We start from the raw sequence: 461,373 nt of genomic DNA, 5'->3' as shown, positions 1-461,373 counted from the left end.
TGCCGTTTTGAAAGTTGCCATCTGTTGATTCAGCTCAGTAACTTGCTCTTTTACTTGCAATGATGTCTCTGATGCACGTTGGCTGTTATTCGAAACCTCATCCACTGATTGAGTTATATCGGACATCAATCCAGTGATCGAGTTGGTCGCATGAGATTGCTGCTCTGCCGCTGCCGCAAGCTCTGCCATTTGTTCATTCAAAGAACCAATTTGTTCAGTAGTGACGAGCAAACGAGTTACCGCTTTTTCAATGTGCTCAGCGCCCTGCTCCGCAAGTGATTGGCTGTGTTCAATCTCCTCAACCACCGAATTGGTCGAGCGTTGAATCGCGTTGATAATGCCGTTGATTTCTGTCGTCGATTGAGTAGTGCGAGTCGCTAACATACGTACTTCATCCGCCACAACTGCAAAGCCTCGTCCTTGGTCGCCCGCACGCGCTGCTTCTATCGCGGCATTCAATGCCAGTAAGTTAGTTTGTTCTGCTAAGCCTTCAATCACCTCTGTAACTCGACCAATGGCTTCGCTCTCTTTGCTTAACTGCGTCACTTGCGTGCTCGCGGTTTCAATGCTGCCATGTAAGCTTTCCATGGTGACTTTGTTTTGCTCTAGTGCATCGCGACCTTGTTCAATCTCGCCTTTTGAATCAGAAAGCTTCTGTACTGATTGATTGGCTTGATCTAGGGTGTTACGCGCGGCTAAAGCGATTTCATCCAATTGGCTTCCCATTTCAACAATGCTGGTCTGTTGCTGTTCAACATTCAATGAAGTGACTTGCGCCGATTCCAATAAAGCTCCCATGCTGGTATCCACTTGGTGCGCTTTCTCACTCACCCCTGCCACGATGCTCGCTAACGATTGGTTCATGCGGTTAATCGAATCGGTAAGGTCTGCCAATTCATCTTTCCCAACAACAGTTAACGGAGGCTGAGAAACATCTCCTGAAGCGATCGTCTTGGCTCGCTCCGATAAGTTTTTCACTCGGCGACCAATGGTGTTGCCCATGTATTTTGAAATCGCTACTGCGGCAAACAAAACTAATGCTGCTGCAATCAACATAGTGGTCAGTACGTTCTTGATCGACTGATTAATACCCTGTCCACTTTGATCAGCACGACTTTGCTGAGCCAATACGATCGTTTCTAAACTTTGGTCTAGTGCATCCGCTGCTGGCAACAGTTCATTCGCCATTAACAAGTTTGATTCGTTCCATTCTGGCGATTGACGCAATGCAATCACCTGCTCTGCTAAAGGAAAGTACAGTTGCTGCATTTCTTTAAACAGTGACCACAGTGATTGGTCGTTATCGGTAAGTCTGTCGAGTTTGCTATCGATTTCCGCCACAGATTGATTGTGGTATTTAATCAAGTCGTGGTATTTGTCTAGATGATCTTGCTGCCCGTATAACAGGAAATCTCGCAGTGCAGACAGTGCATTGGCGAGCGAGGTATAGCTGTCGGCATAAACTTTGAACAGACGTTTTCTGTCTCCACCGAATGGGTTTCCTGACTCTTCGTTGATTAAGCTTTGAAGCTGGTCAAGTGCCACTTCTGCAATGGGTGCCGCTTCGTTAATAAAGAGGTTGTGTGCGGGTAAGTTCTCATCACTGTGGCTAAGTTCAATCAGCTTGTTTAGAGAAACTTTTACCGCGTCCCACTGGCTTTGGATCGCTTGAAAATCCTGTTCAGAGATCAACGCCTGCAACGTTGGAAGCGACTCGTCTGTAGATGCCATGATATTACGCACGTCCTCACTCAGACGTGCGCTCGCCTCTTCATCGCCACCTAGCAACATGTAGGCTCGAATCGAGGACAGCGACGCTTGAACGGACTGTTGGATGCCGCGACTGGTGTCGACGGTCGGTAAATCGGATTTAAGTAACGAAGAGGCGTATTGCTCTACGGTAGTGACGTTGCGATACGTGAATACCGCTGATGCCATAAAAAGTACGGCTAGCAGCACAAAACTGAGCTGCAACTTCCCTGATATCGTAAGGTTCATCCATAAACTCCTGACAACGATGAGCCTTAAATATAACGATGTTTACAAAAATGTTAAATACAGGTGTCAAAAGTTACTAAGAAAACCATGTAAACCACTATTTTAAGCCTATAAATAGGGCTTATTCGAAGTATGGTATGCGCTCACTACGTAAAATCAGATAATTAACGTAAGTCGTTTCTAAGCAGTCTTGCTCCCACAACGAAAGAATCCGCTTAGTGGCGAAGTAGTAATCTTTATTACGCAGTAACACGCCCACCGTGCGGCTGAGCTGCTCAAAGCGCTGTTGCTCATTAGCAGAGATGTCATTGTCCTCATTTTCAATGATGGGCGCCAATCCATCGGCAAACCAATTGTTCAGAATTTCACGCATCTCAAGTTCTGACTCCGGCACATCGATACTCGACAACTCACGATGCTGTGGTGGTGGCACTATGTACTTCGATGCTTTTGGCGAACTGACATAACGGTACATGTCGCTCCTCCTTGTAAATGACTCTTATACCCAAGTGACTTCAAGATGCAAGATTCAGAGCGTTGTCATTGATTCGGGGTCAAGGAAAACAACGCAGCGTAATAGTCAGCTCTTTCCAAGTTGTTTGACACAGAAGCCGAGTCAATGACACGCTCCCGAAGGGCGAGCTGTCTTGGTTTGTATACTTTGTTGTCGATTCTTGATTTAGACCCACTAGACCTTTAAATCGCCGCCGCGTCTACAAACCAAGCCATTCTCGCTGAACCTAACATCTCGAGGTTACTTGGGTATAAACTAGCTAAGAATACTTTTTTCAATTTCCAAGTTTTTTTCTACAGCTCATAGAAAGAAGCCCAACAAAAAAGCCATGCAAAGTAGGCTCTGCATGGCTTTGGTTCGGGCAGCAATGACACTGCCCTTGTCTAGGACTGGTTACATTGAGCTTTGATCGAAATCGTTGCCTTGGTCAGTACCCGTTTGAGTATCCGAGTCGAAGCTGCCAGAGTCATCCGTGAAGTCAACACCTTGGTCTTGACCTCCCGCACTTGTCCAGTCGCTGCCGCCAGATTCCATACCCGCCATATCTGGTTGCTGATCTTGAGCAGAACCTTGCATGGTGTATTGATCATCGACTTCAACTTCAACTGTGCCACTCGCACCTTCTACTGCGCTGCCCAATTCGTCGTAACCTTGGAATTGGATTTCGCTCGTACCTTCGTAACCTTCTGGTAAGTCAACCGATACTGGTTGGTTCAGGTTGCCACTTAATGTGAAGCTGCCATCGCCATTATCCAGTGCGTTGCTTACTGATGCACCATCAGGTAGACCGGACATTTCTGCATAATCCACCGATTCGTTACCACTGACCTCATCTGGAACCGAGATAGAAATGGTATCGCCTGGTGCTGCAGTCACATCAGCTGCGCTCTCCTCTTCACTGTCTGCACCGTTTGCTGCTTGCTCTTCAAGCTGTTGCGCTTCGCCGACTTGCTGCTCTGATGATGCTTGAGCAGTTTGGATTTGTGGCTCGTCGCTTTGCGCTGAATCGTCCGCAACTTGGATGCTCAGATTCTGAGTCGATACTTCACCGTTATCGTTAACCTGAACATCCATAGCCAAATTGCCATCGAAGTCATCGTTCGGCCAGTATGTCCACTCTTCATCACCTGATTTCGCGAAGAAACCAGCATCGTTTGCATCGGCGACATCCAACACTTCTGCTGAAGGGCTAATGCCAAGTTCATCAATCAACTGTGCTTCCGTTAGTGTTAGTGAACCATCATCAGCCAGTGCGTAGCCTTCGCTGGTTGTGGTTTCACCTTCACCTTGGATGTCGACATTAAAGAAGCTCTCAATGCGGTTTTCACCGTCAGTTGCAATGAAGCCAACTTGAACATCTCCGGTGTAGCCTTCTGCTGGTGTGAATTGGTAGTTACCTTGGTTATCGGTCTCTATCACACCTTGACCTTCCATTAGGCTCACTGACTCAATGCTCAAGCTGTCGCCTTCTGCATCGCTCAAGGTCGATAGCATGTCATCATTGGTGAACGACAAGGTGCCATCCGCTGCCATTTCTGTGGTAGAAATGCTGTCGATTTCTGGTGAAGCATTCTCTTGTGGCGCATCTTCTTTCACGACCACACCTGTTTGCTCATCATGAAGCACACCGTCTTTATCAATCACGTAAGCGATATCCGCTTCACCAGTAAAGCCTGGTGCTGGATTGAATGTCCATGTGCCATCACCGTTATCGACTATTTCACCTTGGTTGCGATCAGCTAGGTGAACGAATTTCACTTCATCACCCGCGTCAGCGTCCACATTCTCTGCCAATCCGATTAGGTCATCTGCGGTTAGTATAACTGGCTCACCCGCTAGGGTTTCGAAGTCACCTGAATCGATGCCATCTTCGAACTCTTCTGGCTCGTCACCATAATCCACCGTTGTTGCGGTCACGGTTACGAAGAACTCGCCATTAAAGTCAGCCGGAGGCGTCATTTGCAGGTCTGAGATATCCCACTCGTTCAAGTCGATGTATTGACCCGGTTCCGTGATGGTAACGGTGTTCAAACCATCCGTAACTTCGAAGCCAACAGGGAAACCAGTCATCACTAGGTTACTTAGCGTTTCTGAATCGTCGATTAGACCGACATTCAAGCCTAGGTGACCTGTTTCGTCCTCACCGAAGACTAACGGACCATCATGGTCGGTTGTGATGACTGCGCCATCGGCAACAGGGCGAACAAACACTGGTACATCAAGTACCGTCTCAAACTCACCGTCACTTACCACAACTTGCAAGTCAGAAACCCCTGCAAAATCGCCAGTCGGTGTGAATGTCCAAGTACCGTCACCGTTGTCCGTTACCTCACCACCATCTTCACCTTCTGCGGTGATAATGCGTGATACGACTAGGTTTTCAGTGTCGATATCGCCGAACAAGTTCATCAAGTCGCCAGCGTCGAAGGTGAATGCGCCATCCTCGTCGGTTGCCATAAAGGCATTACCCACATTGAATGGAGCATCGTTGACTGGAATAACATCCACATTCAACGAGCCTTCAACCACTTCTTCACCATCCGTCGCGGTGTAGCCCAGTTCCACCAAACCATTGAAGTCTTGAGTGGTCACCAAGTGGTACATACCATCTGGCTGCTGAGTTAATGTCGCGTTTGCAGGAGCACGAACCGTGATGCTTTCTACGCTGATTTCGTCACCATCAAGATCCGTAACTTGATCAGCGATGTAAGCTGGGTCAATCACCATGACCACATCTTCTTCGCCTTGCATCTGGATGGTTGGCGCTTCTGGTGCATCGTTAACCGCTTCGACGTTTAGATTGCCTTCAACCGGCGTAACTAAATCACCATCGCTGACGCCGAACGACATTGGCACATCACCATTGAAGTTCTCAGCCGGAGTGAATGACCAAGTACCATCACCGTTGTCTAGCAAGTCACCGTATTGCTCATCAATCACTAAGTCGACAGCAGACAGTTCGTCGTAGGTGTTATCGATGTCTGTCGCGTTAGCAAGCAACATGTCCTGCGTGATAAGAATGGTGGTATCTTCGGTGCCAGCAATATTCACTGGCGTTGATTGCGGCGCATCGTTAATTGGGTTCACCGTTAGGTCAACGCCCACTTCCACGCTCGCACCATCGTTATCAATCAAGTCGAAACTTAGGTCGATATCGCCATTGAAGTTCGCATCAGGCGTAATCGTAAAGCTACCATCTTGGTTCTCAATAACGGTTGCATTGGCTACCGCGGTTAAGTTCACTGCTTCTAGATTATCGCTGTCGACGTCACCCGCTTGAGCCAGTAACTGCTCTTGACTCAATGTGATTGAACCGTCTTCATCGACGCTGTAAGCCAAATCGCCAGATACCGGAGCATCGTTGACTGGCAATACATCAATGTTCGCGTTGGTTGTCGCAGTTGCACCGTCTTCATCAGCCACTACTACATCTAGACTTACGCCACCGTTGAAGTTTTCATTTGGTGCGAAGCTATAAGTGCCATCGTCATTCGCCGTTAGAATGCCGTCGCTACCACTGTAAGAGACGCTTTCTAGGCTTACGTCACCTTCCACATCGCTTGATTGCGCTAGCAGTTGCTCTTCCGTGAAGATAATAACTTCGTCTTCATTGACAGAGTAACTTGTCGCACCTGCGATTGGTGGATCGTTCACCTCAAGTACCGTAATACCCGCGGTGGTTGAATCCGTCGCACCGTCTTCATCTACCACAACAACATCTAGGCTCACTTCACCATTGAAGTTCTCGTTTGGCGAGAAGGTGTAAGTACCGTCACCGTTGTCTTGGAACACGCCATCTACGCCGCTGTAGCTGACGCTGTCGATTGCTACTTCGCCTTCGACGTCAGATGAGTTAGCCAATAGTTGTTCGTTACTGATGGTGATCGAATTATCTTCATGCACCGTGTAAGACGTGCTGCCTGCTACTGGTGGATCGTTCTCTGGCGTCACGCTTACGTCGATATTTGCGGTCACGGTATCCGTGCCATCAGAAACATCGAAGGTAAAGTTCACGTCGCCATTGAAGTTTTCGTTTGGCGCGAAGCTGTATGTGCCATCACCATTGTCAGTTAGGACACCGTCAGCACCTGTGTAAGTCACGCCTTCAACAGTTAGGTTGTCACCTTCTACATCCGTCGCGCCTGTTAATAGGTCAGCATCGGTGAAGGTAAGAAGACCGTCCTCACCCACGGTGAACGCTTGATCTTGTGGCTCTGGCGCATCATTGACTGGTGTTACTGTTAAGTCGAGACCAGCCGCAACCACTTCTTCGCCATCCGTGACATCGTAACTAAACTCGATGTCACCGTAGAAGTTCTCGCTCGGAGTAATGGTGAAGCTGCCATCCTCGTTCATTTCAACCGTTGCATTTTCATCATTGGTGCTTAAGTTGATTGCGCTCAGATCGTCACCATCGATATCAACGGCATGCTCAAGTAACTGCTCTTGAGTCAGCGTGATGCTGTTGTCTTCGGCAGTGACTGCAGTGATATCACCCGTCACTTCTGGTGCATCATTGGTTGGCGAGATATGAATCGTCACATCTTGCGTCGCTGTCGCCGTTGTACCTGTATCCACATCTGTAGAGGTTGCGTTCACGGTTAGCGTCACATCGCCGTTGAAGTCCGCAGAAGGGATAAACTCTAGTCCTTCTAGCTCGCCTGGTTGTAGTGACCAAGTGCCGTCGCCATTATCAACACCTGCTGATAGCGAGCTGCCTTCTGGCACATCTTCAATCAAGATAGCGAGGTTTTCTGAACCATCGGTATCTGTTAACGCGGCATCGATATCAAGCGGCACTGGCGTATCTTCGGTACCAATGATTTGGTAATCCGCGTCCGCTACCGTGATTTCGATGTTGTCGATACCAAACGACTCATCCCAAACGTCTTGATTCAAGGTTGAACCGAAGCCAAGTTGCAATTCACCATCCTCGACAGGAACCGTCAGATTGATTTGGTGAGCTTGGTCGTTCCAACCACTGAAGCCTTCACGTTGAGAGGCTCCGTGGATCACTTCACCTACTTCGTTACCGTCAGAGTCGTAAAGCGTTGTCGTACCATCTTGAGTACGGAACGCAGAGTTCTCCAAGGTGGTTAGCTGTTCACCGCCGACAAAGATTTGGAACGACTCGCCATCCCAAGAATCGATTTCGTAGAAGCTAAACGAAATATTCACTTCATTGACATCGCTTGGGATCTCGTAGGTTTTGCTGACCGCTTCATCACCGCCAGTGCCACCAATACGACCCAACATGTCGCCCGTTTCGAAGCCTTGTGAACTTTCAGTGTTCGCGTTCCAACCGTTCGAGCCAGACTCGAAGTTATCAGATGCAATCACCAAGTCTGAAGCAATCGACAGCTCTGGCATATCGACCACAGATTGAACATCAATGTTCGCTTCTGCTGGCACGGTTGCGGTGCCATCGTTGACATCAAACGTTACGTTCACGTTGCCATCGAAGTTTTCATTCGGAGCGAAGGTGTACGTGCCGTCACCGTTATCAACCAAAGTACCGCTATCAGAAGCAACGTTTTCAACCGTTAGGTTATCACCATCGATATCACCTGCATTTTGCAGCAGTTGCTCTTCGGTGAAGGTGAAGCTGGTGTCTTCTTGCGTAACAAACTGTGGCTGACCAACCGTTGGTAAGTCGTTCACTGGGTTCACAGTCAGATCGGCAGTCGCTTGAATGGTGGCATCGCCGTCCGTAATGTCGAAGCTCAGATCAATGTCGCCATTGAAGTCCGCATCCGGCGTGATAGTGAAGCTACCATCGTCATTCGCAACAACGGTCGCATTGCCGTCAACAGTCAGGTTGGATGCAGTTAGGTCATCGCCATCCACGTCGCCGGCTTGAGCAAGAAGCTGCTCTTGGCTGAGAGTGATAGAACCATCTTCATCCACGCTGTAAGCCAAGTCGCCAGATACCGGAGCATCGTTGACTGGCAATACATCAATGTTCGCGTTGGTTGTCGCAGTTGCACCGTCTTCATCAGCGACTACTACGTCTAGGCTTACGCCACCGTTGAAGTTTTCATTTGGCGCGAAGCTGTAAGTGCCATCGTCATTCGCCGTTAGAATGCCGTCGCTACCACTGTAAGAGACGCTTTCTAGGCTCACGTCACCTTCCACATCGCTTGATTGCGCTAGCAGTTGCTCTTCCGTGAAGATAATGACTTCGTCTTCATTAACAGAGTAACTTGTCGCACCTGCGATTGGTGGATCGTTCACCTCAAGAACGGTAATACCCGCAGTGGTTGAGTCTGTCGCACCCTCTTCATCGACAACTACAACGTCTAGGCTAACCTCGCCATTGAAGTTCTCGTTTGGAGAGAAGGTGTACGTACCATCGCCATTGTCTTGGAAGACGCCATCGTTGCCACTGTAAGTCACACTACTGATGTCTACGTCGCCTTCAATATCAGACGAATTAGCCAGTAGTTGCTCGTCACTGATGGTGATCGAGTTGTCTTCATGTACGGTGTAAGACGTGCTGCCCGCCACAGGTGGATCGTTCTCCGGCGTCACACTCACATCAATGTTGGCAGAGGTCGTATCCGTACCGTCTGACACATCGAAAGTGAAGTTCACATCACCATTGAAGTTCTCGTTTGGAGCAAAGCTGTAGGTCCCATCACCGTTATCGGTTAGGACACCATCTGCACCAGTGTAGCTCACACCTTCTACCGAAAGATTATCGCCATCGATATCCTTTGCACCATCAAGCAGATCTTCATCAGTGAACAGCAAGACGCCATCTTCACCAATGGTGAACGCTTGATCTTCCGGCTGCGGCAAGTCATTAACTGGGTTAACCGTTAGGTCAGCCGTTGCAACGATAGTATCGCTGCCATCGTTGATATCGAACGTGAAATCAATGTCGCCATTGAAGTTCGCGTCAGGCGTAATGGTAAAGCTGCCATCGTCATTAGCCGTAACCGTCGCATCACCGTCAACCACTAGGTTAGATGCAGTTAGTGCATCACCTTCTACATCCGTTGCTTGTGCCAACAATTGTTCTTGGCTTAGCGTGATTGAGTTGTCTTCGTCGACACTGTAAGCCAAGTCACCCGATACTGGAGCATCATTGATTGGCAGAACATCAATGTTTGCCGTCGTCGAAGCGGTCGCACCATCTTCGTCCACGACTACAACATCAAGATTCACTTCACCATTGAAGTTTTGGTTTGGTGCAAAGCTGAACGTACCATCACCATTGTCGGTAAAGATACCTTCGCTGCCACTGTAGCTCACGCTATCTAGTGCTACCTCACCTTCAATATCGGAAGAGTTTGCCAACAACTGTTCTGCACTGATGGTGATGACTTCATCTTCATCAATGGTGTAACTGGTTGTGCCTGCGATTGGTGGATCGTTCACTTCAAGAACGGTAATACCCGCTGTTGTTGTATCAACCGCGCCGTCCTCGTCAACCACGACAACATCAAGGCTAACATCGCCTGTAAAGTTTTCGTTTGGTGAGAAGGTGTAAGTACCATCGCCATTAATTTCTAGCACACCGTCGTTACCGCTGTAGCTCACGCTGCTGATCGCAACATCACCCTCGATATCAGACGAATTAGCCAGTAGTTGCTCGTCACTGATGGTGATCGAGTTGTCTTCATGTACTGTGTAAGACGTGCTGCCCGCCACCGGAGGATCGTTCTCTGGCGTCACACTCACATCAATGTTGGCAGAGGTCGTATCCGTACCGTCTGACACATCGAAAGTGAAGTTCACATCGCCATTGAAGTTCTCATTCGGCGCGAAGCTGTAAGTGCCGTCACCATTGTCGGTGAGAACACCGTCTGAACCTGTGTAAGTCACGCCTTCAACTGTTAGGTTGTCACCTTCTACATCCGTCGCGCCTGTTAACAAGTCTGCATCGGTGAAGGTAAGAAGACCGTCCTCACCCACAGTGAACGCTTGATCTTGTGGCTCTGGTGCGTCATTGACTGGCGTTACCGTTAAGTCGAGACCAGCCGCAACCACTTCTGCCCCGTCAGTCACATCGTAACTAAACTCGATGTCACCGTAGAAGTTCTCGCTCGGTGTAATGGTGAAGCTGCCATCCTCGTTCATTTCAACCGTCGCATTTTCATCATTGGTGCTCAGGTTGATTGCACTTAGGTCGTCACCATCAATATCAACGGCATGCTCCAGTAACTGCTCTTGAGTTAGCGTAATGCTGTTGTCTTCGGCGGTAACGGCACTGATATCACCCGTTACTTCTGGTGCATCATTGGTTGGCGAGATATGAATCGTCACATCTTGCGTCGCTGTCGCCGTTGTACCTGTATCCACATCGGTAGAAGTTGCGTTCACGGTTAGCGTCACATCGCCATTGAAGTCCGCAGAAGGGATAAACTCTAATCCTTCTAGCTCGCCTGGTTGTAGTGACCAAGTGCCGTCGCCATTATCAACACCCGCTGATAGTGCGCTGCCCTCTGGCACATCTTCAATCAAGATTGAGAGGTTTTCTGAACCATCGGTATCGGTTAACGCTGCATCGATATCAAGCGGCACTGGTGTATCTTCGGTACCAATGATTTGGTAATCCGCGTCCGCTACCGTGATTTCGATGTTGTCGATGCCGAATGACTCGTCAGGAATACTTTGGTTTAGCGTAGAACCAAAGCCTAACTGAAGCTGACCATCTTCCACCGGAACGGTTAAGTTCACTTGGTGTGCTTGGTCGTTCCAACCACTGAAGCCTTCACGTTGAGAGGCTCCGTGGATCACTTCACCCACTTCATTACCATCTGAGTCGTAAAGCGTTGTCGTACCATCTTGAGTACGGAACGCGGAGTTCTCCAAGGTGGTTAGCTGTTCGCCACCTACAAAGATTTGGAACGACTCGCCATCCCAAGAATCGATTTCGTAGAAGCTAAACGAGATATTCACTTCGTTGACATCGCTTGGGATCTCGTAGGTTTTGCTGACCGCTTCATCACCGCCAGTGCCACCAATACGACCCAACATGTCGCCCGTTTCGAAGCCTTGTGAACTTTCGGTGTTTGCGTTCCAACCGTTCGAGCCAGACTCGAAGTTATCAGAGGCAATCACCAAGTCTGAAGCAATCGACAGCTCTGGCATATCAACCACAGATTGAACATCAATGTTCGCTTCAGCAGGAACCGTTGCAGTGCCATCGTTGACGTCAAACGTCACGTTCACGTTGCCATCGAAGTTTTCGTTTGGCGCGAAGGTGTACGTGCCGTCACCGTTATCGACTAACGTACCACTGTCAGAAGCAACGTTTTCAACCGTTAGGTTATCACCATCGATATCACCTGCATTTTGCAGCAATTGCTCTTCGGTGAAGGTGAAGCTTGTGTCTTCTTGCGTAACAAACTGTGGCTGACCAACCGTTGGCAAGTCATTCACTGGGTTCACAGTCAGATCGGCAGTGGCTTGAATGGTGGCATCGCCGTCCGTAATGTTGAAGCTCAGATCAATGTCGCCATTGAAGTCCGCATCTGGTGTGATAGTGAAGCTGCCGTCATCGTTCGCAACAACGGTCGCATTGCCGTCAACAGTGAGGTTCGCTGCGGTTAGGTCATCGCCATCTACGTCGCCTGCTTGCGCAAGAAGCTGCTCTTGGCTGAGAGTGATAGAACCATCTTCATCCACGCTGTAAGCCAAATCACCTGATACTGGAGCATCGTTGACTGGCAATACATCAATGTTTGCATTGGTTGCTACCGTTGCACCATCTTCATCGGTCACGACAACATCTAGGCTGACATCACCGTTGAAGTTTTCGTTTGGTGCGAAGCTGAATGTACCGTCGCCGTTGTCAGTAAAGATACCGTCGGAGCCGCTGTAGCTGACACTATCAATCGCGACGTCACCTTCAACATCAGATGCGTTCGCCAATAGCTGCTCAGAGCTAATGGTGATCACTTCGTCTTCGTTGACTGAGTAGCTAGTTGCACCGGCAATTGGTGGATCGTTCACCTCAAGAACGGTAATACCCGCAGTGGTTGAATCCGTTGCACCGTCTTCATCGACAACCACAACGTCAAGGCTCACTTCACCATTGAAGTTCTCGTTTGGCGAGAAGGTGTAAGTACCATCACCATTGTCTTGGAACACGCCATCTGCGCCACTGTAGCTCACGCTGTCGATTGCTACTTCGCCTTCTACGTCAGATGAGTTAGCCAATAGTTGTTCGTTACTGATGGTGATCGAATTATCTTCATGCACCGTGTAAGACGTGCTGCCTGCAACCGGAGGATCGTTCTCTAGCGTCACGCTTACATCGATATTCGCCGTCACGGTATCCGTGCCATCAGAAACATCGAAGGTAAAGTTCACGTCGCCATTGAAGTTTTCGTTTGGCGCGAAGCTGTAAGTGCCATCACCATTGTCGGTTAGGACACCGTCTGCACCTGTGTAAGTGACACCTTCAACCGATAGATTATCGCCATCGATATCCGTTGCACCATCAAGCAGATCTTCATCAGTGAACAGCAAGACGCCATCTTCACCAATGGTAAACGCTTGATCTTCTGGCTGTGGTAAGTCGTTAACTGGATTAACCGTTAGGTCCGCCGTTGCAACAATAGTGTCGCTGCCATCGTTGATATCGAACGTGATATCAATGTCACCATTGAAGTTCGCATCAGGCGTAATGGTAAAGCTGCCATCATCGTTTGCCGTAACCGTTGCATCACCGTCAACCACTAGGTTAGATGCGGTTAGCGCGTCGCCTTCTACATCCGATGCTTGAGCAAGAAGCTGCTCTTGGCTAAGCGTAATTGAATTGTCTTCATCGACACTGTAAGCCAAGTTGCCCGATACTGGCGCATCGTTGATTGGCAATACATCGATGTTTGCATTAGTTGACGCAGTTGCACCGTCTTCATCAACAACCACAACATCTAGGCTCACATCGCCATCGAAGTTTGCATTTGGTGCGAAGCTGAATGTGCCGTCACCGTTATCAGTAAAGATACCGTCAGAGCCGCTGTAGCTTACGCTATCAATCGCAACTTCACCTTCAACGTCAGAAGCGTTCGCCAATAACTGCTCAGAGCTAATGGTGATGACTTCGTCTTCGTTCACTGAGTAGCTGGTCGCGCCTGCAATTGGTGGATCGTTCACCTCAAGTACTGTAATACCTGCGGTAGTCGAATCCGTCGCACCATCTTCATCGACCACGACAACATCTAGGCTCACTTCGCCATTGAAGTTCTCGTTTGGCGAGAAGGTGTACGTACCGTCACCATTGTCTTGGAACACACCATCTGTGCCGCTGTAGCTCACGCTATCAACCGCGACATCTCCTTCGACGTCAGATGAATTCGCCAGTAACTGCTCGTCACTAATGGTGATCGAGTTGTCTTCATGCACTGTGTAAGACGTGCTGCCTGCCACCGGTGGATCGTTCTCTGGAGTGACTGTCACATCGATATTCGCGGTCACGGTATCCGTGCCATCAGAAACATCGAAGGTAAAGTTCACATCCCCATTGAAGTTCTCATTCGGTGCAAAGCTATACGTACCATCGCCATTGTCAGTTAGGACACCATCTGCGCCTGTGTAAGTGACGCCCTCTACCGATAGGTCATCGCCATCAATGTCCGTTGCACCATCAAGCAGGTCTTGGTCAGTGAAGGTCAACACACCATCTTCACCAATGGTGAACGCTTGATCTTCTGGCTGCGGCAAATCATTAATTGGGTTAACGGTTAGGTCCGCTGTTGCAACAATAGTGTCGCTGCCGTCGTTGATATCGAACGTGATATCAATGTCGCCATTAAAGTTCGCATCTGGCGTGATAGTGAAGCTACCATCGTCGTTTGCCGTAACCCTTGCATCACCGTCAACCATTAGATTAGATGCGGTTAGCGCGTCGCCTTCTACATCCGATGCTTGAGCAAGAAGCTGCTCTTGACTCAACGTGATTGAGTTGTCTTCGTCGACGCTGTACGCCAAGTTACCCGAAACTGGTGCATCATTGATTGGTAAGACATCGACTGTGATGTAAGTATCGACCTCTGCGCCGTCTTCATCACGAATGGTCACATCCAACTGCACTTGACCATTGAAGTTTTCATTCGGAGCAAAGCTACAAGTACCATCGCCGTTTACTGAGAAGATACCATCTGGACCGTCGTAGCTGATGCCTACTAGCTCAACATCCCCTTCAACATCCGAAGCATTCAGTAGCACTTGAGATTCACTAAAGGTTAGAACTTGGTCTTCATCGATAGTGTATGCGGTAGGACCTGCGATTGGTGGGTCATTTACCTCAATCACAGTAATGCCAGCAGTGGTAGAATCCGTTGCACCTTCTTCATCAACAACGACAACATCTAGGCTCACCTCGCCGCTGAAATTTTCGTTTGGTGAGAAGGTGTACGTACCATCACCGTTGATTTCCAGCACGCCATCGTTACCGCTGTAGCTCACGCTATCAATCGCCACTTCGCCTTCTATATCAGACGAGTTAGCCAACAGCTGTTCGTTACTAATGGTAATCGAATTGTCTTCATGAACGGTGTAAGCCGTGCTGCCTGCAACCGGTGGATCGTTCTCCGGCGTCACGCTTACGTCGATATTCGCCGTCACGGTATCCGTGCCATCGGAAACATCGAAAGTGAAGTTCACGTCGCCATTAAAGTTCTCGTTTGGTGCGAAGCTATATGTGCCATCACCATTGTCAGTAAGAACACCGTCCGCGCCTGTGTAAGTGACGCCCTCAACAGATAAGTCATCCCCTTCAATATCGGTAGCGCCTGTTAGGAGATCCGCATCAGTAAAGGTCAGCACACCATCTTCACCAATGGTGAACGCTTGATCTTGTGGTTCAGGCGCATCGTTAACTGGTGACACCAATAACTCAAGGTTGGTTGAGACAACATCATCGCCGTCAGACACATCGAACGTAAAGGTGATGTCACCATTAAAGTCCGCATCTGGCGTTAAGGTGTAAGTACCGTCACCATTGTCTGTGATGGTGATGTTTTCATCATCCGTTGCCAAGTTCAGTGCTGTCAGTTGGTCTCCATCCAAGTCACGCGCATTAGCGAGCAAATCTTCTTGCGTGATTAGGATTGAACCATCTTCTTCAACCACAGCAGAAACAGGCAATGCTTCAGGCGTATGTTCAATGTGAGCACCCGTTGCATTGACGTAGATGGTTTGAGAAACGGTTTCAGAATCATTATTTGATAGCTCTGTCGCCGTTGCCGTTACATTGATTTCTAGCTGTTGGTTAAAGTCTTCTGGCAATTGAATCTGTAGCTCTTGTTCAATTGCTGTGGTTGGAAGCGTTACAGAACCATCTGGACCGACTGTTACTTCACCGCTGTAGATCTGGCTGTTCACTTCACCTACATCAATGGTGAAGTTGAAGTCACTATAATCGGCATCGCCGCCACCGTAGAGATCTTCAAAGCCGTAAACCAGTTCACCGTCTTCGTTCACAGTAGTTCGAGTATGTTCAATGCCATCTTGGTTGAGCTCTGAGCTTGTGCCGCCATGGAAGACTGCATCACCAAATTGGCTTTGAATCACGGTTTCAGAACCATCAGCACCCACAAACACGAGTTGTGGGTCGACCGTATCCATGTTCGCAGGAGAGCCATCTGCCGCACGGAACTCATACTGACCATCTTGCATGGACGCAAAGTCATTGAAGTTATGACCGTTAGGAATCAAGAATAGGTTGAAGCTTTCCCCTTCCGAGATTTGGAAGCTGAACTGATCTTGTCCCGGAACGAGGTCACCACCGCCGCCAACTTGAGAGGCGTTTTCGTATACCACTTCAACGCCCGTGATGTTGCCATCTTCATCGACTTTGTAGTAACCCGCTGTGTTTTGGTAACCCGCGGTTTCACCTTCAAAGGTAACCGTGATTTCAGTATCGTTAAAACTGGTGATACCGTTGTCTTGATCGTTAAGTACCCCTTCGTTGTCGTAGCTGATCACCGAACCTTCTGGAACACCATCAACGGTCACAGTCAGCGTTTCTGACAAGTCTTGGTCAACCAATGCTGCGGCGATGTTCACTTCAACAATACCGCCTGGCTCAACCAAGATCGCTTGGTCATCCACGTTTCGACCGTCGCCATCAGTGATGACTAGATCTGGCGCATCTGCTACGGCTTCGATATGGACATTAATGTCTTGCTCAACTTCATCCGTACCGTCAGAAACCGTAAAGCTGAACTGTAAGTCACCACTGAAGTGCTCTTCTGGTACGAAGCTAAATGTACCGTCACCGTTGTCCGTTACAGTACCTTCATCACCCGAGTAGTTAATGCTCGTAACAGTGAGGTCATCACCATCAATATCAATCGCGCCACTTAGCAGATCTTCTTGCGTGAACAGGATGCTGCCATCCTCTTCAATGTGGTACATGCCAGGCGCAACAATTGGAATGTCATTGACTGGGTTCACCGTCAATGTCATTTCATTGGCAACACTCAATTCACCGTCGCTCACTTCATAAGTAAACTCGATGTCTCCGTTGAAGTTCTGTGAAGGCGTAACGGTAAAGGTGCCGTCGCCGTTATCCACGATAGAGGCATTAGGATCATTGGTTTCTAGTGCCGTTGCGTATAGGTCATCACCATCTTGATCGCTGGCATTTTCAAGCAGCATTTCTTGTGTCACGAGAATAGAGCCATCCTCGTCCACGTCTGCCACGATTGGCGCTGCTTCTGGTGCGTCGTTGACGAACTCAACTTTCAAGTCGATGTTTGCCGCCACCACATCGGTGCCATCACTCACATCAAACGTGAGGTCAACATTACCAAAGAAGCCCTGCTCTGGCGTTAACGTGTAGGTGCCATCGCCATTGTCTGTCACTTGAACCGTATCGCTTAAGCTCGTCACGTTCACAACAGATAAGTCATCGCCTTCGATGTCCGTCGCTTGAGCCAGCAGCTCTGCTTCAGTAATCGTGATGGCTTCGCCGTCTTCTGTGGTGAAGGACAAATCAGGTACATCTGGCAGGTCGTTCACTGGGTTAACGGTGAGGTTTAGATCCGCAGCGACGGTTTCAATCGCGTCAGTTACGTCATAAGTAAATTCGATTTCACCAAAGAAGTTTTCGCTCGGTGTAATCGTGAAGCTACCATCAGCGTTCTCAACGATGGTTGCATTAGGATCGTTGGTCGACAGGTTCACCGCTTCAAGGTTGTCACCATCCACGTCCGTCGCGTTCGCTAACAAGTCTTCTTGAGTGATGGTAATTGAGCCATCTTCATCAACGACCGCATCAACAGGACCGCTAACCTCTGGACCTTCGTTGACGATCTCAACATCGATCTTCGCAGTGCTTGGTGCACTTGCTTGACCGTCGCTGATGTCGAAGGTCAGGTTCACTTCACCGTAGAAGTTCGAAGTTGGCTCGAAGGTAAAGGTGTTGTCGCCGTTGTCTGTCAACGTACCTTGTGACTGGTCAACAAGCAGTAGATTCTCGATATGCAGAATGTCGCCATCCACATCGGTCGCACCTGATAACAGGTCTTTTGCTTCGATGATGATGGTGCCGTTTTCTAGCATTTGAGTATGCAGCGGTGCACCAGGGACTGGCACATCGTTGACCGGAATAACGGTCAGATCTAGATGGGTATCGACTTCATCGGTGCCATCGAAGACTTTGTAATCGATGTCGACTTCACCATTGAAGTTTTCATTCGGCATAAAGGTGTAAGTGCCGTCGCCATTGTCGACAAGCTCACCGTTATCACCGCTGTAAGAGATATCAGAGATAGACAGCGCATCGCCTTCTACATCACTTGCATTCGCAAGCAGGTCGTCCGCGCTAAACGTAATGCCCACATCCTCATCAGTCGACAATACAATCGGACCAGAAACGATTGGCGCATCGTTTACTGCTTCGAAGTTGATGTTGATGATGTTGTCGTCAGTGAGTTCACCATCCGTAACTTGATAACCTAGCTCAATCTCACCGTAGAAGTTCTCATCTGGTGTGACTGTCCATGTACCATCGCCGTTGTCGGTTAACGTAGCGTGCTCCGCGTTATCCCCCACCAGCTCAAGGTTTTGAATATCAAGAACATCGCTATCGATATCACTCGCTTGTGCTAAAAGCTGTTCTTCTGTGATAACCACAGAGGCAAACTGCGTAGAACCTTCGGTATCGATGGTCACATTTGGCAGATCAGCCGTCAGTTCGATTTCACTGTCACCTTCTCGGATATTCAGTTCTACCGTTTCCGTGATTTCCGTGCCGTCCACACCAATAGATGTGAACACCGCTTCATCATGACAAGTTTGCGAAACCGTCATGTTTTGAACCACGTAAGTACCGTTACCTTGAATCGTACCTAGCTCAAAGTAAGACACCGGCTCGTTCACCGTTAGGGTGTAATCCGTCTCATAGCTACCAAGATCTTCTTTGTGGTAAGTCATCGAGTCGATCAAGTCACCATCGGAATTGAATGCGCGAATTTCGACTTCTGTAAAGTGGCGAGACTCCTCCATAAACCAGCCGCCTAGACCATCTAGATGGAAGCTGATTTCGTTGATGTCTTGACCTTCAACGCTCACAGTCAGTTTTTCATCACCACTCAAGCCTTGACGGTCAGTATCGCCAATACCGTGACCGATGTGTGTTTTACCATTCCACGCACCGAGTGGGTCATCATTACTTTGAACGGTAACTTTCAAATCACCATCAACAAACTCACGTGTGTAAGGGTCAACAGCAGTACCCCAATCATCAAGGCTGGCGTTGTCGTCAAAGGTACCAATTTGACTCGTATGCGTACCGTTTGCCAATGCATCATCATTTGGAATGAAGCGCACTTCCGTATCTGCAGGAACCTCCTGCCCGACTTCTAGCTGTACCCATTCGTCATTTAGATTCGCTTCGATGATGCCGTTTTCAGGGGCTTGGTCGAGACGTAACGCAGGCTCTTCACGCAGAGAAACACCCACGGTTTCGTCTTCTTCCGCTTGAATAAAGATCTCGTCGCCCGCTTCTGGCGCATCGTTGACCGGATTAACGGTCAGATCCAACGTGGTCAGAACATCATTTTCGCCATCGCTGATGTTGTAAGTGAAGTCCAACTCACCATTGAAGTTTTCCGTATGCGTAATAGTGAATGAACCATCATCGTTGGCTACGATCGTCGCATCTGGGTCATTGGTTTGTAGATTGCTGGCAACAAGGTCATCACCTTCAATGTCAGTCGCATTCGCAAGCAACTGTTCTTGCGTGATGGTGATGGCGTTATCTTCATCCACTTCAGCTTGAATGCCTGATGTTTCAGGTGCGTCGTTCACCGCGATAACATCAATGCCTGCGGTTGTCGTATCTGTTGCACCATCTTGGTCGATAACCGTAACGTCGAGCGAAATGTTACCGTCAAAGTTCTCATTTGGCGTAAAGGTATATGTGCCGTCGCCATTGTCCACGAAGCTACCGTCGTTACCAGAGTAGCTAACATTCGCCAAGGCTACGTCGCCTTCCACATCAGAAGAGTTGGCTAACAACTGCTCGTCACTAATGGTGATTTGACCATCTTCTTGAACCGTGTAAGACGTAGAACCTGCCACCGGAGGATCGTTCACTGGAGTCACGCTGACATCAATGAATGCTGGTGTTGAACCTGTACCGTCAGACACATCGAATGTGAACTGAACATCGCCGTTGAAGTTCTCATTCGGCGCGAAGCTGTAGGTGCCATCGCCATTGTCGGTAAGCACACCATCTGCACCTGTGTAGAGAACGTTTTCGATAGACAGATCATCGCCATCAATATCCGATGCGCCTTCCAATAGGTCTGCATCCGTGAACAGCAAGGTGCCATCTTCTTCTACCGTGAACTGTTGATCTTGCGCTTGTGGCAAGTCATTCACAGGATTAACCGTAATGTCCAGACCAACTTGTACCGAGCCACCATCGTTATCAATGATATCGAAGGTCAGATCTAGGTCGCCGTTGTAGTTTTCATCCGGTGTGATGGTGTAACTGCCATCATCGTTGTATTGAATCGTTGCGTTGTCATCTGTCGATAGATTGATGGCTTCAAGGTTCTCGCTATCAATATCGCCCGCTTTGGCAAGCAGCTGCTCTTGGCTTAGCGTGATTGAGCTGTCTTCGTTGATGGTGTAAGCCAAATCACCCGATACTGGTGGATCGTTGATTGGCAATACGTCGACATTGATGTGCGTATCAACGGTCGCCCCATTTTCATCTTGAATGGTCACATCCAACTGAACTTGGCCATTGAAGTTCTCGTTTGGTGCAAAGCTGCAAGTACCATCGCCATTGACGGTAAAGATACCATCCGAGCCTTCATAGCTGATGCCAACAAGCTCTACATCACCCTCGATATCAGATGCGTTGGCAAGAATTTGTGACTCACTGAATGTCAGTACTGAATCTTCATCAATCGTGTAAGACGTTGGACCGGCAACTGGAGGGTCATTCACTTCAATAACCGTAATGCCTGCAGTTGTTTCGTCAATCGCACCTTGCTCATCCGCCACAATCACATCAAGGCTGATATCACCGCTGAAGTTCTCATTCGGCATGAAGGTGTAAGTGCCGTCACCGTTGTCTTGGAATACGCCATCGGTGCCTGAATAGGTCACGCTATCGATGGACACTGCGCCTTCCACATCCGAAGAGTTAGCCAGAAGCTGCTCGTCGGAAATGGTAATCGCGTTGTCTTCATCAACCGTGTAAGACGTTGAACCCGCAACCGGAGGATCGTTCACTGGAGTGACGCTCACGTCCACATTGGCAGGTACGGTCTCAGTGCCGTCAGAAACACCAAAGCTAAAGCTGACATCACCGTTGAAGTTTTCATTTGGTGCAAAGGTGTAAGTACCATCACCGTGGTCAGTCAACACACCATCGCTGCCTGTGTAGCTAATGCCGTCAACCGTTAAGTTATCGCCATCGATGTCGGTCGCGCCAGCAAGCAAGTCTGCGTCAGTAAACTGAAGCGTGCCGTCTTCTTCAACACTAAACTGCTGGTCTTGAGGAACAGGAAGATCGTTAACCGGATTAACCGTTAGATCCGCCGTTGCTTGGATAGTGTCTGTGCCGTCCGTAATGTTGAATTGGATATCAATGTCACCATTAAAGTCCGCATCTGGCGTAATCGTGAAGCTGCCATCGTCGTTCGCTGTGACGGTTGCGTTTCCATCTACACTCAAATCGCTAGCAGTCAGACCATCTCCCTCAATATCAGACGCTTGAGAAAGAAGCTGTTCTTGGCTGAGTGTAATCGCACCGTCTTCATCAACGCTGTAAGCCAAATCACCCGATACTGGCGCATCATTGATTGGCAATACATTCACATTGATGACGGTATCAACTTCTGCCCCATCTTCATCTCGAATGGTCACATCAAGTTGAACTTGTCCGTTAAAATTCTCGTTTGGCGCGAAGCTGCACGTGCCATCATCGTTAACGGTGAAAATGCCATCCGGACCATCGTAACTAATGCCAACAAGCTCTACATCGCCTTCCACATCAGAGGCATTCAACAGCACTTGCGACTCACTAAAGGTCAGAACTGAGTCTTCATCAATGGTGTAAGAAGTTGGTCCTGCGACTGGTGGATCGTTCACTTCCAGCACCGTAATGCCAGCAGTGGTGGCATCCGTTGCGCCTTCTTCATCAGCGACGACAACATCAAGCGTCACTTCACCATTAAAGTTTTCATTTGGAGAGAAGGTGTACGTACCGTCACCATTGATTTGCAACACACCATCGCTGCCAGAGTAGCTCACGCTATCTATCGAGACATCCCCTTCTAAATCCGAAGAGTTTGCCAACAGCTGCGCGTCAGAAATGGTAATAGAGTTGTCTTCGTGAACCGTGTAAGACGTTGAGCCTGCCACCGGAGGATCATTCACCGGCGTAACGCTCACATCCACATTCGCTGAAACTGTATCTGTGCCATCAGATACGTCGAAGCTGAAGTTTACATCACCGTTGAAGTTCTCATTTGGCGCAAAGCTATACGTGCCATCGCCATTGTCAGTTAGAACGCCGTCGGTTCCTTCGTAGCTGATTCCCGTTACAGAAAGGTCATCGCCTTCAATGTCGGTCGCACCTGCAAGCAGATCCGCATCGGTAAATTGTAGCGTGCCGTCCTCTTCCACACTGAATTGTTGGTCTTGAGGAACAGGCAGATCGTTGATTGGATTAACGGTTAGGTCAGCGGTTGCTTGAACGGTATTCGTGCCATCTGAAATATCAAAGCTAATGTCGATATCACCGTTGAAATCTGCGTCCGGCGTGATGGTGAAGCTACCATCGTCATTTTGAGTCACCGTCGCGTTGCCATCTACCGAAAGGTTAGAAGCCGTCAGTGCATCGCCTTCCACGTCAGAAGCTTGCGACAACAACTGTTCTTGGCTCAAACGAATCGAGCCATCTTCATCCACTGAGTAAGCAAGATTGCCAGATACTGGCGCATCATCAACTGGCGTAACGTTAACATCAATGTTGGCAGAAACCGTATCTGTGCCATCGGACACATCAAAGCTAAAGTTCACATCGCCATTGAAGTTTTCATTTGGCGCAAAAGTGTAGGTCCCATTACCGTTGTCGGTCAGGATGCCGTCACCACCGTCGTAGCTTACGCCCTCAACCGTTAGGTTATCGCCTTCAATATCCGTTGCACCACTGAGCAGGTCTGCGTCCGTAAAGATCAGCGTGCCATCTTCTTCCACGCTGAACTGTTGGTCTTGAGGAACAGGCAGATCGTTGATTGGATTAACGGTTAGGTCAGCGGTTGCTTGAACGGTATTCGTGCCATCTGAGATATCAAAGCTGATGTCGATATCACCATTAAAATCTGCGTCCGGCGTGATGGTGAAGCTACCATCGTCATTTTGAGTTACCGTCGCGTTGCCATCTACCGAAAGATTAGATGCCGTCAGTGCATCGCCTTCCACATCGGAAGCTTGCGACAACAACTGCTCTTGGCTCAAACGAATCGAGCCATCTTCATCCACCGAGTATGCAAGATTGCCAGATACTGGTGCATCGTCGACTGGCGTAACGCTTACATCAATGTTGGCAGAAACCGTATCCGTGCCGTCGGACACATCAAAGCTAAAGTTCACATCGCCATTGAAGTTTTCATTTGGCGCAAAAGTGTAAGTCCCATTACCGTTGTCGGTCAGGATGCCGTCGCCACCGTCGTAGCTTACGCCCTCAACTGTTAGGTTATCGCCTTCAATATCCGTTGCACCAGCAAGCAGGTCAGCATCGGTGAAGATCAGCGTGCCGTCTTCTTCCACCTCAAAGGTTTTATCTTCCGGCACTGGTGCGTCATTGATTGGACGAACAGTTAAATCAATCGAACTAGAAATGGTTTCTTGACCATCACTGATATCAAACGTTAAGTCGAGTTCACCATTAAAATCAGCTTCAGGTGTGACGGTATAAGTGCCATCACCATTATCCACAACGGATGCATTAGCACCCACTTGCACGTTAAATGCGGCAAGATCATCGCCATCAACATCACTCGCGTACCCGAGAAGTTGTTCTTGAGTGAAGGTAATAGTGCCATCTTCATCCATGATGTATGCCAGATCTTGCCCTACTTCTGGCGCGTCATTTTCACCTTCGACTTTAATTTGGAACGTCTCGCTCGTAGTTTCGGAGTCGAAATCGTCTTCTACTTGCGTCGTGGTTTCTTCGCTAGTGTCTTGTACATCCACCGCGAAGCTCTCTTCAGTGGTTTCTGAATCTAGCTCGTCACCACCTTGAGAACCTTCAGAGTCTGAAGAAGCACTTGGCGCAGATGAAGTTTGTACCGCTTGTCCTTGCGCTTCATTGCCTTCTGCGTCCAAACCACCTTCAGAGCCAGAGGCATCACCACCACCGACCGCTTGGGCACCCGCCCCAGAATCCGAACCACCGCTGCCCAGAGCCTCGTCACCTGATTCTCCGCTAGAAGCTACACTATCAACAATATTGGATTGTGCAGCGTCAGAGTCGCTGCTACTTTCAGTATCCTCTTCTTGAACTGCGCCACCCGAGCTCACTGCTTCTTCTTCCGTACCCGCGCCACTAGGATTTTCTTCCATCGCACGATTGGCTTCATCAACAGCATCTGCACTTTCAGCACCGGTCGCTACAGTCGAAGAGACGGTCGACTGCTGTTTTTCTTCTTTTGTCCCCGTATCCTTCGTTTCTGTTTGCTCTACCGCATCGTTAAGCTTTTCATTGTCTTTTTCTTGATTAGTGTCGCCTGCCATTACAGCCTCCGTTGCTTTTAGCTAACTGATCGTACTTAGAGGCAGTAAAGGACACCATTTTTAGAAACCAACTTTTTTATACAACTTTTTTCATACCTTTCGAGTTCTATAAAAACAAAAAAATTTGAAAACCCAGTATAAAGATCCTTACTTGTTGTCATTAAAGCAATTAGTGCGGTGGGATAATGATAAATATGACAAATCTGTTGCGCTCAGTCGACAACAGCCATAAAGGGCTGCAATTGCTATTAGGCGATTTTTACCAAGATTTCAGTGACGCAGGGATTGATATTGAGATGCTGCATAAACAAAACCGTTTTGAAGCACTCAGATGTTATTCAAAAAGACTAAAGACCATTCTCGTCTTGTTATGTGATGACGACTTACCACCAAAATTGGCAAAGCTTGAACACTTAAACAAACACCATTTCCCTGCTCCTAATGAATTGATTGAGGACGTTAAAACCGAGCTTAACAACGTAAACAAACAAATTAGCCAGCTGTTAAAAATCGAAAATTCAATCGATAGCCGCACAGGTAGTGAATCGTAGGGGTGGCTCATGAGTAATAAGCAAATAGAACATCACCTCAAAAAGGCGCTCGTTTCGAACAACGAAGCTTCGAAGGTAACAGCAGACGATACAATCGTGCTAGCCAGTGCAATGACCAGCGTACACAAAACCTTGCTGGTTATCTTTTTGCTTTCCATGGTGGCTATCGCCGTGGCATCTCAGGCTCGTATCGACATTGTGGTGTCGGTGCGCGGTGAGCTATTGCTCGAATCTGACATCGAAAAAGTGCAACACCTTGAAGGCGGTATTCTAGAAGAAATGCTAGTGCGCAAAGGCGAAGTGGTTTATGAAGGTCAGCCTATTGCACGCCTTCGCTCTCTGGATAGAAACACTCAACTTGATACGGTAAACACAGAGATCATTCAGCTTGAGCTAGACAAGATTCGTTACGAAAGCCTGCGCGATATGGTGGAACCCGATTTTTCTGCCTACATCGAAAAGTACCCAGAATTAGTGCAAGTCAACATGAATACCTGGCAGCAAGAGTTTTCTAAAAACCGTTCCAATGAAGAGTTGATCACTCACGATATCCAACATAAGAATTCGCTTATTGATTCAATGCTCAAGCGCCGTAAAAGCTCCGAGAACCAGCTCTCCTTGATACGCAAGCAGCTCAATATTAAGAACACCTTGTACAAAGAGGAAATGGCGTCTTACGTCGATGTTCTGAATATGCAGGTTCAAGAGTCAAACATGGTGCGTGAGATAGAAAACCTTGATGAGTCGGTCATGAATGAGCGCTTCCAACTCGACAAACTAGAGAAGCAGTACCGAGACTTGGTGGAGAATCGTAATGCCGAGTATCAAGCACAAATCATTCAAGCAAACAAGGACTTAAAGTTGAAACGTATATTACGTCCTCAACACTCAGATAAAGTGGATCGCCTCGTGGTTTACGCCCCTATTGACGGTGTAGTAGATAAAGTGCACTTCAACTTCCGCTCCGCTGTGATACCGCCAGGTGAAAGCATCGCGGACATTGCACCGATCAATAACGCCCTTCATGGAGAGGCGAAGATCCCGCGTAAAGACATGGGTTTTGTAGAAATCGGACAAGCGGTCAAAGTGAAGATGGATACCTACAACTTTGCCAAATACGGATTTTTGGAAGGTCGAATTGCATCGATCAGCCGTTCTTCTTATGAAGAAGAAGACGCTGAATTCTACCTCGCGGAAATCCAAATCAGTCAAAACTATCTAGAGCGCGGAGGCACACAATACAAGCTGTCCCCTTATATGGAGTTTACCGCAGACGTGAAAACAGGTTCACGCCGGGTTATCGAATACGCAGCGAAGCCGGTTATGTCGGCTATCGAAGACGCATTCGATGAGAGGTGATGGATGAGTAGCAAACCTTCTTACAATATTTCCGTTCCTGTTATGCGCCTAAGCATTGCTTTCAGCTTGATGCTGGCTGCCCTCGCCTTTTATTTGTATATCTCTTGGGACAAAGTGGATTCAGTCGAGAAAGTGCAAAACGCGCCTCTGTTGGTTCAAGCTCAACAGCTCAACCAAACTATCGAGTTTGATATTCAAACGCTTCAACGCTGTTTAAGCGCACGTTATTGCAGTGCAACAGAGCTTGATTTTGATGTTCTGAAAGACGAAATTGACCAATTTAAGTCGCTCGCGTCACTCAACAAAACCGAGTTTAGCTTGGTGGGCGCGACCGAATACACGCAGCTTGAACTGGCAATCAATCGGTTCTCAGACAGCCAAAAAACACGCGACGATGTGTTGGCACTGTACCTCTCGCTCACCAATAACTACCTACAAATGGACGACAACTACCGGACCATATTTAACAACCATGCGAGCGACCTAATGATGGAGAAAAACGAGTTCTTCATTTGGTTGTTTGTGGTCGTTGTCGTACTGGTTGGTATCGCAGTGCTATCGAACTTGGTGGCAATCCTTAAGCTGAAAAAATCCAGCTCGAATGAGCGTGACATTGACCAAGAATTCGATGAGCTTTATCAAGAGCTCAAACAACTGGATTTACAAAGGTTGGAAGAGTTGCTGAATGAAGTGAGCATCAATCCGAAGCAGCGTCAGATCTACTCTCACCTAAAACTGATTTTCAGCAAACTCGAAGAACAAAAACGCAATAACGATCTCTACAAGCAGCTCTATGCTCTGATTGGTTACGAGATTCGTGGCATCACCAACACCATTAACGGCGGCGTGCAATATCTCGTTCAAGAGACCGATGAGAGCGGCGTGTTGATGGCGCAAGATATAACCTCGGCTGCCAATACCCTGTCTGAATTGGCAGAGAACTACAACCGACTCATTTCACAAGGGACCGAGAGCAAATCTAAAGAGTTTTCACTGCTGAATGTGCTGTCTGAATTGATGATTCACATCAGTTCCAAAGTGCAGCGAAATGAAGGTGAGCTAGACTGCTTTATCTCAGATAACTTACCAAACCGTGTTGAAGGACAATCCACCAGCTTATTCTGGGTGTTGTTCCTACAGTTATCGAATGCCATCCAACTCAAAGCCGATAAGAAACTGTTTGTCACCATTGAGTCAGGCGCGGCGTCAGACATTGAAAACACCCGCTTGACCATCAATCTAAACTTCTTAACCACACTGGATGTGCCGTTTGCCAAGCTCAATACCCTACACTGGAGCGACCATAAGCAGCACACTGCAACCAAAGACGATTTGGCGAAAAGCGTACTGAAAGATTATGGCTATTACGAGAGCCATTGGTATCAATCGGGCAATCAGGAACGTTTTCAAATTCAGCTCGATTTGAAAGCCAAAAGCTTCCACACCGAGAAAACTCGCTTCGACAATAAGCGTTTGTTGCTGTGTGCCAACTCTCAGCTGCGCATTGATGTAATGAACAAAATGTTAGTCAACTTGGGCTTGGAGATCACGCCAATTCGAACGCCGAACGAACTCTTCTCTGCTGCAAAAACCTTTGGCGAATACGATGCCATCATGCTGACCGACACGTTCGAGCCAAACAAGCTGCCCTCACTGAGCAAAACGGTGAAATCGCAACTGCGCAATCACCCGAACACCAAGTTGTTGCTTTCAGTCACTAGCACTCAGCAAGCACAAGAGAGCCATACCTTTGTCGACAAGATTCTGAACTCCCCTGCGATTCCGTATGAGTTCATCCCTAACCTATTAGCAATCATGGAAGCGGAAGCCTCTGAAGAACAGATGGAGAACAGCTCATTCCTGATTGTGGAGGATGACCGTGTTCAACAGATTCTACTCAAACGTATTTTGAGCAAGCAAGAATACGAAGCCGACACCGTTGGCGATGGCGCAGACGCCGTTCAGCATTTCATGAATCAGCGCTCAGACATCATTTTTATGGACTGCATCATGCCGGGCATGGGCGGCATTGAAGCGACCAAACGCATTCGACAATACGAACAAGAGAGCGGACAGAACCCTTGCACCATTATAGGTGCGACAGCATTGACCAGCAGTAATGAACACCAAGCTTGTATCGAAGCTGGAATGGATTACGTGATCAGCAAACCTTATAAAAACGACGAAATCATCAAGGTGATCAACAAGTATGTGGCGGTACAGAAACTTAACTAGCTGTATATTGGCAGCGCTTACATTGAGCAACGCTCCTTCGGCAATGGCGACCACCTTGCTTGAGGCGGTCAAACTCGGCTTGGAAAACAATTTATCTCTGCGCGCTAGTGACAAAGGCGTGGAAGAAAACGAATACAACATCGACATTAGCCGTTCTAAGTTTCTACCCTCTTTAAACGGTGCTGCTGATACCACATGGAATGAAAACGAAACCATATTAACGGGAACACCGGATACACGTTCTAGCTACAACTCGAACAGCTACAGCGTGTCTTTATCCCAATCGGTGTTTAACCTTGGTGACATCTTTAAATACGGCACCGCGAAGCTTGATTTCAACATTGAAGAAATCAAACACGAGAACAAAATCCAGAGCACCATTTCTGAAATCGCGACGCAATATTTCGAATACCTCAAAAACAACGCGCAAATCAAAGCCACCCAAGTAGAACTTAAATCGTCTGAAACACGTGAGCGCCAAATGCGTCGCAACGTGGAACTTGGCAACACTGCGGCGAGCGAGTTGTATGAGGTAATTGCCCAGAAAGAAGGCATTGCCAATCGCTTAAGAACCTTAGAGAAAGACCGGCGCGTAATTTTGAACGGTTTAGAGATTCAAGTTCAATACCCAGTCACCCCATCACAAGACATCTACGAAAGTGTTCCCTTGGAGGAAATCAGCGAATCCGAACAACGTGAGATTCTTGAACAAGCTTTGAAGCTCAATAACGACTTATTGGTTGCGAAGAAAACCGTCGAGCGCAGCCGAAGAGGCTTGAAAGAAAGCGGTTCAAACTTTGTGCCGACCGTATCGCTCTCTGCCAGTTACCGTTACGACGATGCGAACAACTATGACCGAACCGACCCAACCGCAACAGGGGACAGTAACTCGACGAGCGTCGGGTTGAACTTGAATGTGCCAATTTTCTCCGGCGGTTCGGATTACTACGGTTATCAAAAATCGTCGACTGCCATCGAGCGAACCGAGCTGCTGTACCAAGATTCATTGTTCGCGACGCGCAATAGCGTTAACACCTCAGTACTCAACATTAACGACTTCTCCCGAGCTATTAGCAGTTACGAGAACATCATCCGTGCCAACTACGCTTCCTACAAAGGCATTCAACGCGCCTATCAGCTTGGTACGCGAACCATTACCGACTTACTGGCAGCGGAAAGTAAACTGTTTAGCGCGCTACGTGATTACGAGAGCGCGCGTTATGACTACATCATTGAATCGATCAATCTTGAGCAAATCAAAGGCATGCTGTCGGTGCAATCCATCGAAAGCATCATGCAGTTGATGGGCGATATCGAAGGCAGAAGCAATCAAGACTTAGTTCCAAAACACCTTCTCTCCAAACCATCGATTAAGAAAGGAGGTCGCAATGCAAACTGAGCACTTTTCCCAGAAGATTAACTTTGCTGACAAGTGTTATCTGACTTTCTCAACGGTCATCTCCACGCTGTTTGGTTTAGTGCTGCCCTTTTCGATACTGATTATTTTTGACCGAGTTTTACCTAACCAAGCCAAAGACACGCTGTTTCTTCTGTTTGCCATTATCTTAATAACCATCCTCCTCGACTATCACTTAAAAAATCAGGAAGAGAAGATTTCGTCGGTGATCATGAAGCAGTTCGAAACCAACTTAACCAACAAGGTGTTTCAATCCATCTGTTTGGCTGAGATTTCGAAGTTTCGTCGTCTAGAACCCGGTGAATATCTAGAGCGTATTGCCACCATTCCAGAGATTAAATCCTTCTTTGGCGGAGAATCTGTACGGGCATTGATCAACCTTGCCGTCAGTATACTGACCATTCTGATTATCGGTGTGATCAACATTTGGGCGGGAGTGACCATCTTGCTCGCCTCCATCATTTTGGCGGTGTTCGCACTCAGTCTTTCAAAGCAGAAAATCAACAGCTTAGAAAACAAATCCGACATCGAAGGCTTAACTACTTCTAAAATCATCGAGATCATCTCTAGCCCACTCGATATCAAAGCGCGCAATATGGAATATCGCGTTGAGAGCTTGATGACACAAATGGTGGAAGAACGTGAAGTCGAGAACATCAAATACGAGCAAATTGAATCAAACTTCAACCTTATCTTGTCGCTCATACAACAGCTCTCCATCGCTTGTGTGGTGGTGGTTTTGGCAACGGCAGTTATCAACATGCAATCGAGCCAAGGCATCATGGCTGCCATCATCATGCTTACCAACCGCTACTTCGCGCCATACCAGCAAGTAATGCGCACGGTGAGCCGCTGGGAGTTGAACAAGCTTCATATTCAACGTATCGCCGAGCTGCTTGAGCTTGCTGCATCTATAGAACAACAAAACGACACGACGGAAGTCGAGCGCATCTCGGTGAAGTATTCGGAAAAACAACGCATCGAGTTTGAACGCGGTCAGGCTTACTTGCTGACGGGGAAAAGCGGCGCGGGCAAAACCCACCTCGCCAATTGCATTACGCGGCAAAACACCGACAGCAAGCTCGATATCCAAATCAACGAGACACCGCTCGATGACGTCAACTACAACGTCTGGCGTAATAGCGTGCTCATGGTCGACAAAACCAGTTCGTTCGTCGAAGGCACCATCATCGACAACTTGACTTGTTTCCGCCCAAGCTTAAATAACACGGCATTTGCGCTTTGCGAAACCATGAACATCAAGGCACAAATCGATGCCCTTCCCGCTGGTTTTTACACCGAGCTTAAAGGACATTTACGCAACCCATTCTCGCGCCAAGTCGCTTATGCCTTGTTGTTAGTGCGTGCCTTACTCGCGAACAAACGTGTGTTGATCTTCGACGACATCGACTGTGTTTATGATGACGACTTTGCTCGATTGGTTTTGACCAGCACCGCCTATCGCGCCAACGACAAAATCCTCATCATCGTCAGCAACAAGATGGACAAACTCAATCATCGCCTCAAACGCGTCAAACTTACCGGAGGTGACCAATGAGTATTTTGGTTGATTTTAATAATGTCCCTCAACGCTTGTTGGACTTTGAGGCTCGCAGTTATGACGAGCGATACAATCAGTCACCTTTGATTCATGGCTTAGCTTACACACTCATTGCGCTTGAATGGGAAGGCACACCTTCTATCCTCAGCGACGCTTTTATCCCTAAGCCAAAAGACAGCGACAGTTTTATCGCCACGATTGAACGCCTTGGTTACCGTTGTGACGTCACCAAACTAAAAACGTTGGAGCACATCGAGGGGCATCCTCACCCTTGTTTTATCGAGATAGAAAACCTCACTGCGATTTTCTTGAGCACCAAAGACGGCAAGCTGATCCTGTTTGATTACACCAATAACAACACCATTGAATACCCGCTCTGCAAAAAGCCATGCTTGTTGGTCTCGATCAGCGAATACTCGCGCTTGTTCCGAGAGCCACCACCTGAATCTCAAGACCGCACCAACTGGATTAAATACGCGTTTTATCGCTACAACAATGAACTCAAAAGCCTGATTATTCTCAGCTTCGTGGTCAGCATTCTCGGCGCACTCCAGCCTTTTTTTATTATGAGTGTGTACAACTTCGCCTTAACCTCTAGCTCGCAAGCCACGCTCTATTGGCTCACGTTATTTGCTGTGATTGTTGGGTTCTCGGAATACTTTTTCAAGAAAATGCGGGTCAACATCATCGCCACATCAGGGAAGGATTTGGCGGTGCATATTTCTCAAAACGTAATATCCAAACTGTTGTGGCTTCCTTATTCGATGACATCTACCGCTGGTGTCTCTTCTCAGTTAGCACGTTTGAAAGACATCGACACTTTCCGCCGTTTGGTAACCGCAGAGTCAACATTAAGCTACTTCGACATGCCGTTTGTTATCGTATTCATTATTGCCATTGCTCTTATGTCTGGTACCGCAGCGCTAGTCGTTATGGCGGGGTTGATTCTAATGTTGGTGTTCTGTGTTTATTCTCGTTACATCTACTCGCAAGCCACGTCCAAGAGCTCTCGCGCCAACGCCATGGTTTCTTACCAATGGAATGAGATTCTTCGTGGTATAAAAACCATCCAAGGCTTGCCATTGTTGCGTGTTATCCAGTCCCGCTTTAGCGCATCACATTTACAAAGCACAAACGATGCAGAACATGTTTCAGTGACTAATAGCAGGGTTCAGGCAGCAGGCGGGAGTTTGATTCAGGTTATTGGTACCGCAAGTATCGTCGCGGCCGTTATCGGCGTGATGGACGGCACCTCCGATACAGGTGCAATGCTTGCTACCGTAATTTTAGTCTGGAAGGCGTTGGGGCCTATTATGGGCATCTACAACTCTATTTCTAAGTTCCAATCCATTAAGGCGTCTTCTGCGCAAATCAACAACCTTATGGCGATGAATGACGATAAGCTAACGTTAGAGAAAAGCCCCCCTATTCGCCTCTTTCAAGGTAGTATCGTCGGCTCTGGTGTGAGCCATCGTTATAGTGGTGCGGCAACAGGCTTAACTAATCTTGGTTTTAAAATTCCACCGGGCGCAAAAGTTGTGATTTGTGGACCAACAGGTTGCGGTAAAACGACGCTCATTTCTATTATCGCTGGGCTAGAGGAACGCTATCAAGGCTCAGTTTCGGTGGACGGTTATAACATCAAACAATTCAACAGTTACCGCTATCGAACCTCGATTAACTACATCCCGTTTAACCTGCATATTTTTGAAGGCTCCTTGGAGACTAACTTCATCTTGCATAATGGGTTAATCCCAACAGAAAAAATGCGTGAAATGGTGAGTTTCTTTGAGCTCGATACATGGTTGCCACAAGGCCTGGACACTCAATTGAGCGTTGATATCTGTAAAAGTTTACCAAATGGTATTCAACAAAGACTGCGGCTCGCATTAGGGCTAGGCAACTGCGAACAATCTTTGATTATCATTGACGAGCCATTTAATGGTGCAGAGCAAGAAAATTCCCACTACTTCAAGCGGTTATTTAGCGACAAACTACTCAATAAGACCGTTATTTTCTCAACGAATGATCCGGGCATGATCTCTACATCCAATATGAGCTTAGTCTTGGAGCCAGATGGCAACCTGAAGTATTTCGGGTTAACCGATAAGTACTTAAAAAGTCTAAGTTAAGTTCGGAATGTGGTGTGGTTCATCATTCATACTTGAGCACGGTCATTGACAAAAATGTAAACGATGAGACTATTTACTCTGTAAGCGCGTACACTAAGGAATCCGATGTATACATTTGTTGCAGACAAATTGGATGTGGTTTATTTATCAACGATACCAGAAAACTACCAGTTACAAGACTTCGACGTGCCTGAAGAAGAACTCGAAATTCGTGAAATTGTAGAGGTATGGTATGAGTGTGCGTTTCTTCCTGACTTTAACCTTCAACACATCGACATCGAAAACAAAACTGCTTTGGTCGAGACACAAGCGCAAGTCGTAAACAACTACACAAGTACGCTCGCTTTTTTACTCAAAAGTCGTACTTATCGCGCAGCACTTAACCGATTATTGAGTGTATGGAGATTGGAGGCAGCAGCTAAAGCACAGCTTGAGCTGCTGTTACTTACGGAAGAACAGAGTAGCAAGCCAGTAAATTAATCAGCTAGGATAAGGGGCTAAAAATCTCAAACCCAACCATCGAATCGGAGACGTTTCTGCACGCGTTCAACCGCCTCTATCTGCATCTGACGAACACGCTCGTTAGATACGTTTAATAACAGGCCTATTTCCGACAAGGTTTTCACTCTCTGGTCAAATAATCCGAATCGATGGATCAAGACTTTCTGCAACTTAGTTGGCAAAGTTTTAATAATATTTTCAATGGCTTGAGTAAAGCACTGGTTTTCACAGTCTTGTTGTGGATCTGGCGTGTACTCACTTTCACACAGTTCAAGAACAAATGGAACACGATGTAGGTCCGCAGTGGTCGATACATCAATAAAACCACTTAGAGCAACAAGTTCATCTATACGTTCTGCTTTCACCCCTGAGCAGCGTGAGAGTTCAGAAATAGACAACTCCTTGCTCTCACTTTTTGACGCATCTAGCTTTTTTAAAGCCAGGCTATTTATCTCTTTGCACACATGAGCAGGTAAACGTACCGTGCGGCCATTGTTCATTAATGCCGCTTCTATATTCTCGCGAATCCACCATACCGCATAAGTAGAAAAACGGTAGCCTGGCTCAGGATCGAACTTATCGACCGCTTTTATCAAACCAATGTTACCTTCTTCTATTAAATCGAGCAGAGTAAAGTTATTACCTGGCCGTTTGAGGTAACCTTTTGCGATTTTCACAACAAGTCGAAGATTAGACTCAATCAACATTTCGCGCGCTTCTTCATCACCAGCTCGATTAAGTTTGGCGTAATGCAACTCCTCTTCACGAGACAACAAATCAATCCCCACAATATCTTTGAGATAGTGAGCATAAGGGTCTTTCCCAACTGACAACGATTCTTTCATTGACAGTTCATCCGTGACAGCTCGGAACCTAGCAAAGCATTCGTTGTTCATTCCCCGTCCTTCTCAAGCCAACTTATTTCTTATCTTCTTTAATTGTTTTTGTACAACACTGTATGCATCATGCTTTATATGCATTACTTTACACTGAGTGTAGACAGGGGTTCTGATCTTTACCAAGAAATCACTTATCACTTTAAAACAATTACTGCTTCTATGATAAAAACGTGAGCAGGCGGGGGTTTATATATATGAAAGTGATAGTATTTGTACGCAAATTGGCCTCAAAGAAAACAACGCAACGTGGTCGTCAACGCTTACCACGTTACTCTGACTAAACCTTTGAGGCTTGAGGATGCTTTGAAGTATCAGTTGAATTAGCGAGACCTAATTCACTTGACGAAGCGCAGGTTGAAGCTGACAGTCTGTTATGACTTGGAAAACTGCACGATTCTTTCCTTCAGACTTACCTTGATACATCAACTCGTCAGCATCTTGCAAGCTCACGATGTGGGTAAACTCAGGATAGTAAGCACAGCCCAAACTGATACTCAAATGAATTGCTTGTCCGCCCAGTATAACAGGCTGATCGTAAACGGCTTTACAAAGCATATTCGCAAAATTGAGTGCTTCTCGCTCTGACAGAGACGACGTAACGAGTGCGAACTCTTCTCCTCCAATTCTCGCCAATGTCATTCGGTCATCAGTCATCGACTTAGCGGCTTCTGCGATGGCAACTATTGCTCGGTCTCCAGCAAGGTGGCCATATCGATCATTGATTGATTTAAAATCATCAATATCAAACACCATCACCGTTAAGTTTCGCTTCAAATGATTCAGTAGCGCCAATTGCTCAATCAGGTGTCTACGGTTGTATAGCTTTGTGAGAGAATCCGTCAACGTCATCTCTAGCAATTGCTGATTGGCAATCGTTAATTGCCTTGTCCGAAGAGCAACCATACGTTTGAGGGCAAAAATATGATAAAGCGTTGCAACCGCCATAATGAAAATAGCAATAGGGAAAAGATAAAGTGGATAAACCGTTTTCACCACACTCCAACGGGTGAGGATCCGCTCACGGTCCGTATCGATGACTTTTTCAAACGCTCTTGATACCTCTAAAATGGAAGTTGCACTGTGCATTCCTGCTGCAATCCGAAGATCTTTACTATATAAGCTAATTGTCGGGACAAACATACCCGCTCCCGGCGTGGTTGCCATATAAAAGTTAGCAACTTGCAGGTCTGCAACAAAGTACAGCACCTTTTTATCGACGGCGGCTTGTATCATCGAATCATTGTTAATGTATTCTGCGATAGGTGCATTCGGATAATTCGTCTGAACAAACTCAGACTCGTAACTTCCTTTAACAACGCCAATTGGCAGCGTCATTTCGCCAGTTAAAACACTCCTGATATCAACCGAAAGTACATCTTTATTTACGTACAATTTGGTTTGGATAGGCATTATGACGGCGCCAAAGTCCATATACTTCGCTCTTTCGGGCGAGTAGACAAGTCCTCCGTGAAAGTCAGCCTTACCCTCTTTTACGGCTTGCAAAGAAGCATCCCAATCCAAAAGGAGAAACTGAACGTCAATTTGGTTGTTCGCCGCGTACTCTTTCCAAAAGTCGATTAAAATACCTTTAGGTTCACCATCTGGGCTAAGGTAAGAGAACGGCTTCCACGCTTTGGAGTTAGCAACAATTAAAGAATGAGACTCTGATTTGTGCGCATGCGCCATCGGACAAATGGACAGCCACAGTAGTAATAAAGAAGCACACGCTTTTTTACATTTGCAACCATAAGTACCATAACTCGTCGATGACATACCTACTTCTCACCAGTCTTTTTAAACCATAATCTCGGCTGTTTGATTAGACTAAAGATATAGTAGAGTTGCATAAGACAGGAAGTGACGCTTATTGATATGAATCTAACTTAGTAAGTTTTAGTACTTAATTGGTACTTTCAACGCCTGGTTCGCTGAAGCAGTTGAAGCAGTTGAAGCAGTTGAAGCAGTTGAAGCAGTTGAAGCAGTTGAAGCAGTTGAAGCAGTACATGATAAATTAGGAATAACTTATCTGGTACTAAAAAATTGAATATCATCAGTTTTGCAAACACCTAGTACCAATAAAAAAGCCCTATTCAAAATCCACCTTGGGGAGAACTTTGAATAGGGCTCTTTGCCTCTATGCTTCATTTTACGGCTGAAGCTACCTTTACCTTTTTTCGCTTTAACGACTCGTGTTTGGAACAGCTGACTGGTAACAACCGCTTTTAACGCGTTGTCTTTGATTTCACCTCTGCCGAAGTCGGTCTCATGTTGTGAGCCACTCGGTTGAGGACTGATTTTACGCTTTGCCATAAATCCTCCTTAATGGTCGAACCAGATTGGACAATAATTATATAAATAAGTCAAATTTATAGATTTAGTTGAATTTTATGCTAAAAAACTTCACATCACCGTCATTTATTTGAAATTTAATCAAAAACATGCTGGTTAAATAGTGACTAAATACAAATATTTGTCCATAAAGCACTAATATATGTTGACTCTTCGTGGAATTAACCTAGACTCAAACACGGCTAGAAAGAAAGTTCTTTGTTTTCACATTTCGTTGGATTACTTGTAACCCGTCGTCCTGTGGTACGCAATAGCAATTTATTTTTCCACGCTATAAGCGCCGTTGAGGCGAAAGATTACATTATTTAGATATTTAGGAAATAGACATGTCTAACACAGCTACTGGCACAGTTAAGTGGTTCAACGAAACTAAAGGCTTCGGTTTCATTCAACAAGAAAACGGTCCTGACGTATTTGCTCACTTCTCTGCAATCACTGGTGACGGCTTCCGTACTCTAGTTGAAGGCCAGAAAGTAGAATTTGTTATCTCTCAAGGCCAAAAAGGCCCTCAAGCAGAGCAAATCAAAGTACTTTAATTCTTAAAGAATTTGATACGATAGCCAGCTTTTAAAGCTGGCTATTTTTTTGCCTAAAACTTATTTTGCCAACAAAACGATATAAATCTATGGCTCTTAAACCAACCATTTACAAATTTCGTATCGCCATTTCCAATATGAATAATGACTATTACGATTCTAAAAATCTAACTATCGCCCTTCACCCTTCTGAAAAGCCGCAACGAATGTTGGCTCGCATTCTAGCTTACTGTTTAAATGCTCAAAGCAATCTAGAGTTTACAAAAGGACTCTCTACGATTGAAGAGCCTGATTTATGGCATGTTGGCGATGATCAAAGCATTACTCACTGGATTGAAATTGGCGAACCAGAACCAGACAGAATTAAGAAAGCTTCTCGCCTCGCAAAGCATGTAAAAGTTTACACTTATAACACCAAAGCGGCTGTCTGGTGGGACAAAATGTCAGGAAAGTTCTCAATGCTTCCCGTCAACGTAGAGAGCTTTGACTATGACGCTATCGACTTGATTTGTCAGCATCTTGACCGAGGTACTAACCTTTCTGTTATGATTACTGGCAGCTCAATTTTTGTTGATATCAATGATCAACATATCGAAGTAACGGTGAAGGAACTAAAAAACCATGACGTCTCTTAGTGAACTGAGTCAAGAGATGGGATTTGAAGAAATCCCCTTTGTTAAAGAACATAAAGCAGCAAAGCGACGTTGGTTAAAAGAACAGTCACAACTATTTACAAAAGTTTGTGAGAACAAACCCTCAACAGCACCTACTCTTCACCTGCTTGGCCTTTTGACCAAATCACATATTGAAGCAAGTGCTAACTACGAGCAAAATGCTCACTCTACCCAGCGTATGCAGCAAGTTCTGACTGACTCCTTGGGTAATGAGCACGCGGATAAGTTTACAAACCAATCTGCTGAAGACCTAATCTTAGTCACCCACCTTTGGTTATACACGCAAGGCTATTTAAATATGGATTTCAGCTTGGCGCACGATCATGCCGAGCAGACTCAAAATACATTGCAGCATGAGCTTGTCATAAAACGCATGGACGTTGATGCATTCAGAACCGAACTCATGCAAAGTTTTTATCAAGGTAAAGAAGCCCGTCCGGCTTCAGCAAGTGGCTTTTGGGGTTGGTTTAAACGTCTATTTTCCGCATAAAATACATGGTTTTATCCATTTCAAACAACTGATAGACTTCACGTTCAGTGCAACAAGCATCATGATTGCATTCTTAAAGGACAATTACCCAATGAACATCAAGGGATCATTATGAAGTTTATCCGTTGGATTTTAGGCAAGGTTATCTTATTGCTGAACGCGGTGTTCTCACCTCGTGGTATTAAGCGCACCGCAGAAGAACAGCAACGTATTGATGAAAAAGCGAAACAATACGCACTTTACCAATTTGAAGCCTGCCCTTTTTGCGTAAAGGTCCGCCGTGCAATGAAGCGTCAATCGGTGAACATTGAGCTACGTGATGCAAAAAATAACCCGACTCATCGAGCTGAACTAGAGCAAGGTGGTGGGCGAGTTAAAGTCCCTTGTCTTCGTATCGAAAAAGATGGCGAGACACAGTGGTTATACGAGTCATCTGACATCGTCGCTTACGTTGAAAAAGAATTTGCCTAAGTTCCCCCTATGAACATTGGCGGATGTAAAAGAGGCACCTAACGGTGCCTCTTTTCTATTTTTTCTAGCTAAATGTTGCCGTGCGAGCTTTCCTTATTCAGTCTTCTTGCTCAACTCCGAACTTAAACTCCACTAAGCAAATAACGGGTATGCGAGAACAACACAACGAAGATTACCGCCTAACGTCTGCGTTATTCATCCACGATCAATGTTAGCTCTACGCGCCGATTGCAAGCTTTACCACTCGCTGTCGCATTGCTGCACTTCGGTACATACTCTCCGAAGCCTCTAGAAAACACTCGTTGACGTGGAATACTCGTCGCCAATAGTTGTTTTTCTACTTCACGAGCTCGCTTTTCAGATAGCGTGTCATTGAAGCTTTCAGCTCCCGTGCTATCCGCATGACCATCAATCACGACATCAACATCAGTTCTTCCAGCCAGATAGTGACCAATGTTTCGAATCCAGTCTTGAGATTGAGCCGATAACCGTGCAGAACCCGTTTGAAAATGCACTTGCTCTTTCAAACGTATCATCAGGTGACCACCACTGAGCGTCTCGTGAGGAATGTTATGCCTGCTCAGGAACATTTCCAGAGAGGTCACGTTTTGCGACTTTTTTACTGACGCCCTCGCCGTTTGATATGAACGAGGGGAAGAAGCCACATTGGATGCGCTCGGGTATCCCCATTCTGGGTGTCTCAGCTCTGTGTTTGATTTAGGAGCTGTATCTAAAATGTCCCCACCTGGGACCATATCTTGATCGAGGCTACTGCACCCGGCCAGAATGCCACAAACAATTAAAAACCAATGCTTCATACCATTACCAACGTAGAAAAACTCTTGTTCATTGTGTCGACAAAACACGCCGAATCTTTAGCGCTTTTGTCCACCGATTGGTTTGTCTATGCAGCGTTCATGCCACTGGAGTCAATGCAAAATCATCTCTCAAATAAAACGCAACACTAAAATACCCTACCCTTGCAGCCCATACGTCAGGCTAAGTCTGTTACCAATGGTCTCACTTTATTGTTATTTAATGGTTTTAGTCACTATCGTTAACCGATAAACTAACGCAAATTTCTCATTTAGAGCACTACTATGTTAAAAACCATATCGAAAGGCTTTGCTGTTGTTGTTGCCGTAATGGCTTTGTCGGCATGCGATAGCGGCAAGAGTCAGCCTCAGCAAGGCAAACAATACGAAGTTTTGCCAGTATCCCTTGAAGAATATGATTTAGCTCCCCTGACTGAAGCATTCTCTTTAACTTGTGGCCACTGCCGCTCAATGGAAGAGTTTGTCCCTCAAATTGAATCATTGACCGATCAAAGCGTTGAAAAAATGCATGTAACGTTCAATGAAAGTGCACAAGTGAGCGCCATCATCTTCTATACTGCCGTAATGCAGCTTGAATCAACACCAGATAAAGCGTTTATGGCGGATCTTTTTACTGCTGTGCAAATGGGTGCCGATGCAACGGCTGAGGAACGCCAAATCGCTGTTGAGAAAGCCTTTGAGTCTCGCAACCTTATCAGCCCTTACCATTTAGATGAAGCTCAGCAAAAAACGCTGTTTGAGTACATCACTAAGGCAGAAGCGATCACGACTCGCGGCCAAATTAACTCCGTTCCAGCCTTTATCGTAAACGGAAAATATCAAGTGATTACTGGTGGTCATGACAGCGTTGAAGCCATGGCAGAAACCATCAACTTTTTGCTAAAACAACCTAAATAGACAAGGAGATTACGTGTCTAAATTTTTGTTTCCTCTTATTATTTTTATTTTGGCGGGCTTTTTCATTTACCGTACTTGGACAAACCATAAAGTAGCAGATGAAAACTTTGCCAAAGGCCAAGCATTCTTACTAGAGAATGCGAAAAAAGAAGGCGTCATCACAACAGAAAGTGGCCTTCAATACATGGTTCTTGAAAAAGGCGAAGGTGAGGTTCACCCAACTGCAACAAGTAAAGTAAAAGTACACTACCACGGCACCCTGATTGATGGCACGGTATTCGATAGCTCTGTTAATCGTGGTGAGCCGATTTCATTTGGTCTTAACCAAGTCATTAAAGGCTGGCAAGAAGGTCTACAATACATGGTAGAAGGTGAGAAAATCCGCCTTTTCGTACCAAGCACGCTTGGCTATGGTAAGAGTGGCTCTGGCCCAATTCCACCAGCAAGTGTTTTGATCTTTGATGTTGAACTGCTAGAAATTCAATAAATCTAGAAAGCTTTGTCTTAAAGCCAAAGTATCAAAACCAAAAACGCCGCGAACCACGCGGCGTTTTCTGTTTTAAGAAAGGTTAAAAACCAATATAGTGATCCGAAAGCAATGCAATGAACAACGCCAAAAGATGATAGATAGAGAATTTAAACGTCTCCATCGCGGTATTTGGCTCTGGTGCATATTTTAGCTTCCATGCATGGTACATAAAGCCAACATTGAGTAGTAGCGAGGCAAAAAGATACACCACGCCGACCATGCCAACCAAAACCGGTAGAACACAAACCAAAGTCAATAGCACCGTATACAACAGAATAGAAGTTTTGGTGTACTCAATGCCGTGTGTCACTGGCAGCATGGGAATATCTACCTTGCGGTAATCCTCGACACGATGAATAGCGAGAGCCCAAAAATGTGGTGGCGTCCAGATAAAAATGATCATCACGAGCAGCCAAGCATTCGCATGTAATTGCCCTGTTACAGCAGTCCAACCGAGAAGAGGCGGCATCGCACCGGCAATCCCTGCAATGACGATATTTTGGGGCGTAGCACGTTTGAGGTACATTGTGTATACCATCGCATAGCCGAGCAAACTCATCAAAGTCAACCATGCCGTCAGCGGGTTGACCATCGCATAGAGAAGTACAAACCCTAAGACACCTAAAACTGTAGCGAAGGCTATCACCGATGATGGCTTTGTCTCACCCGATGGCAATGGTCGTTTGTGTGTGCGTGCCATTCTCGCATCAATTCGGCGGTCAATTAGATGATTAAACGCTGCCGCAGACCCTGCCATCAGACCAATCCCCGTTAGGCCAACTACCGCATGAAACCAGGGGAAATCATCAACTGGGGCTAAGCTCATCCCTACTACTGCCGTCACCAACATTAACGCCACCACTTTAGGTTTCGTTAACTTCAAATAAACGGAACTTAGTCGCTTTCGCCCATTTAACGACAGCGCGATTTCTTTACTCATAGCGAACTCCTTTCGCGGTGTAATTCCAAGCCGTTTTACCCTGCCACAAGTAAAACTGGCTAACACAAACGAGACTCAACATAACAGCGGCACCAAGGTTGTGTGCCACCGCGACATAGATAGGAAGTTGAAATACTACGTTGCTTACACCCAGCATAATTTGGCACACCAGAGTGAATAACAACCACCCTCCGATTCTCTGTGAATGATGAGAATCTTGCCTCATAAGCCCAATACTATAAGCCAATACCACGGTGGCGGTAACAATAGCGCCTATACGATGAGTGACGTGTATAGTCATTCTTGCCGGATACTCCAAAACACCAAATTCATAATTCTCGAATCCAGTTTGCCAGAAAGAAAACGCTTCTTTCCATGAGAGATGGCTCATCCAGTCTCCCTCACAAATCGGCAGTGTGGTACACATCAGCGCAGCATAATTTGACGAAGTCCATCCTCCAAGGAGCACTTGCACCAAAACAACCAGGAAAACCAACAATGAAAAGCCTCTCAGAGAGCTAGAAGATGGAGAGAAATAGAGATTGTTTTGCGCTTTTAATTGGCAGTAAAAAATCGCCTGTAACGCCAATAAAACAAAACCACCGAGCAAGTGAAGCATCACGATGACGGGCATTAATTTAAGAGTAACTGTCCACATTCCCAAAAGTGCCTGCCCAATCACCAATACGCTTAGCAACATTGGAATGGTTGAATTTACACGCTCAGACCTTATTGATATCGCTGCCATCGCAAAAATGACTAAACCTAACGTTCCTGCAAAATAGCGATGAATCATCTCAAGCCATGCTTTCTCATGCTCTACTGCCCGCTCGGGGAAGTTCAGGTTAGCACGTATGACGTCTTCTTCTTGATGCGGCACAGAAAAGTGCCCATAACAACCAGGCCAGTCCGGGCAACCTAACCCTGCATCTGAAAGGCGAGTATATGCCCCTAGCATGATCACCACGAGAGTTAGGAGCAAACTGAATCTAACCAACTGAATTAATTTCATATGCACTTCCTCTAACCGACTCGTGACAGTTTTAAGAGCTTGCGTAAGTCCGCCAACATACCTTTATTCATTAGGACTAAGTCCTCATTTGGTTTCGGCGAGTAAGACATCACCAGTTGCCCAAGAGGATCAACGATCAACATTTGCCCAGGTTTCACTTTAGCGGTAACCAATTCATTCATTTGCATCGCTAACATCGATACTTCCATGGGATCTGAATGCTCAGTCTGCCAAACGACTGGCACTACTCGCTCTTGATACTTACCTAAAGCAACATGGCTTTGCTGAAGCAGGTAAAGCTGCTGTTTACACTGTTCAGTGCATTCGTTAGGCAATACATAAGCGAGTTGCCAACCATGGTCTTTGAGAGGTGACTCTTGACCAAGCTGCTCTAACGTCGTGTATGGTTCGACTAACTCGCCTCTATTGGTCACTCCGCTTTGATACCACCCTTGTGTGAGAATGACTTTTGCAATGACAGCGGGAAGCGCGAACGTACAAACCAGCGCAATCAACATTAGTCGTCCTTTGGTTACTTTAGATGTCATGCTTCACCTCCATGTGACGCAACTTTTTTTGCCAACGAACAAAAACAATTAAAGTCAGTAATAAGAAAACACCTGCCATCGAAAACCATTGAATCGAATAGCCAAAATGTTTGGCACTATTGAGTGGCAATGGATTCCAAGGAAAGTCATAGGGCCAACGAGTTAAATTGTCTGGCTGCAAGACTGCGGGCATAAGTTCAATATTCAGTAGCTGATTCAATTGCGCGATGTTTAGGTTTTGCACGCGAATAACATCGCCAACTTCCGGCATTAACTCTGAGCTCAGTGGATTAGTAGATTTTCGGTACAGGCGTCCTGTGATGAAAGTCGAATTATCGAGTTTGGTGACCGTTGGTAACACTGAGCGTTCTGCTCTTCCCTCGACAAAACCAAGCTCCAATAACGCATAGGCACTAGGCTCATCGCTCGTCAATACAATCTGAAATGCTAAATATCCCACACTGCCTTGATGCGTTTGGTTATCTAACAAAATTACGGGAAACGCCTGAGGAACAACATTAACTTCCACTTTTTTCCCGAGGATACTTTCCTCTCGCCAGTCGTTGTCTTCAAGAACGACGCTTAGTGCTCGGTACGCACTATCCGCACGCGCGAGAATGGCTTGTTCCAATGCTTGTTTTTCTTGCCCTCTCTCAAACTGCCAAAAACCCAGTTTGACCAAAAGAGAAAACACAACCACAGTTAAACCAACTGCAACCCAAAACCGTTTCGATAGCCATAATTGTCTTGATAACAACAATGATGAAACCGGAGGTGCCATGTCCACCGTATTTCTATTCAAACTGACGCTTGTCCTTTTGCTGCTTTTCATTATCTTCAACCTCGCAAAAGCGCTTATCGAAATGGTTCGTGAAGACCCAGATAATCCTGAAAAAAGAGACAAACCCATGAGTCATTACTTAGGCCGTCGAGTCATGTTCTCCGCTTTGGTGGTCGTCCTTTTGCTTATTGCGCTCAGCTCGGGTTGGCTAGCACCAAACCCTCGCCCTTATTAGTCGAACCAAGAGTTCACACTGAGCCTAAAGTACGTAAACAAACACAAACAGACATAACCAAACCACATCCACGAAATGCCAATACCAGCTGCCCGCTTGAAAGGCAAAATGGTTCTTTGGCGAAAAGTGATCTTTAGCGATTCTGAACAGCAGCACGATCAAGAAGATAGTCCCAAGACAAACGTGTAAACCGTGGAACCCCGTCAACATGAAGAACGTGTTACCGTAAATACCGGACTGCAACGTGAGCCCTATGTCTTGATAAGCATGAACATACTCAACCGCTTGGTAATATAGAAAAAAGCCAGCAAGTACGATGGTTATCTCTAACCAAACAATCAGTGCCGTTCTTTTGTCTTGTTCAAGGCTTATATGCGCCATATGTAGCGTAATAGACGACAATAGCAGCAAGATAGTATTGGTAAGGGGTATGCCCTGCCACGGCATAGCTTGTGTTGTTTCTCCTCCCGGTGTCAGTGTTAGTGGCCACATCGCTTCGAAGGTTGGCCACAGGACTTCGTTAGTCATGAAGTTATTATCTGCCCCACCTAACCAAGGCACAGAAATCATTCTGGCGTAGAACAAGGCACCAAAAAAGGCACCAAAAAACATCACTTCAGAAAAGATAAACCAGCTCATTCCTTGGCGAAAAGAACGAGTAATTTGCGAGCTGTATTTTCCACTCAGTGATTCAGTAATCACATTACTAAACCAACCAGCCAACATGTAAAGCAAGAACAAGAAGCCCACCGCTAGCACAATGCCACCAATGGTTCCCACTGCACCGTCACTTTGTGTCCCCTGGACGGTCATGCCTGCGCCAACAGCAACCAAAAACAGAGCAAATGCACCGATGATCGGCCAGCTACTTTGAGCGGGAACATAATATGTTCCTGGCTTGTTACTCATAATTTCTCTCCTTACTGACCAACCTTGGTCTGTATATCTCTCCCTGAGTGGCTAAGAGCCTGTAGGAGGGGGAAGTTTATAGAGTGTGTAAGACAGCGTTAACGTGTGTATAGACTCCGGCAAGTCCGGTTCGATATAAAAAATCAACGGCATTTGAGCTTGCTGTTTACCATCCAGAGGCTGCTGGTTAAAACAAAAACACTCAATCTTATTGAAGTAAGCAGCTCCAGTCCCGGGAGAAACAGAAGGAACGGCTTGCCCCACCAACTTCTGCCCGCTTTCATTAAATGCAAGGTATTCGGTTTGCACGACTTCACCTGGGTGAACATCCATCGAAATCACTTTGGGCCTAAACTCCCAAGGCATATCTGGGCTTACATGCGCCATAAACTCCACGCGAACAGTTCGGCTCATGTCCGGTTGCATACCTGTCGGTTGAATGGCGGCTACTTCACTTGTCTTTCCATTGATTCCCAGTGCGTCGCACATCACGTCATAAAGTGGGACTAGTGCATAGCCGAAGCCAAACATTAACAGGGTCGCCAAAAGCAACTTCACTGTGAGCTTCTTGTTTGATGGATTCGGTTTCATGTCACTCACCCCACTCTTTGCTAGTCAATCTTAGGCGGTGTAGTAAACGTATGATGCGGCGCAGGGCTTGGCACTGTCCACTCTAAACCTTCCGCACGTTCCCACGGTTTTGCAGAAGCCTTCTCCCCGCCACGAATACACTTGATCACCAACCATAAGAAGATCAGTTGTGACAACCCAAATGCAAACCCACCAATTGATACTATTTGATTAACATCAGCAAACTGAATGGCGTAATCCGGTATGCGCCTTGGCATGCCTGCTAAGCCTAGGAAGTGCATTGGGAAAAACAGGACATTGACGGAAATAATTGAGCACCAGAAATGCCATAAACTCAGCTTGTGGTCGTACATATTGCCCGTCCACTTAGGTAGCCAGTAGTATGCCGCTGCCATGATCGAGAATACCGCACCAGATACCAACACATAATGAAAATGGGCAACCACGAAGTAAGTGTCATGATATTGGAAATCCGCCGGCACAATCGCCAACATCAGTCCCGAGAAGCCGCCAATAGTAAAAAGCACAATAAAGGCAATGGCAAACAACATTGGCGTTTCAAATGTCAGAGCTCCACGCCACATGGTGGCAACCCAGTTAAAGACTTTCACCCCCGTTGGTACCGCAATCAGCATAGTGCAATACATAAAGAAGAGCTCAGCAAAAACTGGCATCCCCGTGGTAAACATGTGGTGCGCCCACACAAGGAAAGATAACAATGCAATGCTGCACGTCGCGTAAACCATCGAATGATAACCAAACAGCTTCTTACCACTGAAAGCAGGCAGAATAGCGGAGATGATTCCAAACGACGGTAAAATCATGATGTACACTTCTGGGTGACCAAAGAACCAAAAGATGTGTTGGAACATTACCGGGTCACCACCACCAACTGCGTCAAAGAAGCTAGTCCCGAAATATTTGTCAGTAAGAACCATGGTCACCGCACCCGCTAGTACCGGCATAACCGCGATCAACAAGAAAGCGGTGATTAGCCAAGTCCAAACAAACATTGGTAACTTGAACCAAGTCATTCCCGGAGCTCGCATATTTACGATCGTCACGATAACGTTGATCGCGCCCATAATGGAGCTGATACCCATGATATGAACAGAGAATACAAACAGCGCAGTGCTATCCGGGCCATAAGTCGTGGACAGCGGAGCATAAAACGTCCAACCAAAATCAGGACCGCCACCAGGTAAAAACAACGAGCTCAACAAAATAAGAAATGCAAAAGGTAAGATCCAAAAGCTCAAGTTGTTCATACGCGGCAGCGCCATATCTGGAGCGCCGATCATCATCGGGATCATCCAGTTAGCAAGACCCGTAAATGCTGGCATCACCGCACCAAATACCATTACTAAACCGTGTACCGTGGTCATTTGATTAAAAAACTGCGGATCGACTAGCTGTAGCCCTGGCTGGAACAGTTCGGCACGAATGATCATAGCCATCGCACCACCTGTTAGAAACATCGCAAAGCTAAACCAAAGGTAGAGGGTGCCTATGTCTTTATGGCTTGTAGAATACAACCAACGAGTGATGCCCTGGGGTGCATGATGCTCGTGACCATCATCAATCGCAATCGTACTGTTCGCACTGGCTTCTGCTGGCGCAGACTTCACTGCCTTATCTATTGGCTTACTCATATTTCCTCCTTAGCACTGCCTTGTGCCTTAAAGGCATTCACATCGGATGCTTGCACTGTATCGCCAGTATCGTTGCCCCATGCATTTCGTTGATATGTGATAACCGCGCCAATTTCTTTGTCACTTAACTGATTAGAAAAAGCCTGCATTGCGGTGCCAGGGCGACCGTTGACAATAATATCTATGTGCTCTGTAACATCTCCGGTTGCAATAGGACTGCCTTTAATCGCGGGAAATGCACCCGGAATCCCCTCACCATTTGCCTGATGACACACAGCGCAACGCGCCGTGTATATCGATTCGCCTTGCGACATCAATTCGTCCATAGATAAGTCTTGAGAGAGCGCTTCTTGTGCCGCCGCTTTTTGAAGTGCGAGTTCTTGCTTCTTACTCGCTAGCCATTCATCGAACTTTTCTTCTTCCATCGCATGCACCACCACTGGCATAAATCCGTGTGCACGACCACATAGCTCCGCACATTGGCCGCGATATACGCCTGGCTCATCAATTCTTGTCCATGCTTCATTAATAAAACCTGGAATGGTGTCTTTCTTGACGGCAAAGTCCGGTACCCACCAAGAGTGAATGACATCATCAGAAGTCATCAAAAAACGCACTTTGCGATTCACAGGCAACACCAAAGGGTTGTCTACTTCCAGTAAGTAATGTGCGCCTTTAGCTTCGATTCCATCAATTTGTTTTTGGCTGGTGGCAAGCAAACTAAAAAACTCAACATCTTCGCCAAAATAGCTGTAATGCCATTTCCATTGCGAGCCTGTGATCTTGACCGTGATATCCGATTGGCTTGTATCTTCCATTGCTACTAGAGTTTTTGTTGCGGGAATCGCCATAGCGACAAGAATGATGATGGGTATGACCGTCCAAATAATTTCCACTTTTGTACTTTCATGGAAATGTGCGGCAACTGCTCCTTTTGACTTGCGATGACGGAAGATGGAATAGAACATCACACCAAAAACAATCAAAGCAATTACACAGCAGATATAGAAAATCAGCATATGTAATTCATACACTTGCCCACTTATCTCTGTGACCCCTTTTGTCATGTTGTAGTCATTTTCCTTTGACCAACCAAAAGAGGAAAATGTGATTAAAATCACATTCAGTGATAAGGCTAGAGTAGTCGTTAATCTTTTCAAAAGATCTCTCCTCTGCTCAGCCGCTGCGCCTACGCGAGCTTCCTTGCGTCCCGATGCAAATATCGAACAACTTTACGAAAAATCACAAAAACTACGATTTCGACACGGTTTGTTATATTTATGTTAAAAGGCTAGTTATAGTTCCAAGGTTCTTCAAGAAATTAAATATGATTAAATTTTGTTCGGATAAGAAAAATTAATTCGGTTTATCGATTGCCCTCTTTGAAATGTAATTGAGAACCATTTACATTGATTTAAAAGAAAACATTGAGATACTTACCAAACGAAGTGTCCAAGAAAGTAGGCTCCACCTACTAAGGAATGACTGATATGACAGCACTAATTACTCAATGGCTAGAACGAGACCCTGATCCTAAGACTCGTGAAGAGCTACAACACCTCGTCGATACGAACAATGAACAAGAACTTACTGATCGCTTTGGCTCACGCCTTGCCTTTGGTACTGCAGGCTTACGTGGCAAAGTGGGCGCAGGTCCAAACCGAATGAACCGCTTGGTGATTCAAGAGACCGCCACTGGTTTAGGGCACTATTTGCTTGAGCAAGTCAAAGATGCCGCGAGTCGTGGTGTCGTTATTGGCTACGACGGTCGTCCCGATTCAAAACAATTCGCGCATGATACCGCATCCGTACTGACGGCCCTTGGTATCAAGGTTTACCTAACGTATGACGTTGCAGCAACCCCAATTGTCGCGTTTGGTGTCCGTACATTGAATGCGGCGGCCGCTGTTGTTGTTACTGCCAGTCACAATCCACCAGAATACAATGGCTTTAAAGTATATTGGGAGAATGGCGCACAGATTATTCCTCCGCACGACTCTGGAATCGCAGCGAAAATTGATGACGCAACAACGAAGCCATTACCTTTAATGTCTCTCGATGATGCAAAACAGCACGGTTTGTTAGTTTGGTTGGAAGACGACTACTACCAAACTTACCGTAAGACAATGAATGAAAACGCGCTGCTTACTCCTGACAACAACACCGATATTTCTATCGCTTACACTGCGATGCATGGCGTTGGCGCGAATATGGCGGAAACGCTACTTGCCGACGCAGGCTTCCAAAAAGTGGCAAGTGTTAAGGAACAGCGCGAACCTGATGGAAGCTTCCCAACCGTCAACTTCCCAAACCCTGAAGAAGCCGGTGCAATGGATATGGTGATGGCGTTAGGTAAGTCCGTAGATGCCGATATCGCTTGCGCTAACGATCCAGATGCGGACCGTTTTGCCGTGGCAGTTAAACGCCCAGATGGCGAGTATCAAATGCTAACGGGTGATCAGGTGGGCTCACTGTTTGGCGATTACTTGTTGGAACAGCAACCTAACGCTTTGGTTGGCAACACCATCGTATCCTCAAGAATGCTGAGCAGCATCGCTAAGGCGCATGGCGCACAATACTATCAAACATTAACTGGCTTTAAATGGCTTACTAACGTTGCCATGGAACAAGAGACAGAAACCAACCCATTCTTGTTTGCTTATGAGGAAGCGCTCGGTTATACCGTGGGTAACAAGGTGTGGGATAAAGATGGTTTATCTGCAATCGTCGCGTTTTCACAGCTAACAGGCAAGCTTAAAGCGCAAGGCAAAACACTGTGGGATAAACTGGAAGAGCTGTACCGCGAGCACGGTTTCTACTTCAACGCACAACGCAGCATCGCTCTCGACCCGAACTCTCCACCAATCGGCGACAAACTCCGAGCAAATCCACCAACAGAGATTGCTGGTAAAAAAGTTGCAGTAACCGAAGATCTAAAAACATCGGTTCGCATGTTTGACGACGGCTCTGAAGAATCCATTGACTTACCGGCAAGTGACGTATTGATTTATCACCTAGAAGATCAATCACGCGTGATTGTTCGTCCTTCTGGTACTGAGCCAAAACTAAAATGTTACTACGAAGTCATCAACCTCTTCCCTGCGGATATGAGCTATGAGCAAGCACAGCAAGCAGCAGAAGCGAAGATGAACGAACTTATCGACGCGCACCAGCAAAGTTTGTAAGTCAAAGAGAAACATAGATATTTGATACAACAAGAGGCGCAAATTCGCGCCTCTTTTTTGATTTTCACTAGAACAAGTCAAGCTAACCCGTGCTTTCCCTAGCCTACAATTTCCTTTTGTAGAAAGTACTTGTGGATGCCCTCTGCAGGATAGCCTGAGTACTGCCCCACTTTCTCAAAACCCAATTTGAGATAGAACTCAAGAGCTTGAAAGCTGTAGGTATCCAAATAAACATGGGTAACCCCATGAGGCTTTACTTTTTGTTCTAGCATCGACATTAATTGACTACCGAGACCAGAGGTTCGACTTTCAGCGTCTACCCACAAAAACTCCACAAACACCGTATTTTTAAACATTTCGCCAGTCAAGCCACCCATGATCTTGCCATTCTCATCTTTTGCGAAACAGCCTACAGCATGCACTTCCCCTTCAGGTAAATGCAGTCGGTTATAAGATCGAATACCTTCACGAACAAAATCAAGGTCTGTTTGATCTGGATTTAAACAAAATTCAAGCTTCATATATCCTCTCCTTAGGAAACACCAATATCCTAAAACAAAAAGCCAGCAATTGCTGGCTTTCTGATGGAATATGATAACTTTACAAGGCGAAACTACTCAGCATCCACAACGCCAGAATAACAAACACTAACCCCATTAGTTTATGTTGATACGTGCGGAATTTTTCGTTCTCGAGCAGCCCTTTGCCCAATGTGCCTGCTAACCCAACAAGTAATAAATTGAATGACAAGCCAAGAACGTTCAACAATAACCCTAGCGCTAGCATCTGCTCACCGGAAGATGCCGTGATATTGCTTGAGACAAACTGCGGCAAAAACATCACAAAAAAGACCAAGGCTTTAGGGTTGAGCAAATTACTCATCAAAGCACGTTGATAATAAGTTGATGCCATTTTGTTTTGACCATCAAGCTCTGGAGCCGAAGATGCCTCAGCTCGTAAGCAGTCCCAACCCATTTTTAACAAGTAAGCGCCACCTAGTAGATGAAGGACTTTAAGGGCTATTGGGCTCATGGCAATCAGGGTAGATACTCCCATCGCAGCAAGCAAAGTAAGAATAACACCAGACGTCGCATTGCCTAAGCTAGCAAAAAGACCGACCTTCTTACCGTAACTCATACTAGAGCTCGCTATCAGCAACATATCGGGCCCTGGTAACAGCAACAAAGCCACTACTGCGGTGAGATAAACAGGAAGTACAGATAAATCAATCATGATGGAACCGCTTTTCTACAACAAGGCGGCGAATGTTATACCAACAAAATAACATCATCCAGCCCAAAATAGCCAAGATAAGTCAAAAAATAAAAATCATAGTTTGCCCAGTTGAAAAGTAGCAATCAATTCGCCTGTTTATCAAAATCGAATAGCAATTTTGTACAAAAATAAGCACGATGGATCCGTTACACTTCTAAAATGATTTTCTTGAGCAGACCGGATAAAGATGAAAGAAAAGAATAAGGAAATCGCTACCTTCAAGATAGCTCAAGAGCTCGGCGGTTTAGAACTTCTCGATGCAAAGTATGAGAAGCAGAATTTTTCACGCCATAGCCACGAAGGTTACACTATTGGTGTCATCGAAAAAGGGGCACAACAATTTTTTAGGACGGGCGGGAATCATATCGCGCCACAGGACAGCATCATCCTTGTTAATGCAGATGAAGTACACAACGGGCATTCAGCCTCGGAAGGCGGTTGGGAATACAAAGCAATGTACCCTGTACCTCAGCAGTTTCAAACTTTAGGACAAGAGCTTGGTTCACCAAATGTAGCTCTGCCCTATTTCCCTCAACCTGTGGTTTACGATCCTGAGCTGGCTAGTCAGTTACGATTGGTATTTGAAACACTAGAAAAATCAGACAACCGTTTATTGAGAGAAACTTTGGTTTACGGCACGTTGATCAAGCTAGCCAGTAAACACAGCACTCATCGGGCACCACTGAAAGAGTCAACCAGAGCTCAGCGACAAGTGCAGCTCGTCAGAGAATTTTTGGAAGACTTTCCACAAACGGACGTCTCACTAGAAGAACTCGCCAAACTGTCTGGATTAAGCCCTTTTCATCTGCTGAGAGAGTTTCAAAAGCAATTTGGCTTTCCGCCTCATGCCTATCAAATTCAGCAACGTTTACGTATGGCGAAGAAGCTACTAAAAATGGGACAAAAAATTTCAGACGTGGCACAAGAATGCGGCTTCCATGATCAAAGCCATCTGCATCGACACTTTAAAAAAGCCATGGGCGTCACTCCCGGCCAATACGTCCGTCACAGCTAAAGCAGCAATATTGTACAAGGCGTTATGCGACTACCGAGCTATCTTGGTAATCTGATTTAGGAATAAATAAGAAGAAACTATGGACCACACTTTGCCGTTACAAAAAGAATCAAAAGCCACGCTATTTTGGCAAGGTACACTTGCGATGATGCCTCTGAGTATCGCAGTGCTCCCTTGGGGCTTACTCGCAGGCTCATTCGCAATTGATACTGGGCTTCACCCTTTGGAAGGACAAGCACTATCCGCCATTCTGTTCGCAGGTTCTGCACAGCTCGTCGCGATGGGTATGATTAAAACGGGAGCAGGTCTAGTGACCATGTTACTGACAACGTTTTTTATCACCTCTCGACACTTCCTCTACAGTGTATCGATGCGCAGTAAAATTGCACCGCTCCCTCTAAAATGGCGATTATCACTCGGCTTCTTACTTACTGACGAGCTGTTTGCGATTGTAGGCCACCATTCCGATAAACAATTTAATCGCTGGTATGCACTTGGGGCTGGTCTGAGTTTTTACCTGTTTTGGAATGTCGCGACATTGACGGGCATTATTGCGGGAAGTCTAATCCCTGAACTGAACGAAATGGGTTTGGAATTTGCTGTGGCCGCAACTTTTATCGCGATAGTAGTACCCACCATTAAAAATGCAGCGGTGCTCGCGAGTGTTATTGTGGCTTTGGTGAGCTCAGTTGCCCTAACCTATTATCAAATTGAGGGAAGTTTGATGATTTCAAGCATTTTAGCCATGCTTACTGGTTACTTTGTGGAACAAGTAAAGGAGAAACGCTAATGATCATGTTGGCTATTTTACTGATGACGGTACTTGTTTTCACCAGCCGCTACTTGTTTTTAGAACCCAAGCTACCATTGCGATTAGGGACGCGCACTCAAAAAGTACTCAATTACGCTAGCCCAGCAGTACTGACTGCGATCTGGGCACCTATCGTTTTCATTCCAGATGGGGAGCTCAGCGTCAATGTGCAAAACCCATTTTTACTGGCTGCCATACTGGCTGCTTTAATCGCGTATTTTACTAAAAATGTTCTTTTAACGACGGTTATCAGTATGGTGGTATTTCTCGTTCTACGAATTTGGCTTTAATCCGCCAACCACTCAATCTCCAACAAGGTGACATCGCCACACTTTAATCGACCAAGGAAGATGTCACCTTCATGTACCTCACCAACGCCCTTTGGTGTACCGGTCATCACTACATCGCCATCTTGAAGTGTTGTGTAACTGGTTAATTCATCCAGGATAGTTAGCGGCGGATAGAGCATTTGGTTAACGTGACCTTTTTGTACACGAACACAGTTGATTAAGAGCTCAAGGTTAAGATCATTGATATCAATGTTATCCAAAGAGACAAACCGACTAAACACAGCAGAGCCATCAAATGCCTTAGCTCGCTCCCACGGCAACCCCTGATTTTTAAGCGAGGATTGCAAACCACGCTTGGTCAGATCCAATCCCAAACCAACCGCTGAATAACGTCCATCCTTGATCAAAAAGCAGATTTCAGCCTCATAATGAAGGGGCTCTTGATGGAATGAACGCAGAGTTGTTGATACGGAAGTTGCGGGTTTATTAAATACCACCATTTGCTCAGGCATTGCATTATTAAGCTCATGAATATGTTCAACGTAATTTCGTCCAACACAAAGCACTTTACCCACTTCTACTTTCTTTTCTTCAACTTGAATAACACTCATCATTCTTCCCTGCAAAACAAAAATCCCATCATAATCTAACCTATTGACTTAACGACACTAAATAGCAACCTCTAGTGTAAAAAATAAGACATTCACCCCGTTTTGAGTTTTGTATCATCTAATTGAAACAGCAAAGTATTTGTAAAACAAATAGACAAAAAAGCCAGCACGAGGCTGGCTTTAGATCAATGAGCTGAATAATAGTTCTCGCTAAATCCTATTATAGGTAGTAACGAGCACCTAACGCCCATTTGTCATCAGTTTCACGACCATTGTCGTCATTTAGGTCAAACTGGTAACCCGCGTAACCAACAAATTTAGGCGTGAAGTTGTATTCTGCTTGTAGTGCCATTTCTTCACGAGCAGTTTCTGTTTTAGAGCTCTTAAACTCTTTACCTTCCACCATCTCATAGTTAACACTCAAGTTTAGGCTGTTTGCTAGAGCGTATGCGATGATCGCTTCGTACGCATCACTTTCTTCTAAACGGTCGCCTTTTGCACTGAAGTTCATGTTTTCGTTTGAACCATAAACCGCAGCAAGGAATAGGCCTTGGCCGTACGCACCGTAAGATGCTGATACAACGTGTGATTCCGCCGTGTGCTTACCTGCATATGCAGGGTGCTGGAAATCGCCGCCATTGTAAGAGTAACCGATTTTAGCGCCCATGATTGAGTAAGAAAGCGCAGCTTGCACACGGTCATCGTATTTAGCACCGCCAGTTATAACTCCAGCATCGTTGCGCGTGTAATCATCGTTTGCACCCTGCCAACCAAGACCAAAGTTGATCACACCAGCTTCACCCAGCTCGATGGCATTACGGTAAGAAAGCATTTTATCCGCACGGCCAGTACCAAGGCTTCCATGATCGTCATAGATGAAGTCGTTGGCAAACGCGATTGGCATATCTGCAATACCTGCGACATCGTAGTAAGGTGACCATTGCGTACCACCTACTGCACGACCATAAACCTCATGCGTTATACCTAAGTAACCTAGACGAGTTTTAAACGACTCTTCACCACCGTCTAAGTAGTTTAGCGCCCATTCACCACGTGCGTCTGCGGTGAAGCCATTACCCAAATCCTGTGTCGCAGAGATATTGATACGAGGAGAGTTAGTACCCACATCCGTGTCACCTTGCTCTGATCCATTTAAATTAACAGAAACGTGGCCGCCCATCGAAAATGTTGTGCCATCGTTATTATATAGTTCCACTGCAACTGCTTGAGTACCGAAGGTTGCTGCCGCGATTGCCGCTGCTAATAATTTTTTATTCATTTCTAAATCCATTACTTATTAGTTGGTTAGTCAGTTTTAGACCCGGCTTTGGTTCACTTTCGTAAAAACGAAATGATGAACAAAGAGAGGAATACAAAGGCTATCCGAGGCATCGTTTCCACCAGATTAGTTTTACCTTTGTGTAACAACTGCCGACACTTTATTTGATTAGTTCCTGACAACCGAGTGAAAAGATCTCAGACAAAACCTAAAAAGCAATCGTTTACTTAGCCTTCAAGAAATCGAGAAATAAAAACCTTACAATAAGAAATGCTTTAGAGAGAGTTAGCTCACAAATAGCTGATGATTCGCTATTTTTAGGCCAAACTTCCCTGCCAAATTGAAATGTTTACTTACATTTAGGGTCAAGAAACAATTCAGGAACTTTTTGAAAAAAACACAGTCTTCAACGGAGAGGAAAAAACCTCAAAAAAGATAAACCTTTCTTTTTATAAGTGGTATGAGAAGGGGCACTTATTCTCGCCAGCAATAAAAGTGCAATCAAATCATAACTTAACAGAAATCTATCTTTCATTTTCAGCCTTTACCTTAGCGTCATCAACACATCGGGCAAGAAAGCCCATCGATTACAACTAGGGTAATAAGAAAATGAAAAAGGCAGCACTAACTACTGCAATTCTTACAGCATTGGTATCAGCACCATCATTCGCAGCAACTGTATACAAAAACGACGGTACTGAATTAAAAGTTGGCGGCCGCGTTGAGTTTCGTGGTGACTTCATCGGTTCAGACGGTGCTGAAGTTGAAGGTTCCATGGAAGATAAAAGCCGTGCTCGTCTTAACCTAAAAGGTAAAACAGACATCGGCAACGGCCTTTCTGCTTTCGGTGTTTACGAAGCCGAACAAAAAACGGGCAAGAGTGAATTCAAAAACCGCTACATGTATGCAGGCGTCGACTCTGATATCGGTGCTTTCTCTGTAGGTCGTCAAGACATGGCTGCCGTCATCATCTCTGACATGACGGATATCACTGAATTCTCTGGTGTTCAGCAAGTTATTGATTCGTCTTCTGATAAGCAAGACAGCGTTTTCGCATACCGTGGTGCGTTTGATGCACTACAACTTCAAGCAACCTACCAAGCAAACTCTAGCGATAACGAAGATAAATACGGCATCTCTGGAATGTACTCACTACCAATGGGCCTCGACTTTGGTCTTGCATACTCTGGTGGCGATGTAGATAAAGATAACTCTGAAGATCAAATTCTAGGTGGTATCGCTTACTCGATGGACAACCTTTACCTAGCAGGTACTTATTCTCAAGGTTCCCTGACTGACTCTGAAGACTTTACGGCTTACGAGCTAGTCGCAAGCTACAAAGTAGCAAGCAAAGTGACACTTGCAGCTCTATACACAGCTCAAGAGAATGATCCAGACAACGGTTCAAAGTACGACACCGTTGAAGGTATCGAGCTTGTTGGTTACTACAAACTAAACAGCAACTTCCGTACTTACCTGTCTTACTACATCAACCAACTTGATGAAGCAAAAGATGCAACAACAGGTCTAGTAACAGAAGGCGAAGATACACTGCGCCTAGGCGTACGTTACGATTTCTAATTCACTCTTGTCCTAAGAGCGAGTCCACTTGGCCAGCACCTTTGCTGGCCATTTTTTATGTAACCCAACATAACTCGATAAGTTTTCACACTATCCAAGCATCGCTCAGCAATGAAAAACGACCGTAACGACGCCTACTTCTGCCCTCTTTTAATGCGATTGATCACTAAGTTAGTGCATTTCATCTAATCGACAACATAGAAAAACCAAAAAACCATTTAAAATCAAATACATAAAAGTTGGCACGTGTTCTGCAATGTTATTTATGCAAATGCATGGCAGCGTTTGTGCTTCTCGTTCTTTGTACCTGTTATAACAGGCACGTCCTTTGAATTGGTAATGTCGCCTCCCTCTGGGAGGCATTTTTTTATTGGCGCGAAAAACAATAGGACGTATGATCCCGCCACCTCTATCAAACTGGAATTTTTCAATTGAATCATCATCCTGTTCAAGGTGCGTCCTGGATGCTAACAGCTGGCTTGGCATTCGCCATAGTGAACAGCTTCGCCCAAATTGCTAGCATCAACTTTGGTGTCTCTTCCACCACATTTGCGTTATTCCAATATGCAATCGCCTTGTTTGTTATTCTGCCCTACCTACGTGCACTTGGGATTAGGCGTTCTTTAAGAACCCAACACTTTGGCTGGCATGCATTCCGCATTTTTCTCTCTGTTATCGGGATTCAACTTTGGTTATGGGCTCTCGCTTACCCAGTTCCAATTTGGCAAGGCATTGCACTTCTCATGACCTCTCCGTTATTTGCCACAGTTGGTTCTGGCTTGTTACTCAAAGAGAAAGTAGGTACTGCACGCTGGTTAGCGACATTGACGGGGTTTGTTGGTGCCATGATCATTCTTGAGCCTTGGGCAGACTCATTTACATGGGCGACCCTGCTCCCTGTTGGCGCCGCATTTTTCTGGGCAGCGTATTCATTAATGGTTAAAAAAATGTCGGTAAACGATCCGCCTTCAACCATGGTCGTCTATTTATTACTGCTGATAACGCCATTTAATATCTTGTTAGCGATACCGACGTTTACTATGCCAGATACGTGGACGATATGGGGTGTGCTTTTAGCCGCAGGTGCACTTACAGCACTCGCTCAATGGGCTATCGTTAAAGCATATGCAGTAGCAGACGCCTCATTTGTGCAACCATTTGATCACGCCAAACTGCCTTTGAATGTTGTTGCTGGTTGGTTGGTGTTTGGTTGGGTGCCACCTGGTCGTTTATGGTTAGGTGCTGCGATTATTATTGCATCTATTGCGTTTATTACGCATTGGGAAGCGAAAAAGACAAAGTTAGTTGAAAGAAAAATCTAATTTAAAAGTTCTATATTTTCAGGAAAGGAAATGAGGAACCCATATGAGTCAACCAATCAAAATTACACTGTATCGCTGGGCTGGTAGTTGGGGCCCATTCAAAGTCAATATTCCTTGTGGTGAATGTACATTAACCAAAGATATTTTAAAGGATACTTTTGAAAACGAACTAGCCGATGTGCCCGTTGAACTTGAAGTAAAAGATTGGTTATCGCACTGGTGGGAACCATTAAAAGCTGGTGCTTGGCATGCACCCATTCTTCTTGTCGAAGGGAAAGTTATCAGCCAAGGAGAAGCATTGAATCGGGGTGTGCTTGTACAGTCTGTTATTGCTGAGTGGGTAAAACGCGATGAGCTAAAAGGCAACATTGTTTATGGTAAAGCAACTTGCCCTTACTGTGTCAAAGCCAAACAATTACTTGACGAGGCTGGCGTTCAGTATGAGTACCATGATGTAGTTAAAGACAGCGCCGCCTTATACCGCATGATTCCTGAAGTAAAAGCCATCATTGGCGAAAAAACACCGGTAACAGTGCCGCAAATTTGGTTAGATGGAAAATATATTGGAGGCGCTGACGATTTAGAAAAGTGGTTATCAGCAAAGGGGCTAGATAAAGTGCCTAACAATGTTGTGGAGATACCAAGCCAATCCGCGTAATTCTAGATTTAAATGTCATCAATCTTTGAGTAGCGTTTTGCCAATGTTGTGCAATATGTTGGCTACTTACTAACAACAAAACAGAGAAAAGCAAAAAGCCCTGATTTTTCAATCAGGGCTTTTTAAATTATTTCGCCAGTTTTTTAATAACACGAGCAAAAACAGAAGCTTTTTTCTTCTTCGCTTTACCGTAAAGCGCTTTGTGCATCGCGTCTTTTGCAATCATCTGGCCAATATAAGCACCACCAAGTTCGTTACCCATGACCTTCTCCTGAATGTATTGACTTAACTATGTAGTAATTTTACACCACAATTAGATAAAAACAAGACTTCAGTCACATTTATTTTGTAATTAACTTTCAGTTTGATTTTCGTGGATTTCTTGAAATGAGCGTCTATCGCTTAGGTTGTTGGTATGTTTTACCCGCTGCGACGTACGTATCTTTCTGTTTGATTTCAAAGAATGTTTCAAAGAACCACGCAGCAAACTTGATCAAGTGATCGCCTTCATTCATGACGTGCTCTACGTATTCTTGCTCTTCTCCGGATTCATCTTCTTGAGTGGTAATATGGTAAATACGTTTCTCACCATCAACTTCTGCAAGGCCAAACTGACCCGTTAGGGATTGCGCCGCTTGTGCAACTTCTTCTTCCTCACACGCCTTCAAGATTTCAAGTGCCTTTGGCATGCTTTCTTGCTGAGTAATTTCTTTTACCAGTGTTTCAAATTCGTTTTGTTGCATTCTTTCACCTAACGATTAGAGATCGGATAGCCATTGGGCAGAAATATATTCCAAGCTTGAGAGAAGTATCAAGGTTCGCCCTCTTCCTTTCAAACCAAGTCATTCAGTATACACAACAGGCCAGACTTAATTTAGCTGCGCATTTTAGAAAGCCGACCTTCTGGTTGCAAGTATATTCAGATGGAAGTTTCTGCTTGAACCGTCCCTTCTGGCACTTTACGAAATTGGCTTAGTACAAGAACAAAGCAAGAAAGTAACGCAATAAACAAATAAAACACCCCAAGCTGCTGCTGATTCGTAACCCATGAGTCTACTAAGTACCCACCAAACAAACCTGCTAAACACATTTGAATAGAACCAGATAGCGCAGAAACCGCGCCTGCCTGTTGCTTATGTGGTGAAAGTAGCAAACTGATCGAGACCGGGAATGACATTCCTTGAGCAAAACTTAAACACGTGAATGCCGTCAGCAATGAAAATACACTGAAGGGGGTAACCAACAACATGAAGCCTGCAACAGCAACAATCGCGAAACTCATCAGCAAGATTTGCTGAGCTTTGTAACGAGCATTGATCAAATTCAGCACTAAGCTACCCGTCAGCAAACCAACTGATGGTATGATCATCAAAGAGCCGTAATCTGCCGCCGTTAATCCTAACTCTTGTTGCATTAAAAATGGATACAAGGAGAGCGTAACCAGAGCCGATAGATAACTAAGCCAGTTGTAGCTCGCACTACCAATCACTTGTGTATTCGTTAACAGACGCAAATAGTTCGCGCTTACTTCGCCTACTTTAAATTTTCTCTTCGGATAAGGCAGCGTTTCTGGCAGCACCAATAAACCAAGTGTAAAAATTGCCATTAAGTAAATCAGCACAAACACGAAGACAGCATGCCAACTCAGGTGAAAAGCAATCCAGCCACCAAACAGCGGAGCAATAATTGGCATCACTGAAGCAGTGACTGAAATATAAGATAGCGCTTTGGTTAATTGCATACCGTCATAACTATCACGCAGTACTGACCGACCAAGTACCGAAGCGCTGCCCGCTCCTAGGCCTTGCAGTAACCGTCCCGCTTCAAGGGCAACAATGTTGTCCGAAAACGCGATGCAAATAACCGTACCAACTAGATATACACTTTGCCCCAGAATAAACACCGGCCGACGACCAATCGCATCAGACAATGGGCCGTAAAAAAGCTGAGAGATACCGAAGCCAACGAGAAATAGCGTGACGAGATTCTGAATCGAATGTTGCGGTAAATTCAAGTCATGACCAATCAATGGCAAAGAAGGAAGATAAATACTAACGCCAACTTGGCCTGTGGCAATGATCATCATCGCTAATAACAATGGTGTTTTACGCAAACGTTCCTCCTACTTTGTGACAGATTGATGGCAAACAGTGTATATTTGATACTCAAAGATGATAATCAGCTAAGTTGGAAAGGAATTAATTCCCAAGGAGATACAATGGACTGGATTCAAAGCGTGAAGAGTTATATTCGTGTGGTCGAAGAAGGTAGCTTTAATGCCGCTGCGCGGAAACTCAATACCACCAGCTCAGCTATCAGTAAGCGAGTTCAATGGCTAGAAGATAAAATTGGCGTTCAACTACTCAAACGTACGACCCGCTCAATTAGCCAAACTGAAGCTGGTGCGCTGTTTTATCAACGAGCAAAAAGTCAGCTTGATTCATGGCAATCGGTATTAGATGAAACTCGCTCAGTCAACCAATCACCAGCGGGGCTATTAAAAATTGGGGCAACGCTGGCCGTTGGTTCCAAGTTTCTAGTTCATTATCTTGATGATTTTCTTGATAAATATCCAGACATCACACTTCAATTAACAACAACGCTACCAGGCCAATTGCCAGAGCTAAGCTTAGACCTGTTTATTAGCCGGGAATTAGAGCAACTGAACTCTCTAAGTTTCAAAGCTACTGCACTTTTCGAACATAAAGCCCAGTTTTACGCCGCGCCTAGTTACCTAAAGAAATATGGCACACCACAATGCGTTGAGGATCTGACAGAGCATAATGTCCTGATTTGGGGAGAAAAACCCTCACGAGAAATCAAAACAAATCGAGGCAAACGTATCAGCTTGTCCGGTAACTTTGCCACGACCAACCCAGAAGCGCTGTTTCATGGTGCCAAAAGAGGCATGGGTATTTTGATGACGAACAACGTCATGATCAAAGATGATCTCAAATCCGGCGCGTTAGTCCCTATCCTGCCCGATATCACAGCGGATAAAGCTACTGTATATGCCTACTATCCAAAGCTGGATTATCAGCATACCCGAACTAAGCTATTCCTCGATTATCTCAAATCACGATTAGAAGAGGAGAAGCGCGCCTAGCTTAGCGTTTTTATCGCTATACCTTTAAAAGGTTCAAGCATAAAACATGAAAATAATGATTTGTTCGTTCACAAAATTTGAAAAATCTGCCTTAGTAACCGATAGTTTATTTGATGCATATCAAATAATAATTCGTCGTGTCTTACACGATATGTTAATAACAACGCTAGGTGAAATGCTCAATGGGTCAGGTACAAATCAGTTTCCACAAAATTGATGAGATATTGAAGCTAAACGGCACGGCTCAGCTAAACCGAGTCACGCTAGATATTCATCAACACTTGCAGAGCCATTGCACTTGCGTTGTAGAAGTTGCGCATCTTCAGCATTCGGCTCATACCATTTCCTTCGCCAGCAATGGAAAAAATACAGACAACCTAAGCTACCACCTTTCAGGCACCCCCTGTGAAAAAGTGGCGAAAGACATTGGCGAACATATTTTCTATCAAGACCAGGTATACAAGCGTTTTCCTGAAGATCAGATGTTTCAAGAAGATGGCATTCAAGCTTACATTGGCCTGCCATTGAAGACACAAAATGGCGAAGTTCTGGGAATTTTACTGTCTACCTTTACCCGAAGCATCCACGCGAAAGAAGCGCAAGATATCCTCGACTTCCACCGATTTTATGCCAATGTCATTATTCATAGCTTACGTGAAAAGTGGGTCAGTGAACGTTCAGATAAGCTTCTTAATCAGCTTAGCTATGAGGTATCGCATGATAACCTAACTGGACTGCTCAACCGTAGCTGTTTAGCTGATACCTTGGAGACATTAACGCAACAGGCGACTCGCCCATTCAGTTTGGCGTATCTTGATATCGATAATTTCAAATCGATCAATGATATCAACGGAAACTATATCGGCGACCAAATCATTAAGTTCACAGCTAACGCCATTCAACAGAGTTTGTCGTCGCCAAACAATGCGTTCCGTGTCGCAGGAGATGAATTCGCCTTCATCACGTACGACGAAGATCCTGTCGCCGTGTGTCAGGAAGTACTCGACAAAATTGAAAGTGGCTACAGCGACAAATCTAACCGGATTTCTTTCACCGTTAGTATTGGTATTGCGCGTGCCCCAGTACATATGTTGAACAGCGATGAGCTGATTTTGAATGCCAGTCTCGCTCTCAAAGATTGTAAAAAACACCGCGATACACGGATTCAGCATTACGACACACACCTTAGTGCTTTATACCACCGTAGGACGCAGCTTATTGAGGCAATGCGAATCCAGCTAAGTGCTGATATACAAGACAGCGATGAGTTGTATGTAGTGGTTCAACCGATCGTCGATATCACGAGCGACCGCTGGAATTACTTTGAAATTTTGACTCGTTGGAATAGCAATATCTATGGAAATATCTCTCCAGCGGAGTTCATTGAAGCTGCCGAACAATCAGGCCTGATTATCGAGTTAGGTGAACGGATTATTGAACTCGCGTGTATCGCAAAGCAAGAACTCGAAGCGAACCTAGGCTATAAAGTCAAACTCTCCATCAATTGCTCAGCGTATGAGCTGGTTGATTCCAACCGTTATATTAATCACTTAACCAACATGGTTGAAAAGTATCAGCACGAAGCAAAAGACTTTGTTATAGAGCTCACCGAGACCGTCTTACTCTCACAAAGTGGCCGTGAACAGATGGTACTTAACTCGTTGCGATACTTGGGTTTTAAAGTCGCACTGGATGATTTTGGTACGGGATATTCAAGCTTGAACTATATACACAATTATCCGATTGATAGCATCAAAATCGATGCTACCTTTGTGCAGAACATGCTCTCAAATACAACCTCTGAACAAGTAGTGTTTTTGATAGCGCAATTGGCAGAGCTGCTTGATGTGGATTTGATTGCCGAAGGCGTAGAAGACGATAGAGCACTACAAAAGTTAATTGAAATGGGCTGCCACTACATCCAAGGTTATTTTTACTCTCGTCCACACAGTGTTGAAGAAATCGTACACCTGATAAATGAACGTGAAGTGCGGAGTGCCTAACGTACTGAACAGACTGCTGTCATAGAATTCAAATCTAGTTAATGCACAAAGTAAAAGAGACCAAGCTATGCTTAGTCTCTTTTTGTTTTTTAAGCGAAGTACTTTATTACAGCACTGCTTTCTCTTTATCGCGTAATAGTCTATCCATTTCATCTCTGTTCGCGACAAAAGTAGCCATCTCTTTCTTAGGAACAGAACTCGCCATTGGGATATTTGCTCGCATAGCGTTAACTGGACGGCCGTATTCAATCAACTCATAGTGAAGGTGTGGCCCAGTCACTCGACCTGTTTTACCAGAAAGACCGATACGCTGGCCTCGAGAAACCTTTTGCCCTTTCTTCACCAAAATCTTACTTAGGTGTAAGTAACGGGTTTTGTATTTGCTGCCGTGCTCAACAACCACGTAGTTACCCGCATAAGGGTGTTTACGAGTCATGATCACTGTACCATCACCAGTAGAAACGACTGGTGTACCGGTTGGTACAGCAAAGTCAGTGCCGTTGTGCGGCGCAACACGCCCCGTTACTGGATGTAAACGATTAGGATTAAAGCCAGAACTGATACGCCAACGGCTACTTACAGGGTAACGCTGGAATGCGCGCTGTAAGCTTTCACCTTTGGCATTGTAGAATTGACCATCAGTATGAAGGTAAGCGGTGATCTCGCGGCCGCGATTATAAATCTTAATCGCCTCAATTTCGTTCTTACCTGTTGGTACACCATTGATGCTTTGTGAGCGACGAACAACTTCAAATCGATCACCTGCACGAAGATCACGTCCAAAGTTAAGTTGTTCTTTGAGTAAGCTTACGACTTGACTCACTTCCGCCGACGTTAAACCTAAACGACTCGCAGAAGAAGAAAAACTGCCTTGAATAACGCCAACTAAAGGTTCTTGGCTCCACACGCCAGGAATGGAAATATCAGTAAAGTCATAGCTACCATCACTATTCAGCTTGTAGACCACTTTATCTGCAATAGAAAATTGCAGTTCCATTTTCGCTAACTCGCCTGTCGCATCATCACGCCAGAAACGGAGCGTATTGCCCGGCTTAAGTGTATCAAGTGCCAAGTAGTTCAAATCCGTTTCCATTACTTTCATTAACGAGCTGTAACCGAAACCGAGCTGACTAAAAATAGTGCTTAGGTTGTCACCTGCTTGGATTTGATATTCGAAGTTCGGGGGAGTGACAACTTCGGCAGTTGTCGCATCAAGAATTTTTTCAACGACCTGAGATTCAGGTAGGTTCAATGCGATGGTTTTGGTTAAAGATGACTCTTTGAGAGAGTGAGAAACACCAATCGCAACTAAAACTGGCAAGGAGTATAACAGCAGCGCTCTACGACTTGTCAGATTCGGCAACCGTCTTGTAATTTCATTTGTAGACACGGGAATTACTATCTCCTTTCAAACAAGGCTCATAGCTTATGCATTCCCGAATAAGAAATCACTAGGAAATTTCGAGATCTAGCGCAGAAAATACTGAATTTTTACAGAACTCAAAAAAATTCATCACTGTTGCATATGTAAGTTATTCCCTACACGCTGTAATGTGGATGAATTGAATTGATTTGGCGTGTCTGCCATTGCTTGATCGTCACCGTGCGCTAAATATGAAAGCGTGATAGTTGTATCACTTTTCCATTCGAGCTGAGTAAATTTCACGCGGTCACCAACAAAAATACTGTCTAAAAGGACAACTCGGCTCGGCACGGGGTCAAACTTGAACAAGCCAACATAGTTAAACGAACCGCTACCTGGTGTCGTTACAATCATCGGTGCAACAACCCATGAAACACCTTCAATCTCACGCTGACTAATCGACGCAGTTGGAACAAGTACCTGACCTTTTGTCGCACCTGCATCATAGTCACCGATCAAATAGCCGTTTTCTTTATCCCACTCATCAAGAAAAGTGACCGCACCCTGCTCGGGTACTTGGATCGTCCAAGGGTTACGTGCAGTGATGCCAAGCGTCTCTTGCACAATAACGTTTGTTTCTACTTCTGTTTGAGGAAACTTAGCCATGATCTCGTCATCAGACAAACTAAAACGATAAACACCTGCGATCACAACCACAACCAATAAAACGATTGGAATAAGTAGAATGAGTGGTATCGGCAGGATTTTTTTGTGAGTCATGAAGAGTTCCTTGTTTCAAGGTATAAACGAAAAGCGAGTATACCATTGTATACCCAAATGATTTCACCTCTTCAAGTGTTTCAAAATTAAACTAAACTGATTGTATCCAAATAGTTTCAAGTCCAGAGCTCATAACGAGCTAGTGACACAAGCTCTGTGCTCTAGGTCTATTGGTGTATTGGGACAAATAGGTAATCACGATGACAAAAACCATTCATACATGCGAGTGCGCCTGCGGTTTAGTTGAGATCCGTTGTAAGGGAGAGCCCACCCACACGTCTGTCTGCCATTGCTTCGAATGCCAAAAACGAACTGGCAGTGTTTTTGGGGTACAAGCTCGCTTTGAAAAAGAGCACGTCACTTTAAACGGTGAAGTCACTAGCTATACCCGAATTGGCGATGATGGCAGTGAGGTTCAGTATGACTTTTGTCCATCCTGCGGCACGACAATGAGGTTGTTCGTTGCTGCATACCCGGAAATCATGATCATTCCCGTCGGTCTATTTACCGATAAAGAGTTCCACCAACCTACCGTTTCAGTCTATGAACAAATGAAACACGGGTGGGTGAGTTTCGAATGCACAACGGAACACATCTGCTAGCGAGCAATCCGCGTTCACGTATTTACTTTGGCTCGGACAAACGACCTATAAGTGAGATTTTTTGAGAATGATCAATCGAGTTTTACTGTAAAGGGTTTCGTAACTCGGTGTGAGCGTTATAATCGGCTCCTAATATTTGGTGGGGGTTTATTGTGATTTCCAGACTTCCTCGTTGGGTGGAATATGGCGCGTTTCTACTAGCTCTTCTCGCGGGCTGCGTCAACGCCGTTGGTCTTCTCGGCTTTCAACACCAAGCGATAACTCATCTTTCGGGAACCGTAACTCAGCTAGGGAACAGCTTGCTAACAGGTGTGGATAGCTCCATTCACCTGCTCTTCATCGTATTTAGCTTTTTGATTGGCGCTGCCTTTAGCGGCTTTTTTATTGAAAGCAGTGCGTTAAAACTAGGGCGAAGATATGGTGTTGCACTGTGCATAGAAGGGAGCTTGCTCTTACTCAGCTTGGGCTTTTTGGTGCAAGGGGATTTGTACGGCCAATATCTAGCATCAGCAGCATGTGGATTACAAAACGCAATGATCACCACGTTTAGCGGCGCAGTAGTCAGAACCACACATATGACCGGAATCATCACCGATCTAGGGATTATGATTGGAGAGAGCTTGAGAGGTCGTCAATTTGACCGACGTAAAGCAAAATTATTCCTATTCATTTTCTTTGGCTTTTTGTTTGGCGGCGTCGCGGGAGCGGCTCTATTTACGGTATATGGTTTATATACGCTGGTTTTCCCAGCAATATTGGCTTTTTCTACAGCTCTGATTTACTGGAGTTACCTATACATACTTAGCCGTCAACAAAAAGCATAAAATTTCGATCCGATTGAAGCGACATACTTCAATCGGATTTGGCTCAATAGGTTCACACTGCAACGGTACAAGAAACGCTGAACGGCAATTTGACACTGCTAAAAACCTTAGAATAGATAAGGCTAACTGAATTTCTGGCTAAGAAGTTAGTCAGATCAAAATCACATTTGTTTACGATTTTATTATTCCAGTCACAATGCGCCCCATAATTCACTGCGCAATTCGCCTCTCGTGCTACAATTTTCTAACACAAGCAACATATTCGCATACACTTAGACGTTATTTGACCAATTACCCGACAAATCGGCTGAATAACTAGATGTATTTAATGAATAGTATTGCAATGGATGCAGTTTGCGGGTACCCTCCGCAAAACTGTGATTAAATACGGATGTTTAGTGAATATTTATGTCATGGAAATGGCAAGTATTGACTAGTAGTAACACGAGACAACTATGCATAACACCACTAATGCTACTGAAGCTCCTAAGGGCAACTTTTGGATGTTTTTCATCCCTTCCCTAATTGGTCTTCTACTCTTTATGGCTCCGATCTCTTACGATGGCGGCCTAACCATTCCCGTTGCCGTGATGGCAAAAGTCATCCCAGCGGTGTTAGGCGATACCTTGATTGCTATCGTCACCAGTATCATCGCTTTCATGGCCGTTGCTTCTGTTCTTTGCAAAATTTTTAAGCCAGCTGCAATTTTACGTAATGGTTTTTTAAACGGTCTCTTCAACCCATCTCCACTTTGGCTCGTTGTTCGTTTAATCGGCGGCGCTGCCGTGTTAATGACGTTCTTCCAAGTGGGTCCAAAAGCAATTTGGGAAGAGAACACTGGCGGGCTTGTTCTTACTGGTCTTCTACCTACTCTGTTTGCCGTTTTCATTTTCGCGGGTTTACTGCTTCCGCTTCTTTTGAACTTCGGTCTTCTGGAGCTATTTGGTGCGTTACTCAGTAAAATAATGCGTCCGGTATTCAACCTACCTGGCCGCAGTGCAATTGACTGTATGGCATCTTGGTTAGGCGACGGAAGTGTTGGTATCTTGCTAACCAGCAAGCAATACGAAAATAAGTTCTATACTCAGCGTGAAGCGGCTGTTGTCGGGACCACTTTCTCAGCAGTATCGATCACGTTTAGCTTAGTTGTTATCGCTCAGGTAAAACTAGAGCACTTATTTTTGCCTTTCTACGGCGCTATCTGTCTAGCTGGTATCGTAGCTGCGATTATCATTCCTCGCCTGCCTCCGCTTAGTCTGAAGAAAGATCGCTACATTGACGGCAGCAACCCAGATAAAGACGCAGATGCAGTGCCAGAAGGCCACACCACATTCTCTTGGGGTATGGATCTAGCTCTTAAGCGTGCTGGTCAAGTCACATCGGTTCAGTCTGTATTTAAAGAAGGCGTACACAACGCAGTCGACATGGTATTTGGCGTACTACCTGTAGTTATGGGTCTTGGTACCGTCGCATTGGTGATTGCAGAATACACGCCTGTATTTGCAATTCTGGGTCAACCGTTTATCCCATACCTAGAGCTACTGCAAGTCCCTGAAGCTGTTGCAGCATCACAGACAATCGTTGTTGGCTTTGCAGATATGTTTATTCCAGCAATTTTAGCGGCCTCAATCGATAACGAAATGACACGTTTTGTTATTGCAGCAATGTCAGTAACTCAGCTTATCTACATGTCGGAAGTAGGTGCCCTACTGTTAGGCAGCAAAATTCCAGTAAACATTGTAGAGCTCTTCGTAATTTTCATTTTACGTACGTTAATCACATTACCTGTGATTGCTGGCGTTGCTCATCTTATTTTCTAAAATCGAGACGTCAATAAACAAAGGCTCCGCATCGTCGGGGCCTTTTTTATACCTAAAACTCCGTCCACATTATGCTTTTAGTAAAAAGCTCATAATTTACAAAGACAAAACTTCAACAAAACACCTGTCAGCACCAACAAAATTTTCATCACCTCACCTGTAAAGCCAGTTGATGCCACTGTTTGTTAAGCAATTCTTTTCATTATGACGATTTCATTAATTGAGATCGCAAACATGATCACACTCACAAGTTTTAACGTAAATTGTCGGTTTGTTTAAATTTAGTTAAAAAAGACGACAAATGAGTTCATGTTTTTGACAAAGATGTCGATAAAAATATAACCAAACACAATAGGTTTCTCTTTATGCCCAATTCGCTCGGTTTAAAAGAGGCGAAAGCAAAGTGGAACCAACCGGGAGAATCAGAGGAAAGCTCATGAAATTCAGACATAAGGTTGTCACAGCCTCTTCATTTTTGCTGCTAATTACCGTGTCGTTATTGTCGACACAACAAGTTATGACCATCCGCTCCCAAACTCAGGAGCAAATCGACTCAAGTGTCAACGAGATATTGACCAGTGTTGGTAACACTGTGCAATCAGAAATGAATGCAAAGAAGGATCTCGCTCGCTCCATTACTGAAGTGATTGAGCTTGACCCCAGTTCACATAGCTATGTTCAAAACATACTTGAAAGACCCACGCCAAAAAGCAGCTTCCTTGCCATCGGTTTTGGTTATGAAAGTAATGGCTTTGTGATTGAAAATGACGACGGCTGGGATGCGGGTCCAGACTACGACCCACGTCAGCGTCCTTGGTTTATTGCAGCTAAGAGCAAAGGCGATTTGGTCGTAACCGATCCGTACGTCGATGCGTCTTCGAAAAACGTTATAATCTCTGTTGGTACGCCAGTAAAAGAAAATGGCCAGTTTTTAGCCGGTATGTTTTATGACCTCGAATTAACTACCCTTTCAGATCTGGTCAACCAAGTGAATCTGTTTGATGCTGGTTACTTATTTCTGGTCACCGCTGATGGCACAACCATTGCTCACCCTCAAAGTAAATACAACGGTGAGAAAGTCGGTAGCTACCTCCCACAAATCGAACTTACGCAATCAGCACAACATGTTGAGATTGATGGCAACCGCTACATGGTTAACCTGACTCACATTCCTGGCGAGAACTGGTACGTAGGTTCGGTGATCGATGAAGCTGTTGCCTATTCTGCCGTAGGAGAGCTCCGTAACAACGCTATTATTTATTCAATCATTGCCGTGATTGCATCTATTATCGCCCTAACTCTGTTGATTCGCACTCTCATGCGTCCTTTGGACACGCTAAACAATGCGATTAAAGATGTAGCATCAGGGAAAGGCGACCTCACACAACGCCTCGAAACAGATACTGACCAAGAGTTTTCTGAGCTTGCCACAAACTTCAATACGTTCATGGAGAACTTACAACAGCAAATCATTGAGTCGAAACGTATTTCTGATCAAATTTTAAACGGAACTCAAATCACCGCTGAGGGCGCAAAAGACTCGGCAGGCGCAATTCACACTCAGCTGCAAGAGCTAGAACAACTTGCTACCGCGATGCATGAGATGTCTGTCACCGCGACAGAGGTTGCTAATAATGCGCAAGGTGCGGCAAGTGCAGCCAAAGAAGCCGACCAAGCAACGGTTGAGGGGTCTTCTATCGTTGGTGAATCGACACAAACGATAAACATGCTTTCCGATAGCATTGACCTTGCAGTCGAAGAAGTACAAGTGTTGGAATCTGCTACCGCCAATATCGAAACGATTCTAAAAGTCATCAACGATATTGCGGACCAAACGAACTTACTCGCGTTGAATGCCGCAATCGAGGCTGCACGTGCGGGAGAATCTGGCCGAGGCTTCGCCGTTGTTGCAGATGAAGTACGTACACTGGCACAACGTACTCAAGAGTCGACAACAGAGATTCGTACTATGATTGAGCAACTACAATCTGGCGCTTCATCTGTGGCAAATGCCATGCATCAAAGCAAAGGTAGTGCTATAGAGGCCGTTGAAAAAGCGGGTTTAGCAAATAGTGCGTTACAACGCATTCGTGATGCGATTCAGCGTATTTCCGATATGAACTTGCAAATTGCCTCAGCAGCGGAAGAGCAAAGCCTCGTCGCTGAAGAGATCAACAACAATACGGTGAATATTAAAGACCTATCGACTCAAGTCGCCGAATCGGCAAATCGAACCAACGACGCGATGCAGGCGCAACAAGAAGATGTACATAAACAAGATCAAATCTTAAATAGATTTACTGTCTAACACTCATTTAAGCAAAAACAGCGAGCACCGGCTCGCTGTTTTTGTTTTTAACCCTCTACCCTAGTATTGGTCGATGTTACATGTGCCATGTTGTTGCTATTAAGCTCAACATTACAAGAACACCGACTATATGTCCTTTCAAGTTTAATTGAACTCGACATGGATATAGCGATCATTAGAACGACGATAATAGCGGTCGTCCACTTTTAGATAAGTGAAATCTCCAATCTTTATGTAGGTACTATTCCGAGGAATTCGGTCATGGTAATAGTAACTGCGCCTTGGTCGTCGGGTCTCCACATAAATAACGTCACGATGTTTGTGTTTATGCTTGTGCTTGCGCTTGTGTTTATGATGGTGGTGATGCGCATGATGGTGATCGTACCGATGTCCATGCTTATGCTTCGGGTCAGCCACCGCTTCTGTACTCAACACACCTAAAGACAACATAACGCCAACCATGGCAAAAGATAATTGCTTTGACACAACAGAGCCTCTTATTCATATCAACATCGATATAATAGAAGGGTGAATCACTGTACATGTCAGCCTTTCGCTAAGGAGTTTTACTAAAAAGTCAGCACTAACCGTGATTATCAGAGAAACGTCAAACATCACAAATGCTGATGACTTTGAGTGGCCTAGGTTCGGCTATGAATACAAAAAAGCCGCCCGTTTGAATACGAGCGGCTCAGTTTTTAAATAAGCTAGCGTGATTTTATACTGCTTGGGCAAACAGCAAGAAACAACCGAATAGGAAGATCATGCTCATTCCCATTGCGCCGCCACCAGCTTCATAAATATTGTCATCTTCTACCGGCACTCGGCGCACTTTCATGGTCATTGATAATGGGACAAAGACCGCGAGAAACACAAGAATAATCCCCGCGTAGCTGAGAATAGCTAGGAAGTGTTCTGGCGCAAATACAGCACCTAATAGTGGTAGCACAAAAGTAGTAACAAAAATCACTGGCTTACTTGCTTTCAGTAGGTCTGCATTTTGATCGTATAGCGCCATTGCAACACCTAAGAACGACGTTAGCAGTGCCAAACCAGTAAACATGGATAGGATGAACTCTAAGCCCTCGTATTGCTGACCTAGTACCGAGATCAACTCTGTTACGTTGGAGTATTGAACAAGCTCATGAGGTGGTAGGTTGCCGACAACCGCTAACAACCATAACAGGTAACAAACAAGCGGAATAGTTGAACCCACGATAATCATATTACGCAGTTGTGTTTTACTCGCTTCTTTGTTGTAAGTTACAAGCGATGGGATCACGACCATAAAACCGAAACTGGTGAAAAGCACCGAACTGGTTTTGATAAGTGCCATTTTATCGTCGCTCACAACCTCATCAAGTCCTTCAAACGAGACGCTTGGTGCAAGCGCAAAAAGTGTCAGGATCAGCGCTACGATCATGCCTAGGAACAAACCGCGATTCAGCTTATCTACTACCCCTGTACCTGCCGAAACAATGATACCAACTAAAAGAGTAAAACCGACTTGGCTTGAGATCGTAGATGTTGGAAGCCCAATTGAGGCTGTTACTTTTTGTACGAGATCACCCGCACCAATGATGTAAGCCATTAATAGACAAACTAACAGGGCGTAAAGCAAGCTGTTGGTTACCAACTGGCCTCCTTTACCAAGCGTTTCGCGAGCAATTGCATTCATGCTCACACCACCACCTACTTTGCAACTGGCTTCAAGAAGGAGCAGCGCAGCATAAGTCGTTCCAGCCCAGATGAACAACATAAGAAGAGTGCCCCAAAGGAGGCCAAATTGAGCAAGCACCATTGGTATAGCAAGCATACCAGCGCCAAGAGCAGTACCTGCAACGATCAGGGAGCTACCGACAAGTTTTAGGTTCACGGTTAATACCTCTAAATTCAATCCGTTAATTTCTCGCCAGTTGTGCTTTATCTAAAGCACACAGCAAAACGCTCCGACTTAGTCAAAATTTGGTTACAAGAGCACTATGTTACAAGAGCCCTGTATGGCTAAGAAAACATGCAACAAAAGGTGGTTAATCATTTGCACATGAACACTTGAGAGTCATTTTTGGCGATGTCATCGTTGATGAAATGTGCGCAACTTTGGGTTCGAAGCAAAATTGTTCATCTTAATTCATCAACCCCATTCGTTATGAATGGATTTGGTTCGAAAAGATTGTAAGGCATAAGCAGGACGATTGAAAAGCAAAAGGTCAATCTTATAGCGATATATTTTAACAACTCTTATCTTTTACCTAAGATGTGTTGTTTTTTTCGTCACTAATTAGTCTTTTATCGCTTAAAGAGAAGGAAGAACGTGCTCAATGGCTCAATTTGGCTGGGTGTACAGATTAATTTACAGTTTAAGTGAAGGTGTTAGATTCCAAGGACGTAGCCTAGATCGGACAATATCGCTATTATTCGCTGCGTACCGACACTGTTCGGTTCACATACCTCTAAACACTGATTTACGGTTCGAAAATATAGGTAAATGAGTGTCCGAATGCTGGGTGTGGTTCCCCAGCATTTGCATCCTTTCTTTTAGATGTCATCAATTGATCGAAATTGCGTAAATCTTGTATCGCCCGACTTTACGACTGTGTTAATACGCTTTATCTAGCGCGCCAATGATATAAGTTAACACTGGAATACCCATATCGGCGACCTGCTTCTCAGTCTCACTCATGTTTTCATGCGCCATCCGCAGCTCTACTTCACTTATCGATTCTTTGTGAAGGTAAAGCTCTTTGTAGTTCATCAATCGCTGTTGTGACTGTTGAATCAGTGTCACAACATTCTCTTTAGTCTCACGATGTTGCTGATCAATTTCACTAAATAAATGATCTAAAATGCGTTGCATTTTGCGAATAGAAGCTTTCGTTTCTATTGATTTGTATGATTGATACTTTTCCATTGAGTTAATAACTGACTAAAATATTTACGTTTTTATAAGACAGTTATTTTTATACTGATTGCAAAGCAGGTAAATATGTGGTGGTTAAACTGGTCCACTTCTTGCTCCGTTTAGGTCAAAACTGTCCTTTCAGGAGAGCACATGCAGGTAGACCCTATAATTCAAGCACTGATCGCAAGACGAAAATCGAATGGCCTCTCCCGTGAGCAAATGGCAAACATCGCTGGAATGAGCGTAAAAACATATCAAAGAATCGAGCGCGGAGAGTCCGATCTTAAACTCTCACAATATCGTGCCATATTGCGTTCGCTTCATTTGACTGACCTAGATATTGCCTTAGATGTACGTGATGTTCAGCATGTCACAGCAAATGACTTAACGGCCGTGGCGCGATTGCTCTCACCGGAAGCTCAGTCCCTGCTCGTTCGCCTGTTATCGTTAATCCTTGAACAAAAGAACAAGAAAGGTGATTAACCACATTACTCATACCCAAACGTGAATGTCCTGTTGAGCGTTGAAACATGAATCGTTTAGACAAAAATAAAACTCGTCAAATGACGAGTTTTATTCTTTATATCAGTCCGTTACTCTAGGCTTTTTAATTCCGATGTATCAACGCCTTTTATTGCATCTTTCGCCACTTTATCAGGATCAAAGACATCACGTTCTTCATACGAATTATCAATCATGCCTTGTCCTATCGCGGTCGCCTGCTTTTGTAACTTGTTACCCTCTACCTCACCAGCATCCCAGCCTTGTCGATAATCTGAGTCGGTTTGATACCTTGTTTCGTCCTTAATATAGTGTTCAAAATCATTCCCTGCCTCTTGCATACCACTATGCCGACCGTCATGAAAGCCTTGGATATAAGCTTCATCATAACCGCTCTCTTTTAACGCGCTGTCACTCGTACCACAGCCTGAGAGGAGAACAAAAAATAGCGAAACGAATACCTTATGAAACATATTTAGGCCTCAAAGCTTTCAAATAAATTAATCATAGTTCGCGATTTCAACTTCTGCTTACTTCAGGCTATTAGATAGCACTGTGACTCGACGAAGCCTGTGAACTTGAGTCCCTACAGTGAGTACAAAGCGGGACAAAGCATCACACCTACTGATAAACATTATACTCAACGCGCGTTTAATACTTCCATCGCAAGTGCTTCATCATCTTGCTCAGCCAAACCACTGATACCAATTGCACCGACGACTTTCCCCTCTTGTTCTACAGGTACACCACCCATAAAGCCTGTGATCTTCGGGTCAGTCCAATAACTCAACTGCTTACCCGTCTCACGAGCCCAAGCACCCAGATTGCCGCTAGGCTGACGGTCTCTAGCCGAGGTGTAAGCTTTGTTATGTGCCAACAAACCTGCTTGCACACTCACATCATCCATTCGGGCAAAACCGAGCAATTCTCCATGTGTATCAACCACGGCAACCGCAATGTTCTGCTTGCGAGCAGTCGCAATTTCCAATGCCGTTTGAATCAGAGTTTGAACTTGTACGTATTTCATTTTTCTCTCCTACGGGATCTCATGACCAAGGGTTTTCTCGAACAAGCCATACCAATGGCTACGTGATAGCGTGACATTCTCTACTTGAGCACAAGCGCGAATACGCTGTGGGTTTGCAGTACCAATAACAGGCTGAATTTGGTTTGGGTGACGCGTTAGGAAGGCTAAAACAATCGCCTCAGACGACACGCCATATTCAGCTGCTAGCGCCATCACCATCTCCGCCGTCTGTCTGGTGTTGTGATCATCAGAATGTAAACCACGCTCTGAGAATCTTCCTTGCGCCATACTGCCCCACGCTTGCAGTTGGATATTATGCTTACGGGCATGTTCCAGTGTTCCCGCAACGTAGTCAGATTCCGACGAAGGAAGCCCCATGCCTTGCTTAATAAAGTCAGACTTAGCCAGACTCATTTCCAACTGGTTCGCCACAACAACTTCGCCCGTTGCTTGTTGAAGAAGGTCAATTTGAGCACTGTTCATGTTAGAAACACCGAAGTGGTTAACTTTGCCAGCTTGTTTCAGGGCTTTTAGCGTTGTGCCCAGTTCTTCAAATTCAACCAAAGGATCAGGACGATGCAGCATCAAAACATCAAGATTTTCCACGCCAAGGCGTTCAAGAATGCCCTCAACAGAAGCCGTCACCCATTTGGCAGAGAAGTCATACTGCTTAACACCTTGCTCATCTCCTAGACGGATGCCGCACTTTGATTGCAGATACATTCGTTCTCGTAAGGTTGAGTCATTGGCTAAGATGCGCCCAAACACTTCTTCAGCCTTACCGAATTTGTAGATATCCGCATGATCAAAGAGATTGATGCCAACCTCTAATGCTGCCTCTACAGCGGCATAAGCTTGGTTTTCATCTTGGGCGGTTAATGGGTTGCGATTCCACTCCCCTCCAAGTCCCATACAGCCGAAGACCAAGCGGCTAACGTTAGGTAAGGTTTTGGCGAGCGGTAGTGTTGGATTGTTCATCGTTATTCTCACTTTTCCGATTTCTGCATCTTCAATTTCTTAAATTAACTCGAACCATCTTACCGTTCGTAAAAATTAGTTTAATACCGTAAAATCGAATTCATTATCCTCGTTACCGAACAATTAAAGCGAGCAATAAAGATGGCAGATTATAAGAGAATCGAAAAACTGATGCTGTTTGCTGAAGTGGCTCAAACACTCAACTTTTCTAGAGCAGCAGAGCAACTTGGTATCTCTAAAAGTTACCTGTCGGAACAAATCAAGCGATTGGAATCGGAACTCGCAACGCCTTTGATTGTTCGAACCACACGCAGCGTGAGATTGACGGCAGAAGGTGAATCGATCTTTGCACAAGCGGAAGATCTCAAACGCCGCGTAATGGAAATGGAAAAGAGTTTAAGTCAGCGATCTGAACAAATAGACGGTCTGATTCGTCTTACCGCTCCCAAGATGTTTGCTGAAGCGGTGCTGCATGATTTGTGCGTAGCGTTTCGCGCTTTACATCCAAACGTAGAGTTCGAGATCCTTTCTAGCTATCAAGCGTTTAATCTGACAGAAACCAGCGTTGATTTTGCGTTTCGAGCGACAAGAACGCCGCCAGAGAATATGATTGCGCATCACCTTTTGGACTACCACCACTGGCTGGTTGCCTCTCCTCAGTATCTGCAAGAAGAAGGTACGCCGGAGACATTAGATGATTTACAAGAGCATCAATGCTTAACCACATTGCATCAAAAAGAGTGGCCGTTAAAAACGGGAACAGTTCAAACCCAAGGTTGGCTTTCAAGCAATGAAAACCGCTTACTCAAAGAATCAGCCCTGTCTGGCAATGGCATTGCTCGGTTAGCAAGTTACTTTGTCGAACAAGACGTTGAGCACGGCCGTCTAGTGCAGGTTTTATCGGAAGAAACCGACCACCAGCACAACGCGGTGTACTTGGTGTATCCGCAGCTCATCTATCAATCGGCGAAAACCAGAGCCTTCATTGAATTCGTGAAGCAGCACTTTGCTATATAACTAAGGCAGTTAATCCGCAGACCACACCGAGCGAATATCTGGCCAACCCCAGTTAGTAAGAGCGACGTCTTCTAAAACACCTTGGAAACGCAAAGTTTGTGTATGGTGGAACATGGGTGCAATCCAATACTCGCTGATCAACGTCGATGCAATTGGCTCCAATGCATTAAGGTAGTCCTCAAGTGGAACGAAAGATCTGACTCTCTGTAGTTGTTCATCTAACCATTGTGCGTTCTTTTCTCCCAAAGTGTGGAATAGCACAGCGTTGCTGAAGAAGTTCGTGAACGCAGAGGCATGACGATTATCATCTAGGTTTATGTTCGTTACGACCATTGTCTCATTTAGCTCACCGTTCTTAGCCTTCTCGTTCAGCTCACGGTAGGAATACATAACAATTTCTACTTTACTGCCAACACTCGCCAAACGATTAGAAATAGCCCGCGCACAGCGACGCAACGCGGTATAGTTATATCCTGCTATGGTAATGTGTTTAGGTAACTTAAGCGGCTCACTAAACGGACGGAGCACTGGCTTCCAACCTGGTAGCAGGTTATAAGCGGGTATACTCCCAAATACAATATTCTCGCGGCGCATCACTTCGGCCAAGTGCTCAGGTTGAATTAGCTCACTAATATAACGGCGCTGCGCTAAAGAGAGTTTGTGCTTAGCGTGCTGATTAAATAAGGCGAATAAGCAACCATCTTCTATTCGACTACGCTTGCTCGCCGATGAGTTTTCTCGGTTTTGCGTCGACATATAGTGTCCACACAAATCCTCCTCGGGCGAAGTATCCCTTTGCAACGTATTTGCTGCCAATGACGGGTTCTCCATTTGCTCGTCATTAACAATCCAGATAGTCACCAAATCCGTTAGAACTCTACATGCATAGTAACCATTAAATGCTTGCAGTTTTAAACGACTTTCATTGTGCTCGACAACAGAGAATGGGCCACTTCCGACCACCAGCTTGTTATTCGCTACGTTAACTTGGCTTACTGGTTGAATGCCGTATTTCACTCCAGAAATAAGTCCAGCAAAGCCCAAGTCAGCTCGATTAAGCTTAAAAACAACTTTCAATGGCGTTGGCGCAGTAATGTTAGCAACATGTGCCAACTCTTTTTCGTAGTACTGTAGTGAACTCAACTTTGCAAACAAGCTAACCACTGTTTCTGCATCAATGGAATTACCATTATGAAAAGTCAGACCTGGACGAAGGTAGAAAGTCCATTCGTAGGTGTCTTCGTCATAACGCCAGTGATGTGCGAGTTCTGGTTGCACTTTCCCATTGTTATCACTCGAAACTAAGCAACAATAGATTTGCCTTAATAAGAAACGTTCGCTGCTACGCTGAAGTTGATGTGGAACGACGCGCTCAAACATTCGCTTATAGGTTAATTGAATATTGAGCTGTCCTTCTTGCACAGAAGCACCAGACGTTGTTTTTAACAAACGGCCAAATGCCAGTTCGTCTTCATCTAATATCGCCAGCGCTTTTTCATACTTGCCTAACTTGATACGTTCAAGAGCCAAGCTCTCTTTTAAAACGTCTAACTCCATATTCAGAATGAGAGTCGATCGTTGGTTCCGCCCAGCTTTCGGATGCCAGCTCAACCACGCCTTCTGCTGCATTTGCGTTAGCAGGCTACGAGCATGCCGAGAAGAAGTGAACATGATGTCGGCAATGTCCTGTAACGTGGTTTTTGTTTCATCACCAACGCTAAACGAGAGTAATCGTTGGTAATAGCGAAACAAATTGAGATCAGACACTGAATCAACCTTAGATCTGTGAAGTTTGTGGATAGGAATAGTTTACTTAAGTTGGCGGTAATAAAATAAGAAAACTTCCTAATTATCTGTTCCCCTTTTCCACAATTAACCTCCAAATTCGGCTTTAAAGCCCCATATATTTACGTTATTAGGAAAAAAGCCAACAAAAGCACTCTCTTTTTTATATCCCCTTTTATACACATAATTTACTCGTCAGCTAAAGGAGGAAAAAATGAAGAAGCCAATGATGGCGTACTTTTTTCAGCAACGCCTAGCTCAATCGAGTAATAAAATAGAAGTGATGACTCTGGTTTATCTTAACGATATGTTCCAGTGGTCATAGCCTAACCTCAAGCAGAACTTAGCTCCTGATACTACACCCCCACTTCGTTGTATCTTAAGTTCTGCTTTTTCATCTTTTGCACTCTACTACCTTATTGCAGGTTACTAAAAGTTAACTAGTTGAAACACCGCAAAACAGAGTCTACATTGAAGTCTCATCCCCCAATCGCTTTGTTGAGAAAGGGGCATTCATGGATATACACCACCAATTCGGGAGTCAATATGGCAACTTCAGTGAAACTTAAAGCGGGCGACAGCTTCCCTCATCTTCAAGCCACTTTGCTAGATGGTTCAAGCGTAACGTTGGGTCAGCCGCAAGGTGATGCGACTTGGCAAGCAGTATTCGTTTATCGTGGTAAACACTGCCCTCTTTGTACTAAGTACCTCAACGAGCTTGAGAGTTACAAACAGGCTTTCGCTGATGCTGGCGTCGATATTCTTGCCGTTTCTGGCGACTCAAAAGCACAGCTAGAGGGGCATCTAGAGAAACTCGAAATCAGCTTCCCTATCGCTTACGGCCTGACCGAAGAACAAATGAAAACGCTAGGCTTGTATGTATCTATTCCTCGATCTGAACAGGAAACCGATCATAATTTCGCAGAACCAGGTCTGTTTGTGGTGAATGAACACGGCGACTTACACGTGGTGGATATTTCAAACAACCCGTTTGTTCGCCCTGAGCTTGGCGCGCTATCACGCGGATTGGCATGGATTCGCGATCCAAACAATAACTACCCTATCCGTGGCACATTGGATTACTAATATCTTCTACACCCAAGTAAACTTTCTATCCTTAAATAAGCTAGGATTCTTGCCTTAGTGAGAATAACTTGGAATGCATATCAGATCCGTGAGATCTGATATGTATCAACAAGTTGGAAATAGAGTCCTTGTTCATTATACAACGTCTTGATGAAAAACAAGATCAGTGAAGTCCAGGCTCCCCTCAAACGACGTTAAGTATTTACTTCTAAGTCACTTTCACGATAAATACATGAAATTAAGACTAAAAACTTAGACTTAACGGATACATAAATCATAACGGTACCTACACAAGTAGTTGGCTAGCGATTATTATCCTATTGCAACTCACAATTGTGCAATTCTAATAATTCATACCATAAATGAAAACATAGATACCGTAAGAGACAAAATAAAAGCAAACGATTAAATTATCAATAAAACACCGTTCAATTAAAAATAAAAATTTTCACTTTATATAAATATAATTAATCGTTATTTGCAATCACACATCTTAATTGAGAAATACAGTATGAATAAAATCTCTTTGCTTTATATGGCCGTTTGTATCGGATTAGTTGGATGCGGTTCAGGAGGAAGCGACAACGATCCAGCAAAAGATATACATCCCACCATTTCAAATCCGGAACAAGTCAACGCAATGACGGTGGACAAAGGTCATTTCTATTGTTCTGTAAACCAACAAAAACTGGAACACGGAGGGACATCTGCAAGCATGTCCTACCTGATTGAAAAGAAAAGAAATTCTACGGTTGTTGACGATTATGAATGTACCGAATACGGTTTAAAGAAAGGTGAGTCAATTATCGTCACTAAAAGTGCAATTGAAAACTTTTCATACTCAAAACATTATAAAAGCACGAAGAAGAATGACATTAATGGGTTTAAAATCATCTACCCTACAGGGCTTACGACTCCGATTAATAAAGATTATGAAAAAATTACGATCACGTATAATACGGAGAGACCTGACGTTAACATTAAGATAATTCAATATTTTGACGAAAAGTCTAAATTATATACCATCAAAAAATATGAAAACCATGTTAACGACAACTCACCAATAGGTTTAGTTGAGAAAGAGGAATTCGATAAATATTCCGATTTTGAAAAGAAACTGGAATTAAATAGTGCTTTTTTAAATTCAACTGAAGTGAGTGATTTATTCTACAGCTTACTAAGTATGACAAATAACAACTAAAAAAATCAAAAAATTAAAAAATTAAAAAGTACGATTATGCTCAAGTAGCCTCGATATGCCTGACTAGAAAGAGTACGTTGTTTTACGAAACAAATTACGATTTGAATGAAGCACATCTAAGTTACTTGGGTATAAACGGCGATGTATTGTTAATCAGCTTTCAAAAGAGAGTAACGTTTGCGATTAACTACTTTGGTCTTAACGAAGCTCAATTTGATGCTTTTCAGACCAAATTCGCAAATCATCAAGAATCTTAAGTGCGGTACGGCCGAACTCTGTTAGTTCATAGCTGACTGCAATTGGGCGGTCGCTGATCACTTTGCGCACCACCATACCTTCCGCTTCTAGCTCTTTAAGGCGTTGGTCGATCATCTTTTTGCTTGCGCCGCCTAGCATGCGTGCTAGGTCATTGAAACGAACTGGACCGTCTTTCAAATGAAAAATCAAAGAGCCTTTCCATTTACCACCAATTAGACGCATCCCTTTCTCGATAGCACATGGCTCCGCACATACGTTCGCCACTGACTTACGACCTTTGCTATCTACACTGATTCTGCTTTCCACAATACACCTCAAGATACGCACCTAATCTAGGTAACGAAAAGTAAGCTAGATACATTTAGTGCTTTAGAGTAATAAAAACGTCACCTCGCCGCAAACAAATAAAAATGGACCGCATGTAGCAGTCCATCTCAATTCATCATTCAGTTCGCACTATGTTTCTAAAAGGATTAGAAGTTTTCGTTAATGTGCGCTTCGAAACGAACAAAATCGTTTTCGATATCTGCGTTCTTCATCACGTCGTAACAAGCGAATGTAGGCAGTGCTGACATACCAAAGAAGCGGAAGTTAGCGTGCATGTGGAACATCAAATCGTCCACGCCTTTACCTTGGAATAGGTATTCGCTCTCATCATCAAACGATTCTTCTGGCGCGTTGAATGTCAGTGACAGCATGTATTTGCTGTTGGTTTGAGTGCCGCCTGTACCATAGTTTTTCTTTGGTTCTTCTGCGCTACGGCCATCGAATGCACATAGTGCGCCGCCCATACCCGCAGTAAACACGTCGTCCATGTATTTTTTGAATGACCAAGGCACAGACATCCAGTTGATTGGGCTTTGGATGATCACGCGATCAGCCCACTCAAAGTGTGCGAGTTGCTCATCTACGTTGATCTCATCTTGCATTGTCACAACGCGAACCTCATGGCCTTTTGCTTGCAGAAGCGTCTGTGCTTTGTCGACAAGAGAAGCATTTAGACGACCTTCTGAATATGGTGATGGTTCGTGTGCATTGATGATCAGTACGTTGCTCATGGGATTACCTTTAAATAAGTTCACAAGATGACGCAGTAACCATTGTGCGTCGGATGTGGTTTATTATGGTAACCTAGAAATATAGTGCAATTAGTTAACTTTTAGTAACCTACGTAATTTTTTATTATATCACTGTTTTTAAAACATATATTTTTTCAATTTTTTATTCATCGTTATTTTACGATTAATTTTTTCATCGAGTTGTTGCATCTTCTACAGAGCAAGCGTACACTTTATCGCAATTCGACGATTAACTATTAAGGCCAGCGAATGAGTGATAAGTGCAAGGACACGTGCGAAGTTGTTTTTCAGACAACGCAACAACAGCTCGAGAAAGAACAAACTCTCGCAGCGCAAGCAAAAGCTTTGTCGCATCCAGCACGTTTGCGCATTCTGCATATCCTGCACACGCTCGATACCATGGGCGGTTGTTTGAACAGTGATTTGGTTTCTGAACTGGGTCTTGCGCAATCTACTGTTTCCGAGCACTTGCGTATTCTCAAGCAAGCAGGCTTTATCAGCGCCGAGCCAAACCCACCTAAGGTGTGTTACCGCATTCAACGCGACGCGTTTGATCAGTTCAATCTAGGATTTTCCAAGTTATTTGATTAATTCCCTTTGCACGCTGGTCAGGCGTGCAGAGATAAACTATACCTTTAACTATCGCCTTTCGACGATAAACGAATAAGAGAACACTATGACTACTCAAGTTTTAAATAGTGCCAGCGACAAAATGAGCTTCTTGGACCGTTACCTAACGGTGTGGATTTTTGTCGCAATGGCAATCGGTGTAGGTATTGGCGCAGCGTTCCCTCAAGTTGCTGAGTGGAATGAGTCAATGTCAGTTGGTAGCACAAACGTACCGCTAGCGATTGGTTTGATTTTGATGATGTACCCGCCACTCGCAAAGGTGAACTACAACCTGCTAGGTACAGTGACGAAAGACAAAAAAGCAATCACGCTGTCTTTGGTCATGAACTGGATTGTCGGCCCTATTTTGATGTTCATCCTTGCATTGACTTTCCTAGGTGATCATCCGGGTTACATGGTTGGTATCATTCTGATCGGTCTTGCTCGTTGTATTGCGATGGTGCTTGTATGGAACGATATCGGTGGCGGTAACAAAGAATACGGCGCAGCCCTAGTTGCACTAAACAGCGCTTTCCAAATCGTGACTTACAGTGTGATGGCATGGTTGTTCATCACTGTGTTGCCACCAGTCTTTGGTTACGAAGGTTTCGTGGTTGATATCTCGATGATGGACATCGCGGAAAGTGTTCTGATTTACCTTGGTATCCCATTCCTAGCGGGCTTCCTAAGCCGCAAATGGCTGGTCGCTGCGAAAGGTGAACAATGGTACAACGACGTGTTCATCCCACGCATTTCACCAATTACGCTTATCGCCCTGCTTGCGACCATCGTACTGATGTTCAGCTTAAAAGGTGAGATGATTCTTGAACTGCCAATGGATGTATTCCGTGTAGCAATTCCACTGGCTATCTACTTTGTGTTGATGTTCTTTGTCAGCTTCTTCGTTGGTAAGAAAATGGGCATCGACTACGACAAAAATGCGTCGATTGCCTTCACAGCAACAGGCAACAACTTTGAATTGGCTATTGCGGTTTCTATCGCGGTGTTTGGACTAAACTCAGACCAAGCTTTTGCTGGTGTCATTGGCCCGCTGATCGAAGTGCCTGTGTTGATTGCTTTGGTGAATGTAGCATTGCGAATGAAAGCCAAATATTATGGCTAACCTAAAAAGCACAAAAAATACAAAAGCGGTAAAACATTAACTCACTACCGTTTTAATATACTCGCTGGGCGTTAGGCCGAACTTACTTTTAAAGCGTTGGCTAAAACGCCCCTCTGACTGATAACCACACAACTGTGCGAGCATAGCAACGTTATACGAGCCATTTTGCATCAAGTAAAGTGCGTGATTTAAGCGCACTTCTGCCAATACTTCACGATACTGGGTACCTTCTTGTTTCAGTTTTCGTATCAATGTTGCTCGGCTCATAGCAAAGTGCCCCGCGACCATGTCTAATGAATGCTCCTCCCCTGGAGAGCGCGATAAGTAACGACTAAGTTTCTGACTAAAAGAGGTATGTGAACTCGAGAACAACCGATGCAATAACCCTCTCTCAGCTAGCTGCTGATATAGGCCCATAATCCAATAGCGTTGTGTCGCTTCACTTAAGCTTTCCCGCTCAAACGAAAACAAAGCATTTAACGTCGCTTGCAATGCTTTATCTGTCTCAACAACGGGTACATAGTTTCCTAATGCGTTGCTCATGCTTAGCTCCAACATTTCATCGCTAGGCACACAGTGAAAACTGAACATTCGAGAAAGAAATCGCCCTTGTAGAGGAAGATTTTCAAAATTTAGGGATGCATTTGCTTCACAAAGCATGATATTTGGATGATGGATGTCGAGTACTTCGTCTTTCCAGAAAAGATGTTTACTCCCCTTAACAATCTGAATAATGCTTGGGGAGTGAATCCTGACATTACGAAGCTTCTGCTGCTGCTCCGCACGAAACAGCGTAACCTGATATTGGTGACCCATTCTCTCCCCTTATATTCAATTATCGCGTGTAAGTCGTGGTTAATGTCGCTTTACCCAAAGCAACACTATTCAAAGTAAACCCTACAATGGCTGGTGGCGTGTTTTCATCCAAATTCAGTTCTTCAGTTGGCAATGCCCACACCGTAAACTGGTAACGATGCATCCCATCATTCTTTGGAGGACACGCGCCGCCGAACCCCGTTGTGCCGTAGTCAATACGAGATTCTTTGCCTCCTAACTTGTTCATATCAATGCCTCGAGGCAGCTCGCTAACGGTGGATGGAATATTAAACGCTATCCAATGCCAAAAACCACTGCCTGTTGGTGCATCGGGGTCATACACGGTGATCGCAAAACTTTTTGTGCCCTTTGGAGCTTCTTTCCACATCAATTGTGGTGATTGATTCCCGCCATCACATCCCCAACCAGAGTATTCAAATGTCTTCGCCATCGGGTGGCCTTCTTGAATATCTCTACTCACGAGTTCAAATGCATGGGCAGAACCGACCGCAAAAACACTCAATACCAAAACTGACTTGTAGATCGCTTTCATGTTTTTCTTCCTTTCAATTAATTCAACACTAGTCTAAATACCCAGCAGTCCGAATCCTTGTCAGTAAGTATCAAAAAACACAAAATAATCTATAATTTTGACACTTTAAGATTCTAACACAAATTTCTTACTCTCTTAATTGCACTTGGTTTATGCTAATTAATCGCTCACGGAATAAGGAAGGAAAATGGAATTGGATATCTACGTGGTGGACGCCTTCACCGATACGCAATTCAAAGGCAACTCAGCAGCGGTGATACCGTTAGAGGAATGGCTAGCCCGAGAATTGATGCAAAATATCGCGACAGAAAACAACTTATCAGAGACGGCTTTCCTAAAGTCCATTGGCGCAAACCAATATGAGATTCGTTGGTTCTCTCCGATTACTGAAATCGATTTCTGTGGACACGCAACACTGGCCTCTTCGTTAGTTCTGTTTGATGAGTTTGGCATTAATGGCACGATTGAATTTCATACTCTGGAAGTAGGGACCCTCACCGTAGAGAAGAATGCGCAAGGTAAGATCGAGATGACGTTCCCTGCTCGTCCTCCAAAAGCCGTTTCTGATATTCCCTCGGCATTGATTGAAGGCCTAAGTTGCGATGTGGAACGCGTACTGCTTAGCCCTCAAGCGTATTTCGTGGTGGTCGATAGCCAGCAGGAGGTACTTGAGGTTCAATACCGTTCAGAACATCTCAAGACTCTCGCTCCTTACGATGTGGTCGTTACTGCGAAAGGCGATCAACAAGACTTTGTATCTCGTTACTTTTGGCCTGCAAATGGTGGTGACGAAGACCCCGTAACTGGCTCGATTCACGCTGGATTAGCACCGTTCTGGGCAGAAGCGTTAGGCAAAACATCACTGGTCGCTTACCAAGCTTCTCAGCGCGGAGGTATTTTGCACTGTGAAGTTACTGACGAACAAGTAAGAGTATCTGGCGACGGCGTGCTCTACATGAAAGGCAAGATTTTTGTTTAAATGATATTCACGTAATCAACTTAAAAGAGCCAAGTAAAGCACGGCTTCAGCAGGATCAAGCCAACTTCAATAATTAATCAATTGATGAATATTGAAGGAATTAACTTCCTAGCCGGACAAAACTGACTCACGTTACACTGAATGCAGTCCCATACTCTTCTATAGCTTGATACGAGTTCGAGCTCACCTTCTTAGAGGAAGCGTCGCATGATGAAGCGAATCATTCTTGGCACCCTAGCCCTGACTCTTTTAACTGCCTGTTCCAAAGATGACGGACAGCAAGCCCTTGGCACACTAGAACGTGACCGCGTAACCTTCACTGCCACCTCTAGCGAGATAATTCGTGCCCTACCCATCAAGGAAGGCAGCCAAGTCACCGAAGGAGAAGTGCTGGTTCAGCTCGATACAAAAAACCAAGAAGCCGTTTTAGCTCACGCCGTAGCCGAACAAGCCAAGGCTGACGCCTATCTTTTGAAATTGACCAATGGTGAGCGACCAGAAGACATTGCCGCAGCGCAAGCACGTGTTGCCAGAGCGGAAGCTCAATTGGTTGAAGCGCAAAAGAACTACCAACGTAAAGCAGAGTTAGTTCGTAAGAAACTCATCAGCCAATCAGAGAAAGACACCGCTTTAGCAGCCAGAGATTCTGCCCGTGCAGAGCTAGACTCCTCACAAGAAGAGTTCAGCAAACTGACCGCTGGCTCTCGTCCTGAAGATATTGAACAAGCGAAATCCGCACTCATGGCAGCAAAAGCCGATGTGGCACTACAAGAACAGAAACTGGCAGAACTCACCATCACGGCCACGCGAGATGGCTTGTTAGATAACCTACCGTTTAACCTTGGTGAACGCGTTCCGGTGAATGGCGTGGTTGCTGTAATACAAGCCAGCCGCGTCCCATACGCTCGTGTTTATGTTCCTGCTAACTATCGAGTCGACTTTGTGCCGGGTAAAACGGTTAACGTGCATGTAGATGGCGTTGAGCAACCTTATAGCGGCACCGTTCGTTGGGTTGCAACTGAACCTTCATTCACACCTTATTTCGCGCTTACCGAGGAAGAACGCTCGCGTTTGATGTACCTTGCAGAAGTCGACCTACAAGACTTAGCACAATCCTTGCCTTCGGGCATTCCAGCGCAAGTGGATTTGGTGGAGTAAGCCAATGACCGAATACGCGATTCAAGCTGAAAATGTAGTGAAGAAGTTTGGTGACTTCACCGCCATCAACAACATCACGCTCAATGTGCCCAAAGGCAGTATTTATGGTTTTCTTGGCCCGAACGGCTGCGGTAAATCGACAACCATTCGTGTGTTGACGGGCTTGCTTAGCCCAAGTGAGGGCAACGTGGACGTGCTTGGGTTAGAGATCCCAAAACAATCTGAGCTTCTGCGCCTCAAGATTGGCTACATGACGCAAAAGTTCTCCCTTTATGATGACCTGACGGTTCAAGAGAATCTTGAGTTTATTGGACAAATCTTTGGTATGGAAACCAAGGCCCTAAAAGCTCGCATCGAAGAACAACTGTCAACCTACGGTCTCGACCAACTACGCAAACAGCGCGTCGGCGGAATGAGTGGCGGGCAGAAACAACGCTTGTCTCTCGCCGCAGCCACCATGCATAAACCAGAACTGTTGTTTCTCGATGAACCCACGTCTGCGGTTGACCCAGAGAACCGACGCGATTTCTGGGAGCAATTGTTTGATCTCTCTGACCAAGGTACGACGATTTTGGTCACTACGCACTACATGGATGAAGCAGAACGCTGTCATCGTCTGGCGATTATGGAAGCCGGGGAAATCCGCGCCGATGGTGAGCCAGAAGAACTCATGGCGCAAATGGGCGTTAACATCGTCGAAGTCAAAGCGGATAACTTACGCGAGCTAAAAGAGAAAGTCATTCAGCGCGAAGAAGTCCGTTCTGCCGCACAGCTCGGCATTCGCTTACGCATTTTGATCCACCAGCACATCGAACAACCGATCGAATGGTTAACCCAAACCTTTCCTGAGCTTGATGGCTGCGAGATGAACATTGCTCGCCCGAGCTTGGAAGATGTGTTTGTCAGCGTGACGGGAGAAGGTCGCCAATGATGAAATCTATTGCCCGCATGAAAGCGGTGATGATCAAAGAGATCCGTCAGCTTTCACGTGACCGCATTACCTTTGGCATGGTCGTGATGATCCCGCTAATTCAGCTTCTGCTGTTCGGCTTTGCCATTAATACCGATATTCGCAACATTCCCGTTGGCGTCGTCGATCAAAGTGGCAGCACTGCCGGGCGTGTGATCACCGAGTCCGTCAAAGTCACGCAAGTGGTCGATGTGGTCGAAACCTTCGCTACCGCAACAGAAGCCGAGCAAGCCATTCAAGACGGCTTGGTACGAGCGGCTTTAATTCTGCCTAGCGACTTAACCCAACGTATGGTGCAAGGTCGAGAACTTGGCCAGTGGATTGTGGATGGTTCAGACACCATGATCAGTTCTGCGATTCTCTCGCTACAAACCATGCCGTTAACGGATTTTGATTTTGAGATACGTCCTGCTCCAACCAAAACCTTTGAAGTTGCGCTGTATTACAACCCGAGTCGGCGCTCAGCGGTGAACATTGTCCCTGGTTTGTTGGGCGTGATTCTAACCATGACGATGATCTTGTTCACCAGTGCAGCCATTGTTCGAGAACGGGAGCGTGGCAATTTAGAGTTACTGATTACTACGCCAATCCACTCCATAGAACTCATGGTGGCGAAGATCATCCCTTACATCTTTGTTGGTCTGATACAGGTGTTTATCATTTTAGGCTTGGGGCACTGGATATTTGGTGTGCCGATAAACGGCGCCATTAGTCAGATACTGTTTGGTACGCTGCTGTTTATCGCCGCGAGTTTAACCTTAGGTTTGGTGATATCCACCATTGCGACGACGCAGCTTCAAGCAATGCAGATGACGGTGTTTATTCTTTTGCCATCGATTCTTCTGTCCGGATTTATGTTCCCTTATGAAGGAATGCCCATCGAGGCACAATGGATATCCGAAGCGCTGCCTGCCACCCACTTTATGCGAATTATTCGTGGTGTGGTGCTGCGTGGTGCAGACCTAATAGAGCTATGGCGAGATACAGTTTGGTTACTTGGATTCACCGTTATCGGCCTTATTGTCGCTTCATTTCGCTTCAAAAAATCACTCGACTAATCCCACGATATTGCGTTCATTCCTTAAAAACAAAAATAGCCCCAACGAAGGGCTATTTTTTGTTTGTGTATTCATACACTGTGCTATCGAGCTCAACTCTCAGACAATATTAATAGTACTCACCGTAGGAACAATCTCGTAAATCGGAAATATTGTAGTTTTTCAAAGAGTTTATTTTAAAGTTGAACACTACCTGTTTACAGACAACGCCTTCGCGATCCGTGTACGTGATAATACCTTCACTGTACGCTCGCTGACCATCAGAGGATGTCACGTCAGCAACAAGTTCCAAATGGCCCTTATGCGCGTCTACGCGATTCATCATCTCAAACACATCTACCCACTCTTCGCGATTTGCCATTTGTATTAGCATGGACTTCGCCTGTGTTTCCAACTGCTGGGGGTATACATAATAACGGTTGTAACCAAAGTATGCGCACATAAGTAATAAAACGAGTGCAAATGAGGTTGTTCTTGTCATACAAGCTTCCTCTTGTTGTTATAAAAATCTTGCTTCGTTAATTCAGTATAGGAAGCGAGCAAAGTTTAGGTTATAGAACTTGCCCAAATAACAGAGGACAGTCAGAGACAGTCAATTCTATGACAAGCTCAACAACAAACTTTATTGCACTCTCATCATGAGCTTGAACAAAAATACGCCATAGAGACAGTAAGAAGTAAGAAGTAAGAAGTAAGAAGTAAGAAGTAAGAAAGGAAAACTAACCGGAGCGCGGTGATAACAGAAAAGTAAAAGGAGTTTGAAGAAAAAGACAATCCGAGTGAATGTAGTGAGAGCGGAAATCAAGAGTAGATTATCCGCCCATCAACTAGGCTCAAATTGTCAGTGCCCACAACAACGTGACTCGCCGAATTTAAACGTGTTGGTAACTATCTTCGAGAGACTCTGTCTGCGTTTTTTTCTCGCTCACTTCCACTTTAACCGCAGCGACCTTGAACTCAGGGATCTTCGCATGCGGATCAGTCGCCGTTGTCGTTAGACGGTTGACTGGCGATTCAACAAAGTGGAATGGAATGAACACCACACCTTTTTGAATGCGCTTAGTCACAAAGGCATCAATCTCAATGCTGCCGCGACGTGTAGACACCTTCAAACGCTGACCATTACTGATGCCTAGCGCTTCTGCGTCTTCCACGCTCACCATCGCACGTGGACCAGCAAGATTATCCAACCCTTTAGTTTTGCGCGTCATGGTGCCAGTATGGAACTGCTCAAGCACACGACCAGTCGTTAACACAAGCGGATACTCCTCATCTGGCAGCTCAGCCGCATAACGGAACGGTACGCCCACCATTTGCCCTTTACCACGAGTAAACTGGGTTTGGTGCATGATGCGAGTACCCGCAGGGTTGTTCTTGTTGCTCGGCCATTGCACACCGTTTGGCGTAATGGCATCCCAACGAAGTCCCGCGTATTGAGGTGTCACGCGTGCGATTTCATTGGTGATATCAGACACGCAGTGGTAATCCCAATCACTGCCCATGGCATTGGCGATTTCTTGGATAATCCACCAATCTTCTTTCGCTTCACCCGGCGCCGTGACAACCGGATTCACACGCTGTACACGACGTTCTGTATTGGTGAAGTGCCCCGCTTTCTCTGCAAACGAGCAAGAAGGCAGCACCACATCCGCGTATTGTGCAGTCTCCGTTAGGAAGATGTCTTGAACCACCAAGAAATCGAGTGCTTCTAGACCTTCAATCACATGCGCTTGGTTCGGGTCACTCAACACTGGGTTCTCACCCATGATGTACATACCACGAACGTCACGATGGCAAGCCGCGTCAATGATTTCTGTCAGGGTTAAACCTTGCTCAGAAGGCAGATTTGGCGCGTTCCATTCAATCGCAAACTTCTGACGCACAATTGGGTTGTATACCTTTTGGTAGCCTGGGAAGCTGTTTGGCAAAGCACCCATATCACACGCGCCTTGCACGTTAGATTGACCACGTAGCGGGTTAATACCACCACCTTCAATACCGATGTTGCCACACAGCAATTGCAGGTTAGCGATAGAACGCACGTTGTCATGACCTGTCGTATGCTGAGTGATACCCATCGAGTAGTAAACAGCCGTACGATCTGCCGTGCCAATCATGCGCGCCATTGCTTGAATGTCTTCAGCTTTAACACCCGTAACCAACTCCACTTTATCGAGGTTGTAAGCTGGCGACATCACTTCTTGCAATAAGGTATCAAAGCCGTCGACACGTTCTTCGATGTACTCTTGATCGTACCAACCGTTCTTGATGATCTGCTGCATGACACCATTTAGGAGCATCACATCTGTACCCGGACGGTGCGCCATATACAGCTCTGCATGCTCTGCCATATCGACACGTTTCGGGTCAGCCACAATCAAGCGAGCGCCGTGGTGACGAATTGCTTGTTTGATATGTGAAGCGATGATCGGGTGTGCTGATGTAGTATCCGAACCGATAATAAAGATCACATCCGAGTGCTTAATGCTTGGAATGTCGTTGGTCATTGCACCACTACCCAGTGATGCCTCAAGACCGGTTACACTCGATGCGTGACACAAGCGCGCACAGTGATCGACGTTATTGGTGCCTAGTTCACGACGGACAAATTTTTGGAACGCGTAGTTGTCTTCGTTGGTGGTTTTCGCTGAAGAGAAACCCGCCAATGCGTTGCTGCCAAAATCTTGCTTGATGCCAGAGAACTTGCTTGCAATCAGTTGAATCGCCTCTTCCCAACTCGCAGGCTGCAACCAACCGTCTTTACGAATCAAAGGCGTGGTAAGACGCTCTTCACTGCCGATGAAATCAAAACCAAAGCGCCCTTTCACACACAGCATGCCTTGGTTCACTGGCGAGTCACCGCCCTTCACGTAACGAATCGTATTGGTTGCTTCGTCCACGAACATAGTCAACTTACAACCCACACCACAGTACGTACAAATGGTGTCGACCGCTTTCAGATCTTCAGTACGGCCTTGCGAACGGTCACGACTATCGACCATTGCGCCCGTTGGACACACTTGAACGCACGCGCCACATTGCACGCAGTTCGAATCACCCATTAGGGTTAAGCCATTCTTGTTACTTCCAAAGTGTGGACGATCGTCAGGACGTAATGCCGGACGACCTTGTTTATCGCACACGAAGTTCAGTACACCGTGTACGGCTTTGTCGCGGCACGCTTGGATGCACTGACCACAGCTAATACAGCGGTTAGCATCAAACTCAATAAACTCAGAGCTGCGGTCAACTTCGTACTTATGACGCAAGTCTTTCGCACGAAGATCTAACCAATCTTGATGCGATTTAATCTGCAAAGAGAAGTCAAAGCTTTGCTCAGCCTCATATTCGGTGGAGTAATCACGCAGCGCACAATCAGTATTTGCCTGACAGCCACATTCTAGACAGCGCGCAGCTTCCTTCATTGCTTCTTCGTTATCAAAGCCCAACTCCACTTCAGCGAAGCTTTGCTCGCGTTGTGCTGGAGTCAGCTCAGGCATGATAGATCGAGCAACTTTCTGGATGTTCTCGAAGTGAAGCGGATCGACTTGAGAGAGCTTCTTCTCTTTGCGCGAGTTGAACGCCGCCTTTGGCATGTCTGTCATATCACCATTCAAAAACAGGTCAATGGCTTTTGCCGCAACGCGACCATCACCCACCGCTTCAACTGCCGTTGCTGGGCCGCGGCGGAAATCACCAATACTGAAGATGTTGCCCGTGCCAGTGTGCATGGTCTTTTCATCTGCATCTGAGGTGTTCCAACGCGTAAGCGGAATCGACAAATCTTCACCTTCGAGGAAGCTCAGGTCTGGCTTTTGCGATACTGCTGCAATCACGGTGTCGAACTCTTCGGTGAAGAACTCGCCAGTTGGTTTAGGGCTTCGACGACCAGATGCATCCGGCTCACCCAACGCCATGCGCTCTAGGCGAATCGCACTCACGCGTCCAGTTTCATCGGCAAGGTTTTCTGCCGGGTTGGTCAAGAAGTGGAATTTCACCCCTTCGTGTTCCGCTTCGACAATCTCGTAGTCTTCTGCCGGCATTTCGTCACGGGTACGACGGTAAATCAACGTGGTGTCTGCACCAGCACGACGCGCAGTACGAGCACAGTCAATTGCCGTGTTACCACCACCGATCACCGCGACTTTCTGACCCGTTACATAGTTTTGCTCAGTGACGTAATCTTTAAGGTAATCAACGCCTAAGTAGCAACCTTCAAGGTCACTGCCTGTGTAATGCATTTCAACCGCTTGAGACGCGCCGACAGCTAAACACACCGCATCGTATTCTTCGCTCAATTGAGAAAGCGTGAAATCCACACCCAGCTTTTGATTAGTGTGAACTTGCATGCCATTACGGCACATCAGTTCGATTTCTTTATCGAGAATGTCTTTTGGCAAACGGTATTCTGGGATGCCATAACGCAACCAACCGCCCACTTTTGGCATGGATTCAAAGACCGTAACGTCGTAGCCTTCGTTCGATAGGTAATAGCCAGCCGTTAGACCACCAGGACCACTGCCGACGACGGCAATGTTCAAACCTTTGCTTGGTTTCTTTTCTGGTACGTAGGCTTCATGCGCAGACAAATCCGCATCCGCGGCATGACGTTTAAGCTGACGAATTGCGATAGGTTCATCGACTAACGAACGGCGACATTCGCTCTCACAAAATGCTGGGCATACGCGGCCAATCGATAACGGCATAGGAAGCGTACGCTTAATCACTTCAATCGCTTTTTGATGATCGTTCTGTGCGATGTGATAAAGGTACGATTGGATATCCACTCCCGCAGGACACGCGGTTTTACATGGCGCTTCACAATCGGCGTAATGGTCCGTCATGATGCGGTTGAGTGCTTTTCTGCGGTGCTCGCTTAATTGTTCTGATTGCGTGACCACATTAAGGCCGCGGTAAACTTCGAGCTCACACGCACGCTTAGTACCGCCACTTTCGACTTCAACTACACACAAGTCACACGGTACTTTTTCATTACTTTTGTTCATTCCGCACAGCGATGGGATCTCGACCCCACACACTTTTGCTGCTTCTAAAAGGGTTAGACCCTCTTCTACAATTCTATATTTTCCATCGATGACAATTTCTATCATGCAACCCCCGCAGCAAAGCAAATCCAAATCTGCACAAGTAAAACCATGCATTCTATAAGGATAATCATTTGTAAGACAAGTTAGTGTGATGTAAAACTTATAAACCACATTTTTCACGTGTCATAAAAAGCGAGGGCTTCTTTCGCTAACTTTCAACACTCGGTGTTTAACAAACGTTTTACTCCCTCGAAAGTGCGAAAACTGAAGGGTTGGACTATTTTGATAATAAAAGTAATAAATGATTGACCTTACCCTTAGGTTAACCTTTAGAGTCGAAGGGTTTTCATCATTTTCATCAAACACATGGGAAAGGGTATGCACTTAAAATCGCTGCATACAATCTGGTTAACTCTCTTCACGACGCTAGTGCTATTGGTATCTAGTGTGGCGAACAGTGAGCCGTTGATGAATATTCAAATGATGTCTACTGGCATGGCTCACCATCCTTCTATAATGAGTGACAGCGAACACTGCGGTATGCCTGGCATGATGGACGTATCCATGACTGACGCTTCTATGTCCGAAGATGGCGATGTAAGAGAAACCAGCATGAACTGTGGTGGAGGCTCCGGCATGGTTCACACCTGCTGTACTGCCGCGTGTACGATAGTTTTCGTCCCCCTACCGAATCCTGTCAATAGCCCAATGCCCGTCGTCTATCGCGCAACCATTACTCCTGAAGTTGCTTCCCCAGTCGTACACGTCAGCCGCGACCTATACCGACCTCCTATAGCCTAAATCCGTCCTAGCATTCGACCCTGCGCGTGTATCGCAGGTTGTTTTAATGCGCCTGAAAGATGAGGTAACAAGGCTTTACTGTTCCCGCAATAAAATCCGCACCTCCATCGATCCGGCGAACACTGGATTTAGATTATGGATATCAAACCATACCGCTTAGCTGCACCTATTTTTATGGTGGCTCTGGTCGCTGCGCCAACCTTGGTTAACGCCGCAGGTAAAGAGACGCACGCAGCGCAAGATTCCGCATCAAGCGAGCGAGCTTCAACGACCAAGCTTGCCCAACTGATCAACGTCGCTTTGAGTAACGATGGCAATCGTAAGCAATACTCAGCGCAATCTGCTGCCATGCGTGAAACGGGCGTCGCAAGTGCAACCTTGATGGACCCAAAACTGAAAGTGGGTTTTGGTGGCTTGCCTGTCGACAGCTTCAAATTCGATGAAGATCCAATGACCAACATCTCCGTTGGTTTAATGCAACAGTTTGAGCGTGGCTCTACGCTTGATTTACAGCAGAAGAAAGCCAATCAACAAGCCGACGGCCTTGGGCTTCAAGTTCATGCTCGTGAGCTTGAGGTAGCCAACAGCATGACTCAACTTTGGTTAGAACTTGGTTACCAGCAACGCGCTGAACAAATCATGCTTGAGAACCGCAAGTTGATGAAGGAAATGGAAAGCTTTATTCAAACCAACTATTCGATTGGTAAGAGTGAAGCGCAAGATCTGCTCAACGCCCAACTTCAAGTCAGCAAGTTGGATGAGAAACTGCAAGCCAATGCACAAATGCAACGTCGTCTTATATCTCAACTCTCCGAATGGTTGGGGTCAGATTGGTTGGCAAACGAACAGGCTCTGCACGCGAGCAATCAATTGAACTGGGACACACTGAACAGCAAACTTGCTGCCAGTCAGCGTTCCACCAAGCATTATCAGCAACTCAGCCAACACCCGATGGTTAAGATGGCCGACGTCAGCATCTCTACCAATAAAACTCAGGTGGAAATTGCTGAGCAAGCCTACAACCCGCAATTTGGCGTCGAAGTAATGTACGCCTACCGCCAAGCCGACAACATGATGGGTGAGCCCGCCTCTGATTTGGTTAGCGCTTACCTCACCATGGACATTCCACTGTTCACCGGTGACCGCCAAGATCGCAATCTCGCGGCCGCTCAATACCAAGTTGGCGCGGCACAATCGCAAAAAGACACCTTACTAACGCAGATGAATGCCAAGGTGAACACTTTGCTGGTTGATCGCGGCAACTTAACCCAACGCTTAGAACGTTATCAATCCACCTTATTGCCTCAAGCGAAAGCGCGCATTCAAGCCGTTGAGCGGGGTTATCAAAACAACACAGCGCAGTTTAACGATGTGATTTCTGCCACCACAGACGAGTTGGCTCTGCAATTAGAGCAACAACGTCTGCTGACCGATCTCAACATCGCAAACAGCAATTTAGCCACCCTACTCGGTGGTTTCGACTATCAAGTGGCTTCACCGGAAGCTCGCTCTATTTCGACATATTAATTTGTGATTCCCCAAGACAGTTGGGGCTACAGCTAGGCGGCAAACGAGAGAATCCCATGAGCACTTTCCCTAACAAACTAAGGGATCCTCTATGTGATTTGGGTGAACGAGAGCAGGCAACAACGCTGTAGCGTCAAATGTGAAGGGGAAAATAAGGTAAAACAATGAAAACATTTAAAATTGCAACCATCGCGCTGACTGTTGGTGGTGCTTTAGGGTTTGGTGCTAATCATTTTCTTACGGGCTCGACTCACGACATGAGTGCGATGGGTGGCGAGTCTGCTGCAAGCTCTAATGCTCCGCTTTACTGGGTTGCCCCAATGGATCCGAACTACAAACGCGACAAGCCGGGTAAGTCCCCAATGGGCATGGATTTGATTCCGGTTTACGCAGAAGACCTATCCGGTGAACAAGACGCACCGGGTACAGTGACTATTGACCCTTCAGTAGAGAACAACCTCGGGGTTAAAACCGCAAACGCGACACTACAACAGCTATCACCACGCATCGAAACGGTTGGCTATATTGCCTTTGATGAAAGTCTGTTATGGCAAACCAACGTTCGTGTGGCGGGTTGGGTAGAAAAACTCTACATCAATGCCGTGGGTGAGAAAGTGAAGAAAGGCGATGTGCTTTTCACGCTCTACTCTCCAGAACTGGTTAAAGCACAAGAAGAATTGCTGAATGCGTACCGCACTGGCCGCAAAGGTCTGGTAAAAGGCGCGACCGAACGCTTGGTAACGCTTGGTGTTGACCGCGCTCAAATCCAATCCATTACTCGTAGTGGTAAAGCATCGCAAACCATTGAAGTCAAAGCGCCTGCTGATGGTGTTATCGCGAGCTTAAACGTGCGTGAAGGTGGCTATTTGTCCCCTGCTCAAGCGGTGATCAGTGCAGGTCCTTTGGACAATGTTTGGGTTGATGCTGAAGTCTTTGAGCGTCAAGCACACTGGATGAAAGCGGGTTCTCAAGCCACGATGACCCTTGACGCGATTCCGGGCAATGAATGGCAAGGTGTTGTCGATTACGTGTACCCAATCCTCGATCCGAAAACACGTACGTTGCGTGTGCGTCTTAAATTCCCTAATCCAGATGGCGCATTGAAGCCAAACATGTTCGCCAATATTGCTCTGCAGCCTGTTACTGACGACGCAGTATTAACGATTCCTAAATCATCTGTTATCCGCTCTGGCGGTATGACTCGCGTTGTCCTGGCGGAAGGTGATGGCAAATACCGTTCTGCTCGAATTGAAGTTGGCCGCGAAGCTGGCGAACAAATCGAAGTATTACAAGGACTTAAACAAGGCGACAAGATCGTTACGTCATCTCACTTCATGCTCGATTCTGAATCAAGCCAGTCGGCGGATCTATCTCGCATCAATGGTGTAGAAGCAGCGGCAGAAACAGCATGGGCTAAAGGTGAGATCACGGATGTGATGAAAGATCACCGAATGCTGACCATCAACCACCAACCTGTACCAGAATGGGATTGGCCGGGCATGGTAATGAACTTCACTTTCGCAGATGGCGTCGAGATGGGTGACTTGAAAAAAGGTCAGGCTATCGAATTTGAAATGCAGAAAACAGAATCTGGTCAGTACCAAATCGTTGACTATAAGGCAGACAACAGCGTCATTGCCGCAGAAGTTTGGCTGACTGGTGACATCACAATGCTGATGGCTGATTTTGGCATGATCACCTTAAACCACCTACCGGTTGCAGAATGGAACTGGGATGCGGGTGAGATGAACTTCTCTGTGGGTGAAGACGTTGATCTAACGGGTTTTGAAGAAGGACAGAAAGTTCGGTTTCTAGTTGAAAAACAAGGATCTGACTACGTTCTTAAACAGCTAGTTCCTGCAACAGCAGCCGTCGAGGGTTAATTATGATCAATGCTATTATTCGTTGGTCACTGAGCAACCGATTCCTAGTGTTGGTCGCGACCTTAGCCCTTGTATTAGGCGGACTTTACAGTGTAAAGAATACGCCTGTTGATGCGATTCCGGATCTTTCTGATGTGCAAGTGATCATCAAGACAAGCTATCCGGGTCAAGCTCCTCAAGTCGTCGAGGATCAAGTTACTTACCCGCTCACCACCGCCATGCTTGCCGTGCCGGGTGCTGAGACAGTTCGTGGCTACTCCTTCTTTGGTGACTCTTACGTTTATATTATTTTCAACGATGATACCGACATGTACTGGGCACGTTCACGCGTGTTGGAGTACTTAAGCCAAGTAGCACCAAAGCTACCATCGAACGCAAAACCAACCTTAGGTCCTGATGCAACGGGCGTGGGCTGGGTTTACAGCTACGTATTACAAGACAAAACCGGCAAGCATGATTTGGCGGATCTTCGCAGCCTGCAAGACTGGTTCTTGAAGTACGAGTTGCAAACCGTTGATGGCGTTTCTGAAGTCGCGACCGTGGGCGGTATGGTGAAGCAGTATCAAGTGCAGATTGACCCTGCCAAACTGCGTGCGTACAACCTCACTCTGCAACAAGTGAACATGGCAATCCAAAACGGTAACCAAGAAACCGGCGCGTCTGTTATCGAAGTGGCTGAAGCCGAGCACATGGTTCGTACCACGGGTTACCTAACCAGCATTGAAGACATAAAATCGCTGCCGCTAAAAGTCACCGAGAAAGGCACGCCGTTGCTATTAGGTGATATCGCAGACATTAACCTTGGCCCACAAATGCGCCGTGGTATCTCAGAGCTGAATGGCGAAGGTGAAGCGGTAGGTGGCGTTATCGTGATGCGCTTTGGTGAAAACGCCAGTGAAGTGATTGCGAAAGTCAAAGACAAACTCGCAGACCTACAACGCAGCCTGCCAGAAGGCGTGGAAATTGTTGCAACTTACGATCGCTCTACCCTTATCGATTCAGCGGTAGAAAACCTATGGAAGAAGCTTGCAGAAGAGTTCATCGTCGTTGCGATTGTGTGTGCGTTGTTCCTGTTCCACATTCGTTCTTCGTTGGTTATAGCTCTGAGCCTACCGGTCGGCATTCTCACTGCGTTTATCGTGATGCATTGGCAAGGCATCAATGCCAACATCATGTCCTTGGGTGGTATTGCGATTGCCATCGGTGCCATGGTGGATGGTGCAATCGTGATGATTGAAAACGTTCATAAGCACATTGAACGAACGCCACTGACCGACAAGAACCGGTGGCAAGTAATCGGCAAAGCCGCAGAAGAGGTTGGCGCACCTCTGTTCTTCTCGTTGCTGATCATTACTCTTAGCTTCGTACCGGTGTTCGCCTTAGAAGGCCAAGAAGGCAAGATGTTCTCGCCGCTTGCGTTCACTAAGACTTACGCCATGGCAGCGGCAGCAGGTTTGGCAATCACACTCGTCCCTGTTCTTATGGGCTACTTCATTCGCGGTAAGGTGTTACCGGAACACAAAAACCCAGTTAACCGTGGCTTGGTCGCGTTGTACCGCCCGTTGTTGAACACCAGCTTAAAATACCCTAAGACCATGATTGTTATCGCATTAGGTCTGACGGCATCGGCTTACTACCCAACCAGTAAACTGGGTAGCGAATTCATCCCGCCGCTGGATGAAGGCGACTTAATGTACATGCCAACGACCTATCCGGGTATCTCAATTGGTAAAGCGCGCGAGCTTCTACAACAAACCAACAAGCTGATCAAAACCGTTCCAGAAGTGAAAACCGTATGGGGCAAAATTGGCCGAGCTGAGACCGCAACCGATCCAGCGCCACTCACCATGATTGAAACCGTGATTCAGTTGAAGCCACGCGACCAATGGCGTGAAGGGGTAACAACCGAGTCACTGCGCAAAGAGTTCGACAAGCTGGTTCAGTTCCCTGGTCTTACTAACGCTTGGGTAATGCCGATCAAAACGCGTATCGACATGTTGGCAACGGGCATCAAAACCCCTATCGGCATTAAGATCGCCGGACCTGATCTGAAAGTGATTGAGAAGATCGGTTCTCAGCTAGAGCCAATTCTTAATGGCGTACAAGGCACGGCATCGGTTTACGCAGAACGTGTAGCAGGTGGTCGTTATGTCACGATCGACATTAAACGTCGTGCCACAGCGCGTTATGGCTTGAGCATCAAAGACGTTCAGCAGGTGATCTCTACTGCGGTGGGTGGCATGAATGTGGGTGAAACCATCGAAGGCTTGGAGCGTTACCCAATCAACGTTCGTTACCCACAAGACTACCGAGATTCAGTGGTTAAACTGCAAAACCTACCATTGGTGACACCAAATGGCGCTCGTATTGCGCTGGCTGACGTAGCGGACATTCGTTACGAAGATGGTCCTCCAATGATCAAGACAGAAAACGCACGTCCAAACGGCTGGGTATTTGTCGACATCGATGGTCGTGACCTTGGCTCTTACGTCGTGGAAGCGCAACAGGTTGTTGCTGATCAATTGGAACTTCCTGCGGGTTACTCGCTGGCTTGGTCTGGTCAATACGAATACATGGAGCGTGCGAAAGACCGCTTGAGTGTCGTGGTACCAATCACCATCGCCATCATTATGCTACTGCTTTATTTCAGCTTCCGTCGTGTCGGTGAAGTGATGATCATCATGCTTACTCTACCACTCGCTATGGTCGGTGGTTTGTGGCTTATGCATATCCTCAACTACAACTTCTCGATTGCCGTTGGGGTCGGCTTTATTGCCCTAGCAGGCGTCGCGGTTGAAATTGGGGTCATCATGCTCGTCTACCTCAACCAAGCATGGCACTACAAAAAGCTGGATGCGGAAGAGAGCCAACAGAAGCTTGAAGCGAAAGACCTAACCGATGCCATTCGTGAAGGTGCAGGCCTTCGTGTTCGCCCAGTAATGATGACGGTACTGACGGTCATTATTGGTCTGATTCCGATCATGTACGGCGAAGGTACAGGATCAGAAGTAATGCAACGTATCGCTGCGCCAATGATTGGTGGTATGGCATCAGCACTGCTACTGACGCTGTTGGTACTTCCTGCCATCTTCAAGCTGTGGAAACAACGCGAATTGCGCTCAGGTAATTCAACTCCTAGTCAAACAAACACGCAAGCTGGCAACCAAATCGAAAACGCCGACAACACAGATCACACTGGCAACAAGGCTTAATCCCTACCTTCCCCTCTATCAATTCGTTTGGGGGGAAGCAACCAAGTTATTAATGAATTAAAACAAGGATATAAAAATGAAAAAGACACTAATCACTCTTGCTCTAGCCCTAACAACAACGACTGCGTTTGCCCAAATGGATCATTCAAACATGGACCACGCGAACATGGATCATGGCAATATGAAGCATGAAAATATGGACCACGGCAGCATGGAAATGGACCACAGTAAAATGGACCATTCAAACATGATGGATATGCCGGGTATGTCAGCAGTTGGTATGCCAGCAAAAGGGGCAAAGCCAGACAAGGTGGTACACGTTATCTTGGGTGATGACATGACTATTAAGTTCAAAAAAGACGTTAAAATTGAGCCAAACGATGTGGTGCAATTTGTGGTCATGAACACCGGTAAGATCAACCACGAGTTTACGATTGGTTCGGCTAAAGAGCAGCTAGAACATCGCGAAATGATGAAGACAATGAGTGGCGATCACATGCATGACTCGGGCAACTCTGTGACGGTAGAACCAGGTAAAGCGAAGCAATTACTGTGGCACTTCCACGGTGACAACAAGGTTGAGTTCGCGTGCAACATTCCGGGCCATGCAGAATCGGGCATGGTTAAAAAGATTGAACTGTAAGTAATTATCCAACTAGACAAAGGAGCTGATGATTCAGCTCCTTTTATTTCTCTGGATCAAACTATTCGTTAGCTCATGATAAGAAATTCTGAGCCAGTGTCTCACGCTAAGATATTTTTATGACCGAATCACCGACGTAATATATAAGCCAAACTACGGGCCTTGATAGCAACACTCTTCTCCTCATATTGAGACCGTATTAGCGTATTGCAAAGAATCCTACATAAAATAGACATAGATTTAACAGTGTTTAGAGTATTGGCTCGTTATAGTTTACGTGATATCGCTACGGTGCGAACTAAAACTAAAATTGAAGAACACGATCCATGAAAAAGTTATTTTTGTTGGCTGGGCTAATGGTTTGCTCAACCCTAAGTTACGCGTCCCAACTGAATGAGGACATTTCTCTCCTCGAGCAACAAACCTCAAGCAGAATTGGGGTGTCAGTTTGGGATACCCAAGCAGACGAGCGTTGGGACTACCGTGGCGATGAACGCTTCCCACTCATGAGCACATTCAAAACCCTAGCTTGTGCCAAAATGCTAAGTGATATGGACAGCGGTAAGCTAAGTAAGAATGCGACCGCAAAAGTCGATGAGCGCAGTATCGTTGTATGGTCTCCAGTGATGGATAAGCTCGCAGGCCAAAACACACGCATAGAGCACGCGTGTGAAGCCGCTATGTTAATGAGTGATAATACTGCAGCCAACTTGGTATTAAATGAAATTGGCGGCCCTAAAGCCGTAACAATGTTTCTGCGAACAATTGGAGATAAAGCAACGCGCCTAGACAGAATAGAACCTCGCTTGAACGAAGCCACACCAGGCGACAGCCGCGACACAACCACACCTAACGCCATACTAAACACTCTTCGAACTTTGGTCGAAGGCGAAACGTTGTCTTATGAGTCTCGTGTACAATTAAAAATCTGGATGCAGGACAACAAAGTTTCAGACTCGTTAATGCGTTCTGTATTACCAACAGGTTGGTCTATTGCAGACCGTTCTGGTGCGGGTGGTCATGGTTCGCGTGGCATTAACGCGATTATATGGAAGGAAAATCATCGACCTGTTTACATTAGTATTTATGTCACAGAAACCGAGCTCTCACTTCAAGCTAGGGACCAGCTCGTTGCGCAGATAAGTCAGTTGATTTTACAAAAGTACAAAGACAATTAAGTCTCTACTCACCTGACCCCATTTGTATCCTTTTCTAGCCCTTCTCTTCCAGAAGGGCTCATTCTGTACTTCCATCTTAAAAACACCACTTATTGAGTAATGACTTACTTATAAATAGGTATAAGATTTACTTATTTAGGGTGAGTTAACGCCCACATTAAGCAACCAAATGCACACAAACGGCGATAATTAAACCATACTCTTACCAAGAAGCACATTTTCTACAAAATAGCTTCACGTAATTTATTGTTGGTATTTGCAACATTGCCAAGGAGATGTCTATTGAGACTTGAAAGAACTTTTAACCCTGATGACTTATCGATGCAAAACATGGAAAGTCCGATATGTATGCCGATAGGGTTTGTTCACTTTTTAGCTCAATCGGAAACACTACAGCAAGTACTTGATACGGTGGCAGAATGGATAAATCGTATATTTAATTCTGACCGTGCGAGTATCACACTTTATGAAAACAATGATCATTTAAAGGTCTACTCTTTCTCTGGTAGTAAAGCGATTCCCGCTGAATTTTTAGTGCCCATTCATCAAGCGTTTGTTGGCCGAGTGTTCAAAAAGCAACAACTGATGATCTGCGACGATGTTACGCAATCTGATGAGATCGATTGTGTGATGCTCGCATCCAATGGTATGGGTACGTGTATGGACGCGCCTTTAATGCACGGTAAAGTCTGCCTAGGAACGCTTAATGTTGCGCATCATCAAACGCACATTTACACAAACGAACAAGCGGCACAGCTTCAGTGCATCGCTAATTGGATTGCTTTAAACATTGCCCTTCATATACAGATTATGAAAATGGAACACCTCGCCACGACGGATGATCTAACAGGTATTCCAAACCGCAGAGAGTTCATGCGACAAATCGAAAGCCGCCTAAATGAATACCGAACCCTGGGCATTGACTTCCATGTTGCTATTTTAGATCTCGACAATTTTAAAAGCCTCAATGACCGATTTGGTCATGACGCAGGCGATAAATCACTGATCCATGCAGTCAATACTATTAAAAGTCATCTACTTGATTGTGACTTACTTGCCAGAGTTGGCGGTGAAGAGTTTGCCATCGTATTAAGAAGTCGCTCATCACAGCAAGCTCTAGACACATTAGAAACAATTCGTAATGCACTAGAAACGACGACCGTTCAACATTCAGGTTGTGATATGAGCTTCACCGCGAGTATTGGGGTAACTCAAGTCTGTCGTCTCGACGACTCATTTGAACCATTAGTTAAACGCGCCGACTTAGCACTTTACAAGGCAAAAGAAACTGGAAGAAATCGCGTTGAGTTTCATATTGGTGAAGAAAGGTAGAAAAAATAAAAAAAGGTAGCGACTCATTGCGCTACCTTTTATCGATTCTAACCCGCTTAAAATAACTAGTACGAACTTTAAGCCAGTTAAAAATAAGAATGAGCAAATTTAATTATGCTTTCTTAAGATCTTTAGCTGGGTAAGTTAGTGTTTTTTCGCCTGCTTTTACATGTGTGTAAAAACCGCCACTGCTTAAACCTGTAACAACCATTTCGCCAAGATCGATACCTTTAGTCGCTACTACTACGTCACCGATTGAAAACATATTGAATACCTTGTTTGTTTAGATTAAGACACTAAGTCGTTGCGCGGTATTTAATACGATATTAGGCAAAGCACCTAATCGAGTTTTTTATCGTAAAGATTAATTTATATTTGTCGTGAACTCTAAGTTTCCACATTGAAAATCACAGGATATTTTCCAAAAAAAGATGCGCTATTCTTGTGAAATACGGTAATATTTTCTAGCATCAAGTGCGGAGGTATTCTCCGCCCTCATTGGAGAAAAATGATGAAGAAAGGCCTAAAAATGCGTGCATTAGAGCGTTCTGATTTGCGCTTTATTCATGAACTGAATAACAACCGAAATATCATGGCCTACTGGTTCGAAGAACCTTACGAGTCTTATGACGAGCTCGAAGAACTTTATCGAAAACATATACATGATGACGCTGAAAGACGTTTTGTCGTCGAAGATGAAGACGGCATCGTAATTGGCTTAGTTGAGCTGATCGAGATTAACTACATTCACCGCAGCGCGGAATTTCAGATAATCATCGCCCCAGAGCATCAAGGCCGAGGTTATGCGACAGAGATGATTAATCGTGCGTTAGATTACTCATTCTCAATTCTTAATCTACGTAAAATCTACTTATTAGTCGCAGTGGATAACGAAGTCGCTATTCACTTATACAAAAAATGCGGCTTTATCGAAGAAGGTCACCTTGTAGAAGAATACTTTATTAACGGCGCTTACAGCGATGTTAAGCGCATGTATATATTAAAACACCAGTACCAGAAAAAGATCGAAGAAAACAACTCAATTCACTAGTTCATTCTATCAAAGTAAAAACGCAGCTATTTGGGCTGCGTTTTTATTTATTCAAATTGATATTGATATGATAACACGATGCGCTTGTCTGCTTCATCCAAATAGGTGTTGTTGTCCATGACAAACGTCATTACGTTAAAAGAGTGGCGTTTGCTCACGAGGTAACCAAGACCAATACCACCAAAGAAGCCTTTGTAGTTCTCTCCTTCACTGTTTACTGAGCCGTAAGTGCCTGCTGCGAAGCTGATTAACGTCAGCTTTTTGGTAAACGATTTCAGCGCAAATGCACCAACGTAACCGCTACTGCCTGAAGAGCTTATCATATTGAAGCCATTCTCTGCACTTGGCGTACCCGTAAAGTTAGGCTCGCTACAGAGACTACTTTCTGCACCGTCACAAACAGGAACATCACCAGTGTTGTACGTATAGCCTGCCATTGGGAAAATTTGGAAACCTGCTGGCTCAATCCCGAAATAACTTAGCGGCATAAAGGTACCAACGCTGTAGTTGGTTTGATCCGCGCCGTTTACGTATTCATTTTTACCGAAGTTGAAGTTCACGATACCGACCGGAAACAACCACGAGCCACCAATACGCCACTCGCTCGCATCATCATTGATACGCAGGTTAATTTTGCGCGCTTGGTCAAGCGCAAGTGAGCCCGAGAATGAGATGTTTTGATCATCAAAATCGTAGTTGTTTGCGTAAGACGCGCCAAATTTCGTAATGACTTTTGTTGGGTCATCCGCCAACTTGTTTTTATTGTCTTTTACTCGATGCTCGGCACCATGAGCTAGCGTACTAACCAACAAAGTTATACACACTAACGCTAGTTTATTTTTCATTTTTTAGTCCTTTGAGATGTTGAATACCCGCACTTAGCTGCGCAGATACTTTTTGAATCATCACTCACTGGATGTGACAGAAGCGCCCTAACTACCTTAGATGGTGTGACAGCATCCAGTGCAGGTAGTTAGGGTAGAATGGCCTGTAAGGAAGGCGTTTTAGCGATTAGGAATGATTAGTTTTTCCAGTTGTAGCTCATGCTCATGAAGTACAGCGCAGGCTCATCAAAACCAGCTTGTAAGCGTGGCGTTTCTGACGATTCCATCAAGATCGCTTCAAACGCGAAACCAATTGAGTTTTCTGAATCCAATTTGTAATCAATGCCTGTACCAATGCGGTACGCCTTGCCAGTAGGAACGGTAATGTCACCGTTTGATTGGCTTTCATACATGCTGGTATCGAATGCAAAACCTGCATTCCACATCATTTTTTCATTCAGTTTGTACTGATTACCCAATGCGATTTGGTAAGTGTCTTGTGTCTCTACGCCCAGCGTGGTTGTGTATTCGCTCCAGTCTTGCCAGTTCACGTTCAACATCACCGCTAGGTCATCATTCACTTCATGGTAAGCACTGAAGATCAGTTGTTGCGGAGCAATGGAGTTACTCTTGTCGAATTCAAATTCGGTTTCAGAAGAGTAAGACAGGCCAAGACGAGTGCCTGGTGTTGCTTCATAAAGCACACCTACTCGGCCGTTGAGCTGAGTATCTTGGTCTTCGTCATTGAAGTTCAAGGCTCCCTTCGTTTCTACTTCATACATACCGTACTGAATGCCAAGCGCCGCACCCACAGACCAGTGATCATTGATGCGGTAAGAAGCGGAAGGTTGAATGGTCAAGGCTTGCGTCGTTGCTGTAGGAATATCTAAATGATCACCCAAAAGACCTTCGTACTCGAGGCCAAGACCGTAGTTGCCATACAGACCAATACCCAGCGTCCATTTGTCGTTCACTTGTTGGCTGTAAAATGCCGACGCCATAGGAACAAAACCAATCACGTTGCCCGCATCGCCAGTCATCGTGTCTAGTTGCGCGTCACCGTAAAGGCCAATCAGGTTACCAGAGAAAGATTTACCAGAAACATTCGCCAGACCAGCCGGGTTTGCTGCCATTACTGAGGCATCTTGCGCACGAGCCGCCATACCAGCGGATGCCAAACCAATATCCGATGCTGTTGTTTCGTAAAGGTATAACCCACCCGCTTGCGCAGCAGCACAAGTCAGTAGAGAACTCGCTACGACGATTTTTGAAAGATTTTTCATGTTAAAACCTATTATTGTTAGGGGAACCCACGCTGCGACGGTGGTTGTATATCAATGAAAGGCATTGGCCAATCGCACACAGCGTGGGGGTGTTGTGGAGTCAGTCAGTTGAAATCAGCGTTATTGCTCGCTCACCTCAAGTTCAGTGGGTTTCTTTCGCTTAAACTTCTCGCGCAGAGATTGCATCATCACGAAGAACACTGGCGTCAGTAACGTGCCAACAAACGTAGAGAGAATCATGCCGCCGAATACCGCAAAGCCCAGTGAGTGACGAGATGCCGCACCGGCACCCGATGCAATCACCAACGGGAATACCCCCCAGATGAAGGCGAATGCGGTCATCTGTACTGCTCGGAAACGGATTCGAGCAGCTTCTTTGGCAGCATCAATGATGGATAAGCCCTTTTCTTCTCGCAGAACTTTGGCAAATTCCACGATAAGAATCGCCACTTTGGCGGACATACCGATCAAGATGACCACACCAATCTGCACATACAAATCGAACGGTTGTCCCACCAGCAGTAGCGTGCCCATTGCGCCGAGAATCGCGACTGGAACCGCCATCATTACCGCAGCAGGAATGGTCCAACTTTCGTACTGAGCCACCAAGAACAAGTAGGTGAACAGCAAAGACAATGCGAACGCGATTGGTGCCATGTTGCCTGCTTTCATCTCTTGGTAAGTCATGCCTGACCACTCGTACGAGTAACCACTTGGCAAAGATTCCGCAGCCAGTTTTTCAATGGCTTTTACAACATCACCCGAGCTGTAACCTGGCGCTGGCGCACCGTTCACGGTTGCAGAACTGAACATGTTGTAGTTCGACAAGGTATCTGGGCCGAAGATCGGCTTCACTTTCACTAGCGTTGCCAGTGACACCATTTTTCCAGAGCTAGAACGAACAAACAGATGGTCGATGTCGTCGATGTTGTCACGGTATTGCTCTTCTGCTTGCACTTTGACTTGGTACGAACGACCAAACAAGTTGAAGTCAGAAATGTAGGCGCCACCCAACTGTGCTTGCAGTGTGCTGAAGATTTCATTCAACGGTACGCCCATCGAAATCGCTTTATCGCGGTCAATATCGATGTAACGTTGCGGAATATTCGCACGGAAAATCGAGAACGCACGCGCCACTTCAGGCAGTTGATTGATTTGGCCAACAAAATCAGCGGTTGTTTTTGCCAACTCTTGTGGAGAACGGCCCAAGTTGTCTTGCAGCACAAGGTTGAAACCATCCACCGCACCCATACCTTTGATTGCCGGCGTCGCGAAAACGAACGAAGCGGCATCTGGCGTTGAGTTCAGCATTTGGTTAACTTTATTCATCAACGCACGTTGGTGTAGCTCAGGGTCTTTACGTTTGCTCCAGTTATCCAGTTTGATGATCAACATGCCCGAGTTTGGAATCGACGCCATGTTAATTACCGAGAAGCCCGCAACCGAAACCACGTTCTCCACACCTTCCATCTGTTTTAGCTCATCAACGTACTGCTTCATTAATGGTGCAGTACGCTGCAATGCTGCTGCGTCTGGCAAACGCATTTCGACCATGAACACGCCTTTATCTTCGTTCGGTACGAAAGAGGAAGGTACGGTCATGAACGCAAATGCCAGCACCGCAATAAGCGCGCCATAAACACCGATACTCAGCACAATGCGACGGCTCAAGAAGCCAACTACACCTTGGTATTTGCGCGTTATTGCCTCAAAACCTCGGTTAAACGCACGCAAAGGCGCAATAGGCTGCGAGTGAGTTGATTTCAACATCAACGCACAAAGCGCTGGCGTTAACGTTAATGCGTTGATCGCAGAGATCAGCACCGATACACAGATGGTGACCGCGAACTGGTTGAACATTCGACCGGAAATACCCGGCAATAGCGCAACCGGTACGAATACCGCCAACAAAATAAGCGTTGTTGCCAATACTGGCCCCGTCACTTCTTTCATAGCTTGGATCGTGGCCGGAATCGGGTCTAAATGCTCTTCATGGATAACCCGCTCCACGTTCTCTACCACGATGATCGCATCGTCCACCACGATACCGATGGCGAGGATCAAGCCAAACAACGAGATCGTGTTAATGGTCATGCCCATCACGCCCATGATTGCGAACGTCGCAATGATGGAAACCGGAATCGCTAAGGTTGGAATGATGGTCGCTCGCCAGTTCTGCAAGAAAACGTACACAACGAAGGTGACAAGAAGTACCGCAATCACCAGCGTCTCGTAAACTTCATCAATCGACGTCTCTACGTATTCAGTAGAGTCATAAGCGATGTCATAGACCAAATCATCAGGAAACGATTTTTCGTACTCTGTCATGGCCTCTTTCACGCGTTCCATCACGTCTAGCGCGTTCGCGGTCGGTAACTGGTACAAGGCCAGAACGGCGGCTGGTTCGTTATTCATACGACCATCAGCTTCGTAACCTTGTGCGCCAACTTCCACACGAGCCACATCTTTCAAGCGAATCAAAGAACCTTTCTTGCTCGCACGAATGATGATGTTCTCGAACTCTTCCGCAGAAGTGAGTCGACCTTTAGTTTGCAAAACATATTGATATTGCTGATCATCTGGAGCTGGCATACCACCGATCTTACCCGCCGCCACTTGGATGTTTTGCGTTTTAATTGCGCCAATAACGTCGCTAGCAGAAAGCTTCAAGGTAGCCAGTTTATTTGGGTTCAACCAAATTCGCATTGAGTAGTCTTTCTTACCCAGAAGCGTAATGTCACTCATACCTTCGATACGTTTTAGACGCTCGACAATATTGAGATCCGCGTAGTTAGAAAGGTAGATACTGTCGTGAGACTGTTTCGGAGAACGCAGTGTGATAACGCCCAGCATGTCGGAAGATTTCTTCTTAACCGTCACACCGATTTGGTTTACTTCTTGTGGTAGAGACGACGTCGCCTGTGCCACCAAGTTGTTCACACGAACCTGCGCCATATCGCCATCTGCGCCCACTCGGAAGTAAATACGCAATGTGTATGAGCCATCGTTACCAATCACAGAAGACATGTAAATCATGTCTTCAACGCCGTTGACTTTGGCTTCTATCGGTTGTGCTACGGTCTTTTTAACCACGTCCGCATTTGCACCCGGATACATGGTGCTCACCGTAATTACCGTTGGAGAGATTTGAGGATACTCAGAAATTGGCAAGACTTTCAGGGCGATCATACCCATCAATGTCATCGCCAGTGAGATCACCAAAGCAAACTTCGGCCGATGAATGAAAAATTTACTTAACATCAGTACTCACTCAGCCTTGTTCACTCTGTAGTTCAACGTCTTTCACCGTTGCACCCGGACGCACTTTTTGTAGACCATTAACGATGACTTTTTCGTTAGCCGCCAAGCCAGTCAGCACAGCACGTTTCACACCGTAGGTCTGACCGAGTTCAACGTTACGACGTGACACCACGTGATCATCACCAACCACCATGACGTAGTCACCCGCTTGGTCTTGCTGAACAGCCGCCGATGGGATAAGCAAACCATCAATGGTTTTGTTGCGCAGCTTGATGGTCAAGTTGCCATATTCACCCGGCATAAGCGCGTAAGTTGGGTTATCGAATTGTGCTTCTGCTCGAATTGAGCCTGTTTCTAAATCGATCTTGTTGCCAACGGCGTAGATCTTGCCATCAAGCGGATACAATGAACCGTCTGAAAGCGTCAGTGTTAAATCAACATCCAGTTTGTCATCGTTACGATGAGCCACATCAATCGCGCTTCTTACGCGGCGGTAGAGCTTCTCATCAACATCAAAGCCAAAGCGAATTGGGTCGATTTGAGTGATCGAAACAAGAGGAACGAGTTGAATTTTCGAAATACGGTCACCCACTCGGAAGTTGCTGAAACCCACGCGGCCAGAGAAAGGAGCACGCACAGAGCTAAATTCAAGATCGAGCCTTGCTGAAACCAGCGTCGCTTTCGCCTCTTCTACCGAGGCAATCGCTGCGGCGTGCGCAGCAATGGCGTCATCGTATTGCTGCTCACTGATGCTTTTATCTTTGATAAGTTTCTTCACACGTTCTGCATCACGCGTAGTTTGAACGAGTTGTGCTTTTGCTTTTTGCAACGACGCTTTTGCATACGCCAGTGCCGCTTTGTAAGGACGGTCGTCGATTTCAAACAGCAATTGGCCTTTTTCGACCATATCGCCATCTTTAAAATGAATCGCGGTTAATTCGCCACCGACTCGAGGCATAATATCAACGTCATTTACCGCTTCAGTTCGACCGATAAAAGTATGATAAGGAGTGATTTTTGTTTCGGTTAGGGTAACGGTTTCAACAGAGGGTGCTTGGGCAGTTTTCGTTGCGATATCGCCAGTTTTGCATCCTGATAGTAATGCAGAAGATATAGCAATAGATACCAACGCAAATTTATATTTGGCTTTCATGATAAACCTACTTTATTTAGAAAGTGCCCTAGCCTAAATATTTAAATATATGGATAAACACACTTTCTATTCTGGAAATAAACGAGGGAGTTAGAATTGGTAGTTAAATTCGATACGGTGATCACCATCACCGAAATTAACGTGCTCATTCCAGTTTGCAAAGTAACGAATATTTGCGCGAGGATTAATTTGATAAGACAACGCAAACTCATGAGTCAAGATATTATCTTCACCCGCGTAATAAGTATCTTTATATTGACCAGACCCTGATAACGTATGCATATACATTGGGTTGTAGTTAATCCAGATTTTATCGGTTAATTCAATTTTTGAGTACATACCCACAACAGTGAAAGTACCTGGAATTTCATAACCTTTGTCATCACCACTAAAATCATTAGCAATAGTGACACCCGCACCAGCTAAAGGAAATAGCTGCAACATACCAAACTTAGGTAGACCTTGAATAAAGCTATAAGATGCATCTAATTTATCGTTATCAACGTCGTAGTTTACATCTAATTGACGGCCTAGACCTTTTGCGACTTCTACTTGGATATTACGTAGTCGGAAAGAGTCAATGCTGTCATCAACGTTGGCATATATTGGATCGTCATTGTCGCGAATGCCAAATAGCTCACCACCAATGCCTTTCATTTCAATGATGTTCATCGCCATGGTACCAGGCTGGCTAGATTGGTAAGTTTGACCGATTTTGATGTTCGCGCCTTTATCAGTAATACCAAAGCCAGCTTGGGTGTATACCGCAAGTGGGTCAGACATATCTTGTAGTTCTTCGTTATTGTTTGTCTGCGCATAGGCAGAAGACGCGAGTTGTAGGGCTGCAACCATAATGGCAACAGACGGTTTCACTAAATTCATAAAACTGTATCCATTTTAATGATTATAAAATTATTCACGTCATGAGGTCATCATAAATAGCAAGCAACACAACTCGCTTTGGATAACATAAATTATCAAAGCAAACTCAATAATGACGAAACATTCGACGTTTTAATTAAAATAAAATAAAGCATCGTAAAAGTTCAATCACCGCTACTTATATCTTATATAACTTGAAATTTGGTAATACCAATGAAGAAGGAAATATTAAAACTTATGAAAATTCAATTATCATTATAACAAATGATTAATTAATTTTACCATATAAATAGAGAGTGCAATGTGTTTAGGTGATCGCGATCAATGTTTCATTTCGATCGTACAACACTCTTCAGATTAATTAGAACATTATAATAATTTAAAAACCTTAGTTTGATTAGCCTAGTATCAGATTAGAATAGTAGGCCTATAATAAATAAAAAGGGAATCACTCTCTGTGATTCCCTTTTATTATCGAGCGATAAATCGCCGATGCGTTTCGATAACTAAAACGCAAACAATTCGCACTATTGCAGTTTCTCTATTCCCATATTGAACAGTGCAAAACTATAAATATCTGCATTTGTCTCAATTATTTTACGCGTTGGTGTGCCTGCACCATGTCCTGCATTGGTTTCGATGCGAATTAAGGTCGGATTTGAACCCGCTTGCTTCGATTGCAACTCAGCAGCAAATTTGTATGAGTGAGCAGGAACAACACGGTCATCATGATCACCGGTTGTAATCAATGTTGCTGGGTATTCCACCCCTGCTTTTACATTGTGCACCGGCGAATAACTTTTCAGATATTGGAACATCTCTTTACTTTGCTCTGCCGTGCCGTAGTCATACGCCCAACCAGCACCTGCGGTAAAAGTATGGTAACGCAGCATATCCAGTACGCCGACTGCTGGCAGCGCCACTTTAAACAGCTCTGGACGTTGCGTCATAACGGCCCCTACTAACAAGCCACCATTCGATCCACCGTTAATGGCTAACTTGTTTGATGACGTTACCTTTTCATCAATTAGGAATTCAGCCGCAGCAATAAAGTCATCAAACACATTTTGCTTTTGCATTTGAATGCCAGCGTTGTGCCATTCTTTGCCATATTCCCCACCACCACGAATGTTCGCTACCGCGTAAACACCACCAAGCTCTAACCAAGCCGCACGTGTCGGGCTAAAAGATGGCGTGAGGCTAATGTTGAAACCGCCATAACCATATAGGATGGTTGGTGCACTGCCGTCCATCGGTGTCCCTTTTTTATAGGTGATGATCATCGGCACTTTTGTTCCGTCTTTTGAGGTGTAAAACACCTGGCGAGATTCATACAAAGCTGGATCAAATGGCGCTTTAGATTTGTAGTACACCTCGCTATCACCATCTTTGATGTTCAGACGATACGTAGTGCTTGGCATCTTGTAGTTGGTGAAAGAATAGTAGACTTCGGTTTCATCTTTTTTACCCGAGAAACCGTATGCGCTGCCAATATCAGGCAATTTGATTTCTCGGATGAGTTTGCCGTTCATGTCGTATTGCTTCACCATCGAGATCGCATCAACAATATAACTCGCAAACAAATTGCCACCCGCGGTAGAAACGCGTAACACATTCTTTGTTTCAGGAATCAAATCTTTCCAGTTTTTGGGCTGCGGCTGACTCGCATCCACCGTCACGACGCGTTTGTTCGGCGCGTTAAGGTTCGTAACCAAGTACAGCTTCGTGCCTTGGTTGTCTATCACCCAAGTATCAGAACTGGTGTTATCTAAAATGGTTTTCAGCGGGCTATTTGGCTTACTCAGGTCTTTGAAGAACAGTTTGTTGCCCGACGTCGATACGCTGGCTGAGATAAACAAGTAGCGTTCATCTTCCGACGTGTAACCCCCAACGTAGCGATACTTTTCGTCCTTTACACCACCGAAAATTAATTGGTCTTCACTTTGTTTCGTTCCAAGTTTATGAAAGTAGAGCTTGTGTTGGTCTGTCTTCGCGGAAAGTTCACTCCCCTTTGGCTTGTCATAACTCGAGTAATAGAAGCCTTGATTGCCGAGCCAACTGATGCCGCTGAACTTAATATCCACCAGCGTTTCACCGACTGGCTTTTTGGTTTCTGTGTCTAACACAATGACTTTGCGCCAATCGCTACCGCCTTCCGAAATGCTGTATGCGACCAAAGAACCGTCTCGTGAAAAGCTCACTCCCGCTAACGATGTGGTGCCATCCTCACTAAAAGTATTTGGATCGAGGAAAATTTCTGCTTCACCATCACCTAACTGCCGATAAAGCACATCTTGGTTTTGTAGCCCGTCATTTTTGTAGAAATAAATGAACTTACCCTCTTTGAACGGTTGGCTTTGCTTTTCGTAGTCCATGAGCTTAGTGATGCGCTCTTCAATCTGCTCGCGGTAAGGGATTTTCGACAGATAATCAAACGTCACTGCATTTTGTGCCTTAACCCATTCTGCGGTTTCTGGGCTGAGATCGTCTTCCAACCAGCGATAAGGATCACTCACTTTTGTACCAAAGTAGTCATCGACAACATCCACTTTTTGTGTGGTTGGATACGTGATGGCTTTGGGGCTTACCTGTTCAACCGACGATTGCGCCGCTTCATTTGCATACGCCACAGACAACACACTTCCGAGTACGAGAGCCATTGTGAGTGCTAGGGTATTCTTTTTCATGAAATTCCTTTTTATTTTTCTGTTGTCTTTTTGTGCAATACATCAGAACTCTACTATATATCGACAAAATGAATCTAATTTCATTAAACGAGTTGTGAAAGCCATCCTAACTCCCTCATTTCCTTCCAGTTCTACAAACTAGTAAGTGGCGGTGTAGAACTTGGGAACAATACTGAAGAGCTACGATGGCGTTTACTCTCTTTCGTCTAAGTCAGCTCGATTTGGCGCAAAACCCCAGACTCAGAAGCGAAATCTTGGTCGTGACTAATCAGAACAAATCCACCTTTGTATACATTTAACGCCTGACTAAGCATTATTTTTGACTCGAGGTCGAGATGGTTATCTGGTTCATCAAGCAGCAGCAAAGGCTGAGAATTTTGGTGGCTGACTATCAGCATCGCGAGCTTCATCTTCTCGCCACCGCTCAGTAGGCGCCCCAATCGAAACACTGCATCTCGACGAAAACCGATCCCGGCCAATAAGGTCCTCGCTTCACTTTCCGTCATCTCTTGGCAGCTCTCCATTACGTTCTCAAGTAACGAAAGATTTGGATTCACTGCACCAAAATGTTGGTCGAGATAATACAAAGGCGTATTCACTTGCAACTCACCACTCTGCAACGATAACTCGCCAAGCAACGTCTTTAACAAGGTTGATTTTCCGCAGCCATTTCTCCCTTTGAGATGGACTTTGTCGTTCGCAAAAATCTGCAACGTGATAGGCGTAGAATTCCCAAAAGGTAATATACCTTCTTGTATCGACAACACTTTTCGCGAACGGTTCGGATTATCTGTAAGATAAAGCTTTTGCGCCTTGAGTTGCTCATGTCGCGATTGCAACGCCTGTTCTTTGGCTTGTAAATGCGCTTGTCTGAGTTGCTCATTCTTATTGCGATTTGAAGCGCTGGCGGTCGCGCTATCCTTTTTTCCATCAAGCAAAATTTTGGGCTGACTGCCGTCTTTGCGCAGTTTGTTCCCTTGCGCGGCGCGTTGGTCTGCTTTTTCGCGATTTTTCTGGGCTTGCTCGGCTAACCGTTTTTTCTGTTTATCGACTTGCGCTAACTGCCTCTCGACCGCTTGCAGTTCAGTGCGTTTTTTCTCGGCGTACACATCGTAATTTCCACCAAAAGCCTGTAAACCTAGGCCCGAGAGTTCCCAAATTTCCTCCATCTCTCGCAACAGCTCACGATCGTGACTGATGAGTAAAATCGCGCCGCTGAAATGCGTCATAGACTCTATCAACCATTGTTTCGCCTCGGTATCGAGGTGATTGGATGGTTCGTCGAGAATCAAAAGATCCGTTTCGTTTTCAAATAACTGCCATAACTGCAAACGCGCCAACTGACCACCACTGAGCCGAGCACAAGAGAAATCAGGGTCTTGCGGCAAGCCCATCGCAGCAAGCTGCTGTTTGAGTTTCAGTTCAATATCCCACTGTTCGCCAACCAGTTCGAACCAATGCTCAGAAACATCACCTTGTTCAATCTGCTTCAAAGCATGTAAGGCCGAGTCTGTTCCCAGAAATTGGGCGATCGATTGCTGACCTGAAAGCAGATCAGACGGCTGCTGGCGATACATCATGAAAGAAGAGGGAGCAGTCACAACACCGCTGGCAGGCTGAATTTCTCCCGCTAAAATGGAAGCCAAAAGCGACTTGCCGATGCCATTGCGCCCAACCAAACCAACACGTCGTTTAGTCATGGAACAAGAAATAGACTGGAATAGCGTATCGCCATTATCAAACTGATGGCTAACATTAAAAGCTTGTAAAACCGGCATAATTTGCCTCCTGTATGACAGGGACAACAGCCGTAGCTATGATTTGAAATTGCAACAAAACGCGTGCACAAACGCATTAAGCTCTATGTAAAGTTCGACGATATACGTCAAATCAAAAAGTCGTCTTGTTGCAAAGAAATATCGGAAAGTGAGCTACGCCTACTAACCCTGCAGATCCAAAAAATAAGTAAAAATATGGATGACAGGTTTAGTTCTTCATGTTGGCGTAATCTCCTAGAGAAATGATGCGCAGAGTGTAGCCGCTTTTTTGTTCAAAAAGCAAGCTTTCTAACCAAATGTGAACAAAAAGAAAGTTTCACAGTAAGTTGTTATATCACATTAACTTTTTAACAAGTCTTTGAACAATTTCGAGATCTTAGCAACACAATTTTTATCCAAGCCATACTATGCTTAGAGTAAAGATAATCCACATAAGGGCGTGGTTATGAAATACAAACATATCCTTGTTGCACTCGAACTGTCAGATGAAAGCACCGTGCTTATCGACAGAGCGGTATCAATGGCAAACTATCTCGACTCCGATATATCCTTTATTCATATTGATGGTACGCACGGAGAAATCTATCGTGAGCTTGTAGACATCAAAGAAAACCCGGATCAAAGGCCGTTGAATGAGCATTCAATGGAATGTTTAAAAACATTTAGTGATTACATGGATTACCCACTTAAACATTTCTTCGTAGGTACTGGCGACTTGGCTGATAAATTAGAGGTCACCATTAAAGAGCAAGAAGTGGATCTTCTGATTTGTGGTCACCACCAAGATTTCTGGAGCAAGATTATTTCTTACTCCAGACACTTAATTAACAAGTCACCGGTGGATATTCTAGTCGTCCCTATTCATGATTAGTAAAACGTAACGCTTCCCAAAACCACCAATTTATTTGGTGGTTTTTTATTGATATTGAAACAGCTTAAACAGTTTTCCAAACTAGCTTGGCGATCATTTATGAGTTACATTTTCTAACCAACCCGCGCTCCTACTGGGCATGGTTATTTAGATAGCAAGGATCCCTATGGCAAATAAAAAAGTACTCATTCTCTTTGCTCATCCTTCCCAGCATCGTTCAGAAGTGAATACTCCACTTTTCAAAGAAGCTCAAAAAATTGAAGGCGTGACATGTGTTGATCTCTATGGCGAATACCCTCGTTTCGATATTAATATCGACCGTGAGCAGCAACGCTTACGTGAGCATGACGTGGTGATTTTCCAATTCCCACTATATTGGTATTCAACGCCTGCAATTTTAAAAGAGTGGCAAGATCTGGTTTTGGAATATGGCTTTGCTTACGGTACAGATGGCACAGCACTGCAAGGTAAGACCATGCTTTGTGTGCTGTCTGCAGGGGGTAAAGAAGAAGCTTATAAGGCAGAGGGCTACAACCACTTTACGATTCGTCAACTGCTTGCGCCTATTGAACAAATGTCCGCACTGACAGGCATGAACTACATTGCCCCTCTCGCGATGTTTGGCGCACGTACAGCAGATGAAGAAGGGCGAATCCCTCGTCATGTTGAGCGGTACAAGAGCCTGCTAACAGCTTTAGTCGAAGATAGGTTGGATGTTGAAGCTGCGGCGTCATTAATCAAGCTTAACAGCGCATTGCCAGAGCTCATTAAGGAGGCTTCATGACAGGGATATTCTTACAAGCCTTCGTATATTTGATTGCTGCTGTAATTGCAGTCCCACTTGCTAAGCGTTTGGGACTTGGGTCCGTTTTAGGCTATCTCATCGCAGGTGTGGTCATTGGCCCAATTATCGGTTTAGTCGGTGAAGAAACAACAACAATCCAGCACTTTGCCGAGTTTGGCGTGGTGATGATGCTGTTTCTCGTTGGCTTAGAGCTCGAACCCAAAATGTTGTGGGCAATGCGCAATCGCTTAATGGGCTTAGGAGGTCTGCAAGTCGGCGGTACCGTCGCGGCGATTATGGGTATTGCCTTGTATTTTGACCAGCCTTGGACCATAGCCTTAGCCATAGGTTTGATCTTCGCCCTCTCTTCTACTGCGATTGTTTTGCAAACTTTTAGCGAAAAAGGATTAACGAAGACGGAAGGTGGACAAAACGCTTTCTCCGTGTTGCTTTTTCAAGATATTGCAGTGATACCAATGTTGGCGTTCATTCCTCTATTGGCCTTACCTGAATTAATTGAACAGGCACAGTCCGCGGCTCAAACAGCCGCAGCGCACCATGAAGAATTAAGCCTCGTTGCGGGGTTGCCCGGCTGGGCATACGGCATCGTAATCACAGCATCGATTGCAATCGTCGTCGTTGGTGGACACTTTTTAAGTCGACCTCTGCTCAATTATGTGGCTAGCTCTGGTTTGCGAGAAATCTTTACCGCAACTGCACTCATGCTGGTCATTGGTATCGCTGCGCTGATGAGCTTAGTGGGCTTATCTCCTGCCTTAGGAACCTTCTTGGCTGGCGTTGTATTGGCGAACAGTGAATTCCGCCACGAGTTAGAATCCAACATCGAACCATTTAAAGGCCTATTGTTAGGTCTGTTCTTTATTACCGTTGGCGCAGGGATCAACTTCTCGGTCCTTTTTGGTGATTTCTGGTTGGTCATGGCATTGACCATTGGCGTGATGGTTTTGAAAGCCTTGGTGCTGTTTATTCTTGCACTGATATTTAGGGTGAAAGGCAGCAACCGCTGGCTGTTTACCCTAAGCTTGGCTCAAGCAGGTGAATTCGGCTTTGTGCTTCTAAGCTTTTCAGTGCAAAACCACGTCATCCCATTTGAACTTTCACAAACTCTTGCGTTAGTGGTTGCGATTTCGATGTTCCTGACACCAGGTTTGTTTATTCTGTTTGATAGAGTGATTCTGCCGCGCTTTGAAAGCCAGTCAAATGAACGCGAAAGCGATACGATTGAGGAAACAGGCACGGTGATCATCGCCGGCATCGGCCGCTTTGGACAAATAGTGAATCGTCTATTGGTATCAAACGGCGTGACTACCGTGGTACTTGACCATCAATCTGACCAAGTCGATAACATGCGCCAGATTGGCACTCGCGCCTATTTTGGCGACGCGACTCGACCAGATATGCTACATACAGCCGGCATTGAGCACGCCGCTGCGTTGGTTGTGGCGATTGATAACCAAGAATCGAGTGTAGAACTGGTGAAGTACGTTAAGCACACGTACCCAAAAGTAACAGTGATTGCACGTGCCTTTGACCGTGGACATGGCTATCTTTTGCGTCAAGCGGGAGCTGATATTATTGAATCAGAGACCTACCATTCTGCATTGGAGATGGGCGGTCACACAATGAAAGCACTTGGCATTCACCCCTTCTTTGTTGAACAACAGAAGGCGACATATAAGCGTGTTGAAGCACGTAAGTCAGAAATACTCTACAAAGCTTGGGAAGATGATTCTGAAGGTGAACGCTATGACAACAATTTCCGACAACTGTTTATTCAGTTAGAGGAGAAAATGGCGGAAGAGATGCAAAAAGATCGTCATGACAAACTATCGCGGTCAGAACGTGGTTGGACACCGCCACCTAAAGGTTACGCCGATGACTTTAATGAAGATAACGTCCAAGAGCTAACACCACCAAGAGAAGAGCCTATCCAACGATAACGCACTCCATATTAAAAACCTCCCGCTTGGGAGGTTTTTATTTTTTCAGTACAGAGCCACACGCCGTGCAGGATAAAATGATCTTCTCGATATTACATAAGATCATTCATTAAAATCTCATACTCTTCGTTTGCTTCTTCCACTAAATGAGAAAGCTCTAACGCATCAGTAACTGCAAGATTGAACTGCCACGGAGTTGTGTCTTCTTTACCACAGATTCGAGTTTCACACCCACGACTCTCAAAAGACAAATCATCAAACTCTGTGGTGTGGCGCTCTTGAAGTTCAACAATCTCAACTTCTAATTTACCGACAGGATTGACTTTAACGTGGGCATGTAACTCCGAACTGTTAGACAAACAATAATCTCTATGAACCGCAATCATGGCCGCCTCCTTGGTCTGCCAACTGACAACTCAACAGTGAGTGTAGACGAGGGATTTTGAACGTGGCGTGAAATAATAATGAAGATTGATCTGTCTCATTAGAACAGACAATTGTTGTCATGAAGGCATGAGCCAGCATGAATCTCATCTGATTTAAATTGTTCTGAGATCGTAATAGTTGGCATTTACCGAGACTTTCCCTATTATCGAAACAAAATTACTGTGGTCATTCTTTAGAGGTCAGTATGGAGCTTGAAGCCGTTGCTAAAGCACTAAAAGAGTTAGGGCATCCGACTCGTTTAAGTATTTACAAAGAAGTCGTCAAAGCGGGATACAAAGGTATCGCGGTAGGCGGCGTACAAGAAAAGCTTGGCATTCCAGCATCCACTCTCTCTCATCATATCTCGAGCCTTGCTTCAGCCGGTCTTCTCACCCAGCGCCGTGAGGGTAGAACCCTTTTTTGTGTTGCAGAATATCAGTGCTTAGATGACGTAATTGGTTTTTTAAAAGCAGAATGTTGCGTTAACGAGTGCTCATAAATTTCTAGCAAAAACGAGAGAGTTTGAGTTTATATTGAACTTCAGCAGAACGTGAATGACGATGAAAAACATACACACCGAAGTTGCTAACCTCGGTGTGTACATCTTCTACTTCGCGACGAGTAACATCGACGACTTAGATGGTACGATTAACTTACCGTCAGTTGGAATGATTTGTTCTGTCATCAAATCAACCCAATTACCATCGATTTTTAATGTCAAAGACTGTTGACGCTGTGATTTATTAAGCACCACAATACCTTTGTCACCTCGCTTCAGTACGAGCATGTCATCGTTACCTTCAAGAACACTCATCGGCTCGCCATGCGTCATATTATGGAACTGGATCATTTTTGCCATTCTCGGATCGCTCCATGCACCTTGCCATCTTGGCTGACCATTTTTACCTTTAATACCGCTGGTGTTTAAGTCGGTATAAATCAACGGCACACCACCATCTCGGCCTAGAATATAGGCATAAGCTAACCATTCATTTTCCTCGTCCATGATGAGATCAAGAAAGACATCATTGTTAGGAATATCATGTGTGATAGCAAATGTAATCGCACGACCGGGGGACAGAGCCTGACCAAAACAATAGGGATCAATCAGAGACTTGAAGCTGCCCTTTTTAGCAAACGCCTTAAACATGGTTGAGAACAAAGGGAAATCGTACGCACCTAGGCGAGTTTCCTGTAGATACGGCTCAAGAAACAGCTGATACTCTTCTTCCGTCGCACCGCCATCGGTAATAATTTCACCAAATATATGCACATCCCGCGTGATGTCGTCTGTCCAAACACGCTTAAGATGCTCTAACGTCATGTGTTTCGCAGCGTCAATACGAAAACCTTTCACACCAATAGCTTTCAGCGCCTTTAGGTACGCTCGCTGCTGTTCAACGACATGGTCACAAACACGAAGAGTTGGCAAGCCAGGGTCGGTTGGCCCACCGGTGATGCGTCCGTTTTGAACCTGCCACTTATCTTTCCAGTCTTTGATGCCGAATGCTTCAACAAAGTCCTCTTCATCAAAAAGTGGTTGAGATAGATCGCCAAACAACGCTAGCGACTGATATTTCTGTTTGTCGTTCTGGTATTCCTCCAAGACCTCTTGTCTTGGGTACTGAAGGTCTCTGCGAAGGTGGGCCTCATTTGCCATATGGTTAAACACTACGTCGGCATAAACCCACACACCAACTTGCTCCAGTTCACGAACCATATGAATAAAATCTTTGGTATCACCCAAGGCATTATCGATAACACGATAATCTTGTGGTTGATAACGCTGCCACCAGCGCTCATCGTGTGCGCTTTTCATTGGTGGCGAAACCAACACAGAGCCATAACCAAGCTCGCGGATTTCTTTTGCTCGTTGGGCAATGTCAGCATACTTCCAATCAAACGCATGTAAGATAACGTTTGCACCGAATGATTGTGTTTCCTGTGAGCCACTCATGTTGTTCTCCTGCTCGTTTCCACTCACGATTACTTGTTTGCATTTTTTTGTGAGTGAATTCAATAATCGAAATTATAAAAGCTATTCATCAGAGGCACTCACCCTTTTAGCACTAACTCAAGGCTGAAATCGAAGGCGTAGCGACTCATCCATTGCACAGCGATAAATCGTTCTGAGTGAATAACGGGCACACAACATACACCCCAAACAGCCCAACAAAACACTAAGTCATTGTTTTATTTAACAAAAATTTCAATTGAAAAAGATAAAATATAAGACCTACGTACGCCCTAAAATAGGCCCAAAGGATAAAAATAGCCAAGCCAACCCGTTGAGTAACAATTGTTAATAAAACGAAACTGGCAGATGGATCACGTTTGGCGCGTTTCAAAAATCCAGTAAATCACCATACCTAGCGTTAAAAGACTAAAGATTTCTGTTTGTATCTGTCCCGAAATGACTTCAAAATGCGAAACTTAGCTTATCTCTATGGGGTATGCTCTACCTTGGAGGATAATAATGAATATCAAAGAATTTTCTGACCTCGTCGGGCTATCTGCTCATACTCTTCGATACTATGAAAAAATCGGTTTACTTAAACATGTCCATAGAAACGCGAGTGGACATCGAATGTATAGTTCGAAAGATCTAAACTGGATAAGCTTTGTTAAGCGTTTAAAAGAAACTGCAATGCCACTTGAAGAGATTCTAGAGTATGCCAAATTAAGGGAAGTCGGCTCTCAATCTGTACCACAACGTCAAGCCCTGTTAGAACAACACCAAGAAAACCTCAAACGCCACATTGAGCAACAGAAAAAGCACTTATCGGCTCTAGAAGAAAAAATTGCCTTGTATAAAAGCGGAAAAGTTCGTTGACTTAGAGTTAACTCTAACGATTAAGGTGTGTTTACGTTTATTCACTAGGAACATACCGATGGAACAATCACGCTTTAACAAAGGATTAGAACTACTCTCTCAAATTGATGGCGACGCTGGTCATAATGTCATCGAAACCTTACAAGATATTTGTCCAGATTTAGCTCAGTACACCATTGAGTATCCGTTTGGCGATATTTATGCTCGCCCGGGCTTAGACCTAAAATCGAGAGAAATCGCAACCGTCGCCGCGCTAACGGCAATGGGGAATTGCGCGCCGCAACTAAAAGTGCACTTAAATGCAGCGCTGAATGTAGGCTGTAGCGAGGATGAGATTAAAGAGATCATTTTGCAGATGTCCGTCTACGCAGGTTTTCCCACGGCATTAAACGGCATGTTTGCATTCAAAGAAGTGCTAGCGGAAAGAGCAGAGTAATAACGACGTTGAAATCAATTTAACCGCAATTAAAAACGGCCCTTGGGGTTCGGGCCGTGATTAAAACAACGAGTGAATTAGCGCTCAGGAGTTTCAAGCAGTTTAACCGCGCAATCTACCGCGTTGTTAATGCCTTGACTGCTCTCCAACTTGCCTGAACTTGCAGGACCAAGGGCACAAGAATACAAAGCCAGCTGCTTATCGAACGGCAGATCCAACTGTTCATAGAGATTTTGTCGGATTCTTGCATGTTGTTCTGGTTCTTGGTTAGCAAGGCTAATCAACGTTTCATAAATAAGCGTTTTCATGTCTTTCCCTTTTCACTTTATTGCACGGGGTGCATATATATTGTATCCATTTGGGAAGCACAAATCAGAAGCTAGGTCACAGAACGCGTCGCTAAAAAAGTTTATGTACTCGGTAAATTGCAATACAAACTTAAAGTCGTTTAGAAAAAGGGCAACTGATAACTCGATAGATCAGCCGATTAACTAGCATTCGCCGCTGTTTGTTTATAATCGTGTCCGATATAAACAAAAACGTCGCTGTATCAGCGACGTTTTATCTCGACTTTAGTTAATCGAATTTTTTTAGTTGAAGTGCACTAGCATTTCAACGTCATCGCCTTGCTCTGGAGCCTGAAGAGCGAAGTGCACGTACCCTGCTTCAGTCATAGGAATCGCAAGGTATTCATTGCTGCCTGCATAGTTGGACGCATACTCGTGCTGCTCTACTGTAGGCCAATGCTCCCTACTCGCGTATAGATCGACATTACCAGTTTGAGAGTGAGCCGTTAGCCATACACGAACCTCTTCAACACCTTCAGGCACATAAACTGCTGCATAACGCTGCTTGTGAACGGTAAGCATTTTGGCTTCACCAGACTCTAATACCACAGGTGCTAAATCATCTTGCACTTGGGTTGGCGGTGTTTGCGCTTCCACTTCTAACGCAGCCACAAGATTCACTGAGTCATAGCTATCACGTCCAGTTAAGCTGATGTAGTAACGACCCGCTTTAACGTAACCATCTTGCTCTGGTTCAAACACAATCTCTTCATTGCTGCCATCAGCATATTGACTCATTTCGAAATCATAGTAATGCGCGACTTTGTTGTAGCTCATGTAAAGATCCGCATCACCCGCACCCTCAATAGATACATTGAAGTTAACGGTGTTGGCTGGAACATCAACGTAGAACAGTTTTTCGCTGTATGCTTCGCCACTGAGCTGAAGGCTTTGGTTCGCCGTCAATTCAGTCACTTTTGCTTCAGGGCTTGTTGGTTCTGTTGGTTCTTCTGGGTCTGTACCAGGTTGCTCAGGTTCCACTTTTAATGTGTCCAACCAACGTTCAAACTCAGCATCGTATTGTTGACCTAAAGACGTCACCTGCTGTGCCCATTGTTCGAACTGGCCAGAGCGCGACAATGCCAACAAGCTTTCGACGTCTTGTGGATGATTTTCTAACATGAATCGAACAGCTAGATAACCCCAACGATAGATACGATTGGTATCGTGAGAGTACGTGGTATCAAACACAGTGGAAAGGCTCAGTTTACCATCTGCAATCAGCTCAATCGCAGCTTGGTAACCTTGCTTGTAATGCATGTATTCAGCAAAACCTTCTAGCCACCAAACAATATGACCATGAGCCAAGTTATCGCTGAACGAACCGTATTGGTTAAATCGTGCATCTAAATAGTGCGTGTATTCATGTTCTAGGTTCAAGATAGAGAGATCTTCACCATTCGCGTAGCGATAAGCGACGAAACGCGCAGTATTGTCCGCTTTTGAAGGGTCACCTTCTAGGTACTGACCACCGTTGTCCGTTGTATTACCAAATAGGAATGAAGAGTAATCAACGTAACTAGCGTTACTCGCGAATACCGCCACTTCAACACGATCATTCAAATCATCAGCGACAGGTTGATTACCCGTATTCGCAACTCGATGGAAGTCGGCTTCTTTTGCCGCTAGCACTTCACACGCTTTCGCTGCTTGAGCATCGGTCAGATCCTCAGAGCGAATAATGGCAGGTCCCTGACATTCAAAACGATTTGGCATTACACGTGCAGCTAAATCTTGCTTGGCTTGCTCAATATTCAGACCATTTAGGCCTTCTGGTGCGTAGTAGCTCATCATTTCAACGGCAGCAAGCCATAGTTTGTCATGCTCACTACCCAGTGGATAACGCTGCATCACCTGTTGCATTACTGCCAATGCTTTGCGTTTGGTCTCCTGATCTGGGCTCGCGAGCAAACGACCAGTTTCACGTAATGCATTGAAAACGATAAAGCTTGCATCCGTATCTAATGCCCAAGCATTATCAGATGCGAATTTCACCAACGTATCAATATGGTGTGTATTGTTTGCCATGTATCGGTAGAACGCATCGTTCGCCGCATGGCCTGCCATAGAGCGGAACAAGTTGTTTAAACCATCGACCCATTGCGTGTCCTGCGCGGTTTCACGATTAAAGTGCATCAACGCGGCCATCATGCTATCCATGGTCAGCGGCAACTGCTTAACGTTATCAACCATCAAAGTCAGGCTCTTCATTGCACCAACTTGTTCACGACCTTGATCCAAAGCATGAGGGTTGTTTAGGAATAGGTTCGTCGACTGAGCAAAACGCTGACTCAACGCTTGCGAAAACTCAGGTGTACCAGTACCAGCGTTGTAGCGAACGTAGTAGGCCGCTCGAATAAATTCGCCTAGGTTCTCTAGAATACGAGCTTGATCTGCTTCACCACGATAGCGAGCGATTTCTTGATCCAGCGCGACTTGGATACGGCTTAGGCTCGCTTCACTATAGATATCATTCAGCGTTTCTGAAGGTGCTGAAAACCAAGCGTGGTAGCAATCATACTCAGCACCAGAAACGGCAGTAGCCAGATCTCGCGATTGTTGTAAATCAGCAACAGCACACTGATTTTGTGCAAAAGAGAAGCCAGACACACTCGCTAGCATACAAGCAAGCGCCAAACGATGGCGCGGGAAAAAACGGATATGAGACATAACAACACTCATTGATTATTAACATACATTGAGTGGGGGTTTATATTCTTTACAGCTCAAACAGTGAAATCAGTGTCATAAAATTTATGAAACCGCTCCCAAAAATAGGTCTTTTACTCTAATTAAATGGGAGCAATCCCACTCCAAAAAAACTCACAATTATCAATAAAAACATTAATTTACCTTTTTCTAAATAACGACTTTATGAGGAAAATTGCCCTTAAACGCCCCCCTTAACTCTTCCAGATAGAGTTCACGACAATCAAAGGTTCTAAATTAAATTTTGATGCTTGATACCATCTATTTTTATTTGTGACTCATTCCCAATAAGTCATAGAGTGCATATCAAAAGGTTGGCATTAATGGTAAATTCTCCGCCAAATCAAACACATTTACTCCTCCAGTCATTGATGAGTGAATAAAGCAGATATTTGGCTAGGGATAATACATGTCACTTTGGGGATTTTGGGGAGCGGGGATTGCCTACTTCATGACAACGTTTGCCTTTGTTTTTGGCGGCATTTTTTGGTTATGTGCTGAAGGTAATACATTAAGAGAAACAAAGCGCCAATCATCAATAATGTCCGGGGTTATTGCTTGTACTATTGGAACTTGGGTGCTTGCTTTTGGTGTTTACGTTTACGGTTACTTTTGGGATAACTCTTCTCACTATTATTTTTATTTGCTCGCTCCATGGGGACTTGCCATTTTTGGGGTAAAACTTCGTAACCGCTGGGTTAAGCAATACGCGCGTGTAAAACACGCAAAAGAAGAACAGTGGCAAAAGCACTGGCGAGAATTATTAGGGGAAGATACTGAAGAGCTTCCACCATATACACATGATTACGAGCTCTACTCGGGCATTTGGCAAGCCAATGAAGCGCTCCAAGAACAGTGTTTTGCAGCCCTTCCTCACGGGAAAGCAGTCTACGAGAGAGTGAAAGCCTTCCAAACGATGGCCTCCCCCGCTGGTGACATAAACAATCAAGTTTTGCTGAGTAAACTCGATCAACTAGAGGATGAAATCATTCAAGTTCTTGAGCAACACTCGCAAAAGAAAGTAAGCATTGAAACTGGCGCAGGTACTTTACACAAAGAGTCAAAACGCAATGTTTATCACCATGAGAATGGCCCAACAGAAGAGCAACTGTACGACTCAATCAACCTCCAACATGATTTGGATCGAGAGCTACGCAACATTATCTATGATCGGCTCGGTTACGATGGCGAAGATGAGTACTTTTTCCTCCAAGCGCCACTCGAAGAGCTTACCGAGAATGAAACCGCAATCAACTGGATGCTCTGGGGGTTAGTAAGCAACCATTTTGCTGTTGACCCATACCAAACGGCGTTGGATCTCAGCCTAATGAATGCGGAACCAAGATGGGGGCAAAATGAACGGTTTGTAATGATTACGGCTCAATAAACGCAAGTACTAAGTCTAATTTTAATACAACCTATTCTGAGACCACCCTCGCGTTGGTTAACTTAGCCAGTAAGCGGCCAACGCGATCGCGCATTTCACGTCTATCGACAATCATATCTAGCGCACCATGCGCTAGTAAAAATTCACTTCGCTGAAACTCGTCTGGTAGCTTTTCACGTACCGTTTGCTCAATGACCCGTCTTCCCGCAAAGCCAATACTTGCTTTAGGTTCACCAATATTGATGTCTCCTAACATGGCTAAACTCGCCGAGACGCCACCATAAGTTTGGTCCGTCAATACTGAGATATAGGGTAATCTGTGCTCAGATAAGTGGTTTAACGCGGCGCTGGTTTTTGACATTTGCATGAGTGCCACCAAAGACTCTTGCATGCGCGCCCCTCCGCAAGCGGAAAAACATACTAACCCAGATTTTGTATTAATTGCGCTTTCAACTGCTCGGACAAACTTCTCGCCAACCACTGCGCCCATCGAGCCTGCCATGAAAGAGAATTCGAATGCACACGCAACAACAGGCAGCCCCAATAACTTGCCCTCCATCACCACCAACGCATCTTTTTCTCCAGTCGTTTTCTGTGCTAAAGCAATTCGCTCTTTATATCGCTTTAAGTCTTTAAAACCCAAAATATCTTGTGGCTCCAACTCACTTGCCAACTCTTGTTGTGTTCCATGGTCCAGAAAAGAGATCAACCTTTGACGCGCAGCCATTCTCATGTGATATGAGCATTTAGGGCATACTTCCAAATTTTCTTTTAACGCGGCACGATAAAGTATTTGTTCACACTCAGGACACTTTGTCCAAACGCCCTCAGGGATAGACGCTTTGCGCGAACCTATTATATTTTTATTCTCAAATAACCGTTCTAACCAGCTCATAAATTCACCACTATTGATTACGTTCTAGCGCGATATCTCGTTGTTTGTTCGCTTAAACTTGTAAATAAAATTGTATGTAACTTAGTACAGGGATAAAGTGCGATATGCTGGCTTGATAATCCAATAAAGTGGGATAATGAAATGTTTGATAACGTTGACCAAATCTGGTTAAAAAGTTTTCACTGTGTTTATGAGAACAACAGCTTTAAGCGAGCCGCTGAGTGTTTGAACATACCAACATCAAATGTCAGCCGACACATTGCCCTGCTTGAAGAAAAGTTAAACATTAGGTTGTTCAATAGAACAACAAGGCGAATGACGCCTACCGAGGCTGGAGAAGAGCTCTATAGCAGCACTCGTCCGTTATTGGAGCAACTCAACGCCGCACTAGAAACTGTAACGCGCCACTCGCACACGGTAACAGGGGAACTGCGAACTCTTATGCCAGACACACCTGTACTGGCCAAAGCGGTTGTCACCTTTTGCACGCAATACCCGTCAATCTCTTTGTCTTGCGATACAACGCTAAACCCTAAAGATGATGTTATTGACAGCTTTGATGTCATTTTGAGTTTTCATAGAGGGACTTTGTCAGACAGTAACTGGGTGGCGAGAGAGATAAAACGCTGGCCCAGTGCCATTTTAGCCGCGCCTCAACTAATTGAGAAATACGCCACCCCTTACAAAATTACGGATCTAAGTCATGTTCCCTGCATCACGACGCTTACCGCAGTAAATGGTGCACCATGGGTATTCAGAAACCCTGTTGGAGGCCATATTACTCAAACTGTGCAATCTTCATTCAAAGTAAACAGCGGTCATCTCGCCAGATATGGCGCGTTATTAGGGCTTGGATACGCAATATTGCCAATTGAGTCATGCCAAAATGAGATCAAAAATGGTGAGCTAGAAATCGTCACTCTAGAGTACGAACCTGAGGATTTAGTGCTTTACGCCTTTTACTCGTCTAGAAAACATGTAGCGAAGAAAATATCTATGTTTGTTGAACATTTAAAGCAAAACGCAAAACTTAACGCCTAGCTAAGCTTTACTCAACTAATTTATCGTATTCTGTTTTATCGTCTAGAAAGGACAGACACCGCTAAGCGATTTGAGACTCGATTTTTTCAAATAAAAAAGCCAGCAATTAACATTTACTGGCTTTTATTAAAGAGGGTCAGTTGGCGTTTAGATTCTAAACGCTCCTACGTGACGATCGAGTGTTCGCGATAGCTCCGCGAGTTGTTGACTTGATTCTTCTAGTTGCTCACTCGCTGTTAGCGCACTTTTCACTGAGTGGCTGACGGTATCCATGTTCATATTAATTTCGTTTGCTACCGTTGATTGCTGTTCTGTTGCGGTTGCTACTTGAGTATTGATATCTGAAATAGTCGTCACTTGTGCAGCTATTGCTTCTAAAGCCTGTCGAGCTAACTCGGTTTCTGCCGTTCCTTCTTCAATAAGAGTCTTACTATTGCTCATTGAATTCACCGCACTTTGAGCTTCAGTTTGTAGCTGGTGAATCATGTTGTCAATTTCATCGGTAGAATGAGCCGTTTTAGTCGCTAGGTTGCGAACTTCATCAGCTACGACTGCAAAACCTCGGCCGGCATCACCAGCGCGTGCAGCTTCGATAGCCGCATTGAGAGCCAATAGATTGGTTTGCTCCGAAATACCTCTAATCACCTCTAGAATACTACCAATCGACTGAGTATTTTCAGCAAGACTCACGATAATGTTGGAAGTGCTGTTCATCTCGTTTTCAAGATTAGTCATCGCCGTTTTGGTTCTTTCTAGCGTCGTGTAGCCATCTTGCGCTTCATTACTTGCTGCACTCGCAGCATTTGCCGCTCCGGCAGCATTGGAGGCAATTTCATTGACCGTCGCAATCATTTCGTTCATGGATGTGACAACCAGCATGGTTTGCTCGTTCTGCTCTTGCCCTCTTGTGAGCGCTTGTTGAGATTGCCCACGCAAAGCGACAGCTGAACTATTAAGCTCCACACCAGTATTTACAACTTGTGTAATAATCTCATGTACTTTCCCAACAAAAACGTTGAAAGCAGAAGAAATTTGCGCGACTTCGTCATTACCTTTCGCTGGCAAACGAACGGTTAAGTCTCCGTCTCCTTTTGAGATGTCTTGTAGAGCGTCTTTAAGCGCAGAAAGCGGTCTCATCAGTTTATTTAGCAGAAGTGACAGAATCAAAACACACATAACGAAGATCGCCACCATAGAGATCAACTGGTAAGTAATAATTCCATTCGTCGCTTGGCTCACTTCGGTAATAGGAATACCAATATCAAAAGTACCGTATAACTGACCATCCACATAAATTGGTGCCATGATGTCAAACACCCATACTTTCTGTACATCGGCATACCACTTTGAGTACTGTTGAACACCTCTCGTCGCGCCTTCAACAGTATATTCATCGTTATAGGTTTTGTTCAGCTTGTGCTTATCACTGTGGGCTACTGCCGTCACGTTACGATCAATTACAACGGCATAACTCACGTCTGAACGTTGTTTCAGCCCCTCAACAAGCGATTGTAAATCTTGCATTGGATTGGCTGAGTTCTCCAAAATATAACTCGCATTTCCCGCTAGAAACTCAGCTTGAACTTGGGATTTGTTTAAGATGATGTCATCGATTTTCTGACTCGAAATTAGGTACGTTGATGCCATACTCGCCACGACAGCAATACCAAACATGGCGCAGACTGCTAATAAGATGATTCTTTTCATTATAATTGTCTCAATACAATTCAATTGATGCTCATTAATCGAGCGCTAAGCCTTTCTTCTCCAAAACCAACCAAACTGCATTTTGGGTCTGTTTGGCAGAGCAAGACATAACTTTATAACTATGTATCTGCTTGGTTCCCGATTACTTTAGACAGAAGGAAAAAAAGTCTTCAAAACGTCACATTTCTACGAGGTTTGGCGAAGGGACGAGTACGCAAAAGGAAACGTTTGCATAGTTAAATTTAACTATGCGACCAAATTGGTATCGAACATTAAAGAAAAGAGTTCTAATTAGCGTTTTTCCGTCGGGAGCGCTGTGGTCAGTGCTCCCGTTTTATCATTTAGTATCTCAGGTTCAGATATTAGAGCCACAATTGCAGCGGTTGTAATCCGAGATGCTTGGTGAAGCGAGAATGACTTGGTTTGTAGATATGGCAGCGATGTCGGATCGAGTGATTCTCAATCAAGAATCGGCAGCAAAACATGCAAACCAAGGCATGAAGCCATTACCCATACAAAAAGAAAGGAAAAGAGTCTTTATCACAGAGTTTAACTCGTCAGCGATATGTATCCATGCATACCCATGTATAAACCAACTGCACTGATCAAGACGCCCGATAAGTAAGGAGCTCGACGTGCAACATCATTCAAACCGCTCCATTTAGATGTCGCTTTTTGCACGCCCACTGCTGCCACAACGCCAACTGCAACCAGAGTCAAGGCTAAGCCAATACTGAATGACACAACTAAAGTCGCACCAAGAGTCATTGCCTTAAGCTGCAAACAGATAAGCAAAACCGTTACCGCAGCAGGGCATGGAATCAAACCACCCGTTAATCCAAACAGCAGAATTTGCCCATTCGTCACGTCTCGATTCTCAAAGCGTTTTTGAATGTCTAAAGCGTGAGCGCGTTCGTGAGCATCTTGATATTCCTTATCTTCGCTTTCTAAATGAGAACCAGGACGAAAATGTACATCAAAGTCATGGGTATGATCATGGTGCCCGATGCTCAAAGTGACAGAAAGTCCATTAGAGACTTCAATGCAAGACGCCGATTCCAAGTATCCATCACGCTCTATAAAGTGATAGATATCAGCAGGTTGATAACCATCACTCAATACCGAAACCTTGATACCTTCAGCAGTTAAAGGTTTACCGCTGAGTGTTCGCAACTGGAAACGGTGATGCTCCCCTTCCTCTGTAATCGAAAGCGAAACATGCCCATGTCCTGTATCCACAACTTGCGTCGTCCAATCGCGAGCATGATCCTGAGCTTTGTTCCAAGCTCGCTCATCGCTCCATGTCCGCCAAAACATCCATACGCCGGTTGTCACGATAATGACCCCAGAGATAAGTTGCATCCATGGTTCAGCCGCTTCAGCGGTGAATTTCTGGCTAATATACATCCCGCCAACAGCGATTAACCATACAATTGCAGTGTGAGAAAGTGTGGCAGCTAAACCCAGCATCACGGCTTGTTTGACCGTTCCTTTCACAGCGACAATGAACGCCGCCATCATCGTTTTAGAGTGCCCAGGTTCTAAACCATGCAAAGCGCCAAGCAAAATGGCACTGGGAATAAAGAACCACCCATTACCTTGTTGTAGTAACGCGACAAAATCCATTGTTGTTCTCTGTTGTTGATTCTAATTTATCGCAAACCATACTCCCCCCTAGTATTAAACACTACCCCCCAGTATAAATTGAGTGCTACATTATCAGTTAGAATAACTCGGCCCGTAACTTAAAGAAGATAAGACATGTCGCATACAACCAGAGATCAAAAGAAGCTCAACACTCGAGTCAGTAAAATACAGGGTCAGGTGAATGGACTTAAAAAAATGCTGGAAGAAGAGCATGAATGCCAAGATGTGTTGCAGCAGATTGCCGCTATTCGGGGAGCAGTAAATGGTTTGATGCGAGAAGTAATTAAAGGTCACTTACTTGAGCACGTTGTACTTGAGGAAGACAAAACTCAACGTGAAAAAGATATGGAAGTCGTATTAAAAGTACTGGACTCTTATATAAAGTAACCCTGCTTCGCTAGAGTAAAGTCACTAGGGTTACACTCGAATATATCCTTTATATGTAATCGCTTACTAAGCGGGAAATAACAATTCCATTTCATATTGATTAAGTTGAAAATGGAACCTATATCGGTTCAAGTTAAATAGTTTATTTATAAGAACTAAAACGGCCCAAACATAGGGCCGTTCATATTATTAAAAAACTCTAAACTATCTGATAAAAATACATATTGTGATAGGTTTTTACTTTATGGAAGAGTACAAGTAAACCTTTATACCTCTTGTAATTCGACGTGCTTAGCGCTGTAAGATTTTGTAAATGCAACACACCCCAAAAGTACAGCAAGTGGTAACACAGGATCAAAGATTGAACCATGAGATCCGAAGAATAAGTTAAGAATCATGACTAATGAACCACCAATAGCCCAAGCAATTGTTGTTGGAATAGTCCAAATAATGAGTTGTTTCTTAACCTCAGTCACCCCCATTAATCGATTAACAATATGGAATAGCGAGTCATTAAAGTAGCCAGCAAATAGAGATCCCATCGTAGCTGCCGTCGCTGCGAATAAAAGGTTAACGTCAGGAATATTCACTAAAACTGGGGCAGATATAGAAGCAGCGGTTATCATGGAGACTGTACCAGAGCCCTGAATAATACGAACTAACGTCGCAATAATAAATGGAATCATAACCGCAGAAATAGGAAGCCCTGCAACTTGGTTAGCAATCTCTGCGCCCGCACCCGTTTCACGCAATACGGCACCTAACGCGCCACCAGCTCCTGTTACTAACAAAATGATGCCACAAGTGGAGATTCCTTGTTCCATCTTTTCATTCGCTTCTTCTTTGGTAAGGTTATTACCCAATGTGTAAACCGCTAATAACGTCGCTATTGATAGTGCAATAGTAGGGCTGCCGATAAAAGCGATAAATTGACCAAATGTTGTTGCAGTCAGCCCTTCGAAACCGAAAGTCCCCTCTAATAAACCCATCACTGATTTCGCAAGTATAAGTAAAATTGGGATAATAATTGGAGCGATAGATTTACTTAAAGATGGTAGGTCTTTCGCTTCTTTACTTGCAATGTACTCTTTGTGATCATTAATCAGTTGCTCACTAGACTTCGAGAAATGTTCGGTTGGAATGAATTCAGGAAACTGCTTTTCTAACCATCTTGCATACCAAACAATACCCATGACACAAGGCGCTGCGATCATCAAACCAAAACCTAACATGCTGGCAAGATCGACACCAAAGATACCAGCAACTCCCAAAGGCCCTGGAGTCGGCGGAATAGCGTGATGCGCTACGACCAAGCCGCCCGCCAGAGCAACCGTAAGCGTTAAAATCGAGCGATTGGACGTTTTTGACAAAGACTTCGCTATTGGATAAAGAATGATAAGCGCGCTATCCACAAAGATTGGGATGCTAACAATATAGCCAGTTACAGCAAGAGCGGCCTCTTCTTTCTTTTTTCCTAACCACTTTATAAAATTATAGGCAATACTTTCTCCTGCTCCAGAAGCCTCTAAAATAGCCCCCATCATAACGCCGAGACCGATGACAATCCCTATACCGCCTAATGTTCCACCAAATCCTTTGCTAACGGTCGCAATCGTGTCGTCAACACTTAACCCACCAATAATACCTGCGATACATGCCGCAATTAACATCGCAATTAACACATGTACTTTTGTACGTAATACAAGAAAAACAAGGACTGATACGGCTACTATTAGTCCAATTACTGAGGTTGGTAACATTAGACAATCTCCATATTGTTAACAGAAATAAATTGTTGTAATACATCCTTGAAATTACTGTCTGCTTTAAATCCAAGCTCCAGTTCTTTAGTACAATCAATTTTTTGTGGCCAACTACTCACAATACGATCAATACCCGCATCATGCTCATAGGTAATATAATTAGAAAGTTGTTTACCCATTAGAGTGTCCATTGTTTGAATCATCTCAGCTGGTGTAGTTTGAATACCAGGTAAATTAAGCGTTCTATAGGACAGATTATTTAACTGCTCATAAGGCATTAGCCCTGCATATTGAATATTGTCCACCACTCTAGACGGGCTCGATATCCAAAGTTTTAGCGTAGGGTCTACAGGACAATTTGATTCTTGAGCATTCAAAGGCTCACGAATAATTCCGCTTACGAAAGAGCTAGCGGCAAGGTTTGGTTTCCCAGGGCGAATACAAATAGTCGGTAAACGTACGGATACAGCTTTAACAAAGCCTTTACGGGCATAGTCGTTCACCAATAACTCACCTATAGCTTTTTGCGTCCCGTAGGATGACTGAGGATGAAGTGCTGTTATTGGTGTAATCGTTTCCGGAAGATCACCACCAAATACAGCTAAAGATGAAGCAAACGTAAAACGAATATTAGGGTTTACTTTACGGCAACGCTCAAGCAATAACTGTGTGGTCGTCAGATTTACAGCTACGCCTAAATCAAAATCTTGCTCAGCATGGCTCGATACAATTGCCGCTAAATGAAAAATGTGTGTCGTTTCGGCAGTAATAACTTGGTCTATATTTTCTCGCTTTGTCATATCCATGACTAAAGAAACGACTCGGTCATCAATGCCCTCTAAGCGCGACTTTTGAATGTCGACAATAGTAATACTTTCAGCTTTGTTTTCTTTTAGTAGTGATTTGGCAAGTAGGGTTCCGAGAAAACCCGCCCCTCCAGTTATGATAATATTCATAGTCACGACCCTTTGTTTTTGTAATTGGTTTCAAGTTATTTATGGATAGAAATTAAAATTGTTATAGGTATGGTTTAACCCAACTAAGGCCCAGCTGCGTGCTATGCCTTGGGTTGTATTCACAACCGATCCAGCCTTGGTAACCAGAGTCATCCAAAACATTGAATAGGTGTGGGTAATTCAGTTCGCCTTCCGATGGTTCGTGCCTTTCAGGCACAGAAGCAATTTGAATATGGCCTGTGTATGGCGCCACATCGCGAATCAACGTACTCAGATCACCGTCCATAACTTGTGCGTGATAGAGATCGAGCTGCAATTTCACGTTTGGACGAGCCACTTGTTTGATGAGTTCCACCGCTTCACGTTGATGTGCAACAAAGTAGTTCGGTACATCGCGATTGTTGAGTGGCTCAATCATCAGCTCAACACCTTGTTCGGCAAACTTATCCGCTGCATAACGAATGTTTGAGATAAAGGTTTCAATATGCTGATCACGAGTGAAGCGTGAATCAACAATGCCAGACATAGCGTGAACCTTTTTACAGTTCAGTGCCTTGGCGTACATCAGCGCAGTCTCGACGCTCGTTTTAAATTCATCCTCACGCCCCGGAATAGCTGCAAAACCTCGTTCACCTGCATCCCAATCACCTGGAGGCATGTTGAATAACGCTTGCTCAAAACCAAACTGCTGTATCTTGCTTGCTAGTTCTTGCGCTTCGAATGCGTATGGAAAAAGGTATTCCACCGCTTTGAAGCCCGCTTGGTGTGCTTTTTCGAAACGATCTAGAAAAGGAACTTCTGTGAATAACATTGTCAGATTTGCCGCGAATTTAGCCATTACTTACCTCTCCCTTTTAGGTCTTGAATCTCAGTATCCGTTAAGTAGCGGATGTTGCTATCTTTAAGAATGAACGCTAGCTTCGCTGTCTCTTCTAGCTCTTCTGCGTTATCCACTGCATCTTCAAAGTCCGTACCCGTGATCACTGGACCATGGTTCGCCAGGAGGAAAGCTCGGTAGTCACTAGCCCGCTGCGCAAGTTCTTCAGCAATCTGAGGGTCGCCCGGGCGCAGGTACGGAATCACTGGCAGTTCGCCAATGCGCATTACAAAGTAAGGTGTAAAAGCTTTGATGGCATTCTCGCGATCTAGACCTTCAAGACAAGAAAGCGCCGTCAAGTAAGTAGAATGCAGATGCACAATCGCATTACACTTTGAGTTATTTCGATAAATCGCCAGATGAAAAGCCACTTCTTTTGATGGCTTTTCACCAGAGATATGGTTGCCATCAATATCCACAACCGAAAGCTCTTCAGCAATCAAGCGGCCGAACGAAGAACCAGTTGGCGTTGCCAGAAAGTGTCCATTAGGCAGTTTTAGAGAAAGGTTGCCAGCGCCGCCAGTCGCATAGCCACGTTCAAACATAGAGCGCGCCATAGTGACCATTTGCTCTCGCAGTTGTTGTTCTGTCATCAATTCTTTATTCATCACAACCTCACCTATTCAAAAAACGACTGTGCTTTGGCAAAGAAGTGTTCATCGCCGAAGTTGCCCGATTTCAGAGCCAAAGAAAGCTCGCCTTCAAGTGACTTCACCCAAGGTACACCTGGTGCGATTTGAGGACCGATATGAAAACCTTTTACGGCTAGGCTTTGGGTTACAACCCCTGAGGTTTCCCCACCCGCAACGATGAAATTTTTCACACCGTGCTGCTGAAGTTTGATTGCAAGTTGGCTAAAGAATTGTTCAACCGCGTGACTTGAAGAATGCGCGCCAAACTCTTGTTGAATCGCTTTTAACGCCGCTGCATCTGCGGTTGCGTAAACCAGTGGTGCGAACTCGCTTTCGATGTTGGTCATGACCCAATCAAACACTTGATTTGAGTAATCTTCTTCCGTCAAACACGCCTTCACATCAATAGCAAAGTGTGGCGCTTTTTCTTTGTAAACAGCGACCTGTTGGTTGGTCATGACAGAACAAGATCCAGATAACACAACGGTTGGTGCCTTTTTAGGGTTCCCCTCTTGCTTCGCATCACTTTGATCTTCAAGGTTCTCTATCCAGTTCTTAGCAATACCCGCAGCCAAACCAGAACCACCAGTTACCAGTTTTAGAGACTTCGCCGCTTTGCCAAGTGTGACAAGATGCTCTGCATTGAATGCATCAACCACTGCATAGCGGTTGCCTTGTACTTTTAGCTCTTCAAAGCGCTCAATTACCGCTTTTGGACCTTGTTCAATTATTTGGAAGTTCACCAGGCCAGATTTGCCTTGAGATTGAGCATCCATCATACGAACTAGGCTTGAATCAGTCATTGGGGTCACAGGGTGATTACGCATACCTGAGTCGCTTAGCAAGTCTTGGAATACAAATAGATGGCCGTTGTAAACTGTGCGACCATTCACTGGTAATGATGGGCATACAATGGTGAACGCTTCACCTAGCTCTGCAAGCAGTGCATCCGTTACAGGACCAATGTTACCTTCTGCTGTGCTGTCAAACGTTGAGCAGTACTTGAAGTAAAACTGCTGACAGCCATTTGCTTGCAGCCACTTAAGCGCAGCTACTGAATCCTCGATTGCCTCATCTACAGGACAGGAACGAGATTTAAGACTGATCACGACCGCATCTGCGTTTACATCAATCTCTTCTTTTGGAATACCGTTAAGCTGAACTGTGCGCATGCCGTTTTCTACAAGAAAACCTGCGATGTCTGTTGCGCCAGTAAAGTCGTCTGCGATAACGCCTAATAACATCATTTTTTCTCCGTTTTACGTGCGCTTACTTCTGTTTGTTTTCTACACCTGGAAGCTCAATACCATCAAAAATCTTGATAACGGCACTGTCGTCTTCCTGGCCAAAACCAGCATTGCTTGCACTCAAAAACATGTTTAGTGCTGTGCTTGATAGAGGAAGTGGAAATTTGAGATCTTTTGCTGTGTCCGATACGAGGTTTAGATCTTTCACAAAGATGTCGACCATAGATTTAGGGGAGTAGTCACCATCAACTACATGCTTCATGCGGTTCTCAAACATCCAAGAGTTACCCGCTGCATTCGTCACCACGTCGTACATCAGGTCAAGAGGAATGTTTGCACGTGCCGCTAATGCCATTGCTTCAGCACCAGCTGCGATATGAACACCTGCTAGCAATTGGTGGATAATCTTCACAGTTGCGCCTAGGCCAATCGCTTCACCGATGTTGTAGACTTTAGCTGCCGTTGCGTTGAGTACTGGTTCAAGTGCATCAAATGTGCTTTGCGCTCCCGACGCCATAATAGTCATCTCACCTAATTCTGCTTTTGCAGCACCACCAGATACCGGTGCATCAAGCATCACAAGATTGTGTTCTGCCAATTTCGCTTCAATTTGTTTTGCGTCTTCTGCTGAGATGGTTGCTGAAACCATTACTGGCGTATTCGGCTTAAGCGCTGTAGCAAGACCGGTTTTGAACAAGACCGTGTTAACTTGAGCTACGTTCACAACAAGAACTAGAACCGAATCAAGCTTATCTGCAAACTCAACTGCATTTGTAGAAACAGCTTTTGCACCGAATGAACCTAACTCTTCAAGCGCTTGAGAATTTAAATCGAAACCATAGACATCTAGGCCTGCACGCACACATGACTTTGCGGCGCCCATTCCCATAGAGCCTAAACCGATAACACCTACAGATTGAACTTCACTCATAAAAACAATGCCTTCTGGTCTATTAAACTTTGTTAATTCTTGTTTGGTTGATGTGATTATATGTGAAGATTAATACTAAGACCTCGCTTTGAATCACATTTCTTCACACAAATTAACAATGTCGTGATATATACCTCTTTATGGGCAGAGATATTCCGAGCAGTTAACACAAGCGAAGGCTGTTCTTACAACGTTGAGAACATAATTCACAGATATTCACAACAAATGAAAAGATTGGTAGGATACTGAAAAACAAGAATATAGAAGTGAAACTATGATCCCAGCAGAACGTCAAAGAACCATATTATCCCTGTTATCACATCAAGAAGTGTTAAGCATTTCAGATTTAACCGACCACCTTGGCGTATCACATATGACCATTCGTCGTGATATCGTGAAGCTTGAATCCTCAGGTAAAGTCGTTTCTGTTTCTGGTGGAGTGCAACTCGCTCAAGCTCTACATTCCGAACTTTCCCATGATGCGAAGGTCGAGCAACAAGCGGATGAAAAAATTCAAATTGGTAAGCTGGCGGCTACGTTAATTGGTCAAGACGCTACGATTTACTTGGATGCGGGAACAACCTCTCTAGAAATCGCCCATCAAATAGCAAATCGTAATGATCTTTTAGTGATCACCAATGACTTCTCTATTGCTGCTTTCCTTATGACGCACAGTGAATGTGAGCTTTACCACACTGGGGGAAAAATTGACCGCGAGAACCAATCCACCATTGGAGGAAAAGTCGCAGAGTTCTTGAATGGGCTAAATATTGATATCGCCTTTATTTCGACTTCATCTTGGAGCTTGAAAGGCTTATCAACACCTAATGAAAATAAAGTCCTCGTTAAAAAAGCAATCATCAAGGCGGCACAAACCAATTATCTGATCTCAGACTCAACTAAATACGGTCAGATAGCGAGCTTTCATGCATTAGACATCGAGCAATTGGACGGAATTATTACCGATCGAAACCTATCCGAAGTGGTCACTAAAGAATTAACGGATAAAGGATTACGTGTGTATAAAGAGTAACACTACCTAAACATCTGAGTTCGCGTAACTTTTATACTCGTTAATTTATAGGTGCTTCCAATATACATAGACCGTGCTGTGTACTTTCTGGCAGAAAACACATCCTCTTGTTTTCTAAATTACCAAATTACTGATTACATCTGGGATATGGAAGCTCACTTCACTTTATCGCTGCTCGTCACTTGTCATCAAAAATCAAATTCACCGCAATTGCCATCAAAACTAAGCCTGAAATTGGCAGCAAAACACCTAATGGTGAGCGCTCTATGTAAGGCAAGTTTTCCGCAATCAATAAGCCCCACTCAGGTTCTGGCGGCTTAACGCCAAGTCCGATAAAACTCAGAGACGTCAGGCTGAGCGTAATGTATGGCAAACGCAGAAACGCGTGACGAATCAATGGCGGCAGCACATAAGGCAACAAGTAGTAACGGAGTACTCGCCACTGACTGGTTCCCCAAATGGGCGCAAGATGCGTGTAAGGCTGCGCTTTGGCTTCCATCAACAAACTTGCACAGTGCGCCGCTAATGGTGCCCATGACACCATAACAATCGCAATCAAGGCACTGTTTGGGTTCATCCCCGTTAGACCAGCAATCAGCAGACCCGCCACAATGTATGGCACACCTTTGGTGATCTCAATTAAGCCTTGGCTATAACAAGTCACGAAGCCGAGCAACAAACCAATCACCAAACTTAGGAACGTTGCGATGATGCCCATTTTGATTGTCGACATCATACCGCCGCCAACGCGAGCAAGCAGATCTCGCCCGACCGCATCGGCACCAAACGGTGCTGCTAAGCTTGGCGATTCAAGGCGGGTAAATTGGATAGTGTAAGGATCGCGCATTAACGCCCATCCCGCACAACCAATCAGCAAGGCAAAGATTGTCGCACTGACAATACGTTTGGTGGTGCTTTGGGTAAAACGGAACGTGCTGTGACTGCTGATCAGCTTGCCACTTGTGACACTGTGCCCGAGTAACCAACGTTGCAATAAGATGCTCGCACTGCTGATCAACATCGAGAACACCAGCAACACCAACAAGCCACCTTGCAGCATCGGCAGATCTTGTGACTTCGCCGCGCCTAAAATTAGTCGTCCGATACCTGGAATGGAGAACACCTGTTCCACAGCAACCGCACCGCCGGTTAAACCAATCACCGTCATTGCGATTTGAGGAATCAAGTTACTAACGGCACGCCACAAGGCAAAGCGTAAGATTTGAAACTGACTGACGTTCGCCGATAGCCAAGTGATCACCCAAGGCTCATCTAGTACACGCTTGAGGCTGTCATTGAGCAAGCGCCCGAACAAGCCAGCAGCAGGCAATGCCATTGCCAAACTGGGTAGCCAGAGGTTTTGCACACCTTGCCAACCATAAGGCGGGAACCAGCCCAACCAGATGGAAAACACCATGATCAGCAACGAAGCAATCACGTATTCAGGCAATGAAACCAACACCGAACTGAGCGTGTCATGATGCTTATCTAAACGATTCTGTTGCCAACGACGCACAGTGTAAAGCACACTCGCCATGCACATTACAAATGCCATGCCTAGCGCTGTAAGCATCAGTAATAGCGACGTTTTTGCGGTTTGTTGAACGCTCTCCATGACGGATGCCCCGCTCACCCAAGAGACACCTAAGTCACCTTGCATGGCAAGCGTCAACCAATCCCACAGTCGCTCAGCAGCGCTGCGGTCAAGTTGAAGATCTTCTCGAATTGCTTGCAGAGCTTCCGCCGTCAGCAATTGTTGAGCACCCGCACGGGCACGCAGGATTGATTGGCTTGGGTCAATACCTGCAATATCCGGCATCAAACCCACCAGCACAACCACTACCCCGAGTGACAGGAAGCGCGACAAAAAACGCGTAAACCATTCAGGCATACAAGCGCTCCAACGAGAGCGCATGTTGGCAACAGACGACATCGAGTTAGTTCACCTCAGTAAACTGGTCGATCAGGCGACGCTCACGTGGGTCACGTTGTGCATTCTTCACGCGATCATTCTCACCTTGGATTACACGCTCGTGAAGCAGTGGAATCACAGCGTATTGCTCAAGGATTTTGCTTTCTGCTTCGATGATCGCTTGTTGGCGTTTCTCACCCAATGGTTGACGGTCAGCGTGTTTCAATGCTGCGTCCACTTCTTCAGAGCAGAACTGACCTAGGTTGTAAGAACCTTTACAGCTAAAGTCACTTTGCATGTACGCCACTGGGTCACCAGAATCCAACACTGTTGCACGTGACAACAAGAACGCATCGAACTTACCTGCTAGTGCATCGTTTTCGATTTGTGCGTATTCACGAACGTCTAGTTCAACCACAAAGCCAGCCGCTTCAAGTTGTTGCTTTAGCAGCACCGCTACTTCTGGCAACTCAGCACGGTCGGTAAATGTACCGATGGTGATCTTCTCACCGTTCGCGTGGCGCATTTCCATGGTTTCCATACGAGGGTTCGCGTCACGAATTGGTTGAGCCCATGCCAATGCTGGACCTAACAGACCTTTCGCTGAATCGGCGTGGTTCTCGTAAACCGTTTTGATGATTTGCACACGGTTAACCGCTTGAGCCGCTGCTTTACGCAAACCGAACTGGCTAAACACATCTGATTTGTTGTTTAGGTAAAGCGTATTGGTACGTGGCATTGCAACTTCGTGCAGCTGTGAAGATTCCATCATCGCGATTTGCGAAACAGGAACCGCTTCAACGACATCCGCCTCACCGGTACGCAGCGCTGCAGCACGAGCAAAACCGTTTGGTACGTATTCCGCAAAAATGCTATCTACTTTCGCTTTTTCACCCCAGTAACCGTCAAAACGCTTCAGTTTCGCGCTGGTTGTACCGTTGATTTCTGTCAGAACAAATGGACCGGTACCCGCATTGATTGGCACAACGCGACCGTTTTCTTGATATGCAGCACCAGAAAGGATCGCTAGCTGTGGGCTAGATAGACGGCTTGGCAACAGTGGATCGTTAAAGGTCGTTTTGATTTCAACAGTGAAGTCGTCCAGTGCGCGAACTTGCCATTCGATACCATCCAAAATACGTGGCTTAGGTGCGGCATCTAATGCTTTTTGTAGAGAGTTCACAACCGCGTTGGCATCAAGCTCAGAACCATCGTGGAATTTCACGCCCTTACGTACCGTAAATTGCCACGTCATCGGGTCAACTTGTTCCCACTCTGTTGCCAGCATAGGCTCTGCTACCGACTGATCGTTTAGGTTCACTAGCGTTTCTGCTGTGCTCCAACGTGACAGTTTGAACGCGTCATCTGAAAGTGGTGACAAACCTGTGCGTGGTGGTTGCATCATGGCAACGCGAATTTCCGTTGCTTGCGGTGCAGCTGCTTTTTCTGCTTCTGGCTTGCTTTCGCCAGAGTCAAAACAACCCGTCAGCAGTGCGCTTAAAGCCAGCGACAAAGCTAACTTGGGAGTACTAAGGTGCATAAGAAACCTCTCCAATGGTTTTTGTGAATTCATTACTTTTGTGTTGAGCGCTCATCAAGGCTCTCGTGATCAAGTGCGAAGGGTTATTTGTCACGTTCTGTGCTGTGCCGTGCTCGACAACGCGTCCTTTGTCTAACACTAGGATCTCATCGCATAGGGTTTGTGCCGCATCGAGGTCATGTGTCACCAAAATCAGGCGCATCTGACGACTCTTTTGAATGCCTGCCAACAAGTCGAGAATCTGTTTACGACTGACGGGGTCTAAGCTGCTGGTTGGCTCATCGGCAACCAATACGCAAGGTTCGACAATCAAAGCTCTGGCAATAGCCACACGTTGCGCTTGCCCAACTGATAATTGCTGCGGGTTGCGATCCAGCAATGTGAGATCCAAACCGACATCCGCCAAAACCTTTTCCACCTTCTCGTTAAGCTCTTGCGTTAAGCCAATATTGCTCAAAGGCTCCAGTAAGATCTGGCGAACGGTGTAGTACGGATTCAAGCTAGACTGCGGCTCTTGCGGAATCAGTTGAATGTGCTGACACAACTCTTGGCGCTGCTTAGCCGAGCTACGCGATAGCGGATAGCCACACACATACACTTCACCAGATGTGGGCTTACGAAGACCGAACAGAAGCTCAATCAAGGTCGATTTACCCGCACCAGAAGGACCAACAATCGCAATATTCTTTGTGTCGATGGCAAGATCCAATTGTTCAAGCGCTTTAAACGGTTTGCCCCCCAACCAACTTGGTTTGGAGTAATAGTGAACACTGGCTTGCTCAAAGCGAACTTCCGCCGATTTAAGCTGCGCGTGCCCGCTCAAGTTGTGCTTAGTCAAAATAGGCTCCAGAGATGAGGTTAAGGCAGCAGTTGCGCAAGTTGTTGGCAGAAAGGATGCGAACTTTGCTGAATGGCTTGCCATGGTGCGCCATAAGCCACCATGGTGTTGTCCGCAATCACCAAGACTTTGTCACACGCCAAAGCCGCAGACAGATCGTGCGTGATCAACAAACCACTGATGTTGCGTTGCTGAACACTACTGCGAAACAACTCAAGGATCTCCGCTTCGGTGATTGGATCGAGCGCGCTGGTGGGCTCATCAGCGATGATCAAGTTGGTACTACCAAGCAACGCAATCGCAATACAAATACGCTGGCGCTGACCACCAGATAACTGGCTTGGATGCTGCGCTAATGCTGCTTTTGGATCTGCAAATCCGAGTTGAGACAACAAGGTCGTCACCGTTTCTCGGTTTGCTGAAGACAAGCGTGTTTTGTTGCCCGTCAATGCCAAACACAGTTGTTGCTCGACAGAGGCCAATGGATTCAGCGCTTTAAGTGCATCTTGGAAAATGACCGCAGGACGCTGGGATTGACTCCGTTGCAGCATGGCAGTTTGTGCGACTTCACTGCTGTTAAGCTGGATACTTCCGTCTACCCAAATATCAGACGGCAAAAAACCTGCGACGGCTTTCGACAACATGGATTTACCAATGCCGGATGGTCCCATAATGGCAAGAACTTCACCTTGAGACAGCTCAAAAGAAATGTCTTTGAAGAGTGTGCGCTCTGAGTCTGTAAGGCTGAGATTATTAACGGAGAGTATTGGTCGAGAAATCACGGCATCAAACTAAATGTAATAATATAACATCACAAATAATATCATGCGGGTTAAAGCAAGGAAACCAGTCGAAAAGGTTATTTCATCACCTTTTTCAGATTTATCAGCAAGGGCAGATGGCCCCACCCTTGTTATAAGAACATCTAAATCAGGTCGTTTGTGACAGTGTGAATTAAAGACACTTTTGTTTAACTTGACCGAGGTATGGGAACAAGAAGACAAAACGCCCAACGTAGAACAAAGTGAATGCCAGCCACAAACCGTGATTGCCCCAATATTGCACCGCAATAAATTGAGTCACTAAGAACAAAACCATGGTTAGGAAGGTAGAGTTACGCACTGGTCGCGTCGTCCCTGTACCGGTAAAGATGCCGTAAAACGTAAGACCAAAACCAGCAACCAACGGGAATGCCAATAACCAAGGGCTCATGTCTAGATACAGCTCAACAAGGTTTGGCAAAGTGGTAAACAACGTCACTAATTGGTGTTTGAACTGCACCAACAGCAAGGTCAATACAAGAACGAACGCCGCGGTCCATTGCGTGTTTAGCTTAATCACGTTATCAAGCAATGTTGGATTCTTCTGCCCTACCGCTTTACCTGCAAAGACGCTCGACGCGTTCGCTACACCGTCGAACATGTAGCTGACGATAAAGGTCACTTGCATCATGATTGCGTTCGCAGCAAGCACATCAGAACCAAGCTGAGAGCCTACACGCGCCATCATGTTGAAGAACACCAATAGACACACAGTACGAAGCAGCAGATCCATATTGGAAGACGCAATGACTTTGAGATCTTTACGCGTCATTTTTGCGGTCTGAATGTGATCAAACAGCGGGAAGCGACAGGTTTTCAACACCAGCACCGCACCAATAACAAACGTCGAGATTTGCGCGATAAGTGTCGCCACCGCAACACCAGCAATGCCCATATCGAAGTACAACACAAAGACGATATCCAGCACGATGTTCAGCACGTTACCAAACACTTGCGTGAACAAGGTTTCTTTGGCTTTCGCCTGCCCCATCAGCCAACCAATCACGGTGTAGTTCAGCAGTACAAACGGTGCACCAAAGATCATGATATCGAAGTAAATCTTCGCGTTTTCGGCCACGACTGCATCAGGGGAGATAATCAGCTCTGCCCCCATCCAAATCACGGACTGCAACGCAATGAAAATCAAGCCAAGGCAAAGCGAAAGCACGAAAGGACGAAATAAGCTGCTCGCTTGATCTTCTGGGCTATTTTTACCTAATGCGATTGCACTTTGCCCCGTAGTACTTACGCGGAAAAAGCCAAACAACCAATACAAGGTGTTCATGATGACGGTGCCGATCGCCACACCACCAATCATCTCAGCCACACCGAGTTTACCGATCACCGCGGTGTCCACCGCCCCCAACAATGGTTGGGTAACAGTAGAAACAATGAAAGGAAATGCGATTTTAAAATAGTCTTTATGAGTCAGGGACATCTTAAATTATGAACGGGGTTAATTTTTATAAGGTCGCTATCATATGCGAATGGCGCCCGAACATGAACCAAAGTTCGCCAGCAAGAAATAGCATTGATAATTGATACAACCAGCAAACGTATTCTCATACCAAAGCTTGAAATAGGATAACGACTTATGAGAAAAGCCAAGTTAACTGCATATAAATGAGTTTCTAGTTTGGAAAGATTAGCGTTTGGTTGAGCATGGCAGATCAGAATGTATCTGCCATGTCATGACGGTAGTGATTGGTGAAAAGAGACCGTACAGATGATATTTAATGCTTGTGGGTTTCATCTGACAATGTTTAGGTCGATACCAAGCCTTATGTTCTGTAAAGCACCTTTACAACATGCCAACCGAACTTGGTTTTAACTAAATGCGGCGTTAACACTTCGCCAGAAAAGCACACTTTGTCGAATTGAGGTACCATTTGACCACGGCGGAATTCACCAAGGTCACCACCGCGTTTGCCTGACGGGCAAGTTGAATACTTCTTCGCTAATGTCTGAAACTTTGCGCCTTTTTTCAGTTGCTTGATTATGTCTTCCGCTTGCTCTTTGTGCTTCACAAGAATATGTAATGCGGCTGCTGTATTTGCCATTGATCTATCTCTCACTATTCTGGTCGCGCAAGTGTACCCAATCCTTTTTAACAGACCAAACATTTCTTAATAATAGCTCAGCGGTAAAGGCCCCAATACACGAGGAATATAAAATCGTCTACATAATGAGTTTAAAATACAAACAAGTTTTGCTCAGTTAATCACTATGTCTCTAAAAGATTGTCTAAAAAGCTCACATTTGTCTCTCCGATGGTTGAAGCCTTCGTCTGATAAGATTAGATTAGACACAATTCGGTGGTGTTTATAAGGTTATTTTCATGGCAAAAGTCATTAGCAAAGCGAATCAATCTCAGGGCATGTTGATGTTTAAGCTCACCCTGCAACAGAGTTTCGCTATCGGTACGCTAAAAGTCCGTGAAATCGTCCCGTACATGCCAACGACAAAGATCCCTTACTCGCATCATCACGTCATTGGAACCGTTACGATACGTAACTTAACAGTACCAGTGATCGATATGTCAGCGGCTGTTGGCTTTCGTCCTATAAGTGAAGAAGAATATAAAAGCTGCTACTTGATCGTGACAGATTGCTTGCGAACCGTGGTAGCTTTTATGGTTCGTAGTATAGAGAAGATCATTGAGTGCGATTGGAAAGCTATTGAAACGCCACCTCCGAGCGCTGGAAAAAATATTTTCGTGACTGGAATTACTCGCTACGAGGACAAAACTGTTCAAATGCTGGATGTGGAGCTGCTACTTTCCAAAATTTATCCGCAGTACGAGAATTCAAAGATCCCAATGCTGACAGATATTGAGCGAGAACGCCTAAAAGCACTCAGTATTCTATTGGTGGATGACTCTTCCATCGCTCGTAAACAGCTGTGTGACGCACTCGATAGCATCAATATTGGGTATCAAATCTGTAAAAATGGTTTAGATGCATTGGAACTGATGAAAAGTGACGCTGCGGCTCATCGCCCAATTGATATTCTGGTCAGCGATATTGAAATGCCCGGATTAGACGGTTATGAATTAGCATTTGAAGTTCAGAATAATTCCTCTCTGAACCATTCATACCGCATTTTACATACATCGTTATCGAGCGAAATCTGTGTAGACAGAGCTCACCAAGTTGGCGCGCATGAGGCACTTGAGAAATTCAATGCAGGAGAACTAATCGAAGCGATGCTTCGCGGAGCAAAAGAGCTAGAAGCCAAAGCTATGACTTCTTAACTCTTATTGGACGAGTTGATTTGAGAATATAATGCAGTGCTTGTCCTATCCCTGATGCTCACATCCGCTAATTTCTCAGCTCACTTCTTTGGCATCGCGTAACTACGAGAAACGAATTCCGTCTCTTTGACTTGATGAGTATGATTAATATAAGAAGCTAGGCTGTAAAGTACATTCGCTAATAAGTTCGCGTAACGAAACAAAATAGGTGCGGGCTGCTTCTTACCTGTATGTTCAACGGCAACTAATGCTCGTACCGTTTTTTTAGCTTGGCAACGGCACAAATGCAATTGACTGGCTGCCGGGTGTCCTCCGGGTAGAACAAAGCCTTTGAAGCCACCATCAATGCGTTGCTTGAGCAAAGCATAATCGGCCTTTAACTCTTCAACTTCCGTCTCTGTAATCGCTAATTTTCCGCGAACCGAACCATTTAGATGATAAACATTAGGCTGCATTCTTGTCAGTATATCACGGCTAAACTCGTCCAACTCCATAGCGAGAACAAGGCCAATACGACTACAAAGTTCATCTGCTGTAATTTCAAAGTCACAAACCGGACTGTCCTCGTAAATAAACGGATAGCAAATCTCGCTCAATTCCTTGCTTACAGGTTTCATGCTTTTGTTCCAATATAAAAAAGGGAGTCAGTATAACCTAACTCCCTTTAAACGTTCATTATGCCAAATAATCGACATTCATATGATCGGTTTACAATCAGGCACTTTCGACTTTCTTGTGACCTTCTTGAAGGTGAACAAAATCGACTAAATCATCACCAGACACTTGATACGCCTGACCAAAACCTTTAACAAATAGCCCCGATTCTGGCTTTAAGTTGAACAAAACGAAATCCTCTAGCTGGCTTAGACCATCAATAATCTCACCAAAACGCTCTTTCATTTGTCCAACAACTTGTTGCCACATCTCTGTGTCTCGCTCAACTACATTTGCTACCGCATCAAAAGTTAAGCGCTTACGAGCAAACAGCTGCTTTGAAGACTCTTCATCTTCGATCATCATCAATGAAACATTTGGATTTTCTAAAAGGTTACGGGCATGACGAGCGATTTTAGAAATGAGAACGAAATAACCTTCCTGGTTTTGAACATAAGGCGCGTAGCTTACATTCGGGCGACCTTCTGCATCGACAGTTGCAAGCTGAAGTGTACGGCGCTCCTGACGAAACTCTTTGATCTCTGGCCCTAAACGACCTTGCAAACGCTCTTGTTTAACTTGTTGATCCATATTGATACCTGACTTTACTAATTAGTATTCGAGTTAAGCCTCGATTATGTTTGTGATTACTTTTTTAATTCGGCTTGTAGGGCGCGAAATGCGGTTACTTGCTCTTCAATCAACTCGCGCTTTTCGTTACGGCCTAAATAAACCTTGAAAATATTGCTTCCGCACTCCGAGAAAAAACCAAAATAGTGACTCTCTCTACCCATAAACGGTTTACTGACTAATGCGACATTTTTAACGTTATCTAATTTAAGGTGGCCGTGCAGTTCACCTTCTCTACCCATTAAATTGTAATAGCCACGCGCCACTTTTCCTTTTGGAAACGGCGCTTTAACTTCAAAGATAGAACCAAAAGAGTGGACGATGGTCGTCACCGGGCCAAAACCAACCAAACTTTCTAGGATGCTTTGCGCTTGCTCTCCTGGTGCAATAGCCACCATTTCCTGAGGTAGAGCCGCAACAACCTCAAACTCGGAAATGCCAAGACGCTCTGCCATCGCAGCTGGCAATAATTGTGGTTCTTGCTCTAGTAATACTTCAACTTGTTGCTTGATTGATTCCATTGTGTCTTCCGTTTTTGTTCAATTTGTTTTCATTAATTATTGGATGCTTTCGGTACGGTTTCGTTCATCTCCGACGTGAGTACCTGAATACAACTTTGAGCCAATGACACTGCCCAGAAGCTGCCTGCAAGAGTAAGGACTGCGCTACGTTCATGTAGTTGTACTAAGCCTTTCGCTTGCCACACTTTAAATAGAGGCAATAAAAACCCGAACGCGTCCTCTCCCATAAATGATGGAAGTTGATTTGCTTGAACAATGCCACGGTCAAACGCAGATTTGAGTGCAGAAAAAAGTGGTTCTAGAGGGCTTTGCTTCATCATCATCGCGATGGTGCTTTGACCTTCTTTGACCGCTTTAATATAGGTCTCTAGTGTGCGGTGTTGCATCATCCCGTAGCCACCGATATTACCTCCAGCACCACAGCCAATTGGCAATACCTCTGCATAAGTCTTGGCTAAACTATTGTATAAACTACGCTCGCGGTTATCGATTGCCCAATGGTTCACACTCAGTTGCTTCATATGGTGTTTGGCCATAAAGTTCACACCGAGCTCATACATTCCCGCTTTTTCTGGTGTGGTCGCAGGTGGCGGGATTTTTCCCTTTTCTACGAGGTTGAGCATGGGAGCTGACCCGCCAACCACTAACTGATACAAATCTAGTCCGTGTGCGCCAGTCGAGAGGAAATCATTTAAATCTTGCTCTAATACTTCTTTGGTTTGATAAGGTAAGCCATAGAGTAAATCGATAATGACCGGAATTTTGTCTTCTTTGGCGATCTCGCTCACTCGTTTGAGGACATCTTCCCTATCATCTAAACGTTTTGCGCTGCGGCGCACTTGTGTATTAAAACTTTGCACACCAAAAGAGAAACGATTAAACCCACCCTCTAAAGCGCCTTGATACAACTCATCAGAAAAACGATTGATGCGACCTTCTAAGGTGATTTCGCAGTCTGCAGCCAAAGGAAAGTGGTCTCGGATAGCCTGGCCTAACACACGAACCTGTACTGGAGATAAATCCGTTGGCGTTCCGCCCCCGATATATACGGCGTGAAAAATACCATTTTGTGTCCAAGGTAATGCCGCTTTCTCTCTAAGCTCCTGCATTAATGCTTCAAAGTACTCATCAACCAGTGTGCGACTTGCAGCATTTTGAAAGAAGTTACAAAAAGTGCAACGAACGCGACAAAACGGAACATGAATATAAAGACAGCGTTTATTGGTCGCTTTAACTGAGTTAGCCGTAATACTCGAAAAAATCGCCTGTTGTTGAGACGAGGGCACAGGTACGCTCGCTCCCCCGGCATGTGCAGAATGCTTCTTAACAAAAGCAAATCGCAATGGATCAGGACTATCACTGCCCAACACTGATTCATCAAGCTTATCGATATCGACGCTCATATATACTCGCTTAACTCCCATCATGTAAGGGATGGAAGCTGATCTTAAAAATTCTGCAAGAATCATAATTTGAGCGTAATGATAATGCAATTGATAATTGATCTTATTTCCATTGTAAGTAATAATCTGCCCAAGTTTTCATAGTTTCCCGAGATATTCCGTGAACGTACAAAGATATGTCATTGCAGGAGGTGCTTCCCTTGCCATCCATGCCGCACTTCTTTTTGTTTCTCAAGAGACAAAGGTGTTCGCGATGCCGGCTGGAAACCCAGCAAGTTCGGTAAGTCTAAATCTTGTGTCTGCTCCTCCCGCTGTCGAAAAATCTACACCAGAAAATGTAGCGCCACCAAAAGAGCAGCCTCAAGACCAACCTGAACCAGAAAAGAAGATTGTAAAAAAACAGGTCGTCAAGAAAGACGCTGTTAAGAAGAAGGTAGTAGAGAAAAAACCTGAACCGGTTAAACAATCTAAACCTAAAGCGGTCGAGCCCACCAAAACCGTAACAAAGCAAAAGGTTCAGCCCGAAGCGAAACCAAAGAAAAAAACGGAACCGGTGAAGAAAGAGACGGTAGCTCAACAATCCGCACCTGCGAGCCAATCCAAAGGGGCAACATCTCAGCCTGTCTTGGTCGACAAACCAACGTTTGTGAGTCAACCAACACAACCCCGTTACCCAAGGTCTGCACAAAGACGCGGTATTGAAGGTGTAGCCTTGTATGAGATATGGCTAGATGAGAATGGTAACCAGATTAAACAGGTTTTGATTGAGTCTTCCGGCACAGAGTCGCTAGATGCCTCAGCACTTCGTGCGATCAAACAGTGGCAATTTACACCACATATTTCAGGTGGGCTAAAAGTCGCTCACCGAGTACAAGTACCTGTTCGTTTTAAGTTGGATGGATAATGGAACAACTACAAGAATTACAAACTCAATTTGGGCTGATGACATGGCCTTTGATCATTTGCTCAGCTCTAACCGTGATGATCATCGCCGAGCGATTATTCCATGTGTTAATTAGCCTTGGTGTAGGAAAGCGAGCCATTCGCCAAAAGCTCACAGGATTAGACCCAACAAATGGGAACGAGCTTGAAGCACTTGCTGAAGAGTTGTCGAATAAGCGGCCGCTTCTGTACCGTGGTGTTGCGATGTTGCTTGCTCATCATTCTTTCTCGAAATCTTTAAGAGAAGATGCCGCAGGTATTTGGCTGCAAGAAAAACGCCATCAGCTGCATTCCGGCCTTCGTTTGCTGACGCTGATTGGTGTCATCAGTCCTTTAATTGGCTTGCTTGGTACGGTACTTGGCTTAATTGACATGTTTAAAGGCATCGCGGTTTCAACGGGGAATATCACTCCGAATGATTTGGCTGACGGCCTAGGTCTTGCTATGCGCACCACTGCCGCGGGTCTCATTATCGCACTTCCTGCCATTTCAGGAGCGCAGATCATTGGTTTGTGGGCGGATCGTGTAATCGCCAAGCTTGAGCACACTTTAAACTACGTCAACTTATGGCTTGAAGGTATCTCGTTACAGCATGTCTCGCCAGACCACTCAAAAGTAACACTGCGCTCTTCTGAGAAGATTGAGGCTGCAACTCAATGATTAAAACACCACAAGAAAATAGTCGTAACGGTTTAACCCCCGATTTAACACCGCTGTTAGACATTATTTTTATCGTCATGGTTTTCCTGATGTTAACCGCAGCGGTCAAACTCGATTCATTAGACGTCAATTTACCGAGCACAGAATCTCAGGCTGTTGCAGATGTCGATAAGCAATCCATCACGGTAAATATTCTTAAAGACGAGCCTTACTGGGCTATTAACGGCAAGACATATATCGATTGGGACAACTTTACCCTCGCGCTGTTAGAAGAGAGTAAGTCAAGCGATAAACCGATTGTAATTGGAGCAGAAAAAACCGCGAATATTCAGTCGCTAGTACAACTTCTCGGCTTTTTACAAGAAAACGGAATTCAAGCAACTCAGTTACTCACTGAAGAGCCATCATAAAAATAAGTAAGATAGAGATCCTTTCAAAATGAAGAACACACGCATCACTATTCATGCTGTTGTCACGGCAGCTATTTCCCTACTTGCGAGTAGTCAACTTTTTGCCAATGAAACGCCATCCTCAGAGCGCGTTGTTAGCGCAGGCAGCGCCGTCACTGAACTCTTGCTTGAACTCGACGCTAAAGATAGCTTGGTTGCTATCGACGTCACCAGTCAATTACCAAAAGGAATGGAACTGCCTAAAGTGGGCTACCATCGTCGTCTTTCAGCGGAGGGGTTGCTCGCCTTACGTCCGACAAAAGTCATTGGTTCTGATGAGATGGGGCCGAAAACAACATTGAGCCAATTGAAATCGGCTGGCGTAGATGTAGAAATCGTTAATACTGATGCAAATGTCGAGGGCCTTTATCAACGTATTGATCAAATTGCGAACCTTATGGATCGCAAAGCTCAAGCTGAAAGCTTAAAGCAAGATGTCCAGGCGCAAGTACAAGCACTCAATGCAAACCAACCTGATCAAGCGAAGAAAAAGAAAGTGCTCTTTCTGCTGATCCATGAAGGGCGACCTGCAAATGTTGCGGGCTCACAAACGACACCCGATGCAATTATTCAACTCGCCGGCGGACAAAACCCAGCCGCTACACAACTCTCGTCTTACAAGCCTCTATCCACAGAAGCGATGGTAGAGATGCAGCCTGACGTGATTCTTGTTAGTGGTCGCAGCTATGAAACGTTGGGTGGTGCCGATGCAATTTTAAAAGCAATGCCGCTTCTTGCTGCAACACCCGCTGGAAAGAACAAAGACATCATAACGATTGATGGCCATGCTCTGGTAGGTGGTTTGGGCCTTAAAAGCCTTGCAGAAGCTAAACGCTTGAATGCACTGCTTTACCCATAGAGACATGACATGTTGTTAAGACGCATCCCCCTTTCAACGACGTTATCAGTGCTTAGTGGATTTTTAGCATTTATTGCTATCGCCTCTATTACCGTTGGCCCAATGAACATTAGCTTTGCTGACAGTTTGCGTAGCCTAACGGGAGGCAGTTCTGATCTCGCTCCTCACATTCAGTTGGTCATTAACGAAATCCGATTGCCTCGCACCATTTTGTGTATGTTCATCGGCGCCATTTTGGCAATTTGTGGTGTGGTTATGCAGGGCTTGTTCCGTAACCCATTAGCCGAGCCTGGTATCATTGGTGTGTCTGCTGGCGCTGCTCTTGGTGGTGCATTCGCTATTGTTGTATTTGCTGAATTTAGCCAAAACTATCCGCAACTAATGAACTTAGCGGCTTTGCCTCTTTTTGCTTTCCTTGGCGGTGCACTAACGACTATTCTCGTTTATAAACTCGGCACAAGTAAGTTTGGTACCTCAGTTACAATTATGTTGTTAGCCGGCGTTGCCATCAGCGCGCTCTCGGGTGCTGCGATTGGCTACATGAACTTTATCGCAGATGATCAGATGCTGCGAGACTTGACGCTTTGGTCGATGGGCTCATTAGCTGGTGCAAATTGGTCAGGGATTGCTCTATCTGCTGTAACACTCGTCATCCTATTGCTCTGGTTTCAGAAGAAGTCGATGGCGCTGAATGCTCTGTTGTTAGGGGAATCAGAAGCAAGACACTTAGGAGTTCCGGTTCAAAAACTCAAACGTCAGCTTATTTTACTTTCTGCACTGGGTGTTGGTATTACGGTGAGCATCAGTGGTGCAATTGGCTTTATTGGGCTCGTGATTCCTCACTTAGGGCGCATGCTCGCTGGGCCTGACCATCGAACGCTATTACCAATATCTGCCTTAATGGGAGCACTGCTTCTTACTGCCGCAGATATGTTTGCTCGTGTTGCTGTGGCACCAGCTGAATTACCAGTTGGAATCGTGACCGCATTGATTGGCGCGCCCTTTTTCATCTACTTATTGTTCCAGCAAAAAGGGAAGATTTTGTAATGAACCAGATCGTTTTATCGGGGAAAAACATTTCGATGACGTATGGCAACCGTGTGGTGCTCGATGACATCAACATTGATATCCGAGCTGGTGAAGTGACCGCCCTACTCGGCCCCAATGGCGCAGGTAAAAGTACTTTGCTCAAGCTTCTATGCGGTGAGATCTCTTCGAATCATCACATCACCTACTTCGGTAAACAAAAGCATGATTGGGAGCCTGAAAAAAGCGCCAAACATATTGCAATGCTCCCGCAGCACAGCACCTTAACCTTCCCATTTCTAGCCAGAGAAGTCGTAGAGTTGGGGGCAATACCGCTATCACTGTCCAATAAAGAAACCACTAAACTGGCTTTACATTACATGGAACAAACCGACGTATTGCATTTAGCAGAAAGCCTGTACCCGTCTTTATCTGGTGGAGAAAAGCAACGACTGCATCTAGCACGAGTGATGACACAACTACATCAATCTGGCGAAAAACGAATCTTAATGCTTGATGAACCTACCTCAGCGTTGGATCTCGCCCACCAACACAACACGTTAAAGATTGCTCGTGAAACGGCAAAAGCACAAAACGCAGCGGTGGTTGTGGTGTTACATGACTTGAATCTAGCCTCTCAGTACGCAGACCGCCTTGTACTCTTGCATAACGGGAAACTAGTTTGTGATGACACGCCATGGAATGCACTAACGTCAGAGCGCATTGAGCAAGTTTATGGCTATCGATCTATTGTGACAAAACATCCGACGCTAGACTTCCCTCAAGTGCATGCCGCAGCATAAAGCGTATCTCCTCTAAGCCGTCTCTAAAACACTTTGATACGACAAAGGCCCGCAATATGAGAATTGCGGGCCTTTGCTTTGATAGTGGCAGAATTTGGTGCTTTAAAGGCTATTACTTGCTCATTTGGATCAATGATCGACCAATCAACCACTCAAGCTCTTTGTCACCACCCGCACCAAACTGGCTTTCAACCATTTTGTATAAGCGGTCAATACCATTAGCAGCAAATTCTTGCGCATTTTCAGCGGTGACAATGTGATGGAATAGCAGTCGTAAAATCGCGAGAAACTCAGCATCTTCCAGCGCTTTAATCCAACTTTGTGAAAATGCATTTAATCCTTTATCAAACTCTAAGTGTTCAATAAACATTTTAAAGATACGGCCATCCAGTGCGGCGGTGAAGTCCGTTTTCTTAGGGAAGTGATGGCTAATACCGGTACGCGATATACCTGTCTGCTGGCTTAGCGTCGTGTACGACATTTTGTCGTAACCTAATCTGAGTAGCTGATCAATAACGGCATCCATGATCTTTTGGATAGTGATTTCGGTATCTTCTTTACTACGCTTTGGCATATTTTAAGCTCTTCTCTTTGTAAATCCATCTAACTCACTATTAAATGAGGCCAGAATGAAATCATTCTTAGCATTATACCCGGCTCGCCGATGCGGTTCGATTAGCGAAAACCTAGAAATCAGGTTGCTAAGCGCTGCACTTGAAAGCGCTTTGGGTATATGTATTGCGACTATTTAATATCATGTCGAGTTCCAAACCATAACGTCTTTACACTGCGTAATGTGTAATTTTCAGTTATGTTTTTGTCAATACATGCTACTCAAAATAAGGCGAAAAGTTAGTCTCATCAAAACCTTGCGCCAATTATTCATCGAAACTATTCAAAGACCAAGAATGATAATTATTAAAAATAATCAATCAAGAAATAGTCTTATAAATTAACCATTAGTTCAACTGGACTGAGCAAAATCTCGTCACTATGTTCGTTAATTGATTTTAAATGTTGATATATATCACATTAACGTTCTTGATGATTTAGTAATCCAATCTTTAACCCTTACTTAACAAGTGCCTATTCTGTTCCTTTTTTACGCAAAAGTCGTCATTTTTGTAGATACAGATCAAATACCTGATAGAATACCCTTAGTATTTACAAGAGGATTCGTTATGAGTGTCGAATTAGAAAAAAACCAAGTATGTGAGGCCTGCGGCTGTGCTGGCGAGATAGGCTTTATCATCAAAGAAGGTGACGAAGTTGCCGACGTAACGGTTTTCGCACAGACAAAAACAGAGCTAGAGTCTGAACTACAAAAATACATCGAGCTCGCTAAATCAGTATGTGCTGATGTTGAATACAATGTTTCAGAAATAACCGAAGAATCGAACCAAGCGACGGCTCGATTCAAATTTGAAGTAAGTGCTGAAAAACTTATCTTTGAATTAAAAACTCGCTCACTCGCGCGTTAATGAAAAAAGCGAGCATGATGCTCGCTTTTTATTTTTCCAATCTCTTAATCTTAAACCGCTCTAAATGAAACAGACAACTTCGGCGCGTTTATTTATCTTTTTTGAACACGACCCACTTTAACGAGCCATTGGTTTCAAAATCGTTCTCAGCGGTACACATCAGTAATACGCCTTCAACATTAATCACGGCCCCAGTGGTGTAGGCTTTATCATCGTAGTAACAGATACGCTGACCTACCTTACCGTCAGCAACTATTAGCGCTTTGTTTTCTGGTGTACTGTATGATTTAGCAAAAACGGAACCCGACAGCAGTACTGCAAAAACACCAGCGGTAAAAATAGATACACTTTTTAACTTCATGAAAATCTCCCTCAAACCTCAATAATACTAACAAGGACCCTTGTGAAGTTCTTGGAAGAATCTCATATTATTCAAATATCTACTGATATTTTTCTCACCTCTACACTTGGGTCTGCTTCACATTCAATCATTTAATTTATCTCATTTTAGTAAGCTTGAAGTTACTTAGCTCAGTAAAGAAGCGCACACTTTTAACGTGTATCTCTAATTTGAATATTTAAGTTATGAATCAAAAACTGTGAGCAAAAAATGCATAATAGGTTTATTTAAGTATAAGATAAGCACCTGTTGATCTCGGTATTTAACTAACTCTTTGACTATGCGTTTTGTTTCCCTATGCCTTACTTCAATCCTACTCTGCTCGTCTCCTTTGGCATATGAGCTAGATTACTATTCTAAGTTTGGTCACATCGATAATTACGGCAATCTTGATCTTAGAAACAAGCCTTACACCCAACTACCCTCTGGCCTAGTGGTAAAGGGTAACTTAAACATCTCACAAACCCCTATCAAAACCTTGCCTAAAGGGCTTGATGTTGAAGGCAGTCTGGAAGCAACTAACAGCGCACTCAAAGTTATTCGCTCAGGAACAAAGATAAAAGGCTATGCAAACCTACTAGGTAGTAAGATCGAAAACTGGCCTAAAGGCATCAAACTAGGCGGTTACCTAAATCTGACAGATACACCGTTAAAAGCGCTTCCAGCTAAACTTCGAGTAAAAGGTGATCTAAGTGTTATTCGCACTCCCATTTCTGAACTTCCTGAAGGATTGGTGGTTGATGGTAATCTTTATATTGGAGGATCAGCGCTGAAAGTATTTCCAGACACAATGACGGTGAAAGGGAATATCTATTTAGGTGGTAACAAGATCACAAAATGGCCCAGCAATTTAACCCTTGGTGGCGCCGTCGCACCTTAAAGAGCAGATAAACAAAAGCCCCGGCAGACCGAGGCTTTAAGGCATTCTGAATCAACGAGTTCAGTGACGAAGATTACTCTTGGTTATTCACAGGATTGGCATAGCTCGCCACCAAATAAGGTCTTGCGCCTTCAGGTAGCTGATCCAACTTATCCGCGAGATGACGCTTAACCGCTTCCGTAATGATGCTCGAATCTTCATGCCCAGCAGCTAACAAGTTGATTGGGTACAACTTGTAGTTGTTGTGAATTTGGCGGTCAATTTCACCAGCAAGAGATTCCGGCGTTTCAAACTCTTGCTCAATCACATCACCAAACGCAACATGTACACGGCCTTTATAACCAACGATACCTTGAATGATACTTTCGATATCTTCAAATTCGCCTTTTTCATAGCGGCCATTTTCTGCTTTTTCGTACAGCTCTTTTGCTTTGGCAATGTCACATGGATCATTTTCATAGGCAATCGAGACAGGAACGATTTTCAGAGAACGCGTGTACTCACCAAAACTGATCTTTTGTTTACGACCTTCAACATGGAACATTTTTAAAATCGCAGGATCAGTAAAGTCGTTTCCATCTTTAGCACGACCTTCCTTTTGGGCAATCCAAATTGAATTGCCAGTATCAAGCGAATGTTTGATATAGCTTGACAGTTGTCCCAATGCTTTCATCATTTCTCTAGGCGCTTTAGCAGAGCGCTTAACGATGAAGCTCTTATTGAGTCGCATCAGTTCTGTCGCACATGGCTTCTTCAGCAGGTTATCGCCAATCGCTATACGAACTGTACGGTGCCCACTTTGGTACAAGCCATAATTTACGAGCGCAGGGTCCATCGCAATATCACGGTGGTTAGAAACGAATAGGTATGACGTGTTTTTATCCAGCTTATCCAAACCAGAAAAAGTGACGCCATCCGTTGTCTTATTCAATGTATCTTTCAGATACTTCTTCACTTCAATCTGAATTGCTTCGACAGAATCAAGCTTGCTCCACTTGGCTTTCAGGTAGATTCGCAGGATCGGGCTCATTAGCGTTTTGAACCACGCTGCTTTATTAGCAAAGCGATGTTCTAGGATAGCAGTGATAAATTCATCATCTTGGATTAGACGATCCAGCGCTGCTGGAATTTCTTCGTCGTTGTAAGGACGAATTTCAATATAAGGATCGGTATTGGCTGTCATTGTTCATTACATATCAAAAAAAGCTGGCACATTTTACGCGTAGTTTTGCTGACAAGCAGCATTTCAACCCATACTTTTAATATGGTCATACCAGTTAAGCCACCATTTATCATGCTAAAAAATTCTCTCAGCAGGTTGGAATCGTATGGGTTTAACGTTACCCTTAGCGCCAAAAAACACTGGTACTCATAATGAACTACGCAATTGAATTTCACGACGCTAAATACCCCTTTCTTGATGTAGCTGCGCGTAAAAAAGCACTGAAGCACAGTCTACTATCTGTCATCGAAGGGTTAGCCGTCATTAAATTGGGTAAGCAGGAGTATGCCATTGAACCAGGCCAATATTTTTGGATTCCTCAAGGATGTTTGAGCTCCCTCACCTTTTTACCTAATTCTCGTGTATATCGTTGTGATTTTTCTGTGCGTTTAAATGACGACTTCTCACAACAGGCGGGCTTTGTGAAGCCTTCACCGCTACTAAAAGCGCTCGTCGAGAAGCTAGCAACAACTGCCGAACGCTCGGGTCTGCAAACCGATCTACTGACAGTAGTAAGACATGAAGTATTGACGCTGTCTCCTAAACTAGCGCACTCAACGTTAACGAGAACCATCAATCAATGGACTCCTGGCTGTGACATGAATATTTCTAAAGAGCTTTGCTTGGTACTAACACTACGTGAAGCAAGAAAAATGAAACTGTCGGGGAAGAAGGAAGAGCAAATTGTTGACTCTCTTTTTGCTGGTAACACCGAAGAATATGAACAGCTTTGCTTTTTAGTCTTTGGAGAAGCGCTATAACTTGCTCTTCAACAAGCTACGTCTTCAGCATTACGGACACAGAAAGTAGATTAAAACAAAAAGGGCGTACATTGATAATGTACGCCCTTTTTTCATTTGCTTGAGGTGTCTAGAAAGGTACCTCTATCTGCATCATCCAGTCAGCGTCATAATATTCGTGCCAACGATAATCAAACCGCATTCTTGGCTGCCCGTCGGATTTATCACCAAAACCAACGCTGAACATCAACCCGTGACTACGAAGCCACTCTTCTGTATCCATTTTACTCTCTTCGTCTCGAAGCTCTTCCGGCATCCAAAAACCAAGACCAAAGTAATTCTTTTCTAAGTTTTGAGTTAGAAGTGGGGTGTCTTCCGGCTTAATCGCCCACTCCTCCCAATAGTTTTCTGTTGGTCCTTCAAGCTTCGCTTCCGCTGCATACCAAATCAATGCTTCAGTACTTAACACGCCGATGGAATCTAAAATTTCTTCACAGATTGGAAGAGTGTTATCTTCAAACACCACGGAACGATCAGAAAAATAGTTACACGCGGAATGAGCTTGTGTCACCACAAGCAGCGCACATGCACTAAATAAAACGACTCTGACCATGAAAATCTGACCTCTCAGTTCCCAGACAATGTTTCTCTGTATAAGCCTTTACTAAGTAATAAATCACGTACGGAAGGTGTTGTATAGGCACCGATCTCTTCACCCTCGGCCAATGCTTTGCGAATATCTGTGCTTCTGACTTTTACTTTTTCAGGACATGCCATAACAGTCCAACGTTCCGTAATCTCTTCAGCTCTACTAAATTTAGCAAATTTGAAGAAATTATCAGGACCAATGACAAAAGTTATATCGGCAGTTGGGTAGATTTCTTGAATTTTTTCTAACAACGCATAGGTCGTCACACTTTGTCCAGGTTGGTATAAAGCTTGCTCCGCATCAGAACGCTGAACATTAGAAAGCCCCATATCCTTGATGAACGCGTCAACCATTTTGCACCGAGTTGGGTAATCAAGCATGTTCTTGCCCCAAGCGTGTGCAATGCTTGGCTCAAGTAGCACAAGATCAAAGTGGCTCAAAGACTCAATAACACTTTTATGCCCTAAACTAGGTGGGTTAAATGCACTACCAAAAATGGCGATTTTTTTCATATCCGGTGATTACCTGGTTGAAGAGAGTTTTCTAATCTGATGATTTCGGTATGATACTACTAATCTTTACAGCTTTTGACCCTAAAGTCGCATTTAATGAGCCTCAACTGTATGGTTTATCACCATTTGAGCAAATGTGCTTTAGAGTCTGAAATATTTGCAGGAAAAGGAACCCTAAATGGAACAATCCATCCGTGACGAAATGCGCGTACTCCCTTCAATTGATCCGCATTTTGAAATTGAACGCCGTGTCGCTTTTATTAAGCGTAAATTGCAAGAAGCGGGCTGTAAGTCTCTTGTTCTTGGCATCAGCGGTGGCGTTGACTCAACGACATGTGGTCGTTTAGCTCAGTTGGCTGTAGACCAACTGAACGAAGAAGCGGGCAACAACAGCTACCAATTTATCGCAGTTCGCCTGCCTTACGGGGAGCAAAAAGATGAAGATGAGGCTCAGCTCGCTCTGTCTTTTATCCAGCCAACCCATTCTGTATCGGTGAACATCAAAGCAGGTGTTGACGGGCTTCATTCGGCTTCTCACGTTGCATTAGAAGGCACAGATCTTCTACCAACTGATGCAGCAAAAGTCGACTTCGTAAAAGGCAATGTAAAAGCGCGTGCTCGCATGGTTGCTCAATACGAGATCGCGGGCTACGTAGGCGGCCTTGTTCTTGGTACTGATCACTCAGCAGAAAACATCACTGGTTTCTACACTAAATTTGGTGATGGCGCTTGTGACATGGCACCATTGTTCGGATTAAGTAAACGCCAAGTTCGTGAAGTGGCTGCTACATTGGGTGCACCTGAGCAACTAGTGAAGAAAGTGCCAACAGCAGACTTAGAAGAGCTTGCTCCACAGAAAGCAGATGAAGATGCCCTAAGCCTAACTTACGAGCAAATCGACGACTTCTTAGAGGGCAAACCTGTTCCACAGCAAGTTAGTGACCGTCTGGTAGCGATTTACAAAGCAACGCAGCACAAACGCCAGCCAATCCCGACGATTTACGACTAAGCGATATTTTCAGCTCTCTTTAAAACTCAAAACGCTGCTAAAAATAGCAGCGTTTTTTTGTCTAGGAACAGTTTTTGTCGAAGGACAAAGTTGCTCTCGCCTAGTTGGTTACTGTTACGTCCGTCTCTGGCACAGCACAACACGCCAATACGGTTCCCATTGCACGTTCCTCATCAGTCAACGCGGGCACGTCCGGATGATGTACTTGACCCGACGTAAGCTGAACTTTACAGGCACCACATAAGCCTGCACGACAGCTATTGCTGATGACCTTCCCAGCATCTTCGAGCTGATCTAACAACGTTTTTTGGTTGTTGCCTACGAATTTAGTTCCATTAAAGTCAATAGCGAGACTCTTCTCTGGCTTTGACGTAAGAGAAGAAACTCCAAACGCTTCTTGATGGTAGTTTTCCTCTGGCAGCCCTTTTCTTAGTAGAAGACTTTTTGCTTTATCCATAAAGCCATCCGGGCCACACACAAACACTTGGCGCTGTTCAACATCTTTGATTTGCTTAATGTGTGACAAACTTAAACGCCCTTTTAACCCAAACCAATCAACGGCAGGCTGCGTTAAACAGACTTTTACTTCTAGCCCTGGGTGCTCACGCTTTAACTGCTCCAACTCTGAGCGACAAGGAATATCATTTTCGGTCCGACATTGATGGTAGAAAACCACGTTCTCCAACTGATTATGATCCGCTAAGTAACGCACCATTGATAACATTGGTGTTACTCCGCTACCCGCAGAGAGTAACAGCAGAGGCTGCGCTTCATGCGTTTTAAGGTGGAACTGACCGTCAGGTTGTTCTGCCTCTAAAACATCACCGACTTGTAAGTTGTCTAAGAGTGAGTTAGAGACTCTTCCGCCCGCGATACGCTTTACAGAAATAGCATAACGACCCGGACGAGAAGGACTGGATGATAAGGTATAGCGTCGACCCACTTTCTTACTATCAATATTCACCTCTATTGGCAGGTGTTGTCCTGGCAAGTAATTAGGCAACGAACCTTTGTTTGGCTCTAACCATAAGGTCACAAAGTCTTGGGCAATTTCTTCACGCTCAACACATGTAAGCTTCATGCGCACTGGCGAGTTATCTGCGTAAAACTCCGGCTCTTTGTACTCCAATACTTCAACTTTATCGCCTTGACGAATAATGCCTTCATTTCGCGCGACAAGATTCTGGCCAAAGAACACACCACCGACATCGTTTGCACGGAACTGTTGCAAGGTTTTGAGCGGCTCTTTGCTCTCACGGAATGTGCCTCTTTGGGTATTCACCGTAGTCAGGATACAGCGCTCGCAAGGTTTGAGAGACTCAAACTCTACCTCACCGATTCGTATGCGCTTCCATGAATCTTCTTCAAATGGCTTAGTATCAGAGACAACTAAGTTAGTACGAAACTGATCCATTGAGTGCAGCTCTGAACTTCTTCGATTCAGCTCATCAAGTGAAGCTTGGCTGATCACTAAAACCGGATAACCATCAGCAAAACTGACGTTTTGACCTAGCTTTTCACGGACACGATTCGATTGCTCACCACTAAATAACAACTCAACGCGCTGCCCCAAAACAAGACTAAACCAGTCATCTGCATCATCTGTCGTGGTATAGGCAGTAAATGTATCTTTCCAAACCGTTGCAGGTGTCTCCTGCATTTTGAAATCTTGGTAACGGATTTTAAGTGGCTCCATACCCAAACTACTAAACACCACTCCATCGGACAATAAGGCAGACTTAATGGTTACCATTTGCGGATACTTTCGCGCAGTGATCATAGAGCCATCAGCTTTCGCAATCATAAAGCGACGATCGAAGCTCAATCCTTGCTTCTCAACCCATACGGACGACAGCGATAATCCGCCAACTGACTTAACCGGAAAAACATTAATTTGGGATAAAACGGGTTGCGACATTGCCTTCTTCCTACGGGTGTTTTTTATTTGTTGCGGTATTGTATACTCAAATCACATTAAGTTGCAGAGTCTACTGCCTCTTCATCCATCGCAACTTTCTCGAAACCATATTCTTATAAATTTGGTTTTAGTGACAAGTATTTACTACACTCAACATTCGCGTTTTTTAACACCGTTCTGACCAAATACCGTTTGATAAAGTGTGATACGACACACATAATTCACCCAAGTTATCACTACTCCCATTTATCGATTTGGAGCTTAATTATGGATACAAGAAAACTGGTTCTGATTTTGTTATGTATCTTTCTTCCGCCTGTCGCGGTGTTTATGGAGAAAGGTCTAAATAAAGACTTTTTGATTAATCTAATATTGACGTGTTTCTTCTTTCTACCAGGTACGATCCACGCGCTTTGGTTAACAATGAAGTAACCACTTACACTCTCACTCTTTATAAAATTGAAAAATGGGATGAAATATGAGGGCAATTCCTCTATCATCCTGTCGCCTAAGCGCAAGCGTTTGCTCAAAAGCAAATACGGCGCTTAGGCTCCAATCAGACAACTTTTCAATGGTGGGAGCAATTAATGACAACACTGACTATCACTCGTCCTGACGACTGGCACGTTCACTTACGCGATGGGGAAGTTCTTAAAGACACCGTTCGCGACATCAGCCGCTACAATGGCCGTGCGCTGATTATGCCAAATACCGTCCCACCTGTTACTACAACTGAGCTCGCCCTAGCCTACCGTGACCGAATTCTCAAAGAGCAACATGGCGAACAGTTTGAGCCTTTAATGGCGCTTTACCTTACAGATAACACGACACCAGACGAAATACGTAAGGCTAAAGCAACCGGACACATTGTTGCTGCCAAGCTCTATCCTGCAGGCGCTACCACAAACTCAGATTCCGGTGTGACCAATGCGAAGAACATTTATCACGTTTTAGAAGCAATGGAAGAAGTAGGAATGTTACTTTTGGTTCATGGGGAGGTAACACATCACGATGTTGATATATTCGACCGAGAGAAAGAATTCCTTGATACCATCCTCGCTCCTATCGTCAATGATTTCCCTAATCTTAAAATCGTACTAGAACATATCACCACCGCCGACGCAGCAAACTTCGTTAACAATGCCTCAGACAACGTAGCGGCTACCATCACTGCCCACCACCTTCTTTTCAACCGTAACCACATGCTTGTGGGTGGTATTAAACCTCATTTCTACTGTTTGCCAATTCTTAAGCGCGGAACCCACCAGCAAGCGCTGATCGAAGCAGCAACTAGTGGTAGCAAGAAGTTTTTCCTAGGTACAGACTCAGCGCCACATGCGAAAGGGGCAAAAGAATCGGCTTGCGGTTGTGCTGGTTCTTACACTGCACACGCTGCGCTAGAGCTTTATGCAGAAGTCTTCGAAAAAGAAGGCAAGTTGGAAAACTTGGAAGCTTTCGCAAGCTTCAACGGTCCTGATTTTTACTGCATTGCACGTAACACAGATACGGTAACGTTAGAAAAATCCGCTTGGGATGTGCCAGAAACGATGCCATTTGGCAATGATATCGTTGTGCCTATTCGAGCAAATGAACAGATCGAGTGGAAAGTGAAGTAAGTACTTTACTGACATTTCACCTATAAAACAGGGTCATGCTTTTTGTAAAAAGAAGTCATGACCCTTGTTATTATCGTCTCATGTTTTAGATGTGATTATTGACCACGAAGCTTTTCAACCATCGTCCATACCGCAACCACAACCAACCCCGCCACAAAGCCGATAATACCGTTCAGTAAAATAGGCAAAATGGCTGTAGCAACCGAATGACCACTAAAGTTCATAATAATCGGCTCTACAAAGTGATGAATGGCTGGCACGTTGTGCACCACAATTCCTCCACCCACCAAAAACATCGCAGCAGTTCCTACAATGGTTAACAACTTCATCAACTTTGGTGCAAAAGCGACCAAGGCCCCTCCGACTTTCGCTACCCAACCTTTACCGTTTGAGCGACTTTCGAGGTAAAGGCCTAAATCATCTAGCTTCACAATCCCAGCGACTAGTCCATAAACTCCAACCGTCATAATCACTGCAATTAAACTGACAACTAAAATTTGCGTAACAAGACTGGCTCCTGTCACGGTACCTAACGCAATCACGATGATCTCTGCTGAAAGGATAAAGTCTGTTCGAATCGCACCAGAAACTTTACGCTTTTCATACTCTTCTATCGACTCGCCAGTATTAACTAGCTCCTCTTTTTCTTCGTGCGGATGCGAGTGAGGAAACACTTTCTCAAGTACTTTCTCTGCCCCTTCAAAGCAGAGAAATAAGCCGCCAATTAGCAATAATGGCATGATAAGCCATGGAATAATGGCGCTAATAAGTAAAGCAGAAGGAACCAAAATCAATTTATTTTTGAATGAGCCTTTTGCAACCGCCCAAACCACTGGAATCTCTCGCTCAGATGCAACACCAGACACTTGTTGAGCGTTTAACGCTAGATCATCTCCCAACACACCTGCGGTTTTCTTTGCAGCCATTTTTGACATTAAGGCGACATCATCAAGCACCGTGGCAATATCGTCCAACAGTGTGAGTAAACTTGCTCCAGCCATTTTTTGTCTCTTATATGAAATTGAGTAAGTAACAAAATGTAACACCAATGAATCACTCATCAAAGTGATGATTTTGCAAAGAATACCACCCCAAATGGTGTTTTATATTGCCGTAAAGATAAGACAGGTCTAGTCTTGTGATACCTTTCAGCAGTCAAAAGAAAAAGTATAGATGAAAAGTGGATACATTTACCCGATCGGTACTCCTGGCCAACCTTGGAACGAAGAAGAACGTAAAGCTTGGTTAGCAACGCAAGAAGTAAAACGTAGCTACCAAGATGAAGTCGTCAGTAAAATCGATGCCCTACGCGAGCGTTTTGATGTTGAACAATATGGTGCGCTCTCATACAACGAGGCACGCTTCCCTCTGTTTTGTATCAAAACACGCAATTGGGATTCAACTAAACCTGCTGTGTTGGTCACAGGCGGCGTGCACGGTTACGAAACCAGCGGTGTACATGGCGCATTAAAGTTTGTAGAAACAGAAGCAGAGCGCTATGCAGAGCATTTCAATATTGTCGTTGCACCCTGCGTAAGCCCTTGGGGTTACGAGGTGATCAACCGCTGGAATCCAAACGCGATTGATCCAAACCGCTCTTTCTATAAGGATAGCCCTGCCGAAGAGTCCGCTAACCTCATGAAGCTCGTTGCAACTTTAGGCGATGTGTTAATGCACATTGATCTACATGAAACGACAGACTCTGACGAAACTGAGTTCCGTCCAGCCTTAGCTGCTCGTGATGGTATTGAGTACATTGAAGGTATGATCCCAGATGGCTTTTACACGGTGGGAGATAGTGAAAACCCTCAGCCTGACTTCCAAAAAGCGGTCATTGAGTCAGTTGCAAAAGTGACTCACATTGCACCAGCAGATGAAAACGGCGAAATCATCGGTTCACCCGTCGTACAGTTTGGCGTTATCAACTACCCAATGGTAAAACTGGGCCTGTGTGGCGGCGTAACAAATTGCGTTTACGGCACGACAACGGAAGTGTACCCAGACAGCCCAACGGTGACCGACGAAGAATGTAACGATGCACAGGTTGCAGCCGTGGTGGGTGGTTTGAATTACGTACTAAGTAAGCTCGAATAACACAGGTTAACAATAAAGCAACTGACGATGTCTTTGAATTGTGAATCAGCTTTACTTTGCTCCAAAAGCAAGTTGAGACATTAATCCGCTAGTTTATTAGAAATTACCGCATTAACATCGCTAACACTGAAGATGCGAAGCATCACGACTTTATGACGCTATTTTAATGCGGTATCTAATAAATCCTAAAATACAAACGACATCTAGACATCATCGTCACTACTAACTCCTCTTCCTGAACAAACTATCGTCATACCATTTAAATCAAACCTCAACCAACGAGCTTCTGAAGCGAAAAACATCCTTAAACAATAAGAAAGCTTAATGCTCTTTGGCTTTATTTTTTAATCACTTACCCAAAAGCACATGCATTAGCCATTGCCTTGTTTTTATACGCGATTGATCTTTTTAGAGAAACATATATGAACCTCATTGCTTAACCGAAAAAACAAAGATATAATGAAAATAATTATCATTTGTATTTTAAATCGAGAACCTCTTTCTCTTTGCATTGAAAGCGGCACTTTTCTTTTGCTAGTTAATCCAGTTTTAAAGCCAAATCAGCACGTTGAATTTTTAGGTATGGCCTAGTGATACTTTGAGGGCTGGATTGTGACCTTAATGTTTATAAAAAATAACTTGGTTATGTTTTGTTGGAATTTAGAACCTATATGCGAATAGATATTCATTATTCGTATTCCATCCCCAAGTCATAAGTTAAGAGAAACTCATTTTATTTTGGGGCAGATTCTGTATGAGTATTCACGTAGTAAGCCTGTTTTTTATACTGTGCTTAACTTCAATTTTCGTCGGCGCAAACCAACTAGATTGGTCGTTATTGCTGACCATGGATGACAAAGCTTGGCTACCGATTACTGCTAGCAGATTACCAAGGCTAATCGCACTAATTCTTACCGGATCTGGTCTCGCAATATGTGGTGTTATTCTTCAACATATTGTTAGAAATCGTTTTGTTGAGCCGGGCACCACAGGCGGTATCGATGCGGCAAAGCTCGGTATTTTGGTATCTATCGTCATGCTTCCATCCTCAGACAAGCTTGAACGTATGCTCTTCGCCGTACTATTTTGCTTCGCCGCTGGCCTTATCTACATTGCCATCGTACGGAAAATTAAATTCAGTAACTCTGCGTTAATACCTGTGATTGGGCTTATGTTTGGTAGTGTACTAAGTGCTATAGCGGAGTTTTATGCTTATCAAAACAACATCTTACAGAGTATGTCCGGTTGGTTAATGGGAGATTTCTCCAAAGTGGTCCAAGAACACTATGAAATAATTTTCTTGATTTTACCCATCACCCTACTGACTTACTTATATGCACATAAGTTTACTGTGATGGGAATGGGCGAAGATGTTGCGTCCAACTTAGGAATTAATATTGCGTTCACTGCCGCCTTGGGTCTAATGCTAGTTTCCGTGACAGTTGCTATAACAGTGGTGACCGTAGGTGCCATTCATTTTATCGGTTTAGTCATACCTAACCTAGTCGCACTAAAATATGGCGATCACCTTAAAAACACCCTACCAATCGTTGCACTAGGCGGCGCTTCGTTACTTATTTTTTGCGATGTCATAGGCAGAGTTGTTGCCTTTCCTTTTGAAGTCCCAATTGGATTAACAGCCAGTGCCATCGGGGGAGTCATGTTTCTTGTGTTTCTTTTGAAAGGAGCACGAGTATGAGATCACATTACTCAAACATGCGAGTGAGCATTATACTCGTTTGCATACTGTCTATCGCCTTTATCTTTACAAGCTCTGGGTGGGATTTTGATTACGTCATCCCTAAGAGGCTGATTAAACTTGGTGCCATAGTTATTGGGAGCAGCTGCGTGGCCATCTCTGCTGTTATTTTCCAAGCTTTAGCTGGTAATCGTATTCTTACGCCATCCATTATGGGATATGAGTCGGTTTATCTGGTTTGGCAAACCCTACTCTTATTACTAGGGGGCACTTCTGGCATTGCTACATTAGGTGTTGTCGGTAATTTCGCTGTCTCTGCAATACTCATTCTGTTGTATTCCTTAGCGATTCAATCTTGGGTACTCAATAGATTTAAACATGACATGCACCAAGTTCTGCTGATTGGCTTTGTTTTGACAATGGTGCTGACAACTCTTGCTCAATTTATCCAGCTCAGAATAAGCCCTGGAGAATTCTCTATCCTTCAAGGGCTCAGCTATACCTCGTTTGAGCGAGCGAAACCTTCTACGTTACTTTTTTCCAGTATTGCGTTAAGCGTTTTGGCACTCTTTGCTAACAGATGGTCACGCGAGCTAGATGTGATAGGTCTAGGTCGAGACCAAGCGATGTCATTAGGACTAAATGATAAGCAATATGTACCAAAGTTCTTTGCTGTAATCGCCATTTTAGTAGCAATTTCGACGAGCTTGATTGGCCCAACGGCTTTTATGGGAATTTTTATTGCCAATATTGCTTATTCCGTTACTAGCGCACCGAACTACAGACACATATTGCTCGTTGCTTGTGCTATTGCAATTGTCATGTTCTTGTCTGGTCAACTTCTGGTAGAGCACTTATTTAACTTTAAAACCACCGTCTCTATTTTGGTGAATGTCCTTTGTGGGGGATATTTCCTAGCCATCACGATAAGAACAAGAAGCCACATATGAAAACTGTTACTCGCCTGTTTAAAGACAACTCACTGACAAAAAGGAAATACCCCATGTTTAAGAGCCCCCTACGTTTGAGTATCGCGCTTGCTTGCTGCGCTCTAGGAACCTTATCAGGTTGCGAGCCGGAAATAATTAAAATTGAAGATACTCAGCCATTAGAAAAGCTCATCGTGATTGAACACAATCTCGGAGCAACTACTATTTCTCATCGCCCTCAACGAGTGGCAGCATTAGATATGAACGAAGTGGACTTTTTAGATCAGCTAAATGTTCCAATCTCAGGAATGGTGAAAGACTTTGTTCCTCACTTTCTAGCGAAATACAAAGACACACCTGAGATAGCGGATCTTGGTGCGATAGTTCAGCCTAATATGGAAAAGATCTATGCCCTAAAACCAGATCTCGTATTGATGACTCCGCTACATGCTAATCAGTATGAAGAACTCTCTCAACTCGCTCCGACTTTACATTTTGACATCAACTACCGTAATAGTCGTGACCATCACGTCGATACCATTAAGAAACACCTTGTAGAGCTTGGTGAGATCTTTGAAAAGCAGGAGCTAGCCCAACAGAAAGTTGCCGAAATCGATGCAAAAGTCGCAGAAGTGCGCGCTGTTACGAAAGAGCGTTCTGAAAAAGCTTTGGTTGTCATGCATAACAATGGTGCTTTCAGCTCATTTGGCGTTGAGTCTCGTTATGGCTTCGTTTTCGATGTTCTGGGGGTAAAACCAGCGAGTGAAAAAGTGGAGACAGGTTTGCATGGTCAGCCAATTTCTAGCGAGTTCATTAGCCAAGCTGATCCAGACATTCTTTACATCATTGATCGAACAGCAGTAATGGAAGGAAAGCCTGTCATTGATGCGGAACACTTAGCAAACCCACTACTCCGTCAAACCAAAGCATGGAAAAACGACAACGTCGTTTTTGTTGATGCCGATGCTTGGTACATCACTTCAGCAAGCATCACATCTCTGAAAATCATAATTAAAGACATCCTAAAAGGTTACCAAAGCTAAATCTAATAACAATGAGTTGGATCTTAAGTAATTCAACACTCAATCGACGTCAGAACGGATGTGAGCTAGCCCAAACAAAGAAAAGGAATCTATAATGACTCATGACTATCATCAGATAGCGATGGACTCTTCACAGAAAAACAAACCAAGCCCATGTCATATCGCCCTCTTTATTTCACTTCAATTTAGTACTTTTGTCGTACCAATTAGTATCGCTCAAGCTGAAGAAGTCGTAGATGAATCAATGACAGTTTATGGTGAAGCAAACAGAGTTTATGCCGCTGGCAAAGTTTCTCACGCGAGTAATATAGGAATGCTTGGCGACAAAAACTTCATGGAAACGCCTTTCAATACGATTGGATACACAGAAAAACACATTCAAGACCAACAAGCACGCGATATCTCAGATGTAATCTCAGCTTCTGATCCCTCTGTTTTCATCAGCGGTGAAACCGGCTTAAACAAAGAAAGTTTCAAAATAAGAGGTTTCAACTCAGACATTAGCGACGTTATGTTTAATGGATTGTATGGTATCGCTCCTTATTACCGAACCTCTCCTGAAATGTATCAACGTATTGATGTACTTAAAGGTCCTGCTTCTTTGCTCAACGGTATGCCACCGAATGGATCTGTTGGTGGCACCATCAACTTAGTGACAAAAAGAGCACAAGAAACACCAATCACATCTTTCACCAGCAGCTACTTATCGGACACTCAATTCGGAGGACATATCGATATTGGACGTCGCTTTGGTACAAATGAAGAATTTGGTATTCGTTTCAACGGTGCATTTAAAGATGGAGACACCGCGATAAACAACCAAAGCAACAAAACTCAACTTGCATCATTAAGCCTTGATTGGCGTAATGACATTGCTTTCCTTGAAGCAGATTTTTACTACAGTACAGAGCGAGTTGAAGGTGCAAACCGTGGGTTAAGCATCGCTTCTGGTCTCAAAATCCCATCACCTCCTCCATCTGACACATTATTGACGCCAAGTTGGGCCTACAATGATAGCGAAGATAAAGGGATGATGATTCGCGGGGAGCTAAGCGTTAGTGACTCTGTAACTGTATACAGCGCATTGGGTGGTAGCCGTACAGATTTTCATTCAAATGTACCGCAACGAATCAAAATCATCGATAACGAGGGTAACCTAGAGGTATCTCTCGGATCAGTTAAGCTTGAGAACAAACGGACTTCAGGTGAGATAGGTGTTCGTAGCAACTTTGACACTGGCCCAGTAGAACACCACCTTGTACTGAATAGTACTTACTTTAGAGAAGATAAAAATGATTCTCCAACAGGTAATAATAATCCAGCCCCTTGGAACTCGAATATTTATGATCCTGTTTGGGGACCAGAAAATTCAGTTTACGACAACTACTATGGTTTACCTATCGATTCAACTCAGGTCAGCTATGGCATTGCCGATACGTTATCTTTTGTTGATGGGAAATACCAAATCACGCTCGGCTTGCGTTACCAGAGCATTGATTATGAATCTGGAATAATAATGAACGGAATGTCGCTTCCTACCACCAAGTTTAAGGAAAGTACTTACACTCCCGCACTTGCAGCATTATACAAAGTTTCGAGCTCAGTTTCGCTTTATGGTAACTACACCGAAGGCTTAACGAATGGGAAAACAGCAGGCTCTAGCGCTGCAAACGCAGGAGAGGCTTTTGAACCCCAAAAAACCAAACAGACTGAAGCAGGCGTGAAGCTTGACCTGGACGGCTTTGCTCATACGTTCAGTTTATTTGAGATTAAAAAGCCAAATGGGTACCAAGATCCGGATACCAACATTTTTTCTTTCGGTGGTGAACAGCGCAATCGCGGTATTGAATGGGGGTTCTACGGCACACTATCAAAGGACTATACACTCATCGGTGGTATCGCCTATACAGATGCAGAGATTACAAAAGCAACAGATGTGACAGAGGAGGGGAAACAAGCAACTAAGCTACCCGATTTACAAGCTAAACTCGCATTAGAATGGAACCTCCCTGCGATGCGTGATCTCACGCTTATCGGCCAAGCGAACTATATGTCTGAACAATACATTGATGCACAAAACACTCAGGCATTACCTGCACAGACTATTCTTGATCTTGGCGCACGCTACAACTCAAAAATTGCTGAAACAAGCGTGGTTTGGCGCCTTAGCGTAAACAATGTACTGGATGAAGATTACTGGACAACCACCCACTATGCGGACCTAGCTCTTGGCGCATCACGTACAGTGATGCTGTCAGCTACTGCGGATTTCTAATCCCTCCACCTCCCCTTTAGCCTGCCTTCTAAGGGGGACTTACTCCCATTTGGCTGTTCATGAAAATTCACAACAAATCAAAGGAAGAACTCATCTTCAACATTCAAGCAGACAAAGAGCTCGCAACACCTACGGCCAAAGTTAATTCAAAACATAATCCATCAACGTCCACTTCCATAGGCTTTATATGAAAAACGATAAGAGCTCAATATGCTCTACCACGTTCTCCTTATTTTCGCTTGATAGGCTAGATAAGGTGACAATATGATAAGTAAAATCAGCCAACATTACGTTACGCCTAGCTTAATGCCAGCCTTAAAGCCATCGATTAAGAAGCTTGCTTTGGGAACGTTTTGTGAAGCACTTGCCGCTGTGGCAAAAGTTGGTGCACTGCTATGCTTGATAAACCTTATCGATAAATTTGCAAACCAATGGATTTACGGTGCCATAGGACTTTGGGCGGCTAGCGCACTTGCCTCATCAGTGGGCTCGTGGTTAGTTCATGATGCCGAGTCGCAGTTTTCCACTCGATTACGTCGCCAAGTTGCTCAGCACTTGACGCGCTTGCCAAGCAAGACCATCTCTCAATATGGTGATAATCAACTGCGTCGCATAGTTTCCGAAGACATCAGCACGCTTCACCACATGGTTGCGCATTTGCCTTCAGAACTCGTGACATTCATTGTCGTACCCGCAACTTCTATTTTTATCATGTTGAATCTCACAGGTCCGGTAGCGATGCTTACTCTGCTCCCTGGTCTAATTGCATCATTGTACTACCTACTCTTTTTACCTAGGTTCGCCGCTAAACATGGCAAAGAGCGCATGACAATAATGGGTGATATCGTTACCGCAGTAAACGACTACACAAGAGGTATCCGAGTAAATCGAATTTACGGCACGCAAGCAGGAGCACTCGACAGCTATAATGATGCCACAAGACGCTTTACTCACGGCATAGTGAAATGGGTTGGTAGCGTTGCCCTTCCAGCAGCAATTGCTACCGCATTACTTCAAGCGGTTTCGACTTTCGCAATGGCCTATACCATTGGCTATGAATTAAGTCCCGTGGCAATGGCGTCGCTATTCTTTTTTGGTTTGGCCGTCGTATCACCCGCACTGAAGCTTGGCCATGGATTGGACTACGTTAACGCAGGAAAGAATGCTGCAAAGAACATCAGCGACTTTTTACAGCAACCACAAATAGAAAGTGGCAGTTTGAGCGCGGGAGAAAAACCGCTATCACTACAAGCATCAAATATCGTAGTGGCTAATGGAACTGTTAATATTATTGATAACTTCTCCCACTACTTCCCACGGGGTTCATTTACAGCCATCATGGGGCCTAGCGGAGCAGGCAAAAGTACGTTACTACGTCTATTAGCAGGTCAAGAAACACCTCTTTCAGGCTTCGTTACCTTAGGAGGCAATCAACTGTCTAAACTCTCTGAGATATCCCGATACTCCGCCATACGCTATGTACCCCAAGATATCGGTGTACTCAAAACTACCATTAGGCAGAATTTGAAACTATCAACGCCAAGTTCAAGTGACGACGAGCTGAACCAAGCTTTGCAACAAGCTCAATTAAAGATTGACCTCAATTCTGATGCAAGCGTGCTTTCAGGAGGCGAGCAACAACGTGTCGCAATAGCTAACACATTTCTAACTCAAGCCAACGTTCTATTACTGGATGAACCAACCAGTGCTCTCGATAAAAATACGGCCTTCACTGTGATCAGAAATCTCGCGAAGTTTGCGAAAACACAAGACAAGATATTGATCATAATTACTCACGACTCAGAACTCGCGAAACTTGCAGACACTACATTGATGCTCAACAGAAAGGCTCAACGACAGGATGAAGAAGTATGACGGCTCACAATACCCTCTATTCCAATTCGACAATTCCACAAAGTGCAAAGCACCGTCTATATCGAGTCGCTATAGGTTGGGGACTAGTTGCATTATTTGAGGCAACGGCTTACACATTTCTTGCAATATCTATTGTCGAACAAGCTTCACCATTGAACGTCATAATAGCTGCTGTTCTAACTGTGATAGTTACCGTTATTGTAACTCGTTCTGGATTTCTCTCTGGTGCGAAACTGGCTGGGGATCTTTATTCATCAGTAGGTCATTCGCTCAGTAAAGCAAAGTTAGCTTGGTTTAATGATCAGCATAGAACTCAGCTCACTCAACTAGCAGAACGAGGAATACCTGGCTTTATGGCCATTCCTGCTCATCAGCTACAAACATTTTTACACGCTCCAATGTTACCCATATTTTTAATTATCGGTATTGGGGTCGTTGGAGGAGGTGAAATTGCACTACTCAGTGCCGTACTGTTACTAGTTGCACTGCTCGTTCAGTACAAGGCGCAAAGATACCTAAGTCGCTCAGATAGCGACCGACATGACGCAGAGCTTCAAGCGACTAAATCAACACTTGAGCTCATAGATCACCTTGAGTTACTTCGCTCAACAGCGGGGCCTGAGCGCTCAATCGAGCGTATTGAACAGAGTTGGCACGCACAAGAAGAAGCTCATTCAACTATTAATCGTAACGCTTCTATCGCAACCTTAGTATCAGGATTGGCAACGATTTTACCCCTTGCAGGTATCGCCATCTATCTCGTCTTAGAGCCGATTACTCAACCCTTATTAGTCTTGGCTTTATTGATATTGATTACCCGTGCAGCTGCACCTTTGGGTGAACTCGCGTTGGCAGGCTTTGCGATTAACGACGTAAAATCCTCAATTAAAAATTACGCTCAGTTAACGAATGTCCCTGTTCTGCCTGAGCCTAATCCTCAATTTGCAACCTCCCCCAAAAACCATAAGTTCGAACTGAACCTTGTGGGCCATTTAGATCTCTTTGAAGATGCTAGCACGGAGATCAAACAAGGTGATACCGTCGTCATCAATGGAGTCAGTGGCAGTGGCAAAAGCACTTTACTGGGCCTGTTTCTAAGGTTTGATGATCCTGACCAAGGTCTTATTTCGCTCGGAGGGATAGATCTAAAGAATATCCCTTATGACGTGCTCACCCAGCATATAGCCTATGTTGCTCAAGAACCGGTCATTTTTACTGGCACATTGGCGGATAACATTCGGTTAGGTAATCCCAATGCAAGTGATTATGAAGTTGAGAGCTTTGCAAGACACGCACAATTGGACAAACTTATTGACTCATCTCCTAAAGGAATACATCAAACAGTAGGACAAAGAGGCTCAGGGTTGTCAGGAGGTGAAAGACAGAGAGTCGCAATTGCGCGAGCTCTCATTAAAAAGGCGCCAATCCTCATTTTCGACGAAGCGACGGCAGCATTAGACGAAGCAACCGAAAAAAGTATTGCTCAACATATTCAAACATTGAACTCGACCGTGATTATTGTGACGCATCGCGATCAGAATATATGGTCACCCACATTGGAACTCACGATTGAGGGTAGAAGAGTTATAGTTGCACAGTACAACTCTACTTCCTTGAAAAGTAGGGACAAATTGGCGGCTGAAGAAACTAATAACAATCAATACTTAAATCTAAGCGGTGTCAATTGAGTTTTTTGTCACTTTAGCACATTGTATCATCTAAAGAATCTTACAGGCATGTTGTAAAGCAATGATAATAAAGCGAATTCTCAAGGTTATAATTCTGACTCAATCTGACACAAGATAGACGTAGGTCTTTCCAATACCATCAGCTTTTCGAGTCGGTCATCATACAGCGCATTGTCAATTTTTTTAAAATAGACTCTACACTTTTACAACAATCGATTCTTGTATTGCTCCGGTGTCATGCCGGAGTATTTCTTGAACATCGCGATAAAAGGGCTGGCTTGGTTATAACCTAACGTCAGAGCGACTTCTTTTACGGTCTGCCCTTTACGCAGCAACTCCATAGAATGTAAATATCGCACACGTAAGCGCCACTCAGTAAAGCTCATGCCCAACTCACTCTGGCAATGTCTCGCTAACGTGCGTTCTGTGGTATGCACTTTTGCCGCCCACTCCGCCAAACTGATCTCATCCGTCGGCGATTCTTCTACTGCTTTTAAAATCGGTTCAAGATACTTATTGTCGGTAGTCGGTAAAAAGTGATGTTCGACTTCTTGCTTTGCAAGCTGGTCCAATAACACTTGTACCAAGCGCTTGTCTTCATCAGTTTGCGCCACGTTAATGTCTCGCTGACGAAAGTCCTCAATAATAGATGACACGATTGGAGTCACTTTGATCAAGCTCGTTTTAGTTGGAAAATGCGCCGTCAATTCAGGGGCAATATTCAAAGAACAATATTCGATTGGCTTACGGTTGTAGCTAGTGTGACGAATTCCGGCGGGAACCCAAATAGCAAGATGTGGAGGTGCTAGAAATCTTGTGTCTTCTGCATCCATCTCCAGAATCCCACCGCTGATCAGTTGCACTTGCCCCCAAGGGTGGCTATGAATTCGTGTTTCTGTATTAGAGAGAAACGCTTCGAAATTCATAAATACATCTGATGGCGCACGATCGATTGATAAGGAGGGGTGAAGATTTCTGGCGCTCTTTTTCAAAATTGTCTTCCTATCGCTTACGATGTCTTTTAAGAGATACTTTTTATTATAAAGACCTGCCAGACTAGCGCCATCAATAATTGTGCTATAGGGTTCTCATGATTTATTTACTTCCGTTTTTCACCGTTATGATTTGGGGTGGTAACTCAATTGTGAACAAGATGGCTGCGAGCGCCATTGAACCAAGTGCGATGAGTTTCTACCGTTGGTTTGTCGCAATGGTACTCCTAACGCCATTTTGCCTGCCTGCAATCATCAAACAACGACACATTATTCGACCTTACTTAGCTAAGTTGGCGTTTCTTGCGTTACTTGGTATGGTTCTCAACCAGTCACTTGGATACTATGCCGGTTTAACAACAACGGCCTCTAATATGGCCCTGATCACCTCTTTAGTTCCTTTGATCAGTGTGTTTTTAAGTGTCCCATTGCTCGGTAAATCTATATCAATGTTAAGTATCGTCGGTGGTGTCATTTCGCTCGGCGGCTTGGCATTTATGCTTGGTCACGGTGATATCACTTACTTTTTACATCAAGACTTAACGCAAGGTGACAGCTTAATGCTCGTTGCTGCCATGGTATACGCGGCTTATTGTGTTCTGCTAAAACGCTGGAAAATGCCATTCAGTAGTTTGACTCTGGTTTACATGCAGGGCTTCTTTTCTGTTTTGATGCTCACACCACTTTGGCTCTCTAGTGAGCAACTGTTACCAAGCCAAGACGCGCTACCATTAATCGCTTATGCTGGTATTGCTGCTTCCATTTTCGCGCCGCTGATGTGGGTCAAAGCGATTGATTCAATTGGTGCTGATTCAAGTGCTATGTTCATGAACCTAATGCCTGTGGTTTCCGTCATACTTGCTTCAACACTAATTGGTGAGAAAATTTACGCTTACCACATTATTGGTGGGTTGTTAGTCATCTCTGGCGTTATCCTGTCGCAAATAAAAGTAAGACAGAGAAAACCATTGTCCAATTCTGAGATTGCCTCTACCGCCAATTAACATCTACACCTCAAGCCATAGAACTACGCTGTGGCTTGTCACTTCCAGCGTTCGAATAAAAGTTAATGTTTTGTTTCATTCGCTATTCCCGAAAATTCATCTTGCTGCTAAATTGGGAAAACAATAACCCATCAAGGAAAGACAGATGAGCAGTGGTCAAAGAGACATTACCCTTCGCTTTTTAGCAGAACCCAGCGACGTAAATTTTGGCGGAAAAGTGCACGGCGGCGCCGTAATGAAATGGATCGACTTGGCAGCGTACGCCTGTTCTGCAGCGTGGAGTGGTAAATATTGCATTACCGCATATGCTGGCGGCATTCGGTTTGTTGCGCCGATTCATGTCGGCAACTTAGTCGAAGTTAGCGCGAAAGTCATTTATACCGGACGAAGCTCAATGCACATTGCGATTGACGTGCAAGCTAGTGATCCAAAGCAAATGAAAAACAGACTCACCACTCACTGTATCGTTATCATGGTTGCTGTAGATGAAAACGGAAAACCAACCGATGTACCGAAATGGATTCCAGAGTCAGATGAAGACAAAGCCTTAGAGCAATCCGCTATCCGTCTTATGAACATGCGTAAAGAGATTGGGGAAGAAATGGAAGCACACGTTAAATATCTCAAGTAACTGGCATCCGTTAAGAACGCTATTAAGTACCTCAACGTTACCTAGACCCAGAGTGTGGAGCAACATCATGGTTTTGCCATTTGTTTCACGCTCGCCCTTCTCTGTCATAAATCCTTCACCTAGCTTTGCTTAAATCCATCCATTATTTTAGAGTTGGATAGAGTTTGGATCTTGAGACTAAAAGAAACGACCTTAAGTGAAGAGACGTTGACCAATTTAAAAGCGGTCGAGTACCAGTGGGTGAGAACCATGTACGTCGAGGGGTATAACGAAACAGAAATTAATCATTACATTCAAACTTGCTTTGGCGGTGACGTTACCTTTGCTAATCTATTTCGTCGCGTCGCACTGCAGCAAGAAAGTTTGTACACGCTGCTTCAATACGTTGGATGCGCACCTTCCAGCCGAGAGTTTTAATCTCTTCCTTCCCTACCTCAATTTAGCTTTTTACTAAGCTCTAGTTATTTATGTGAAGTGCTACGCAGGGCATTATTCAAGCCCTGTGTAATCCATTGCAAAGCCGCTAATCTCTATCTACTTATTGCACAATTGCCTTTAACAGGCATAAAAAAACCTGAGTCTAAACTCAGGTTATGGTTACAAAAACTGTTAGTGATTGAATCGTAAGGAACTAAGCTAACAGCCAGCTATGCGTAACGCCAATAAAAGCCAAGATATTACTGATCGGCGGCCAAACCAAAATTGTAATATCCGTGCTAAGTATAAGGGCGACCATGTGGTCGCCCTTTTCTAGTTATTCTTATCAATCTCAGACCACAAGAGATTATCCTTTCACACCACCAGCGGTTAGACCACCAACCAACCAGCGCTGCGCAAGTAAGAATACGGCAGTGATTGGCACTGCTGAAAGTACAGCAGCTGCGGCAAAGTCACCCCACAAGTAGTTTTGTGGATATAGGTATTGCTGCATACCCACTGCAAGTGTGTACGAGTCTACATCAGAAAGCAGTAGTGACGCTACAGGAACTTCACCAATTACCATGATGAACGACAAGATGAAGACTACCGCTAGGATTGGCACAGACAGTGGCAGCAATACCAAACGGAATGCTTGCCATGGTGTAGCACCATCAAGAGCCGCTGCTTCTTCTAGAGACGAGTCAATACTTTCGAAGTAGCCTTTAATGGTCCAAACGTGCAGTGCGATACCGCCTAAGTAAGCGAAGATCAGACCGCCATGCGTGTTCAGACCAAGGAAAGGAATGTACTGACCCAGTTTGTCGAACAACGCGTACAGAGCAACCAGTGCCAACACCGCAGGGAACATCTGGAAGATCATCATCGCTTTAAGAATGGTGTTCTTACCTTTGAACTTCATACGAGCAAACGCGTAAGCCGATGTGGTTGATAGCGCCACGATTAGGATTGCAGAAATACCACCCACTTTTACCGAGTTCCACAACCATGTCATTACTGGGAATGGTGGCGGTGTAACTGTACCGTCTGGATTAGTCACCGAGAAACCTAATGCCAATTTCCAGTGATCAAGTGTTGGGTTGTCTGGGATCAGGCTACCCGTTGCAAAGTTACCTTCACGGAATGAAATCGCGATGATCATCAGTAAAGGGAAAATAATCAGTGCCAAGAATGCCCACATTGCAATATGAGTAGCCCAAACACGATACTTTAATGACTTACCTTGTACCATTGCCATTGTAATTTCTCCTTAGTCCTGAGCTACTTTAGTTACACGTAGGTTGATAAGTGCCAATGCGCCAACCAATAGGAAGATAAGCGTTGCTACCGCACTTGCTAGACCGAAGTCTTGACCGCCAGCACCTTCGAATGCGATTCGGTAGGTGTAACTTACTAGTAGGTCGGTGTAACCCGCAGGCTCTGATGTACCAATCATGTTTGGACCACCGCCAGTCAACAACTGGATAAGTACAAAGTTGTTGAAGTTAAATGCAAAACTTGCGATCAACAATGGTGTTAACGGCTTCAACATCATTGGTAGTGTGATACGTGTAAAGTTCGTGACAAAGTTCGCACCATCAATTGCTGATGCTTCATATAAATCGTCTGGAATCGCTTTTAGTAAGCCCATACACAAAATCATCATGTAAGGGAAACCAAGCCAAGTGTTCACAATTAAGATCATGGTTTTCGCCATGAACGGGTCAGAGAACCAAGCCGGGCTAATGCCGAATAAGCCTTCCAACAACATGTTGATCTCACCAAAGCTTTGGTTAAACAAACCTTTAAAGATCAAGATAGAAATAAACGCCGGAACTGCATAAGGCAGGATTAGCAACAAACGGTAAACTGAGCGACCTTTAAGTGCTTCCCACTGAACCACACTGGCAAGGACAAGACCAATAACAAGCGTAAACAATACGGTTAGCGCAGAGAAAACAATGGTCCAGATAAAGATACTGATAAACGGCTCTTTGATACCATCATCTTTCCAAACACGCTCAAAGTTGTGGGTACCAATGTTCACCACGAAACCTGGTGACACTGTGCTGCCAACAAATTGACCGTTTTCATCGACAGGCTGGTAGTAACCTACTTCCATATTTGGACGTAGCGTTTCTTCAGTCCGGTTGTTGTAAAGCGTTTCACCATCTTCTTGTAATGTGTACAAAGGCACAACTGCAGCAAATTTGCGCAGCCCACTCATACGGATATCATCACCGCTTGGCAAATGTAAATCGACACTGCTCAACGCACTGCGGTTCTTAACAATCGCCTTGATTGATTCTTTTTCACCCGTCACTTCTTCAATTGGTGAAAGATCAAACTCCGATGCTGAAAGGTTATCAAGCTGAAAAGTCGGGCTTGCAAGTAGCTCACCATCTTTTTCAACCACAAGTTGATGGCCTTGCTCCGTTTTATACAAAGTGAACGGGTAGCTATCACCACTTTGGTAAGTTCGGTCCAAAAGTACGTTCTGAGCGCGATCAAAAGAGAGTTGGTTCTTCGCGCTATAGTTGGTAAACGCCAAACCTATGGTGTACGCCAAAGGAAAAAGAATGAAAAGGATCATCCCTGCTATACCAGGGTAGATGTAACGGTGTGCGTACGTCTTTTTACTACCAAAGATGAACAACGCTAAAGCGGTAAGAATGAGCGTAAGTAGTGCAAACGCAATCTCACCGCGAGAATACATAAGGATTGTTGCGTAGCCATTGATGATGCCGACTGTGCCTAAAAGTGACCATTTCATGAACACTTTTTTGCTGCTCGGAAGGCTGGCTTCTGGTGCTGTCATAGCATTTGTACCTTGAACTGACTGCATAGGGAACCTGCTAGCGAATATAGAATAAATATAGAAAAGTAAGGAGGAGTTGCCTCCTCCTTAAAAAGGTCTTACTTAATTATTTAGTCATTTGTTTTTCTGCATCTGCAAGAGCTGCATCGACAGTTTGACGACCGTCAACTACGTTGATGATTGCGTTCTTAGCCGCACCCCAGAATGCGTTCATTTGAGGGATATTTGGCATGATTTCGCCGTTCATCGCATTGTCCATTGTTGCAGCGATACGAGTATCTGAATCTAGCTCACGTTGGAACGAGTTAAGCGCTACCGCACCTAGAGGCTTATCGTTGTTAACCATACGTAGGCCATCGTTTGTTAGTAGGTAGTTCTCAATGAACTCAACTGCTAGGTCTTTGTTTGGAGACGCAGTGCTGATACCAGCTGTTAGAACACCAACGAATGGCTTAGAAGATTGACCTTGGAACTTAGGTAGCGTAGTCACGCCGTAGTTAACGCCTGACTTCTCAATGTTGCCCCAAGACCATGGACCGTTGATCGTCATCGCTGTTTTGCCTTGGTTGAACGCAGACTCAGACACGGAGTAATCCATATCCGCAGAGATTACGCCTTTATCAACTAAGCCTTTTACGAAGCTCATTGCGTCTTTAACGCCTTCTTTCGCGATACCAGCGTCTTTAACATCGTAACCTTCAGAAGTGTATTTGAACGCGTAGCCGCCATCAGCCGCCATTAGTGGCCAAGTGAAGTACGGTTCTTTTAGGTTCCACATGATTGCAGACTTGCCGTCTTTTTTAAGTTTTGCATCTAATGCTGCAACCTCTTCCCAAGACTTTGGTGGGTTTGGAACTAAGTCTTTATTGTAGATTAGAGATAGAGACTCAACCGCAACTGGATAGCCGATCAATTTGCCGTCGTAACGTACTGCATCCCAAGCGAAATCAACGATACCTTCTTGAATATTCTTAGAAGGTTTAATTTCTGCTAGCAGGCCAGCTTCTGCGTAACCACCGAAACGGTCGTGAGCCCAGAATACGATATCAGGACCGTCGCCAGTCGCTGCAGTTTGAGGGAATTTGTCTTGAAGGCCATCTGGGTGAGCCACAGTCACTTTAATGCCTGTGTCTTCTTCAAATTTCTTACCAACTTCAGCAAGGCCGTTGTAGCCTTTATCACCGTTGATCCAGATAGTAAGTTGTCCTTCTTCGATGGCAGCATTAGCACCAAAAGAACCCAAAGCAACAAGAGTACCTAGTGCTACAGCGCTTAACTTTTTCATGTTCGTATCCTTTTTATATTTTTGATGTAGGGCTAGTCCATTGAGGTTCAGCCGTATTTCGACATATATCATCTGAAATAATCCAATATGTCTCATCCTCCTAATCCCTACGCCCTTACAATTATGACGTATTTTCGTGATCTAAATCGCCAAGGGTAAGAGACTCAAATCACAAAATGGATAGTTCCTGTGATCGGTTTCAACTTTAGGTGGTGCAATAATGTGATTTCCGACCAACTGCTTTCTTCCTCCTCCTTTTTTACTCCTCCCTTTCTACTCCCCCTACAATTATTTCTATTAGGAGGATGTCGCACTACGCACAATCTTAGAAACTGCAGTCATCCAAGAGTGGATGGTAAGAACCCTTTCCCAGCAGTGCCTACGTATTAGGAAAAAGATTTGCTGGTTTTGCATTGCCAGACGAGTGGAATGTCATTATTAGTGTTGTTTGTGGTAATTATTTCACGGGGGAGACAATACGAATAATGTGGGGGAGAGAAACTCGTACTTGGCTATGATGGGTAGCACTTCTATTCAGGACATTTTATTGAAGTGCTACCCTACTTTTCTTACCAACCGCAAGAACTTACCGATTCCTACTGTTACTGCTCGCTAGATAATTCATATAATGATGAGCGGTGAATAATAAAAAATTGATCGAGGACGAGCTACATGGCGAGTGTCACGTTAAAAAATGTTTGTAAAGCGTATGGCGACGTACTGATTTCTAAGAACGTAGACCTAACAATCAACGAAGGTGAATTTGTTGTTTTCGTAGGTCCATCAGGTTGTGGTAAATCTACCCTTTTACGTTGTATTGCCGGTCTTGAAGACATTACTTCAGGTGATTTGTATATTGGTGACCAGCGCATGAATGACGTCGAACCATCCAAACGTGGTGTTGGTATGGTATTCCAGTCTTACGCTCTTTACCCGCACCTTAACTTATATGACAACATGTCATTTGGCTTGAAACTAGCAAAAGCAGACAAAGCAGAAATCGACAAGCGTGTTGAACAAGCAGCAGAAATCCTACAACTAGGCCACTTGCTTGAGCGCCAACCAAAAGCACTTTCCGGTGGACAGCGTCAACGTGTGGCGATTGGCCGAACATTGGTATCGCAGCCAAATGTATTCCTTCTAGACGAGCCACTATCAAACTTGGATGCGGCACTGCGTGTAAACATGCGTGCACAAATTACTAAGCTACAACGCCAACTTGGTTGTACCATGATCTACGTAACGCACGATCAGGTAGAAGCGATGACAATGGCAGATAAAATCGTTGTACTAGACGGCGGTTATGTATCGCAAGTTGGTAAGCCGCTTGAGCTTTACCATTACCCACAAAACCGCTTTGTAGCTGGCTTTATCGGTTCTCCTAAAATGAACTTCATGAGCGTATTCATTGATGAAGTAGAAGCAGAGCGCGTCAAAGTTCAACTATCTAACGGCGTATCTTTCTGGATTCCGGTGGATGGTACAACCGTTAACCGCGGCGACCGAATGTCTTTAGGCATTCGCCCTGAGCACCTATTATCCGCTTCTGAAGCTGATGCAAGTATTCACGGTGAAGTGATGATTGTTGAGAAGCTAGGTAACGAAACTCAAGTATACCTAAATCTAGAAGGCGCGGACGCCGACGTTATTTTCCGTCAGCCGGACACGCTTGCAGTCGACACTGGCGATAAAATCGAGATCGGTATTCCAGCTCATCGTTGTCACCTGTTCCACAGTGATGGTCGCGCATGCCGCCGCCTATACAAAGAAAACGGCGTAGAAGTCGAATAGTTCATTCGTCCTTACTCAAAAAAATCCCTCTCAAGTGAGAGGGATTTTTTTATCTTAATAAATATCAGCAATTCGATACTAAATCATTAATCGTGAACGAATCAAATCACCCGTTTCTTCTACCCTCACATAAACCATTGTCTTTGTACTGATACTTCATTTTTAATACTTTTCCTCATTCCTCATAAGTAAGTACCAGCTTTTTCCTAACCCGCCAAACTTAGCCAAAGGGCTAAATATCATTCTTATTTCCACTTACCTCAACAAAGCAAATTTTTACACTTATCAACGAAATTACACGTGACAAAAAACTCAGCAGCATTCCACAGAATGCTCTGTGCACTAACTACTAATAACGTTCACGACACGGCAATTGGGGAAGACACCCAAGGGCGGTAGCGTGTCAGAAGGGAAACTGAGTCATGAAACAAAAAGGACTTATCCGCTCTCATGAGATGGAGTTCGCTTTTTTATATCGCATCTCAGATCTTGCTGTCATCGTCTCTTTTATGCTGCTTTTAGTGTTCAAAGACATGAATACTGCGATGGGGAAAGATTACGTCATATTGGCTTTCGTTGGAGGCATCTCCTTTCTATTTATGGCAGAAAGCGGCAATCTGTATCGCTCTTGGCGAACCAGTTCGTTTAAAGAGCAGATGTTTATTGTCTGTGTTGCTTGGGCGGTGACTTCTGCACTTATCTTTATTGTGCTGTATTTTTCTGAAGTCCATACCTTATTTGATAACACAATTTTAGCGCTGTGGTTTGCGATTACGCCCGCTCTGCTCTTAGCATGGCGAGTAACATTCCGTACCGGATTAGCCTATTTGAGAAAAAAAGGATTCAACACTCGCACTGCGATCATCATCGGCCAAACTCCTCACGGCATTACCCTAGCTAACGAAATTCAAAACCACACAGAACACGGCGTGCTTTTTGATGGCTTTTACGACGAACGATCTTCCGACAGATTGCCAAATTCTGATTATCCTATTAAAGGAGCTGTTGACCACGCCCTTGAGCGAGCTAAAAAAGGGGAAGTAGATTACGTCTATATCGCGATGCCAATGCACGCAAAAGAGCGCATTGCGTCACTTCTTAACCAATTCTCAGATACCACCGCAAATACGTATCTGATTCCCGACTTCTTCACTTATAACCTTTTACATTCTCGTTGGGCGCAGATCGGCCAAGTTCAAACACTAAGTGTCTTTGATACACCTTTTGCTGGAATTTCTTCTTGGGTAAAACGGTTTGAAGACATCTTGTTTTCGAGCATTATTTTGGTCTTAATCGCCCCTATTCTATTCGTCATTGCGATTGGCATTAAGGCAACGTCTAAAGGCCCTGTCATCTTTAAACAACATCGGTACGGTCTTGATGGACGCAAGATTGAAGTCTGGAAGTTCCGTTCAATGACAACCATGGATCAAGGTTCCAACGTGAAACAGGCGACAAAGAACGATCCTCGTATTACGCCTTTTGGCGGATTTCTACGTCGCACCTCTTTGGACGAACTACCTCAATTTATCAATGTACTGCAAGGGACCATGTCTATTGTCGGCCCACGCCCTCATGCCGTGGCACACAATGAAGAATACCGTCAGATCGTGGATCGCTACATGCTACGTCACAAAGTAAAACCAGGCATTACTGGCTGGGCACAGATTAATGGTTATCGCGGCGAAACCGACACCTTAGAAAAAATGGAAAAGAGAGTCGAGTTTGATTTGGATTACATCCACCATTGGTCGGTTTGGATGGACATCAAAATCATCTTTATGACCGTTTTCAAAGGCTTCACTGGTGCTAACGCTTACTAAGGTTAAGATTATGAAGAAACTGACAATGGCAATAGCATTAAGTCTGTTTTCTACTGACTTGCTCGCAGAACCGATGGCTTACCAAACCGAGTCTGGTATAGAGTTGATTCCCCTCGTAAAAACTTTCTACGAGGGAGATGACAACATTAATAAAGCGGAAAAATCCGGCAATGTAGAATCGGCCAATATTTGGGGTATAGAACCAAGCTTACTAGCACGTATAGAACGGAATCGCTATCGCGCAGATATTTTATATAAGTTAAAAGCTGGCTTTTCATCTGACGATCGCAACGACTTCGACGACCACACTTTTCAGTTTTCCAACTTTTTCGAATTTAATCATCGTCATCGTTTAGTGGTTGATTACCGTTTTCGCGCCCAGCATGAAGTTCGAGGAGAAGATATTACCGAAGGTAATGGTAGCGCAATCGACTCACCAATAGAGTTCAACCGTAACGATGTAAAAACCAATTATGTCTTTGGATCTAACGGTGCCAAAGGCAGACTCGAATTCGGTTTAGGCTATAGTGATAAAACCTATCAAAACTATCGTGACGGCTTGCCTGGGCGCCCAAACGCTAAAACTAAATACAACGATTTTCGAGCTCCCAATGCACATTTGGAGTTCTATTTAAGAGCGACGCCAAGAACCTATTGGTTAGTCGGAACAAACCAAATCGTAACCGATTATCAACACCGAAATTCTGCGCAGCCATCGAAAGATAACAACACCAGTTTCTATTACACCGGTGCCGAATGGGAAGTTACAGGAAAAACCAAAGGCATCGCTCGACTCGGTTATCAAATCAAAGATTTTGACAGCGCTCAACGAGAGACATTTAAAGGCTTTAGTTGGGATATCGGCTTTGAATGGCTGCCTCAAGAACAAACTCTAGTCAGCGTGAAAACCACTCAAGCGGCGGTTAACCCCGATCAAGATGGCGATTACAACCTACAAACTCGTTACCGACTGAACCTGAAGCACGATTGGAATAGTTACCTTGCAACTCGCTTAGGTGCTGTTTATCAACAAGATGATTACACGGGAATCTCCAGAAACGACGATCGGTACACTCTATCTTTTGGTATCGATTATCAGATCAAACGTTGGATACAGCTGCAAGCCGATTGGCAATACCAAGATAAAAACTCTAGCCGATCGGATTATAGCTTCGAACAAAACATTTGGACTTTAAGCGCACAGTTTTCTCTGTAAAAAGGATTATTAATGAAGGCATTCATCAAATTCATGAGTGTAGCGTTGTTGCTATTTAGCACTTTGGTCAACGCTGACTCAAACGAGGAAGATTACTTACTCGATACTGGCGATACCATTTCCGTGCAGGTCTATGGTGAAGAAGATCTTACGATTAAAAATATTCTAATAACGTCAGATGGCTACTTTGATTACCCCTACCTTGGCCGAATTAAAGCAATCAAAAAAACACCAAAACAACTCAAGTACGAAATAGAAACGGGCTTAAAAGGCGATTATCTCATCAATCCAAAAGTGATGGTCACCATCAATAACTTTCGTCTGTTTTACGTTAATGGAGAAGTCAGGAGACCTGGTGGATTTGAGTACCGTCCAGGGTTAACCATAGAGAAGGCCATCGCTCTAGCAGGTGGCTTGACCGACAGAGCCTCACGCAAAGGCATTAACCTCACCAAGCATAAAACAGGTCAAACGATGGAGGGGGTCAGTATGCACCGCAACGTTGAACCTGGTGACATTGTATTTATTGACCAGAGCTTCTTTTAAGTGACAGGGAATCAAATGAACGGGACTCATCCAAATAATCTCCAGATGAACAAAGTAGAACTGATTCGTTTTGGCCATCACTTCAAAGCGATTAAAAAGAATTGGCTAAGCATCGCAGCATTCACGCTTCTGTTCTCATTAACTTGTACTTGGTATATCTACTCCAAAGCATCGATATACCAAGCTACAGCTACGCTACTCATCCAAGAGGAGCAAAAAAGCGCCCTTTCAATCGAGGAAGTATATGGCGTCGACACGACAAAAAAAGAGTACTTTCAAACGCAAATCGCCATTTTAAAATCGAATCATATTGCAGATAAGGTCATTAGAGAGCTGAACCTTACCCAATTACCTGAATTCACAAGCTCAGGGGGGTTAAATAAAAAAATCGACCAAATAAAGTCGATTCCTTTTGTTCAAGACCTACTGAATGTGGCACCAAGCCCAAAAGAAACCGCCCAGTTTTCAGAGTCCTATTATCAGGCACTTCAAGCTTTCAGAGGTAAACTCGATATTGAGCCAGTACGTAACACCCAATTAGTCAGAATTCGCTTTCGTTCTACCGATCCTAAGCTTGCGACGACAATCGCCAACGCGGTCGGCCAAGCCTACATTGACGCAAATTTTGAAGCCAAATTGGTCGTTACACAAAATGCGGCTACTTGGTTGACAAACAACTCTCAAAAATTGGAGGAGCGATTACGTAACTCGGAGCAAGCGCTGCAAGAATTCTTGTTAAAAGAAGGGTTGATCGATATAAACGGTATTGATGAAATTTACGCAAATGAGCTAGAAGAACTCACTCGCAAGCTGAATATCGCTGTTAATAAGCGTATTGAAGCGCAGACGTTAATCCAACTGTTACGACGTAAATCTTCGCAAAGTTTAGACAGCTTGTTGTCAATTGATGAATTCGCTAATCAAGCGCAAATCCGCGATCTAAAATTGTCGGAAGCACAGGCAGCCAAAAATCTCTCTGAACTGGCACAGCGCTACGGACCTAAGCATGATCGAATGATTCAGGCGAAAGCACAGCTTGCTGAAATTCAATCAAGAACTCAGCAACTCATTCGTGACATTTCCTTCAGTAAGCAACAAGACCTTCTTGCTGCAAAAGCGCAAGAGGACATGCTTCGAGCAGAACTCGATAACAAAAAGTCAGACTTCCAATCGTTAGGGTCACAAAAAGCGCGTTACGAACAGTTAAAACGCGAGGTTGAATCGAATAAGGCACTCTATGAAGCGTTCTTAAATCGTGAGAAAGAGACCAACGCCACCAGCGACTACAAGAATGTCACTGCTCGCTTTACTGATAAAGCCATCATTCCTCTATTCCCGGTGGCACCACAACGAATCAAACTGGTACTGATTGCCACCTTTTTTGGCTTTGCCATTGCTTGCGCTCTAGTCATCATCTTAGAAACGATGCGAGAAGTTATCCGAAGCACAGCCGATGTGCAGGAAAAACTTGGTGTTACGTGTTTAGGTGTGATTCCTATGGTCAAAAAACGCAATTTGCGTAAAAACGGCGTCAGTTATACCGCGTATTTAGATGATGAAGAAAAGCTATTTAGTGAAGCTTGCCGCTCCGTCAGAACCTCGCTTCTGCTCAGATTAACCAACACGAAGCAAAAGATATTGCCCTTTACCTCTGCTATTCCAGAAGAAGGAAAAACATCGACCAGTATCAATATGGCGGTGTCGTTTTCAAAAATGGAAAAGGTGTTGATCATCGACTGCGATTTACGTCGACCTTCCATCGCAAAGCGATTCGGTATTGCTGAATCAAGCCCTGGCTTAACGCATATCCTGACGATGGATACGCCAATCAAAGATTGTGTTACACATATAAAAGAAGCCAACTTAGATGTATTACCGGCCGGCCTAATTCCGCCAAACCCACAGGAATTACTGGCTTCTGATCGCTTTAAAAAGTTGCTCGAACATTTTCAAAATAAGTATGACCGGATCATTATCGATACACCGCCCCTACTGTCAGTGAGTGACGCACTTATTCTTGGTCAGTATGCCAATGGTCTGATCACCGTCATTCGCTCAGAATCAACAAAATCATCACTGGTTAACCTTGCGTTATCTAAACAAATACAACACTCAGTTCCATCTCTTGGCGTCTTAATCACACAAGCCAAGGCCAAGGAAGGAGAGACGCTCTATGTCCAGAAATACGCATACTAACGTAAACCTATCTTGGTACCAAACGTTGAAAAGCCAAGAACAGCCGGTATTGATCTATCAAATGGGCAAAGTAGGTTCGAGTGCATTAGAGCATTCCATTCCTGACTCGATTCACTTGCACGACCTTATGACCGTCGATGCGCAAAAACAAATATCCCCCGTTAGAGCGCAATTGCATAAGCCTCAGATCAATGCGTTAAAGCGACGACTAAAGCGTATAACGATGAGCCACATGTTAAAGCGCAAGAAAAAAGTTCGAATCATCTCGCTGGTGCGTGAACCGATCGGACGAAATGTCTCAATGTTCTTTCAAGCACTTCCTTTTTGGATGGCGGACAAATATCTAAAGGATGACAGCGCAATACGTACCGAACGACCGCAATTACTCCAAGAAGCATTTGATAAGCACATGAATCATCAATATGCGCTGCAGTGGTTTGACAACGAGATCAAACAACTAACAGGGATTGATGTGTTTAACGAGTCTTTTAATCACGAAGTAGGCTATCAAACATACCATAACAATAACTTCTCACTGTTGGTCATTCGAAGTGACAAGCTAACGCAGGCTAACTCCGCAGTTGAAGACTTTTTAGGTTACCCCGTGGATGTTGTTTATGAAAATCAATCAGACAACAAATGGTACTCGCCACTACTGAAAGAATTCAAAACGCAATTTCAACCTACACCCGAGTACGTTGAAGAAATGCTGAATTCTAAATTGACGAAGCACTTTTTCTCAAATGCAGAAATCATCGACCTTAAACAGCAATATCTGACCAATTAATCATGAAAACCAAGATTCTACATATTATTAATGATCTTTCTCAGAACGGCGGTGCTCAGAAGTTCTTAGTCGATCTTGTTTTAGAACATAAGCCTGAATACGAAATCAAAATTTTGGTCTTGTGTGATGAAAATGATTACTTACCAATGCTATCCGCCCAAGGGATAGAGTGTTTTAACTGGCGCACATTGTCATTGAGTGAGAAATTCTCTTTGCTGCGTTGGCCGGATGTCGTTCACGGGCACCTCTACCCTTCCATTTACCTAGCGCTATTGGCGGTAGGTAAAAAACGAATCCAGACTGAGCACTGTTCTTATAACCGTCGACGTGACTATCCGCTGTTTAAGTTCATGGAATACGTCTTGTATTGGGGCCACGACTTGACGGTCAGTATTAGTGAAAAAGTACAAGATGAACTGGTGAAGTTCATGCCTCGCTACCAACACAAATATCACGTGGTGCACAATGGCGTTGATTTAAAAAGGTTTTCTATGACACCAAGATGCGCCAGCCACCTAATCGACAAACCAGTTATCAAGATTGGAATGGTGGGCCGACTTCACCAACATAAAGATCATGAAACGCTTATCCAAGCACTTATCCATTTACCAAGACGATACGAACTCCACCTTGCGGGAGATGGAGAAAAAAAATCGTCACTGCAAGAATTGGCAACAAAAATCAACGTCGCGCAACGTGTTCACTTTCATGGCGTAGTTTCAGACGTTCCAGCCTTTTTGAACGACATGGATATTTACGTGCAATCGTCGCACGTCGAAGGCTTTGGTTTGGCGGCGGTTGAGGCAATGGCAGCAGGCTTACCCGTACTATCGTCGGACGTACCTGGTTTGGATGACGTCACCGGACGTGCCGAATATTTATTTCAAGTTGGTAACGCCACTGAACTGAGCCAAAAAGTGCTCCAGCTGTGTGAAAGTGTTGAGCGGTATGACGCTGCAAGTCAATACTCAGTCAATAGGGCCTCTCTCTACACCATCGATAAATTTCGTGAAGGTTACTATGGAATCTACCAGCAGCTTTGCGCCAACAAATAATTCCGCGCCATCGAGCCATCGCGCCTCATTGCTTGCAGCATGCCTATTAGCATTGTTCTTTATTCCTATGAAGTTTCGTGCTGGAGGAATAGCGCTAGCCCCGTCTGACATCGCAAGCCTTTTGTCCATTGGTTTTACTGCATTAGTGGTATTGGAAGGAAAAGCTGAAAAACTCATGCATCCCTGTATGGGGTTCCTCATATTGTTCACTGGGTATGTGTTCATAAATGGTCTGCTAAATCGCGTCCCTTTAATGCCGCTAGTTATAGAAACTGTGCAATGGTTAGCGATTTTGTGCCTACTGAGCCTAATGTACGCCTATGGCGTGTTTGATGACGAACGGGTAATGGTTTATTTCACGTATTTGTTGTTTTTCATCTGTACGCTCGTTGCCTTATGGCACTTTGCTGAGGGCTATCAAAGCGGGTTTAAGTTACTCGGGGTAAGTAAATACGGGTTCGGTGTACTGTGCTCACTACTGTACCTTTATCGAGATAAAATTCGCGCTTTCCACCTTTTGATGCTCGTAGCTTTAGTATTACTGGTGTTGTCACAAGAAAGAAAAGCGCTACTTGGTTTTTGTCTGCTTTTCTTCTTTGACCAACTGCTCGTAAAAAACTTAATGAGAAAATCGCTCAGCGAAACGTACACGTGGACAATTTTATTAGCCTTGAGCTTCATTGTGTTTACTGCCGTCACAACCACACTCTACGTTGGGTTTGAAACGCTAGCAGACACATTGGAAATAACCCAAGAAGACGTCTTATTTGCCAACCAAAGTGAAGCGCGCTGGGTATCGAATCTTCATAGAAAACTTTTACTTGCCAATGGGCTAGATATTTTACTTCAACACCCAGTGTTAGGTGTCGGCGCGAAAATGTTACCCAACTTTATGATCAGTTACTTTAATTATGATGAGCTGGCGATCTACACCCACAACTTTGTGTTAGATACCGCAATTGAATACGGATTGCTTGGTATCGGTCTGCTGTTTGGTGGTTATTTTCTTTTTATTCGCTTTTGCTTCCGTAGTCTTAATGAAAACAGAAAAAGCCTATTACTTGCGATATACGCCCTCATCATGGTGTTTTTCGTTGCGGTAAACACCACCATAATTTTAATACTCTTATTACCCGTCATGATCAGCATGAGCAACGACTCAAGGGCCATTGCTCATACTTTTCCGGTAAACCATCACCACGAATATGAATAATCAAGGATAGGATAGATGAAGTATTCAATCTCTCGACAATTTGAAAAGAACCGAGAACTCCAAGCTGATAATTTTGTTTTAGTTTACCAAATGGGCAAAGTTGGCTCCTCATCAATTGAGCACACGCTAGGGGAGAAAAATATCCCGAGCTATCACATCCACACCTTTGATGATCACGAAGAATTTCACATGTATCACAATAAAAAAGACGTGAGTAAATTCTTCGACTTCCGAAACCGCGCACTCTATCGCTTAGTGCTCAAGCAGCGAAAACGTATCTTACAAAAACGCGAGCAGATTAAAATCGTTACGCTGGTCCGCGATCCAATCGCAACTGTCTTTTCTCGCTTCTTTCAAGATCTCCATTTGCAATTTATCGAAGGCAAAAAGAACGATGCAATTCACCGAGATATGGAAGTCACGTATCAGCACCTCGAGCATTGCTTTGATAACTATATCAATCTCAACTATTTTGCGGACTGGTTCGACAACGAGTTAAAGCGTAATTTCAATATCGATGTGATGCGCCAAGAGCTGGACAACACTCAACCTTTCTTCACATTCCAGAACGCTCAGGCCAACGTCATGCTAATCAAATGTGAACAGCTCAGTTCTCTTGATAAAGAAATCGGTGAGTTTCTTGAGTTGCAAGACTTCGTGCTAAAAAACAGCAACGAAGCGAAAAACAAGTGGTACTCCAATATCCACCAACACTTTAAGAATCACTACGACTTCTCAAAACTGTTCTATATGTACGATCTTCCCTTGTATCGCCACGTTTATTCAGAGCAAGAGCGTGATGCTTTTAAACACAAATGGATGCAAACACCAGGGACAAAATCATCATGAAGAAAGTACTCCATGTTACAGAAGCGTTTGGAGGTGGCGTTCAAACCGCCCTCTATAGTTATGTTCACTCATCCAGAGACGAGCCTTATCAACATTTCTTGCTAGCCAGAGCCCGAGAAAACGACTTGACCAATGAGAACAACCACCACATTTTCGTACAGACAAAGTGGGTAGAAGGCGGCTTGCTTCAATTTATTCGCGATGCAAACCACATGATTGCATCACTTGGTCCCGACGTCGTGCATTTGCACTCGAGTAAAGCGGGATTTCTCGGCCGATTTCTAAAGCTTGGCAAGGCACGCTTGGTTTACACACCGCACTGTTATGCCTTCGAACGTGAAGATATCTCAGAGCTTGCACGCCAGATCTATAAAGCACTAGAGAAAGTAAAACTGAGCAAAATTGATGTGGTTGCAGGCTGTAGCCAACGAGAGTGTGACCTAGCCATTAGCATTGGTGCGAAACGTGCCGAACTGCTCAACAACTACGTGTCTTATCAAAGTGAAGATCGTATAGAGCGAAACAAGCAAGAAGCGCTGAAGCTCGTTGTACTTGGTCGTGTCGCGCCCCAAAAAGATCCTCAGTTTCTTATCAGCACATTGCAGTTCCTTAATCGGTATGCGCTTAACCGCCCGATAGAGATCACATGGATAGGTGGCGGTGACCACGTACTCGAACAGAAATTACGCACTGAAAATGTGGATGTAACGGGTATGCTGCCTCGCGATGAGGTAGTTGAAAAGCTCAAGGGTTCAGACCTTTATCTACATACTGCGGCATGGGAAGGGATGCCGTTAACCATTCTAGAAGCATCCAAATTACATCTTCCTATGGTTATTCGGACCATCGGCGCAACCAAAGATCTCAACTACCCGTTTTTAGCGCTCACACCTGAAGAAATGGCCAAGCAGATCGCGCATTGTGTCAATCATTATGAAGAGATCGATTTTCGCCAATATACAGCAGAATTAAACGATGCCTTCAGTGAAGAAAAACAGCGCCTAGCACTCAATAAACTATACGGTTAAATGCTCCTATGTTTCACACTGTTCAACAAAAATTACTGTTGATGCCCAGCGGTAAAAAAAGCTTATTATCTACTGGATTAAAAACCGCAATCACGCGTGTGTTGAGTGCGCTATTTGCTTTTTTACTGACTCTGATTGTATCGAAGACCAGTGACGCTTCGACGGCCGGTCAATTTTTCTTTTTATTCAACCTAGTCTCACTACTCGCCATCGTTTCTCAGCTAGGTTTTGATGTCTCGTTAGTTCGTTACAATGCGATCGCTTTTAATAACAAAGAGAAGCTTGAACAAAGCCAAAACTATAAAACCGCACTTTATCGAAGTATGGCATTTTGCTTGCTCGCCATAGGCGTTTTGTTGGCAGGGTTTAATCTGTTTCCAGAACAGCTAAACCAGACTCAATCACCAATGTATGCGATTACTTTATGCTTGCTTTGCATACCTTTCTTGGTGCTTGCGCAAACCAACAGTCGGGTGCTTCAAGCATGTAGAAAAGTTGTATCATCTCTGTTTGCATTGCAGCTTGGGGTAAGCATGTTGATGGTCATTTTTGTCTTTGCCCTAGACTATATCGGTCAGCAAAATATCAACAATCTAATGACCGCACTGCTTTTAACGAGCATAGGTGTCGCGGTCATATCTAGTGCCAATTGGCTTGGCTCAGATCAATATCAAACATCGGCTTTCGTACCAAACAAAAAAATGGTCTCTTCTGCCAAGCAAGTCTGGGTTGGCAGTATCTTCACGAATGTTCTTCAATGGGGAAGCCTTGTTATTGCGGGCTTTTTTATCTCAACAGCGGAAATCGGTTTGTTAGCCGCAGCCCAACGCACATCACTACTGATTGGCTTTGTGCTGATTACCATTAACTTTGTGGTCGCCCCGATGTTTGCCTCTCTCTACAAAGAGCGTCAAATGCGCAAACTGCAGAATCTTAGCCGCTTGGCGTGCCGAGCCAATGTTGGTTTAGCGATAGTACCCGTAATTATTTGCACCCTCTTCCCCGAGTTTGTAATGCAGTTTTTTGGTGAGGAGTTTCTCGCCGCGGCACCACTATTAGTCGTCCTTTCTCTGGGGCAGTTAGTCAATGTTGCAACTGGTTCAGTAGGTTTTTTATTATTAATGAGTGGTCATGAGAGAACCATGAAATACATTACAATTTCCTCCGGTACGGTGTCCATCTGCCTACTTGTTACGCTTTGTCAAATGTTTGGTGTGATTGGTGCAGCGTGGGCAATGGCAATTGGCATGGCTATCCAGAATTTAGCTGCACTGTACTTTGTAAAACGTTACTTAGGCTTCTTTCCAATAGGTTAATTATGGCTTTAATACTGGCACGCACGAGTTTTGTTTTAGTCCTGATGCTAACCGCTTCACTCTCTTTGTGGAAAAGCTCTGACCTACACCATACTGCTTACCTGCAAATGGAAACCTACTTAGGCGGATCAAGTACGCTTCACTTTACTTTCAGTTTATTGATCGGCTTTTTATCGGTCTTCACGTTCCCTTCTCTGGTGAGCTCGAATAAAACCGACGTTTTTGGGATTCGTCTTTTGCTACTGCTGTTAGCTATCGTTTCAATGGAAGAAATAAGCCAACTTTTTATTCCAAATCGATCATTTAGTTTTGATGATCTCAGCACCAACTGGATAGGCGTTATCTCAGGTTACTTTAGTGCCAAGTTAATTCGCTTCATCCGCGCTCGATCGTTCTAGTAATACAGGAATCTCTGGGGGATTTGGGTATATAATTACGCCAAACAACCAGACTAACGAGTACATCATGCCATCTCATCCAACCAAGATTACTTTTTTTGAATTCTTAACCCCGTTGATCACGTCAGGCAAAAAGACGATAACGATTCGAGATGAATCAGAAAGCCATTACGTTCCCAATACAGAAGTCGAAGTTTTTACCTTAGAAAAGGATCGTAAAGTCTGCGATATCAAGATACGTTCTGTAGAACCACTTCACTTTGAAGATATTAATGAGTTTCATGCAGAACAAGAAGCCATCGAACTACCAAAACTCAAGCAGTTAATTCGAGAAATCTACCCAAATACCGACACGCTCTTTGTTATTGAGTATGAGCTGATTAAATAACCCACAACAAACACTAGACGACTGGTCTAATTCATTCTATAGTACACTTCATGAACGCAAAGACGAATGACACACGCCAACATATTCTCGACGTCGGATACGAGTTGATCGTAAACCGAGGGTTCACGAGTGTTGGTCTTTCAGAGCTATTAAAAAAGGCCGCAGTGCCAAAAGGCTCGTTTTATCATTACTTCAAATCCAAAGAACAATTTGGTGAAGCGATGATTCAAGACTACTTTACTAAGTATTTTGAGCGTTTAAACGCACGCTTTACCAATACTGAACTGAGTGGCTACCAACGCCTAATGAGCTATTTCGAAGAAATGGTCAAAGTAGAAGACGACGTGTGTAATGCGAACAAATGTTTATTGGTTAAGTTAAGTGCAGAAGTCTCCGATCTCTCTGAGTCAATGCGCTTGGCATTACGCCAAGGAGCAGACAAAACCATTCAAGCGATAGCGGATTGCATTGACATCGGCATTCAAGATGGCTCAATCCCCAATGGTGACAGTGCGTTATTAGCAAGGCAGATATACTACCTTTGGAATGGCGCTAGCTTGCTGAACAAACTTTATCAAGATCAGGCAGCATTGACGCAAAGTCTGACCTATACTCAACACTTACTGCAGAATACGCGCACTTGCCCATAATGGGCGGCGTGGAAGCAGAATGAACACCCTACACACGTTTCACTGTCAGAAAAAGCGTCAGTGTTAACACAGTAAACCTTCCCGCTTTAAATAAGCGGGATATTTTGAAACAAATACTAGACGACCGGTCTAATCAACAAGTGAGATAGATATGACTAACGCAACAAATCGCAGAATCGTACTCGCGTCACGTCCCCATGGTGCACCGACACAAGAAAACTTTCGTTTAGAAGAGGTAACGAAACCGACTCCGAAAGAGGGTGAAATGCTATTGAGAACGGTTTATTTATCTCTAGATCCATACATGCGTGGTCGCATGAGTGATGCCGAATCATACGCTGACCCTGTTGCAATTGATGACGTAATGGTCGGTGGTACAGTTTGTCAGGTAGAAACATCAAACCACCCAGATTACGAAGCGGGTGAATGGGTTCTTGCCTACACTGTTGGCTGGCAAGACTACGCTATCTCAACTGGTGAGATGGTCATTAAACTTGGTAAAGAACCGCAAAACCCTTCTTACGCGTTAGGCGTTGCAGGTATGCCAGGATTTACCGCGTACATGGGTTTACTCGACATTGGTCAGCCAAAACCAGGGGAAACCATCGTGGTAGCAGCTGCTACGGGGCCTGTAGGCGCAACAGTTGGTCAAATTGGTAAAATCAAAGGTTGCCGAGTTGTTGGTATAGCAGGCGGAGAAGAAAAATGCCGTTACGCTAAAGAGGTGCTTGGTTTCGATGAGTGTATTGATCACAAAGCTGAAGACTTTGCAGAACAACTGAAAAATGCCTGTGACAAAGGTATTGATGTTTACTTCGAAAACGTAGGTGGCAAAGTATTCGAGGCTGTAATGCCACTTCTGAATACAAATGCGCGTATCCCACTTTGTGGTTTGATTTCTCAGTACAACTCGACAGAGCTGCCTGAAGGTACCGACCATCTTCCATTACTAATGGGTAAGCTCCTGACCAAACGAATCAAGGTGCAAGGCTTCATCATTTTTGATGATTACGGACATCGTTACGGTGAATTTGCGCAAGATATTAATCAATGGTTGGCAGAAGGAAAGATCCAATACCGCGAACATCTAGTACAAGGACTGGATAATGCGCCAGAAGCATTCATCGGTCTGTTGGAAGGTAAGAATTTCGGCAAACTTGTAGTACAGATTAACGACCCATTATAAAAAGGGATATGTAAATGATTAAACTTCACCACCTCAATCAGTCTCGTTCAAAGCGCATCATTTGGTTACTTGAAGAGCTAGATGTAAATTACGAGATCGTACCCTATGTCCGTGATTCCGTGACCTTCATGGCACCGCCAGAACTAAAAAGTGTTCACCCATTAGGAAAGTCACCTGTTCTTGAAGATAACGGCGAGATTATCATTGAGTCAGGTGCAATGACCGAATATTTGATTGAGAAATACAGTGACGGAGCCTTTGCTCCTGAGCGCGGTACAAAAGCACACACAGAATATTTGCAATGGATGCACTTTGCAGAAAGCTCTGCAATTTTACCTATGTTGCTAAAAATCTTCGTAAGCAAAGAGCCAAATGAAACTCAGTTTTTATCAGGCTATGCCGACAAGGAAGCAATGAATGTACTAGGCTACTTCGAGCAATCCTTAGAAGGCAAAACTTACCTAGTAGAAGAGCGTCTGACTGGCGCAGACATCATGATGTCTTTCATTGTCGAATTGGTTCAAAAGTTTGGTTTAGTTAATCACTTCCCTAATATTGAACGTTATGGGAAACAGCTCGCGACACACCCAGCATTTGCAAAAGCTGAACAACTTGAAGTGAAGTACTCTTAATTACTTCCCCCCTTTCGCCCCTTTGATGACACGTAAAACTTCATTTAAGGGGCGATATTACTAGCATCGCAGACACGCTAACTGGATAGCGCTCCCCCCCAGTCAATCGCTTTCGAGAACGCCGATTGTTATGTCAATCAAGCTAATGTAGTAAATTTCTGATTCTAATATAGTTTCGACCATAGTCACCATCTATTGAATTGATAAGCAATATCAGTTTTCTCCCCCAGCTTTTCCGTAATAACCTCCTCTACAGTTTCTAAGGTATTGAGCCCTGGAGGGGTAAAAAAATGACAAACAAGAAATTGACTACAGCAGCAGGTTGCCCTGTCGCACATAACCAAAACGTTATGACTGCAGGTCCTCGTGGCCCTCAACTATTACAAGACGTTTGGTTCCTTGAAAAATTGGCACACTTTGACCGCGAAGTGATCCCAGAGCGTCGTATGCACGCAAAAGGTTCTGGTGCTTACGGTACGTTCACAGTAACGCACGACATCACAAAATACACTCGCGCTAAGATCTTCTCTGACATCGGCAAAAAAACAGAACTATTCGCTCGCTTCACTACTGTAGCTGGTGAGCGCGGTGCAGCAGACGCAGAACGCGACATCCGTGGTTTCGCACTAAAATTCTACACTGAAGAAGGTAACTGGGACTTGGTTGGTAACAACACACCAGTATTCTTCCTACGTGACCCATTAAAATTCCCAGACCTAAACCACGCAGTAAAACGCGACCCTCGCACTAACATGCGTAGCTCTACCAACAACTGGGATTTCTGGACATCACTACCAGAAGCATTCCACCAAGTGACTATCGTAATGAGTGACCGTGGTATCCCCGCTTCTTACCGTCATATGCATGGTTTTGGTAGCCACACATTCAGCTTCATCAACGCAGAAAACGAGCGTTACTGGGTGAAATTCCACTTCAAAACTCAGCAAGGCATCAAAAACCTAACTGACCAAGAAGCAGAAGCGATCGTAGGTAAAGACCGCGAAAGTCATCACCGTGACCTTTACGAAGCGATTGAGCGTCAAGACTTCCCTAAATGGAAGATGTACGTACAGATCATGCCTGAGCTAGAAGCGGATGAAGTCAACTTCAACCCATTCGACCTAACACGTGTATGGTCTCAAAAAGACTACCCACTGATCCCAGTTGGTGAGTTCGAACTGAACCGTAACCCAGAAAACTTCTACGCAGAAGTTGAGCAATCAGCGTTCAACCCAGCAGCGGTCGTACCTGGTATCGGCTTCTCTCCAGATAAAATGCTACAAGGTCGTCTATTCGCTTACGGCGATGCTCAGCGTTACCGTCTAGGTGTGAACCACCATCAAATCCCAGTGAACGCACCTCGTTGCCCTGTTCACAGCTACCACCGCGATGGCGCAATGCGCGTTGATGGCAACTTTGGTTCAACACTGGGTTACGAGCCAAACTACAAACAAGAATGGGCAGAGCAACCAGATTACTCTGAGCCACCTCTACGCATCAATGGCAACGCTGATCACTACGATCATCGTGTAGACGAAGACTACTTCAGCCAAGCGGGTGACCTATTCCGTCTGATGAGCGAAGAGCAACGTCAAACTCTGCTCGATAACACAGCTCGCGCAATGGACGGTGTACCAGAGTTCATCCAACAGCGCCACGTTCAACACGCATACCAAGCGGACGAAGCGTACGGCAAAGGTCTTGAAATTGCACTAGGCTTAAACAAGTAAGCGAACGCTGCAATCATTACACTGTGTGATTTAAAGACGAAAAAAAGGAGGTGCTCTACAGCACCTCCTGATTTCAAATCACTAATCCTTAATCAAAAGTCATAAACCATGCTCAAGGAGGTTCATTATGATTAACTTAGATTTCTTTAAGCTCTTTGATACCAAAGAACTGTTTATCTATTACTGATTCATCAACTACTGATTTTTAGCTACCGCTTTGATCAGTACTGATGTATCCATGCGACCTAAACCATCACGTTGAAGGTCTGCGTATTGCTCATCCACTTTCTTAGTCAGTGGAAGTTCTAGACCCACTCGCTCAGCTTCTTGCAGACAGAAACCTAAGTCTTTGCGCATCCAATCAATAGCGAAGCCAAAATCGAACTTGTCTTCAGCCATCGTATTTGCGCGGTTTTCCATCTGCCAAGAACCTGCAGCGCCATGCTTAAGTGTTTCTACAACTTGAGCAATGTCCAAGCCTGATTTTTGTGCTAGCAACAAAGCTTCACTCAGACCTTGTAAAACGCCTCCAATACAGATTTGGTTTACCATCTTACAGCGTTGACCCTGACCGTTTTCACCCAGTAGCGTCATCTGCTTCGCGTACACATCCATCGCCGGAGACACACGGTCAAAAATGCTTTGTTCACCACCACACATGATGGTTAGAACACCATTTTCTGCGCCCGCTTGACCACCAGAAACTGGCGCATCAATAAAGTGATTACCGTACTTAACACACGCTTCAGCCAGCTCAACCGCTAGGTCTGCAGAAGTGGTCGTGTGATCGACTAGCACTGCGTCCGCTTTCAAGCCGACCAGAATGCCCTCTTCACCGTAAACAACGCTACGAACGTCATCATCATTACCCACACAGGTAAAAACGATGTCACAGCCTTCCGCCGCTTCACGTGGTGTTTCACAAGCTACGCCTTGGTATTCTTCAGCCCATTTGTCGGCTTTCGCTTTTGTGCGGTTGTATACTTTGGTTTCAAAGCCCGCTTTACTTAGGTAACCAGCCATTGGGTATCCCATCACACCCAGACCAATAAATGCTACTCGTTGTTTTTCCATTGCACGCTTCCCTTAGTTCACCTGACTGAAATGTTTCGTAACATGCTACTAAAGAATTGAAATCATTACTCGTGATTTCTCTTTCCACGGTCTCGATGATCCAGTGTTTCAGTTCGTTTATTGCGCCTTCTACACCCCTTTACTTGACGATTAGCATAACAGTCAAAGCACTTAAAAAGGTTTACTACTGCTTAGCATGGAACATCGCTTGCCCACTCTTGTCCTTATTCGACCAGAAATTGATGTTGAACTGAGCATCATCGCTCATCTCAATGCGGTGCCAGTACTGCGGTGGACTTGTAGCAAACTGGCTTGCATTAATCACCACCACTACTTCTGCTTCTGTGACATTTTCATCAGCAAAGCCGTAGTAAGTCACTTGCCCTTCCATGACGCACAGTTGTCCAAACACTCCCTCAGCGGTATTGTGATGAGTCAGTAGCGCTGGTGGCACATTGTCTTTAGTGAAGAAAGGTGTTGAACGTTGAACAGTCCAGTCTTTAGGAATTCGTAGATGCGACATAATGAACCCTCTCTAATTACAATTCTTTTCGTTTAAATCGGTTAAGCCTGACCGGCTTGAGACAACTCTCGAAGTAATGGAAATGCTTGCGTAACTTGTTCTCCCGTCACAACGAAGCCCATGAGTCGGCTATTTTCATCTTCTGCTTTCGCGGCAATGCCAGTTTGAGAAATCTGCACGCTCCAGTTCGTCACCGAACTAAAATCGCCTGCCAATTGAATTGGGTAGCTCGGCGTTTTCACCTTTACCATCATAGGCGGTAGTTTCAACTCTGCTTCTTGCTCCAGTAGTTGTTTCCCTAAAACATTGGCACTTAGCACGATCGGTTGGAGATACGGCATCATTCGACCTTGGATCTCAGCGCAATCGCCTAATGCAAATACATTGGCTGCTGATGTCTGTAATCGAGCATCCACCTCGATGCCTTTATTGATACTCAACCCACAAGCCTTCGCTAACCAAGTGTTAGCACGTAAACCCGCCGCTGAAATCACTACATCAGCTTCGATTGCCTTACCTTTGCTCAAGCTTGCCACCAGCGAATCATCCGAGTGATTGATCGCGACAACTCCAGTCTCCAAAGCAAGTTGAATACCTTGCTGCTTAAGTTGATTTTCAAGCGGCAATGCGACGAATTCAGGAATCAAGTTAGCGAGCAAACGGGGATTTGGCTCAACCACCGTAACTGCTTTACCACTGGTTGCGAGATCCATGGCGATCTCGACGCCGATCAAACCACCACCCATTACTAGAATTCGTTTCGCACGGCTAATTTGCTCTTCCGCTAATTGATATTCTTGTAGCGAGTTTAGCGTCATCACCTCAGGTGCTGCATCGCCAGATATTGGTGGCACAAAGGCTTTCGCGCCTGTCGCAAGCACCAGTTTGGAGTAAGGATAGGTTTGGCCGTTGGCGACCACTTGCTGAGCTTGCACGTCGACATGCTCAATCATGGTATGGGCGAACAGTTCGATGTTGTGTTCCTGTGCGAACGCCTCACCACTTTTAACTACCAAGTCTTGGGCGGTTTGCTTGTTGCTGAATACATGACTCAAATCAGGCTTGTTGTATTCCGCGCCATCATCAGCAGTAAACACTTGCAGCGGAATATGTGCGTCCATTCGACGCACTGTTTTCACCAATTGGTAAGCCGCAAAGCCGCTACCAATAATCACAATAGGTGCTTGCATATTCCCTCCTAACCGTTGTATTCAACGAAAACGTCTTTACCCAAGTGACATTCTGGGCACAAGAAGTAATCTGGCACTTCAGACCATGCCGTACCCGGTTCAACGCCTTGATTAGGCTCACCTTTAGCTGGGTCGTATACCCAATTACAAACCGTACAAACCATGCATTGACAATCTGCGGGATGCGCCTCGGCACTAGGGTTGCTAGGAGCAGCATCGACTACCGCTTGTGTTGCTATTTGTGCTGCGGGTTGTGATTGAACTTGTGGTGCAGACGCAGCAATCGCCGGAGAAATAACAGGACTTGTCAGGTCATGCTTCGCCCACAACTTCGCGATGTTCTGACCATGTTCGCGACATTCACGCATCGCATTACCATCTGGTCGCCATTTGGTTTTCAAACCCACTGCGGTTTCAAAGCCTGCGTCAGTCAATCGAGCATGGATACGATCCACCGCGCCACCATTCCACCCGTAGCTACCGAATGCAGCGGCTTTCTTCGCTTTAAAGCGCAGACCGGTAATTTCTTCTAGCATACCTGCGATCTTCGGCATCATGACGTTGTTCATGGTAGACGAACCAACCAAGATGCCTTTTGAGCGGAATACGTTGGCGAGAATTTCATTCTTATCATGCTTAGAGACATTAAAGACTTTGACCGCCACACCAGGATCGACATCGTGAATGCCTTGCGCGATTGCATCGGCCATCATTCGAGTGTTGTTTGACATTGAATCGTAGAAAATCGTAATGCGATCTTCTTGATAATTGTCTGCCCACGCCAAGTATTGCTCGATGATTTGAACCGGATTATCGCGCCATACAATACCGTGTGACGTTGCGATCATGTCGACAGGCAAATTGAAACTCAGCACTTCTTTGATTTTTGCGGTTACCAAGCTGCTGAATGGCGTTAGGATGTTTGAGTAGTAACGCAAACACTGTTCCATCAACTCATTTTGATCCACTTCATCATTGAATAAGCGTTCATCGCAGTAGTGCTGACCAAATGCGTCATTGCTGAATAATACTGCATCGCCAGTTAGGTAAGTCATCATGCTGTCTGGCCAATGCAGCATCGGCGCTTCCACGAACACCAATTGCTTACCGTTGCCAATATCAATGCTGTCGCCTGTTTTTACGGTTTTGAAGTTCCACTCAGGATGGTGGTGATGACCAACGATGGAATCAATCGCCGCTTCTGTACAGTAAATTGGCGTGTTCGGAATCTTCTCCATTAATGCCGACAATGCGCCTGAGTGATCTTCCTCTGCATGGTTTACCACGATAAAGTCGATAGACTTAAGATCGATTTCCATTTCTAAATTTTGGATGAATTGTTGACTGAATCGATGATCGACCGTATCAATCAATACGGTTTTCTCTTCACGAATTAGATAACTGTTGTAGCTGGTACCTTTTGTCATTTTGTATTCTGTACCGTGGAAATCTTGGACTTCCCAATCGCGTTGACCTACCCAGTGGATGTTGTTTTTTACGTGAATTGTCATAATTACTACCTTGAATGACGGGATAAACAAAAATAATTTCTTCTTGTATTGCACTGGGCGTGCCAACTTTTAATTATCTTATATTTCAACAACTTAATTAAATATTAACTTTAACAACTGTCATTTAGACACAGTTGAAAATTGTCATTAAGACACTACAATAGTCATATTGACACAATCGGTATTGGCTATGACTTCTTTAATCGCGCAATGGCTACACATCACGCAAGACCTTAACTCGGCCCTCACTCAACAGGCTCGCTTCGATACGTTGTTAACCACGATTCGAGAGGTATTGAAGTGTGACTCTTCTGCCCTTCTTTTGTATGAAGACCAACACTTTAAACCTTTAGCGATCAATGGATTGGCGAAAGAAGTGCTTGGACGCCGTTTCTCCATTGAGCAGCACCCAAGATTAGAAGCCATTGCCCGAGCAGGCGATATCGTGCGCTTTCCCTCTGACAGCGACTTACCTGATCCATACGATGGCTTGATTCCAAACCACGATGACAAACTGCATGTCCATTCCTGCATTGGTTTACCTCTGCTGATCGACGATCAACTGATTGGTGCCATTACGATTGACGCCTTCGACCCCAATCAATTTGATGGGCTACGCAACCAAGAGTTACGTTTTGTCAGCGCGTTGGCAGCAGGTGGCCTACACACTGCACTCCTGTTAGAGCAATTAGAAACACAAGCGAGCCTGCCACGCGACTCTTACGCCGAGAAACGCACCTTAAGTAATGAAATCATTGGTAACTCTGTGGGCATGAAAAATCTTCAAGAGCAGATTGATGCAGTCGCCGATACTGAATTGTCTGTGCTAGTGATGGGAGAAACGGGCGTGGGTAAAGAGTTGGTTGCGAGCGCTATTCACCATCGCTCTAGTCGCTCTAGCAATACTTTGGTTTACCTCAACTGTGCGGCGCTGCCGGAATCAGTCGCGGAAAGCGAGTTGTTCGGCCATATCAAAGGGGCTTTTACAGGCGCAATCAGTAATCGAAAGGGTAAGTTCGAACAAGCCGACGGCGGCACACTGTTTTTGGATGAAGTCGGGGAACTGTCGTTAGAGCTGCAAGCCAAGTTACTTCGAGCCCTTCAATACGGCGACATCCAACGTGTGGGTGATGACCGCCATATTCGAGTCAACACACGCATTGTCGCCGCCACCAATCGTATATTGCATGAAGAAGTGACTGCTGGTCGCTTCCGAGCCGACTTATATCACCGCCTAAGCGTCTTCCCGCTTCATGTTCCACCTCTTCGTGAACGTGAAGACGATGTGGTGTTGTTAGCGGGCTTTTTCGCCGAACGCTTAAGAAGCAAATTGGGATTGAACAGCATTCGTTTGTCTCCCACTTTGGTGCAGGCACTCAAAGACTATTCATGGCCAGGCAACGTGCGAGAGCTTGAACATGTCATTAAACGTGCTGGTGTTTTGGCAAAGGCGCGTACTCACGCCATGGACATTGAGTTAGTTGAGCAAGATTTTGATATTCGAACGCCGAATCAGAACATCAAGAACGTTGAAAAAACGGAACAAAAATCTCGGCTTGAGCTACCAGAAGGCGGATTAAAGCCTGCCACAGACGCCTTCCAAAAAGCGATGATTGTTCGAGCTCTGGAAAAAAACCAAGGCAACTGGGCAGCAACGGCACGTCAGCTTGAATTAGATAACGGCAATTTGCACCGATTAGCAAAACGGCTGGGGATAAAATAGACACTAACGAATATCACCTAATATGGCATATTCATCGCCAAATAAAGAGCCGATGCCCAACCGCTCACTCAGCCCACTATAAGTAGTGAGCTGAGTGCTCAGATAGAATAGCCACCTAAGTTTGACGGTATTTTCTTCTAAATTTTATTGTCTTGAACCACCTCACAGATTTAATAACCCTTAACAATAAACACAATAATAGTTAAGGTATTTTTATGAGCCAGATCTAATAAAATTAAATATATAGTATTTATTTTAAGAATCTAAACTTTCAAAGTTCATCATAATAAATACAACCTCTATGTATACACTTTACCTTCAAAAAACATCAAAATATAATCCCTTCGATAAAAACACTTAAATGAATTTAACTGTATAAAAGTGAGGAGAATAAAAATATGGGATATGGGGCGACAGTATATTCATTAGATACTGAAAAGGTTTTTAACGTACTAAAGAATGAGCGTAATCCAGAGCTAGAAAAAGCCATCATGGAAAGGTGTCAAGACTCCTTTAAAGTGATTAATGAAATGCTGGAAAGTAGTGGCGAAAGCATCCGAGCTGAAGAGCTTCTTATGCAAATGTTGTCTGAAGAGATAAAATACAGTCACTTGGGTTACGCCTATGCTTACTTGCTTGAAGCTATATGTAAGATAACTGGTTATTACTTATCCAATAACTCTTGGTATCCTTGCGATGTAAACGATTTCTGCGATATTCCATTCACTAATACCGATTATCCTATAAAATTCCCATTCCCTGACGATTTCCCTGTTGTTTTTATGATAAAAAATCAAGATATTCACCAAGATAACGTTGACTTCGGAGGCTTATCAGAGCAACAAATATCTGAAGTCAAGAGCTGGTACACTCATGCAGTCGTAAACAATCGTGATTTGGTATTATTTTATTATTAATTTTAACTATTAATAAATTATCCAATAGTTAAAATAACAATAGAATATTAATAAAACTCTAGCTTATATTAAGATAGAGTTTTATCTATTTAACTGAATTTTATAATTTTAAAAACATTATATTTCACACCTAATTTATAGACTCTGTGTATAGTGTGTTCAGAGGCAATGTGAACTCATAGGATCAAAATCAAGTTCTAATTTTTAGAAGAAAAACCGATCTGCTTGTGTCAAAATGCGCCATCCCAACCAAAAAGTCTTAATGTAATGAACTACCAAGCTGCTATTTTTGATATGGATGGTTTGCTCCTTGATACTGAGCGCGTCTGTATGCATATTTTCCAAGAAGCATGTGAAGCCCAGAACCTACCCTTCTATAAAGATGTTTACCTTTCAATCATTGGTCGCAATGCAGCGGGCATTGAAGTGATTTTTCGTAAAGCTTATGGGGATGATCTTGACCGCTTACACCAAGAGTGGCGCGACCGTTACGACGCTGTGGTTAAGCACCAAGCGATACCGGTAAAAGAAGGGGTGATTGAGCTGCTTGAGTGGTTGAAAGGCCAAGGGTTGCCAATTGCAGTCGCCACTTCTACAGCAAAAGAAGTGGCACAGAAGAAGTTGGAGTTAGCGGGCCTAAGCAAGTATTTCGACAACTTAACGACAGGCTGTGAAGTGTCACACGGCAAACCTGATCCAGAGATCTACCTGCTTGCAGCAAGTCGTCTAAGCGTAGATCCAACCAAATGTCTCGCCTTTGAAGATTCAAATAATGGCGTACGTGCTGCGGTAGCAGCGAACATGATCACTTATCAAATTCCTGATCTGGTTGAGCCTTGTGACGAAATAAAGCAATTAGGCCATACTGTCGCACCTTCACTGCATGATGTGTTGCACACGTTAAAACAAACTCGCTAGGTTTACTTGTCGTCTGTTCTCTAGAAGCTCAGCAATTTAGCTGAGCTTCTTTCTCGAAACCTCTCCAATACCGTAAAACCAAACAATTCTTCCACCCGTTTAGCGAGATTATTTTCACCTTAACTCTGGCTAATCACGACTTTTGATTTAACTCACGCAATCGCATGAAATAAGGCATTTGAGTGATCAAATAGCGGAACTGACCAGTACAAGCTTGCAACAAAACGTCAATATACCGATTGAAGCACGTTTTTGGAGTGAAAATTGGCTGATAATGAGAACTATTGGATAAGATCAATCCAAGTCAGCCTAAAATACAAAATGGAGAGTGTTATATGTCTTTACGTTTATTAGCAACAACCTTCGCATTAGTAGGAATGAGCTTTGGTGCCCAAGCCAGTGCCGAGTGTGAAGTGTCATTAGATGCTAACGATATGATGCAGTTTTCTACTAAAACATTGAGCGTACCAGCCACTTGTAAAGAGGTAAAACTGACGCTGAACCACACAGGTAAGATGCCAGCGCAATCGATGGGTCACAACGTGGTCATATCTGACACTGCCAACCTACAAGCAGTCGGTACTGACGGCATGGCAGCTGGAGCAGAAAATAACTACGTAAAACCAAATGATGATCGCGTCTACGCTCACACAAAAGTAATTGGTGGCGGTGAAAGCACCAGCATTACGTTCAGTACTGAGAAAATGAAAGCCGGCGGTGACTATTCATTCTTCTGTTCGTTCCCGGGTCACTGGGCAATCATGCAGGGTAAATTTGAGCTAAAATAAAAGATTTAGCCAAGCCAAAAGAAGACTCATTATAGGGAAGCCAAGGCTTCCCTTTTTGATAGATAAAATAGCAATTGAGAAAGGTCTAACACGTCTGGAAACGTGACCAAGAAACATAGCAAGTATGAAACCCTTGCTCCATTGAGATTAAGTTCTTTTGCGAAAAGTTATGGTTAAAAATCAGATTTTTATTTTGCCTTTCCGAAAAACAACTAAATGATAAAAGTCATTTAATACCATGTAACTCTTTCCAGTTTCCTGGATGAACCACATAGCCGAACAGAGCATGCCCACCATAAACCAATTCAGTCCCTTCCGGTATCCACAGCATCTGACCTGGGTGCACAAAATGTGTTTCACCATTTGCGGTCAGCTCGAAACAGCCTTCAATCACGAAAATAACCTCATCATAAAGCACTGTCCAAGCCACTTTAGCGCCTTCCCATTTAGCAAAGCCTACGCCTATGTTTGGTGAAATTTCTGGGCTTAACGCCCTGGCAACATACGCCATTCCTGGCGTATCACCACGAACATTGAAATCTAGACTTTTACTATCAACAAGTTTGACTGGCTTCATAATTCACTCCGGCTTTGCCATTTTGCTAATTGGATACGCGTTTTTACTCCCAAACCTAAAAAAGGCTCTGGCGGATTCAAACAAGGCATTCCTGTCACTTGCTGTATGTCATCCAATGATTTAGATGTCGCACCAACGACATAGTCAGCTAACAGTGTTCCAGAAATGGTTCCCCACGCAGCACCAACACCATTGTCACAAGCGCTGGCATAAACACCTTCATCTAATTGACCGAAAAAGTTAGTAAAGTTACGAGAGATTGCATACACCCCACCCCATGTGTGAGTACATGGTACGTCGGCCAGCTCGGGATAACGCGCCAGAAAGACCTGACGATGATCGTCGCGAATTTGTTCTCTGACTTTATCGTTCATGCTTGAGCCATATTTCGGCACGTGTTTGTAAGTATTGCGGATCAAAATACGTCGATCGGCGGTCATACGTAACGTCGTTCCCGCATGATCAGCTGGAGTTAACCCCCAATTCAGCTCACCTCCGTATCGTTGCATTTCTGCGTCGGTTAATGGACGCGTCCAGCTTGCAAACGTCATCACTGGAAGTAGTCTGTTTTTAAGATAACCAAACTCCCGAGTAAAAATGCTGGTCCCAAGCAGCAGTTCAGGGGTTTCAACAGAGCCACTATCTCCATGTAATACCCAGCAACCGTTTTCTTTACTGAGCTTGCGGATTGGCGAGTTCTCTAACACCTCGACGTTCTCTGGAAGGCTTTCCCCTAGCCCACGCACCAAAGCAGCAGGTTGCATTAAATAACCACCTGGCGTGTAAATTGCGCGGCTGTAGTAGTTGGTTCCCAAGACTTTCGCCAGCTCACTGCCATTAACATGGAAGTATGGTTCGCCAAGGTCTTTCATTAGGTGCTCAAAGTGATCGAGATACGCTTCACCGCGCGCCCCTACGGCTCCTTGATATTTGCCCTTTGCTGACCACTGACAAGAAATACTGTGCTTCGACACTAAAGTGTTTAGCTGAGCAATCGCAGAACGGTTGAGCGACAATAACTTTTGTTTGTGCTCAGGGTCGGGATGCTCAAGTGAAAACTTATGAGGCAAATCGATAACAAAGCCCGAATTTCTTCCTGAAGCCCCTTGGCCGATACGTTGCGCATCAATCAGTATAATTCGTGCATTAGGCATAAGTTCAGCTAAACGTCTTGCCATAGCTAGGCCTGCGAAACCGGCACCTAACACGGCATAGTCAGCACTTTGTTTACCTTTTAACGCCGATTTTTCTGGAATACTTGGCAACGCATGGTACCAACCACACGTCACGTCATCATTGGGTAAATGAATCATCTTTTTTCTCCGCTACGCTGCTGACAGTTTCAATGACAATTGATCTAGCCAAGGGCCGCGTAATGACTGTACTTTTCTTCCTAGCAACGCAAAACCGAGCATTGCTCCTTCTGGTGAATAAAACGCAGCGGTCAATTCATCTGCTTGGTTCTCAATGTACCATTGTCCCTGTTCTTCAGCGGCTACCGGGAAAATCGTGAGTGGAAGAATCGGCGTTTTTACAATCACTGGAGTTGGTGTTAACGAGATAGGGGCGACATCGCCTAGCAAGCTTTTCGCTACAGAAGGGATCATTTGATTAATCGGCGCAATATAGGGCTGCCACCCGTGATCAGTTTCAACACAATCACCTAGCGAGTAAATATTCTCATCACTCGTCTGGCCGAATTGATTCACTTTAATGCCCCGGCCTACTTCAAGCCCCGCGCGCTCAGCCAGAGAAACATTTGGCTTGAGTCCAACCGCGCTTAGCACTAGGTCTGCTTCAATCTGCTTGCCACTGTTTAGATGCAAAACCGCGCTTGATTCGGACCTTGGCTCGATTCTGGCGATACTGTCTTGTAGAGCCCATTGCACGCCTCGATCGGCAAGTGCGCTTTGTAATGATTCACCCAACTGTTGCGGGATCAAACGCTCCATTGGCCATTGACCCAACCCGATAACTGTTACTTCATAACCGCTTTCGATCAGATCATTTGCGAACTCACAGCCAATTAAGCCATCACCTAGGATCGCGATGCGCTTTTTGTCTTGCAGCTCCGCTCTGAATCGGCGGTAATCAACTAAGTCGTTCACACTCATAACCCAAGAGCGATCGCCCTCAATTGGGATTTCAATCGGTGATGCACCTGTTGCCAGTACCAAGCGGCTGTAGGCGTATTTACCGATGGAGGTATGTAACGTTGAATTGGCACGATCGATCTGTTCAACACGGGTATGCGGGTAAACTCGGATATTGAGACGGCTTTCCCACTCCAACGCGCTCTCACTTTGTAGCGCGTCGCCGTCTTTATTCATGACCAGTGCATTAGACAATGCTGGTTTGCTGTACAAAGCGCCATCATCAGCGGTAAAGACAGTGATCGGAACCGTCTCAGATTGCGCTCTAAGTGCCGCCGCCAACTGGTAACCACTGTGGCCACTACCGATGATAACGATAGGGTCATTTGAGAATACAGGTTGAGTAACTTCAGATGGAAGAGGCTGAGCAGTATTTGGCTGAACAGACGCTTCTACCGACGCCGAAGACACCGCTGCAACCTCTTCTAGTGGCGCATCGTCGGTGATTTCGATCATTTCAAAATCGGCCTTACCCACTAAACAGTCAGGACATAACCAGTCATCCGGTACATCTTCCCATGCTGTTCCTGGTGCAATACCATCGGATGGCCAACCTTGTGCTTCATCATAGATTAAGCCGCAAATAATACAGAGCCACTTTCTCATCACTTATACTCCAACTACCTTGTTCAGAATTTCCGTGTTTACAAACCGCTGTCAGATTTGTTGTGATTCCATCAACCTCGCCCTAGCTTGTGGTCTGAAATCCAAGCCGGTACGAGGTGATGAAAATACAGTTACACGGTAGCTATACGTTGCTGTCTTGCTGCAAACGAATGGCAATATTGCGTGTCTGGACGTAGCTATAAATCGCTTCTTGTCCTTTTTCTCGCCCAAACCCGGACAAGCCCACGCCACCAAATGGTGTTTCGATGCCACCAGCAAACCATTCATTGATGAACACTTGTCCACCACGCAGTTGCTGTGCCACACGCAATGTTTGGTTTAGGCTTTCACCAAAGACACCAGCGACTAGGCCAAAATCGGTGCCATTCGCGATTTCAACGGCCTCTTGCTCGGTTTCAAACGGCGTAATTACCAGTACAGGACCAAACACTTCTTCTTGAGCAATACGCATATCTGGTGAGGCTTCAATCACCGTCGGTGCCACAAAGTAACCCGACAAATCAGGGGCGTAGCCACCCGTTAGGATGTTCGCGCCGTCGGCTTTTGCTTGTTCTATCATTTCAAGCACGCGCGCTTGTTGATCAGCCGATACCAACGGTGTTATATCCGGCTGGCTTTCACCTTGACCAATGGTTAGGTCTTGCGCCATTTTCACTACCGCCGCTTTTACTTCTTCATAACGCTCTTTTTGAATTAGCAAACGAGACATTGCCGAACAAACTTGACCAGCGTTAAAGAAAATACCGACTTGAACGCTTTGTAAAAGCGTTTCGAGACTCACATCTTTCAGTGCGATAGCGGCCGATTTACCACCCAGCTCCATCACAGATGGTGTGGCGCGTTGCGCTGAATCTTTCAGTATGCGTTGGCCGGTCGGCACAGAACCTGTAAAGACAATTTGATCAACGTCTTGATGCTGCACCAAGTGGCTGCCAACTACGGAGCCTTTGCCACATAGCAAGTTAATCGCGCCTTTTGGGAAGCCCGCTTTTTCAATCGCTTTAATCAACAACGTCATAGCGAGTGGGGAAATCTCTGGCGATTTGATCACCACTGCGTTACCTGCGGCTAATGCAGGTGCCAATGAGCGTGCACAAATAGAGACAGGGAAATTCCACGGCACAATCTGCACCGACACGCCAAACGGCACATATTGAGTGAAGTCGACATAGTCTTTACCCAACGGAATTGACGTGCCTTCCAGCTTGTCGGCCATGCCTGCGTAGTATTCAAAGTAACGTGCCGACTCTAAAAACTCATCTTTGGCATCTTGCAAAGATTTCCCATTTTCACGACAGGCAACTAACCCACCTTCATCAACCATTTCACGAATAGCTGCGGCGGCTTTTAACATCCACTCGGTTCTGACGGCTGGACGAACGTCCGAAAGAAGGCCTTGATTGACCACTCGGCGTGCCGCTGCCATTGCGCGATCTGCATCGGTGATAGTGGCTTCTGCAATCGTCGCATACGCTTCGGCTGTGCCAGGGTTCATGACGGTCAGCGCTTGCTCTGAATCGCACCACTCACCATCAATATAATTAAGGTAATGCATCATATTACTGCTCCAGTGCCGCTTTCACTTGCTTTGCCAACCAGGTTTGGAAGAAATGCGTCGGAACATCCATTTCTGGTGAGAACACACCACCACCAAAGCCAGGTGAGTAACGACCTTCCTGCATGCCCTCGACCGCTCCAATATCTTCGCCGAATACGACTCGCCATGACTCAACGGTAGCAGTACGGCACGCAGCGAACTCATCTTTCGTTGCTTCATCACCCACATAGGAGACACGTAGGTGCTCAACACTCTTATTCGCAGTGATTGGTTCAATCATCATCGCAAAGGCATGATCGGCTTGAATACCAAGCAACACGTTTGGAAAGAGTGCAACATATTCTGCATGACGCAGTTTATCTTCTGGCCAGCTTGGAAATTTAGGTAAGTGTGTTCCTGCAGTATCAGAGAGGTTGTATGCGAGACTACCTTGGCCAGCAAAACGCTCTGCAAACATGATGTTGTAGTGATCCTCTAGGCGAGAATAACTGTTCAAACTCGGATGCACCCAAGGTAAGTGGTAAGCTTCACAGTAGTTTTCTACGGCAAGCTTCCAGTTACTTTTCACTTCTATCTCTAAGTTGCCACCCATGTTCACGCGGCGAAGAAGCCCTAATCCTTCTTCACCTAAGAATTGCTGCCAACGTTGCTCTAGCGGCGCGATATGCTCTTCAAAGCTTTCTGCTTTGCCCGATAAGTTGACGAATACCATGTCCATCCAAACAGCTGAACGAAGTGGCTTAAGGCCATGCTTTTCACACTTAAATCGGTCATCTTTGTGTTTTGCGATACCACCGATGTGTGGTGTGCCTTTTAGATTGCCGTCAAGATCGTACGTCCATGAATGGTAAGGACAGCGAATCATGCCTTGAACTTCGCCTGCCTCATGAACCAGCTTCATACCTCGGTGGCTACACACGTTGTGGAAGACTTGGACTTCACCTTGACGATTTCTCATCATGAGTAGTGGAAGATTCATGAAATCAAGTGGCATTACATAACCATTTTTAAGCAGGTCTGATGCAAAACCAATGCATACCCAAGTGTTACCAAACACCTGATCACGCTCAAAAGTAAAATACTCTTCGCTGGTGTAGGCCTGATTCGGCATTCCTGTTGCTTCACTGATTGGGTTCAGTACATTATCAACAAGTTCAACAGGAATAATGGTTTGGTTGACATTGCTCATATTCTTATCTCCGAGAGTCGAGTTGCATCCAGTGCGTACAACATCGTGTTGTGTTAGTGGAGATGATTTTGATTAACAACCCGGCAACAAACAAACGACTTTTTCGCCGGGCTTGGATGAGTTTTTGTCATTCATGCATTGATCTCGAGCAAAAAATAACCTTTTAATTAACAATAATCTTCTTATCATGATTAATACTCATTAACCGATGAGTATTAATCAGTTGAAACACAAAAGCCCTCTCTCTACTCTCTTTCAAAAATTAACAATAACGCAACAAACAATAACGCTAAAACAAACGCACTGTGAGGGATGCCTATGAGAGCAACATCTGGGATATTGAAAGGACTCAATCCGACTGTGACAATCGCATCAAAGATCGTCGTTATCGGTTTTGTACTTTTCTGCGCCATTCTCGCCAATCAAGCGGGCCAATACTTCGAAACGATTTCCGGTATTTTGCTACAGAATATGAAGTGGTTTTACATCGGACTTGTTTCACTCGTTGTCGGTTTTCTTCTTTACCTTATGGTTAGTCGATATGGGCATATTCGTTTGAGTAAAGATGACGAAAAACCAGAGTTTAGTTATTTGTCTTGGGTATCCATGCTTTTTTCCGGAGGCATGGGGATAGGCTTAATTTTCTGGTCGGTCGCCGAACCGATGTGGCATTACGCTGACAACCCATTTACTCAAGGCCTGACCAATGAAGCCGCAACAACATCAATGAAACTGACATTCTTTCACTGGGGTCTACATCCTTGGTCTGTCTTTATCATTGTTGCACTCGCATTAGCTTACTTTTCCTACCGTAAAGATCTGCCTTTTACCCTACGCTCTATCTTGTACCCTTTGATTGGTGATCGTATTTATGGGCCTATCGGACACACGGTTGATATCCTAACAGTCGCGGTGACTGCTTTCGGTATCTCTCAAACCTTGGGGATGGGAGTTATCCAAATAAACTCTGGTTTGAATCAAGCCTTTGGTCTAGACATTAGTTTGGGGATTCAACTCTTTATTATCGTTTCCCTTTGTACTTGTGCGGTTGCGTCGGTGCTATCTGGTGTAGGAAAAGGTATTCGCCGTTTATCAGAATGGAACATGCTGCTTTCACTCGCACTCGTGCTAGTCGTACTTTACATTGGTCCAACTCGCTATATCTTAAATACGCTACTCGAAAGTACGGGGCTTTATGCACAAAACATTGTCGGTATGAGCTTATGGAGCGATGCACAGAATGACTCTGGCTGGCAAAACTGGTGGACGGCTTATTACTGGCCTTGGTGGATGACTTGGGCACCTTTCGTTGGCATGTTTGTGGCTCGTATCTCTAAAGGACGCACAATACGTGAACTTATCGGCGGTGCTCTCATCGTACCCACGCTGATCACGTTCTTATGGATTTCAGTATTTGGTGGTGCAGCGTTGAAGGTAGAGCAAGACGCTCGTGTTGCTCATCAAGAGCAAGTCACTGCGGCACAAGAAGCCAAACAAACACCACTTGCGGATTTTTCTGGCGGCCCGATTCTTGAAGCGACTAAAGCCGATACGACACGCGCTTTGTTTACGCTATTCGACAATCTAGATACAGGTATGTTTGGTAAACTACTTAGCGTACTTGCGTGTCTATTGCTCGGTACTTATTTCATTACCTCCGCAGACTCGGGTACCTTGGTTCTATGTACCCTCGATGCCGCTGGGCACAGTGAGCCTCCTACCTCTATACGCGTATTGTGGGGGATCATGATCGCAGCCATTGCGGGAGTACTTCTATACGCTGGAGGGTTAAAAGCAATGCAAACGGCCTCCATTATTGCCGGTTTCCCTATCGCCATTTTTATCGCGGTGATGAGCTTAACGCTGTTTCATAGTATTCGACGCGAACCTAAGCCATGGGCAATGCTGCCTGAGCATGTTCACCCAGAGCAAGAGAAACTTGATGGTCCTGTTGAACCGCTTGTTGAAAGCAAAACAGTGGCTTCCGAGCCTATCGCTTCAAGATCCTCACAAAAAAGTGATTCCACACTCAATCAGGGACCAGTACTAAGTTAGTGCGTCGTTTCATCAATCAATTAAAACAAAGCGGGAACTGATATTCCCGCTTTTTTAACATTACCAAACTCTGTTATTTTCTCTGCTTATTGATTTAAGCTAAGCCTCGATCACCTACCTCATCTGGCAACTGATGCAAAAGCCATTCTCTAAAACGTTTGACGCTGGCTGGGATTAAACCTCTATTTTTAGGTTCAAGCATAGAAAAATTGGAAGGTGTTGAAAGCACGTGTTCGACTGGCCTAACCAAAGCGCCGCTTTGTAAATAGTCGTCCACTAATGAGCCCCAGGCTAACGCGATGCCCTGACCATTAATTGCCGCTTGTAACAGCATTGGATAGTTATTGATGTTCATGCGATTACGAGGCGAAATATTTGGCAATCCTACACTCGCAAACCACTGCTCCCAATTCACCCAATCTCTTTGAGACTCTTCCAGATAGAGTAACGTTTTATTGAAGATTTCTTCTGGCTCACTAGGCTGGCCGATTTTCTCTAGATAAAGCGGGCTACACACAGGGAATACTTCTTCTGAGAATAGCGTTGTCACGTCCATTTCCGCAGGTGGAGTACGACAATAAAACAAGGCAATATCGCAATCTAATCGGCGTAAGTCCAACACATTATCTGAGGCCAATATCCTTATATCGATGTCATCATGTTCATTTTGAAATTGGGCAACCTTAGGCAACAACCACAAGGCTGCCATTGCATTTGTCGTCGCAACCGTGATCTTTTGTTCGCCCTGCCACTTCTTCACTTCACCCGTGATTTGAGCAATATCGAGCAAAGATTGGCTGACAGCTTGATAATATTGAAGACCTGTAGGCGTTAAATTAATGCTTCGATTGGCTCGCGTGAACATAGCCTTGCCTAAGTATTCTTCTAATTGTCTAATTTGGCGACTGATAGCACCTTGGGTCACGTTTAGCTCGTCAGCGGCTAACGTAAAACTCAAGTGCCGCGCCGACGCTTCAAACGCAACGAGGCTATTTAAAGGTGGGAGGGGTTTAATTTTCATGTATCTTCCAGTAAGGCAGTATTGTAATTATTTTTATTCCCGGCAATCTTATGTTGCACGTGGATAATGCCATTCTGGACAACACCTCAAAAACGACAATTTATAAATGATAAAAAATAGATATGAATCATAAATTGTTGTGAGAGAGACCGCCGTATACAGTTTCGTGGCTACAACGAGCGCAAAAAGAGGAGCAGTTACTCCTCTTTTGCCTAGCCTTTTGCTCACTTTGTACGAGTTAGCCCATTTACCCTATTGCCAGTTTAGTACTCGCGTAACGCGCTTTTTTCTTTCTTGGACTGGCTAAGAAGTACGCTAATGTAAGAGGCCCTAATCGTCCCATAAACATCATGAAGATGATCACTAACTCACCTGGTTCGGACAAACTGCCCGTTAAGCCTCGCGATAACCCAACCGTACCCAGTGCCGAGACCGCTTCGAACATAATATCTAACATAGACGCTTTCTCTGTCAGTAACAGCGTGAATATGGCAAACCAAGTCACCCCCACCGAGATCAGAGTCAGCGCCAATGCCTTGCTGATGGTCTCTTTGGGAATCTCGCGTTGAAAGGCATAGGTTGCTTCATCGCGACGCAAATAGCTGTAAGTTGCCAAGACCAATACCATAAATGTCACAACTTTAATGCCACTTGCCGTACTCAATGAACCACCGCCGATAAACATCAACACCAGAATGATCGCCGTTGTGGCATCTTCCAACTGATCGATAGCTAAAGTATTGAACCCCGCCGTTCTTGGCGTCACCGCTTGAAACCACGATGCCCACCATTTCCCTGCTTCGCTCAAAGGGGCAAGCGTGTTGAGGTTGTCATATTCAATCAGGTAAATCGCGATAAGTGCCACCACGTTAATGGTCACCGTGCCTAAGATCATCATTCGACTGTAAACGGTGAGTCGGTGCCAACGGCGATTGCGTTTTAAGTCAATCCAAACCGAGAAGCCTAAACCACCAATAATGAACAAACTGGTAATGGTGAAGTTAACGATCGGGTCGTCCACGTAAGGCATTAAGCTATCGGCACTCAACGCAAAACCTGCATTGTTAAACGCACTGATGGTGTAGAAGAAACCATGGAACAAACTGGTTTTCCAGCCCAGCTCTTCACTCCAATAAACGCTCAAAATAGTGAAACCAATAAGTTCAACGAGCAGAGCGAACATCAATACAGATTTAGCGGTGGCAATGAGTGTCGATGAATCAGTTTGGTTGAACGCCTCTCTCGCGACGGCTCGCTCCAAAAAGCCAATTTTTCCGCCCAGAGCCAGCAAGGTCACGATGGCAAACGTCATTAAACCTAGGCCACCACATTGAATCAGAAAAGCAATAACCACTTGCCCAAAAGGCGTAAACGCCGTGCCCGTGTCTACCACAACTAATCCCGTCACCGTAATGGCCGATGTTGCTGTAAACAGGCTTTGAATCCAAGTGATGGGCTCTGTGGTGGCAATCGGCAGTTTGAGTAAGACCGTGCCGAGCATGATCAAGCACGCAAAGCTGAGGCTAAGTATTAATGGCGGTGCGCCCAACAATTTTTTGCCCGCTTTGGGTTTTCGCTCGAGTGGGATAATAGAGGGATGCCACAAAACCATGTTACACCAACCTTGGAGCGACGTATTTCAGCTCAGCGCGACTACCGCAAAGCAACAGCGTGTCGAACTCATTAAGCACAAACTCATCATTGATATTGGTGTAGACGGCTTCTTCGCGCTTCACCAATATCGGCTGAATGTTGTAACTGCCTCGGCTGATCAACTTAGAAAGCGGTGTATCGTGCAGATTGGATTTAACGTGGATTTCCACCACATACAAACCATGCCCCATTTCCAAATAGTTGTTCACCATCGGATAGTTGAGTGCCTGCGCGACTCTTACGCCCATCTCCTCTTCCGGATGAATAATGCGTTGTACACCAAGCTTAGACACGATGGTGTGGTGCGCTTTGGTGCTCGCTTTGACCCAAATGGATTTCACACCCAGATTTTTCAGCGCCAGCGTACACAACAAACTGGCTTGCATGTCTTCGCCAATCGCCACCAACACCACATCACTGTTCGCTAGCGCTAACTCTCTGAGTGCGCCTTCGTCTGTTGCGTCACATATGACCGCTTGCGTTAACTCTTCGACGTATTTCTCGACGATTTTCGGGTCGCTATCCACCCCCGTTACGGTGTGTCCAAGATGAATAAGTTCTAAGCTAGCGGCAACGCCAAATCGCCCTAAACCAATTACTGTAAAGTGAGCCATATCAATCCCTAACTGTGTTTTATGTATAGAAAATGCTAATGCGTTAAGGGCTAGGCTGATTTTCCGTCACGAAAAATAGGCAACACGAATCCTGTTCGAGTGCCGATAACCAGCACTAAACCTTGGCATTAACGTTGATTAAATTTGGAATTTAGTGGTGCTTGGACGTCTCAAGCACTAAACGATAACCCAGCCCCGGCTCAGTTTTTAATAGCCGCTGTTCGTCAGCACTATCGTTCAGTTTTTTGCGTAGTTGACTCACTAACACGCGTAAGTAGTGAGTGTCTTCGACATGACTTTTTCCCCAAATCACCGCTAGCAAATGAGTTTGCTCAATGAGTTTTCCCGGCTTGAGAATCAACTGTTCAATGAAAGAAAACTCTTTCTTGGTGAGTGGAATTTCCCTCTGATCCAACCAAAATTGGTGAGTACTTTTGATGATTTTGACTCGGCCAGCCACCAGCTCATCAGCGACGGTTTGCTCATCCACCAAATCTCGAACCAGCACTTTGATGCGCGCGATGAGCTCTTTTACGCCAAAAGGCTTGCTCAAGTAATCATTCGCGCCCGCTTCTAAAAGGCGGATTTTTTCCTCTTCTTGATCGCGAGCTGTCAGCACTAGCACTGGCGTTTTATAGGTCTGACGAAGCGTAGTGAGAAACTCCTTCCCATCGCCGTCGGGCAAGCCTAAATCTAGCAGAATGACGTGTGGCGAATGTGCTTCGAAACACGCTTTGGCTTCTGCAATGGTACTCGCGCCAATGTAATCAAACCCTTCAGCAGACAGCGAAATTCGAATAAAGGTATGAATGCGAGGCTCATCGTCCACGACTAAAACTTTGTAACTCACGCCTGCTCTGCTCCTTGATTGAGTGGAAGTAGAATGCGGATCAGCGTCCCTTCTGATACTGGCATAGATTGAATCTCTCCTTGGTGTGCGATGATGATGCCTTTGGCAACCGCGAGTCCCATTCCGGTGCCTGAATCGGCCGATTTGTTGTTCGCGCCGGAATAGAAAAGGTTGAATATTTTTTCCGCATCTTCAGCTTTGATGCCAATCCCCATGTCCCGAACATCAATCACGCACGACGAACCCTGCTTAGAAAGAGAAACCTCAACAGATTCATTCTCTGGTGAAAATCGCATGGCATTATCCAGCACATTAAAAATCGCTTGTTCGATGAGCGAACGACTTACTGACAAATAATCAACGGAATCATCCATATTCATGGACACTTTCTCGGTGTAATTTGGCAAACGAGAAACCGCATCCCGAACAATATCTGCAATCAACTCATCTTTTTTGGTAATTTTTAATGTGCCGTGCTGGAGCTTAGTCGCCTGTAAGAGGTTCTCGATATATTGATGCAAGCGATGGCTTTCTGAAGTCGCACTGTCGAGCAATTCTTTACGCTCTAAGCCATTGAGCTTGGGCATGTACTCGTTGAGTGTGGTCAATGTTCCAATAATGGTTGCCAGCGGCGTGCGTAAGTCATGGGACACCGATAGCAGGATGCTGTTTTGCAGCTTGGTTTGTTTTAACTCGCCCTGCTGGCGACGATAAAGATCCGCAAAGGTGCTGGTGATAAATGCCACCACCATAAACACGACTAAATTAAAAATGTCTTCCGGACGAAACATCTGCAAAGAGTAACGAGGCGTCGTGAAAAAGAAGTTGAAGCTCAACGCTTCGATCACCGCCGCCGCATAAGCGAATCGCGAGTTGCATTGAAACGCCACTACCACGACCGCTAACTGTAAAATCAGCAGGACTGCGGCTGTAGAGCCAAACAGTTGGTCTAACAACCATGAGACGACAACCGCGCCAACAATCACGGTAGTAGAAAAGAGAAAGGTGTTATCTCGCCATTGAACAAACATAAAATACATCAACCAAAATTCGATGTAGAAAACTTTAGCAAAAGCCCATTCGGAGTTCGCGTAAAAAAAGCGTAAAAAATTCAATAACGACAGTGAGTTATAAACATAATCATCATTAAGTTAGCCTAACTTAATGAATAATCACAAGTTAACGTTGCCCATTAACGCCTACTTACTCGGTATAAACGACAGACACAAAAAAGAGGAGCATTTGCTCCTCTTTCGTGTAGCGTCATATTAGATGACTTGCAGTTGAGCATCACCTTGCTCAGACAAAAATCCGCCGGTTTGATGCTTCCACAACTGAGCGTAAACACCACCCAATTGCAGCAGCTCGTAATGCGAGCCTTGCTCAATGATTTTGCCGTCATCCATTACAATCAAACGATCCATCGCGGCAATCGTTGATAAACGGTGAGCAATCGCAATCACTGTTTTTCCTTCCATCAGAACTTCAAGGTTTTCTTGAATTGCCGATTCTACTTCTGAATCAAGTGCAGACGTTGCTTCATCCATGATCAAAATTGGCGCGTTTTTCAGCAGAACGCGAGCAATCGCCACACGTTGACGCTGACCACCAGACAGCTTCACACCGCGTTCACCCACTTCAACGTCATAGCCAACGTTACCTTGCTCGTCTCGTAGAGATTGAATGAAATCATGAGCATGTGCTTTCTCAGCAGCTGCGATAACGGCATCCATTGAAGCATCTGGATCACCGTAAAGAATGTTCTCTTTAATTGAACGATGCAGCAAAGAGGTGTCTTGCGTGATCATACCGATGTGTTGGCGAAGCGACTCTTGTTCGACTTGAGAAATGTCCTGTCCATCAATACAAATCTTACCGGTATTTACGTCGTAAAAACGCAGCAACAAGTTGACCAACGTGGATTTACCTGCCCCAGAACGACCGACAATGCCGACTTTTTCGCCCGGTTTGATAGTCAGGTTCAAGTTCTCAAATACCGCCTTCTCGTCACTGTAGTTAAAACCTACGTGATCAAAGCAGATCTCACCTTGAGAGATTTGCAAAGGCTTAGCATTTGGTACGTCTTTCACTTCAACATCGTTTGAAATCGTATTAATACCGTCTACTACTGTACCGATGTTTTCAAACAGTGCGCTAACTTCCCACATGATCCACTTCGACATACCTTGTACGCGCAACGCAATACTGATGGCAATCGCAATAGCACCAATTGTTACAGCGTGATCTAGCCATAGATAAACCGAAATGGCACTAATAGACATCAGCAGCAAATAGTTGATGGCATCCACACTAAACAGTAAACAAGTCACCATGCGCATTTGGCGGTAAACCGTCACCAAAAATTGCTTCATGCTGCTTTCTGCGTATTCCAACTCTCGTTGCGAGTGCGCGAATAGCTTTACGGTAGATATGTTGGTGTAAGAATCGACAATGCGCCCAGTCATTACAGAACGAGCATCCGCTTGCTCCGTCGCTACTTGTTTCATTTTAGGGATAAAGTAGAACTGGATAACCGCGTACATTCCTATCCAAATCACAATAGGCAACATTAGCAAACCATCAGCTTCGCCCATCATCCAGAGCATCGAAAGAAAATAAACGCTGATATAAACCAGTACATCCACTAGCTTCATGACCGTTTCTCGTACCGCTAACGCACTTTGCATCACTTTGGTCGCAACTCGGCCTGCAAAGTCTCGCTGGAAAAATCCAACCGCTTGTTTTAGCAAGTAACGGTGAATCAACCAACGGATAGACATCGGGTAGTTACCCAATAACGTTTGGTGCATCACCATTGAGTGGACAAAACCGAGAGCTGGCATCACAACCGCCACTAAGAACAGCATCATTAGCATGCGATCACCCTGGTCTTGCCAGAATGTTGCGCGATCTTGATTAGAGAGAATATCGACGAGCTCGCCCATATAACGCAACAGCGTCACCTCAGTAATGGCAATAAGCGCACTGAACACAGCCATAACGAGTAAAGGGGCTTCAAAGCCACGAGTGTAAAAACGACAAAAGCCAAATAGCGTCTTCGGTGGCTTTTCGGTTTCCATCTGGGGAAAGGGTTGGGTCAGTTTTTCAAACCAATTGAACATAACAATGACTTTAGGTACCGCGAATGAATTTGCGAACGTTTTACTATCTTTTGATACAAAAGTCAGTAAAATACCGAAACAAAAGCTCAAATGATAATAATTACAATTAAGCTTGGTGTTAATCATAATTATCAGGAATAGATTTATGCAAAAGAATAACTCACTGACCATCGCGATCCGCAACGCGTTGGTTTGTGCTTTAGCACCTACTGCAGTGGTTGCATTCACAGCACAAGCTCAAGAAGACGTCGTACAAGGTGACGTGATTGCCATGGAGACCATAACGGTCACCGCGCAAGCACTTAAAGTAGAAACCCCGGCAGCAGAAACGCCGCGCAGCGTATCTATCATTTCTGAAGATGAACTTCGTGTTCGTGCACCGAAAAAACTAGATGAAGCGTTACGCTACACGTCTGGTGTAACCGCTCAGCCTTATGGCGCAGACAACGACACTGATTGGTTCAAAGTTCGTGGATTTGATGCAGCGACTTACCTAAACGGCAACCGCCTATTCCGCGATGGTTACTACACATGGTTGGTCGAACCTTACGGCCTAGAAAGTGTAGAAGTCGTTAAAGGTCCATCGGCTATTCTGTTTGGTGAATCGGCACCAGGCGGTATCGTGAATGCGGTGCAGAAAAAACCAACGTTTACGCCTCAAGGCGAAGTAAAAGTCGAAGTTGGCAACAACCAACACCAATCCGTAGGTTTTGACATTGCTGACGAAGCAAACGACGCAGGCACTGTGCGCTATCGTTTGGTTGGCTTGATGACAAGCCAAGATGGTGAACTGGACGGCACAAACAACGAGCGTTTCTACCTAGCGCCAAGTGTCGAGTTCGACATTTCTGACCGTACAATGCTGACCGTTTTGGCAACTTACCTTCGTGATGACGGTGTACCAACTAACCCATTCTTCCCAGCAGCAGGTACTCTGATTGGTTCTAACTTTGGCAAAATCGATCCTTCGACTAACCTTGGTCAGCCAAACTACGATAAATACGAACGCACGCAGTTTTCTCTGGGTTACTTACTAGAGCACGACATCAATGACACGTGGTCACTCTCGCAAAACCTCAACTACGGTTCGAATGAGTTGTACTTGCGCAGCTCTTACGCGTTCTCAAACAACGATCCAGCGAAAGAAGAATTAACGCAAGGCATCGTATTCCGTGACGGAAAAAACCAGAGCATCACGTTCGATAACAATGCTGTCGGCAACTGGATGACAGACAACGCAGAGCACACAGTGCTTATCGGTATGGATCTGCAATTCCACAAAACCGATGGCGACGAGCAGGACAACTACGCATTTGGCACCATCAATCCGTGGAACCCAGTTTACGGCAACTTCACCCCTCTTGATCCTGCCGACAACGTGAAACGTGAGATTGAGAAATCTCAAGCAAGTCTCTATTCACAATACCAATTGAAACTGCATGAACAGTGGATTGGTAACATCGGTGCTCGTTACGACTGGGTGAAAACAGAAAACTCTGGCAAAGGCGCTACCGTTGATCAAAGTGAATCTCGTGATGATGGTCAGCTATCTCTAAGTGCGGGTGTGATGTACCTTGCAAACAATGGCCTGTCACCTTACGCAAACTACTCTCAGTCGTTTGAAGTGATCAGCACTATTGATACGGCAACCAATGAACTTTACAAACCGCTGGAAGGCGAGCAAGTAGAAGTGGGGGTGAAGTATGAGCCAAGCTTTATAGATGGCTTTATCAACCTTGCATGGTTCGACATCACGCAAAAGAACGCGTTGGTCACTAACCCATCAACATGGATTGCGACACAAACAGGTGAAGTGACATCTCAAGGTGTTGAGCTAGAAAGCACGGCGCAGCTAACAGACGATCTAAAACTGATGGCAAGCTACACCTACACTAAAGCGAAAACAGATGAGAGCTTTGGCCAAGGTAAAAAACAAGCCGCACTTATTCCTGAGCACCAAGCTTCTGCATGGGTAGACTACAGCGCCTACAGCCTGATTCCAGGCCTCAATATCGGTACTGGTGTGCGCTACGTAGGTGAGTCAAAAGATAACCCTAAGAGCTCGAACCTAACGGTTCCTTCAGTCACTCTTTGGGATGCGTCAGTCACTTACGACATCACTTCACAGTGGCAAGCACAGCTAAACGTGAACAACATCCTAGATAAAGAGTTTGTTTCAGGTTGCGATTACTGGTGTTACTACGGCCAGTCTCGCTCTGTTATGCTAAACGCAAACTACCGCTGGTAATTGTACTTCTACTCCCCTCTATTGAGGGGAGTTTTCTCCTAAGAGCCATCCATGTTTCAACTGTCTAATATTGAGATCGTGCGAGGTGGACGTCAGATCCTCGGCATCGAACAACTTAACATCCCAACAAATGAGCTAACGGTCGTTTTAGGCCATAACGGTTCAGGTAAGTCGACACTGGTGAACCTGCTTTCTGGTCAAATGTCGCCAGATAAAGGTACGGTAACACTAAACGATACTTCCCTTTCATCACTTAAAACCAAAGAGTTGGCAAAACAGATCGCCTATTTGCCACAAAAGCTGCCCTCTTCGGCTGGTTTAACGGTAGAAGAGCTAGTGCGCTTAGGTCGCTTTCCGTGGCGTGGGGCACTTGGTCGTTGGAAAACCGAAGACAAACAGATCATCACGCAGGCTATGGAACGAACAGGAGTTACACCTTTTGCTCAAGCTTTGGCGGATGACTTATCGGGCGGTGAGCGCCAACGTGCTTGGGTGTCTATGCTACTGGCTCAACAATCGCCAATTTTAATTCTCGATGAGCCAACCTCGGCGCTCGATGTTCACCATCAGTTTCAACTAATGGCGCTGCTGGCAGAGCTGAATCGAACCGAGAATGTAGGCATTATCGTGATCCTGCACGATCTGAACTTAGCACTGCGCTACGCCACCCACATTGTTGCGCTCAAAAAAGGTAAGATTGCCTTTGAAGGCAACGCCGACATGTTGTTAGACGAGGCACGCCTTTCTAAACTATATGAGTCACCAATTAAGCTGATTGAACACCCAAGCCCGGCTAACACATTAGCGAGCCAAAAGGTGGCTGTTGTATGCGCATAATAGCTCGTTTACTTACTGTGGTTACACAATCTGCTTTTCTCCTCGCATTTTTTATGACCAATGCACATGCAGTCATCACCGTTACCGATGAATATGGTGAGCATAGTTTTGAGCACGCGCCACAACGCGTTGTAGCCTTAAACTGGGACATCTTAGAACAAGTTTTGGCGCTAAACGTAGAACCAATCGCAGCCCCAAATTTACCAGGCTACCGCCAATGGGTCGTCAATCCAACCGCACCAAAGTCAATTGAAGATATTGGAACCCGAGCAGAGCCCAACTTAGAAAAAATAGCCAGTTTAAAACCAGATGTCATTCTTGCTGCGTCTCCACAGCAAGACTTGATTCCGTTACTCAAACAAATTGCTCCGGTAATCTATTTACCTAATTTTTCTGAAAATGAGGCCGCAGCTGAAACGGCCATTCGTCACTTTCGTACGCTCAGCAAGCTATTCAATAAAGAGGCACTTGCTGAACAGAAATTGGCAGAATTAGATGCTTCATTTGCGCAGATGCGCCAGCGAATTCGCCACTATTACTCTGCTCCACTCAGCGTTCTTGTGATGCGATTTTCGACTCCGAATACTGTATTACTTGCAACCGAAAACTCCACCACTGACTACGTGGTTAGAAAACTTGGATTACAGGCTCCAATTAAAGAGGACCCACGTGCGTGGGGAGTAAAGCAAGATCGAATCAATCGGCTTCAGAGCCTTCAAAACAGCTACGTTCTCTACGTACAACCTTTCCCAGAAGAACGAAAACTGAAAGAGTCGCCACTTTGGCAAGCGATGCCGTTTGTGAAAAAGCAGCGGGTAAATTCAGTCAGAGCAGTGTGGGCGTATGGCGGTGCCATGTCTTTGCAATACACCGCAGAAGCGATTACCGACAGTCTAATAGAGTTGGCACCAGAACAATGAGAACGAAACATTATATTGGTTATCTGGCGCTGATTACATTACTTAGCGTCTTTAGCCTACAAATTGATACTAATTTATCACTTTTCGAACAATCGCAATTATTAACAAAACCAGAGGTAGCAACCGAGTTTCGTGACGTATTCTTTACGCAAGCGCAGCTTCCTAGGTTAAGTATGACCCTGCTTGTTGGTGCCATGCTTGGTCTCACCGGCAGCTTAATGCAGCAATTAACGCAGAATAACCTCACCTCGCCGTTGACTCTTGGCACCTCTTCTGGTGCTTGGCTTGCATTAGTCGTGGTAAATATTTGGTTCGTCGATTGGGTAGCCGATTACTCTGCATTAGCCGCAATGGTGGGGGCTTTAGTGGCGTTTGGCCTGATCGTATCAATTGCAGGCGTGCGTAATATGACAGGTTTGCCGTTGGTCGTTTCGGGGATGGTGATCAATATCTTGCTCGGTTCTATCGCCACAGCCATTATTATTTTAAACGCCCAGTTCGCACAGAATATTTTTATGTGGGGAGCAGGAGACCTTTCTCAATACAGCTGGGATTGGTTTGAGTGGTTATTGCCTCGCTGCGCTATCGCAATCGTAATTTTGATCGTCGCACCACGTATTCTGACCTTAATGAAACTGGGACAAGAAGGCGCAGCAGCCCGAGGCTTAGCGGTATTACCCGCGTTTGGTGCATTAATGGTGATGGGTATTTGGCTGGTATCTGCCTCAATCACCGCAGTTGGTATTATCAGCTTCATCGGATTACTGACACCCAATATTGCCAGAGCGATGGGGGCAAGAACACCGCGCGACGAATTGATCAGCAGCATGCTTTTGGGCGCAATGCTACTAATCATCACAGACTCTGCCGCTATCTCGCTGAGCTTATGGTTAGAGGAAACCATTCCTAGCGGCGTAGCGGCTGCAGCTATTGGCGCTCCCGCTTTAATTTGGTTTACTCGTAAAAAGCTGACGGCAACCGATCAACTTAACCTTTCAATGAGCCAAGGAAAAACGGCGCTTTCTAAACGCGCGGTATGCAGCATTGCGCTATTCAGTATGGTTGGGATTCTAGCTTACTCATTCGTTACCCATGGTATAAACGGAATTCAATGGTCTGTGCCAGGTGAGTTCCAATGGCAATTGCGTTGGCCGCGAATGTTAACCGCACTTTCTGTCGGTATTGCGCTATCCGTTGCCGGAATCATTTTGCAACGCATTGTTTATAACCCTCTGGCAAGTCCCGATATTCTCGGTGTGTCTTCCGGAGCCACGTTTGCCATTATTACGACAGGAGTCATCGCTGGGTCGCTTCTCTCCGCATTTAGCTGGGGTATCGCTTTTTTCGGAAGTATGTCCGTATTGATGTTATTGCTGATTATCGGTAAACGAAGCCATTTTAATCCATCTAACTTCGTGTTGTCCGGCATCGCACTAACGGCACTATTAGAAGCCCTCGTTCAATTTTCGCTAGCTCAAGGCTCAGGTGACAGTTACAAAATTTTATTGTGGCTCACTGGTTCTATTTATCGAGTCACAGCCGACACCGCACTGATGCTATGTTTGGCCATAATAGTTCTGCTTGCCGCTGTATTCTCGATTTCTCGTTGGCTAACACTAATTTCCATCGGGCGACAATTCTCAAATGCACGAGGGCTTAACCCTACCGTAGCCAATACGCTTATGCTCACCATCGTTGCTTTGTTATGCGCCTTTTCTACCGCTACAGTTGGTCCAATATCTTTTGTTGGCTTGGTCGCTCCCCATATGGCGATGATGTTAGGAGCAAGAAAAGTGAAAGAGCAACTGTGTGTCGGTGCCTTAATTGGCGCAACCCTAATGTTGTGGGCAGATTGGCTAGGACAAATCGCTATTTATCCAAGTCAGGTCGCAGCTGGCACGTTGGTCGCTATTATAGGCAGCACTTACTTCCTATTTTTAATGCTGAAGAGTAAATTCAGCTAAGTTGGGAATATTGTTACAGCCTAAAAATACGCTAAGAAAAACAAACCCCGCTATTTTGATAGCGGGGGTTGAAATTAAAGGCGAAGTACGATGCTCTATTCTTCTCGCACTACAGGAAAACGTTGCTCATAAAGTTCCATAAAGTCCTTACGAATTAAGTGCTCTAAGTGGTTCGCTTTATCGGTTGGGCAGAAAATCATCACGTGCAGAATTTGTTCACCATTAATGTTGCTAGAAATATGCATATGTGGCTCAGAACCAGGAAGGTCAACACCGGCATGTTTTTCAATCATCGCATTGTAACGATGTGCAACATCAGCAAAGTAACTGCAATGTTCTTCAATTTTATCAGTTAAAATCGGTAGCAGTGGATACAAATTGACGAAGTCTTTCACCACTACAGAAAAGTTGTGGTAAACGTACCGCTTCATGAAGTTGAGGTTCTTTACTGGATAGGTAAAGAACATACTATTAGGCAATGTCGCTGTTTTGCCGGTGTAATGATATTGCCCATGATGCAGGTCGATCTCTTGAATCACCGTCGCCATCATATTGTGCTCAATCACTTCACCGCATAACTTCCCGACCTCAATCCAGTCCCCAACGCGAAAAGAACGTGAACTTGCTCTTTGAATCGAACCCGTAAAACACAAAATGATTTCTTTGGATGCCACTACAATGGCAACGGCAATCGCCGTTACACTCAGAGCAAACTCGTTAATTTCTGATTGCCATAAAATAAATAAAATCAGTAATGTAACAGCAAAGGTGCCATTTTTAGTTCTGGACATCCAACTACGCTGATCTTCTGAGAGAAAAGCGTGATCACCACGAATCATCGATAAAATTGCACGACGAATTAACCACATAATCGCAAAGATCAGTGCGGTAAAAATCAATTTATGAATGAGAAGAAAATCGACAACTAACTGCACTTTCTCCATTCCACGGCTCCCTCGAATAAAAATACGGCCCAGTAACAGCTAACGATAACAAATTATTTTGTCTGTTGTCCGTGCTCACTCAAGTCTTTTTGAAATTACTCCTCTCTGAAGGCGCGATTCATGCTTTCTGTAATTGGCTTTATTAGGTAGCTCAATGGCGTTCGTGGCTCAGATAAAATAAGCACTTCGGCATTCATGCCTGAGGTTAAACGATGTTTTGTCACATCTTCCGGTGAAATTGCAATTCTAGCGAGATAAAAATCTTCTTGGTTTTCTTGCGAGAGCTTATCGGCAGAAATCGTCAGCACAGTACCGTCTAAAGGTGCCAACGTCCGTGCATTCAGAGCGGTCAGACGAACATGCGCTTGCTGGCCTGGATTCACTAAATCAATATCCTGAGGATTAACACGAGCCTCGACTAACAACTTATCGTCTTGCGGGACCAGTTCTAGTAACGTTTCACCCGAGCCAATCACACCTTTTTCGGTAAACACTTGCATGTTGACTACGCGACCAGAAATAGGTGCGTTGATCGTTGTTCTTGCGACAATATCTTGAGCGGAGCGATATTCTTCCCGAATTGCGACAATTTCCGTTTTGGTATTTCGTAGTTCCTCGACAATCTCATTCAGCCTTTCAAGCTTCAACTCTTCAATTTGCGCTAGGTTCTCATCTAACCTTTTTCTAACGGTGAGCGACTGCCTATCTAACTGGCTTAAGGTACTTCTCACCTCCGCTGCTAAGCGCTTGAGTTGAAGTAAAGTAGATTTTCCCGAGAAACCTTTTTGCACCAAGGCTTGGTTGCTGTCTATTTCTTCAGCAATAAAGTTGAGCCGTTCCGTCTCAATCACTTTGGTTTGCTGAAGGTTTTCAAGCTCTAAGTTTGCTCCAGAAATACTCTGCTCAATGATACTCAGTTTACTATCAAAGAATCGCTTTCTCGCTTCAAAGATCTTGTTTTGAACCAGTTGTGCTTCTTGTACGATATCGACACGGGGAATGCTTTCAAGATCATCAGACCATACAATCGTTGGAAGCTCATCAAGCTCCGCACTTAAACGGTTTTCCTTTGCTAGAGTATGGATAAAACGACCACTTAACGAATCCAACTTAGCCATAGCTTGACGCTTAGAAAGTTGAATTAATAACTGACCTTTTTCGACTAAATCCCCTTCCTGTACATATAGCTTTTCAATAATACCGCCTTCTAAATGCTGAATTTCTTGTCGCTTAGTGAGAACAGACAAATCACCATAAGCAATCGCTGCACTTTCTAATTTGGCTGTTGCAGCCCAGTAGCCAAGGCCTCCAAGAAAAACACTTAAGGTCACCACACCAAGTAAAATTGGTTTTCGAAAGCTTAGTCTCGCTTTGGGGCTAAAACGGTATACGATCTCGGTAGAACTCTGATTAACGGTTGGCAGTTGATTGCTCATTTCTTACCCTTGGGATATCTGTTCTTTCTTCGCCCATCAAACGTTTTAATACTTCATCTTTAGCGCCGTATAACTTGACTCGGCCGTCAGCCAAATACAACAGCCTATCCATTTGTCGTAACGTACTCGGATTGTGGGCAATGACGATAATCGTTGTACTCTGTGCTTTTAAATGGGCAATCAAACGTTGATACGCAGCCTCTCCCTCACCATCGAGGTTGGCATTCGCTTCATCGAAAATCACAATAGGTGGGTCGCCATAAACGGCTCTTGCAAGAGCGATTCTCTGCCTTTCCCCCCCAGATAAACCACGGCCATTTTCACCAATAATGCAATCATAGCCTTTGTTTTTCTTGAGTATTAATTCATGACATCCTGCTAGTTGAGCCGCCTTGATGACTTTAGCGGGGTCTTCTTCTTTAAAGCGCGCGATGTTCTCTCGAATTGTGCCAGGAAATAACTCCACCTCTTGAGCGAGATACCCAAAATGCACGCCGCGATCTTCAGATGCCCATACGGAGACTTCCATTCCATCAAGAGTCACTTTACCCGCTAATGGCTTAACCGTACCTAATAACAGCCGAGCAAACGTCGATTTACCCGTACCAGAAGGGCCAATCACCCCAACAGCAACCCCCGGAGGAATCGATAAGTTGATCGATGACAGCACTGGTTCGGTTGCTCCAGGATGGCGATAGGCCAGTCCGGTAAGCTCATAGTGTCCTTTTGGTTTAGGCAGTGGCATATCTGATTCATCTTGGCGCACGATCGCATCGATTTCTTTCAACCTTTTATAGGCGCCTTTAGCAGACATCGCACTTCGCCACGTGCCTATCGCCTGCTCCATCGGCGATAATGCCCGACTCATTAATATGGAGCTCGCGATCATCGCCCCTGCCGTTATCTCATGTTGGATAACTAACCATGCACCACCTCCCAGTAAAAATATCTGTAGTGATCCACGCACAAACTTAGAAAAGTTAGCCATGTAGATGGACTTACCTGCAACTCGCTCTTCAAGCACATTCACTTCACTCACGCGCGACTGCCACTTCTCTAAAAATGCATTCATCATCCCCATTGCGAGAATTGAATTGGAGTTTTGCGTGGCTAATTCTGCGTTGTTGATATGAGAAATCGCTCTGACTTCGCTCTCTTGCATTGTTTTACGCGTCATTAGCTCATTAAGTAGACCTAGGCTAAACAATACGATAGATCCAAGTAACGCGATGTGACCTAGTATCGGGTGCAATAAATACACAAATAAAATAAACAGCGGTGTCCAGGGCGCATCCAACAGTGGATAAGGTGCTTGACTGCTCAAAAAGCTTTTGATGTTCTGAATGTCTCTCAGAGTTTGCGAGGTATAACTCTTCCCGGTATGTGATTGATATTGAATCGTGCGCTTGAGCATGAAAGCGGAGAGTTTTGTGTCCATCCAATAACCAAAAGATTTACTCATTTGTGCTCGTGCAATGTCGATGATGGACATGGTTAACAGCGCGACAATTACGATGACAGTGAGCAAGAATAAAGTATCGGTTGAGTAGGAGGATATCACTCGGTTGTACACTTGAAGCATGTACAACGGAATCGAGAGAACCAATAAGTTGATAAAAAGGCTAAAAACGATCAGCAAGCCCGCAAGCGTGCATAGTTTTTGTTTCACTTCTTTGAAAACCGTTTTTTGCACGACTACTTCCGTTTAACGTGAAAATTGTAGGCGCCAGAAATACTAGCGCCTAGCTTAAGGTAACCTCAAATCGCTCTAGAGTGTCCGATTAGTTCACCTCAGCATGGCAGAGCCACGCAAACTAATTCCCATCCAGAGTTATTTTCAGTCGTTTAGATTACGAACAGATCTGCACCATAGGTGTTGATGTCAGTTTCAGTCACGCCAATAAGTTTCACTGTTAGATCAGCCCCATCGGTAAACACTGCATTCCCAACTGCATCGTAGCTAAAGCTTAAATCACCAAAGTCAGTGACAGAGTCGCTAATGATGTGCAAAGAGTCTTCACCAATGATGAAGTCAACAACTTTGGCTTCGCCATGGCCACCAAACTTATCCGTGAACACAAACTTATCGCCATTGCTGCCGCCAACTAAAACGTTGTCACCAGAACCAGCAACAAGAATATCTTCACCGACACCACCATTTAATTTATTGTCGCCCAGCAAACCCAACAGCAAGTCATTACCGGTACCACCGCCGAGGTAGTCGTTTCCTGTACCAGCCCTAAGGATGTCATCTCCTGCACCACCAGTTAGGCGATCATCGCCGTCGCCGCCGATCACATAATCATTACCGCCACCGCCAACAAACGAGTCATTACCACCAAAACCGATAAACAAATCATCGCCGCCATCGAAATCAGCAAATTGGTTATTTACACCTGCATCGCCTAAATACGTGTCATTGTCACTTGCGCTCATTTTTATTCCCTCTTAGCTTATTAATTGAATAGACCTTCTGTTCCACGTCTGACTAGATTCGTCACGACATGAGAAGTCTAATAGTCAACTGAATAGGAATAAGTTTGAATATGGGATGATATTTCAGACTGACATTTTAATAATAAATATAAAATTTAGTACTTTATAGAGTATTTTCTTTTTATTACAGCAAGTTAATACTAGTACTACAGGTTTCTCTTAGCCCAACTTGTAGCTTGCGTACGGTTCTTTACTTCTAACTTTCTAAAAATATTGTATAGATGTGATTTAATAGTATGCTCGCTGATAAATAAAGAATCAGCGATTTCCATATTTGAACCACCTTCTTTCAACATTTTTAAAACCTGAACTTCACGCCGAGTAAGCTCAACCTCAATAGCAGGTTCGATAATGTTATTTGCTTCTCTACCTCGATAATAATTTACTAGCTGATCAAGTAATCTTCGAGACAGCCAGTTATCCCCTTTTATTATTGCTTTTAATCCCTGACAAACCTTGTCCATTGAATCTCCTGGACCAAATATACCTTTTACATGAGGCCAAGAAGCGAGTTCTTCTGTGTCTAAGTCATAACCTAGATTAAGCATTATGGTTCCTAGCACTTTATTACTATCTTTTAAATAAACTAAAGTTTCGGAAGGAATCTCAACTGAAAAATCAACAAGCAAAAAGTAGCGTTCCGGAATGAGTTCATGATAGCTAGGGTTCTTAGTATCAATGATCGTTATTTTAGTTTCTGTATTTTTAGAAAGCATTTCCTTAAAGTTTTCACTCTGTAAACTTTGTTGAGTGAGCATTAGGATTTCAGGCTTTTCCATATACTGTTCCATAATGTTTCTCATACTTTCAGTGACTTAACATTCTTAAATTAGTAGTTAATCGTCAGCACTTAGTTTGATATGTAAGTGCTAGTTCACAGAGTAAAGTTATTTGCTACTTTTTTAAATTCTAAAGTTATTAAAAAGAGAATCAAAAAAAGTGTTTCTCATAAAAGAAACACTTTTAACACATTCAGGTCACAGAAATTATTAAGAGTTTACTAAATTAGGCAACCTAATATTGCAATAGCATTACACCGTTAACGAGTTGTCTGAAATATTTTCCTTTGCCCAAATAAGTGCTTGAACTCTATTTTTCACATCAATCTTCTTGAAAATATTATGTAAATGCGTTTTTACCGTATTCTCGCTGACAAATAATTGTTCGGCGATTTGTTGATTGGACGCCCCCATGGAAAGAAAGGTAATTATTTGTTGCTCTCGTTTGGTCAGAATAGCGGAAACATTCTTATTTATAGGTTTGCAATGTCGACGAAGGTAAGTAATGTACTGCTGAGAAAACTTACGGCTGAACCACATATCTCCTTGAAGCACCTTACCAATACCAACTTGCAACGTTTTTATATCATCAGAGGTATAGAAAATACCGGCCAAAGTACGCCAAGCAAAGAGATCTTCTGTCGATATGGATTGCTCACAATTAATTAAGATTTCAAGCGTGTCTTTCTGCTTGGCCGCTTTAAACTCCGCATAACGGCGAAAAATTTCATCCGTGATCACGCTGCAATCAACAATAATGGCTGATGCAAGAGATTCATGTAACACTCCGTGAATCAGATTATCTGGCGTGATTAGAGCAACACTAATACCGAGTTTGGTCTCCAATACATCTTTCAACAGAGATGACTGTAGACTTCCCTCCGTGATTAAAATAACGTTTCTTTTTTTTTGCTGCTCCATCCTGATCGCATTCCCTTGGTCGTTTTTATTGAAATACGCAATAGATTTAGATAGAGCGGTAGTATTGTCAAGTATGAAAATCACTAGTACTAATTAATAACTCATTGAAGTGTCAATAATTTTTAAGTGGCAAGTATGTGAGAGGTATTAGCATTTTTCAGACATTAAAAAAGGGAGTGTAAACTCCCTTTTTGTGTTTGAGCAGGTGATTTAATCACGCACGTTAGAGGCAAAACACCACCTAACTTAGTGGATTGGAACTGCGTTTTTTTGGTTAAACTTACCAAAGTGTTGTTCTAACACTTCTGGCGTCAGCTTACCTTCCGCTTCCAGCTTTTTCAGCTCAGCGACGATCGCTTTTTGCTCTTCTAGCGACGGCAGTTTTACTTCTGGCTCCTGAGCGGTTTCTTGAGAAATTTGCTCTAGTTCTTTTTCGAAGTCATTCATAGTACTTACCTAAAATTAATGATTGAACTTTTAAACTTCGCCTATTCTATCCAACTCTATAACTTGAAGCTACCAACCATCTTGTCCAAACGAGAAGAGAGCGCTTGAAGATCGCGACTTGCATCCGCCAACTCTTCTGCTGTCGCGGTTGTCATTTCATTTATCGCGTTGATTTCTTCGATATTTTGATTAATGGTATGCACCACCGTGGATTGCTCTTCCGTCGCCGTTGCAACCTGTGTATTACGATCAGAGATGTCGGTGATTCGTTCAGAAATACTGATTAATACCTCGACTGCTTCATCGGTAGAAGTAACCCCTTCTATGGTGACCGCTTTGCCCGCTTCCATAGCACTTACCGCGTCTTGTGCGTCACTTTGAAGCTGATTGATCATGCGCTGAATCTCTTCTGTAGAATCGGCCGTGCGTGAAGCTAGGTTTCTTACCTCATCAGCAACAACCGCAAAACCACGTCCCTGCTCACCAGCACGAGCAGCCTCAATTGCAGCGTTTAGCGCAAGTAAATTCGTTTGCTCAGATATGTCACGAATTACACCCAGAATCGAGCCAATATCTTTGGTTGTCGATGCCAACTGCGTCACAACAATATTGGTTGTTTCAACATCATCGGCTAGGCGGCTGATCACCTCTTTTGCTTTCATCACAACTTCTCGACCAGTTTGAGTGTTATCTGAAGCCTGATTTGCCGTATCAGCAGCGGTAGCAGCGTTCGATGCAATTTCACTGATGGTCGCACCCATTTGGTTGATAGCTGCAACTACTTGAATGGTTTGATCACGCTGCTCTTGGCTGTTGTCGTGTGTGGATGTTGCTTTCGTTGACACACTTTCTGCCGCTTGACTTAATGAGCCACTGGTTAAAGCAACCTCTTTCATCGTGGCATGAATCTTCTCAATAAATCCATTAAAGCCTTTTGAAAGCTGAGCAATTTCATCATTACCCTTAATTTCAATACGCTGCGCCAAATCGCCTTCACCTTGCCCAAGGTCGGTAAAACGATCGGCAATCAGTCGGATTGGTTTCGTAATGCTGTTTGCTAACCATACGCCCATGAGGATGAATACAACGGCAACAATGATGGTCGTAAACAGCATTTTTTTAGCTGTCGCATTCAGGTCTGCGAATACTTCATCAACGGGAACCACGCCAATAACAAACCAGTTCATTGAAGGAACATACAAACTAGAAACAAAAGTATCCTGCCCTTCAAACTCCACATTAATTAGGTTGAAGCTATTTTTGTTCAACAGCGCACTTGCGTCACTACCAAATAGTTTAGTGATAGAAGTTTGGTTCTTACCTTGTTGACGGTGTATTTGAATCTGGCCTTGTTCATTAGTGAGGAACACGTAACCCGTATCTTCAATTTTAAACCCGTTGAGCAAAGTAACCATGTCTCCCATAGATTTAGAGAGACCTGACATTGATGTACCATTAAGATCTTGGAAATTGGCAAACATTTTCACTTCGCCATTTGCCTCTTGGAACACACTCACGGACGTTTCTTGACCAGACGACGTAAATCCAAAGAACCAAGCATCTTGCGTTCGGTTAAGTTGACGTAAGAATCCGTTTTGGTTCCAGTAATATGCCGTTTGACGATTCGCTACCGACGCATCATTAAGACCATACTGTGATTTAACATTATTGAGCTGCTGCACCAACTGAACTTCTACTGACGGATCACGGTCTGTATTAGATAGGGCTTCAACAATAAATTCGTTTGTAGCCAGCTGTTTTGCCGCTTGTTGCATTTCGACAACTTCGCGGTCAATTTCGGTATTGATTTGCTGCAACATCGCAGGTAGCTCGATGTCAATAAGACGATGGCTCAATACATCTCTCGCATGACGCTGAGCCATAACACCAACAATGATTGTTGATGCTAGAACAGCAAACGTAATGCCAAGTACAACCTTCTGTTTGATGCTCAAGGAATGAAGTTTCAACATATTCGGACCTTTTAAAAGAATCACTTGTTATTGGCCCCACAAGGGGAATCAGGTGCATATCTCATGACACGCACACCACGGAATCTTTATCGGCTCATATGTACAAAACTAGAGGCATTTCTCATTATATTATGAAAAATAAATGTAACACACTGTCAAATAAGCACTTTCAGAGATAGCACGTACTTGCAATTCTCTGTAGCGTCCCAATATTGAAAAGATAAATTGCAATAGAGCATTGGAACTTTTTTCACATGGAAAATGACCAATACTCAACACGAAAATCACATGGATACCGAGAGTCCAAAGCATGCATAAATCTAACTTCGAAACTCTTCAGCAATACTTAGAGTCGCAGATCATCGGACAGCAAGATCTGGTAAAGCAACTGCTTGTTGCGCTTCTTGCGGATGGGCATATTTTAGTTGAAGGCCCTCCTGGGTTAGCAAAAACCCGTGCAGTAAAATCACTCTCAGACTGTGTTGAAGGCGACTTCCACCGCATTCAGTTCACCCCTGATTTGCTGCCAGCCGATTTAACCGGCACCGATATCTTCCGTCCCGAAACCGGAGAATTCACTTTCCAATCAGGTCCTATCTTCAACTCGCTTATTCTTGCGGATGAGATAAACCGTGCACCAGCCAAAGTACAAGCGGCAATGCTTGAAGCAATGGCAGAGAAACAAGTCACAGCAGGTCGTCATACCTACCCGCTGCCAGAGTTGTTTTTGGTTATGGCAACTCAAAACCCGATAGAGCAAGAAGGGACCTACCCCCTTCCTGAAGCGCAGCTAGACCGCTTTTTATTGCATTTAGAAGTGGAATACCCAGATGCGGAGCATGAGCTATCTATCTTGCGTATTAACCGCGGAGAAGCAAAAGGCGAAGCAAAGGTTGAACGCCCAATGTTAAGCCAACAAGATGTATTCACCGCACGTAAAGAAGTGTTGGATATTCATATGGCGGAAACGATAGAGCAGTACATCGTCCGTTTAGTTATGGCGACACGTCAAGCCAACGAATATGACACTGAGTTGGACAAGTGGTTGTCAATGGGTGTGAGTCCGCGTGCCACCATCGCTCTTGATCGCTGTGCACGTGCGCACGCTTGGCTTGCTGGTCGTGATTTTGTCTCTCCGGAAGATGTTCAAACCATGGCTTATCCGGTACTGCGCCACCGTTTATTGTTGAGTTACCACGCTCAAGCGGAAGGCATTACGGCAAACCAGGTCATCGATAAACTGCTAAACCTTGTTGGCAGTGCATAAACAGGTGAGTGATATGTCCGCTACACATTCATTACCACCTCATGCGAATGGGGTGACATTAACCCTTGAAGAGCTGCTCCAATATCGCACTCAATCTGTACGTTGGTTACCACCAGCACAGAGTCTCTGGTCGCAGATGAGTGGTAACCATACCAGTCGCCAAAAAGGGCGAGGTATGGATTTTATGGAGGTGCGCCAATATCAACCTGGCGACGATATTCGCAGCATTGATTGGCGAGTCACCGCTAGGACCGGTAAAGCACATACGAAGTTGTTTGCAGAAGATAAAGAGCAAGCGGTCATTCTTTATCTTGATCTAAGTTCTAGTCTACATTTTGGATCTAAGTATGTACTCAAATCCGTTCAATTGGCCCACTTTGCCAGTGTTCTAATTTGGCTAACTCTAGCTAAAAAAGATCGCATCGGCGCAGTGATTGATGACGGACATCAATGTCTTGAATTTCGCCCCTCTTCTTTACAAAGACAAGGGCTGCGGATTCTTAACGCCATAGTCGACATACATAATGCGCAAGTAACTCGTACTGCAAGCAACGACACTCGTACACTGCCGTATGCACAAGTATTGGAGACACTTCATACGCTCACCCCAAAAGGCAGCGAATTGATTATGCTCAGTGATTTTGCCCACGTAACACCAACGGAACTGGCACAACTACGTCGACTCAAACAACACAATAGCGTAAGGGCTGTTCAGTTTTATGATCCGTTAGAAAGAGGCGAAACAGACTTTAGAGGTCAAGTGAAAGCTTCGGATGGGCTGCATAGTCAATGGTTTAACTTTGGCTCTAAAGGACAACGAAGAGAACTCGAAAACCACTTTACCCAACATCAAGAAACCATTAAGCAGCAATGCCATTCAATAGCAATTCCATTTAACACGCTATCAAGTGGCCGGCCCTTAATTTCACAATTAAGCTAACAAACTGACAAGCAGTATTTATTAAGCAGTAATAATAATGACAACAAACAACCAAAGCCTAGACCTTGAACCTTTGATTTTGCCAAACGCACCGGATTGGTTTCCGCTCGCTTGGGGATGGTGGGTGGTGCTTGCAGCAACCTTGCTGTTCGTTTTCGGCATTTGTCTTTATGTGAGATGGCGTAAAAAACACTTACGCGCAAAAAAGACAGCATTAACACTTTTAACTCAACCTACCGCGCCTCATACCCCTTCCTCTGCTCTGGAAATATTGCGCCAGGCAGCATTGAGTTACTTTCCGCGTGAAGAGATCGCACCATTAACTGGAATCACTTGGTATGAATTTCTCGATAGCCATACCAAAGAAAGTCGATTCGTAGACAAACAACATCAGTGGCAAGAAGCGTTGTATCAGAATTCTTCCCAAGGGCAGCATCAAAGCTTGGTAGACGATTGTGTCTTTTGGATAACCTACGCTTTGCCACCAAAGAAAAAGGCAAATAACCGTGACTGAGCAAACACTCATAACCGATCTTGCCCAATGGCTAAACATTGAATTTGTCTGGTGGTGGGCACTGTTTTTGTTGCCCATCCCCTGGCTGGTATACAAGTTTCTGCCACAAGAATCTCAACAAGCCGAGATCAAATTGGCGTACTTACCAACTAATGAGAATCGCAGCAAGCCTAAGCAAGCGCTGCAAAAAGCACTTTCAATCGCGATCTGGGGCCTTCTTGTCGTCGCTTGTGCGCGTCCAGTTTGGTTTGGCGATCCCGTTGAATTCCAACCCAAGTATCGGGACTTGATGTTAGTCGTCGATCTGTCCGGTTCGATGCAGCAGGAAGACATGGAACTCAACGGCGAATATATCGATCGCCTCACAGCAGTCAAAAAAGTTCTGTCTGATTTCGTAGCAAAGAGAAAAGGTGACCGTCTCGGAGTTGTTTTGTTTGGCGACCATGCTTATTTGCAAACACCACTCACTGCAGACCGCAAAAGCGTCATGCAACAGATTAATCAAACCGTCATCGGCTTGGTTGGTCAACGAACCGCCATTGGTGATGGTATTGGGTTAGGCACAAAAACCTTTGTAGACAGTGATGCTCCCCAACGAGTCATGATTTTGCTCAGTGACGGCAGCAATACTGCAGGGGTGCTCGAGCCGCTAGAAGCAGCGGAAATTGCGAAAAAATACAACGCCACTATTTACACCGTGGGCGTGGGCGCTGGTGAAATGATGGTGAAAGAGTTTTTCATGACTCGCAAAGTCAACACCGCAGCCGACTTAGATGAACAAACACTGACTAAAGTGGCAGAGGTGACAGGTGGACAATATTTTCGAGCGCGAGATACGGAAGAGCTCGAAAAGATTTATGACACCATCAACCAGCTAGAACCCGTATCTAGCGACACACAAACTTGGCGCCCACAGTCTGAATGGTTTCCATATCCATTAAGCGCTGCATTTGTATTATCGGTATTGTTATTCCTATTAAGGAGAAAACATGGCTGAGTTTATTTTCCTCAATCCTTATTGGCTTTTGGGGCTCATCGTGATCCCTATAGCACTCTTGCTTAATCACAAATTTAGAGCCCAAAAGTCCACACTGATTGCCCCTCACCTATCGCGGATGCTCGGACAAAACACGCAGTCTAAGCATTACTTCACTCTATGGGGTTTAGCTTGGGCAATAACTTGCATTTCATTAGCGGGGCCAAGCTGGCAGTCCAATGCTCGACCAAGCTTTGAGTTAAACCAAAACCGAATCTTGGTGCTTGATATGTCTCGCTCTATGTTTGCTACAGACATCAAACCCAATCGGTTAGCACAAACACGTTATAAGGCGCTCGATTTGCTGCCTAAATGGAAAGAGGGAGCCACTGGACTTATTGCTTACGCTGGCGATGCCTATAACTTAAGTCCACTGACAACTGATTCCAGCACGCTTGCGGGCATTATCGAAAATTTGTCACCAGAGCTGATGCCTTTTCAAGGAGCAAACCTGCCTGCCGCGATTGAACTTGCGATCAACCAGTTTTCTCAAGCTGGCACGCAACAAGGCGATATCATCGTGTTAGCGGATGATCTTGATACGTCAGAGCTGTCTCGCGCGTTAGATTTAGTCCAAGGTACAAAGTTTCGCATTTCTGTTCTTGCCGTCGGGACTCCTAACGGTGCGCCTATCGCGCTGCCCGATGGCTCTCTGCTAAAAACTGCACAAGGCACAACCGTCGTAGCGAAAACAAACCTGAAAAATCTACAGACGCTAGCGAATAAAACTGGCGGTCTATTTGTTCCTATTCAGCACACCAACCGTGATGTTGAAAATATCGCGGCCTTTACTAATAACATTGGTAGCCAGCTTTCTGCGACCCAAAGCGAAGAAGTTAAAACTGATTCTCGTCTCAACAGTGGCTTTTGGTTACTGCCGTTGTTACTTATTCCTGCGGCTTTACTGTTTCGACGCGGCCTGATTTGGGTGTTAGTTGCGACTGTAGTCCCAGTAACGTGGACACCGCATGCAGAAGCTAATCCGTTCTTAAATGCCGACCAACAAGGAGCGGAACTCTACAAGCAAGGTGAGTATGAACAGGCGCAAAACCTATTTACAAACCCAAGCTGGAAAGGAGCCGCCAGTTATCAAAAAGGTGACTACGAAGCCGCTATCGAAGCATTTTCTCATGATGCCTCCCTTAACGGCCGCTATAACCTCGCCAACTCGCTCGCTCAAAATGGTCAATTAGAAGATGCGGCTGATTTGTATAAAAAACTGCTAGAGGAAAAGCCTAACTTTGAAGCCGCGAAGAAAAACCTATCGGTTGTAGAAGAAAAGCTAAAACAGCAACAGCAACAGCAACAAAAGTCTCAAAACGAAGGGAAAGAAGCGCAAGGACAACAGTCACAAAATCAGCAAGATTCTGAAAATAAAAAAGAAAAACAAAAAACGGAACAACATCAACCGCAACGAGATGACAAGCAAGTGAAGGATCAAGGTGAACCAATACAGGCTAAAGCGCATCCCGAAAAAATGCATCAGGATGATCCTGAGTTCCGTCGACTAGAAGCAGTAGAAAGTGCTCGCGACCCAAGCTTTTTGATCCGTGCGCAAATGCAACTTCAAGCGCAACAAAAACAACCTCCACAACAATCTCAAAAGGAGTGGTAAGCCTGTGATGAACAAAGGCGTAAAACTGGTCTTTATTTTTGTGGCCAGCCTAATATCCAGTTTCTCGGTGATGGCACAGACACTTCAAGCTAGTGTGAATAAAACACAAGTAGCCAAGAATGAAGTGATTAACCTCAGAATCATTTCAGATACTGAGCTCAGCTCAGACTCAATCGACTTCAGTGTTCTAGAGAAAGACTTCTTCTTGGGTCAACCTCGTTATGGCCGCTCTAGCAATAACATTAACGGAAGAAAATCAGTGCGTACCGAGTGGAGTATCTCAATTGCACCAATGAAAGAAGGTGTTCTGACTATTCCAAGTTTTTCCGCTGATGGTATGAGAACGGAGCCGATCAAACTGCGTGTCAACGCGAGCCAAACAGACCCCAATCTTGATGATCTATTTAGCTTCAATATTACGGTCGACAACAGTACGCTCTACCCTCAGCAATCTGCAACATTACGTATACAACTTCTAATTAAAGCGGACACTCGACGCCTAGATAACCCGCAAATAGTACCTCCGCAGATTAAAGGCATGAAGCTTGAGGCACTGGGTGGCTTACAACAAAGACAGAAGATCTTAAATGGGTTAGAAGTAGCGATCATAGAGCAGTCGTTTCGCTTAACGGCCAATCAACCAGGCACTTATACCTTGATAGGTCCTAAACTGACCGGTTCTTATATTTATGGCGACAGCTTGACGGGCTCAACCAAAATAATGCCTATCAACACCAAAGCGGAACGCATGCCAATCACGGTCAAACCGATTCCGAGCGAATTTAAAGGTGAATGGCTTCCTGCTTCAGCGTTAGAAATGACACAGAGCTGGCAAGACGATCAAGGTAATCTACTGTCGACTAACGCGATCAACACAGTAAAACAAGGCTCTTCACTCACTCGAACCATTCAAGTTAAGGCTCGCGGTACACAAGCCGAATATCTGCCACGAGTCAATATTAGTTACCCGAGTTCACTGCGCGTGTATCCCGAACAACCTAAGTTCGATAGCGCGAGAGATGGCACCGTTACCATGACGGTGAAGCAAGTCATTATTCCTACAGAGGCCGGGAAATATACCTTACCAGGATACGACTTGAACTGGTGGGACAGTCAAAATGATGAAGCGAAGAAAACAACGTTACCAGAGCTAACATTAGACGTAGAGAAAAATGACACTGGGCTAATCACGTTGCCGGAATCGCCTCTTTCAGCGCCTTTAGTGTCAGCCCCTAGTCCTGAATCAAGCGGCGATGTAAACAGTCTCTGGCGAACATTAACCTTTGTTTTCTTAGGGCTTTGGATAATGACATTGGGAATCGCTATTTGGGCATGGAAAAAGCGGTCAATAACAGCGAGTGGAACGGTTTCAAATACTGAACAACCACTTTGCATCGACGCGCTAAAAAAAGTCATCGAAGAGGGCGATGCTGCGAAAATTGAACGCTCTGTAAATGAGTATTTAACCACTCATCAAGACAGGCTAAACCCTGGCGACGTACAAGCAATTAAGCAAGAGCTTAATGCCATGAATCAAGCGTATTTTAGTGCTAACCAACAACCTTGGAACCCTGATTCGCTGCTAGCGAAAATTCAAAACCTTGGCAAAGCAAACGTAACAAAAACCGACCACCAGCTCGAAAAGCTATAAATAACTAGATAACAATGGCAGCTCTCATGAGCTGCCCATTCTCTTATCCGGCCAAATTTGCTTTAGCGGTTTTATCTAGAGCACCAACCGCCGCCCCCTTCCCTATCAAGTTGCTCTTATGAACATCACTCACTCAACAAACACTTGGGGCTCGTATTCGTATCGCCTTACACAATTTCGCCCATGATTCTTCGCTTGATAGAGTGCCTTATCCGACAACTGATATAAATGGTCGAAATTAAAGTCTTTGCCTTTCGCTTTATAACAGGAGTAACCGACTGAAACGGTGAGTAACTCCCCTTCTGGGTTATGTCGATGCTTTATCCCCTCGCCCTCGATGCACTGACGAATGCACTCTGCTCTCAGTCGAACCTCCTCTTGCTCAGAACCAATCATGAGCAATGCAAACTCCTCACCTCCGATACGGCAAAAAACTTCATCTTCACCTTTGGTATGATGATCCAAGATATAGCCAATTCGCATCAATGCGATATCGCCTTCGAGATGACCATAGTGATTATTGAATAAGCCAAAATGGTCAATATCAATCAGGATCAGGCCAAACGACATGTCGTCTTCACACTCTAGGGCACAATATTTTTGCATCACATGTTCTAACATGCGGCGATTACCAAGACGCGTCAAAGGATCGAGCTTAGAAAGTACCTCAAGCTGTCGATTGGCTTCCTCCAACTCTTTTGTTCGGTTCTGAACCTCCAGCTCTAAGTTTTCGTTTAATTCGCGAATCGCCTCTTGAGCTTGAGTACGTTGCAATACTTCAGCTAAGCTGGACGCGAACATACGAATCACTTCACGTAACTGAGAAGTTAACGGCGCACGTGTCAGCAAATTATCAACAGCGATAAAGGCGATAGGACCACTGCTATTTGAAGTCAATACCGTCATCGCAGCCCAACCAAAGCCAACAATATTACAGTCATGATAAATAGGCACTGATTCTTCAAATGCGACTTCGTTTGGCATTGAGCGAGCCAGATTTATAAGAGAGAAATCTTGGGTTTCGCCAAAGAAGTAAGATTCATCCACCACATTACCTTGAATATCGGTACCCCACGTTCCTTGCATGTAAGAGCAATTTTCATCAGTTAAAAACACCGCCATTCGATCAATACCAAGATTTTTAATGGCGAAAGTGACGGCCGATTTGCATACTCCACTGACAGTAGTGCAACGTGATAACTCAACCATGCTTGAATGCAACATGCGTACGTTTTGTTCTTGGCGCTTACGAATGTAAATTTGAGAGAAGAGTGAACCAAACGAGTCCAACATCTGTTTTTGATATGCCGTTATCGGCTTACGATGAATAAAGTTATCTAGCGCGAACCACCCAAACGGTTCATTGCCATCGCGTAAAATCAACATCGCATTCCAGCCCTGCCCGATGACCTTGCCTGCTGTGTATATTGGCGCGTCTTCTACAATCACTAAGTTGCTCTCAAGGCTAGATAACGCGGTGATATACTCCTCGCTAAGTTGGTGTAAATCGTATTGTGTGTGAAATTCATCAATCGTAATTCCTGACTCATCCGTGCCGTATGTACCACTGAAGCTGCGCTTTTTCATATCGAGAAGCATCAGTGTAGAGCGATCAAACCCAAGTCGTTCACGTAACGCTTCGACGGCTTTGTAGTACAAGTCCTTTAAAGAATCAGGATTAGAGATTTCGAGTGCAACTTGCTGAACTAACTTCATATTTTCGATAAAGCGCTCGCGTTGGCTAATCTCATCAACATATTGCGCTTCACGAATATCTCTGTGCCTGATCTCTTTCGAGGCATTTTTTTCAGCACGAATACATTGCCAACGCGCCGCTGCGAGTTGCATTGCGTCGTAACTTTCTTCATAGATATTATGTGCCGTGCGAGCATGTACAGATTGAATCAGTAGGTAGGTACGTTTGATAGGCGTGTTGTCGAGCATCATGATGTAACTATCACCGCCTAAATCTCGGGTGTGATTCCAGTTACAAGTGTTGATCGCCAGAGGTATGATGCTTTCAGAGGTATCAAACTGACTTGCCCACTCCCAGAATGTCTCAGGATAGTTTTGGGTTGGGTAAAGCTCTCCGCGAGAGAAGCTCATCGAATGACGAGGGTTAATTGAAGGATCTTCAAAAATAGCGAGGGCTTGAGGGGAGAACAGACTCTCTAAATGATCAAAGATTGCCTCCGCTAGCAACCGATGATCCCTCGTTGAAGACACTTTTCTTGTAAAACTTCTTAAACTCACCCTACCAACCTAATCTACTTTTTTATCCTCGATAAAAAACTACTTAGGCCATGATATGCAATCAATACGTTCAAATTTGAGCTGTTAAGTCATTCGCAAAATTATCAGACTTAGTGTTACATTCGAGAGCTCTTCAGCACTTTTAAAGCCATGTTTCACATAAGTTACATGCTTTATAAACTGGGGAGGAAAGTTGTACTCATTTACAAGATTTTTGTGTTGGTAGATGTTTTAAGCCTACGACTTAAAAAGAAAAAGGCCCCTCATCAAGAGGGGCAAAGTTACCATCGCTTATAGTTATTTAGTTATGCTTGTAAATACGGTGGATTAACCGAAATCACCATTTACGTAGCCTTGAGTACGGTCGTCTTGAGGGTTGCTAAAGATCACTTGCGTATCGTTGTGCTCAACCAGTTCACCCATTAGGAAAAACGCAGTGCGGTCAGAGATACGACGCGCCTGTTGCATTGAGTGAGTCACGATAACGATGGTGTAGTTCTTCTTTAGCTCTTCCATCAGTTCTTCGATTTTGTGTGTCGCAATTGGGTCAAGTGCCGACGTTGGCTCATCCATCAGAATCACATCCGGCTCCATCGCGATTGTACGTGCAATACATAAACGTTGCTGCTGACCACCAGAAAGACCGAATGCGTGTGATTTAAGGCGATCTTTCACCTCATCCCAAAGTGCAGCACCGCGCAGCGAACGCTCTACCACTTCATCAATTGTCTTTTTGTCTTTGATACCTTGAGCACGTAAGCCGTAAGCCACGTTCTCGTAAATGCTCATCGGGAATGGGTTTGGCTTTTGGAATACCATGCCGACTTTGATGCGAAGGTCAGCAACATCAATGTTGCCGTAAATATCTTCGCCGTCCATCGCCAATTTACCTGTAATTTTCACGCCTTCGATTAGATCATTCATTCGGTTCAAACAGCGTAGAAGCGTTGATTTTCCGCAACCTGACGGGCCGATAAGTGCAGTTACTTGGCGAACTGGAATTGGTAAGTTGATCGATTTCAGTGCTTGGTTGTCACCGTAGAATAGGTCTAGGTTTTCAATATCAAATTTGTTCATTGTCTTAATCTCTTAATTCTTGAATTCGTGTCTTTTAACGTGCGTTCTTAATTAGTGTTGTTAGTAAGTTGCGGTGTTAAAACGTCTAGCAATCAGTTTCGTTACCATGTTGATCAAGAGAACAACTACGATAAGCACTGTTGCCGTACCGTAAGCCTGATTCCATTCTTCAACGGTAAACAGTTCGGTAGTCAGTTTGTATAGGTGAACGGTTAGCGTACGACCTGAATCCAATAAAGAATCCGGAATACGTGCAACCATACCTGCTGTCAGGAATACTGGAGCAGACTCACCAATGACACGACCAATACTTAGAATGACCGAGGTTAAGATACCTGGCATTGCGCTTGGAAGAATCAAACGCCAGATAGTGTAAATCTTAGAAGCACCGAGGCCATAAGAGCCTTCACGGTAAGTTTGTGGCACTGCCATCAGCGCTTCTTCCGTTGTACGGATGATCACTGGCAGGATTAGGATACTTAGCGTCAATGCACCCGATAGAATCGAGAAGCCAAGGCCAAGAATCGCCACGAAGAAAGTCATACCAAACAGGCCGAAAATGATCGACGGGATACCCGCCAATGACTCGGTACAGAATCGGATGATTTTCACCAAACGACTGCCCACTTTCGCGTATTCGGTCAAGTAGATTGCCGTCATGATACCGAGTGGCGCTGCCACTGCGATAGAAGCGATAACCATGTAAATGGTCGCCACAATCATTGGGAAGATACCGTGCTCTTCACCTGTGCGCGTATAGTTATCAGTAATGAAGTTCCAATCTACGTGTTGTAGACCGTTTGATAGGATGTACCAGATAATCCAGAACAAAAAACCTACCGTTAGTGCTGCCGAGATCCAGACAAATGCGTTAAAGACATTATCTTTGAACTGGCGTGCTTTTTTCAGTTTTGTGCGATCCATAAAAGTCACCTTTAACGAGCGATTACTTCGCTTTTTCTCGGTTTAGGTACAGTAGTACAGCGTTCAACGACATGATGAAGACCAGAAGTACTACACCTGTAGCGTAAAGTGCGTTCGCGTGAACACCACTTGCGTAAGACATTTCAATAGCGATGTTTGCAGTTAGTGTACGAGCCGAATCAAGGATGCCTTCTGGCATTGCCGGCGCGTTACCCATAACCATGATAATCGCCATGGTCTCACCCAACGCACGACCGATACCCAGTATCACACCTGTCATGATGCCTGAGCGAGCCGCTGGAACGAGCAACTTAAAGATGGTGTAGATTTTCGATGCGCCCAGTGCCAAAGAACCTTCTTTATAAGTACGAGGGACAGCGCGGATAGACGTTTCAGATACCGTAATTACCGTTGGTAGAATCATCACACCAAGAACAATGATACCGGCAAGGATAGTATTACCTGCAGGTACATCAAATACCTTCTGAATCAATGGAACGATAATAACCAGACCGAAGAAACCGTAGACCACTGAAGGAATACCGGCTAGCAGCTCAACCGCTGGACGGATGATGTCTGCTAATCGCTTTGGTGCGATTTCAGCGATAAAAATGGCGGTCAGAACACCAATTGGAACCCCAACAATGACAGCACCAGCCGTCGATACGATAGATGCCACAATCATGGTGGCGACACCGTAAAGCGCAGGTGGTAACCAGTTTTGTCCTAAGACAATGCCCGATACGCCTGCTTCTTGGAATGCCGGAATACTCTCTCGAACGATGAAGTATGCAATAACGGCCAATGAAACAATGCCGATTACGGCACTCGTTAGGAACAAGCCGTGGAAGATGCGCTCTTTCCAGTCTACACGACGCTTCTCGCGTAGGCCTGACTTGCTGATAGCTCTAGCGTCAGTATTCATAAGCTTTTCACTATTTGTTGCGATGGTCATTTAAAAATCTCACGGTTCTGGGCAATGCCGTTGAACACAATGGATAGAAAAGGCTCAGCCCGAAACGTTGGGCTGAGCAAACTTTAGAGTCCCGATGGGATTAGTTAACTGAGATGTAACCTTTTTGGTCAACTAGCGCTTGCGCTTCGTCAGTTAGCATCCAGTCTAGGAATTTTTGCGTTTCTGTTGATGGCTTGCCTTCTTTGTAAAGAACAAGGAATGGACGCGCTACTTTGTAAGAACCGTTTTTAACGTTAGCTACCGTTGCATCAACGCCGTCGATTGCTAGCGCATTAACAGTGTTGTCTACAGTACCAAGAGAAATGTAGCCGATTGCGTATGGGTTAGATGCAACCATTGTTTTCAGTGCGCCGTTACCGTTTGCAACTTGAGCACGTTGAGAGATAGCTGATACCTTCTTACCAGAAATCTTCATTTTTAGAGACATGATGTCTTCAAATGCGCCACGAGTACCAGAAGCCGTGTCACGAGTAATGGCTACGATTGGCTTGTCTGCACCACCGACTTCTTTCCAGTTTGATACTTCGCCTTTGTAGATTGCAGTCACTTGCTCGGCTGTTAGACCTGGCAGTTTGTTTTGTGGGTTAACAACCACTGCGATACCATCACGAGCAACCACTTCTTCGATTAGTGTTGATTCTTTTTCAGAGTCTTTTAGATTACGAGAAGACATACCAAGGTCTGCTGAACCATTTTTCGCTGCTTTTACACCAGCTGAAGAACCAGGACCTTGAACTTCGATAAATACGTTAGGGTTCTTCTTCATGTACGTTTCAGAGAAAACTTCCATCAGTGGAGTTACGCTGCTAGAACCCACTGCAGAGATAGTTTCTTTAGCAGAAACAGGAGTCACTGCCATTGCGCCTAGAAGTGCGATTGCACCGATTACTGTCTTTTTCATCACAATTTCCTTAAGTGGCTTTATTGCCGTTGTGTTTCACTTGAACGGTGCTCACTTTAGAATTTGAATATGACAGTTGTGTTTCACTTAGTTGAACCCTCTATGACACGTTGTCATTTCTAACTATTAATTCCGCGACTTATCCCTCTCTCAATTTGAACGTAACGTTTTTATAAGTTGCCTCATGTTCAAGATGATAACCCCATCGATTTTGGTACATTTCATAACAATTAGATATGAGTAACTCATTGATTTGGCAAATATAACAATTAAAATCGAAATGCTTATTTATAAAAAAGATAATAATCAAACCGATAGAGGGTCAATCTCATGCGTCAATTTCTTAGTACGCTTTCTATTAAACTTCAGGTTTTTCTGCCTGTTCTATTCACAGTTATATTACTCATCATTGGACTGAGTGTCGGAATCGGTAAACTCGATCAAGCATTCAATAAGGTTTCGGCTTCCACCCATAAGCTAATCATTCACAAAGAGGAACTTAGCGGCATCGTAGACAACACTTACGCCATGCGCATCAAAGCCATTTATAGTCTATTTAGAGCCGAAGATGTTCAGTCTCTCAACCAAGAGCTTTCTGAGCGACAAAACAAAAACCGAGATTTTCTTAACTCCATCGACCATCTCCCTGGCGTTCAAAATGAAGTCAATGCTATGCGTAAGGCCATGAATCACTATGTTGATTTCACTCGCGTTACCATGACACCTCTGCTCACCACTAAACACTCTTCTGATTACACCACCTCTGATTTCAATCAAAAGTACGAATATGCAATGGCTGAGTATCGATTAGCTGGCGAAGCGATGATCAACGCCATCGACAAACTATCTAAACAATTGAATCAAATCGTCACCGATGAAGTCGAAACGAATGGCGAACAACATTCAACCACGCTAACTTACAGCGCCGTCTCGCTTGCGGTGATCTTGAGTGCCGCTTCACTTATTAGTTGGGTACTCGCCAGCTACATCGTTGCGCCGGTTCGTAACCTTCAAGTAACGATGCAGGAAGTCGCGAAGGGAAACCTACTAGTTAAGGCCGAAGCCATCGGGAAAAACGAAGTGTCTCAGCTGGCTCGAGATGTAAACCAGACCATAGAAAAACTGCGTGAAACTGTAAGCGCATTGGTTCGCATTAGTGAAGATGTGGCATCAGCATCAACCGAGTTAGCAACTGTTATGACTCAAAGCAGCGTCAACTCGGATCAAGAAAAGCAAGAAGTTGAGCAAGTAGCCTCGGCGATCAATCAGCTAGAGTCGACCGCAGCTGAAGTATCGACCAATGCACAAGAAGCCGATAGTGCATCAAATCAAGCACGTACGTTAACCTCACAAAGTATAAGCATGTTTGGGGAAAGCACTCGCGCAAGTGAAAAGATGGCGGAACAACTTAACGAAGCCGCTGCCGTCGTGACTTCACTAAAAGATCAATCAGAACACATTGGTCGCGTGATCGAAGTGATTGAAGGTATTTCTGAGCAAACGAATCTACTTGCACTGAATGCAGCGATTGAAGCTGCACGGGCGGGCGAAAGTGGCAGAGGCTTTGCGGTAGTCGCCGATGAAGTACGTATGCTGGCAGCACGAACTCAGGAGTCCACCAAAGAGATCCAAACCATTATAGAAGAGCTACAGCAACAATCTGGTCACGCAAATGAAAGTATGCATTCCAGCTTAGCCATGTTGTCAGACAACCAAGCTCTGACACAAGAAGTTAGCCAATCACTTGCTAATATCAGTAATGCTATCGCCGATCTGAACTCAATCAACACTCAAGTTGCAACCGCATCAGAAGAGCAGAAACAGGTCACGGCTGATATCAACAACAACTTAACGAACATCTATGAACTAGTGAGCCAGAAAGTAACTGGTATCACTCAATCCGCCGCGGCAGCGCAAGAGTTGTCTGGTTTAGCAGAAAACCAAAAACATCAGCTTAAGCAGTTCCAAGTTTAAATACTCTGCTCAACACGATAAGTTCCAAAGGTTAGAAAAGAAAAAGCTCCGCACTGGCGGAGCTTATTAACATCTGGATTCGTGAAAATCCAACGGGGTGATTACTCCTCGTCAGTAACCAGCAGAACAGAGGAAATGTTCGTTGACTCTAGTGGGTTCCAGTTGTAAACCTCACCATTAAATGAATCAAACACCATAACGTTTGAGCCATCACCGTTTGGTGTGTTACTCCAGATGTAACCAGCATAGTCACCCACCTCTAGCGTGTAGCCACTTGCGAATGCAGTGCCGTTCATCGCAGGGCTATGGCAAGCACGTTCTGTCAACGCGACTAACTCCTTAATGTTTGGTATGCGCCAATTCTTTTTGCCAGCGAAGTCATATAAAGCATGATTACCTGATTCATTGCGGATTTGCTCAGCGGTTGATAGCGCTAACTGCCATGACATCTTAGTCGCAGCGCCATCACAAGCTTCGTTTGCCGTATTCCACGTTGAACCAACAGGACAACGCATCCATGTTAGACCTGTTTTCAGGTCAGTTACGGTACCGCTCTCAGAATATGTATAACGCGTGTTAGGTGCCGTTTTAGCAAAGTCAGTAGAACACTCTTGTGCAGCCATTACAGTTTGAGAAGCCAAAGCAAGAGATAGTACAGTTATTAATTTCTTCATCTTATTGGCCCTTTACTGCTACTAGACGGATTGGGAATTGGAATGACGTGCCTGTGTCACGCTCTACTTTGTCAGAATAAATTTCAACAAAGCTTACGTGGCCACGGTCAGCGCCCTTCGCTGCAATCACTGCAAATTGAAGTGCACCTTCGTAGTTAGCAGGAGAGTAATTATTAAATGTGAAATCACTTAGCCAAATAGCACCTGAATTAACGTCTGGGCTGCCTTTACCCTGTTGAGGGAAGTAAGCTGTCGTCATACCATAGACATTGCCGTCGGCGTCTTTCTCTGTCTCACCTAAGTCTAGAACATCGTAGAACTCTTGGTATGTTGGTAGGCGCCAGTCACTAATGCCACATAGTGATTGCTTGTTTATATGTTCAACATATTGGCTTGTTGAACAGATGCCATCAGCAGCATCCACACAACCAACGACTTCAAGATCTTCGTAATACGGCTTAAATGTTTCAGACTCAAACGCAAATAGGCGATCTTTAAATTGAACCGAGCTCGCATCCGCACTCTTGTTTTCCCAAACAAGGCCAGTACGCTCGTCCATAGTACAAGCCCACTCAGTCGCATCTGCAGCTAAAGCTGCACCTTGTGAATCTAGCTTAACGAACTTAAAGCCAGCGCCTGTCGACGTTTGCTTGTCCTCTTTGTCGAAGCCGTATTCTGCATCTTGACCAGGGTAAGACGCTTGAACCTCAGCAACGTCTGCTGCTCCTTCAGCAAAATAAAGAACGGCGCCCGTATCGTTACTACCAACCGTTTGTTCAGCAACCGCTACAATTTCTTCAGCAAATGCACTTACTTCCGCTTCAGACAGAAGATCAGAGGCCAACGATTTACCTTGAAAGCTAAGATTTTGAGCAAGCAGCGCTACGCCTTTGATCATTTGCTTTGGTTGCATCGCAGCTAATAGCACAACCGTGTTTTGCTCTAGCTTGTCTAGCTCGCTAGCTTCTGCGTTAGACATCACCGTACCAGAAAGAGAAACGCCGGCATCGGCGAGTTGCGCTTTCACAATCTCTTCAGCTTGAGCAACGGTTTTACCGTCAATTACAAGACCCGCGAGCAACGTTGTTACACCATTGACCGTGTTACCCGTTGCTAAATTTTGACCCGGAGCCGCAAGACGCAACGTTTGGTTTGAACCTTGATCAACTTGAGCAAGAATGGTGCTGGTTAGTACGTTTTTGTCGCTTGAAGTCAGGCTAAATTTACCGGCATTATCCGTTTTAGCACTCGGTTCAGTGGAATCACAAACGTAGTTTTGGTTTAAATCGATACATACTGGCGTATCAAGAAGTGTACCTGCAGAAACGATGGTGCCAGCTACATCATAGGTCGGTGCCGACGTGTCACCACCAGAACCTCCGCCACAGCCAGCAAGGGCTAGTGACATAGCAACGAAAGAATATTGAAACTTCATAGATTTTATCTTCTTTTGATTTTAATTAACGAGAGCGAATCACTCTCACCATTGAAAGCAGGAAAAGTCCTAACAAGGTCCAAGGCGAACCACTGCCACCTGAACCACCGCCACTGCTTTCTTTAGTGGTATCAGCACTACACTGATACTGAGCAAAGTGACTCACACCCCACTCTTTCAACACCCCAGAGTTCCCTGACACGCGGTCAGACACTTCGAGACGCCAAGTACCCCAACTCGGTTGACCGACAAGTGCTTGTAACTCCTCGTCATACTGAGCGGTGAAGTAACCTTTAAATCCTTTGGTATTGCTTGATTGATGGCTAAGTAGCACGACCGATTTGCCTTGTGGAGACACTAGCGTCACTTGCAGATCTTGCAGTGAGTCATGTTCGATGTTCAGGTAAACCGCAAACGAATCATCAATCGTGCGTGACTTGTCCGATAGCGTCTGAGAGAACAGTCTGTCGCCCTGTTCCGGCAAAGCGGAGTTCACTGGTTGAGGCTGGATATCGAGCTCTGGCGTACCATTAACCAGCACCACCTTTTCACTCCACTGGTGAGTCTTTAGGCCTTCAGAAAATTGATAATCCAATGAAATAGAGGAATCGAATTGCGTGCCACATGTTAGACCGCTTGGTAACGCCACCTTCATTGAGGTCGAGTCAGAAAGCGTTTCATCAAAATCGAAAACAGATGCGTTGTTTAGCTGCCATTGCCCTTTGATGCTCGCTTCACGGCCAGTTTGGCTCAGGCTCAAACCAACGTCTTGACCTTGTGCGATGTATCGAGCGTCATAGCGAACACGAAGAGGCGCTTTAAGTAAGTTGTGTCTGTTGAAGCTGTCCGTCAGGAATTGGGCGTAGTCTTTATTTGGGAACAAGATGTTTGCGGCAAACACGGTCGACTCCGCCAGATCATGCATTTTCACGCCACGACCAATGCCGTACATGCCTTCAAGAACAATGGCGTCAAACTCGCGGAACACCCTATCGGTATCATCACCGTATCGTTCAACCGATGCTTTAAGCGCTTGAAACAGCGGCGTTGACCATAGCTCGTCACCTAGTTCACCGCCCACACTGACGTGCGCTGGATACTCTGAGCTTTCGAAGTAACGTGCTCTTTGGTTCCATAAGCTACGAGTTGTTTTGCGTGTTCCGAACACACCGTCCCAGTTGAACACCGTATCTAGCTCGAACTCTTGACCACGACGCGAAGCATCCAAATATTGAATGCGGTAGCTCGCGCTGCCCGCCCAGTAATCAGCAAAACCCTCTGCGATAGCACCAGTGTGACCGTACGCCCAATCCGGTACGATTTGGTAATGAATGCCATGCCCAAGCTCGTGTATCACCACATCAGCATCAACTGCATCCGGAGAAACACCACCGACACCTAGCATGAGTGCTTTCGGACCGTAATAGTAAGTAGAGTTATCTTTTGATAAACCGCGAGCGTCAAAACGAAGCGGTTCGTCAAACAAGTCGTAAGTCAGGCTTGTCAGATATTGGATCGAGCTATCAAGATGATAAAAAGCCATCAACTGTGGGAACGCATTGTCACCAAACTCGGTGCTTTGCATCTCATCAACACTGTCAAACGCTTGAACTCCTTCTGCGCTGAGAAAGTCCAACGTATCAAGCACAGGTGCTTCACCAGGTGCTGGGGCTGCAAATAAACCCGTCGCATCCACTTGCTTTAATCTTGGGTTAGAGAGATAGAACTTACCTCCCGACTTTAAAACCTCAATCGACTTGGTGACGTACTCGATCGGCTGAGGGTAATCGGACAGTGCTGACCACGTCGATTCTGGTGCCGCTTGCTGTTGCATGGTGCGAAGATCTGGGTTGAATAAAGAAACCTCAACATCAACCAGACTTCCAGAGCTCAGAGCAGGTGGCTCTTGTGCTTGCAGTTGGCGAGGCGATTCCAATTCCATTGCAACCGTTGGTTTACCGTTGCGAATGATCGTATCTTCAAGGCTCTTAAACACTCGCACAACGTGATGATTTTTATCGGTTGTTACTACTAGGGCACGCTGTGCTTGATATTCACCGTTTACCCAAACATCAAAATTGTAATGCTCACCAAGCTGAGACTGGGTTTTGTAACGGAACTTAAACTCGCCCGTTTCTGAGTAGTGGCTGTCTAGATAAGTTTTCGCTTGCGCTTCATTCGTTACCACAGAGTCCGTTGCGGGATAATCCCACTCTGCAGCCTGCGCCGCAGGGGTACAAGCAATAAGTAGTGAAAACGCCAATGGTTTTAGCTTCATGATTTCGTCCTAGAATTCGTATTTTGCATTTAGCGTGAAGTAGCGCCCAGGCTCAGTTGAGTAACGCTTACTTTCCTCAGCGATACCCGCTACGTCCTGGTATCGGATGTACTCTTTGTCGAACAAGTTGACGATGTTTGCGCTAACACGAAGGTCTTTGGAAACGTAGTAAGTTGCGCCAAGATCAAACGTATTCCACGCGCTTGTCTGAGCACACTCTGTCGCTAGACCAAGCGTGGTCTGGCATTTAGGAACGCGATCCATGGCAGCGGCCCAGTTCCAAGCCACGTAAGCGTTGAAGTCTTGGTTGGCGTATTTCAGTTGAGCGTTACCTTCGAATGGCGTAATGCTTCGAACGTATTCGCCTTCCGCGTCTTTGCCATCTACGTAGCCAAACTTAGTGCTGATATCCCATTGTTTGGTGAGCGCGTAACCCGCAGAAAGCTCTGCGCCATAAGTCTCTACGCCATCAAGGTTTTGGTACTGTTTGATGTAATTACCAGTGCTTGAATCAAAGCCTGTGGTCACAACATCGATGAAGTTTTCAAACTTGTTGTAGAACACAGACGCATAGACATACGCACGACCGTTATCGAACTTGTTACCGATTTCAAATGAGTCGGAAGTTTCAGCTTCTAGATCCATGTTTGGTGCAATGACAAACGGCGTGAGCGGCACAAAGTCGTGGCTTACGAAGCCATACGCTTTATCGTATTCCGGAGCACGGTAACCATGGTTATAAGATACATAAGCAATGTTGTTGGCAAACATTTCACGAGAAACCGACAGGCTTGGAGATACCTCTGAGCTATCCATGTCTTTTAATGGGAAGCCGCCCACTTCACCCGCACCGTCTGGCGTGAGACGGTGCGCATCAAAGCGTAGGCCACCTGTGATGGTCCATTTATCCAGTTCCACCATGTCTCGAACGTACAAACCAATGTTATAAGCACGAGCAGGAGCGAAAGGTTGTTTGGTCGAAGGTGTTACTCCGTTCCAATCAATCTTGGAGTCGCTATCTGTGCGTTCGTAATAGTCTGTAGAAAGCTCAACACCGTAAGCCAATTGGTGCTCAGCATTTGCTGCATAAATCGTATTGGTGAAATCGCCACGGAAGCCAATTGTTTCGTCAATGAAGGTTTTGTGTTCCAGCTCGCGACGCTTGGTGATCAAACCATTGTGATCCACTTGGCGCATTAAACGGTTGGTGTCTTCCACCACTTCGGTGTGACGCCAGTAAACTTTGGTATCCAACTCTTCGAACCAAGTTGGATTAATCGGAGTCACCTCTGCACCAATATAAGCGCTGTACTCTTCTGTGGTTTCATCCTCAGCAAAGTCTTCAATATGCCAAATTCCATCAGGTTGAATGGACGGTGAACCCTCCAAACGCTCTTGGTTCTGGGTGTAGAGTTCCGCTTTGGCTTTCAACATCACCTCTTCATTGAAAAAGTGGTTGATCGTATAAGCACCGCTGTAACCATCGAGATCGCGGTTATACAAATCTTCATCAAAGTTACGTGTCTCTTGTCCTTGCCAGTATGAAACGTTAAACAAACTCTCTGTGTCACCGGAACGGAAAGCTAGATTACTCGTGCCTTTGTACTTGTTGCTGATATCGGTGTAAGTACCGGAAACATCGGTGTAGAAGTCTTTGTCTTTTAAGAAATCACCCGGCTGACTGGATTCTAAAATCACCACACCGCCGATCGCGCCAGAGCCATGCACCGAAGAACTTGCCCCTTTAATGATTTGCAGCGATTCAAAATTGGATAAATCAAAAGTATCTCGCCCAACTGCATCATTAATGTCATTCGCACCGAAGCCATCCGCAGAACGAATGCCATCACGAACGATCATAATGCGGTTACCCGTCATACCACGGATGGTAATGTTTTGCGGACGTCCTGCACCGCCCGTCACGCTTACACCAGGTTCGTTACGCAGCACGTCATATAGCTCGGTCTCGCCTCTTTCTTCGATTTGCTCGTTTGTGATAACCGCGACACTACCTGCCACTTTTGACAATGGCTGATCGATTTTATTGGCGGTTACCACCACCTCTTCCATTGAGAAAACCTTAGATTCGGCGTGCACTTGACTGGCAGCAAGTACCAAAAGTACTGCCGCTGACACTGGGGTAAGCTTCATTTACTGCTCCGCTTTAGATGTTTTAATGAGTGATAGTAGAAATGCGTATTCTTTTGCTTGTTGTTCTTGCGCTTGTCGCGGGTCCATTTGGTGGCCCGAATTAAAATTAGTTTGCAACAAGTACGGCCCGTTGCGCTCACTTAACGCTGAAACTTTAGCGAGATACTTTGCGCCTTCCCAATATGGCACGCGCTGATCGATTAAACCGACTTGAACCAACATGGGTGGGTAAGCGTTTTTATGGATATTGAGAATCGGATCGTACGCCTTCATTAACGCCAATTGTTCAGGTTTGGTTGGGTTACCCCATTCGCCATACTGCTGTGTGGTAAGCGGAAGTGAGGTATCCGACATACTTGCAACCACATCAACAAAAGGCACTTTAAGTACGACACCTGAAAACAATTTAGGATCTTGATTAACCGCTCCGGCCACCAACGTACCACCAGCACTAGAACCGATGGCGAAAACCTCTCTATTGCCACGTTCGAATGTTTGCAGCGCCTTCGCGGCCGCGACAAAATCACCAATAGAATTGGCTTTTCGCACACCACGGCCTTGCTCGTGCCATTCATCGCCAAAGTACCCACCGCCACGGACATGGGCGATAGCGTAAATCACACCTTGGTCGAGTAAACTGATAACCTGAGGCATAAAGTACGGTTTCATCGTAAAACCATACGCGCCGTAACCGTAAATCAACACAGGAGATTGTGGGTGCAATTTGTCTTTGCGATACGCCAAAGAGACCGGGACAGAAACGCCGTCGTGCTTAATAAAAATACGTTGGGTTACATAACGCTGACTATCAAAGTCTTGGTAAGCATCTTGAGAGTACAAGGATTTATTCAGCGTTTTTACATCGAACTCTTCCCACTGAGGAGGCGTAGTCATCGACATGCTTCGGATACGAATTTTGTTTGATTCAAAATCGCCCAACGTGCTTAGCCAAGCGACATTACCATCGTGTTCCAATGGCAGTATCACTTTTTCCTGACCTTGGTAAGAATACACCGTCAAAGTCGACACATTGTTTGGCTTGCTAAGTGCCACAACTCCTGCATCATAAAGGTAGAACTGTTCAAGCGGCTCACGAGGATTGGTGAAGCGTTGCCATGTTGCGCCAAGCGGTGCGAGTTCGGCTTGGTAAAGGGCGAACTTTCCTTCAAAGTTGCTTTTCAGATAAATGTAACCTTTCGCCACATCCGCGTAATATTCCACACCCACTTCAGGCTTTCGCAATGAATCTGAGACAGTGCCCGTTTCTAGATCGACAAGCTTCTGCTCTGTTGTTGACTCGTTGTTGCTTTGCAGCACAGCATAACGGCTATCTGCCGCACGATAGAAAGAAAGTAACCAATCTGACTTGGGTTCATTCCATAGGACTGTTTTTGCCAAAGATTCAGTGGAGATACGTAAGATCTGATGAGGTCGCTGAGTGCGCTTTTCTTTTGCAACGAGGAATGCCACTTTCCCGTTAGGTGACAACAATACGCCACTATCGACGTGCGTCGCCAGTTCCGTAGATTGGCCGGAGAGTAAATCAACAACCACAGCACGATATTGTTCGCTACCGTCGATATCTTCCGTGAAAAGGAGCGTGTCACCATTCACTTGCCATTGACCAAGTTGGTAGTACTGATGCGCAGATTGTCGTTCATCGAAATCGAACACCACGTTTTCTGGTGCATGTTGACTCGCACGGGATAATAGTAAGTAACGACCATCGCGACGCGTTAGCGTCCACTCTCTTCCACTCATGATCGACCATGGCTTATCACCTTTGTCTGCCACCATGGTATCCCACTGCGTGAGTAGGTTTTTTGTCAACGTCTGATAACTTTTTTGGTGCTGTTCAGTTTTGTGGTTTTGTTCTGTTAGGTAGGTAAGAACTCGCTCATCTTTACGAGCATCATCTCGAAGCCAGTTGAAATCATCAGCAGCAAAGCCAGAACTAGAGGTAATTATGAGCCCTAAAAAAACATGAGTAAATTTCATATAGAGAGCGAATTCATTTATAGGATTAATACAATGGCGCGTATTCTGCCCTTAAATAAAAATGAGATCAATTATCATTTTCATGATCATGTGAGATTTTTATCTAGTGTGTGAGGAAAAACGTTTGCTTTGACCGAGGTAATAAAACTTAATAACTTCCTAAATTAGCGCTCTATGCTGTTTATATACAACTAGACAAATATAAAAGCTGACAAACGAGTGAGTATGGAAAGACGCTATTTCACCTAGCGACAGACATAAAAAATCCGAGTGCGAACACTCGGATTTTTAAGAACTAAAATCAATGGGAAACTACAGCAGCTTTTACTCTTCAGAGCTCGGTGCCGCTGGTTTTTTCTTAGGGATGAAGACATCATCACCTACAGATACGTTTTTGTAGAAGCTCTTGTCACGCTTAGCTGGTTTTTTCGCCGATTTTTTCGCTTGAGGGCGAGCTTTCTTTGCGGTCGCTTTCTTATTGCGGAAATCTGGTTTAGGTGGCTTAAGGCCTTTAAACTTACCTTTCAAATCTTCGAACACTGAAAACTCAAGATCTTGTTGTAGGTATGCTTCTACACGTTTAAAGCTATCCCAGTCTTTTGGACCAACAAGAGAGATTGCATCCCCTTTATTTCCAGCACGACCAGTACGACCAACTCGGTGTACGTATTCTTCGGTATGCTTTGGCATATCGAAGTTGATGACGTGTGTCACAGTTGCAATATCCAAACCGCGGGAAGCAACATCAGTCGTTACAAGGATCTTAAATACTGCGCGCTCAAACTGACTCATAATGGTGTTACGTTGAGTCTGGTTCAAGTTACCACTCAGTGCTACAGCCTTCAGTTTCTTTTCGTTTAGCTTTTCTGTTAGTCGCTCAGTATCATCACGCGTTGCCGTAAAGATAATAACTTGACGGTATTCAGCCTCAGAAAGAACACGATCTAAAATTGCCTCTTTATGATCCAGGTGATCACACAAGTAAAATTTTTGCGTAATATCTTTATGTTCTTCGTTAGAAACGCCGATAGCAATACGCTTTGGCGCATTGAGCATTTCAGCCGCGATTTCATTGACGTCTGCATGATCTAATGTCGCAGAGAACATCAACGTTTGACGACGACGATGCTTGGCTGCTTTATGAATGCGACGAAGCTCTGGTGCAAAGCCCAAATCCAACATACGGTCTGCTTCGTCAAGAATCAGCGTTTCCAAACCATCCAGATAAAGCGAACGATGATCTAAGTGATCAGCCAAACGTCCTGGTGTCGCCACGATAAATTTCGGGTAACGACGCAGAGCTTTTACCTGATCGTTAAAGTTCTCACCACCCAAAATCAGTGCTGCTTCATAAGATAGGCCAGCTAGCATAGAACGAAGCTCACCATATACTTGTTTCGCTAGCTCACGAGTAGGAGCAAGGATTACCGCGCGAGGGTCTTTCGCAGAAAACGATTTTGTCTTTAAAGACTTATGAAGCATTGGCAATACAAACGCCAAAGTCTTGCCCGAACCTGTTTTCGAAGATGCCAATAGATCCTTGCCTGCAATCGCAACAGGAATCGCCTGCTGCTGAATGTCAGTCGCTTTTTTAAAATCGTAGTGTTTTAGGTTCTTCAACAATCGGTTGTCTAGGCCTAGATCTTTAAATTGCAAAGTATTCTCCAATAAATCAGTCAGCGTCTGAGCGCTCTGTAGTGTCGTTTCCGCTCTAACGCAGCAAAAAAATAAAGCTCGGTATAATACCGCAAATCATAGGAGTATAGATAGAGATCACACAAACTAATTCCCTGTGGTAACGGTAAAACATCATTTGTGGCTCAGTTCAGAGTAAAGACTAGCCTTTTTGATGAGCAGCTGGACAGGAAGTTTAGAGAAAAGCCGTTCAAATATGCCTTCTATCCATCAACAAAACGACTTAAATAGCAGTTATTTGGGCCAATAAACTTTCATTTGTGTCAATATCGTCTAAATTATTGATATCAGGAACGTGGCAAATACACCTGCTATGAAAACTGTTGTGAGAACGAAATAAAGGATAGGTAGTTAAACTTTGTTAAGTTCAGGTAAAAGTTGACGTCAGGTACTCCATGAAATTCTTGGGTTTTTTTGACTTTTGCTACATCATGTACTGATAAAATGTAACCACATTTAACCTCGCTACTGTATAAAATAATAGTTAGTGGCGAGACTTTCACTATAAGCAAGGAGTTCTTATATGAACAAAACGTTGATCGCAGCTGCAGCAACTTCAGTACTTCTACTAGCCGGTTGTGCTTCTTCTGATGACGCAGCTACAGCAAATGCAGCAAAATTAGACGAACTAAGCAACCAAGTTAGCCAACTAAGCCAAGACGTACAAGCTCTTCAATCTGACGTTCAAAAATCAGGCGCAGCAGCAATGGCTGCTCAAGAAGAAGCCGAGCGTGCTAACGAGCGTATCGATAACATCGCTCAGTCTTACACTAAGTAAGATTTAATACCGCGTCTTAACGCCCGTTAAGGCGCGGTTATTTCGATAGGAACCCCATTCTGTGCAGCGATTGCTGCTTTAGCCTTCACGTTTTTCATACCGAATTCATCCAGCCACCACTTTAACTCTTTCGGCACTTTGAGTTCATCTTTCTCGCCATTACTACGAGTCAAAGGCTCATGTGCTTCTAAGAACACACTTCTGTCAGGCTCAAGTGTCATTTTGATAGGCAGGTTAATGATGTTAACGTCTTCGCCGTTACGAACCTTGTCAAATAACCACTCAATGTCACTTGGGTCCATACGAATACAACCCGCGCTGACTCGCATACCAATCCCAAAGTCCTTGTTGGTACCATGAATTAGGTATTCGCCATTCCCGTAAGCTAAACGCAATGCAAACATACCAAGTGGATTATCAGGCCCCGCAGGAACAACGGCTGGTAGGTCAATGCCCTTTGCTTTGTACTCGGCACGAATAGAGGCTGGAGGAGTCCATGTAGGGTTCGGTCGTTTTTGGCTGATACGCGTTGTCATTACTGGGGTATCGCGCCCTATTCGGCCAATTCCGACAGGAAATACATGGACAATATCCTCTCCTTTCGGAAAGTAATATAAGCGCAGCTCGGCTAGATTAATAACGATACCTTTATAAGGTACGTCTGGGAGGATTAGCTGTGTCGGAATAGTAAGAACATGCCCCTCTTCTGGTAAGAAGGGATCCACGCCTTTGTTTGCGGCCATTAAACCTAGCATACCCACATCGTAGAGCTTAGCGATATTTGCCATGGTTTCGCCTTCTTGAACGACGTGGTTTTCAAGGCGACCAATTAAACGGCTTCCATCCTCTGGTAATTCGTACATCTTAGCGAATGATAGACCACTCACTAAAGATAACGACACAGATAGCAGGGTACGTTTTGCGAAACTCATTGATCGCTTTTTGCTAAGCATTTCACTCTATTCCTTGGCACTTTTAAAGAGCTGTAAGGTTATCTCTCTTTCTGTCTTGTGATCAACCATCGGCTTGTGATATTCCAGTAAAGAAAAGCCCTCCCAAGTCCAAGGTTTATGGATGTATTTGTTCGGTACACTTTTGATTTCTGGTACCCAGTGGCGCACAAATTCACCATTAACATCGAACTTTTCGCCTTGGCTTATCGGGTTGAAAATACGAAAGTATGGCTGCCCGTCACAGCCCGTAGAGGCAGACCATTGCCAGCCACCATTGTTCGCTGCAAAATCGCCGTCCACCAGCTTACTCATGAAGTACGCTTCTCCCCATCGCCAATCAATATGTAAGTCCTTGGTAAGAAAGCTCGCGACAATCATACGTAATCGATTGTGCATCCAACCTGTTTGATTGAGCTGACGCATTGCTGCATCAACGATTGGGTATCCTGTTGTTCCTGTCTTCCATCGCTCAAAGGCTTTCTCATCATAGGACCACTGGATTTTATCCTCCCAATCGATAAATCCTTTGCCTTTGACGAGTTTTGGTTCGAAAACCAATAGGTGCTGATAAAACTCACGCCAAATGATCTCACTTAACCAAGTTGCTTTCCCTTCTGTAAGGTCATTTTGTTGATTTTCAGCATACAAACGAGCAATACACTGCCTTGGTGATAGCGCGCCAATCGCAAGGTATGGAGACAGTTGGCTAGTGCCATCAATAGCTGGAAAGTCTCGCTCGCTTTGATACGCGTCACTGCGCTCCCGTGCAAATTCCCTAAGCTGCTTCAAAATATCATTAGTCGAAGCCAGCCAGTCTTCACTGGATTCTCGAGGATAGCTAAATGTGAAGCTTGAATTAAATCGAGCCGACTCTAATTGTTCGAGTACCTTTTTATTGAGTGGCGCTTGCTCGTGAGGTTTTACTACCGTCGGCATATGGAACTGCGTTAACCAAGCACGCTTGAATGGCGTAAACACCTTAAAATATTCGCCTTGCTTATTAAGAACCGTCGTTGGCGCGTGCACACATTTGTCATGAAACAGTTCAAATTCGATATCGTGAGAAGCTAACGCTTCACTTACTTGTGTATCGAGCTCTCGTTCGTTCACCTCATAGTGAATGTTTGCCATGACAGACGTGGCTTCAAGTGTTTCCGCCCACCCACTAATCACATCTGTACAATCGGAAAACGACGGCACCTCTTTGTACAAAAAGGGAATATTAAGGCTTTCAAGCTCCTCGTTAAGACAAGCTAAGCGACGAGCAATGAGGTCTGCCTGCATCGGCGCCATGTGATGCTCCCGCCACTGCTCTGGCGTCGCGATAAAGCAAGCGACGACAGGCTGACCTGAATCCAATGCCGCTTTGAGTGCCGTGTGGTCTAACGTACGTAAGTCACGTCGAAACCATACTAAAATCATGGTAGCTCCTATCTTTTGTCTACTAAGTTAGGTGTAATTTCTCTATCACTTCAGAGCACCCCATCCGATCACCTAGTTGTGCGTGAAGCATTTTGATGGACGCTACTTGTTTAGCAGCTAGCGCTTTGTTGGAGAAAAGGTAGATAAACGAACCATTTTCAACGACCTCGTGATCTAGTAGACCAGAAACATCATCAACCTTATCGATCAAAGTCGTGTGATACCCTTGTTCGCAAAGTTTCGCTGCTTGAATCCAACTCTCAGACTCTCTGTTTTGTTCAAAGCTAATGAGCAGACACTTTCCTTTGGAAGCGGCTTTGTTTTCAGAATCGATAACAAGGGCAAGTCGAGTGATTAAACAAGTCTGAAATAACCCCACCTGCAAGGATCGCAACGATCCTTTTACCATATCTAGCGCATCAAATACTGGGCTAATAAACTGATCAATAACGAGTTTTAGTGGGTACTCTTTAAGAACAGAGGCAAGTAAACTCTCTGCTTTTCCTCGATTCAGGGTAGACAGCGCAAGCAGCATGTTTTCAACTTCTTCGAGTGTGCGAACCTCGTTTTTGACTTCGACATCGGCGCTTTTTCCTAGCAGCCCCTTCACTTTACCAATCGAAATCCCCTTCGCGAGCCAACTCTGGACTTCGCGAATCGTATCGAGATCTTGCTGGCGATAGAGTCTGTGTCCTTTTTCAGTTCGCTGAGGTTGGATCAAGTTGTATCTTCGTTGCCAAGCTCTCAGCGTAACTGGTTTTACACCCGTGATTTCTGCGACATCTCGGATCGCGTATAGTTTTTCTTCTGAACTACAAACCATAGCGTAATCTCATCTCCTGCGGATACGGTTCTAAAAACTTCTGTTTTGATAAATACTCGTCTGGGTAAGTATTTAAGTAATGCTTAATCAATGTAAGTGGTGCTAGCAGAGGCAGCATTCCGATACGGTAGTCGTGAATCACTGTCGCTAACTCTTCTTTTTCTTCTTTGGTTAATGAGCGTTTGAAGTACCCTTGTAAATGCATCAACACATTTGTGTTATTTTTGCGGCTAGCCCGATTCGTTAACGCCTTCATCAGTCCTAAACGATACTCTTGGTAAAAGTCTTCAATTTCATAATTAGCGACATCAGCGACTAAGCGGCCAAGGGAGCGGTATGACTCTGGGTGGTGTGCCATTAACGTCAGTTTGTAGCGCGAATGAAAGTCGATGATTTTGCCACGAGTAGGCTCACCATCCATCGAGTCGTAAAAGTCATTTAGACAAAATACTCGAGTAATAAAATTTTCTTTCAATACAGGGTCGTTAAGTCTGCCATCCTCTTCAACAGGCAACCAAGGCATTTTTTGCATCAATGTTTGTGTATACAAGCCAACACCTTCTTTCGCAGCACTGTTCTTGCTGTAAACCTTGACTCGCTCCATGCCACAAGTTGGTGACTTGGCACAAACGATGTAACCACAAAGCTGCTCGCTTTGAAGTTCATCTACTTTATTGGCCGAGTAAGTGAGCATATTGTCGGTATGATCATTTTCTGGATTTTTGGTTTCAACCAATGCAACACGCTCTTCATTAGAAACAAGACGAATTGTTGGACGGGGTACTGGCATACCTACGCCGACTTCAGGGCATACCGAAACAAAGTCAAAATACGGGCTGAGCTCTTTAGTCACAAAGTTGCTCACCTTATGACCAGAGTCAAAACGCACTCGTTCACCCAAAACACACGAACTGATACCTACTTTGATTGAAGATTCCATGATGACGCATCCCTATACAAAAAGTTTTGTTGTATAACTTATAGCAAGCCTTTCCAGATTGTACAAGAAAATAAGTTGTACAATTTAATCGTTTTACTTCACTCGAAAGTATTTCGATCAACCAGCTTTCAGAAAAAAGTTTGGCCCAAAAACAAAGAATTTGTGCGCGCAATCGACAAACTGCTCAAAAGCAAATCGATTGCTCTTTTGGTTTCAACAGATTTAGTTATCAATAGGAGTTGCAGTTTCTAAATGCGTGGTTTTTGTGACTAAGCTCTCAAGGGGCTACTGTACGTCCCGATATTATTGCCTCAACGAAAACGAACAAGTTCAACAGAATTGGTAATAGCGTTCTATAATAGAGGCGTTTTATCAAAACAAAACTTTGGAGAGCACTTATGGCAACCCCACACATTAACGCACAACCAGGTGATTTCGCTGAAACAGTTCTGATGCCAGGCGACCCGTTGCGCGCTAAATACATCGCTGAAACGTTCCTAGAAGATGTGAAACAAGTTTGTGACGTTCGCAACATGTTCGGCTTTACTGGCACTTACAAAGGCAAAAAAGTTTCTGTAATGGGCCACGGCATGGGTATCCCGTCTTGCTGTATCTACGTACACGAGCTAATCGCTGAATACGGCGTGAAAAACGTTATCCGTGTGGGTAGCTGTGGTGCAGTACGTGACGACGTGAAACTAATGGACGTTGTTATCGGTATGGGTGCTTCTACAGACTCTAAAGTTAACCGTATCCGTTTCAACAACCACGATTTCGCAGCAATCGCTGATTACGGTCTTCTAGAAGAAGCAGTTAACCAAGCACGCGCTCAGGAAGTGCCTGTAAAAGTAGGTAACGTATTCTCTGCAGACCTGTTCTACACACCAGAAGCAGACATCTTCGAGAAGATGGAAAAACTAGGCATCCTAGGTGTAGACATGGAAGCGGCTGGTATCTACGGCGTAGCAGCTGACCTAGGCGCGAAAGCACTGACTATCCTGACAGTTTCTGACCACATCATCCGTGGTGAAAAACTAAGCTCAGAAGAGCGTCAGAAGTCGTTCAACGACATGATGAAAGTTGCACTAGAAACTGCAATCAACATCTAAGAACAAATAGTAAGTAATAATTTGCAGCCAGAGTTATGCTGGCTGCCCGAATTATCCCGAGGGGGCGATTGTGTCTAACGGCGAACTGCCAAAAGACGCAGATGGGTTACAACTCAACTTTTGTAAAACATTGGCGTGTGACAACTTTGGATTGAGTGATGCAAAGCGTTACGTTCTGCAACATGCGAACCCTAAGCGTCCGGCGATGGTATGCCGTGAATGTGGAGCTTTCCCCCCCTTACTTAATAATCGCGATGTCGTGAACGAACTTCATCGCCTGCGGCACGTCCACAGTGACGGGTTGCCTGCTTGCCGTAATGATGATTGCGACAACTTTGGACTTTCTGTCCACACTCACAAACACCTCTATCACGCTTTCGGTTACAGTGGCGATCGCCAACGTTACCGCTGTAAAGTGTGTCAAAGTACCTTTGTCGACAAGTGGTCTGGTGCCAACAAGAAGCTTCAGTTTCAAGAGAACTTGATGGGCTTGTTGTTTACGGGATATTCCGTACGAGAAATCTGCCGTAAGCTTAGTATTAACCCAAAAACCTTTTACGACCATGTTGACCATATAGCTAGCCGCTGCCGCCGCAAGCTTGCAACCATTGATGCGCGCTGGGTAAACCACGCAACGCATTATGAATTGGCCTCAAACTATATTGCATTGCAACCGAACAGCAATAACGGTGTGTATTGGATTGTTTCTGGCGAAGCGCATTCTGGCTATATTCTTTGCCAGCACGTCAATTATTCCGCTGATGAAGAACCAATCGCAACGCTCGATCATAATCCTTACGATGAGGTGTCTCGTTTTGTTTCCCAGGAGTATGTAGCGGAAGCAAGTGAGCCGCTTGCGGAACCTTCTTATCACCTCAGAGAGCGAATTGACCAAAAATACCAAACAATTTTGGCTCGCGGTAACGTAGAAGACCCTCTTGGTAATCTATCTGTATTTCATTACCCTTCAAAAGGGGCATTAGTCCGTCCGCCATACACCTCGTATGCACACTATTTGCACGTACTTGATATGTGCTGCCCAAACAAACGTGTATCTCTATACATGCCTCAAGATCCCCTACTACGTTCAGCTGCACTGAGCGTTTGTTTACCTCGTATTAAAGAGAAAAGTGTCGACTTGATGTACGTAGAAGAGGACGCTAGTTGGGACATGAGCACTCCCTTTGGCAAAGTCGATATCGCCTATATGAGTTGGTGGCGCGATCGTTGGGCAATCTCTAGTCAAAACGAAAACCACAAAGGCATTTGCTACCTCGCTGGCGATCAAAATGAGCCTGAAAAATGGTTTAACGTTGCGACAACTCGTCATGTGAAGTTTTATCAAAACCGCTTTCAGATTCTTTTCGAAAGCTTCATTAACGAGCCACGTCGCAAATTACGACCTGCTGGTATTTTACCTCTTTTAGATATATTCAGAGCTTGGCATAATTTGTGCTATCAGGATAAACAAGGTCTTACCGCTGCACAAAGGTTAGAAGTCTCTGATGCACCTTTGACAATCAAACAGCTCCTATCGTAGCTATTCTATTGGTAATTTAGATGTAGTAATTAGGGGTTGTAACGGTATACATTACGGCCCCTGATCGTTTACCAAAACGTTATCCGCATCGCTTTGGTAAAGAAACATGCATCTAACCACTTAATATTAGGTGTGATTTCCAGTTCGATAGTCATGGATGTGAACGTTGGATAAAAACCAAATTCAGCTAGAAGATGATCTCACTAAGCTTAAAGGCCAAATAAAATCGGCCCCTAAACATACCTTTAATATTGCGCAGCAATATCGTATCCGCGCGGAACAAATTTTATTTGTGGACGGAGAGATCAAAGCCTTACTCATCATGGCGCAATGCTGTTGGTGCCTAATGGATTACCGACAAGGCTTAAAACTCGTCAAAGACGCTTACAGCAAACAAACACAGCTTGAAACCGACGATCATCTCCCGGAAATTCTCCATCTTTTTGCTCTCCAATATTGGGGCCAAGCAAAGTATTATTCCGCGCAACAATATTGGATTAATGCGCTCGAACAATCTGCTCTTGTTGATGATGTTGAAATTCAAATCGAATCTCTAATTGGGCTTGGTAATGTATGGCGCATCACTAATGAACACCAACTTGCCGCTTCAACTCATGAGTTAGCCGTTAAAGTGGCAAACAATGTTCGTATTGCTTGGTTAGAAGGCAAAGCGCGCATCCTATTAGCTTGGGACTATTACTTACTAAATAAGTTTGTCGAGATGCTTACGGTACTGGATGGAGCAACCGAAGTATTAAAAGATCATGATGACAGTACGTGGCAAGCCGAGATCTGGGACTTTAAAGGGTTAGCACTGCTTGGACTAGAACGCCTTGATGCGGCCGAAGAAGCCACCCAAAAAGCCCACCAGCTCGCCATTGAGCATGACCTTGTTTGGATGAAAGCACACTCTTTTATTAGCCGAGCAAGACTTGAGCTTTTGCGCCAAAATACAGACAGCGCTGCCAAGTTGCTACTTGCAGCAGAAGAGTCTGCACTCAGTTTCGACCACGGTGAGCTACTCAGCCAAATTTGCTTCCAACAATCACGAGTCGCTGAAGAACAAGGTGACTTTGAGTCTGCGTTTAACGCGTTCAAGAAATACCGTAAGCACGCACTCAAAATGCTCAAAGAACAAACTCATCGAATCAGCATGGATAAAGCAAGAGGCTCTAAACGCCAACTAGAGCAGCGAGCACGTAAGCTGATCAATCATATTCGCTCTCAACACGAATACGACCCTGAAAAACAGTTCTCTAATGTCGTTTCTGAGACCTACTGGTGGGAACAGTTAGTTTTGTTTAAAACGGAGCTCAAACGCTCTAACCACGCCATCATTATGATTCAGCATTCAAACCCCGAAGTTCTCGATGTTTGTACCGAGCTCGTTCATGCATTGACAACCTCCAGCGACCTCATCTCGAGAATTTCCAGTAACAGGCTAGCAATGTTAATTGCAGAAAAAGGTCAAGCAGCAGAAGAGGTCTACCGCACTGTCCAAGCGATGTTAGACATCTATCCATGGAAGCGACGCGGAATCAAAGGCCCGAAACCGATACTGTATTTGCAAGATATCCTGACCTTCCCATTCACGTTAGAACAGCTCGAAGAAAGTTATATTGAGGTAATGAAGAATGGAACAACTGCTTAGCAAGGTGACTGACGCAGGTATCGATCCTTCTTCCGTTTCAGGTGAAGAAGCGATTACGCTATGGGAACACATAGGGTTACATATTGCGTCAACAAACCGAGATAAAGCGCATTGCTATATCATTAGCGCCGAGTATCGAAGAGAGATCAAACAGCTCAACGACAGCATTAGTGAATTGAAACAAGCCCTTGAGTTGCTTGTTTTACCAGAAGATGTGGAAGATATTCTTTCTGTGAAAGCAAGCTTGAGTGAGCGTTTAGTTGAATTAGGTGACTACAATGCGGCATTAACCGAGTATGTTGCTTCAACCAATATCGCCGTCGAGTACGGCTATATTGATGAGTACGTATTGGCCATTATTGGAATGGGTAATTTGTGCGATGCCTATGGGGATCACCAACGTGCATTACGTTATTATCAAAAAATAGATGCTATCGATCACGCTATTGGCAGTCGATCCCTACGCCTTCGTTACAAGCTGTACATGCTTGCCTGTTATATCAGCTTAAACCGTACCGCAGACGCCAAAGAGCTGCTGAGTGAATGTGAAGAACTGAGCATTCTCGTCAGTGATAAAAACCTCGCCGCACAAATTCACCTCTACCGAGCCAAATTACATCGTCTGCAAGAAGACTACCCCAATGCGTTGCTGGCTATTTCGAATGTTCAGTATACAACGGGTAGTGCCACTACATACTGGTTATCCACGATGGTCAAAATTGAGACTGCGTATTGTCTAAACGGTGTAGGGCACACTTCTTTAGCTAATTTAACGTTGGACTCCATCAGTAAAAGGATTCAAAAGCAGCTATCTCCTATCGTTACTCAGCATTTTTATAACGCGATGAGTCAAGTTTACGCCTCTCAAGGGTTGTATCAAGAAGCATTAAATTGTGAAAAAAAAGCGCATAGAATCGAATCTGATCTTGTAAAACATATTCCGATCGGTGAGTTAGGGTCTGCTCAACTACGCCGACTTTCACGCTTTGAGTTACAACTCAAACTCATTTTGTCAGAGCTAGAAAACAAAGAACTAAAAGAAACCACCAAGCAGCATAAAAATACTGTTGCTCAGCTACAGCAGGACGTCTTTACCGATCCACTTACGTCTTTACACAACCGACGCTGGTTAGAAGTTAAACTAAAAGATCTACTTCTGCACGATACTGCATTTGCATTGATGGTCATCGATATCGATCACTTCAAATCCATCAATGACGAACTAAGCCACTTGGTGGGCGACAAAGCGATCAAAAGTGTGTCACAGGAACTGGCGTCCTACTTCAGATTTAAAGGCGCATCGTGCGTACGATTTGGTGGTGAAGAGTTCCTCGTGATCCTTGAGAATACCCAACTGGAACGCGCAGAAATGCATGCCGAGAATTATCGTGAACGGATTTATCAATATGGTTGGGACGATATTCTTGGTGAACGGGGGCTGACCGTATCCATAGGGATTACCTTGCATCGAGAAGGCGAGAATACTCAGCGAACTTTTTATCGTGCAGACAAAGCTCTTTATCGCGCCAAAGCCAATGGCAGAAACCAAGTCTGTACCGAACTTTAAACCATGCCCCCGGTTGATATCTGGGGCTTTAGTATACTTGTTACTTATCCTTCCTATATCACTTCACTGCTTGTTTAAATAAGTACTCAGCAACACCTTAACTGCCAATAAACATCAGTGGATACTTACATCGCATAAACATAATTCCTACATAAAAACCGCTTGATTCATCTGTAGTTAAGACAAATACTTAAATTGTTAATTTACGTAGATTTTCCATTTCGCAATAAGCACAGGTAGGTAAGATGTTTCTAGACTATTTTGCACTTGGGTTACTCATCTTCGTTGCTTTAGTGATCTTTTACGGAATCATTGTCATCCATGATATTCCATATGAAATCGCCAAAGAGAGAGAGCACCCGCACCAAGACGCAATTCACTACGCTGGCTGGGTCAGCCTTTTCACTTTGCATGCGCTGTGGCCATTTTTATGGATCTGGGCAACATTATGGCGCAAGGAACGCGGCTGGGGTTTTAAACAACTAGAACAAGAAACACACGACATTCATCACCGCCTTGAAGAACTCATCGATGAAGTCAACGAACTCAAAAACGAAGTATCGATGTTGAAACAACAAAAGATTCAGCAAAAGCCTTTGCCTGAACAAAGTAAAGAGGACGAATAATGGACTTATTGCTGATTCTGACTTACGCAGCTCTTTGTATTGCCATTTTTAAAATTTTCAATATTCCTCTAAACAAATGGACCGTTCCAACCGCCGTACTTGGCGGCGTAGTGTTAGTGGGCACACTCGTGCTGCTTATGAACTACAACCACCCATTTACTCAATTGGGTAACCAAGTGTTCCCGACTACGCCTATCGTCTCTGGCGTGCGTGGCCGCGTGGTGGAAGTGCCAGTCCAGGCCAACCAACCGCTCAAAACGGGCGATATTCTTTTCAAAATCGATCCTGTGCCTTTTGAAGCAGAAGTTGCTCGCCTGGAAGCGAAAGTCAAAGAAGCAAGCCAAGGTGCGTTGGGCTTAGAGTCTGATCTAAGAGAGGCAGAAGCTGCTGTATTGAAAGCGCAAGCGGACAGAGATAAAGCACAAAGGGAATTTAGCCGATATCAAAGGGGCTTTGATCGTGGCGCGTTTACTGAACAAGATTTGGATACTCGACGCCAAGCGTATAAAGCGGCAGAAGCCATGTTAGACGTTGCGATTTTGCAACAAGAACAAGCTCAAATCGCTCTGGACTCTGAAATCGGAGGCGAAAATACCCAAGTCGCGCAACTTCTTGCCGAGCTGCGTAAAGCAGAGTTTAACCTAGGGCAAACCGTCGTTCGTGCGCCAACCGATGGTTACGTTACGCAATTGGCTTTGCGTCCTGGTGTTATGGCTGTGCCGTTGCCACTTGCCCCGGCAATGACCTTCGTACATACCGAAGACATTACGTACACCGCGGCATTCAGACAGAACTCATTACAACGCTTGAAGCCAGGCTTTGAAGCAGAATTTATGTTCCGCGCAATTCCGGGCAAAGTGTTCCGTGGCGAAGTCATTGACGTGATTCCAGCCATTGGTGAAAGCCAAATTCAAGCGCGAGGCGCTCTGCTTGGGACTGATGCCTTGCGCACGAGCGGACGTGTTTTTGCGAAGCTGAAAATTACCGACGACTTGAGTGGATACCACCTACCAATGGGTACTGCGGTTGAAGTTGCAGTTTATTCAGACAGCTTTACTCACGTATCAGTGATGCGCAAAGTGCTTATTCGTATGAAGAGCTGGCAGAACTATTTATACCTCGACCATTAATGAACATATAGCGCATTCATTTATTGGTAAAAATAACATCAAACCGTGTAATCAGGGGCTGACGATCAGCCCCTGATTCATTCTAGCCATCCAGATAGATAGCATTCCCACTTTTATTAATATTCTGTATAATGCGCGCCTTATTTTTAATGCTTGCTAAAACCAAAGCCAGTCAAAGGGATGCGTGAATCAAATCACACATTTCCTGAAGAAAAATAGAGCAAACAATAAGCAGCTTGGTTGTTTTGAATATATGTTACACAATCAAATAACTAACGCTTTCCAACAATATAAATGAACGTTCTTTAAAATCGACTATTGAACTGAGGTTATCTATGAATCTTTCCGCTAAAACTGTTGTGGTTATTGCAATCGGTGCTGCTCTTTACGGTATCGGTGGCTTACCTATGTTTGGCATCCCTGTGTTTGCAAACACAACGCTAAAACCAGCAATGGCAGTATTAGCATTGTTCTCAGTACTATTTGGACCACTTGTTGGCTTCTTGGTTGGTTTTATTGGTCACTGGGTTACTGACCTATTTGCAGGTTGGGGCGTATGGCTCACTTGGGTACTTGGTTCAGGTATTGTTGGTTTGATTATCGGTCTATTCCCTTCTCTAACGCGCTACCGTTTGGAGAAAGGTGATTTCAATATGAAAGACTTCGCGTTATTCGTAGTACTTGCGCTATTAGGCAACGTATTTGGTTACGGTTGCTCTGCATTCCTCGACACGATTTTATACGCAGAACCGTTCACTAAAGTGTTTACCCAGCTTTCTATTATCGCGATCGGTAACACCATTCTTATTGCTATTGTTGGCTTCTTCATTCTTAAGTCTGTCGCTAAACGTAACAAGCAAAGCCGTAACTTAACAGAGGCTTAATGTCGAATGACAATCGAATTTTCTAACTTCTCTTTTAGATATGAGTCGCTGGACAAACCGACGCTAAAAAATATCAATCTAAGGATAGAGAAAGGAGAGAAAATCGTCATTATCGGTCCAAGTGGTAGTGGTAAATCTACCCTTGGGCAATGTCTTAACGGACTGATCCCACACGCAATCAAAGGGGAAACCAGTGGAACATTGACCATCAATGGTCAAGACACCGCCCCTTTCGACATGCACCAATACACTGAGCAAGTTGGCACCGTACTGCAAGATACGGACAGCCAATTTGTCGGCTTGAGCATTGGCGAAGACATCGCATTTGCGCTGGAGAACCAGCTAACTTCAAATATCGACATGTACCCATTGGTCAAAGCCACGGCCAAAATGGTCGACTTGGAACAGATGCTAGAACGCTCACCCCACGATTTATCTGGCGGGCAGAAACAGCGTGTTTCTTTGGCGGGCATTCTCGTCGATGATGTCGATATCCTTTTGTTTGATGAACCACTAGCTGCGCTTGACCCTAAAACGGGTAAAAAAACCATCGAGATCATCGATGATCTACACCGCGAAACGGGCAAAACCATCGTAATCATTGAGCATCGTCTTGAAGACGTTCTGCATTGCTCAGTTGACCGTATTATCTTGATGGAAAGCGGCAAAATCATTGCCGATACAACGCCAGATGAAATTTTAGCGTCGCCTCTGCTAGAAGATTACGGCATCCGTGAACCGCTTTATATTTCAGCACTGAAAGAAGCAGGCTGCGCGATTGAGGGCGATGCAAAACCTTCTAGCTTAACTACCTTACCGTTGGAGCAATATAAACCGGCAGTACAAGCATGGTTTGATGGTTCAAAAGCACAACCGCCCAAAACGCCAGCCGAGATTTTGCTTGAAGTCCGTGGCCTCACCTATTCTTACGACGGTGAGAAAAACGCGTTAGAAGACGTGAGTTTTGACATCAAACGTGGCGAGTTTGTCTCTGTACTTGGCAAAAATGGCTCGGGTAAATCGACCATCACCAAACTGATTATGGGCGTTATTGAAGCGGATAGCGGCTCAATGAGCATGAATGGTCAAGATCTTAACGAACTGACCATCTTCGAGCGTAGCCAGAAAGTGGGTGTGGTGATGCAAAACCCGAATCACATGATTTCCCATCACATGATTTTCGACGAAGTGGCCTTCGGCCTCCGTAATCGTGGCGTTGAAGAGAAACAAATCGAAGCTAAAGTACTTGAAGTCCTTGAGCTGTGCGGTTTGAGCAAATACCGTCACTGGCCAATCGAAGCATTGAGCTACGGCCAGAAAAAGCGCGTAACCATTGCGTCAATTTTGGTATTGGAACCTGAGCTTCTGATCCTTGATGAACCGACGGCAGGTCAGGACTATCGAAACTACACGTCTATGCTGAGTTTCATCGAAAAGCTCAATCGCGAGTTGGGCGTAACCGTGATGATCATCTCTCATGACATGCATTTAGTGCTGGAATACACCACGCGCTCTATCGTGATTGCAGACAGTAAATTAATCGCGGATGCACCAATGACGCAGGTATTCAGCAGTCCAGAGCTACTAGACCAAGCAAACCTCACCACAACAAGTCTGTTTGAGTTGGCTACGAAAGTTGGCATCGAAGACACCAATGGCTTTATGCAGCACTTTATCAATGTAGAAAAAGCGCACCGCCAACAAAAAAGCGACGACGTAAACCAACCAGAGAAAGCTGTGGCATGAAAGACAATAAGATGAAGTTTGGTATCAACTACATCGATACCCAATCACCACTTCATAAGTTGAATGGCATTACTAAGTTCTTGCTTTTCATTGCTTGGGTAACGGTGGTGTTGACCACATTTGACTTGCGAATCATCGCGCTGTTGATCGTGCTTGGTGTAGGCTTATTGAAAATGACCAAAGTGCCCTTTCATGTCTACAAACCGCTGTTATTCGGTACAGGCACGGTATTGCTGATCAATGCCCTGTTTATGTTCGCGTTAGCACCGCAACAAGGTACTGAGTTCATGGGCTCATCAACGGTTTTACTCTCGTTACCCGGTAATTACTCGCTCACTCAAGAGACGTTGTTTTACCTAGTAACAGTGACGTTGAAATACTTCAGCATGTTTCCAATCGCGTTGGTGTTTGTATTTACCACTCACCCGACGGAGTTCTCAGCCAGCTTGAACCGCTTGGGTGTACCTTACAAAATCGCCTATGCCGTAAGCTTAACGCTGCGCTACTTGCCGGAAGTGAAAAAGGACTTTGTTAACATCATGCACGCGCAACAAGCACGCGGAGTAGAACTGAGCAAGAAGGCTCCGTTGTTCACCCGTATGAAGAACGTCGCGAAGATTCTTGGACCTCTGATTTTCTCTAGTTTAGACAGAGCCGATCAAATCTCAAACGCGATGACGCTACGTGGTTTTGGCCGCCACTCCTCTCGCACTTGGTACAGCTTAAAACCACTGACCAAAGCCGATATGATCTGCATGGCTGGGATTGCGGTGATAGTGATTGCTGCGATCAGCAAGCGTGTGATGGACACACAACTGTTCTGGTATCCGTTTTAAATTCTGAAGCTTCAAACTGAACATAACGTGGTTAGTGTTGTGACCACGTTATCTTCCGTCTTTCCCCTCGATAACTCGCCTGTTGGCTTCTTGCTTGCAAGTATTCAAAAGAAGCGGTAATTTCAGCGGCTCGCTGATGTGCCAGAAAGTTGCTTATTCAAACGACCAACATGAACTAAACTCATCAGTTTTATCAGGGGCTTAATGATCAACTGCGCACTGCCTACAATGAAAAGCCAAGTACCACTTTCAATCAACGAATCATTCAAAAAGAAAAAGCTACCAATTAAAAACCAAATAGCAATGAGTAGGTCGTTTGCAGCACCTAACGCCTCATAGCGGCGCTGAATAACGATGTGACGGCTTCCTAGATCTAAATCCAACTCTCTGCCATGTATCTGCACTGTATAGCTCCCCTCTTATTGTTTCGCGTCAGTTATGCCCAAGTTATTTCGAAATACTTAGTTCTAAACCCTAACGGACGTGGCATGCATTGACAACCATTGGGGGGGATTATCTATTTGCAATCAAAAGAAAAGGGCGCATAAGCACCCTTTTCAGCGAGTCTAATTACAGGTATTCGCTTTAATGATTAGATAGTGAGTACCAACTTAACTCCACTTCAACAAGCGAGTTTCGTTGCCTTCTTCCGGCTTCGCTGGAATATTGAGTGACAACAGCAAGCTCACTGCTGCCATACCAGCGCCGATGTAAAATACGCTCGCAGGTGAAACAAGCCAGATGACACCAAACGTAACAGGTATTACAACTGCAGCAATATGGTTAATCGTAAACGCAACGCCTGCGGTCGACGCCATATCTGCTGGGTCGGCAATTTTCTGGAAGTAGGTTTTAATCGCAAGCGCTAACGCGAAAAATAAATGATCGACAACATACAATGCTGCCGCCCACTCAGCCGTTTGTACCAAACCGTACCCGACGAACACGAAGATCAAACCGACGTATTCAAACATCAACGCTTTGCGCTCACCAACAACGCCGATAAAACGGCCTATTCGCTTCGCAAACAAGAAGTTAAAGACATAGTTAATCAGGAACAACAACGTAATATCTGCGGCGGAGTAACCAAACTTTTCTACCATCAAGAAACCAGCGAACACCGTAAAAATTTGACGGCGTGCTCCACTCATAAACGTAAGCGCATAGTATAACCAGTAACGTTTACGCAGGATGAGCTTCTTGTTCTGAGGCACTTTTGTCTTAAATTGTGGGAAGGCAAATGCCATCACCAAAATGAGCACAAAACCTAAACCACCAGCCATTAAATAGACCGTTTTAAAATCAAGTTTGAGCTGTTCGAGCGAAACCCAAATGGCGCCGTAGGTAAACAGAGAAGCCAAAGCTCCAACAGAAATAAACTTACCCAGCATTTCTGGCGCTTCTTCTTTAGATAGCCATTGTAAAGACAAAGACTGCTTGAGTGTTTCAAAGTAATGGAAGCCGGTGGACATTAACAAGGTTGTAAAAAGTAGACCGTACAAAGTGGGAAAATAACCTGTTAATGCCGTACCAAGCGTAAGCATCGCCAAAGAGACGAGCATAAAGCGTTGCTCTCGGATAAACAGCAATACAAACACGGCGGTAAAGGCCAAAAAACCCGGAATTTCACGCACACTTTGCAATAAGCCTATGTCGGCACCATCAAAGTTTGCTTTCTCGATAACAAAGTTGTTCAACAACGCCATCCAGGTAGAAAAAGCAATGGGCACGATAATGGAAATTAACAGGAGGAAATTTTGCGGCGTTCTCCAGCCGTGCGATGAGGTAGTCATGATGTTTCCTTTAAATATGAAGGCATCATCATAGCTTTAAATGTAACAAATTCGCAATATCATTATTATTTTCAACCCAGAGCAAGCAGATATGGCTGAGGGATATTGTTATGAAGACAAACATCGCACTTAACTCCTTGGCTAAGCGCGATGTTCAAGTATCAAGAGAAATAAAGCATGAGTAAATGTGCTCAGTGGCTTAATCAATGACTTTTACTGATAGGCGATTTTTAAATTCAAACACATGTTCTGGACATACATCCAAACAACGACCACAGCTAATGCAGTTTTGATCCATTATTCGACGATCTCCCTCTTTCAAAGGCTGCCGAAGCACTTCTGGTTCTGGGCAAACGTAAAAGCAATCCATGCATTTGGTGCAATCTTCGCGGCGAACAGCAGTAACGCGCAACAGGCTTTTTCGGCCTATCACGCCATAGGTAGCCCCCAGTGGACATAAGTGCCCACACCACCCATGCTCAACCAAGAGTAAATCCAACACGAACACTAGGGCGATCAACACCCAACCTGCGCCCATACCAAACACCAACCCGCGATGCAGTGCCGCCACTGGATCTAACCATGTCCAAAGAATTGCGCCAGACAGCGCACTGCCCAACATCAAAACAGGGATCAGCCAATAACGAATCACGGGAGACCAACGATAGCTCGCTTTAATGTTGAACTTTCGACGCAACCACGCCGCCAAGTCTGTAACGATGTTCAACGGGCACACCCAAGCACAAAATGCACGCGGCGCCAAAATCGCGTAAAACGCAACGACGATCACTACGCCTAACAACGTATTAAACTCCGGAACATGCCCTGTCGCCAAAGCTTGAAGCACAATTAACGGGTCACTTAACGGCACGGTATCGAGCAACATACTTGATGACAGATTACCAGTTAGAATTCCCAGCGTCGGCCCAGCCATAAACAGCGCAATGATGGTGAACTGACATAGCCGACGTAAAATCAAAAACCGATGCGCGCGCCACCAACCAAGCTTTTCAAGCGCTTCTTTGCCAGCATTTTGAGCTAAATTCTTTGCCATTACTTACCTCCTTTTAGCGATTCAAGCGCACCTTCCGGTACAGGCGTCTCACTAGGGAGGATATTTTCGAGTGGTTTGTCGATCTCTTTCCAACCAAAATTGTAGTGGCTGCCCACTTTGCCTTTCGCCAAATCCGTCGGGACGACTTTAATAGCAGCGACATCCAACACGCACGCTTGTTCACACTTACCGCATCCGGTACACACTTCCGAATTCACTGTAGGGATAAGTTTGGCGTGATAGCCAGTTCGATCGTTGTGAACCATCTCTAACGTGATGGCTTCATCAATCAGCGGACAAACGCGATAACAAACATCGCATCGTAACCCTTGCCAGTTAAGGCAAGTTTCATGGTCAATAAGAACCGCTGTACCCATTCGAGCATCATCAATATCGGTTAATTTCGGATCCAGCGCCCCACTCGGACAAGCGACAACACAAGGAATGTCTTCGCACATTTCGCAGGGAATATCGCGTGCAGTAAAGTAAGGTGAGCCAGTCGCGACGGGTGAAAGTAATGTCGCAAGTTTCAAGGTATCGTAAGGACATGCCTGAACACACAAGCCACATCGAATACAAGCTGATTCGAAATCGCCTTCCGGCAGTGCACCAGGCGGACGAATAGGCACACCTTTGGTTTCTCGAGCTTGGCTTTGTAGCGATTGTAAGCCCAATACACACGCAGCTGCGCCAACACCAGCCGCAGTTCGAGCTGTATCACGCAAAAATCGGCGCCGACTTTGCGATATTTTAGATTGAGAGGATTTCATGCTATTTCCTCAACAAAACTCCCTTATCAAGTTAAGCATAAATAGCCCTAAACGTGTCGTTTCCCTATACCTCATAGGAGGTAACCCTATCCTCTATTGATTCAAGTCAACTGATGCACAGTGCCGTCGTCACAGTTTGACTAAATGCGTTTATTTACTGCGACATGAAATTCACCACGATACTCTGCAGTACGCGCCATTCTCAGTACAATAATTCAACACCTTTGCAATCTACTCGCTCAATTCGATGATAAATCACTACTAAAAATTCAAAAAATGACATCATAACAAGCTAATTTAAAAGGCATTTATCCATTAAACATAAAAAAAACACTATCCAAATAAGAAAACTGTGGTTAGATTAAAAATTAAAACTAAAAAGCGAAGGAGAGAGGCATGGAAATTATCGTACGTCCAACGACCGTCGAAGACGCAGCGGCACTCGTAGAAATCTATTCACAACCAAAAGCACAACGTGAAACCCTGCAACTCCCAAAGCCTTCGCTCGCGATGTGGGTGGAAAGATTGTCAAACATACCTGATGGTGTTTATAGCTATGTCGCTGAAATTGATGGTAAAGTCGTCGGAAATATTGGCTTTCACCACTCTCTACGTCCAAGAACGATGCACACGGCATCGTTTGGCATCGGAGTACATGATAGTTTCCATGGACTCGGTATTGGTAGCAAATTGATAGAAACAGTCACTGAACTAGCAGATAACTGGTTAAATGTGAGAAGAATTCAGATAGAGGTCAATGCCGATAACGACGCCGCCATTGGGCTTTATAAAAAGCATGGATTTCAAATTGAAGGTGAAGCGATTGACGGTTCCTTCCGTGATGGTGAATTCATCAATACCTATTACATGGCGCGCATCAGACCAGGCCAAAGATAAAACAAAGCCTCCTACTAATTGGAGGCTTTTCTTTTTAAACTTCGACTCACTTTCGTAAGTAAGCCAACGCTCTGCGAGTCAATGCTTCTGTGTAGGGATTGATCTTCCAGTGGTCGGGACTCCAACCTTTCACAAATCGCTGAAAGTCTGCCCAAGCCACAGCAAACAAAGGACGCCACTCACGCTCGACTTCATTAGGGTCAAGATTCGGTTGATAGACAATTAGCGCGTGTTGCAACTGAGCAAAATACGTATCCAAAACCCAAACTTCCATCTCTGCACAACGTTCTGGCTTAACGGCGCTACTCATAAACAGTGCCACATCTTTCATTGCACACCCACATCCAACGTATTGAAAGTCAACCGCAACAACGCTTGATTCTTCTTCATCAAAACAGAAGTTCGCCAATTTGGCATCACCGTGTACTAGTGTTTTAAACTTAGCTTGCGAAAGCGTTTGATCAATCAATTGAGCCGCATTTTGTAGCTCAGTGTCTTGCAATGCTTCAAGCTCGTCGGGTCTGGTTGCTAAGTGCCAGTATGTTCCGGTATGCCACAACTTATCCGAACGAACATCGATGTATCGCGCATGAAAGTTCGCCAACCAAGTGAGGCAGGCTTGTAGATGCTCTAGCTGTGCATCTGTGATGACTTTTGGAAAGCCCACCTCGGCGAGATCTTCCATCACAATGAGCCATTCATTCTCCGATTGGAACGTTTTTAGACCTTGTGGTACTCGGCAGCGAGTATCCACCCCTCCGGAAAAATACTCATACCAATTCACTTCCACCTGATAAGAGTGCAACTTTCTTTGATGAGAACGGTCCGTATTCCAGCCTCTAGGATGCTCTGAAGGCTTAGGGAGTTTTACATGCTTAATGATCACTGAACCAGTAGAATAAGTAACTCGGACTAACTCCCCATAGCCTCCCCATAGCGATTGTATGACTTCTACAGAGCGGTAATTACCGAGATTGAGTTCCTGGCCAATATTTTGGTAGCGTTGGTGGTTGTTACTCATCATGTGAGCAGATGTGACCACGTTTGGTTCTTCTCCATGTAGTGAATAACATATGGGCAAACTGGTTTGATTTGATAACCGAGTGACTCAATTTCTGGCAACACCGCTTCCATCATCACTTTTCCGTACCCCTTACCTCGCAGTGCTTCAGGAACAACCGTTGATGTAATGTGCATGACATTACCCTTAAGCTGATAAATCACCTTGGCTTTATAACCCTGCTCTAAATCAACCCAGAATGTACTATTCGTGGTCTCATGAGTTACTTTATGCATATCTTGCTCTCTAATTTTTGTTACAGATTGATTGAATCAAACTATATCACTGAATAAAATCGATACCATGCGAGAGTGCTGCTTCGCCTCACGCGATTACCTTCTTACATCAGGTACGACAATTATAATGAGAAATATGAGCCCAATTGCCAGAGACGGCAAGCTACCTCTGCAAAGCAAGAAGGCACCAGAACGTCAGGCAAGTACATTAAATAGCACCGATGCAATGGCAATGGTCGAACACGGCAGTGAAGTGAGCTTAAACGTCACCACCCCCGTTGGTACAAAGTTTATTACAACCAGCACATTTGTTGGCTGTCACTCAAATAATACTGCATTGATAGAGGTTCCGAACATCTCTGATGAAGACTTGAAGTTCTATTTTCAGGAAGGCTTTTGGATCAATGTAAAAGCCTACTCTCATCGAGGTGAAGGGGCCGTTATCCCATTTCGGGCCCAATTGCAGCATCGACTAGGCGATCCGTACCCAATTTTGGTGCTAGACCTACCCAACACTATGCAGGTCTTTCAGCTTCGCAAAGAAGTGCGTTACGAAGTAAATTTGAGAGCGCGTGTTTGTTTAGAAGCCTATCGAACTGAATGCGAAATAAGAGATTTATCTCGTAGTGGCTGTCGTTTTGTAACATCACCGATGAGCCGACCACTTCAGGTTGGTGACCACGTTTCATTGGATCTAACGATGCCCGGAGAAAGTCGTATGCTAGCGCCGTTGCGAGGTCGTATTTGTAATTTACAAAAATCAACGCACTATGCTCGCTACGGAATGGAGTTTGATGAGGCTGGTAAAAACAACGCTAAAAACCTCCTCAGTCACCTCAAATTTGATGGTACTAAGCTCACACTAAAAAGATAGATTTGATAACCCCTATCGCTTATCAAGAAGCTTTGAAGTGCTAGAAAACAAGAAACCCCTTACTTTTCAGTAAGGGGTTTTATTTACTAAGAATAAGGCAGTATCTTAGATAAGAGTCATGACTTAGAAGTCGTAACGTAGACCTAGCGCTAGCTCATCTTTTTCAGCCGCGCCTTCGTTATCCATTAGATCGAAGTTGTATGATGCGTAGCCACGGAAGTTAGGCTTGAAGTAGTAAGTTACATCAACAGCTAGGTTTTCTACAGTATCTGCGTCTTCTAGTTCACCTTTGTTGAACGTAGAAGTGAATACAGTTTGACCCATAGTGTAAGCAGCGGCTAGTTCGTAGCCTTTGTAATCAAAAGTCTTACCTGCAACATCCATATCCGCGCCAGTGTAGTTACCAGCGAAGTAGAAGTCACCTACAGAGTATGCAGCTACCAGCATGAACTCATCGCTGTCGTTTTGATCTGCGTAACCAGCACCTAGTTCAAAACCAGTGTTAGCAAACGCGTAAACACCAGATAGAGAGAAGCCATCTTCCTCGTTGTCTGTAAAGCCTTGTGCATCTGTTGTGCGATCAGCAAAACGGTAGCTAGCACGTACAGCTAGTTGCTCGAATTGGCCTTTGTAAGACAGCATGTTATCTGTACGGTCAGAAACAGGCAGTTTAAGTGCTGCTGTGTTACCGTGGTAAGCCATAATGTCAGTAAAGTCAGTAAGAACCACTAGTGCGCCGTCGTTTTTACCGTAAGTTACTTCACCGTATTTGCCACCCAGCCCCGCATAAGCGTAACGAGTTTCAAGACTGTCTGTCTCACCAACTTTGTTACCTTTAGAATCAAATACATCATAAGTTTCAGTTACAAACTCACCTTCCCAAAAACCAACGCCGTATAGGTTTTCATTGATTTCCTGTTTGCCTAGGAAGTTAAGACGGATGCGAGTACGGTCTTCTGCCTTACCATCCATCATAGAAAGACGCGCTTCAGCGCGGCCGCCCATCTCAAGAGAAGTGCCATCTTGGTTGTATAGTTCTGAAGCGACAACTTGAGATCCTGATGCCATTAGCGCCACTGCTACAGCTAAAGTTTTTAATTTCATTTTTATTTTCCATATCATTGTTTTATATGTGTTTTCTCACCAGAAAAACAGGACTTTTCTGTACCAACGAGAAAACTGGCGGCATAGTAGCAGCTGTTATTTTTCACGCAACGTGTTGAATAAACAGCGCTTATAGAAGAAAACACCACTTAAAATGACGATATGAATACCTCTCAACCATCAAGTTATCGGTTGAGTTAAAAAAAATGTTCGCGTCAAAAAAAAATTGACGAAAAAAATGTAAAAACAATATCACAAAACGTGACATTGCCCGCAAAAAATCTTGTTAACTAACTGTTTTAGATAGACTTATTGATAATAAATCCGATTATTACAAACAAAAAAATCCCTGAGCATTCACTCAGGGATTTAGAGATTTGATAAGTAGATGATGAATTAAAGCTTAAAGAAACTTAATTGCTCTTTCTGCTTCTCTGCAAGTAATGAAAGCTCAGTACTCGCACTTGCACTCTGGCTGATGCCCGCTACATTTTGGTTTACAAGCTCCGACATGTTAACCACGTTGCGATTGATATCTTGAGTAACTTGAGACTGCTCTTCGGCTGCGGTTGCTACTTGCGTGTTTGAATCGTTGATGTTGGCGACCGACTCGGTAATTCCAACCAACGCTTCATTCGCTTGTTGCGTCAGCTCGTTGTTGCGGCTAAGCATATCAAGGCTGACTTGCATACTGTCATTCGCCAGCCCAGACTGCGCTTGAAGCTCTTCAATGATCGTTTGGATCTCTTGTGTCGAGTCTTGAGTACGCGCTGCTAGCATGCGTACTTCATCAGCTACTACCGCAAAACCACGACCAGACTCACCAGCTCGCGCCGCTTCAATCGCAGCATTCAATGCTAGCAAGTTGGTCTGCTCAGATACGCCGCGAATCACTTCAATAACATCGTTGATCTGTACAGATTGCTCTTTTAGACGCAAAACAACTTGCGCTGCATCGTTCAATGCTTGAGACATTTGCGCACTTGCTTCCGCACTTTCTTGGAAGATAGCCAAACCTGATTGAGCAAGTCCATCAGCTTCACGCGCTGTTGCGTCAGCAGAGGTCGCGTTATCACTCACATTATTCGCAGTACTTGCAAGCTCGTTAACCGCAGATGCAACTTGCTCGATCTCCGCCAACTCTTGTTGAGCGTTCGCTTCCGCTTGCGTCATTACCGCAGCTAATTCGGTCGATGCAGATGCAACTTCCTCACTAATACGGGTTAACTGGTCCACAGTGTTGTATAACTGCTCTGCGGTTTGGTTTACATCTTTGCTCAGCTTAGAGATCTCATTGTCCCCATCGACATCTGCACGTACTGATAGATTACCCATTGCTAACTGACGCATCACTTCTTGCAGCTTTTGGATTGGTGTAACAATCATGCCAGACAGGAACCAAGCGCCTATCAATGAGAAAGCAAATACCGCTAAAACCGTCAACATAGCGTTATTTTGCACACGTTCATTTTGCTGATGACTTCTGATAGTAGATTGTTCAGCTTGCTCGTTTACATGCTTTGATAGCGTGTTAATTTGTTGGACCATTTCTCGGCCAACATTGCGATACTCTTTGACAAATGCACGGTACTCGCTATCCGATTTCAAACCTTGATCGTATTGGTTGAAGAAAGCAACTGAGCGCTCTGAATATCGCACATAGGATTCAATTGCTTGGCGAACTTTAACGGCATCGTCACGGAATAGGTTTCGGGCTTCAATTGCGCTTAAATCGGCATCAACTTGCTTTAAGCCTTCTTTCAATTCGGTTAGAAAATTCTCACGACGAGAAGCATCGTAAATAGCGTAAACCGCGCTTATGCGCAGAGGGTAAATTTGGTCGTCAATACTCGCCAATGTGTCTTTGTGAAAAACCAAAGATTCTTGGTTGGAAGCAATAACATCTTGCTCTGCTTGAAGATTGTTTTTAGTAATCCAAAGAGCAATAAACAAAACAATCGCGGTAAATAATACCGGAACCAAAATTTGCGTTCGTACTGACAAATTTTTCAGTGATAACTGCATGACAGGGCCTCAGTTGTATGCGTGATGTCTATATCCAAACAAACTCGAGCAGTGCTTATAACAACGTTACTTTTCGGCAGTTTGAATATCTATGCTTCCTTGCGACGGGATAAATCCCAGACGAATAAACAAGTGGCGAATATTAGAGGTCGATCACACTTTTGTCTAGTACAAAAACTCTCCATTTTCAATCTGTTATTGACAATATCCCGACAGTAGCGTCGGGATATTGTCGTTATGATAAATTATGATCACTTATGATGAGATACATTCACATTTAGGACGGTTTCAGCCTATTTTCTCAACGAATTGAGCTTAGCTTGAGCAAGGCCAAAAATGGTATCGATTGGATAAGAGCCTTCATCGGTTGGCTCACCAGCAACTTTCCCCGTAAACAATTCGATAGCTTCAGTAACATGGTCAATCGCCCAAATATTAAACTCGCCTTTTTCGACTGCTTTCACGATGTCGGAACGAAGCATTAGATTGTGAACATTAGAGCGCGGAATAATGACCCCCTGCCCGTCATGACGACCTTTAATTACACACACATCATAAAAGCCTTCGATCTTTTCGTTTACGCCACCAATAGGCTGAGCTTGACCAAATTGATTCATCGACCCTGTTATCGCAATGTCTTGTCGATTTGGTTGCTTTGAAAAAGCAGACACAACCGCACATAACTCAGCCATGCTGGCACTATCACCATCAACACCACCGTAAGATTGCTCAAAGGTAATGGTTGTCGTTAATGGCACTCGTGCCGTTTTACCAAATACGGAAGATAAGTAGGCAGACAAAATCATTACGCCCTTAGAGTGAATACTGCCACCCAAATCCACGCTGCGCTCGATATCGATAACATCCCCATCACCGTAACACGTCGTCGCTGTGATGCGATTCGGTGCACCAAACATGTAGTCACTAGTGCTCAATACCGAAAGTGCGTTCACTTGGCCTACGGCTTCTCCTTCGGTGCGAATCAGCGTTGTGCCGTTAATAAAGGTTTCCATTACGTTATCGCGTAATCGGCTTACTCGCATTTCTTGGTTATTGAGCGCCTCTTCAACATGCCCAATACGGATCATGTTAGAGTTGGCTTGACGAGCAACGTAGTTCGACTCTCGAAGCAAGTTGGCGATATTAGCCGAATGTAGAGATAGCTTGGATTGGTCGCCAGACAAACGTGAGCTGTATTCGATGATCCGAGCAATGGCTTTGCGATCGCAATGCAGCATATTGTTGTCATGCACCACGCTAGAGATAAAGCGCGCGTAATGCAGCTCAGACTCCGGCGTACGTTTCATTTCGTCTTCGAAATCTGCCGTCACACGGAACAACTCGCTGAACTCTGGATCGTAATGTTGGAGTAATTGGTAAGTTCGGTAATCACCAAATAAGATAATTTTGATATCAAGCGGAATCGGTTCAGGATCGAGTGATACCGCCCCCGTCAATGTGACTTCTTTTTCTAGAGACGTAAAACTCAATTGACGAGCACGCAATGCGCGCTTCAAACCATCCCAAACGTAAGGCTGTTCAAGTACTTTCTGAGCATCCATTAATAGAACGCCGCCATTCGCCTTATGCAAGCTCCCTGCACGAATCAGCGAGAAGTCGGTAAACACCGTTCCCTTGAAAGTGGCAGTCTCAATCGACCCGAAGAGTGAATGATAGTTGGGATTTTCTTCAACAACGATAGGAAATTCGCTGCTTTTACGGCTTACCAAGACGTTCACTTTATAACGACGTGGCAATTTTTTATCCAAGGATGCCGTCGCAATTTCGCCTTGCTCGCCACTTTGGTCAAGGAAGATATCTGCGTTTTCAACAATATCTTTTTGCAGCTCAGTTAAGTAGGTTTTGATTTCGGAATATTGCGCGTAATCCACTTTGAGTTTTTTGATGAAGTGAGTAATCACATCAAGCGTCACTTCATCATTGAGCTTTTTGATTTTATCGCTGTATGTCTCTTCCCACTCCGTAAGCTCACGAACCATCGAGCGCAATCGCACTTCGAGTTCATCAATAGCATCGCTGAATTGCTCTTGTTCTTTTTTGCTTAGTACATCAAAAGACTCTTCCGTATGAAGCTCATCACCGTTCATGGCGACAAACTGATAATCCCCCTGTGTAGTCAGTGTTAGGCTGATGCCTTTTTCTTTTGCCTCTCGACTAATACGATCCAGCTCGTTTTGTTGCTTAGCTGCCAATTGATTTTTTAATCGCTCAGCGCGGCTAAAGTACATTTCATTGTCGAATGCTAGGGGTAAAGCATTCAATAATTTGCCCATTAAAGCTTCAATATCAACACGTAGCTTATTTCCGATACCACAAGGCAGCTTTAATACCTTTGGTGTACGGGTATCCTCAAAGTTCGCAACGTAACACCAATCAAACAGGGCTGCTGCATCGTGTTGGTGACGATTCAGATAGCGCAAGATCATGGTGCGTTTACCTAGCCCATTCTGACCAATGGCGTAGATGTTATACCCTTTCTCTTTGATGGACATCGCAAACTCGACCGCTTTTTGCGCGCGCTCTTGGCCCACGATTTCATCAATTGGAGGTAACTCCTTGGTCGACTTACATGGCATATTCTCTAGATCTGCTACAGAATATAGCTGCTTAGCTTCCAATCTTAGTATTGCCATATCCACTTCCTTTTTTCTTATTTTCGTTATTTGAGTGTAGAGATTATTTGCTTAATTTTAAGTGATTTACCTTCCACCCTAGATTGATTGGACATTTTATGAACACATAAGTGATATTAACACGCACTTGCAATTGATAATCAATTTCATTTAATATCTAAACAAATCAAATGTTGTGGAGATGGATATGAATATTGAGCAATGCTGGATGCGCTACTTAAAAGCGGAGCAACTGATGGAACAAGGCCATTGGCCAGAAGCTCATCGTTTATATGACGACGTGCTCAACAATCTACCCAACCACATTCATCTAGCGCTAGAAAATGCACAAACTAAACCTTGCCAGTTTGTATGTCTCATTACGGGGCTTAGAGATGCCAGCGTGACGCAATCAGAGATTCTCAACAAACTCGGCTTACAGCATGATGCGTTCTCAATACTCAATCAAACTTACGCGCTATTTCAATTTTTGCAGCTAGAGAGCCATGAACTGATTGAGCGCGTAGGTCACCTACTTGGTCAACAGAGCGAAGACTTGTTAGCTCACATGGCGGCATTTTGCTCTGCCCAACGTAATGCTCAATGGATGATAGAACTCGAGCACGTAACGCGCGCGCATGAGCAGTTCTTACATTTGCAAGCAATGAGTTCGGCAAAATCTTCGCCTTCTCACCTGTATAATTAATCTAAAGCTCAAGCATTGAGGCCAGCTAGGTTTATGCTGTCCATTGCTTGAGTATCATTTGCTTTATCAACCACAAGGATCTGTGATGTCTTCTAAAACCATTCTTTCGGTGAACAACCTATCAGTCAGCTTTACGACAAACGATGGGATCGTCGATGCAGTAAAGAATGTTAGCTTCGATTTAAAAGCAGGCGAGACGCTGTCCATCGTTGGCGAATCTGGCTCTGGCAAGTCAGTATCAACCAATGCACTGATGAAACTACTGCCAGACAACGCTATTTTGCATGAAAGCTCATCCATCATGTTTGAGGGTAGCTCCATCTTGGATAAAACAGAGCGTGAAATGCAAAGTATTCGCGGTGATCGCATTGGCATGATTTTTCAAGAGCCGATGACCTCACTAAACCCGTACATGCGGGTGGGTATCCAAGTCGCTGAGGCCATCATGTGTCACCGCCCGGTCGACAGACGAACAGCAAAAGCAAAGGTGTTAGAGCTGTTTGAATTGGTTCATATGCCAAACCCAGAAAAAGCGTACAACAAGTACCCACACGAATTTTCTGGTGGTCAATTGCAACGCATCATGATTGCGATGGCACTGATTAACGAGCCCGATATTTTGATCGCCGACGAACCTACAACAGCGTTGGATGTCACGGTTCAAGCAGAAGTGTTGCACCTGATTAAAGAAATTCAGGCTCAGATGGGCATGGCAATCCTATTTATTACTCATGACTTAGGCGTCGTAAAACACTTTGCAGATCGTGTCATTGTGATGTGTAAAGGAGAAGTCGTCGAAGAAGGCGAAACGCAAACACTCTTCGAGGACCCAAAGCACGAATACACACGTATGCTAATCAACTCGATTCCTAAAGGCAGTAAGGAGCCTATTAGCGAAAGTGCTACACAGCTTTTAAAGGCCGACGATATACGAGTCAAATTCTTGGTAAAGTCGCATTTTATTGCGAGCAAAAATGAGTACTTCGAAGCGGTAAAAGGCATTTCTCTTGAGCTTAAACAAGGAGAGACCCTCGGGATCGTTGGGGAGTCCGGTTCAGGTAAGTCTACACTCGGCCGAGCTTTGATAGGTCTACTGCCTTCAACTGGCAAAATAGAATATAAAGGCCAAGATATGGCCTTGCTGACAAACAAAGAACGTTTTGAGCTGAAAAAAGACGTTCAGATGGTATTCCAAGACCCTTATGGTTCGCTTTCTCCTCGTATGACTATCGGCGAGATCATCACAGAAGGATTAACTGTCCACCAACCAATGTTGAGTAAAAAAGAACGTATGCAGAAAGCGCGCGACGTGCTCCGTGAGGTCCGCTTAGATCCCGCGTCCATCAACCGTTATCCGCACGAGTTTTCAGGAGGCCAGCGTCAGCGTATTGCTATAGCGCGAGCACTGATCCTTGAACCTTCGTTTATTCTGCTTGATGAGCCAACCTCTGCATTAGACCGCTCGGTGCAACTGACAGTGATTGACCTTCTGAAAGATTTGCAGAAAAAACACAATATTGGCTACTTGTTTATTAGCCACGATCTATCAGTAGTTAAAGCACTCTCTGATCGTGTTCTAGTCATGCAAAAGGGCGAGGTCATGGAACAAGGTACGGCCGAAAAGATTTTCCAAAACCCTAAAAATGACTACACGAAAAAACTGATAGATGCCTCATTTGATCTTGAAAACAGTGAAAATCAGCACAATGCGGCTTAGGTTCATCACAGTTTCATATTCATAAACTAGGATTAAGAAAAGGTGATAAATTCATCTTGTCTTAAGAATGGCGTAGCTGCCTTTCGGTTTGGCCGCCGAGACTGGTTGGTTCAAGAGTCAGACTTAGTCAACCTGGCTCAAATACTGGCAAACAGTATGAATTGAGTTCCCCCAACCATGAAAAATGCCGCGACACTGTCGCGGCATTTTTTTATTCTCAGAAGCTTCGAACAACTAGGGCATTAAATCGACTCAATACCCATATTATGTAACGTAAATGCATACACGTCTGTGGTGAGGTCAATTTGCTTACTCAGCGGCATTCCTGCACCATGACCTGCATTGACATCAATGCGTATTAATACTGGATTAGCGCCTTGCTGCTTGTCTTGCAGCTCCGCAATAAACTTGTACGAATGTGCTGGAACCACACGATCGTCGTGATCGGCGGTTGTCACCAATGTCGCAGGATATTGCACGTTTTCTTTTACATTGTGAACAGGAGAGTAGCCAAGCAAGTATTGGAACATCGCTTCGCTTTGCGAAGACGTGCCATAGTCATACTTCCAGCCTTCTCCAGACGTAAACGTGTGGTAACGCAGCATATCAAGCACACCAACCGCAGGCAGCGCGACTTTGAATAGTTCAGGGCGTTGCGTCATACACGCTCCAACTAACAAACCACCATTAGAACCACCGCGAATCGCTAGGCGATCCGAGCTCGTGTAGTCGTTTTCAATCAGGTATTCCGCCGCCGCAATAAAGTCATCAAACACGTTTTGCTTTTGCTGCTGAGTGCCTGCGTTGTGCCAGGCTTTACCGTATTCACCACCGCCTCGCATGTTGGCGACAGCGTAAATACCACCCAATTCTAGCCAGTTGGCTACATTGCCAGAAAACATTGGAGTGAGGCTGATGTTAAAACCGCCGTAACCATACAACATGGTTGGTGCTCTACCATCAAGTGCAATGCCCTTCTTGTATGAAATGATCATCGGTACTTGCGCGCCGTCTTTTGAGGTGTAAAACACCTGTTTTGATTCATACTCATTACGATCGAACGGTGCCTTTGATTCCTGAAACAGTGTCGATTCACCAGATTCGACATCAAATGAGAAAATCGTCGGAGGCGTCACGTAGTTAGTGAATGTGTAATAAAGTGTGGTTTCTTCTTTTTTACCCGCCAGACCATAAGCCGTGCCTTCTCCCGGCAATTGTACATCTCGAATCCACTCACCTTGGTAGTTAAACTGCTGCACTTTAGAAAGCACATCTACCATATAAGTCGCAAACAGATAACCGCCACCTTTGCTGATTTCTAACGGCTGTTCTTGTTCAGCAATCACGTCAGCCCATTGTTCTGTCTGAGTGTTGTAGCTGACAACTTTGCCATTCGGCGCGTCTAGGTTGGTGTAAAGCAGCAAGGTTGCGTCTTGGCTATCAATTAAGTAGGTGTCGCCTTGCGTTGTATCGCGCAGCGTCACAATTGCCTGTAACTCAGACTGTAAATCAATATAAAACAGACGATTACCCGATGTGGATTCTGCGCCAGAGATAATGAGGAAGCGATCGTCTGTCGTCGTCGTACCAGACACATAACGATGAACTTGCGTATCCAACTCACCAAAAATCACTTTATCTTCAGATTGAGGGGTACCAAGTTCATGATAATAAAGCTTGTGATGCTCAGTTCGAGCAGACAACTCGCTGCCTTGCGGCTTATCGTAGCTTGAGTAATAGAAGCCTTTGCTGCCCAGCCAAGAAATCGACGTAAACTTCGCATCAACAATCTCAGGCTCTAACTGTTCTTTGGTTTCCGTATCAATGACAAAGATCTTACGCCAATCACTACCCCCTTCTGAGATGGAATACGCGACCAAACGGTAGTCTTTAGAGAAGCTGACTTCGCCAAGAGAGGTCGTGCCCTCTTCGGAGAAAGTATTTGGATCAAGGAAAACCTCGGCTTCTCCCTCGCCTTTACGCCGATACAATACGCTTTGGTTTTGCAAACCGTCGTTTTTGTAGAAGTAGGTGTAGTCACCACGTACAAATGGCTGGGAATATTTTTCGTAGTTTTGACTGTTCGCCACTAAGTCACGGATTTGTTGGCGGTACGGTATCTGACCAAGGAAATCGAAGGTGACCGAATTTTGACCCGAAACCCATTGTGCGGTTTCTTCACTGCGATCATCTTCTAACCAGCGATAAGGGTCGGCAATGTCGTGACCAAAATAAGTGTCCACGACAGAATCTTTACGTGTTTTTGGGTAATGCATAACGTCCGTGTTACTCCGTTGTTTTTATTAAGTTGTTTATCTTCAATCGTTTTATTGCGGTGATTACCTTAGAGCACCCAATTTTGATTTCAACGACATTGTTTTAGATCTATGAAGAACCTAGAAATAATGAGATATCGTTAAGTACCGGTCACGAATGTGCTCAATAAGCAGCTTCACTTTGTTCGGTGGTTGACGAGTAAACGGATACACCGCGTAGATACCCAACTTTTTACCTACTAATTCAGGAAAAATATCCACCAGTTGGCCATTACGAATATCGTGATACACCAAGCAGCGCGGGACGTAAGCAATACCATGGCCGCCCAGAGCGGCTTTACGTAATGCGGTCGCGTTATCAGTAGAAAAGCAGCCCGATACTTTGACGATGTAATTGCCATCTTCTCCTTTAAACTCCCAATCCGTTGCACCTGTGGTTTGGTAAGCGTATTGCAGACAATTGTGCGTGGTGAGATCAATCGGCTCGATCGGTTTCCCATTTTTCGCAATATAAGAAGGGGACGCGCATACCACCCATTGGGAATCGAGAATATGTCGTGCGATCAAACTGGAGTCGGCTAGGTAGCCAGTTCGAATGACTAAGTCGTAACCATCAGCCACTAAATCGACAAAGCGGTTATCCAATGACATGTCCACGGTCAGACCCGGATGAAGGTTACAAAACTCGGCAACAGCATCAGCAAGTATCAAATCTCCAGAGATGCACGGCACGGACATTTTTATATGACCGCTCACATTCTCTCCAAAGCCTGCAACAGCATCCATAGCCTCCTGAGTGGCCTGCTTCACATTTTTAGCACTGTGGAGTAACACCTTACCTGCCTCGGTCAAGGTTAATTTGCGCGTTGTTCGATATAATAGCTGAGCCCCTATTTCTTCCTCCAACCTCGCCATTCTTTTGCTAACTACCGAATTTGTAAGGTTATTTGCCTCTGCAACCTTACTAAAGCTGCCAAGTTCGATTACTTGAGAAAATAGGATTAAGTCGTCTGCTCTCATACCATTATGTCACTTTTGGAATTAATTATTTTCATTATTTCCCTATATCAACAAAAAATAAAGGAGTAAATTCACGCCAAATTAACAAAACCATTACAACAAAAAGTCACCTCTACAGCGGATTGACACCGTTCGAGAAGTCAGCGTACGAAGGATGTACAAATGAGTGAAACCCTACTTGCCCTAGTGGCATTTTCGCCAATTGTTGTTGCCGCCATCTTATTGGTTGGTCTCAACTGGCCTGCTAAAAAAGCCATGCCTGTTGCGTTCGGTCTAACCGTCGCTATCGCACTAATGTTTTGGGATATGTCAGCCAATCGCGTACTGGCTTCCGTATTCCAAGGACTCGGCATTACTGTCTCTGTTCTATGGATCGTGTTTGGTGCCATCTTCTTGCTCAACACTTTAAAACACACTGGAGCTATCACCACAATCCGTAATGGATTTACCGATATTTCGGCTGACCGCCGTGTACAAGCCATCATCATTGCTTGGTGCTTTGGCTCGTTCATTGAAGGCGCATCTGGGTTCGGTACCCCTGCAGCAATCGCTGCACCACTACTGGTTGCAATCGGCTTCCCTGCGCTAGCCGCTGTCCTTATGGGCATGATGATTCAGTCAACGCCTGTTTCATTCGGCGCGGTAGGCACGCCTATCATCGTAGGTGTAAACAAAGGTTTAGACACCCATAACATCAGTGAGTCGTTGGCCGCACAAGGTGCAACGTGGGAAATGTACCTGCAAGATATCACAGCGCACGTTGCTGTCATTCACGCAGTCGTAGGTACGATGATCCCAGTATTAATGGCGATGATGTTAACACGTTTCTTCGGCAAGAACAGAAGCTGGAGTGAAGGTCTGGATATTCTACCATTTGCGTTATTCGCTGGTATCTCTTTCACCGTTCCATACGCGTTAACCGGTGTTTTCTTAGGTGCAGAGTTCCCTTCACTTATCGGTGGTTTGGTTGGTCTGTCTATCGTTGTTACCGCAGCGAAAAAAGGCTTCTTAGTACCAAAGACTAAGTGGGATTTCGAAAGCGAAGACAAGTGGCCTGCAGAGTGGTTAGGCTCGCTAAAAGTCGATCTAAACGACAATCCGGGCAAGCCAATGAGCATCGTAAAAGCTTGGGTTCCATATGTAATGCTGGCAGTTATTCTCGTCGCAAGCCGCGTAAGCCCTGAGCTGAAAGGCTTTGTACAAAGCGTAAGTTTGTCGTTCAGCAACATTCTTGGTGAGACTGGCGTTAGCGCTGCGATTCAGCCGTTATACCTTCCTGGAGGCATTCTGGTGTTTGTCGCACTACTTGCTGCAATGTTACAAAGCGGTAGTGTAAAGCCATTGCGTGAAGCGTTTGGCGAGTCAAGCAAAACACTGATTGGGGCGGGTTTTGTCTTGGTATTTACCATTCCGATGGTTCGTATCTTTATCAACTCAGGCATCAACGGTGCTGACCTAGCAAGTATGCCCGTCACAACCGCAAACTTCGCCTCTGACCTTGTTGGTTCTGCGTTCCCAGCGCTGAGTGCCACCGTTGGTGCACTGGGTGCGTTCATCGCTGGCTCAAACACGGTATCAAATATGATGTTCAGCCAGTTCCAATTCGAAGTGGCACAAACGTTGTCTATTTCGAGTGTGATTGTTGTATCACTCCAGGCCGTCGGTGCTGCCGCAGGTAACATGATTGCGATTCACAACGTTGTTGCCGCATCAGCCACGGTAGGTTTGCTTGGTCGAGAAGGCGCAACATTGCGTAAAACGATTATCCCTACGTTCTACTACATTGTAATGACAGGCATTATTGGATTGGTGCTGATTTATGGCTTCCAAATGACAGATGTCTTGATGAAGTAACGCGAAATGCAGGGTTTACAGCCCTGCCTAATTTGACACAGCTGTCTGCACTACTACCCCGACATGTTGATTTAGCTTGCTACATCAATTCCCCCGACAGCTGTGTCACCCTTTCCAGTTTGCATAACTGATTGAGTGATTTAACAAAATTTTTCAACCAATTATGTAAATGGGTTACCAACATCACCGATTCAAACGTAAGTGAACCATAGGTAACTATACTCATTTTGATGTCTTCACTGCTTTGCGATGAAGGCTCAACGAAAGAGCAAATTGCTCCACAACTTTGCTTAGAATAACCGCTAGGACACCATTATGATTATCTCAGCTTCTACTGACTACCGCGCTGCCGCGAAAGCCAAGCTTCCCCCGTTTCTATTCCATTATATTGATGGCGGCTCTTACGACGAACGCACGCTGAAGCGTAATACTGACGATTTAGGTGATGTCGCTCTTCGCCAACGCGTCCTACGCGATATGACAGATTTGAGCCTCGAAACCGAGCTCTTCGGTGAGAAACTGGCAATGCCAATCGCGCTAGCTCCTGTTGGTCTAACTGGTATGTACGCGCGCCGAGGCGAGGTGCAAGCAGCAAAAGCAGCCGAGAAAAAAGGCATCCCATTTACTATGTCGACTGTTTCGGTTTGTCCGATTGAAGAAGTCGCACCTGCAATTGAACGTCCAATGTGGTTCCAGCTTTACGTGCTTAAAGATCGTGGCTTTATGAAAAACGTACTTGAGCGTGCAAAAGCAGCAGGCGTAACAACGCTGGTGTTTACCGTTGATATGCCAGTTCCTGGCGCACGTTACCGTGACATGCACTCAGGTATGAGTGGCCCTAACGCGGCCATGCGTCGTGTATTCCAGGCGATGCGCCACCCAAGCTGGGCGCTGGATGTGGGTCTACTTGGTAAACCGCACGACTTAGGTAACATCTCAACTTATCGTGGCGAACCAACAAAGCTAGAAGATTACATCGGCTGGTTAGGCGCAAACTTCGACCCTTCTATCTCCTGGAAAGATCTTGAGTGGATTCGTGATTTTTGGGATGGCCCAATGGTTATCAAAGGCATTCTAGATGAAGAAGACGCGAAAGATGCGGTACGTTTCGGCGCAGATGGCATTGTGGTATCTAACCATGGTGGCCGTCAGTTAGATGGCGTACTTTCAAGTGCTAAAGCACTACCAAGCATTGCGGATGCGGTAAAAGGTGATCTTAAGATCTTCGTAGACTCTGGTATTCGTACTGGTCTTGATGTCGTTCGTATGCTCGCACTTGGTGCAGACTGTACGCTTCTTGGCCGTTCATTTGTGTACGCATTGGCAGCACAAGGCGGAGCAGGCGTTGAAAATCTACTGGATCTGTACGATAAAGAAATGCGTGTAGCAATGACGCTGACTGGCGCTAAGTCTATCGCGGATCTTTCACACGATTCGCTAGTGAAAATCCCATAATCTTTGCAAGCGAGCAAAACAGAAACGAAAAAACGAGCCAACAGTGGCTCGTTTTTTATTGCTCTTCAACCCGATAATTTGACGAGCAAGCTAGCTAACTTGGTGAACGTACTCGATCACGACTTGGTTTCCGTCGATGAACACGTTACTGATATCGCCATCCACCGTCACACGATTTTGTAAATAAACGGTACCAGATGCAGATAGATCACGCTCCGTCAAAGACGGAATCACCTGACCAGGACGTACATGTAGCTGCTCGCATAGCTGTTTTACAAAACCTAGCGTCAGTGGAGAATTACCACGTAACAAGCCAGAAAACTCGTGTAGACTCAAACCAAGGCGCTTCGCCATTTCCATTTGAGTGATGTGCATTTTGGCTTTTTGTGACATCCAGATGTCGTAGAGCGCGTTTCGATCCAGCTCTGTAAATTCCATATCTGCCTCCGCTAATTCAAGAGCCAATACACTCTCACACTTACTTAAGATAAATGTTAGCGATAAGTCAGAGAAGTTATAATTGATCGTCCAAATATCAACCCTCAATCATTGGTAGCGTACCTCTGAACATGCATGAAGCGGTCGCTCAACAGAACATTGAGGTGACTCTCTTGTCATCGGAAGGAAAAGTCCATCTCGGACGGTTTAGACATAAGTAAATGATTTAAAGGAAATCACTGGGGTGAAGGAGTAATATCTGCTACCTTTCCTTCCATGGTTCACTAGAAATAAGTTACATATGCCACAGTGGTTTACCGAATTACAAAGCTACATTGAAACGTCTCATCAAAATTGGAGTGGGAGCGTCCTTTTCATTACGCTCGCTAGCTTTATAGCTTGGATAGCTTGGCGGCTGATCCGCTCTCGCCTCGCTGCGCTCGTAGAGAAAACACCCTTCCACTGGGATGACATGTTGCTTGATGCGCTAAAAGCGCCAGTCAGTACACTCATTTGGTGTTGGCCAGCAACCGTCTCTATCGGCATCATATTAGAGAGCGAGCTCAACGATAAAATAAACTGGTTAAGTACGCTGAAACTGATTTTAATCATCAGCATCTTCGTATGGACCGTTATGCGGCTCATTACCAATGTTGAAGAGCATGTTCTCGAACAAAAGAACCGAGATGAAACAACAGTACAAGCGATAGCTAAGGTCGCGCGCCTGTTCTTTATTACCGTCGGAATTCTAACCGTAATGCAGGCATTTGGTCTGTCACTATCGGGCCTACTTACCTTCGGTGGTGTTGGTGGTTTGATCGTCGGTTTAGCGGCGAAGGATTTGCTGTCTAACTTTTTTGGAGGTCTTATGATCTACTTCGATCGTCCATTTAAAGTTGGCGATTGGATCCGTTCTCCAGACCGACAAATAGAGGGGACGGTAGAACGCATTGGCTGGCGTATGACCATTATCCGAACTTTCGATAAGCGTCCACTGTATGTGCCAAACTCAGTGTTTAGCAGCATTGTCGTAGAAAACCCATCTCGCATGCTGAACCGACGCATCTACGAAAAAATTGGACTTCGTTACGACGATGCAGAAAAAATGCCGCAAATTATCACCGCGGTAAAAGAAATGCTGAAAAATCACAAAGACATTGATGCACGCCAAACACTTATCGTCAACTTCGATACATTCGGTCCATCATCGTTGCACTTCTTTATCTATACCTTTACTAAAACCGTGAATTGGGTGAGATACCATGAGGTTAAGCAGGACATACTGCTTAAGGTAATCAACATCATTAAAGAACACGATGCAGATATCGCGTTCCCTACTCAGACGCTTAAGCTTGATCCTATACAAATGGTAAAAGCGGAAGAGCAAGAAGATCACGGCTTCTAGTTCTCACCAATACCCAAATAATCAAGCCCGCTGTGTTTAAGCGGGCTTTTTATTTTTCTTCGCATGAAGTGGTTATTGTTGCGTTAACACCATACGTGCATTCAGCGGTTGGATTGGGCGATTGTTTTTCCCCATGACTTCCGAAAAAGATTTTATCTGCTCAGGAGAAATAGTTTGTGCTTCTTTCATCACCAACCAACGCACACCTTCAGAGCATGGTGGTGTCGTTAGTGAGCCGTTAAAGCGGTAGTAGTCTTTATCACTTGGGATAAGGGCATCCGCATCAAATGGAACCTTGATGGTAACATCTTGATCTTTAGTTGGAATGTTAGCTAGCATCTTAGCTAGATCTGGGTTCGCGCCACCCAGTTTAAAGAACACCGCGACAACAGCTAGATGACCTACTTTGTCGGCATGCACAAAGTGTACTTCTAGTGGGTATTCTTTACCATCCACATGGTTTTCAGATGGCGTATGGAAGTGGAACTGTTTCAACGTAAACTCTTTACCATCAATGGTGAGTGTGTTTTTGCCTTCTAAACCAATCTGTAAAGTGTGACCGTTGTTCAGCAGTGAAATTGCCTTACCTTCGTAGTCGAAATTCAATTTTTCTAGCTTCGCTTCGGTCGCCGATTCAATGTTGATTGGGCTCTGGTTTTGACCTTTCGCGCACTCAGATGCAAACTCACCCCAATGAGCTGGCCCATGGTTTCCCTCGTAGCCCCAGCTTGCTGCATAAGCTGTTCCTGTAAATACCAGTGCCAAACCTAATGTTGTTAGTGACTTCTTCATCATTTTCCTTATTTCTGAAAGTTATATTCCGTGAGAATAAAGCCATACTAATCTCACAAAATTAAGCAGTGACAGAGTGAAAACTATGATTACAAAAGATTTTTGGAATAGAAGCCTCTAATGATGTAATTGACATGATGCTCAAAATTGAACGTCAACGATTATTGAGTCGGTGTAAGTACCAGCAGGAGGGGTCGTTTGGCTGGTTAGTATCTGCGCGCGATAATTATAATTCTGTGGCGTGATACCATCCGGAATGGAGCCGCCAGTATCGACGTCACTGTGTTCACGACGTTCAGAACTGGTGCCTCCCCAGCGCTCCATCGTTGATGACTTATAGATTTCATACTCCAAATAGTGACCACTAAAAATCATTCGCCGCTGACCGCCGGACGCATTTAGGCCGTCATTCAAGCCAATGGAGAAGGAACTATTCTTGGTACAAGTTAACGATATAACCTGACTGACTGGCTCAAAACCGGCCACTAATGGGGACGAACCAAAATCAATATCTGGCGCCGTGATCATACAATCAGGGGTCACTTCCAACTCAACCGTAATCACGCTTTGAGCGCTGCCATTGGTGCGGCCAATGCATACCCCTAGAACCCCGATCCCCTTACAGTAATCCCAAATCCAGGATACGGTGATTTGGTCTTTATAAGTCCCAGCGGAAAGATTACTACCCACTCCCGTCCGAGCATAAAGCGGAAACTCAGCTTGAGTGCCAAACAACCCGAGTAAATCGAGTAACCCGATTTCAAAAAAATTGTAAGTTTGGCCGAATACATACTCTTGTGAAAGACCTGGATCGCCAAAAATCTGATAGCTGAGCTCCGAACTCGGATCATCCTCATTTAATAGCAAACCATTATTTATGCTGTTAAACGTTGCTGATACGTAGTCGCCACTTAACAAAGACACAAGTGTAGAAAAGTCACACGTAATCCCCGCATGAGGCTGAGCTGAGCTTTGCTGCTGAGAGCTTGAAACAGTAAACGAAGAAACATTGCCAAACAAGATTAAAGGTGTTGCCGCCGTGAGCTGACAAGCCATTGTCGAGCACGAGAAAAAGAGAAGTAGGCTAGCAAACCAGCTGCGCAAAATCATAGTGCGGTCTCTTCTTCGGCTTTGATACAAACCTGCTCAGGCAATGTTTGTATTTTTTGACTGTCACGCTGATACACCCCCTCAATAAACACTTTACATGGCGACTGTCCTTGAGGATAAAACTGAATATAGCGGCCTAGGTCAACGCCTTCAAAGTACGTAAAACCATCCCAACCAATTTGGCTTGTTAAGCCCGTTTCTGAGCGGCCATATGTACCAATCGGAAGGAACAAATGATTTTCGTCTACCACCGTCATGCTCAGTGCAATTTGTAGCTCTATTGGGAACTCTAACAGGTAGCCGTAGCCCGAATGTATCGAAGCAAACTGCTCTGTCTCAGAAAACGCAGCATTGGCTGGTAAATTAAGTGGATCGATTTCATATTTGGCGGTGTAATACGCCGTAGCCCAAGGAACAAGTAAGTAACCTTCATCGTCTGTCACTCCGACAATTTGATTCTCATATTTAACCGGAATACCTTCAAAACCACTGGTGCTCACTACCGCAAAGCTGTCATACACTTCATTCGCTGGGAATATTTCTCCATCCAACGTAGAGACTGAACCTGCCATTTCCGCAAAATAATCATAGTCGCCACTGGTGCCATTTAACCCCGCTCTGAACTGCGCCCATGACGCACGGTAGGTCAAATCGGCCTGTTTACGGTTTTCTGGGTCCTCGTTAATATCATGCGCTAAATTGACGCCCCACCCACCTCGTATTGGCGCAAGGCGGCTGTAACCCACTCGCCCTCTAACATCGCCATCATCCTCTCTTTTCAGCGTTAACCCCGAACTTCCCCCCAAAGAACTGAAAGGTAGAGAGAATTGCGCCAGCGTAACACTCTGACCACCAATACTATGGTTGTAAGAAAGGGACATATTGATATTAAAAGGCAGAGCGTAGCTATAAGTAAGATTTAGGGTACGTGAATCTGAGTCGGATTGTTGAATATCAAAGTACCCACCAGAAAGTGAGCCCCAATCTCCCAAACGGACTCCCATATTGATTTGTGATAGATGGCGCGACGCGAGTGAAGCGTCCTTGCCTTCATCGAGCATTTCGTAATTTGGTAAATGAGATAAGGTATAAAAGTCGGCTTGTTCTACTTGAGTTCGAGCAGCGAAGCTAAACAACCGAGACTGATAACTATAACCTAGCGCATATGAGGTAGATTGATCCTGAAAATTACTCACACGAAACGAGGCATCCACCGTACCCAAGTTGAAAGCATTGGTGACAAAGCCCAGCCCCGCAACGATCAGGTCGTCTTTTGCTTCGGCTTGAGCTTCTAATGTTAACCAGTCAGTCATGCCATGACGCAGAGCGGTAACCACGCCACCGTCTCCATAGTCGTTAGATGCATTACCGAAATTTTCTCTGATCGCACCAATACTCGCACTGTAAGATGTAAATCCGGTCTTCAGTAGATCGGAAGAGAGAAAAAATGGGCTGGTCATGACCGTTTGCTTACCTTGAGCATCCGTTGCAATTACCGTTGCTTCCCCAGCACCAGAGAGCATTGGAATATCGTTAATAATGAAAGGACCGGGCCCAACATTCATTGAGTCAGTTTTAAAGCCATTGATAAACAAATCTAACGTAGTGGGCGCTGTGACCTCACCGTAAAATGCAGGTAACGGCGTCGTCACGACATCCGGACGCATAGAGAAATCATGCGACAACTGAATACCCGCCAGTCTTACTGGTTGGCTCCAAGATAAAGGGCGAACAATATAGTCCCCTACCTCCATACGAATTCGCTTCTCTTGATTGACGTACTCGTAACTCGTATCAAAACGAGTGTACTGGCTGCTTTGCTGGGACTGAACATCGCGATGAAAGTTAGATTTAAATATCCCGGTAGTAGAAAAAACGCCAAACTCAGAAAAGGCTCTGACTTCATGATTTATAGAAACCTCCTTTTGTCGGCTTTCGTTCTCGTACACACCAAATACGTTGTAGTTAAGCAGGCCACCACGCCCAAACTGAGCCGGGGAAAATCGCCCCATATCCTGCGCTGATAAGCTCTGCATCGGTAACCAATTAGGCGGTACGTCAATTGTAAGTTGCAATGACGATTGCAAGTAACGCACGTTAACTCCTGGGATAGACGTAACCTCAAGTCTCTCTTCAGTTCCAGGTAACGACTTGGCGGTAACCCCAACTGAAATGAGGTCCTCCCGGAGCAAAAAGAACTGATCGCCAACTCGCTCAACTTTCGCAACAAGCCCGGTTGCTCTTTGATTGATCACCAACTCCAGATTGAGGCTAATATTCTCAAACTTTTCTAATGAGAAATTTTCAGGACTCGGTAGCTCAGAGAAGTGGTTTGCTGAATTTGCACAAAGACCAATACTGCTCCACGTTACGCTAAGTAATACCAACCAAAAGAAAGCATTCATTGTATTAAATCTATTCATTATTGCTTCAATGGTATTTGGTAACGTTTACCTCCAATATTCGCGCTCAAACTCAAGGGTCTGACATTACTATGGGGAATAGACCAAACCTTATACTGTTCAGGAAGAATATAGCCAGCTAGTCCATCGGAAATAACGACAGGATCTTTATTTGGTAGATTCAACTGTAAATTCACTAAGCGAACATGGTGTTTTCCTGAATTTTTAATGTGAACAAAACGCTGATTATTTTTCTTAATAAACTGTGCCTGTAAATCACCCCATAATTCACTGTCACGGTTTGGTTTTTGAGTATCAGTCAGCCCTTTCCCGTAAATAAACAAAGGTATCGAGTAACGCATTCGGACTTTTACAGCGAGTTCATTTTCCGTCAATTCTGTTTGAGGGTTTTGAGTTGGCGGTAATTCATCTATGATCACTCGGTATGCATACTCCTTACCCGCAGAGGCCTCATCTTGGTTGATGATGCGGATTAACTGCTTTTCACCTGGTTCAATTTTGACAAACGGAGGGGTTGCAATTAACTGGCTTTGACTTGAATAACTATCTTCTCCTTCGTTTTGTTCCCACTTAAAAATTCTCACCTGTAAATAAGAATCAACACTGCCTTTATTTACCATCCAAAGTGATGTTGCATTACTCTCCTCTGATATTTTGGGGTAAATCGGCCAAATTAATAATGAGTTAGCATTGGCATTTGAGAAAAAAACAAAAAGGAAGGTTATTAATAATAGTTTTTTGAGTATGAATTCCATTTCACCCCTCCAAAGTTCACTTACCACTCTAATGTCAGCGTAAGCGTATCCATATAAATTCCAGCCATTTCATTCCCATTTATTGTCGCCTTTGCCCAGATAGGAAACTGAATATTATCTGGGTCTTGGTCGGTATCGACGGAATATTGCGTGTCAATATCAAGCACCTGCGTATAATTTAGATCCTGAAACAAAAAGTAATCTACCGTTGTCGCTTCTTCACTGTGCTTTAGCTTACGTACACCGTCCGATGCATTCATCCCGCCATTTACGGAAACATTCATCGTAATACCCGGAGTACAACTTAATGTGAGTGATGAACTGTAAGTGATGCTGCCTTGTACTTCCGTCGCGTAAACTGAAGAATGCTCACCAAAATCTAACGTGCCTATTTGCCCGGCTTGGGTTGCGCTTTCTTCTTGTACTACGCCGTTAATCAAACAACCTGTATCTACGGTGGCAGACACCTGAAAAGTTTGTGTCGCATCAGCCAGCACAGTTAAAGAACACAAACTCATCGCGACAAGTGAAAAGCCCCTAACAACCAGCGTCACGTTTTACCAGCTTAGCGTCACACTGATGGTATCGGAGTATGTACCGGCAATGCTGCTCGTACCGTAAGCTTTCGCAAAAAGCTCAATAGTTTGCGATGTTGCACTAGTAAATTCAGACAGAGCTACCGTCCCACCTTGTATAATTTGTGTGCTTCGGTCTGAGTCGGTAAACAACGTATAATCAATAAATTGCGCGCCATTTGACATCGCGTAGGTACCAACGGTCGCACTTGCATCATACAATCCGGTGCCCAATGTAAACGTCGGTGTCACACCATTACTACAAAGCACTTCAATACCCGTCGCACTACCACCATTTACCACACCATCTTGTTCACTGAAGATTGCAGGCACGTCTCCAAAGGCGAGTGAGCCAAAGCCAACGCCAGAAGCTGCATCTACCGCATTATTTCCATTAATCACACAACCTTGTACAAGGTTAATTGAAACATCAATCGTACCGCTCACTGACGCTCCATTCGCTTGCCAACTAAATGAGGTTAAGAGCAGAGGCATCATCAGATAAAATCTTTTCATATAAAGCTCCATTTTTACATTCCACTGTATATCGGTAACCTTTTTATTAGTTATAGCTCAATTATGACAAACCAAATGCATATAAAATGTAAAACAATAAAAAGAAGCAGGATAAGGATAAAGACGAACAGAAAATAAAAACATTAAACTTAAAAATGACGATTTTTAAGCATGTAATGCTAAAAAATAACCACTAAAAACAAATGGTTATTATCTTATTCCAAATACAGAATTGACAATTAGTTAGAAGGTAGGGTGAAGTTGAGTGGAAAAAATCTAAAAAAAGTAGCAGAACGATACGAGAAGTTTAGAAAAGATTGGCGACCATTTCTTCCCGAAACAAAAATCTTCATGAAACAAAAATGCGCCCCAAAAAGGAGCGCATTTCTTACTTGAATAAGTTATTCCCAATCAAGAATAACCTTGCCTGACATGCCGCTGCGCATTACGTCGAAGCCTTCTTGGAAATCATCAATCTTGTAGTGGTGCGTGATGATTGGCGATAGATCCAGACCAGATTGGATCAGTGAAGCCATCTTGTACCACGTTTCGAACATTTCGCGACCGTAGATACCTTTGATCACCAAGCCCTTGAAGATAACTTGGTTCCAGTCGATACCCATGTCTGATGGTGGAATACCGAGTAGTGCAATACGACCACCGTGGTTCATTGTGGTTAGCATTGAGTTGAATGCTGCTGGGTTACCAGACATTTCTAGACCTACGTCGAAGCCTTCTGTCATGCCTAGCTCAGACATTACGTCTTCTAGCTTCTCTTCAGCCACGTTTACTGCGCGTGTTACACCCATCTTACGAGCAAGTTCTAGACGGTATTCGTTCACATCCGTGATCACTACGTGACGAGCACCAACGTGCTTTGCTACTGCCGCTGCCATGATACCGATTGGGCCAGCACCTGTGATAAGCACGTCTTCGCCTACTAGGTCGAAAGAAAGTGCTGTGTGTACTGCGTTACCAAACGGGTCAAAGATAGACGCTAGATCGTCAGAGATACCTTCAGGGATCTTGAACGCGTTGAACGCTGGGATCACTAGGTATTCTGCGAATGCACCTTCACGGTTAACGCCCACACCAATAGTGTTGCGACATAGGTGAGTACGGCCGCCACGACAGTTACGACAGTGACCACACGTGATGTGACCTTCGCCAGATACGCGGTCACCGATTTCAAAGCCACGAACTTCCTGACCAATCGCAACCACTTCCCCCACGTATTCGTGCCCAACAACCATAGGCACTGGAATGGTTTTTTGTGACCATTCGTCCCAGTTGTAGATGTGTACGTCTGTACCACAGATAGCGGTTTTTTTAATTTTGATCAGAATGTCGTTATGGCCAACTTCTGGTTTATCAACCTCAGTCATCCAGATGCCTTCTTCAGGCTTTAGCTTTGATAATGCTTTAATTTTCATAATGTAACCTTAATTAAAGGCCCTATTGTCTAAGGCCTAGAATCTTAAATAAGACCCATGTCCTTACCAACTTGGATGAACGCGTCGATTGCACGGTCTAGTTGCTCGCGAGAGTGCGCCGCAGACATTTGAGTACGGATACGTGCTTGACCTTTTGGTACTACAGGGAATGAGAAGCCGATTACGTAGATGCCTTTCTCCAGCGCACGCTCTGCAAATTCTGCTGCTACTTTTGCGTCGCCAAGCATGATTGGGATGATTGCGTGGTCAGCACCACCCATTGTGAAACCCGCGTCTTCCATACGAGTACGGAAGTGTGCTGCGTTTTCCCATAGACGATCACGTAGGTCACCGCTCTCTTCTAGTAGGTCTAGAACGCGGATAGAAGCGCTTACGATTGCTGGTGCAACAGAGTTAGAGAATAGGTATGGACGAGAACGCTGACGTAGCCAGTCAATCACTTCCGCTTTACCAGATGTGTAACCGCCTGAAGCGCCGCCCATTGCTTTGCCTAGCGTACCAGTGATGATGTCGATACGGTCAACCACGTTGTGGTGCTCGTGCGTACCTGCACCTGTTTTGCCCATGAAGCCAACAGCATGAGAGTCATCAACCATAGTCAATGCGCCGTACTTCTCTGCTAGGTCACAGATAGCCGGAAGGTTTGCTACTACGCCGTCCATTGAGAACACACCGTCCGTTACGATAAGAATGTGGCGAGCACCTGCTTCTTTCGCAGCGATCAGTTGCTGCTCTAGCTCTTCCATGTTGTTGTTTGAGTAGCGGAAACGCATCGCTTTACATAGACGAACACCGTCGATGATTGACGCGTGGTTTAAAGCGTCAGAGATGATTGCGTCTTCTTTGCCTAGAATAGTTTCAAATAGGCCCGCGTTTGCGTCGAAACATGATGTGTAAAGAATCGTATCTTCTTTACCTAGGAACTTAGAAAGCTTCTGCTCAAGCTCTTTGTGGATGTCTTGCGTACCACAGATAAAACGTACTGAAGCCATACCAAAGCCGTGCTCGTCCATGCCTGCTTTACCCGCTTCGATAAGTGCCGGGTGGTTAGCAAGACCAAGGTAGTTGTTCGCACAGAAGTTTAGTACTTCTTCACCAGTAGAGATTTTAACAGCCGCTTGCTGTTGAGACGTAATGACACGCTCTGATTTGTAAAGGCCTTCCGCCTTTACTTCTTCGATTTGCTGCTGAATCTGTTGGTAGAATGCAGAAGACATTTGAAATTCCTTCCTAGTTATTTTGGCGAGTATTTACTCGTTTAGAATTAGGCTTAGCCTTTATGTGACGGGCGTCACGGGCTATCACTCATCAATTAATTGTAGTGTAATTCAAGGAAGGAGGAAGGATTATACCTTAAGGTGGAAAAGCATTAATGAATCCTAGGCACAAATTCGATTAATGCTTTTCTATGAGGTTGTTATAAAAGGAATTATAGCCAGGTAGGCTTAGCCAAAAGTGCTTCAAAGTCCTTAGCAGGTAATGGTCGGCTATAGTGGAAACCTTGTCCGAACTCACAGTTTAGGTTTTTCAGGTAATCCACATGACGCTGTTCTTCGATGCCTTCTGCGACGATCTTAAGATCCAGCGCTTTCGCCATTGCTATGATTACGTTCACAAGCTCGCGGTCTGAGTCGTTCTCGAACATATTTTGCATAAAGCTACGATCAATCTTTAAGCGGTCGAACGGAAACTTCTGCAAGTAACTCAGCGCAGAATAACCAGTACCAAAATCATCAATAGTAAGTTTGGTGCCTAACGCTCGTAAGTTATTAAGCATGTCTAATAGCTCAGAATCGTGATTGAAGAGGAGACTTTCTGTCACTTCAATATCGAACTTATCTGACGGAAGACCAGACTCCTCAAGGCTGTGTTTAATAAACGTAAGTAAGCGCTCGCAGTACCTAAATTGAACACTAGAAAAGTTTACAGAAACAAACAACGGAGTCAGACTCTGCCATTGTGCCGCTTGTCGACACGCTTGTTGAATAGCAAACTCACCAATTTGATGAATTAAACCATTTTTCTCTGCAATAGAGATAAACTCTTCAGGGTTTACGAATCCGTACTTGTCATCATTCCAACGCATTAGCGCTTCTGCCCCTACGATTTTACCACTACTCAGCTCAATAATTGGCTGATAATACAGCTCTAACAACTGATTGGAGATCGCACTTCTCAGACGATTTTCCAGATCTAAGTAGCGTTGCAAGTCTTGGTTCATATTATGGTTATAAAAACAAAAGCCATCACGCCCATCTTGTTTCGCCCGATACATTGCCATATCAGCACATGCAAGGAGCTGCTCAGCGTTGTCTCCGTCATCCGGGAACACAGACATTCCGACGCTGCTACTCAAGAAGAATTCATGGTTGTTCCAAACAAACGGATCGTTAAACGCCGAAAGTACACTTGAAGCAACTCGCTTTGCAGTATCATTATCAGGCAAATCAGGGATGACGAGTAAAAACTCATCCCCACCAATTCTCGCCAATAAGTCTGTTTTTCTTGCGACTTGATACAGTCGCTGAGCACTGAGTTTAAGGATTTCATCCCCAACAAAGTGCCCCATTGAATCGTTAATCTGCTTAAAGTGGTCTAAGTCGATGAACATCACCAACACTTTAGACCCACTACGCGATGCCCTAATTAACTCCAAAGCCAATCGCTCGGAACCATAACTACGATTAGGTAAATTGGTTAATGTGTCATATTTAGCTTGGAAGGCGAGTTCTTTTTCAGACGCTTTTCGACGTTCAATTTCGTTCGTTAATTTTTTATTCTGTTGAGAAAGAATATCTTTACGCTTTTTTTCTTCCTCAAGCTTAATTTTCAATTCAATCCTATTATTGTTCGTGATGAATGCATAACATAAAGCAATGACGATCATAACGGCCAGAATACTCAAACCAATAATAAAGAGCCGTGATGTAAATATATCTCGTTCACTCAAAGGCTCGAACCACGCCATCAATTTGAAGTGATGTTTATCCACAGGAACTTCAAAGTAAATTTTTCCGTCTACAGCCTCAGAAACGAAATAGTTCTCATCCTTATTGTGAGAAGGTGTTTTATTTATGGTATCCCATACAACCATTTCCACGTCTTTTATTTTTAGCACCATTCGGCTATAACTATCTTCGTGTTCTTGGTTAGTAAGTTGGTCAATAACAATATTCTTATTAAGATCGGCAATTAAAAAGGCAACAGGCTTTCCGGAGAACTTAACTTGCTTAATGACTTGAATGCGAACGTCATCATTGTATCGCGTCGCACAAACCTCTTCGGGATGCCCGTGTTGAGTCATTAAGGTTTGTATGTCCATCTTATGCTCGGCAAGGTTTTCGGAGCCTGTGGTGACAATGGTGACTCCATCACTGCCGACCAGCGTGAGCTTTTTATAGATTTGGCTGCTATTAATTAGCTTACTGTCTATCTTCTCATCGAAGCGACGCTTTAAATTAATTAAACTGGCCCCTAACCCATACTCCATTGACATTCCAGAAGCTAAATTACCAAAGAATGTTTGTATTGTTTTATCTGTAGCTAGATTATCAACATCTTCACTCGCTATGGTAAATAAATTATCGAGTGTGCTTGCATAACTTTTTACTTTTAAATCTAGTTCTCTGTATTGAGATTCTTTTAATTTATTTTGACCTACGCTAGTCACAGTAATAAGCATAGCTAAGTAAATTGAAACTAATATTGCGCTTATTGTAATAAATCTTTTACTGGAAAATTTTTTAACGGCCTTATTCATCGGACTTTCTTTTTATCTTCTATAAAGTAATCGTTATAAAAGTAGTAAATAGATGGATAGTATTTTTTTACTAGTTTTTCGTATGAACCGTCTTTTTTTATCGAGTCTAAATAACGATCAAATGCTTTGCGTAATTCAGGGGAATTTTTACGGAATGCAACAGCCATTTTTTGATTTTCAGATATAGGGCCAATGACTTTTATTTCACCCGGCCATTTTTCGAGGGCAATTAGCGTATCCGCAACATCTAATAATGTGCTTTCCGCATCATTTTTCATTATCGCTGGAACCATCTCATTAAGGAGACGCGCCCCATCAGGTAATATAACTTTTGCACCTGTGTCATATAAGTCATAAAGGTTAGGATCCAAGCAAGAATGTTCTAAAGCTAACACTTCGCGACCATCGATCAGCTGCTTGACGTTTTTAACATCTTCATCGACCGACCCACTTGGTTTAATCGGGCTCAGACTAGAGTCGGATCTGGAAACCAACCATACACCTGAAGGAAAATAATCTTGTGAAAAATCGACAACCTCAGAACGCCAATCAAGAATAGTAACGCCATTTGCGATCAAATCGCCTTCAATTGGAACACTTTCTCCGACAACAGCCTGCTTGTTGTGATATTGCACATTTTGCCCTGTCAACTTACCAACCACGTCGCTCCACTGTGCTGGAACATACTGGTACTGAACACCTAACGACTTGGCAAAACCTTTTATTATCTCTACATCCAAGCCAGTCAAAGTTTCCACTTCACCTTGTTCAATATAGGAGACAAAGTTAGCGTACGGGACACCAATGTGACGCAGTACACCACGTTCACGGATTTGTTGTAAATCGTCTGACCAAGCGGCAGACGACGCAACAGAGGTAACCATGAGCGCCACCGTCGCTAAAGTTCTTTTGAATGTTATGACTGACATAATAATATCCTTACCTTTCACAAAGCGCCCAATAATGGGCGCTTGAGTGATAAACAACGATGTTAGAACGACGAGTAATACAAATTCGTCATCGCCACTACGAGCCCTTCCACATCTTGTTCGTCATGGAACAAATGCGTAGAGATACGCAGCGCGTAAGTATCAAAGTCATCATCCTTATGCAGCTTAAAGCTAGTCGTACGGATGATGTAACCATACTCTTCACGTAAACGATCTCGGAATTCCGTCAGTATCTCTTCATTAGTTACATCGGAGAACGGATTAACCGTCGTTAAGCCACTGGTTAAGCCTTCCACGTTTGGTGAATACATTTTGGCTTGTGGTAAGTACTCTTGAAGCAAGGTTTTACATAAACTACCAAGGCTTACAACTCGCTCTTCGATACGGTCTCGACCAATCTCATCCCACATTTTGCAACTATCAACTAGTGCTTGTTTCGCAGGATAGTTATCGTTACCAATGTATTGCATTTGCAGCTGTTTACCCAGGTAATCAGCATGAGAAAGTGAGGAGTTGATCAACCATAACGGGTTCTCTCGGTCACTCCAATACTCATTCAAACGGTTACCATTATCACGAACATACAGAATACCTGTCGCGCCCGGACCACACTGCCACTTATGACCAGATCCTGCATAGAAATCACAATCCATATCGTGGAAATCAAGGTCAAACATACCGACCGTATGCGCGCCATCAACAAGAGTAGGCACACCATACTCTTTTGCTAAAGCACAAATGGCTTTTGCTGGTAGCGCGGTTCCTGTTTTGTATGTGATATGAGAGAAAACAATTAGGCGAACGTTTTGATTCGCATCAAGCGCGTCTCGGAACGCTTGAATGTAATCTTGCTCAGAAACGTTTTCAGTACCAGTAAATACTGGTAGTTGAATTTCTACCACATCCACACCAAAACGATGTTTCGCTACGTTCATAGGTGATGTTGCAGCAATATGTTCATGGTGTGTCGTTAGAATCACATCACCTGGTTCAAAGTGTAAGCCATTAATGATCGAGCATAAGCCATCAGTAGTGTTGCGGCTGAGAATGATCTCTTCTGGGTTAGCACCAAAACCTGGTGCGACGTCTTTAACCATCTCAGAAACATACGGCCAAGAGCCAAATTTGCCTTTCATATCCCAAGGATATTTAGCCACCAGCTTGTTGTTATGCTCGTAATCTTCAAGAACATGTTTTGGCATTGAACCTGTTGTACCAATGTTCATGTAAGTGGTTCGTTTGTCCAAAACGAACTGTCTTCGCACTTTACGCCAGAAGCGCTTATCGTGTTTTCTACCTAGCCCGCGGCTGCTCCAATCAATTTTCTGTTCTCGTGCTTGAGCTACGCCTGAGAAAGCGGAAGCACTCACACCAGCAACAACAGCTCCTGTTGCGCCTTTCAGAAAATTACGGCGGCTGCTATTAGTCTGAATAGATTCCTTGTCTTTCATCTTTTTCAATCCTTGTCGGAAATTAGCCATATTATTAATTTTAAGTGCGTAACTATCTGTTACTAAAACATTATTACCCATTACAATCAGAGTTTAATTTTTTCCTCTGCCATTAAGTGACTTTAGTTCCAATTTTTTATCTTATTTGATGATATAAGCAACAGTTTGACCACAAATCTATAAACAACAATGTTCACATTAATATATTCGTTAATTTGACTATTCTTTATTGCGGACAATTCCACCAAATTCTTTATAAAACAATTATGAGCTTTGTTATAAAGTCATTAAAAATTTAACTTTGCGTTAATTTAAAAATATTCAGGCTATTTTAAGATTGGCGTCTATTCTTTTTATATCTTAACGATCTCAATATGTTAAGACTAAATAAAAGAAAGCTGATTTCGGATCGAGATATCAGTTTAAGACCATAAAGTGATACACATCACTCTATGACATAAACTCACCGCTCAACATACATAAGTAAAACAGGTTTTCACTAATATGTGCTTGAGCGTACACCCTAAAAGAAGGAGGTCCCATGTTAAAAGGATTGCTATGCATTTCAGTTGCATCCGCTCTTGTCGCCGCCCCTAACGCGCTAGCAAAAACGGTAGAAATGACTGCTCTCAACACCAATGAGAGTGCGGGTACCATTGAGATTTCACAAAGTGATTATGGCGTTGTTTTTACGCCTCAATTATCAGGTTTGTCAGCAGGTGTGCACGGTTTCCATGTTCACACTAATCCATCTTGCGATAGCATAGAAAAGGATGACAAAACCGTATTAGGCGGCGCAGCAGGTGGCCATTATGATCCTAACAACACAGGGAAGCATGGCTATCCTTGGACCGATGACAATCATTTAGGCGACTTGCCTCCACTCTATGTGGACATGGACGGCAATGCCAATCAGCCCGTTGTCGCACCTCGCCTAAAATTATCGGATTTAAAAGGTCGAGCGTTAATGATCCATGCAGGTGGTGACAATCACTCCGATCACCCAAATAAGCTAGGTGGTGGTGGCGCTCGCGTCGTATGTGGTGTTATTGAATAAACATTAACTTATGTCTCACACTTCTCTTTAGATTGCGAGAAGTGTGAACTTCTGTTGATACTGAGAGGAGGTTGCATTGGTCTCAAGATAGCTGTGGTGAAGCATTAAGATCGATTGGACAATCTTCGTCCCGATCCCCAAAGAACCTCCCTCCGCTTCTTCCTCGATGTGATTGACGAAGGTAAAGTGGATACGCGACTTATCCTCACTCAAATGTGCTTGGCAATGCACTTCCGAGCCGATTGGGCTGTGGCGCAATGCATTTTCAAGCAGGTTCAATACCAACCGCTCCAATAGCCCCTTGTCACCCACGGTTTGGATTTCGCTATCGATATCCACTTTCAACACCACTTCTTTACGAGAAAACTGGCTCTGCATCGTTTCGGCACATTCTGCCATCAACGCGCCAAGATCTACGGGGCGGTACTCGTAGTTTGGCATTGGAGCTTCTTTGCGCGCGGCGTCTAACAAAGAATGCAATTGAGTTGAGAGCTTCTCACAATTTCGGAAAGCGACGTCAATCAAAGGATCGGATTCCGGATGTTGCAAACGCCATGTTTCCAAATAACCCAGCACGCTCGATAACGGCGTTTTTAAATCATGACTAAGCTGCAACAAGCTTTGACGACGATGAGACGATTGATACTCCAACTGTAAAAACTGCTGCTGAATGTGCTTCGCCATCATCTGATAAGAGTGCGCAATCGGCACGAGCTCCGGCACTTGGTGAGTAAAATCAGGTTGCAGGCGGAAATCATGTTCGGCTTGCTGTTGAAGTTGCTTGGTCACACGCTCAATCGGGTTCAATAGGCTACGTTTCACCAGCACATAAGCTCCAAGAGCAAAGCCTAAAATGGAAACTAAGACCAGTCCTGCCAGCGCGATGTAAGGGGTATCGACTTGAGCATTGGCAATGGCATCATGTCGGGTACTGCCAATCACCACGTAGAGATAACCGACCGTAGAACCTAATTCCTCTATCGCCGCGACAGAAAAGACTTTGTGCTCACCACGATTACGTGGGTCTTCACCCAAAATAGGAAAAGGCTGGTCATTTAAGAATTGCTTAATGGGATTGAGATCCACCTTCCCCATGATTTCCGCCTCTTCCGGTGCTGCATGAGTGGTGATATTGCCTTGGCTATCGAGGAAGTAGATTTCAAAATCAGGGCCAATCAGCATGAGCGTGTGAAAGATCGACTTAAGTGCTTTAGGGTTGTAATCCGTTCCGATCATCAGCGGATTATCATCACGCATGTGGCTGGCTAGCTCTTTATGCAGGCTTTGCTTGGTGCGTAACTCAATGGTTTCTTTTTGCCAATTGTAAGTCAGTGCAATCACCACCGCCGCGAGGCAGAACCACAAGCTAGTAAATACTACCAAGCGAGATTTGAAGCTCATCCTATCGCCTCCTTAAACAGCGATGTTTTAGAAACACCCGTGATGATTGAAAAGTGACGGTGAAAACAACTGCCGACTTACTGTCTTGGCTTGATGTTTTGACTTACTTTCTTGCATTAGTGTCTTGGTTGAAACTTATACCCAACACCCCAAACAGTTTGAATGAAGTGATGATCAGAATCAGACAAAGACAACTTGCTGCGTAAACGGTTTATGGTGCTACACACCGTGTGGTGATAACCAGAATGACTGGTATTCCAAACGTGATCGAGCAATTCATCTTTACTGTAGACTCTGCCCGGACGAGTCGCGAGAAACTGCAGCAAAGTAAACTCTGTCGCGGTAAGAGTGACATCCTTGTCGTTTAAGGATACTTGGTGCAACTCCGGAATGATTCTCAGCGGACCAAAATCCATCGCATCATTGAGGACTTCATTTGCTACTTTGGCTTCTACGGTTTGGCTGACTCTGCGTAGCACGTTTCGCACTCGTGCTTGGACTTCTAATACGCTAAATGGCTTAGTGATGTAGTCATCAACGCCCGCTTCTAAACCGTCAACCTTGTCCATTTCACCGTCTCTGGCTGTCAGCATGAGCACTGGGCTCCAATCTTGTTGCTGACGCAAATAATGGCAGATGTCTAGGCCATCACCATCTGGTAAACCTCGGTCAAGGATCAATAAATCAAAGGGTTGTTGCTGGTATTGCGCTTTAGCATCGGCGACATTTGTGGCTCGCGACACTTGGTGTCCTTGAAACTTGAGATGCATCTGAACCAGTTCTGCCAAATCATCGTCATCTTCCACCAACAAGATGTTCGCGACTAAATTGATTGCCTGTTGTTCCATGGTCCTTTCCTTGCCTTCGAGTATCCTCACTTTGCACATGACCGGAACAAATTAGAAATTCTTTCAAAAAAGGTTCCGATGACGCCATGAGGGATAAAGCGCTCGGCTACAAGCGCTTTGGAAAGGAGACGTCATCGGAGCCTGTGTTACTCGACTCGAGTGATGGTGACTTTCGCACCTGGGTTCAGGAAACGATGGTTCGCAGAAAGTGCTGAGTTTACTAATCCGTCATCTTGGCTAACAACACCCGCATGAAAAGCAACAATGTCATTGCTGTCATTACGTGCGGCATTGAAACCCTCACCGCCACCTGCTGGGCCTGGAATGGTTGCGGCAAGTTCATCGTTCAGTTCCGTGCCAGAATCCCAAACGTTCATGCTCATTTCATAGCTTTCACCCACTGCGAGCGATTTGAGCGATAGCCCCGTTTCGCCAACAAAGGCATCATTGGTATTCACAAACATAGACGCAACAGACAAGTAACCGTAACGACTAGGGTCAACCGTGATGGTGACTTCGTCCGATGCACCCGGCAACACCAATCCATTACCCGAAATACCTTGGTAAACACTGTCATTGCTGTTCATCAACTCAATCAGCTCAGCGTTACTCCCGCCTTCGGCAAGATGCTCAAGTTCAACAGATGCGGCTTGTCCAATTTCAAACAGTTGGTAGTCACCATTGTGAGTGAGTACCGCGAGCGGAGACATAGGTTGATTCGCAGTCAAGTTCGCCACGTTGACGGTGTAGCGGTACGATTTCACTACATCGTTATCATCATCGCTTGGACAACCGGCGAGCAAGCCGACTGAAGCTGCAACTAGTAAGATTCTGTATTTCATACATCCCCCTTACTTCACAACGATTGTGATGGTTGCAACTGGGTTTAACCAACGATGGCTGCTGCTGTCTAGGTCACTGATGCCGCCGGCTGGATCGCTATCACCAAGGTTACCCGGATGCACGTGAACTTTGTCGTTAGTTACCGTTGCTTCAACGCCTGTGCCGCCAGTACCAAAGGTAATGAAAGGTGGGTTTGGCATGCTAGACGCAAGTTCATCGTTCGCTTCTGTACCGGCATCGTAACTTCTTAGCGTTGCTCGGTATGTACCCGCTTCCGTTGGAATCTTCCAACTATCCAGACCGACGAAACCATCATTGGTTGGCAACAACATCGCGCTCAGAGAAAGATAACCGTGGTCGCCACTGTCCAAGGTGAAGGTGGTTGCAACACCCGGATTCAAAATGCCACCAGCAGGGTTCTCAACCACAGCACCACCAGCGTTACCAATCACACTAGCAAGACCAGAGATATCACCGCCTTCTGCCATTGCTTCTAGTTCTGGCGTTGCTGCTTGACCCGTTCTGAACATTTGAAGATCAGAACCATGTGCGGCAACAATAAGAGGCGTAAAGTAGATGCCTTTGGTTGCGTTTGTCACGGTGATTTCCAATTCCGCCGCATTCACTGATGCAGAGCCTAGTGCCATAGCGACTGAAGTCATGACGAGTCCGAGTTGGGTACGTTTTTTCATTGTGATTCCATCCTTAAATGAGGGTTGAACTACCCAAGCCCATCTGTACGGCTTTACTTCTTTGTTCGTGACTTGAGTAGGTTAAGCATTACGTTTCGAACGTTTTGCGTTCTTGCCTCTAAGAATGACGAGCAAATCTATCAGCAACTTCATCGAATTCTCATAAAATTCTCACAAGTTCTGTTCGAATTCTGTCAACAGCACTTTTTGTATTTACACTTCGCGCTTTCCCCTCCTACAATGCGGTATTCTCTGTTTAAATCACGATTCTCACCATGATTCATAACGTTCTGTCTGCCTACTATGGCGAAATCTACGGCATCGCTTTTTTCAACCACTACTTGAGCCATTACACCCAAAGTGAACAACAAACACTGTGGCAAACCTTGATTGAAGTGGAAGAGCTAACCGCAGAAAAGCTCAAACCTGTACTGCTAACAAATGGCATGGATATCGAAAGTCGACACCAAGAGATGCTGGATAAAGGCTTGGCAGATGCAACTAAGTGGATTGGTTTACCATGGCAAGAGTTGGTGGCGACTCTTCTGAAATGGGTAGAACCTTATGAGGTCAAGTATCGAGAGTGGCATGAAGAAGTGAACGCTTCACAGCAGTATTCAATCGCTGAGCGAGAAGCTATCGAGTTAATTGCAGACCACGAAACGGCCATTTATCACTGTTGGCAGCAATACCATACTGGTGAATCTGGCTTGCCTGCACTCAATGCATTTTTGGCAAAATATCGTTAAAGCGAGACGGTGACACTTGAACCTCGTGAAACCGTACCAGACAATATCGTTATTCCGCTGCGCAGAACTGAACAATTATGGTTAATCCAAAACTCATTGCCCTACTTCCTGATCTTGCTTCGTTTATCTTGGTGGTAAACGAAGGCAGTTTTACCGCTGCTGCTAAACAACTCGGCGTAACGCCATCGGCTTTAAGTAAGTTGATCACACGGTTGGAACAAGCCCTCTCGGTCAAACTGTTTGAGCGCACGACTCGTAAGTTGATCATCACTCAAGCTGGGCAAAAGGTTTACGACCAAAGCATCGCAATGGTGAATGCCGCGCAGCAAGCCGTTGAGCTATCTGCGGAAGATCATGCTGAGCCAACAGGCGCACTCACAGTAGCAGCCCCTGAAGCATTTCTTAATTCGGTGCTTCAACCGTTTGTGTTGCCATTCCTAGAACGTTATCCAAACATACAGCTTAAGCTGCGTGCAGCAGATGGTGAGATCGATCTGTTCCGCCAAGGCATTGATGTCGCATTCAAGCTCACCGACAAACCCGATGAGAATCTGGTACTCAAAGAGATCAGCAAGACCAATCTCGTTTTATGTGCCTCTCCAGATTACCTAGCCAAACATGGTATGCCTGAGCACCCAACCGAGCTTGAGCAGCACGATTGTATTTACCTTGCCGAGAACGACAAAGACAACATCTGGTCATTCTTTAAAGAAGAAGCGTTCCACTCCATTGCCGTAAGTGGACGCTACGCCGTCAACCATTCTCAAATGCGCTTGAACGGAGTTAAGTCCGGCTTGGGAATTGGGATCTTCCATGACTTCGTGATCAAAGACGCGTTAGAGCAAGGAGAAGTGGTGGAGGTTCTGCCGGATTGGATGATCAAGAGTAACTACCATGGCGCTATCGCGATGCAGTATGCACAAACCAAATACATGCCTGCTCGTCTGCGCGTGTTTATCGACTTCGTTAAGGAGCATTTAGTCTCCGAGGACACTAACCATGCTTGAGGATACGAGCCATGTTTGAAGAGGCTAACCATGTTTAATGCCATCCATCACGTCGCGATCATTTGCAGCGATTACCCAAGGTCAAAACGCTTTTACACTGAAGTGTTGGGATTGAAAGTCATTGCTGAAAACTATCGTGAAGCCAGAGACTCCTACAAGCTTGATCTCGCTTTACCTGACGGTAGCCAAGTTGAGCTGTTTAGCTTTCCGGGCGCACCTAAAAGACCAAGCTTTCCCGAAGCACAAGGGTTGAGACACCTCGCGTTTTTGGTTGATGATGTTGAGCAAGCAAAAGCCTACCTCGAATCGAATGACGTTGAAGTTGAGCCAATTCGGATTGACGAGTTCACGGGCAAAGCCTTTACCTTCTTCCAAGACCCAGATGGCTTGCCACTGGAGATTTACCAGAAATAAAAAGAGCCAGCACTTCGACTTCGCAGGCTCTTTTATTATTCCATTCTTTGTCTGTTACTAATTCAACGCCGTTTTCAGTTTCTCAACGCGGTTGAACAACAGCCAATCCAGTGCGAGAACCGTAACAATTGCCAAACCGCCCATCGGGAACGCGAGACACAATATCACTAACGTTACTAAGCCAAGCTTCCAAATACTGTCTTGTTGAAACTTAGGTGGCGCGCCCAATGCGGCACTGCGACTTGGTCTACGAATCCACCACATCACCACACCTGTGATTGAGATTAAGATGAACGCCAAACAGAACACTACGTTGAGTACTTTGTTCAATATACTCACATCACCTTGATGCAATGACACACCTGCCGCCATGAACTTGGCAAATAGGCTGTAATCTTGCCACGTTACATCCACCAACAAGCGACCGGAATACTGGTCAAAGTGGCTGGTGCGATCTTGTCTTGGGTCGGAAATATCGCCGCCCATAGAGTTAGCTGCAACGGTGTAAACGCCCGTCTCAGAGCGTGGCAAAAACAGCTTATAGCCAGTGAAGCCCAACATTTCAGCCTTGAGGATGATATCATCAATGGAGAGCGCATCATGGTTGCCTGCGTATGCCGTCTCTTCCTTCATATTGGCATGATCATGAGCGGGCTTATCTTTCGACTCTGGCACAGCAGCAAGCTCTAAGTTCCATGGCATCTCTTCTGATGCACCATGGTTAAGATCTTTATGTGTCAGCGTGGATTCCGGTTTCTCACCCCATGTGTAATAGGTTGGGAAGGTATTCCAAGCTTGCACCATTTTCGCCCCCCAGATCCCTGCCCACGACAAACCTGAAATCAAAAAGAACAACAGAACAATCGACAGCACGCCACCTAAATTCGCATGCAGGTCACGCATCAAAATTCGAGGGCCATTGTTAAGGCGAATTTTCAAAAAGCCGGCGCGGCTGGCGTTGTCTCTAGGTAACCAAAGGTACAAACCAGACACCAACAGTAAAATCCCCAGACTTGCGGCGATTTCAATTAAACGGTCGCCTAGGTCGCCGATGAGCAAGGTGCCGTGAATGCTGTTCATCAGTTCATAGATGCTGTCACCACGATTAATGGTGCCCTGTACGTCTCCTGTATAAGGATTTACTGCAACAATCAACGAGCTGCCTTCTTGGTTTTGAATCGAGAATCGGTTGGCAATATCGGCCGTTTTAGCAGGTACAAATTGAGTGACATTAAAATCGGGATACGCCTGCTTTACGGTTTCTAATTGTGCAGAGACAGGAACCATGTGCTCTTGTGGTAAAACTTGTAATGTCGCTTCGTATCGAGCCAGTTCGATTTCGTCATCAAACAACATCACCAATCCCGTGAGGGAAAGCATCAGCATAAATGGAATGACGAACAAACCTGCGTAGAAGTGCCATCGCCACGTCATAAAGTAGATGGATTTTGCGCGTGAGGCTTCCTTGAGTTGAGGCTTTGCCGAGTTTCTCAACATGTGTATTTTCCTTTTTTCATTGTTGAACACCCAAATTCAGTCAAACGCATCCTACACATACGCATTCGTATGCGGCGTTATTTGACTTAGATTTGGGAGTACCACTGCTCGAAGTGGCAGTGTTGCTGACTATATACCCAAGTGACTTCAAGATGCTGGATTCAGAGCGTTGTCATTGATTCGAGTGCAAAGAAAACAACGCTGTGTAATAGACAACTCTTTCCAAGTTGTTTGAAGCAACAATCGGAGCAATGACACGCTCCCGAAGGGCGAGTTGCCTTGGCTTGTATACTTTGTTGTCGATATCTTGATTTAGACCCACTAGACCTTTAAATCGCCGCCGCGTCTACAAACCAAGTCATTCTCGCTGAACCAAGCATCTCGAGGTTACTTGGGTATCGTGTAATTGTTTTTGTTATGAGAAAAGGGAAACTGGCGGCGCTCTAGGAACTGGTGTTTCAAATCGCACACTTAGAGCCAAATAAGCGTAGCTGTCAGAAGTCACCAAGCTCTGTCTTGAAAGTATCGGTGTCGTTGGAAGTGTATCGTGATGAAAAGTCGAGAAGTGGCTAAACGGACAAGGCTTGCCTTTGTGGCTGACCGAATTGTCGCCCTCTTCTATTTGGACCAACTCAAATCCGTTAAGCGTACATAGCGTCGCCCACACGCCCATGCTGTTACCATGAGCATTGATAACAGGCATCAGCGTCACTAGCACCCAACTGAGAGCACTAGCAAATAACATCGAGCGGTAAAAGGGAATTAATCTACGCATAACGGTGACTTAACAAATTTCACACAGCGTAACCAATTTTGAGTGATAGCTCAAAAAACAGTATCAATAAGTGGTTGCTACCTCACAGGTTTTCTTGAATGCATCGATTGACAGGCGCAAAAAAGCCCGCCGAAATGGCAGGCTGATAATGTGTTCATTCATTACTTAGAGATAACGCGTAATCCACTGCCACGAGCAAATGCTCCGCTCAGTAGATAATTAGCCGAACAACTTGCTCCAAATGCTTGGATTGCGCTTGTCGTGGTACTCTTCACGAAGGCTATCGATTTCACGCAGTTGGTCTTTTGCTTCTTGTAGCTTGCCCGCATCAAGATCCGCTTCAATCTTATCTAGCGTTACCGTCAGCTTGTTAAAGCCTTCTAAGTAAGTATCAAACTTCTCTGGTGGGTAATTACCACGCTTAGATTGTTCAACAATCGCTTGCAAGCTATCAATCGCAGATTTCATGGTTTCGACATCAGATGCTTCTGCCGCCTGTTTGAATTCCATCTTCATCTGTTTCATGTTTTGTTTTAAATCAACCGCTTCTGCCATTGCGTATGTTGAGCCAAACGCAATCGCACACCCTAGGACTAAAGGACGTAACATTTTTCACTTCTCCATTTATAGTGCCGAATTCTGTGTCGGCTTTATTCACCCAAATAACCTACGCCATAAAAGGCGAAAAACTAGCTTAGTTGAGTATTTCCGGGTCGCAGTGTAAAGCAATCTGGCGTCGGGTGCATACCTTAAATGTAATCAAGTTTATGCGTTGAGAATGCTGTCATATTCTGCAATTGGTTTACGGCCTCTCAAAGCTAAGAAAGACAAAAACTGCTGAGCGGTGTGAGTAATCACTTTCTTGCTATCAATACCCACTTTGTCCATTAACTCTCCAACCAACTCCAGATTACCAACATCGTGACAGAAGTGCGCGTCACTGCCCGTGGTGAAGAAAACACCGAGATCTTTCCCGATTTGTGCAATCTCGTGGCAACGGTCTACGCTGCCTACTCGGCTGTTGCCTTTCAGCGTGGTGTTATTAATTTCAATCGCGACATTGTGCTCTTTCGCGCACGCTAAAACGGTCTGAAAATCAAAGTCGAAATTTGGATTACCAAGATGACCGAGCGCATCAATACGACCACTCTGAATGACATTAACAAGTGCTTCCGTGTGAGTTTGCTTGTTTGCAGGACGAAAAACGGGTTCATGAAAACTCGCGATCACCCAATCTAAGTTGCGGTCCACACTCAGTGGAATATCAATGTCGCCTTCGGTATTCATAATGTTAGATTCAACGCCACGAATAATCGCAACGCCTTCAAGAAAGCGAGGCAGAATTTTCTGGTTAGAGAAGAACCAGTAATGAGGCGCACCCGGCATTGATTCTGCGTGATCGGTCGTGCAGAACATATCCAGCCCGTTCTCTTTTGCCAACTTTGCATTTTCAATCAAGGTACTGTACGCGTGACCACTGGCGTACGTATGTGTATGGGTATCAACTTTAAATTCCATCATCCACTCTCTTAGGTGCGCTATCTTGCGTGCTATTGTATACCTTCAGGCAACGCATCGTCAGCCCAAGATAAGCAAGAACCCTAAGCTTGCTCTTCACTAATGGCTTTTATCAAGGGTAAGGCTTTTTCCCATCCGTGATTAAACATGGAAACAAAGTCATTGTGAGTATGAATGGTAACATTGAGTAGTAAACGATCGTTGTTGGTATCGATCTGGTAGATCTCTCGCGATCCGATCCACCTAGATGCTAGGTCAGCATCGAGTTGTTGACGATTATCCGGATTAAAAATGGCAACATGATGAAATTCAAGTTTTTGAAGGGGTAGCACCGTATCTATGATCGCCCTTGTCCCGCCCATATCTGGATCAAAAAAAGTGATGCCACCTCCTTCTTCCCAAGCTCCTTCAAATTGAGACTGCGGTGAAAAGGCTTGCGCCCAACGTTTATACAACTCAACATCGGTTAGCACTTCCCACACTCGTTGCGGTGTCGCCGAAATTTCGACGTAATAATTTAGCGTAAGCATGATTTCTCTCCCTGAACCTTTCTTGACGCTAGCCCATACTCAGGAAAAATCAAACCACACGACCAATTTATCTACCTGCCCCCTTCATTTTCCGACAGACTAAGAAGTTCTCGCTTGTAAACCGCCACTGCGATGCGCCTTAAAGCGAACCCAACATGTGTTCAGTATGATTGCGAGCACTATTAAACTCATCCCAACAATTTGACTTTGACTCATTCGGTCTTCAAAAAACAGGCTCTGCCAAACCGCAGTGAACAATAAGTTAGTAAAAATGAGTGGTGCAAGTTGAGAGCCACTGCTTGCCAGTTTATATGCTTTGGAGCGAAAAACTTGGGTGTTAATGATCATCAGAGACATCATACCGATCCACAGCGTATTTGAAGAAATCTCAGGCGCCATAACACTCATATTAAGTAACACGTCGAAGTCGTTAAACAAAGTTAGCGGCAACAGAAATACGGCAGCAAAACCAAACGCCCAAAAGTTGATTTCTAGCGGCGACATATTTGTTTTACTCACTTTATATAACGTAAGCTGAGAACCAGAATTGAAGAGTCCACCAGCCAAGCCGAGCAATAAATCCGCTCGCCATGTAATCTCACTTCCACCGCCCGCCAACATAACCACACCAGTGAACGCCATTGCTAAAGCCGCCAATGTTGAAACACGAATGCGCCCCCTCATGAACAGCTTTTCAACCAAGGGAATAAATAATGGGCCAGTAGCAAACAAAACGACCCCCTCAACGAGCGTTAACGTTTGTAATGACGCGATAAAGCAAAGTTGTGACAAACCGATACAAAGAGCACGCAATAAAATAGGCTTTAGCGTGCCCGCTTTAGGAAAGGTAAGGTTTTTCACACGAAGTAAGATAAGCAAGATAAGCGCAGGCACTAAAAAACGTAAGAAGCTAAATAGTGTGACGGAAAGTTCGCCTGACAACTGCTTTGCTAACAGTCCAGTAACAGATAAGCTTAACGTAGACATCAACATGAAAAGGATAGATTTATTTACAGCATTCATTCAATACTCCTTAATATATGGAGCATTTTAAAAGACATCACTTATCGTAAATAGCGAGTAATATTAACCATTGATGTAAGAAAAACTTACAGTTTAACTTATCTATCACCAGCTACGGTTTTTAAATTATGCGGAAACTAGTCCCCTTAAAGTCCATCTACGCATTTGTTGCAGTAGCTGAGTCTGGCAGCATGACAGAAGCAGCACAGATATTAAGTGTGAGCCACTCAGCCGTAAGTCAGGCAATTAAATCGCTGGAGAGTCAAGTCAACAAGCCTCTATTTGATCGCATAGGCAGACAAGTTCAACTCAACGCGGACGGTAAAAAGTATTACAGAAAGGTGGCACCCGCTTTAGAGCAAATTGTCGATGCAACGGAAGCACTCATCCAAGATCAGAACTTGCAGCGTGTTACGCTCAATATGGTGAATTCATTGGCTCTTCACTGGTGGATTCCTCGAATGTCAGATTTACAAGGGTTTGCTCCTCAATTAGACGTTCGTTTATCAAACCTGTCTGGCAGATTCAATTTAGAACAAGAAGGTATCGACGCGGCCTTGGTGCATGGAAATCCCGAAGAATGGCAGGATTACTACTGCGAAAAGCTCAGTGAAGATGAACTGGTTTTGGTGTGCAGTCCTGAATTGATAGCGAAGACCAAGGACTCAAACATCACTCAACTCTTAAAGCAGTATCCCATCATTGAAGTTACTAACGAACGAAGAAAAAATGACTGGAACGTGTGGCTGGACGCGACGGGTATCCAGCGACCTAAAAATAAAAAACCAATCACTTTTAACATGTCGATACAAGCCGTCCAGGCCACAACTCGTCGTTTGGGGTTATTGGTCACTCATCGCTTGTTTGTGAAGGATGACATCAAATATGGTCAGCTAATCGAGCTGGGTGAACCCGTCATTAATCCTCATCAACAGCTTTACTTTGTATGCCCGCCACACAAGCTAAAGCTTGAATCGTTTCATCTGTTGCGATCTTGGCTACAACAATCATTCAACTATTAGAAACTTTTGTTAAGCACATTCACTGAAAAATTAGTATAAAGTTAGAAGAGCACTTTTCATCCAAGGATGGTTTATGAAGCAGTATCAAATATGGCTAAGCGCACTCTGTTTTGCAGTATCTTTGAGTACGACCGCTGAAGTAGAAAATGATAACCGCCTTTCAGAACAAGGGATCTCCACGGCAATTATTGGGGGTCAGCAGGCCACCCAAAACCAACTTCCTTTTTTTGCACGTCTTATTCTACATAAAACTGGCGCTAATCAGTTTGCCAATATTTGTGGGGGAACCATTGTAAACGACCGCTTCATTTTAACTGCGGCCCACTGCGTAGAACCAAGCGTTTTTACTGATGGCTGGACAATCAACGATCTACGAGTGCTAGTCAAAAACCCTACGATGAATGACGTGTTTGTTGAAGAATTCAAAGATGTTCGCTCTATCACGATTCATCCTGATTATGTGCCTAGCGATTTATGGATTAATGACATCGCTGTCCTTGAATTGACTAGACCTATCACCGATAACGTCCAATCCATCACTTTACCGCAAGACTTTGGAGACTACAGCAGCAAGTCAGTTTATCAGATATTCGGTTTAGGTCAGACCTCAACCAATGATGAAAGCCCCCCTAACTATTTGCGCTGGGCAGAAGTGAAACCCCTTACCGACACCCAATGCGCTTCGCTGGTAACAGGGTTTAATGCTCAGGAAAGTTTGTGTGCGAATGGATTTCCTGAGCGAAGCTACACTGGTATCTGCCGCGGTGACTCAGGCGGTCCCCTCACTTATCAAGACAATAATGGCATGTATCAGCAAATCGGTATTGTGAGCTATGGTTCTTCTGTTTGTGAATCTGCTGCGATTCCGAGTGTGTTTACTGAGGTTCTAAATTATACAACGTGGATTGAAGCCCAAACCAGTTCGGGAGTGAAAACTCGTTATAACGCCCTCTTAGCAAGTACAGAAGATTATCATAGTGAAGGCGATTCCGGCTTTGAACCAGAAGATACTAACACGTCGGGCTTTGACGATAACGGCAGCGGCGGCGGTGCTCTCGGATCAGGGTTGATCATGCTTGGAGGCTGGTTTGGTTGGCTAAGACACCGCAGAAATGATTCGCGCTCCTAGTTGCGTCAACAAGACATCATAATATCTTGCGCTTAACGCGAGAGTTAATGATGTCTTCAATCATCTTTTGCTCTTTTTTCGCTTTTTCATAGTTCTGCTTAGTACGCCAACGCTCAAGCACTTTTTCTAACCCTTGAACGCGTGCGTGCTTGTGTTCTAGTGTTTTCTGTACAGATGCACATTCCGCTTGCATAACGGCTTGCTCTTGCTCGTGGTGACGAAGCATTCTTTGTAGCATTTGGTCAACACGATTAAAGTTCATCAAAGCCGCGCTCGTCAGCGTCGGGCCGGTTCGGGTTGATTGTCCAGCGTGGCCTTTCAACGCCGATAACTGTTCCAATTGCATTGAAAGATAGGAGTGACGCTGACGCATGGCATCAAGTTGTTGACCCACACGGTCACGCTGTTTTTCTTCCATTTGCTGTAACTTGCCTACGGCTTTTAACTTGGATTTCATTTCAGCCTTGTCACTCCCATTTGATTAAGCACTTTGAAAAAGCTGCGCGAGCTCGGTCAAACTGGTTGGGTAATCTACAGACTCATTGGCAGCTTGTTGTAGATATGCACGCAAGTTTGGATACATAGCAACAGATTGATCTAACTCAGGATCTTGTCCTGGTTGATAACCCCCTAATGGCAGTAACTCTTTAACCTGAAGGTAGTTGGAGTACATTTGACGGAAGTTATTCGCAATCGTGCTGTGTGCGTCCTGCGTACAAGTATTCATACAACGGCTAATAGACGCGTTGATATCTATAGCAGGATAATGCCCTTGCTCAGCCAGTTGACGCGATAAAACGACATGCCCATCTAAGATGGCGCGCGCGGAATCCACGACAGGATCTTGTTGGTCGTCTCCTTCTGCCAATACGGTGTAAATTGCCGTTAAGCTACCATGTTGATTTTCACTGTTACCCGCTCGCTCTAGGAGTTGAGGTAACACGCTGAAGACTGAGGGCGGATAACCACGAGAAGCTGGAGGCTCTCCGAGCGAAAGAGCGATTTCGCGCTGTGCCATGGCGTATCGGGTTAGAGAGTCCATCAGAAGTAGAACGTCTTTGCCTTGGTCTCGGAAATACTCTGAAACGCGATGACAAAGTAGTGTCGCTCTTAACCTCATTAGCGGGGATTCATCAGCAGGAGCCGCGATAATGATCGCTTTCTTGCGCGCTTCTGGGGTTAAGTTTCTCTCGATGAACTCACGCACTTCTCTGCCTCGCTCACCGATAAGCCCGACCACAATTACATCGGCCTCCGTGTTTTTGGTGATCATCCCCATTAACACACTTTTACCGACGCCACTGCCAGCCATCAAACCAATACGTTGGCCTTTGCCTACCGTCAATAGTCCATTAATCGCTCGCACGCCTACGTTGAGTGGTGTATCAACTGGGCGTCGCTTCAGTGGGTTAATCGGTTTTGGTTCAAGTGAAACTCGATCTCCCCCCTTAAGCGGTGCCCCGTCATCTAACGGCTCACCTAAACCATTCAGTACGCGTCCTAACCACTGAGAGCTTAGCTGCACGGTACTGTCACCATCAAGAGGGATGACTTTTGCACCTGCAAACAGACCGCCTAAACGGCGGATAGGCATGAGGTAAGCAATAGTGTGTTCAAAGCCCACAACTTGCGCTTCGATCATATCGCCTTCCGCGGTTTCTACGAGACAACGCTGCTCAAGCTTAAACCGACACCCTACGGCTTGTAACATTAAGCCGTTTACTTTTATCAATCGCCCTGTTACGCGAGCAACAGGGATTGAATCGAGCGAAGCCAAGGCTTCGCTCAAACGCTCACTTAATAGTTCATGGCTTAGGGTATTACTCATGTTCAGACTCTACCTGTGGAATACTGACTTCATCCAAAAGGTGTTGCTTTACATTGTCCATACAGGCTTCCAAGCGAGAGTCGCAGCTCGCATCCGCTTCTGCGTCATCAGTCACTAACTGACAGCCACCAATAGGAAGCTCCGTATTAGGGACCAGTTTCCAAGATTGCGGCAAATCAGCATTGATGTGAGTAATGCGCTCTAAATCTTGCGGATTTAAATGCACAGTTACTGTTTCCGCTTTACCAGGCATGGCAGACAATGTCTCGTCCACCAAAGCTAGGATCTGCTGAGGCATTAGAGTGAGCTCGGCACGAATCACTTGCTGAGCAACCTTTTGTACCAGTTCACAAATCATATGGCGTTGTTGCTGTTCTTTTTCATCTTGCCAACGAGAAAGGGCGTGAAAAAGTTCATTGACAGGCTTCGCCGCCTCCAAAAAGCCTTGCTTTCCAGACTGCTCACCGGAAACAAAGCCTTTTTGGAAACCTTCTTTTTGGCCTTCCAACAGACCTTGTTGCTTGCCCTGTTCGATACCTTGGCGTAAGCCTTCCTCATGTCCTTGTTGCAAACCTTGTTGAAAACCTTCTTCAAGTTGCTGTTGGATATCTATTTGAGGTTCTTGCCAGCCTTGGTTATCTAGCCCGAATTCGTCTTCGATAGTCTTAGGTTGCGCTAAAGGAGGAAAACGGTGTAAACGATACCCGCTCGGAGGCAATCGCATAGTACTTGATTTTGTCTCTAGCATGACCTTACTCCACCGTTGGCTCTTCATAGAGAAGCAGCTGAACTTCACCAGATTCATCCAGCTCACGTACCATTTGCATGATGTCTTGACGTGCTTTTTGAACTCGACTTAACGCAACAGCGCCGCGTGCGTCCATGTCATCTTCTAGCGCTTTCACCATACGTTGCGGCATTGAACGCTTAATAGCTTGTTGTAAGGTAATATCGGAACCTTTTAGTGCGACTGCCCACAACTCTAGCGGGATCTGCTGCACCAACATGTCCATAGTTTCTTCGCGTTGTCGGCCAAGAACCATAAAGTCGAACATGTTTTCTTCAATTGCATTAACAACATCTTCATCATGCAACTTCAGCATTTCCATCAATGAACCACGGTCACCTTCAAAGCGGTTAATGATATCTGCTGCTTGCTTAACACCTGATAACGGCGTGCTTTGACTTGCGGATACTTTTTCGATGCAACGCTCAACGAGTTCATGCAAATCAACGGCAACTTGATGATCGATATCTTGCAATTGAGCAATACGGAACAAGATTTCGTCATGGTAATCTTGTGGCAAGTGCTTCAATACCGCTGAAGAGCTGTCTGCTGGCAAATACGCTAGAAAAATTGCTTGCATTTGTGGGTGCTCGTTCACAATGAAACGAGCGAGAGTTTCTGCTTCCACCCACTGTAAGCGCTGCATATTGTTGCGAATTTCATCGCCATATAAGGTATTTAATAACCCTTTTGCCAAATCGTTACCCAATGCTTTACGCAATGTATTAGATAGGTATTCCTTAGAGGCTCCTCGAATACCGCTGTGCTCACGGAAATCTTCAAAGAAAGTTTGAATAACACCACGAGCAGAATCGCTCTTAATGCCATTTAACTTCGCCATTGCACGAGTCACACGCTGGGTTTCATCACGGCTAAAGTGTTGCAAAACCTTCGCTGCGGCATCCTCGCCCATGCCTAATAGCACGAGCGCGGTTTGTTCAACATAACTAAGCGTCTGCTTTGATAGAACTGTGTTCATTGATGTTTACCCATTGTTTCAGTATTTCGGCTACGCGCTCTGGCTCTTCATTAGCAATAAGCTGTAGGTGTTTCAATTGAATTTCTAATGGCGAACCTGCTGGTGGTAGCATGTCGCTGTTTACATCTAAACCTGAAGAGGCTGAGATGCCTTTTTCTGATAGGCGGCGATCAAGTACTTCTTCATGCTCGCGCTCTTCACGCGTTTGCAAGTTTTCGTAGTCAGGCTCTTCCTGAGGCTCAGCAAAATTTAGCTCAGGCACAGGTTTATCAACGCCAGTTAGGTGCATGATTAATGGACGCAGTACGAAGAAGATCATCGCCAAGCCTAACAAGCCACCAATAACGTAGCGTATTGGCTGCTGTACTGTAGGGTCTTGCCACCACGGCAGTGCAGGAGGAGCATCAATTTCAATTGGGGTGAAGTTGAAACTCATTAAACTTAAGCTGTCACCACGTGTGGCAGAGATACCAACAGCATCCATGATCATGTTTGAGATTTGCTCTTTATCGGCTTCACTCCACGCCACACCATCTGGCGAAGCTTTGGAGTTCAACAGAACCGATACACTAAGCTTTTCTATTTGGCCTTGTTGGTATTGAGTACGACGAACACTGCTCCCTACAGCATATTGACGATTCACTTCAGATCGCGCATTCGTGTTTTGGCTGTCGTTCGTTTCCACTTCACCAGATCCTGTCACTGGCGGTTGGTTACTTAGAGAACCAGGAACACCCAACGCAATTTGATCAACCGAGTTGTTATGAATGGTGTGCTCATTACGCACAACCGGCGCGTTATCCAAAATTTCTTGTGTTTCTTCAACTTGGCTAAAATCCAGATCGGCAGCGACTTGTACTCGGAAGTTACTCGGCCCCACAATCGGCGTAAGCATATCTGCTGCGCGTTGGATGATCTGTTTTTCAACACTCTTCTGGTATTCAAGATATTTCGCGTTTACTTTACCGGCTTCCGCAGAAGCGACATCCGCACTAAGAAGACGGCCATACTGGTCAATGACAGAAACAAATTCTGGCTTCATTGCCGTGACACTGCCGACCACTAGGTTAATGATCGCTTCAACTTGTTCAGGCTTTAAGTCTTCACCAGGTTTGAGCTCAAGCATGACAGATGCTGATGGATTCTCACTGTTTTGGCGGACGAATAGAGTTTGACGAGGTATGGCTAAATGAACACGCGCGTTCGCTACTGAGTTCAAAGACATGATAGTACGTACTAACTCACCTTCTAAACCATGACGATAACGCGCCGTTTCCATAAATTGGCTCGTACCAAGAGAGCTATCTTCCTTGAGCGAATCCAAACCTGTCGGCAGCTTAGCTTTAACACCTTTTGATGCAAGCAACATGCGTACCTTCGCAACCTCACCTTCTGGTACAAGAACTTGTCCATTTTGCTCTTGCATGCGGTAGCTTACGCCTTCGCTTTCTAATACCGACACAATTTCGCCGATATCAAAACGCTCTTGCTGGCTATAGAGCGGACGAAAGCTCTGCGAGGAACTCCATAGTGCAACCACAATAATCGCTGCAACAATCGCAGCTAACACCGCAGATAGCACTAAGTTTCTCTGACTGCTAGACCAGATTTGCTTCAGCTTCGTTGTCACATCGTCCATGCCGTTGGCAGTAGAAAATGTCTGTGCTGTGCCGGTAGCCATAGCTGTGTTTCCGGCGACTTGGGGGGTTAGTTCTGACATGAATTACACCGGCATCTTCATAATATCTTCAAATGAGGTCACGACTTTGTTGCGCACTTGCATCAAAGCATTAAAGGACAAGCTGGCTTTTTGGCTCGCGACCATTGCACCAACTAGGTCATCACTTTTTCCTGTTTCTACGGCCGTCATTTTTTGACTAGCCACTGATTGATGTTGATTCACTGTATCCAACACATTTGTCATCGCTTGTGAGAACGATAAAGGTGCGTTTAGTGATTGTTGATCTAAAGGATTTGCACTCACGATAAACTCTGGCGGCTGCACTTGTGCCTGCATCGCCTGCATTTTTGACAACATAAGTTGCTCTGCCGAGACCGCATGAGTAGGTTGACTTGCCATCTATTTTTTCTCCTATTAGGCAGCCGAGCCTAGTGCCGACTGTAAATCAATACCATGTTCTCGCATTGCTGCGAGCTTGTAGCGTAGCGCTCGAGTAGAGACTCCAAGCGCGTTTGCGGTTTTCGTTCGGTTTCCACCAAACTGACGTAACTTTTCCAAAATAAACTGATATTCAGCTTGCTTCTTCGCTTCTACATGACCAAAACTTGAAGTTGGCTCTGCTGTAGGAACTGACGCGACAAGCTCAATAGGCAGCATCAGGTCATGGGCTGTAATGTAATCACCATGACGCATGACCAAAGCGCGTTGAATGACATTTTCCAACTCACGAATATTGCCCGGCCAGTGATACTGACTCAGCGCACTAATCGCATCTTGGGATAGGTGACAGCGGCTGCTATCTTGATACTTTTCAATAAAGAATTGGCTAATCGGTAGAATGTCCTCTTTTCTTTCACGCAAAGGCGGCCAGTGCAGAGGCAGCACATCTAATCGATAATAAAGATCTTCACGGAACGTGCCTTTTTGAACTTCCTCACGTAAGTCTTTGTTGGTTGCCGCAATAACACGAATATCGAGCTGAACGGCTTTATGGCTACCAACACGTTCTACTTCACGCTCTTGAAGGACGCGTAACAATTTAGCTTGAACCGCAGGTGACATTTCACCAATCTCGTCAAGCAGAATCGTCCCGCCATTTGCTTCTTCAAACTTACCGCTTTGAGAATTTGTCGCTCCGGTGAACGCGCCTTTTACATGACCGAATAGCACAGCCTCTAACATTGACTCTGGAATGGCGGCACAGTTAACCGCCACAAATGGACCATTGATACGCGGAGAGTGCTCATGCACATATCGCGCCAGCACTTCTTTACCCGTTCCCGATTCACCTGTAATAAGCACACTCGCGTTAGTACATGCTGCACGATGCGCCAATTGCAGAACTTGTTTGCTTCTCCAAGACTCCGCAACAATGTTGGCCATTGGCTTACCTAACGCTTCAACACGTTTAAGCAGATTAACCAACTGATTAGATTCAAATGGGCGTAATAGATAATCAGTAGCGCCCGCTTTCATCGTCTCAGCAGCCAAGATGCCTTGTTCTTGGTCGACAATCGCAATAACAACACCCGAATTTCGCTGCTTTTGGTGACACGCGACAAACTCACGAACACACATATCCGGCAGCGTAGAGCTCACTAAAGTGATTTCTGCTCGCTCTTCAAGCAAAGCGCCTCGACCAGTACGAGTGTGTTTCGCGGTGTAACCTGCATTTTGCAACACATCCAATACTGGTTGAGCAAGAGCTTCATTTGGCTCAACCAACAAAATTTTCGTTTTCGTCATCATTGAACCTTAACTTTCGTTTGTTGATTTTGTGATTGTAGATCTGGGTAGTGTTTCGTAGCCGTATACTCGTTGTCCCTCACTAAACGCAGGGTGACACGTCGGTTTTTTGCTTGGCCATTAACCGAGTTATTGCTGGCAATTGGGTAACGCGAACCATGAGCTCGTGTTTCGATCATCGACTCGTCGACCCCAAGCTCAATCAAAGCGTTGGTGACTTGCTCTGCTCGAGTACGTGACACAGAAAGGTTCGTTAAACTTGAACCAACGTTATCGGTGTGACCGTCGATGAGGATTTTGGTCACTCGATCATCCACAGATACATAGCTATACAGCGCTTCTAGTGTTGCTTTCTGTCCACGACTTAACGTCTTCTGACCAAACTCAAATGAGAGCGCCATATCCCTTGCCTCGGAAAAAGACAATTTAGGCAATCGCGCGCGACACGCATTAAATGATTTCAATGCGTTTTGAATTTGAAGAGTAGGAATCACAATCTCTGAAACAGAGGAAGCATTACTTCCTTTAAGTGACAGCGTCACCCAACTACCCGAAGCAATTGAATCCATGAATTCTTCAGCGCCTTTATTAAAGATGAAACGCTGAGACGGCTTAGTAAATTCAAGGGAACCAAATTCTTTTCTATAAAGCTCATCACCCCAAGGAGCATTTTGAGTTGTTAAAGCAATCGTTTTCCATTTATTGTTTTCATATTCTATATCGGAAATAAAATAGAATTTATTATTAGGTTCCGCTAGGAAATAAAACTTCCCATAGTCTTTATTTGATTGCAACAAGTTGCATTTGAATTTATTTCCCTCATATGTCCATTTAGAGAGGTCCATAGGGATTGTTAAGACTTCTTCTGAATATGACACTTTTGAAAAAATAAAACTGATAACAATAATTGTGTTACAAATTATCAAACGGACATGATTCATGTATATCTTACATTCCCATGACTTAAACCGTTTAATTAAATATGCCACCAAGCCGAGAGAACTGGCATAGCTAATCATTTTAATTACCTATTCTGAATATTAAAATTGGTTACAAAACGCTCAAGAGAGCACGCTTAGCCTCCAACGGAAGCTTTAAGCATAAAAAACAGTATCTTATAATTTATTTATTTGAAGTTGTTGTTACGCCATAAAGGCAATTTAAAAAATCTATAACAACTAAAACGCTCAACATTGTTATTTTATTTATTAAGCGATTTATAAAGAAAACTAACTCTTTTTAAATTTCATTAAAAGATTATGACTATATGAACAAAGCAACATGTGAACTAAAGTCACAATCTTAGAGTTTGGAGCTAAAAGATCATTAAAATTTCTGTGTAGACTACACGCCATTAAGTTAAAACACTTTCGATTGTTAACGCACGGTAAAATATAAATGGAAAATAGAGTTAGCGAGCCTATTTCTGATAGTCAACTACTTGATGTAGAATTATTAGGCAAACCTATTCATATCATTCGTGAGAAGCTCGATAATTTAATTTCAGAATCTTGCTCAAACCTTACGACTGAATTACAAAATTGGCTCAGCACAGGAAAAGTGGAAGCTAGCTTAACCTCAGTAGACTTGCACCGCTTTACATCGGTTGAGATGGACAAAGAGCAAACGTCGACCTATCAACATCAGGAAGGCGGCATGGTATTCATCCATGGTAACCCTCACACGCTAATAAAGTTGGCTGATAGATTTTATGGTGCAAGTGCAGAGCGTTCAGCCGCTACTCTGACGGCCAGTGACTTACGTTTACAAGAGCGCATCAGTCGAATCATCATCGGTTGGCTTGCTCCTGGTGAAATGTGGGACACGGGTGAGTATGAGACCCCTAGAGGAATTGGCATTAACGTTCAATTAAACATTGCGTTTGACGATCATCAAGGCTCAATTCATCTCAAGCTAGATGGTCATCTTATTCAAACGCTGATCGAGCAGCTTGAACTGCAACCTGATACCGATTTGTTTCAACCTTTCTGTCGTTCTTTAGAGACGACCCCCGTTCGACTGAACGTTGTTCTAAGTAAAAAGAAGATGCCTTTAAGTGATGTGGTTGGCTTACAACCCAACGATATTTTACCTATTGAGCTTCTTAACACGGTTCCAGTAAGCATTGGCAACCAATCTCTATTTACAGGTCGTATTGCCGAGCAAGACGGCCAACTTGTTTTGATCTTTAACCCTGATAAGGAACCGCAGCGATGAGCGAAGCGCTAGAAACTAATGCATTCGACGCAGAAGAACTGAACTTTGATGATTTTCAATTAGAAGACTTTGAAGCCGAAGATACGCTCCAACAAGAACCAGCCACTGCGGAACGTGACCTTAGCTTTTTCAAAAGCATTCCTGTCACAGTCACGCTGGAAGTTGCGAGTAAGGAGATCCCACTTGGGGACTTAATGAAAGCGGGTGAAGGCACGGTTATCGAGTTGGAAAAGCTCAATGGCGAGCCTTTAGACGTGAAAGTAAACGGTTCTCTTATGGGCCACGCTGAAGTTGTCGTTGTCAATGATAAGTATGGACTTCGTCTGATCGATGTACATGACTCTGCATTGAGTGGCGTTGGTCAATAATCTTAGGTAGGCATCACAATGAAAAATCTGAGCGCTTGGCACCGTTGGTTACCTCTTTTGGTATTGGTGTCACTTTTGTTTGCTTTCCCAACAATGGCGGCTGACAACGGCTTAACTATCTTGTCCGTTTCTGATGGCGACACACAACAAGAATACAGCGTTAAACTGCAAATTCTGTTGTTGATGACGGCGCTCAGTTTTCTTCCAGCATTTATTTTGATGGCGACGAGCTTTACTCGAATTGTCGTTGTCCTTGCGATTTTGCGCCAAGCTCTTGGTCTTCAACAAAGCCCACCTAACAGAGTGTTGGTCGGGATCGCTCTCGCATTGACGTTGCTGATTATGCGCCCTGTCTGGAGCGATATTTATGAAAATGCGTTTCAGCCATACGACAACGGCGAAATCACGCTAATACAGGCTTTTTCTGTTGCAGAGAAACCAGTGAGAGAGTTCATGCTGGCACAGACGCACCAAAGCTCTCTTGAACAAATGTTACGTATTGCCAATGAGCCTCTCGACCAAAACGTTGAGGATATTTCATTTGCCGTTGTCTTGCCTGCATTTGTCATTAGTGAACTAAAAACCGCCTTCCAAATTGGTTTTATGCTTTTCATCCCGTTTTTGGTCATCGACTTGGTTGTCGCCAGTGTCCTGATGGCCATGGGTATGATGATGCTATCACCTTTAATTGTCTCACTTCCCTTTAAGTTGGTGGTATTTGTACTCGTGGATGGTTGGGCAATGACAGTTGGCACCTTATCTGCCAGCTTCGGTTAACTAGGAGCAGTTATGACCCCAGAACTAACCGTAACGTTATTTTCCGATGCAGTATGGCTGATCATTTTGATGGTTGCCGTATTGGTTGTTCCAGGCTTAATTGTCGGTTTGTGTATCGCCGTATTTCAGGCTGCCACACAAATCAACGAGCAAACACTCAGCTTTTTGCCACGTTTGCTCGTTACCTTATTAATGGTGATTTTTGCAGGTCACTGGATGCTCCGTAAGATCATGGAACTGTTTGATTTCTTGTTCCACAACATACCAGGGATGATTGGCTAATGGCCATCACATTTGCAGAGCTCTCGGCGATACTCGGTCAACTCTGGTGGCCGTTTTTTCGTGTGGGAGCCGTATTTATTTCAATGCCTTTCTTTGGTGATGCGATTATTCCTGTTTGGGTTCGTACTTTACTGGCCCTCTCGATCGTTGTCATTACTGGACCGTTAATGCCACCCATGCCACAAGTCGAGTTATTCTCTATGACTTCCCTGTTCCTTGCTTTTGAGCAAGCTATTTGGGGGGTAATGTTTGGGTTAATTTTGCACATGCTCTTTAACGTTTTCACCATGCTTGGTCAGGTGATTTCTCTGCAAATGGGCTTAGGTATGGCGATGATGAATGATCCTATTAACGGGCTTTCTGTCGCCATTTTGGGACGCATATTTCTGATTTTCTCAACCTTGTTGTTTCTTGCGCTAGAAGGACACTTACTCGTCATAGATATCGTGATTCAAAGCTTTGTTGTTTGGCCAGTCGGATCTGGTATCACATCGCTTTCTCTGCAAGGTGTTGTCAATATTTTCGGTTGGATGTTTGCCTCTTCACTAGCTTTGGCTTTACCCGCTATTGTTTCCATGCTTCTAGCCAACATCAGTTTTGGTGTAATGAACCGAGCCGCACCATCACTTAATGTCTATGCGTTAGGTTTTCCTATGACGATGCTGCTGGGTCTATTCAGCGTATTAATCTCAGTTTCTGGTGTTCCTGGTCGCTACACGGCGCTCGTTCACGACACCATTAGACACTTGAGTAACTTTATGTTGGGGGGAGCATGAGCGATCAATCTTCTCAAGACAAAACTGAAAAAGCGTCACCGCAGAAGGTAAAGAAAGCCCGTCAGGAAGGACAAATTCCTCGCGCGAAAGAGTTTACTACTGCGGTTATATTTCTAGCGGTGGCGCTCTACTTTTACTCTCAGCTTAATAGTATTTGGGAAAGCATGTCGGGTATCTTTCGCTACAACATGATGCTGACGCGAGCCGACCTAGAAAATCCTAAACAACTTGTCGAGCAATTGGGACAAAGTTTAGCAGTCATCATCGACATGCTATTACCATTGTTTACCGTCATTATTATCGTGACCTGTGGTAGTAGCCTTGTGCTAGGCGGCTGGATGTTCCGTCCAGCGAACGTGATGCCAAAGCTGAGCAAAATTAATCCTTTGAGCGGGATAAAGCGCATTTTTTCGACCCGCTCAGTGGTTGAGCTCTTAAAGTCGACGTTCAAAGTAGCCGTGATCTTCGGCATCTTATATGGCTATTTAGACAACCACTTACAGCCATTACTTGGCATGCAAAACCTCCCACTCAGCCAAGGTTTTTCTCTAGTAATGTCCATTCTGTTTGAAGGCTTACTCTTAATGGGCTTCGCCTTGTTGTTATTTGGGGTTATCGACATTCCTTATCAGCGTTGGGAACACCTAAAAGAACTCCGCATGACGAAACAAGAATTGAAAGAGGAATTTAAAAATAATGAAGGTCGTCCGGAAGTAAAACAACGTATTCGTCAAATACAGCAACAGTTTGCGCGCCGTAAGATCGATAAAATGGTGCCGACGGCTGACGTGATCATCACAAACCCAACGCACTACGCAGTCGCACTGAAATACGAGCCTTCGCTTTCTGACGCGCCCTTTGTCGTCGCAAAAGGCGTAGACGAAACTGCTATGCACATTCAACGTATCGCCCGAGAAAACAAAGTGGAAATCATTAACTCCCCGCCACTTACCCGTTCGATTTATCACACGACGGCGATTGAACAAGCAATCCCAAGCCAACTGTACATCGCAGTGGCACATATTCTTACTTACGTTTTGCAATTGAAAGCCTTTCGTAAAGGTGAGGGAAAAGAGCCAATTCCTTTACCTCATTTTTCGATTCCAAAACATTTGCAGCACTGATTAACCCGCGTTTATCCAAGGACACGAAAGTATGCTTAACCGGTTAAAACAACTTCAAACATCAACCAAAGGCTACGTTGGCATTCCAATCGTCTTGCTAATGATATTAGCAATGGTGATTCTTCCTTTGCCTCCTCTGCTACTGGATGCGCTGTTTACCTTTAATATCGTCTTAGCAATCCTAGTATTGCTGGTCAGCACAACCGCAAAGCGACCATTAGATTTCTCTGTTTTTCCAACTATTTTGCTGGTCGCAACATTATTACGTCTCACATTGAACGTGGCTTCTACGCGAATTGTACTCCTAGAAGGACATAATGGTGGTGACGCAGCGGGTAAGGTCATTCAAGCATTCGGTGAAGTCGTCATTGGCGGTAACTACGTCGTTGGTATGGTGGTGTTCGTCATCTTGATGATCATCAACTTCGTCGTAATCACCAAAGGTGGTGAACGTATTTCTGAGGTTTCAGCCCGCTTTACGTTGGATGCTTTACCAGGCAAACAAATGGCAATTGATGCCGACTTAAACGCTGGCCTTATCGATCAGGAAACGGCTCGCTTACGCCGTAAAGAAGTCGCCAACGAAGCCGATTTTCATGGTTCGATGGATGGTGCATCAAAGTTTGTGCGTGGCGATGCCATCGCAGGTTTGTTGATTCTGTTTATCAATATCATTGGTGGTATCAGTATTGGTGTCTTCGAGCATGGACTCGCTGCGTCTGACGCCTTTAAAACTTATGCCCTACTCACAATCGGTGATGGTCTAGTTGCTCAAATTCCTTCACTACTATTGGCAACGGCTGCCGCGATTATCGTTACGCGAATTAATGATAGCGATAATGGCATGTCGGAAACCATGCAAAAGCAATTACTGGCAACTCCTGCAACGCTATTTACTGTCGCAGGTATTATGGCGGTAATCGGTATGGTACCGGGTATGCCACACCTAGCCTTTTTTGCGTTTGCTGGCGCATTAGCGTTCGCAGGGTGGCGTCAAACCAAGAAGCCAGTGCAAGACTCCCAGATTGAAGAGGTCGAAGCACTTTCACAAGCAATGCAAGACGATGATACACCGCTGACATGGGATGATATTCCTCACGTCCAAACATTATCACTTGCGCTTGGTTATCGACTCGTCCATCTAGTCAACAAAGAACAAGGGGCTCCTTTATCACAACGTATCCGCGGTGTGCGTCGAAACCTTTCTGAACAAGTTGGCTTTTTATTACCTGAAGTTCGTATTCGTGACAACCTGAGCCTCAAGCCAAACCAATACACAATTTCTCTAAATGGCGAAGTCATTGAGCAAGGTTTTATTGAACCAGAGCGTTTAATGGCGATAGCGGTTGGCGAAACTTACGGTGAGGTAGATGGCATTTTGGGTAGCGATCCTGCTTATCAGTTGCCAGCTGTGTGGATTGAGCATCAAGATAAAGCAAAAGCACTTAATATGGGTTACCAAGTTGTCGATGATGGCACTGTTATTGCCACTCATATTAGTAAAATCATGAAGACAAACCTTGCAGAATTGTTTACGCACGACGATGTGGAAGCAATAACCCAGCGTTTGACACAACAAGCCCCGAAACTAGCAGAAGCATTAGCAGCAGCACTTAATCCAGCGCAGCAGCTGAAAGTATATCGTCAGCTTTTATTGGACCAAGTGCCACTAAAAGATATTCGCACGATTGCCAACACAATGTTGGAATCCGCGGAAAATACAAAGGACCCGATCCTACTTGCATCTGATGTACGCTGTGCACTAAAGCGTACGCTTGTTAACTTAATTGCAGGACAAAAGAACGAGTTAAATGTCTACGCACTGTCTGATGAGCTAGAACAAATGCTACTAACTTCACTGCAACAAGCACAATCTTCTGGTACGGTAACACTAGATAGCTTCCCAATTGAGCCAAACATTCTTGGTCAGTTCCAACAAAACTTGCCATTGATCAGACAACAGCTTAAGCAACAGGGGCTACCTCCGATCCTTCTCGTTATGCCACAGCTGCGCCCTCTTCTAGCGCGTTACGCTCGTACATTTACACAAGGGCTGGCAGTATTGTCTTACAACGAAATCCCAGAAAACAAACAAATCAATGTGGTAGGAAACCTTGGTTAATCTTATTTCAACACATGCGATGTACGAACATTTGGTTGGTCTCGCAGTACAACATATCGTCACGGATGACGATCAATTAGTCTTTGATGCTTTAAAACACAATGATGTCCAACACGCATGCCAAGCAATTAGGGAAGCTCAATCAGGGGAAGTAGAATTCCAACACCTGACGTTGAGATTTGGTATGCGTGGAGAACAAAGTGTCTATCAATTCAAACTCTCTGAACAAATGCAGTACTGCCTGGATTTGTTCAGTCTTTACCTTGCACTAAGACAAACACAATTTCAGTTAGAAGCCTTTCACCACGACTTGATTAGTAATGTTGTCGTGCCGATTCGCGTTGATGCATTACTGTGGGAGCCTGGGGTTTATTTTCTCGAACAGACGATTCAATTCCACTCTTCTGCTTTTCAACATGTGATTCCTTCTCTTCAAGCTGATGAAACGTTATGTGATCGTGATAAAGTCGCCACACTCACCAAAAAGTTAAAAGAGAATGCATATTCACTTTGGTTTGAAGTCGCGACATCGCAAGTGAACTTCGAGCGCGTCGCAGACTTTAGTCCCGATATGATCAAATTGTCAGTCACACTAGAAGATAAAGAAGAAAGACACGCTTTCCTACCTATTGCTAAGTTCTTAAGAAAGCATAAATATACTTGGGTTGCCGGACGTGTAGCGAGTCAAACGGAACTTAACCGTTATCGTTTATTGGGTGCCAGTTATTATTTTGGTTATTTCAGCGATATCCCAACCTCTCTCTCCTTTCAGTCTTTTGATGAGGAATAGTTGAAACTCAACCATTTATATTTAAAACAGCACGATTTATTCGTGCTGTTTTTTTATTTATAACGGATAACCACAAGATCATTGGGCAATAGTTTCTTTAACTTAACTAAAAAATTTAGGCTTATATGATGATTTTCCCGGTTTTCATGGAATACAAATCACTAAAAATCATCAATTTTTATCTTTTTTAGAAATTTTTTAATTTTCAAATTAATCATTAAAGCCGACCGACCGCCTCTAGTTAGTGACAAGGGAATATCCCGAGGCCTGAAAGATATAGTGACTAACTAAGGAGACTAAGATGGCTTTATCAATGCACACTAACTACGCTTCGCTTGTAACTCAAAACACAATGAACACAACAAGCGGACTTCTAAACACAGCAATGGAACGTCTAAGCACAGGCTACCGTGTGAACTCAGCTGCTGATGACGCTGCTGGTCTTCAAATTGCTAACCGTCTAGAAGCGCAAACACGCGGCATGTCAGTAGCAATGCGTAACGCACAAGACGGCATCTCTATGATGCAAACTGCTGAAGGTGCGATGGATGAAATGACAAACATCGTTTACCGTATGAACGACCTTGCTACACAATCGTTGAACGGTTCAAACAGTGCAACAGACCGTGCGTCTCTTAACAAAGAGTTCACACAGCTTACTGCAGAACTAAACAACATCGTAGACAACACTAAGTTCGGTGGTCAAAACCTTCTTAAAGGCGGCGGCTTCGGTGCAGGTGACGTAACATTCCAAATCGGTGCATCTTCTGCTGAAACATTGACTGTAAGCGCAAGCGCAGGTATCGGTGAAATCACTACTATTCTTGCTGATGCAGCAATTACAGATGGTATCGATGACGCGACTAAAGCAAAAGCAGCACTAGACAAAATCAGCGGCGCTGACGGTCTAGTAGAAAAAATTGGTAGCTCTCGTGCAGACTTCGGTGCGAACATCAACCGTCTTGAGCACACTATGGCTAACCTTGGTAACATGGTAGAAAACGTTACAGCATCTAAAGGTCGTATCATGGATACAGACTTTGCAGTAGAGTCTTCAAACATGACTAAGAACCAAATGTTGATGCAAGCAGGTACAACTGTTCTGTCTCAAACTAACCAGCTTCCAAGCATGGCAATGTCACTACTACGCTAATTACTTAGTTAATAGTGCGCTTAATTTAAATCGTCTTAATTATAAAGCCTTCCTATGGAAGGCTTTATTTTTATCTACGAATATAAATAGAGCTCGTATTATCTTTGTGAGATTCAGGCACTCTGAATCCGAATTTCAACATAATATTAAATAAAACCTTATTAAACAGTTCTAATTCTATCGTCTCTAATTTGCTTCCTATTTTACTATCTCTAAGTTCAGGAAAATTGAACTTAGCCTCCTTTAAGATACTAGCTATCTCATCAGAATTGATGCTCTGTTTACTTAATAGTTTTTTGTTAATGAACTCTTCATATGCACGAGCACATTTCATCAATCGTAACGCAAATTCATTCATAACTGACATTCTTTGAAACGTAAAAAATTTAATTTTTAGTGAGAACACTTGCACATCGCACTATCAAAAATAATATCAGAACGCAATTAATGCACTCTGTAAGAATTATCTGAATCAAGCTGAAGTAAAGGCTGAATATAACGTCTAATTAAAACATCTCTCCTAATTAGAACCGTCAATACAATTAAATATTTTCTTTGTTTAGGTCGCCTTTTCTTATAAGGAAATTACTTTTTCCATGGAGGAAGGCGGAACAAACAAGGTGGAAACACCACTTCCTCCCAAGAAAACAAAATAGCTCTAAACCTTTGTTTTAATTGAATTTAATATACGGCACGCATCTTGCTACTGATAATTAAACTAAGGCGTAGCATTCAAAGTATTCAAGCCAATAAGAGATGAGAGGAGCACACCTCATGAGTTCTTTAGACCCAGTAAAAATGGCAACCCAATTCGCACAATTGGACACAAACCCATTCAAAAACCGTTACCAAGCGCAAGCTAATGTGTACCAGTCACAACTGTCAGCTTTTAATAAAGTTGAAAGCGCACTACGTGATTTTCGTACTGCAATGAAAGAGATGAATAACAGCACAAACAGCATCATCAAAAACAGTGCGACACTCTCTCAAGAAGGTAACTTTACTGCAAACGCGGATGCTAAAGCGCTAACGGGTAACTATCAGATTTTTGTAGAAAAAGTGGCAACGGCGCATCAAGTATCTACAGGTATGCCTGCAGACCTTGAGGCAACGACAGAAGTACCAACAACTGGATCTTTAGAATTCACCATCAACGGTGAAACAATGACTCTAGACTTGTCCTCCGTTGATGTTAATGGTGACGGCACTGCAACGATCAGCGATTTAGCCAGTGCGATTAACAATCACACGGATAACCCTGGCGTTAACGCCACTCTAGTTCGCTCGAATGGTCAAACACACTTTATGCTATCGAGCACTGAGACTGGTGTCGAAAATAAGATCAACGTATCTGCATCGGGTACTGGCCAAGCGTGGTTTGAAGACGCCTTCACCAACCTCAAGCAAATTAACGCTCCGCAAGATGCGGTTATGTGGCTAGGTGCAAAAGACTCAGGCCTGAAACTAACCAACGCAAGTAATACTTTTGAAGGTGTCATCGACGGTGTTGACATTACCGTATCTAAACCGCAAGCCGCGGGAGATTCGCCAATCGGTTTAAAAATTGGAGCTGATAGCGAAGGCACTAAAGAACAACTAGATAAGTTTGTGGAAACCTACAATGCCCTTGTTTCGACTATCGATCAGTACACCCAAATTGGCGGTGAAGATCAGAAACGCGGCGTGCTCGCTAGCGACTCGACATTGCGTTCTATTGAGAGTCAGTTAACGGGGTTAATCCGAGGTGAACACAATGGTATGCGCCTAAGCGAAATCGGCGTGAGCCTAGACCGCAACGGTAAAATGAAAGTTGATCAAGAAAAGTTCAAAGAAGCTCAACAAACAAACAGCGCAGGCTTAGAGGCGTTGTTTAATGGGGATGACGCTTTGCTAGATTCTCTTGACGCGATGGTAGAGCCTTTCTTGAAGTTCTCATCAGGTACCTTCAGCACGCGTAAAGACGCAATACAGTCAAGCTTAGACCGAATCAAAGATAAACAAACCAATTTAGAGCGTAAGTACGAAATGTCGTACAACCGCTATCTCAAACAATTCACTCAAATGAATTCAATTATGACCCAAATGAACCAAACCATGTCCATGTTTAATGCTCAAAAATAAGACATTTGGTTCCAAATTTAGGAGAAATATTCATGCTTATGGATTCTGGTTACGATTCGTACCAACAAGTCGATCTCGACGCTCAAGCGGCAGCAGCAAATCCACACCAATTGGTCATCATGTTAATCGATGGCCTACTCGATGAAGTTGAACGTATTCGCGGCCACCTAGCCGCAAATCGTTTGGCCGAGAAAGGGAATGGAATCAACAAATGCATGAACATCTTGATTGGACTAACAAGTGCTCTAGATGATGAAAACGGCGGTGAAATTGCGGAAAACCTACGCCAGCTTTATGACTTCTGCCAAGTCGAACTTTATTACGCTAGCGTGCAAAACGATGCAAATCGCTTGGTTAACGTTGAGCGTGTAATGGGTAACATTCGTGAAGGTTGGATGAATTTTGGACAACAAGCATAAAGTATCGCCAGAGCGATTCCGTCATTTATCTCAGCTCATCCAGTTCGCCGCAAAAACGGCCGATTGGCATGCGCTCAAGCGGTACGACTTGCAGTTGCGAGAGCTTTTGATCAGTCACAAGCCTTTTTTGAAAGATCCTAAGCTTGCACCTGAAATCCAGCGAGCGAAAACAGTGCACGCTAATGCCTTCGCAGTATTAGAGAAGTCGACCAACGAGTTGAAAAAAGAGATGAACATGGTCAATGACCATCAAGAACGCGCTATGGCCTATCAATTAGCAATGACCATGGAGCTAACTCAATGATCATACCTTCTTCAACTCAGCACTCGGGTAATTCGCCAGCTAACAATGAGGGTCACATCAAGCAAGCGAACTCGGTACACGGCTTTTCTCATGGTTTTAAATCAGGGAACAAGCAGAATGGTGAGCAAGACTTTAACTCTGCGTCAGCGGTACCGAGTTTTCACCTTACGGCCTCTACTTTGAACAACGCAAACAAAGTACAAAGTCATGGTTTTGATACTGATGACCGCTCAGCTTCAGATCCGGATGCCAACTTGACCAGTACACCAGGGTTAACAGAATCGACTGATCTTGCAGCTCAAGCTCAAGCTTTAACCCAGGGTATGATTACCATGGCAGAGAAGCAGGCTGAGAAACTAGGAAAAGCGTCATCTTTAATGACTGCGAGCGAAGTTAAGTCTGTTACTCAAGATTCGTCTAACGCTATGTTAAACACATCATCAAAACAAGATGTGAAGCAAAGTCTGCCGACTTCATCGAGTTCGCGTTTGCCTATCTCCGGTGCTGAGTTTCAAACTCTTTTGAATCAACCTGTTCAAGGGCAACCAACCGCATCTCTACTTCAAGCACAAGCTCCTACAACACAATCTGCACATTCACCGGTTGCGACGAGTCATGTTCAAGCTCAAGGCTCTGAGTGGGCAGCGGTGCGTGTTGATACCACTGCCGGAAAGTGGGGGGAGCAAATGATGCAAGTATTACATGATCGCGTGACGCTCCAAGCTCAACAAAATGTACAAGAAGCAAAAATCCGCCTAGACCCACCAGACTTAGGGAAATTGGATTTACTTGTACGTGTTGAAGGTGACCGATTGAGTGTCCACATCAACGCCAATGCCGCAGCAACACGAGAAGCTTTAATGCAAGTTTCGGAACGATTGCGTGCTGAGTTACAAGAGCAAAACTTCGTTCATGTCGATGTCAATGTTGGCTCTGATCAAAACCAAGGTCGAAATGACCCACATGCAAACGAAGAAGACGCCAATATTTTCGCCGCACGAGAATCTGGTGCATTCCAAACCACGACAACAACTAACTATTCAGAACACTGGCTAAGCACTCAAGCTTAGCGAATCTTCGAGGAAAAAGGTTATGACCAAACAACAAATGATCGCCCTGTTTATCGCCATGATCATCACCAGTGCCCTCGTTTCGGCCGTCACAATTATGGGCGGAATCTGGTACTTAAACAAACACGCTCAAGGGTCACCTGACTCTGGTTCACTGATCGAAGACTCTCCACTGTCTTTTTTGGTCACAGAACAACCGACAAGTAAAGGTCCTAGCTTCCATCCTTTGGACAAAGTCGTTTTGACCGTTAAAGGCAAGAAACAGACTCACTTTGTGATGCTAGAACTGGCAATTGAGACACGCCGTCCAGAGCGTATCAAAGAGATCGATGAATACATGCCTATGGTACAAAACTCTCTATTAAAACTGTTTAGCGACAAAACGTTTGATCAGTTACAGCAAGCGGGTGCCATCGATATTCTGCAAGACGAAGTGAAGCAAACGCTTCTACTCGCTTTTGCTAAAACAGACATCGTCCGAGAAATCGACGATGTTTTGTTGACTAAATATGTTGTGCAATAACGGAGCACAACCATGTTAGACATGAATGTACAAGACACTTACACCACAGAAGAGGAAGTGACAACACCGTCACGACCAATTGATGAAAACGCATTGCTACAACGTCATCAGGTCATGGTAAAACGCGTAGTTAACCAGCTGCGCGTTCATGCCACTTCTCACTGTAGTATTGAAGATATGCAGCAGATAGGCCTTATCGCTCTAGTCGAGGCTGGACGCCGATATGGCGATGTTGACGATCCTCACTTTCCTGCTTTCGCCGTTTGTCGAGTTCGGGGAGCTATTTTAGACGAATTACGCCGACTAGATTGGCGTTCACGTAAGACTCGTCAACAAGCCCACGAGCTCAACGACGTGACTCGAGATCTCACTCGAACGTTAGGTCGAATGCCAACGGATGCCGAAATCATCCAGGCTTTAGGGACGAATGAGCAAGATTATTACAACCGCCAAAATGCCGCTCTCGCAGGCGAGATGCAAAGCCTTGACCAACTGATGGAGAGCAGCGGTGATAGCTACATTGGCGGGCAATACGATGGCATGGAACATGAACATATTCGTCGTAGTTTAGACAGTGCTTTGGGTAAATTACCTAAGCGCGATCAACTGCTCCTGACTCTGTTCTATCAACATGAACTCAACTTACACGAAATAGCTCTGGTATTGGATCTGACACCACCTCGTATATGTCAGCTTCACAAACAAGCGCTGAAACAACTCAACCAATTAATGTCCTCTTAGGAGTCACAAGATGCAAAAGTTTTTTGGAGTGCTCACTATCCTGGTGTGCGTCTTCGGTGGATATATGTGGGCCGGTGGTAGCTTAGGTGCTATCTGGCAGCCAGCCGAATTCCTTATCATTATTGGCGCCGCTGCTGGTTCTCTGATCATCGGTAATCCGCCTCATGTACTGAAAGAAATGCGTCGCCAAGTGCCAGCGACCATTAAAGGTCCAACAGAAGAGCATGAGTACTACATGGAATTAATGGCACTACTCAACAACTTGCTAGAGACAGCGAGAAACCGCGGATACAAGTTTCTGGATTCTCATATTGAGGCTCCGGAGCAAAGCTCTATGTTCCTCGCTTACCCGACGATCGCAGAAGATCATCGCCTAATTTCTTTCATTACTGACAATTTACGTTTAATGGCAATGGGACAGATGTCGCCTCATGAATTAGAGGGACTGCTAGAGCAAGAAATCGAAGCAATACAGAACGAAATGCTTTTACCTTCACGCTCACTACAGCGTACAGCTGAAGCACTACCTGGCTTCGGTATTCTTGCAGCAGTTGGTGGCATCATTATCACCATGCAAGCTATTGATGGCTCAATCGCTATGATTGGTTATCACGTTGCGGCAGCTCTCGTTGGTACATTCATTGGTATTTTCGGTTGTTACTGTGGCTTAGATCCACTAAGTAACGCCATGGCTCAGCGAGTAAAACGTAATATGACTGCTTTTGAGTGCGTTCGTGCAACCTTGGTTGCCTACGTAGCGAAAAAGCCGACATTGCTCGCCATTGACGCTGGTCGTAAACATATTCAGCTAGACATCAAACCAACATTCAACCAAATGGAGAAGTGGTTAGCTGAACAGGAGGGATAATGCAAAAACAAGAGCATGTAGTGTTCAAACGTGCCAAAGTATACAGCCATGATGAGTCGTCTCATGGCGGCGCGTGGAAAGTCGCGTTTGCTGACTTCATGATCGCCCTAATGGCGCTGTTTCTTGTACTTTGGGTTATGCAGGTGGTAGACAAAGAAGAGCGTAAAGCGATTGTTGCCCACTTGCATAGTTCAAGCGTATTCGACAAGAGTTACGGCAACCCATTTGATACGTCACAAAGTATTTCTCCTATCGACTTGGCACAGGACTCTTCTGTGCCAAGTAAACACAACTCCAACCATGTGGTAAGCTCTTACTTCAAAGGTGATGGGGATGGACCAGAAATTGATTCTTTGATTCCTGGTAACTTCGATACTCAAGAGCAACTTGCCGCACTAGCGAAAGTAATTGAGCAAATGACTGCCCAAATTAATGCGCAGGGAAATGTAAACGTCACGGTGACACCACAAGGTTTGCGTATCGTCCTTCAAGATGATTACAAACAGCATATGTTCAGCCGTGGTGGTGCAGAACTTACTCCTTTTTTTGAAGATTTACTGCTCGCACTAGCACCTGTATTTCATCGTGTTAACAACCCTCTGATCATCAGCGGACACACAGATGCAATTCCATTTAAAAAGCGTTTTGGTCGTCAATCTAACTGGGCGTTATCAGCCTCTCGAGCAGACGTAGCAAGAAATACGTTAGTTGAAGGCGGTATGCCGGATGATAGAGTAATGCAGGTAACGGGTATGTCAGATAGAGCGCTGCTTAATCCTGATGAGCCAGATTCTAGCGAAAACCGTCGTATTGAGCTGTTTGTTTTAACGACTCCTGCCGCTAAAGTGCTTGAGACCCTTTTTGGCAACCACCAAGAAAGCGAACTGCAAAAAGCGAAAGATAAGGCTGAATTCAACCAACCAGTCATTCGTCAAGAAGTCATCAATTACTCCGGCGATACCGCCACCAGCGAAGTAAAAATTCAAGAATTATAATCTTAAAAGGTCACCACTCTGATGGTGACCTCTCTAACCAAAGCCTCTGTTACTGTGACTTTTTAGTTGAGTTCTATATGCACATAACATCATCCGAAAAAAGAAAAAGCGACTTACTGAAGAAAGCCTTTTTATGGCTCATTGTCTTCGATTACCTTTTATTGGCGTTTTTCTTAACTCAGCTATCAAGTATGACATTAAACAGCGGAACCATGATCAGCTTGTTACTTGTAGTTTATAACGTCTTACTTGTTTCGCTATGTTTTCAACGAACCAACAAGCAGGACTCTTACATTATCTACCCTGTTTTGTCCGCAACGTTATTAGCATTTGTCTGCTTTCTTTACTTCTTTTTTTTAATTTAGCTCCCCGACTCGACCATTGATTTTACTTTTACTGCTTTTTCGAAGTGGTCGAGCTGATGAGTCTGAATCCACCACGTAGCCGCTTCCATCAACAGCTCTGGGTCGTCATTTTTATTAGCGAAAAACGCATAAAATGAGAGACCAACCAATTCACCTTTACTCGCGATCTTTTTGTCACAGACCTCTATAATTTTGTCTCTCAGCGAAGCTCTCATTTCTAATCCCTTAACCTAGTACATACTCACTAACCATACGGTTGAAAGAAATCAAATCAAACGAGCCTTTAATTTCAAAACGCACTCTTCCAACCTCACTCATGAAGAACTCGATTTCACAATCCAAATCAAAAGTACCAGAGGTCTCGATAGAAAATGCATTGATCTTACTGTAAGGCAAAGAAGTGTAATCCACTTTTGAGCCGGTAATCCCTTGCACATTTGCCGCTATCACTCGCTTGTTCGTAAACACCACTTGGTCACGAACTGTTTTAAAAGCAGCGAAAATAGTCTCACCATCAATCAAGAACTTAAGGAAGTCTTCTCTGGCATTAGAAACGTCAATCGGCTTAAGCTTAAATACAGAGGAATTGTCGAAATCAATCATAATTAATCCTTTGAGTGGGCGTTAGAACGAATTATCAACGTATCAGATAGCACCACTTTTGCCTACTCGCAACGCACGTTTCTGCTTGATTCGCCCAACAACAAAGCGTCACTCACTTCCACCCTTGCATCCATTGCTCAGAGTCTTTTAGGTCTTGCCAGTTCATCTCTCGGTCGCGTTTACTCATGACTGCCTCGATGACACATCTCACAACGTTACCATCTTCATCTAGTTCCATTTCCGTCACGACAAAATGCTTCTCTTTGTTTTTAGGTGAAATAGCCGTCCATTTACTGTGCAATAGTTTCTTAGGGTGGATTCTGTTCATCGCATTGTACCAATTTAACTACCATGTTGATGTATACGACTGAATACCAAGAGAGAATCAGATTTTGTTTTTGCAAACCGACAAAAGATAAAACCGCAAAAGAGATCACTCCCTTTCGCGGCCCTAACTACAACCCGACTAGGTCTTCTGACCATTCAATCGAGGGTTTAAGTACTGACTTTGGAGCAACTGTAGCCCTTTACCGACCAGAACAATCACTACCGCGCCAATCAGGACAGGCGTGAAGAGAAAACTCCATCCCTGCCCAGACGCCATGATCAAAATTGGATTTGCCCCCGCAGGTGGATGAGTGGTCTTCGTAATCAGCATCGCAGACACACCTAGCCCCGTCGCAATCGCGAGCGTGACCGGCGTGACGTCAACATACTGGCTAAACGCAATACCGATAGATGCCGTGATGAAGTGACCAATGATCACGTTTTTTGGTTGAGCGAGAGGGCTGCTAGGCACCCCAAACACCAGTACTGCGGTAGCACCAAATGGTGCCATCAGGAGTACAACCTCCGTCAGTGATACCTCAGCGTAGGACAATACGCCAATAGCCAACGTAGCGCCAAGCCCGGCAACCAACGATAAAATTAAATTATTCATAAACACCTCAAAGTAGACCGAATTGTCTACAAAATAAAATAGACAAATCTGTCTACCTTTGTCAATATGTGTTTATGGAACTTTTTGAGGACATAGTTATGAACAAAAAGAAACAGTTATTGATCGACACAGCTTTGTCACTGTTTTATAAACAAGGCATCAACTCTATTGGCATCAATGAAGTCCTCAATGTTTCCGGCGTGGCTAAACGCACGCTATATAACCATTTTGAGAGCAAAGAAGCACTTATCATCTCCGCATTAGAACAACGCCACGAAATATTTATGGAATGGTTGGAGGAAAAGCTTTCTTCAGCACAAACGTGCGCGGAAGTGATCGATCAGTTATTTACAGCACTCAACGGCTGGTTTCATGGCTCTGAAGAAAAGTTGGGCGAGTTTCGCGGTTGCTTTTTCATCAATACGTCCGCGGAATTCAGTGACGACAGTGGCGAGATCGCAACGTATTGCCGCTACCATAAGCAGCAAGTCAGAGAGCTAATTCAACGCTATCTCAAATCAGACAACGCTTCATTACTCGATGCCATTTGCTTCATGAAAGAGGGCGCGATCACTACCGCTTACATGACGAAAGAATACGACAACGTCACGAAGAAATGCGTGACCATTTTGCACAAGCTTTAATGCGTTCAGGTATAGTCATTTGCGGATTAAGTATTCAAACCAAAGGCACCAATCGGTGCCTTTCGTTTTAGTTAGTGAGTGTACTTACAGCTCGTGCTCGGTACGAGCAATGATATCGTCTTGAGCATCTGGTGATAGCGCGGTGAAGAAGGCTGAGTAGCCTGCAACTCGCACAACCAGATCACGATATTGTTCAGGGTTCTTCTTCGCTGCTAGCAAGGTCTCGCGAGAGACGATGTTGTACTGAACATGCCAGCCTTTGTGGTGGTTGAAGAAGGTGCGAATCAACATAGAAAGCTTGAGCTTGTCCCCTTCAGACTCAACTGCTGCCGGGCTTAACTTCTGGTTAAGCAGCACGCCACCAAGGATCTTATTCGCTTGAATCTTACCAACCGAGTTGTACACTGCCGTTGGACCTAAACGGTCTGAGCCAGATGACGGGCTTGCACCTTCTGCCAATGGCGTTTTCGCTTTACGACCATCTGGCGTTGCCATGGTTGAAGCACCGAATGGGACGTTTGCCGAGATACTTGATGTACCTGCGTAGTAACCGCCGCCAATTGGACCACGCCCATGACGCGTATTAACGAACTGCTCTAGCTCATCAATGTACACTTGGTAAGCGTCTGCCAATAGTTGGTCTACCGCGTCATCATCGTTACCGTATTTTGGTGCAAAGTTGATAAGACGTTGGCGAAGCTGTTCGTTCTCCATGCCATCGAAATCTTCTGCCAATGCTTTTGCTAGCTGTTGTTGTGAGATAAGGGGCTGAGTGATTTGCGCATCATCGAAAACAAGGTGCTTGATGGCAGCTAGGCTGTTACCCAAGTTCGCGATACCGACTTGCAAACCAGATACCCAATCGTATTTCGCGCCACCTTCTTTCACGGTTTTACCGCGAGCCAAACAGTCATCCACCAGCGTTGAACAGAAAATGTCTTGAGCTTGCTGTTCAAGTACGCTGTCGACTACAGTATCAATCTCAATCGATTTACGGGTGTAGTAGCGGATTTGCTCTGCCCAAGAAGCGGTCACTTGCTCAAAGTTCTCAAAGTTGCCTTTTGCTAATGACTTATCGTGTGGCAAGAAAGCTTTACCCGTTGTTGCATCCACACCTTCGTTCAATGAAGCTAGCAAGATACGGGCGAAGTTAATGAAGCTCATGCCCGTACAACGGTAACCCCATTTGCCCGGAACTGCGGTCTCGATACAGCCGATAGATGCGTAGTTGTAAGCGTCTTCTTTCTCTACACCAAGCTTGATGAATTCAGGAATAACAATCTCATCGTTGTTGAACGCTGGCATACCAAATCCGCATTTAATCACTTCAATACAGCCCATTAAGAACTCTTGGTTTAAACCTTCATGGTAACGCACACTCAAGTTAGGTTGCGTCGAACGTAACTGACCACAAGATTCCAAAATCACCCAAGAAAGTGGATTCACTGCATCTTCAGGCTCACCCTTTTCATTCAACTTCTGACCGCCGATACACACGTTTTGATACAGCGGAGAACCTGCCGATGCTTTTGAGTGTGCACCAGAGCGAATCTTGTTTACTTCAAGCAACTTCAACCAGCAGCTTTGTAAAAGCTCCAGTGCGAAGTCTTTCTCAATCGTGCCGTTTTCGATATCGCGAACATAAAATTCGTTGAGGAATTGGTCCATACGACCGAAAGAAACCGAGTGACCGTTCGATTCGATTTGTAGCATCAACTGAACAAAGTAGCTCAACTGCAGTGCTTGCCAGAAGTTTTCTGGCGCGTGGCTCGCGACATGACGACAGTTTGCCGCAATACTTTCTAACTCAGCTTTGCGCAGCGGGCGTGTCTCTTCTAACGCCATTTTTGCCGCCAATTCAGCGTAGCTCACCATGTGCTCTTGAATCGCAAGCAGTACGATTTCGACCGACTTGTAGAACTGCTCTTTCTTCAAGCCTTCAAAGGTCGAAACATCATTGTTAGCACGGTGCTGACGAACATCCTCTAACAAACCGTTCATGCCTAGCTTCAAGATTTTCTCGTTATCCACCGCAAGGTGCGCGTCACCCGAAGTCATGTTGCCTTCGGCTTTAATGATGGTGCTGGCTAAGATTTCTTGCTGCTCATCAGTGAACAAGCCATAACAACGGTCTTGAACGGTTTTACCGCGCCAGTACGGCGTGATACTGTGGATGCTTTGTTTATCTTCTTCGGTGACAACAAAGCCAGCACCTGGTCGGTCGGCTAGCTCATCAATTTCCGCTTCAATCCAACGTACAGTGTATTCTGGGAAAATAGGCGCAGCGCGCACTTTGCTCGCTTGGTTACCGACGATCAATTCATCGTGTTTAATCCAAATCGTACGAGTGCGTAAGTGCTCTTGCAGTGCTAGCGCACGTTGGACAATCACAGGTTTGTCTTCGTTTGCTTGATAAGCACGAGTGTATGCCTCTGCACGCTCGGTACAGACAGGTGGCGTTACGATATTTACCAGTGCCGATTTGTGCGCTTTGATACGCTCAGGAAGGTAATTCAGGTCCATAGTTAACCTCTTACAATCACGTTAAGTTGGGTGTTTTCGCTTGCGTATTGCATGGCGCTTTCTAGCAGTTCTGGTTTGTTTAATGGCTTGTCAGAACACTCGTAAGGCATATCGAGCAAGCGGTATTTATTGATGCCGAGCGTGTGGTACGGCAGCAAGTGAAGTTCTTGGCAGCTTTCTAGTGAAGCCGCAAAATCGATGATGTCTTTCAACTCTTCGATGGTGTCATTGAACCCCGGCACCACTGGAACGCGAATCACAATGCGTTTCGCGATAGGTGCCAGTTTTCGGAAATTGTCTTTGATGCGTTTTAGTGAACCTTTCGCCCAGCTAAGAAACTTTTCTTCATCGGTGTGTTTTAAATCCGCCAACCAACAATCGATATGCGGCGCGGCTTTTTCGACGTTCTTCCACGGCACATGCATGCACGATTCAATCGCAGTCGAGACTTGGTTGTCATGCAGACGCTGTGCGAGTTCTGCCACCAAATCCGCTTGCATGAGTGGCTCACCACCGGAGAATGTCACGCCACCTTGGCTTTGGTCATAGAAAGGTTTGTCTTTCATTAAGGTGTCGAACAACATGTCTGATTTCGCCTCTTCACCGCAGACAGTCAGTGCTTGCGTAGGACAGACGTCTCGCAGCGCGATCAGTTGGTCTTCTTTGATGGCTTTGCGATTGATGATGATCTGGTTGTCGATACGTTGAATACCATCACCCATCATTTCACTACCCGCTGTAGATTGAGTTGTGGCTTGATAAGCAGAAACGCACAGCTGGCAACCTTCCATACAACTTCGCTGATCAAATAAGAGTGAATGCTTTTCGCTGCGGCTTTCTGGGTTTTGACACCAAGGGCAAGACAAGCTGCATCCTTTAAGAAAAAGAATGGAACGAATGCCATCGCCATCATGGGTAGAGAATCGTTGGATATTGAAATACATCTCTGCTTGCCTCTTGGTCTGTGCTACCGCTGTGTACTTAATCCGTTTCTTGCTGGTTAAGTCTTATCAGCGGCTTTTCTTTGTTCGAACTGAAAGCTTCATTTGAGCGTTTACAAGTTTCACTCAACTTTCATTTAATGAAATTATTATAGTTTCAAATGAAACTTCAATTGATCAAAATCAAGATCTCGTTCGATTGTCAGATCTATAGTGATCCCATCATCAAAACGAAGATTTTGTTTAAGGTAGAAACCATGATTGAACTTTATTTAGATACTGCTGATGTGGCAGAAGTAAAACGCTTTAACCAGTGCCTACCGCTAAAAGGCGTGACGACAAACCCAAGCATTTTGGCGAAGTCAAAACAGGGACTGAATGAAACCCTAGCAGGCATGCAAGAAGCACTTGGCGGTACACCTCGCTTTCACGCTCAAGTCGTGAGTTCAACCGTCGAAGGTATGGTGGCAGAAGCGCGCCAACTGAATGAATTGCCTTACGATATAGTGGTAAAAGTGCCAGCAACAGAAACCGGCTTAGCAGCAATTAAGCTAATGAAAAAAGAGGGAATTCAGGTTCTCGCCACGGCTATCTATTCAGCTCAACAAGGTTTCCTAGCGGCACTGTGCGGTGCTGACTACCTAGCACCTTACGTAAACCGCATTGATGCGATGAACGGCAACGGTGTTGAAGTGGTCGCGGATCTTCAATTGTTGCTCGATCAAAACCAACTACCAGCGAAGATTTTGGCAGCCAGCTTCAAGAACACTCAACAAGCGATGGAAGTGATGAAACTGGGCATCGAAGCCATTACATTGCCAACCGATGTGGCGGCACAAATGTTCGCTCACCCAGCAGTAAAACCGGCGGTTGAGCAGTTCGATAAAGACTGGAAAGAGACGTTCGGCGAGAAACTTTCATTTGAAAGCTAATTAAAAGTAGCAGCTAGATGTCTTAGTTAGGGTCTATTGAACTTTCATGGTTAAATTTTGTTCGAGATAAAAGCGTTTTAATCGCGGCGAGAGGTTTGCCGCCTAGTCATTCTAAGCAATTACCTCTCAACAAAGAGTAAAACGCTTTTAGCCGAACCCTTCGGGCAGCGTTTGTGGTTCATTTCTACTTCATTACCGGCTTATCAGTTACACCAACTACATTTCAAATGTCTCTGCCTCATATAAATTACCCACAAACAGCTGCAAAAATCAGCTTGAAAGCTCAATAGACCCTATTAATAAAGGGAATCTTAACTCACCCTGTGCGCCGGTGAACTTAAGGTTCCCTTTTGTATTTCATATAAACAGGTGAGGTTTACAGCAGTTCTCTATTGGTCAGTGACCAAAGGTACACGCGCTTGAGTAAACTGATTTTGATCCTTTTACGAATACCTCGTTTGGAATGGCGGAGTCGGTTTGGTAGCGCAATGGCTTTCATCTCGGTTTTCATTGCTTTTCCATCCAACAACACAGTAGACCTCCGATGCTATAAGCCAGCAGATCTTTCCAATCAAATGTGGCGCCCAAAATTACAGCCAGAGGCGATGAAGGTTCGATACCAAGCCAAGCTACGACCTGAAGCAATTGCCCCAACTCGACAGCAAACGCAATCAACACCACCAGTGAAACCAGCCAGTTAACGGGCATGGAGAACAAGCTTGCAAGAAAGTAGTAGAGCCAAACCACAACCAGAACATCACCAAATGTCGGACGAATAAAGCTGTCTCGAATATAGAGCGCAATAACGACCAATGCGATAAAACACACCAAGCTTTTCAGTCCATTTTTTGCAGAAAATCGCAGGTGGATAGCGCACGTTTCTTCCACCATATCGCTTGGCTGACCAGTGAGAGTTGCTCGCTTAAATATCTTCATGATTCGCCTTTGCACTTTCTTCTTCTTTCTTATTTCGTGCGTACCAATCGATGTTGCGTGTAATGACCATAGTGAAGCTCAAAATCGCGAAACACAGTAATGTCCCCATAACCAATGCGTAGCTTTCTGCTTGTAGCAAGCCAAACAGTAATCCGTAGAGAGTGAGCAAACACACTCCGAATATCGCGCCGTGTTTGGTGTTGCTCAACATACCGCTCACGTACACACTTAAAAGCCCCGTCGATGCGACTGCCGACACCACATATGCCCAGTTAAAGCCCAGATGTTCACTCATCGAAATCAACAACAGATAGAAAAGCGCTAAAGCCAGACCAATAAAACCGTATTGCACAGGGTGAACCGGACGCGCTTGGAACAGCTCCAGTAAGAAGAAACTCGCAAACACTAATGTGATAACCAATAGTGAATAGTTCACAGCTCGGTGGGATTTCAAATAGTGGTCCACGGGATCAATCAAATCTACGCCCATTTGTCGCTGTTCAAGCTCGTGACAAGCGTGATTCGATGACAAACAGCTTTGGAACAGCTGCGCGATATTGGTAGAGAAGTTATTGCTCGCCCATTGTGCATTAAATCCATCCTCAGAGACTTCTGATGACACCGGTAAGTAATCACCGATAAAGCTTGGATGTGCCCAAGTTGAAGAGAGTTCAACCGTTGTTTGACTGCCGATTGGTGTGACTTGAAGCTGCCCCATCCCTTGTAGCAAGAAGTTAAGATCGAATGCCAAAGGTTGTGCTGGGTTTAGGTCTGCAAGTGTCAGATCACTGTGGAAGCCTTGTGGTAACTGATTTAACCCCGTTCCCGGTGCGACTTCGATATAAGAGCTCGCCATGGTCATGTCATCCAAACGAATCAATCCACGGCTGTCTTCAATGCCAACGACTAGGCTCATGTTGTCAATATCAAGCCCCTGCAACGCCGCGAGATCGTCTGCATCAAAAGTGCCTTTCAGTACCACTTGTGCTTTGTATAAACGCGCGCGGTAAATGCCTCGGTACTTTTCAAAACTGTCCAGATTCGCGCTCATATCAAAAGTGCTAGGTAAAAGAAATTTACGACGCTCTTTAATCTGTACTTTGTCATCTCGGTAACTGGTTTCGGTGTAATTAACCATGATGAATGGACCAATGATGCGCTGTTCGCCGCTGCTGCTGCGTGCGATGTCGTTTCTGACTTCATCTTGGCGATATGAGCGTTCTGAGATCAGCCCTGTGACCATTGAAAGCGGGATTTGCAGTAAGACAAACAAAAACAGCACGAAGGCGAACTTCGTGCCGAGTTGGTTATTGAGGATCTTTTTCATGTTTCATTCTCCATTTGCTGATGGGAGTAATCTAAATCAGCAATTTGGAGAACGAATGGAGCTAATGTGGAGTTTCTATGGAGTTGGTAAAATCAAGGTCACTTTCACACCAGAATCGACGTTTTCGACTTGCAACTTACCTTTGTGCAGCTTGGTCACTTGCTCAACAAAATTTAGCCCAAGCCCAGTACTCTTAACGCCATTTTCCCGAGCGAGGGAGTAGAAGCGCTCGGTCAAACGAGGCATCGCGTAGTCAGGAATGTGAGGACCTGAGTTGAAAATCGACAGGCATACCTTCTCTTTCGTGACCTCAGTTTTCCATTCAATGCGTCCCTCTGAATCAACAAAATCCAGCGCATTGTCCATCAAGTTAAAAACGGCTTGTTTCAGTAAGAAGGCATCACCAAGTACGGAGAGATGGTCATCAATTTGGATGTTGGCAATCACCGACTTAGCACTCAAGCGCGCATCCGCCGATTCAACCACTTCATTGACCATTTGTTTTAGCGAGATAGCTTCGACTTGTTCTAGCTCGGGGCGCTTTTCAAGACGAGCAAGTTCTAGCAACTTATCAATCAATGACTGCATGCGGTCGCTTTCTCGCTCAATGTTGCCAGCAAAGCGCGTGACCTTTTCTTCAGGCAATGGCATTTGCAATATTTCACTCGCGCCTTTAATCGCTGATAACGGACTTTTCAGCTCATGAGTCAGCGTCTGTACGTACTCTTCCACATATTGTTTGCCGTCGAGTTGGTTGCGCATTTTCTCCAATGCGTCGCTTAGCGTGCCGTACTCATAGAAGATACGAAATGTTGGCTTAGAGACCTTTTCACCCTCACCCATTTTGGTCGCGTAGTCTTCTAGCTTGTTCAGTGCCGAGTGAATTCGCCAAGCAAACAATGCCCCTGCCAATAGCACTAAACCACTCATCCACACCATCCAAAACAATACATTGCGTTTAGAAAGATCGATGAAGGGTTGTACTGAGCGATTAGATTTTGCCACCGTCACGCTGCCAATGATTTCGCCTTTGTGGTAGATGGGCGCAGCAACGTGCATGACGGTTGAAAGCGGATCTTTCGGGTCTTCGATGGTACTGCGCGCGCCGTATTGACCGCGCAACGTGAGATACACATCATTCCATTGTGAGTAGTCTTTGCCAACGTCTTGCTGCCAAGAATCCGCAATCACAATCCCTTGTTTATCGGTGATGTAAATTCGATGATTAATCGCTTTTTTGCCAATTTCCCAAATGCGCGCTTGAGGTTCTCGCTGCCCATAAGCCGCTAGCAGTTTGGAGAAGCGACTCTCAGACAACTTTCCGTTTGCAACGTCCTCTTCTGCCAATACCGCGAGCAAGTTCGCCATATCCACCAGCGTCTCTTCAGTGGTTTGACGCACGGTTGGCTTAAGTTCTTGGACAACGGTTTTGCTCACCATGTAAGCCGTCATTCCGACTAAGATGAAGTAGAGAAAAAACAGTCTGAGTCCAAGCGGGATCTTCGGCCAGCGATTCATCATTCACCTTTAATGCAGTAAAAGTAACCAAAGCCACGTTTGGTACAGATGCGTTCAGACATCTCAAACGGCTTCAACTTATGGCGAATGGCTTTGATGTGGGTATCGATATTGCGCTCGTATGCAGCCTCTGGCGCCATGTCTGCCGCGACCATGAGCTGCTCTCGGCTCAATACATTGGAAGAGACGGAAATCAGCTTATCGAGAATCTTAAATTCGACCGCAGTTAACCCAAGCATTTGCCCGCCAACACCGTAGTCAAAGTTTTGCGCAACCAAATCATGGCTCAATTGAGGTTGTTCTGGAACAGCCACAGGCTCTGGTTTGTGCTCCATCATTGGCGCTTTAGCTTTGATTCTAAGTTTAATGCGCGCCAACATTTCACGCGGACTAAATGGCTTCGTCACGTAATCATCCGCGCCAATCTCCAAGCCCACTACACGGTCAATTTCATCGCTTCTTGCGGTGAGAAAGATAATGGGAATATCAGAAAACTCACGGATGGTTTTGCACAATTCAAAACCATTGCCATCCGGTAAGCCTACGTCCAACACAAGTAACGCTGCAGAGTTATGCTGCAAAAAGGCTAAGCCCTCTCCTGCCGTTGCAAACCACTCTGCGTGGTAGCCATCCATCTCTAATACATGAATCAGGTTCTCTGCGATAGCAGATTCATCCTCGATAATAAGGACGGTGGGTTGTTCGCTCAATGTCTTAGCCTCATTGACGGTGTTTATCTTTATGTTGGTATTATCACTTAATTTGGGGCCAAGGCTAGTGGATTGATGCAGCAAAGGCGCAGTTCGTGGATAATACTAATCAAACACACTTCTATTCAGCATAATAAATTTATCACTTAGATTAATGAGTCACCACAATTGTGAATACAATGATTTCAACCATTGATATGAACAGTGTTCATTTTAAACTCAAGTTATCAATTCGATTTTATTTAAAGGACAGTCACTGATGAAAAGAGCGCTAATCCCCCTGGCTTTACTGACTTTGCTCTCAGGTTGCGCCAGCATGTCTCCGGATGAGTGCAAAACGGCGAACTGGTACAACGTAGGTTATCAAGATGGCCGAGATGGCAACGATCCAAACATTATCAATAGCTATACCGAAGACTGTGGTGAAGCGGGTGTGACACCCGACCGAGCGAAATGGAAAGAAGGCTTTGATAAAGGCACTATCCAATATTGCTCACCAGACAATGGGTACACTGTCGGTATCGAAGGCAAAGAATACTACGGTGTGTGCAGCAGCAAAGAGTTCATTGAGAACTACCAGTTAGGTCATCAAGAATATCAACGCCAGCAACGCATCCAACAAATCGATACTGAAATCTCGGTCATCGATAATCAGCTTGATGGCAATCCAGACAAAGACAATGCCAAGAGACTGAAAGAGAAGAGAAAGCGATTGGCTGACGAGCGTTCAAGCCTCCTATCGCCAACCATCAACTTGAATCTGAATTTCTAAATCGATTGGATTTAGCTTCTAAAAATTCATGGCCCTAGCTCAGTTCTAGGGTCATGAATTGACTGTTCGGATCGAGTTCGTAATCCCCGAACGGCTCGCAGTACACAAAGCCATGCTTTTCATACAACAGGCGCGCTGGTTTAAAAAACTCCATCGAGCCCGTTTCTAAACTCAAGCGCTGCAAACCTTTTTGCTTCGCTTGCTCAATCACATGAATCAATAATTGAGATGCCACACCTTGGTTTCTTGCCGTAGGCGTGGTGCGCATGGATTTCAGCTCCGCGTGTTGGTCATCCAACTCTTTAATCGCCGCACACCCAAGCAGTTGCTCACCTTTCCATCCGGTCCAAAACGTCACTTCTGGCGCTTTGAGCTTATCTAAATCTAACGCATGCACGCTTTCTGGTGGCGATGTAGCGTACATGTCCTGTAAATGTCCTTCCAACATCGCAATCACTTGCGGCCGTTCTAAATTGTCGATTTCAATTCTCATCTTTCCATCCTTGGTTTTTCATAGCTAAAGCGGCTGTCTCATAATGTGCTGCGGTCCAACTGGGCCGCCGTGGTAAAGCTCATTGGTATCTTCAAACCCTGATTTTAAATAGCACTGATAAGCAGGTATGTTGCGGCAATTCACAGTGAGATAAAGCGCATCAAACTCGGGATAATGGCGTTTGGCGAAATCGGCAAACTGTTGAATGGCTTGCTTGGCGATGCCTTTGCCTTGATGACGGTGATCCACCAGCAAAGCCCGCACGCCTAAACTGTTTTCCGGGCAAAAATCGTATTTCTCACTGTAAGCTGCATCAAATAGAAAAAAGCCAACCACATCATCGTCTGTCAAAATCAGATGCGGAAGTTCTGTAGGTTCAAGACGCGTAAGCATTTCACCCACATCCGCGACCGTAAACTGCGATTGCTCTTCTAGCACGCTAAGTTCGCAAGTTTGTTCATGTCGCTCAGGCGAATACTTTTCAATAGTAATCATAATCTTCCTTGTTGTTTTTATGCTCAATTCATACAGGGTATGTCGTAAATAGAAATACCTAGTGTCGTATTTCCCACTCGCAGGCAAACGTTTAGCACTCTATTATCCTCGCCATTCGATAGAGAGGTTTCCATGTCCCGTTTTTTACTTTGTAGTTTTGCACTCGTTTTACTCTACCCTACTGCCATTGATTTGTATCTTGTTGGTTTGCCTCAAATTGCGTCAGATCTCAACGCCAGTGAGTCTCAGTTGCATATTGCGTTTTCGATCTATTTAGCTGGCATGGCTACCACCATGTTATTCGCGGGGAAAATTGCAGACTCTGTGGGACGAAAGCCTGTTGCCGTCGTCGGCGCGATGATCTTCGTGCTCGCGTCTTTTCTCGGCGGGATGGCTGAGCAACCAAACACTTTCTTGATTGCTCGCTTTTGCCAAGGCATCGGGGCTGGATCTTGCTATGTCGTCGCATTCGCGATTTTACGCGACACGTTAGACGATGAACGCCGCGCGAAAGTATTGTCGATGCTCAATGGCATCACCTGTATCATTCCAGTGATCGCACCCGTGATTGGTCACTTGATTATGCTGAAATTTCCTTGGCCGAGTTTGTTTACCACGATGGCAGGAATGGGCATTCTCGTCAGTGTATTGGCCATTTTTGTTCTCAAGGAATCACTACCCAGCCAACAAGGTGAAGAACAGACAACGCCAGAGAGCCATCAAGAGACGTTCTTCGAGCGATTTTTTATCAGTAGGCTGATCATTACTGCACTTGGAGTGACCACCATCCTGACCTTTGTTAACGCTTCACCAATTGTTGTGATGAGTATGCTTGGTTTTGATCGCGGTGGCTATTCTTCCATCATGGCGGGGACTGCGACGATCAGTATGTTGATTTCGTTCTCTGCGCCATTGGCATTGGGGATTTTTAAGCAGCGAACCTTAATGATCACCTCTCAAGTATTGCTCGCTTGTGCAGGCATCGTGCTCAGTGCTGCCCATTTCCATGATGGACAATCTCATTACTATGTGTTCGGACTTGGGTTGATTTGCGCTGGTTTCGCTTGTGGCTTTGGCGTGGCCATGAGCCAAGCGCTCAGCCCATTCTCTCAACAAGCTGGCGTGGCGAGCTCGTTACTGGGCATTGCTCAAGTTTGTAGTTCCGCGTTCTATATTTGGTTTATGGGTTTCATCGGCGTTAGTGCACTGAATATGTTGTTGTTTATCTTGGTGTTAGGTAGCGTAATCAGCCTTGCTCTAATACTATTGATTCCAAAGCCTGTTCACGATACCCATTATGAAGAAATCCCTAGCGCGACTTGATTTAAACTTACTGTTCACTCTGCAATTATTGTTGCAAGAGCAAAGCGTCTCGAAAGCCTCGAAAAAGCTGAACGTTACGCCCTCTACCGTAAGTAAGTCGCTCAACAAACTTCGTCATTGGTTCGATGATCCTTTGTTTGTCAAAACACCTAAAGGTCTTGCGCCAACGCCTTTGGCACAAAGCATGGAGCAAGATCTCGCAGAATGGCTGCAAATTGGCAGCCAAATTGCAGAAAAACGCAGCGATATTACGCCTAAAGGAGTGCGTTTTGATATCACGATTGAGTCGCCATTAGTGCTCACAGTGCTGGACAGACTCATCGTCGCTATCCACCAGCGATACCCTGAAGCGAAAGTAAAAACCAGTAACTGGGATTACGATTCACTCGACGCCATCATTCGAGGAGAGGCGGATATCGGTTTTACCGGCCGAGAGAGTCACCCGAGATCGAAAGAGTCGTTGGATCTTCTGCCGTATTTCTTGGATTTTGAGATTCTATTTTATGACCTGCCGATGGTGTATTTACATAAAGATCATCCGGCATTACAGCAAGAGTGGAATCTCGAGACCTTTCTGAGCTACCAACACATCAATATTGTTTGGGAAAAAAGTGAAACTTGGGCGTTGGATGAAGTATTAACGGAACTAGGGCTACAGCGCTCTATCGGGCTGACGATGTCCAACTTTGAGCAATCCCTTTTTATGGCAGCGCAGCCGACGCATGACATGATCACCACCGCGCCGCACTATTGCAAAAGTTACACAGAAAAGCTGCATCTCGATTTGGTGTGCTTGCCAATTCCATTAGACCAAGCTCAACAAGACAAGTTACTGATTCCATTTACCATGATTTGGCATAAACGCAATGCGTACAATCCCAAATTGCTATGGTTGAAAAACACCATTAAGTCATTGTACAAACAACCTTCCCAACCACAGTAAGACTCAGGCTAAGGTCAGGTTTTCTCTGGTTATTTTTAATGACTTTCTTGCTCTGATAGCTATAACTAATCACTTTATCAACTAATAAAAATGTTCTTTTGGATCTACACTAGCTGTTCATTTACACGCTAAGGGCCAAGGATGTCGACCTTTTTACTCACTGCTATTGCAATGCTGGCGTTCGCCGCCAATTCATTATTGTGCCGACTTGCCTTGGCCGAAGGGTTAATTGATGCAGGAAGCTTCACTCTCGTTCGATTGATATCCGGCGCTGTTATCTTAATCGCAATGCTTGTCGTGAGAGGTCAGTGGAAAACCGATCGGCCAACTTCTCGCTTTCGCTTTTTTGCTGGCGTGGCGTTATTTGGTTACGCTGCCCTTTTCTCTTTCGCGTACTTACAACTGGCGACAGGAACAGGTGCTTTGCTTTTGTTTGGTGCCGTGCAACTTACGTTACTGGCAATCTATTGGTGGCAAGGTGAGCGCTTTCAGTTTCTCGAAATCATCGGTATCGGCCTTTCAATTGTTGGGTTTGTTTGGTTGATGTTGCCATCTGCCACGCGCCCCGATATTAGCTCTGCACTTCTCATGTTGATTTCTGGCGTTTGTTGGGCTGCGTTTACTGCGCTCGGTAAACAAGCGCCTTCTCCAAGTAGTGGAATCACGTGGGGATTCATCGCAGCATCAATAATTGGCGTGCTCCTTTCGCCATTAATCTTGTCCTCAATCCACCTTTCTTTGAGCGGAGTGTTGCTCGCTATCGCATCTGGTGCCATTGCCTCTGGCCTTGGTTATACGCTTTGGTATCAAGTAATGCGTAAGCTCTCTTTGCTTCAAGCCGCCGTCAGCCAACTTTCCGTGCCAGCCATTGCTTTGCTACTCGGCACCGTCGTACTCCACGAGCCTCTTTCACTGCATATTCTTTTAACCAGCGGCATCATTCTTGGTGGCATCGCTTTGGCTTTTTTATCTCGATCCAAAAAAACAAACGAACAATCGGCAAGCCGATAAAAAGTAATAACTTTCCCTCTCAAGTACCCATTCATCATCTATGCTTTTTAAAACAGTAAAGCTCATTACAGATGGTACAAGTGGTCTGCTTTGGTACCAGGCGAAGAATATAAGGTGAGAATTGGCTCACACAATGCAGCGATTTTGTTTCAAAAGTGAGAATCATCACAGATCGCGAATTTGCTCGTTTTAGGCGTTTCACCAATAACGCCAAGGGCTAGCACGAGATCAAGCCAAATACGCACTTTTTGTTTTGACAAAGGGTTTACAAAGCACACTTTTTCACCCGCTATATTCCGCCCCCCCGAATTTATTCAGAACAAGGTTCTGATTATTCACATAAGAAATTCATCAACTTATAACGATAAGCCTGAGCAAACTTTGACACTATGAACGACAAAATAAAATTCGCTATTAAAGTATCGCTTAGCCTGACTCTGGCTTATCTGATCCCGTTTGCCATGGGTTGGCCGCAAGCATCGACGGCCGCAACCACAGTGATGCTGATTGCATCCACAGGCAGTCGTCGTGAATCCCTCGCCAAAGGTACCTTACGCGTGTTCGGTACGTTGGTTGGCGCCGTCGTTGGCTTGTTACTGGTGGGATTGTTTGCTCAAGACCGCTTGCTGTACATGTTGAGCGTGTCGGTTGTGGTCTCATTCATTTTTTACTTCCGTAATGCCTATCAAAAAGATCCAACGCTACTCATGCTGACCGGCGTGATGACGTTGATGATGTCCAATGGCGGTGACGCAGAAGGTGCGTTTCTTTATGGCGTTGACCGCGCCTATATGACGGTGTTTGGGGTGGTGGTTTACACACTCGTGGGGACTTTCTTATTCCCGACCAAAACAGAACAAAACCTAAGACAGCTCATCGAACAACTCAACCAAGCACAACGCGCGTTGTTCACCTCTATCTTGCAAAATTTCGAGCAAAAATCGGCAGGGCAAATCTCTCCTCAAGAAGGCGGAGAAGAAAATCCAGAAGCGGAAGAGCCACAACCTCCTAGCGTGGACACTCTCATCGAACAGATGTTTGCTGCTCAAAATGCGCTCGAACAGCGTTTTGCCACGGTCAGTGTGGAATGCAGTGACGTGTCGGCCTACATGAAAGAGTGGCGCTTGGCAGTTCATTTGAACAAGCAGGTAACGCAACAATTGACCGTCGCGGCGCACAGCCACTTTAGCCACCAGCAAGACCGTGAAAGCATCAGCAACTTTGCTCAAGCCGTGGCGGAAATTGACGCGCTATTTGATACCTGCCAACAAGTCTGGGACGAAAAAGAACCCGCTTATCGTGCCCAGGAATTCAAAGTCAAATACAACCAAGCGTTGCTTGAAGACGCAGCTCACCTAGAGAAAGGCTCTGCGCTTACGCTTGGTCACCTATTGGAACTGATGCATCAAAACTTGTCGCGTTTAGCGGAGAGCATTAGCTGCATTGACTCTGTGACGAACAATGTCTCCTTTGACGTGCCACTGCCGAAACCGAAAGGCAAGTTTCTATGGTGGGACGCAGAAAACTTTAAAACTGCGGTCAAAACCTTTGTTACCTATTGGGTTGCAGGACTGATTTGGATTTATTTCAATCCACCAGGCGGCTACTCGTTCGTGGTCTTCTCGACCATGTTTATGTCTTTGCTGTCGTTCGTACCTGTGCACCCGATATTGTTACTTGTTCTGTTCACTTTCGGCTTCTTGTTCGCGGTACCTTCTTACGTCTTCATCCTTCCGCAATTGGATCTCGGATTAGAACTTGGCCTGTTTATCTTTATCTACACCTTTATCGGTTTTTATCTGTTTAACGGGCCAGTGACGATTTTCTATATGATTGGCTTGTTTGTTCTCGGTTTAGACAACAACATGTTTTATCACTTCGGGATCCTCATGACGATCATGCTGTTGTTCTACATGGTGGTGTTCATGATTATTTTCGCGCACTACTTCCCGTTTAGCTCACGACCAGAACACCTCTTTTTGACCATAAAAGAACGCTACTTCCGACATACCCGAGAGCTGTTCACTACCTATCAACAGCAGTCTAGCTCGGTTATTACGCCGCTCAAACGGGCCTTACACTTGGTGACGCTCAATGTCTCATCGAAAAAGCTCAAAGTGTGGGGTTCGAAAATCAACCACAAACACTTTGATAAAACCACGCCAGAAGCGATCGGCGCGTTTAGCAAAGCGTGTGATGTACTCAGTAATCACATCAACATCTTAATGGCCGCCGAGAAAAAGTTGATGACCAATCCACTAATTACTCAGCTTCGCCAACAGCACCGCGATTCCATCATTCCTTTGATGGCGGGCGCTTTAGCCAGCCATCAAGCAACACAAGAACTCGACTCCGTATTCGACCAATACAGTCAGGATTACCAAACATTCGAAGATAAACTGGAAGATTTTTTTAGTGAGTTGGATTTATCTGACTACGCTTATTCAGAGATAGCCGGTTTTTATATCTTGCTGAATTTAAAACGGAACGTGTTCGAAGCAATCAAGCATTGCAAGCAAACCTACGAGGATATCGATTGGGTGAACTTACAACAGAAGCGTTTTTAAAGGTGGGGATATGATGCTTCCAAAACTAACCAAACCAAGCCTCGCCATACTTTCTTTGCTCGGACTCAGTGCGTGTACCACGGTAGGACCAGATTATGTTCATCCAAAGCAGGCGCCACTGCCAAGTGACTGGTCGGTGCAAAAAGCAGCCAAAGATACGCAGCAATCAGAGCAACAGCTACAACAATGGTGGCAGCAATTTAATGACTCAACTCTTAATCAGCTGGTTGAGTTGGCGAGCAAACAAAACCTCGATTTAGAAGCCGCAGGGCTACGAATTGTCCAAGCACGTTCATTGCTTGGTATTTCGACTGGCTTGCAATACCCACAAGTTCAAACCGTGTCAGGAAACCTAGCGCGTGCCTACGTAAATGATCAGGGCGTGAATAACGCCACTTTGTCGTTTGATGCTGCTTGGGAAATGGATGTTTGGGGCAAGTATGCTCGCGGTATTGAGTCGGCAGAAGCGGGTTACTACGCATCCATCGCATCGTATCACGACATCATGGTCACTATAACCGCCGAAGTGGCGCGCAATTACATCAACTATCGCACATTCCAAGAACGTATTTTGCTGTCTCGCCGCAACATAGAGATTCAAGAGCGTGTCGTACGTATTACTCAGGTGCAGTTCGACTCTGGCAACGTTACAGAATTGGACGTTCAACAAGCTAAAAACCAACTCTACACCACCAAAGCAGCGTTACCGAGCCTCGAAGTGGCAATGAAGCAATCACGTACTGTGTTGGCTTTGCTACTGGGTCTGTTACCAGAAGAAGTAGATCGACTGCTACAGTCGGATGGGATGCACAAGCAAATCGCTGAGTACGAAGCCCAGTTCAAATCGACGGGCAGAAAATCGGCGCTATCGGGCACCGACGAGCGTTCCATTGTGCCACGTCCACCGCTTTTGGATACGCAAGTGGATGCTAACTTAGTGATGCGACGTCCGGATTTGCAAGTCTCTGAGATGCAAGCTCGCGCGCAAAGTGCGCAGATTGGCGTGGCAGAAACCGCTCTGTACCCAAGCTTTTCGTTGTTCGGTTCCATCGGTATCGACAGTACGGTTCCCGATGGCAGCAGTTTCAGTTTTAGCGATTCGCTCACCATGGTGGTTGGCCCAACGTTCAGTTGGAACATTTTCCAATACGGACGCGTGAAAAATAACATTCGTTTCGAAGATGCTCGCTTCCAAGAAACGCTGACGAACTACAACAAAAAGGTACTGCAAGCCGTTAATGAAGTCACCAATGCAATCGAAGCGTATGACCTGTATTTGCAGCAAAAAGATTTACGCTTGCAATCGGTCAACTCTTCCATTCGTGCGTTCAACATATCCATGACACAGTACGAAAACGGACAAATTTCATTCGAACGTCTGCTTAACTCGGTAGAAAAAATGACCCGCGCAGAAGACAGCTACGCAACGATCAAAGGTAATGTTGCGAACCAAGTTGTCGCGCTCTACAAAGCCCTCGGTGGAGGCTGGCAAACCCAAACAGGCAAACCTTTCATCAGTGAATCGATTGCCACGCAGATGACAGAGCGCACTGACTGGGGAAGTTATTTAAATGAAGAAAACCGCGTATTGCCGCCTTTGCGACTCGAAACTCCGGCTGAGACCAGTGATGAAAACAAAACGGAGGATCGGTAATGCCTCATGAACTCTCTTGGGGAGACGTTTACTTTTCTCCTACGCTACTGGTGCTCTTTCTCGCCGTCACGGCCACGTGGATAACGGTGATGATATTGAACAAGACACGTTTGTCTCGCTTCATCGCTTTTCCGTCTCTGACGTTTATTGCCATCATGGTCGGTTATGTGGTGGCCATCGACAGCTTTTATATTCAATTTTAGGTGCCAAACAAGATGAAAAAACTATTCGTAATCGCACTCAATCTTGTCATTCTTGGTGGCGCAGCTTGGCTCGGCTATCAAAAGTTTGAGGAATACTTTAATAACCCATGGACACGAGATGGGCAAGTGCGTGCTAACGTCATCAAAGTGGCTCCTCGCGTATCAGGCCCAATTGTAAATGTCGCGGTGCAAGACAACCAAGAAGTAAAAACGGGGGATTTACTGTTTGAAATCGACCCTGCGACTTACCAGGTTGCGTTATCTCAAGCCGAAGTAGCACTGGAGCGCTCCATTGTTAGCTCTCGCGGTAAAAAAATCGAATATGACCGCTTAAAAGACATTCGTGCCAAAGACCGTGGCGCGGTTTCTCACAAGGATCTGATTCGTCGTGAAATCGCTTACGAAGAATCGCTACTGCAAATCAAATCTGCAGAAGAGCAACTAAAATCAGCACGCCTTAATCTCAGCTTTACCAAAGTTTATGCGACCGTCGATGGTTTTGTATCTAACCTCGATATTAGAAACGGTACGCAAGCGGTCGCAAACCAACCACTGCTCGCACTGATCGACAAAAACAGCTTTTGGGTATTTGGTTTCTTCCGTGAAAATCAACTTGCGCAAATCGAACCTGGCAGCCAAGCGCGTGTCACTTTGATGTCACACCCAGACACGCCAATTGACGCGACGGTTGACTCGATTGGTTGGGGTATTGCGCCCAAAGACGGCACGGTCGGCTACAACCTTCTTCCAAACGTAAACCCTGTTTTTCAGTGGATTCGCTTAGCACAACGTATTCCGGTGCGAATCTCCCTACAAGAACTTCCTGAAGATGTTGATCTTCGATTCGGGCTTTCTGCGTCCATCATGGTGATGAAAGAGTCATCCGCAGAAAGTGAACAATAACTAAGTGAGAAGAGCCATGGTCATTGGTAAAAACCTCAAAAATATTAATGAAGAAAACAACTTCTTCTATCTAACCTTAGCACTAGTGATTTTGTTGCTAGGGAGTGCGATGGCACAAGTCGTAGGTGAAGGGACGATTGAACACATACTTCAGGCTTTCACGGTTCTGACGTTTATCGTCTGTTTTGCGAGCCTTCGCTTTGACAAAACCTGGTCTCGTTTCCTCTACAGCCTGTTTGGTATTTGGGTTCTTGTGATTGTGATCAAGACCGTTTTCGACATCAGAGAGATGAATGTGGTGATGCTTGCCCTCACCTTTGCGTTCTTTTTCGGCACTTTTAAATCCATCGCAAGACAGATTCTTTTCACCGGCCATGTCAACAGCAACAAAGTCATTGGCTCGGTCGCGCTTTTCTTGCTGCTTGGTCTGATGTGGGCGATTGCCTACCTCATTCTGCTTGAGTTTTCGCCTGAAGCCTTTACCGGTATGGAAGCGATTTCTTGGGGGCAGAACTTCTCCAATGCAGCGTATTTCAGTTTCGTTACCTTAACCACGCTCGGTTATGGCGACATTAGTCCTCTAACACCACTGGCTCAAGTCGTGGTGTATTTAGAGGCCATCACAGGTGTTTTTTATATGGCGATTGTTGTTTCAAGTCTCGTCAGTTCTAACATTGATCATCAGGTAAACAAAAATGGATAAACAATCGGTAAAAATCGACAGTAAGCTTTTCATCAGTAATATGGTGGAATCGGCAATACGCATTGGCTTGATCTTTGTCTTGCTGATGTTTACGTACGACATCATCAAACCCTTCATCCTTCCGGTTATTTGGGGCGCTATTATAGCCGTCGCTTTAATGCCGCTTACCCAAAAATTGCAGCGTGTATATGGTGGTCGCAGAGGTCTGGCAGCCACAACCATTGCTTTACTTGGTATTGCCCTCCTTGTCACGCCACTTGTTATGGTATCAGGCTCCATTGTGGATGGTGCAACGCACGCGCTTGAAGTACTACAAAATGGTCAAGTGAAAATACCAGGGCCAAAACCTTCCGTAGCGGATTGGCCTATCGTGGGTGATAAGCTCTACGAAGTGTGGACCCTATTCGCTACTAATCTTGAGCAAGCGATTCAAACCTTTATGCCACAAATAAAGGCAGGACTCACATCTTTACTGGGTACACTGGGGGGCGTATTGGGAAGTTTACTGCTTTCAATCTTGTCACTTGCGATTGCAGCAGGTTTCATGACGTACTCTGAATCTGCGGCATCAGGCCTAAGAACCATCGCGATTCGTACCGCTGGTGAAAACGCAAAAAGCTGGACCACGCTTATCGCAGCGACAATTAAAAGCGTACTGCTTGGCGTAGTCGGTGTAGCGGCGATTCAAGCACTGTTGATCGGTGCTGGTTTCTTCGTATTTGGCGTTCCGGCAGCAGGTTTACTCACACTGCTTCTAATGATCTTATGTATCGCTCAGCTCCCGGCGTTGCTCGCAGTGCTACCTGTGATTGGCTTCATGTACATGACCCAAGACACCTCAACAGCAACCATGTTTACTGTTTGGGTCGTAGTTGCGGCTCTTTCTGAAAACCTGTTCAAACCAATGTTAATGGGACGTGGCGTCGACGTGCCAATGCCTGTGATTCTGCTCGGTGCCATCGGTGGTATGCTTTTCTACGGCATCGTTGGTCTGTTCTTAGGTGCCGTTATCCTAGCAATTTGGTATGAGTTATTTGTTTGGTGGTTGAGCATTGAGAAAGCACAACAGCAAGAAGAAATGGCAGAACAACAAGACGCTTCTGATGACCAATCAGAACCTGGACACGGTGCTGGCATTTAATAAATCAATAAGTTAGAAAGAAATTTAATCTATAACTTATGATATCAAACCGCTGCATTTCAGCGGTTTGATTCTATTTGGATCACAGTTTCGTCGTAATAAATGCGATAAAAATGACGTTCTTGTTAAATTTTCATACTTATTACACTTGGGAGTTGCAATCGGGCAATGAACGATGCACTCTCGATGACCACTAATTTGCTTAGGATAAAAACAATGAAATTGATCAAGCCTTTAACTTGTGCGCTTGCTCTCGCAATGAGTGGCATGGCATTCGCAGATGTAACCGTGAGTGTTCCTGACAACGTTTCAGTATTGGCGGCTAACGGTGAAAAAGCAGATCTTTCGGGTGGTTTTTTCGCCTCTGAAAGAACACTGACGTTACCTGATGGCCTTAACCAAGTCGTATTTCGTTTCGCCCCTTACTTCAACCAAGGTAATGACCGTTTAAGTGTTGAAAGCGATGTTATCGTTACACGATTTGACGCGACCAATGCCGAACTCACTCTACAAATGCCAGAATACCGCAACCTACGTGATGCGGAAGAGAAGATCAAAGACTTAGATTGGAAACTGGTTGATGATTCAGGCAACGCAATCGCGGTTGACCAGGACAAGTTGCTCAAACCGGGTATGCAAATCGGTCGTGATTACGTACGTGAAATCGAAGATTATAACCAAGCTGGCGGTGCAGCAGCCGTGGCTTTTGCTGGCGCAGCGACCATGCAGCCAGTCACGCTTCCTGCAAAGGTTCCTGCGGATATGAAGCAAGTGAGAGCAACTGCGGTTAAAGCGGATTCGACAGCTGAAGAGATGCTGCACTTCTGGTACCAAAAAGCAGACGCAGAAACCAAAGCTCGCTTTAAGAAATATGTTAATCAACAGTAAATCTGGTTAACTTTATCGATATTAAAAAAGCCACTTCACGTGGCTTTTTCGATCAAAAAATTAGGAAACTTGGACAACTTTAGTATTGGCGATCAAGTCATGCAACAAACGTCGCTCCGGATGAAAGAACAACAATGCCAAATTTACCAACGGGATCCCCGGAATGAGCATCTCCAGTAAGTAGCTAATAACAAGCCTTAACCCTGCTGTAACTTTCGTTGCCTTACTATCATTTTTCATTACAACTTTAATACCAATCATGCGCATACCAATGGTTTGCCCATGACTCAATGCATTCCAGTTGATCATTAAAACCGTTGGTAAAGAAAGCAAGTAAAACGCCTGAGTTTCACGAACAAGCGTGAGGTTATCTGCTAAAGAGAGCTGAAAGTCGTTAAGAAAAGAGTTAATACTCAATGCGATGATTAACACGACCACCATCGTAAAGAGCAGGTCGATAAAACCAGCAATGATTCTCTGTTGCTTGCTCGCGATAAAAGCATACATGGACTTCAGTCACCTCAATGTAATTGGTTAAGCGAGAATGACTGAGTGTACAGACGCGCAATGGTGAGCGCAGTTTAGGTATTGCCAACATAATATTCAACTAAGAACATACTAAATCGCGGTCGTATCTCAAAAGTAATCATTACATCTTGAGCATAACCGTATCAATTTAACAAAACGCTACCAGTAACGTTCGTAAATGATATTTCCCCCGGTTTGATGGCGATACTTTTCCAAGCCTAGCTCTTGTAAGACGGGCACGGTATCTTTGATCATTTGTGGATTCCCACACATCATGACAAAGCTACGCTGAGCTGAGAATGGCGCATCAGCGGCGTTGGACAGTAAACCCGATTCGATGAGTTCAGGAATTCGGCCTTGTAATTTACCATCAACCACTTCCCTGCTGACTATCGGTATATACTTTAATCTGCCTTCATATCGTTGCTGAAGCTGTTCAATTAGGTATTTATAAACCAGATCTTTTTCGAAACGAACGGCATGAACCAGCACAATGCGCTCATTGTGAGGCGGTAAGTTTATATCATCCAGCAGCGATAAAAACGGTCCAATCCCCGTACCTGTAGATAGCAGCCACAGGTCATGAGCCTGTTTAGGAATAGAATCATGGATTAAATCGCCATGTGCGGTGGCACCGACATAAATGCTATCACCAGATTTAAGCTTTTGGAGCCGTGGAGAAAGTTGTCCTTGAGGGTCGGCTACTATTAGAAATTCCAACCAATCGAATTGCTCGCTTGGCGCATTAACCACAGAGTAAGCACGGCTGATCGGCTTACCTTCATCATCAAGCAAAGCAAGCTTGGTGAATTGGCCAGCTTTAAATGAAAGAGGCGCGCCAGATATTCTCAAACTGAACAGCTCACCTGTCCAATCAATGCGTTTCTCAACTCTTGCGAGGTTGAAACCTTTGAGTTCAATCATGAGACACCTCCTATCTGGTTACTCTTAGTTAAACTTACGCCTTCAACTCGATTATGTAAAGTTTCTAGTTTACATAATCAAACCACTATTTCATTTCACATTTTAAAAACAATTTTATTACATATTAAATGATTACATCTAGAATAAATGCTCAAAGTGATAAGTCGCGTCGCAATTTGTGGCAAAGCAGATGAAAAAGGAGCAATAAAAATGGACACACTGTTAAAGGACTTTCCCGTTATCACAGAGATAAAAGTCGCATGGGGTGAAATGGATGCTCTGCAACACGTTAATAACGTGGTCTATTTTCGCTACTTCGAGACCGCACGTTTAGATTACTTCAACAAAATTAACCTGCTGGTCGACCTGCAGACCTCGCAAATTGGACCAGTACTGAGCGAGACTCAATGCCGCTACAAATTGCCTGTTACTTACCCAGACACGCTATTAGTCGGTTCTCGCGTAATCGACATGCAAGAAGATCGCATCACGATGGAGTACCAAGTGCTGAGTAAGAAGTGGGGTAAAATTGCGACCATCGCGACCGCCACTGGTGTGATGTTTGATTTTAAGAACAACGTTAAAGCTGCGATTCCAGATCACGTTCGCCAGTCGATTTTAGACTTGGAAGGAACCGTGGGTAGTACGCATCATTTGGAGTAGCAATAAACGAGAGATTAAAGGCGAGGTTCCCGACAGCGCTTCTTCATCGCTATCGGGAATGATGCTGAGGTACCATTCCAACTTACGCAATAAGAAAACTAGCGTCATTCTAATGAGCCTAAGTGAATCATTCGAAACCTCGCTAAACGTAACAGCAGCGCGACTCTTCCAGCCTACGCGATAAGAAAAGCTGCGTCATTCTAGCGAGCCATAGCGAGACTAAAAATCTACTTACCGCTTGCTGCAGACCATAGTGCCATGAATAAACTCAATACAATCTGAGGGTAGATTCTGAATCACGCTCGTTCCTCGCTGTTCAGAATGACGGTTCGAGATTGGCTCTAACCCCTACAAAACCATCTAAAAAAGCGATTCCAGATAAACCTATGTGACCATCCGGAATCTCGCTTTAGACGCATCAGCAGAGCGATTCTTCCAGCCTACGCGATAAGAAAAGCTGCGTCATTCTAGCGAGACTAAGAATCTACTTGCCGCTTGCTGCAGACCATAGAACCATGAATAAACTCAATACAATCTGAGGGTAGATTCTGAATCACGCTCGTTCCTCGCTGTTCAGAATGACGGTTCGAGTTTGGCTCTGACCTCTACAAAACCATCTAAAAAAGCGATTCCAGAAGAACCTAAGTGAGTCACTCGGAATCTCGCTTTAGACGTATCAGCAGAGCGACTCTTCCAGCCTACGCGATAAGAAAAGCTGCGTCATTCTAGCGAGACTAAGAATCTACTTGCCGCTTGCTGCAGACCATAGAACCATGAATAAACTCAATACAATCTGAGGGTAAATTCTGAATCACGCTCGTTCCTCTCGGTTCAGAATAACAGTTCGAGTTTGGCTCTGAGCTCTACAAAACCATCTAAAAAAACGATTCCAGACAAACCTAAGTAACCATCCGGAATCTCGCTTTAGACGCATCAGCAGCGCGACTCTTCCAGCCTACGCGATAAGAAAAGCTACGTCATTCTAGCGAGCCAAAGCGAGACTAAGAATCTACTTGCCGCTTGCTGCAGACCATAAAGCCATGAATAAACTCAATACAATCTGAAGGTAGATTCTGATTCACGCTCGTTCCTCGCAGTTCAGAATGACGGTTCGAGTTTGGCTCTGACCTCTACAAAACCATCTAAAAAAGCGATTCCAGATAAGCCTAAGTGACCATCCGGAAAATCGCTTTAGGCGTATCAGTGGAGCGACTCTTCCAGCCTACGCGACAAGAAAAGCTACGTCATTCTAGCGAGCCAAAGCGAGACTAAGAATCTACTTACCGCTGCTGCAGACCATAGAGCGGTTAGCAGAATGTCTCGATGTACAGCGCTTCCACCTTATCTCTGGCCCATTGCGTTTTACGCAGGAACTTCAGCGACGATTTGATTGAAGGATCTTTCTTGAAACAGTTCACACGAACGCGCTCATACATGCCATTCCAACCAAAGTGTTCAACTAGTCGGGTGACGATTTTCTCTAAACTCAACCCGTGAAGTGGGTTATTCGGCTGCTGTTGGCTCATGCTATTGATCCGGTAAAGTGAAGTTGCGCGCTAATCTAACTCAAACTCGCCGTGCAACCTAATGTTTTAACCTTGAATTGGCCTACGACTCTCCCCTATAGTAGCCCAAACTTCTTAAAAGCCCTTTTCATTATGAAAGCCCTCAACGACCTCAATATTTTTGTCGAAACCGCGCGCCAAGGCAGCTTTTCAAAAGCCGCTAACAGTATGGACATGACACCTGCCGCCATTAGCGCATCGATTAAGCGTCTTGAAGGGCAAATCGGTTTCCCGTTGTTTGTGCGTTCCACCCGAAGCCTGCGTTTAACCTCAGAGGGCGAACTGTTTTTAGACAAAACCACGCAAGCGTTGGCAACATTGCAAGAGGGGTTGGATCAGATCTCAAGTGCGCGCGGGGAGTTGTCTGGTCAGCTGCACATTACTGCACCCTCCGATTTTGGTCGCAATATGTTGCTCGATTGGGTGGATGAGTTCATCGATCTCTACCCAAATGTTTCCATCAAACTAGAGCTGTCCGATAGCTTGACGGATATGTACACCAAGCCTGTCGATATTGCGATTCGCTACGGCGAGCCGGCCGACTCTAATCTGGTCGTGTTGGCATTGTGTGGGGCAAACGAACGGATCTTATGTGCATCGCCAGAGTACGTAGCTACACATCCAGAACTCACCTCTCCTGCCGATTTAACGCAACACAACTGTTTGTGCTATATGGTCGCGGATTCGGTCTACAACAAATGGACGCTCACGCGTGACGGCGAGAAAGAACAAGTCGTGGTCAGCGGTAACTTGATGAGCAACGATAGTGACTTGCCACATCGGTTAGCGATCAAAGGCAAAGGCATTGCGAATAAATCGTTGATGGACATCAGCCGAGACTTAATCGAGGGAAGATTGGTGCGAGTGTTACCAGAGTGGGATTGCGGCCCAGTACCGCTCTACATGGTGTGCGCCGATCGTCGCTTACTGACGCCAACGATTCGGACTTTCCGCGACTTTATCCAACAAAAATGCTGCCAACAACGCGCCAACGTGCTGGCAACCTTCTGTCATTAGGCGATAAATCGAAGAGGACGAATCTGGGTATACTCAACCCAATCGTTCTCTTCCAATGTTTCAAGAAACGCCGCCATGTGCGGGCTTTGCAAATGCTTATCCAAGGCCTCTTGCGATGCCCAAATCTCTTGGAACATAAATAGGCCTTCAACTTTCTCGTCAAGATACAACTCGTATTGGCAACAGCCTTCTTCTTGACGAGTTGGCTCTAGTAAACCAGCAAGCAAATTCACCACCTGATCCTTGCTGTCTGGGTAGGCTTTCACTTCTGCAACTAAGTGGATCATCGTTTTATCACTCTTTTGCGATTTATATATTGATTACAGGGTTCTACGTCACCTGTAAGTAAGCTCGAATTAGATCTCGGTGAATACGGTTTCTGTGTCCCAGCGAGACTTTGGCGTTTTCGCGTTGAAGTCATCTTCCGCGTGGTAGCCCAGCGGCACGATCACAACGCTGGTGTAACCTTTTTCACGCAAGCCAAATTCTTCATCCAGCACTTTGGGATCAAACCCTTCAATTGGCACTGCATCAATTTCTAGCGTCGAAGCTCCCAGCAGCAACGTACCCACGTTGAGGTAAACTTGTTTCTCCATCCAATGGTTCGCATCTTTCAGATCAAAACGGTGCATGTTTACAAAGTAGCTACGACCACCGCGCACAGCCGCTTTCGCTTCTTCAGTTGGGAATCGACCATCTTTTTCTTCTTGCACCATTAGCGCTTCAATGTAGTCGTTATCGATGCCTGTTTTTGCACAAAACACCAATACGTGAGAAGCATTGAGAATCTTCGCCGCGTTAAACGCGTAGTTCTCTTGCGCCGCTTTAGCGATGCGCTGTTTGCCTTCTTCTGTGCTTGCCAGAATGAAATGCCAAGGTTGAGAGTTTACACTCGATGGACTAAAACGAATCAGCTCTTTAACTGCGTCGATTTTTTCTTGAGGTAGCTTGCGCGTTGGGTCAAACACTTTCGTTGAGTAACGAGATTTTGCAGCTTGTACGATATCCATGAGGTTCTCCAATTAATGAACTTAAGCTGTGTAACAGCATAACCTCATGAGATAAAGGGAAAAACCGATTTCGATTAAAAACATTTTCAAAATAAATTTGAAAATAAAACGATAAGAAAGGCTTTGAGCGTTCTCACTGAACTTCTTCATCTTTTTAGCAATAATGCATGTTTGCTCGCAACCAAACTCAACTCATGCTGCCTCAAGATAACGTTATTACATCCTTTCTGTGCAAAAAGCTCGGTCACAATCACCTTCGAATTGCCGGCGAATATTGGCACATTGAGAAGTTGGTTGCCTTGCAATGCATGATGTTGAAAGAAGCGCCTAACCTCCAAGAAGGGCTGCTTTGGTGGAGTAAAAGTGTTTCATTATTCGACCGCCGTTTGTACGTCACATTGCAACATGGTGATGCCCAAATCCATCTGCAAGTCGAATGCAGAACGGCCGATATGCCAAATTGGGCGGAGTCGGTGTTTGGCTTGCTCAAAATGCAATTGGAAATGCTTGAGCTAAGCGAATCAATACAGGTACAAATTCAAGCCAGCAATCCACTCGCGGCCGATATTTTTCTAAGGGAAACGCGAGATTCTAAAACGAGTTCAAGCGTGTTTGACCTGGTGAAACATGTTTATTTGCTGCTTTCTCACCAGCCAATTGAGCAACCAGAATTACTGAGTGTTTTGAACGCCTTGTTCATCAAAAACAGCAATTACGCGCTCAAGTTAGAGCAAGCGGCAAGGCAACTGGGCGTCTCCAAACGCACCTTGCAACGTCGACTGCAAGAGAAGCAAATGAGCTACTCTCAATGCGTTGATTTCGCGAAAAGAAAGCAAGCACTCACTTTGCTTGCCGACACCCAACTCACAACGCAGCAAATCGCCTATCAACTTGGTTACGAAGAACCATCGAACTTTCACCGCACTTTTCGTCGTTGGTATCCGTTTTCACCCATGCAGTATCGCCAACAATGTTTGGATAACCGAACTCAGCTAAATCAGCAACCGATCCGCTTGTACTACGCCAAAGCCAATACCTTCGACGATAACCACATCGACCAACCTGTCGGCAAAATCTGGATGGAAGTGGACAATATTGCGTTTGAAAAAGTGGTCTCGGTAGAATGCCGTGACCGTGATGGCGCATGGCGGCGCTACCCCGCCTTCTTCGAGCGTTTTTTAAGTCATGGCACCGAACTCTGGGCAACGACCGAACTTCCGGTGGCGCATCCCCTTACCTTTCGCCTGTGTTACGAAGTCGATGGGGAGCGTTACATTGAGAATAACCACCAGCGTGATTATGTAGTTTCTAAGGGGCTTTTAATTGGCGCAACGGAATATATTGTCCCGACTCGGCAACTTATTAACATTGGGGCGCAATATACGCTCTTTATCGAACTGGCATGCCGACTTGAAAACGTTGCGAGGATTGACTGTTACGCCGATGATGACCCCACACCTCACGCAATGCGCTTAACCAAACACTCGCTACATTATGCTTGTTGGGTGCTGCAATTATCGCTCACTCAAACTACAAAGCAGTGCCGTTTCCGCCTTTATGATGAATCCGGCAACGAGCTCGCGAAAGAGCATTACCCGATACAATATCCTATTGTGCAACCGCTCAATTAAAACTGTCGGTCAGATCAAAATCGTCTCTTCGTGACATCATTTCACGTCTTTTTTGGCGTGAAATGACACTCTCAATTTCAAACCTTTGATTTATCGTTTCCGCATTGCTGCACAACGGAGACAAAAACCGTGTTTGAAACCTTACCTAACCCTATGAATAAAATAAAAATACTCCCTATAGCGATCGCCCTAGCTCTTTCTGGCTGTGGTAGCGATGAAACTACGCCAACCGATACAGGAAGCCACGTGGCATCTCCTGATTGGCAAGACCAGATCATTTACTTCTTGATGATCGACCGTTTTAACGACGGCGACAACACGCTTAACGATCAAGGTCAGAATGAATACGATCCTACCTCAGACAAGAAATTCAGTGGTGGAGACCTGGTTGGTGTCAGTGACAAACTGGGCTACATCGAAGACCTAGGCGCTACCTCTATCTGGATTACACCGCCAGTGGCAAACCAATGGTGGGATGCCGAGCAAAACTACGGCGGCTACCATGGCTACTGGGCGCGTGATTTCCAAAAAGTGGATGAGCACTTTGGTGACATGGAAAGCTACCAAGCGTTAGCGCGAGAAGTGCACGCTCGTAATATGTTCTTGATTCAAGACATCGTGACCAACCACGTAGGTAACTTCTTCACTTACGATGACCCATACTATTACGACCCTAGCCTACCTTGCCAAGGTTTCCGTTTGATTGAAAATGCGCTGCCAGCAGGGCAAGAACTGCCTTATCCGCTCAACATGAATGAGTGTAAAGAAGACGGTACTGGCATTTACCACTGGACGCCAAGCATCACCGACCACAACGATCCCGTCCAAGAAAAAACCTGGCAACTGTCGGATCTGGATGATCTAAATACGTCCGATCCTGAAGTACGCGCTTATCTAAAAGAGAGCTACCGAAAATGGATTCGCGAAGTCGGCGTCGACGGATTCCGTATCGATACGGTGAAGTTTGTTGAACACGATTTCTGGAACGATTTCCTACACGCCGACGATGGTGTGATGACGCAAGCGGTTGATACTGGTCGTGACAACTTCCTCACTTTTGGTGAAGTATTCGAAACATCTACGCCCTACCACACCGAAGGCGAAGAGAAGATGCTGACTTACATCGGTGAAAGTGGCTCGCCGAAACAGCTAACCTCGGTACTGAACTTCCCATTGCAAGCGACCATGACGCGCGTATTTGCATCAGGGCAACCGACCGACTATTTACGTTTCCGTCTTGAGAAAATGATGGACATGTTCCCGAATCCATACATCATGCCGAACTTCATTGATAACCACGATATGCCACGTTTTCTATCGCAAGGCAGTGTCAACGATATGAAGCAAGCTCTGATCACAATGATGGCAGTGCCGGGCATCCCTGTGATTTACCAAGGTACAGAGCAAGCGATGTCAGCGGCGCGTGATGCGATGTTCGCCGGAGGGTATCGTGAAGATGGCAACTACGTAGACTCATTCGACCAAAACAGTGAGATGTACTTGTTTATTCAAGAACTTGCCAAGCTACGCACTGAAAACAAAGTCATGACACGCGGCGAAATGAAAGTGATTGGCAGCGATAAAGCGGGCGCGGGCGTGTTCGCCTTTACTCGAACGTTGGATAACGACGAAGTCTTGGTTGTGATGAATACATCCAACTCGCCGATGTTGATGAACCAACTCGATGTAGAACAAGTTGGTGGCACCGTCTTCAAACAACAAATCATGTCGAACTGGGTAGACGCTCCAGAGCAGTTAATCGCAGATGAAAACGGTCACGTAACCCTTGAGCTACCAGCCAAATCTGCCGTGATTTACTCAAAAACTAACGATACCCAATCGGTAGATACCCCAGACCTCAACATCCAACTGGCGCAGGGTTGGGAAGGAAAAACCATCACTGGTGATATTGTTATCGCGGGTAGTGCGAACGCCAACGAGAAGTTGAACCTTGTCGTCGATGGTAACTTAGAAACAGCGCAAGCCATTACTGCAGGCGCTGATGGTCAGTTTAGTGTCACGCTGTCGACTCGTCACTTTGCAATTGGCGAACAACAACACCGCTTCGCGATTTATTCTACTGAGAAAAAAGCTGGCATTGAAGATGTTAACTTTGTGTCGGACTTAAGCTGGTCAAACACGCCAGACGACACTATTGATGACGCGGGTGATGCGCAAGATGGCATGGGCGGTCCTAACGGTAACTATTCGCTACCAACGGATCCAACATTCGATAAAAACAATAGCCAACTCGCAATCAACAAAGCTGAGGTATTTACCGTTGGCAGTAACGTACGTTTGACCTTCACTATGGACAAAATCACCGACACTTGGTTACCACCAAACGGCTTCGACCACGTGGGTTTCACCATCTTTATGGATTTACCGGAAGAAACGGCAACCAACTTGTCTGAGCTACCGAAGATCAACGCTTCTATGCCAAGCGGAACCTGGAGTCGCAATGCGGTTGTTTTTGGCTGGCAAAGCTCGATTTACAACACCAAAGGAGCAAATGCGACGACATGGGGAGAAGCCGTAACGCCAGCACCAACAGTGACAGTAGACAAAGCCAACAACACCATTTCAATGGACTTTGCTAGCGATGCACTAGGCCGCCCAGATTCGCTCGATGGTATCCGCTTCTATGTCACGACTTGGGACTTAGACGGCCTTTCGGCAACTTACCGTCCGCTAGAGCAAGACAAAGGCCCTTGGAACTTCTCCGGTGGCGCATCGGATGAAAGTAAGATTTGGGACGATTTACCAATCATCACCTTGTCGGAATAAACCGTTAAATAAGACACCGCCCAGCGTTATAGCAGGGCGGCCATCAACAAAAAAATGCAGAAAGACACTTCTGCTCGTTTTTATTCTAGTTAAAGAACGATTTCACCCACAGCACCAGACTGTCCCAAAGCTGAGCGAACCACGAGCCCTCTTCTACCGCTTGGCTGCTGACCAAGGGATAACTCGCCACGGTACTGTCATCACTTTTCCAAACGACCTTACCAATCTCATCTCCTTGCGCGATCGGCGCAATCAACGGTTCATTTAACACCACACTCTTATCAAGCCCAGCCGTCATTGAACGAGGCAGAGTGAGATAGGCATCTTTAGCAAAGATCGCCTCAACTTGATTGGTATTTCCCTTCCAAACGCGAACTTTAGACTCAACTTGGCCTTGCTTAGCAACTTGCTTGGTGTCATAAAAACGAAAACCATAGCTGAGTAGATTCTTCGATTGGCTGATCCGAGCCTGTTTACTTGGCGTGCCCATCACCACCGAGATAAGGCGCATTCTTCCTTCTTTGGCCGAACTCACCAAGCTGTATCCCGCATTGCTGGTGTAGCCGGTTTTGCCCCCGTCGACATCAATGGAATTGTCCCACAGCAATTTATTGCGGTTGTACTGTGTAATGTCGTTCCACTTGAAGACTTTCTCACTGTATAGCGCATACACATCAGGAACATCGCTGATGATCGACTGCATGAGTTTTGCCATATCGGTTGGTGAGGTTTGGATGCCATCACTATCAAGACCATGGGAGTTCACAAAATAGGTGTCTTGCAGTCCTAATTTCTCCGCCCAACCATTCATCAAGGCGACAAAGCCGCGTTCACTGCCTGCAACATGCTCAGCCAGTGCAACACACGCATCATTTCCTGATTGGATGATCACGCCGCGCATTAAGTTCGCAACACTAATTTCATCTTTCGGTTTGATGAACATTTTAGAAGAACCGGGAAACTTGGCCGACCACGCGTTTTCGCTCACGGTGACAACATCATCCCATTTCAAACGCCCCGCTTTGATTTCTTGTCCAACTACATAAGCGGTCATCAACTTGGTTAAACTCGCCGGAGCAAGGCCTGCTCGCCCGTTATGCTCGGCAATAATGGCACCGGATTGAAAGTCCATTAATACGTAACCTTTTGCCTGTAACTGAGGTGGGTTGGGCGTAACAACGGCAAAAGTAGGTACGCTTATTAAACAAGTCACAATTGTCCATCGAGCCAGTGACACTTTCATCCGACTTCCTCCATGCTCTTACTTTGTCGCAACTCTATTGAGCATAGCTCACTCAACCAGTTGCACCAGTCGCTAATCGTTTCATTTTCTTGAACTTACATTGATTTGACCAAGGTATAGAACTGAAGAGGCGATTGGGAAATAGCATTGGTTCTTCATGCCATTCGCAGTAAAGTAGCGCTACCCCTCAATAAGGAAATAAAGATAACAATGAACGCTCAATCATTTATCGACGCAGGATTGCATTACACTCCCCACAGTTTTACCGTTCCTCTGGATTACCAAGACGCGAGCAAAGGCACCATTGAAGTCTTCGCCCGTGCGGTTTGCCTAGTTGGCGATGAAGAATCGACCAAACCTTGGTTGGTTTACTTTCAGGGCGGACCTGGCTTTCCCTCTCCGCGTCAAAACGGCAATAACGGCTGGGTAAAACGCGCGCTGCAAGAGTACCGAGTTTTGCTCCTCGACCAGCGCGGTACGGGCAATAGTTCGGTGATTAATCATCAGACTCTGGCTCATTTCACACCGCAGCAACAAGCAGACTACTTAAGCCACTTCCGCGCAGACAACATTGTTCGTGATGCGGAATACATTCGTGAGCAATTTGGCGTCGAAAAATGGGCGATCTTAGGTCAAAGCTTTGGTGGTTTTTGCTCCCTCACCTATTTGTCTTTGTTCCCAGACAGCTTGCTACAAAGCTACATCACAGGTGGCGTGCCATCAGTCTCGCGTCATGCCGACGATGTGTATGAAGCCACTTTCAAACGCACCATGGAGAAAAACCAAGCGTTCTTCCAACAATTTCCCAATGCACAGCAACTTTGCCAAAACATTGCGAATCACTTGCTAGAAAATGAAGAGTACCTACCAAATGGTCAACGCTTCACGGTGGAACAATTTCAACAAATCGGCATCAACTTTGGTGTGAGTGATACTTTCTTACCAACTTACTATTGGCTAGAAAGCGCGTTGATTGAAGTGAACGGCAAACCACAACTTCGTTATGAGTTCTTAAACGATATGTTGGCGCAGCAAAACTTCCAAACCAACCCGATCTACGCCATTTTGCATGAATCGATTTACTGTCAAAGCTTCGCGTCGAATTGGAGTGCGCACCGCGTTCGCCAAACCCGATCAGAGTTTAATTATGAATCTGGCAAGCCATTTTACTTTACGGGGGAAATGGTCTTCCCATGGATGTTCGACCAATACGTTAACCTCAAGCCACTAAAAGACGCCGCAGAAATATTAGCCGCGAAAGAAGATTGGGCTGCGCTGTACGATCAAACACAACTGGCTCAAAACAAAGTGCCTGTCAGTTGCGCCGTTTACGCCGATGATATGTTTGTTGAAATGGATATCAGTCGAGAGACGCTCGCGTTAATACCAAATTCAAAAGCGTGGATCACCAATGAGTACGAGCACAACGGTTTACGTGCCGACGGTGAACGTATTCTCGATAGGCTCATAGCCATGGGTAAACAGACCGCAGCTACGTTGAAATAAGCACGGCAGACGTTAGAAAAACGCCTTTTCAGTATGTGGTGAAAAGGCGTTTTATAGCGGTTTATGAACAATGGCGATCAGTCATTCACTCTTTGTCCCTAAACCTTTATCCCTCACCACCTCATGTATAAAACTGCGACATGTCCTTTCCTTGTCAATGACTCCGGTGATTATTTGGTGCTTCTTGCGCCTAACTTTTTTGAAGGGCCTAAAACAGAATAACAGCATAAATCTAAACCAAAAGTATCGGCTCCAACCTACCTAACCCACTATAATTAATGCTTATAATTTGAACACATAGCGGCTTCACCTGCGGACATGCTCCTCCTATCAAAGACCGCCAGGCCCCGCCTACTCATAATATCCGTATAATTTGTCCGTATTTCCGACTAGTTTAGTCAGGTATACTTCGTGCCGCTAAAATTTTAAGGTCGTTGACCACCTGTATTTTTAAAGGAAACCTCATGAGTCAGTATGTAGTTTGTGCGCTGTACAAGTTTGTTGAGCTGAATAACTATCAAGAGCTACGCGAGCCATTACTTGCGTTGATGGAAAAACACCATATTCGCGGAACATTACTACTGGCAAGTGAAGGTATCAACGGTACTGTTGCATCTGATCGTGCAGGTATTGATACGCTACTGGAGTGGCTAAACAACGAACCTCGTTTGACTGGCACCGTATACAAAGAGTCGTATTCTGAGACCCAGCCATTCAATCGCACCAAAGTGAAATTGAAAAAAGAGATCGTAACATTAGGTGTTGAAGGTATAGACCCTCGCCACGTAGTGGGTACTTACGTGAAACCTCAAGAGTGGAACGATCTTATTGCTGATCCTGAAGTGTTTGTTGTCGATACACGTAATGATTACGAAATCGAGATCGGGACATTCAAAGGCGCTGTAAACCCAAATACTGAAACCTTTCGTGAATTCCCAGACTATGTAAAAGAAAACATGGACCCGGCAAAACACAAGAAAGTTGCGATGTTCTGTACCGGTGGTATCCGCTGCGAAAAATCAACGGCTTACATGAAAGAACAGGGCTTTGATGAGGTCTACCACTTAGAAGGCGGCATTCTTAAATATCTTGAAGAAGTTCCTCAAGAAGAGAGCATGTGGGAAGGCGATTGTTACGTATTTGACGGGCGTGTTGCAGTGAACCACCAGCTAGAAAAAGCAGATTACGATTTATGTAACGCTTGTCGTCTACCGATCACTGAAGAAGACAAACAGTCAGAATTGTTCGAGCAAGGCGTGAGCTGTCCAAAATGTCACGGCACACACTCAGAAGAACAAATTGCTCGATTCCGCGAGCGTGAAAAACAAATTGTTCTTGCAGAGCAGCGAGGCGAGCAGCATGTTGGTGGTGAAAGTGCCAAGCAAAGAGAAGCCCGACGTGCCGCTAAGTACGCGCAAAAAGAAGCGCAGCGTAAACAAGACTAAGCCCAACTCTCCTTATATTTAGCGAGCTGCCGTAAGGTGGCTCGCTTTTACTACGCACCAATACTCTTTCAATACAATTTTGTATCCCTCACCAATACCTCTAGTTTATTGTCTCTTTTGCCTTCGGGTAGCCCCACCATTTCATCATAAGCACTTTGATGCACTAAAACCTGCTTATTTGCCTTGATATTCCTGCACTTCTTTTGCATCTCGATCAGGGAATGAGCCCTCAAAAAGATACCGTTGTCATCAGTGATAAATTGCGCTTCTCCATCAATCACGACAGATGCCTGGTACAATGCGAGATCAAGCGAATGAATGACCAATTTGTCTACATAGAAGTATTTTTGTAACTTACTCAATGGTATTGCCATGTGTCACCTCCCTAAAAGTTACCTCTACGTTTTGTGGAATAAAACCGATCATTGGATGAGATTTCTTCGGTTTACTTGCGTACAACATCGGAAACAAAGAGGATTCCGATGCAAACAATCAATGTCGTGTGGTTAAAACGAGATTTAAGGCTGACTGACCATCAACCACTAACTCAAGCATTATCAACAAAGCACCCAACTGTGCTTTTGTATATTGTTGAACCATTGCTATTGAACAACCCACACTATTCTGAGCGCCACTGGCGATTTGTTTGGCAATCACTGCAAGACATGGATGAGACGCTCAAAGCGTATGGGCATCGAATCACGGTGCTGTATGACGATGCCTTAGCATGTTTCCAATCAATTCAAGCGCAATATCAAATCAACGCTGTTTTTTCTCACCAAGAAATAGGACTCAACTGCACCTTTGAGCGCGACAAACAAGTTGCCGCTTGGCTGTATGAGCAGAACATCGACTGGTTTGAGTTCGAACACGGTGCTGTTATCAGAGGTGCAAAAAACCGGCAAGGTTGGGACAAACATTGGGACTCTGTCATGAGAGCCTCAATAAGCCCTATTGAGCTCCAAACCGACTTATTGCATTCATTGGATGCAGAAACTCTCGGCTGTTCGTTTTCGCCACCATCATCCTGGCTATCAAAATGCAAAGGAATGCAAACGGGAGGAAGCCGGCTCGCTTGGAAAACACTAGAGGACTTTTTTCATCGTCGAGGTCGTGATTACTATCGAAGCATTTCTAGTCCCACTGCCTCACGTACAGCCTGTACTCGCCTTTCTCCATACCTCGCTTGGGGTAACATATCCTTGCGTGAAGTTTATCAATACCTTTTGAAACACTGGCAAGTGGCTGGGTTTCGTCGCAGCTTAATTGCATTGTCTTCACGGCTTCATTGGCACTGTCACTTCATCCAAAAATTCGAATCGGAATACGACATGGAGTTTTACTGCGTTAATCGGGCTTACGAACCATTGATTAAACAAAGTAGTACTTTCGATGAAGAAAAGTTAGCAGCATGGAAATCCGGGCATACTGGCGTACCTTTGATTGATGCCTGCATGCGCTGTTTGCACCACACTGGTTACATTAACTTTCGCATGCGTGCCATGCTGGTTAGCTTTCTTACTCACCACATGAACATGAATTGGCGAGTAGGTGTAACGCATTTAGCGCAACTGTTTCTCGACTTTGAGCCCGGAATTCATTACCCACAATTCCAAATGCAAGCAGGAGTAACCGGGACTAACACAATCCGTATTTATAATCCGATCAAGCAAGCCCAAGAACATGATCCTGACGGCACGTTCATCTACAAGTGGGTACCTGAATTGCAAATGGTTCCTCCCCCTCTTTTATTCGAGCCTTGGACAATGACCCAGATGGAAGCTGTCATGTATCAGTTGCAGCCAGATAGCCGTTACCTTGCACCTATTATCACACCAGACAACGCAGCTAAGGCAGCAAGAGAGCGCTTATGGACGTGGCGGAAACGAGCCGATGTGAAACAAGAAGGCAGACGAATTCTTGCGCGACATGTTAGACCCTCAAAAGAAAGTAGGACGCGATGATCATCTCTCAATCACAATGCGTACAAATGCAAACACACTCCAGGGAACCCGTTGTACCCTCAACTAGTAAGGAACACATTATGTTCAAACGTATCTTAGTTATCGCGGCGACACTGATGGCAACGTTATCTTTTATGCTTCCCGTCAAGGCTCATGAGCATGGCATGATGAAAGCCGATATTGTCGACGTTGCCGCTGAAAACGGCTCTTTCAATACGCTTGTTGCTGCGGTAAAAGCAGCGGGCTTGGTTGACACTCTCAAAGGGGAAGGCCCATTTACTGTTTTTGCACCAACGGATGACGCTTTTGCAAAACTGCCAGACGGCACAGTCGACATGCTCTTAATGCCGGAAAACAAAGACAAGTTAGTATCTGTTTTGACTTATCACGTCGTCCCAGGGAAAGTGATGGCTGCCGATGTTGTTAAGCTAGACAAAGCGACTACGGTTCAGGGGCAAGATGTGATGATTAAAACCATGGGCGATAAAGTCATGGTTAACGATGCAAATGTCATTGCAACCGATGTGAAAGCTAAAAACGGTGTCATTCACGTGATTGATACTGTGATCATGCCGAAATAACACCATTCAAAGGGCGGTACACTCCGCCCTTTAGACAGAACTTCTTCCACCCTTAGCACGATTCCTCTCCACTTATCCCCAACAAACCCCCACTCATTCACGATGACTATAAAAAAAGATAAAGACAAAATTAAAATCAATATCTTGCAAGACAACACTGCACAATATTGACGAGGTTAAGATATCGTTATCTTTCAATTTGAGAACAGGATTCCATGTCAGTGACGTTTACTTTTCCACATGTAAATTCTTAAGCTAAATTTTGGCTGCTCAATCACATTTCGGCAAACCATTCGAAAGGGTGGGACGCAAAGCTTCCGGTCTGTCAGCATTTAAAAATCTAAAAGAATGCTCATGATAGCGGGGTTACCATGACGCAGTGTTACAGAAGTCCAATTTCTGTAGCGTTGCTTTATGCTCAGCATGCGCCGGGGTGTGACACTAGTTTGTCAGCCATAACAGAGGACATGTGATGAAATCATTTCCAACCAAATCCGTACTCGCGTTAGCACTTGCAAGCATTAGCTCAGGTGCTGCGGCTCACGGTTATGTATCAGAAACCAATGGTGGTGTCGCTGCAAGTCGCTCGGCACTATGTAAGTATCCAACGCCAGATACTAACGAAAAAAATAATAACTGCGGTGCGATTCAATATGAACCGCAAAGCGTTGAAGGCCCTGATGGCTTTCCCGAAACAGGGCCTCGCGATGGTAAAATAGCGAGTGCCGAAACCGCTTTAGCAGCTGCCCTTGATGAGCAAACTGCCGACCGTTGGGTAAAACGCACTATTCAAGCAGGTACACAAACTTTTGAATGGACATTTACCGCTAACCACGTGACGCGCGACTGGAAATATTACATCACCAAGCCTGATTGGAACCCAAACGCTTCACTATCACGAGACTCTTTTGATCTAACTCCTTTCTGTGTCGTCGACGGCAATATGGTTCAACCCCCGAAACAGGTAAGCCATCAATGTAATGTGCCTACTCGCGAGGGATACCATGTCATCCTGGCAGTATGGGATGTTGGCGACACTGCAGCCTCATTTTATAACGTGATCGATGTGAAATTTGATGGTGACAGTCCCGTTATTCCAGATTGGAAGCAAGGCGGTCAAATTATTCCTACAATGGATTTAAATATTGGGGATTCGGTTTATACGCGCGTATTTGATCAAGCAGGTGAAAACATAGCGTATAGAACTGAACTAGAAATTACCGATGCAGCAATGGGCCAAGCGAAAAACTGGTCTTACGCACTCGCGACTAAGCTAAACCAAGAACAAGCAAAACTGCAAGCCGGGCAGTATGCAGAGGATAAATTCACTCCTGTTTATGGTACTAATCCGGTGTATCTGCAAGCAAATAGCGGCCTTGAGCGAGTAGAGATCGGCTATAACATTGAAACTCCTGTTCCAGAATACTCACTCACAGTAGATGGCTTAGCAGACGAATATATCATTGAGTCAACACCGACAACGTTGGATCTGACACTAACTGCTGAAGGCGATTTAAATGCAGAACTCACCGTTTACAATCACCATCGCGAACCACTTGCAAGTTGGGCAAACGAAATGAAAGACGGCTCGGTAGAGGCGATATCGCTCGCTTTAAGTAAATCGGAGCCGGGTCACCATATGCTCGTAACACGTATTAAGGATAAAGATGGCAACTTGGTGGATCAGCAAACACTCGACTTTCACTTAAAAGAAGAGTCAGTTACTCCACCACCATCTGATGAGTACGATTTTGTCTTCCCTGAAGGACTATCTAGCTACACGGCGGGCACAAAAGTGCTTGCCAGCGACGGGGGCATTTATCAATGTAAACCTTTCCCATACTCTGGTTACTGTATGCAGTGGAAAGAAAGCGCAAATCATTACGAGCCTGGAATAGGTTCACACTGGGAGATGGCTTGGGATAAAGTCAACTAAATCACCCTTTGAACGTTAAGTAAAAAGAGCCTCACGATGAGGCTCTTTTATAATCAAACGCAAAAATGACAGCTTTCCCGGTCTAAACCATGAACACCAGATAAACTAGTGAGATGCGCTCGCCCCTCAATCAGTCCCATTTCATACCCTTCTAGTAAAACGGATTGTCGCATTGATAAGCGCTGAACATGAAAATTATCTGGTGGGGCAATTACCCTAACATGTGTTCCTGGTGGAGGGTTACGAATAAACTCTAATGATTGATTATAGTTATCTGCACGTCTTAACATCGCATCCGCCATTTTGGGGTGCTCCGCAAAAAGTTTCTTCATCAGCCATGTGGTCTTAACTGGCTTTTTGGCATAATTCAGCGGGTGAGAGAGTACTACGGTTATGTCGCGAGCCCCTCGACGATAAGCTTCACGCACTGGGATAGAGTCCGCGACCCCACCATCGGTATAACAACCACCAGAAAAACAAGGGGTATGCTTGTAGGCAATCGGTAATGCTGTTGTCGCTTCAATCGCATGGTGAAAATTATCAGGTGTCACGCGATAGTAATCTGCCTGCCCTGTATCTACATTTGTTGTCGCTGCGAGAAAAGGAACGCCATTAAACAGTTTATTTTCATCGACGGGATACAAGCGATTAGATTCTTCAAACAACCACTTCACATCGATGAGGTCTCCACCTTTAACGAAGCGAGTCGGGTCAAAAAAGCGTTTGCTTGTGGCCAGCTTAGTAATGACGTTAATACTGCGATGCGGGTAGTCGGTCAAATACCCAATCAAATTTGATGCACCAGCAGATACACCGATTGCAAAATCAAACGGTTTATAACTCTGCTCTAAAAACGCATCTAACACTCCGCTTGCGAAGACGCCTCGCATCGCGCCACCTTCTACTACAATTGCTTTTGTTGCCATATTTCCCCCATTCTCCTTGCCAAAAGAGTAATGAAATTCGTGCAATCACAACAATTGAATATTCTTATTATTGAAATAGGTGAAGTCTATTTATTTCTCTCTTAGAAAATGAAAACTAAAGTTCAAAAAATCCGTACCCGTTAGAAATGTAATTGCGGGCTTAACCAAGGTGGCAAGGTCTAAGAGAAATCTAGGAGAAAACCGTTTTATAGGCTTCGCCCGCGCCATCAATGAACATTTGAGTACCAATAACCGCTAGAATTAAGCCCATCATTTTAGTCACAACATTTAGAGCACTTGGTCCAACCGCTTTGACCAATTTGTCTCCAAATAAAAACAGTACATAGGTGATCACACAGAGGACAGCGAAAGAAACGATAGTAATAATGGTTTGATCGAAACCACCCGCTGTCGCAAAGTTCATCGCGGTAGCAATCGTTCCAGGCCCAGCTAATATTGGCATCGCCAGTGGAGACACTGCAATACTCAATGCCGCCCGTTGCTGAGCTGGTGAATACGCCTTCTCTTTGGTTTTCTGATGCGTCGAATCACCTTGAAGCATGTTAAAACCTATCAAAAACACCAAAATACCGCCTGTTATTCGCAATGCATAAAGCGTGATACCAAACAAATCAAAAATTAACTTACCGGCAATAGAAAATATCGCGATGATAATAAATGCAATAAAAACCGAGCGGAGCGCAATGGAACGGATGGTTTCTTTATCTTCATCAGCAGTTAAACTCAAAAAGATGGGAATATTGGCGATAGGGTTCATGATGGCAAAGAAGCCCATAAACACCGTAACTGTATGAACAATGAGTTCTTTCATATATTCCACTGCATTTAAATTATTGATTCTAAAAACAGTATATACGCTCTCAAACAGAACGAGTGGTGTAATCTCGAATCGTCTTCACACTTATGCGCCAAGCATTGTTTTTCTTTTGAGATAGTTTACCGACTCATCAAATGTCGCTAAGGTGAGTCTTCAGCCTTTAACGTAACAGGGGATGTTAAGTCACCATGAACAGCACGATTCAAACAATTCTCAATCACCGCTCAATTCGAAAATTCACCTCACAACCGATTGAGAGCGAACAATTAGATGCCATTCTTCAAGCCGGCCTTGCGGCGTCCTCATCAAGCATGTTGCAAGTCGTTTCAATTATTCGCGTGACCGACAAAGAAAAACGTACGCTATTAGCTCAATATGCCGGAAATCAAGGGTACGTTGAAAGCGCGGCTGAGTTTTTGGTGTTTTGCATTGATTACCAACGCCACGCCAGTATCAACCCAGATGTTCAAGCTGATTTTACCGAGTTAACGCTAATAGGCGCTGTAGACTCGGGCATCATGGCACAAAATTGCTTGCTTGCGGCGGAGTCGATGGGACTAGGAGGTGTGTATATTGGTGGTTTACGAAACAATGCCCAAAAAGTAGACGAATTATTAGGTTTACCTAAAAATACCGCCATTTTATTTGGTATGTGTCTTGGTCATCCAGATCAAGCCCCTGAAGTAAAACCTCGCCTACCTAAGCATGTCGTGGTGCATGAGAATCAGTATCAAGACCTAAACTTGGATGATATTCAGACGTATGACCAAACTATGCAAAACTACTATGCAAACCGTTCGAGCAATCAAAAACAGAGTACTTGGTCGCAAGAAGTCACCAGTAAACTGGCTGGCGAATCACGTCCGCACATCCTGCCGTATTTGAATGGGAAGGGGCTAGCGAAGAAGTGACCATGTCGAAAGACAACAAAACAAAAAAGAGATCCGAGTCACACTTTTGATAATCCTATTTAATACAACGAGATAATTAGTCGGTAGATTTTCTTGGTTGTATTTTAGAAAGAAAACACTACATATAGAGCTAATAAACAAAATTTGAGCTAATTGAACAAGTTTTTTATCCGAAATATGAAATCTTGTAAGTGAAAACATAAAAATACGATATTTATCTGGACACTTGCTGCATTATTGTCTATTGCTCTAATCATTGAAATTCATTAGAGTTCATGCCTCCAGATGCAATCAATCCCTTATTGAGCACTTTATAAATAGAAGAAGGTGGTGCTTATAAGGTTATGTTGTGAAGTCTTTTCTGGAAAAGAATGTTGCTACCAGCAACTCGCTCTTTACGTCAGATGAATGAAAAAACATGAATTTCAAACATAAAAAGCTAGCTAGTTTAGTGCTCTCCTCAGTACTTCTTTCTGGATGTACTGTACCCGGTAGTCACCTTTCCACAGATGGAAAAAACTTCGTCGAAGACAGCAATGTTAGTCGCACTTCTGATTTCAATGTTTTTCCACTTACACTTGATAAAGTATCTCAACTTAAAAGTTTGGGGATAGAAGCCAAATCCAACCCTGAACTAGATCGCCAACTTAGCGCTTATGAGTATGAGGTTGGCCCTGGAGATATACTAAACATTACTATTTGGGATCACCCAGAACTAACTATTCCTGCTGGTTCTTATCGCAGCTCTGCTGAAGCGGGGAATTGGGTACATGCTGATGGTACTATCTTCTATCCATATATAGGTATTGTTGAAGTTGCGGGTAAAAACGTTCGTCAAATTCGTGCTGATATTTCTCGCCGATTAGCAAAGTACATAGAAAGTCCTCAAGTGGATGTCAGCGTAGCAGCTTTTCGTTCGAAAAAATCCTACATTACTGGTGAAGTAAGTAATCCTGGACAACAACCAATCACCAACATCCCACTCACCTTGTTAGATGCAATTAACCGTGCAGGTGGATTAGCCGAAAACGCCGACTGGAAAAATGTAACACTGACAAGAAACGGCATAGTTGAAAACATATCTCTTTATGCGCTGATGCAAGAAGGCGACCTCACTGAAAATAGGCTACTTCAACCAGGTGATATCATCCATGTGCCAAGAAATGATTCACAAAAGGTTTTCGTTATGGGTGAAGTTAACGATCCTAAACTACTGAAAATAGATCGCGCTGGCATGAGCCTTACGGAAGCTCTGAGCAACGTTGGCGGTATTAATCAGATATCAGCGGATGCGACAGGTGTATTCGTAATTAGGAGGTCACAAGACGCAGGTTCACTGGGCGACATATATCAACTTGATGTCTCCGATGCGGCAGCGCTCGTTATTGGTACTGAATTTGCTCTGAAACCGTATGACATCGTTTATGTCACTGCGGCGCCTATCAGTCGTTGGAATCGCGTTATTGCACAACTAGTACCTACCATCTCAGGCTTCAATGAACTTACAGAAGGCGTCCTTCGAGTCAGGACTTGGCCATAGAAAAAGCATTCTGAAGGGCTTGTTTGAACATAAACAAGTCATTCAAACGTTGTCTATAAGGAGCAAAACATGTTTTCGAACATTCTTGTCGTGTGTGTAGGTAATATTTGTCGTTCCCCCACAGGAGAGCGGTTACTACAGCAACTACTCCCAAATAAACAGATTTCTTCGGCGGGTATTGCCGTAGAAAAAAGTCGCCTAACCGGAAAGCCAGCAGATGAAACCGCCAGACTTGTCGCGTCAGAACGTGGTATCTACCTGCTAGACCACAAAGCACAGCAGCTAACCGCTCAGTTGTGCGCAAAGCAAGACCTAATATTGGTGATGGAACAAGGTCATATCGATGCTTTGACGGAGCTGGTACCGGAGGCTAGAGGTAAAGCAATGTTATTTGGTCACTGGATAGGTTCCGTGGATATTCCAGATCCATACAGACAGAGTAGAGAAGCCTTTGAGCATGCATTATCTCTGATTGAAAATGCTGCTCATGCATGGGCAAAAAAAATATAAATTCAGATCACTTGGCGAAATAAAAAATAATGGCTAACCAAACAATACAATCATCTGCTCTTGCTGATGATGAGATCGACCTAGGCAAGCTCTTCGGCATATTGATAGACGCGAAATGGTTTATCATCAGCATTACACTCTTTTTTGCAACATTAGGTATCGCGGTCGCGTTGCTATCAACTCCGATTTACAAAGCCGACGCGTTAATACAAATCGAAAAGAAGAGTTCAGGTGGTATCTCGGCGATGGTCGGTGACATGGGAGAACTCTTTTCTGCCGAATCATCTGCAACTACAGAAATTGAAATAATTAAATCGAGAATGATTCTTGGCGATACCGTTGATAAGTTTAACTTAACAACCATTGCCACTCCTGATTACTTACCTTTTGTTGGTAAAGGTCTAGCACGAATCAACGGTACTCAAAACTACATTTCTTTGACCACGTTTGAAGTACCTCGAACGGCTAGAGGATTATCTCATCAACTGATTGCTACAGACATCGAGAAAGGTCAATTCAGCTTGATGCTTGAAGACCAAATGGTACTTTCTGGTTCAGTTGGTCAACTGATTGAGATGAATGGCTATCGTGTAAAAGTGAACCAGCTCAATGCTCAAAATGAAGATACTTTTACAATAAGTAAAATAAGCAAGTTAGATGCTATCAACAAGTTAGCCTCACAACTTTCTATTTCAGAGAGAGGTAGCCAAACAGGTATTGTATCTCTAAGCATTGAAGGTGAATACCCAGACCACAATCAGCTTGTTTTAAATGATGTTGTTCAAAACTATTTTTTGCAGAATGTTAGAAGAAACTCAGCTGAAGCTGAGCAGAGCCTCAACTTCCTTAAAGGTCATTTACCCGAGATTAAGGACAAGCTAACTATTTCAGAAGATACATTGAACAGTTTTAGACAAGAAAACGAATCTATCGATTTAAATCTCGAAGCACAATCGACTCTAAAAGTGATGGTGGCACTTGAAGCCCAACTTAATGAGCTAACATTTAAAGAAAGTGAAATCAGTCAAAAATTCACCCAAGACCACCCAGCTTATAAATCGCTGTTAGACAAACGTCAGACATTACTGCAAGAGAAAGAGCGTCTTAACAAACAAGTTCAAAAACTGCCAAAAACACAGCGCGAAGTCTTGCGTATGACTCGTGATGTCGAAGTAAACCAGCAAATCTACATCCAACTTTTGAATAAAGTTCAAGAGCTAAATATCATAAAAGCTGGCACCGTGGGTAATGTGCGTATTATTGACAATGCACAATCTTACGCCGTTCCTATTAAACCGAAAAAACCTTTGATTGTGGTTTTGGCTACTCTTCTTGGAGGCATGGTAGCTGTCGCATTTGTTCTGGTAAAAACCGCGTTTCATCGTGGAGTGACTTCTCCTGATGTAATTGAGCAAACTGGAATATCTGTATATGCAAGTGTTCCTAAATCGGCACAACAATTGGAAGTCGCGAACAAGCTAAAACGCAAAAACAACAAAGACTTACTTCTTTTAGCAAATGCCAATCCAGCAGATCTATCAATTGAAGCACTACGTGGACTTCGAACCAGCTTACACTTCGCAATGTTGGAAGCCAAAAACAATGTCTTAATGATTTCAGGCCCAGCGCCTTCCATTGGTAAGACGTTCGTATCAACTAACTTTGCTGCCGTTGCGGCTAAAACGGGTCAAAAAGTCCTTTTGGTGGATGCTGACATGCGAAAAGGTTATTTACAGCAATGTTTTGGCCTCACAGCAGAGCAAGGGTTATCTGACTTACTAAGTGGAAAAATTGATCGAGCAACCGCAATCAAGCCAAGTCAAGTTGAAAACTTGGATGTGGTTACTCGTGGTCAAGTACCACCAAATCCATCAGAGCTTTTGATGCATCCACGATTTGTTGAATTTGTAGAACAAGTATCAAAAGAATACGATCTAGTCATCATCGATACGCCGCCTGTACTCGCAGTTACCGACCCAAGCATTGTTGGCGCGCTTGCAGGAACAACTCTGATGGTCGCTCGTTTTGATCAAACGACTTTGAAGGAGATTGAAGTCGCGCAAGGTCGCTTCGAGCAATCAGGCGTTGAAGTTAAAGGTGTGATTCTCAATGCAGTTGAGAAAAAAGCATCTAACTCATACGGCTATGGATACGGCTACTATAACTACGCGTACAAAAGCGAATCATAACTTGAATTTAGATCGCTAATTAAACCAAATATGACAAAGCCCTGCTAGAAACAGCAGGGCTTTTTCTATTGCACTCTTAATTGCTTGTACGTAATCAAACTAAGCAAGACAAAGAATATTGGGTCACTCCAACCAAAACCGACAAATACTCCGATAATGCCGGCATAGGTAGTAATCACTGCCCCTAAGCCATTAGTAATCAATAATGCTTTAAACATCTGTTTCGCAGTATGCCCTGATTCCACATTACGTAACATCAAACTCACCGCTGCGATTCCACCTAAAAAGATCGAAGTATGCTGCGATAAAAACAGCGCGTACTGGTCGTTAATTTGTACTCCATACATCGGCCACATTATGGTTGGTACAAAAAACAACGCAAAAGCGAATACCGTATATACGACACCATGAACGGTTAGAAAAGTGCGGTTGGTCATCATCTCCTTATCCTCTAATAGGCCCTTGATTGAGCGTCGTTAACGGCACATTGATATCGAAAATTTGACCTCGTACTTCGACTACGCCCATTTTTCGTAAGCGTGCGGCATGCATTTCGAGATAAGCTTGCGCCGTGGCTTCATCTTCAAAAAGATAGATACCACCACCGAGTTTGTCTTTTTCGCTTTCCGTCCAGATTTTCCAAATCATGCCCGGCTCTTGGTTAATCGACTTAGCTAAGTCGACCAGAGCATTCGACATCTCGTCACCAAACGGACCATGAAATTCAAAATCAACTTGCAATAATTTCGCCATCTTGAGTCTCCTCTTCTTATTGACTCGTTTTCGATGACAAGATTATTACCTTTATAAAACTGACAGAAAAGTTCATAATTTCGCCATTAACTGTCTAAAAAATTGACTCATGAGACTAAAAACGACCTTAGAACAATGGCAAACGCTACAAGCGATTAATCAAGAAGGCAGCATTCAATCCGCAGCTTTACTGCTCAACAAGAGCCATACCACATTGATCTACTCGGTGAGGAAGTTAGAAGACCAACTTGGTATTCAACTTATCGAAGTACGAGGGCGCAAAGCGGGTTTGACAGAGCACGGCAAAACCATACTGCGTCGTGCACAATCCATGCTTGAACAAGCGCGGGAACTAGAAGTCATCAGCGAGCAGTTAAAAAGTGGGGTGGAATCTCAAATCACGGTCGCAGTAGATCATCTTTGTGACCCTTGTTGGCTTTATGCACCACTCAGTCAATTTTTGGAGGACAACAACACGACCTCCGTTCAAGTGGTTGAAACGTCACTGAGCAAAACAACCGAAATGGTCGTAAATGAGCTCGCTGACATCGCAATCATCAACTTACCGATAACCAACTACCCTGCCGAAGCATTTGGCGTAACAACCATGCTGCCTGTAATCGCAGCACACCATCCACTCGCTAAAAAGCCGCATGTTTCCATCGACGATTTTGCAACCACCAGCCAAATTGTCATCCGTGACTTAGGTGATTCAGACAAAACGAAAAGAGATGTGGGTTGGTTACGCGCACGTCAGCGTATTACCGTCGATAACTTCGACCACGCTTTTCACGCCGTAGAGCAAGGCGTTGGGTTTTGTCGGCTACCAGCGCACTTAGTCTCAGCCCGAAAGAGCGATAAAATTAAAGTATTGGAGCTCGAACACTCCCATCAATATCAAGTTGCGCTGCACCTCACTTTGCCCAAAGGAGCCAAAAGTGGTCCTGCGACTCAAGCGCTTTATCGTATTTTACTCAAAAGTGTAGAAACTCGAGTCTAGCAACAGTGGTATTGAGTTGAATCGCTAGTGTTATCGCCTATTGATTCTCCCTAAACATAGAGAAACGGCCATTTTGTGACGCTACACTCTCACAAAAGGTTGCACGAAGGATAGCGACCACCTACTATCACTCTGCTCATGCCTAAAGCACCCAATACTCGCGGAAAGAACTCGGTTCACGGCAATATCCTCACCTGCTTGGTTTAGCAGGCACAATCTGTTTTTACCTTCTTTTTAGCTTCTATTTAGGCGAGTGTGGAAGAAATAAGAAAGGTGAAATATGAACTCTACAAATAGCTTCTCGATCAATATCAATCAGCAAAAATCCATTGCTAAAAAAAGGCTCAAAGCTATCCGCCTATACGATGACGCCACGTTGGAGTTAGTTAAGCGATTTCACTCCAAACCAGAATCTTTGGCTCCCAATACAATTCAATTGGCTGACGTTCAACATGCACTCGCAAGAGAACTGGGCTTATCCAGTTGGAGTAAACTAAAAGCTCATGTCGAAGAGCTAGAAGCGCACAAACTAGCCATCAAAGAACAAAAACCGCCCCTAGATGCAAAAGTAAAAACGCTACACGTTCGTTGTGGCCACGACATTCAACAACAACTTAAAGCCAGCGGATTTGAAGGGACATTTTTAGCCCTGATCGACCCGCTTTGTATTGGCCCCATACCAGCAACACCGCAGAACTTCCTTGCCATTCGTGCCCAATATGTCGTAGAGACTCTGCTGCCCGTGATGAAGCGTGAAGACTCGGTTCAAGATATAGTCACATTGGAACAATCAAACCTCGATCTGTTGCAAAGTGATGTATTTGAACGAATCGTCTTTTGGGTCGAACATGACAGTTATGATCAATTGATGCTAATTCGTGCTCTAACACAGTTAGAGAATGTAGAGAATAAAGTGATAGAGATCATTGAGTTGAACCAGTTCCCGGGCACTGAACGATTCATCGGCTTTGGGCAGTTGCCTGAAGAAGCTATTCGTTCTTGTTGGCGATACCGTAAACCTGTGACAGCAAAATTATTCAGTCAGGCTAAACGGTGTTGGCACGCTATTACATCACCGACACCTATTTCCATAGTTAATTTGATTCAGCAGCATAACCTGGATTGCTTGCCCAATATATTCAACGTGCTTAAACGCCATTTGCAAGAGTTACCTAATTCACAAACTGGATTGAGCTTGACACAACACCTCGCACTAAAGGTTTTGAGCTCGCAAAATCGTTCAATTCCCATCAAAGATTGGTTTGAGCAATATCAACAACTAGAACCTCTTCCTTACCTAGGAGACGTGATGTTTTACGCGTTACTCCTCCCTCTAGCACAGTGTCAAACACCTTTGATCACGATTGAGTCACGTGAAAGGCACTGGTGGGAACAAAGCGTCCGTATCACTGAGGCTGGCAAGCAGTGTTTGGAAGGCTTAATACGAGCGAAACAATGCTATTGGGTTGGAGGGATTAAAAATACCAGTCAAAGTTATTGGAGCTGGGATCACCTCCAACTAACTACACTTGCCAACCATCATTGAGTTGACAAATATGAAAGCATAAAGGGTTCGTTGGCTCTGATGAACACTCAATACTAAATTATCCCTAAAGAAGCGACCGCTAGTCTGAATACAACTTAAATAGTTATGCAGAAATGCATCCACTCAAAGAGAGTATGCACTCTATCTCTTATTAGAATTTATTGTAAATCCTCTTTGTTATCGGTTGTATATTCGATAAAAGTGTTAAAATACAAACTTTTTATCCAGCCAATTCGTTAATATTTGGTTAAAATTCCATTTTTATTAGTGATAAAGTTCACATCTATTAACCATTTAGAGGATTATTCTTTCGTATTTTCTTACTCCGCTGCTAATCTGCTCGCCGCTTTGAAGTGAACTCAAGGTGCATAACTATAAGGAGTGTTCTCATGAATACCAAGAAACCGATGTCGCTTACCAGCCGCGTAATTTTAGGTATGGTTGCGGGTATCTTGACAGGATTTGCAATTCGCACACTTTTTGCCGACAACGGATTTGTCGACGCATACATTGTTAATGGATTATTCGAAGTTGGTGGACAGATCTTCGTTGCCAGCTTAAAAATGCTTGTTGTACCGCTAGTATTTGTTTCGTTAGTTTGTGGTACTAGCTCTCTCAAAGACCTTTCTACACTGGGTCGCATGGGCGGTAAAACCCTCGCTTTCTACGTTACAACAACGGCTATCGCGATTACGCTTGCTCTAACTATGGGTACTCTGTTCCAGCCAGGTGCTGGCGCTGACCTAACCGCAGCAAGTTCATTCAAATCAGCAGAAGCACCATCTTTGGGTCAGGTGATCATCGATATGTTCCCAACCAACCCTATCAGTGCGATGGCTGAAGGTAAAACCCTGCAAGTTATTGTGTTCGCGGTACTATTTGGTATCGCGATCAGCGCAGCAGGCAAACCTGGTGAACGTATTGCAGCGTTCTTCGCTGATCTGAATGAAGTGATCATGAAACTGGTTGCGATTTTGATGAACTTGGCGCCTTATGGTGTGTTCTTCTTAATGGCGAAGCTATTTACTGGTCTTGGTCTGGGCGCAATCGTCAATCTGGCAGAGTACTTCTTAGTACTGGCGGGGACGCTTGTCCTGCACGGCCTAGTCACTTACAGCTTAATGTTAAAAGGTTTCACTGGTCTAAATCCAATTACGTTCCTGCGTAAGATGGAAGACGCGATCATGTTTGCTTTCTCGACCGCATCATCAAACGCGACGATTCCAGTGACAATGGAAACAGCAAAGCACCGCATGGGTGTTGAGAACCGTGTATCATCGTTCACAGTACCACTTGGTGCAACCGTGAACATGGACGGTACGGCGATCATGCAGGGCGTAGCAACTGCGTTTATTGCTCAAGCTTTCAATATTGATTTAACTATGGGCGATTACCTAATGGTTATCATGACGGCAACTCTGGCGTCTATCGGTACCGCAGGTGTTCCTGGTGTGGGTCTTGTCATGCTTGCTATGGTATTGAACCAAGTTGGTCTGCCGCTTGAAGGTATCGCGCTCATCATGGGTGTTGACCGTCTTCTTGATATGATTCGTACCGCGGTAAATATCACTGGTGACAGTGCTGTAACCGTCATCGTTGCAAAATCAGAGGGTGCATTGGATGAAGCTCGCTTCAACGACCCAATGGCAGGCGTAGCCGAAGAAGAAGTGCACCTGAAACGCGCGGAAGCTTAAACCCTTCCAAGTTAAATTATCCTGTCTAAGCAAAAACCACCTTACTCTAAGGTGGTTTTTTATTTCCAATTAACCCGAAGTCAAAAAGGTTTAGATAAATTTCTCGTCCCCCGAGGTTGTTTCAATTACTAATCGGTAAGTAGTTCGATTCTATATTAGTTCATCTAGAGGGTTAAGATAACTCGCCTATGTTTATTACTTTGAAAATGATATAAGGAACATTTTCATCATATAGAGATACAAATTCCATTATCAAATTAAAGTTCAAAACCAAATCGCGATAGATAGTAGTCTGATAATTAAGTTGGTACTAAGATACATACATCATAATTTCATGTTTAAAAATAGTCTTTTTTATTCATTTTCTCATTTCCAATACTTGCATTAGGTTTCAACGAAAGTATGTTCGATTTTTTTAAGAAATTTAAATATACATTAAGCCCAGAGGTAAAAGGTACTTTAGTTCTTGATCAAAGACCTCTAGAAAATGTAACGGTTTACTTAGAAGCTAATTTTTTAAAAAATAATTACAAAAGGAGTTCAAGTACTAATGAGTTAGGTGAATTTCACTTTAAACCAGTCATACATGCTCAAAGGTTCAAAGAATCAGCTTTGAATCAAACATATTCATATATCGGAATATATACCTATATAAATGAAGAAAAGAAATATATTTGGGAGTCTCAGTTAAACTACGTTTCACCACCTATATTTATAAAGGACAACTTAAGTAATCTTTACTGTGAGCTTGAAGGTACCGAGTTTCGATACTTTTTCAAGAATATCAATCTAGAAAATGCTGGAGATCTAATGGTTATTAGCAACTGCAATTTAAATGGATTTTTATATAAAAGACATTTTTCATAGAGTTTATGATTGTGATGATTATTAAACTCAAAGTTCTTTAAAAGAAAAAGCTATACCTGCACGCCTCAATCAAGTTTAAACATATCAATCAAAGTGCTAATTCGCAGAATATTTCTCTAAAGTAATTCACTACTTAACTTTCGTATACTCCTGATTCTACATAACCAGTTAGTTTGCACTGACTGTACACATAAGTATCATCTTCACCATTTCCAAAATAAGAAAAAGCGAAGTAGTAAACTTCATTGGTTACTTCACAATTCAAATTTCCCATATTTTCTCTAGCAAACTCATAAGTCTCATAACCATCAATTGAAGACTCCCATATCGTCACCTCTTCTCCATTTGCTAGATGAGTCTTCAGGAAAACGAGCACGTATTTCTGATCTAAGTTCAATAAGTCTTGAGACTCATGCTCTTCAAATGCAGGGAAGGCAAACGATCCGTTAGCATCAGTAATAGTTTGAAACTCATGAATGGTTCCACGCACACCGACTCGGAGGACCACTAATTGAGATGACAACGGTTTTACGTTCAAAGTTAGCATACCAATAATATCTGGCGTATACCTGTACATGAAAGGTTTCTCTTAGATAAAAACTTGAATCTGAAAGTACCCTTTCAAATCGAGCAAATCTACTACGGAAAAACGTATTGTTACGAGCTCGTGTGCTTTGAGTAAATGTTAAAAATAACAATTTCTTGTTTGCGCTAAACCAAACATAGAACATGTTTGATGGGCCATACCTACTCCACCATCGAATTCAGTTTTTCTCTGGCTTGTGCTTCGTGTTCTTTAGTGATGGCATTACCGACTGAGTTCGCGGCTAAGGTAAGTGCTGCCATGTCATCGGTAAAACCGACGCCAGCGAGTACGTCTGGCACCATATCGGTTGGTAATACGAAGTAAGCCAATGCTCCACCTAAAATCGCCTTATGGCGAACAGAGGTGTTAGAATCTGTCATCGCGAGCCATGATTTTATGCCCATTACGGCAATTTCTTCACCCGCTTTCCTAACCGACGCTTTCATTTTACGCCAGAAGGTTTTCTCATCTGGTGCTTGCATCGTTTGGTCTAAGACGTCATCGGACGCCGAATTTACAGACATGCTTGTGGTCATCGTGCCTCCTAAATTTATGACTGTGGCATAGATATTAAGGCGATGAACCTGAACGTAGGATTAATAGCGCGTAATGATAATGAAGAAAGGAAACAAAATGGCTAGATAAAAAAATCCCCAAACCGAAGTCCAGGGATTATTGCTTTGGAAACCAAATGGTTTTGAAACCAACAGCTTTGGGAGCCAAGCTTTAGAAGCAGAATGCCTTATTGAACAATCTTCTCCAGTACACGTATCAACATTTTGATACGTGGTTCAATAGACTCAAGCAACAAGTACTCTTGGTCACTGTGGAAACCTGCACCGATAGGCCCTAGACCATCCAAAGTTGGAACGCCTAGAATCGCCGTGTTGTTTGCATCAGAGCCGCCACCCACTTCTTTCCAGTTGATGTCGATAGCCAGTTCACTTGCTGCTTCTTCAACTAATGCCATCAAGCTTTCAGTTTGCGTGCTTGGCACCATAGAGGGTTTGTAAGCTTCACGAACCAACTCGATGCTAACGCCATCAACGAATGGTGTTTCCAGCATGCCGTTTAGCTTGCTATCGACATCATCGTATTCTTCATTACTCCAGAAACGCACATCCACGATCGCTTCAGCGTGCTCAGGGACGATGTTTGCGCCGTTACCGCCAGACACAATACCCACGTTTAATGTGGTGCCAGATTCGAAGTTCGTCATGGCATTGATTGCGAGAATCCAGTTCGCCATCTCGGTAATTGCACTGCGGCCATTTTCTGGCTCGTTGCCAGCGTGGGCTGCAATGCCATTAAACGTGATTTTGTAACGCGCCATGCCTTTGCGCGCTTTGACTAAACCTCCGTCTGCGCGTGCTGCTTCTGCCACCAATACGTTTTTCGCGTTTTTTGCAACAGATTGAATCCAGTCGACCGAATCTAACGATCCGGTTTCTTCGTCTGGGTTCATGCAGATACAAATCGACAGTTTATCCAACACCGCTTGGTCGAGGTTACGCATCGCGTACACAATATTCAGCAAGCCAGATTTCATGTCCGAGACACCCGGACCGTACGCTTTGTCAGCGTCTTGAGACATAGGACGTAATCCAGCGGTGCCGACAGGGAACACTGTATCCATGTGACCAATCAGCATCACGTCAACTTTCTCAGCCTCAGGCTTGTTTCGAACTTCAAGACCGATGCCCGCTCTGCCACAGTCGATGCGTTTTACGCTCCAACCTGACATCGCTTGGTACTTCTCTTCAAATTGAGAAGCGATAAACTCAATGCCATCAGTGGTGTACGTGCCACAATCGACATTGATGAGAGGACGAAGTTCTTCGAGATATTCATTGAGAGAAAACTGCATGATTGCCCCCTAAACAAACAAGTTCATGACTAGCATTGCGCCAAATGCGTTCAATACGGAAATCGCAATCATAATTGGGATGTAACGACCTTCAGTACCGATAGGTCCCATAATTCGACCCATGTACTGAACCTGTGAGCCCATTAGGTAAATTGCAGGTGCAAGAATCGCGATGTGCGTACCGTTCAAGATGCCTTGGTCAAACAATGTGATAACCACGCCAACTGCCCCGCCCATCGACATCCAAGCACCAATCAGCACCGCAGCCGCTTCACCTGGCAAACCAAAAACCGCCATTACTGGAGAAAATACCGAGCCCATCAAATCCAACGCGCCAGTAATCTGCAACGCCTTAATGATGACAAACGCCATAAGAACGTTAGGCACGGTTGATGTTGTCGCAATAACCCAGCCTTTTTTAGCGCCTTCAACGAAAATATCCGTCACCATCGGCTTACTTACTTTTACGTCACTCATTACGCCGTCTCCTCTTTTAAGTTCTCAGATTTGCTTTGCTCTTGCTTGTCTTCTTTACCTTCTGTGATGTTTAGGTAGATACGGAATAAGTTCGCACCCACGATTTTAAACAAGAACATCACCACAACCGCCAAACCAATAGAAGACGTTACGGCAAGCGAGCCATCCGCCATCGTCAACGTAAACAGCACCGCCCCTGAGGAGAAAAAGTTAACAATGGTGGCACCAGCGGTGAACTGGAACATAGTGAACACATCGGTTTCGCGTTTGGTAAGATGGCCTTCATCTTTAAGCTGACGAGTCATCGCAGCGCCCGCGTCGGTACTTTGCAGCGAAGCGATAAGAGCCAAACCAGAGTTACCCGGAATACCCATAATTGGACGAAGAAGCGGCGTTAACAGTTTGCGTGCCGCTTCTAGTGCGCCATAGTGCTCAAGTACATTGATCATACCCAGTGCGAACATAACGGTAGGAATCAAAGTAAGTGCAAAAATGAAACCGTCACGTGCACCGCTACCACCAGTACCACGAAGCGACGTTGTTGCAACTTGCACACCGTCAGCCGTTTCGGTGACACCATAAGCCACCTTGCCAAAAGAGCCATTCAACGTGGTGAAATCAAATACGCCATACCATTCGTTCGATTGCATGAGACCAGAAAAGAAGACGACCGCAAACGCCAGTGCAAAGTAGCACCCCAGCGTAACCTTGCGCTCGGTTTGAACAGGATTTTTCATAACATTACCTACACATGTGGGACAGGACACATATGCTCACCCGAATAATGTGCTAGAGAGATGATCAAAATCAATCCGCCTGCCGAACATTCTGGCGACTCAGTTATGAAGTTTTGTTTTATGATTTTAATCACATTTGAAAGATAATAAAAATTTGTGCTAACAATTAGGTATATTAATCTATATCGATACCTCAGGACTTCTTCATTAATCCGACCAATGATTCCAACGAATATTGCTTTCTACAACATTCATGACGTACTTCATACTTTGGCATTGAGGCGATATCGATTAACTCGAAAGTAACATTCCATAATGAAATTTAGGTTAGGATTGTCCGGTCATATGCAAACGGATTAAACCAGAATCAACAGGACTAGGCAGCCCATTGTTACGCTCACAACCTAAAATAGCCAAGTGGACACTCGCCCTCGTGTTTTGGGTGGTGATGGTATGTTTAAGCCAAAACTCCGGCTTCTCGAAAAGCTGCCCTAAGGCTCACCAAATACAGAGTCAGCAAGATGAGAGTGTGAATTTATCACCATCTTGCGACCTTTCAGAAAAGCTGGTTCAAGCGTACCAACATCAGTTTGATCATATTCTTATTCCATTTTTTCTGTTTGCTTTGGTTGTGGCGCTGCCGATGACAACCACAGCAATTCGCTATCTGGAATACACAGAACCGATACGGGAAAAGTATCGGGTTCACCTAAAACTTTGCGTGTTTAGAGAATAAAGCCAGCAAGGCGAGAGACCTTTCGGCCTGACTTTTGTACATATTTTATTCACTTCACATAACAAACAACGAAATTTAAAAGTTTTAGGAAATATTATGACATTCACTCGTACACTTTTGGCGTTAACGATGGCTATCGTACCTGCCGTATCTTTCGCATCAGAAAAGACCGCAGAACAAAAGCTAGAGGAAGTTACTCAGATACTAAAAGAAAACCCTCAAATTCTTGATTCATTGCACCAAAACCTTCAAGAGTACATTGCGTATCAACAGTCATTTGGCGACACCTTGAAGGAGGTTCGTCAATATCTAAGTGATGGCAAACATTCCTCTTTTGGTGCTGAAAACCCTGAGTTAACCATTATTAACGTAACAGACTATAGCTGCCCTTTTTGTAAACGTTTAGAAGGAGAGCTGGTCAAAGTTGGTAAGGAATATCCGCAGGTAAAAGTGCTTAACCTCAATGTCTCTTTTAAAGAACAATACGAGAAAAACGGCTACAACTCGGCAAGTTACGCATTAAATGTTTGGCAAAACCAGCGAGATAAGTACGAACAAGTGCATGAGTTATTGGTGAAAAAACCGGGCGCACATGACGCACGTTCCTTAAATCAAATAGCGAAAAAAACGGGGACAGAAGCACAGCTTGTCGACGACAAAGAGACCAAGGCGTTGCTTGATAAAAACTATCAGTATTTCACGCAACTTGGTTTACGCGGCACGCCCGCGTTGATCATTAATGATCAAGTCATTCCTGGCTATGTGCCGTTTGACGAGCTAGAAAAAGTCATCGACCAAGAACTGGCGAACTAATACAACAAAGCCCTTCCCTGATAACTCAAGGAAGGGCTTTTTCTATCTAGGCTTAAAACGAAGTTCTAACTACTTGTCGCGACCCACAAACGCCACAACGACTTTGTCATTGCCAAGCGAGCGAGAGAACACGTACGCGCCTTCTTGTTCAATTACTTGATGCTGACCCGCACCAATCGCTGGGTGCGCTTTACGGAACTGACCAAGAGTTTGCCAGTGTTTGAGCAGCGCTTGCTTCTCATCAGATAGCTTCCATACCATGTCAGAACGAGTGCCTTGGTGGAAATCGTCCGCGTAAGGACCAATGTTACGACCAACTTCATCACCATAATAAACCTGAACAGCACCAGGACTCAAAAGCAGTGCATTCGCGGCGTTACGCTGCATACCGTAATCTTTGAAGCGAGAGAAGAACAGCTCGGTATCGTGAGAAGACATGTAGCTCACAGGGTTAAAGTCTTTCTCATTGGCGATAGTGTCCGCATAGCTTTGGTAAGTGTCTGCCATTTGGCTGAAACACGCCGCGCCTTTGTCTAACTTCTTCTGCATATCGAAGTTAATCAACGCATCAAAGCCGTCGTCGAAGTAAGGGCTGCGATATGCGGTATGTCCCCATACTTCACCCATCATCCAGAATGGCTGACCTGACTTACCGTTCTCTTTACGCCACTGCTCAAGGCTGCTTGATGCCTCTTCTTTCAAGCGTTTCCACACATCGCCTTCAACGTGCTTCACCGTGTCGACACGGTAACCATCAATACCAAAGCGTTTCACCCAATCAGTTTGCCACTCAATTAGGTAGTCCGAGACGGTGTAATTATCACGCTCCTCAACGCGAGTGCCAGGGTTATCCAATAGCCATTGAGCTGGCTTCACGGCTTTGTCTGATTCAGTGATAAAGTCTGGCAAACCCGCCAATGACATGGTGATATCACTGCTGCCCGGAACTGGGTATCCCGGTAGACCTGTTCTTACCCAGTCACCGCCCCACCATTTCGCCCAGTTTGGACTCTGGTAATCAATATTCTGGTGGTAGCTATGCCAGTTTTCGCCCGCTTTTGGTTTCCAATCCCCCCATTTCTTAGGTAGGTCAGCGTTTGGTTTTAACACCTCAATACCGTCAAATTGCAAATCGGCTAACGTTGAGTAACCAGTGTGGTTGATTACTGCGTCCATCAAGACTTTAAGGCCACGTTTATGTGCCTCTTCCACCAGCTTTTTAAGATCAGCTTCGTTACCGAAGTTCTCATCAATCTTGGTAAAGTCACGCGTCCAGTAACCGTGGTAAGCGTAGAATGGGAATGAGCCGCTATCGCCGCCACCCACAAAGCCGTGTACTTGCTCAACGATTGGCGACAACCAAATCGCATCGGTACCTAGGCTCTTTATGTAATCTAGCTTTTCGATCACACCTTTTAGGTCACCACCGTGAAAGGTACCAATCTCTTCTTTACCGTCTTTCTTGCGACCATAGCTGTTGTCATTGCTCGTATCAGCATTATTGAAACGGTCGACCATCACGAAGTAAATGTTGGCATTGCGGTAATCAAACGGCACTGCTTCTTTGGTTTTCTTCACTGGCTCTAGTAGCACCAAACCGCCTGAATCTTTGCTTGGTGTCAGCGATACTTGCTGATCTTTTACTTCGACCATCTGACCAGAATAGGCATCACGCAACTTGGTGCCATCGGGGAAACTGTCACCCAGCGCGATGGTGACTTCGCCGCCTTGGTAAACCTCACATTGCACTTGTGGGATTGGGCGTTTAAATTCTGTCTTGGCAGCTTTCTTAGGCTCTCGCTTGAAGCGTAGAGTTTTGGCTTCCGCATCAAAAGCAAAAGAGTAATCGCCAGTAAAACGGATTTTTAAAGGCAGTTCTGTTGGCTTTCCACAGTTCAGCGCGATAGGTTTGTTGAATTTGACCTTCTGACCATCAGGCGCGACACAGTCGCCTTCAACACCCGTGATTTTGAGCGTGTATCCGTCTTTGGTTAAGGGCACAACCAAAGGCTGCTCTGCACTTAACGGAAAGTCACGGCTGTTGGTCGTGGTAGAAATGGTGATGTTAGGCTCGGCGATGGCACTTGCCGACGCAAGCAGTAAAGTAGTGGTAATCAGGTTCAGTTTCATCGTTCAGTCCATTGGTTGCGCATAGGCGCAGTATTCGTGTTGTAGTTTTATTCACACTAATAGTAAATGGATGAAAAACTGAGCACATCATTCTGAAAGGCTACGCCCTAAAGCTTGTGACGCTTCACATTTTGCTTTTATGGGGGCGTAGTTCTACTTATGAGCAGGGTAAAAAGGAGTTTAAAGCTGAATGCTACCAAGGTTACGCATTTGTCTCATCGCCCAATTGACGCGGCTGATGGTGTAAGAAGTCTGAGGGTAAACTTTGATGCGATACGGATTTGGCAGCACCACCGCAAGCCTTGCTGCTTGGCGTGTTGAAAGTTGTTTAGCAGGAATACCAAAGTAGTTTTGCGCAGCGGCTTCCGCGCCATAAATACCTGGACCAAACTCCACCACATTCAAATACACTTCAAGAATGCGTTTTTTACTCCACATTGCTTCCATCAGCAGAGCAAAATAAAGCTCATACGCTTTGCGCACATAAGAGTGTGAAGGAAACAGAAACACGTTCTTTGCAGTTTGCTGAGTAATCGTGCTCGCACCGCGAGAGGGACCGTTCTCGCCAGACTCTGAGATCACTTTAAACAAGGAATCAAAATCCACTCCGTAATGGGTCGGGAACTTTTGATCTTCTGTCGCAATCACGGCCAGTTGAATGTGTTTAGAAATATCACTCAAAGGCACCCATTCATTTTGACTCTCTTCAGGAAATCCTTCAGGAGGAGAAATCATGCGGCTGATCTTCCATCCCCAAATTGGTGGATCGATGTATTTCACTATGCCAACGAGCATCACTGGTAAAAGCAAAAGCACCAATAAGATATTGAACAGAAGGGATTTAATCTTTCTCAAAGTCCGACCTAGCCTGATTTAACAAAACAATATGATGCAAGTATAGAGTATGCAGTCTGTTTATCGTTAGTGAAAACTTGGTCAAAAAAAGCCCGATTTACAATGTAAAACGGGCTTAGAATTTGATTAGACTAAATTATTTGTGCAGCTTGTAGAACACGGTTGAAAGTGGAGGCAAACGAAGCTCAAGTGATTGAGGCAGTGATTCACTTTCAACTTTTTCCGTTTTCACACTGGTCAGCACTTTAAAATCGCTGCCGCCGTATTTGCTGTCGTCTGTATTCAGTAGCAGTTCGTATTGACCTGCATTTGGAACGCCTAAACGAAAGCGCTCGTGTGGTACGGGCGTAAAGTTGGTGATGATCAGAATACGCTCACCTTCTTTACTAATACGCTCGTGCGCTAGGATGCTCGCATCCGCTTCGTCTTGTAGACGCCACTCAAAACCAGCAGGAACACAATCTTGATCGTGCATCGCCGCTTCATTTCGGTACAAGTGGTTCAAATCTCGCATCAGCTTTTGAACGCCTTGATGACGCTCGTATTCTAGCAAGAACCATTGCAACTGATCATCGTGGTTCCACTCCGCCGTTTGACCGATTTCCGCGCCCATGAAGTTCAGCTTTTTGCCCGGTTGACCATACATATAACCGTAGTATGCTCTTAGGTTTGCGGTTTGCTGCCATTCATCGCCCGGCATCTTGTTGTGAATAGAGCCTTTGCCGTACACCACCTCGTCGTGAGAGAGAGACAAGACGTAGTTCTCGCTGTGCGCATAAACCAGCGGAAATGTGATGGTATTGTGGTGGTATTTGCGGTGAACAGGATCTTCTTTGATGTATGAAAGACTGTCGTGCATCCACCCCATATTCCACTTGAAGCCAAAGCCTAAACCACCCATAAAGGTTGGCGCAGACACACCCGGAAACGCCGTTGACTCTTCCGCAATCGTCATCGCATTCGGGAAGTGCTTGTACACTTCTTCGTTCATCCATTTTAAGGTTGCGATTGCGTCGTAGTTTTCGTTGCCACCATCAACGTTCGGGACCCACTGATCGTGGCTACGTGAATAATCGAGATAGAGCATCGACGCAACAGCATCGACACGAATGCCATCAATATGGAATTGTTCAAACCAGTACAGCGCATTCGAGACAAGGAAGCGACGTACATGTTCACGGCCTAAATCGTAAATGTAGGAGTTCCAATCTTGGTGCCAACCGCGACGAGGATCTGGATCATGGAACAGAGGCGTACCATCAAAGTTAGCTAAACCATGATCATCCGATGGGAAATGCGCAGGAACCCAATCCAGCACTACACCGATACCAGCTTGGTGACACGCATCCACGAAGAATTTGAAATCATCAGGTGAGCCAAAACGGCTAGTTGGTGCAAACAAGCCAACAGGTTGATAGCCCCATGAACCATAGAATGGATGCTCAGACACAGGCATCAGCTCAACGTGGGTGTAGCCCATATCCACAAGGTATGGCACCAACTGCTCCGCGAGTTCGCGGTAGTTCAGGAAATCACCGTTCTCGTCGCGCTTCCATGATCCAGCATGTAGCTCGTAAAACGATAACGCTTCATCACACTTTTGTGTCACTGCACGGTTTTGCCATTTCGCATCTTGCCATTGGTAACGCTTGTGATCGTAGGTAATGGATGCGAACGATGGGTATTGCTCAGAGTAGAAACCCCAAGGGTCTTGTTTGTGTGGCAACCCTTCCCCATTTGGCCCTTTGAGCTCAAATTTGTATTGTACCCCCTCTTCCAAACCAGGAATGAATAGGCCCCAGATACCGTAGTCTAAGCGTTGCATTGGATGACGACGGCCATCCCATTGGTTGAAGCAACCCACAAGGCTAACAGCAGATGCATGTGGTGCATAAACAAGGAAACGCACACCAGAGATGTTTTCACCGCCACGCTCTAGCGTGACAAAGTGCGCGCCCATGTAGTGATACATGTCTTTTGGCGTATGCAGATGCTCGTACTCTTGGTAGATATTGTGGTACTGGTACGGGTCATCAATAATTTGTTCAACACCATTCCAATCGACCGCTAAACGGTAGTGGGTCAGGTGTAAATCGCGTTGCTCTTTTAAGATGAAACCGCTGTCGCCATCACGCTCAAGCGCCACGCGAGGTTCACCATTAACAAGCAGTTCAACCTTGTTTGCGCCCGGCATCCAAACTCTCAGCGAAGCTTCGTCGTCAATGAATGGACCCAGCGCCGCAAATGGATCTGAGTAAGCCGCCTCAGCAAGCAGTTCGTATGCGCGTTCGTGTTGTTTCTTTATTTTCTTGGTTTTGGTGGTTTTCAAATCTTTCTCCCTAGAGCCAACATCCTTTTCAAGACCAGAGATCTGAATCAAACATCGGTTTCTCCACAGCCAACGTTGTGAACTCACAAAAAGACTCCGCTTCTCACGTTCGTTGCGTAAACGGCGTCAAAATACAAAAATGCCCGCTATTGTCGCGGGCATAATAACGGTACTTCATCCTAACGGATTGTGTTTTAGGAATGAGTGACCTAGACGGAACTTTCGTACCTCTGAGCTAACAAAATTGGTAATCAGCTCGTCCATCTACGTCACTCTAGGCATCTTACTTACTCGCCTGTGCGCGAACTTCAGTAAGGCGTTTAGAAATACGATTCACATCTTCACGGCTGAAGATTTCATCTAGGTTCATCGACAATTTACGACGCCAGTTTGGATACTCATCCACCGTACCAGGAATGTTGACCGGTTGATCCATTTCTAGCCAGTCTTCAAGCTGAACGCTAAGCAGTGCAGAGTCACCCGCGGCTACGTGCAGTTGCAGCGCTTCGCTTAGGTATGAATCCATTGGCACGTACTGAGCATCATGACCAATGCCTTCTGGCAGATAGCCATGCCAGCGAACGCTGTCTAGAATACCTTGTTTGCACTTCAAGCGGTCAGCGAATAGGCCTTCCAACTGCTGTTCATCAGGGTACAGACCAATCTCACGCCCCATCTTCAAGTCATCACAGTGCCAGAAACCGCGTAGTGTTGGCATATCGTGCGTACACAGCGCAGCCATAGACTGCTCAGCGTAGTGCTTCGGAGAAATAAAACCGCCGTCCTCTTTTGAGGTTTCGAAGAAGAAGACTTTGTAAGAGTGCACACCTGCATCACGTAGGATATCAACGATTTCATCTGGCACAGTACCTAAGTCTTCACCAATCACAGAACACTGATGACGGTGAGATTCCAAGGCTAGGATTGCTAGCATGTCTTCAACTGGGTAGTACAGGTATGCGCCTTCTGTCGCTTTCTCGCCTTTTGGAATCCACCAAAGGCGAAGCAGGCCAAGTACGTGGTCGATACGCAATGCACCACAATGCTTCATGTTAGCACGTAGCAATTTGATGTAAGCGTCGTAGCCAGTCGCTTCTAAAACCTGAGGGTTAAGCGGAGGCAGACCCCAGTTTTGGCCTAGTGGACCAAGTACATCTGGTGGCGCACCGATGCTTGCATCCAATACTAGCGCGCCTTCGTCAGCCCATGTTTCGCTGCCTGAATCTGCAACACCAACCGCAAGGTCACGGTACAAACCCACAGCCATGCCTTTTTCTTCGGCTAGCGCTTGCGCTTCTTTGATTTGATCGTCTGCGATCCATTGCAGGTACATGTACAAGTGAACACGATCTTGGTTGTCCTTAATGTACTTCTGAGTACCAGCTGCGTCGAATGTGCGGTATTTCTCAGGGAATACTGGCCAGCCCCACATGTTTGCATCTTCTGCATGTAAATCAGCATGAAGTGCATCGAATGCAGCTTGATGTAGCAAGCTGTCGCCGCCTTTTTCAACAAAGTCCAAGAAGGCACGAGCGCGATCGGTGTTCTTGTCTAAATGGCGAGCTTTAAACTCACTGAATAGCAGCGGAAGAACGCTCATTTTTAGTTGCGAAACTTCGGTGTAACTCACCCAATGAGAGTCTCGCGCTTTTTGTAGACGTTGTTGGAACTCTGCGCTACCCACTCGCTGTTGTGCTTCTGCACTAAGCGCGAACTCAGGTACAGAGCTTACGTCGATGTACATGATGTTCAGCCAGCGACGAGAAGACGGGCTGTATGGGCTTGCCCCTTCTGGATTCGCAGGGAACAGCGAGTGAATCGGGTTCAAGCCAATGAAGTCACCGCCACGAGAGGCAATATCACTCACCAGTTGTTTTAGGTCACCAAAATCACCGATGCCCCAGTTATGCTGAGTACGCAGTGTGTAAAGCTGGATACTAGGACCCCATAGCTTTTTGTGTTGGTTTAGATCGTCTTGTTTGAAACACGCTTTCGGCGTAATGATCAATGACATCTCGTAAGGTGTTTTACGACGCTTACGACTGATGATCAGTTTGTGATAACCCCAAGCCAAGTTCTTTGGCAATGCAAACACTAGAGGGCCACCCTCAGCACGCTCATCACGAACAATTTGGGACTGAAGATAGCCTTCAAGTACCTCTCCTTGTTCTGTTTCTAAACGCCAGCTGAATTCACTCTCACGAGCACTCGTACCTAGGTTTAGTTCCACTTCGACTGGTTCGCCGTCGCGTAAAACAAGAACAGGGGCTAGTACGTCTTTTTTATGTTTCTTTTCAGCAGAAGCCAGTAGTTTTTCATCACTGCTAGTATCGTAGCCAAGCGAAGCGAGCAAGCGGCGTAGCGTCTCCTCAGACACTTTAGCCTCATCTCCCCAAGCACTGACATAGCTATCAGCCAATCTCGCCATTTCCGCGACTTTCTTTAATGCTGTTTGTTCTTTCATCGCTTTCTCCGAAGGTAATACCAACACCTTCCATGTAGGGTTTTATTGTTATCAATAACTTCTTTTGGAAAATGACCAAAGGTAGCGCTTGGCTACCTTGGTCTTAACTAGGTTCTATTAGCGTTTCACCGCTTCAAGTTTCCAGATATTGTTCACGTAGTCGCGGATTGAGCGGTCTGACGTGAACTTGCCAACAAGGGCGGTATTAAGAATGGCCTTCTTCGCCCAGCCAGCTTGATCTTTATATTGTTCGCTCATGTCTTCGTGTGCTTTCACGTAAGAGGCGAAATCCGCGAGACATAAGTATGGGTCGCCACCGTCTAGCAGGCTGTCGTATGTGGCACGCAGTAAGCCCGGTTGGCCTGGTGTGAACTCTTCACCCAATAGCAAGTCCATTGACGCTTTGAGTAAGTGATCCGCATTGTAGTAATCAAATGGGTTGTAACCTTGAGCTTTCAGCGCTTTCACACCTTCAACATCTAGACCGAAGATGTAGATGTTCTCATCGCCTACTTCCTCACGAATCTCAACGTTTGCACCATCCATTGTACCGATAGTTAGCGCACCGTTTAGCGCCATCTTCATGTTACCTGTACCTGATGCTTCTTTACCCGCTAGCGAGATTTGTTGAGAAACGTCAGCCGCAGGGATAATGATTTCAGCCATGCTCACACGGTAGTCAGGGATGAATACCACTTTCAGCTTGTTACCGATGCGAGGATCGTTGTTCACCTTGTCTGCAATCTTGTTGATTGCGAAGATGATTTCTTTCGCTAGGTGGTAACCCGGTGCTGCTTTTGCTGCGAAGAACACAACGCGTGGCGTACACTCAAAACCTGGTTCATTAAGAATACGGTGGTACAGAGACAGTACGTGTAGCAAGTCTAGATGCTGACGTTTGTACTCGTGCAGACGCTTGATTTGAACATCGAAGATTGCATTAGTATCGAGCTCGATACCCATGTTCTCTTTCACCCAAGTTGCTAGGCGTTCTTTGTTCTCTTTCTTCACTGCCATGAATTCTTTTTGGAATGTCGCGTCAGTAGCGTACTTCGCAATACCTTCAAGTTGCTCTAGTTTCGCTGGCCATTCTGGGCCGACTTTCTCAGTGATAAGCTGAGACAGACCTGGGTTACAGAACTTCAACCAGCGACGTGGCGTAATACCGTTCGTTACGTTGTGTAGACGTGTCGGGTACATTTCGTGGAACTCTGGGAATAGGTCTTTCTTAACCAATTCAGAGTGAAGTGCTGCTACACCGTTTACTGCGTAAGAGCCGATTACACATAGGTTTGCCATGCGAACCATGCGGTGGAAACCTTCTTCGATGATAGAAAGCTTCTGTTGCTTCGCGACATCACCCGGCCACATTGCACGTACGTCTTGTAGGAAGCGGTGGTTGATCTCGTAAATGATCTCCATGTGACGTGGTAGCAGGTGTTGGATTAGCGACTCTGGCCATGTCTCTAGTGCTTCTGGAAGTAGCGTGTGGTTGGTGTACGCAAATGTCTTAGAGCTGATTTCCCAAGCCGCTTCCCAAGCTAAACCTTTTTCATCCATCAGGATGCGCATTAGTTCAGGAATCGCAATCGTTGGGTGCGTATCGTTAAGCTGGATAGTCTCTTGCTTAGGTAGATCCGCTAGCGAGTAGCCCGCAGCTTCGTGGCGACGTAGGATGTCACGTACAGACGCTGCTGAGTGGAAGTACTGCTGCATTAGACGCAGTGTTTTACCTTTCTCGTGGTTGTCATTCGGGTAAAGCACTTTAGTGATATTACCTGCGTCGATCAGTGCGTGCTGAGCTTCGAAGTAATCACCATTGTTAAAGCTTGCTAGTGAGAATGGTGCAATCGCCTGACATTCCCAAAGACGTAGCGGGTAAACCGTGTCTGATTCGTAACCCACAATTGGAAGATCCCAAGGCATTGCTCTTACTGTCATGCCTGGTACCCATTTGCGGACTTCTTTACCGTTCTCGTTAATCACTTCAACGTGACCGTAGAAACCGATCTCTTGCGCAAGTTCTGGACGCGCAATTTCCCAAGGGTAGCCTTCTACACCGCGCCATGCGTCAGGTGCTTCTTGCTGGCGACCATCTTTGAATGACTGTTTAAATAGACCGTATTCGTAATGTAAACCATAGCCGACAGTTGGGAATTCTTGTGCCGCACATGAATCCATGAAACACGCAGCCAGACGACCAAGGCCACCATTACCCAATGATGGGTCGCGCTCTTCTTCTAGCAGATCAGTTAGGTTGTAACCCAGTTCAGCCATTGCTTCTGTTACTTGTTCATACAGACCCATGCTGATTAGGTTGTTACCAGTCAAACGACCGATAAGGAATTCTAGCGAAAGGTAGTTAACGCTCTTCGCACTTTTAATGCGTGGATCTTCTTCTGTCGCAAGCAAATCTAGAGTAGTAAATTCAGCCAGAGCATGCCCCATTGCTAGGTACCATGCGCGGCTGTCTGCGTTTTCAATCGTATGAGCGTAAGTTACAGATAGGTGTTTCTTTACGCTTTCTTGGAACGACTTCTTGTCAAATTGTTTTTGTTGAGTAGGTTTCATTACGAAATTCTCACGTCTTTTGGTAATTCATCTGCCATACATCGTGCATTTACCTCTGTGAATAAACATCCTCCTAATTCTCATCCTTTGAAGGAGGAGGGCTGAGGGCGTAGAGGGGGTACCATTGCTAGGTTAGTGATCCAAATCTCAACAAAGTGAACTTTGCGCCAGTTCTTAGTGATTTTGATCACAATGGAATGTGAGAAAGGTTAAAACCCGTTCATGACGCTTTTTATAGTCCACTCATCTGATGATGTGAAAATTGTAATATCGGTCACATTAACTCGGTCAGCGTAGAAGAACTTTTCGTAATCTATGTGCAACGCGATCTTAACGCTAACGAAACAAACGATATTTAAGTGACGACAATCACAAATAAAGGGCGTAGTTGATGGTAAATCCATCAACCCTTGAGAATTAGGAAGTGGATCAAAGTAACGAACATTTCTGATGTCGTAACATCCCACTCAGCTCACAGGATTGTACGCTTTTTATACAAACTAGAATTAGGCGATGTGAGTTATTTCTAGTTTTCGCTAGCTTTTATATCTAAGTGACCGTATGGAATGGTTTTTCAGACGGACGCAAGCCCCAACAGTAGCGACATTATCCGGCATTCAAACAGTGTTTTTGATGCTGATGACATCATTCAGTAAGACGGCTTTCAAGGGGGCTTTACTAGAATGATCACGTTGCTGTCATTTGGGTATACATAAATAAGGACATAACTACTAATGTGGATTCCATCTAAGCTTACTCGACCAGGACGCCTGCACAATGCCATCGTGCGCCCACGAGTGTTGGACTTACTACAGCAAGCGCCTTACTACAAATTGGTTTTATTCCGATCCCCAGCAGGTTACGGAAAAACAACAATGGCAGCGCAGTGGCTATCCGATAAGCCAAACGTCGGTTGGTACAGCATTGATGACAGCGATAACGACGGCTTTCGCTTTGTAAACTATCTGCTTCAAGCATTAAACAAAGCCACCAACTTCAGTTGCGCTAACGCACAAAAACTGGCGGAAAAACGTCAGATCTCGTCTTTACGCTCCCTATTTAGCGAAGTATTCGCAGAAATGGCTGACTTTCATCAAGAATGCTACGTGGTGCTTGATGACTACCATTTAATCACGAATGATGAAATCCATGAATCCATGCGTTTCTTTTTAAAGCACATGCCAGACAACCTCACCGTTGTGGTAACCAGTCGTGCAGCGCCGCCTCTAGGCACTGCAAACTTACGTGTTCGTGATTTAATGATCGAAATTGGCAACGAGATGTTGGCGTTTGATACCGAAGAAACCACTCGCTTCTTTAACCAGCGTATCGCCGATGGTATTGATGAAGACATGGCGAACAGCCTAAGAACCTATGTTGAAGGTTGGCCATCGGCGATGCAGTTGATCGCATTACAAGCCCAACATCAAAACCGCACATTGGCGCAAACTGTAGAGTCGGTATCGCAGTTCAATCACGCGCATTTGTGGGATTACTTGGTCGAAGAAGTGTTTGACTTACTCGATCACGAAACTCGTCACTTTTTAATGCAAGTATCCGTGCTTGACCACTTCAATGATGAGCTAGTGTTTGCCCTTACCCAACGCGAAGATGCACTGGGAATGATTGAATCGCTTAACCGTTACGGCTTATTCATTTATCCGCTCGAAGGGGAACAGAACTGGTTCCGGTTCCATAACTTATTTGGCGAGTTTTTATCGCATGAGCGCCAAGCTCGTATTCCTCAGCAAGAAAAAGATCTCCACCGCAATGCTGCTATCGCTTGGTTACAACAAAAAGCACCACACCAAGCGATTCATCATGCACAAAAATCGAATGATAAGGACTTAGTGGTAGAGATCCTAAACGAATTCGGCTGGAAGATGTTTAACCAAGGCGAACTCAGCACACTGGAAAGCTCAATTAACAAGTTGGACGATGATCTGTTGTTCAGCCACCCAAAACTTACGATGCTCCGAGCATGGTTGGCTCAAAGTCAGCATCGTTATAACCAAGTGGGCCACCTGCTTGAAGAAGCGGAAGAGGAACACAAAAAGCGTAACATTGCGTTAGATATTCATTATCAAGGTCAAGCAAACGCGTTGCTTGCTCAAGTGGCTATCAACAGTAACCAACCAGAAAAAGCTCTCGAATTAGCGGAGCTAGCGCTTAGCCAACTTGATAACACAATTTACCGTAGCCGAATTGTGGCGACTTCGGTTGTTGGTGAAGTTAACCACGTGCTAGGTAAACTAGACCGTGCTTTGCCGATGATGCAACAAACTGAAAAGCTAGCTCGTCAGTATCAGGTATATCACCAAGCGTTATGGGCAATATTGCAGCAAAGCGAGATTTTAATTGCACAAGGTTACGTGCAAGCTGCCTTTGAACTACAAGATTCCGCATTTCGTCTGATTGAAGATCAGCAGCTTCAGCATGTTCCTCTTCATGAATTTTTGCTGCGTATTCGCGCGCAAGTACTTTGGTGCTGGAACCGACTTGATGAAGCGGAAGAATGCGCGTACAAAGGTCTGCAAATTCTCGAAAACCATTCACCAAGCAAGCACTTACATAGCTATTCGATGTTGGCGCGTATTGCGATTGGACGCGGTGAATTAGACAAAGCAGGTAAATTCATTGAGCATATACAGCACTTGATGAAACAGTCGACTTATCACGTAGATTGGACTGCAAACGCTTCACTATCGTTGATTCTATTTTGGCAAGCGCGCGGGAATACCGATGCAATGCAAGAATGGCTCAACACTGCGGTTCGTCCTGAATCGGCATGCAACCACTTTTCTCAATTGCAATGGCGTAACATTGCTCGCGCCCACATTAATTTAGGCCAATATACCGACGCTCGTGCTGCGTTAGATTTTCTCCAAGGTGAAGCTCGTCGCACTAACCTAATCACAGATACTAATCGCAACTTAGTGGTTGAAGCGGTCCTTTCTGCTCGCCAAAAAGATGAGGAGCAAGCCAAGGCTCTGTTAAAAGAAGCATTAGTAATGACGAACCAAACTGGCATGGTCGGAAACTTCCTGATTGATGGTGCAACCATTGGCGGTCTGCTGGAGAAGTTGAGCCTCCGCCATGAACTGGGCGATCTTGAGCGTCACCGTGCTCAACAGTTAATGAAGGACATTTCATCGAATCAACGTAGCCGGTCGATTCACTTTGATGAAGACTTTATTGAAAAGTTGGTGAATCACCCTAATGTGCCAGAGCTAGTACGTACCAGCCCATTAACACAACGCGAATGGCAGGTTCTGGGACTGATTTATTCAGGCTTTAGTAACGAGCAAATCGCACAAGAGCTGGATGTGGCAGGTACGACAATTAAAACCCACATTCGCAACCTGTACCAAAAGCTTAATATTGCTAATCGTAAAGAAGCCATTGTGACAGCTGAAAATTTGCTACAGTTAATGGGATACTGAACTGCTAGATAAACGGGTTAAAACGTAAAGTAAAACACAAGGGTTGGCGTAACACGTCAGCCCTTTTTTATGACTGACAGTAAGAGAGGTGCAATTTGCAAAGCACGTAAGTAACGTTGTTCATATAAAAAAATAGCCAACCGCAATAATCGCGATTGGCTTATATTTAGTGTGAACAAATTGTATTCACTAACAACGTCAGTTGGCTAGGTGACCCTCGGCTTAAGAAGGGTCGAGCAGTATTATGCATTAATCATGCCAAAATGCAAAGACTTATTTTTGGGCACAAGATCTCATATAAGCTGGATTTATTCACGCGCAAATTATCAAAATGCAACTTTGCAATGCAAATTGCAATTGCATAATGCAACCAAGACTGATAATTGATAGTAGAGTTAATCATCTCAAAAATGTAAACCAAGCATTAAAAGCTCGTTACGGCGACATTGTCTCTTGGCGGGTAATAAAGATAGGCAATAGATTGGATATAAAACCAAGTAGTTACAGCACTATTTCATACTTTTTTCATCGCAATGTTTGTATACTCTCTGCCATCGAAACGACTTAGCATTAGAGCAATGAACTACTTAATTACTTTCTTCAAGGGAATCGCCATGGGTGCAGCAGATGTTGTACCTGGTGTATCTGGCGGCACCATCGCGTTTATCACTGGTATTTACGATACGCTGCTTGAAAGCATTCGACGCATTAACCCCTCACTTTTCTCTATCTGGCGAAAAGAAGGGGTTAAAGCCGCGTTTAATCACATCAACGGATTCTTCCTTATCGCTCTGTTTGCCGGCATTTTCACCAGTATTGCAACGCTAGCAAAGTTGATTACTTGGCTTCTTGACACACACCCGATCCCACTTTGGTCATTTTTCTTTGGTCTGATTTTGGTCTCTGTGTATCACATTATTCGTCAGGTTGAGCAACGCGATCTTGTCCGCTTTGTCATTCTGCTCGTTGGTGTCGGGTTTGCTTATAGTATTACTGTGCTCAAACCTTTACACATGGAACCAACGGCCATTAATACCTTATTCGCTGGAGCTATCGCGATTTGTGCGATGATCTTGCCGGGTATCTCTGGCAGTTTTATTTTGCTGCTGATTGGCATGTATGCTCCTGTATTAGCCGCAGTGAAAGGTTTTCAAGTCGATACATTAGCGCTATTTTTGTCTGGCTGCGTGATCGGTTTACTGTCCTTCTCTCACTTATTGTCGTGGTTACTACGCAAGTTCCGTGATTTCACCCTGATGTTTTTGACTGGATTAATGATTGGTACGTTGCCAAAGATTTGGCCATGGAAAGAAACCATCACTTGGCGCACCAATTCGAAGGGCGAACAAGTGCCATTGCTACAGCACAACCTATCACCATTTGAATTTGAACACGTGACATCACAACCTTCTCAGTTAGTACTTGCTGTCGTGATGATGCTTGCAGCCATTGCTCTGGTTTTAGGTCTAGAGAAATTCGCAGACTCAGATAAATGACTTTGGTATCAAACACATACTGAACCAAATAAAAACGGAGCCAATTGGCTCCGTTTTTATTTATTGGCTAAGGGCAAAACATCTCAATTGAAAACTCTGCTGTATTTGATGCAATAAAGTCCGTCGCGTTATAAGGAAGCTGGTCACCGAGGTATAACGCACAATTTACCGAGGTCACGAGTTGGCGAGCGGCGCATCTGTGCTACGATGCTCGTAATGTTAAGTGATAAATGCTGAACCTTAATGAAACTGTTACAAATCGCCGCTGTTTCAGCCGCATTAGTTGCGGGATTTTATGCCCCGACTCTAATAAAAAGCTTTTCTTCTTCCACTCAAAGCAAGTCAATAGATGAATACTGCTTTCTCTCTACAACCTCTTGCGTCCAAGAAAATGTTACGATGACGCTAAACTCAGAAACTGCTCAACCCTTGGTTCCTACCACTCTAAATGTTGAGTGGCATACAAGCGATGCTAAGCAACTCATCCTAAGTCTTTCAGGAAGAGAAATGGAGATGGGTGAGCCTAAGTTTTTGCTGAAGCAAATCGCTCCTGGCCAATATCAAGGTGACATCATTCTCCCGGTTTGCACGGAGGATGCAATGACTTGGGTTGGTGAACTCAGTGATGGAGAGAATACCGTTTACCCTGCTATAAAAATGCAAAGATAAGGAATCGTTATGAGCCACAATTGGTCCCTATTTCTCGTAGCTGCTTTCGCACTCGGGTTTGGCGTAAAGAGCTATTTAGATAATCAGAAAACGAAGCCAGAGCAAGTGGACAGTTCCACCTCTCAACAAACGGTATTGTTTGGGGAAAATAACCAAGCCGTCAATATCTTCGATGTGAATGACCCTCGCATCCGAGTCGTCTATTTTGGCTTTACTCGCTGCCCAGACGTTTGCCCAACTTCTCTTGCAATGCTGGCAGGAGCACTGAATCAAATTGACGACGCGCAAAAAGCACAACTACGCCCGATGTTCATTTCTTTAGACCCAGAGCGTGATGAGGCCGATGCATCAGCAAAATATGCCCATTACTTCCATCCAATGATTGAAGGCCTATCGGCACCACTTGATGTAACGACACCTTTGGCACACAACTATGGTGTCATTTTCCGCAAGACAGAATTGGAAGGCTCGGAACTAAAATACACGCTGGATCATAGCTCTTACTTTTACTTCTTGAAGCCGGATGGCACGTTAATCACTAAAGTACCGCATACGCTCTCACCGGCACCGATTGTTGAAGCCATTTCAAAACTAACGACCGAAGACTCTTCAAATGACGGTTAAGTCAGTGCTGAAGCAATTTTTCAATTTCCTAACTCATACCAACCCCAATGTCGAACAAGACGTCGATACGATCATTGACGCCATTGGGGGCATAGAGAACCTGCTAGAAACTGGTGCATGTGCGACTCGGCTGCGTCTTACCCTCAGAGCGACGTCCGTCATCGATAAGAACGCACTCAAAAATCATGGCGCGCATGGCGTCGTGATATTGGATGATCGTCATGTCCAAATCATATACGGCTTAAAAGCCAACACGTATTCGCAGATTATGGAAGAGCGCATCACAAAACAAAGTTAATATTTTTGCAGTATAGCTACCCTCTTTAAAAAAGGGCGGCTATACTCCTTTGGCTTAATTAACTCACTTATTTATTAACCAACGAAGAGGACACAAGATGATTGTATTGAATAACACTAACTGGGCATCGCAAGGGTAACCCTAACAGCACCAACTCTGTGGCATAGCCACAACTCCCCTTCTCTGCCCGGTCTTCACCGGGGTCAACTCTATCCGAATTAGACCCTAATGCGATTTGTATTAAGGCGCTTTGTTGCGTCTGGGATAATTCAATAATGAATCAAACACATACTTTTTGTGACACATTAGTTTCAACTTCAAACCCTCTAAAACAATTGGGTTGGAAACCATTTTTTCAGCAACAACTGACATTAGACGATTACGACAACACTATCTTTGCTCGTGTAATTGCGCATCACCGAAGTGGTTATTTATTGGCAACAGAAACTGGGCAAGTTCATCTTAATGCCCACCATTCTTTACCCAATATGACCGTCGGAGACTGGGTAATCTTAAATGAAGATCAGCAATTTGTTCGCTTACTGGATCGCTTGAGCCTCTTTAGCCGCAAAGCCGCTGGCAGCAAAGTGGTAGAGCAACTTATCGCAGCCAATGTGGATACAGTGTTTATCGTCTGTTCCCTTAACGACGACTTCAATTTAAGTCGTATTGAACGCTATCTTGCCTTGGCTCATGAAGCCGAAGTCGAACCCGTCATCGTGCTTTCCAAAGCCGATTTGTGTGACAATACTGATGAACTAAAAAGCCAAGTACAGAAGCTCGACCCTCTATTAGCTATAGAGACAGTCAACGGCTTAGAAATAGAGAGTGCTTCTAAACTCATGACCTGGTGCAAAGAAGGACAAACCCTCGCTTTTATCGGTTCTTCAGGCGTTGGCAAATCAACTCTTGTTAATGCATTACTCGGGCAACAAGAACAGGCAACTGGGCATATTCGTGAAGACGATAGCAAAGGGCGACATACAACTACATCGCGCTCTATCCATCTATTACCTGATGGCGGCATCTTGATTGATACTCCGGGAATGCGCGAGCTTCAACTAGCAGATTGTGAATCGGGGGTCAGTGAGGCATTTTCTGACATTGAGGCGCTCGCTCAGCGTTGTCGCTTTGGCAATTGTAAGCACCAAACTGAGCCAGGCTGCGCAGTTCAAACTGCGATTGCAAATGGCAAACTGGAGGTTCGTCGTTTCAATAACTATCAAAAACTATTGCGAGAACAAGCCTTTAACGGCGCGACTTTGGCAGAGCAACGAGCACAAAGTCGACGATTCGGTAAACTTGCTCGCAATGCCATGAGTGATAAGCGCAGGCGCCAACAAAGTTATTAATTTGTTGCGTTTGAGTTGTCAATAAAATCAAAGGAGACGAAAGTCTCCTTTTTAACAACTTTATTAAAAACCATTACTCATAACTAATGATAATTTTCAACATAAAAATCTTATTTAAATAACATTGAGCAAACATTTAATCCAAAAACAAACTAAAACTAGACACAAAATATTACCAAGCTAAGATATGTGATATTCAGCAAGAAAATGGCTGAATTTATAAAAACAGGATAATTGATAATCATGTGTCTTAGTGACCAGAAGCAATGCTCACCCCTTGTAATATAAGGGCATTATCGCCGTGTAATGATGGACTATTGCCCTGCCACTCTGGCATAAAATTGCAGGAATGATGTATGCAACACAACAGCCTCGTTGCCCGATATGCTCGTGGTAACCTCGTCGTCCAGATCCTTGTCGGTATCGTCTTTGGTATTTTGCTCGCGACAATTTCTCCAAGCCATGCCGAAAGCGCGGGATTAATTGGTAGCCTTTTTGTCGGCGCGCTTAAAGCGATCGCGCCAATTCTTGTGTTTATTTTGGTTGCCGCTTCAATTGCAAACCAAAAGAAAAACCAACACACTTACATGCGCCCAATCGTTGTACTGTACCTGATGGGTACATTCTTCGCGGCGCTATCAGCAGTGGTTCTAAGCTTCCTTTTCCCGACCAATTTAACGCTTGTCACCGGTGCTGAAGGTGCAACGCCTCCTCAAGGTATTGCTGAAATTCTACGCACATTGTTGTTTAAACTGGTCGACAACCCAGTAAATGCACTAGTAGAAGCAAACTACATCGGCATTCTTGCTTGGGGTGTGGGTCTGGGTCTTGCACTACACCACGCATCGGCAACAACGAAGGCCGTATTTGAAGATCTAAGCCACAGCGTGTCTCACATTGTGCGCTTTATCATTCGTCTTGCACCATTTGGTATCTTTGGCTTGGTTGCTTCAACGTTTGCGACAACGGGCTTTAGCGCGCTAGCAAGCTACGCACACCTTCTGGCGGTTCTTCTTGGCGCAATGATGATCATCGCACTCGTTGTAAACCCGGCGATCGTGTTCGTTAAAACCAAACAAAACCCTTACCCACTTGTATTCCGTTGTCTACGTGAAAGTGGTGTAACAGCGTTCTTCACTCGTTCAAGTGCAGCGAATATTCCAGTAAACATGGCACTATGTGAGAAGCTAAAACTGGACGAGGATACATACTCAGTATCTATTCCTCTAGGTGCGACCATCAACATGGCTGGTGCTGCAATCACTATCACAACACTAACGCTTGCAGCTGTGCACACTATGGGTATCGAAGTTGATCTACTGACTGCGCTACTTCTAAGTATTGTAGCTGCGGTTTCTGCATGCGGCGCATCAGGTGTTGCAGGTGGCTCTCTACTACTTATCCCTCTAGCGTGTGGCCTGTTTGGTATCTCAAACGACGTAGCCATGCAGGTTGTAGCGGTTGGCTTCATTATCGGTGTGATTCAAGACTCTGCAGAAACTGCGCTAAACAGCTCAACAGACGTTGTCTTTACGGCAGCAGTTTGTAAATCAGAGCAGCAAAAAGCTCAGTAAGACCGACAGAACAAAGAGAAAGGGGAGCCGATGATGGCTCCCCTTTTTTGTTTAATTGCGCTCAATTACGCGGTGACCAAAGCCACCTCTTCAATTGAGAAATGCTTACTTGGCTCAACAAACTCTTGCTGCGCAGCAATAGTTTGCAGCTCCCATTCGCCTGCATGGTACGTTGCACTTAACACCCCGTAGCATGCGTCATGACAATGTTGGAAAGCTTGCTTGGGAGACCAGCCTTTTAAGAGTCCCGCGGTAAAGATAGCTGAAATAAGATCGCCCACGCCAACAGGTTGTTTAGCAAACTCAAATTGAGGACGCTTCGCAAGGTAAATGCCTTCTTGCGTAGCCAATAGCATGTTGAAGCTGCCATTTTCTAGGCAGTAAAGGTGCTTAACTAGCACCACTTTTGGACCTTTTTCTAGCGCACGTTGGCATGCGGTGATCGCATCGTCTAGTGAGTGGATTTCCATCTCAGAAAATTGACTTAGCTCGAATTGGTTCGGAACGATCACGTCCGCCATTGGCATCAAACGCGTTAGAAGATTTTCAGCAATGCCCGGAGCCACAATGCAGCCTTTGTCTGGCGCGCCCATCACAGGGTCGCAAACATAAAGTGCGTTCGGGTTCGCTTGCTTCACTTTCGTCACGGTATCTTCAACAGCAAGGCACTGCTCTGCGCTACCTTGGTAGCCCGTCAATATCGCTTGGCACTTTTCCAGTGCGCCGATGTTACCAAGGCCACGAACTAACTCGCTGATGTCTTCAGCCGCAAACGCTCGCCCAGTCCAGCCTTCTTGATACTGCGTGTGGTTAGAAAATTGAACGGTATGAATCGGCCATACTTCGAAACCCATGCGTTGCATTGGGAAAACGGCACTGCTGTTACCAGCATGACCAAAAGAAACATGAGATTGTATAGAGAGGATACCTTGCATAGTACCTTACCTCTTATTGTAGTTATCGATAGTTCAAAGACAGCGGCAAGCGCCAGTTTTGCGAAACCAGTAGTGTATCCGACAAACCAAGATTCTCTAACTCAATTCTCCTCAATATCTTCAGAGTAAGTTGGAGCGCTGGTTTTCAACACCATCTTCTTAATTTCCATTTTGTCTTTATTCAGTGCGATTTCTAGGGTATCTCCTTCCCTTATCCCGAGCTGAGCCAGGATTACGCTTGGAATGACTACGGCGGTGTCGTCACCGATTTTAACAGGTTGACTTATCATCTTTCGTCCTCCAAATGTCGAAAATGAGTTTTCACGTCATTGGATGTCTAGCCTCAAATACATTAAGCTGACTTGGATTTGGCGTAAATGCCTAAAAGCAAAGAGCCTTCCACACCGCGTTTGGGAAGGCTCTTTCTGTATTATTTTTTAATTTTCTAAAGGCTCATGCTTCGCAGCAATCAGACCGTAAGCACTCCAGCCTAGGAAGGTTACGATAGAGCCCCACATCATCGCTTCGTAGCCGGAGCCGTAAAGCGCATAGAAGCTGTACAGAGAGCCAATCAGAGCGATAACGTTGGTGGTTTTCATCTCGCGCTCTGGCACGTGCGCCACTTGCTGCATAATAAAGATTGCGCCCATACATAAGATGTAAGGAATAACGTTTGTTACTACCGCTAGGTTAACCAGTGCTTCGAACTGCTCGTTCAGCGTTGGAGAAATCGTCATTAGAGACAATACTGATTGGATGATAGTAATCGCGATCATACCTTTGATCGGTGTGCCGCGTTTGTCCACTTGAGAGAACAATTTAGGGAAGAAGCCCGCGTCAGAAGACGATTTGAACACTGACGCGATAGTGAATTGCCAACCCAATAGAGAGCCCGCACAAGCCAATACCGCCATACCCGCAACCACTTTACCAGCAGCAGAACCTAGCATCACTGTCCATACGGTTGAGAATGGCGCTGTAGAAGCGGCAAGCTCAGAGTTTGCAACGATACCAGAACAGATGTTTGTCGATACAATGTAAACCACAGCCGCGATTAGCGTACCGCCTAGCACTGCGATTGGTACGTTCTTCTCTGGGTTTTCTACCGCTTCAGAGTTCGCACAAGCTGATTCAAGACCAAGGAATGCCCATAGAGTCATCGCAATAGAAGCACTCACCGCTTCACCAAATGGCAAGCTGTGTGGGTTCCAAGCTTCAATGTACATGGTTGGGTTAAACCAGAACCAACCAACAATACCCAATGAACACACTGGTAGGATTACGCCCCACACGGTGAATGTACCAATTTGACCTGTGATTTTCGCACCACCGAAGTTAGCGAAAGTACAAATCCAAAGAATGGCGATGGTGTACAAACAGGTTTCGACCGGAGATAGGGTCACTTCAAAGAATGCGGAGCCGTAACCCACACAGGTAATCGCGATCGCAATATTCGCAATAAGGAGCGACAAACCGTAAGTCCAGCCCGCCATAAACGCACCCGATTTACCGAATGCGTAAGACGCGTAACCGTTCATACCGCCGTCTCGTTTACTAAAGCGACCACATTTTGCAAACACATAAGCCAACGCCAAAGAGCCCGCAGCCGTGATCAGCCAAGACAACACTGAAATGGTACCCACTTGCGCCAGTTTACTTGGCAGCATGATAATACCGGAGCCAGCCATATTGATGAACGTCAGAATGGTTAACTGCACCACCGACATTTTTTTAGTTTCAGTACTCATAAATTATTCTCCACGAATAAGCGGTTCGCACCGAGGCCGGAGCGTGGTGCGAACGGGTAGATTAATCTTTTAGGACATAACAATGTGCGGTAGTGCGACCGTTAACATCTTCAAGGTACACACCTTGAATTTCTGGCGCGAAGCCTGGGAAGCGGTTAATGCCTTCTTCTAGAGATAGGAAGTAATCCACCACCTGTTGAGTCCAGACTTCACCAGTGATCACACAGATAATGCCTGGAGGGTAAGGAAGTGCACCTTCAGCGGCTACGCGGCCCACGGCCTCTTTAAGTGGTAGGTAATTGCATTCACCACGGAAGTATTTGCGTGTTGCTACGTCAGGTTTGTGAACCATTTGTGGGAAGTACTCGCTGCGGAACATCGCTTTTTGTAACTGTTTCACGTTCAGCTCTTTGTACATGTCATGCATTTCCTGACATAGCTGACGGATGGTGTAGCCACGGTAGCGTTCTTTATTCGCTTCGTAGACGCTTGGAAGTACGATACTTAAAGGGGCATCATCACGGATGAATTTTTCGAATCGGTTAATTTGAGCCACAAGGTGACGGATCTTACCCATATCTTCCGCAGGAGTGAGTAGGAACAAGATAGAGTTCAAGTCGCACTTTTCAGGGATGATGCCATTTTCACGAAGGAAGTTCGCTAAAAGCGTTGCAGGAATACCAAAGTCTGCGTAGCTGCCATCTTCAGCAATACCTGCTGTGGTTAGTAGCAATTTACATGGGTCAACGAAGTATTGACCTTCACCGTACCCCTCGAATTTGTGCCAGCTTGCGTTTGGCTCAAACATGAAGAATTTCTTGTTCGTTGCGATCACGTCAGTGTCGTAGCTGCCCCAAGGTTGGCCTTCGACTTCATCTGGAATGAACGGACGAATCAATTCACAACTCTTAAGGATTTCTTTACGCGCTTCGATACCTGTCTTAACCGCATCGCGCCATAAACGCAGACCTGCTTCGCCGTCGTGGATCTTCGCGTTCACATCAAGCGCAGAGAACAGTGCGTAGAATGGTGAAGTCGATGCGTGCATCATAAACGCGTTGTTAAAGCGTTTGTGGTTACAGTAACGAGCTTGACCTTTGATATGGCGGTCTTTTTTGTGGATTTGCGATGTTTGAGAGAAGCCAGCTTGTTGTTTGTGAACAGACTGAGTCACGATCACACCTGCGTCTTCTGGTTTCAAATCCAGCAGCAGTGGTGAACAGTCTTTCATCATCGGGATGAACTGCTCGTAACCAACCCATGCAGAGTCAAACAGGATGTAGTCACAAAGGTGACCTATCTTATCCATTACGTAGCGAGCGTTGTAGATAGTACCGTCATAAGTACCAAGTTGGATAATAGCAAGACGGAAAGGACGTTCATCGCGTGCACGTTCTGGATCCACTTTCGCGATTTGAGCACGAATGTACTCTTCATCGAAACAGTGCTCATCCATACCACCGATGAAGCCCCAAGGGTTACGCGCCGTTTCTAGGTAAACTGGCATACCACCCGCTTGGATTAACGCACCGTGGTGGTTCGATTTGTGGTTGTTACGGTCGAACAGTACCAAATCACCTTCAGTTACCAGCGCGTTACACACCACTTTGTTTGAAGCAGAAGTACCGTTGAGTACGAAGTAAGTTTTGTCCGCGTTAAATACTTTTGCAGCGTGCGCTTGCGCTTGGTGTGCAGAACCTTCGTGGATCAGCAAGTCACCTAAATCCACGTCCGCATTACACAAGTCACTACGGAACAGGTTTTCACCGAAGAAATCGTAGAACTGTTTACCAGCTGGGTGTTTTTTGAAGAACTGACCACCTTGGTGTCCCGGACAGTCAAACGCTGAGTTACCCATCTCAACATAGTGCGTTAATTGCTTGAAGAAAGGAGGAAGCAGACGACATTCGTACTTGGTTACTGCTTCGTTGATTTGACGACAGTAGTACTCAATTGACTGTCTTTCCAAATCGATAACGCCAGTTAGCCAAACGTAATCTTCTGCCGAAACTGGGTTTTCATCCGTTACTAAGAAAACTGGAATACCGTAACCCGTTTCGGAAATCATTTTATGCAGACCTGCTTTAATGTCTGCTGAAGTAATAATAGCCGCACCAACGTCGGTTAATTCAACTTGCTCTAAAGGTTGTAAATGACGATTAAATTGTTCATCTAAAGATTCAGCTAATAAACTGAAGTCTTCTGGCATGTAATTACTAACACCTATAATTAAACGTTTCATTTGGAATATCTCTTTTTTGTTCTTTAAAATTGACAGGTACAGATATTACAAACGAAAACGATATTTAAAATTCAAAAAACAAATTTCGTGATTAAATTTTCATATTTAAAAGTCTTATTTTCTCGAATTAAAATTTCGCGATCTTTATCACTTTCCAATTGATAGCCCAATGATATTGAAACCAGGCTTAAAAGGAAAAGTAATTAAAAATTGTGTGACCACAGCCATTGTTGTTAGAAATAAAATATCAAGAAAATAATTTTTTGAGATTTCCATCACTATATAATTATTAGGACTATATTATTAGGAATGATAAATATTTTAATTTTAACTAAATTTAAACACATAATAAAAAAGCCATCAACACATGTATTGATGGCTTTTTACTTTAGGTGCAAAGGAAACACAATTCAATTAAATAAATGACTATCTAGTTTGACTCCATCATTCGACCATTGCTGATAACGTTTTACAGACATGCCTGACGAGTACATAGTGTGTTTACAATCCATGCACTCGACAAAATACAAGCCACTCATGCCAGCCATAACGTGCAGTCTACGGCTATCGCAACGCTTACAGGACAAGCGTTTTACTTTGGTATTGACGTCAATACGACGAGCAAAGTTTAACGTTTCATGAGAACATAAAGCCTCAACAGCACTATCTTTAAATGGATGTTCACTCAACAAGTAATTAATGGCGTAATCATACACCGGGGGGATTGAAGATTTTCCACTTTCAATATTACTTATTTTAGCGACGGAAACACCTAATAAAGAAGCGAACTCAGCCTTACTGTACTCTAAGATAAACCTTGAAGAGATAAATTTATCTGCACTAATGATTCTCAACATACACAAATCTCTAATATAAATAAAAACAGAGATAAAAAATTATCTCTATTTATTATGAAACATGTAATGAAAAAGTTACTTCCTAGTGTAATTCTGCATATTAACTATGCTATTTTATTTTTACGTTATCTTGCGCCTAATTAATCATAAAATCAATAATCGACACCTAAATATAAAAGAACAATTTAAGATTTATAATAAATTTTTTAATTTACATTATTAGATAAAGTAATGAATACTATTCACCTATAAATCGGGGCATCAAGTATTGCTCTTCAATCATTATTACTATCAATTGAAAAGGCTTGATCTAAGCCCAATAGCGGAAGTAAATAAAGAGGGAAAAACCTCTTTTTTAAGGTAAACAGATCCCATCTTAGTTAAGTACTAAAAATATGTTGAAAAATCGCATAAATAGTATGCACATCAGTAAAATGACTGCTTAAGTAAGCTTACATTCTGTTGTCATGACTGATAGAGATACTGGCAAAAGAGCAAAAGAAAAGCCTCAATCTTGAGGCTTCTGGATAAGATAGGTTATGGCTGAAGGAAGTTTTGAGTGAAATCGAGCGCATCTTTAGAGAGTTTTTTTTCGTTGGGCGATGTGCTTGCCTGGTCTTCTGCTGTTACCGTTGTCATCTTAGGCTGAAAATCTAGTGTTGATGTCTCCTCCCAAGCTTCGGAGGCGTCTTTATTCTCATCATTCAACACCGCATTGAGCTCCTCTTCCGCAGGAAAATACGCTTCGCGTTTGTACACTTTGTTAAGGGCTCGAATAATAGAGTGCTTTCTCACCATTCCTGAGGCCAGTTTTCTTTGCAACGGCTTCGCTATGGACTGCAATCCAACGACAACATCAACACCAATATTGGTTGCCACTTCATCACGTAACGTACGCGCAGGTTGGTAGCCCATATTGGCAGCAAGAAACAGCCAAACGTAAGCAATTGCATTACCCGTTTTACCTTTATCCTTCCACGCTTCGCCAGCATGATACATCGCTTTAGCACTGCCACCTTCCGCGGCCCGTTCTAGCCAGTAGCAACCTTTAACCATGCTTTTTTCTGTACCAATGCCATTTAGGTAACATAAGCCGACTTGGATCTTGCCATCCGCACTGTCTTTTTCCGCCGCTTTCATAAACCAGTAAAGCGCATCTGCACTGCGTCCTGCACTATTGTCTGGTGAAAGCTGCCATTCCCCCATATAAATCATGGCATCAATGCAGCCTTCTTCGGCGGCAGTTTCAATCAGTTGGTTACCTTTTGGGATATTTTTTTCAGTTCCTCGACCAAAGACCAAGGCCTTGCCCGTCGAAAATTTCGCTTCGGTATCCCCTTCCATTCCCGCAATTGCGGTACGCCAGAAGTTTGCCTGCTCTTTTAAAATCACATCTTCGCGCATGCGTTCACTTAAGCGAACAATGCCGTACATCCCCGTCACATTGTCCAATTTAGCTGCTTTATCATACCAATACAGCGCTTGACGAATGTTGTCCTTTTCGGCTTCTTTCGCTAGAAATAAAATGGTGGGAATATGCCCGGTTTCTGCTTTGAACTCTCGCTCTTTACGCTCTTGCTCTCGCGCTTTATGCATCGCCTTTCGATAAGCGGCTTCGCGAGCTTTCCTCTCTGCCTCGAGTCTCTGTTTCCGCATCGACAACGAGATCATCCACACAAATATCAGGACGAGTGAAAGGCCAGTTGCCGCAATGGCAATGCCCATACTACTCATAAATAGCCTCTTTTGGTTTCAGGGCCCAATTCAACTCCCTTTCAGGGAAATCTTATGATTACGCGCCGACGTAACGCCGACTACCTTCATTATATAACGACCACTTAGCGAAAATCTGAAGCTTGCGAAGACTTAATGGCGGTATTTTATTCAACATCACTGCAACTTATTTTTAAAAGAAAAATATAGCCCTCATTTTTATAGAACTTAATCACGGTTTTGGGGCTGAGACATTCTCATCCCCTATCATCCCCCCTTACTCATCCCATAAAAATTTACATTTTAATGATGTGCAGAATCTCTCACTATGCGCCTGTTTTATTATTTGATTTGTGAACAAAATCGACTGTGACAGAAAATTTGCACCTGTAAAAAACTTAACAGCCTGCTCTCACATTTTGCTGATGATTCAGTGTATTAGCATCTAATTGAACATTTCCTTTTTTGGCATCTGCCTTTCTAACGTGTGCAAAACCTTCTTGATGATTGAGTCAGCGAAGGCAGCGCGCAGCTCAATATCAATTCAATAACAATGGATTTGTAAACGTGGACAATAAGACATTTAAATTATCAACAATTGCCAAAACCGTACTGCCTTTGATTTCCGTCGCAGTCATCAGCGGTTGTGGTAGTGATAGCACGAACGAAGATACGACGAACCCAGGCTCAGGCTTGTACCCTGCGGGAGAGAACGAGGTCGTCATTTATTACAAACGTGATGTAGCATCAGCTTCAACAGCAAGCGACTACGAAGGTTGGGGCTTGCACCTGTGGAACGGTGAAGGCTGTACCAGCACAGATTTAGACGCAATGGGCATTCCGGGCACAGGAACGGATTGGTCGGCACCACACCCATTCGATGGCATCAACGACACCTACGGTGCTTATTACGTACTGAAAGTGAACCCAGATGCCTCTGACCCACACGAATGCATGAACTTCATTCTGCACAAAGGTGATGAGAAAGCGTTCGGCAGCGCAAACTCAAAAGTAGAGTTGACGAAAATCGGCGAATCGAAAGGTTTGTTTGGCTTCCACGGCAGCAGTGAACTTTACTACGAGCCAATAGAAGAGCGCCCTGTTGATATTGATGGTCAAAAAGCCCATTGGTTAGACGCCAACACCATTGCATGGGAAGCGGCGACCAGTGCGGATTCCATGAAGCTGTTCTACAGCCTTAGCAATGACATCAAAATGGATGAAGATAAGCAAATCTCTGGCGGTACAGCAGTTGAGCTGACAAAAGCTGGTGAGTTGTCTGATGGTCTGAAATCACGCTTCCGTCACCTTGCTAGCCTTCAAGCTGCGGGTATCGATGTCGATGACGCGACCTTGCGTACGATCCTGAAGTCACAAATCGTTATGGTGGCTTACAACGCAAATGGTGACGTCATTTCTGCAACTGAAGTGCAAAAGCCGGGCGTTTTGGATGCGGTGTTTGCCGATTCCAAGACAGGTAACGCGATTGGTCAAGAACTCGGTGCGATTGTGGAAGGCGGTGCCGCAACCTTCAAGCTATGGGCGCCAACTGCTCAAGATGTTGATCTGATAATCTACGATGAAAACTTAGCAGAAGAAGCGACCGTTGCCATGACGGAAGACCCAGCAACAGGTATCTGGGTTTCTGAGGCACAAAGCAACGTTGTCAACAAATACTATCGCTACCAAGTTAAGGTATACCACCCAACAACTGGCGTCGTTGAAACGCGTTTAGTAACAGACCCATATTCAATGAGCTTGTCTAAGAACTCACGATACTCGCAAGTGGTTGATTTAGATGATCCAAGCTTAATGCCTCAAGATTGGAAAAACTACGCACGCCCAACGGTTAAAAAAGACGAAGACCACGTCCTTTACGAGTCACACATTCGTGATTTCAGCTTTAACGACAGCAAAGGCACACCAAGTCTTGATGGCAAATATCTGGCGCTTACAGAACCTGAGCGTGAGTCTGTATCTCACTTACAAGCCCTGAAAGATGCTGGCCTAACAACGCTACATATCCTGCCTGCGTTTGATATTGCAACCGTGGATGAAGACGCTGACCAGCGAGTCGATATCACCGACACCGTGGGTAAACTTTGTGGCATCAAGCCAGAAGCCTCCATTTGTGAGACCGAAGATGACGGCAAAGTGATTGAAGAGGTATTAAATAGCTACGACCCAACAACGGGCAAAGCACAAGCGTTGATGAACGATCTTCGCATGCTAGACAGCTTCAACTGGGGTTACGACCCTTACCACTACACCGTGCCAGAAGGCAGTTATGCGACCGATCCTAACGGGTCTAAGCGTATTCTTGAGTTCCGCGAAATGGTTCAAGCGACGCATAAAATGGATCTGAAACTGGTCATGGACGTCGTGTACAACCACACAAATGCATCTGGTGTGAACGAAAAATCAGTACTGGATAAGATTGTCCCTGGGTACTACCACCGCCTAAACGTCAACACTGGCGGCGTCGAAAACTCAACCTGTTGTGATAACACCGCAACCGAGAACTTGATGATGGGTAAACTAATGGTTGACTCATTGATGGTATGGGCGGATGACTATAAAGTCGATGGTTTCCGTTTTGACCTTATGGGCCACCAGCCGAAAGATGTGATGGTTTACGCACTTGAAAAAGTCCGTGAAATTGATCCGAATACTCTGTTCTACGGCGAAGGTTGGGACTTCGGTGAAGTCGCGCAAAACGCTCGCTTCGATCAGGCGACACAAGTCAACATGGCGGGGACAGAAATCGGTACTTTCTCTGATCGTCTGCGTGACGCAGTTCGTGGCGGAAGCCCGTTTGATGGCGGTGTAGATTCTGAAGGTAAGCACCCACTTCGCTTCAACCAAGGCTTTGGTAACGCCGCTTATCCTAACGAAGAAACCAAAACTGATGCAGAGTCGGTGAATGGTCGTTTACACAACCAAGACCTGGTTCGTCTAGGTATGGCTGGTAACTTGGCTGACTACATCCTTCTTGATTACAAAGGCGAAACCAAACTGGGTAAAAACGTTGATTACAATGGTGCGCCTGCAGGCTACACAAAAGTGCCATCAGAGAACATCTCTTACGTGTCTAAGCACGACAACCAAACATTGTGGGATAACAACGCCTACAAGATTGCGACAGGCACTTCATCTGCCGAGCGTGCACGTATGCAGTCTGTGTCCCTATCAACGGTGATGCTTGGTCAAGGCATTCCATTCATCCACATGGGTTCTGAGCTATTGCGCTCTAAATCTATGCAGCGCGACTCGTACGATTCTGGTGACTGGTTCAACCGTGTATTCTTCGACGGAAGCGACAATAACTGGAACGTTGGTCTACCACGTGAAGACAAAGACGGTGCAAACTGGGAGCTGATCAAAACCATCGTTGGTGACAGCACGGCGAAACCAGATTCAACCGACATCGAGCTGACTAAGCAACAATTCCTAGAGCTACTAAAAATCCGTAGCACAAGCGAACTGTTCCGCCTAGATACCGCGCAAGAAGTGATGAACCGTGTTGACTTCCGCAACGTAGGGAAAGACCAAGTGGAAGGCTTGATTGTGATGTCTATCGACGATGGTACATCAGCGGGTGCCGATTTAGATTCGAACTACGATGCTGTCGTGGCCGTTGTGAACTCAACATCAACTGAGAAATCTTTCAAAGTTGCTGGCGCAACTGGTTTCGAACTGCATGAAGTTCAACAAAACTCTGCGGATGACATCGTCAAAGGTGCAAGCTTCACCAATGAAACGTTCACAGTACCAGCACTGACAACAGCGGTATTCGTGCAGCCACAAAACGGCGCGCAAGGTGCTGGCCTACCAGTAAACACGGATAACAAAGACGTATCGAGTATTCCTCCTTACGGCGAAACCGTTGTTTACGTGAAAGGCACGATGAACGAGTGGTCTGATAGCAGTGATTGGGCGATGACCTTTATTGGCAACGGTATGTACTCTGTAACTGGCGTTCTTGAAGCTGGTGAACACGAGTTCAAATTCGCGGACTCTGGTTGGGCAAATCCAAACATCGGTTGTGATGCTGCGAATATAGCTTCTGGTTCACTAGAATTAGGTTCAGAAGGTAACTGTAAGCTGTCTGTTGCTGAAACAGGTAAGTACAACTTCACTCTGAACGCGCTGCATGTTCAAGATGAAAGCGTAGAAAAACCGGTCGTGTCAGTGACCAAGTCAGCAGATGCACCAACATTCGGTGAAACAGCACTTTACTTACGTGGCACTATCACTACATGGGATGCTCCAGCACAAGACTCAACAGCGAAGTTCAGCTATGTTGCAAATGACGTTTATTCGCTAGACATTACCCTAGCGGCGGGCAACTACGAGATGAAAGTTGCGAGCGCAGACTGGGCAGCAGACACCAACTTCGGTGGCGAAGGCAGTGTTGAGCTTGGTAAAGCGCTAACGATGGAAGTCGGTGGCGGTAGTGCAAACCTGAAAATTGCGATTGCAGAAGCAGGAAATTACAACTTCCACTTCAACGCGGCTGACAAGTCGGCGCCAATCGTGACGGTAACGAAAAACTAGTTTCATTTAAAAACATCCGTAATGAAAAAGGGGAAGCATCACGCTTCCCCTTTGTTTTGTTGGCGTCACTAAATGGTGGATACCAAAATCAAAAAGGCGTTAGTTTCCCCAAATCTGTTCAACAAACTCAGGATGATCAATGAATGGATTACGATTGCCCTGAAAATCAAACACTTGTTGATTCCGATTTCGTTCTTTTTCACTAACGGGATCATTTTTGTGCCAACGTTTCAGCATGTTTAACATCCAAGGTTCAAAAACCGTTGAACTTGAACCATCAAGGACAGCATCCGCATTGCTTGAATTGCCTTCCCAGTTACCTACAACATTTTCATAGCGGGTTGCCATGTAGAAATAAGCACGGGCGAAGTCGCCCTTAAACTCATCAATCGGCTCAAACACCGTACCGGAGTAGCCCAGATTAGTGCTTGCTTGGCCAAGTTTAGAGCCATTACTAGACACGTAGGTCGCGGTGCCCACTTCACCAAATGGCCAATTACTGCGCTTCGCGTTTACATAACCATCGGTTGCAAACAAGTGATGACCGTCTGAGTTCATCGGCTCAACCTTACCGCCAAACCAGCTTTTCGGAAAAGAGTGCTCACGGTTGTAGCAATCCCCTTCCGTTTTGTATTGGCCACATTGGTCTGTGACTTTGGTAAAGCTTACTGTATCGCTACCAGATGGCTTTTCAGAATACATATCGAGAATAGAGCCATCATTTTCGTAATAACGATCAATATCGGCATCTTTTACCAAGGTCCAGACCGCAGAATAGCCTCGGCTGGAGTGATTATTGATAATGTTAAACAACGCTGTTTTTAGAGCGTATCCCGTCTTACCAGATGCCACTTGATAGTAACCATCCACCTCTGGTGGGGTCGTCGTTGTGTCACCTAAGTTAAAATCGGTGGTTTCACTTTTCGAGAATTCAGCGCCAGAAGCAAGAGTCTTATCTCCCTCAGTCAGCGTGTACGACCCCGCGCCACTGCCACAACAAATGCCGTCACCATACTCGTCTTGAATCGTGAATTGGTAGTTACCGTCAGCTAAGCACATGCTCTTTTCAATGGTGGTTGCTGACTCATATCCCTGACCAGAAAACAGTACTTCGGCTTGGTTGTTTTTTAACGTCCAGCTAGTTTCTGAACCATAATTATCTGTTGTGAGAGTCAAGACCACTTGGTGATCACTACAACTTTCTACAGGAGGTTGTGTACTCGTCTCAGTCGGTTGAAAATTATCGACGTAGACAACTTCTGAGCCATCAAAACTGGCTTCATCGTAAAAACGCAAACCGACGTTGATGGTCTTGTTCGAGCTCGCTGTGTAGTTGTGCGCGAGCTCTTGCCACTGGTTTATCTGTTGTGGGTTCGAGTAATTGTGATAACCATCAACCACCAGACGTGCTTTTACATTTCCTTCGGTATGATAAACCGAGACAGAAAACGGATAGGTTTTCCCTTGCTCCACATTAATGGTTTGCAAAAAGTCGGTGTTGCTTTGGGTACCTGTATTCACGACGACCTGGGCAGCCAGACCACCCGATTTGATTTGCTCGCTGCTTGGCGACACTGTAATGCCCGCGTCAATCTCTGACCACTGCGTAGGTACATTGCCATTCCACTGTTCAAAGTCACCGTTGATAATTTGGCTATATGCAAACGGAGAGCTAACAGCAGCAAGGAGACAGAGGGAGTTCGTTATGGATTTCATTATACTTTTCCATTAGTTATATAAATCCCAGACACGATAAACATATTAGTGGGGCATAAATAATCCTTCAGTCACATTTTTACGTTGCACAAGTGTTAATTTACTTTTTAATGTGCAGCTTATCTCACAAATATCCATCTGCTGAAAACAAACGCCAATACAAAAAGCGAAGCAACTTGTTGGCTACATCGTCGTAAAACCATTAAGGGAAAAGTAAAACAGACAGAAAAAAGCCAAGTGTGCGCCTATGGGGGTCAGCAACAACACTTGGCTTGTTTATAAGAAAGCTTGTGGTCAGCTCAACTGGTGAGCATCAATTCTGGAT

Annotated in this window: 391 protein-coding genes and 1 riboswitch (1 of these 392 cut by a window edge); of the genes, 192 read left to right on the top strand and 199 right to left on the bottom strand. The window is 44.9% G+C overall.

Annotated features, from left to right (window positions below; genetic code table 11):
- The 3 genes from IJ23_RS16550 to IJ23_RS16540 form a co-directional block, all read right to left on the bottom strand.
- Window positions 1–1,998: the 5' portion of a HAMP domain-containing methyl-accepting chemotaxis protein gene (locus tag IJ23_RS16550; protein WP_033906833.1), read on the bottom strand. 3 nt of this gene lie to the left of the window's left edge; only the first 1,998 of its 2,001 coding nucleotides appear in the window; its start codon is at window positions 1,996–1,998; the stop codon falls past the left edge of the window.
- 121 nt (window positions 1,999–2,119) lie between these two features.
- Window positions 2,120–2,473, bottom strand: a complete 354-nt coding sequence (locus tag IJ23_RS16545; RefSeq protein WP_033906832.1) for a hypothetical protein — start codon at window positions 2,471–2,473, stop codon at window positions 2,120–2,122.
- A 432-nt stretch (window positions 2,474–2,905) separates the two neighbouring features.
- The gene (locus IJ23_RS16540; protein ID WP_033906831.1) at window positions 2,906–24,736 is read right to left on the bottom strand and encodes a tandem-95 repeat protein; all 21,831 of its coding nucleotides are present in this window, start codon (window positions 24,734–24,736) and stop codon (window positions 2,906–2,908) included.
- A 182-nt stretch (window positions 24,737–24,918) separates the two neighbouring features.
- Between IJ23_RS16540 and IJ23_RS16535 the strand changes: the two genes are divergently transcribed.
- The 7 genes from IJ23_RS16535 (at window position 24,919) to IJ23_RS16505 (ending at window position 34,471) form a co-directional block, all read left to right on the top strand.
- Window positions 24,919–25,287 carry a hypothetical protein gene (locus IJ23_RS16535; RefSeq protein ID WP_031777210.1) on the top strand — a complete coding sequence of 123 codons (369 nt, stop codon included), beginning with the start codon at window positions 24,919–24,921 and terminating at the stop codon, window positions 25,285–25,287.
- A 9-nt stretch (window positions 25,288–25,296) separates the two neighbouring features.
- Window positions 25,297–26,646: an HlyD family type I secretion periplasmic adaptor subunit gene (locus tag IJ23_RS16530; protein WP_033906830.1), complete on the top strand. Its 1,350-nt coding sequence runs from the start codon at window positions 25,297–25,299 to the stop codon at window positions 26,644–26,646.
- A 3-nt stretch (window positions 26,647–26,649) separates the two neighbouring features.
- Entirely contained in the window at window positions 26,650–28,881 is a 2,232-nt protein-coding gene (locus tag IJ23_RS16525) for an ATP-binding response regulator (protein ID WP_033906828.1), read from the top strand.
- Complete coding sequence (locus IJ23_RS16520) at window positions 28,856–30,280, top strand: TolC family protein (protein ID WP_033906827.1); 1,425 nt, start codon at window positions 28,856–28,858, stop codon at window positions 30,278–30,280. Before IJ23_RS16525 ends, IJ23_RS16520 begins: the two co-directional genes overlap by 26 nt.
- Window positions 30,270–31,856 (top strand): ATP-binding cassette domain-containing protein, encoded by a 1,587-nt coding sequence (locus tag IJ23_RS16515; protein ID WP_033906826.1) that lies wholly within the window; start codon window positions 30,270–30,272, stop codon window positions 31,854–31,856. Before IJ23_RS16520 ends, IJ23_RS16515 begins: the two co-directional genes overlap by 11 nt.
- Window positions 31,853–33,991, top strand: coding sequence for an ATP-binding cassette domain-containing protein (locus tag IJ23_RS16510; RefSeq protein ID WP_033906825.1), 2,139 nt, complete (start codon window positions 31,853–31,855; stop codon window positions 33,989–33,991). Before IJ23_RS16515 ends, IJ23_RS16510 begins: the two co-directional genes overlap by 4 nt.
- 105 nt (window positions 33,992–34,096) lie before the next feature.
- Window positions 34,097–34,471: a hypothetical protein gene (locus tag IJ23_RS16505; RefSeq protein ID WP_005375619.1), complete on the top strand. Its 375-nt coding sequence runs from the start codon at window positions 34,097–34,099 to the stop codon at window positions 34,469–34,471.
- Between the two features lie 26 nt (window positions 34,472–34,497).
- Here the strand turns inward: IJ23_RS16505 and IJ23_RS16500 are convergent, their stop codons facing one another.
- The 3 genes from IJ23_RS16500 to IJ23_RS16490 form a co-directional block, all read right to left on the bottom strand.
- Window positions 34,498–35,388 (bottom strand): sigma-70 family RNA polymerase sigma factor, encoded by an 891-nt coding sequence (locus tag IJ23_RS16500; protein WP_017635872.1) that lies wholly within the window; start codon window positions 35,386–35,388, stop codon window positions 34,498–34,500.
- A gap of 333 nt (window positions 35,389–35,721) precedes the next feature.
- On the bottom strand, window positions 35,722–37,164 hold the full coding sequence (locus IJ23_RS16495) for a transporter substrate-binding domain-containing diguanylate cyclase (protein WP_017635871.1): 1,443 nt from the start codon (window positions 37,162–37,164) through the stop codon (window positions 35,722–35,724).
- 249 nt (window positions 37,165–37,413) lie between these two features.
- The gene (locus IJ23_RS16490) at window positions 37,414–37,701 is read right to left on the bottom strand and encodes an alternative ribosome-rescue factor A (RefSeq protein ID WP_017821594.1); all 288 of its coding nucleotides are present in this window, start codon (window positions 37,699–37,701) and stop codon (window positions 37,414–37,416) included.
- 365 nt (window positions 37,702–38,066) lie between these two features.
- Here IJ23_RS16490 and IJ23_RS16485 point away from each other — a divergent pair, with 365 nt between their 5' ends.
- The 4 genes from IJ23_RS16485 (at window position 38,067) to IJ23_RS16470 (ending at window position 39,911) form a co-directional block, all read left to right on the top strand.
- On the top strand, window positions 38,067–38,276 hold the full coding sequence (locus IJ23_RS16485; RefSeq protein ID WP_005375625.1) for a cold-shock protein: 210 nt from the start codon (window positions 38,067–38,069) through the stop codon (window positions 38,274–38,276).
- A gap of 89 nt (window positions 38,277–38,365) precedes the next feature.
- Window positions 38,366–38,911 carry a YaeQ family protein gene (locus IJ23_RS16480; RefSeq protein ID WP_033906824.1) on the top strand — a complete coding sequence of 182 codons (546 nt, stop codon included), beginning with the start codon at window positions 38,366–38,368 and terminating at the stop codon, window positions 38,909–38,911.
- The gene (locus tag IJ23_RS16475) at window positions 38,898–39,440 is read left to right on the top strand and encodes a hypothetical protein (protein ID WP_033906823.1); all 543 of its coding nucleotides are present in this window, start codon (window positions 38,898–38,900) and stop codon (window positions 39,438–39,440) included. Before IJ23_RS16480 ends, IJ23_RS16475 begins: the two co-directional genes overlap by 14 nt.
- Window positions 39,441–39,551: 111 nt before the next feature.
- Window positions 39,552–39,911, top strand: a complete 360-nt coding sequence (locus IJ23_RS16470) for a glutaredoxin family protein (protein ID WP_005375631.1) — start codon at window positions 39,552–39,554, stop codon at window positions 39,909–39,911.
- Between the two features lie 191 nt (window positions 39,912–40,102).
- Here the strand turns inward: IJ23_RS16470 and IJ23_RS16465 are convergent, their stop codons facing one another.
- The gene (locus tag IJ23_RS16465; RefSeq protein ID WP_031777209.1) at window positions 40,103–40,729 is read right to left on the bottom strand and encodes an OmpA family protein; all 627 of its coding nucleotides are present in this window, start codon (window positions 40,727–40,729) and stop codon (window positions 40,103–40,105) included.
- Window positions 40,730–41,011: 282 nt separating this feature from the next.
- On the opposite strand from IJ23_RS16465, the gene IJ23_RS16460 reads away from it, so the two are divergent.
- Window positions 41,012–41,644, top strand: a complete 633-nt coding sequence (locus IJ23_RS16460) for a thiol:disulfide interchange protein DsbA/DsbL (RefSeq protein ID WP_005375635.1) — start codon at window positions 41,012–41,014, stop codon at window positions 41,642–41,644.
- A gap of 13 nt (window positions 41,645–41,657) precedes the next feature.
- On the top strand, window positions 41,658–42,131 hold the full coding sequence (locus tag IJ23_RS16455) for an FKBP-type peptidyl-prolyl cis-trans isomerase (RefSeq protein ID WP_005375638.1): 474 nt from the start codon (window positions 41,658–41,660) through the stop codon (window positions 42,129–42,131).
- A gap of 82 nt (window positions 42,132–42,213) precedes the next feature.
- Here IJ23_RS16455 and cyoE read toward each other — a convergent pair whose 3' ends face one another.
- From cyoE to IJ23_RS16435, 4 genes are read right to left on the bottom strand one after another with little or no spacing between them, the layout of a single operon-like run.
- Window positions 42,214–43,113, bottom strand: coding sequence for a heme o synthase (cyoE, locus tag IJ23_RS16450; RefSeq protein WP_033906822.1), 900 nt, complete (start codon window positions 43,111–43,113; stop codon window positions 42,214–42,216).
- Window positions 43,106–44,125: a COX15/CtaA family protein gene (locus IJ23_RS16445; protein WP_033906821.1), complete on the bottom strand. Its 1,020-nt coding sequence runs from the start codon at window positions 44,123–44,125 to the stop codon at window positions 43,106–43,108. Before IJ23_RS16445 ends, cyoE begins: the two co-directional genes overlap by 8 nt.
- An 11-nt stretch (window positions 44,126–44,136) precedes the next feature.
- Window positions 44,137–44,673 carry a hypothetical protein gene (locus tag IJ23_RS16440; protein ID WP_033906820.1) on the bottom strand — a complete coding sequence of 179 codons (537 nt, stop codon included), beginning with the start codon at window positions 44,671–44,673 and terminating at the stop codon, window positions 44,137–44,139.
- Window positions 44,663–45,454: an SURF1 family protein gene (locus tag IJ23_RS16435; protein ID WP_033906819.1), complete on the bottom strand. Its 792-nt coding sequence runs from the start codon at window positions 45,452–45,454 to the stop codon at window positions 44,663–44,665. The genes IJ23_RS16440 and IJ23_RS16435 overlap by 11 nt, the downstream gene beginning before the upstream one ends.
- On the opposite strand from IJ23_RS16435, the gene IJ23_RS16430 reads away from it, so the two are divergent.
- Window positions 45,453–45,689: a DUF2909 domain-containing protein gene (locus IJ23_RS16430; protein ID WP_005375504.1), complete on the top strand. Its 237-nt coding sequence runs from the start codon at window positions 45,453–45,455 to the stop codon at window positions 45,687–45,689. The two genes, IJ23_RS16435 and IJ23_RS16430, sit on opposite strands and share 2 nt — an antisense overlap.
- A 24-nt stretch (window positions 45,690–45,713) precedes the next feature.
- Here the strand turns inward: IJ23_RS16430 and IJ23_RS16425 are convergent, their stop codons facing one another.
- Genes IJ23_RS16425 through coxB form a run of 4 tightly spaced genes read right to left on the bottom strand, consistent with a single transcriptional unit; the run spans window position 45,714 to window position 50,001 of the window.
- Window positions 45,714–46,598 carry a cytochrome c oxidase subunit 3 gene (locus tag IJ23_RS16425; protein WP_005385214.1) on the bottom strand — a complete coding sequence of 295 codons (885 nt, stop codon included), beginning with the start codon at window positions 46,596–46,598 and terminating at the stop codon, window positions 45,714–45,716.
- 51 nt (window positions 46,599–46,649) lie between these two features.
- Window positions 46,650–47,189, bottom strand: a complete 540-nt coding sequence (locus tag IJ23_RS16420; protein ID WP_005385211.1) for a cytochrome c oxidase assembly protein — start codon at window positions 47,187–47,189, stop codon at window positions 46,650–46,652.
- Window positions 47,190–47,209: 20 nt separating this feature from the next.
- On the bottom strand, window positions 47,210–48,841 hold the full coding sequence (ctaD, locus tag IJ23_RS16415) for a cytochrome c oxidase subunit I (protein WP_033906818.1): 1,632 nt from the start codon (window positions 48,839–48,841) through the stop codon (window positions 47,210–47,212).
- Window positions 48,838–50,001, bottom strand: coding sequence for a cytochrome c oxidase subunit II (gene coxB, locus IJ23_RS16410; RefSeq protein WP_017821602.1), 1,164 nt, complete (start codon window positions 49,999–50,001; stop codon window positions 48,838–48,840). The genes ctaD and coxB overlap by 4 nt, the downstream gene beginning before the upstream one ends.
- A gap of 330 nt (window positions 50,002–50,331) precedes the next feature.
- Here coxB and IJ23_RS16405 point away from each other — a divergent pair, with 330 nt between their 5' ends.
- The gene (locus IJ23_RS16405; RefSeq protein WP_017821603.1) at window positions 50,332–52,026 is read left to right on the top strand and encodes a phospho-sugar mutase; all 1,695 of its coding nucleotides are present in this window, start codon (window positions 50,332–50,334) and stop codon (window positions 52,024–52,026) included.
- A 98-nt stretch (window positions 52,027–52,124) separates the two neighbouring features.
- Here IJ23_RS16405 and IJ23_RS16400 read toward each other — a convergent pair whose 3' ends face one another.
- Window positions 52,125–52,547 (bottom strand): GNAT family N-acetyltransferase, encoded by a 423-nt coding sequence (locus tag IJ23_RS16400; RefSeq protein ID WP_005375519.1) that lies wholly within the window; start codon window positions 52,545–52,547, stop codon window positions 52,125–52,127.
- Window positions 52,548–52,626: 79 nt separating this feature from the next.
- On the bottom strand, window positions 52,627–53,259 hold the full coding sequence (locus tag IJ23_RS16395) for a LysE family translocator (protein ID WP_005375522.1): 633 nt from the start codon (window positions 53,257–53,259) through the stop codon (window positions 52,627–52,629).
- Between the two features lie 229 nt (window positions 53,260–53,488).
- Here IJ23_RS16395 and IJ23_RS16390 point away from each other — a divergent pair, with 229 nt between their 5' ends.
- From IJ23_RS16390 to IJ23_RS16380, 3 genes are all read left to right on the top strand, one after another.
- A complete protein-coding gene (locus IJ23_RS16390) occupies window positions 53,489–54,316 on the top strand; it encodes an AraC family transcriptional regulator (RefSeq protein ID WP_005385198.1) in 828 nt (275 codons plus the stop codon).
- 79 nt (window positions 54,317–54,395) lie between these two features.
- Window positions 54,396–55,106 (top strand): AzlC family ABC transporter permease, encoded by a 711-nt coding sequence (locus IJ23_RS16385; protein WP_005375526.1) that lies wholly within the window; start codon window positions 54,396–54,398, stop codon window positions 55,104–55,106.
- On the top strand, window positions 55,106–55,417 hold the full coding sequence (locus tag IJ23_RS16380) for an AzlD domain-containing protein (protein ID WP_005375528.1): 312 nt from the start codon (window positions 55,106–55,108) through the stop codon (window positions 55,415–55,417). The genes IJ23_RS16385 and IJ23_RS16380 overlap by 1 nt, the downstream gene beginning before the upstream one ends.
- On the opposite strand, the gene IJ23_RS16375 is transcribed toward IJ23_RS16380, so the two are convergent.
- Both IJ23_RS16375 and IJ23_RS16370 read right to left on the bottom strand, forming a co-directional pair.
- On the bottom strand, window positions 55,414–56,028 hold the full coding sequence (locus tag IJ23_RS16375; protein ID WP_017635857.1) for a fumarylacetoacetate hydrolase family protein: 615 nt from the start codon (window positions 56,026–56,028) through the stop codon (window positions 55,414–55,416). The two genes, IJ23_RS16380 and IJ23_RS16375, sit on opposite strands and share 4 nt — an antisense overlap.
- A 220-nt stretch (window positions 56,029–56,248) precedes the next feature.
- Complete coding sequence (locus IJ23_RS16370) at window positions 56,249–57,307, bottom strand: porin (RefSeq protein WP_033906817.1); 1,059 nt, start codon at window positions 57,305–57,307, stop codon at window positions 56,249–56,251.
- Window positions 57,308–57,916: 609 nt separating this feature from the next.
- On the opposite strand from IJ23_RS16370, the gene IJ23_RS16365 reads away from it, so the two are divergent.
- The 3 genes from IJ23_RS16365 to IJ23_RS16355 all read left to right on the top strand — a co-directional run bounded on the left by IJ23_RS16365 (window position 57,917) and on the right by IJ23_RS16355 (window position 60,868).
- The gene (locus IJ23_RS16365; RefSeq protein WP_005375535.1) at window positions 57,917–58,888 is read left to right on the top strand and encodes a porin; all 972 of its coding nucleotides are present in this window, start codon (window positions 57,917–57,919) and stop codon (window positions 58,886–58,888) included.
- A 464-nt stretch (window positions 58,889–59,352) separates the two neighbouring features.
- Window positions 59,353–60,210 (top strand): DMT family transporter, encoded by an 858-nt coding sequence (locus IJ23_RS16360; protein ID WP_033906816.1) that lies wholly within the window; start codon window positions 59,353–59,355, stop codon window positions 60,208–60,210.
- A gap of 43 nt (window positions 60,211–60,253) precedes the next feature.
- Complete coding sequence (locus IJ23_RS16355) at window positions 60,254–60,868, top strand: glutaredoxin domain-containing protein (protein ID WP_005385185.1); 615 nt, start codon at window positions 60,254–60,256, stop codon at window positions 60,866–60,868.
- Between the two features lie 127 nt (window positions 60,869–60,995).
- Here IJ23_RS16355 and IJ23_RS25710 read toward each other — a convergent pair whose 3' ends face one another.
- The 3 genes from IJ23_RS25710 to IJ23_RS16345 all read right to left on the bottom strand — a co-directional run bounded on the left by IJ23_RS25710 (window position 60,996) and on the right by IJ23_RS16345 (window position 62,981).
- Complete coding sequence (locus IJ23_RS25710) at window positions 60,996–61,130, bottom strand: hypothetical protein (RefSeq protein ID WP_017635854.1); 135 nt, start codon at window positions 61,128–61,130, stop codon at window positions 60,996–60,998.
- Window positions 61,131–61,263: 133 nt separating this feature from the next.
- On the bottom strand, window positions 61,264–61,611 hold the full coding sequence (locus IJ23_RS16350; protein WP_005375501.1) for a hypothetical protein: 348 nt from the start codon (window positions 61,609–61,611) through the stop codon (window positions 61,264–61,266).
- A gap of 176 nt (window positions 61,612–61,787) precedes the next feature.
- Window positions 61,788–62,981 carry a multidrug effflux MFS transporter gene (locus tag IJ23_RS16345; protein ID WP_017821607.1) on the bottom strand — a complete coding sequence of 398 codons (1,194 nt, stop codon included), beginning with the start codon at window positions 62,979–62,981 and terminating at the stop codon, window positions 61,788–61,790.
- Window positions 62,982–63,086: 105 nt separating this feature from the next.
- On the opposite strand from IJ23_RS16345, the gene IJ23_RS16340 reads away from it, so the two are divergent.
- Together IJ23_RS16340 and IJ23_RS16335 are read left to right on the top strand one after the other, a co-directional pair.
- On the top strand, window positions 63,087–63,974 hold the full coding sequence (locus tag IJ23_RS16340) for a LysR family transcriptional regulator (RefSeq protein WP_025768470.1): 888 nt from the start codon (window positions 63,087–63,089) through the stop codon (window positions 63,972–63,974).
- 182 nt (window positions 63,975–64,156) lie between these two features.
- Entirely contained in the window at window positions 64,157–65,977 is a 1,821-nt protein-coding gene (locus tag IJ23_RS16335) for a putative bifunctional diguanylate cyclase/phosphodiesterase (protein ID WP_033906815.1), read from the top strand.
- Window positions 65,978–66,083: 106 nt separating this feature from the next.
- Here the strand turns inward: IJ23_RS16335 and IJ23_RS16330 are convergent, their stop codons facing one another.
- On the bottom strand, window positions 66,084–67,367 hold the full coding sequence (locus IJ23_RS16330; RefSeq protein ID WP_025768471.1) for a peptidoglycan DD-metalloendopeptidase family protein: 1,284 nt from the start codon (window positions 67,365–67,367) through the stop codon (window positions 66,084–66,086).
- A gap of 123 nt (window positions 67,368–67,490) precedes the next feature.
- A complete protein-coding gene (locus tag IJ23_RS16325) occupies window positions 67,491–68,120 on the bottom strand; it encodes a hypothetical protein (protein WP_033906814.1) in 630 nt (209 codons plus the stop codon).
- A gap of 200 nt (window positions 68,121–68,320) precedes the next feature.
- On the opposite strand from IJ23_RS16325, the gene IJ23_RS16320 reads away from it, so the two are divergent.
- The 4 genes from IJ23_RS16320 (at window position 68,321) to IJ23_RS16305 (ending at window position 73,674) form a co-directional block, all read left to right on the top strand.
- Window positions 68,321–68,722, top strand: a complete 402-nt coding sequence (locus IJ23_RS16320) for a GFA family protein (RefSeq protein WP_025768472.1) — start codon at window positions 68,321–68,323, stop codon at window positions 68,720–68,722.
- 152 nt (window positions 68,723–68,874) lie between these two features.
- On the top strand, window positions 68,875–69,546 hold the full coding sequence (locus IJ23_RS16315; protein WP_005375484.1) for a YoaK family protein: 672 nt from the start codon (window positions 68,875–68,877) through the stop codon (window positions 69,544–69,546).
- A 455-nt stretch (window positions 69,547–70,001) separates the two neighbouring features.
- On the top strand, window positions 70,002–71,366 hold the full coding sequence (locus IJ23_RS16310) for a YjiH family protein (RefSeq protein WP_017635848.1): 1,365 nt from the start codon (window positions 70,002–70,004) through the stop codon (window positions 71,364–71,366).
- A gap of 436 nt (window positions 71,367–71,802) precedes the next feature.
- Window positions 71,803–73,674 carry a methyl-accepting chemotaxis protein gene (locus IJ23_RS16305; protein ID WP_017821611.1) on the top strand — a complete coding sequence of 624 codons (1,872 nt, stop codon included), beginning with the start codon at window positions 71,803–71,805 and terminating at the stop codon, window positions 73,672–73,674.
- A gap of 144 nt (window positions 73,675–73,818) precedes the next feature.
- On the opposite strand, the gene IJ23_RS25595 is transcribed toward IJ23_RS16305, so the two are convergent.
- The 3 genes from IJ23_RS25595 to IJ23_RS16290 all read right to left on the bottom strand — a co-directional run bounded on the left by IJ23_RS25595 (window position 73,819) and on the right by IJ23_RS16290 (window position 76,585).
- Window positions 73,819–74,160 carry a hypothetical protein gene (locus IJ23_RS25595; protein WP_080276968.1) on the bottom strand — a complete coding sequence of 114 codons (342 nt, stop codon included), beginning with the start codon at window positions 74,158–74,160 and terminating at the stop codon, window positions 73,819–73,821.
- Between the two features lie 232 nt (window positions 74,161–74,392).
- Entirely contained in the window at window positions 74,393–75,550 is a 1,158-nt protein-coding gene (locus IJ23_RS16295; RefSeq protein WP_005375474.1) for an amino acid permease, read from the bottom strand.
- 723 nt (window positions 75,551–76,273) lie between these two features.
- Complete coding sequence (locus IJ23_RS16290) at window positions 76,274–76,585, bottom strand: hypothetical protein (protein ID WP_005375472.1); 312 nt, start codon at window positions 76,583–76,585, stop codon at window positions 76,274–76,276.
- A gap of 141 nt (window positions 76,586–76,726) precedes the next feature.
- Between IJ23_RS16290 and IJ23_RS16285 the strand changes: the two genes are divergently transcribed.
- Window positions 76,727–77,059 (top strand): helix-turn-helix transcriptional regulator, encoded by a 333-nt coding sequence (locus IJ23_RS16285; RefSeq protein WP_005375470.1) that lies wholly within the window; start codon window positions 76,727–76,729, stop codon window positions 77,057–77,059.
- A 110-nt stretch (window positions 77,060–77,169) separates the two neighbouring features.
- Here IJ23_RS16285 and IJ23_RS16280 read toward each other — a convergent pair whose 3' ends face one another.
- The 3 genes from IJ23_RS16280 to IJ23_RS16270 all read right to left on the bottom strand — a co-directional run bounded on the left by IJ23_RS16280 (window position 77,170) and on the right by IJ23_RS16270 (window position 79,082).
- Window positions 77,170–77,550 carry a hypothetical protein gene (locus IJ23_RS16280; RefSeq protein WP_005375467.1) on the bottom strand — a complete coding sequence of 127 codons (381 nt, stop codon included), beginning with the start codon at window positions 77,548–77,550 and terminating at the stop codon, window positions 77,170–77,172.
- Window positions 77,551–77,717: 167 nt separating this feature from the next.
- A complete protein-coding gene (locus IJ23_RS16275) occupies window positions 77,718–78,104 on the bottom strand; it encodes a GlcG/HbpS family heme-binding protein (protein WP_005375465.1) in 387 nt (128 codons plus the stop codon).
- 9 nt (window positions 78,105–78,113) lie between these two features.
- Entirely contained in the window at window positions 78,114–79,082 is a 969-nt protein-coding gene (locus IJ23_RS16270) for an aldo/keto reductase (protein ID WP_033906813.1), read from the bottom strand.
- A 141-nt stretch (window positions 79,083–79,223) separates the two neighbouring features.
- Here IJ23_RS16270 and IJ23_RS16265 point away from each other — a divergent pair, with 141 nt between their 5' ends.
- A complete protein-coding gene (locus IJ23_RS16265; protein ID WP_017635840.1) occupies window positions 79,224–80,099 on the top strand; it encodes a LysR family transcriptional regulator in 876 nt (291 codons plus the stop codon).
- A gap of 9 nt (window positions 80,100–80,108) precedes the next feature.
- On the opposite strand, the gene IJ23_RS16260 is transcribed toward IJ23_RS16265, so the two are convergent.
- Window positions 80,109–81,866, bottom strand: coding sequence for an SgrR family transcriptional regulator (locus tag IJ23_RS16260; protein WP_033906812.1), 1,758 nt, complete (start codon window positions 81,864–81,866; stop codon window positions 80,109–80,111).
- 564 nt (window positions 81,867–82,430) lie between these two features.
- Between IJ23_RS16260 and IJ23_RS16255 the strand changes: the two genes are divergently transcribed.
- Entirely contained in the window at window positions 82,431–82,970 is a 540-nt protein-coding gene (locus tag IJ23_RS16255; RefSeq protein WP_005385152.1) for a redoxin domain-containing protein, read from the top strand.
- A gap of 511 nt (window positions 82,971–83,481) precedes the next feature.
- A complete protein-coding gene (locus IJ23_RS16250) occupies window positions 83,482–84,171 on the top strand; it encodes a hypothetical protein (protein ID WP_033906811.1) in 690 nt (229 codons plus the stop codon).
- A gap of 198 nt (window positions 84,172–84,369) precedes the next feature.
- Here the strand turns inward: IJ23_RS16250 and IJ23_RS16245 are convergent, their stop codons facing one another.
- Together IJ23_RS16245 and IJ23_RS16240 are read right to left on the bottom strand one after the other, a co-directional pair.
- Window positions 84,370–84,735 (bottom strand): winged helix-turn-helix transcriptional regulator, encoded by a 366-nt coding sequence (locus IJ23_RS16245; RefSeq protein WP_017821620.1) that lies wholly within the window; start codon window positions 84,733–84,735, stop codon window positions 84,370–84,372.
- 167 nt (window positions 84,736–84,902) lie between these two features.
- A complete protein-coding gene (locus tag IJ23_RS16240; RefSeq protein WP_017635228.1) occupies window positions 84,903–85,487 on the bottom strand; it encodes an NAD(P)H-dependent oxidoreductase in 585 nt (194 codons plus the stop codon).
- A 270-nt stretch (window positions 85,488–85,757) separates the two neighbouring features.
- On the opposite strand from IJ23_RS16240, the gene IJ23_RS16235 reads away from it, so the two are divergent.
- The gene (locus IJ23_RS16235) at window positions 85,758–86,099 is read left to right on the top strand and encodes an ArsR/SmtB family transcription factor (RefSeq protein ID WP_005375451.1); all 342 of its coding nucleotides are present in this window, start codon (window positions 85,758–85,760) and stop codon (window positions 86,097–86,099) included.
- Between the two features lie 85 nt (window positions 86,100–86,184).
- Window positions 86,185–87,240: an ACR3 family arsenite efflux transporter gene (gene arsB / locus IJ23_RS16230; protein WP_005385145.1), complete on the top strand. Its 1,056-nt coding sequence runs from the start codon at window positions 86,185–86,187 to the stop codon at window positions 87,238–87,240.
- 36 nt (window positions 87,241–87,276) lie between these two features.
- Here the strand turns inward: arsB and IJ23_RS16225 are convergent, their stop codons facing one another.
- Window positions 87,277–88,056: an AraC family transcriptional regulator gene (locus IJ23_RS16225; RefSeq protein WP_033906810.1), complete on the bottom strand. Its 780-nt coding sequence runs from the start codon at window positions 88,054–88,056 to the stop codon at window positions 87,277–87,279.
- Between the two features lie 19 nt (window positions 88,057–88,075).
- Window positions 88,076–88,609 (bottom strand): YbhB/YbcL family Raf kinase inhibitor-like protein, encoded by a 534-nt coding sequence (locus tag IJ23_RS16220; RefSeq protein WP_017635230.1) that lies wholly within the window; start codon window positions 88,607–88,609, stop codon window positions 88,076–88,078.
- A 187-nt stretch (window positions 88,610–88,796) separates the two neighbouring features.
- Here IJ23_RS16220 and IJ23_RS16215 point away from each other — a divergent pair, with 187 nt between their 5' ends.
- From IJ23_RS16215 to IJ23_RS16200, 4 genes are all read left to right on the top strand, one after another.
- Entirely contained in the window at window positions 88,797–89,588 is a 792-nt protein-coding gene (locus IJ23_RS16215; RefSeq protein ID WP_033906809.1) for a PhzF family phenazine biosynthesis protein, read from the top strand.
- A gap of 207 nt (window positions 89,589–89,795) precedes the next feature.
- Window positions 89,796–90,746: an HlyD family secretion protein gene (locus IJ23_RS16210; protein ID WP_390509567.1), complete on the top strand. Its 951-nt coding sequence runs from the start codon at window positions 89,796–89,798 to the stop codon at window positions 90,744–90,746.
- Window positions 90,747–90,750: 4 nt separating this feature from the next.
- Window positions 90,751–91,677, top strand: a complete 927-nt coding sequence (locus tag IJ23_RS16205) for an ABC transporter ATP-binding protein (protein ID WP_033906808.1) — start codon at window positions 90,751–90,753, stop codon at window positions 91,675–91,677.
- Entirely contained in the window at window positions 91,677–92,774 is a 1,098-nt protein-coding gene (locus tag IJ23_RS16200) for an ABC transporter permease (RefSeq protein ID WP_033906807.1), read from the top strand. The genes IJ23_RS16205 and IJ23_RS16200 overlap by 1 nt, the downstream gene beginning before the upstream one ends.
- Before the next feature lie 109 nt (window positions 92,775–92,883).
- Here the strand turns inward: IJ23_RS16200 and IJ23_RS16195 are convergent, their stop codons facing one another.
- Both IJ23_RS16195 and fdhF read right to left on the bottom strand, forming a co-directional pair.
- On the bottom strand, window positions 92,884–93,255 hold the full coding sequence (locus IJ23_RS16195; protein WP_005375433.1) for a hypothetical protein: 372 nt from the start codon (window positions 93,253–93,255) through the stop codon (window positions 92,884–92,886).
- A 391-nt stretch (window positions 93,256–93,646) separates the two neighbouring features.
- Window positions 93,647–97,885 carry a formate dehydrogenase subunit alpha gene (gene fdhF, locus IJ23_RS16190; RefSeq protein WP_033906806.1) on the bottom strand — a complete coding sequence of 1,413 codons (4,239 nt, stop codon included), beginning with the start codon at window positions 97,883–97,885 and terminating at the stop codon, window positions 93,647–93,649.
- A gap of 315 nt (window positions 97,886–98,200) precedes the next feature.
- Here fdhF and IJ23_RS16185 point away from each other — a divergent pair, with 315 nt between their 5' ends.
- From IJ23_RS16185 to IJ23_RS16155, 7 genes are all read left to right on the top strand, one after another.
- Window positions 98,201–98,623 (top strand): hypothetical protein, encoded by a 423-nt coding sequence (locus IJ23_RS16185; protein WP_033906805.1) that lies wholly within the window; start codon window positions 98,201–98,203, stop codon window positions 98,621–98,623.
- Between the two features lie 135 nt (window positions 98,624–98,758).
- Window positions 98,759–100,150: a TolC family protein gene (locus IJ23_RS16180; protein ID WP_033906804.1), complete on the top strand. Its 1,392-nt coding sequence runs from the start codon at window positions 98,759–98,761 to the stop codon at window positions 100,148–100,150.
- 164 nt (window positions 100,151–100,314) lie between these two features.
- On the top strand, window positions 100,315–102,033 hold the full coding sequence (locus IJ23_RS16175) for an efflux RND transporter periplasmic adaptor subunit (protein WP_033906803.1): 1,719 nt from the start codon (window positions 100,315–100,317) through the stop codon (window positions 102,031–102,033).
- Window positions 102,034–102,035: 2 nt separating this feature from the next.
- Window positions 102,036–105,245: an efflux RND transporter permease subunit gene (locus tag IJ23_RS16170; RefSeq protein ID WP_033906802.1), complete on the top strand. Its 3,210-nt coding sequence runs from the start codon at window positions 102,036–102,038 to the stop codon at window positions 105,243–105,245.
- A 76-nt stretch (window positions 105,246–105,321) separates the two neighbouring features.
- On the top strand, window positions 105,322–105,888 hold the full coding sequence (gene copI, locus IJ23_RS16165) for a copper-resistant cuproprotein CopI (RefSeq protein WP_033906801.1): 567 nt from the start codon (window positions 105,322–105,324) through the stop codon (window positions 105,886–105,888).
- A gap of 326 nt (window positions 105,889–106,214) precedes the next feature.
- Window positions 106,215–107,066: a carbenicillin-hydrolyzing class A beta-lactamase CARB-42 gene (locus IJ23_RS16160; RefSeq protein WP_005375420.1), complete on the top strand. Its 852-nt coding sequence runs from the start codon at window positions 106,215–106,217 to the stop codon at window positions 107,064–107,066.
- A gap of 282 nt (window positions 107,067–107,348) precedes the next feature.
- Window positions 107,349–108,398: a sensor domain-containing diguanylate cyclase gene (locus IJ23_RS16155; protein ID WP_025998663.1), complete on the top strand. Its 1,050-nt coding sequence runs from the start codon at window positions 107,349–107,351 to the stop codon at window positions 108,396–108,398.
- A gap of 112 nt (window positions 108,399–108,510) precedes the next feature.
- Here the strand turns inward: IJ23_RS16155 and IJ23_RS25445 are convergent, their stop codons facing one another.
- On the bottom strand, window positions 108,511–108,663 hold the full coding sequence (locus IJ23_RS25445; protein WP_005375418.1) for a hypothetical protein: 153 nt from the start codon (window positions 108,661–108,663) through the stop codon (window positions 108,511–108,513).
- Between the two features lie 246 nt (window positions 108,664–108,909).
- Here IJ23_RS25445 and speG point away from each other — a divergent pair, with 246 nt between their 5' ends.
- The gene (gene speG / locus IJ23_RS16150; protein ID WP_005375417.1) at window positions 108,910–109,449 is read left to right on the top strand and encodes a spermidine N1-acetyltransferase; all 540 of its coding nucleotides are present in this window, start codon (window positions 108,910–108,912) and stop codon (window positions 109,447–109,449) included.
- Between the two features lie 47 nt (window positions 109,450–109,496).
- On the opposite strand, the gene IJ23_RS16145 is transcribed toward speG, so the two are convergent.
- The 7 genes from IJ23_RS16145 to IJ23_RS16115 all read right to left on the bottom strand — a co-directional run bounded on the left by IJ23_RS16145 (window position 109,497) and on the right by IJ23_RS16115 (window position 121,317).
- Complete coding sequence (locus IJ23_RS16145; protein ID WP_033906800.1) at window positions 109,497–110,294, bottom strand: hypothetical protein; 798 nt, start codon at window positions 110,292–110,294, stop codon at window positions 109,497–109,499.
- 176 nt (window positions 110,295–110,470) lie between these two features.
- Window positions 110,471–111,556: an OmpP1/FadL family transporter gene (locus IJ23_RS16140; protein WP_033906799.1), complete on the bottom strand. Its 1,086-nt coding sequence runs from the start codon at window positions 111,554–111,556 to the stop codon at window positions 110,471–110,473.
- Window positions 111,557–111,676: 120 nt separating this feature from the next.
- On the bottom strand, window positions 111,677–114,817 hold the full coding sequence (gene vmeQ / locus IJ23_RS16135; RefSeq protein WP_033906798.1) for an efflux RND transporter permease subunit VmeQ: 3,141 nt from the start codon (window positions 114,815–114,817) through the stop codon (window positions 111,677–111,679).
- A 10-nt stretch (window positions 114,818–114,827) separates the two neighbouring features.
- A complete protein-coding gene (vmeP, locus tag IJ23_RS16130; protein WP_005391278.1) occupies window positions 114,828–115,970 on the bottom strand; it encodes an efflux RND transporter periplasmic adaptor subunit VmeP in 1,143 nt (380 codons plus the stop codon).
- Window positions 115,971–116,060: 90 nt separating this feature from the next.
- Window positions 116,061–116,852, bottom strand: coding sequence for a hypothetical protein (locus IJ23_RS16125; RefSeq protein ID WP_033906797.1), 792 nt, complete (start codon window positions 116,850–116,852; stop codon window positions 116,061–116,063).
- A 527-nt stretch (window positions 116,853–117,379) separates the two neighbouring features.
- Entirely contained in the window at window positions 117,380–119,539 is a 2,160-nt protein-coding gene (locus tag IJ23_RS16120; RefSeq protein ID WP_033906796.1) for a prolyl oligopeptidase family serine peptidase, read from the bottom strand.
- Window positions 119,540–119,745: 206 nt separating this feature from the next.
- A complete protein-coding gene (locus IJ23_RS16115) occupies window positions 119,746–121,317 on the bottom strand; it encodes an ATP-binding cassette domain-containing protein (protein WP_033906795.1) in 1,572 nt (523 codons plus the stop codon).
- Between the two features lie 445 nt (window positions 121,318–121,762).
- Here IJ23_RS16115 and IJ23_RS16110 point away from each other — a divergent pair, with 445 nt between their 5' ends.
- From IJ23_RS16110 to IJ23_RS16100, 3 genes are all read left to right on the top strand, one after another.
- Window positions 121,763–122,188: a universal stress protein gene (locus IJ23_RS16110; RefSeq protein ID WP_005375398.1), complete on the top strand. Its 426-nt coding sequence runs from the start codon at window positions 121,763–121,765 to the stop codon at window positions 122,186–122,188.
- Window positions 122,189–122,354: 166 nt separating this feature from the next.
- On the top strand, window positions 122,355–122,972 hold the full coding sequence (locus IJ23_RS16105) for an NAD(P)H-dependent oxidoreductase (protein WP_005375391.1): 618 nt from the start codon (window positions 122,355–122,357) through the stop codon (window positions 122,970–122,972).
- Entirely contained in the window at window positions 122,969–124,933 is a 1,965-nt protein-coding gene (locus IJ23_RS16100; RefSeq protein WP_005375390.1) for a monovalent cation:proton antiporter-2 (CPA2) family protein, read from the top strand. Before IJ23_RS16105 ends, IJ23_RS16100 begins: the two co-directional genes overlap by 4 nt.
- Before the next feature lie 92 nt (window positions 124,934–125,025).
- Here IJ23_RS16100 and IJ23_RS16095 read toward each other — a convergent pair whose 3' ends face one another.
- Entirely contained in the window at window positions 125,026–125,319 is a 294-nt protein-coding gene (locus tag IJ23_RS16095) for a hypothetical protein (protein WP_005375389.1), read from the bottom strand.
- A 245-nt stretch (window positions 125,320–125,564) separates the two neighbouring features.
- Here IJ23_RS16095 and IJ23_RS16090 point away from each other — a divergent pair, with 245 nt between their 5' ends.
- Window positions 125,565–125,858, top strand: coding sequence for an ArsR/SmtB family transcription factor (locus tag IJ23_RS16090; protein WP_005375388.1), 294 nt, complete (start codon window positions 125,565–125,567; stop codon window positions 125,856–125,858).
- A 108-nt stretch (window positions 125,859–125,966) separates the two neighbouring features.
- Here the strand turns inward: IJ23_RS16090 and IJ23_RS16085 are convergent, their stop codons facing one another.
- Window positions 125,967–127,316 carry an alpha-amylase family protein gene (locus IJ23_RS16085; RefSeq protein ID WP_033906794.1) on the bottom strand — a complete coding sequence of 450 codons (1,350 nt, stop codon included), beginning with the start codon at window positions 127,314–127,316 and terminating at the stop codon, window positions 125,967–125,969.
- A gap of 519 nt (window positions 127,317–127,835) precedes the next feature.
- On the opposite strand from IJ23_RS16085, the gene IJ23_RS16080 reads away from it, so the two are divergent.
- Both IJ23_RS16080 and IJ23_RS16075 read left to right on the top strand, forming a co-directional pair.
- Window positions 127,836–128,192, top strand: coding sequence for a MerR family transcriptional regulator (locus IJ23_RS16080; RefSeq protein ID WP_005375386.1), 357 nt, complete (start codon window positions 127,836–127,838; stop codon window positions 128,190–128,192).
- 58 nt (window positions 128,193–128,250) lie between these two features.
- A complete protein-coding gene (locus IJ23_RS16075) occupies window positions 128,251–128,628 on the top strand; it encodes a carboxymuconolactone decarboxylase family protein (RefSeq protein ID WP_033906793.1) in 378 nt (125 codons plus the stop codon).
- A gap of 77 nt (window positions 128,629–128,705) precedes the next feature.
- Here the strand turns inward: IJ23_RS16075 and IJ23_RS16070 are convergent, their stop codons facing one another.
- Complete coding sequence (locus IJ23_RS16070; protein WP_005375384.1) at window positions 128,706–128,936, bottom strand: PAS factor family protein; 231 nt, start codon at window positions 128,934–128,936, stop codon at window positions 128,706–128,708.
- Window positions 128,937–129,218: 282 nt separating this feature from the next.
- Complete coding sequence (locus IJ23_RS16065) at window positions 129,219–131,645, bottom strand: M9 family metallopeptidase (protein WP_005385091.1); 2,427 nt, start codon at window positions 131,643–131,645, stop codon at window positions 129,219–129,221.
- 448 nt (window positions 131,646–132,093) lie between these two features.
- Here IJ23_RS16065 and IJ23_RS16060 point away from each other — a divergent pair, with 448 nt between their 5' ends.
- Entirely contained in the window at window positions 132,094–133,071 is a 978-nt protein-coding gene (locus IJ23_RS16060; protein WP_033906792.1) for a hypothetical protein, read from the top strand.
- Window positions 133,072–133,102: 31 nt separating this feature from the next.
- Here IJ23_RS16060 and accD read toward each other — a convergent pair whose 3' ends face one another.
- Window positions 133,103–133,966, bottom strand: coding sequence for an acetyl-CoA carboxylase, carboxyltransferase subunit beta (accD, locus tag IJ23_RS16055; RefSeq protein ID WP_017821534.1), 864 nt, complete (start codon window positions 133,964–133,966; stop codon window positions 133,103–133,105).
- 141 nt (window positions 133,967–134,107) lie between these two features.
- Between accD and IJ23_RS16050 the strand changes: the two genes are divergently transcribed.
- Complete coding sequence (locus IJ23_RS16050; protein ID WP_033906791.1) at window positions 134,108–135,007, top strand: LysR family transcriptional regulator; 900 nt, start codon at window positions 134,108–134,110, stop codon at window positions 135,005–135,007.
- Between the two features lie 147 nt (window positions 135,008–135,154).
- Here the strand turns inward: IJ23_RS16050 and IJ23_RS16045 are convergent, their stop codons facing one another.
- Both IJ23_RS16045 and IJ23_RS16040 read right to left on the bottom strand, forming a co-directional pair.
- Complete coding sequence (locus IJ23_RS16045; protein ID WP_017635256.1) at window positions 135,155–136,714, bottom strand: methyl-accepting chemotaxis protein; 1,560 nt, start codon at window positions 136,712–136,714, stop codon at window positions 135,155–135,157.
- 549 nt (window positions 136,715–137,263) lie between these two features.
- Entirely contained in the window at window positions 137,264–138,340 is a 1,077-nt protein-coding gene (locus IJ23_RS16040) for a nickel/cobalt efflux protein RcnA (RefSeq protein ID WP_033906790.1), read from the bottom strand.
- A 135-nt stretch (window positions 138,341–138,475) separates the two neighbouring features.
- On the opposite strand from IJ23_RS16040, the gene rcnR reads away from it, so the two are divergent.
- Window positions 138,476–138,748: a Ni(II)/Co(II)-binding transcriptional repressor RcnR gene (gene rcnR, locus IJ23_RS16035; protein WP_005375370.1), complete on the top strand. Its 273-nt coding sequence runs from the start codon at window positions 138,476–138,478 to the stop codon at window positions 138,746–138,748.
- Between the two features lie 266 nt (window positions 138,749–139,014).
- On the opposite strand, the gene IJ23_RS16030 is transcribed toward rcnR, so the two are convergent.
- From IJ23_RS16030 to ltnD, 6 genes are all read right to left on the bottom strand, one after another.
- Window positions 139,015–140,508, bottom strand: coding sequence for a GntP family permease (locus IJ23_RS16030; RefSeq protein ID WP_005375369.1), 1,494 nt, complete (start codon window positions 140,506–140,508; stop codon window positions 139,015–139,017).
- Window positions 140,508–141,467, bottom strand: a complete 960-nt coding sequence (gene denD, locus IJ23_RS16025) for a D-erythronate dehydrogenase (RefSeq protein WP_017635260.1) — start codon at window positions 141,465–141,467, stop codon at window positions 140,508–140,510. The genes IJ23_RS16030 and denD overlap by 1 nt, the downstream gene beginning before the upstream one ends.
- A 61-nt stretch (window positions 141,468–141,528) precedes the next feature.
- Window positions 141,529–142,305 (bottom strand): 2-oxo-tetronate isomerase, encoded by a 777-nt coding sequence (gene otnI, locus IJ23_RS16020; RefSeq protein WP_033906789.1) that lies wholly within the window; start codon window positions 142,303–142,305, stop codon window positions 141,529–141,531.
- The gene (gene otnC, locus IJ23_RS16015) at window positions 142,305–142,952 is read right to left on the bottom strand and encodes a 3-oxo-tetronate 4-phosphate decarboxylase (RefSeq protein ID WP_005385078.1); all 648 of its coding nucleotides are present in this window, start codon (window positions 142,950–142,952) and stop codon (window positions 142,305–142,307) included. The genes otnI and otnC overlap by 1 nt, the downstream gene beginning before the upstream one ends.
- 11 nt (window positions 142,953–142,963) lie before the next feature.
- Window positions 142,964–144,220 (bottom strand): 3-oxo-tetronate kinase, encoded by a 1,257-nt coding sequence (gene otnK / locus IJ23_RS16010; protein ID WP_033906866.1) that lies wholly within the window; start codon window positions 144,218–144,220, stop codon window positions 142,964–142,966.
- A 25-nt stretch (window positions 144,221–144,245) separates the two neighbouring features.
- Window positions 144,246–145,154, bottom strand: a complete 909-nt coding sequence (gene ltnD / locus IJ23_RS16005; protein ID WP_033906788.1) for an L-threonate dehydrogenase — start codon at window positions 145,152–145,154, stop codon at window positions 144,246–144,248.
- A gap of 274 nt (window positions 145,155–145,428) precedes the next feature.
- On the opposite strand from ltnD, the gene IJ23_RS16000 reads away from it, so the two are divergent.
- Window positions 145,429–146,187: a DeoR/GlpR family DNA-binding transcription regulator gene (locus IJ23_RS16000; RefSeq protein WP_033906787.1), complete on the top strand. Its 759-nt coding sequence runs from the start codon at window positions 145,429–145,431 to the stop codon at window positions 146,185–146,187.
- A gap of 178 nt (window positions 146,188–146,365) precedes the next feature.
- On the opposite strand, the gene IJ23_RS15995 is transcribed toward IJ23_RS16000, so the two are convergent.
- The 6 genes from IJ23_RS15995 to ppiC all read right to left on the bottom strand — a co-directional run bounded on the left by IJ23_RS15995 (window position 146,366) and on the right by ppiC (window position 153,421).
- Complete coding sequence (locus IJ23_RS15995) at window positions 146,366–148,120, bottom strand: ABC transporter permease subunit (protein WP_033906786.1); 1,755 nt, start codon at window positions 148,118–148,120, stop codon at window positions 146,366–146,368.
- A 4-nt stretch (window positions 148,121–148,124) separates the two neighbouring features.
- Window positions 148,125–149,639, bottom strand: a complete 1,515-nt coding sequence (locus tag IJ23_RS15990) for an ABC transporter substrate-binding protein (protein ID WP_033906785.1) — start codon at window positions 149,637–149,639, stop codon at window positions 148,125–148,127.
- Entirely contained in the window at window positions 149,629–150,477 is an 849-nt protein-coding gene (locus IJ23_RS15985; protein ID WP_033906784.1) for an ABC transporter ATP-binding protein, read from the bottom strand. Before IJ23_RS15985 ends, IJ23_RS15990 begins: the two co-directional genes overlap by 11 nt.
- 20 nt (window positions 150,478–150,497) lie before the next feature.
- On the bottom strand, window positions 150,498–151,259 hold the full coding sequence (locus IJ23_RS15980) for an ATP-binding cassette domain-containing protein (protein WP_081886424.1): 762 nt from the start codon (window positions 151,257–151,259) through the stop codon (window positions 150,498–150,500).
- A gap of 172 nt (window positions 151,260–151,431) precedes the next feature.
- On the bottom strand, window positions 151,432–152,736 hold the full coding sequence (locus tag IJ23_RS15975; RefSeq protein ID WP_033906783.1) for an MATE family efflux transporter: 1,305 nt from the start codon (window positions 152,734–152,736) through the stop codon (window positions 151,432–151,434).
- 343 nt (window positions 152,737–153,079) lie between these two features.
- Window positions 153,080–153,421: a peptidylprolyl isomerase PpiC gene (gene ppiC / locus IJ23_RS15970; protein ID WP_080276970.1), complete on the bottom strand. Its 342-nt coding sequence runs from the start codon at window positions 153,419–153,421 to the stop codon at window positions 153,080–153,082.
- Window positions 153,422–153,636: 215 nt separating this feature from the next.
- Between ppiC and IJ23_RS15965 the strand changes: the two genes are divergently transcribed.
- Window positions 153,637–154,551 (top strand): chemotaxis protein, encoded by a 915-nt coding sequence (locus IJ23_RS15965; protein ID WP_033906782.1) that lies wholly within the window; start codon window positions 153,637–153,639, stop codon window positions 154,549–154,551.
- A gap of 80 nt (window positions 154,552–154,631) precedes the next feature.
- On the opposite strand, the gene IJ23_RS15960 is transcribed toward IJ23_RS15965, so the two are convergent.
- From IJ23_RS15960 to hutW, 4 genes are all read right to left on the bottom strand, one after another.
- A complete protein-coding gene (locus IJ23_RS15960; protein ID WP_033906781.1) occupies window positions 154,632–155,168 on the bottom strand; it encodes an ATP:cob(I)alamin adenosyltransferase in 537 nt (178 codons plus the stop codon).
- Window positions 155,169–155,265: 97 nt separating this feature from the next.
- On the bottom strand, window positions 155,266–155,796 hold the full coding sequence (hutZ, locus tag IJ23_RS15955) for a heme utilization protein HutZ (RefSeq protein ID WP_005375331.1): 531 nt from the start codon (window positions 155,794–155,796) through the stop codon (window positions 155,266–155,268).
- A gap of 56 nt (window positions 155,797–155,852) precedes the next feature.
- Window positions 155,853–156,356 (bottom strand): heme utilization cystosolic carrier protein HutX, encoded by a 504-nt coding sequence (gene hutX, locus IJ23_RS15950; RefSeq protein WP_005385051.1) that lies wholly within the window; start codon window positions 156,354–156,356, stop codon window positions 155,853–155,855.
- Window positions 156,357–156,388: 32 nt separating this feature from the next.
- The gene (gene hutW, locus IJ23_RS15945) at window positions 156,389–157,759 is read right to left on the bottom strand and encodes a heme anaerobic degradation radical SAM methyltransferase ChuW/HutW (protein WP_033906779.1); all 1,371 of its coding nucleotides are present in this window, start codon (window positions 157,757–157,759) and stop codon (window positions 156,389–156,391) included.
- A 160-nt stretch (window positions 157,760–157,919) separates the two neighbouring features.
- Here hutW and IJ23_RS15940 point away from each other — a divergent pair, with 160 nt between their 5' ends.
- From IJ23_RS15940 to IJ23_RS15915, 6 genes are read left to right on the top strand one after another with little or no spacing between them, the layout of a single operon-like run.
- Window positions 157,920–158,663, top strand: coding sequence for an energy transducer TonB (locus IJ23_RS15940; protein ID WP_025998667.1), 744 nt, complete (start codon window positions 157,920–157,922; stop codon window positions 158,661–158,663).
- Window positions 158,663–159,361 (top strand): MotA/TolQ/ExbB proton channel family protein, encoded by a 699-nt coding sequence (locus IJ23_RS15935; protein WP_033906778.1) that lies wholly within the window; start codon window positions 158,663–158,665, stop codon window positions 159,359–159,361. Before IJ23_RS15940 ends, IJ23_RS15935 begins: the two co-directional genes overlap by 1 nt.
- Window positions 159,358–159,771: an ExbD/TolR family protein gene (locus IJ23_RS15930; protein ID WP_005375322.1), complete on the top strand. Its 414-nt coding sequence runs from the start codon at window positions 159,358–159,360 to the stop codon at window positions 159,769–159,771. Before IJ23_RS15935 ends, IJ23_RS15930 begins: the two co-directional genes overlap by 4 nt.
- Before the next feature lie 28 nt (window positions 159,772–159,799).
- Window positions 159,800–160,669: a heme/hemin ABC transporter substrate-binding protein gene (locus IJ23_RS15925; protein WP_005375320.1), complete on the top strand. Its 870-nt coding sequence runs from the start codon at window positions 159,800–159,802 to the stop codon at window positions 160,667–160,669.
- A 9-nt stretch (window positions 160,670–160,678) separates the two neighbouring features.
- Window positions 160,679–161,716 (top strand): FecCD family ABC transporter permease, encoded by a 1,038-nt coding sequence (locus IJ23_RS15920; protein WP_005375318.1) that lies wholly within the window; start codon window positions 160,679–160,681, stop codon window positions 161,714–161,716.
- The gene (locus tag IJ23_RS15915; protein WP_005385036.1) at window positions 161,716–162,498 is read left to right on the top strand and encodes a heme ABC transporter ATP-binding protein; all 783 of its coding nucleotides are present in this window, start codon (window positions 161,716–161,718) and stop codon (window positions 162,496–162,498) included. Before IJ23_RS15920 ends, IJ23_RS15915 begins: the two co-directional genes overlap by 1 nt.
- A 112-nt stretch (window positions 162,499–162,610) precedes the next feature.
- Here IJ23_RS15915 and IJ23_RS15910 read toward each other — a convergent pair whose 3' ends face one another.
- Window positions 162,611–163,072, bottom strand: a complete 462-nt coding sequence (locus IJ23_RS15910; RefSeq protein WP_005385033.1) for a TetR/AcrR family transcriptional regulator — start codon at window positions 163,070–163,072, stop codon at window positions 162,611–162,613.
- A gap of 607 nt (window positions 163,073–163,679) precedes the next feature.
- Between IJ23_RS15910 and IJ23_RS15905 the strand changes: the two genes are divergently transcribed.
- Window positions 163,680–163,979 carry a YfcZ/YiiS family protein gene (locus IJ23_RS15905; RefSeq protein WP_005375307.1) on the top strand — a complete coding sequence of 100 codons (300 nt, stop codon included), beginning with the start codon at window positions 163,680–163,682 and terminating at the stop codon, window positions 163,977–163,979.
- Window positions 163,980–164,067: 88 nt separating this feature from the next.
- On the opposite strand, the gene IJ23_RS15900 is transcribed toward IJ23_RS15905, so the two are convergent.
- Window positions 164,068–164,340 carry a YnjH family protein gene (locus IJ23_RS15900; RefSeq protein ID WP_005375306.1) on the bottom strand — a complete coding sequence of 91 codons (273 nt, stop codon included), beginning with the start codon at window positions 164,338–164,340 and terminating at the stop codon, window positions 164,068–164,070.
- 319 nt (window positions 164,341–164,659) lie between these two features.
- Here IJ23_RS15900 and IJ23_RS15895 point away from each other — a divergent pair, with 319 nt between their 5' ends.
- Window positions 164,660–165,259, top strand: coding sequence for a hypothetical protein (locus IJ23_RS15895; protein WP_033906776.1), 600 nt, complete (start codon window positions 164,660–164,662; stop codon window positions 165,257–165,259).
- A 73-nt stretch (window positions 165,260–165,332) separates the two neighbouring features.
- Here the strand turns inward: IJ23_RS15895 and IJ23_RS15890 are convergent, their stop codons facing one another.
- Window positions 165,333–166,442, bottom strand: coding sequence for a 1-acyl-sn-glycerol-3-phosphate acyltransferase (locus IJ23_RS15890; protein ID WP_005385027.1), 1,110 nt, complete (start codon window positions 166,440–166,442; stop codon window positions 165,333–165,335).
- 191 nt (window positions 166,443–166,633) lie between these two features.
- Between IJ23_RS15890 and IJ23_RS15885 the strand changes: the two genes are divergently transcribed.
- Window positions 166,634–167,242: a hypothetical protein gene (locus IJ23_RS15885; RefSeq protein ID WP_033906775.1), complete on the top strand. Its 609-nt coding sequence runs from the start codon at window positions 166,634–166,636 to the stop codon at window positions 167,240–167,242.
- A gap of 109 nt (window positions 167,243–167,351) precedes the next feature.
- On the opposite strand, the gene IJ23_RS15880 is transcribed toward IJ23_RS15885, so the two are convergent.
- Both IJ23_RS15880 and IJ23_RS15875 read right to left on the bottom strand, forming a co-directional pair.
- Entirely contained in the window at window positions 167,352–167,834 is a 483-nt protein-coding gene (locus tag IJ23_RS15880) for a hypothetical protein (protein WP_017635276.1), read from the bottom strand.
- Window positions 167,835–167,848: 14 nt separating this feature from the next.
- Entirely contained in the window at window positions 167,849–168,382 is a 534-nt protein-coding gene (locus IJ23_RS15875; protein WP_005375300.1) for a nicotinate-nicotinamide nucleotide adenylyltransferase, read from the bottom strand.
- A gap of 178 nt (window positions 168,383–168,560) precedes the next feature.
- On the opposite strand from IJ23_RS15875, the gene nadE reads away from it, so the two are divergent.
- Window positions 168,561–169,391, top strand: coding sequence for an ammonia-dependent NAD(+) synthetase (nadE, locus tag IJ23_RS15870; RefSeq protein WP_005375299.1), 831 nt, complete (start codon window positions 168,561–168,563; stop codon window positions 169,389–169,391).
- Between the two features lie 100 nt (window positions 169,392–169,491).
- Here the strand turns inward: nadE and IJ23_RS15865 are convergent, their stop codons facing one another.
- Window positions 169,492–171,309 carry a hybrid-cluster NAD(P)-dependent oxidoreductase gene (locus IJ23_RS15865; RefSeq protein ID WP_033906774.1) on the bottom strand — a complete coding sequence of 606 codons (1,818 nt, stop codon included), beginning with the start codon at window positions 171,307–171,309 and terminating at the stop codon, window positions 169,492–169,494.
- Between the two features lie 267 nt (window positions 171,310–171,576).
- Here IJ23_RS15865 and IJ23_RS24260 point away from each other — a divergent pair, with 267 nt between their 5' ends.
- A complete protein-coding gene (locus IJ23_RS24260; RefSeq protein ID WP_005375297.1) occupies window positions 171,577–171,741 on the top strand; it encodes a YqaE/Pmp3 family membrane protein in 165 nt (54 codons plus the stop codon).
- A gap of 155 nt (window positions 171,742–171,896) precedes the next feature.
- The gene (pyrC, locus tag IJ23_RS15855; protein ID WP_033906773.1) at window positions 171,897–172,925 is read left to right on the top strand and encodes a dihydroorotase; all 1,029 of its coding nucleotides are present in this window, start codon (window positions 171,897–171,899) and stop codon (window positions 172,923–172,925) included.
- Window positions 172,926–173,020: 95 nt separating this feature from the next.
- Here the strand turns inward: pyrC and IJ23_RS15850 are convergent, their stop codons facing one another.
- Window positions 173,021–173,926, bottom strand: coding sequence for a DUF808 domain-containing protein (locus IJ23_RS15850; RefSeq protein WP_017821242.1), 906 nt, complete (start codon window positions 173,924–173,926; stop codon window positions 173,021–173,023).
- Between the two features lie 172 nt (window positions 173,927–174,098).
- Here IJ23_RS15850 and IJ23_RS15845 point away from each other — a divergent pair, with 172 nt between their 5' ends.
- From IJ23_RS15845 to IJ23_RS15815, 7 genes are all read left to right on the top strand, one after another.
- Entirely contained in the window at window positions 174,099–175,019 is a 921-nt protein-coding gene (locus IJ23_RS15845; RefSeq protein WP_017821243.1) for a M14 family metallopeptidase, read from the top strand.
- Window positions 175,020–175,773: 754 nt separating this feature from the next.
- A complete protein-coding gene (locus IJ23_RS15840) occupies window positions 175,774–176,718 on the top strand; it encodes an ABC transporter permease (protein ID WP_033906772.1) in 945 nt (314 codons plus the stop codon).
- Window positions 176,715–177,668, top strand: a complete 954-nt coding sequence (locus tag IJ23_RS15835) for an iron chelate uptake ABC transporter family permease subunit (protein WP_033906771.1) — start codon at window positions 176,715–176,717, stop codon at window positions 177,666–177,668. The genes IJ23_RS15840 and IJ23_RS15835 overlap by 4 nt, the downstream gene beginning before the upstream one ends.
- A gap of 53 nt (window positions 177,669–177,721) precedes the next feature.
- Window positions 177,722–178,690 carry a siderophore ABC transporter substrate-binding protein gene (locus IJ23_RS15830; RefSeq protein WP_033906770.1) on the top strand — a complete coding sequence of 323 codons (969 nt, stop codon included), beginning with the start codon at window positions 177,722–177,724 and terminating at the stop codon, window positions 178,688–178,690.
- Window positions 178,691–178,784: 94 nt separating this feature from the next.
- Entirely contained in the window at window positions 178,785–180,965 is a 2,181-nt protein-coding gene (locus tag IJ23_RS15825) for a TonB-dependent receptor (protein WP_033906769.1), read from the top strand.
- A gap of 264 nt (window positions 180,966–181,229) precedes the next feature.
- A complete protein-coding gene (locus tag IJ23_RS15820; protein WP_005375287.1) occupies window positions 181,230–182,840 on the top strand; it encodes an ATP-binding cassette domain-containing protein in 1,611 nt (536 codons plus the stop codon).
- Window positions 182,837–184,528, top strand: a complete 1,692-nt coding sequence (locus IJ23_RS15815; RefSeq protein ID WP_033906768.1) for an ATP-binding cassette domain-containing protein — start codon at window positions 182,837–182,839, stop codon at window positions 184,526–184,528. The genes IJ23_RS15820 and IJ23_RS15815 overlap by 4 nt, the downstream gene beginning before the upstream one ends.
- A gap of 203 nt (window positions 184,529–184,731) precedes the next feature.
- On the opposite strand, the gene IJ23_RS15810 is transcribed toward IJ23_RS15815, so the two are convergent.
- On the bottom strand, window positions 184,732–185,520 hold the full coding sequence (locus IJ23_RS15810; protein WP_005385013.1) for an AraC family transcriptional regulator: 789 nt from the start codon (window positions 185,518–185,520) through the stop codon (window positions 184,732–184,734).
- 98 nt (window positions 185,521–185,618) lie between these two features.
- Between IJ23_RS15810 and IJ23_RS15805 the strand changes: the two genes are divergently transcribed.
- The 3 genes from IJ23_RS15805 (at window position 185,619) to IJ23_RS15795 (ending at window position 187,572) form a co-directional block, all read left to right on the top strand.
- Window positions 185,619–186,524, top strand: a complete 906-nt coding sequence (locus IJ23_RS15805; protein ID WP_017821248.1) for a DMT family transporter — start codon at window positions 185,619–185,621, stop codon at window positions 186,522–186,524.
- Window positions 186,525–186,669: 145 nt separating this feature from the next.
- A complete protein-coding gene (locus IJ23_RS15800) occupies window positions 186,670–187,155 on the top strand; it encodes an acyl-CoA thioesterase (RefSeq protein ID WP_005375279.1) in 486 nt (161 codons plus the stop codon).
- Window positions 187,156–187,326: 171 nt separating this feature from the next.
- Window positions 187,327–187,572 (top strand): hypothetical protein, encoded by a 246-nt coding sequence (locus IJ23_RS15795; protein ID WP_005375277.1) that lies wholly within the window; start codon window positions 187,327–187,329, stop codon window positions 187,570–187,572.
- Between the two features lie 367 nt (window positions 187,573–187,939).
- Here the strand turns inward: IJ23_RS15795 and malG are convergent, their stop codons facing one another.
- The 3 genes from malG to malE all read right to left on the bottom strand — a co-directional run bounded on the left by malG (window position 187,940) and on the right by malE (window position 191,675).
- Window positions 187,940–188,830 (bottom strand): maltose ABC transporter permease MalG, encoded by an 891-nt coding sequence (gene malG, locus IJ23_RS15790; protein ID WP_005375275.1) that lies wholly within the window; start codon window positions 188,828–188,830, stop codon window positions 187,940–187,942.
- 12 nt (window positions 188,831–188,842) lie between these two features.
- Entirely contained in the window at window positions 188,843–190,417 is a 1,575-nt protein-coding gene (gene malF / locus IJ23_RS15785) for a maltose ABC transporter permease MalF (protein WP_005375273.1), read from the bottom strand.
- A gap of 79 nt (window positions 190,418–190,496) precedes the next feature.
- Window positions 190,497–191,675: a maltose/maltodextrin ABC transporter substrate-binding protein MalE gene (gene malE, locus IJ23_RS15780; RefSeq protein WP_005375272.1), complete on the bottom strand. Its 1,179-nt coding sequence runs from the start codon at window positions 191,673–191,675 to the stop codon at window positions 190,497–190,499.
- Between the two features lie 672 nt (window positions 191,676–192,347).
- On the opposite strand from malE, the gene malK reads away from it, so the two are divergent.
- From malK to IJ23_RS15695, 17 genes are all read left to right on the top strand, one after another.
- The gene (malK, locus tag IJ23_RS15775) at window positions 192,348–193,466 is read left to right on the top strand and encodes a maltose/maltodextrin ABC transporter ATP-binding protein MalK (protein ID WP_005375271.1); all 1,119 of its coding nucleotides are present in this window, start codon (window positions 192,348–192,350) and stop codon (window positions 193,464–193,466) included.
- Window positions 193,467–193,888: 422 nt separating this feature from the next.
- Entirely contained in the window at window positions 193,889–195,289 is a 1,401-nt protein-coding gene (locus tag IJ23_RS15770; protein WP_033906767.1) for an undecaprenyl-phosphate glucose phosphotransferase, read from the top strand.
- 10 nt (window positions 195,290–195,299) lie between these two features.
- Window positions 195,300–196,505, top strand: a complete 1,206-nt coding sequence (locus tag IJ23_RS15765; RefSeq protein ID WP_033906766.1) for an outer membrane beta-barrel protein — start codon at window positions 195,300–195,302, stop codon at window positions 196,503–196,505.
- A 12-nt stretch (window positions 196,506–196,517) separates the two neighbouring features.
- A complete protein-coding gene (locus IJ23_RS15760) occupies window positions 196,518–197,051 on the top strand; it encodes a polysaccharide biosynthesis/export family protein (protein WP_050550102.1) in 534 nt (177 codons plus the stop codon).
- 15 nt (window positions 197,052–197,066) lie between these two features.
- Window positions 197,067–199,247 carry a GumC family protein gene (locus IJ23_RS15755; protein ID WP_174844538.1) on the top strand — a complete coding sequence of 727 codons (2,181 nt, stop codon included), beginning with the start codon at window positions 197,067–197,069 and terminating at the stop codon, window positions 199,245–199,247.
- Complete coding sequence (locus IJ23_RS15750; protein WP_033906764.1) at window positions 199,225–200,034, top strand: putative capsular polysaccharide synthesis family protein; 810 nt, start codon at window positions 199,225–199,227, stop codon at window positions 200,032–200,034. The genes IJ23_RS15755 and IJ23_RS15750 overlap by 23 nt, the downstream gene beginning before the upstream one ends.
- A 2-nt stretch (window positions 200,035–200,036) precedes the next feature.
- Complete coding sequence (locus IJ23_RS15745) at window positions 200,037–201,089, top strand: glycosyltransferase (protein ID WP_033906763.1); 1,053 nt, start codon at window positions 200,037–200,039, stop codon at window positions 201,087–201,089.
- A complete protein-coding gene (locus IJ23_RS15740; protein WP_033906762.1) occupies window positions 201,055–202,302 on the top strand; it encodes an O-antigen ligase family protein in 1,248 nt (415 codons plus the stop codon). The genes IJ23_RS15745 and IJ23_RS15740 overlap by 35 nt, the downstream gene beginning before the upstream one ends.
- Window positions 202,303–202,317: 15 nt before the next feature.
- Window positions 202,318–203,151 carry a putative capsular polysaccharide synthesis family protein gene (locus IJ23_RS15735; protein WP_017821256.1) on the top strand — a complete coding sequence of 278 codons (834 nt, stop codon included), beginning with the start codon at window positions 202,318–202,320 and terminating at the stop codon, window positions 203,149–203,151.
- Window positions 203,148–204,179: a glycosyltransferase family 4 protein gene (locus IJ23_RS15730; protein WP_017821257.1), complete on the top strand. Its 1,032-nt coding sequence runs from the start codon at window positions 203,148–203,150 to the stop codon at window positions 204,177–204,179. The genes IJ23_RS15735 and IJ23_RS15730 overlap by 4 nt, the downstream gene beginning before the upstream one ends.
- 8 nt (window positions 204,180–204,187) lie before the next feature.
- The gene (locus tag IJ23_RS15725; protein WP_033906761.1) at window positions 204,188–205,495 is read left to right on the top strand and encodes an oligosaccharide flippase family protein; all 1,308 of its coding nucleotides are present in this window, start codon (window positions 204,188–204,190) and stop codon (window positions 205,493–205,495) included.
- Between the two features lie 2 nt (window positions 205,496–205,497).
- Window positions 205,498–205,893, top strand: a complete 396-nt coding sequence (locus IJ23_RS15720) for a VanZ family protein (RefSeq protein WP_033906760.1) — start codon at window positions 205,498–205,500, stop codon at window positions 205,891–205,893.
- A gap of 67 nt (window positions 205,894–205,960) precedes the next feature.
- Complete coding sequence (gene yqfB / locus IJ23_RS15715) at window positions 205,961–206,281, top strand: N(4)-acetylcytidine aminohydrolase (protein WP_033906759.1); 321 nt, start codon at window positions 205,961–205,963, stop codon at window positions 206,279–206,281.
- Window positions 206,282–206,331: 50 nt separating this feature from the next.
- A complete protein-coding gene (locus IJ23_RS15710) occupies window positions 206,332–206,931 on the top strand; it encodes a TetR/AcrR family transcriptional regulator (RefSeq protein WP_005385858.1) in 600 nt (199 codons plus the stop codon).
- 151 nt (window positions 206,932–207,082) lie between these two features.
- Window positions 207,083–208,117, top strand: a complete 1,035-nt coding sequence (locus IJ23_RS15705) for an NADP-dependent oxidoreductase (RefSeq protein WP_033906757.1) — start codon at window positions 207,083–207,085, stop codon at window positions 208,115–208,117.
- 14 nt (window positions 208,118–208,131) lie between these two features.
- Window positions 208,132–208,749 (top strand): glutathione S-transferase family protein, encoded by a 618-nt coding sequence (locus IJ23_RS15700; protein WP_005375238.1) that lies wholly within the window; start codon window positions 208,132–208,134, stop codon window positions 208,747–208,749.
- 290 nt (window positions 208,750–209,039) lie between these two features.
- Complete coding sequence (locus IJ23_RS15695) at window positions 209,040–210,479, top strand: catalase (protein ID WP_033906756.1); 1,440 nt, start codon at window positions 209,040–209,042, stop codon at window positions 210,477–210,479.
- Window positions 210,480–210,674: 195 nt separating this feature from the next.
- On the opposite strand, the gene IJ23_RS15690 is transcribed toward IJ23_RS15695, so the two are convergent.
- From IJ23_RS15690 to norV, 4 genes are all read right to left on the bottom strand, one after another.
- Complete coding sequence (locus IJ23_RS15690; protein WP_017821261.1) at window positions 210,675–211,553, bottom strand: NAD(P)-dependent oxidoreductase; 879 nt, start codon at window positions 211,551–211,553, stop codon at window positions 210,675–210,677.
- A 184-nt stretch (window positions 211,554–211,737) separates the two neighbouring features.
- Window positions 211,738–212,076: a DUF1971 domain-containing protein gene (locus tag IJ23_RS15685; protein ID WP_033906755.1), complete on the bottom strand. Its 339-nt coding sequence runs from the start codon at window positions 212,074–212,076 to the stop codon at window positions 211,738–211,740.
- A gap of 41 nt (window positions 212,077–212,117) precedes the next feature.
- On the bottom strand, window positions 212,118–213,266 hold the full coding sequence (norW, locus tag IJ23_RS15680; protein ID WP_033906754.1) for an NADH:flavorubredoxin reductase NorW: 1,149 nt from the start codon (window positions 213,264–213,266) through the stop codon (window positions 212,118–212,120).
- A gap of 8 nt (window positions 213,267–213,274) precedes the next feature.
- The gene (gene norV, locus IJ23_RS15675; RefSeq protein WP_033906753.1) at window positions 213,275–214,777 is read right to left on the bottom strand and encodes an anaerobic nitric oxide reductase flavorubredoxin; all 1,503 of its coding nucleotides are present in this window, start codon (window positions 214,775–214,777) and stop codon (window positions 213,275–213,277) included.
- 190 nt (window positions 214,778–214,967) lie between these two features.
- Here norV and norR point away from each other — a divergent pair, with 190 nt between their 5' ends.
- The 4 genes from norR (at window position 214,968) to azu (ending at window position 219,123) form a co-directional block, all read left to right on the top strand.
- On the top strand, window positions 214,968–216,500 hold the full coding sequence (gene norR, locus IJ23_RS15670) for a nitric oxide reductase transcriptional regulator NorR (protein WP_033906752.1): 1,533 nt from the start codon (window positions 214,968–214,970) through the stop codon (window positions 216,498–216,500).
- A 398-nt stretch (window positions 216,501–216,898) separates the two neighbouring features.
- Window positions 216,899–217,417, top strand: coding sequence for a DUF7691 family protein (locus tag IJ23_RS15665; RefSeq protein WP_005375218.1), 519 nt, complete (start codon window positions 216,899–216,901; stop codon window positions 217,415–217,417).
- Window positions 217,418–217,684: 267 nt separating this feature from the next.
- Window positions 217,685–218,335 carry an HAD family hydrolase gene (locus IJ23_RS15660; RefSeq protein ID WP_005385872.1) on the top strand — a complete coding sequence of 217 codons (651 nt, stop codon included), beginning with the start codon at window positions 217,685–217,687 and terminating at the stop codon, window positions 218,333–218,335.
- A 335-nt stretch (window positions 218,336–218,670) separates the two neighbouring features.
- Window positions 218,671–219,123: an azurin gene (gene azu / locus IJ23_RS15655; protein ID WP_005375211.1), complete on the top strand. Its 453-nt coding sequence runs from the start codon at window positions 218,671–218,673 to the stop codon at window positions 219,121–219,123.
- Between the two features lie 226 nt (window positions 219,124–219,349).
- Here the strand turns inward: azu and IJ23_RS15650 are convergent, their stop codons facing one another.
- The 5 genes from IJ23_RS15650 to IJ23_RS15630 all read right to left on the bottom strand — a co-directional run bounded on the left by IJ23_RS15650 (window position 219,350) and on the right by IJ23_RS15630 (window position 225,227).
- A complete protein-coding gene (locus IJ23_RS15650) occupies window positions 219,350–219,700 on the bottom strand; it encodes an ethanolamine utilization protein EutQ (protein WP_033906751.1) in 351 nt (116 codons plus the stop codon).
- Window positions 219,697–221,013 carry an NAD(P)/FAD-dependent oxidoreductase gene (locus tag IJ23_RS15645; protein ID WP_033906750.1) on the bottom strand — a complete coding sequence of 439 codons (1,317 nt, stop codon included), beginning with the start codon at window positions 221,011–221,013 and terminating at the stop codon, window positions 219,697–219,699. Before IJ23_RS15645 ends, IJ23_RS15650 begins: the two co-directional genes overlap by 4 nt.
- A 12-nt stretch (window positions 221,014–221,025) precedes the next feature.
- Complete coding sequence (locus IJ23_RS15640; protein ID WP_005385879.1) at window positions 221,026–222,459, bottom strand: FAD-dependent oxidoreductase; 1,434 nt, start codon at window positions 222,457–222,459, stop codon at window positions 221,026–221,028.
- 142 nt (window positions 222,460–222,601) lie between these two features.
- Window positions 222,602–224,038, bottom strand: coding sequence for an aldehyde dehydrogenase family protein (locus IJ23_RS15635; protein WP_033906749.1), 1,437 nt, complete (start codon window positions 224,036–224,038; stop codon window positions 222,602–222,604).
- Between the two features lies 1 nt (window position 224,039).
- Window positions 224,040–225,227: an aromatic ring-hydroxylating oxygenase subunit alpha gene (locus IJ23_RS15630; protein WP_033906748.1), complete on the bottom strand. Its 1,188-nt coding sequence runs from the start codon at window positions 225,225–225,227 to the stop codon at window positions 224,040–224,042.
- 318 nt (window positions 225,228–225,545) lie between these two features.
- On the opposite strand from IJ23_RS15630, the gene IJ23_RS15625 reads away from it, so the two are divergent.
- Window positions 225,546–227,282 (top strand): BCCT family transporter, encoded by a 1,737-nt coding sequence (locus IJ23_RS15625; RefSeq protein WP_031781003.1) that lies wholly within the window; start codon window positions 225,546–225,548, stop codon window positions 227,280–227,282.
- A 94-nt stretch (window positions 227,283–227,376) separates the two neighbouring features.
- On the opposite strand, the gene IJ23_RS15620 is transcribed toward IJ23_RS15625, so the two are convergent.
- From IJ23_RS15620 to IJ23_RS15595, 6 genes are all read right to left on the bottom strand, one after another.
- Window positions 227,377–228,303, bottom strand: a complete 927-nt coding sequence (locus IJ23_RS15620; protein WP_005392445.1) for a LysR substrate-binding domain-containing protein — start codon at window positions 228,301–228,303, stop codon at window positions 227,377–227,379.
- Window positions 228,304–228,550: 247 nt separating this feature from the next.
- Window positions 228,551–229,915, bottom strand: coding sequence for a TrkH family potassium uptake protein (locus IJ23_RS15615; protein ID WP_033906747.1), 1,365 nt, complete (start codon window positions 229,913–229,915; stop codon window positions 228,551–228,553).
- A gap of 1 nt (window position 229,916) precedes the next feature.
- Window positions 229,917–230,570 carry a potassium channel family protein gene (locus IJ23_RS15610; protein ID WP_005375180.1) on the bottom strand — a complete coding sequence of 218 codons (654 nt, stop codon included), beginning with the start codon at window positions 230,568–230,570 and terminating at the stop codon, window positions 229,917–229,919.
- Window positions 230,571–230,721: 151 nt separating this feature from the next.
- The gene (locus IJ23_RS15605) at window positions 230,722–231,420 is read right to left on the bottom strand and encodes a response regulator transcription factor (RefSeq protein WP_033906745.1); all 699 of its coding nucleotides are present in this window, start codon (window positions 231,418–231,420) and stop codon (window positions 230,722–230,724) included.
- Entirely contained in the window at window positions 231,417–232,451 is a 1,035-nt protein-coding gene (locus IJ23_RS15600; protein WP_033906863.1) for a sensor histidine kinase, read from the bottom strand. Before IJ23_RS15600 ends, IJ23_RS15605 begins: the two co-directional genes overlap by 4 nt.
- Before the next feature lie 237 nt (window positions 232,452–232,688).
- On the bottom strand, window positions 232,689–234,542 hold the full coding sequence (locus IJ23_RS15595) for an ABC transporter ATP-binding protein (protein WP_033906862.1): 1,854 nt from the start codon (window positions 234,540–234,542) through the stop codon (window positions 232,689–232,691).
- A 145-nt stretch (window positions 234,543–234,687) separates the two neighbouring features.
- Between IJ23_RS15595 and IJ23_RS15590 the strand changes: the two genes are divergently transcribed.
- From IJ23_RS15590 to fhuB, 4 genes are read left to right on the top strand one after another with little or no spacing between them, the layout of a single operon-like run.
- Window positions 234,688–236,790 carry a TonB-dependent siderophore receptor gene (locus IJ23_RS15590; RefSeq protein WP_033906744.1) on the top strand — a complete coding sequence of 701 codons (2,103 nt, stop codon included), beginning with the start codon at window positions 234,688–234,690 and terminating at the stop codon, window positions 236,788–236,790.
- A 51-nt stretch (window positions 236,791–236,841) separates the two neighbouring features.
- Window positions 236,842–237,627, top strand: coding sequence for an ABC transporter ATP-binding protein (locus IJ23_RS15585; protein ID WP_005375174.1), 786 nt, complete (start codon window positions 236,842–236,844; stop codon window positions 237,625–237,627).
- Complete coding sequence (locus IJ23_RS15580) at window positions 237,618–238,547, top strand: iron-siderophore ABC transporter substrate-binding protein (RefSeq protein ID WP_033906743.1); 930 nt, start codon at window positions 237,618–237,620, stop codon at window positions 238,545–238,547. Before IJ23_RS15585 ends, IJ23_RS15580 begins: the two co-directional genes overlap by 10 nt.
- On the top strand, window positions 238,544–240,511 hold the full coding sequence (fhuB, locus tag IJ23_RS15575) for a Fe(3+)-hydroxamate ABC transporter permease FhuB (RefSeq protein ID WP_033906742.1): 1,968 nt from the start codon (window positions 238,544–238,546) through the stop codon (window positions 240,509–240,511). The genes IJ23_RS15580 and fhuB overlap by 4 nt, the downstream gene beginning before the upstream one ends.
- Before the next feature lie 95 nt (window positions 240,512–240,606).
- Here fhuB and IJ23_RS15570 read toward each other — a convergent pair whose 3' ends face one another.
- From IJ23_RS15570 to IJ23_RS15535, 8 genes are all read right to left on the bottom strand, one after another.
- Window positions 240,607–241,455, bottom strand: coding sequence for a mechanosensitive ion channel family protein (locus IJ23_RS15570; protein ID WP_033906741.1), 849 nt, complete (start codon window positions 241,453–241,455; stop codon window positions 240,607–240,609).
- A 95-nt stretch (window positions 241,456–241,550) separates the two neighbouring features.
- Window positions 241,551–242,891 carry an HlyD family type I secretion periplasmic adaptor subunit gene (locus tag IJ23_RS15565; protein ID WP_005383906.1) on the bottom strand — a complete coding sequence of 447 codons (1,341 nt, stop codon included), beginning with the start codon at window positions 242,889–242,891 and terminating at the stop codon, window positions 241,551–241,553.
- Window positions 242,866–244,584 (bottom strand): type I secretion system permease/ATPase, encoded by a 1,719-nt coding sequence (locus tag IJ23_RS15560; protein WP_033906740.1) that lies wholly within the window; start codon window positions 244,582–244,584, stop codon window positions 242,866–242,868. Before IJ23_RS15560 ends, IJ23_RS15565 begins: the two co-directional genes overlap by 26 nt.
- Before the next feature lie 152 nt (window positions 244,585–244,736).
- The gene (locus tag IJ23_RS15555; protein WP_033906739.1) at window positions 244,737–245,327 is read right to left on the bottom strand and encodes a calcium-binding protein; all 591 of its coding nucleotides are present in this window, start codon (window positions 245,325–245,327) and stop codon (window positions 244,737–244,739) included.
- A gap of 206 nt (window positions 245,328–245,533) precedes the next feature.
- On the bottom strand, window positions 245,534–246,190 hold the full coding sequence (locus tag IJ23_RS15550; protein ID WP_005383910.1) for a LuxR C-terminal-related transcriptional regulator: 657 nt from the start codon (window positions 246,188–246,190) through the stop codon (window positions 245,534–245,536).
- Window positions 246,191–246,418: 228 nt separating this feature from the next.
- Entirely contained in the window at window positions 246,419–247,087 is a 669-nt protein-coding gene (locus tag IJ23_RS15545) for a LuxR C-terminal-related transcriptional regulator (RefSeq protein ID WP_021707603.1), read from the bottom strand.
- A 246-nt stretch (window positions 247,088–247,333) separates the two neighbouring features.
- Complete coding sequence (locus IJ23_RS15540) at window positions 247,334–247,534, bottom strand: restriction endonuclease subunit S (protein ID WP_005375165.1); 201 nt, start codon at window positions 247,532–247,534, stop codon at window positions 247,334–247,336.
- Window positions 247,535–247,590: 56 nt separating this feature from the next.
- Window positions 247,591–249,507, bottom strand: coding sequence for a methyl-accepting chemotaxis protein (locus IJ23_RS15535; protein ID WP_025768546.1), 1,917 nt, complete (start codon window positions 249,505–249,507; stop codon window positions 247,591–247,593).
- 310 nt (window positions 249,508–249,817) lie between these two features.
- Between IJ23_RS15535 and IJ23_RS15530 the strand changes: the two genes are divergently transcribed.
- From IJ23_RS15530 to IJ23_RS15505, 6 genes are read left to right on the top strand one after another with little or no spacing between them, the layout of a single operon-like run.
- Complete coding sequence (locus IJ23_RS15530) at window positions 249,818–250,774, top strand: AAA family ATPase (protein ID WP_033906738.1); 957 nt, start codon at window positions 249,818–249,820, stop codon at window positions 250,772–250,774.
- Between the two features lie 13 nt (window positions 250,775–250,787).
- The gene (locus IJ23_RS15525) at window positions 250,788–251,714 is read left to right on the top strand and encodes a DUF58 domain-containing protein (protein WP_033906737.1); all 927 of its coding nucleotides are present in this window, start codon (window positions 250,788–250,790) and stop codon (window positions 251,712–251,714) included.
- Between the two features lie 37 nt (window positions 251,715–251,751).
- Window positions 251,752–252,228 carry a DUF4381 domain-containing protein gene (locus IJ23_RS15520; RefSeq protein ID WP_033906736.1) on the top strand — a complete coding sequence of 159 codons (477 nt, stop codon included), beginning with the start codon at window positions 251,752–251,754 and terminating at the stop codon, window positions 252,226–252,228.
- On the top strand, window positions 252,221–253,225 hold the full coding sequence (locus IJ23_RS15515) for a vWA domain-containing protein (RefSeq protein WP_050550100.1): 1,005 nt from the start codon (window positions 252,221–252,223) through the stop codon (window positions 253,223–253,225). The genes IJ23_RS15520 and IJ23_RS15515 overlap by 8 nt, the downstream gene beginning before the upstream one ends.
- Complete coding sequence (locus IJ23_RS15510; RefSeq protein ID WP_033906735.1) at window positions 253,218–254,879, top strand: VWA domain-containing protein; 1,662 nt, start codon at window positions 253,218–253,220, stop codon at window positions 254,877–254,879. The genes IJ23_RS15515 and IJ23_RS15510 overlap by 8 nt, the downstream gene beginning before the upstream one ends.
- 4 nt (window positions 254,880–254,883) lie before the next feature.
- Complete coding sequence (locus IJ23_RS15505) at window positions 254,884–256,530, top strand: BatD family protein (protein ID WP_050550099.1); 1,647 nt, start codon at window positions 254,884–254,886, stop codon at window positions 256,528–256,530.
- 129 nt (window positions 256,531–256,659) lie between these two features.
- Here IJ23_RS15505 and IJ23_RS15500 read toward each other — a convergent pair whose 3' ends face one another.
- The 5 genes from IJ23_RS15500 to IJ23_RS15480 form a co-directional block, all read right to left on the bottom strand.
- Complete coding sequence (locus IJ23_RS15500; protein ID WP_025768552.1) at window positions 256,660–258,783, bottom strand: sensor domain-containing diguanylate cyclase; 2,124 nt, start codon at window positions 258,781–258,783, stop codon at window positions 256,660–256,662.
- A 327-nt stretch (window positions 258,784–259,110) separates the two neighbouring features.
- Window positions 259,111–259,860 (bottom strand): phosphate ABC transporter ATP-binding protein PstB, encoded by a 750-nt coding sequence (pstB, locus tag IJ23_RS15495; protein ID WP_005375156.1) that lies wholly within the window; start codon window positions 259,858–259,860, stop codon window positions 259,111–259,113.
- Between the two features lie 60 nt (window positions 259,861–259,920).
- Complete coding sequence (pstA, locus tag IJ23_RS15490) at window positions 259,921–260,784, bottom strand: phosphate ABC transporter permease PstA (RefSeq protein ID WP_005375155.1); 864 nt, start codon at window positions 260,782–260,784, stop codon at window positions 259,921–259,923.
- 22 nt (window positions 260,785–260,806) lie between these two features.
- Window positions 260,807–261,739, bottom strand: a complete 933-nt coding sequence (gene pstC, locus IJ23_RS15485; RefSeq protein WP_005375154.1) for a phosphate ABC transporter permease subunit PstC — start codon at window positions 261,737–261,739, stop codon at window positions 260,807–260,809.
- A 100-nt stretch (window positions 261,740–261,839) separates the two neighbouring features.
- A complete protein-coding gene (locus IJ23_RS15480; RefSeq protein WP_005375153.1) occupies window positions 261,840–262,661 on the bottom strand; it encodes a phosphate ABC transporter substrate-binding protein in 822 nt (273 codons plus the stop codon).
- A gap of 330 nt (window positions 262,662–262,991) precedes the next feature.
- On the opposite strand from IJ23_RS15480, the gene IJ23_RS15475 reads away from it, so the two are divergent.
- A complete protein-coding gene (locus tag IJ23_RS15475) occupies window positions 262,992–264,635 on the top strand; it encodes a methyl-accepting chemotaxis protein (RefSeq protein ID WP_033906731.1) in 1,644 nt (547 codons plus the stop codon).
- Between the two features lie 101 nt (window positions 264,636–264,736).
- Here the strand turns inward: IJ23_RS15475 and IJ23_RS15470 are convergent, their stop codons facing one another.
- The 6 genes from IJ23_RS15470 to IJ23_RS15445 all read right to left on the bottom strand — a co-directional run bounded on the left by IJ23_RS15470 (window position 264,737) and on the right by IJ23_RS15445 (window position 274,839).
- Window positions 264,737–265,309 (bottom strand): Lcl C-terminal domain-containing protein, encoded by a 573-nt coding sequence (locus IJ23_RS15470; RefSeq protein ID WP_017820503.1) that lies wholly within the window; start codon window positions 265,307–265,309, stop codon window positions 264,737–264,739.
- Between the two features lies 1 nt (window position 265,310).
- Window positions 265,311–266,744 (bottom strand): Lcl domain-containing protein, encoded by a 1,434-nt coding sequence (locus IJ23_RS15465; protein ID WP_033906729.1) that lies wholly within the window; start codon window positions 266,742–266,744, stop codon window positions 265,311–265,313.
- A gap of 25 nt (window positions 266,745–266,769) precedes the next feature.
- Entirely contained in the window at window positions 266,770–269,022 is a 2,253-nt protein-coding gene (locus IJ23_RS15460) for a proprotein convertase P-domain-containing protein (RefSeq protein WP_033906728.1), read from the bottom strand.
- A gap of 9 nt (window positions 269,023–269,031) precedes the next feature.
- Complete coding sequence (locus tag IJ23_RS15455) at window positions 269,032–271,173, bottom strand: TonB-dependent hemoglobin/transferrin/lactoferrin family receptor (RefSeq protein ID WP_033906727.1); 2,142 nt, start codon at window positions 271,171–271,173, stop codon at window positions 269,032–269,034.
- On the bottom strand, window positions 271,174–273,171 hold the full coding sequence (locus IJ23_RS15450; protein WP_033906726.1) for a prolyl oligopeptidase family serine peptidase: 1,998 nt from the start codon (window positions 273,169–273,171) through the stop codon (window positions 271,174–271,176).
- Window positions 273,172–273,495: 324 nt separating this feature from the next.
- Complete coding sequence (locus tag IJ23_RS15445; RefSeq protein WP_005383932.1) at window positions 273,496–274,839, bottom strand: DEAD/DEAH box helicase; 1,344 nt, start codon at window positions 274,837–274,839, stop codon at window positions 273,496–273,498.
- A gap of 550 nt (window positions 274,840–275,389) precedes the next feature.
- Here IJ23_RS15445 and IJ23_RS15440 point away from each other — a divergent pair.
- Window positions 275,390–275,644 carry an Lpp/OprI family alanine-zipper lipoprotein gene (locus tag IJ23_RS15440; protein WP_005375145.1) on the top strand — a complete coding sequence of 85 codons (255 nt, stop codon included), beginning with the start codon at window positions 275,390–275,392 and terminating at the stop codon, window positions 275,642–275,644.
- 26 nt (window positions 275,645–275,670) lie between these two features.
- Here the strand turns inward: IJ23_RS15440 and IJ23_RS15435 are convergent, their stop codons facing one another.
- From IJ23_RS15435 to IJ23_RS15420, 4 genes are read right to left on the bottom strand one after another with little or no spacing between them, the layout of a single operon-like run.
- Window positions 275,671–276,597 carry a L,D-transpeptidase family protein gene (locus tag IJ23_RS15435; protein ID WP_081886423.1) on the bottom strand — a complete coding sequence of 309 codons (927 nt, stop codon included), beginning with the start codon at window positions 276,595–276,597 and terminating at the stop codon, window positions 275,671–275,673.
- 6 nt (window positions 276,598–276,603) lie between these two features.
- The gene (gene phrB, locus IJ23_RS15430) at window positions 276,604–278,019 is read right to left on the bottom strand and encodes a deoxyribodipyrimidine photo-lyase (RefSeq protein WP_033906725.1); all 1,416 of its coding nucleotides are present in this window, start codon (window positions 278,017–278,019) and stop codon (window positions 276,604–276,606) included.
- A 22-nt stretch (window positions 278,020–278,041) separates the two neighbouring features.
- On the bottom strand, window positions 278,042–278,842 hold the full coding sequence (locus IJ23_RS15425; RefSeq protein ID WP_033906723.1) for a MerR family transcriptional regulator: 801 nt from the start codon (window positions 278,840–278,842) through the stop codon (window positions 278,042–278,044).
- The gene (locus IJ23_RS15420; protein ID WP_005383935.1) at window positions 278,832–279,782 is read right to left on the bottom strand and encodes a YbgA family protein; all 951 of its coding nucleotides are present in this window, start codon (window positions 279,780–279,782) and stop codon (window positions 278,832–278,834) included. Before IJ23_RS15420 ends, IJ23_RS15425 begins: the two co-directional genes overlap by 11 nt.
- A gap of 398 nt (window positions 279,783–280,180) precedes the next feature.
- Between IJ23_RS15420 and deoD the strand changes: the two genes are divergently transcribed.
- The 9 genes from deoD to IJ23_RS15375 all read left to right on the top strand — a co-directional run bounded on the left by deoD (window position 280,181) and on the right by IJ23_RS15375 (window position 290,871).
- Entirely contained in the window at window positions 280,181–280,891 is a 711-nt protein-coding gene (gene deoD, locus IJ23_RS15415; RefSeq protein WP_005375140.1) for a purine-nucleoside phosphorylase, read from the top strand.
- A 70-nt stretch (window positions 280,892–280,961) separates the two neighbouring features.
- A complete protein-coding gene (locus IJ23_RS15410; RefSeq protein ID WP_005375138.1) occupies window positions 280,962–282,431 on the top strand; it encodes a hypothetical protein in 1,470 nt (489 codons plus the stop codon).
- 166 nt (window positions 282,432–282,597) lie between these two features.
- Window positions 282,598–284,082, top strand: a complete 1,485-nt coding sequence (locus IJ23_RS15405; protein ID WP_005375137.1) for a hypothetical protein — start codon at window positions 282,598–282,600, stop codon at window positions 284,080–284,082.
- Window positions 284,066–285,649 carry a GGDEF domain-containing protein gene (locus IJ23_RS15400; RefSeq protein WP_033906722.1) on the top strand — a complete coding sequence of 528 codons (1,584 nt, stop codon included), beginning with the start codon at window positions 284,066–284,068 and terminating at the stop codon, window positions 285,647–285,649. Before IJ23_RS15405 ends, IJ23_RS15400 begins: the two co-directional genes overlap by 17 nt.
- A 245-nt stretch (window positions 285,650–285,894) precedes the next feature.
- The gene (locus IJ23_RS15395; protein WP_005375135.1) at window positions 285,895–286,275 is read left to right on the top strand and encodes a DUF3302 domain-containing protein; all 381 of its coding nucleotides are present in this window, start codon (window positions 285,895–285,897) and stop codon (window positions 286,273–286,275) included.
- Window positions 286,275–287,405: an HlyD family secretion protein gene (locus tag IJ23_RS15390; protein WP_033906721.1), complete on the top strand. Its 1,131-nt coding sequence runs from the start codon at window positions 286,275–286,277 to the stop codon at window positions 287,403–287,405. Before IJ23_RS15395 ends, IJ23_RS15390 begins: the two co-directional genes overlap by 1 nt.
- A 335-nt stretch (window positions 287,406–287,740) precedes the next feature.
- On the top strand, window positions 287,741–288,289 hold the full coding sequence (locus IJ23_RS15385) for an ECF-type riboflavin transporter substrate-binding protein (RefSeq protein ID WP_005375133.1): 549 nt from the start codon (window positions 287,741–287,743) through the stop codon (window positions 288,287–288,289).
- A gap of 6 nt (window positions 288,290–288,295) precedes the next feature.
- Window positions 288,296–290,035: an ABC transporter ATP-binding protein gene (locus IJ23_RS15380; protein ID WP_033906720.1), complete on the top strand. Its 1,740-nt coding sequence runs from the start codon at window positions 288,296–288,298 to the stop codon at window positions 290,033–290,035.
- Window positions 290,032–290,871 carry an energy-coupling factor transporter transmembrane component T family protein gene (locus IJ23_RS15375; RefSeq protein ID WP_033906719.1) on the top strand — a complete coding sequence of 280 codons (840 nt, stop codon included), beginning with the start codon at window positions 290,032–290,034 and terminating at the stop codon, window positions 290,869–290,871. The genes IJ23_RS15380 and IJ23_RS15375 overlap by 4 nt, the downstream gene beginning before the upstream one ends.
- Window positions 290,872–290,993: 122 nt before the next feature.
- On the opposite strand, the gene IJ23_RS15370 is transcribed toward IJ23_RS15375, so the two are convergent.
- The 4 genes from IJ23_RS15370 to napG form a co-directional block, all read right to left on the bottom strand.
- Window positions 290,994–291,275, bottom strand: coding sequence for a YrhK family protein (locus tag IJ23_RS15370; protein ID WP_025768568.1), 282 nt, complete (start codon window positions 291,273–291,275; stop codon window positions 290,994–290,996).
- 207 nt (window positions 291,276–291,482) lie between these two features.
- Window positions 291,483–292,664 (bottom strand): MFS transporter, encoded by a 1,182-nt coding sequence (locus tag IJ23_RS15365; protein WP_005375129.1) that lies wholly within the window; start codon window positions 292,662–292,664, stop codon window positions 291,483–291,485.
- 199 nt (window positions 292,665–292,863) lie between these two features.
- Window positions 292,864–293,718, bottom strand: a complete 855-nt coding sequence (napH, locus tag IJ23_RS15360; RefSeq protein WP_033906718.1) for a quinol dehydrogenase ferredoxin subunit NapH — start codon at window positions 293,716–293,718, stop codon at window positions 292,864–292,866.
- On the bottom strand, window positions 293,718–294,488 hold the full coding sequence (napG, locus tag IJ23_RS15355) for a ferredoxin-type protein NapG (RefSeq protein WP_005383947.1): 771 nt from the start codon (window positions 294,486–294,488) through the stop codon (window positions 293,718–293,720). The genes napH and napG overlap by 1 nt, the downstream gene beginning before the upstream one ends.
- Before the next feature lie 396 nt (window positions 294,489–294,884).
- On the opposite strand from napG, the gene IJ23_RS15350 reads away from it, so the two are divergent.
- A complete protein-coding gene (locus tag IJ23_RS15350) occupies window positions 294,885–295,385 on the top strand; it encodes a GNAT family N-acetyltransferase (protein ID WP_017820512.1) in 501 nt (166 codons plus the stop codon).
- A 46-nt stretch (window positions 295,386–295,431) separates the two neighbouring features.
- On the opposite strand, the gene IJ23_RS15345 is transcribed toward IJ23_RS15350, so the two are convergent.
- Complete coding sequence (locus IJ23_RS15345) at window positions 295,432–296,409, bottom strand: phosphotransferase (RefSeq protein ID WP_132936476.1); 978 nt, start codon at window positions 296,407–296,409, stop codon at window positions 295,432–295,434.
- Complete coding sequence (locus IJ23_RS15340; protein WP_005375124.1) at window positions 296,406–296,681, bottom strand: GNAT family N-acetyltransferase; 276 nt, start codon at window positions 296,679–296,681, stop codon at window positions 296,406–296,408. The genes IJ23_RS15345 and IJ23_RS15340 overlap by 4 nt, the downstream gene beginning before the upstream one ends.
- Before the next feature lie 127 nt (window positions 296,682–296,808).
- Between IJ23_RS15340 and IJ23_RS15335 the strand changes: the two genes are divergently transcribed.
- On the top strand, window positions 296,809–297,555 hold the full coding sequence (locus IJ23_RS15335; protein ID WP_050550098.1) for a flagellar brake protein: 747 nt from the start codon (window positions 296,809–296,811) through the stop codon (window positions 297,553–297,555).
- 123 nt (window positions 297,556–297,678) lie between these two features.
- On the opposite strand, the gene IJ23_RS15330 is transcribed toward IJ23_RS15335, so the two are convergent.
- The 3 genes from IJ23_RS15330 to IJ23_RS15320 form a co-directional block, all read right to left on the bottom strand.
- Window positions 297,679–298,659: a porin gene (locus IJ23_RS15330; protein ID WP_005375122.1), complete on the bottom strand. Its 981-nt coding sequence runs from the start codon at window positions 298,657–298,659 to the stop codon at window positions 297,679–297,681.
- 396 nt (window positions 298,660–299,055) lie between these two features.
- Entirely contained in the window at window positions 299,056–300,684 is a 1,629-nt protein-coding gene (locus IJ23_RS15325) for a methyl-accepting chemotaxis protein (RefSeq protein ID WP_005375120.1), read from the bottom strand.
- Between the two features lie 293 nt (window positions 300,685–300,977).
- Window positions 300,978–303,338, bottom strand: coding sequence for a Lon protease family protein (locus tag IJ23_RS15320; RefSeq protein ID WP_005375118.1), 2,361 nt, complete (start codon window positions 303,336–303,338; stop codon window positions 300,978–300,980).
- 187 nt (window positions 303,339–303,525) lie between these two features.
- Between IJ23_RS15320 and IJ23_RS15315 the strand changes: the two genes are divergently transcribed.
- Both IJ23_RS15315 and IJ23_RS15310 read left to right on the top strand, forming a co-directional pair.
- A complete protein-coding gene (locus tag IJ23_RS15315) occupies window positions 303,526–304,023 on the top strand; it encodes a hypothetical protein (protein WP_005375116.1) in 498 nt (165 codons plus the stop codon).
- Between the two features lie 85 nt (window positions 304,024–304,108).
- Window positions 304,109–305,740, top strand: coding sequence for an ABC transporter ATP-binding protein (locus tag IJ23_RS15310; RefSeq protein WP_017635486.1), 1,632 nt, complete (start codon window positions 304,109–304,111; stop codon window positions 305,738–305,740).
- Between the two features lie 242 nt (window positions 305,741–305,982).
- Here IJ23_RS15310 and IJ23_RS15305 read toward each other — a convergent pair whose 3' ends face one another.
- Entirely contained in the window at window positions 305,983–308,016 is a 2,034-nt protein-coding gene (locus IJ23_RS15305; RefSeq protein WP_033906715.1) for a prolyl oligopeptidase family serine peptidase, read from the bottom strand.
- Window positions 308,017–308,136: 120 nt separating this feature from the next.
- Window positions 308,137–309,036, bottom strand: a complete 900-nt coding sequence (locus IJ23_RS15300) for a LysR family transcriptional regulator (RefSeq protein ID WP_005375112.1) — start codon at window positions 309,034–309,036, stop codon at window positions 308,137–308,139.
- Between the two features lie 162 nt (window positions 309,037–309,198).
- On the opposite strand from IJ23_RS15300, the gene IJ23_RS15295 reads away from it, so the two are divergent.
- Together IJ23_RS15295 and lldD are read left to right on the top strand one after the other, a co-directional pair.
- Window positions 309,199–310,890, top strand: a complete 1,692-nt coding sequence (locus IJ23_RS15295) for an L-lactate permease (RefSeq protein WP_033906714.1) — start codon at window positions 309,199–309,201, stop codon at window positions 310,888–310,890.
- A gap of 315 nt (window positions 310,891–311,205) precedes the next feature.
- Entirely contained in the window at window positions 311,206–312,345 is a 1,140-nt protein-coding gene (gene lldD / locus IJ23_RS15290; protein WP_033906713.1) for an FMN-dependent L-lactate dehydrogenase LldD, read from the top strand.
- Window positions 312,346–312,435: 90 nt separating this feature from the next.
- Here the strand turns inward: lldD and IJ23_RS15285 are convergent, their stop codons facing one another.
- Window positions 312,436–312,783 carry a helix-turn-helix domain-containing protein gene (locus IJ23_RS15285; protein ID WP_005375109.1) on the bottom strand — a complete coding sequence of 116 codons (348 nt, stop codon included), beginning with the start codon at window positions 312,781–312,783 and terminating at the stop codon, window positions 312,436–312,438.
- 301 nt (window positions 312,784–313,084) lie between these two features.
- Here IJ23_RS15285 and IJ23_RS15280 point away from each other — a divergent pair, with 301 nt between their 5' ends.
- Window positions 313,085–314,188: a mechanosensitive ion channel family protein gene (locus tag IJ23_RS15280; RefSeq protein WP_005375107.1), complete on the top strand. Its 1,104-nt coding sequence runs from the start codon at window positions 313,085–313,087 to the stop codon at window positions 314,186–314,188.
- Window positions 314,189–314,260: 72 nt separating this feature from the next.
- On the opposite strand, the gene IJ23_RS15275 is transcribed toward IJ23_RS15280, so the two are convergent.
- The 11 genes from IJ23_RS15275 to IJ23_RS15225 form a co-directional block, all read right to left on the bottom strand.
- Entirely contained in the window at window positions 314,261–314,980 is a 720-nt protein-coding gene (locus IJ23_RS15275) for a carbonic anhydrase (protein ID WP_017820518.1), read from the bottom strand.
- A 141-nt stretch (window positions 314,981–315,121) separates the two neighbouring features.
- Window positions 315,122–316,090, bottom strand: coding sequence for a Csu type fimbrial protein (locus IJ23_RS15270; protein WP_033906712.1), 969 nt, complete (start codon window positions 316,088–316,090; stop codon window positions 315,122–315,124).
- Complete coding sequence (locus IJ23_RS15265) at window positions 316,087–318,513, bottom strand: fimbria/pilus outer membrane usher protein (protein WP_375792660.1); 2,427 nt, start codon at window positions 318,511–318,513, stop codon at window positions 316,087–316,089. The genes IJ23_RS15270 and IJ23_RS15265 overlap by 4 nt, the downstream gene beginning before the upstream one ends.
- Window positions 318,513–319,268 (bottom strand): fimbrial biogenesis chaperone, encoded by a 756-nt coding sequence (locus IJ23_RS15260; protein WP_025768578.1) that lies wholly within the window; start codon window positions 319,266–319,268, stop codon window positions 318,513–318,515. Before IJ23_RS15260 ends, IJ23_RS15265 begins: the two co-directional genes overlap by 1 nt.
- A gap of 20 nt (window positions 319,269–319,288) precedes the next feature.
- On the bottom strand, window positions 319,289–319,822 hold the full coding sequence (locus IJ23_RS15255) for a Csu type fimbrial protein (protein ID WP_152560942.1): 534 nt from the start codon (window positions 319,820–319,822) through the stop codon (window positions 319,289–319,291).
- Window positions 319,823–319,825: 3 nt separating this feature from the next.
- Entirely contained in the window at window positions 319,826–320,359 is a 534-nt protein-coding gene (locus IJ23_RS15250; RefSeq protein WP_017635494.1) for a Csu type fimbrial protein, read from the bottom strand.
- 401 nt (window positions 320,360–320,760) lie between these two features.
- On the bottom strand, window positions 320,761–321,792 hold the full coding sequence (tdh, locus tag IJ23_RS15245) for an L-threonine 3-dehydrogenase (protein ID WP_033906709.1): 1,032 nt from the start codon (window positions 321,790–321,792) through the stop codon (window positions 320,761–320,763).
- Between the two features lie 44 nt (window positions 321,793–321,836).
- Window positions 321,837–323,030 carry a glycine C-acetyltransferase gene (locus tag IJ23_RS15240; protein WP_005375095.1) on the bottom strand — a complete coding sequence of 398 codons (1,194 nt, stop codon included), beginning with the start codon at window positions 323,028–323,030 and terminating at the stop codon, window positions 321,837–321,839.
- Window positions 323,031–323,242: 212 nt separating this feature from the next.
- Window positions 323,243–325,573 (bottom strand): putative bifunctional diguanylate cyclase/phosphodiesterase, encoded by a 2,331-nt coding sequence (locus IJ23_RS15235; RefSeq protein WP_005375094.1) that lies wholly within the window; start codon window positions 325,571–325,573, stop codon window positions 323,243–323,245.
- Window positions 325,570–326,502, bottom strand: coding sequence for a transporter substrate-binding domain-containing protein (locus tag IJ23_RS15230; protein ID WP_005375093.1), 933 nt, complete (start codon window positions 326,500–326,502; stop codon window positions 325,570–325,572). The genes IJ23_RS15235 and IJ23_RS15230 overlap by 4 nt, the downstream gene beginning before the upstream one ends.
- A gap of 62 nt (window positions 326,503–326,564) precedes the next feature.
- Window positions 326,565–327,974 carry an aminotransferase class V-fold PLP-dependent enzyme gene (locus tag IJ23_RS15225; RefSeq protein WP_005375092.1) on the bottom strand — a complete coding sequence of 470 codons (1,410 nt, stop codon included), beginning with the start codon at window positions 327,972–327,974 and terminating at the stop codon, window positions 326,565–326,567.
- A gap of 541 nt (window positions 327,975–328,515) precedes the next feature.
- Here IJ23_RS15225 and IJ23_RS15220 point away from each other — a divergent pair.
- Window positions 328,516–329,031: a superoxide dismutase family protein gene (locus tag IJ23_RS15220; protein WP_017635497.1), complete on the top strand. Its 516-nt coding sequence runs from the start codon at window positions 328,516–328,518 to the stop codon at window positions 329,029–329,031.
- Window positions 329,032–329,058: 27 nt separating this feature from the next.
- On the opposite strand, the gene IJ23_RS15215 is transcribed toward IJ23_RS15220, so the two are convergent.
- From IJ23_RS15215 to IJ23_RS15200, 4 genes are all read right to left on the bottom strand, one after another.
- A complete protein-coding gene (locus tag IJ23_RS15215; protein WP_033906708.1) occupies window positions 329,059–330,432 on the bottom strand; it encodes a sensor histidine kinase in 1,374 nt (457 codons plus the stop codon).
- A 116-nt stretch (window positions 330,433–330,548) separates the two neighbouring features.
- Window positions 330,549–331,280: a response regulator transcription factor gene (locus IJ23_RS15210; protein WP_033906707.1), complete on the bottom strand. Its 732-nt coding sequence runs from the start codon at window positions 331,278–331,280 to the stop codon at window positions 330,549–330,551.
- A gap of 146 nt (window positions 331,281–331,426) precedes the next feature.
- Window positions 331,427–332,122 (bottom strand): spondin domain-containing protein, encoded by a 696-nt coding sequence (locus IJ23_RS15205; protein ID WP_033906706.1) that lies wholly within the window; start codon window positions 332,120–332,122, stop codon window positions 331,427–331,429.
- A 9-nt stretch (window positions 332,123–332,131) separates the two neighbouring features.
- Window positions 332,132–332,815 (bottom strand): spondin domain-containing protein, encoded by a 684-nt coding sequence (locus IJ23_RS15200; RefSeq protein WP_033906705.1) that lies wholly within the window; start codon window positions 332,813–332,815, stop codon window positions 332,132–332,134.
- Between the two features lie 275 nt (window positions 332,816–333,090).
- Here IJ23_RS15200 and IJ23_RS15195 point away from each other — a divergent pair, with 275 nt between their 5' ends.
- The 3 genes from IJ23_RS15195 (at window position 333,091) to gloA2 (ending at window position 334,985) form a co-directional block, all read left to right on the top strand.
- Window positions 333,091–333,564: a hypothetical protein gene (locus tag IJ23_RS15195; protein WP_033906704.1), complete on the top strand. Its 474-nt coding sequence runs from the start codon at window positions 333,091–333,093 to the stop codon at window positions 333,562–333,564.
- A 77-nt stretch (window positions 333,565–333,641) separates the two neighbouring features.
- Window positions 333,642–334,571: a LysR family transcriptional regulator gene (locus tag IJ23_RS15190; protein WP_033906703.1), complete on the top strand. Its 930-nt coding sequence runs from the start codon at window positions 333,642–333,644 to the stop codon at window positions 334,569–334,571.
- 30 nt (window positions 334,572–334,601) lie between these two features.
- Window positions 334,602–334,985 carry an SMU1112c/YaeR family gloxylase I-like metalloprotein gene (gene gloA2, locus IJ23_RS15185; RefSeq protein ID WP_033906702.1) on the top strand — a complete coding sequence of 128 codons (384 nt, stop codon included), beginning with the start codon at window positions 334,602–334,604 and terminating at the stop codon, window positions 334,983–334,985.
- A 57-nt stretch (window positions 334,986–335,042) separates the two neighbouring features.
- Here the strand turns inward: gloA2 and IJ23_RS15180 are convergent, their stop codons facing one another.
- The 6 genes from IJ23_RS15180 to IJ23_RS15160 form a co-directional block, all read right to left on the bottom strand.
- Window positions 335,043–336,482, bottom strand: a complete 1,440-nt coding sequence (locus IJ23_RS15180; protein ID WP_033906701.1) for a PepSY-associated TM helix domain-containing protein — start codon at window positions 336,480–336,482, stop codon at window positions 335,043–335,045.
- Window positions 336,483–336,897: 415 nt separating this feature from the next.
- Window positions 336,898–337,257 carry a hypothetical protein gene (locus IJ23_RS24250; RefSeq protein WP_080276971.1) on the bottom strand — a complete coding sequence of 120 codons (360 nt, stop codon included), beginning with the start codon at window positions 337,255–337,257 and terminating at the stop codon, window positions 336,898–336,900.
- Window positions 337,258–337,476: 219 nt separating this feature from the next.
- Window positions 337,477–337,866 (bottom strand): cytochrome b562, encoded by a 390-nt coding sequence (locus IJ23_RS15175; RefSeq protein ID WP_005375067.1) that lies wholly within the window; start codon window positions 337,864–337,866, stop codon window positions 337,477–337,479.
- 156 nt (window positions 337,867–338,022) lie between these two features.
- Complete coding sequence (locus IJ23_RS15170) at window positions 338,023–338,775, bottom strand: phosphatase (RefSeq protein WP_033906857.1); 753 nt, start codon at window positions 338,773–338,775, stop codon at window positions 338,023–338,025.
- An 83-nt stretch (window positions 338,776–338,858) separates the two neighbouring features.
- The gene (locus tag IJ23_RS15165; protein ID WP_005375065.1) at window positions 338,859–339,305 is read right to left on the bottom strand and encodes an SRPBCC family protein; all 447 of its coding nucleotides are present in this window, start codon (window positions 339,303–339,305) and stop codon (window positions 338,859–338,861) included.
- 99 nt (window positions 339,306–339,404) lie between these two features.
- Window positions 339,405–340,328, bottom strand: a complete 924-nt coding sequence (locus tag IJ23_RS15160) for a DMT family transporter (RefSeq protein ID WP_033906700.1) — start codon at window positions 340,326–340,328, stop codon at window positions 339,405–339,407.
- A gap of 128 nt (window positions 340,329–340,456) precedes the next feature.
- On the opposite strand from IJ23_RS15160, the gene IJ23_RS15155 reads away from it, so the two are divergent.
- Together IJ23_RS15155 and IJ23_RS15150 are read left to right on the top strand one after the other, a co-directional pair.
- Window positions 340,457–341,350 carry a LysR substrate-binding domain-containing protein gene (locus IJ23_RS15155; protein ID WP_033906699.1) on the top strand — a complete coding sequence of 298 codons (894 nt, stop codon included), beginning with the start codon at window positions 340,457–340,459 and terminating at the stop codon, window positions 341,348–341,350.
- Window positions 341,351–341,423: 73 nt separating this feature from the next.
- The gene (locus IJ23_RS15150; protein ID WP_050550097.1) at window positions 341,424–342,479 is read left to right on the top strand and encodes a S1 family peptidase; all 1,056 of its coding nucleotides are present in this window, start codon (window positions 341,424–341,426) and stop codon (window positions 342,477–342,479) included.
- Between the two features lie 16 nt (window positions 342,480–342,495).
- On the opposite strand, the gene fliJ is transcribed toward IJ23_RS15150, so the two are convergent.
- From fliJ to IJ23_RS15110, 8 genes are read right to left on the bottom strand one after another with little or no spacing between them, the layout of a single operon-like run.
- Window positions 342,496–342,936, bottom strand: a complete 441-nt coding sequence (gene fliJ / locus IJ23_RS15145) for a flagellar export protein FliJ (protein ID WP_033906698.1) — start codon at window positions 342,934–342,936, stop codon at window positions 342,496–342,498.
- A gap of 24 nt (window positions 342,937–342,960) precedes the next feature.
- Complete coding sequence (gene fliI / locus IJ23_RS15140; protein ID WP_005375057.1) at window positions 342,961–344,307, bottom strand: flagellar protein export ATPase FliI; 1,347 nt, start codon at window positions 344,305–344,307, stop codon at window positions 342,961–342,963.
- Window positions 344,300–345,055, bottom strand: a complete 756-nt coding sequence (gene fliH / locus IJ23_RS15135) for a flagellar assembly protein FliH (RefSeq protein ID WP_005375050.1) — start codon at window positions 345,053–345,055, stop codon at window positions 344,300–344,302. The genes fliI and fliH overlap by 8 nt, the downstream gene beginning before the upstream one ends.
- 4 nt (window positions 345,056–345,059) lie before the next feature.
- The gene (locus IJ23_RS15130) at window positions 345,060–346,073 is read right to left on the bottom strand and encodes a flagellar motor switch protein FliG (RefSeq protein ID WP_005375048.1); all 1,014 of its coding nucleotides are present in this window, start codon (window positions 346,071–346,073) and stop codon (window positions 345,060–345,062) included.
- Entirely contained in the window at window positions 346,042–347,793 is a 1,752-nt protein-coding gene (gene fliF / locus IJ23_RS15125) for a flagellar basal-body MS-ring/collar protein FliF (RefSeq protein ID WP_005384024.1), read from the bottom strand. The genes IJ23_RS15130 and fliF overlap by 32 nt, the downstream gene beginning before the upstream one ends.
- A 3-nt stretch (window positions 347,794–347,796) precedes the next feature.
- Window positions 347,797–348,153 carry a flagellar hook-basal body complex protein FliE gene (gene fliE / locus IJ23_RS15120; protein WP_005375045.1) on the bottom strand — a complete coding sequence of 119 codons (357 nt, stop codon included), beginning with the start codon at window positions 348,151–348,153 and terminating at the stop codon, window positions 347,797–347,799.
- 15 nt (window positions 348,154–348,168) lie between these two features.
- Window positions 348,169–349,500 (bottom strand): sigma-54 interaction domain-containing protein, encoded by a 1,332-nt coding sequence (locus IJ23_RS15115; RefSeq protein ID WP_031778880.1) that lies wholly within the window; start codon window positions 349,498–349,500, stop codon window positions 348,169–348,171.
- A complete protein-coding gene (locus IJ23_RS15110) occupies window positions 349,500–350,519 on the bottom strand; it encodes a MotY family protein (RefSeq protein WP_033906697.1) in 1,020 nt (339 codons plus the stop codon). The genes IJ23_RS15115 and IJ23_RS15110 overlap by 1 nt, the downstream gene beginning before the upstream one ends.
- Before the next feature lie 379 nt (window positions 350,520–350,898).
- Here IJ23_RS15110 and IJ23_RS15105 point away from each other — a divergent pair, with 379 nt between their 5' ends.
- The 9 genes from IJ23_RS15105 (at window position 350,899) to lafA (ending at window position 359,109) form a co-directional block, all read left to right on the top strand.
- Entirely contained in the window at window positions 350,899–351,717 is an 819-nt protein-coding gene (locus IJ23_RS15105; RefSeq protein WP_005375039.1) for a FliM/FliN family flagellar motor switch protein, read from the top strand.
- Window positions 351,714–352,085 (top strand): flagellar motor switch protein FliN, encoded by a 372-nt coding sequence (gene fliN, locus IJ23_RS15100; protein ID WP_005375038.1) that lies wholly within the window; start codon window positions 351,714–351,716, stop codon window positions 352,083–352,085. The genes IJ23_RS15105 and fliN overlap by 4 nt, the downstream gene beginning before the upstream one ends.
- 18 nt (window positions 352,086–352,103) lie before the next feature.
- Window positions 352,104–352,862 carry a flagellar type III secretion system pore protein FliP gene (fliP, locus tag IJ23_RS15095; RefSeq protein WP_005375037.1) on the top strand — a complete coding sequence of 253 codons (759 nt, stop codon included), beginning with the start codon at window positions 352,104–352,106 and terminating at the stop codon, window positions 352,860–352,862.
- 12 nt (window positions 352,863–352,874) lie between these two features.
- Entirely contained in the window at window positions 352,875–353,144 is a 270-nt protein-coding gene (gene fliQ, locus IJ23_RS15090; RefSeq protein WP_005375036.1) for a flagellar biosynthesis protein FliQ, read from the top strand.
- Entirely contained in the window at window positions 353,144–353,920 is a 777-nt protein-coding gene (fliR, locus tag IJ23_RS15085; protein ID WP_005375027.1) for a flagellar biosynthetic protein FliR, read from the top strand. The genes fliQ and fliR overlap by 1 nt, the downstream gene beginning before the upstream one ends.
- Window positions 353,917–355,044, top strand: coding sequence for a flagellar biosynthesis protein FlhB (gene flhB / locus IJ23_RS15080; RefSeq protein WP_005375025.1), 1,128 nt, complete (start codon window positions 353,917–353,919; stop codon window positions 355,042–355,044). The genes fliR and flhB overlap by 4 nt, the downstream gene beginning before the upstream one ends.
- Window positions 355,045–355,075: 31 nt before the next feature.
- Window positions 355,076–357,166: a flagellar biosynthesis protein FlhA gene (gene flhA / locus IJ23_RS15075; RefSeq protein WP_005375024.1), complete on the top strand. Its 2,091-nt coding sequence runs from the start codon at window positions 355,076–355,078 to the stop codon at window positions 357,164–357,166.
- A 19-nt stretch (window positions 357,167–357,185) separates the two neighbouring features.
- Window positions 357,186–357,956: an EAL domain-containing protein gene (locus IJ23_RS15070; protein ID WP_005375023.1), complete on the top strand. Its 771-nt coding sequence runs from the start codon at window positions 357,186–357,188 to the stop codon at window positions 357,954–357,956.
- Between the two features lie 301 nt (window positions 357,957–358,257).
- Complete coding sequence (gene lafA / locus IJ23_RS15065) at window positions 358,258–359,109, top strand: lateral flagellin LafA (RefSeq protein ID WP_005375019.1); 852 nt, start codon at window positions 358,258–358,260, stop codon at window positions 359,107–359,109.
- A 70-nt stretch (window positions 359,110–359,179) separates the two neighbouring features.
- Here the strand turns inward: lafA and IJ23_RS15060 are convergent, their stop codons facing one another.
- Window positions 359,180–359,467 (bottom strand): hypothetical protein, encoded by a 288-nt coding sequence (locus tag IJ23_RS15060; RefSeq protein WP_005375016.1) that lies wholly within the window; start codon window positions 359,465–359,467, stop codon window positions 359,180–359,182.
- A 416-nt stretch (window positions 359,468–359,883) separates the two neighbouring features.
- Between IJ23_RS15060 and fliD the strand changes: the two genes are divergently transcribed.
- The 9 genes from fliD to IJ23_RS25585 all read left to right on the top strand — a co-directional run bounded on the left by fliD (window position 359,884) and on the right by IJ23_RS25585 (window position 366,515).
- Window positions 359,884–361,230, top strand: coding sequence for a flagellar filament capping protein FliD (fliD, locus tag IJ23_RS15055; protein WP_005375015.1), 1,347 nt, complete (start codon window positions 359,884–359,886; stop codon window positions 361,228–361,230).
- Between the two features lie 32 nt (window positions 361,231–361,262).
- Window positions 361,263–361,649, top strand: a complete 387-nt coding sequence (gene fliS / locus IJ23_RS15050; protein ID WP_005375014.1) for a flagellar export chaperone FliS — start codon at window positions 361,263–361,265, stop codon at window positions 361,647–361,649.
- Window positions 361,633–361,953, top strand: a complete 321-nt coding sequence (locus tag IJ23_RS15045) for a hypothetical protein (RefSeq protein WP_005375013.1) — start codon at window positions 361,633–361,635, stop codon at window positions 361,951–361,953. The genes fliS and IJ23_RS15045 overlap by 17 nt, the downstream gene beginning before the upstream one ends.
- Window positions 361,950–363,023, top strand: coding sequence for a flagellar hook-length control protein FliK (locus tag IJ23_RS15040; RefSeq protein ID WP_033906696.1), 1,074 nt, complete (start codon window positions 361,950–361,952; stop codon window positions 363,021–363,023). Before IJ23_RS15045 ends, IJ23_RS15040 begins: the two co-directional genes overlap by 4 nt.
- A gap of 22 nt (window positions 363,024–363,045) precedes the next feature.
- Complete coding sequence (locus IJ23_RS15035; RefSeq protein ID WP_033906695.1) at window positions 363,046–363,546, top strand: flagellar basal body-associated FliL family protein; 501 nt, start codon at window positions 363,046–363,048, stop codon at window positions 363,544–363,546.
- A 12-nt stretch (window positions 363,547–363,558) separates the two neighbouring features.
- A complete protein-coding gene (locus IJ23_RS15030; RefSeq protein ID WP_005375008.1) occupies window positions 363,559–364,287 on the top strand; it encodes a FliA/WhiG family RNA polymerase sigma factor in 729 nt (242 codons plus the stop codon).
- 10 nt (window positions 364,288–364,297) lie between these two features.
- Window positions 364,298–365,155: a flagellar motor stator protein MotA gene (motA, locus tag IJ23_RS15025; RefSeq protein ID WP_005375006.1), complete on the top strand. Its 858-nt coding sequence runs from the start codon at window positions 364,298–364,300 to the stop codon at window positions 365,153–365,155.
- A complete protein-coding gene (locus tag IJ23_RS15020) occupies window positions 365,155–366,150 on the top strand; it encodes a flagellar motor protein MotB (RefSeq protein ID WP_005375003.1) in 996 nt (331 codons plus the stop codon). The genes motA and IJ23_RS15020 overlap by 1 nt, the downstream gene beginning before the upstream one ends.
- Window positions 366,151–366,227: 77 nt before the next feature.
- Complete coding sequence (locus tag IJ23_RS25585) at window positions 366,228–366,515, top strand: hypothetical protein (protein WP_005375002.1); 288 nt, start codon at window positions 366,228–366,230, stop codon at window positions 366,513–366,515.
- On the opposite strand, the gene IJ23_RS15010 is transcribed toward IJ23_RS25585, so the two are convergent.
- The 4 genes from IJ23_RS15010 to IJ23_RS14995 form a co-directional block, all read right to left on the bottom strand.
- Window positions 366,512–366,730, bottom strand: coding sequence for a DUF6500 family protein (locus tag IJ23_RS15010; protein ID WP_005375001.1), 219 nt, complete (start codon window positions 366,728–366,730; stop codon window positions 366,512–366,514). The genes IJ23_RS25585 and IJ23_RS15010 overlap by 4 nt on opposite strands.
- A 10-nt stretch (window positions 366,731–366,740) precedes the next feature.
- Window positions 366,741–367,118, bottom strand: coding sequence for a PH domain-containing protein (locus IJ23_RS15005; RefSeq protein WP_005386881.1), 378 nt, complete (start codon window positions 367,116–367,118; stop codon window positions 366,741–366,743).
- Between the two features lie 112 nt (window positions 367,119–367,230).
- Complete coding sequence (locus tag IJ23_RS15000; RefSeq protein WP_005374999.1) at window positions 367,231–367,446, bottom strand: TIGR02450 family Trp-rich protein; 216 nt, start codon at window positions 367,444–367,446, stop codon at window positions 367,231–367,233.
- A 138-nt stretch (window positions 367,447–367,584) separates the two neighbouring features.
- Entirely contained in the window at window positions 367,585–368,058 is a 474-nt protein-coding gene (locus IJ23_RS14995; RefSeq protein ID WP_005374998.1) for an HPP family protein, read from the bottom strand.
- A gap of 98 nt (window positions 368,059–368,156) precedes the next feature.
- Here IJ23_RS14995 and IJ23_RS14990 point away from each other — a divergent pair, with 98 nt between their 5' ends.
- Entirely contained in the window at window positions 368,157–368,702 is a 546-nt protein-coding gene (locus IJ23_RS14990; RefSeq protein WP_017634429.1) for a TetR/AcrR family transcriptional regulator, read from the top strand.
- A gap of 84 nt (window positions 368,703–368,786) precedes the next feature.
- On the opposite strand, the gene IJ23_RS14985 is transcribed toward IJ23_RS14990, so the two are convergent.
- Window positions 368,787–371,225, bottom strand: a complete 2,439-nt coding sequence (locus IJ23_RS14985) for a formate C-acetyltransferase/glycerol dehydratase family glycyl radical enzyme (protein WP_033906694.1) — start codon at window positions 371,223–371,225, stop codon at window positions 368,787–368,789.
- Between the two features lie 2 nt (window positions 371,226–371,227).
- The gene (locus IJ23_RS14980; protein WP_033906693.1) at window positions 371,228–372,169 is read right to left on the bottom strand and encodes a glycyl-radical enzyme activating protein; all 942 of its coding nucleotides are present in this window, start codon (window positions 372,167–372,169) and stop codon (window positions 371,228–371,230) included.
- Between the two features lie 254 nt (window positions 372,170–372,423).
- Here IJ23_RS14980 and IJ23_RS14975 point away from each other — a divergent pair, with 254 nt between their 5' ends.
- Entirely contained in the window at window positions 372,424–373,098 is a 675-nt protein-coding gene (locus IJ23_RS14975; protein WP_025768603.1) for a fructose-6-phosphate aldolase, read from the top strand.
- A gap of 507 nt (window positions 373,099–373,605) precedes the next feature.
- Here the strand turns inward: IJ23_RS14975 and IJ23_RS14970 are convergent.
- From IJ23_RS14970 to IJ23_RS14955, 4 genes are all read right to left on the bottom strand, one after another.
- Window positions 373,606–374,034 carry a ribosomal maturation YjgA family protein gene (locus tag IJ23_RS14970; protein ID WP_033906692.1) on the bottom strand — a complete coding sequence of 143 codons (429 nt, stop codon included), beginning with the start codon at window positions 374,032–374,034 and terminating at the stop codon, window positions 373,606–373,608.
- Window positions 374,021–375,361, bottom strand: coding sequence for a cell envelope integrity protein CreD (gene creD / locus IJ23_RS14965; RefSeq protein WP_033906691.1), 1,341 nt, complete (start codon window positions 375,359–375,361; stop codon window positions 374,021–374,023). Before creD ends, IJ23_RS14970 begins: the two co-directional genes overlap by 14 nt.
- 75 nt (window positions 375,362–375,436) lie before the next feature.
- The gene (gene creC, locus IJ23_RS14960; protein ID WP_033906690.1) at window positions 375,437–376,879 is read right to left on the bottom strand and encodes a two-component system sensor histidine kinase CreC; all 1,443 of its coding nucleotides are present in this window, start codon (window positions 376,877–376,879) and stop codon (window positions 375,437–375,439) included.
- Window positions 376,879–377,589 carry a response regulator gene (locus IJ23_RS14955; protein WP_033906689.1) on the bottom strand — a complete coding sequence of 237 codons (711 nt, stop codon included), beginning with the start codon at window positions 377,587–377,589 and terminating at the stop codon, window positions 376,879–376,881. Before IJ23_RS14955 ends, creC begins: the two co-directional genes overlap by 1 nt.
- Window positions 377,590–377,848: 259 nt before the next feature.
- Between IJ23_RS14955 and IJ23_RS14950 the strand changes: the two genes are divergently transcribed.
- Window positions 377,849–378,361 carry a DUF2799 domain-containing protein gene (locus IJ23_RS14950; protein WP_005374970.1) on the top strand — a complete coding sequence of 171 codons (513 nt, stop codon included), beginning with the start codon at window positions 377,849–377,851 and terminating at the stop codon, window positions 378,359–378,361.
- A gap of 34 nt (window positions 378,362–378,395) precedes the next feature.
- Here the strand turns inward: IJ23_RS14950 and IJ23_RS14945 are convergent, their stop codons facing one another.
- Together IJ23_RS14945 and IJ23_RS14940 are read right to left on the bottom strand one after the other, a co-directional pair.
- A complete protein-coding gene (locus IJ23_RS14945; protein WP_033906688.1) occupies window positions 378,396–378,854 on the bottom strand; it encodes a GNAT family N-acetyltransferase in 459 nt (152 codons plus the stop codon).
- Between the two features lie 24 nt (window positions 378,855–378,878).
- Complete coding sequence (locus IJ23_RS14940; RefSeq protein ID WP_033906687.1) at window positions 378,879–379,349, bottom strand: GNAT family N-acetyltransferase; 471 nt, start codon at window positions 379,347–379,349, stop codon at window positions 378,879–378,881.
- Between the two features lie 132 nt (window positions 379,350–379,481).
- On the opposite strand from IJ23_RS14940, the gene IJ23_RS14935 reads away from it, so the two are divergent.
- The 10 genes from IJ23_RS14935 (at window position 379,482) to IJ23_RS14890 (ending at window position 390,685) form a co-directional block, all read left to right on the top strand.
- Window positions 379,482–380,672 (top strand): MFS transporter, encoded by a 1,191-nt coding sequence (locus IJ23_RS14935; RefSeq protein WP_033906686.1) that lies wholly within the window; start codon window positions 379,482–379,484, stop codon window positions 380,670–380,672.
- The gene (gene yidZ / locus IJ23_RS14930; protein WP_005374957.1) at window positions 380,647–381,615 is read left to right on the top strand and encodes an HTH-type transcriptional regulator YidZ; all 969 of its coding nucleotides are present in this window, start codon (window positions 380,647–380,649) and stop codon (window positions 381,613–381,615) included. The genes IJ23_RS14935 and yidZ overlap by 26 nt, the downstream gene beginning before the upstream one ends.
- 141 nt (window positions 381,616–381,756) lie before the next feature.
- Window positions 381,757–382,626, top strand: coding sequence for a DMT family transporter (locus IJ23_RS14925; RefSeq protein ID WP_033906684.1), 870 nt, complete (start codon window positions 381,757–381,759; stop codon window positions 382,624–382,626).
- 389 nt (window positions 382,627–383,015) lie between these two features.
- Complete coding sequence (locus IJ23_RS14920; RefSeq protein ID WP_033906683.1) at window positions 383,016–385,193, top strand: FUSC family protein; 2,178 nt, start codon at window positions 383,016–383,018, stop codon at window positions 385,191–385,193.
- Between the two features lie 10 nt (window positions 385,194–385,203).
- Window positions 385,204–386,847, top strand: coding sequence for a TolC family protein (locus IJ23_RS14915; protein ID WP_033906682.1), 1,644 nt, complete (start codon window positions 385,204–385,206; stop codon window positions 386,845–386,847).
- A complete protein-coding gene (locus IJ23_RS14910) occupies window positions 386,847–387,050 on the top strand; it encodes a DUF1656 domain-containing protein (RefSeq protein WP_005374946.1) in 204 nt (67 codons plus the stop codon). The genes IJ23_RS14915 and IJ23_RS14910 overlap by 1 nt, the downstream gene beginning before the upstream one ends.
- A gap of 12 nt (window positions 387,051–387,062) precedes the next feature.
- A complete protein-coding gene (locus IJ23_RS14905) occupies window positions 387,063–387,953 on the top strand; it encodes an HlyD family secretion protein (protein WP_033906681.1) in 891 nt (296 codons plus the stop codon).
- A 16-nt stretch (window positions 387,954–387,969) separates the two neighbouring features.
- Complete coding sequence (locus IJ23_RS14900) at window positions 387,970–388,656, top strand: potassium channel family protein (RefSeq protein ID WP_005374942.1); 687 nt, start codon at window positions 387,970–387,972, stop codon at window positions 388,654–388,656.
- A complete protein-coding gene (locus tag IJ23_RS14895; RefSeq protein ID WP_005386936.1) occupies window positions 388,649–389,797 on the top strand; it encodes an AI-2E family transporter in 1,149 nt (382 codons plus the stop codon). Before IJ23_RS14900 ends, IJ23_RS14895 begins: the two co-directional genes overlap by 8 nt.
- Window positions 389,798–390,013: 216 nt before the next feature.
- Window positions 390,014–390,685, top strand: coding sequence for a DUF2057 domain-containing protein (locus IJ23_RS14890; RefSeq protein ID WP_017634411.1), 672 nt, complete (start codon window positions 390,014–390,016; stop codon window positions 390,683–390,685).
- A gap of 60 nt (window positions 390,686–390,745) precedes the next feature.
- Here the strand turns inward: IJ23_RS14890 and IJ23_RS14885 are convergent, their stop codons facing one another.
- A complete protein-coding gene (locus IJ23_RS14885; protein WP_025768614.1) occupies window positions 390,746–391,192 on the bottom strand; it encodes an RDD family protein in 447 nt (148 codons plus the stop codon).
- Window positions 391,193–391,372: 180 nt separating this feature from the next.
- The gene (locus IJ23_RS14880) at window positions 391,373–392,137 is read right to left on the bottom strand and encodes a ferredoxin--NADP reductase (RefSeq protein WP_005374935.1); all 765 of its coding nucleotides are present in this window, start codon (window positions 392,135–392,137) and stop codon (window positions 391,373–391,375) included.
- A 210-nt stretch (window positions 392,138–392,347) separates the two neighbouring features.
- Between IJ23_RS14880 and IJ23_RS14875 the strand changes: the two genes are divergently transcribed.
- A complete protein-coding gene (locus tag IJ23_RS14875; RefSeq protein WP_005374933.1) occupies window positions 392,348–392,800 on the top strand; it encodes an acyl-CoA thioesterase in 453 nt (150 codons plus the stop codon).
- A gap of 1,307 nt (window positions 392,801–394,107) precedes the next feature.
- Here IJ23_RS14875 and IJ23_RS14870 read toward each other — a convergent pair.
- Window positions 394,108–394,326: a VF530 family DNA-binding protein gene (locus tag IJ23_RS14870; protein WP_005374929.1), complete on the bottom strand. Its 219-nt coding sequence runs from the start codon at window positions 394,324–394,326 to the stop codon at window positions 394,108–394,110.
- Between the two features lie 132 nt (window positions 394,327–394,458).
- Here IJ23_RS14870 and IJ23_RS14865 point away from each other — a divergent pair, with 132 nt between their 5' ends.
- Window positions 394,459–395,382, top strand: coding sequence for a LysR family transcriptional regulator (locus IJ23_RS14865; protein WP_020838235.1), 924 nt, complete (start codon window positions 394,459–394,461; stop codon window positions 395,380–395,382).
- Here the strand turns inward: IJ23_RS14865 and IJ23_RS14860 are convergent.
- Together IJ23_RS14860 and IJ23_RS14855 are read right to left on the bottom strand one after the other, a co-directional pair.
- Window positions 395,379–395,669 (bottom strand): putative quinol monooxygenase, encoded by a 291-nt coding sequence (locus IJ23_RS14860; RefSeq protein WP_025504417.1) that lies wholly within the window; start codon window positions 395,667–395,669, stop codon window positions 395,379–395,381. The two genes, IJ23_RS14865 and IJ23_RS14860, sit on opposite strands and share 4 nt — an antisense overlap.
- 69 nt (window positions 395,670–395,738) lie before the next feature.
- On the bottom strand, window positions 395,739–396,392 hold the full coding sequence (locus tag IJ23_RS14855; protein WP_031411911.1) for an oxygen-insensitive NAD(P)H-dependent nitroreductase NfsB: 654 nt from the start codon (window positions 396,390–396,392) through the stop codon (window positions 395,739–395,741).
- 167 nt (window positions 396,393–396,559) lie between these two features.
- Here IJ23_RS14855 and IJ23_RS14850 point away from each other — a divergent pair, with 167 nt between their 5' ends.
- Window positions 396,560–398,023 (top strand): helix-turn-helix domain-containing protein, encoded by a 1,464-nt coding sequence (locus IJ23_RS14850; protein WP_172677726.1) that lies wholly within the window; start codon window positions 396,560–396,562, stop codon window positions 398,021–398,023.
- 129 nt (window positions 398,024–398,152) lie between these two features.
- On the top strand, window positions 398,153–400,810 hold the full coding sequence (locus tag IJ23_RS14845) for an alpha-amylase family glycosyl hydrolase (RefSeq protein ID WP_033906680.1): 2,658 nt from the start codon (window positions 398,153–398,155) through the stop codon (window positions 400,808–400,810).
- Window positions 400,811–400,895: 85 nt separating this feature from the next.
- Here the strand turns inward: IJ23_RS14845 and IJ23_RS14840 are convergent, their stop codons facing one another.
- Window positions 400,896–402,053, bottom strand: coding sequence for a D-alanyl-D-alanine carboxypeptidase family protein (locus IJ23_RS14840; protein ID WP_024701007.1), 1,158 nt, complete (start codon window positions 402,051–402,053; stop codon window positions 400,896–400,898).
- Window positions 402,054–402,263: 210 nt separating this feature from the next.
- Here IJ23_RS14840 and IJ23_RS14835 point away from each other — a divergent pair, with 210 nt between their 5' ends.
- Both IJ23_RS14835 and trhO read left to right on the top strand, forming a co-directional pair.
- On the top strand, window positions 402,264–403,559 hold the full coding sequence (locus IJ23_RS14835; protein WP_033906678.1) for an alpha/beta fold hydrolase: 1,296 nt from the start codon (window positions 402,264–402,266) through the stop codon (window positions 403,557–403,559).
- A gap of 464 nt (window positions 403,560–404,023) precedes the next feature.
- A complete protein-coding gene (gene trhO / locus IJ23_RS14830; protein ID WP_017634441.1) occupies window positions 404,024–405,004 on the top strand; it encodes an oxygen-dependent tRNA uridine(34) hydroxylase TrhO in 981 nt (326 codons plus the stop codon).
- A 68-nt stretch (window positions 405,005–405,072) separates the two neighbouring features.
- Here trhO and IJ23_RS14825 read toward each other — a convergent pair whose 3' ends face one another.
- Complete coding sequence (locus IJ23_RS14825) at window positions 405,073–405,378, bottom strand: DUF6482 family protein (RefSeq protein ID WP_033906677.1); 306 nt, start codon at window positions 405,376–405,378, stop codon at window positions 405,073–405,075.
- A gap of 108 nt (window positions 405,379–405,486) precedes the next feature.
- Between IJ23_RS14825 and IJ23_RS14820 the strand changes: the two genes are divergently transcribed.
- From IJ23_RS14820 to gbpA, 3 genes are all read left to right on the top strand, one after another.
- Window positions 405,487–406,968, top strand: coding sequence for a cryptochrome/deoxyribodipyrimidine photo-lyase family protein (locus tag IJ23_RS14820; RefSeq protein WP_033906676.1), 1,482 nt, complete (start codon window positions 405,487–405,489; stop codon window positions 406,966–406,968).
- Window positions 406,969–407,048: 80 nt separating this feature from the next.
- Window positions 407,049–407,549, top strand: a complete 501-nt coding sequence (locus IJ23_RS14815; RefSeq protein ID WP_005384595.1) for a fasciclin domain-containing protein — start codon at window positions 407,049–407,051, stop codon at window positions 407,547–407,549.
- 273 nt (window positions 407,550–407,822) lie between these two features.
- Window positions 407,823–407,923: riboswitch (cyclic di-GMP riboswitch) on the top strand.
- Window positions 407,924–408,021: 98 nt separating this feature from the next.
- Window positions 408,022–409,485 (top strand): N-acetylglucosamine-binding protein GbpA, encoded by a 1,464-nt coding sequence (gbpA, locus tag IJ23_RS14810; protein ID WP_033906674.1) that lies wholly within the window; start codon window positions 408,022–408,024, stop codon window positions 409,483–409,485.
- 53 nt (window positions 409,486–409,538) lie between these two features.
- Here the strand turns inward: gbpA and IJ23_RS14805 are convergent, their stop codons facing one another.
- Both IJ23_RS14805 and IJ23_RS14800 read right to left on the bottom strand, forming a co-directional pair.
- Window positions 409,539–410,411, bottom strand: coding sequence for a patatin-like phospholipase family protein (locus tag IJ23_RS14805; RefSeq protein ID WP_033906673.1), 873 nt, complete (start codon window positions 410,409–410,411; stop codon window positions 409,539–409,541).
- 190 nt (window positions 410,412–410,601) lie between these two features.
- Entirely contained in the window at window positions 410,602–411,243 is a 642-nt protein-coding gene (locus tag IJ23_RS14800; protein WP_005374889.1) for a MarC family protein, read from the bottom strand.
- 194 nt (window positions 411,244–411,437) lie between these two features.
- On the opposite strand from IJ23_RS14800, the gene nfsA reads away from it, so the two are divergent.
- The 4 genes from nfsA to IJ23_RS14780 all read left to right on the top strand — a co-directional run bounded on the left by nfsA (window position 411,438) and on the right by IJ23_RS14780 (window position 416,399).
- Window positions 411,438–412,160 (top strand): oxygen-insensitive NADPH nitroreductase, encoded by a 723-nt coding sequence (gene nfsA / locus IJ23_RS14795; protein WP_033906672.1) that lies wholly within the window; start codon window positions 411,438–411,440, stop codon window positions 412,158–412,160.
- Between the two features lie 418 nt (window positions 412,161–412,578).
- Window positions 412,579–413,700 (top strand): polysaccharide export protein, encoded by a 1,122-nt coding sequence (locus tag IJ23_RS14790; protein WP_033906671.1) that lies wholly within the window; start codon window positions 412,579–412,581, stop codon window positions 413,698–413,700.
- A 69-nt stretch (window positions 413,701–413,769) separates the two neighbouring features.
- Window positions 413,770–414,210: a low molecular weight protein-tyrosine-phosphatase gene (locus IJ23_RS14785; RefSeq protein WP_033906669.1), complete on the top strand. Its 441-nt coding sequence runs from the start codon at window positions 413,770–413,772 to the stop codon at window positions 414,208–414,210.
- A 29-nt stretch (window positions 414,211–414,239) separates the two neighbouring features.
- Window positions 414,240–416,399: a polysaccharide biosynthesis tyrosine autokinase gene (locus IJ23_RS14780; protein ID WP_033906668.1), complete on the top strand. Its 2,160-nt coding sequence runs from the start codon at window positions 414,240–414,242 to the stop codon at window positions 416,397–416,399.
- 65 nt (window positions 416,400–416,464) lie between these two features.
- Here IJ23_RS14780 and IJ23_RS14775 read toward each other — a convergent pair whose 3' ends face one another.
- Both IJ23_RS14775 and IJ23_RS14770 read right to left on the bottom strand, forming a co-directional pair.
- Window positions 416,465–416,836 (bottom strand): hypothetical protein, encoded by a 372-nt coding sequence (locus IJ23_RS14775; RefSeq protein ID WP_025768628.1) that lies wholly within the window; start codon window positions 416,834–416,836, stop codon window positions 416,465–416,467.
- Window positions 416,837–416,843: 7 nt separating this feature from the next.
- Window positions 416,844–417,152 carry a monooxygenase gene (locus IJ23_RS14770; RefSeq protein WP_005374871.1) on the bottom strand — a complete coding sequence of 103 codons (309 nt, stop codon included), beginning with the start codon at window positions 417,150–417,152 and terminating at the stop codon, window positions 416,844–416,846.
- Between the two features lie 109 nt (window positions 417,153–417,261).
- On the opposite strand from IJ23_RS14770, the gene IJ23_RS14765 reads away from it, so the two are divergent.
- From IJ23_RS14765 to IJ23_RS14750, 4 genes are all read left to right on the top strand, one after another.
- The gene (locus IJ23_RS14765) at window positions 417,262–418,152 is read left to right on the top strand and encodes a LysR family transcriptional regulator (RefSeq protein ID WP_033906667.1); all 891 of its coding nucleotides are present in this window, start codon (window positions 417,262–417,264) and stop codon (window positions 418,150–418,152) included.
- 280 nt (window positions 418,153–418,432) lie between these two features.
- The gene (locus IJ23_RS14760) at window positions 418,433–419,698 is read left to right on the top strand and encodes a DUF1835 domain-containing protein (RefSeq protein ID WP_005374868.1); all 1,266 of its coding nucleotides are present in this window, start codon (window positions 418,433–418,435) and stop codon (window positions 419,696–419,698) included.
- Between the two features lie 389 nt (window positions 419,699–420,087).
- Window positions 420,088–421,392 (top strand): dicarboxylate/amino acid:cation symporter, encoded by a 1,305-nt coding sequence (locus IJ23_RS14755; protein ID WP_025768631.1) that lies wholly within the window; start codon window positions 420,088–420,090, stop codon window positions 421,390–421,392.
- A 402-nt stretch (window positions 421,393–421,794) separates the two neighbouring features.
- Window positions 421,795–422,259, top strand: a complete 465-nt coding sequence (locus tag IJ23_RS14750; RefSeq protein ID WP_033906666.1) for a DUF6795 domain-containing protein — start codon at window positions 421,795–421,797, stop codon at window positions 422,257–422,259.
- Window positions 422,260–422,392: 133 nt separating this feature from the next.
- Here the strand turns inward: IJ23_RS14750 and IJ23_RS14745 are convergent, their stop codons facing one another.
- From IJ23_RS14745 to IJ23_RS14725, 5 genes are all read right to left on the bottom strand, one after another.
- Window positions 422,393–422,836 carry a DUF6795 domain-containing protein gene (locus IJ23_RS14745; protein ID WP_033906665.1) on the bottom strand — a complete coding sequence of 148 codons (444 nt, stop codon included), beginning with the start codon at window positions 422,834–422,836 and terminating at the stop codon, window positions 422,393–422,395.
- A gap of 170 nt (window positions 422,837–423,006) precedes the next feature.
- The gene (locus IJ23_RS14740; protein WP_033906664.1) at window positions 423,007–423,381 is read right to left on the bottom strand and encodes a YkvA family protein; all 375 of its coding nucleotides are present in this window, start codon (window positions 423,379–423,381) and stop codon (window positions 423,007–423,009) included.
- A gap of 206 nt (window positions 423,382–423,587) precedes the next feature.
- Entirely contained in the window at window positions 423,588–424,712 is a 1,125-nt protein-coding gene (locus tag IJ23_RS14735) for a M20 family metallopeptidase (RefSeq protein WP_033906663.1), read from the bottom strand.
- Window positions 424,713–424,721: 9 nt separating this feature from the next.
- Window positions 424,722–425,189 carry a YjiG family protein gene (locus IJ23_RS14730; protein ID WP_005458317.1) on the bottom strand — a complete coding sequence of 156 codons (468 nt, stop codon included), beginning with the start codon at window positions 425,187–425,189 and terminating at the stop codon, window positions 424,722–424,724.
- Window positions 425,189–425,926 carry a nucleoside recognition domain-containing protein gene (locus IJ23_RS14725; RefSeq protein ID WP_025612621.1) on the bottom strand — a complete coding sequence of 246 codons (738 nt, stop codon included), beginning with the start codon at window positions 425,924–425,926 and terminating at the stop codon, window positions 425,189–425,191. The genes IJ23_RS14730 and IJ23_RS14725 overlap by 1 nt, the downstream gene beginning before the upstream one ends.
- Window positions 425,927–426,455: 529 nt before the next feature.
- On the opposite strand from IJ23_RS14725, the gene IJ23_RS24240 reads away from it, so the two are divergent.
- The gene (locus IJ23_RS24240) at window positions 426,456–426,662 is read left to right on the top strand and encodes a copper resistance protein (RefSeq protein WP_235213039.1); all 207 of its coding nucleotides are present in this window, start codon (window positions 426,456–426,458) and stop codon (window positions 426,660–426,662) included.
- A 96-nt stretch (window positions 426,663–426,758) separates the two neighbouring features.
- Window positions 426,759–427,475, top strand: a complete 717-nt coding sequence (locus IJ23_RS14720) for a DsbA family protein (protein WP_005374842.1) — start codon at window positions 426,759–426,761, stop codon at window positions 427,473–427,475.
- A gap of 69 nt (window positions 427,476–427,544) precedes the next feature.
- Here the strand turns inward: IJ23_RS14720 and IJ23_RS14715 are convergent, their stop codons facing one another.
- From IJ23_RS14715 to IJ23_RS14695, 5 genes are all read right to left on the bottom strand, one after another.
- Window positions 427,545–429,605, bottom strand: a complete 2,061-nt coding sequence (locus tag IJ23_RS14715) for an alpha-amylase (protein WP_033906662.1) — start codon at window positions 429,603–429,605, stop codon at window positions 427,545–427,547.
- A gap of 180 nt (window positions 429,606–429,785) precedes the next feature.
- The gene (gene mtgA, locus IJ23_RS14710; RefSeq protein ID WP_025768637.1) at window positions 429,786–430,460 is read right to left on the bottom strand and encodes a monofunctional biosynthetic peptidoglycan transglycosylase; all 675 of its coding nucleotides are present in this window, start codon (window positions 430,458–430,460) and stop codon (window positions 429,786–429,788) included.
- 136 nt (window positions 430,461–430,596) lie between these two features.
- On the bottom strand, window positions 430,597–432,789 hold the full coding sequence (gene glgB / locus IJ23_RS14705) for a 1,4-alpha-glucan branching protein GlgB (protein ID WP_373920865.1): 2,193 nt from the start codon (window positions 432,787–432,789) through the stop codon (window positions 430,597–430,599).
- A 283-nt stretch (window positions 432,790–433,072) separates the two neighbouring features.
- A complete protein-coding gene (malQ, locus tag IJ23_RS14700; RefSeq protein ID WP_033906660.1) occupies window positions 433,073–435,253 on the bottom strand; it encodes a 4-alpha-glucanotransferase in 2,181 nt (726 codons plus the stop codon).
- A 117-nt stretch (window positions 435,254–435,370) separates the two neighbouring features.
- A complete protein-coding gene (locus IJ23_RS14695; RefSeq protein ID WP_005374836.1) occupies window positions 435,371–437,824 on the bottom strand; it encodes a glycogen/starch/alpha-glucan phosphorylase in 2,454 nt (817 codons plus the stop codon).
- A gap of 734 nt (window positions 437,825–438,558) precedes the next feature.
- On the opposite strand from IJ23_RS14695, the gene malT reads away from it, so the two are divergent.
- From malT to sstT, 7 genes are all read left to right on the top strand, one after another.
- The gene (gene malT / locus IJ23_RS14690; RefSeq protein ID WP_005374834.1) at window positions 438,559–441,267 is read left to right on the top strand and encodes an HTH-type transcriptional regulator MalT; all 2,709 of its coding nucleotides are present in this window, start codon (window positions 438,559–438,561) and stop codon (window positions 441,265–441,267) included.
- Between the two features lie 578 nt (window positions 441,268–441,845).
- Window positions 441,846–442,763 carry a DUF368 domain-containing protein gene (locus IJ23_RS14685; protein WP_031778872.1) on the top strand — a complete coding sequence of 306 codons (918 nt, stop codon included), beginning with the start codon at window positions 441,846–441,848 and terminating at the stop codon, window positions 442,761–442,763.
- Window positions 442,764–443,006: 243 nt separating this feature from the next.
- Window positions 443,007–443,432, top strand: a complete 426-nt coding sequence (locus tag IJ23_RS14680; protein ID WP_025768641.1) for a hypothetical protein — start codon at window positions 443,007–443,009, stop codon at window positions 443,430–443,432.
- A 9-nt stretch (window positions 443,433–443,441) separates the two neighbouring features.
- Window positions 443,442–444,056 carry an SCO family protein gene (locus IJ23_RS14675; protein ID WP_005384635.1) on the top strand — a complete coding sequence of 205 codons (615 nt, stop codon included), beginning with the start codon at window positions 443,442–443,444 and terminating at the stop codon, window positions 444,054–444,056.
- On the top strand, window positions 444,046–444,354 hold the full coding sequence (locus IJ23_RS14670) for a PTS transporter subunit EIIB (protein ID WP_005384641.1): 309 nt from the start codon (window positions 444,046–444,048) through the stop codon (window positions 444,352–444,354). The genes IJ23_RS14675 and IJ23_RS14670 overlap by 11 nt, the downstream gene beginning before the upstream one ends.
- A 275-nt stretch (window positions 444,355–444,629) precedes the next feature.
- Complete coding sequence (rsgA, locus tag IJ23_RS14665; protein ID WP_005384642.1) at window positions 444,630–445,706, top strand: ribosome small subunit-dependent GTPase A; 1,077 nt, start codon at window positions 444,630–444,632, stop codon at window positions 445,704–445,706.
- Between the two features lie 356 nt (window positions 445,707–446,062).
- On the top strand, window positions 446,063–447,280 hold the full coding sequence (gene sstT, locus IJ23_RS14660; RefSeq protein WP_005374821.1) for a serine/threonine transporter SstT: 1,218 nt from the start codon (window positions 446,063–446,065) through the stop codon (window positions 447,278–447,280).
- Window positions 447,281–447,345: 65 nt separating this feature from the next.
- Here sstT and pdxY read toward each other — a convergent pair whose 3' ends face one another.
- The 6 genes from pdxY to IJ23_RS14630 form a co-directional block, all read right to left on the bottom strand.
- Complete coding sequence (gene pdxY / locus IJ23_RS14655; RefSeq protein WP_033906659.1) at window positions 447,346–448,215, bottom strand: pyridoxal kinase PdxY; 870 nt, start codon at window positions 448,213–448,215, stop codon at window positions 447,346–447,348.
- A 101-nt stretch (window positions 448,216–448,316) separates the two neighbouring features.
- Window positions 448,317–448,505, bottom strand: coding sequence for an AbrB/MazE/SpoVT family DNA-binding domain-containing protein (locus IJ23_RS14650; protein ID WP_017634469.1), 189 nt, complete (start codon window positions 448,503–448,505; stop codon window positions 448,317–448,319).
- Window positions 448,506–448,652: 147 nt separating this feature from the next.
- Window positions 448,653–449,963 (bottom strand): putrescine-ornithine antiporter, encoded by a 1,311-nt coding sequence (gene potE / locus IJ23_RS14645; protein ID WP_033906658.1) that lies wholly within the window; start codon window positions 449,961–449,963, stop codon window positions 448,653–448,655.
- Window positions 449,964–450,024: 61 nt separating this feature from the next.
- A complete protein-coding gene (speF, locus tag IJ23_RS14640) occupies window positions 450,025–452,205 on the bottom strand; it encodes an ornithine decarboxylase SpeF (RefSeq protein ID WP_033906657.1) in 2,181 nt (726 codons plus the stop codon).
- 410 nt (window positions 452,206–452,615) lie between these two features.
- Window positions 452,616–453,062, bottom strand: coding sequence for a helix-turn-helix transcriptional regulator (locus tag IJ23_RS14635; RefSeq protein ID WP_025768646.1), 447 nt, complete (start codon window positions 453,060–453,062; stop codon window positions 452,616–452,618).
- A 537-nt stretch (window positions 453,063–453,599) separates the two neighbouring features.
- Window positions 453,600–454,796, bottom strand: coding sequence for a tetratricopeptide repeat protein (locus IJ23_RS14630; RefSeq protein ID WP_033906656.1), 1,197 nt, complete (start codon window positions 454,794–454,796; stop codon window positions 453,600–453,602).
- 546 nt (window positions 454,797–455,342) lie between these two features.
- Between IJ23_RS14630 and pulA the strand changes: the two genes are divergently transcribed.
- Window positions 455,343–459,332, top strand: coding sequence for a pullulanase-type alpha-1,6-glucosidase (gene pulA, locus IJ23_RS14625; RefSeq protein WP_033906655.1), 3,990 nt, complete (start codon window positions 455,343–455,345; stop codon window positions 459,330–459,332).
- Between the two features lie 99 nt (window positions 459,333–459,431).
- On the opposite strand, the gene IJ23_RS14620 is transcribed toward pulA, so the two are convergent.
- Window positions 459,432–461,048: an endonuclease gene (locus IJ23_RS14620; RefSeq protein ID WP_033906654.1), complete on the bottom strand. Its 1,617-nt coding sequence runs from the start codon at window positions 461,046–461,048 to the stop codon at window positions 459,432–459,434.
- Between the last annotated feature and the right edge of the window lie 325 nt (window positions 461,049–461,373).

It is taken from the genome of Vibrio sp. OY15 (assembly GCF_000742455.1).
Lineage (GTDB): Bacteria > Pseudomonadota > Gammaproteobacteria > Enterobacterales > Vibrionaceae > Vibrio > Vibrio alginolyticus.
This window is presented reverse-complemented; position numbering and strand designations above follow the sequence as displayed.

Coding starts and splice junctions, on each gene's coding strand:
- IJ23_RS16545 (WP_033906832.1), bottom strand. CDS start 2,473: ATGTACCGTTATGTCAGTTCGCCAAAAGCATCGAAGTACATAGTGCCA.
- IJ23_RS16540 (WP_033906831.1), bottom strand. CDS start 24,736: ATGGCAGGCGACACTAATCAAGAAAAAGACAATGAAAAGCTTAACGAT.
- IJ23_RS16530 (WP_033906830.1), top strand. CDS start 25,297: ATGAGTAATAAGCAAATAGAACATCACCTCAAAAAGGCGCTCGTTTCG.
- IJ23_RS16525 (WP_033906828.1), top strand. CDS start 26,650: ATGAGTAGCAAACCTTCTTACAATATTTCCGTTCCTGTTATGCGCCTA.
- IJ23_RS16520 (WP_033906827.1), top strand. CDS start 28,856: ATGTGGCGGTACAGAAACTTAACTAGCTGTATATTGGCAGCGCTTACA.
- IJ23_RS16515 (WP_033906826.1), top strand. CDS start 30,270: ATGCAAACTGAGCACTTTTCCCAGAAGATTAACTTTGCTGACAAGTGT.
- IJ23_RS16510 (WP_033906825.1), top strand. CDS start 31,853: ATGAGTATTTTGGTTGATTTTAATAATGTCCCTCAACGCTTGTTGGAC.
- IJ23_RS16505 (WP_005375619.1), top strand. CDS start 34,097: ATGTATACATTTGTTGCAGACAAATTGGATGTGGTTTATTTATCAACG.
- IJ23_RS16500 (WP_017635872.1), bottom strand. CDS start 35,388: ATGAACAACGAATGCTTTGCTAGGTTCCGAGCTGTCACGGATGAACTG.
- IJ23_RS16495 (WP_017635871.1), bottom strand. CDS start 37,164: ATGTCATCGACGAGTTATGGTACTTATGGTTGCAAATGTAAAAAAGCG.
- IJ23_RS16490 (WP_017821594.1), bottom strand. CDS start 37,701: ATGGCAAAGCGTAAAATCAGTCCTCAACCGAGTGGCTCACAACATGAG.
- IJ23_RS16485 (WP_005375625.1), top strand. CDS start 38,067: ATGTCTAACACAGCTACTGGCACAGTTAAGTGGTTCAACGAAACTAAA.
- IJ23_RS16480 (WP_033906824.1), top strand. CDS start 38,366: ATGGCTCTTAAACCAACCATTTACAAATTTCGTATCGCCATTTCCAAT.
- IJ23_RS16475 (WP_033906823.1), top strand. CDS start 38,898: ATGACGTCTCTTAGTGAACTGAGTCAAGAGATGGGATTTGAAGAAATC.
- IJ23_RS16470 (WP_005375631.1), top strand. CDS start 39,552: ATGAAGTTTATCCGTTGGATTTTAGGCAAGGTTATCTTATTGCTGAAC.
- IJ23_RS16465 (WP_031777209.1), bottom strand. CDS start 40,729: ATGAAGCATTGGTTTTTAATTGTTTGTGGCATTCTGGCCGGGTGCAGT.
- IJ23_RS16460 (WP_005375635.1), top strand. CDS start 41,012: ATGTTAAAAACCATATCGAAAGGCTTTGCTGTTGTTGTTGCCGTAATG.
- cyoE (WP_033906822.1), bottom strand. CDS start 43,113: ATGAGTAAAGAAATCGCGCTGTCGTTAAATGGGCGAAAGCGACTAAGT.
- IJ23_RS16445 (WP_033906821.1), bottom strand. CDS start 44,125: ATGAAATTAATTCAGTTGGTTAGATTCAGTTTGCTCCTAACTCTCGTG.
- IJ23_RS16440 (WP_033906820.1), bottom strand. CDS start 44,673: ATGACATCTAAAGTAACCAAAGGACGACTAATGTTGATTGCGCTGGTT.
- IJ23_RS16430 (WP_005375504.1), top strand. CDS start 45,453: ATGTCCACCGTATTTCTATTCAAACTGACGCTTGTCCTTTTGCTGCTT.
- IJ23_RS16435 (WP_033906819.1), bottom strand. CDS start 45,454: ATGGCACCTCCGGTTTCATCATTGTTGTTATCAAGACAATTATGGCTA.
- IJ23_RS16425 (WP_005385214.1), bottom strand. CDS start 46,598: ATGAGTAACAAGCCAGGAACATATTATGTTCCCGCTCAAAGTAGCTGG.
- IJ23_RS16420 (WP_005385211.1), bottom strand. CDS start 47,189: ATGAAACCGAATCCATCAAACAAGAAGCTCACAGTGAAGTTGCTTTTG.
- ctaD (WP_033906818.1), bottom strand. CDS start 48,841: ATGAGTAAGCCAATAGATAAGGCAGTGAAGTCTGCGCCAGCAGAAGCC.
- IJ23_RS16405 (WP_017821603.1), top strand. CDS start 50,332: ATGACAGCACTAATTACTCAATGGCTAGAACGAGACCCTGATCCTAAG.
- IJ23_RS16400 (WP_005375519.1), bottom strand. CDS start 52,547: ATGAAGCTTGAATTTTGTTTAAATCCAGATCAAACAGACCTTGATTTT.
- IJ23_RS16395 (WP_005375522.1), bottom strand. CDS start 53,259: ATGATTGATTTATCTGTACTTCCTGTTTATCTCACCGCAGTAGTGGCT.
- IJ23_RS16390 (WP_005385198.1), top strand. CDS start 53,489: ATGAAAGAAAAGAATAAGGAAATCGCTACCTTCAAGATAGCTCAAGAG.
- IJ23_RS16385 (WP_005375526.1), top strand. CDS start 54,396: ATGGACCACACTTTGCCGTTACAAAAAGAATCAAAAGCCACGCTATTT.
- IJ23_RS16380 (WP_005375528.1), top strand. CDS start 55,106: ATGATCATGTTGGCTATTTTACTGATGACGGTACTTGTTTTCACCAGC.
- IJ23_RS16375 (WP_017635857.1), bottom strand. CDS start 56,028: ATGAGTGTTATTCAAGTTGAAGAAAAGAAAGTAGAAGTGGGTAAAGTG.
- IJ23_RS16370 (WP_033906817.1), bottom strand. CDS start 57,307: ATGAATAAAAAATTATTAGCAGCGGCAATCGCGGCAGCAACCTTCGGT.
- IJ23_RS16365 (WP_005375535.1), top strand. CDS start 57,917: ATGAAAAAGGCAGCACTAACTACTGCAATTCTTACAGCATTGGTATCA.
- IJ23_RS16360 (WP_033906816.1), top strand. CDS start 59,353: ATGCTAACAGCTGGCTTGGCATTCGCCATAGTGAACAGCTTCGCCCAA.
- IJ23_RS16355 (WP_005385185.1), top strand. CDS start 60,254: ATGAGTCAACCAATCAAAATTACACTGTATCGCTGGGCTGGTAGTTGG.
- IJ23_RS25710 (WP_017635854.1), bottom strand. CDS start 61,130: ATGGGTAACGAACTTGGTGGTGCTTATATTGGCCAGATGATTGCAAAA.
- IJ23_RS16350 (WP_005375501.1), bottom strand. CDS start 61,611: ATGCAACAAAACGAATTTGAAACACTGGTAAAAGAAATTACTCAGCAA.
- IJ23_RS16340 (WP_025768470.1), top strand. CDS start 63,087: ATGGACTGGATTCAAAGCGTGAAGAGTTATATTCGTGTGGTCGAAGAA.
- IJ23_RS16335 (WP_033906815.1), top strand. CDS start 64,157: ATGGGTCAGGTACAAATCAGTTTCCACAAAATTGATGAGATATTGAAG.
- IJ23_RS16325 (WP_033906814.1), bottom strand. CDS start 68,120: ATGACTCACAAAAAAATCCTGCCGATACCACTCATTCTACTTATTCCA.
- IJ23_RS16320 (WP_025768472.1), top strand. CDS start 68,321: ATGACAAAAACCATTCATACATGCGAGTGCGCCTGCGGTTTAGTTGAG.
- IJ23_RS16310 (WP_017635848.1), top strand. CDS start 70,002: ATGCATAACACCACTAATGCTACTGAAGCTCCTAAGGGCAACTTTTGG.
- IJ23_RS16305 (WP_017821611.1), top strand. CDS start 71,803: ATGAAATTCAGACATAAGGTTGTCACAGCCTCTTCATTTTTGCTGCTA.
- IJ23_RS16290 (WP_005375472.1), bottom strand. CDS start 76,585: ATGGAAAAGTATCAATCATACAAATCAATAGAAACGAAAGCTTCTATT.
- IJ23_RS16285 (WP_005375470.1), top strand. CDS start 76,727: ATGCAGGTAGACCCTATAATTCAAGCACTGATCGCAAGACGAAAATCG.
- IJ23_RS16280 (WP_005375467.1), bottom strand. CDS start 77,550: ATGTTTCATAAGGTATTCGTTTCGCTATTTTTTGTTCTCCTCTCAGGC.
- IJ23_RS16275 (WP_005375465.1), bottom strand. CDS start 78,104: ATGAAATACGTACAAGTTCAAACTCTGATTCAAACGGCATTGGAAATT.
- IJ23_RS16270 (WP_033906813.1), bottom strand. CDS start 79,082: ATGAACAATCCAACACTACCGCTCGCCAAAACCTTACCTAACGTTAGC.
- IJ23_RS16265 (WP_017635840.1), top strand. CDS start 79,224: ATGGCAGATTATAAGAGAATCGAAAAACTGATGCTGTTTGCTGAAGTG.
- IJ23_RS16255 (WP_005385152.1), top strand. CDS start 82,431: ATGGCAACTTCAGTGAAACTTAAAGCGGGCGACAGCTTCCCTCATCTT.
- IJ23_RS16250 (WP_033906811.1), top strand. CDS start 83,482: ATGAATAAAATCTCTTTGCTTTATATGGCCGTTTGTATCGGATTAGTT.
- IJ23_RS16240 (WP_017635228.1), bottom strand. CDS start 85,487: ATGAGCAACGTACTGATCATCAATGCACACGAACCATCACCATATTCA.
- IJ23_RS16235 (WP_005375451.1), top strand. CDS start 85,758: ATGAGTGATAAGTGCAAGGACACGTGCGAAGTTGTTTTTCAGACAACG.
- arsB (WP_005385145.1), top strand. CDS start 86,185: ATGACTACTCAAGTTTTAAATAGTGCCAGCGACAAAATGAGCTTCTTG.
- IJ23_RS16225 (WP_033906810.1), bottom strand. CDS start 88,056: ATGGGTCACCAATATCAGGTTACGCTGTTTCGTGCGGAGCAGCAGCAG.
- IJ23_RS16220 (WP_017635230.1), bottom strand. CDS start 88,609: ATGAAAGCGATCTACAAGTCAGTTTTGGTATTGAGTGTTTTTGCGGTC.
- IJ23_RS16215 (WP_033906809.1), top strand. CDS start 88,797: ATGGAATTGGATATCTACGTGGTGGACGCCTTCACCGATACGCAATTC.
- IJ23_RS16210 (WP_390509567.1), top strand. CDS start 89,796: ATGATGAAGCGAATCATTCTTGGCACCCTAGCCCTGACTCTTTTAACT.
- IJ23_RS16205 (WP_033906808.1), top strand. CDS start 90,751: ATGACCGAATACGCGATTCAAGCTGAAAATGTAGTGAAGAAGTTTGGT.
- IJ23_RS16200 (WP_033906807.1), top strand. CDS start 91,677: ATGAAATCTATTGCCCGCATGAAAGCGGTGATGATCAAAGAGATCCGT.
- IJ23_RS16195 (WP_005375433.1), bottom strand. CDS start 93,255: ATGACAAGAACAACCTCATTTGCACTCGTTTTATTACTTATGTGCGCA.
- fdhF (WP_033906806.1), bottom strand. CDS start 97,885: ATGATAGAAATTGTCATCGATGGAAAATATAGAATTGTAGAAGAGGGT.
- IJ23_RS16185 (WP_033906805.1), top strand. CDS start 98,201: ATGCACTTAAAATCGCTGCATACAATCTGGTTAACTCTCTTCACGACG.
- IJ23_RS16180 (WP_033906804.1), top strand. CDS start 98,759: ATGGATATCAAACCATACCGCTTAGCTGCACCTATTTTTATGGTGGCT.
- IJ23_RS16175 (WP_033906803.1), top strand. CDS start 100,315: ATGAAAACATTTAAAATTGCAACCATCGCGCTGACTGTTGGTGGTGCT.
- IJ23_RS16170 (WP_033906802.1), top strand. CDS start 102,036: ATGATCAATGCTATTATTCGTTGGTCACTGAGCAACCGATTCCTAGTG.
- copI (WP_033906801.1), top strand. CDS start 105,322: ATGAAAAAGACACTAATCACTCTTGCTCTAGCCCTAACAACAACGACT.
- IJ23_RS16160 (WP_005375420.1), top strand. CDS start 106,215: ATGAAAAAGTTATTTTTGTTGGCTGGGCTAATGGTTTGCTCAACCCTA.
- IJ23_RS25445 (WP_005375418.1), bottom strand. CDS start 108,663: ATGTTTTCAATCGGTGACGTAGTAGTAGCGACTAAAGGTATCGATCTT.
- speG (WP_005375417.1), top strand. CDS start 108,910: ATGAAGAAAGGCCTAAAAATGCGTGCATTAGAGCGTTCTGATTTGCGC.
- IJ23_RS16145 (WP_033906800.1), bottom strand. CDS start 110,294: ATGAAAAATAAACTAGCGTTAGTGTGTATAACTTTGTTGGTTAGTACG.
- IJ23_RS16140 (WP_033906799.1), bottom strand. CDS start 111,556: ATGAAAAATCTTTCAAAAATCGTCGTAGCGAGTTCTCTACTGACTTGT.
- vmeQ (WP_033906798.1), bottom strand. CDS start 114,817: ATGTTAAGTAAATTTTTCATTCATCGGCCGAAGTTTGCTTTGGTGATC.
- vmeP (WP_005391278.1), bottom strand. CDS start 115,970: ATGAAAGCCAAATATAAATTTGCGTTGGTATCTATTGCTATATCTTCT.
- IJ23_RS16125 (WP_033906797.1), bottom strand. CDS start 116,852: ATGAATTTAGTGAAACCGTCTGTTGCCATTATGGTTGCAGCCCTACAA.
- IJ23_RS16120 (WP_033906796.1), bottom strand. CDS start 119,539: ATGAAAAAGAATACCCTAGCACTCACAATGGCTCTCGTACTCGGAAGT.
- IJ23_RS16115 (WP_033906795.1), bottom strand. CDS start 121,317: ATGCCGGTTTTACAAGCTTTTAATGTTAGCCATCAGTTTGATAATGGC.
- IJ23_RS16110 (WP_005375398.1), top strand. CDS start 121,763: ATGAAATACAAACATATCCTTGTTGCACTCGAACTGTCAGATGAAAGC.
- IJ23_RS16105 (WP_005375391.1), top strand. CDS start 122,355: ATGGCAAATAAAAAAGTACTCATTCTCTTTGCTCATCCTTCCCAGCAT.
- IJ23_RS16100 (WP_005375390.1), top strand. CDS start 122,969: ATGACAGGGATATTCTTACAAGCCTTCGTATATTTGATTGCTGCTGTA.
- IJ23_RS16095 (WP_005375389.1), bottom strand. CDS start 125,319: ATGATTGCGGTTCATAGAGATTATTGTTTGTCTAACAGTTCGGAGTTA.
- IJ23_RS16090 (WP_005375388.1), top strand. CDS start 125,565: ATGGAGCTTGAAGCCGTTGCTAAAGCACTAAAAGAGTTAGGGCATCCG.
- IJ23_RS16085 (WP_033906794.1), bottom strand. CDS start 127,316: ATGAGTGGCTCACAGGAAACACAATCATTCGGTGCAAACGTTATCTTA.
- IJ23_RS16080 (WP_005375386.1), top strand. CDS start 127,836: ATGAATATCAAAGAATTTTCTGACCTCGTCGGGCTATCTGCTCATACT.
- IJ23_RS16075 (WP_033906793.1), top strand. CDS start 128,251: ATGGAACAATCACGCTTTAACAAAGGATTAGAACTACTCTCTCAAATT.
- IJ23_RS16070 (WP_005375384.1), bottom strand. CDS start 128,936: ATGAAAACGCTTATTTATGAAACGTTGATTAGCCTTGCTAACCAAGAA.
- IJ23_RS16065 (WP_005385091.1), bottom strand. CDS start 131,645: ATGTCTCATATCCGTTTTTTCCCGCGCCATCGTTTGGCGCTTGCTTGT.
- IJ23_RS16060 (WP_033906792.1), top strand. CDS start 132,094: ATGTCACTTTGGGGATTTTGGGGAGCGGGGATTGCCTACTTCATGACA.
- accD (WP_017821534.1), bottom strand. CDS start 133,966: ATGAGCTGGTTAGAACGGTTATTTGAGAATAAAAATATAATAGGTTCG.
- IJ23_RS16050 (WP_033906791.1), top strand. CDS start 134,108: ATGTTTGATAACGTTGACCAAATCTGGTTAAAAAGTTTTCACTGTGTT.
- IJ23_RS16045 (WP_017635256.1), bottom strand. CDS start 136,714: ATGAAAAGAATCATCTTATTAGCAGTCTGCGCCATGTTTGGTATTGCT.
- IJ23_RS16040 (WP_033906790.1), bottom strand. CDS start 138,340: ATGGATTTTGTCGCGTTACTACAACAAGGTAATGGGTGGTTCTTTATT.
- rcnR (WP_005375370.1), top strand. CDS start 138,476: ATGTCGCATACAACCAGAGATCAAAAGAAGCTCAACACTCGAGTCAGT.
- IJ23_RS16030 (WP_005375369.1), bottom strand. CDS start 140,508: ATGTTACCAACCTCAGTAATTGGACTAATAGTAGCCGTATCAGTCCTT.
- denD (WP_017635260.1), bottom strand. CDS start 141,467: ATGAATATTATCATAACTGGAGGGGCGGGTTTTCTCGGAACCCTACTT.
- otnI (WP_033906789.1), bottom strand. CDS start 142,305: ATGGCTAAATTCGCGGCAAATCTGACAATGTTATTCACAGAAGTTCCT.
- otnC (WP_005385078.1), bottom strand. CDS start 142,952: ATGAATAAAGAATTGATGACAGAACAACAACTGCGAGAGCAAATGGTC.
- otnK (WP_033906866.1), bottom strand. CDS start 144,220: ATGTTATTAGGCGTTATCGCAGACGACTTTACTGGCGCAACAGACATC.
- ltnD (WP_033906788.1), bottom strand. CDS start 145,154: ATGAGTGAAGTTCAATCTGTAGGTGTTATCGGTTTAGGCTCTATGGGA.
- IJ23_RS16000 (WP_033906787.1), top strand. CDS start 145,429: ATGATCCCAGCAGAACGTCAAAGAACCATATTATCCCTGTTATCACAT.
- IJ23_RS15995 (WP_033906786.1), bottom strand. CDS start 148,120: ATGTCGTCTGTTGCCAACATGCGCTCTCGTTGGAGCGCTTGTATGCCT.
- IJ23_RS15990 (WP_033906785.1), bottom strand. CDS start 149,639: ATGCACCTTAGTACTCCCAAGTTAGCTTTGTCGCTGGCTTTAAGCGCA.
- IJ23_RS15975 (WP_033906783.1), bottom strand. CDS start 152,736: ATGTCCCTGACTCATAAAGACTATTTTAAAATCGCATTTCCTTTCATT.
- ppiC (WP_080276970.1), bottom strand. CDS start 153,421: ATGTTTGGTCTGTTAAAAAGGATTGGGTACACTTGCGCGACCAGAATA.
- IJ23_RS15965 (WP_033906782.1), top strand. CDS start 153,637: ATGGCAAAAGTCATTAGCAAAGCGAATCAATCTCAGGGCATGTTGATG.
- IJ23_RS15960 (WP_033906781.1), bottom strand. CDS start 155,168: ATGAAACCTGTAAGCAAGGAATTGAGCGAGATTTGCTATCCGTTTATT.
- hutZ (WP_005375331.1), bottom strand. CDS start 155,796: ATGGATCAACAAGTTAAACAAGAGCGTTTGCAAGGTCGTTTAGGGCCA.
- hutX (WP_005385051.1), bottom strand. CDS start 156,356: ATGGAATCAATCAAGCAACAAGTTGAAGTATTACTAGAGCAAGAACCA.
- hutW (WP_033906779.1), bottom strand. CDS start 157,759: ATGAGCGTCGATATCGATAAGCTTGATGAATCAGTGTTGGGCAGTGAT.
- IJ23_RS15935 (WP_033906778.1), top strand. CDS start 158,663: ATGGAACAACTACAAGAATTACAAACTCAATTTGGGCTGATGACATGG.
- IJ23_RS15930 (WP_005375322.1), top strand. CDS start 159,358: ATGATTAAAACACCACAAGAAAATAGTCGTAACGGTTTAACCCCCGAT.
- IJ23_RS15925 (WP_005375320.1), top strand. CDS start 159,800: ATGAAGAACACACGCATCACTATTCATGCTGTTGTCACGGCAGCTATT.
- IJ23_RS15920 (WP_005375318.1), top strand. CDS start 160,679: ATGTTGTTAAGACGCATCCCCCTTTCAACGACGTTATCAGTGCTTAGT.
- IJ23_RS15915 (WP_005385036.1), top strand. CDS start 161,716: ATGAACCAGATCGTTTTATCGGGGAAAAACATTTCGATGACGTATGGC.
- IJ23_RS15910 (WP_005385033.1), bottom strand. CDS start 163,072: ATGCCAAAGCGTAGTAAAGAAGATACCGAAATCACTATCCAAAAGATC.
- IJ23_RS15905 (WP_005375307.1), top strand. CDS start 163,680: ATGAGTGTCGAATTAGAAAAAAACCAAGTATGTGAGGCCTGCGGCTGT.
- IJ23_RS15900 (WP_005375306.1), bottom strand. CDS start 164,340: ATGAAGTTAAAAAGTGTATCTATTTTTACCGCTGGTGTTTTTGCAGTA.
- IJ23_RS15895 (WP_033906776.1), top strand. CDS start 164,660: ATGCGTTTTGTTTCCCTATGCCTTACTTCAATCCTACTCTGCTCGTCT.
- IJ23_RS15890 (WP_005385027.1), bottom strand. CDS start 166,442: ATGACAGCCAATACCGATCCTTATATTGAAATTCGTCCTTACAACGAC.
- IJ23_RS15885 (WP_033906775.1), top strand. CDS start 166,634: ATGAACTACGCAATTGAATTTCACGACGCTAAATACCCCTTTCTTGAT.
- IJ23_RS15880 (WP_017635276.1), bottom strand. CDS start 167,834: ATGGTCAGAGTCGTTTTATTTAGTGCATGTGCGCTGCTTGTGGTGACA.
- IJ23_RS15875 (WP_005375300.1), bottom strand. CDS start 168,382: ATGAAAAAAATCGCCATTTTTGGTAGTGCATTTAACCCACCTAGTTTA.
- nadE (WP_005375299.1), top strand. CDS start 168,561: ATGGAACAATCCATCCGTGACGAAATGCGCGTACTCCCTTCAATTGAT.
- IJ23_RS15865 (WP_033906774.1), bottom strand. CDS start 171,309: ATGTCGCAACCCGTTTTATCCCAAATTAATGTTTTTCCGGTTAAGTCA.
- IJ23_RS24260 (WP_005375297.1), top strand. CDS start 171,577: ATGGATACAAGAAAACTGGTTCTGATTTTGTTATGTATCTTTCTTCCG.
- pyrC (WP_033906773.1), top strand. CDS start 171,897: ATGACAACACTGACTATCACTCGTCCTGACGACTGGCACGTTCACTTA.
- IJ23_RS15850 (WP_017821242.1), bottom strand. CDS start 173,926: ATGGCTGGAGCAAGTTTACTCACACTGTTGGACGATATTGCCACGGTG.
- IJ23_RS15845 (WP_017821243.1), top strand. CDS start 174,099: ATGAAAAGTGGATACATTTACCCGATCGGTACTCCTGGCCAACCTTGG.
- IJ23_RS15840 (WP_033906772.1), top strand. CDS start 175,774: ATGAGTATTCACGTAGTAAGCCTGTTTTTTATACTGTGCTTAACTTCA.
- IJ23_RS15835 (WP_033906771.1), top strand. CDS start 176,715: ATGAGATCACATTACTCAAACATGCGAGTGAGCATTATACTCGTTTGC.
- IJ23_RS15830 (WP_033906770.1), top strand. CDS start 177,722: ATGTTTAAGAGCCCCCTACGTTTGAGTATCGCGCTTGCTTGCTGCGCT.
- IJ23_RS15825 (WP_033906769.1), top strand. CDS start 178,785: ATGACTCATGACTATCATCAGATAGCGATGGACTCTTCACAGAAAAAC.
- IJ23_RS15820 (WP_005375287.1), top strand. CDS start 181,230: ATGATAAGTAAAATCAGCCAACATTACGTTACGCCTAGCTTAATGCCA.
- IJ23_RS15815 (WP_033906768.1), top strand. CDS start 182,837: ATGACGGCTCACAATACCCTCTATTCCAATTCGACAATTCCACAAAGT.
- IJ23_RS15805 (WP_017821248.1), top strand. CDS start 185,619: ATGATTTATTTACTTCCGTTTTTCACCGTTATGATTTGGGGTGGTAAC.
- IJ23_RS15800 (WP_005375279.1), top strand. CDS start 186,670: ATGAGCAGTGGTCAAAGAGACATTACCCTTCGCTTTTTAGCAGAACCC.
- malG (WP_005375275.1), bottom strand. CDS start 188,830: ATGGCAATGGTACAAGGTAAGTCATTAAAGTATCGTGTTTGGGCTACT.
- malF (WP_005375273.1), bottom strand. CDS start 190,417: ATGCAGTCAGTTCAAGGTACAAATGCTATGACAGCACCAGAAGCCAGC.
- malE (WP_005375272.1), bottom strand. CDS start 191,675: ATGAAAAAGTTAAGCGCTGTAGCACTAGGTACTCTTGTTGCTTTGGGT.
- malK (WP_005375271.1), top strand. CDS start 192,348: ATGGCGAGTGTCACGTTAAAAAATGTTTGTAAAGCGTATGGCGACGTA.
- IJ23_RS15770 (WP_033906767.1), top strand. CDS start 193,889: ATGAAACAAAAAGGACTTATCCGCTCTCATGAGATGGAGTTCGCTTTT.
- IJ23_RS15765 (WP_033906766.1), top strand. CDS start 195,300: ATGAAGAAACTGACAATGGCAATAGCATTAAGTCTGTTTTCTACTGAC.
- IJ23_RS15760 (WP_050550102.1), top strand. CDS start 196,518: ATGAAGGCATTCATCAAATTCATGAGTGTAGCGTTGTTGCTATTTAGC.
- IJ23_RS15755 (WP_174844538.1), top strand. CDS start 197,067: ATGAACGGGACTCATCCAAATAATCTCCAGATGAACAAAGTAGAACTG.
- IJ23_RS15750 (WP_033906764.1), top strand. CDS start 199,225: ATGTCCAGAAATACGCATACTAACGTAAACCTATCTTGGTACCAAACG.
- IJ23_RS15745 (WP_033906763.1), top strand. CDS start 200,037: ATGAAAACCAAGATTCTACATATTATTAATGATCTTTCTCAGAACGGC.
- IJ23_RS15740 (WP_033906762.1), top strand. CDS start 201,055: ATGGAATCTACCAGCAGCTTTGCGCCAACAAATAATTCCGCGCCATCG.
- IJ23_RS15735 (WP_017821256.1), top strand. CDS start 202,318: ATGAAGTATTCAATCTCTCGACAATTTGAAAAGAACCGAGAACTCCAA.
- IJ23_RS15730 (WP_017821257.1), top strand. CDS start 203,148: ATGAAGAAAGTACTCCATGTTACAGAAGCGTTTGGAGGTGGCGTTCAA.
- IJ23_RS15725 (WP_033906761.1), top strand. CDS start 204,188: ATGTTTCACACTGTTCAACAAAAATTACTGTTGATGCCCAGCGGTAAA.
- IJ23_RS15720 (WP_033906760.1), top strand. CDS start 205,498: ATGGCTTTAATACTGGCACGCACGAGTTTTGTTTTAGTCCTGATGCTA.
- yqfB (WP_033906759.1), top strand. CDS start 205,961: ATGCCATCTCATCCAACCAAGATTACTTTTTTTGAATTCTTAACCCCG.
- IJ23_RS15710 (WP_005385858.1), top strand. CDS start 206,332: ATGAACGCAAAGACGAATGACACACGCCAACATATTCTCGACGTCGGA.
- IJ23_RS15705 (WP_033906757.1), top strand. CDS start 207,083: ATGACTAACGCAACAAATCGCAGAATCGTACTCGCGTCACGTCCCCAT.
- IJ23_RS15700 (WP_005375238.1), top strand. CDS start 208,132: ATGATTAAACTTCACCACCTCAATCAGTCTCGTTCAAAGCGCATCATT.
- IJ23_RS15695 (WP_033906756.1), top strand. CDS start 209,040: ATGACAAACAAGAAATTGACTACAGCAGCAGGTTGCCCTGTCGCACAT.
- IJ23_RS15690 (WP_017821261.1), bottom strand. CDS start 211,553: ATGGAAAAACAACGAGTAGCATTTATTGGTCTGGGTGTGATGGGATAC.
- IJ23_RS15685 (WP_033906755.1), bottom strand. CDS start 212,076: ATGTCGCATCTACGAATTCCTAAAGACTGGACTGTTCAACGTTCAACA.
- norW (WP_033906754.1), bottom strand. CDS start 213,266: ATGCAAGCACCTATTGTGATTATTGGTAGCGGCTTTGCGGCTTACCAA.
- norV (WP_033906753.1), bottom strand. CDS start 214,777: ATGACAATTCACGTAAAAAACAACATCCACTGGGTAGGTCAACGCGAT.
- norR (WP_033906752.1), top strand. CDS start 214,968: ATGACTTCTTTAATCGCGCAATGGCTACACATCACGCAAGACCTTAAC.
- IJ23_RS15665 (WP_005375218.1), top strand. CDS start 216,899: ATGGGATATGGGGCGACAGTATATTCATTAGATACTGAAAAGGTTTTT.
- IJ23_RS15660 (WP_005385872.1), top strand. CDS start 217,685: ATGAACTACCAAGCTGCTATTTTTGATATGGATGGTTTGCTCCTTGAT.
- azu (WP_005375211.1), top strand. CDS start 218,671: ATGTCTTTACGTTTATTAGCAACAACCTTCGCATTAGTAGGAATGAGC.
- IJ23_RS15650 (WP_033906751.1), bottom strand. CDS start 219,700: ATGAAGCCAGTCAAACTTGTTGATAGTAAAAGTCTAGATTTCAATGTT.
- IJ23_RS15645 (WP_033906750.1), bottom strand. CDS start 221,013: ATGATTCATTTACCCAATGATGACGTGACGTGTGGTTGGTACCATGCG.
- IJ23_RS15640 (WP_005385879.1), bottom strand. CDS start 222,459: ATGAGAAAGTGGCTCTGTATTATTTGCGGCTTAATCTATGATGAAGCA.
- IJ23_RS15635 (WP_033906749.1), bottom strand. CDS start 224,038: ATGATGCATTACCTTAATTATATTGATGGTGAGTGGTGCGATTCAGAG.
- IJ23_RS15630 (WP_033906748.1), bottom strand. CDS start 225,227: ATGAGCAATGTCAACCAAACCATTATTCCTGTTGAACTTGTTGATAAT.
- IJ23_RS15625 (WP_031781003.1), top strand. CDS start 225,546: ATGAGAGCAACATCTGGGATATTGAAAGGACTCAATCCGACTGTGACA.
- IJ23_RS15620 (WP_005392445.1), bottom strand. CDS start 228,303: ATGAAAATTAAACCCCTCCCACCTTTAAATAGCCTCGTTGCGTTTGAA.
- IJ23_RS15615 (WP_033906747.1), bottom strand. CDS start 229,915: ATGGTTTTGTGGCATCCCTCTATTATCCCACTCGAGCGAAAACCCAAA.
- IJ23_RS15610 (WP_005375180.1), bottom strand. CDS start 230,570: ATGGCTCACTTTACAGTAATTGGTTTAGGGCGATTTGGCGTTGCCGCT.
- IJ23_RS15600 (WP_033906863.1), bottom strand. CDS start 232,451: ATGTTTGTTCAATGGCGAGATAACACCTTTCTCTTTTCTACTACCGTG.
- IJ23_RS15595 (WP_033906862.1), bottom strand. CDS start 234,542: ATGTTCAATTGGTTTGAAAAACTGACCCAACCCTTTCCCCAGATGGAA.
- IJ23_RS15590 (WP_033906744.1), top strand. CDS start 234,688: ATGCAAAAGAATAACTCACTGACCATCGCGATCCGCAACGCGTTGGTT.
- IJ23_RS15585 (WP_005375174.1), top strand. CDS start 236,842: ATGTTTCAACTGTCTAATATTGAGATCGTGCGAGGTGGACGTCAGATC.
- IJ23_RS15580 (WP_033906743.1), top strand. CDS start 237,618: ATGCGCATAATAGCTCGTTTACTTACTGTGGTTACACAATCTGCTTTT.
- fhuB (WP_033906742.1), top strand. CDS start 238,544: ATGAGAACGAAACATTATATTGGTTATCTGGCGCTGATTACATTACTT.
- IJ23_RS15570 (WP_033906741.1), bottom strand. CDS start 241,455: ATGGAGAAAGTGCAGTTAGTTGTCGATTTTCTTCTCATTCATAAATTG.
- IJ23_RS15565 (WP_005383906.1), bottom strand. CDS start 242,891: ATGAGCAATCAACTGCCAACCGTTAATCAGAGTTCTACCGAGATCGTA.
- IJ23_RS15555 (WP_033906739.1), bottom strand. CDS start 245,327: ATGAGCGCAAGTGACAATGACACGTATTTAGGCGATGCAGGTGTAAAT.
- IJ23_RS15550 (WP_005383910.1), bottom strand. CDS start 246,190: ATGAGAAACATTATGGAACAGTATATGGAAAAGCCTGAAATCCTAATG.
- IJ23_RS15545 (WP_021707603.1), bottom strand. CDS start 247,087: ATGGAGCAGCAAAAAAAAAGAAACGTTATTTTAATCACGGAGGGAAGT.
- IJ23_RS15540 (WP_005375165.1), bottom strand. CDS start 247,534: ATGAATGACTTCGAAAAAGAACTAGAGCAAATTTCTCAAGAAACCGCT.
- IJ23_RS15535 (WP_025768546.1), bottom strand. CDS start 249,507: ATGTTGAAACTTCATTCCTTGAGCATCAAACAGAAGGTTGTACTTGGC.
- IJ23_RS15530 (WP_033906738.1), top strand. CDS start 249,818: ATGCATAAATCTAACTTCGAAACTCTTCAGCAATACTTAGAGTCGCAG.
- IJ23_RS15525 (WP_033906737.1), top strand. CDS start 250,788: ATGTCCGCTACACATTCATTACCACCTCATGCGAATGGGGTGACATTA.
- IJ23_RS15520 (WP_033906736.1), top strand. CDS start 251,752: ATGACAACAAACAACCAAAGCCTAGACCTTGAACCTTTGATTTTGCCA.
- IJ23_RS15510 (WP_033906735.1), top strand. CDS start 253,218: ATGGCTGAGTTTATTTTCCTCAATCCTTATTGGCTTTTGGGGCTCATC.
- pstB (WP_005375156.1), bottom strand. CDS start 259,860: ATGAACAAATTTGATATTGAAAACCTAGACCTATTCTACGGTGACAAC.
- pstA (WP_005375155.1), bottom strand. CDS start 260,784: ATGGATCGCACAAAACTGAAAAAAGCACGCCAGTTCAAAGATAATGTC.
- pstC (WP_005375154.1), bottom strand. CDS start 261,739: ATGACCATCGCAACAAATAGTGAAAAGCTTATGAATACTGACGCTAGA.
- IJ23_RS15480 (WP_005375153.1), bottom strand. CDS start 262,661: ATGAAAAAGACAGTAATCGGTGCAATCGCACTTCTAGGCGCAATGGCA.
- IJ23_RS15475 (WP_033906731.1), top strand. CDS start 262,992: ATGCGTCAATTTCTTAGTACGCTTTCTATTAAACTTCAGGTTTTTCTG.
- IJ23_RS15470 (WP_017820503.1), bottom strand. CDS start 265,309: ATGAAGAAATTAATAACTGTACTATCTCTTGCTTTGGCTTCTCAAACT.
- IJ23_RS15465 (WP_033906729.1), bottom strand. CDS start 266,744: ATGAAGTTTCAATATTCTTTCGTTGCTATGTCACTAGCCCTTGCTGGC.
- IJ23_RS15460 (WP_033906728.1), bottom strand. CDS start 269,022: ATGAAGCTAAAACCATTGGCGTTTTCACTACTTATTGCTTGTACCCCT.
- IJ23_RS15455 (WP_033906727.1), bottom strand. CDS start 271,173: ATGAAGCTTACCCCAGTGTCAGCGGCAGTACTTTTGGTACTTGCTGCC.
- IJ23_RS15450 (WP_033906726.1), bottom strand. CDS start 273,171: ATGAAATTTACTCATGTTTTTTTAGGGCTCATAATTACCTCTAGTTCT.
- IJ23_RS15440 (WP_005375145.1), top strand. CDS start 275,390: ATGAACAAAACGTTGATCGCAGCTGCAGCAACTTCAGTACTTCTACTA.
- IJ23_RS15435 (WP_081886423.1), bottom strand. CDS start 276,597: ATGCTTAGCAAAAAGCGATCAATGAGTTTCGCAAAACGTACCCTGCTA.
- phrB (WP_033906725.1), bottom strand. CDS start 278,019: ATGATTTTAGTATGGTTTCGACGTGACTTACGTACGTTAGACCACACG.
- IJ23_RS15425 (WP_033906723.1), bottom strand. CDS start 278,842: ATGGTTTGTAGTTCAGAAGAAAAACTATACGCGATCCGAGATGTCGCA.
- IJ23_RS15420 (WP_005383935.1), bottom strand. CDS start 279,782: ATGGAATCTTCAATCAAAGTAGGTATCAGTTCGTGTGTTTTGGGTGAA.
- deoD (WP_005375140.1), top strand. CDS start 280,181: ATGGCAACCCCACACATTAACGCACAACCAGGTGATTTCGCTGAAACA.
- IJ23_RS15400 (WP_033906722.1), top strand. CDS start 284,066: ATGGAACAACTGCTTAGCAAGGTGACTGACGCAGGTATCGATCCTTCT.
- IJ23_RS15395 (WP_005375135.1), top strand. CDS start 285,895: ATGTTTCTAGACTATTTTGCACTTGGGTTACTCATCTTCGTTGCTTTA.
- IJ23_RS15390 (WP_033906721.1), top strand. CDS start 286,275: ATGGACTTATTGCTGATTCTGACTTACGCAGCTCTTTGTATTGCCATT.
- IJ23_RS15385 (WP_005375133.1), top strand. CDS start 287,741: ATGAATCTTTCCGCTAAAACTGTTGTGGTTATTGCAATCGGTGCTGCT.
- IJ23_RS15380 (WP_033906720.1), top strand. CDS start 288,296: ATGACAATCGAATTTTCTAACTTCTCTTTTAGATATGAGTCGCTGGAC.
- IJ23_RS15375 (WP_033906719.1), top strand. CDS start 290,032: ATGAAAGACAATAAGATGAAGTTTGGTATCAACTACATCGATACCCAA.
- IJ23_RS15365 (WP_005375129.1), bottom strand. CDS start 292,664: ATGACTACCTCATCGCACGGCTGGAGAACGCCGCAAAATTTCCTCCTG.
- napH (WP_033906718.1), bottom strand. CDS start 293,718: ATGGCAAAGAATTTAGCTCAAAATGCTGGCAAAGAAGCGCTTGAAAAG.
- napG (WP_005383947.1), bottom strand. CDS start 294,488: ATGAAATCCTCTCAATCTAAAATATCGCAAAGTCGGCGCCGATTTTTG.
- IJ23_RS15350 (WP_017820512.1), top strand. CDS start 294,885: ATGGAAATTATCGTACGTCCAACGACCGTCGAAGACGCAGCGGCACTC.
- IJ23_RS15345 (WP_132936476.1), bottom strand. CDS start 296,409: ATGATGAGTAACAACCACCAACGCTACCAAAATATTGGCCAGGAACTC.
- IJ23_RS15340 (WP_005375124.1), bottom strand. CDS start 296,681: ATGCATAAAGTAACTCATGAGACCACGAATAGTACATTCTGGGTTGAT.
- IJ23_RS15335 (WP_050550098.1), top strand. CDS start 296,809: ATGAGAAATATGAGCCCAATTGCCAGAGACGGCAAGCTACCTCTGCAA.
- IJ23_RS15330 (WP_005375122.1), bottom strand. CDS start 298,659: ATGAAATTAAAAACTTTAGCTGTAGCAGTGGCGCTAATGGCATCAGGA.
- IJ23_RS15325 (WP_005375120.1), bottom strand. CDS start 300,684: ATGCAGTTATCACTGAAAAATTTGTCAGTACGAACGCAAATTTTGGTT.
- IJ23_RS15320 (WP_005375118.1), bottom strand. CDS start 303,338: ATGGCAATACTAAGATTGGAAGCTAAGCAGCTATATTCTGTAGCAGAT.
- IJ23_RS15315 (WP_005375116.1), top strand. CDS start 303,526: ATGAATATTGAGCAATGCTGGATGCGCTACTTAAAAGCGGAGCAACTG.
- IJ23_RS15310 (WP_017635486.1), top strand. CDS start 304,109: ATGTCTTCTAAAACCATTCTTTCGGTGAACAACCTATCAGTCAGCTTT.
- IJ23_RS15305 (WP_033906715.1), bottom strand. CDS start 308,016: ATGCATTACCCAAAAACACGTAAAGATTCTGTCGTGGACACTTATTTT.
- IJ23_RS15300 (WP_005375112.1), bottom strand. CDS start 309,036: ATGAGAGCAGACGACTTAATCCTATTTTCTCAAGTAATCGAACTTGGC.
- IJ23_RS15295 (WP_033906714.1), top strand. CDS start 309,199: ATGAGTGAAACCCTACTTGCCCTAGTGGCATTTTCGCCAATTGTTGTT.
- lldD (WP_033906713.1), top strand. CDS start 311,206: ATGATTATCTCAGCTTCTACTGACTACCGCGCTGCCGCGAAAGCCAAG.
- IJ23_RS15285 (WP_005375109.1), bottom strand. CDS start 312,783: ATGGAATTTACAGAGCTGGATCGAAACGCGCTCTACGACATCTGGATG.
- IJ23_RS15280 (WP_005375107.1), top strand. CDS start 313,085: ATGCCACAGTGGTTTACCGAATTACAAAGCTACATTGAAACGTCTCAT.
- IJ23_RS15275 (WP_017820518.1), bottom strand. CDS start 314,980: ATGAAGAAGTCACTAACAACATTAGGTTTGGCACTGGTATTTACAGGA.
- IJ23_RS15270 (WP_033906712.1), bottom strand. CDS start 316,090: ATGATTTTGCGCAGCTGGTTTGCTAGCCTACTTCTCTTTTTCTCGTGC.
- IJ23_RS15265 (WP_375792660.1), bottom strand. CDS start 318,513: ATGAATAGATTTAATACAATGAATGCTTTCTTTTGGTTGGTATTACTT.
- IJ23_RS15260 (WP_025768578.1), bottom strand. CDS start 319,268: ATGGAATTCATACTCAAAAAACTATTATTAATAACCTTCCTTTTTGTT.
- IJ23_RS15250 (WP_017635494.1), bottom strand. CDS start 320,359: ATGAAAAGATTTTATCTGATGATGCCTCTGCTCTTAACCTCATTTAGT.
- tdh (WP_033906709.1), bottom strand. CDS start 321,792: ATGAAAATTAAAGCATTATCAAAGCTAAAGCCTGAAGAAGGCATCTGG.
- IJ23_RS15240 (WP_005375095.1), bottom strand. CDS start 323,030: ATGTCTTCTGCATTCTACCAACAGATTCAGCAGCAAATCGAAGAAGTA.
- IJ23_RS15235 (WP_005375094.1), bottom strand. CDS start 325,573: ATGAATAAGGCCGTTAAAAAATTTTCCAGTAAAAGATTTATTACAATA.
- IJ23_RS15230 (WP_005375093.1), bottom strand. CDS start 326,502: ATGTCAGTCATAACATTCAAAAGAACTTTAGCGACGGTGGCGCTCATG.
- IJ23_RS15225 (WP_005375092.1), bottom strand. CDS start 327,974: ATGAAAGACAAGGAATCTATTCAGACTAATAGCAGCCGCCGTAATTTT.
- IJ23_RS15220 (WP_017635497.1), top strand. CDS start 328,516: ATGTTAAAAGGATTGCTATGCATTTCAGTTGCATCCGCTCTTGTCGCC.
- IJ23_RS15215 (WP_033906708.1), bottom strand. CDS start 330,432: ATGAGCTTCAAATCTCGCTTGGTAGTATTTACTAGCTTGTGGTTCTGC.
- IJ23_RS15210 (WP_033906707.1), bottom strand. CDS start 331,280: ATGGAACAACAGGCAATCAATTTAGTCGCGAACATCTTGTTGGTGGAA.
- IJ23_RS15205 (WP_033906706.1), bottom strand. CDS start 332,122: ATGAAATACAGAATCTTACTAGTTGCAGCTTCAGTCGGCTTGCTCGCC.
- IJ23_RS15200 (WP_033906705.1), bottom strand. CDS start 332,815: ATGAAAAAACGTACCCAACTCGGACTCGTCATGACTTCAGTCGCTATG.
- IJ23_RS15195 (WP_033906704.1), top strand. CDS start 333,091: ATGATTCATAACGTTCTGTCTGCCTACTATGGCGAAATCTACGGCATC.
- IJ23_RS15190 (WP_033906703.1), top strand. CDS start 333,642: ATGGTTAATCCAAAACTCATTGCCCTACTTCCTGATCTTGCTTCGTTT.
- gloA2 (WP_033906702.1), top strand. CDS start 334,602: ATGTTTAATGCCATCCATCACGTCGCGATCATTTGCAGCGATTACCCA.
- IJ23_RS15180 (WP_033906701.1), bottom strand. CDS start 336,482: ATGTTGAGAAACTCGGCAAAGCCTCAACTCAAGGAAGCCTCACGCGCA.
- IJ23_RS24250 (WP_080276971.1), bottom strand. CDS start 337,257: ATGCGTAGATTAATTCCCTTTTACCGCTCGATGTTATTTGCTAGTGCT.
- IJ23_RS15175 (WP_005375067.1), bottom strand. CDS start 337,866: ATGTTACGTCCTTTAGTCCTAGGGTGTGCGATTGCGTTTGGCTCAACA.
- IJ23_RS15170 (WP_033906857.1), bottom strand. CDS start 338,775: ATGGAATTTAAAGTTGATACCCATACACATACGTACGCCAGTGGTCAC.
- IJ23_RS15165 (WP_005375065.1), bottom strand. CDS start 339,305: ATGCTTACGCTAAATTATTACGTCGAAATTTCGGCGACACCGCAACGA.
- IJ23_RS15160 (WP_033906700.1), bottom strand. CDS start 340,328: ATGAATGCTGTAAATAAATCTATCCTTTTCATGTTGATGTCTACGTTA.
- IJ23_RS15155 (WP_033906699.1), top strand. CDS start 340,457: ATGCGGAAACTAGTCCCCTTAAAGTCCATCTACGCATTTGTTGCAGTA.
- IJ23_RS15150 (WP_050550097.1), top strand. CDS start 341,424: ATGAAGCAGTATCAAATATGGCTAAGCGCACTCTGTTTTGCAGTATCT.
- fliJ (WP_033906698.1), bottom strand. CDS start 342,936: ATGAAATCCAAGTTAAAAGCCGTAGGCAAGTTACAGCAAATGGAAGAA.
- fliI (WP_005375057.1), bottom strand. CDS start 344,307: ATGAGTAATACCCTAAGCCATGAACTATTAAGTGAGCGTTTGAGCGAA.
- fliH (WP_005375050.1), bottom strand. CDS start 345,055: ATGCTAGAGACAAAATCAAGTACTATGCGATTGCCTCCGAGCGGGTAT.
- IJ23_RS15130 (WP_005375048.1), bottom strand. CDS start 346,073: ATGAACACAGTTCTATCAAAGCAGACGCTTAGTTATGTTGAACAAACC.
- fliF (WP_005384024.1), bottom strand. CDS start 347,793: ATGTCAGAACTAACCCCCCAAGTCGCCGGAAACACAGCTATGGCTACC.
- fliE (WP_005375045.1), bottom strand. CDS start 348,153: ATGGCAAGTCAACCTACTCATGCGGTCTCGGCAGAGCAACTTATGTTG.
- IJ23_RS15115 (WP_031778880.1), bottom strand. CDS start 349,500: ATGACGAAAACGAAAATTTTGTTGGTTGAGCCAAATGAAGCTCTTGCT.
- IJ23_RS15110 (WP_033906697.1), bottom strand. CDS start 350,519: ATGATTAGCTATGCCAGTTCTCTCGGCTTGGTGGCATATTTAATTAAA.
- IJ23_RS15105 (WP_005375039.1), top strand. CDS start 350,899: ATGGAAAATAGAGTTAGCGAGCCTATTTCTGATAGTCAACTACTTGAT.
- fliN (WP_005375038.1), top strand. CDS start 351,714: ATGAGCGAAGCGCTAGAAACTAATGCATTCGACGCAGAAGAACTGAAC.
- fliP (WP_005375037.1), top strand. CDS start 352,104: ATGAAAAATCTGAGCGCTTGGCACCGTTGGTTACCTCTTTTGGTATTG.
- fliQ (WP_005375036.1), top strand. CDS start 352,875: ATGACCCCAGAACTAACCGTAACGTTATTTTCCGATGCAGTATGGCTG.
- fliR (WP_005375027.1), top strand. CDS start 353,144: ATGGCCATCACATTTGCAGAGCTCTCGGCGATACTCGGTCAACTCTGG.
- flhB (WP_005375025.1), top strand. CDS start 353,917: ATGAGCGATCAATCTTCTCAAGACAAAACTGAAAAAGCGTCACCGCAG.
- flhA (WP_005375024.1), top strand. CDS start 355,076: ATGCTTAACCGGTTAAAACAACTTCAAACATCAACCAAAGGCTACGTT.
- IJ23_RS15070 (WP_005375023.1), top strand. CDS start 357,186: ATGTACGAACATTTGGTTGGTCTCGCAGTACAACATATCGTCACGGAT.
- lafA (WP_005375019.1), top strand. CDS start 358,258: ATGGCTTTATCAATGCACACTAACTACGCTTCGCTTGTAACTCAAAAC.
- IJ23_RS15060 (WP_005375016.1), bottom strand. CDS start 359,467: ATGAATGAATTTGCGTTACGATTGATGAAATGTGCTCGTGCATATGAA.
- fliD (WP_005375015.1), top strand. CDS start 359,884: ATGAGTTCTTTAGACCCAGTAAAAATGGCAACCCAATTCGCACAATTG.
- fliS (WP_005375014.1), top strand. CDS start 361,263: ATGCTTATGGATTCTGGTTACGATTCGTACCAACAAGTCGATCTCGAC.
- IJ23_RS15040 (WP_033906696.1), top strand. CDS start 361,950: ATGATCATACCTTCTTCAACTCAGCACTCGGGTAATTCGCCAGCTAAC.
- IJ23_RS15035 (WP_033906695.1), top strand. CDS start 363,046: ATGACCAAACAACAAATGATCGCCCTGTTTATCGCCATGATCATCACC.
- IJ23_RS15030 (WP_005375008.1), top strand. CDS start 363,559: ATGTTAGACATGAATGTACAAGACACTTACACCACAGAAGAGGAAGTG.
- motA (WP_005375006.1), top strand. CDS start 364,298: ATGCAAAAGTTTTTTGGAGTGCTCACTATCCTGGTGTGCGTCTTCGGT.
- IJ23_RS15020 (WP_005375003.1), top strand. CDS start 365,155: ATGCAAAAACAAGAGCATGTAGTGTTCAAACGTGCCAAAGTATACAGC.
- IJ23_RS25585 (WP_005375002.1), top strand. CDS start 366,228: ATGCACATAACATCATCCGAAAAAAGAAAAAGCGACTTACTGAAGAAA.
- IJ23_RS15010 (WP_005375001.1), bottom strand. CDS start 366,730: ATGAGAGCTTCGCTGAGAGACAAAATTATAGAGGTCTGTGACAAAAAG.
- IJ23_RS15005 (WP_005386881.1), bottom strand. CDS start 367,118: ATGATTGATTTCGACAATTCCTCTGTATTTAAGCTTAAGCCGATTGAC.
- IJ23_RS15000 (WP_005374999.1), bottom strand. CDS start 367,446: ATGAACAGAATCCACCCTAAGAAACTATTGCACAGTAAATGGACGGCT.
- IJ23_RS14995 (WP_005374998.1), bottom strand. CDS start 368,058: ATGAATAATTTAATTTTATCGTTGGTTGCCGGGCTTGGCGCTACGTTG.
- IJ23_RS14990 (WP_017634429.1), top strand. CDS start 368,157: ATGAACAAAAAGAAACAGTTATTGATCGACACAGCTTTGTCACTGTTT.
- IJ23_RS14985 (WP_033906694.1), bottom strand. CDS start 371,225: ATGGACCTGAATTACCTTCCTGAGCGTATCAAAGCGCACAAATCGGCA.
- IJ23_RS14980 (WP_033906693.1), bottom strand. CDS start 372,169: ATGTATTTCAATATCCAACGATTCTCTACCCATGATGGCGATGGCATT.
- IJ23_RS14975 (WP_025768603.1), top strand. CDS start 372,424: ATGATTGAACTTTATTTAGATACTGCTGATGTGGCAGAAGTAAAACGC.
- IJ23_RS14970 (WP_033906692.1), bottom strand. CDS start 374,034: ATGAAGATATTTAAGCGAGCAACTCTCACTGGTCAGCCAAGCGATATG.
- creD (WP_033906691.1), bottom strand. CDS start 375,361: ATGAAAAAGATCCTCAATAACCAACTCGGCACGAAGTTCGCCTTCGTG.
- creC (WP_033906690.1), bottom strand. CDS start 376,879: ATGAATCGCTGGCCGAAGATCCCGCTTGGACTCAGACTGTTTTTTCTC.
- IJ23_RS14950 (WP_005374970.1), top strand. CDS start 377,849: ATGAAAAGAGCGCTAATCCCCCTGGCTTTACTGACTTTGCTCTCAGGT.
- IJ23_RS14945 (WP_033906688.1), bottom strand. CDS start 378,854: ATGAGAATTGAAATCGACAATTTAGAACGGCCGCAAGTGATTGCGATG.
- IJ23_RS14940 (WP_033906687.1), bottom strand. CDS start 379,349: ATGATTACTATTGAAAAGTATTCGCCTGAGCGACATGAACAAACTTGC.
- IJ23_RS14935 (WP_033906686.1), top strand. CDS start 379,482: ATGTCCCGTTTTTTACTTTGTAGTTTTGCACTCGTTTTACTCTACCCT.
- yidZ (WP_005374957.1), top strand. CDS start 380,647: ATGAAGAAATCCCTAGCGCGACTTGATTTAAACTTACTGTTCACTCTG.
- IJ23_RS14925 (WP_033906684.1), top strand. CDS start 381,757: ATGTCGACCTTTTTACTCACTGCTATTGCAATGCTGGCGTTCGCCGCC.
- IJ23_RS14920 (WP_033906683.1), top strand. CDS start 383,016: ATGAACGACAAAATAAAATTCGCTATTAAAGTATCGCTTAGCCTGACT.
- IJ23_RS14915 (WP_033906682.1), top strand. CDS start 385,204: ATGATGCTTCCAAAACTAACCAAACCAAGCCTCGCCATACTTTCTTTG.
- IJ23_RS14910 (WP_005374946.1), top strand. CDS start 386,847: ATGCCTCATGAACTCTCTTGGGGAGACGTTTACTTTTCTCCTACGCTA.
- IJ23_RS14905 (WP_033906681.1), top strand. CDS start 387,063: ATGAAAAAACTATTCGTAATCGCACTCAATCTTGTCATTCTTGGTGGC.
- IJ23_RS14900 (WP_005374942.1), top strand. CDS start 387,970: ATGGTCATTGGTAAAAACCTCAAAAATATTAATGAAGAAAACAACTTC.
- IJ23_RS14895 (WP_005386936.1), top strand. CDS start 388,649: ATGGATAAACAATCGGTAAAAATCGACAGTAAGCTTTTCATCAGTAAT.
- IJ23_RS14890 (WP_017634411.1), top strand. CDS start 390,014: ATGAAATTGATCAAGCCTTTAACTTGTGCGCTTGCTCTCGCAATGAGT.
- IJ23_RS14885 (WP_025768614.1), bottom strand. CDS start 391,192: ATGTATGCTTTTATCGCGAGCAAGCAACAGAGAATCATTGCTGGTTTT.
- IJ23_RS14880 (WP_005374935.1), bottom strand. CDS start 392,137: ATGATTGAACTCAAAGGTTTCAACCTCGCAAGAGTTGAGAAACGCATT.
- IJ23_RS14875 (WP_005374933.1), top strand. CDS start 392,348: ATGGACACACTGTTAAAGGACTTTCCCGTTATCACAGAGATAAAAGTC.
- IJ23_RS14870 (WP_005374929.1), bottom strand. CDS start 394,326: ATGAGCCAACAGCAGCCGAATAACCCACTTCACGGGTTGAGTTTAGAG.
- IJ23_RS14865 (WP_020838235.1), top strand. CDS start 394,459: ATGAAAGCCCTCAACGACCTCAATATTTTTGTCGAAACCGCGCGCCAA.
- IJ23_RS14860 (WP_025504417.1), bottom strand. CDS start 395,669: ATGATCCACTTAGTTGCAGAAGTGAAAGCCTACCCAGACAGCAAGGAT.
- IJ23_RS14855 (WP_031411911.1), bottom strand. CDS start 396,392: ATGGATATCGTACAAGCTGCAAAATCTCGTTACTCAACGAAAGTGTTT.
- IJ23_RS14850 (WP_172677726.1), top strand. CDS start 396,560: ATGTTTGCTCGCAACCAAACTCAACTCATGCTGCCTCAAGATAACGTT.
- IJ23_RS14840 (WP_024701007.1), bottom strand. CDS start 402,053: ATGAAAGTGTCACTGGCTCGATGGACAATTGTGACTTGTTTAATAAGC.
- IJ23_RS14835 (WP_033906678.1), top strand. CDS start 402,264: ATGAACGCTCAATCATTTATCGACGCAGGATTGCATTACACTCCCCAC.
- trhO (WP_017634441.1), top strand. CDS start 404,024: ATGAGTCAGTATGTAGTTTGTGCGCTGTACAAGTTTGTTGAGCTGAAT.
- IJ23_RS14825 (WP_033906677.1), bottom strand. CDS start 405,378: ATGGCAATACCATTGAGTAAGTTACAAAAATACTTCTATGTAGACAAA.
- IJ23_RS14820 (WP_033906676.1), top strand. CDS start 405,487: ATGCAAACAATCAATGTCGTGTGGTTAAAACGAGATTTAAGGCTGACT.
- IJ23_RS14815 (WP_005384595.1), top strand. CDS start 407,049: ATGTTCAAACGTATCTTAGTTATCGCGGCGACACTGATGGCAACGTTA.
- gbpA (WP_033906674.1), top strand. CDS start 408,022: ATGAAATCATTTCCAACCAAATCCGTACTCGCGTTAGCACTTGCAAGC.
- IJ23_RS14805 (WP_033906673.1), bottom strand. CDS start 410,411: ATGGCAACAAAAGCAATTGTAGTAGAAGGTGGCGCGATGCGAGGCGTC.
- IJ23_RS14800 (WP_005374889.1), bottom strand. CDS start 411,243: ATGAAAGAACTCATTGTTCATACAGTTACGGTGTTTATGGGCTTCTTT.
- nfsA (WP_033906672.1), top strand. CDS start 411,438: ATGAACAGCACGATTCAAACAATTCTCAATCACCGCTCAATTCGAAAA.
- IJ23_RS14790 (WP_033906671.1), top strand. CDS start 412,579: ATGAATTTCAAACATAAAAAGCTAGCTAGTTTAGTGCTCTCCTCAGTA.
- IJ23_RS14785 (WP_033906669.1), top strand. CDS start 413,770: ATGTTTTCGAACATTCTTGTCGTGTGTGTAGGTAATATTTGTCGTTCC.
- IJ23_RS14780 (WP_033906668.1), top strand. CDS start 414,240: ATGGCTAACCAAACAATACAATCATCTGCTCTTGCTGATGATGAGATC.
- IJ23_RS14775 (WP_025768628.1), bottom strand. CDS start 416,836: ATGACCAACCGCACTTTTCTAACCGTTCATGGTGTCGTATATACGGTA.
- IJ23_RS14770 (WP_005374871.1), bottom strand. CDS start 417,152: ATGGCGAAATTATTGCAAGTTGATTTTGAATTTCATGGTCCGTTTGGT.
- IJ23_RS14765 (WP_033906667.1), top strand. CDS start 417,262: ATGAGACTAAAAACGACCTTAGAACAATGGCAAACGCTACAAGCGATT.
- IJ23_RS14760 (WP_005374868.1), top strand. CDS start 418,433: ATGAACTCTACAAATAGCTTCTCGATCAATATCAATCAGCAAAAATCC.
- IJ23_RS14755 (WP_025768631.1), top strand. CDS start 420,088: ATGAATACCAAGAAACCGATGTCGCTTACCAGCCGCGTAATTTTAGGT.
- IJ23_RS14750 (WP_033906666.1), top strand. CDS start 421,795: ATGTTCGATTTTTTTAAGAAATTTAAATATACATTAAGCCCAGAGGTA.
- IJ23_RS14745 (WP_033906665.1), bottom strand. CDS start 422,836: ATGTACAGGTATACGCCAGATATTATTGGTATGCTAACTTTGAACGTA.
- IJ23_RS14740 (WP_033906664.1), bottom strand. CDS start 423,381: ATGACCACAAGCATGTCTGTAAATTCGGCGTCCGATGACGTCTTAGAC.
- IJ23_RS14735 (WP_033906663.1), bottom strand. CDS start 424,712: ATGCAGTTTTCTCTCAATGAATATCTCGAAGAACTTCGTCCTCTCATC.
- IJ23_RS14730 (WP_005458317.1), bottom strand. CDS start 425,189: ATGAGTGACGTAAAAGTAAGTAAGCCGATGGTGACGGATATTTTCGTT.
- IJ23_RS14725 (WP_025612621.1), bottom strand. CDS start 425,926: ATGAAAAATCCTGTTCAAACCGAGCGCAAGGTTACGCTGGGGTGCTAC.
- IJ23_RS14720 (WP_005374842.1), top strand. CDS start 426,759: ATGACATTCACTCGTACACTTTTGGCGTTAACGATGGCTATCGTACCT.
- IJ23_RS14715 (WP_033906662.1), bottom strand. CDS start 429,605: ATGAAACTGAACCTGATTACCACTACTTTACTGCTTGCGTCGGCAAGT.
- malQ (WP_033906660.1), bottom strand. CDS start 435,253: ATGAAAGAACAAACAGCATTAAAGAAAGTCGCGGAAATGGCGAGATTG.
- IJ23_RS14695 (WP_005374836.1), bottom strand. CDS start 437,824: ATGAAACCTACTCAACAAAAACAATTTGACAAGAAGTCGTTCCAAGAA.
- malT (WP_005374834.1), top strand. CDS start 438,559: ATGTGGATTCCATCTAAGCTTACTCGACCAGGACGCCTGCACAATGCC.
- IJ23_RS14685 (WP_031778872.1), top strand. CDS start 441,846: ATGAACTACTTAATTACTTTCTTCAAGGGAATCGCCATGGGTGCAGCA.
- IJ23_RS14680 (WP_025768641.1), top strand. CDS start 443,007: ATGAAACTGTTACAAATCGCCGCTGTTTCAGCCGCATTAGTTGCGGGA.
- IJ23_RS14675 (WP_005384635.1), top strand. CDS start 443,442: ATGAGCCACAATTGGTCCCTATTTCTCGTAGCTGCTTTCGCACTCGGG.
- IJ23_RS14670 (WP_005384641.1), top strand. CDS start 444,046: ATGACGGTTAAGTCAGTGCTGAAGCAATTTTTCAATTTCCTAACTCAT.
- rsgA (WP_005384642.1), top strand. CDS start 444,630: ATGAATCAAACACATACTTTTTGTGACACATTAGTTTCAACTTCAAAC.
- sstT (WP_005374821.1), top strand. CDS start 446,063: ATGCAACACAACAGCCTCGTTGCCCGATATGCTCGTGGTAACCTCGTC.
- pdxY (WP_033906659.1), bottom strand. CDS start 448,215: ATGCAAGGTATCCTCTCTATACAATCTCATGTTTCTTTTGGTCATGCT.
- IJ23_RS14650 (WP_017634469.1), bottom strand. CDS start 448,505: ATGATAAGTCAACCTGTTAAAATCGGTGACGACACCGCCGTAGTCATT.
- potE (WP_033906658.1), bottom strand. CDS start 449,963: ATGAGTACTGAAACTAAAAAAATGTCGGTGGTGCAGTTAACCATTCTG.
- speF (WP_033906657.1), bottom strand. CDS start 452,205: ATGAAACGTTTAATTATAGGTGTTAGTAATTACATGCCAGAAGACTTC.
- IJ23_RS14635 (WP_025768646.1), bottom strand. CDS start 453,062: ATGTTGAGAATCATTAGTGCAGATAAATTTATCTCTTCAAGGTTTATC.
- IJ23_RS14630 (WP_033906656.1), bottom strand. CDS start 454,796: ATGAGTAGTATGGGCATTGCCATTGCGGCAACTGGCCTTTCACTCGTC.
- IJ23_RS14620 (WP_033906654.1), bottom strand. CDS start 461,048: ATGAAATCCATAACGAACTCCCTCTGTCTCCTTGCTGCTGTTAGCTCT.